We start from the raw sequence: 461,373 nt of genomic DNA, 5'->3' as shown, positions 1-461,373 counted from the left end.
GCCAGGTAAGTTGCTGAGAAACTTGAGTAACGATTTTTTCAAAAGGCTCCTGCTTAATAGTGATTGTGAGAGCTTGCTCAAGGCCTGCCATACCATACTCGACCAATTGATTGTGTCGAAGAGCACTAAACCATTGGATAGTCGTGTGGCAAAAGCGCTGGAATTTATCAGTCGAAATGCAAATAGATCTTTCAAGGTTGGGGAAGTGGCCTCGGATGTCTGTCTTTCTGAAAGTAGGCTTAGGCACCTATTCAAGAAGGAGGTTGGGCAGCCCATTCAGCATTTTATACAATGGATGCGTGTAGTTGATTCACTAAACATGGTACTCAATGGTAAGCAAGTATCTCAAAGTGCAATTGATGCAGGTTTTTGGGATGGAGCGCATATGACCAAGTCATACAAAGATGTCTTAGGAATTGCCCCGAGCAAAGTGGAGACATTTGGAAAAGAATTTAAAATAGTTGCCTGTACCGAAGGGAATGTTCATACCCTTAGGACTGAAATAAGAGATGATTGGCAAGGCAATACAGTCAAAAAAGTAATAGAGATATAATATGAAATATATAAAAACCAGCTTACTCCTGCTGCTGATAATGGCCCTAGCATCTTGCGGACCAAAAGCCATATCTGATTTTGACACAGAGGCCTTGACCAACGAGATACAGCAACGTTTTGATGCGTTTGTAGGAAATATGAACAGCCTAGATGGGCAAGCACTTTCAGACTTCTATTCAGATGATGAACGTTTCTATTGGGTTGAAGATGGCAAGGTTCAGTATGCTAATAAAGAGGCCCTTGCTGCATCGCTGAACGGTCTGGTGGGTATGCTTTCGTCAAGTAAGATGGATGTGCTAGAAACGCGTGTAGAGGTCACGGGCAAATCCACTGCTCTATTCTATGCGGAATACGAACAAGCTTTGACCATGTCTTCAGGCGGTGGTTTTGAGATCAATGGTGCCATGACCATCCTTATGCAAAAGGAAGAAGGCGTGTGGCGTTTTTTAGTGGGTCATAGTTCAACCAAAAAAGAGAGAGGGTAACATGGATAATAAACTAAGCCACTTTGCAATTTTCACGGAAGATATAGACAGAGCACAGGTATTCTATAACAGGGTTTTCAATTGGGGCTTCAACCAGTATGGTTCAAATGATTTTGCTCAGATTAATTCGAATCCAGAGAGTGATGGCCAACTAATAGGTGCTTTGCAGGACAGGAAGTATCAACTAACAAACCAAAAGGTCATCGGTTTTGAATGCAGCATTTCGGTAGATAATGTTGATGAAACTGCGGAACTGGTGGTCGATGCTGGGGGGGAAATACTAATGCCCAAAACAGAGATACCGCATGTGGGTTGGATTATAAAGTTTAATGATACCGAAGGAAACATTGTCTGTGCCATGGAGTATCAGGGCCACATTAAAAAGGCAATGAAGACGACTTAACAGAGTGTTACCTGAGAACTCTAGAGCATTTGCTTTTATTTAATCATAAGAATTGCCCTAATTGGATAGTGAATCATCACGTTACATCACTGTCCTATAAATGAAATCAGAGCCTACTAGCCGCAGAGACTTCCTCTATAAATCAGCCATACTCGCATCAGGAGTTATGCTGCCATTATCAAGCTGTCAACTGGACACTACCAAAAAGTATAAGATGGGGCTCCAGCTCTTTACCATTAGAGATGCTATGGCTGAAAGCCCATTAGAGAGTTTAAAGCAGGCAAAACAGATGGGCTATGAAGACCTAGAGACCTATGGTTACGAACCTGAAACAGACGAGTTTTATGGTTTTAAGTCAAAGGAGTTTAAAAATGCGCTGGACGACATAGGTCTTAGTACCTCAAGTGGGCATTACGACTTCTCCAACTACTTCGATAAGTCTAATGATGAAATGATGCGCTATGTGGATAGCTGCATTAAAGGAGCCGATGCTACTGGTCAAGACTATATTACTTGGCCTTGGCTGCATCCTGATTTCAGAACCATTGAGAATTTCAAAAAACTGTCAGAATTGCTCAATGTGATCGGAGAGCGTGTTACCAAAGCAGGCCTGGGTTTTGCCTATCACAACCATGACTTCGAGTTTATCGATCATGATGGAGAGCAGGGCTATGACATTATCTTTAACCAGACAGAATCAGACTTAGTAAAGCTTCAACTGGATTTGTACTGGGCAGTTCATTCCTCAGAGTTGAGTCCTATTGAATTGGTGAATAAGCAACCCGATCGCTTTGTAATGTGGCACATCAAAGATATGGACAAGGTTACTAGAGATTATTCTGAGTTGGGGAATGGATCAATAGATTACGGTCAAATGCTTTCACAAATAGACAAGTCAGGTCTTCAGTACTATTTTCTGGAACAAGGTGGAAACTTTGCAGAGAACTCAATGAAGAGTATTGCCGATAGTGCAGCCTATTTCAAGGAGCACCTTCAGAAATACCTTTAATCCTTTTCTTGCTGAACGGTTAATGTGCATTGTTGAAATTCCCTAAATTCAACTTTCAACCATCGACCCAATAATCGTATGAAATCAATCAAAGGTCTTATTTGTATCCTACTATTTGTAGGTGTCTCTATTACCCTCAGCGGACAAGAAGATTCAAAGACTGAGCCAATTCCTGAACCCAAAAGATTTCTGACCCATCACAATGGAGAGTTTGGAGGGAAGAAAATGAGGTATGACGTTTTAGGAAGCGAAATGCACCTGAAAAATGCTAAGGGAGAACCAACCGGTTCAATGTGGTCAGTTGCTTATACCAAATCAGATCCTGATAAGAAGTTTGACCCCACCACACGTCCAGTGACATTTGTTTTCAATGGCGGCCCTGGTTCAGCATCCATGTGGCTGCATATGGGCTTTTTTGGTCCAAAAGTTATCCGAGTAGACAGCGAAGCTAAAGAAGATGATGGTGGAGCTCCATACAACTTGGAAGTCAATAAGGAGGCTCTTTTAGACATTACAGACTTGGTATTTGTTGATCCCATCGGCACGGGTTACAGTAAACTTATTGGCAAAGGAGAGGGCAAGGAATATTGGGGGCTCAATCAAGATGCTCAGTCTATAGCCAACTTTATGAGACAGTGGGTGACTGAGAACAACCGATGGATGTCACCAAAATATATCGCTGGAGAAAGCTATGGAACGACAAGGGCTGCTGCTGTAGCACAGGCCTTGGAAGGTAATGGTCAGAATATGGCCCTTAATGGTTTAATACTCATTTCTCAGGCCTTGGATTATCAGGGTTCTACTTCGATCAATGACAACATCAGGTCTTACATCACCTATTTGCCAAGTATGGCAACTACTGCCTGGTATCATAAAAAAGCCGGCCAGGGAAAAACCATCGAAGCTTTTGCCCAAGAAGCGCGTGACTTTGCTTATGGCGATTATGTGTCTGCACTGTACAAAGGGGACTTTATGTCTCAGGCCGAAAAGGATGTGATAACCGAAAGACTAGCCTATTTCACTGGTTTGGGAGAAGCATTTATTAAGCGAGCCAACAACAGAGTTTTGATGGCCAGGTTTAAGAAAGAACTACTGAGAGACCAAGGCTTGGCGATTGGAACGCTAGATGGTCGATACTTCGGTGATGATCCGGATGATACAGCTGACTCACCCGAGTTAGGTGATCCATCAGGATATAAAGTTTCTGCTGCTTATACAGCCGCTCTTAATCACTATTTTAGAAATGACCTGAGGATTAAAATGGATACTCCTTACTTGACTAGCGGAAGAGTAAGCCCCTGGGACTGGGGAAGCAGAGGAGAGCCTATGTATGTGAAAACATCTCGGAGACTGGCGAGTGCTATGCGTAGAAATGACAAAATGAAAGTGCTGGTTGCCTCAGGTTACTACGACCTTATCACGCCATATTTTGATGCTGAGATAACATTTTCCAGAAACTCCATACCAATGGATAGAGTTCAGTTCACCTATTATGAAGGAGGGCATATGATGTACAATCATTGGCCAGCCTTTGAACAATTGGCTAAGGATATCCGTGCATTTATAGAGTCCAACTAAAGTTTAGAGCCATGGGTAGAAAAAAAAGAGATTCGAGTCTTTACTATTTCATTTTAGAGATATTCTCAATCTTCCTTGGGGTGACCATTGCCTTCCTGGCTAGTCACTGGAATGATGTGAGGAAGGATAGAATCACCGAGCAAAAGATTTTGGCTGAATTGAAAGTCGAGTTGGCGACAGACCTTTCCGATGTTCAGAATAACATTAATGGGCATCAAATGGGCCTTAAGGCGGTCAATCTTTTTCAGAGATACTGTGGTGGTGAGCAAGTCAGTTTAGATTCTCTGGGTTTCTTTTACGAGCGCCTTCATAGAGACTACCTGTCCATTACGAATACCACGGCTTATGAGACCTTAAAGTCGAAGGGCTTAGAGATCATAACCAATGAAGACTTACGGAATGATATCGTGAGACTTTATGACTTCGAATACGAGATTCTTGAAAAGCTGGAAGAACAGTATAGGCCAGCTCAGTTTCACCAAAACTACTTTTCAATACTCAATAAGCACTTTAAAAACCATATGAAGGTTGAAGCAAGCCGAATCATATTTACCAAGCAGTATGGTCAAAGACCAGATACCGAGATCATGATGATCTTCAGAGAAATTGATAGCTGGCGAAACTTCCTGATTGCTTCTTACATGCAGTCCAAGGAGAGTATAGCGAGCCTTACCGAGCAGATAAACACGGAATTAGATCAAAAATAGGCCTACTATCTGTCGATAACAGCTGACCTTCCTTTGCCACGATTATCAATTCCTGTGTCAAAGCCACTAGTTTCTCCTTGACCATCGCGGAGAATTTTAATTCCTGTAGCATTGCCAATGGTTCTTGTCATCACGTTATGACCTTTTGCCTTTAGTGCATTGACAATCTCTTCAGGCAATCCTGGATCAACAATAATCCTATCAGGCTCTGCAAAGACAAGCTTCGGAGCATCAATGGCCTCCTGCATGCCCATGTTAAAGTCAATTAGGTTGAAGATAATCTGTGGAACGTTCTGAGTAATGGTATGTCCTCCTGGTGTGCCTAATGCCGCAAACGGTGCTCCACCCTTCATAATGATAATAGGGCAGTCTCCTGAAAGCTTATGTCTCCCTGGAAATGCATCCATGGGGTTTCCTTTTGGTTCATAGGTGGCGTAAGCCATAGAGTTATTGAGCCAAACCCCGGTGCCTTCTACCATCACTCGACTTCCGAATAGGTTGCCCAAAGTTTGGGTAGCACTCACAATATTTCCCCATTTATCAATGATGGTAAAGTGGGTGGTATTCTTACTCTCAGGAGCAAAAGGAAGAACAAATTCCGAAGCTTTATCCCTATCAATTGCAGCAGTCATCGCGTTGAGAACTGGTTTGGATAAAATACTATCAATGGGAGCCTCTCTGACTTCTGGATCAAAAGAGTAGGCAAGTCGAGACTTATATGACTCCTTAGTCATCTCCGCAAAGAGGTGGAGGTATTTAGTAGAGTTATGTGCTAAACCTTGCTCTTCAACTTCCTGCATCATGCCAAGGTTTACAAAGGCAGGGAAGGAGTTAGCAGGGAGAGATGCTGTATAGACATCGTAACCCCTGTATTTGAACTTGTAAGGCTCCCACCATTCAGCCTGATTTTGCTTTAGGTCTTCTAGCGATAGAAAGCTACCGACTCGCTGCATCTCTTTGTCAATGGCTGTAGCAATGTCACCATGATAGAAGGGTTTAGCACCCTCCTTAGCAATGCGTTTAAAAGTGTTTGCTAAATCTACTTGTACTAATTGCTCGCCTTCCTGGAGCGCTCTTCCATCCTTACCATAAAATCCTTGAGAGTATGTGGAAAAGTCGTCAAAGGCCCTTTGTATTTGACTGGCCGTTGCACCACCGATAGTAAAGCCATTCTCTGCTCTGTCAATGGCTGAGGTAAAGAGCTCATTCCATTCCACAGATCCATAGCTTTTGTGCATGGCGGTCCAGGCATTTAAGTTCCCTGGAGTAGAAATGGATTTTGGTCCCGTCCTATTCACCATAAAGTCGGGAGTGGGGGCCCTCATCAAGTCCGTATTGGTATTGACTGGAAACCTGCCACTGGCATTCAGAAACCGGACCGCATCTGTCTCCACATCATAGACCAAGATTGTTCCATAGCCTCCCATGCCAGACATCATCGGTTCGACAACATTCAGTGTTGATGCGACTGCAATTGCTGCATCAAAGGCATTGCCGCCATTTTCCAGAATCTCCAATCCCGCCTGTGTAGCCAGAGGATGAGCAGAAGCAACACTACCAATAAGTGTGCTTTCCTGCTCTTCAGGCTTACATGATAAAATTGCTAATGACAGTAAGGAAAAAAGGAAGACTCTTTTGAGCATAGCGATAGCTTTAGACTTGAGAATGAATAAAGATATCGAAAATAGCCTTACTTCTCTCGTTTTGCTTCTTCCACCACTTGACCATTTTCGCGAATGATCACTTTAATAATCTCTGACTTATCATTGCTGACAAACTCGAAAGTAAGACTGCTTTGTTCATGAAAGAAGAGGTTCTCTTTTTCGGGTTTCAGAATTAACTCCATCGGACCAGCTGTCATTTGCAACTGACCATCGTGCTTAGTGAAAAGTACCTTGCCTGTCTGAGGAGCAGTATAGTTGCCAGTGTATTTTGCCAGCACCTTGTCATCTAGTGTAATTGCAGTGTGCTTGTTTTCATAAGGCACAGGTTGATGGTCATAGCTTAAGACCCGAGACATTTTCCAGATACCATCTTGTAAATTCCAGACATGGGTGAATTTGGCCAGTCCGTCAGGTCTATCGCCAATAAAAAAGTAGTGTTCTCCGCTTATTATAGCCCCAATGCCTTTTAAAGGAAATACTTCTACTGAACCTTCTTTGACTTGCCTGTTGAGTTGTGACCCATTAGCGCAGAGTCCTTCAGTTAGTGCTTTTTTGAAATCTGCGAGGCCTTTTGTGAGGCCATTCTTATCGTGGTAGAATTCTAGGTCATCCGTTAGGAAGGAGACCATTTTATCGACATTACATTGGTTATAGGCTTGCCAGAATTGGCTGTCCTTTTCTAGAATAGCTTCTTTAAGTTGCTCTGGTTGCTCATAAATACTTTGTGCTTTTACTCCGGTTGATGCCAACAGTAGGAGTACAATAAGTGATAAGGTTGTGTGCTTAAGTGTGTTTGAGTTTTTGAACATTTTTCAGGGATTAAAAAAAGGCGACCGCCCTCTTGCTAGCATAAGAGAGCGGTCGCTGAATAAAGGTTGCAGAAGTTTTACTTATTCTGCTCTTAAGCTTTTGGTGGGGTTCATTCGGGCAGATTTTAAAGTTTGAGTAGCTACCGTGATCCAGGCAACTATTAGTGTAGATAGTCCTGCTAGGGCAAAGAACCACCATTGTAGTTCTATGCTATAGGCAAAGTTTTCCAACCAATTTGATCCTATGTAATAGCTCACTGGAAGGCCAATTAAGATGGAAATCAATACCATTTTCGAAAAGTCACTAGTGAGTAGATAAACTATGTTCCAGACACTTGAACCAAGGACTTTGCGTATCCCAATTTCTTTGATTCTTCGTTCTGTCATAAAGGCTGTTAGGCCAAAGAGACCAAGGCATGAGATGATGATGGCTAATACCGCAAAGTACTTAGAGAGAGAGTTTACGCGGTCTTCAGCTGCATAGAGTGCCTGATAATCTTGGTCTATGAAAACAGGTTTAAAGGGAAAGCCTGGATTGAATGATTCATAGAGATCGGCAATTCTGCTTAATGAAGTTCCCTCATTTCCTTTTTCAAGTCTTGCCATCAGGAAATTGGTGTCTTCGGGTTCAAACCTAAAAAGTGTAGGCTCGACTTGACTGTGGAGGGAAGTGAAATTGAAATCTTTGACTATTCCTATAATCCGCTTAGTGCCTGTGTAGTGAGTGATTGTTTTCCCTATAGGGTCTTCAATGCCCATTGCTTTAATCGCGGCTTCGTTAAAAATGATGGCAGTCGAGTCTGTGGCAAAGTCCGAAGAGAAGTCGCGACCAGCTACCATTTCCATTCCCATCAGGTCTAACATGCCTTCGCCAGATTTCATTTCCCAAAACTGAACTCTTGACTCTTCCTCTTTTCCTTCCCAGTCTACGCCACCAGTAGCATTGCCACCGCCAATCATAAAGCCAGAAAATGCAGCGTTACTAACGCCTGGGATGTTTTTTAGCGCTTCAAGGAATGAACCTCCGTTTGTTAAAAGAGTACCTTCTCTCTCGAAGTATACTAAGTTGTCTCGATCGTAGCCTAAATTTGAGTTTTTGACATACTCCATTTGTTTACCAAGAATCATTACCGAAACAATGAGTACTGTTGAAAGGGCAAATTGTAGCACTACAAGTGACTTCCGGCCAATGGCACCACCAGAATTTAGGAATTTGCCTTTCAATACTTTTATAACATCAAATCTCGATAAGTATAATGCTGGATAAGCTCCTGCTAAAAGACCTATGGCACAAATGATTATGACAGAAGCAATTGCCAAATCTTGATTGAACAGAAACACAAGTTGTTTGCCTGTGATGGAATTGAACTGTGGGAGAAACAGATAAACCATTATCAGGCCTACAGTTAAGGAGATGGTGCTTAAGACGACAGATTCAGTTAAGAATTGATTGATTAATGAACCTCTGGTAGCTCCTAGTGATTTTTTTATGCCTGTCTCTTTTACCTTATGTGATGCCTTTGCTGTGGAAAGGTTTATGAAATTGATACTTGCGATTAACAGAATAAAAGTGCCGACTATTGCAAACAATTCAACATACTCTATTCTTCCTCCGATACTCACTCCATTTTCGAAATTGCCGTGGAGGTATTGATCGGAATAGGGGACGAGCATTAGATCAACTCGATCTCCACCTTGCTTTTCATCAATAATTTCATCGGCTTTTTTAGCAACCAAATCGAATGATGCTCCTTCATTTAGGGAAACAACAACGCGGCCATAGAAATTGCCCCAATTCTTAAAGTCAATAAGATCATTGTGGTAGAAATCCCAGGTAAGAACCATTTCAAACTGATCTGAAGAGTTCTTTGGCAAGTCTTTTAGTATTCCGGTTATGGTAAATTCTCGAGTCTTATTTCCAAACTCTGGCTTTATGGTTTCGCCAATTACATCAGTTTTTCCAAATAGGTTTAGTGCTAGGCCTTCAGTGATTACCACTCCAGACTTATCTGAAAGGACAGTGGAGACATTGCCAATCGTAAGTGGGTAATTAAAAACTTTAAGGAAGTCTTGACTGGCGAATTTCCCTTGAACCTTTAGTGCTGTCTCACCAGCAGAGACGGTATATTCATGCGTGTCTGTAGTGGCTACTGTGGTATTTACTTCTGGTATCTGATCCTGAATTTCTTCTAGAAGTAGACCAGGAACTCCTTTCCAGGATTGAAGGCCATTAGGAGTTTTGAAGTTTGTATATACCTGATAAAACCTGTCGTCATCCGGGTGAAACTTGTCGGTACTGACCTCATCAGAAACCCAAAGGTATATGAGTAACAGACTTGCTATGCCGGTGGATAGACCGATTAGGTTGATGAGAAAGGTACTCGGATACCTCCTGATATTTCTGAAGGTGAGAATAAAGTTGTGCTTGAACATTGTCGTGAAATTGATTTTTTGACTGATTGAAAATGACCTAATAATTCCTGGTCTGAAGAGCAGGATGACATCGCGGATGAACAACTTGTTAGCCTTTGGATAACCTAGTTCTTCCACCCGCTGATCAAAGCGCTCTAACAAATCTCCTTCGATGGTTTCTGCTAAATCCTGGCTACAGAACCACCTGAAGAAGGCCATCACTAAACGTGACGGGTACTTGTGATTCTTCTTGGGGTTATTCATTGCGTAAGCCCTGCGCAGGACTACTGAAAGCTGCTTTAAGAGATTGGAAGCTTATAGTTAGTAAGGCAATGAGTAAGGCTGATACTCCGGCAAAAACAAAGAGCTCAATACTCATGCTGATTTTATACTCAAAGTCGTTTAGCCATTCGTTCATCATGTACCAAGCAATAGGTGTCGCAAGGATGAGGGCAAGGAATATTGGCTTCATGAAATTGAAGCTGAGCATACTTACCACTTGTGTAACCTTTGCGCCCAATACCAATCTCACACTGATTTCCTTGCTTCGCTGTTCTACCATAAAAACAGATAGTCCAAAGAGTCCTAAGCAGGCTATAATAATCGCCAGCACGGCAAAGGATGTAAGGATGTTTCTGATCCGTTCCACACCCACATACATCTTTGCAAAGCTCTGGTCCATGAACTCATAGATAAAAGGTTGGTTAGGAGCGATTTCTTCCCAGACCTTTTGTATTGCGCCAAGTGTAGCAGCCATATTTTGGCTATTAACAAGAATAGAAGTAGTGGAAGGTGCATCTCCAAGCCTCATGGCTAGTGGTCTTACGGGAGCCGTGAGCAGATCGTAATTGAAGTCTTCTACCACACCAATCACTGTCCAAATGAACCTGTTACTGGTCCTATTGGTGAGTTTTGCCCCTATAGGATTATCTTGAATGCCTAATTCATTGGCCATTTTTTGATTAATGATAATGGCAGCTGAGTCTGTACGCATTTCACGGTCAAAGTTCCTTCCCTGAACTAAGCTAATGCCAAGGGTTTTGATGTAGTCGTAGTCGATTTCCCAGTTCTGGCCAGGCTTCCCTGCATCAATCTTGGTACGACCGTCCTTCCACCAGGTATTTCCATTTCTGGCTGTTCCCGAAATAGGCAAGTAATCACTGATGCTGATGCTCAATATTTCTGGAGTTTTTAACAGCTCATTCTTGAAGTTGTCCGGCTGATTTCTAACTACCTCAGTGTTTCTTAATTGAATCACTTGCTCCTTATTGAAGCCGGTTTTTGTATTTAAGATATACTCCATCTGCTGGTAAACCACGAAGGTGCCGATGATCAATACGATAGAGGCGGTAAATTGAAATACTACCAGAGCGTTTCTAAGCTTAGAACTTTTGCTACCCATGCTCAACTTACCCTTTAGAACGGCCGCAGGCTTGAATGACGATAAGTAGAAAGCAGGGTATAGACCCGCAACCACGCCTATCATGACAGCCGATACTACCAAGGTCGGTATAAACCATAACTCAGCCCATGGAAGAGTGAGATCTTTGCCCGCCAATTCATTGAAATAAGGCATCACAAGACTGGCTATACCAATGGCAATTGCAAATGATAGTAGACTGTATAAAATTGATTCAGTTAGAAACTGTGTAATCAAATGAGACCTGTATGAGCCAATGGTCTTTCTTAAACCCACCTCTTTTGCTCTATTTGCAGATTTGGCGGTAGAAAGATTGATGAAGTTAATGCAGGCTAAGCCAAGGATAAATGCCGCTATAATGCCGAATATCCAAATGTACTTGATATCCCCTTTTTGATATGGATCACTAATGTCCTGACTCTTTAGATGGATATCGGTAACTGGCTGAAGGCTGAAGCTCATGTTTTTCATCTCTTCTTCAGCATTCGGGTTACCATTACGCTTTTCTACCGGGAGAATATACTTTGTGCCTATTTCAGATAGTCTTGGGTTAAGTTCGTCCAAATCTGTTCCTGGATTTACTCGAACAAAAACCTGATAGTTTTGAGATTCCCATGAGGCCTGCTCACCATTCCAAAATTCTCTGGCGGTTAGCGTCCATAGGAAATCGAACTGAAAGAACCCTGTGGATGGTAGATCTTCTAAAACACCACCAATTTTATAAGGTCGATCGGTGTTGTCGTTGATATAAACTGTTCGACCCACCGGGTTTTCTCCTGGAAAGAGTTTATCGGCCTTTTTGCGTGTCATTACCAAAGTATTGGGTTGCGCAAGGGCTTCCTTAATGTTGCCGTATACCGTTTCGAACTGGAAGAGGTCTAAAATCTGCTGATCTGCATAGATGAAATCACCTTCATAGTGATTCTGCATATCACCTTCAATCCTGATATTGTTTTTACCAGCACCAAAGTTGTTACCCTCGTTGGTTCTTCCTGCCAGGGTGACTTCAGGAAAATCATCCTGAATGGCTTGTGCAAATGGAGGAGCGAACCATGTCCACTTAATTATATTACCATCTTGATTAAAGTTATTTACTACACGATATAGGTTTTCGTGGCCGGGAATGTGCTTGTCATAGTTAAGTTCATTTTTGATGAAGAGGGTAATAAGCAGACAAACTGCAATACCAATGGCGAACCCACCGATTTTAATAGTTGAGTACATCTTGTGTCTCAATAATTGCCTTTTGGCAATGACCATGTTGTTTTTAAGCATACCGAATTTGTTTAGTTTTTGAGCCCCTGTTATGGGTCTGATGATGCCAGGCCTAAAGAGCTGGACTACATCTTTAATGAATAATTGCTTTGCTTTCTTTTGACCTTTTTTCAAAGCTCTTATCTCGAATCGTTCTACTAGATCACCCTCTATCGCTTCCAGCAACTGTGGATTGCAATAGAACCGAAAAAACTGGAGTAGCAATTTTGGGGGTGAAGGAGTAGACTGAGTCATTTTCTTCTTTGGCTAATTTTAAAGCCCTACGAATTCAAGTGCCACATCTGGAACAGCATTCCACAGTTGCATTCTCTGTTCTTTTGAAGTGCGAAGCATGTCTTTACCTACATTGGTTACTGTGAAAAAACGCTTTCGCTTTCCGCCTCTCACAGAGGTCGCTTCTCCGAGCTCTGATTTTAAAAAGCCCTTGTCCTCGAGTCTCTTAAGAACCACCTGAAGTGAACCAATACTTACAGAGCGTTTAAGTCTAGTCTCCATCTCTTCAATAATGGCGACTCCATACGCCTCACCATGCAGGATGGCCACGGTGAGCATGACGATTTCCTCGAATTCTCCTAAGTGATTTTTACCCATGATTTTATATTTACCTTAAAAGTAGTAATAATATAGACTCCACTGGATGAAATTGGTTGCATATTTACCTTAATTGTAGTAAATATATTTTTAAGTATCTGATTATCAACAAGTTTAATTTCTAAAAAGTATTGAAGTCACGCTGGATGATCAAATTGACCCAGTTGTCGAGACTGACAGCTAGCATGGTATATTGGTAGTTATTATTGGAGCTAAGGGCAGGAGGAGGGGTTATATCTCGGATGTTTAGAACCACATTAGAAAGATCGTAAAACTGCCAGGTTTTAGCGAAGGTATAGGTGCCCGAGAGGAGGTTTCCATCAGGTCCGGTGATGACATGAAAGTAGATGGCATTTTCAGGAATGAGTCCGTCTTTCCAAGTAAACCTGGGTGACAATGGTTCTGTCTGATCCAAGCTAAGAAGAGAGTTGTTCGCCTCTGTTGGTTTTTCTGAAAACTTGATTCGAATAGGATTGGAATAGTGAATCGCACCATTATTCTCATAAGTGACGATACCCCATTTTTCAGTTTGTATGGCTTCTCTTTCAAAGTATCTGAGGAAGCCACCAAATACTGGGACATCATTTAAATCAACTTGGCTATATGCCGAAAAGTCATCATTAGCCACGGCTATATTCTCCGTTTCAAAGTATCGAAAGTTGGTAGCATGACCTTCAGGTAAAAAGAAGATAGACACTGGATGGCTCGGAGAGGCTAGCACATTGGATGAACCTCCTGCTGCACAGGCAATCAACTCGTTGATCATCGTGGAACTGGTCTCAAGGTAAGCCTGTAGGTTACCTGTTTCGGGTCTATTATCATTAGAACAGCCCAGTGTAAATAGTACTAGGGCTATTGAAAAAACTGAATTCAGAAAGAACCTTTTCTGCTGTGTCATTAGATGACTAACCTTGATCACGAGGTTAGAGTTCTATCGAATAAAAATTGTTCTCAAGTTTTGTCGGGAGCGCTACAGCCGGAAGTACGGGTTCAATAACGATAGTCGCTGATTATCAAAGTGATGCAAACGATGGCTCCACTAATTTTGGAGGTTATACAGGCGCTTTCAATTGGAAAAGCTACCTTTGCGGCTTCATTTTTCAGGAGTAAAACCTACAAGCGTGACTTATACCTTTATCAATCGAAAGCAGGGAAGCATCAAAGACGAAATCCTTTCAGGACTTACGGTGGCCATTGCTTTGGTGCCAGAGGCCATCGCCTTTGCCATTATTGCTGGAGTAGATGCTAAAATCGGTCTATTTTCTGCCTTTATGATGGGGTTGATTACCTCGCTATTGGGTGGTAGACCGGGTATGATCACCGGTGCTACTGGAGCCGTTGCTGTGGTAATTGCTCCATTGGTGATGCATAGTGGTGTTGAATACCTGTTTCCGACTATCATTTTAGCGGGCTTGCTTCAGATGGCTGTTGGTGCTCTAAAGCTAGGTAAGTTCATTCGTATGGTGCCGCACTCAGTTATGTTGGGCTTTGTGAATGGCTTAGCCATTGTGATTTTTATGGCGCAATTCAGCCAATTCACAAGTAAAACAGGTGGAGCACTAGACAATGCAGGTTTGATCGCCTTCGGTGCGCTTATCGCAATTACCATGTTGGTAATGTTTGTGTTACCGAAGTTTACGAAAGCAATTCCTTCGGCACTCGTTGCCATTGTAGTGGCATCGGTAGTCGCCATATTCTTCTTTCCAAATACCATTACTATAGGAGATAAAGCTGATATGAGCGCTATGTCTGACGGCTTGTTCTCACCGTTCTTTATGATGTTTGATGCTATTCCATTTACTATGGAAAGCTTCTTAATCATACTTCCATTTGCTCTTAAAGTAGCGGGTGTGGGCCTGATTGAGAGTTTGTTGACACTGACTTTAGTCGATGAGATGACCGATACGCGAGGTAGTGGTAACAGAGAATCAATGGCACAAGGTATTGCCAATGTGGTTACAGGATTCTTTAGTGGAATGGGCGGCTGCGCAATGATTGGTCAAACAATGATCAATATTAATTCTGGAGCCAGAGCGAGACTTTCAGCCTTTTTAGCAGCAATCTTCTTGTTATCCTTTATGCTTGTTTTAGGTGAAATCATTGCCGTTGTGCCGATCGCTGTGTTGGTAGGCGTCATGTTTATGGTGGCCATTGCTACTTTTGAATGGTCAAGTTTGAGGGTTTGGAATAAGGTACCTAAACTAGATGTTTCAGTTATCGTGATCGTCTCGGTGATTACAGTTATTGAAGATCTTGCCGTTGCAGTATTAGTAGGGGTTATCATTTCTGCCTTGGCATTTGCCTGGGAGAATGCCTTAAGAATTCGTGCGAGGAAATACATTGATGAACATGGGGTGAAGCATTACGAGATCTTCGGACCATTGTTTTTTGCGTCTGTCACCACCTTCCTTTCAAAGTTTGATGCCAAGAATGACCCCGACTCTGTGATTATTGACTTCCAAGAATCTAAAGTAATGGATCAGTCTGCTATCGAGGCGATTAATAAGATAGCGGAGAAGTATACATCTGAAGGTAAGACCATACACCTGAGGCATCTTAGTAAAGACTGTATCAGAATGGTGAAACGTGCCAGCGAAATCTGTGAGGTGAATGTGGTTGAAGATCCAGATTACTTTGTAGCGATCAATGACTACGAACGGAAGATGAAAACAGATAGAGGCACTATTTAAGCCTTAGCTTCTTACCATTCCTTTCTTCCTTTCGGCATATGGCTGTCATGCCTGTGCTACTTTCAACCATCAGATAAACCACTGATGGATGCTTTCGCTGTAGGCTGAACTTCCCTATTCATATTCAGGTATGAAAAGAATATCAGCAGTTGCAATCAAGGCTTTTTGGACAATGGTAGTCCTAGTGGCCTTTATATTAAATGGTGCCGCTCAGGAAACCAAAACACTTTTATGGGAGATATCCGGTAATGGTCTTCAAAAGACTTCTTACCTCTTTGGAACAATTCACCTAATGTGTAAGGAGGATTTTGTGATTAGTGATGGAGTAAAAGACGCGTTTGCTAAAGCAGAGCAAATTGCCTTAGAAGTGGATTTAGATAACCCTTCAGAAATGCAAGCTTTTCAGGCCGGTATGGTGGATATGGCTGGGTTTGATTATAAGGGGACCTTATCCGAAAAAGACTATAATCGATTAGATGAAGTTATGAAGGCTAACTATGGACAAGGAATGGCTACAATGAGAATTATGAAGCCCTTTGGGATTATGTCGGCACTCTATGGAGAGATGATGGCCTGTGGAACACCAGAATCTTATGAATTGAGTTTTATCACAATGGCCAAAGGTCAAAACAAAGAAGTACTAGGCCTGGAATCTGCTGCTTCGCAGGTCGCTTTATTTGATAACATTCCGGTAGAAGAACAAATAGGTTGGTTGTCTGATATGCTGGGTGACTCAGGAGATAGTAAGACAGAATGGAATCAAATGGTTGCTAGCTATAAGGCGCAAGATTTAAAAGCATTGTACGCAAGTATGGGAGAGTCTCCTGAGTATGCTAAATATGAAAAGGAATTATTGGATGATAGGAACAATGCCTGGATTCCGAAGATTGCAGAGTTGGCCAAAGATAAGTCTACATTTATCGCTGTTGGTGCAATGCATCTTGCAGGTGGAAGCGGAGTAATCAAACTTCTTAGAGAAGCAGGCTATACTGTAAAGCCTATGACGAACTAGTTGTCAATTTATATTCATGAAGAGGCCACTTCACAATCAGTGAAGTGGCCTTTTTATTTTAATGTCGAACTCTAAAAACGTTTGTAGAGCCCACCCGGCATCAGTTTTACTAATCCGGCAAAGAGTCTCCATCGCTTGGTTACATAGCCTTTACTTCGTTTACGCCTGATCAATCCATAGATCTGCTTGGCTGCCTTTTCCGGATGAGCGAGCCAGAATATGCCTTCACCCTTGGCCATTGCTGTATCCACAAAACCCGGTCTGATATCGGTAATAACAAGGTTTAATTTCTCTGATGTCGCTTTCTGTCTGAGCCCTTCTAGGTAATTGATTTGGTAAGCCTTAGACGCATTATAGGCAGGTGCAAGTCTTCCGCCTCTTAATCCAGCCAGAGAAGTGATGCCCACCATGTGTCCAGACTGTTGTTGCTTGAAGTAGGCATAGCCCCAATTCGCTATCTCGGTAAATGCATCTACATTTAAATCGATGGTGGGCTTTTCAAGACCATAGTCGAGGTCAGGATTCAACTCACCTGTACCAGAGGAGATGATCAGTAAGTCTAAGCCGCCTAATGTAGTAACAAGGCTATTAAGGTTTTCAACCAACCCGGGTAGGGTATTATCGAAAGCACTGACCACAAAGGCATCAGGCTGCTGTGCTTTGATCGCTTGAAGTTCGGCACTGCGTCTGCCAGTGATACCCACACAATAGTCGGCTTTAGCAAGCTGTATAGCCAATGCGCGGCCTATTCCTGAACTTGCTCCAATGACGATAGCCTTTTTCACTTCCCTAAATACGCAGAAGATAGGATGTGGTTATTAAGCTCATAATTCTGTAAGCGCATTTCTTGCCTTAGGTCAAGAAGTTTGGTTTTTGACCATTCTAAATTGCGTTCGCAACATTCGAAAACTCAACATTATGAAAAGAAATTTAGTTATCTCTGTGCTTTTGATCGCACCGTTGTTGACTCGAGGACAGGAAAGAGCCAATACCACTAAAATGCAAGAACACTTTAATACCATTGAATCATTAATCCCTAAAAGGGATAGTCTAAATGTAGATGTGTCATCTTCAAATGTAGCCTGGCATATAGATCATATGCTTAAGGTGGTGAACAAAATCTATGACTCATTGGCGATGTCCGACCCTGCGGAATATAGATATCAACTAAGCTTAGCCAGACCTTTTGTTTTTCTTTGGGGGGATTTCCCTAGAGGTATTGCTAAATCTCCAAAGGTGGTTTTACCACCAGATGATATCAAGACTGAGGATCTCTACGCTCAACTAGAGGAGGCAAGGACGAAGGTTCAGAAGATGGAAGACCTCCCTAAAAAGAGCTTTTTTTATCACTTCGCCTTTAAGAACCTCAATAGAAGAAGAACAAAGAGATTTTTGGAAGTACATACCAAACACCACCTTAAAATTGTAAGGGATATTCTAAAGGATTAAGTTAGATGAGTGCATTTATTGAGTCCATATATACGCATGTTGGGTTAGGTGCTGCCGAAAAACAGGAGCTAATCGATTTGCACTACAGACGTGATATTAAGAAGGGCACGGACCTGTTGAAACTTGGGGAGAATAGCGATAGCTACTGGATAGTAGAGAAGGGATTGCTGCGCTCTTTCGTGATTAGTCCAACGGGTGATGACATAACTACTAATTTCTATGAACCCCGAGAGATTGCCATGGAGTTCAATGGTTTTTTTCTGCGCAAGCGATCCTTGGAAGCGATCCAGTCATTAACAGATTGCGTGGCTTGGGAAGTGTCGTTCAAAGGCTTTAGCGAATTTATGAAGGGAAATGGTCCGTTTGGTACTTGGGGACGAGAATGGATGGTGAGCTATTTAGTGAAGAGGCAGCAGTTTCATTTATCTGTTCATACCAATGCTGCTCGCGATCGGTATGAACAATTATTGAAGGAAAGACCAGAAGTTATTCGACTGTCGCCTTTGAAGCATATTGCCTCATACTTAGGGATTACTGACAGTACCCTTAGTAGGTTGAGAAGACATCTTTGATCGTCTAACCGTTATTCTGAGGCTTAGGGATTTGGCTTATAATTCTATCTACAAGTCTAGAGAATGGTAAACTCTGCAAGTAGACAGTTCCAGTTCCCCTTAGTGTGGCTAAGAACAATCCTTCGCCACCAAAGAACATAGATTTTAGGTTGCCAGCTCTTTGAATATCATAGTCTACTCCTGAAGAGAAACCCACAATACATCCTGTATCTACCATGATGGTTTCATTATCTAGTTTCTTTTCAATGACTGTTCCACCGGCATGAAGAAATGCCATGCCATCACCTTCAAGTTTTTGTAGAATGAAACCTTCGCCACCGAAGAGACCAGCACCAAATTTCTTTGCAAACGCAATGCTCAGTCGTGTACCTAAAGCGGCACATAGGAAGGCGTCTTTTTGACAGATAATCTCACCACCCACTGCACTTAAGTCGATCGGTACAATCTTACCTGGGTAAGGGGACGAGAAGGTGACGGCACCTTTACCTGATCCATGATTGGTGAAATGAGTCATAAAAATAGACTCGCCAGTAAGTGCCCTTTTTCCCGCGCTGAGTAGTTTGCCAAAAATGCCTTGATTAGGCTCGGAACCATCGCCCATTTTGGTTTCAAACTGAATTTCTGGATGCATCCAATTCATGGCACCAGCTTCGGCAATTACGGTTTCTTGTGGATCAAGTTCTATTTCTACCATTTGCATGTCATCGCCATGCAGTGTGTAATCTATTTCGTGGGAATTCATCTGTCTCTGATTTTTGATTTGAATATCAAGATTATCAGGCTGAAATGAAAGCACGTACTTGCCCTTGAAGGTCGGTTTATTGAATCTTTGCTCAGCGGGTTACTGCGTTAGCATGTTTTTACAAAAACGGACAAAGAGAGCTTGTTGGCAGGTACCAATGGTATGAGAAAACTAGATTATCCGAACCTTAAACATCTGATCCACGATGAGCAATACCCAACTTGACACGAGAATTGTACCGATCGTCCAGAACTGAAATTTTCGACTCAGCTTATTTTGCCATGATATCTTATAAACCAAGAAGAATAGAAATATGCTGATGATAATGGATATGGTAAAGGTGCCAATGCCCAAATACTGGCCAACACGTGCTTCGTCATTGGCCATGATCAGGTTCATTAGTCCAGCAAAAAGCCTCATGTAAAAAGCCGAGAAGAGTAGGAGGTAGGCATGTTTATTCCATCCACGCAATTTCAAGAATATAAAAGCGATGATGCCCTGTAAAACCGTTGCTATTGGAGCGGAAATGGATATGATAGCTCTGTGTGCCTCAGTTGGATCTTGTCCCTTGAGAAATGCCGTGCCATTGAGGTACATAGCTTGCCGATGGCCCAAGAGTTCACCGGTAATCCAATGAATGAATTCATGAAATATCCATGTGAAAGCCACTGTGAGTATTCCGACAATGATATAATTGATGGTGATTTTTTGGTCATTCATCTTTAAGAATCGCGAGTTTCAGTTAAGACAGGCGCCATGAATGTAAAGAATCTTCTACTATTTGAGAAGGGCTTTTAGCCTCAATTACTCGGCACCTCAGTTGAAGTAACAGCAGCGATTTTCCAATTGTCACCATACTTCTTATAAATAGCCGTCCAAGCAAAATGAGTTTCGCCACTTTGTGTCTCGCCATTTTCATCCTGAAATGTAATGGACACAATTTTGTCAACAATGGTATAGGCCATACTGCCATCATCTGAGAATTTAATGATGGGCTCACTCAAGTCATCCCATTTGACAAATTCAACGGAAGAGAAATAGCCATTGTAACGCGTTATGGTTTCTTCTTTACTGGGGTGAGCAATCACGCCCTTATTAACGGAGACAAAGTCGTCCGAAAATTGGTTAGCGAAGGCAATAGAATCTTTATTGAAGTGGTAGTCCCTCTGAAGATTGTGCAATGCCAAAATCTTATCTCTTTCTTCGGATAGTGAAAACTCATTGGTTTTGCCGCAGGCGAATAGTGTAATAAGAATTAGACCTAAAAAGTGCGTTTTTCTGAAAAAGGAGGTTTTGATCATTTTGCTTGTTTTGACTAGGTTTTAACAACGTGGTCTTATGAGAGCCCTTACTTTATGGCGCCCAGCACATGGCCAAGTACTTCATAGGCCCTGGAATGCCCATACCTTGGCCCATAGGCGGTGGAGGTCAAAGCGATAACCATGTCTTCATTGGGCAGTACAATTAATTGGTTTCCCCCTCGGCCAGAAGCCCATGAGTAATCAAATGTGCGACCATTAATGGTTCTAGATTTCTTGTACCAAAGCATACCATACGAATCCGTTAAGCGCCAATAATCGGTGAGGTCAAAAGCTCTTCTATCGATTAGCCTTTGGATGTACTCGGCATCCACTATTTGTTTATCTGCCCACTTTCCTTCATTGGCAACAAGTACGCCCAATTTGGCAAAGTCCAAGGTGGATAAGTATAGAGTTCCGGCAGCTACCGTCTGGTTTGCTTCATTAGTAAACCAGAAAAATTGCTTAATGCCCAGGGGTTTAAATACCTTTTCTGTAGCGAAGCCCCTTAAGCTCATTCCAGACGTTTCTTCTATGATTGCTCCTACAAGCGCGGCATTTATATCGGCATAAACCCATTTTTCGCCTGGTTTATCGGCTAATGGGATGGTCAGTATATACTGTGTCCATTCTTCGCCTCCCGACCAATTTACGGCATGACCTGGGGTTTCGGATCTATCGGTATCGGCATCTAAGCCAGAAGCCATATCAAGTACATGGCTAAGCTTAATCTTTTTATAGTCTTCGTGAATGTTGGGGTACTTTTCTTGAGGAAAGAATGAATAAATGTCTTGATCTAGGCTTTGTACCAAGCCTTCTTTCATGGCCACACCTAATAAAAGTGAAGTAATGCTTTTGCCGGCAGATCGGATGTCTAGGATTTGCTTTCTCCAATAAGTATTGAAGTGCCATTCTGTGACCAGTTTGTGATCTTTGATTATTACTAGTCCAGTAAAGTCACCATGTTCGAAATTGTCAATTTTATCATAGAGGACATTCATGGAGTCCCTATTGAACCCAGCTTCTTCAAGGTTGGTGTAAGGCAAGTTTGGAACAGGGGGCATTTGTGCATATGCAGGTGCAAGTATGCAGAGGCATAGGAGGACGGCTAGAATTCGCATGGGTTGGTTTAAGCTTATAGAAAAGACAACGTAGTCTGTCTCTGGTTGCGTATAGGCGAGTAATATGCCTTCAATGAGCTTTTCGGTAATGACTACCTGCGTTTTGACTCAATGGATTTAGAAATCCTCAAGAAATTGGCTCTGTGTTTATCAAAATTATCGAGTCTTGCCGTACCTCTAAGCTTGAATATTTGACCATTCTGGATAAAAAAGAACAGGTAGCTTCTGTACTTAATATTTTCAAACTCAGAGTCAAATATTGCCCACTTGGCCTTGGATTCTCCCACTGTTTCATCCCCCTGGTCAATCACTTTAAAACTGGGCTCGTTTAGAGGATAAAAGTGCTTCAAAGTAGATTTAAACTGTTCCTCCAAGTCTGTTCTATTTGTTTCTAGGTAAGTAATTGAAAAGTTTTCATCGCCATGCCTACTTCGTGGGATTAGGTATAGGTAATATTCGTCATCGAAAGTCTTCCAACCTTTGGGTAATTCGTAGCTGAACTCGATGTCAGGGTCTTCAACAACTTGACGTTTCTGTCCGAATGCAGCAGTCTGAACAATCATGACCAGAAGAAAAGTGACAACTATTTTCATACAGCCTTAATATAATACTTCCAGTTGGGCTACTAACGGACGATGGTCAGAAACGAGGGGTTCTTCTAATAGCACAATGCTTTTCACCTTAATCTCTTGGCTTCCAGTACTTCGATAAATCACCTGGTCTATTTCACTCTTGTTGCCTCCCTGAAAGCTTAAGTTATCTTCTCCTTTTTGCGCAAACTCGAAGCCTTGTGAATAAAAGTATTGCATGGTTGGGGAGCTCGGAGTACAGTTAAAGTCACCAGTGATAATTACAGCTTTATCCATGGTGTTAAGGAATTCGACCAATGTTTTTGCCTGACTTAGACGACTAGCTGAACCTTCGGTACTATTGATCCAATCAAAATGAACATTGACAAATGCAATGCTACAACCCTTAGCAATCTCGACCTCGTGAACTATGGCCGAACGAGGTTCATGAATGCCATCAGGCAGTCGTAATACTTCTGTTGAAATTAACGGCTTGGCAGAAAGGGTTGCCATACCATATTCACCACCTTGGTAGTCCATGAACTTGCCAAAGGTTCCGTTCATGTCAGTTTCTTGCGCCAACACCTCGGTTTGTCCAATGCTGTCAGTTCGCGAGCAATAATGGTCAATCTCTTGCAGCCCACATAGGTCGGGTGCCTGTGCTTTGATGATTGCAGCAGCACGCGATAAGTCCAAAACTCCATCCATTCCCTCGCCATGCTTTATGTTATAGGACATGATTTTAAGGCTAGCGGTTTTTTGTCTATCGCAGGCGATAAGGCTTAATAGACCGACTGCCAATAGAAGTGAGAATACGATGCGTCTGTGCTGAATCATGGTAGAAAGTTAAGCTTTTTTCAAGGTCACAAGACCAGCAAGGGCGAGGGCTATCGTCATTGCGAGGAAGAAAGACTGTAATAACAGACTTTCTGACGTGGCAATCTGCTAGGTGTAGCAGTTCGGCTGTTCATAGCATGGGAGGTTTTAAATGGGGGTTCTTTCACCCTCATACTTCGGGTTCAGAATGACGGTTTAGCGTCATGATAAATTGATTTTTCTCATTTTATTAGCCAGTTGACCAACAAGGGCGGAAGATTATTTCTCGTACTCTATTTTGTGAATGCGCCATGTGATACTGGCCGCAGGAGTCTTAACCAGTACTTCATCACCTTCCTGTTTTTTCAGTAATGCTTGAGCGATAGGAGAGTCTATGGAAATATAATCCTTCATGCCGATAAGCTCCTCATAGCCCACAATCCGAAGTCGTTTTTTTAAGCCCCTATCGTTTTCGATTTCTACCCAGGCACCGAACATTACTTTTCCTTCCTGATGCGGGTGGTAGTCGATCACCTTAAAGTTGTCAACGCATTTTCTCAAGTAGTGTATGCGTCCGTCAATCTCCCTAAGCCGTTTCTTATTGTAATGGTAGTCGGCATTTTCCGACCTGTCTCCCAAACTAGCGGCCCATGAAACTTTCTTTGTCGTCTCAGGACGTACTACCCGCCAAAGGTGGTCGATTTCGTCCTTAATTTTTTGCATCCCTTCCGGGGTAATCATGGGAGTTCTCATAGTGTTGACTAGTTGCCAGTCTGTAGAAAAATAACGGGTACAAATATAAATGACTCAACTGGCATGTTCGCCCTATCTATGGATGAATAGTAGTTGCAAAGTAGGAAGTGGATATCCTTAAATGCTCAATGCTAGGAACAGTATGTTTTTATTTTTTCGCCCACCTCTTTAACTGTTTCTATGTGTCTGAGTCTAACATCTTCTTTGTTCAATGTCCCTCCTAAAATTATCATTTCCTTCTTTGTAAATCGTTTTCCGAGTCTATCGTCTATCATTACATTCCTCATGCTTTCTGCAATTCCAATTTCATCTAAAAACTCATTAGGATGGCCTGCAGTACAAATGACAACTCCATATGGTATTGTTTTCATTGGTTGAATTGTTCCTGCCTGTTCGTCATAACCATAAGCATATCCAACGGAATAGACTCTATCAAACCAACCCTTTAACTTTGCTGGGCAGTCACTCCACCAAACTGGATAGATGAAGATTATACAATCAGCTGCTTCAATCTTTTGATGTTCTTCCTTTACATCATGAGGTATTGATAAATCCAAATTGACTAAACCTTCTCGTTCATATTCTTCCTCGCTCATATCAGTTTGAAAATTCATCGCATATAAATCTGAAACTTCGAATTCTAGTTCCTCCTTTACAAGGGTCGATTTTACTTGTTCAAGTATTTCGTAGGTATAGGATTTCTGACTTGGGTGACAATAAATAATTTGAATTTTCATTCTCAGTATCTTCTTTTATTTAATAACGTGCCTAACACGGTTGTTTACGGAAGTTGACTAAAACTTCTGTGAGCACCAATTTACTCTATAAGACTGAATCTTTTGATAGACGGGCTTGCACATTTATAGGCGACCTCTATCTTTGCAGCCGATGTTAATGAAATCATATATCGCCCTTCGCGCAGCTCATGCACATCGCTTCCATCATCTCGTTTAGAGATGTATAACCCCTATGTGGCCTACGCGGTCACTTAATTCCGCCCTTTTTTAAATCATTTTCTATTAATTACAGTTCTTACATCCAGATGGATAATACATTACGCATTGCAGTACAAAAAAAAGGTCGCCTGAGCGATGACTCTTTGAAGCTTATCAAGGAGTGTGGTATAAAGTTTAATAACGGTACAGGCAAGTTAAAGGCCGCTTCTACCAACTTTCCAATGGAATTTCTCTTCCTCAGAGATGACGATATTCCAGGCTATGTTCAAGACGGTATTGCCGATATAGGCATTGTTGGTGGCAACGAGGCCGAAGAGAAAAATAAGGATGTCGACACGGTGAAAAACCTTGGCTTCTCGAAATGTAGATTGTCTTTGGCGATCGATAAAAACGAACCTTATAATGGCGTGCAGGATTTCGAAGGAAAAAGCTTAGCTACTTCCTACCCGAAAATTTTGGGTGATTACCTAAAATCACAAAACGTCAATGCCGAAATCAACGAGATCAGTGGTTCGGTAGAGATCGCTCCAAGCATAGGTTTGGCTTATGGAATCTGCGACATAGTGAGTTCAGGTTCTACACTGATGAGCAATGGTCTTAAGGAAGTAGAGGTCATCTATAAGTCGGAAGCAGTGATGCTGGCCAATAAGAATTTGAGCCAAGCCAAGAGAGACATTTTAGAGAAGTTCATCTTCAGAATCGAGGCGGTGCAAGCTGCTAAGAATAACAAATACATCTTGATGAATGTGCCTAATTCGGCCATTGATCAAATTACCAAGATACTTCCGGGTATGAAGAGTCCTACCGTTATGCCTTTGGCAGATGAGGGGTGGAGTTCGGTACACACTGTAATCAGGGAAGATGATTTCTGGGAGATTATCGAAGAATTGAGAGGCGCTGGTGCCGAAGGAATTCTAGTGGTACCAATTGAGAAAATGATTCTATGAAAACGGTAATCAATCCAGCAAGATCCACTTGGGCCGATCTTTTGGAAAGGCCAACCATGAACTTCGAAGCCATCGAGGGGAGGGTAAAGCCGGTGATGGAGGCTGTCCAGTCTCGGGGTGATGCCGCTTTACGCGAGTTCACTCAGCAGTTTGATGGCGTGATCCTGACTGACCTTCAAGTGTCTGATCAGGAAGTTATTGAAGCTACTGAGCAAGTAGATCTTAGTTTGAAACAAGCCATTGCAGTGGCCAAAAAGAATATTGAGACTTTTCACGAAGCTCAGAAAGACGATTTTGTGAAAGTGGAAACCATGCCTGGTGTCAACTGTTATCGCAAGTCAGTAGGCATCGACAAGGTGGGTTTGTACATCCCAGGTGGAACGGCTCCTTTGTTTTCCACCGTGTTAATGTTGGCTGTACCGGCTAAGATTGCGGGTTGCCGTGAGTTAGTGCTTTGCACACCTCCGAACAAAGAAGGGAAGGTGCATCCAGCCATTCTTTATACTGCTCAGTTGGTAGGTATTGACAAGATATTTAAAGTAGGTGGTGCGCAAGCGGTGGCTGCCATGACTTTTGGTACAGAAACCATTCCTCAAGTATATAAAATCTTTGGTCCGGGAAACCAATATGTGACAGCTGCAAAGCAATTGGCTATGAAGTATGGCGTGTCTATCGACATGCCGGCTGGGCCGTCCGAAGTGGCGGTCTATGCAGATGAATCTGCTGTACCTGTCTTCGTAGCAGCTGATTTGCTCTCGCAGGCGGAACATGGAGTGGATTCTCAAGTAGTGTTGGTCGCTTCTTCGGAGGCTATTGTAGGCGAAGTAAAGGCTGAACTTGATAAACAACTCAAGGACTTGCCAAGAGCTGAGTTTGCACAAAAAGCACTATCAAATAGTGTGGCCATCGTTCTTGCAAAGCGAACCGATGCCATTGACTTATTAAATGAATATGGTGCTGAGCACTTGATTCTCTCCGTGAATCAGGCCTGGGATATTGCCAATAGGATAGTAAATGCGGGTTCTGTTTTCCTAGGAAATTATACACCTGAGTCAGCCGGAGATTATGCTTCGGGTACCAATCACACGCTGCCCACCAATGGCTATGCTAAAATGTACAGCGGTGTTTCTTTGGACAGCTTTGTTAAGAAAATCACCTATCAGGAAATTACTCCCGAGGGATTAAAAGTCTTGGGGCCTGTGGTAGAGACCATGGCTGCTGCCGAGGAGCTGGAAGCACATAAAAATGCTGTAACCTTAAGACTAAAGGAGGTGGGCGATGTTTGACCCTAATCAACTTTTAAGACCACACCTGAGAAGCTTAGTGCCCTATTCATCGGCACGAGATGACTACAAAGGAAGTGAAGGTGTCTTTTTAGACGCTAATGAAAACCCTTATGGATCGATCACTGCCGAAAAGTGGAATCGCTATCCCGATCCCTATCAAAAACACTTGAAAGCTCGAATTGCCGAGATTAAGGGTGTTAATCCTGAGCAGATTTTTCTAGGGAATGGATCAGATGAACCGATCGACTTATTGTTTCGCGCCTTCTGTGAACCGGGTGTCGATAATGTGATCATTAATCCTCCGACCTATGGCATGTACAAGGTGAGCGCGGACATCAATAATGTGGAAATCCGAGAGGTTTTGATGACCGAAGGCTTCGACTTAGATGTTAATGGTATATTGAATGCTACAGATAATCGAACGAAGATTGTCTTTATATGCTCTCCCAATAATCCCTCTGGAAACGATGTGGATTTAGGTAAGATTGAGCAGGTGATCAAAGGCTTTGACGGATTGGTTGTGGTGGATGAAGCCTATATAGATTTTACCAATAGAGCTTCCTTTGCCGATCGTTTGGTTGAATTTCCAAACCTGATCGTATTGCAAACTTTCAGTAAGGCTTGGGGATTGGCCGCTTTGCGTTTAGGAATGGCTTTTTGCTCAGAAGAAATCCTGAGCATTCTGAATAAGATTAAGGCGCCTTATAATTTGAGCGGCCTCACTCAAGACACAGTGCTGAAGGCATTGGCAAATGCTGCCTCTAAGGACGAAATGGTGAGTGATATCCTAAGAAATAGGGCTGAACTGAAAACCGAATTGGAGGCCTTGGATATTATTGAAGAAGTGTATCCGACCGATGCGAACTTCTTTCTAGTAAGAATTAACAATGCAAAGTCGGTCTACAAGAAGCTGATTGAGCAGCAGGTGATTTTAAGAGATAGGTCGAGTGTGGTGCTCTGTGATGATGGCATCAGAATTACTGTAGGGACTAAGTCAGAGAATAGGGTGTTGATTGATGCTTTGAGGAAGCTGAAGTGACCACCCCCTAACCCCCGCCAGCGGGGGACAACTTAGGTGTAGAATAAATACGTCATTCTGAACTTGCCTGCCTGCGGCAAAGGCAGGTTTCAGAATCTCGATGACTAGACCCTGAAACACTCCGAAGGTTCGGAGCAGGGTGGCGAAAATTAATGAAGACAATGAAAAAAGTACTTTTTATAGATAGAGATGGCACCATAATCGTGGAGCCACCAGTAGATTTTCAAATCGACTCTCTTGAGAAACTCGAGTTCCTGCCTGGAGCAATCTCGAACCTTAGGAAAATCGCTGAACAGCTTGATTTTGAGTTAGTGATGGTCACAAATCAAGATGGTTTGGGAACAGACTCCTTTCCAGAAGATACCTTCTGGCCAGCACATAACAAGATGCTCAAAACACTGGAAGGCGAAGGTGTGGTCTTTGATGAGGTCTGTATAGATAGAACATTTGAAGCTGATAATGCGCCTACTCGAAAGCCACAGACAGGGCTTTTGACAAAGTATATGGAAGGTGACTATGATCTGGCTAATTCTTATGTCTTAGGAGATCGGAAAACCGATATTCAATTGGCAGAAAACCTAGGCGCTCAAGCCATTTTCATTTCAGATGCGGCTGACGTTCGTGCTGCGCTCTCAACAACGAATTGGGATCAGATTTTCTCTTTTCTGCAACTACCAGACCGTACTGCTGAAATTCATAGGGTAACCAAGGAGACGGATATTCTGATCCAGCTGAACCTCGATGGCTGTGGGCAATGTAATAATGATACTGGACTTGGCTTTTTTGATCATATGCTAGACCAATTGGGTAAGCACTCAAATGCAGATCTCACTGTAAAGGTGAAGGGCGACTTACATATTGATGAACACCACACCATAGAGGATACTGCTCTGGCTTTAGGCGAAGCTTATCTAGACGCTATAGGGGATAAGAAAGGAATTAATAGATATGGATTTCTATTGCCAATGGATGAAGCACTGGCACAGGTTGCTATCGACTTCAGTGGTAGGCCTTGGCTGGTTTGGGAAGCTGATTTCAAACGAGAAAAGGTAGGAGATATGCCTACGGAAATGTTTATGCACTTCTTTAAATCTTTTTCCGATACTTCAAAGTGCAACCTGAATGTAAAGGTAGAAGGAGACAACGAGCACCATAAAATTGAAGCCATTTTCAAAGCCTTTGCTAAGGCAATAAAAATGGCTGTCAAGCGCAATCCTGATGAACTCGATATTCTGCCGAGTACTAAAGGGTTGCTGTAATCGCGGTCAAACGAAATTATTTTCCCTCTTTATCCACGCGGATAGCCTCTAGTTGTTGGCCATCCTCACGGATCATTAAGAGTTTGGTGATTTTGTTGTCGTCATTTTTCACAAAAGCGATGTCAACGCCAAAAGCCTTTAAAAAGAAGCGACTGTTAGTGATTGGTACTAGCTCATAGACTGTTTTGTCGGGACCGATTGCTTTAAGTTCATCTTCCTGCATTTCAATCTTCAGAAAAGAGTCCTTCTGCATTTCGTAGCTTCCTACATAGAGCTCCATGGTGTCTTTCGGTACGGTAATACCTTGCTCTTGTGAATTTTGAGCCATAACGCCAATTTGAGTTACAGTTGTCAATAAGATGGCAATGAATACTACTCTTAATTTTTGTGTCGATATTTTTTTCGTCTTCTTCATAATCTTTGGTTTGTTTAAAGAGAAGACAGTCAAGGAGATAGCTAGGTAAACATGTGATTTGAGAGATTATACCTACAGGCAGAATATATCTTCCAAATGGAAAAATGTCTAGATCAAATTGATAGTCAAATGACCAATGAAGCACGGGTGTGATGAGTTATGCCGTATTTTTTTCCGCTTTTAGCCTCCTATGTTTTACATTCGAGCTTCAAATTCAACCATGAGGATCGTTTTATCACTTTTAATCGTGCTTTTAACACATCAGGTGTCAGGTCAAAACCTCGACTGGTGGGATGCCTTGCATGACTATCCTAATGCTGCCGGAACGGATAGAGATCGCTATGTCAGCATTTCTCCGGGCTACATGGGGCCAAATGCGTTGCGAATTCCTGTCTTGCGAAATGGGAAAATAGATAACGAGTTATGGTCTGAAAATACATTTGAATATAGCTATGGAAGAGGCGACCAGACGATTAACAATTGGTCTGAATTTAATATTCCATTGGCTAAAGATAAGGCCGTGTTATACGTTCAGAGCATTGCTTGGGAATACTGGGAAGTGACTGATGAGATTCGCGATGAGCGAAGAATGCGCAGTCGTAGTGGTATAGGTTGGAATACTGGTGATACGGCCTTCGGAATTATCCTGCGAATTGCCAATGAAGATAAGTCGCGTATGCCGAACATTACTTTCAGAGCCCATTCCAAAACTACAACTGGTGGCAATGTCAGCAATGCTCGTTTTACCGATGCCAGCATGTTCTTCTGGGAGGCTACTGTCAGTAAGACAATCATTAAGACGGAGGAAAGTAGTCTTTTGATAAAGGGTATGCTAGGTTTCTATACTTGGCAGACCAATAAGAACGGGCTTCCCAATGGCTCGGATTTCTTTCAGAACGATGCGGGCACTTATGGCGTAGGCATAGAATGGACTAAGGGCAAATGGCTTGTTGGGAGTGATGTTTCAGGCTACCATGGCTATATTCAGAATAGAGATACACCTTCCTTTTGGAGAAATCAAATCCAATACCGACTGAGCAAGCACATTGCTTTGTACTCAAATTTCAATGTAGGTCTAAATAGCTGGGGTTGGCAGACTGTAACGATTGGCTATCGTCACTTCTTCAAGACGATAGAATAGGGCTCACAATCCTAAAGTCGGCATCTTCTTGACCTTATGATAGGTGAGAACCGTGGCAATGCATTGCTTTACTTCTTCGGTCGGCAAGTCTCCATTTAATGGAAGTACCACAGCTCGGTTGCCTTCATATTTAAAAGTCTCTCCAAAAACGAATCTGAAAGTCGGAACCAATTGGCTTGTACATTGGAAGTACATGGCGTATTGATCTGGGCTTTTTGGTTTCCAATCAATCCTCAGTGTACTTCCATTTTTTGTAATGTAAGAAGGCTCTCCCCATTTGAGAGTTTCCTCTAGGTGACTAACTCCCTCAGTTTCTTCAGCCACTTCAATGATCAGCTCTCGGAGCTTATCCATTTTTGCTTTTATCTCAGGAGGGTAGTTATCGAACCTGGCTTTTACAGCTGGGTTGACTTCGAGGACAAGCTTACTTTCAGGCATGTGTGATATTGGGGTTTCTCTGGATTGAAATTGAATAAAAAAAAGGAGAGTAAAAACTCTCCTTTTGTATTAGTTGCCGCCTTTGCCGGCACTGGTCAATTGTTTGGTCATGGCCGCCCCGATGAGTGCCTCCAGTGGAGTTCCTCCATCGTCACCACCTGAGATAATCATGGTGGTAGGGAATTTGATTTTAGCAACCTGCTGGGCTACGCCAATCGCAATTTGCTTTTGCAATTCCGCCTGCTGCTGTGGGGTCAAACCTGCCGAAACTAGTTTGGCGTTTTGGTAAGACTCTGCATCGGCTTTCACCTTTTGAGCTGTGGCTTTTAAACGCTCAGTTTCAAGTGCAATAGCTGCTAACTTCTTGTTAGTCTCCTCTTGCTTTAGCTTTGTCTCAATTGAGATCAAGGCCTTTACTTGCTCTTTCTCCTGCGTTACTCGCTCAGCTGCTTTGTCACGCTCGCCCTCTGCTATAATCCTTGCTTGTGCATCTTTAGCAGTTTTAATCTTCTGCTGCTCAAGCTGTCTCTTTGCAGACTCGTCCCTTTGCGCTTCCAGCCTTTGCTTAAAGACTTGCTCAAGGACTACATCATCCACGATTACCTGTGCTACGATGATGTTGTTTTCGTTGATGTCATGAGGTATTCTAATGAATAACCCATTCTCGTCTTTACGCTTGTTTACCTCATATCGCGTTTGCACTTCTTTGATTTCGCGGTCACCTTGCTCTATGGCAGTGATCACTGTATCGCGATACTCCGTCTTTTCGACACTGAATGCACCGTCTTTCAACTGCTCTTCAATTGAGACCCTAAAGTCCGATGCTGAACCTGAGATATAGTCTTGTGCTGCGAACATATATCCAGTATTAGAGACTACCTCGCGCACTGTTGGGATCAAGGTGTTTTGTGCGAGATTTTGTAGGCTACGGAACTCGATAGCCAACTCGATGAAAGACTCCTTGTCCGCAGGTAGTTGAAAACGAGTTGATAGCTTCGTAGTGGCGGTAACTTGGTCAATGAATCGTATGGGAATGGGCTCCATCTGCCCTTCGATCTCATCGGTGTCGTCACCTGGGTTTACAACTTTTACGTCAATAAACTTTTGCCAAGGCGTTATTTTGGCAAAGCCTCTAAACTTAATACCCTCTGTCATAATCGCACTCTTTTTACCACTTGGGTAAACTAGGAAGTACTGATAACCTGGTTCTGCCCAAAAGAACAGATTTGGTAAAGTGATTAAAGTAAGTCCAGAGATTAAAATGGTCGTGGATACCCGTCTGGTAAACATTAATAACCATGCTGGTGCCTTCGATGCGGTTTTTTTGAGCTGCCCGTCTTTGTCCTCGGTAAATTTATCCTCTTCCGAGAGCATAGGCCTCATAATAAGGGTAATGAGTCCTAGGATTAATAAAATGATTCCAAAAAATATCATAGATGTAGATTTAGAGATGAAACATAGTTTTCCTGATCGACCCGTATGGCCAATGCATAAGTGATTGAAATGATTGTGTAGGGGATAGCCAGTCTTGACTATTTAGTCCTGATCGAATTGTCTTTGCTCGAGGCAAAAGATACAGTTCAGAAGGTTTTGACTACTTGTTTGACTGACGCTTCAGAATGAACCGAATGGTTCAGCATCAGAAGCGTATTAAAATTGACTATCGTTAGAAAATCTAATTTTCCTCGAAGGAGGTTCGGCAAGAATCTCCCAATAATCTCTGCTCAAGATTGAGCTTGAGATGTGTTGCTGAGAAATGTGAAATTGCTTGTTCATCGCCTTGTTTTGATTAGATGTTTCTGTTTTGAAACACAATTATATATACGAATAATGTTTGGAATATGTTTCATATTCAGAATAATATTTTATATATATTCAAATACAGAATTATCTTCTGATTTGGCACAGTCTCAGAATCAGCGATTTAGCATTTTGGTTCTTAGTTAAACTTCATTTTCCAGTATTATTTCCTCTGACTTTAAGTCATTCTGATATTGGGTAGGTATGCAAAACATATAGGCCAATTTCATTTATATATAAGAAAATTATATATTTAAATTTCTTATATAAAAAATATGTATTCAAAAGAATTGATTAGGGGGACGCTGAAGACTATTGTATTGAAGCTTCTTTCAGAACACGGCCGGATGTATGGTTATGAGATAACTCAAAAGGTGAAAGAGATTTCTTCCAACGAAATCAATCTCACTTTTGGAGCACTTTATCCTACTCTGCATAAGTTGGAAAAAGAAGGAGTTGTCACCACCTCTTCTGAAGAAGTTGATAATAGAACAAGGAAGTATTACTCATTGACTTCACAGGGAGCGGAAACTGCACGTTTGAAGATTGAAGAATACTACCAGTTCTCTCGTTTAATGAATCTTATAATGATCAGTTAATGCTTAGTAAAGGTCAGGTCAATCATATTACAAGGATCGTCAAGAAGCGGGGCATCAAGAATTTCTCCATGGAGGAGGAACTGATCGATTACGTTTCTTGCGAAGTAGAAGAAAGGGTAGCTTCAGGCGAACCATTCGATAATGCACTTTCTGAAGTGATAGAAAGCATCCCGATGGGATCAAATTCCACAAATCGTGAACTAGAAAAACTTAGTAAAACAAGCAGTATGGACATGATACAGAGCTACCTTAAGGTAGCACTTAGGAATTTTTCGAGGTATAAGATTAATTCGGCTATCAACATCTTTGGCTTAACGATCTCTCTCACGGCTTGTATAATTATTGGCCTATATTTAAAATATGAGCACTCTTTTGATAAGCACTATCCTGAAGTAGATAGGCTTTATCGAATCAATACGATTTCAAACTTAGGTCAGACACCTGCCCATATAACATCTGCCTCCTGGAATTTAATACCTGCTATTCAAGAGGATATTCCGGAAGTTGAGGCATCTTCTAATGTTACACTTACAATCATTAATCAACCCCTTAAATGGAAGGAAAAGGCATTCTTTGACTACCAGTTGTCAGGGGTTACAGCTGACTTTCCTATTATGATAGGGCTCAAATCGATAATGGGGGATGTTCAGAATGCATTTTCAAATCTAAATACTGTAATTCTTTCGGAGAGCAGAGCGCTAATGATCTTTGGAGAGGCAGATCCAATTGGTGAATCTATTGAGATCAGCATGAGTGGCAAGGAATTAAAACTTGAAGTTGTAGGTGTTTATGAAGACTTGCCAACTAATACGCACTTTGGCTACGGGGACTGGACCAAGTTTAGTCTATTGGTTTCTAGGGAAACTTCCCTAGGAATTACCAATAACACCCCTTCTTGGTCTTCAATTAATGGATCAAGCTATGTCAGGCTAAACAAGGGCACGTCAGCCAAAGAAGTGGCCCAAAAGATCAATGAACTAGTAGTGAGACGCAATGGTGGGGAGATTTGGTATGAGCATTATCTTCAACCTATCTCGGATATTCATTTGAACAAAAACGAGTATGGCATTGAATCGAAGGGTAACCTTGGTCAACTCCGATTATTCGTACTTATAGGAATTATAATTGTTGTGATTGCTTGTATCAATTATGTAAATCTGACGACCGCACAGGCCTCTGTTCGGCTAAAAGAAGTAGGTATCAGAAAAGTAATAGGTGCTCGAAGGCGGCAGTTTATTGTTCAGTTTTTAGTAGAAGCCACAATGACCAGTCTTTTGAGTATGGTCCTTGCATTGGTCTTTGTTCTCCTTCTTATCCCTTTTCTTAATGCTAATTTCTCCCTGGGCCTTAGTCTAGGTCTTACTGGTGATTTTCTAAACATGCTAGGCTTCCTGGTGCTGGTTTTAGTGGTGAGTTTGCTTTGCGGTGCTTATCCAGGGTGGTACTTGTCCAAAATAAAAACCAATATTTTGCTTAAGACTGGCAGTTCAGCTAGGTCAGGAGGAGGTTTTTTCAGGAAGGTACTTGTCGCTTTACAATATGCAACTTCAATCACACTTATAGTGGCAACCCTAATCATCACGGATCAGATGAGGTTTATGAGTCAGAAGGATTTAGGTTTTAACAAGGAACAAGTGGTGTATATCCCCTTAGATAATCGAATTTCAGCTAAGTATGGAAACCTGCTTTATACAGAGTTTATAAAAGAAAGCGGTGTGGTTGCAGCTTCTTTGACTGGCAACTCTTTAGGAGACGGAGGAATGGGTGGCAACGGGGTTCTGGTGGGTGATGAAACTACCGCACAAATGCTTCAAGTGTTGGCTGTGGATGATGACTTTAAAGAGACTCTGGGGCTAGAAATGAAAGAGGGGCGGTGGTTTTCAAACAATTATAAAACAGATAGAGAAGAAGGGTTCGTGGTAAATGAAGCATTCGTAAAGCATTATGGATTAGAGAGTCCCATTGGATTACCGCTTTCGAGAAATGGGCAGAAGGGTAAAATACTAGGTGTTGTCAGGGATTACCATTTCAAGTCAATGCATAATGAGATTGAACCATTGGTGATGCATGAAAATGATCGAAATCAGTGGGGTTATTGGAGTATAGCAGTGCGATTGGCACCTGACAATACCAGTCAAACACTCAATCAATTGGAAGATACTTGGTCGGCTGTTGTTCCTGAGTTTCCATTTGAATATGAATTTCTTGACCAAAAGATAGACCAGTACTATAAATCAGATCAATACTTTGCAGCCGTTTTTAGAGTCTTCTCCTCAATGGCTATAGTGGTTTCATGTTTAGGCTTAATAGGTCTTGTAACCTTTACAGCGCAAAGAAGGACTAAAGAAATAGGGGTGAGGAAAGTGTTAGGAGCCTCCGTTGGTGGTATTCTTAGACTCTTATCACAAGATTATCTTAAGCTTATTTTAGTAGCTGCTTTTGTGTCGATACCTGTGGCATATCTCGCCATGGAAAGTTGGCTCGAGAACTTTCAGTATAGAGTTGGTGTTCGACCTTATGTTTTTGTTTTGGGGTTACTGATCACCTTGTTGCTTTCATGGCTTTCTGTTGGGTATTTGTCTCTTAAAGCAGCCAAATCCAATCCCGCTGAGGCTCTGAGAATGGAGTGATACTTTCGAAACTCTATGAAGCAGTATCATTCTTTATTAGCAGAATGATACTGCTTCATTTGTCCTTAGAATTACTGTCTAAATATTAGTGATTAGTCGAGGCTAATATTATTTTTGCGCATGGCAGAACAGATCCTCATTCTCGACTTCGGTTCCCAATACACCCAGCTGATTGCCAGAAGAGTTCGAGAGCTTAACGTTTATTGTGAAATTCACCCTTTTAACCACATTCCTGAGATTACGGATGACATAAAAGGAGTTATTCTTTCGGGCAGTCCTTGCTCTGTTAGAGAAGAAGATGCACCCGATTTGGACTTAGATCAATTCAGAGGTAAGATGCCTGTTTTAGGCGTTTGCTATGGTGCCCAATTGATGGCTCAAAAGTATGGAGGTAATGTAATGCCTTCAGAAATTCGAGAATACGGTCGCGCTAGACTGAGTAGAGTCGATGGACACTATCCTCTTCTCAAAGAAATCAGCTTGGATTCTCAAGTGTGGATGTCTCATGCCGATACTATTTCAGAACTACCAGAAGGGTTTGATATCATTGCTAGTACATCCAGTGTTGAAAAGGCCGCCTTCAAGATTCAAGGAGAAGAGACTTACGGTATCCAGTTTCACCCAGAGGTGACTCACTCAGAGGAAGGAAAAGAACTAGTAAGAAATTTTGTGGTTCATATCTGTGGCTGTTCACAGGATTGGACACCAGACCTATTTGCTGAATCCACCATTGCAACGCTTAAAGAAAAGTTAGGTAATGACAAAGTGATTCTGGGGCTTTCGGGAGGAGTTGATTCTTCTGTTGCGGCAGTCTTGATACACAGGGCTATCGGTGAAAACCTTCATTGTATTTTTGTTGACAATGGCCTTTTAAGAAAGAACGAGTTTGATTCTGTGCTTGAGTCGTACAAGGGTATGGGCTTGAATGTAAAAGGCGTAGACGCCAAGGAACAATTCTATTCTGCCTTGACTGGAATTACTGACCCGGAAGGAAAGAGAAAAGCGATCGGTCGTGTATTTATCGAAGTATTTGATCAAGAAGCTCAGAAAGTAGAAGATGCCAAGTGGTTGGGTCAGGGAACAATCTATCCAGATATTATTGAGTCAGTTTCTGTGAAGGGTCCTTCGGCAACAATAAAATCTCATCACAACGTTGGAGGATTGCCAGAGAAGATGAATTTGAAGGTGGTTGAACCTTTGAATACACTTTTTAAAGATGAGGTTAGAAATGTTGGAAGGAGTCTAGAAATAGATCAGAACATTTTGGGAAGACACCCATTCCCGGGACCTGGATTAGGGATTAGAATTCTGGGAGACATCACTGCCGAGAAAGTAGCTATCTTGCAAGAGGTAGATTACATTTTCATTCAAGGTTTGAAGGACAATGGTCTTTATGACGATGTTTGGCAAGCAGGATCTATGCTTCTACCGATCCAATCGGTCGGAGTGATGGGTGACGAAAGAACCTATGAGAGAGTGGTGGCGCTACGTGCCGTTACGAGCGTAGATGGAATGACAGCAGATTGGTGTCATCTACCTTATGATTTTTTACAAGATGTCTCAAACGAGATCATCAATAAGGTAAAAGGAGTAAATAGAGTGGTTTATGATATCAGTTCTAAGCCACCAGCAACCATCGAATGGGAGTAATAAAGAGATTATTTATAGTAGTAGTCATTTTGTCGTTTTGGGTAAGCCTTGGCTTCTCACAAGACGTAAAGACACTTTTTGATGAGGGTAAAAAACTCTTTGATCAAGAGCAGTATGCCTTGGCCTTAGGGAAGTTTGCTCCATTGACCTCAATGAGTCAAGACAATGATTTGGTGAAGTATTCTTCTTATTACTATGCCATTGCAGCACACAAATCGGGTGATAATACGAGTGCCAAGAATATGTTCAAACAGGTGCTTCAGAAATACCCTAATTGGGAAGTCAAAGAAGATGTAAACTACTGGCTGGGTTTCCTCGCCTCGGAAGAGGGAGATGTCGAAGGAGCATTTCGATACCTTGGCTTGGTAAATCGATCTGGACTTGAGGCAAGCAAAAAGGCTTTGAAGGCAGGTTTACTATCTAACATGACCGATTTGAAAGCACTTCAGAAGCTGCTTGATGAATACCCTGAAGATAACCTCATCGCCTCTCAGCTTGCCAATGAGGTGTTGGCGCTTCCCGTGGAGGAGCAAGATATTTTGTTGCTGTCAAATCTTCAGTCTGAATATGCACTAAACCTTGACCTGGGGATTGAGGGTATTGAACACTCTCCAAAAAAGTCTACCTATAATGTGGGTCTCTTTTTACCCTTTAGGTATAGTACAGATTCAGCCATGTTGGTACGTGCAATGTCCAACTGGACTACCAGAATGTACGAGGGTGTTGCCTTAGGAGTACAAAAACTAAAGGAGGAAGAGATAGACATTAACCTCATAACGATCGATACCCAAAGCTTAGAGGAACGCCTTCAGAATCAAGTAGAAGATGGGGCTTTTTCTGATTTAGATTTGATTATTGGCCCTGTTACGCAAAGTGCCGTTGAGCTGATCGCGAAGTTTTCCAAAGAGCAAAAGATCAATATCATTAATCCTTTGTCTTCTAATGGTGATATTCTCGAAGACAACCCTTTCGCCTTTCTCTATTACCCTAGCAATGAGTCTATAGCCATACAAGCTGCAGAATATGCAAAGCAGAATTTCACCAGAAACAAGAATGCCGCAGTCTTTTATAGTGGGTTTAGCGATGTGTCACGTGCCGATCTTTATCGTCAAATCATCGAAAAAGATTCATTTGACGTGACAATCTTCCGAGAGGTGAGACCTAATGAATCCGTAAATATTCAACAGTGGTTGACCGAGGAGGAAGAGGTAGACAAGGACTCTGCTGTGGTTGCTAATATGATTGCAGAGATGGATTCACTGCGCGAAGCAGGCGAGGAAGATTGGGAAATTTATAGTGAAAGAGACTTCGTTTATGACACCTTAAAAATACTTCCTGATAGTATTGGTCATGTTTTTATTGCGTCAGATATTTCATCGCTGGCTTCAAGTGCCTTAAGTGGAATCGAAGGTAGGCCTGACACCGTAGAATACCTCTCTTCTACAAGGTTCTTAACCGCTGAAAGTTCTATTTCGTTTGATCAGTTGGAACGATTGAATGCCACATTCTTAGGGACTAACTTGATTGATTACACTAAAGATGAGGTCGGTGAGTTTAGAGCCAGATATGTAGAAGCTTATTTAAAGAGCCCAATCAAGAAGGATCGTTTGGGCGATGCCTATATCGGGTATGATATCATGGTCACTTTCGGGAGGCTCTTGGGAGATTATGGAAAGTACTTTCAGGTAGGAGTGAAACGTTGGGATGATTTCAGAGGGGAACTTACAGATAAGTTCAATTATAGACTTTCCAATGATAATCGCTATATACCAGTCTTGAAGGTCGAAGATGCTACCATCGTACCTCGAAAAAATTAGTAATTATGAATTCACCAGTAAATAGCCAGCGTCTTTTCGAAGAGGCTCAGCACTTTATTCCAGGAGGAGTGAACTCCCCAGTCAGAGCATTTAAAGCCGTGGGCGGAAATCCTCTCTTCATTAAATCAGCAAAAGGAGCTTTTATTACCGATCAGGATGATAATGAATACATTGAGTTGATCAATTCCTGGGGGCCGATGATTCTTGGGCATGGGAACGAGAAGATTGCAGAAGCTGTAAAAAGTGCGGTGGAAAACTCTCTTTCGTTTGGGGCTCCTACGGCCATCGAGGTGGAGATGGCAAAGCTAATCTCTTCCATGATGCCGAGTATAGAAAAGGTGAGAATGGTGAACTCGGGTACCGAGGCAACTATGTCTGCCATTCGATTGGCCAGAGGCTACACCGGCCGAGATAAGATGATCAAGTTCGAGGGTTGTTATCATGGACATGGAGATTCCTTTCTAATTGCAGCAGGTAGTGGAGCCATTACATTAGGAGAACCGGATAGCCCTGGTGTAACTCGAGGAGTGGCTAATGATACGTTGACTGTTCCTTATAATGATCTTGGCAAGGTGGAAGAGGTTATCAATGCAAACGAGGATCAAGTAGCTGCGATTATAGTCGAACCAGTTGCTGGTAATATGGGATGCGTCTTACCTGCAAAAGACTTTCTTGAGGGGTTGCGTAGGCTTTGTGATGCCAATGGTATCGTGTTAATATTTGACGAGGTTATGACGGGCTTTCGATTGTCGAAAGCAGGAGCACAAGGGGTCTATAATGTAAAACCTGATCTAACTACATTGGGTAAAATCATCGGTGGTGGCATGCCTGTTGGTGCTTATGGTGGTAAACGGGAGATCATGGATTATGTATCTCCTCAGGGACCTGTCTATCAAGCCGGAACACTATCAGGTAATCCTGTTGCAATGGCTGCAGGATTGGCTATGCTGACTCAGATCAATGAAGACAAATCCCTATATACCGATTTAGCCAACAGAACCAAGGCGATTGAAGAAGGTTTTCAGAGTAACTTGGACGAGCTAGGTTTAGGCTATACCATGAATAGAATAGGTTCTATGGTCAGTCTATTTTTCACAAACGAAAGGGTGGTAGATTTTGAAAAGGCCAAGTCATCCAGTATGGAGAAGTTTGGATTATATTTTAGAGAGATGCTGAATCAGGGTATATACCTAGCCCCTTCACAATATGAGACATTGTTTATCTCCAAATCGATAACAGAAGATTTGGTAGGTCGTATTGTGGAAGCTAACAGAACCGCCCTCAAGGCAATTCATTAGTTCTTATCCGTTGTAATACCAGAAGCTGATAAAGATTTCCAGATAGAAGAATAGCTGTAGGAATACAGAATAGATTAGGCCTACTAGATTAAACTTGATAAGGGTCTTGAACCAGCCTTGTTTATACACTTTCAAGAAAGAAGTATAAACGTAGGTACTTACACCAATGAAGAAAATTCCTCCGATGATACCTCGCCAAGCAGTGATGTTCGCGTCAGGGAAATTCCCTTCAGTCACTATCTTGAAGATGATTAGTAGCCCTATACCATAGGCCATATATGCAAAAGAATGGACATGCAGTGCATGAACAATATGTTTAATGTACAGGTGCTTACGCCTAACGTAGAAGAACTTCAAGACACCAGCAAATAATGGAATTAGGATGAACATCATCAATGGGAGATTCCCTAGAACAAAGCCCTTAAATCCCTGATCATTTTCAAAGATTTTTCTCACCTGACTATTGATGTGCGCCTGTTGACCTTCGTCAAAGAAACCATCGTTAGAGAAATTACCACCAAGTGAATCCATAAAGGCCTGATCGGTAAGTCTACGATCTCTGGCAAGTCTATGAAAGCGCTCAACATCACTTTCTACACCACCAGGTAGCGGAGTGGACTTAACACTGACTTCCATCTCCTTCAATGAATCAAGACCCACCTTAGATTGAATCGAGTCGTACAATTGATCAAAAGTCTGTATGTCGGTGAATTGATCTATGATTGAGTCAGAAAGGATTTCGAGTTTTTTTGCATCGCTCAAGGCACCCCACCTGTCATCATACTTTAGCTGATTGAATTTTACTTCCCCTCCGTAGTTTATCTGCTCATCCTGAATGGTTCTTAAATCAATACCCGATAGCAGGTAACTGATGGTAAAGAAATAGAAGAGACTCATTACAAAGTAGAGTCTTACTGGGTGAATGAAGTGTTTAACCTTCCCCTCTTGGAAGCGGTTAGTGAGGTTTCCGGGTCTGATTAGAAAAGGCACAGCACTATGAGCCATCTTAGAATCAATGCCAAGGTAGTTATCAATGAATTCTTTCATTAATGTGGCGAAGGTCACATTGTTATCTGAATTCGATTGACCGCAAGTAGGGCAGAAGTTATAGTTCTCGTCCAGCGATGAACTACAATTCTTACAGGTTGTGCTTTTGCGCTTCTTTTCTATCATCTAAAAAATGCGAACGGGCATTCAATCAAAGATAGCAGTTGAATCGTAAGCGCAAAAGCCGAGAAATGAAAAAAAGCCAACCGGTGAAAGGTTAGCTTTTGATATTGAGTGTTTAGGTGTAAGGGGATCTTTAGACCATGTCGAGCAAAAGTTCTGATTGCCCAACTTGTCTGTATTTTTTAGCATTAAGGATTGAATTGAGCTCTACTCTGATTTCGTTAAGTAGTGCTTTATCACCCGATATATAACATACGTTCGGTATAATATTTTCCTTAATGAGAATTTTGTTATTGCTAGCATCTATTATCGAACCAGTCCAATCTTGTTCGGCAATGCCATATTTCTGGCATACCAACTGTCCAATATCTCGCTTGGCGACCGGGTTGTTACCCTTAATTTCCATTTTGCCAAAGAAGAAACGATCCTTGTGGAAGTGCATTTGAAGTACGCACCTTTCTTCTTTTATAGTCAATCGATAATAAATTGTTTTCTGGTGCTTCAGAGCAAGTTTGCGATTGTCTATATAGTTAGGTTTACCAAGTCGTTTAATAGTTTCTTTGAATGATTGACCGAATGAAAGTCCATAGAATTGGATTCCTTTTTCAGTATTCAAAGATTCAAGATGATTGAGATTGAGGATTGAATCGAAAGATGCATGAGATACCAAGGCATTTCTACCTTCGTAAAAATCCGCACGACTCTGTTTATAGAGCTTTCTCTTTTTGGAACCAAAGAGCAGCGGGAAGTCTGGAAAACTCAGCGTCCACATCGTAATTAATCAAGTGTTTAGGTCAAACATTGTCCCGGAGGACGATACTAATATAGGGAAACAACCTGAGAAAAATCAAATTTGTTAATTCAATCTTCAGTGAAAATCGGCCTAAAAACGCAATAATCAGCTTTTATGAAAATATGATGTATGTAAAATGCAAAAAACGGTATTTATAAAAATTGAAAAAAATCATAGGGACACGCAAGAACATGTACATACCGAGACTAAACCTGCTGGGTTGGCCAGATAAATTGAATAAAGTGTTACCTCAAAAGATTATCGAATGGAACTACTAAAAGCTGAAGTTGACTGAATAGATTGTTTGATACCAAATCAGCTAGATGCTGCCTCCCGAAGAAGTTTCCACAATCTTGATCGTGAATTGCTCGATGACTTCATTCTGACTACTTCTTGACATAGTCGTTCTCATAAAGTTTCTGGACACATCATAGGACCTCCCATTTTGCCCGGTTTGATTACTGGTAATCACTTTTGCATCAGTGGGTTATGTCTTGGTTTTAACCTTAGTCCATGGTTTTACCTGCCAAAAAATGTTACCAGTTGTGAGTTGATTCCCTTCAGAGTCGTGAGACTTTACTTCGCAATTTACTACTACTGACTCTTCTGTTTTCAATGGATTAATAATGTGCTCATTAAGCCATTGATCGGTAAGTTCGTAAGTGACAATCACATCCATTTTACCCTGATAGTGATAGTTCATCTCCATCTTTTGCATGATAATGCGATACTCCTTGACATTTAGCTTGTTCAAAAGAACAAGGCCAGTAGAATACTCTGAAGCGGTGGCTAATGCACAGGCATGAATGCCGTTTATATGATTGAAATTAATCCTTTTATAAGGGATTTTGACCTTTACGAAGTCGTCACCAATTTCAATAATTCTGAAGCCGTGCGGTTTGTTGAAAGGGATCATTCGGGCCAACCCGAAATTCAATAAGGCTAAATGTTTCTTAGAGGTTTTGGCGCGCTCTATTAACTGTGTTGTATCAAACATCTCAATCAGAATTTCAATTAATTTAGGGATTCTAAGTGAATAAAAAGCTATGCTGAGTTTTTGGGAGAAAGATGAGTTCTTAAACTATGATCATATAGTCATTGGTGCTGGTATAGTAGGTCTCTCAACGGCCATAAGTATTAAGGAGAGTACTCCGAAAGCCAGGGTGTTGGTTCTGGAAAGAGGTACTTTTCCGACAGGAGCATCAACCAAGAATGCAGGGTTTGCTTGTTTTGGTAGTTTGACTGAGATACTCTCTGATTTAAAGCTTATGCCCGAATCAGAAGTGTTCAATTTGGTGAAATTAAGGTGGGAAGGTTTACAGCTGCTCAGAGCCAGAGTAGGAGATAAAGCCCTTGATTATCAGAATTTGGGTGGGTATGAGCTCATGCGATCACCAGATATGACAGCATTTGAAGAAATGCAAAAAGTCAATGAACTGTTACTGCCACTTTTTAAGGAACCCGTTTATCACGATCGCACATCAGTGCTTGATAAGCTCGGTTTTGATTCATCTAAGATCGAAGGGTTAGTTTTTAACCCTTTCGAAGCGCAATTGCATAGTGGCAAAATGATGAAGTCATTGGCAGCGCTGGCAACTGGTTTAGGAGTGGAAATATTCACGGGAACCTCAGTGTCACAGTTTGATGAAGGGCCCGATGGTATTGAAGTCCAGACTGATTCAGGCATATCTTTCAAAGCCCGCAAACTTGCTATTTGTACCAACGCCTTTTCAAAACGTCTGCTACCTGAGGTTGACTTGGCGCCAGGTCGGGGAGTAGTTCTCGTTACAAAACCAATTGCAAACCTGAAGTTCAAAGGGACCTTTCACTATGATGAGGGCTACTACTACTTCAGAAATTATCAAGATCGAATTCTTTTCGGAGGTGGTAGAAACCTTGATGTTAAAGGAGAAGAAACAACCGAGTTTGCTGTTCGAGACCTGCTCATAAATAAACTCAAACTCGACTTAAAAGAGATGATCCTTCCAAACCAGAAATTTGAGATAGACCATGTGTGGTCTGGGATTATGGCATTTGGACCGAATAAACAACCTATACTAGAGAATTACTCGGAAAATGTACATGTAGGCATTCGTCTCGGAGGAATGGGCGTGGCCATTGGCAGCAAGATGGGTTTTGAATTGGCCCAGAGAATGCTTCGATAGTCAAAATATTACTATCTTCAAAGCTCACGTATCAACTCGCATGGATTACAAGTATCAAAAGCCAACGCTGCTTCAAGCCCTTATCCCAATCATCTTTCTAATTGTTGCACTCTTCTATAATGTACTTGTATTTGGAGATGGAGCCTTAGATGGATCGAATCAAATAATTCTCATCCTTTCTGGTGGTGTTGCGGCAATCGTTGCACTGAAGTTGGGTATGAAATGGGGTGATATTGAAAAGGGTATTGTAAAGACAATAAGCTCTGCAATGGCTTCTATCATTATTCTATTGTTGATAGGCTCTCTCGCAGGAACCTGGCTATTGTCTGGCGTTGTTCCGGCCATGATTTATTATGGTCTTCAAATTCTTAACCCAACAATATTCTTGTTTGCCGCATGTATTGTCTGTGCTATAGTTTCCATTGCAACGGGTAGTTCTTGGACTACTGCCGCGACAGTTGGGATTGCCCTTATGGGCATAGGTAAGGCGCTGGGAATCCATGATGGAATGATTGCGGGAGCCGTCTTGTCAGGGGCATACTTTGGAGATAAAATGTCACCGCTTTCCGATACAACGAATTTAGCACCTGCTATGGCTGGGACCGACCTCTTTACCCATATCAGGTATATGACGATTACCACCATTCCTTCGATCTCCATTGCCCTGATACTCTTTTTGATACTAGGGTTTATGCAAGGAGGCTCTGGAGAAGTGACCGAGACAGCTTCAATTTTGACTGCAATAGATAGTAAGTTCAATATTAATGGTTGGCTTTTCTTAGTACCAGCTACGGTTGTGTTTTTGATCGTCAAAAAGGTGCCGGCTATTCCTGCAATATTAATAGGAGCACTCCTTGGTGCTGTATTCGCATTAGTATTTCAGCCCGAAGTAGTAAAAGGTGTTGCTGACTGGACAGGTAGTTCCGCTAAGCTGATGTTTGTTGGTGTGATGAAATCTCTTTTCGGTGATGTGGCCATAGTAACGGGAAATGGAATTGTAGACGAACTTCTCCAGTCCGGTGGTATGGCGGGTATGCTTAAGACAGTATGGTTGATTGTTTCAGCCATGATATTTGGTGGAGTGATGGAATCGAGCGGATTGCTCAAAAGAATTGCTGAAGCCGTGATCACAAAAGTAAAGTCTACTGGATCTTTAGTAGCCGCTACGGCAGGTACAACTATCTTCTTTAATGGTACTGCGTCAGATCAATATTTGGCCATTGTAGTACCAGGTAGAATGTATGCTGACATTTATAAAAAGAAAGGACTCGCTCCTGAAAACTTGAGTAGGACGCTGGAAGACTCCGGTACGGTAACATCCGTGCTGGTGCCTTGGAATACTTGTGGAGCTTATCATTCCAATGTACTCGGGGTGGCAACTGGGGCATATATCCCTTATGCTTTCTTTAATCTTATCAGTCCCGTCATGACTATTGCCTTTGCTTATCTCAACATTAAGATCAAAAAGCTGAAAGAAGGTAAGTCAGAAATGGAAGTGGCAGCATGATGTTTCCCCTGTCAATTACAAAGGATGAAGTAATGGATCGTCCCCTCAAAAGTTATGAAGGGAAGGTGGTCATTGCTGCGGATGTAAAGAGTACTGAAAAAGCCATATCAGAAATCAATCAATTCGATGTGGTAGGTTTTGATACTGAAGCAAAACCAACTTTCCAAAAAGGGCAAATCAGAAATATTAGCCTTATTCAGGTCGCGACTGATGAGAAAGTATACTTACTCCGAACGCATCATATCGGTGTGATAGATAGCCTTCACCATTTTCTGCAAAACGAAAAGATTAAAAAGGTCGGGATAGGCCTATTGGATGATTTCAATCTACTGAATAGACTTAGAGCCTTTGAACCAAATGGCTTTGTCGATTTGAATGATACTTTTCAAGAATTAGGAGCAGAAAACATTGGCGCCAGAAACCTAGCGGCCATGGTGCTGGATATTCGTATATCTAAATCCGCACAAACATCTAATTGGGAAGCTGAACAGCTGGCCCAAAAACAAATCAAGTATGCCGCTACGGATGCCTGGATCTGTCTCGAGATTCAGAAGAAGCTCTCCTTTTGGGGCTATGTTTGATTTTTTCAATTGGTCTACTCCTTGTCTACGCCTAATACTTCGATAGGCAAACTTCTAAAACTACATTTGTTTAGTCCATTCGACATGCTAGTAATATGTCTGTTGGACCATCGGCTAACGTTGTGTTGAATGTATGTGTAGGGGAAGCCTTAGCTGAAGACAATAGCGAGTTTAGTTTAGTACTATGTGTTTTGGTGAGTAGAGCTGACCCATACGGGGACGGCTCTTTCCATTTATGGACTTGCCTAAACCCATGTAAGACAAGAACTTAATTCTTATATATTCGGATAACTGCCTTTATAATTTTTTAATACATTGTCATTGTGAGACGTTTTGGCTGGCTGCTTATTCTACTCCTAATTTCCTCTTTTTCGGCTTATAGCCAAGAAGAGGTGACGTCAGATTTGCGCGAGCAATATGACTCCCTATTTACATATGAGCGTGAGGGTGATCTGACTGATGGCATTGCATTCGCAAAGCAATTAATCGCCCGAGCCAGAGAAGAGAATGACAGTTACATTGAAGGCCGTGCTTCTTATACACTTTCTCGTCTGTATTTTTTCAGGAGTGATCTCGATAGTAGTCTAAGAAATACACTCAAGCTACTACCTCTTGGGCTAGAGGTTCAGGAGTATCAAACTTCAATTAATGCCTCAAATCAGGTGGCGCTTATCTATTTTGAGATGAGTGCCTATGATTCTAGTCTTGTCTATTACGCCAGATCAGCAGAGCTGGCCAAACAGTATGTACCGAAAAGATATCCCGTAACACTCGTGAATCTGGGTTTTATTCATGGTCAATTAGATAACCGTGAATCTGAATTGGAATATTATCTGGAAGCCTTACGGGTAGTCAATGAAACGCCTGAATACGATTCTCTTGGTGGTATTCGGGCAATGGCTTATGGTGGTGTAGGAGACTATTATGTTTTCATAAAAGAATATGACAAAGCAATCGAGAGTTTTGAAGCAAAGCTGGCATTAGGAGAGCAAAAAGGTCTTCTCAGAGCTAAATATGAGGCTTATGCTGGACTAGGGAGTGTTTATGCCCAGACGGATAACTTCGACTTTGAGAAAAGTAGATCGTACTATCTAGAGATAGTTAAAGACACTACCGAGTCTTATTTACACTATCGAGGTAATGCGCTTATTAGTTTGGGTAAACTCTATAAGAACAATAATTTGTTAGAAGAGGCACTCGATTACTTCAAGGAATCTTATGAGTACTATTTGACTACAAAGAGTAAAGATTGGCTCTCGCGGATTGAACATCAAATAGGTGATACTTATTTAGAATTAAGGCAATTGAACCAAGCGGAAAGCTGGCTTAATAAATCGCTCAAAAATGCTATCGAAAGCCGACTTGCTGTTCGTGAAAAGAATGCACTCGCAAGTCTCTACAAAATTGATTCTATCCGCGGAAACTTTAGATCTGCCCTGGTCAAATATCAACGCTTTAAAACCATAGAAGACTCTCTTTTAACCGAAGATTCAAAAGATAGAATCAACGAGTTACAAGTAAAGTATGAGTCAGAACAAAAGGAAAACGAGAACCTTCTGTTAAAGAATGATCTGGAAACATCTGAAGCCAGAATAGAGAAACAGCGGCTTATTCAATTAATCATTGCAGTTTTCACTATTACGGTGATTGTTCTGGGTGTTTTTCTTTACAGAAGTTACCAGCGTAAGAGGCTTTCAAATAAAGCGCTAAGAGAGAAAAATGCACTTATCTCTAGTCAACATGACGAGCTTGCTTTTAAAACAGACAAACTCCTATTGGTCAACTCTCAACTCAAAGCGCTGGCAGAATTTAGGTCTGACCTCACTAATATGATTGCTCACGATATGAAGAACCCCTTGAATGCAATCATAGGTCTGTCCAATGGGGAAAGTCAGGATAAGAGAGTTCGAAATATCACACGGTCAGGTTATCAACTGTTGAACCTTGTTACCAACATGTTGGAGATCGACAAGTATGATACTACCGAGTACAAACCGGAATCAACTATTGTATCTCTTGATAAAGTGATTCTGGAGGCCAAGCGGCAAGTCGAGATACTGATGGAGGCAAAGGAAATTAGTTTTGAGAGCCTAATTCCGAAAAAGACTTGCGTTCGAATTGATGTAAAAGGGATTCAAAGAGTATTTGTGAACTTACTCTCCAATGCCATCAAGTACTCTCCTAATCAAGGTCATGTTGTTATTGAGAAGGTGGCAATTGAAGAAGGAATGATTCAGTTAAAAGTCACTGATCAAGGAGCAGGCATACCAGAAGATCGACTCCCCCATGTATTCGATAAGTTTTGGCAGTCCAATGCAAAGGATTCTGGTTTTGCTGCTTCAACAGGTCTGGGACTGACTTTTTGTAAAATGACTGTTGAGGCACATGGTGGAAAGATTTGGGTCGAATCAGCAATAGGAAAAGGCACAGCTATCTTCTTTACGATACCCATATCTACAACCGAACCCTGCGAAGAGTCATTGAACATTGACGAAGGGTATGATTCATCGAAAGACATCTTGATTGATGAGGAGCTACCAATATTGACTTCGAAAGCGGAATTCTTAAGGGAATTGAAAGTTCATCAAGTCAGTGCAATTTCCAGAATACTCAAAGCTCTGGAAAAAGAAGGTATCCAATCTAAGTGGTTGAAAAGTCTTCAATCTGCAGTCTATAATGCTGACCAAGATCGATACGATGAACTGCTTGACATATTAAACCGGCAAAGCAATGAGTCTATTTGATAAGCCAGCAAAAATCCTGATTGCCGATGACGATCCATTGAACCTGGAAGTCATGCTCGATTTTCTAGATGCGGATCAGCTAGATGTTCTTTACGCCCCACACGGCCAAAAGGCTGTTGAAATTGCTATTAATGAAACACCAGATCTAATTATTTTGGACTGGGAAATGCCGATTATGAATGGCATCGAGACCATTAAAGTTCTCGCTCAAAACAAACAGACCAAGCACATTCCCATCATAATTGCCACCGGAGTTATGAGGGAGTCTATTGACCTCAAGACTGCTTTGGACGCGGGGGCTATCGATTTCTTGAAAAAGCCTTTTGACAAAATTGAGTTCAAAGCGAGAGTGGACAGTGCTTTGCGATTGTCGTTTTCTAGAAAAGAAGTTCGAAAACAGCACAGCGAAATACTTGAACTGACAGGGAGAGAAAAGGAACTACTCAAAGAGAATCTCGATTTAAAATCGAGAGAACTGAGCTCAGCTACCTTGATTGACTATCAAAAAAACCAACTATTGATTGAGTTGGTAGATAAAGTAAAGCATATTGATAAACTCACTCAGTATGCGTATTCAAAGGATATTCGTCAAATCACCAGACAGATAGATGGCTACATCAATTTAGGTAAAAGTTGGGCAGGCTTTCAGTTACACTTCAATCAAGTTCATCCAAATTTCTTTGATAAGCTTAATGAAAATTGGAGTCTCACGAATAATGAAAGCCGTATTTGTGCTTACATAAAGATTGGTCTCGAGAATAAGGAGATTGCGGCCCTAACTAATGTTGAAAGTGCTTCCGTGAGGCGAGCACTCAGCCGATTGAAGAGGAAACTGGGATTGAAACAAGAAGACAATCTGCGAGAATTCATCAATAACATTGGTTAGGCACTTGTCGGTTGATAATTATTCCGAATCTGACGTTTGAGTCTTTATTCCTCTTAATTTTATGACAAACCACAGAATGTCATGAAGAGATTTTTTTCACTGATTGTTGTCCTTGCCTGCCTTAACAGTTTCTCGGCTCAGGCCTATCAAATCGAGCAATTTACTGATCCATATTATGAGTTAGTCAATGCTGAGTTTGACAAGGAAAAAGCCTACAAGACCATTGAGTTTGTTGAATCTCATTTCAGAGTTGTGGGCAATGAAGGCTTTAATCAGGGAATACAGTGGGTGGAAATGAATCTCCAGAAGGCCGGATTCGTTCCTGAAAGGCTGGCTAAAGAAGATCAAAGACTTATCTACAGGCTGGAGGAAAAGCCTCTGAGAAACAATACTTGGCAGCCTTACAATGCAAGTTTGAAACTCGGGGATGAAGAGTTGCTCAATTTTTCAACCAACAGAAATATGATAGCGATCAATTCCTACCCAACCGATGGAGAACAGGAATATGAAGTGGTGTATGTTGGAGCTGGCAGAAACCTGAACTTAGACCAAGACCTGAAAGGCAAGGTGGTTTTTGCCGAAAGAAGCGTGGGTTCTTTATTTGCCATAGTTGTGGATAAATATGGAGCTGCGGGTGTAATTGGCTACAGTTTACCGAGTTATACAAAGCCAGAGGTTAATGTCAATTCAATTCAGTTTAGTGCAATCCCAAGGGATAGCGTCAACAAGTCATTTGGGCTTTTACTCTCTTACCAAGCCAAAGAAAAATTGAAAGCAGCCATCGCTGCTGGTAACAATAAAATTAAGATCAATCTAGATACTAAAGTCTATAAGTCTACTGAGCTTACCGTGGTAGCTGAGCTTAGGGGTAGTGAACTTCCAGACGAACGTTTTGTATTCAGTGCTCACGTTCAAGAACCTGGAGCCAATGACAACGCGAGTGGTGTTGGAGTGCTACTTGAAGCGGCCGAAACGAGTGCCCGATTGCTAGAAGCTGGAAAAATTGATCCTAAAAGAACGATCACTTATCTGTTTGGCGATGAGATTACGTCTACGCGAAGATTTATTCAAGAAGACCCAGAAAGAGCTAAGGGTATCAAATGGGGTATGAGTCTGGATATGGTGGGTGAAGACACGGAAAAAACTGGTGGTACCTTCCTCATTGAAAAAATGCCCGACCCAGGAGCTATCTGGATTAGAGGGGTAGAGAAGCATACAGAATGGGGTGGCAGGCCTTTACAAAAGAAGGATTTAAAACCGCACTACTTCAATGATCTAACCATCGGTGTGTTTGAGAGTATTGGTGAGAAGAAAGATTGGAAAGTCAACTTCAACCCATTTGAAGGAGGGAGTGATCACGTTCCTTTTCTATCTGCCAATATTCCAGGCTTGTTGCTTTGGCATTTCACAGATCAATTCTATCATACCGACCAAGATCGATTAGATAAAGTGTCAAAGGAGACCCTACATAATGTGGGGACTGGAGCCTTAATGATTGCTCTAATGCTCACAGAGAATAAACCAATGCTGGCTAATAGAGTTCTGCTAGCTGCATCAACCGCAGCAACCTATAGGTTGCAGGATGAGCTAAGACTGAGTAAGGAGGCCCTGAGCAATGGTGGCGATCGTGAGAAAGAGGTTGATATCCTAAGCACCTGGTCTGATTATTACCGACAGGTTTTTGATACTGTAAATGATCTCGATCCTAAAGGAGGGATGTTCAAAGACAATCTAGAAAATACTAAAGATGCCCTTATGGGCTTTACAAACTTGATTTTAAGGCAATTGAAGTAGCTTGATGTCTAGATTACCATTTTCCCGCATAACTCAAGTCCTCTTGTGCTAGATGATTCAGATAGGCTCTTTTGGTTCGAATAATCTGCCTTAGATGTATGTAGTCATGTGCGACCCAGTTTTCTAAAAACTGCCAAGCACTCATTTCTCCTAATTCGGGATGGGCCAAACAGCTTTTCCAGTCGGGACTGTCCAAAGACCGGAGCCATGCGATTGACTGCTGTCTTTCATTCAGCCAAGTTTGAGTCCTTTCTTGATAATCTTGCTCAATGTAATTTCTGGATGTTACCCAGCCTACCGGATCGATCGGTACAAAGTCATATTGATCTGGGTAAAGTGAGGTTTTGACCCTAGTTCTGAAGTCCAGAACCTCTTCGTCTACCAAGTGGCATACAATTTCTAATAAGCACCATTTATCTTTATCAGGCTTCCAAAGTGCTTGTTTAGCTTCATGTACTTCGAATAGTCGTTCGAAAACAAGAGCATTTGCCGAAAGCTCATGGATTAAAAAGTTAGTATTAGCTGTCATATTATTCTAGTGAGATGCATCCTTTCTAATCTAATGATGTCTATATGAAAAAACTTACTAATCATGCAAAAACTCAAACCAACACTCTTTATTGTTCTCTTTCTTTTGGCAGTGACAACGGCCTATGCTCAAGAGACGATTGAAAAGACATACACAGGAATCAAAAGCATTCGCTTAACGACTGCTTCTGGTAACGGAACCATTAAGAAGAGCAACACTGCTGAGGTGAAAGTTCATCTAAGATATACCTATGATGAAGATGTTTATGAGCCTTCTTTCGAGCAGAAAGGAGACAGACTTTACATCGATGAGGACTTTAAAAGAAGTCGTTGGACTAAGGGCTATTCTGAATGGACGCTAGAAGTACCTGACGGTATCGAACTAGATTTTAAAACAGGTTCTGGGAATATTGAAGTCTCTGGTGTAAACATCGAAGTGCGTAGCAGCACTGGTTCTGGTAATATAGATATCGAAGAAGTGAACGGAGAAATTAGAGCAAACACAGGCTCTGGTAACATCACTTTTGATCAGGTAGAAGGGCAGTTAGATGCGAATACCGGATCAGGATCAATCCGATTAGATAGAACAAAAGGAGATGCTGATTTGAATACTGGTAGCGGTAATATCCGAAGCAGAGGTATTGAAGGCGAATTATCAATGAATACTGGTAGTGGTAATATTGATGTGACTGATGCCGTGATCACGGGGTCATCAACTTTTAATACTGGCTCTGGAACGGCTGAGGTTAGCTTGGCGGGTCCTTTAGATCACGATTTATCAGTGAACACAGGTTCTGGTAACGCAATTCTCGACTTTAATGGTCAAGACATTGCCGGGGAATTTGTAATGGGCGCCAGTGACAAGGATGATATTAGAGCACCATTCAGATTCGACAAGGAATATGAAGATGACAGAAACAGAAGCTACAGTCGAAGAGGAAGAAGAAATGGATGGGTCAAAGAAGCCAAGGTTGGCAACAAAGACATACTCATCAAAATTAGCAGTGGGTCAGGTCGCGCAGTGGTGAAAGGCTAAGTTCTTTCACTTTTTTCAGATTGAGTGTAACGATCTGAGAACTTTTCAGTCAATAGGTCAACGGTCAGTAACTCAAACGTCAAATGCTCAAAAATTTCATACTGGTAACCCTGCGCAATTTGCGCAGGAATACCCTTTACTCCGCCATTAATATTTCAGGTCTATCAATAGGCATCGCTTGTAGTGTACTCATTTTATTATGGGTCCAAGACGAAACTTCCTTCGATAGATTCATTCCCAAAGTCAATAAGATTCATCAAGTCTGGGTGAATGCTCATTTTGACAATAGCATTCAGTCTTGGAATTCAGTACCTCTTCCTACCTATATGGAAATGAAGGGTGCTCACGCTAAGATTGTCAACTCAGTAGTCACGGGTTGGGGAGGCCAGCGCTTAATTGCCAGAGAGGATAACCGAATAATGAAGAATGGTTATTTCGCCAGCAAGGAATTCCTTGAGATGTTCGAATTTCCTATGGTCAAGGGAGATAGAAGCACAGTGATGGACGATCCATCGTCCATTGTGATTTCTGAAGAGCTTGCACGAGTACTTTTTAAGGATGAAGATCCTATCGGTAAATTTCTCAAAGTAGATGACTCCAGCACTTTACAGGTTACCGGTATTTTCGAAGATGTTCCGGAAAATTCAACTTTTCAATTTGATTATTTAATCCCTTGGAAGCACAGAGAGGCTACTCAGCAATGGGTTAGGGACAACACTACCAACTGGGGTAATTACTCGTTTCAGGTTTTTCTGGAACTCAATGGTGATGCGGATGAACTTGAGGTAGAAGAGAGTGTAAAAGGTATGCTAATGGAGAAAGGTCAAGACGATATTGAACGGGCATTTTTCCTTCATCCAATGACAAGGTGGAGATTGCATAGTAATTTCGAAAATGGTGTCGAGGCCGGTGGGCAACACGAATACGTGACTCTGTTCACGGCTATTGCCATGTTTATTTTGGTGATCGCCTGTATAAACTTTATGAATTTGGCCACGGCCAGATCAGAAAAGAGAGCGCGTGAAGTGGGCATTAGAAAAAGCCTTGGGTCCAAAAGAAGTCAGCTGATTTTCCAGTTCTATGGCGAATCGATCGTCATTTCCATTATTTCTTACCTGATCGCTATTTTGGTGGTGCTGGCACTTTTACCTGCTTACAATAATTTGGTGGATAAGAGTCTGGTCGTTGATTTTCAATCGAGTCAGTTCTGGATTTTTTCCTTTGTGATCATTCTAATTACAGGCATCGTTTCAGGTAGTTATCCTTCACTATACTTATCATCATTCAACCCAATTAAGACATTGAAGGGTAAAGTGAGCGTAGGCAAAAACGCCAATTTACCGCGTAAGATTTTAGTCATTTTTCAAGTTGGTGTAGCTGTTGTGCTTATCGTAGGTACGATTGTTATCGTTAAGCAAATAGACCTTGCGAAAAGCCGAGACCTTGGCTATGAGCAGGAAGGGCTGATCACCGTACCGGGCACAGCCGAAACGCTTGAGAACTATGATGTGATCAAGCAAGAACTTATCAGAAAAGGAGCTATCCTAAATATGACGCGCTCTAATAGTAGTGTGACGAGTGTAAATTCAAACAATTTCTTAAGCTGGCCTGGAAAGCCAGAGTCGCAGCGTGTGATGTTTGTTACGATTGTGGCTAACTATGATTATGCAGAAACTGTAGGAGCTAAAATGCTAATGGGTCGTGATTTCTCTAAGGAGTTTGCTACTGATACAGCTGCGATCATTGTTAACCAAGCTGCTTTAGACATTATGCAGTTAGAGAATCCCATCGGCACACAATTGGACCTTTGGGGGCAGGATAGAACCTTGGTAGGAGTGGTTGATAATATCCTGATGGGGTCTCCATATGAGCAGGTAAGGCCAATGTTTATTATTCTTGATGACTGGGGCTATGGTTCGATGACACTGAGAATGCCAGCTACCAATAATGTGCAGGCCAACTTAAGTCAAATTCAAGAGGTGTTCGAACAATACAATCCTGCCTACCCATTTGAATACAGGTTTGCAGATGTTGACTTCGAACGAAAATATACTACCATCAACCTTACCAGAAATCTTGCTAGCATTTTTGCGGTGCTCACCATATTCATCACCGGACTCGGGCTATTTGGTCTAGCATCCTATATGGCTGAGCAAAGAATTAAGGAGATCGGAATTCGTAAAGTTTTAGGTGCTTCAGTCACCAACTTGATAAGATTGATATCGATTGATTTTGCTAAGCTGGTAATGATCGGATTCGTCATATTCTCTCCACTGGCATACTTTGGTCTAGATCAATATTTGGGCCGATACACGATAAGAACGTCAATCGACTGGTGGATCTTTGCTCTAACCGGAGTTGTGGCACTTGCGTTTGCCTTGGCTGTAGTAATCAATCAAGCAAGAAGGGCGGCATTAGCCAACCCCGCGAGATCATTAAGAAGCGAATAGCTACTTCTTTGAAGACTTTCTAAAACCGACATTATCAAGGGCAATTAGCCCTTGATCGGTTTTGTCAAAGACAAACTCGATGGCAGTTATACCGGCAGAATCCGCTGGAAACTCTGCTAAAGGAAGAGTAACGCTTTCCATTGCGATTTCCCACGCACCACCAAAGGAGCCATTCATTTTATCAAGCTTCATATACTTGACTTTAAGCTTCGGAGCTAGTTTTTTGTATTGAGCAAGACTGGTTTTTACCGTATCTGAAGTGCTGGTAACAAGGTTAATGTTAAAGTCGACTAAAACTGTGTCTTTGACTTTCAATTCACTGTCGCTAGCTCTGCCAATCGTAAAAATCAATTCGTCATTAGATGATAGGCCAAAGGGTTGATCTAGATCAAATTTGTACTTGGCTACCTTCTCTGTGGAGTCTTTTTCCCAACCAATGACCACAGCATTGGTACCCTGCGTTTCGCCACCTCTCATTTTTAATGCTTCTTCCCTCCAAACTTTTAGGTTTTCAGTTTGGATCATTCCCGATTCGCCTGTGTTCAAGTCGATGTCTCTTTCGAAATCAAACAGCACTTGATCATGTGCATCTTGATAATTATTCAAAAACACCGTTTTTGGTAACCAGTTCTTAGCACTGTAAGCATTCTTAAAAACTTCATCATAGGCCTTTTCCTTATTGAATGTTCTTTCAGCAAATGCGCTGATAAAGACTTTGGCCGCTTGGCGCTGTTCTTCCCCGGTGATAAGTGCTCCAGTATTTAAAAACCATCCGAAGGGCTCGCCAAAATCTCGTCTTCCCCAAATGGAGTTGAACTGCCCATGATTCGCTTTGTGGATTAAAACACCCGCTTTAAAAAAGTCGGTGGAATCATTATTCTTAATCCGCTGATATTGCCTCAGTCCGAAGAAACTGGCCTCGTCTGCGTCATAACTACCTTGAAGAGATAGGTAATTAATATTCTCCAATTTCATTCGCCTGAAATAGCGCTGATCGGTTGGAGCAATCGTCACTATACCTTTGATCCCAAAGTTGAAGTTGAACTTGACCTGAGCATTGTCAGGGAAGTAGGGAAGGCGATTGTAGGCTGCCGCAATGCTTACTGCTTCGCCACCACGTGAGTGGCCCATTAGCATAACTTGATTTAGGTCCGCTCTTTCAAACAGGTCCGATGATTGATCTTCAGACCAGGACTGCCATTGCTCTAAGTGTTTGAGGAGTAGCCATGCGCGAATAGGCATTTCCCTTCCTCGAAAATCGCCCGACCATGTGCCATTGATGTAGTTTTCATCAACCGATACAGTGATAAACCCTCGGCTTGCCAAAAGCTCACCTAAGTATGCATAGCCGGGATCGGAATGATGCTCCATGCCATGGTTTCCATGCACGATAAGGATTAAAGGCAGTTTGCCTTCTTTTCTAGGCATCCAGACACGTCCATTGATAGGAGCCTTGTCTATGCCGAAACCCCAGTAACGTTCACGCCATTTCTTGCGCTTACCCTTCCACTCAGGAAGAAGAAGACTTCCATCTACGGGTTCCGTCTTGTATTTAACCTCTTCGGCAAACTCAGGCCTTCGAGTATCAGTACCACTTCCGTAGGTAAAGGCGTCCACTTCATATGCTCCAGTGCTAGCAGGGTTATCAATCCCTAAGCTTGCAAGATCAACTTGAGCAGTGCCTTCGAAACTCAAAGGGTAGGGATCTTCTCCACTTGAAACGATCTCTGATACCGGAATATAAAGGCATGCAAGGCCCACCATGGTCAGTAGTCCATAAATCATTTTACTCCCCATGCCTTTGATTAGGTTATTTAATGAACCTCCAATCAGTGCCATGCCCAATATTCCCAATCCGAGCGTGATGTTTACTTGTCCTTGCGGCCAGCTGAGCCTCATGTAGCGGGCTAGTAGATAGACCCCAATAACAGCTAGAATCAGCGAGATATAATTGGTGGGTAGTGATTTGGAAATAGCGCTTGCCAGTGTGCCTAGCCAACGGAATAGGTAGAAAGCGATGATGCCGGTTAGAAGGTAAACGACCACTTGTAGATAGGGAGATAGCCCAGTTCTAAAATAGAAACCGGCAAAAGCCATGATAAACAAAGACAATAAGAGCAAGCCCCAAAAAGCACCCTTCAAAAACCCTTCCTTGGAGGTTTTAGGTTGTTTGGGTAGGCTATTGAGCTTTTTAAGTTTGTTGAATTGGTTGATCATCTTCCTGAGGTTGAAGGGGGGAAGATATAGATTTTTGGAATTCGCTCTACAGTATTCTTACAAGTGGCAATTATCGATTCCCAATCTGAGCAAAGTATTTATAGCACTGAGAACCATTGAAATCGAATTGAGGGCCTCGCTTCATGCCGTTCTTTTCCGCCACCTTTTGGGAACCAACATTGTCAATGCTAATGATTGAAATCACGCGCTCGTCTAAACCCTGCTCTTCGAAGTAGGCTCTGAATCTCATGGCCATTTCGGAAGCATAACCCGTTCCCCAACGACTAGGGATTACCGAGTAGCCAATCTCAAAATAGTCTTCACCCATTATGTTTTCCCTCAAAATCAACCCCACATTACCGATTAATTGATCAGTTGACTTTTCAATAGTCGCCAACATACCAATGCCTGTTTCTTCATAGCGTTTCATTTGTCTTTCAGTCCAAATGATGGCTTCCTCTTCTGGACTTTTAGGGTCGTCAATGCCCACAAAATGGAGATGTGGGTTGTCGATGAAAAAGGCTTCCCAAGGTTTGGTGTCATCCTTTGTTATGGGACGATAGTAGAGCCTTTCTGATTCAATAGGTAGTTGGTATTCGTGAATGAGCATATTGGATGAGTTAAAAGTCGAGTGAGCCGTTAAAGTATAGGAATAGAAAAAGAACTACAATAAGGAGAACCCCGAAAATTAAGATCAGCTTTTGGTCTTTTTTGAGTCCTCCTTTATGGTTTTTGTCAGATTCGCCTGGTAACTCGACACCTTGTGCTTTCAAAATTTCAGTAGCAGCCAGAGCATCATGCTCATCGACTTGTAGTTTTACTCCTCCAATGGCATTTGAGAGAAAATTTTCTGTTTGCACACTGTATTCGTCTTTCAAAAAGACTGGAATGCCCTCAGATTCAAGCCTTGCCTTGATGATGTAGGCATCTTGAGGTAAATGAAATATGGCCACAGTGATGAAAGTCATTTTTTATGTTTTAGTTCAATAGAATGACTCAAATTATTCAATAACGTGACCTTTTCATCCAGTTTGTCCATCTGGCTTATAATTACTTCCAGATGCATAACGCATAGTGAATCGTAGTCTTGTCCTTTGACTTTTAAGTCGAGGTCTTTCACCAGTTTCATTACCTCATTCATTTCGTCATAAGGAAAGCGAAGCGTCACCTGCTCAGTAATATCCTTTTTAACGATTTGATTAGCATCGAGTGCTTCGGCCGCTGCCGTTTTATAGGCATGGATTAGTCCACTTACACCTAGTTTGGTGCCCCCGAAATAGCGAATCACGACTACTAAAGCGTTGGCGAGTTCACGAGATTTGATTTGACCGAGAATGGGGTCACCAGCAGAGTGATTAGGCTCTCCATCATCATTGGCCCGAGTTTCGGCTCCGGCATGTCCCAAAACGTAGGCGTAGCAATGATGACGAGCATCATAGTATTCTTTCCTTAAACCTTCGAGCCTTTCTTTTACCTCATCCACGCTTTCAACTGGAAAGGCGACCGCAATAAATTTGCTGCCTTTTTCCTTGTAAAGGCCTTCAGATTGAGTCGATATGGTTAAGAAGCTATCCTTCATATTTAGATGGCCTTCAGTATTTCCTGATGGCTCAGCAGAAGAATGACAATTATGGCTAGGCCAACCCCAAGCCAGTTGGCCTTGCTGAGTTTCTCTCTGAATAGAACGACTGCCGCGAGGGTTGAAACGATGATAATGCCAATGTTTAAAGAAGGGTACAGGATGGCACCATTATTATCGAAGGCGCTGAGTGCTTTCAGCTGAAAGTAAATCGAAAAATAGTTCGGTACGCCAAGATAAATACCCCCTAGAATATCCTTCCGCCTAAATTTTACACCCTGAATTAATGCTACAGTTAAACCGATGATAAAGGCGAAGCCAAAGATGAAAATTGGGAATACAGACTCAGTAGAGGCTGTGACAAAGTGATGATTAGCATAGTTTAGGGAGGTATCGATAATTCCCCCTAAAAAGAATACGGCTAAGGGTAAGGCAATATAACTCAGTGTTAGCGCTTGTTTCTTGGAGTGGATACTTGATTTCTTTCGACTTACCAGTAGAATCGCAACGAATGCGAGAGCAATACCTACGTAGTTCCAAATGTCAAGGTCATTTGTGCCAAGTTTAAGGATAAAAAGGCTGAAAACGACAGGTATGGCCAAGCTCATTTTACTTGCGACCGAAGCCACAGAAACTCCCCTGAGTTGGGTGGTTCGGGCCATTAGATAGAAAGTGCTGACAAATACTATCCCTAATCCGATCGCCATGTAAAACCAATTAGATGAGGTATCAAGCTCGTTGGTAACGTGGTTAAATCCGGTATAAAGGGTTCCGGTGATTACGCATACACCATAATTGGTAATAATGGCAGGGAAGGTCTTAATGGAGAACTTGCTAAATGACCTGAATGCCATGAAAATGGCTACGTTGGCAAGTATGGTGAGGAGCAGGTAAAACACAGTGCGTGAAATTAATCAAAAGAATGACGCACTTCATTGTTGATACAAAATATTACAACTTGTATAATACATAATGTATATTACAACTTGTAAATTACAGCCTGTATACTTAATTTTGGTATTGCATGACAAATCCGTTTCTGATCAAAGGCTATCTAAGTGCTGCCTACTTCTGTGATAGGGAGGAGGAGACGGAAAAGATCATTACCGCCATTCGCAATCGGCAAGACCTAACTATTCATGCTTACCGCAGATTGGGTAAGTCAGCATTGCTAAAGCATGTGGAGGGTCAGGTAGGAAAGGAATTCTACTTTATTTATGCTGATATCTGGGGAACAAGCTCAGTCTCTGATTTCCTTAGAGAACTGTCTAATGGCATTGTCAAAAGCAACATTTTTTCAAAAAGAGGGATTGGCCAGCGTCTACAAGAGTTTATCAAATCTATCGGTACATCCTTTACCATCGGTTTGGATGGTAGGCCTTCTATCGATGTGATCTATAACGATCAGCATAGCATCTTTAAAAGTTTGGAAGAGGTAATCGCTTTCTTAGATAATCAAGATAGACCTGTTGTTTTGGCTATCGATGAGTTTCAAGAAATCAAGAAGTACGATTCGGCCAAAATGCCAATCGAGGCAACCTTAAGAAAGCTAACGCAAAACAGTCAGAACGTTCGTTTCATCTATAGTGGAAGTGAGTATCACCTGATTAATGAGATATTCAATACGCATAGTAGGCCGTTTTACCAAAGCACGCGTATGATGCAACTAGGGTCTATCCCGAAGCAGGAGTATCAGAAGTTCATCGTAAACCATTTTAAAAAAGGTAAGAAGCCAATCAACGAAACTTTGGTTGAGAACATCTTAGACTATGCATATCTGCATACATATTATGTGCAGGCAATTTTTAACTATTTGTTTGGCTTGTCCAAAGTGCCATCGACCTGGCAAGAGTTTGAACAGGTGTATTACCCATTTATAGAAGAAAAAGGAGTGTTCTATGCCGAGTTGCCCCAGCGTATAACACCTCAACAATTTGTGGTGACTAAAGCCTTTGCCAAGGCGGGTAAGGTGACCTCACCAACGGGTTCTGAATTTTTGAGGTTGGCGAATTTCACTAATTCTAGTAGTATGAGAAGGGCAGTAAAAGCACTCGAAGAGAAGCAGATCATCATAAAGGATGGAGATTTCTACCGACTGTATGATGTGTTTTTGGGGCATTATTTAAAATTCAATTTTTAGCAAATGGCAAAAAGACCAGAGCTTTATTCATTCACTCAAATCGCAGATCGTAGGGGTAACCTCTCGTTTCTCGAAGAATTGAAAGATGTGCCATTCGAGGTGAAAAGAGTCTATTGGCTTAGTGAAGTGCCAGAGCAACAGGTACGAGGTGGTCATGCACATAAGACAGGCGAACAGGTGATAATCTGTATTCAAGGCACCATAGAAGTAGTACTCGAGTCGCAGGCCGGGGAGCGCTTGTCTTATACTTTGGATCAGCCAAATGCTGGGCTCTACATTCCACCACTGTGGTGGGGTAAGATGTTGTTTAAAGGAAAGGCAATGCTACTAGGCTTGGCCTCAGACGAATTTTCAGAGGACGATTATATCAGGAACCGAACAGATTTTTAGATGTCGAACTATAGGCTATATGATGTATTGAGTTCAAAGACTAAGGTCTCTTATATCTCCTATGCTTATAACGATCCGGCATTTCTGAACACGAATAATGATTTTGATAAGGTACATTTCTATTGGATAGATGATCAAGCGGACGAAGCCCATGCCCATGTCGCCTTCTCCATTGTTGACGATATCGCTTATAGCCCGCATAAACTTCCTTTCGGTGGCTTAGAAGTATCTGAAGCCCTTTCTGAAGAAGACATTACGGCTTTTCTCCTGAATGTCGAGCAGGCTTTGGTAACAATGAAAATTAATCGTGTCAGAATTCACCAGGCACCAGATACTTACTTTAGTCAGTCTAAGATTGCCTCTGCTTTAATCGATTGCGAATACCAAAGTATTCAAGAACGAGTCTTCCATACTATTGCTGTTGATGAATCGGACCTCCTGGACCGGATGCATAAAATGGAGCAACGCAAGAATAAAAAGTGTGTTGATGGAGGAGCTACATTTAAAGAGGTCAAAAGAGATAAAAAGAAGGTCTTCCAATGGATCAACAGGTTCAGAGAGTTAGACTACAAACCACCTTCCATGTCATGGGCTGATCTCGAAAATACCAATTCACTCAACCCTAAAATGTACCGTGTCTTTGGCGTCTATATGGATGATTTCATGTTGGCCGCCACAGTAGTAGTAGTGGTGAATGATGAAGCTGTTTATCATTTTATGCCCGCGAGTGATGTCGAATTTCGACACTATAGAAAATATAGTCCCATGGTATTTCTAGTAAATAACCTATACAAATGGTGTCAGGATAACTCTATTAGAGTGCTTGATTTGGGGACTTCTTATGTGGATATGAAGATGAAGGAATCATTGGCCAATTTCAAAGAGCATTTAGGAGGGAAGACATCAGAAGCTGTGAGCTGGGAGAAAAAACTTAACCATAAAACCGTGAGCAATTGAAAAAGGAGTTTTTTAGAAGTTCTTCCTGGTCATTTACCGCAGTAGCCTTCAGAGCACTTGGTGGACTGACTATCAATAAGCTCTTTGCCATTTTCTTAGGCACACCGGGGATCACCTTACTATCTCACTTCCAAAACTTGACAGCCCTGTTTACTCAGCTTCCTAGCGAAGGAGTGAACAGAAGCATCATGAAATACTGGTCAGACCCAGAGACTGATGAGACGCAAAGACTTCGGCTTTTTAAAACGGGAATATGGGTAACGGCAGTCATATTTGCGACCACATTAGCTGTATTGTACTTCCGTTATCGAAGCTACTTTTTTGACCGATTTATCAATGAGTATACACCCCAACAGTTCTTGTTGATCTTTATTCCCGCGGTTATTCTGATGCTGCTATCGGGTTATCTCAACTCCGTCATACTTGCCTTAAGAAGGGTGAAGGCCTATGCACTAATTAATGTGTCAGGCCTTATCATGCTGGTAGCTATAGTCTATTTCGGTGTCACTTATGGCACGTTAGATCAGGCCTTACTCAGCTTCGTTATTGGATATGGTCTTATGTTTTTCAGTGCGCTGGTATATCTGATATATCGCAGAAAATCCATCCATTTGGGTGTTGGCTGGCCAGATGTTAAGTCAATCAAGAAGATCTGGAAATTCATTGCCATGGCCATTAGTGCTATCGCTTTGGGGCGCCTATTGGATTTTGGAGTTCGTAACTATGTAATTGAACTCTATGGGCTTGACAGGACTGGCCTTTGGCAGTCCGTAGTAAAAATGTCTACCAGTTATATGTTGGTCTTCACCGGAACGGTCGGAGTAGTCTACTATCCTAAAATGGCATCGCTCATACATAAGCCGCTTGAGCTAAAACAATACGTCTTGAAGGTGATGGGTTTTGTAGCTTTTGTATCCTTGATTTGCCTAAGCGTTTACTATTTCAATAAGGAATTCATCCTTAAACTCTTCTTTGCTAACGGTTTTGAGAAAGCAGCATACCTAGTGCGCTATCAAGTCATTGGAGACTTTTTTGCCATCATTTCATACTTGCTAGCTTATTTGCTCAGCGCGCGAGTTCAGACCATGAAATATATTGGTGCTCAAATAGTCTCAGCAGCTATATACCTAGGTCTTATTACTTTGTTAATCGATCGCTTTGATCTGGAGGCGCTCACCATTGCTTATATGTGGCGTCATATCGGTTTCTTCTTAATTCTTGTGTTGTTCAATAGACGAATGCTTTTCAGATGGAACCCTTAGTTAGTATTATCTGCATATCGTACAATCATGGGCCCTATATCCAAGAGGCTTTGAAGTCTGTGTTAGCACAGCGCTATGAGAGTATCGAGATAATCGTCCTGGATGACGGAAGTTCAGACAATAGCCAAGAAGAGATAAAGTCGACTTTAGGGGATAATGCTATTCGGTTTATCGCTCATGAAAGCAACATTGGTTATACAAAGACTTTCAATGAGGGACTGGCTTACGCGAAAGGAGACTTTATTGTAGATTTTGCTTTGGATGACGTTATGCTTCCAGACTTTGTGAAATCTGGGGTCGATCGTTTTATCCAAGAGCCGAACAAAACCGGAGTTGTTTACTCAAATGCTGATTACATTGATGAGTCTTCCCAATCGATAGGGAATCATAAGGAACCTCTTTTGGCCAAGGGTCTGGTAACTGAATTTGCTCAGGGCGACATTTTTGAAAATGTTTTGAGGCGCTATTTCATTTGTACACCGACAATGATCATAAAGAAAGAAGTCTTTGATCGCCTTGGTGGCTATGATGAATCTCTTGCTTATGAGGACTTTGATTTTTGGGTAAGATCTTCTCGCTATTGGCACTACGCCTACATTGATGAGGTGCATATGCAAAAGCGAAAACTTCAGACAAGCATGTCTGCCAACCGCTATCGACACTCCCAAAATGAACAATTGGCCTCTGCCTTAAAAGTCTGTCAAAAGGCATTTCACCTCTGCAAAACTAAAGCAGAACGAAAGGCTTTGATCGAAAGGCTGAATTATGAATACAGACAGTGCTTGAGAAATGAAGCCATCGAATTGGCCGAAAGCTATCAAAGTCTACTCAAGGAAGTAGGAGGAGCAATAGACATTGTCTCCAAAGCTGTCAGATTTCTTAGGGGGGATTTCAAACGCTGATACATGGCAGAAGTGTAATGAAGTTTTGATGCAACCGTCTTTAAAAGTAAGTGTCTTTTAAGCATCAAAAACTCAACCTTCCATGCTAGCCAACAACATTAGAACCATTTTCAGGTCCCTCATCAAGAGTAAGTCTTATGCAATTCTTAACCTTTTAGGGCTAACCTCAGGCCTAATAGTTTTCATACTTATCACCCTGTATACTCAGCAGGAGTTCAGTTATGATAAGTATCATTCAAAAGCGGAAAGGATTTATCGAGTCTATAAAGAGGACAATGGTAATTTTTACAAAGGGTCAAACAAGTATGCCGTAGTGCCTACCCCTTTGGCTCCAGCTATGAAAGATGACTATCCCCAGGTAGAGGAGTTTTTTAGAATAGATTCTTACGGAAATACTGTAATTCGGGCAGAAGGTGAGGTTTACTTAGAGCCATCCATCCATGCTGTGGATCCTACAGTTTTCAAAATGTTGGATTTTGAGATAACCCAAGGGGATAAAGAGAGTATTCTGATTGGTTTAAAGGATGCGGCAATTTCTGAAACGATTGCCATGAAATACTTTGGTAGAACAGATGTAGTGGGAGAGACGATTAGGTTTAGGGATGAATATCCACTTCAAATCTCAGGGGTTTTCAAGGATATGCCGAAAAACTCTCACTTCGTTATAGATATTGCCATCAATTTAGAGGGAATTCTCACGGCAGTTAATCGAAGAATGGACAACTGGAACAACAGTAATTTCCATGCATTTGTATTATTGGCTGAAGGTAGCAATGCAGCTGCCTTAGAAGCAAGGTTGCCAGAAATGAGAGCCAAGTATGCCGATGATCCTATCGATGAGGATGGTCAAGAATCAATCTACTACCTGCAGGCATTGACAGATGTTCACTTTACCAAAGGTGTCAATTTTGATATTGCGCCAAATGCCGATGCTCAGGCCCTTTATATCTACATGGGAATCGCATTCATGATATTGATTATTGCGGGTATCAACTATGTGAATTTGGCTACGGCTAGGGCGATCAATATGACGAAGGAAATTGGTATTAGAAAAGTCATTGGTGCCCTGAGGTCTGACTTGATGATCCGTTTTATGATTGAGTCTACGATTTTGGTTTTTGTTTCAATACTGCTTTCAATACTACTACTTTTGGTGATTCTGCCTGCCTTTTCAGTCTTCATTGACAAGGAAATAAGTATGGACTTTATGGCGCCTCAGTTCTGGTTACTTATCGCTATGATCGGTGTTGGCATGACGTTATTATCTGGTATTTACCCTGCTATGATGCTGTCTAGATTCAAACCTATCTCAGCTTTGAAGGGAAAGGGCCGTGTAGCCAAGAGCAATACTGTATTTAGAAACGTTTTAGTGGTCTTTCAATTCGCTATCTCCTGCGCACTAATTCTTGGCGCTTCAGTCTTGACTAAACAACTGAACTTTATACAAAACTTAGACACGGGCTATACGCGCGATCAGGTTTTGGTAATGGGCATTCGTCAAAGAGGAGAGGGTATCAGAAATAAGGTAGAAGTTTTCAAGGAAGAGTTGAAGAAGATACCTGGAGTGAAGAATGTGACCTCTTCAAATTCATTACCTAACAATATTAGTTCCAATGGCACGGTAAACTGGGTAGGGAAAAAGAAAGGAGAGGATGTAGTGCTTTATACTAATGTGGCGGATGATGAATTTGTAGATCTCTATGGTCTGGAAATTGTAGAAGGAAGGAATTTTGATCTGAGCATTCCTACAGACGAAAAAGCCGTGCTTATCAACGAATCTGCAGTAAAAGCATTGGGTTGGGAAGAGCCTATTGGTAAGCAGATGATGCGGTGGTTTGGAGATACCGGCACTGTGGTGGGTGTACTCAAAGACTTTCATGCACATTCAGTACACCTTGAGATAGAGCCAGTCCAAATTTTTCACAGGGCAGGGCAGTTTAATGTGTCCATTAAAATTGAGGGAACGGATATGAACGAGACTATTGTCGCTATTGAGGAGGCTTATGCAGGGCTCAATTCTGTTTACCCATTTGAATACAACTTCTTTGATGACATCTTTGATCGAGCCTATCTAAGCGAGATTAAGACTGCTGAACTGGCCAATTGGTTCACTGGCTTGGCTATTCTAATTGCCTGCCTTGGCTTGTATGGTTTAGCTGCACACCGAGTTCAGCATAGGATAAAGGAGGTAGGGGTAAGAAAAGTACTAGGGGCTTCTGTTGGAAGAATTCTGCTACTATTGTCTCGAGATTTTGGCCTGCTCTTGCTGATCGCCTTTTGCATTGCGGCCCCCGTTGCTTACTATGTGATGGAAGGTTGGCTTGATGGCTTTGCCTACCATACTAATATCAATCTTCTGACCTTTATAGTGGCATTACTGATGATGGCTCTTGTTGCTGGATTGACGGTCGGTTACCGTACCTATCGCGCGGCAATAAGAAATCCTGTAGAGGCATTGAGAGAGGAGTAGATAAATTGCCATGTAACGATATGCCATTCGTGTTATTTGTAAATCAAGTTGGGGTATGGCGAATCCGATTTTAATCATTCACCCCCGAATCTTGAATTTCGCCACATAATTAGATTTTGAGATTGATCTTGGCTTAGTGATCCAATAGCTTGTAGAAAAAAACTATGAGCTCTAAAGTCAAAAACATTGTTGCCTGGATCCTAAGCATGCTAACAGGTTTGTATATGCTTGGGTCTGGCTATCCTAAGGTTTCTCCCTCTGAAGGTATGGTTAGACGCTTTGAAAACTGGGGATACAGTGCTGAGTTTTCTACCATTATTGGCGTTCTGGAAATACTTTCAGGTATTCTCATTTTCATACCTAAAACTGCTTTTTATGGAGGCGTGCTTCTTTCTATTCTAATGTTGGGCGCAATTTATACACACCTAACCACAGGGATTGGAGGTCCAATGTTTGCTATTATCATTCTTTTGCTTGCCCTGGCCATTGCCTACCTCAGGTTTGACGATAAACTATCTATTAAGAAATAAACTAAAGCTTAGGGTGGGGGTCACTTTTGATAGAAATCATCGACCAATCCTTTGGCATAGTCCCAAGCTATTTCTGATCCTTCTTTGATCTTTTTCTTTTTCTCAATGACAGTTTCATAAGGGACATCGAACTCTTTCCATGTACCCCCGTTATTAGAGTCATTCTGCATCATGGGGGCTAGTCTGTCCACGGCTTTTGCAAACTTTGCCTCGGCCGTTTCTGCTGCTTCGAATTCTTCCCAAATGGTGATTAGTTCTTCTGCTTGACCCTCGGGTAGTAACCCGAAAATCCGTTTAGCAGCCTTTAACTCCTCCTCGGTATTATCATGACTCTTCGTGGTGTCGAAAAGAAACGTGTCGCCAGCATCTATTTCTACTATGTCATGAATAAGGAGCATTTTGATGACCTTCAATAGGTCAACTTTCTCATTACTCTGCTCAGACATTACTAAAGCCATCATAGCCAAATGCCAGCTATGCTCAGCATCATTTTCATGTCGGTTACTATTGAAAAGCGAAGTCTTGCGCTGGATATATTTGAGCTTATCAATTTCTTTGATAAAGGCAATTTGCTTTTGGAAGTTAATATCTATCATGGGTAAAAGCGTCTTTCATTCTCTTGAAGCGAAGTTATAGATTGTTTCTAATTTGATTAGTACTTATGCGTTATCTTCTTTCTCTGAGCATAGCGAAGAGCCTAAATCCATGCTCGTCCTTTGGTTCATTTAATCTTGGTAATGTGAAATGCTTACATAATCATTTTAGGCCCTTCACTGGCGTTCAGGAAGAAAAGAGGGATGGCGGTTGGTTTGTACAGTTTACCTTTTCTTTCTCCCAGTGTAGCGAAGAGTCTTCTTTAGGTGAGGTCTCCCCGGTGGAAAGCATCTCGTGGTGGCCATTCCATGATTTCGGAGTTTAGAAAACTCCATTCGGGGTTGAATTCTGTAATTAATTTTTCCTTCTTTAATCTTATCCAACCCTTGATTTCTTTTTCTCTTTCAATGGTATTGAGTACATATTTTGAATGTTCAAAGTATAAGAGATTAAAGCAATGGTATTTGCCTGCGAAAGTTTTTGAGTCTCCTCTATTTAACCAATGCTCAGTAATTCTCTGCATTAGATTATCTGTGCGACCCGTGTATAGAACAGTCTTAGTTTTATTAGTGGTGATATAGACATAATATTCTCTGGAATCCATGCGTGTTTTGATTCAAGATACTGAATAATATGTTTGAGGTCCTTCACAAACGTTCAGGAATGGAAGAGCGTTATAGGTGCGGAATCAAAAAAGCCAATTCTTAAGAACTGGCCAATTGAATTCTAATTGATATTTCTAATTCTCTATACTTCTGCAATATTGACGTCAACTCCACCAGTGGCGAAATTGGGAATATCATTCACTGTGGCCACTCCTTCGGGTGAACCCATCCCTGCTTGGAGCTGCTCCATTGACTCGAAATAGACTTCGGCCATTCGATACTGTGAAGCTTTACCGCCATCTGGTGTGCCAATGAATTTAGACAACTCCACTTTGCTAACATGAGGAATTTGTGCAGCGAGACCTAAATGTGTTCCCATATAATAATTCTCAAATGCTTCTGGGTCAGTGGGATGCCCATATACTACTACTACTTTTACCATGGTTTTGGAATTGATTAGGTCATCAATTTAAAGAGAGTCAATCAAATACTGCCGACCATTCATATATGATTTTCAAGTTTTTTGAGGTGTGCTGTTTAAAAATTCAAAATATTTCCTCTCTTTTTAGAAACTAATTTTTATTATTGAAGTTAATTACCAAAAAGAGAAGAAATGAAAAAGCTGACATTAGGTGCATTTGAAGAGATAGTGCTGCTCACTGTGGGTGTACTTCAGGACAATGCCTACGGAGTGACTATCAAAGCGGAGCTAGAGGCTAATATGAAGAAAACTATTAGTCTGGGCGCTTTATATGCTGCGTTGCAACGTCTCGAAGAAAAGAAGTGGGTCGATTCGAGAGTTGGTGGTATCACAGAGGAAAGAGGAGGTAGACGAAAACAGTACTTTGACATAACCAAAGAAGGGGTCATGGCACTGAATGAAGTTAGAGCAATGAGAAACGAACTCTTTGATCGATTACCAGCAAATAAAATCCAGTGGCTTGATCTATGAGTCAGCAAAACGTCCATAGTAGGCCTCCAAGGTTTGGAGAATGGTTGCTTAGAAGCTTTTGCTCCTATGATTACCTCAATACTGCCTTGTGGGACATGGAAGAAATATATCAAAACAACATAGAAAGAAAAGGTAAAGCCAAAGCACGATGGTTGTATACCAAAGAAGCACTTGGCGTGGTCTATCACCTTTATTTCAAAGGAAAAAGTCAATACTCAATTAACTCAATAGCAATGCTTAAAAACAACATCATCGTTTCCCTTCGTAACCTCAGAAAGCACAAAGGAAACAGCTTTGTCAATATCCTTGGCTTGAGCTCCGCTTTGGTCATTTTCTTACTTACACTGGCTTATACTACATATGAGTTTAGCTATGACACTCATCACGATCAGTCAGAGGATATTTATCGTGTATATAAAAGTGTCAACACCATAAACGATCCTGAATACAGAGATTCGGGTACCCCAGCACCTCTGGCAGATGCATTAACATCTGAATTCCCACAAATTCTCGGTGCGTCCAGAGTAATGAGATACAGAAAAATCTTAATGGAAACGGACACCGAAAAATTCATTGAACCTTTAGTGCACCCTGCAGACCCTTCGATTTTTAAGGTTTTTACTTTTAATCCGGTAAGTGGGAATATAGTCGATTTCATTGCAGAGCCATTAACCGTGGCATTATCTAAGACCACTGCCTTAAAATACTTTAACTCAGTGGATGTCATTGGTAAAACAGTGACGTTCAATAGCCAATTGCCAATGAAAATCACTGGTGTTTTTGAGGATATGCCAGACAACTCCCATTTTAAAATGAATGTGCTGGTTCATCTGGAAAGCGTAATGGAGGCATTCAATCAAAACATGACCCTATGGGGGAATAATCCTTTCTATACATACCTCAGAACAAAGCCTAGAACCGATGTTGCAGACCTTGAAGGGCGATTGCCTGAAATTAGAGCAAAGTACGCTAACGACCCAATGGATGCTGATGGTCAAGAGTATACTTACTTTTTACAGCCTTTTGCTAAGGTTCATTTTGACCAAAAGATTATTGGTAGCCTAGGTACTCCTGTAGATGGTAAGCGGCTAAATATGTTCTTAATCATTGCCACAATTATTCTGGGAATGGCTTGTATCAACTATGTCAACCTAGCAACAGCTCGTTCAATTGTGAAAATGAAAGAGGTGGGGATTAGAAAGGTGATTGGAGCCAAACGAGGCAATATCATCTTACAGTTGCTAATGGAATCTGGCCTGCTTGTTTTTATATCCTTAACCTTGGCCATTGTGGTGACCGGACTTGTTCTTCCTACCCTAGCCAATTTTGTGGACAGGCCATTGACCTTAGATTTTCAGGAATTGAATTTATGGATCTTCGTGATTGGTCTCGGTGTCATTATTACACTTATCTCCGGCATCTATCCAGCTTTGATTACAACTAATTTCAAACCGATTAATGCATTGAATGGAAGAGGGATAGTTGGAAAAAAGGGAGGAGGGTTCCTGAGAAATATCTTAGTGGTCTTTCAGTTTTCAGCCTCATTTGTTCTGATCATTGGAGCCCTAATATTAGGAAGGCAACTTAGTTATATTGATAACAAGGACACGGGCTATTCCAGAGATAAAATAGTGGTATTAAGTACTAGCGATGATGCCGTGGATGATAGGCTCAATGAGTACATGGAAGAGATTAGTAAAGTGTCAGGTGTATCTGCGGTTGCTACCTCATGGTCATTGCCAACTAATGTGACTTCTAATACTCAAGCCAACTGGACCGGTATTTCGGATGCTGAAAGACTCCCAATGTATATGGTTGGAGTGACTCATGAATTCTTTGATCTCTATGATATTGAAGTCATCGAAGGGAGGTCTTTTGACAAAGAGATCAGAACAGACAGGAAATCAATTCTACTGAATGAGACAGCTGTTAGGAAATTAGGATGGGAAAACCCAATCGGTCGTGAAATGATCACACAATCGGGTATCAAATCTACCGTAATCGGAGTAGTAAAAGACTTTCATATTAAGTCACTCAGAGAAGAGATCGAGCCTCTTCAGATCATCTTAAGTGGGAATTACGCCACACTCTCGGTTAAAATCGAAGCAGACCTCTATGAAACATTGGTCAAAATTGAAGAAGTATATGATAGTTTTTCGCCAGTCTATCCATTTGAATATCGTCTCTTTGAAGATATATATGATAATGCCTATGCCCAAGATCAGAAAACCTCAGAGTTATCACTCTGGCTTACACTGATCACCATTGTGATTGCGTGTCTTGGTCTCTATGGCCTGGCTACGCATAAAGTCGAGCGAAAGACGCAAGAAATGGGAATTCGTAAAATTTTAGGTGCAAGCACAAGCAGTATTTTGAGCTTGCTGGCAAAAGATTTTACCAAGTTGTTATTCTTAGCATTCTTAGTTGCAGGCCCAGTGGCTTACTATATCTTGAATCAATGGTTGGACGGGTTTGCCTATCACATTGAGATTGATGTAGTGACTTTTGTAGTAAGCTTGTTGCTAATGGTATTGATTGCAGCGGTAACCATTGGTTACCGAACTTATAGTGCCGCAGTCAGCAATCCGGTTGATGCTTTGAGAGATGAGTAGAAGGGCTTAGACTAGCCCCATCTTCTCCATACGATAGTACTCACGGAAGCTAATCATGCGCTGCTGGGTTTCATCCCAGAGTTTATTAGACATAAGCGTTAGGCTTTCTCTGAATCCTATAATGGTTGGAAATTGATTGAGCCAAGGGTTTTCTTTAATGCACTGCTGAAGGTTGTAATTAGGAATCGCAGGGTTCAGATGATGTACATGATGAATACCAATGTTCCCAGTTAGCCAATTGAACAGTTTAGGAACTTTGTAATAGGTGCTTCCCTTTAGCGCAGACGTAACATAGTCCCAATTCTTTTTCCACTGCTTATAACCGTGCTCGTGCTGGTGTTGCACATAGAAAAACCAGATGGCGATAATAGCAAAGAGAGTCAGTGTGGTGATATGAACCAAAAGGAATTTCTCCCACCCGAGACTAAAACCAAGGGTAGCGAATAATGCCAGAAGAACTAGGTTACTCATAATCACGCTGCCTTTCAGCTTTTGGAAGGCAGGCATTTTTATTTTAGCCAATCTGTTGTGAATGAAGATATAGTATACCGGCCCCACTAAGAACATCACAATAGGCGATCTATAGATTCGATAGCCAAGTTTTTTGCCTTTGCTGAAAGCTTTGTACTCAGCAACGGTATAGGTGGTCACATCACCAATATCTCTTAATTCAAGTTGCCCGTTTAATTTGTGGTGAATACTGTGTGATTTTGCCCAATAGCTGAAAGGTATAGCAGAAATATAACTACACAGGTGGCCAATAATCTTTTGAGCCTTTCTATTCTTGACAAATGACTGATGTCCACAGTCATGCTGGATAATGAAGATTCTTACTAAGAAGAAAGCATTTAGAGCACCTAGCCCAAGGGTTATCCAATAGCTGATATCCAGACTCAGGTACATCAAAATCCATATCCCAATAAAGGGTACAAATGAATTGATGATTTGAATTGTAGCCTTAGTCTTATGCTCTTGTGTATACTTTTTAAGGCTCTGTATCTTCTCCTTACTTAAGATTATTTTTTCTGCTGTGACTTGCTTCATAGATCTCCTCAAAATCTTTTGTAAAGCTATTTGTTTAAAACGATTTATCGAACTTAGAACGATCGATTTTGATAAAAGGTGTCAGCGGGCACAATTGACACAGCGTTGACTTTCTGGCCTTATCAAAATTCGACCAATGGGAATGGGCTGATTGCAACTCACACATAGGCCAAAGCCTGGACTATCGATTCTAGAAATGACGCTTTGAAGGGCCGATAGTTTGTTTTCTGCCTGTCGAAGTGCGGCTTCCATCACACCTTTGTTGTTAATAGCATCCATTCTAGAAAGTCTGCCGATTGCATCATCAGGCGAAATCGGTTGAGACATCTCTTTGTACTCACCAATAATCTTTTTAGTGCGACTTATTTCAGCTTCAAGCTGGCTCTTGAGCTCGGAAGTATTCATAGCCTTAAGGTAACCATAATTTTCCCCTCCTTAGCGGTCAACTACTCCACATGCACGGTGAATTTACCTTTTTATAATCCCCACTTCCTCCAATCTATCCCTTCGAATGAAGAATGAGAAGTGCTCGAATTCAAAAGCGACAGCCTCATCGCTTACATGGTCTGTGCCCTCGGTAACTTCAGGCGCTTTTTTGCCTTTCATTATCTGTGCGAAAGCGTCCTTAAGTTGTTTTAAACGAGAAGGATCTGCAATAGGAGTGTTATGAGCTGTAAATACCTTTTTTAAGCCTTTACTCTTTCTATATAGTCTATTGACACTTTCTTGATAAGAAACTAAATCTGTTTCAGGATCGAATAACCAAATGGGACCTTCGTAAAAAGTGTCACCAGTCCACATTAAACCATTCTCTTTGTCAATAAGCACGATTGCATCAGGTGTATGGCCTGGAGATGCAATCACCTCTAGCTGTCTATTGCCTAGATCTATGATATGCTCGTGCGTGATCAGTTCAGAAATTTTGAAGGGTTTGATGGTATAATTGGCTGTATCTAGCCCCTTGGCTTTTTCAAGACAAATTGCTTCCTGTGTAACCTCATGGCTTACAATAGAATGATCCATCCCGTTTTCAGATCTACCAATTGTGTATTGGGTGTTCATGGCAAGAATTTGGTCGAATTCATGATTACCACCAATGTGATCATAGTGTGTGTGGGAGTTCAATACTGTAATGGGTAATGGGGTCAATTCTTCGACTACAGTCTTTATTGAATTCATCCCCATACCTGTGTCAAATAGGAGTGCCTTATCCTCGCCTAAAATCAAATACGAGATAACTTCTTGAAAATTGAAGGGTTCGGCTATCGCAAAAACATCGTTTTCAACTTGATAGACTTTAAACCATGTGCTTGAAGTGCGAATTTTTTTAAGCTTAGAAAATTGACTCCTCAATTCTTGATTACACCAATCATCTTCTTGACTAAGTACTTCATTACCAAACGCTAAGCTTAGTATTGCTATCGATGTCAATAAGTATGAAAGCCTATTCATAGTGTGGTCAACTAGGTTATGGAATGGTTATTAATAAGAGGTTGTCCCTTGTTAGTGTCTTTTAAATCTTTGAAAAGTCCTTATATTAATAGGAACCAAAATCAACATGAAAGTACTATTAATCTATCCAATTTTTCCGACTAGCTTTTGGTCATTCGAGAAAGCAGTTCAGGGCATAGGTAAGAAAGCATTTATGCCACCCCTTGGCCTCATAACAGTTGCCGCTCTTTTACCTCAAGAATGGCAATATCGACTTAAAGACAAAAACATAGAACCAGTAACCGAATCAGACTGGGAATGGGCTGATATGGTCATGTTCTCAGGAATGATTGCCCAAAAAGAAGATTTCATGGGTCTGATTCAAGAGGCAAAATCTAGAAATAAACCTGTAGCTGTCGGTGGGCCTTATGCCACATCCCTTCCTAATGACATGTTAGAAGCAGGAGCCGATTTCCTAGTGTTGGATGAGGGAGAGTACACAATTGATTTGTTCGTCAAAGCCTTGGAGAAAGGCGAGACGAGTGGAATATTCAGATCTAAGGACAAACCAGATGTGACTTTGAGTCCTTTACCTCGCTATGATCTATTGGATATGGATGCCTATTTCCTAATGGCCATTCAGTATTCGCGAGGATGTCCATTCCAATGTGAGTTCTGCGATATTATAGTACTCTATGGGCGCAAGCCAAGGACTAAGACTTTCAGCCAGATAGAACAAGAACTGAATCTATTGAGAGAACTAGGCTGGTCGGGAGGAATCTTCTTTGTTGATGACAACTTTATCGGGAATAAGAGGACTGTCAAACCATTCTTGGAGAAGTTGATAGATTGGCAAACTGCCAATGGCTATCCATTTAGCTTTACAACTGAGGCATCCATTGATATGGCTCAGGATGATGAGCTTCTGGAGTTAATGGTGATGAGCAAGTTTTCGACTGTCTTCATTGGCATCGAGACACCAGATACGGACAGTTTGAAGCTCACTATGAAGCATCAGAACAATAGACGACCAATGAATGAGTCCTTGGAAAAAATCGCCAAGGCCGGACTCAGAATCATGGCCGGTTTCATAATTGGTTTTGATGATGAGAAGAAAGGTGCGGGGGGCAGAGTCTATGATTTTGCTATGGAGAATGCAATTCCGGGGGTCACCTTCAGCATGCTTCAGGCACTACCAAATACCGCCTTATGGGACAGACTTAAAAAGGAGGGAAGGCTTTTAGATGATGCTAACCTGAACCAAACTACGCTACTGAACTTTGTGCCTTCGAGGCCAATTGAAGATATAGCAGAAGAATATGTAGAGGCGTTTTGGAACCTCTATGATCCTAAAAACTACCTCAAAAGAGTGTATGATCATTTTATGATGGTAGGGCAGGCAAAAGTTCATAGTGACCCGGAAATACGTCATAAGCTTAGAAATCAGCATAAAACTGACTTTGACTATCGAGGAATCCTCTTCGGTTTGAAGATGGTTTGGAAGCTTGGCTTCTACTATGAATCAAGATCAGTTTTCTGGAAGTATCTCTACGGAATGTACAAGCATAATAGAGGCGGAATTGGCAACTTCTTTTCGTTTTCCGCTTTCCTTTTACATTTCTTGCCTTACCGAAAGTTGGTGAAGAAAGAAATTGAGGAGCAGTTGGCCATGAGGTTAGAGGGTAAAGTTCAGGTCCTTGACCCTAATATTGAACTGTCCGAAGATAGGCAAGGAGATGTGGAATGGTATAAAGCGAGCTAAATAAGACTTACTTGTTAAAAAAGGTGTCGGCTATTCCGACACCTTTTTTTTTGTTTGGAAGGATAGCTTCAATATGCGATGAATGCTTCTAAAACCATTCTTCTGAATCGATTTCAAGGAACCGACATTGTTGACTTCACAGGAGCATATAGGTTTTCTACCTTGGTCATATGCCAATTCTTTGGCTTTGCCTAATAGATAAGCCCCGTAGCCTTTAAGCCTATGGTTTTTAGAAACCACCATCCCAATGTCTGCCACTGTAAGATCTGTTTCACTGTTTCTGACTTCGCTGGTGCCAAGGATTGTCTCTTCTTCAGTCATGAAATAAAGTTCTCCTCGCGAAATAAGAGTCCCTAAATATTGATTTAGCCACTCTTTGGGTGCTCCGGTACTATCATTATAAAAATCCACCAATCGATCTTGATCGTTCTCCCATGCAAGCTGAACAGGAGGTTTTTCGCTGTTGCTCAGCTTTGATTCAAGCGCATCGTAGAATAACAATGTGTTTTGTTCAACTGATTGCTGAAACGGCATGGCCAATGCCAGAAATACTGGATTGTTAGTACCAACAAGTGCGGAAGTAACCTTGAACTCATTAATTAACTGATCGAAAACTTCCTTACCGTGCTCCAGCCACCTTTCTATGATAAAACATTGTAAGACTTGATTTTCACTGTTGAGACAAGCATAACCAATAGTCTGGTTACTTGTGCGGATTTCTATTTTTGTCGCTAACGCTAAAAATGATTCCCACATGTCATCTTGAGGAGCAACAAGTGTGTTTCTCCAGATTTCTCTCAAAGAATCAATGCTGTCACTGTGGGTTGTTTTATTGAAGTAAAATTGATGTTTCATTGTATAAACAATTGCCTTGGCCTTGTGATTTTGTGGCCAATGTGTTTAAAAAAAGTTTTGGTAACTGCTGAGTATTGATCTACTCAGTTAATTGAAATACAAAGGAGCCATGAGACTAGTAAGAACTGGTCTTAGGATATGATTAGCATGACTCAGAATTATACATTCATGTGCGCAAGGTAATTAAAAAGTCGAATGATTTAACCAATCATACGGCTACCATTGTCAGAATGGGCTATCTATTCTAATTTCGATTTTATGGAAGAGCAACTTCCAGAAGTTCTAAATCAGCAGAGTAATCAGTGAACTGGTAATTCAAATTTGGAGGGATCACGAATGCATCTCCTTTTTCCAAGTTATGTACAGGGTGTCCCTCGACCTGTAATGAAAAGCTTCCCTCTGTCACGAAAGAAAAGAGGATGTCCTGCTGGTGGCTAAGTGTTTGAGAAAAGCCATGTTTACTATGAGTGCCATACACCTTTACCGAGGCAACGCCCATTGTCGCTCGGTGAATACCAGTATCACGATATTGGAGATTTTTGATGCTATCAGATGACCAACTTGCTTCTTTGACCTGATGATGACAGAATGTTTGATTACCAAATTCTCTCTCTGGTCGAATGTCCGAAGTTGGTAATTCCATTTCATGATCAATTGTGGTCATGTGTTCTGCAGGTACACCAATCTCGATAACTTCAAGGTTATCCGATGCCTCGAGTACACGATGTCTTATTTCAGGAGGTTGTGTCACACAATCACCGGCACTAAGAATAAAGGGAGGCCCTTGATCTTCATAAACCAGCTTTACCCACCCTCGATAGCAGTAAATTAATTGAAAGCCAATGGTGTGATAATGTACCATGTCAGGTACTGGGCCACCGTTGGGTATGCGTATGTGAGAAGCCATGATTCCGCCTCCTAGTCGATCTGGAACTAGATCTCGGTATTGCATACCAGCTCTTCCGATCACCCAAGGTGCTTCGTCTCTTAACTTACGAACCTCAAATTTATGCTTGGTCAAGGGTGCAGGAACTTGATAGGTCTTAATTCCTACGGTAATTACTGTACCGCCTGGCGATAGTAGTTGGTTTTCAATGCCTAGAATGTCCTTTGGATTATCCGATAAGATATGGATACTTGGAGGCGAGACTTTTGCAGACCTGTCTATTCTAAGCTGAATGCCATAACCAGACATAACTGCAACTTCAGGGTCATCATCAGGGAATATGTTGTCTAACCTAAAACCTATTCTTTCGAAATAGGACATTTCTGCATTTAGGTCGGTACCTGGCAATATGATCTGGGCCTGATTATGATACATTCAAGCCTTAAAATACATAAGAAGATTGTAGGACCTTACTAATTAGGTCATTCATTTCTTAATAACTCTTCAACAACATTGTAGGCCGTTAAACCTGCTCCGTGTACTGTGGCGGTCTCTTCTGTATGGTATGCCTCACCAGCAAAGAATAACTTATTATTTACAGATTGAGCAAGGGTTGAAATGGCTTCCTCATTTTGATAGTGGGAGTAAGAACCTCCAATGAATGGCTCTTTGGACCAATTTTGTGTAACGTGTTTTACGTAATGCCTTGAGACATTTTCTCCGAACATGTTATCGAGTTCTGCGAGTATGAATGTTATGAGTTCTTCATCCGTGGCAATGTTTGCGTAGACACTTGATGGTTTACCAACTGCAAACAGGCCTAGGATATTTTTGCTAGAGCCTTTTCTAAAAGCAGCATCATAGAATATCTTTTCTCCATCAGTGTCACTTAGAATTGCCGACAGACCACCGTCATAGAGCAGATCAGGATAAAAGCGTTCAGAGAATTCCATAAACACCTTAATACCATCAGGCATATCGACATCGTCAAGTGCCGTTATTTTTGAATCGGGAAGGGGAGGTGTAAAACTGATGCTACCTTGTTTCAGTATGGTTAATGGTACGGTTAGGATTACTCTATCTCCAGTATAAGTAGTGTTTGAAGTATCAGTGACCGTAATTATGTCAGATGAGTAATCTATTGACTGAACAGGGCTGTTCAATCTTATCTTATCGGAAATTCCCGGTACTATGTATCGATCAAAAAAACTGAACCAAGTTGTGTTTTTAAACTTGAGCTCGCCATAGAAATGGGTGAAAATGTTTCGCTTTTTAAGCTTACCATTATTCCAAACGTGCAATGTTTCAGGGGAGTAGTTTATGATTTCGATTTTATCACTAATGGTATTGTCGTTTAGCAAATCAGATAAAATTGACGCCTTGGTATGAATCCACTCACCTCCTAAGTCTATAGGGAAATCTGCAAATCCTTGAATCTCCTTTATTCTGCCACCATATACGGATGATGCCTCGATGATTTCAAAGTCGATGCCCTGCTGATTTAGTACATGTCCTGCTGTCAATCCTGCTGCCCCGGCACCAATGATCAGTACCTTTCCAGAAAAATTGGACTCGAAGATTGGACTAAACTCGTCTTCACAGCCAGTGAAAAGGCTTGGTAGCAGTAGTGCTCCTAAGCCCATGGCAGATGTCTTTTTAATAAATTCTGTTCTATTCATTGCCAGGGTTTTTAGAGATAAGTGAGATTTTCATGCCTACTTCCAGAAACATGGCCAAACTACTTTCCACCTGAGTGGATAGTGTTGGTCCAACCGCGTATTTTGAAAACCAAGCCACTTTCTTATGGGTGTTCCAACCGAATTCGTAACTGAGGGTTGGTAAGAAGTAGCCCTTATAGATCCTTTCTTTGTCGCTAGACTTACCTGAACCTAGACTTGTACTAAAGGAATTGAGTTTCGCTTGATAACGATACCCAATGCCAAGAGCAAATGTGTGATATACATGCTTTGAACTACTTGTTTTTCTTTTACCTACTTCAACGTTCAGTACTAAGTTGTTGTCATCACCAATGTTAGTGAAAAAGCCTATTTGGGTACTTAAGAGCCATTTATTGACATTATAATCACTTGCTGGGAAAATAAAGTCAGTCCCTACCTTAAACCCTGGTTGTAATGCAAATTGACTGTAGTAGCCAAAAGATATTGCTGTTGGCTTTCCTATATTCTGACCAATGGCCTTAAAGGACAATGGAACGAGAAGTAATAGCAGAATTAGTTTTTTCATTGTGAGACTAGCTGGTCATGGTATAGTTTATGGAAGATCCTTCTCAATTTTGTGCTAAATCAATTCAATATACTCTGATTTCCCTCCAGAGCGATCTCCATTTAACCAGTTCCAGTCAAAATTAATCTGTATTCGCTCACCTTTCATGCTTAGCGTTCCTGTCGATTCTCCTGCCATCAGTTCACCCGTCTCGGTAATACAGTGATACAACAATTTAATGGTGTCTGGTTTAATTTGCCTGCCTACCAACTGCCCTGTTTTAATCAATCCGCCTTGATAATTTCCCGTGATGATGTCACCATCTTGATGATACTCAAATACAGTTTCATGAGAAGAAAGACCACTGTTGTTTTCTGCAGTGACAAAACGCTTCTGATTTAAATTGTATGCCTTCATGGTCTCAAGTTCACATTTTGAAATCAACCAAACAAGCAGATTGTCTCTGGTGGTTTTCAGCCACTTTCTAATTTAGTTGAGAATAAATGAGTGTTGAATGGTACCTTCATTACTGAGGTTAGGCACAATTAGATGCTCTACTCACCACAAACACAGAAAACTAAGCTATGGAAACTCAGATAACCTCATCGGAGATAATCGATGTATTACGAAAGCAGATCGCAAATGACAATGTACTGGCAGTTGCTCTGAAAGAATCCTTGGTGCTTGCCAATACCGGAGCCAAGAATGGTCAGTTGAACTCGGATTTATATCAAGCTCTCAATGAATTGTATGATGGAAATGGTTGGCCTACAAATGCTGACGATTACTACAGTTACCTAACTTCTTTCGCTGAGGTAATCCCAAGCGAAAACCAAGTGCCTACTTATACGGCTTGGAATAACAACGATCAACAAAATGGCTACAGTCAAGAGATTTACGATCGTCTATGTCATTTCTACTGGTTGATCGATCAGAATATTGAAGTCAATGGCCAGGAGATCGTCCTGCAGAATTATGTGAGCGAGGCTAACGGATTTAAGTTTGAAGTGTGGTTAGATGACTATGCTAAAGCTTGGGGAGACTTCTTGAATACACCCGCTTCTTTGACACCAGAGACACTCCAATCTTTCGAAGACGATCCAATGTATAACCTCCAAGATTCTTCAGACTACATTGATGGATGGACGACTTTTAACGATTTCTTCTATCGACAGTTGAATGCCAGCAATACGGATCTGACGCCAATGAGGCCGATCGCTTCTCCTAATGACAACAAGGTAGTCTCTGCACCAGCAGACTGTACATTCAAGGCCATCTATAATATTGATGCTAGTGGAAATGTGATAGAGCAAGGTCAGCAAACCGAAGGAGTTACCTTAAAGCATACTCATACAATAGGCCAGATTAGCGACCTCCTTAATGGGAGTGAATATGCAAGCGCTTTCAATGGGGGTACTTTCGTGCACTACTTCCTGAGCCCATTTGATTATCACCGCTTTCATGTACCAGTAGCCGGCATGGTAATCGATTCGCAGGCAGTGGCAGGAAATGTATTTCTAGATGTGGTACTCGATAACGGTCAGTTCGATGCCCCTGATGGCTCAGAAGATGGTTATGAGTTTACTCAAGCCAGAGGGGTGATCATTGTTGATACGAAAGATAGTCCGGCAGGAGATATTGGTAAGGTCGCTATTGTGCCTGTTGGTATGGCTCAGGTTTCTTCGGTACACATGGAATTGAATGAAGGTCAAAACGTTGCCAAAGGTGACGAATTCGGATACTTCGCTTTTGGAGGCTCAGATATTATTCTTGTCTTCGAGAAACCACAGAATCAATTACTCTTCATAAAGGAATGGGCAAACGCCCAAGGTATTGCGGCACCTTTCCATTTTAAATATGGTGAAGCAGCAGTTATAGTCGGCTGAGGCTTTTTAGGTGAAGGGGTAGGCGCTGTTAGAATCCTAACAGCGCTCTTTTTGTTTAAGCCTCATTTACTTAGCCGATCGAGTTCCTTTTTAGCTCTTTTTGAAACAGACCTACGACTGTCTTTGGAGAGCCTCTGCAAATGAGGCAATATCCATACTTTCAGACTCTCATCCTTTTTTGACCAATTACCAAGGGTGTCAATTGTGGTGTTCAACACAATCCAATCATTATGAAACTCAAGGTTATGCTTCATGATTTGCTTAGCCCTTTCTATCTGGCTCAAAGACATACCTGATTCTAATAGATTGAAAAGGCTGGCAAGCGTCCACTGGGTAGAGGCTTGATCAATTTTAGCTATCTCTTCAAGAAAGCGATCCATGTAAGGAATAAGGATCCCTTTTTGGGCCTTGCAAATTCGCTTCATCGCATTGGAAGTACGTAAGCGAACCACCTCATCATTGCTGAAGTAGCAATTGAAGAGTTCTTCGAACAAAGATGGGCTAGCCAAAACTTCTTCAACCACTTCTACAGTATTGCCCAGAGAATTGGGGTGTCCCCCCGTCAATCGTTCCTCGAAATACACCATTGAGGTTATTTTGCCCTCATTTGGTTACCGCGCTTTTCATGAGTCACTTCAGCAAGACCTAGGGCTTCCATTAAAGGTGGAAGGTACATGCCAAACCTTCCTCGAAAATTCTTTTTTAATCCATACCAACCACCAACGGGGTTTTCGGGTGAACGACCCCAGTGCTCTACTGTGCCTTCCTTGGTTTCTTGTTTTTCATCTTTGCTCCCCAATTCCATCCAGTCGCCATGTTCTTTCAACATGTTATGAAGATCACGAATGCATTGGATATCATAGTGGAGTATGGTGGTCTTGACAGTACAAACTAATATTTCCTTGCCATCTTTTTCATCTACATGCATAGTGTATTCAGAGCTCTGCGGAGGTGTCTTTAGCACTAGAGGATTGTCCTTTGTTCCTATTGCTTCTCTATAATTCATAGTAGCTTTGGTTGTGTTTTTAAGTCTTAGACCTGTTAACTGTCTCTTCGGTTGCAAAAGAGAAAGCATAATTATCATTTATTTGATAACTAACATTCTCGGGTTTATTGGGTACAACCATTCAATTCCTCTTGTAGTAATGACTGCATCATCTTCTATGGGTACTCTGAGCTTCTTTCCTCCCCATTCAGGGATTTTTGTATAGGCGAAGAATTCAATAGAAATTAAGTTAGAAGGCTTCAGTTCATAGTTGATCCTGATGGGATTCCAATAGGCAATGGAAGGGCCAATACCATGACCCCAATTACCAACAGAGTGGCAGCCGATAATCACATCCGTCATATCCAGGTCGGTAGATTGATTAAAACCTTTCATTCGATTGAAACCCGCTGCAGTAAGTTTTTTATAAACTTCTTCCTCAGCTTTTTTGGCTGTTACCCCTGGCTTTATCGTTCGTTGAACTATATCACGAACCTTCATGCTCTGGTCAAACGCATTTTGAATGCCAGCCGGAACTTTGGTTTCACCTTCTTTCAACACATAAGCAATCCTTTTCATATCAGTGAACATGTTCATAAGCCCTACGCCCCAGTCTATCATTATGACATCGCCTCTTTGTATGATTCTGTCAGAAGAGGTTGCTTCTACACCATTCGGACCAGTAATATATACTGATGGCATGCCGAAAGAAGAGCCTAGGTTATGCTTAAATTGTTGCTCTTTCATCCACCATGCCACGTCTTCAAGAGTTGTAATACTAGGTGTGATCACCTCATTAGAAAGGGCCCTTTCCGCGATGGTATATGAGAACTCTCCAGCCTCGCCATAAATGGCAATCTCACTGGCAACACGTCTTGACCGGAAATCAGAAACGAGTTTTTCTGCGGAAACAAACCTGTCTTCATATTTTTTGCCCAAAATTTCGGCCAACTCAAGATAACCTGAATGTGTAAGGCCATCCGCACCGCCAATATTTCTTGAAATGTTCAGTCCGATACGTTTAGGGTCTCGTTCAGTGACGAATTCTTTAAGTTCATCCACCGAACCAAAGTAGTCATATGCACCTCCTTGTTTCAATAAATAACCGTCATTCCCAAGAGAGACACGTTCTATCCGATCGCCACCACGATCGGTAAAGATGTAATAGCTTCCGAAGGAGCCTACATAGCCTTCACCCATATCTGAATAAAGTGGGTCCAAATTGCCTTCACGATTCATGATAATCCACATATCGATATCATTCTCTCGCATGACTTCGGGAAGAACTAAGTCGAACTTGTCATTGCGAACTTGATTCATCTTCCGCCACCTGCGCATGGCTTCTTGACTAAATGCTGTAGTACAAATGAGTAATAGGAGGGTTGTGATAAAGGCTCTCATGGTCAAAGTGTTTTGACCTAAAATACTAATTAATAACTTCTCCGAGGAGGTAGCCATGTAGGAAAAATCTTCCTGAATCTCGATGGGAGCTCATCTGCCTGATGGATATGCTCTTCAGTTATGGGATGAATAAAATTGAGTGAGTAAGCGTGAAGGTATAGACCTTTCCCTTTTAATATTAAACCATCAACTCCATATGTCGGATCTCCTAAAATGGGGTTGCCAATACTTGCGAGGTGTATTCGCAATTGATGCCTTCGGCCAGTTTCGGGAATTAGTTCTACCAAGTTTAACCTTCCAAACCGATCTGAGTGAACATGATCGACCCTTGAATATCTAGATATGGCATTTTTACCATCTACGGGCGAGGTAATAACTCCGCTTTCCTCCATTTCTCCAATAGTTATGGCATAGTAGGTCTTGCCTATGGACTTACTCTCAAACAATGCATTTAAGGCGCGAATGCTACTGGAAGTTTTTCCTGCTAAGAGAAGACCCGTAGTCGCATAATCTAGTCTATGTACAGGTTGTGGGACTATAGCGTCTGACTCATTACTTTGGTTAAGGTTTTGGCTAAGAGCATTGGCAATGGTCTTGAAACTGTTTCCACTCACCTGAATACCTGCTGGTTTATGGATTATGGCGAGGTGATCGTCTTCAAATAATATCTTAAGTGAGAAAACCAGTGTCTTTTTGGGTTTAGCCTCTTCTGGAACAGTGATGGCAATGACTTCTCCACCTTTTATCCAAGTTGCTGTTGAAGCGGGAAGCCCATTTACTTTTATGTGCTGCTTCTTTATTGCTTTTTTTAGTGCCGATTTGGTGGGAGCGCTTTGGAATATACCCACACCATACTCTTGAAGCCGGAGGGGTGTGGTAAGTGAGGGAACGGTATGGCTCTCTGAGATTTTAATGACTTGTTTGATAACTGGTTCTGCATATGAAAGAACAATTTTTAACTTGCTTTACATAGACCTCTTTGTCTAATCTGTCAAAATGGTCTTCAGATTATCAACCTTAAATTAATATTATGCTCAGCCTCAGAAAAAGCGCAGCGCTCCTGCTGTCTATCCTCTGCTTGTTTTCATTGTCCAATTTATCCGCTCAGTCTGTAGACGCTGCAGCTTTGCAGCGTGCAGCCAATGGCCTCAAACTGCGTAACATTGGTCCGGCCGTTATGGGAGGGCGTATTGCCGATATTGCTGTAAACCCTCATAATAAGAGTAATTGGTATGTAGCCGTAGGTTCTGGAGGTGTTTGGAAAACCGATAATAGCGGAATTACCTGGAAACCAGTCTTTGACAATCAAGCATCCTATTCAATAGGCACGGTATCTATAGATCCAAATACCCCAAGTACAGTTTGGGTAGGCACAGGCGAAAATGTTAGTGGTCGTCATGTCGGCTGGGGAGATGGCGTGTACAAGAGCACCAATGCTGGAGCTACTTGGCAAAGAATGGGCTTGGCAAAGTCTGAGCACATCGGAAAAATCTTGATTGACCCTAGGAACAGCGATGTTGTTCTGGTCGCAGCAGAAGGACCGCTTTGGTCAGCTGGTGGAGAGCGAGGATTATATAGGTCTACCGATGGTGGTAAGACTTGGACGGCCACTCTACAAATCGATGAAAACACGGGCGTAACGGATATTGAATTTGACCCTTCAAATCCTGATGTGATCTATGCTGCTGCTTATCAACGAAGAAGAAAGACTTGGTCGCTTTTGGCTGGTGGGCCAAAATCTGGAATCTATAAGTCTACAGATAATGGTTCCACATGGAAGAAGATCACTACGGGCCTTCCTAGAGCAGACATGGGTAAAATCGGACTCGCTGTTACGCCTGCAAATCCAGATCTTGTTTATGCGACCATTGAGTCAGATAACCGAAACAAAGGCTTCTATAAGTCTACCAATAAAGGAGAAAGTTGGGCTAAGCAAAATAGCTATACTTCAGGTGGTACAGGACCTCATTATTATCAAGAAATAGAGGCTTCACCACAAAACCCAGATTTGATTTATCAAATGGATGTATTCATCCGTGTGACACGAAATGCCGGTAAAGACTTTAATGTACTTGGTACTGGAAGAGAGAAGCACAGTGATAATCACGCTTTGTGGATCGATCCGGATAACGGGAATCACCTGATTGCCGGAACGGATGCGGGGCTTTACGAGACTTTCGATGAAGGAACTACTTGGCGACACTTTCCTAACATGCCTGTTGCTCAGTTTTACAAGATTGCACTCGACAATGCCGAACCTTTCTATAATATAGTCGCTGGGGCTCAAGACTTAGGAACACTGATTGGGCCATCGAGAACCACTAATACGGAAGGTGTTCGAAATCAGGATTGGTACATCCCTCTAGGGGCAGATGGCTACGATGCAGCCTTCGATCCAGAAGATCCAAATATCGTCTATATGGAGATTCAGGGTGGTGAGTTAAATCGATTGGATAGAAGAACAGAGGAAGTTATAAAAATCAAACCCTCTCCGGCTCCTGGGGATGCTCCCGAACGATTCAATTGGGACGCACCAATTATTGTAAGTCCTCATGACAGTAAGACCATTTATTTCGGTTCACAGAGAGTTTGGAAAAGCGAAGATCGTGGCGACTCATGGACTGTGATTAGCCAAGACCTGACGACAAATACGAATCGCTATACGCTGGAAATGATGGATAAGGTACCAAGCGTGGATGCCTTGTATGACAATGGCGCCATGTCAAAGTATGCGACATTGACGGGTATTTCAGAATCTCCAGTAGCCAAAGGCTTGCTTTACACAGGTTCTGACGATGGTTTGATTCATGTGAGTGAAGATGACGGACAGAGTTGGAAGAAAGCGGGTAGCCTTCCCAAAGTGCCAGAAAGATCATTTATCAATGACATCGAAGCCTCGCAACATGATGCGAACACAGTATTTGCCATTGCCGATGCTCACAAATTAGGCGACTATAATACATACCTCTTTATGAGCGCGAACAAGGGAAGGTCTTGGCAATCAATTGCCGGTGATTTACCTCAGGGAACCATTGTTTGGTCTATCAAACAAGATCATGTAGATAAGAATCTATTATTCTTGGGAGCTGAATATGGTATTTACTTCTCTCCAAACATGGGTAAAAATTGGATTAAGATGGCTGGTGTTCCAACCATTCCCTTTAGAGATGTAGAGCTTCATCCAAGAGATAACGATTTGGTGGGAGGGACCTTCGGTCGTGGTATCTATGTATTGGATGATTATTCCCCATTACGTGGTATAAGTCAGGCTATGCAAGCCAAATCGAATACTGTCTTTCCGATAAGAGATGCTTGGTGGTATATACCTAATGCACCAATGCAGGCAGCAGGAATGCCAACTGCAGGTAGCACAAGCTATAAGTCCAAGAACCCTGATTTCGGGGCAATCATTACATATTATCTCCATGATATGCCAAAGACCTCTCGTAGTGAGCGTTTAACTGCAGAGAAGGCAATGAGTGATAAGGGGGAGAGCATTCCATTTCCGGGTTGGGATAAACTAGCAGAGGAATCAAAAGAAGACAGCCCTAGTTCTATGTTATTGGTACGGGATGCAAGCGGAGCATCAGTCCGATGGATTCAAGGGGCTTCTGGTAAGGGGCTTCATCGCACCACTTGGGATTTGAGACTGCCAGCCTCAAACCCTATTAATTTGAGTCAGCCTGGTTTTAGACCGCCATGGGCAGGTACACCACAAGGGCCACTAGTGGCACCAGGAAAGTATTCCGTAGAGCTGTTTGTATTAAATAACGGTTCGCTTGAGTCGCAAGGAGCTCCACAAGAGTTTATGGTAAAAGCTGCGCCTAACGCTAGCTCGGGAGCAGACTACCAGGCAGTGGCAGCCTTCCAAAGACGAGGCAATGTCCTATCCAGACAAATGTCGAATACAAATTCTAGACTGGGTGAAGCTGCTCAGAAATTAAGGTTCATAAGAGCTGCCTTGCCTAAGACACCAAGGGTCACACCAGCAATGTTCGAAACATTGAAAGCCTTGAATAGTAGTTTGGCTGATTTGAGGAAGAGCCTTAATGGTGATCCAATTCCTTCGTCCAAAAACGAATCGACTTCACCATCCATTAGATCGCGTATGGGAACTGCCATTGGCGGGCATGGTGCCACAACGCAGTTGCCAACGGAGACACAGAAGAGGGATCTGGGTATAGCCGAAGAAGGCTTTACCCAATTCTTGAAAGAGGCCGAGAATTTCTTTGCCGCTCTAACGGCTTACGAGGCCGAACTCGAAAAGGCAGGAGCTCCATTTACTCCCGGCAGAAAGAAATAGGAAGTAATTAAGTTCGAAAAGGAAGGGAAGCCGTATTCAGGCTTCCCTTCCTTTTTTTGGTAGATAATAGCTCGTTTTGTTTGTATACAGGCAATGCAAACGTAGGCAAAGGAATTTGAATCATCTTTTTATATATTCAGGACCAAACGGAAAAAATGAAACGCGAATCTTACCTCAAATCATATTTGGCAATCATTCTTTTGCTCTTGGCTTTTTTGAGCTGTTCTTCTGAGAAATCAGCGAATGAGTCTGAAGTCACAAAAGCTACCCTTGTAAAGAAAGGGTCTGGCTTTGAACTACAACTTAATGGCGAACCCTTCTTTATACAAGGTGCTGGTCTTGAGTTTGGGAGTATCCCAAAACTAGCGGCTCATGGAGCGAATTCATTCAGGACTTGGAGGACAGATAACGGACAGCGTTCAGGAAGAGAAGTACTAGATGATGCGCATAAGCATGGACTTAAGGTGACAATGGGGATTGACGTTGGCAGAGAGCGTCACGGTTTTGATTATGATGATGAGGAGGCTGTAAAGGCACAGTTGGAAAGAATCAGAAAAGAAGTGATGGAGTTAAAGGATCATCCTGCGCTTATCATTTGGGGAATCGGTAATGAGCTAAATCACGAAGCGGAGAACCCAAAAGTTTGGGATGCTGTCAATGAAATCTCTGAGATGATCCATGAGATCGATCCTAATCACCTGACAACAACCTCACTAGCTGGGATGAATAAGGAGTTTGTCCACTTGATTATGGAAAGAGCACCGGACTTGGATATACTGAGCGTTCAGATGTATGCCGAAGTAGAGATTCTTCCAAGATTGCTAAAAGAATCAGGATGGGAAGGCCCTTTAATGGTAACAGAGTGGGGAGCGACCGGCTACTGGGAAGTTGGCAACACGGAGTGGGGAGCTCCAGTTGAAAATAACAGTTCAGTGAAAGCAGACTTTTATATGAGTCGTTATAGAAAAGCTATTGAATCTCAAAGACCTCAAGTCATAGGTTCTTACGTATTCCTTTGGGGACAGAAGCAGGAAAGAACACCTACCTGGTTCGGTATGTTCATGCCTGATGGTAAGGAGACCGAGTCAATTGACATGATGCATAATATTTGGAATGGAACTTGGCCAGAGAATAGAAGCCCTAGGATCAACTCATTCACATTGGAGTCCAAAGGGCCTTATGATAATATCAAGCTGTCTGCTGGCCAGAAGTATAATGCATCTATCGATATGACCGACCCTGACAACGATCAATTGGTCTATCGTTGGGAAATAATGAAAGAAAGCACAACCAATGCCACCGGAGGAGATGCCGAGGAAGTACCCGAAGTTATAGAAGGGCTAGTTGGGAGTGATCAATTATCGGCAACTTTGGAATTTACTGCTCCGTCAGAGGAAGGGGCCTATCGGCTATTTATCTATGTCGATGATAACCAAGGTCATACTGCTCATGCTAACATTCCATTCTATGTGAATAAGTAGCGGTATTAAAATATGTGAAGAGGGTATCGGTAACATAAAAAGGCATTCCGAATTACAAATCACTTACCTCAGACATGACTTTGATCTTCTTTAAGTAGTCACTTGGAAAGTCTAGTGACTCAGCCAATGAATGGAGAGACTTGGCATATGATGCATTCGTTCCCGTCAGAGATTCAGCAGGTAGGTTGTAACATACACCTTCCATTGTGTCTCCAGAGTTTAATGTGATCACCACGTCTTCGGGAATGTAGTCGGCCACGCTGGCTTCGGCATAGAGACTTTGAATCGCGTTCTTATCAACGCTCATTACCAAACCATATGATCGTTTGTGCTTACTTGGGATTAAGGAGGCTCGATTCCCAATCTTCAAAGTATAGTTGTCTAAGTAGCCTTTTCTTATGTTGCTGGCTTCGATACCATTTTTAGATAAAATGTTAAGGTCCATAAATAGGCCGTAGAAAAAGACTTCCATATTGAATACCAATTAAAACCGAAAAACTCCCCTCTAATCTACTGAAACAAATGCTTAGGTGGAAGTGCTGATTCCTAATAACTCGCCAAGAGTTATGGAAGCCTGTGCAACCCTTTCAAAATGGATTTGTTATTTACTTAACAAATATGAAATTAATAATTACTTTTATATTTGTTAAGTAAATAGAGTCTTATGTCCGAACAATCACTTGGTGAATTTGAAGAGCTGGTTTTGCTCGTTGTTGCAGCAAACAATTCAGAAGCCTATGGAGTGCTCATTCTGGAGCAATTGAGCGCTAAGCTGGATAAGAAACTCAACATCAGCGCAATTCACGTTGTCCTTAAGAGAATGGAAAACAAGGGCTACGTGGAATCTAGTTTTGGAGGTATTACTAATGAAAGAGGGGGGAGAAGAAAGAAGTATTATAGTATCACCTCTCTAGGTAAGCGAGTTCTTGACAGACAGTATGAGCTAAGAACCAGTATCTACCAACAGATCCCTAAAATTTCATTTGGTCAATGAAACCACAGCCACCTAAAAGAGCGCTCCGCTTTCTCCGCTGGTTTTGCCGAGAAGATTACCTCGAAGAGTTCGAAGGCGATCTGATCGAATTATTTGAACAACTCCATGCGGAATCGCCAAAAAGTGCTCGGAGAAAATTCTTCTGGGGCGTATTGCGCTGTTTTCGTCCCGGATTTATTAAAGCATTTTATCAAGTCAAATACTCAATTACAACCGCCATGTTTAAACATAATCTCTTAATTACACTTAGAAACTTTAAGCGCTATAAAAGCTCTTTCCTCATCAATCTGACTGGGCTTTCTGTTGGACTGTTATCGGCACTACTGATCTACTTTTGGGTATATAGTGAAGTAACTGTAGATGCTTTTCATGAGAAAGACGAACAACTGTATCAGGTGATGAGATACTCAGATTATGGTCAAGGTATCCGTGTTCATGACAACAACTCAGACTTGCTCGTACCTGCTCTGAAAGCCGAGATTGCCGAAATAGAATATGCAGCACTCTACGTAGAAGTTTGGTCAGAAGTCTATTTGTCTCTGGGTGAAAAGAAAATCAAAGCAGATGGAATGCTGGCTGGGGAAGATTTTTTCAAAATTTTCTCTTATAACCTCGTTCAAGGAGATAGAGATCGGGCACTTGTAGATCAGAATAGCATCGTCTTATCGAAAAAAATGGCTGAATCCTTGTCTGCTGATCAAGAAGTTGAATTGGGTAAGGTCGTTTCTATTTTGGGAGAAACTGAATATGGCGCTCGATATGCTGGCGACTATGTGGTGACAGGTATAGTTGATCTCTCTACTCAAAATGTCTCTGAAAGATTCGACTTTTTATTGACAGAGAAGCTCTTTCTAAACAAGCGGAGTGAAGGCAATGGTAAATGGAATAGCAATAGTTCCAGAACTTATGTCACCCTTCATAAAGACACAGATGTGGAGCAGTTTAGCGAGAAACTGGCAGCCTTTTTTCGGAATAAAAGATATCCCGATAACTCAACAAAGAGCCCTGAATGGGGGGAGCATATGTTTCTGGAAAAATACTCAAAACGTTACCTCTATAACCGCTATGAAAATGGCGTGCAATCAGGTGGGCGAATCGACTATATCATCCTTTTTTCTGCCATAGGGCTGATGGTATTATTAGTGGCATGTATCAATTTCATGAACCTGTCCACAGCCCAGGCTTTTAGAAGATTGAAGGAGGTAGGTGTTAAAAAGGTGGTAGGTGCATCCAGACCGATGTTGGCACTACAGCATATCACCGAATCAGTGATTTTGGCAGGGATGGCCTCTTTGATGGCAGTCTTTGGTGCCATTGCCCTTTATCCAAAACTGAGTATCATCTCAGGAAGAGATATTCTTGTCAATTGGACGCCCGAATTGGTGCTTGGTATTTTATCTATTGTCTTGATAACCGGATTGATTGCCGGAAGCTACCCAGCCTTTTTCATTTCCCGACTTCGGCCTATTCAAATTTTAAAGGGTAAGCTAAAAACATCCGTAAGTGAGGTGGTGGTTAGGAAGGGTCTGGTGGTTTTTCAGTTTTGCGTATCCCTTATACTGATTGTCACGGTGATGGTAGTCACCAAGCAGATTGAATACACCCAATCTAAAAACCTTGGCTATGAAAGAGACAATGTGTTGACCTTCCCTATGGAAGGGAAACTACTTGAGAATCAAGAGGCCTTTTTAGTGGAGGCAAAGAAAATCGTAGGCATTCAAAACGCTACTATGCTGGAAGGTAGTGCTGCCAATTTTCGCAATTCTGGTGGAGGACGTCCAAGAAAAGGCATGCCTTCGATTTCGTTTACTTTCGCCAGAGTCGGCTATGATTATGTAGAAACTCTGGGTATAGAAATGTTAGAAGGGCGTTCCTTCTCTAGAGATTTTGCTAATGAAGAGTCAAAGATCATACTGAACGAAACTTCTGTGAAGGCCATGGGCTTAGAAAACCCAATTGGTAAGACCTATGATATCAGAGGAAAGAGGGAGGTGATCGGCATTATGAAGGATTTTCACTTCCAATCTTTCCACCAGGAGATTAAACCATCATTTTTAATCTTGGTACCTGAAGATGCCAATACTATAGCTGTGAAAGTTCAGGCTGGTTTAGAGCGCGAAACCCTCATTGAATTGGAGGAATTGTACCATACTTTCAATCCTAATCTGCCTTTTGAGTACAAATTTTTGGATCAAGACTATGAAGAACTCTATGGTGCGGAACAGAGTACCGCTAAGTTATATAAGTACTTCGCACTAGTGGCCATATTTATTTCTTGCCTTGGACTCTTAGGACTTGCCGCCTTTACTGTTCAGACAAGATTAAAGGAAATAGGAATTCGAAAGGTATTGGGTTCCAATGTTTGGAGGATCATCTCGCTGCTCAGCCGAGACCTAACCCAAACTGTGGTGATCGCACTTGTAATTTCAATGCCCATTGGGTATTACCTGACACAGCAATGGCTCGATGGTTTTGCCTATCGAATCGATTTGACCAGTGGCATCTTCATTACGTCTGGAGCGGTTGTGGTTCTATTGGCATGGTCAATTGTTGCTTTACAGGCCATGCGTGCTGCAAAAGCGAATCCTGTAGAATGTTTAAAGGATGAATAGGGAGGGACGCTCAGGTTCTTTAGTAACCAAGGTCAGAGAATCGATTGAATACCACTTTTTAGTTGGTAAAGTTCCATGACTTGTTTGTCTGTCAAGGGTTTATTGAAAATTGACAGTTCATCCATTAGACCCCTGAAGTTCAGCCCAAGAAAGATGTTTGATTTATCAAGGTCCCAGATAAACGGATCATCTATTCCGTTTACTGAACCTGCTTTTTCTCCATTGATGTAAAGGCTTGCCAAGCTGTTTGGAGTGCCCAAGTCATCATAAGAGATAAGGATATGCGTCCATGAACTTCTTGAAAATTGAGACGCTTTAACGCTTGCAATACGCTTGTCAAATACATCCTTTACAGATGCTGTGAGGGTGTCCTGGGTCCAGGCTACTTTGTCTCCAATTACACCTAGTCTAAAGTCACGAGGCGCGGTATCGGTGAAGTCTACCCAAATGGATGCATCATTGAAATTTGTGTCAGTGATTTGAATTGGGTCTGTATATCCATCAAGTTCTTTAGAAGGCTCTACACTTAACCAAAATGAGATGCTACCTGACCAGTTTTTCGGGTCGTAGGCAATGTTGTCTTTGCTTTTATAGAACACAACTTTCGAATCGGTTTTAGCAAACTCAAATGCATTTCCAAATAAACCTTTACCCTCTATAATTTTGTAATCAGGGTTATTCATACCGACTTGAGTATCTTCTAAAACTCTACTTGAGTTAGCATAAGATGCTGTGGCAGTATACATGTTAGCATCTCCCAATGCGAAATCTGCACTGGTTCCATTGTCAAAAGAAGCATAGAATGTCAAGGCATCCCTAATTTCTGATGATGGTTTGGACTGACAGGAGAGTAGTGAGAATAATACACCAACTGCGATACCAATACGAGAGTCTATCATGATTTATGCCCAGTTTAGCTAAGAATGTTTGATCTTCAATGTTCAAATAAAGAAGTTTCAAGTAAAGTTGTACAGACCTTTGGATGAGAGATTTTGAAAGTATGTATGAATTTTTCTCAACTCCCTGAAATTTTGTCGTCCTTGGATGGGCTGCCTCTTTAGTCCGGATTATTCACCCTTTAGCTTCGGGAAGATTATTCAAGACTTATTGTCTTTCTATAGAAAACATATGATACGATCAGCAAGAGCAATGGAATGGCTGGACCAAATGCTCCGCCATCACCAGCATTCAAATGGGCAATTATTGCCATTACCAAATCAAGAGCAAAACCTAAGTAGGCTAATTTTTTTATCATTGGGTTTTTAACCAGCCATATTGCTGCTATTCCCAATATTTTAACAATGGCCAAAGGGTAGATTACTCCTGTCGGGACACCTAGGCTTGTAAACATTTCGCTTACCATCTCATATTGGACGAAATATGTGATGGCGCCAGCAAGAATCATTAAACTGAATATTGCGGTGACCAATCTCTGGATTATTAAATCTCTCTTTTTCATTTCAGATATCATTTGTTTCTGTTGGCGAAAGTAGTTTGAATGCTTTCTTTTGCAAAGCGACTATATAAAATATAGCACTATCCAAAAGTATAGCAATGACAGGCAATGAGGAGAATACAAAAGTGCCTATGAAGGAGCACTATGGTAACTACATGATTCCAATTAGGGATGCGATTGAGGTTTTCAGTGGTAAATGGAAGATACCAATTATTACCGCACTGACCTTTTACGAGACTTGTCGGTTTAAGGAATTGGAGAATATAATAGAAGGTATAACACCAAAAATGCTATCGAAAGAACTAAAGTTTCTGGAAGAGAATTTAATGATTAGCAGAAAGGTAGGAGATGCACGTCCAGTGAGTGTAACATATAGTATTACCGAGTATGGCAGGACGTCTAAATCTGTAATGACTGAACTATACCGTTGGGGAGTAGAGCATCGAAAAAAGGTGCTTAATGTAGAAGGGAAAATGTGGGACAAGTGTTAACGTATCAATGATAAACAAGGCATTTGAATACAATGTAAAGTAATGCCTTTTACTTCAGGTTACCGGTAATTCCACCTCCAGCAGTCCAAATGGTATTTACTATATGCAGAACTAACCTATCGTTTTCAACATGGCCACTGCAAGTTTACTTTGCTGACTTGCCGATAAAATCGTTCTTGTATTAACTCATGATAAGGTTTGCCGTCTATATTTCTAGAATGATGGTGTGCAAGTCAGAGAAAAACTGTTTTCTACTAGAGCTTTTTTGGATCTCATAAATCTCAAATGCCAAGTTTTCAGCTGGATTTTTTACAATCTGTTAATTCATAGAGGAAAAAATCTCGGCAGCCGACTGGTGGTTAACAAGGTGTTTTAATCTTACCGCATGATCTTTTCCATCTTCCTACCCTTTGCCAATTCATCTACGAGCTTATCCATATACCTAGCCTGACGTGTAAGTGAATTGTCAATCTCTTCAATTCTATAGCCACAGATTACCCCTTTAATCAGGTGAGCGTTGGGGTGTATGTTTGCTTCTTGAAAGAATTCTTCAACTGTGACCCTGTCATCAATGAGCTGCTGTAGTTTATTCGAGTCAAAACCTGTTAGCCACTCTAGCACTTGACGCAGTTCTTCTTCAGTTCTGCCGTTTTTTTCAATTCGATTAACGTAATGAGGGTAAAATGAAGAGAAAATCATTGTTCTTACGCGCTCATTATGTTCAGGGGTTGTTTTCATGACTTAACTCGGTTATTGATAGTAATCAAGTTAATAAAAAATAAAAACTCACTACAAGGCCTCCATTCGAAGGCTTTAGTGAGTGGCAAGATTCTACTTCATTGGAGGACAATTCTACCTAGCTTTTACCTTTTGAGAAATTGCTACTTATACTTTTTATGTGCCCAGGGCCTATTCTGCAGCATCCTCCAATGATATCCGCACCAAGTTTCACCCATTCCTTTGACATCTCAACAAAATGCCCTGGCTCTGATAGGCCTCTCCAGGTTTTACTCTCGGCATTATATGCTTCTCCGGAATTAGGGTAGACGATTATTCTTTTGTCACCCGAACTTGCCTTTATACGCTGTATTAATCCAGAAATATAAAGGGGGCTTGTGCAGTTAAGACCGACCGCAAAAACCGTTGGGTGGTCTCTGAAGATTGAGACGCAGTCCTCTATTTTTGATCCGTCATTTACATGCTGCCCATCTTTGCAGGAGAAAGAAACCCAAGCAGGTTTGTCTACTTGGTATAGGATGTCTGAAAGTATCCGAGCCTCTTGAATACTCGGAATAGTTTCGCAGGCTAGAATGTCTGCATTTGAGCTATTCAATATGCCTATTCTCTCCTCGTGAAAATCTCTTAATACTTTGTCAGAAACACCATAGTTGCCGTGGTATTCAGAGCCATCTGCCAAATAGGCACCATAAGGCCCAATACTGGCCGCAATGAGTGGTTTGACATTAACTATCCCTGAGTCCATAACATCATCTACAGCTGCTTCAGCTAACAAAACTGATTTCAAAATAAGCTTTACGGCCATGTCCCTACTATAACCCATGTCCATAAGTCCTGGAATACTTGCCTGGTAGCTGGAGGTAATGATGCATTGTGCCCCAGCCTTTAGGTATTCAAGGTGAGCTTCAATGATAGTTTCAGGACTGTTGGCTAGTAATTGAGCAGTCCATAGCCGATGATTTAAATCACAACCGAAGGACTCGAGTACATTAGATAAACCTCCATCTAGAATGAGTGGGTAAGGAGCTTCAAAGAATTTATCGAATCTCATGCAATGGACTGCTAGTTTTCTGAGGCTAAAGTTATTTTCCAACTTATGCCAAATTTATCAATGCATTGACCATAGTAAGCACCCCAGAATGTCAAACCTACTGGTACTATTGTTTGTCCATTTTGCGAAAGCTCACTAAATAATCTGTCAACCTCTTCTTTACTGTCAGCATGAATGATAAGCGTAAAGGTTTTATGCTTTGCGACTTGCTCATATACCAATGAGTTATCTGAGCCATTTAACATGGTCTCTTTACTCAGAGGTAGGGTGACATGCATGATTTTCTCGTCAGACTCTTGGAAAATATTCCTATCTGATTTCGGTACGTCTTTGTATTTACTAATATGGCTGATGCCTTTACGAAAAACTGATTCGTAAAAAGTAAATGCTTCTTCACAATTCCCGTCAAAGTAGATGTATGGGTTCACTGTTATCATAAAGTGTTATTTAACTTTTCTGCTCCTTATACTACCCGAGAATAATCAAATTACTCCTATACCCAACTGCTTGCTAAACTTATCCAAATCCAATTTTGCAGCATCCAAATGAGATGATTTTTGCATTGGCATAATCTCATTACCATTGGCATCATACAGTATCAGTCTATAATCATTATTAGCTATATCAAGCGTCCGATTACTCAAACTGTAAGCCCGCCAAACGGTATTTGATTTTTGAATGCCAATTTTCATGTCTGCCTGAATAGAAATCCATTGTCCGCTCGGAATAATCCCGAAAAAATTGTTCGTAAACTTTAGTCTTTTTTTATCAAAATCTATCACCGTGCTTGTTGAAGAAAATCCGATGAAAGCGCCTATCAAAACCAAAATCATCCCAGTCAAGGCAAAGTAGGTCATAATCAATCCAGCAATAAACGTAAAGATTCCTGCCGAAGTCCCGACTGGCCCAAACATTTTATCCAATTTGTTTTTTGTTGTCATTTTATCAGTCGGTTTGTTTTGTTGCTATCTGTGGCTCTTCAAGTGTAGCCAACGTTGTATAACACTCATTAAAGCTAAACTTTCAGCTCTAGATTATCTAGTGGGGATTGTATTTTTCCCATCTCTTAGAACGGCAATGAACTTACTGTGCTTAAATGTCTGACCTGATTCTAGTTAGGCTTAATTAAACCACACTGCGTAACGTTTTCGTCTAAGTGCTAAAGCCAGTTGCTCTTCCGTCTTTAATGCTTCAGTTCGGGTCATAGGATTAAGGTGGTTGTAGAGGCTAGGGCGTAGGTATAAACCATATTTTTCTACAATGTTGGAAGAAATTTTGTACCCTTTTTTACTTCTATGTCCAGTTTTATGCTGTTTAAACCTTTCCTGGGGAGTCTTACTGGTCATGCCTACATAGAGGCATTCCAAAACACCATTGAATTGAGGATTGGCTTCTCTGAATCGAGTATTCTCACTGAATACTTTTTTTGATAATTCGATTACATAAACACGGTAGACAGCGGGCATAATTACATTAAGTTATTCGCTTAATCTCTTCAAAGCAATAAGGGCAATTGAGTAGGCAATGTTAGAACGTGGGTAAAATATATAAGTATTTCTCCCATCCCTTGTGCGTGCCATAATTTACGAAAAAAGGAAGCCCAATACTGAGCTTCCTTTCTGTTGTCTACTATCTAAAACCTTGTGTCTAACAACTAAGCCTTTTCAGCTACCCATTCTTTAGCTGCCATAAAGGCTTTGATCCACGGACTAAGTACATCCGCTTTTTGGTCAGCAGGATAGTTCCCCCAGTTCCAAGGGAATACGGAACGTTCAAAGTGTGGCATAATGGCCAAATGTCTACCGTCTTTACTGGCTAACCCAGCTACATGGTAGTCAGAACCATTTGGAGAAGCTGGGTAAGCTTCATGCGAGTATTTAGCAATTACGTGATATTCGTTTTCGGCTTCTGGAAGTCTAAAACGCCCTTCACCGTGCGCTACCCAAATACCAAGTCGTGAGCCAGCGAGTCCGCTGAGCATCACTGAGTTATTTTCTGGGATAGTCACATTGACAAAACCCGACTCAAACTTATGGGCAATGTTATGATCTAGCTTTGGATGCACTTCATGTTCAGGGTAGAGCAATCCAAGTTCTCCCATCAATTGACATCCGTTACAAATACCAAGAGAGATAGTGTCCTCACGGGCATAGAAGTTGTCTAGTGCTTGCTTAGCCTTTTCGTTGTAAAGGAAGGCACCTGCCCAGCCTTTGGCAGAACCTAAAACATCTGAGTTAGAGAATCCACCAACAAAGGCGATAAAGTTGACATCGCTAAGGTCTTCCGCACCGGAGATTAAGTCTGTCATGTGGACATCCTTTACATCAAAGCCTGCCAGGTGCATTGCGTAGGCCATTTCTCTATCTCCATTCACTCCTTTTTCACGGATGATGGCAGCTTTGATACCTGTCTTGCCTTTGCGATCAGGATCGAGTCCTAATGCTGCGTACTGTCCTTCAAAACCTTCAGGAAAGGTGAATGAAAGTGGTTGCTTCTTATAGTTATCGAATCGTTGCTTAGCCAAGTCTTCACCAGACTGCTTCTGATCCAATAGATAAGAAGTCTTATACCAAGTATCTCTCAGGCTCGCAATGTCCATCAAGTAACTCTGTGTATTCGTCTGGATAGATAAGATAGGCTCCCCAATTGGGCTACCCACTTCCAAATAAGAAGCTTCGATGGTATCGAATAACGTCTTTATGTCTTCCAAGTCTTCATTAGCTACCTGAATCAATAGCGCAGGTTGCTCTGAGAAGAAAGTCGAAATATCGTCAATGCCTTTAATGGCTTTCAAGTTGGCTGCTATACCAAGGTCTACTTGAGCGAAAGTCATTTCGAGCATGGCAGTGATTAAACCACCGGCAGAAACGTCATGTCCAGCCATGATTTTGCCTTCTTTGATCATAGCTTGTACCATATTGAAGGTATTGGCAAAGCGATCAGCATCATCAATAGTCGGAGCAGAGGTACCCACCTTACCCACGATTTGAGCAAAGGAGCTACCACCCAGTTTAAACTCACCATCAGATAAGTTTACGTAGAGGAGGGTAGACTCAAAGTCTGGTTGTAAAACGGGCTCAACAATCTTTTTCAAGTCGGTGACTTCCGCACCAGCAGATATAATTACCGTACCAGGCGCATAAACTACCCCGTCCTTGTACTTCTGTGTCATCGACATGGAATCTTTACCTGTTGGTATGTTGATTCCTAAGTCACAGGCAAAGTCTGAAACGGCTTCGACTGCCTTGTAGAGTCTTGCGTTCTCTCCTTCGTTTTTAGCGGGCCACATCCAATTCGCGCTGAGTGAAACGCCACTAAGCCCATTTTCTATTGGTGCCCATACAATGTTCGTCAATGCTTCTGCAATGGAAAGTTGAGAACCTGCTACCGGATCGACAAGAGCTGAAACTGGTGCGTGTCCAATAGAAGTAGCAATACCTTTCTCACCTCTGTAGTCTAGTGCCATGGCACCCAGATTATTGAGCGGCAATTGGAGTGGGCCTGCCGTCTGTTGCTTAGCCACACGGCCCGTAACACAGCGATCCACTTTGTTGGTTAACCAGTCTTTGCAGGCGACAGCTTCCAGCTGAAGAACTCCATTTAGGTATTCTTGAAGTTTTTTAATGTCGTAACTAACCTCACTAAAGTTCTGGTCGATCGTTTTGTCTTCCAAAATGGTTTTCGGAGACGATCCAAACATGTGCCCTAGATTCCAGTCGATCGGGTTTTCTTTAGAAACCTTGTTCTCGAACTTGAAGTGCATATCGCCAGTAGTTTCACCGATTACATAGAAAGGAGCTCTTTCGCGCTGCGCCACCTTCTCCATATAGGCAATGTCTTCTTCCTTGATCACAAGCCCCATACGTTCCTGAGACTCATTACCAATAATTTCTTTGTCTGAAAGGGTAGGATCTCCAACCGGAAGTTTTTTGACATCGATCGTTCCACCGGTTTCTTCTACTAGCTCTGAAAGACAGTTCAAATGCCCTCCAGCACCATGATCGTGAATGGATACGATTGGGTTTTTACCCGATTCTGACATGGCACGAACCGCATTGTAGACACGCTTCTGCATCTCAGGATTCGAACGCTGAATGGCATTGAGTTCGATGCCACTTGAGAACTCACCTGTATCTACCGATGATACTGCACTACCACCCATACCGATGCGGTAGTTGTCACCACCCATCACTACAATCTTGTCACCCTGATCAGGAGTGGCCTTTAAAGCATCTTCTTTTTTACCATAGCCAATGCCACCGGCAAGCATAATCACTTTATCAAAGCCATGTCTCTTGCCACCTTCTTCGTGCTCAAAAGTCAGTACCGATCCGGAAATCAATGGTTGACCGAATTTATTCCCGAAATCACTCGCTCCATTGGACGCTTTGATCAAGATATCCATCGGGGTTTGGTAGAGCCACTTGCGTTCTGGCATATTGGCTTCCCAATCACGACCATTTTCTAGGCGAGAGTAGGAGGTCATGTACACAGCCGTTCCTGCCAAAGGCATAGAACCTTTTCCGCCTGCCATTCTATCTCTTATTTCTCCACCAGCTCCAGTTGCTGCTCCATTGAAGGGTTCTACAGTAGTAGGGAAGTTGTGTGTTTCTGCTTTAAGCGAGATCACTGATTCAAAGTCGGAGGTTTCAAACCAATCCGCTTTGTCTTGCGTGGCAGGAGCGAATTGCTCTACCACAGGTCCTTGTGTAAAAGCTACATTGTCTTTGTAAGCTGAAACCAATCCTTCTGGTTTTTCCTCAGAAGTCTTGCGGATCATTTTGAAAAGGGAGCTAGGCATTTCTTGCCCGTCAATGATAAACACACCATTGAAGATTTTGTGACGGCAGTGCTCTGAATTGACTTGCGAAAAGCCGAATACTTCGCCATCGGTAAGTTTTCTACCCAATTTGTCACTGACCTCGTTCAAATAGTCAATTTCTTCTTGGCTAAGGGCAAGTCCTTCTTCTTGGTTGTAAGTCGCAATGTCTTCAATATGGCGAACGGCTTCAGGTTCAATATCAATAGTGAAAAGCTCTTGGTCTAGTCCTTTGTAAAGGACCTGAAGCATAGGGTCGAAAGCCGTGTTTTCACTTTCCACCTTTTCAAACTCTTCGATGCGTTCGATACCGGAAACGCCCATGTTTTGGGTGATTTCCACGGCATTGGTACTCCAAGGAGTAATCATCTCTTTTCGTGGACCAACAAAAAAGCCCTCCAGAGTTTCGCCTTGTATCAGTGAGGCATTTCCGAAGAGCCATTCAAGTTTTGGAAGGTCTTGTGACGCGAGTTGCGAAGAGAGGCCAACAGCATAAATTTTGCCAGCCCCGGCATCGAAAAATTGGATCATTAGAACGATTGGTTTTGGGTGTTAATACCGCTGGCAAAATTAAGAAAATCTTTGAGTTTGACACCATGAATATTCCTCGTGAAGAAGAGGTTTTCTTATCATTAACCAAGTGTTTTTACTGGGTATCTGATATAAACACGCATTTGCCTACTTTGGCCATTTGAACGCTTGCCCACCTCCCTTATGATTCTCCAATTTTGATCTATCGAGTTTTGAAAGTCTCAGCAGGTTGCTGACTGTGGTTAACTTCCATGTCTGAAACCATACTTTACCATTGTCACCGGTTGCTTTAAAACTCTGATTTAAAACATGCGGAATATGAAAAAATCAAATAAAATTAAGAGCTGCTTAGTATTGATGCTATTAATGTTAGGCACATCTGCTTACACACAAACCACGAAGCAGGAAGCAGAGAAATGCCCTTATCAAATAGCCCAGCCAGTATCTTTTGGTCATAACCCCGCGGTTAAGGCCAAGGAGGCAATTGAGAAAATAACTAAGACGGTTAATGATAAACAAAAGATACTTGATGCGGTCTTCGGTGTCAGAAACTTGACGGAGATTTTTGAAATCTGCGAATTTTGCGCAGCCCCAAGTGGTTTAGGCTGTATGTATTGGGAGTGGACAAGGGTTGAATGGAGATTTCCTGTTTTATATTGCTATGCAGACGAGTTTAGGCTTCATGGCTTCAATGTTTCCGAAGCAGTTGTAAAATTCCCCGATCACTATGCCCCCCTGCACAAGACTCTTTTTGAGGAGCTTCCTAAAGTGACAGAGGCGCTGAATGGATTGAGTAATCCATCCGATACAACCAATACTCATATATCGAAAATCATCGAAGACATTGGTGGGCTGCATAGCTCGCTGGATGCGGCCAGTAAGTCATTGGGTAAATACAATCAAGATGTGACCACGCACCTGGATGCTTTCAATACAGTCTATGGAGAGTTTAGTAAAAAACAGACAGAAAGTAGCAGCAGAATACATGAGACCGGCTTCCGCTGTGGCCGTGAGACCATGCTCAACATGTGGAAAGAGAAGTCGGATGCCTTGGGCACCGAACTGGCCGAGGTGATGACCAAGCTGACCGATTATGGAGTGACCAAAACAAAGATTGATAATGAGGTTTCTGAGATACTAGGGCCTCTCACCGACTTGCTCGACAACTTTGTTTCGGCATGCTGTAAATTATGGGAGGCTAAAAACGCAACGGGCGTTAATAAGTCAATTAAAATAACCGAGGCTCAGACGTTTTGGAAAGATTCAGTGACAGAATATATCACAAGTGAATTTGGGGCTGGCTAGGTCAATTATGGAGGTCCGCCAGTCTTTGTTCTACTCAGAAGGTTGCAGTCGTCAGTTTGTCAACTTGAATACTATGCGCTGGGGGCTCTTTTTACTTTCTTAAATGATCTTGGTGAATCATTATTGATTCGAAAAATCAACTCTTTTTTATGGCAAATTCGGTGCTTGACATTGACTGGGCCATCAATTCTAAACTTAGTCAGAATCGCTCCAATTGCCTGCTGGACTTGTATAGTACCTCTAACTTCACGGACGTTAGTAGGGGTTTTTACGGGGATGTTGTTGTAAACCCCTGTTTGTCAACATTGGCCATTTGCACGCTTACCCACCCTTATGTGATTCCCCAATTTTGGTCTATCAGTTTTTGAAAGCCTCAGCAGGTTGCTGATCGAAACTTCTCAAACAAAACCAAAATAAAAAAAACATGTCAACAGTTACGATTGAAACCAAATCAAAGTCCACAACCTCTATTGCACCCTCCAATAAACTGGAAAACGCAGACGGAAAAGCCTTTATCCTTTTTGGGAAAGATTGGCTCAAGTTACAGTCTTTCATTACTACCTGTCTTAAGATGCCTATTACCAAAACTGACTTTACAAATAGATATGGCAACTTTTCAGATGAGCAAATGATTGAAGATTGTGTTTCTGCCATGCAGCAGGTACAGGCCATGGGTGCGTTAATGGGAGACCCTACAACCTTGCGCCACAACATTCAAACTAACCCAAATTATTTGTCAGGTAAGACCCCGCCTAAAGGTCTCTTTGCACATTGTGCCTGGATGGCTGGTAGGCTCAGTACTCATGCCAGTACTTACAACAGTAACCTGAGTGTACTGAAGGATTTTATGACCAACAAGCCCAAAGAAAACAAAAAAGTGTTGGCAGATATTATGTCACCAACTAGTGGTCTGCAGGCTACAGCCAAGAGGGGGTTGAAAGAAATCCAGCATTTACAAAAGAAGCTCACCTCTTTTGAGACATCATTCAACAGTGCAAAATCTGCCATTACGACCTATGTTGATGAAGATTCATCTGTGATAGCGGCTGCCAAAGCTGCTGAAAAGGTGGATACTACAAAAATTGCTTCCCTTCAGAAGTCAGCCACGGCAGCCCATAAAGCTTTTGAGGGCCTTACGATAGCCGAAGCTGCACTTACCGCAGTTGCCTTTTTATCATTGGGTATTCTCATACCTGTAGCAATAGCGGCTGATGGTGTATTGGGCAAGCTGGCCAATGCAGAAAAGGAGAAATACAATGACCTTATGTCGGAAATTGGAACTGATAAAGTAGAATTATCTCAAAAAACGAGGTTGGTAACTGACCTGACTTCTTTCAACAAGACGTTGTCTGGTATTGGAACGCTCTTATCCGGCTTCAAGACAAGCCTTGAGAAGATAGAAGGGGTGTGGACAAACCAAAATATTGCGATTACCAATATTATGAATCTTCCTTACAGTAAAATAGGTAGTTACAAGGAACTGAAAGAAGCGATTCACCTGACAACAGCGCTAACAGATTGGACCACTATGGCCAGCAATACCGGGGAATTTGTGACAGATGCAATGATTTCTTACAGCACCTCAACGCAATACCCATCTCAGTATTCTTAAAGCTTATCAATATTAACAAGACTGGTACTGAACCCGGTCTTGTTACTTTACATCTTAACCATGCATCGGCAAAAGAACTGGTGCATGCCGTTTTTATAAAAGCCCTGATAATCAGCCAGACATTCAGGCTAACTGGCCTTGCTGCATCTATCAATTCTTCTGTTTCACTTTTAAATCGTAGGGGCAGTAGATCATTGTTCTTATAACCGGTTGAATGATCTTTTTGATTTAATCCCATTGGGCGTCTGAATGGAGCGCTGGTAGGGGTTTTTACGGGGTTCATGTTGTAAATCCCTGTTTGTTTACTTTACCCATTTGCACCCTTACCTACTCTTATATGATTCTCCAATTTTGAACTATCATGTTTTGAATGTCTCAGCGGGTTGCTGATGAATATTTATCAAAACAATAACCAAAATAAGAAAACATGTCAACTTCTACCATTGAAACCAAAAAGGGGATGGGCACATCTATTGCACCATCCAACAAACTCGAAAACGCAGACGGCAAAGCCTTTATTCTTTTCGGAATAGACTGGCTCAAGTTACAGTCTTTCATCACTACTTGTTTGCAGATGCCCATTACAAAAGATGATTTTACTGCTAGGTATGGTAGTTTTTCTGATGAGTCACTGATTGATGATTGTATTGCGGCCATGAAGCAAATACAGGCATTGGGAACAGAGATGGGCAGCCCAACCACACTGCGTCATAATATTGAGAAAAACCCTAATTATTTGTCGGGAGATACTCCTCCTAAAAGTGTCTTTGCTCACTGTGCCTGGATGGCCGGCAGGCTTAGTATGCATGCTACTACCTACAACGGTAACTTGGGTGCACTGAAGAATTTTATTACCAATTCACCCAAGGAAAACAAAAAAGTGTTGGCAGATATTATGTCACCAACTGGTGGTCTGCAGGCTACAGCCAAGAGGGCACTTAGCGAAATTGTAGCTTTACAGAATGCTCTGAGTACTTTCGAGGCCAATTTCGTTGCGGCACAAAAAGGCATCAAGAAGTATGTAGACAGTGAGTCAAAAGTAATTGCAGCGGCTAAAGCAGCGGAAAATGTAGACACTACAACCATCGCTTCACTACAAGGGAAAGCAACGGCTGCACACAAGGCCTGGGAAAACTACACCATTGGTGCTACCACTTCTTCTATTGGCATTGCTGTAATTTCATTGGGCCTTCTAGCACCACTGGGAGCAGTAGCAGGAGGCGTACTCGGGCACCTGGCAGTCGAAGAACTAGATGCCTATAATGGTTTTATGAAGAAAATTGGTAATGAACAAAAGGCATTGTCTCAAAAGACCAGATTGGTTCTCGATTTGACCTCGTTTGATAGCATGTTGTCTGAAGTCAGCAGCCAATTGTCAAAATTTAAAACTGATCTGTATACCATCCAGGGAGTTTGGCTTTCGCAAAACACCCAAATTACGGCCATTACAAAGCTGCCATTTAGCAAGATTGGGTCATATAGTGAAATTGTGCAGGCCATTCACCTGACAGTGGCACTGAAGGAGTGGAATGCCATAGCGACCAATACTTCTGAATTTATAACAGATTCGCTCGTTTCTTATAACGACTCAGTTCAGTACCCAGCTCAGTATCCAACTAGTAGCTGACGGATATTTAAAGCCGGCCTTCGGGTCGGTTTTCTTTTCAATCGAAAAATAAATCAGAGACCCAATTACAGTCCTACCAGAATAAGCCAGCTATGAAAAAGTTGAACCGAAGTATTCCGAAGTTTTTGACTTTACTCCTTCTTACATGTCTTTTGGCCTGTACGCAAACCAAGGACTCAGCTAATACACAATGCCAGTTCTCAACCACGCAGCGAACCGTAGTGGAGGACGACCCCTCCATCAAAGCCAAAAATGCCCTTGATGCATTGGGCAATATGATGAATCACGGTGGGGACATCTACAGAACCATCGGTGAAATTGATGATCATGGTATTTTGGTGGTCAATTGTGAGCAGTGTATTATTCCAATATTTGGCGGTTGTTTGGATTACGAACCAATCACACTAGAGTGGCCCTTTCCTGTTATAAACCGTCAGTATTTGTCACAATACAAGTTCAGAGGGCAGAACATGACCCAACAGGTGTTGAGTTTTCCAGATACCTGGAACCCGGTTGGTGGGTTGTTATTTCAACAATTTCCCCGAGTAGCGATAGGGCTTGATAGTTTGGGGATTCCTGACAAAGCCCTTCCGGCCAATATCGATTCTTTGTTGACCGTGATAATGAATGAAACAACTGCATTAAAGCCATCGGTAGATGCTGCGATCGAGTCTTTGGGTAATTACAATACAGCCTCTAACCAAAGTCTGGATAACATGGCTGCCTTACAGGGTGAGTTGAGGCAATTTGCTGAGCGGGGAAGCATGGAGCTCAACAACTTCATCGTGAGTGTGCCATGCGGTAGAGAGGCATTTCAAAATGGATTTAATGAACGAGTAAATTCGCTAAACCCCATGATGAATGACGTCATGCAGCGACTGGCAAATTATGGAGTTGCTAAAAGTGCTTTTAACAATGAGATATCTGAGATCATAGGGCCATTTACCATTATTCAAGATCGTCTTAATTCTGCCCAGCGCAAAATATGTGATGCTCAAAATGCAACAGGCTTTGATAAGAAAGTCAAAGTTGTAGAGGCCCAGACATATTGGAAGAGCGAAATTGATGGCTTTATCCAGTCAGAATTTCTCTGAGCGGAGCCCTTTTCTTAAACGACATGACTTCACGGTTTGATCAAGAAAATTGATTCGTTGTGAAGTCTTTTTTCATGCATGGTCAGGCAATGGCTGTAGCGCAGCCTGGTCTATGTGATTTCAAGTCAAAGGATTCTATGCAGTTCTATCACCGAGGGCATGTCCAAACCGGGTCAGAGCCTCGGGTTTCAGGGTAAAAAATGGAAGTTGATCCGGTGAGAATAGGTGTTTTTACGGGGTGCTTAGTGGTATCCACGTGTTTTTCCAATTCAACGTTTTATACGCTTACCTGCCGCAGATCCATTCTTCAACTTTGGTATATCAATGTTTCGACTATCACAGCTGATTGCTGACGAACGAAATCATCAAAACAATAAACGAAAAATTAACATTATGTCTACATCCACTATTCAGGCTACTACAGGTAGCAGTACTTCAGCAAGTCCGTCAAATAACCTGGCGAGCAAAAACGGTCAAGCCTTCATATTGTTCGATCATGATTGGCTTAAGTTGCAGTCGTTCATTACGAGCTGCCTTCAGATGCCAATTACTACAGGAGACTTTGCTTCAAAATATGGCACTTTCTCTGATCAGACCCTGATCGATAATTGTGTTACGGCCATGCAGTCAATACAAGCTATGGGAACTCAAATGGGAGACCCTAGTGAACTTCGAAAAAAAGTAGAGCAGGATCCTAATTATTTGTCTGGCCCGACTCCCCCAACAGAACTTTTTGGTCATTGTGCCTGGATGGCTGCCCAGCTAAGTATCGCTGCTTCGAATTTTCATGATACCTGGTCTGATCTGAAGCCTATGTATATGGGCAACACTCCAGCCCAAAACAAGACACTCCTAGATAGTCTGCTCACTGGTTCTGGTGGATTGAAGTCTACTGCTAAAACCTCGCTGGCACAAATTCAAGCGCTTCAAGGCAAACTCAGTAGCTTTCAAAGCACATTTTCAGTTGCCAAAAAGGCAATTACTAAATACTGTGATCAAGAGTCACAGGTGATAGCCGCTGCGAAGAGTGCCGAAAATGTTGATACAAGCGCTATTGCCACATTGACACAGCAGGCGACTGAAGCTCACAAGAAGTGGGAGGATTACACGATTGCTGCTTCTACTGCCTCCATAGGTATAGCTGTTATCTCAATGGGGATTCTCTGGCCAGTTGCGGCAGCAGTTGGTGGTGGTTTAGGAGCAGCGGCTGCTGCAGAGATGAAAACCTATAACAATTTGATGGGTCAAATTGGTAGCGATAATACAGATCTGTCTGAAAAGACGAGACTTGTAACTGATCTGACCGCATTTAACCTGTCTTTGGTCAATGTGGATTCTTATTTGTCCAAGTTTGCTGACAAACTCGCGACCATTGAAGGTGTGTGGCTTGATCAAAACACACAATTGACGGCTATTGCTGACCTCTCTGCCGACAAGATAGGGACCTATTCTGGGGTAGTGCAAGCTACTGATTTGCACAACGCCATGGAGGAATGGAAGTCTATTGCAAACAACACCAATCTCTTCGTTACGGATAGCCTAGTTGACTATAGTGATGCGATTGTTTATCCGACACCAGTCCCTAGCCAGGGATAAGTCGAAAAGATAAGGGCCGGCCTCAAGGCCGGCTCATCCTACCATCCACAAAAAAACTGATATGAAAGCCTTAGCAACTTCTTTAGAGTCTAAATATAATTCTACCATTTTGACCACCGATCCTAGTACTGGTGATGTTTCCGGGATTGTTTTTTCAGGTGATCAAGTCAAGTTATCAACGTTGGTAAACCAGTTTCCGCCTTCGGGTGGACTCACCCTGTCAATCTACGCCAATAAACTTATTGCAGATATTCCTGAACTTAATGCAGAGACTACAGTGATTGTAGCTCGTGAAATTGATTTAACTGAAATAGGTGATGCCTCATGGCCAATTGCAGTACCCTCGACTGGCAACTTGACCTCTTTGGAATGTCTCATCCAGGGTTCCGTTAACAGTGGTGATCCACAGGCATTTAATTTGATCACTTCGGAGACCAAGGGTAGCAACCCAGCTCCCCTTTATACGGTGCCCACAAATGGGGGTACACTTAAAATCGGACTTTTTCAAGTAGAGCCGAACAATACTGCCACAGGGACAACACTAGATGCAATAGCAAACTTTGAAGATCTTCTGTGGACTCCTTATGCATTGAATAGCCTGTATGCATGTTTTGCAAAGGCTTCTTCTCTAATGAATGCAGGTGATGTGGATAGTTTGCAAGAGGCAAATAAAATTTTGGCGTGGGTATGTACAGCGATTTCGGCTTGTGGTACTATTCCAAGTACCCATGAAGAGTTGTTTGCACAGGCTTCTTCATTGGTGATTTCGTTGAATGCTCCAGGTGATTATCAATATGTTGCGCCACTTTCTGCAAGTTACTATGGTAGTGAAGTAAACAGCTTAATCACAGCGGTACAGGACTATGATTCCAATTTAGAATCCCTGGAAAATGCCGTACATATCGAAGAAGTGCTGGAAGAAGTAAGTACTGCTATAGAAAGCACCGCTGCAACCGAATTAGCACCACTTCAAACAGAGTATGGTCAGTCTAAGAACGCCATAGAAAGCCTTTATAATGAATACATTTCGGTAATTGGGAATTTCGACAATGCTATGACAATTGCTAAAAACAAGAATCAACTCTTGCAAGCGGCCATTGATCAGGCTAAAGTCTCCAGGTTCATCAACGATGGGATCAGGACTGCGGTGGATGCTGTAAAATCGGCTGCCAATATTGCCGAGACCGTAGAAGGAAAGGGTGACGGTGCCGCTGAGGCACTTTCCAGTGCTCTAGAAGCCATCAAACAAGGCTATGAAACTATTAAAGGTATCACCGAAGATTACGGGCAAAATGATTTAGTAGAGGACGCCAAAGCCTTAGTGGAAAATAACAAGCAGCTGTTCAGTTACGTGATGAACAGTCAACAGCTTTGGTATGATATTAATAATCCCGAGAACGCTCATCACTCAGTGAACTTCAATCCGGAACCGGTTACCCTAGATCCAGGGTTGGCTTGGGATAATTTTATGACTAAGGTTACAAATGTATTGTCTAACCTTTCCGATGAACTAGGTGATAATCATTTAAAATCCGCTCAACCTGCCGGGAATGACTACCTAGCCAGTTTGCAAGTGGTTGCTAATTATGGGAAGGCCTTGAATACTAAAATCGTTGCTTACGGCAATCAACTGTGCAAGGCCGTAGTCTTAAGAGCTAAGGTCCACGCGATCAAAAATACCACAAGCATTTGGAATAAACTTTCGGCAAAATCGGAAAGCAAAAAAGAGAAATTATTGGCTCTGGAAGGCTTGGTAAGAAACAGAAGAGACTCTACGATGCGATCAATATTTGTTGAATTTGCTTACTACAAGGATGTTTTCTTTTACAATAACTTGGTTGAGTCCAGTGTAACGATAAGCCTAGATAGTACACCGGCTGAACTGACCACCGCTTTTTCAACTATCAATAATTGGGTTGGTGGCCTATCAAATGGATCTACAAATTTACCAAGTAAGAATACGCATGTATCTCTTGAGATTCCGATAGTAAAAGATGGGAGTTCAACGAGTGGTCAGGGATTAGTGGCAACGCAATCCAGCGATAGCAAGGGTATACAACTGACCTTTTCTATTCCAACGGGCTTAGCACATATTACGCAACAACTTCCACACCCCAATTCAGCCATTTGGGTGAAATCTGCTAAATATTTTGTTAAAGGTGTGTTGGCTGATGATGCAGGGGTGATTCCCATCACAATTTCTACTTCGGGGAAATACTCCAATGGATTTGGAACCGATACTTACAAGTTTGTTTCTAACTCGCTAAACGGTGGGTTTGCCTATAAGCCAGGTGATAATGGTGAAAAGCCAAAAGTCACCTCCCCCTTCAATGTCGGAGACAACTACCTGTTACCGACTCCATTTACGCTTTGGACAATCAACATTCCTAGCGAGTGCGATGCAAGTGGTGCCACGTTCATTCAACTTGAATTAGAAGTCAATCTATTGTCACAATCCTGAAAACCCCTAACCGGTTGACTGTACACTATCGTACCCGGTTGGGATTAAATCCATACAAAATGAAAACACTTATTAAAACCATTTCAATTGCCTTGCTAATACCCTTGAGCGGGTTTGTAGTTGACAATCAATCCCCCGCCATTTCAATGATGACTCCTGGGTTGGTGGCTCAACTCTCTTTGCCCAAGGCCAAGCAGGCTATTCAAGCTTTGAAAAACATGCCGAGTAACGGCCCTAAGCTTCAACAGCTTATAGACAATTACAATTATGGCCCTTTTCAAACTATTACCAAGTGCAGTGTTTGTACGGATCACTTTATTGGGATATGTGTTGAAGATGAAGATTACACGTATACCTGGAATTTCCCGAGCTATTCGAACTTTATGCAACAGTTCAAACAACTGAGTCAGCAACTACTCAGTGATATCTCAAACTTTAAACCGTACTATCAGCCTCTGCAGTCAGCTTTGGTAGATGCTATGCCAAATGTTTCACAAACCCTTCAGACATTGAAGGGCTCTACGACCGCCAATGTTCAGACCAACCTGTCTTCCTCCATTATCAAGATAAAGTCTTTAAAAAAGAGTCTGGATTCGGCCATTAGCTTTTTGGGGAATTACAATCAGGCCATTGTCAATGATTTTGCAAACCTCCATAACAACTATCTGAGCTTGACGAGTGTGACCTCAAGCGATAGGGTGGCGATTGATAATTACGCTCAGGGAATGGCTTGTGGGGGCAGTACTTTGATTACTCAATGGCAGACCTTAGTGAATGAAATTCAGAGTAGCATGACTGGCTTTGTTCTCCAATGCCAAGACTTCGGTATTTCCACTCAAACGGTTAACACTGATATGGGGGAAATCATTGGGCCTTTGGTTTCCATGCTCAATCAGCTAAATGGTGTTTCAGAAAAGTTGGCTGCAGGTCAAAAGACGAAGAATGCTGCCATACAGGAGATTAATCAAATGGTCGCCATGAATTTTTGGACACAACTGAGTCAATTCGCTCAACAAGAGTTTGGGCAATAGAATATCCCATGTGCTATGCTATGAATCGGTAAATCAGACTGTTCAGGCATAGTTTTAAACGCTGAGAAATCAAGAATATCAGAAACCCTAATCAGTATAGGTCTGATGGGGTTTCTATATTAACTTATTCATATTCAGGATTTTAAAAAATAGATATACTTGAATTAATCACTGCTTTTGATCGTCAGTCTTTTTATTCATATTCTTACATTAAATCAATAACCATATAAACAATTCCAATGAAAGTACTAAATGAAACTCTAGCGAGTAAGTCAAAATCTTCATGGCCGAAATTGAGGCAAGAGGAGGTTAATAATTGCTTTGAAATCTATGACGAGCAGAATGAAGAGTACAATCGAATTACTGGAGCATATTTTGGCCAGGTAGAGTCCTCTTTTCTAGATGCAATAGAGAATTGGAATAGCAGTTCAAGTCTTTCTTTCTGCATGGGGATCGATAAGAATACAGATCTCTTCAGTCCTTTTTTCGAACTAATGGATGATAGTGGAGTAGTACATCTTGGAATGGAAGAACAATTAACTAAGACTTTTATCTCTCCCAATACAAGTAAGTACCAACCGCATCTCGGGGTTTCTGTTGATTATAAAAATGAAGTTTGTACCAACTGGGCCTTAATTCCATACTATTTGGTGAGTAGGATTTTCTTTCAAACAATTAGCATGGATGGATCGGGTCATGGAATAAGCATCTCTGGCGAAGAACAATTGCTTAAACGACCAAAGCGGGTTAAGAAATTTATCATTCAAACAGAAGATATCGATGCAATGAAGTCTGTTCTGCAGCCTCAAAGTACTATAAAGGTGCACTTTGGTGTGAATTACGGTCATTCGGCTAACCAGCAAATAGCTTTTACCCCAGTGATTGAGATATCGAATAACACAGGGCTGGCATTGGATGATGAGGGTGATACCTTTTTGGATTTTGTAGGTGCTTGTCCTCCAGCATGCCCTGACTGATTTCGATTGAACGCTTAATTATTATGAGTCCAGAAGCATTGAATCTTGTGAGGATTTCTCAGCTCTCAATACTGATACCATTGGTGTTAGTATTGATGAGCTATAAACGATTTCAACCTAAGAAGATTTTGTTGGGCTTAGTGATAGTCTTTACTTTTGGAGCCGAGGTCATTGCTTTTTTGATTGTTGAGTTCGTTCAGGAGCCTAATAATTTACCGGTCTACCATGTCCTTGTTATTCTGTTGTTTTTCTTGTTTAATAGACTTTACAAGCATATTCTCAAAGACACTATAAAAGGGGAGGTATTTGATGTCTTGATGGTCTTATTCACTGTGTTTGCAATTCTTAACAGCCTTTGGTTACAACCGCTTAATACATTCAACTCAAATACAATTGTTACGGCAAGTATAATTTATGTCTTTTTGTCTCTGATACACTTTAGACAATTCCTTCAATTGTCAATACTAAAACCATTGTCTGGAGATTGGACATTTTGGTTGAGCGCGGGCTTGCTTCTTTATCACTCTGGTTCATTGATGCTCTTCTTTTTTGTAAACTATGTAGAGTCAGTGCCAAAGGAAGTTGTTACTGCCTCTTGGTTACTTAATGCTTTGTTTAATGTATTTCTAAACGGTTTTTATACCATCGCATTATGGAAGAAGTCAATAGCATAACAGTCTTTGACTGGGTTTTGATTGGAATGAGTATGATGTTTATTCTTGCCTTAGCCGTGATTGTGTTTTTCTTAACCTACCAGAAACGTCTACTAAAACAGCAAAAAGAACATCAGCAAAAAGAGGCGGATTATCAGCAGCAACTGTTACGAGCTAACTTGCAAAGTCAGGAAAAGGAGCGAAACCGAATTGGCAAGGACCTGCACGATGAAGTGGGGGCCTTGCTTTCTACTTCCAAGTTGTATTTCCGACACTTGGAACAAGAGGTTGATCCGAAGAAGTTTTTTGAACTGAAGGAGAAGGCGTTGACCATTTTAGACCAAACTATGACCAGCGTGAGAAGAGTGTCACACGACTTAAAACCGGTAGTACTGGAACGGTTAGGTTTAGTAGAAGCCATCTCGAATATCGCTGATCAGTTGAATGAAAGCCAAGCCATTCAGGTCGAGTTCTCCAGTAAATGGCAAGGGACTTTGGACAAGGAATTTGAATTGAATTGGTTCCGTATTGTTCAGGAGTTAATGAATAATGCGCTCAGGCATTCTGAGGCCACCCAAGTACGTCTAGCGTTAAATGGGGATGAAGCTCGGATTACCATGAGCTATCAGGATAATGGCGTTGGATTGTCAAATCCGACTTTAATGATGGACAAGGGGCTCGGAATGCAAAACATTACCAGCCGGTTGGGCTTAATGCGGGGAGAACTTTCCGTAGAAGAAAACAAAGAACAAGGACTATCTCTTAAGCTGTATTCGGCCACAAGAGAAATTGAAAAAGGAGATTAAAATGATACAAGTAGCAATTTGTGATGATCATCAACTATTTCGAGAAGGCATTCGGTTTCTACTGGATCAGATGACTGACGTAGACCTCCTATACGAGGCAGCTAATGGTGAGGAGCTGATGAAAAAACTAGAAGAGGAACAGCCAAATGTACTGTTGCTCGACCTGGAAATGCCCGATTTAGATGGAGTAGAAACACTGAAAAGAATCAGGCCATTGTATCCTGATCTCGGAGTGATTATCCTCACCACCTATAGCGATACCAAAATGGTGGCTTATCTGATGGAACTTGGAGCTAATAGTTACCTTTTGAAGGATTGTGATGCAGAAACCCTACAAAGAGGTATTCAATCAGTCTATCATGAAGGATACTATTTTACTCGTGAGGTTTCTAAGGCCATGTTGGGGGGATTAAAAGGTAACGCCCGAAAAAAGCCAGAATTAAAGAACAATGTTAAGATTTCCGAACGAGAGCTGGAGGTGTTGGAACTCATTTGTCAGGAATATACCACCAGAGAGATTGCAGAAAAGCTGTTTATAAGTCATAGAACTGCTGAAGGTCATCGAAAAAATCTTATCGAAAAACTCGGTGTCAAAAATACGGCCGGCCTTATCGTTAAGGCGATCAAAGAGGGAGTTATTGAAATTTGATTTACTTAAAAGCATTGAATTCAACCAAGTGAAGCCCAGGGTTGGCACTGTTGTAGAGCATGTTGATGCGTAAATATCTGGCTTTGGTCTTAGCTATTTGATGTTCATAACCTTTTAGAAAAGGCTTGCTCGTTTTTAGGGTTTGAATAAACCCGGGCATTTTAATTATGTGTATAAACTATCAAGAGTATTGTTGAGCCACTGTCCTCATCAGAATCAGAGTAAGGTCTTATTTGAGCAATACCCACCTTAGCATTTTCTGAACTCATGAATTTTCTAAACTCAAACACATCAGACATTCCTCTCCAGAGAAAGTTATAGGAGAAATCGCCTATTGGTTCTCCAAACAACTGAAGACTCTCAATATCTGGTCTAGTCGGAGTTCTATAGTCTTCATCATTATAAAAGAAGATCTCATGGCGATAGTCGAAATCTTCTGTATTGGAAATTTGGCCAGGTCCAAGTTGCTCTGGCAATGAGTAAGCTGAAACCAATTCTCTTCCATCAACAATGTGTGTCAATGTTTGAAAAAGTGAATCACCTCTTTGAGATGTTTGAACATAAAATGGAATGCTATCCTGAACTGCTTCTGTATTCAATTCAAAGAGCGCGCTTTGTTTTTTAGTTAAATATCCGTTTTCCAATTCAAAACGTCCTATAAAAACACTGGTAGAGTTCGGTTCATATGGATCAACGTAAGTAGTACAACTAGCTATAGATAGTATAAAGAAGGCCACTATGGGCAAAAACTTTCTCATGATCCGAAATTAGGGTTAAGAAGATTTTTTTCCTAGATACATCAAGTTTAATCTTCTTTTTTCAATGTCGACAGGCAATTTCCAATTGCTGTGATGTCTCCGGTTAAAATCGACTTAAAGAGGTATATCCTAAAAAGCTTTTGAGCATAAATGAATCACGGGAGAGCTATAGTCGGGCTTTCACCTGTAGTTAGCAATTCTATCTTTAATCAGAAAACTACAAGTATCTATAAGAGGTTGTATGCGGTCTATTGCCAGAAATACGTCATGGCTCAAATGTTCAGCAAACTCCATGCGTTGAAGAACGTTTTTCTCTTGCCAACCATCTTGGTCATAAGATTCAACCTGTTCTGAGAATACATCCTCTTCTCGCCTTAACCTCATTAGAGACATAGCTAAATCCAAGTCCAAATCATTCATTTTGCCAGTTGACACTGCTAATTCGAAGACGTATTGTTGAAACTCGGGGTATTCCTTTCCAAACCAAAAGTTTAAGAATTTAGTCGAACCCTTTTTTCTGTATTCACGAGGTATATTGATCCTTACACTATCTCTTAGCTTGCCATAGAAGTCAGCCATAAGATCTACTCTTGCTTGAGTATACTCTACTTCGGCCTCTAATTTTTGCAGTAATTGAAATGTCTGTTTTTTATTTTTTTGATGTTCGCTCCAGTCATTGGCTTTCAGTGCCAACAAGACACCGGCTACAAGCATTATGAACTGGAAAAAGCCAGAACGAATTGATTGTTTGAAGTTCTTCTGCATAAGAGATGAAATTTAAGACATAGCTTAAAGTTAGCACGTATTGCTCTTTCGGTCGAAGTGATATCGTTTAATTCTTTTTCTGCGGGTTAATTACTTTCCAATTATTCCATATCACTACGATACTTTGTCTCATTATAAAGGTATTGAGGGAGGTTAATTGATATTTAATACATTGTAAGTTGATCAGAAATAAAACGGGTCATTCACTCTTCAATGTTTTTGCTGGGTTCGTTAAAGCTGCTTTTTTGGTCTTATGACCAATGGTGATAAGAATGATCATCATCAGGCCGATTACTGGAAGCGCAAAGAACAGTATATTGACATTTACTCTGACCAAGAAAGAATCCAGCCAATTGTTGATCAGAAAGTATGCTACAGGAACTGCGACTAGGGTGGAAATTGATACCAGCCAAATGTATTCCGTTGTCAAGACACGAATGATTTCTAGAACATTTGCTCCAAGTACCTTTCGAATACTGACCTCTTTCATTTTTTGATTAATCAAGAAAGAAGACAAGCCAAAAATCCCTAGACAAGAGATGAAAATCGCTACTATGGCAAAGAATTGAAGGGCTTGGTTGAATCGCTGATCGGCCTCATAAAGGGTATTGAAGTTTTGGTCAATAAAAGAAGCTTGAAAGGGGGAGCCTGGAAAAAAGGCTTCATAGCTACTCTCAAGAAATTGCATGGTCTCCGCAATGTTTTTGGTTTCAACCCTGAGGTTAATAAAGTTGCCACCTCCGTTGATCAACTCTATCGCTAGTGGCTCGATTGCAAAGTTGACTCCCATTTGATTGAAGTTCTCAACGACACCAACGATAAGCGGAGTGACATCATTGGCAAAATCTAGTCTTTTTCCGATGGCATCTTCAGGGCTTTCGAAATTAAAGCGTTCAACCGCCTCACGGTTCAAAAGAATGACATTTTGATCTCCAATCAAAGACTCATCAAAGTCGCGACCACTAATGATCTCAAGATCATGAAATGATACATAATCGTGGTCAGCAAAACTGCGATAGAGCATTACCGTTTCACCTGAAGGCCGGTCAAGTCGGTTAGTGGTCTGGAAGAAGTTGTTACGAATGCCAGGTAATATAGAAGATAGGGTAGTAGCTTTTACACCTGAATTCCTTTCTACTTCTCCCTGAAAAGCCTGAGTTTTTTGGGCATAGGTCGAATCCCTTAAATAACCAGGAGGCCCTTGTATTGCAAGAGTCTGCGATATATTCATGCCCATATCAGCATCCATCATAAACTGGATTTGAGATCGAATGGCCATAACACCGGAAAGCATGACCAAGACAATTGCAAACTGAAGAAGTATTAAAGATTTCCTTAGTGAGCTGCCTTGTGACGAACTTGCAAAATTTCCTCTCAGTACTTTTATAGGCTCAAATCTAGTAAGTACTAATGCTGGGTAGAGACCAGTCACTATAGAACCTAGTAAGAAGGTGGCTAAATAGGTGGACCAGAAAGGGATAAAGCTTCCAAAATAATCAAACGCTTCTGAACCAATGAGTTGATGAAACTTGGGTATTACTAATAATACAATGCCAATGGCTAATAGTAATGCCAGTAGGTTAATCAAAATCGCTTCGAGCAAGAATTGCTGGATAAGCTGCTTTTTGTATGCCCCTAAAGACTTTCGAATGCCAATCTCCTTGGCGCGCTTTACGGCTTTGGCCGAAGCGAGGTTAACAAAGTTAGTCCAGGCTATCAAAACGATTAACACCCCAATGATTTTGAACAGTGTTATGATCTTTTGGTCTCCAGCAGGTTTCAGCTGACTATCATAATCTTTGATAAAATGTATATCTCTAATGGAGTGTGCTTGTATTGAATGTTCTCTGCCTTGATTTTTATTGAAAGGTGCTCGGTATGTCTTTATCCATTCTACTAATTTGGATGACAAATCTGACTTGATGGTACCGGGTAGCACTTTGATATAAGTGTGATAGCCAGTTAGTCGCCACTTTAGTTCGTTTTCATCCATTTGAGGAAAGAAAACTGCCATTTGTTCATTGACCTGTTTAGCACAAAGCAGCGCTTGAGGATTTGGTAAATGTGTGTTTTCAGGTAAGTCCTCATAGATCCCTTTGACTTGTAGCTGCAGTTCCCATGGAAAATCGGTGGCATTGAAAGTGATGACTTTGTTCAATACATTTTCACTGCCGAAAATGCGTATGGCCTCTGTTTGTGAAAGGAAGATACTGCCAGGCTGATCTAAGTCAGCTGCCGACCCTTGTAGCAATTTGAAATCGAAAATATCGAAGAACGAACCGGTAGCGAAAAAAATATTTTCAGTGTTATAACCTTGTGTTTCATGAGAGAGAACCCCTGGGAGAGGGTAGAGATGGGTAGCGCTCATTACCTCAGGCATGTCATCCACAATACTCGATTGAATGGCCATATAATGACTTGATGCTTTGGAGTCAATTTCCCCAGATGTCATGTCGGTGGATATTCTTGAAAGTCGATAGATATCACCCTTACTTTGATCGTGCATCAAGTCATAGCTTGATTCAAAATTTACATACTGGAAGATCAAGATGCTGGCAACAATGCCAGTAGCAAGACCAAAAATGCTGATAAAAGAATGTTCCTTATCCCTCCAAATGTTTCGAATTGAGATTTTTAAATAGTTTTTGATCATGTCAATTGGACTAAGTGTTGGTAGTAATTTGAATCTTCGAACTACGGAGGGTCTCAACATTTTGAAAACCTCCTTTCTGTAGATTGACCTAGCTTTTTTTAAGCCTAGCAATTGATAGTTTTCTGCGAAGGTTTCTTCTAAATCTCCTGCGAGTTCATTGTAGAGTTCTTCTTTACAGAGAACAGAAAAGAGCCAATTGCAAAACTTCGGTATATGGTCTTCAGGTAACACTAATTTTTACCCAATTAAGGTCAAGAATGGATTTGTGAAATTCTTTACGCACAGCTTCAGCTTCTTTGAGGGCAGCTTTGCCTAGGTTGGTAACGGAATATAGCTTCTTACTTTTTCCACCACGTACCTTGGTTGCTTCTCCCAATTTAGAAGCTAAAAAGCCCTTGTCCTCTAATCGAGATAAGGTGCTGTGCAAGCCTCCACGACTTATACTTCTGCGAGATTTCTCGGCAATTTCTTTCTGGATTTTCACCCCATATGCCTCGTTTTCCAAGGCAAGGATGGACAAGAGTACAATTTCTTGAAACTCTCCAAGGTAGGATCCTTTCATCGATATTTATTTTGCATTCATTTACGAACTAAATATAATGTATTCATTTACGAACATTATAAGGAAAAGTTAATTTTCTTAGAAAATTGGGTGTTATGGACTGGGAAGAGCTCTGATCTGGCTCTTCTACTTCAGTACGAGTGGTGGTCAGGTTATAGTCCCGAGTATTCCATAGAATTTGCTAACCTAAGCTCGATTATTGCTTAATAAGTGATGTGCTAATCTTCCTTTTTGACAGTCGGATAAGAAATTCCCAACTGCTTTAAGTAGCTACCATACTTGGTTTCATCATAATAGAACTTCTCTAATTGAGGTCTAAACTGATCCATGATTCCTTTATTGAGGTAGATAGGGGGCATGTCACTTGCAGAAATCATCGGCTTGTACTTGGTCTCCTTACTTTGGACGTTGTTGAAATAGTCTTTGGCCTGATCCACAAGATCTGGCTTCAAGAAAAAGTCAAGAATCGTCATTGCTTCCGCCTGAGCTCCTTTTGTAGCCCCTTTGTGTGCAATTGGTGTGGCCATGGCAATGGCATTGCTCCAGTGGTGGCCTTGAAGTCCAGGGATGTTTGAAGGAAATCGCATAGTCACCGTAGGAATTTTCCAGCTGACATCTCCAATGTCGTCAGAACCACCACTTCTTGGTGTGGTTATTGGCAAGCCAAGAGAAGAAAGTTTAGTGTTAAGTCCTCTTGGATTCGATGAACCAACCTCTGTTTGCACAGCTTTCGCTAACTCCTGATCAGCTTCAGACCATTCTGGAAGGCCCACTTGTTTGATGTTTTCGTACATGGTTTCCGCAATAACTTTATTGAAGTGGCGCGGCCATGCCGTACCCAAAATTCTAGAAGTCATTTCTGTATCTGTCATCAAGGCAGCACCTTTGGCAATATTGTTAGCGTCAGCATACATATCCATGATGCCTTCATAGGTTACATCTCTGAAGTAATACCAGATGGATGCCTTAGACGGTACTACATTGGGCTGATCACCACCATCAGTAATAATTGAGTGCGACCTTTTTAGAGGGTGTAAATGCTCACGTTTATAATTCCATCCTACGTTCATTAACTCAACCGCATCTAGAGCACTTCTACCTCTCCAGGGCGCTCCAGCACCATGTGCCGCTTCTCCATCAAAAGTATACTCGACAGAAATAAGGCCGGTGCCTGATGCTTGTCCATAGGAAACAGAAAGGTTACTGCTCACGTGGGTGAAAATGCACATGTCAATGTCATCGAACATGCCGTCTCTGGCATACCACGCCTTGGCCGCTACCAACTCTTCTGCAATACCTGGCCATAGAATTAGAGTACCACCAATGTTCTCTCTTTCCATGATCTCCTTTACCGCCAAAGCAGCAGTGATATTCAATGGAATACCCGAGTTATGTCCTTCACCATGACCTGGAGCACCCTCAACCATTGGTTTGTGGTAGGCTACACCTGGGTATTGGGAAGCTTTTGGAATACAGTCCACATCGCTACCGAGAGCAATAGTAGGCCCTTCTCCATTGCTCCACTTGGCAAACCATGCGGTTGGGATGCCAGAGACCGACTCTGTTATCTCAAAGCCGTTTTCAGTAAGAATATTGGTGAGATATTTAGAGGATTCAAACTCCTGAAACCCAAGTTCTGCAAAACTGAAAACCTTGTCGATCATCACCTGAGTCTGCTTGGCATTTGCGGCTACAATCTCTGATGCTTCGCTTTTTAATCTTTCAATCTGCTTTTTAGAATATTTTTTTTGTGCTAATGCTGAACTGCTGATAAGTGCAAGGCAGCAGAGGGTAAGGAGGGTTTGCTTGAATCGATCCATCATTTTCTTTAAGGTTGATTCAACCAAAATAAGAAAATTATGCATGAACTGGGCTTGGGAATACACCAGTGGAAAATTAAGCCACCGAAGTTTTATAGATTGGCTTCGGTGGCTCTTCGTTTAGTCAATATCCAAATCCATGTGCTTCGGGTATTCAACACTATAACTGAATTGAATGACCCTTTTTTCGCCCGGATTTAGTTGAATGTTCCAGGCCAATAAACCTGTCTCTTTGTCTACTTTGGCCTCAGCCAAATCTTCCGGAATTACCCTAAAATTCCTGTTGGGAACTACCGGGATCTGGTCATAAACATTGATGTTAATGTTTGTTGCCTTTGTATTAACTATTGTGATCTCAAACTTGCGTTCGTCTCGTTTTTTATTGCTAAAGAATTTCTGTTTTTCGAATTCCTTTAGCCTCTTACGACTGACCACAATGCCTTCATCTTTGCCAAGGGAGATGTCTAGGGTATCCTTGCCTATGTTGGTGTCAATGATGGATTTACCAACAAAACTTTCTTCAAAATAGAGGTTAGATTCACCATCAAGAAGCTTCAGTTTCTCCCATTCAGGAATCTCTGCAACCAGATAGGCGTTCTCTTTGGCCTTAGGGCTAGTCGAGTAGATGTAGTTTGCTTCTACGTCCAGTGTTTGGATATCAACTACCTCCGGCTGGCCTGTACTTGGTATGTCATAAGGATGCTCAATCTCATAGACAAATGTGGTCTGATAGTTTATGTGGTTTATTGGCAACGGTTTGTTCTCACGTTTTGGTGCTCGAAGTTGACTTGCTCCTCGAATTTGAATTGTTTCGTTTTCAGAATCACGTGCGCTCCGTACTCTGACTCCGGCAACCTTACCTCGAAGAGCTGTGCCTGCATTCCCTGAATAAACGTAGTCATCATTCATGTTGATTCTTGCGACACTAAAAGTCAATTTCTTTTCTGGTGTGGCAGCTGCTACACCGGTTACTACTACCTCACCCAATGATGTGGCATCAGGCACAAGAGCTACATCTATGACTGACTGATTCTTGATAGGTATCTCCTGAGTAACATATCCTAGAAATCTAAATACTAAGGAATTATGACCGTTTGGAACTTGCATACTGTAATAGCCATCAGAGTCAGTAGGAGTGCCAGTTGTCGACCCTTTTACAAAAACACTAACCTGAGGTAGGGGAAGCCCATCGTCACTACCAACAACTCTTCCCGAAATTTGCCCTTGGGCTGAGTATCGATACCTTACTTGATTGCTCCTTCCTAAATAGAAGGGGCTAAGCTCGGGAGCCGTACCACTGACTTCCAGATTACCTGAACTAAGGGTCAACTTGATATCTTTCCAATCGATACCAGTATTTTGGAACACTCGAGCTTTATAAGTCAATGACAGCGGGTTATTGACAGTGGTGGCTCTTATGTCATAAGCCGGAAACCAACCTGCTTCTGATACAGCATAACTGATTTTTACTTCACGCTTCATGGCTTTATCAGCGTTGATGACCAAGAAAATATTAGAAGTAGGCTCATCTTCTTCCACATTGTAAGAACTAACCTGTTTGTCTATTTCATTGACCTGCTTCTGAAGGTTTCGAACCTCAAGTTTCAAATCGAAGCTCTTGTTTGTGTTGACTTCAAACTTGTTTGAAAAGTATTCCAATGCCTTTTGATATTCTTCTCCATTGGTACCTTCGTTGCCGATCACTTTCATATTCTTTGAGAGTAATTCTGCTTCTTTTTGAAGAATGAATATTTTCATATCTAGCACTTCAATCTTATCCATTAGAGATTGTTTTTGCTCAAGAAGCTTCTCTACTTTCTCAGGAGTGTTGGTTTCGATAAAGTCCTTTTCATGCCTGACCGAAAGGATGGTAATATCTTCCCCGCTGACTTGAATTGTTTTTGGGTCAAGGTTGGCTGAGAGCTTTGATAGTTTGAACTCGTTTTTGCCCTTTTTGAGATCAAGTGTTGCAGATCGCTTTAGTTCTGCTCCTTGGGTGTAAACTTTGGCTGAGATTAATTTGGATTCAAGATCTGACTGTCCATGAACGATATAGGCGGCCATGAACATCACGATTAGTAATGCTGAAGTTCTCATAAGTCGATAGTTTAAGGGTTAATATTTTGCATCATCGTACATATGATGCAAGACCAAACCATATTCCATAATAGGGTTTAGAAATTGAATCAGGCGGCCGCCTTACCAATCAAACAATATAAAAACCATTTAACCCTTATTATAACCAAAATAAATTTCACTTCACTGCTGAATCTAAGTTGATAATTTGCTAGCTACTCGTGTCTCAGAGCTTTTATAGGGTTTTGTAGCGCGGCACTTGCTGATTGAGCACTTACAGTTAGGAAGGTGATGAGAAACACTAGAGTTCCCATCAAAGGAAATACAAGAATGTTTATAGATGTACGGTAGGCAAATGTCTCCAACCAGGCATTCAAAGTATAGAAACATAAGGCCCCACCAATAAGCGTGGCTAGCCCAACGAGTAAGATAAATTCCTTGTTAAGCAAAAACATGATCTGGCCAGTAGAAGCCCCTAGCACTTTCCGAATGCCTACTTCCTTGATTCTTAATTGAGCCATGTAAGCCGCCAGGCCTACTAAACCCATAACCGCCAAAAGAATTGCCAAGGTGCTTAAGATCAAGCTTAGCTTGCCGGCTCGTTCCTCTTGTGCATAAGCGGCCTGCATGTCTTCTTCCATAAATTCATATTCAATGGGTACATTCGGGAGTACCCCATACCAAGCTTTTTCTATGGCTTCCAATGAGGCTCGGATGTCCTGCCCATTGATTTTGATTAGGATGTTTTCAGAAGGAGTTGCGGATCCATTTCTAACGAAAATGAACTGGGGGACGACTTCATTATGCAATGAAAGCGTGTGATAATCTTTGAAAACTCCTGCTACCAATCGATCTCTTTGATTGTTGCGCCCTGGGTTAAAAGTGATTTTTTTACCAATTGGATTATCCCATCCGATCGTTTCAACAAACTTTTCATTTACCAGAAGGGATACTCTGGGGAGTTCTGCAGTGCCCTTTTCAAAAATATCTCCTGAAACCCCATCAACCTCCATTACTTCAAAATAATCTAGGTCAGTGCCAAATGATAAGGCATCATTTTTTATTTCATGTCCTTCCGCCTGATAGGGCTGTCCATAATTCTCCGTACCTGGCGGCATGCCGTTGGTGAACCCCAGAATATTTGGGTTTGATAATGCCTGATTTTTAATTGCGCTATACTGATCGCCCGATCTGATGTTGTAGGCGTTTGATACTTTGATAATGCCCTCTTTGGCAATTCCTAAGTCTTTATTCTGGATAAATCGAAGTTGCTGATTAATGAAATATGCACCAGCACCAAGGAACAGTAGCAGTGTAAACTGAAGGGTGAGCAATATTTTTCTAAGTGACATGCGATGACTACCAACGAAGTTTTTGTTTCTAAAAAGCTTCAGAGGTGAGAAATGTGTCATGGTTAGCACCGGGTAAACACCAGATATAAGACCAACGCCCAGTGTAATGGCTAACAAGGTTGATATGTATGGGATGGAAGTTAGAAATTCATTGGTCAACTCGACTTCTACAAAATTTCTAAATGTAGGAAGCAGTAACTCGACCATTAGTATGACCAGAGGTAAGGTGAGAAAGGCTAACAAAACCGATTCTGACATGAACTGAAGGTTGAGATTTCTCTTAGAGCTACCCAGCACTTTTCTGATGGCAACTTCTTTGGTTCTCCCGGCATAAATTGCAGTAGACAGGTTGATGTAATTGGTACAGGAAATGATCAATATGAATAGAGCCACGCCTGAGAATAAAAGTAGATATCCTCTGTCTCCAGGTGGTTTTAATTCAAAAGTGAGTGGTTTGGCCAAGTGAATTTCTCGAATGGGTTGGAGTGCTATTTGTTTGATAGGGAACTGATTGTCTGGGATGTCTAACGAGACAATTTTATCCTCAAGAGCCTCGATGTCTGCTCCCTCTTGTAGTTGCATAATGGTGAAAACCCCATAAAAATCAACCTCCGCAGCTACCAGAAAATTGAATGTCAAGTGGCTGTTGTCGGGGATGTCTTCTAGTACTCCACTGACCTTAAGAGTGAGTGAGTCCCATTTGATAATCTTGCCCAAATGCGGTGAATCTCCTAGCAAGGCATTGGCCGAACTCTCAGTCATCACTACAGAGTTAGGTTCTTCTAACATCTGGTCGGGATCGCCCTCTAGTGATTTGAAACTCAAAATATCAAACAGGTCTGAGCCAGGATTTGTCACGAGGGTGCGGGTAGGAAATCGCTGATCACCATAAATTGCAAATTGTTGGGGTGTTCGTCTGAATTTTGCGATTTTTTTGACCTCTGGAAAGGGTTGGTCCATAAGCCTTTCAGCATAAATATTCTGTATTGAAGGAAACCAAGCCCTGTTATTTATTTCACCTGTGACTCGATAGGTGTTTTTGGGATCTTGATGAAAGTCATCATAACTGAGCTCATATTTAACATACAATATGGCTAATGCACAACAAGTTAGACCCATAGCAAGACCGACATAGTTGATGGAATAGTAGGCAGATTGTTTGCGAATATTTCTGAAGGTAGTTTTCAAGTAGCTAAAAATCATTGCTGTCACTTTTGGTTTTCGATACTGATTTCGTCTTTGGAGCATACTCAGACTGATAAACTGAAGTCCGTTAAAAATGAATAGCCAATTGGCTATTAACTTGCTGTTTCTACCTCTGTTGATGTCATACTGCTCAATGAGATCGCCAGTGATACCTTCCTGTAATTCTTCAGGACATATACTATGAAGTAATTTAAGAACCCATTTATGAGGTGTTTTCATTGTGGATCAATTGAGTTTAAGTTCAGGTACTTGATTCCATAGACTGATGCGTCCTCTTTGGGTGGCTTTGAGCATTTCCATACCTGCGCTGGTAAGTCTGAAAATTCGTTTTCTTCTACCACCTCTTTGGGTAGTAGACCCACCCATATGCGATTCTACTAACTTCTTGTCTTCTAGTCGATAAAGTGTCATATGGACCGCGCTAAGCCTGACGGATCGATCCAGTTTTGATTTTATTTCTTCAACAATGTTGATGCCGTATGACTCATCCTTTAGGTAAGCACATGTGAGCATAACTAATTCTTCAAATTCACCGAGGTAATTACCTTTCATAAAGTGGTTGTTGAAAAGCCAATTTTAATTTCTATATACTTTGTTAAACATACGGATTAGTTACTATTTTGTTGTACAAATAAAATTTCAAATTTGACAGACTTGATTTTTCCTTAGAGTTTGGACTTGAGTTTATCGAGGCTTTCACCAAATGTTAGTAGGAAATGCATGCAGTCATCATTGAAGTGAGTAAATGGCTTATCAGACTGTTGTTCTCTATTAGTAATGATTTGTTGATGAAACTGATAGTTGTCATAAGTTCGAAAACCCAATGCGATGACAAAAGGAATAGCGATCATTCCCAAAAAGACCCATTTATGTTTCTTACTCATTTTTTAAAGCCATTGAAGGGTTGAACAAAGCCGACTTGAAGGACTGGAAACATGTAATTAGAAAAACGATAGAATAGACAATTATGGCCGCCAAAACGAAGGTGCCTGGAGCCACTTCAATAGAATAGGCGTAATCGCGCAGCCAAGTATCAATAAGCCAGTAGCTAAGCCCACTACCTATAATTGCGGCCAACAGTATTATTAGAAAAAGTTGTCGATTGAGAAGAGTTACTATTTGGAGGAGCGAGGCTCCAAGAACTTTTCTAATGGCTATTTCTTTAGACTTCAAACCAATTACATAAAACATAAAGCCAACCAATCCCAGTAACGAAAGAAGCACTGCGAGAATCGAGAAAATAATGCTGATCTGTCCGGTGCGTTTTTCTTGGATATAAAGTCGTTTAACCGCATCATCCATAAAGTCGAATTGCATGGGTATTTCGGGGTTTAAAACAGTCCATTCGGTTTCCATTATCTCTACGACTGATTTGAGGTCATAGTTATTTGCTTTGACAAGGATATTGGTGTTTACGAATTGTGGTTGAGGCGTTAACGAAATGATTTGAGGAGTGATTCTTTCCTTGAGACTGAAAAAGTGGAAGTCTTTAAAAACAGAAGAGACCTTTCGGTTAAGTTCGTTTTCGCTTCCGGGCCTAAGTATGATTTTCTTGCCAATAGGGTCATCCTGCCATCCGAACTTGTTAATAAAATTCTGATTGACAAGTGAGATTACCTGGCCAGCTTCAGAGGCAAGTAGTACATCTTTAAAGTCACCTTGTAAGATTTCCATCCCCATTACATCGAAGTAGTCAATGTCGACTCCATAGGAGAGAAGGTTTTCAAAAACCTCATCTTGTCCTTCTGGTTTGTAGGCCATGGGTGACATCCCATCACCCATCATCGGGCCAAATGAAACACCACCGATTTGCGGATATGTAAGGAGTTTAGTCTTATAGATCTGGTAGACGTCCATACCTCCGATGTCAAAGGCATTTGTGATTTTGATTATTCTATCTGCCTTAAAACCCATGTCTTTGGAATCCAAATAGCGGATTTGACGATTCATTAACCAGGCGGAAATACCCAGTGTAAAGAGCAAGATGAATTGTGAGAATACGAGCACGTTACGCAGTTTGATTCCACCGCTGGTGTGTGCCGAATTTTTACTCTTTAATAAATCTGTGGTCTTGATTTTGGCTAATGTAATGGTTGGATTAATGACTGTGATGCCGCTTAGAACGCCTAGAAACGCTAAGCCTAAAAACCAATAGAGTGGATCAACCAGCAAGTTGTTCTCAATGGTCAACCCCATAAAGTCGTTGAAGATGGGCAAAGTAAACTTTATACCAATAAGTGTTAGTGGAATGGTCAGCAACGAAATACTTAAAGATTCTAGAAATAAGTTTTTCGTTAGTTGTGCGCGCCCTTCGCCAAGAACTTTCCTCATACCGAATTCCAAACGTTTCCCAGAATAGACAGCAAGAGAGAGGTTAATGTAATTGGTAATCGCTATTAAGAGAATGAGTAGTCCAATGACTATGAACAGTGTAAGCTGAAGCTTGTCTCCTTTGCCGCCCGCACCAAATCCCGCTTGCGAATCATAATAGATATTTTGAATTGGCATTAGCTTCACCTCCGATAGCTTATGAAACTCGTCAGTTGCTACACCTTCCATATCCAATATTTTAGTCTCTAATTGTCCAGGCTCTGCTTTGTCAGTAAGTTTTAAGTAGGTATTGGTATGGAAGTGAGTATTGCTAAAAGAAGCTGGGTTAGTGTAAAGAATGTCGAATTCCAAGTGAGTGTTACTTGGCAGGTCTTCTATAACCGCAGCTATCGTCAAATAGAGAGAATCATATTTTAGAGCTTTTCCGACTGCTAAGTTTTGACCAAAATACTTCCGCGCAGTGGATTTAGTAATGATCGCAGCGTATGGTGCGGTCAATGGATCTTTCCTAGATTGCTCCAGCAGTTCGAAGTCGAATAACTCAAGAAAGTCGGATCCAGGAGCTACAAGTTTGATGTTTTTTTCTACGAACCTGCGTCCTTCAAAAGAAATGTATGATTCACCCTGATTGTTAACCTGAACAATGTTTTTGATTTCAGGATAGTTACCAGACTTTAGGGCTCTACCGTGTTCGAACCCTAAATTGGAAGACCAATTGGGCGAGTTGGTTCTACCTTCAAAACGATAGATATTCTTAGCATCTGAGTAATGACCATCATAGCTCAGTTCATGATCAGCATATAAGATAATCAAGCTTGCTGCAATGAGACCCAGCGATAGACCAATCACGTTAAGGCTATTAAGAAGCTTGTTCTTTAGAAAATTTCTGATCAGTAGGTTGATAAATATTTTGACCATTGGGCTGTGTTTGTTCAAACATACGGTGGGTCAGGCCAAGGGTCGATTAATGGGGAGTTAAGCTTGTTTATCGAAAAATTAAAATGGTTAATAAGTAGTTAATTTTCTGAGATTTTAATCTCACTCTGATTACTTCCATCCTTATTCATAGTGTAAAGCCGGAAACCATTGCCATCACGATCAGAGGAGAAGAGTACTCTTTCTCCCATAGGAAACCATGAAGCAAAACGGTTGTTCCCTTTTCCTTGGGTAAGGTTTGTGACGTCACTGCCATTCCATTTCATCGAAAAGATATCCCAGTTACCCGTTCTATTTGAACTGAAAAGGATACGATCGCCTTTGGGGGACCAACTGGGAGAGTCTTCTCGAGCAGCATGATGGAACTCTTGGACTATCTTTTTCTTGTCTATATCTAGTAGCCCCAAGTCCCAGTTGTTGCCTTCATTTTTAACAATAATAATGGCCAGGTTTCCCTGAGGGTTCAAAGAGATACCATTATGATGCTCAACTTTTTCAACAATCAATTCGTCTTCATTACTCCTGATGTTTACCCTTCTCAGTTGATCTGCTTTTCCCCTATTTGATGTATAATATATGACATCATCTCTCCACACAGAGGCGAAGTTCAATGATGAATCTGCAACTAATTCGATGGTCCCTGACTCATTTAGGTCATGTTTGAATACGTGAAAAAACCTACCATTATTAATCTCTGAATAATTAATTGCCTGAGAATTTGGAGACCAATTGGGACCAGAGTAACCTCCTTTTCGGGTTATTTGCTTCAGGTTAGTTCCGTCCAAGTTGACCGTAAAAATATGTGATGGTCTGACGCGGTTCGACTCAAATGCAATGGACTTGCCATCAGGAGATACTACTGCGAATCGATCGTTATAATTTTGGGCAGTGACTCTGAAACTAATTAGTAGCAGAAAGAAGATCAGTAGCTGTGACTTCATTTTCAAGTAGTTTCCTTTGTTTTGTCACTTCCAGTTTACGCAAAGGGTTCTATTAAGGATAATTTAAAATGGTTAAGCAAAAGTTAAATTCTAACATTAAACTGCAAAAGCACGTATTTTCGATCTAACAACAGTATGAATTTATCAAAGCGATCGATCGGGTTAGTCATGGGGTTAGCTACCATAGCATTGGTAGGCCTTTCTGTTATTCAGGTTAGGAATCTCAATTCATCCATAGAGACCAATAGACAAATCTTCTTGCAAAAAGTAGATCTGTGCTCAGTCGGCATTGGAGAACAGTTTTCAAAGAATAAGACCTACGGAGAACTTTTGCATCAATCTGCACTGAGGGTCAAAGAAAAGGGGGCGTTCAATGACCCCATCATTGACGGCAAAATGAGAGCATTAATTGATGATGTTTTTAAGGATTATTCCCTTGACCTTCCTTATGAGTATGCAATCTATGAGCATTCAGAAACGAGAAGGAAAGAAGGTATTTACAACTTTGTTTTAGGCGATCAGGGTACAAGTTTGGATTTTGAATTGACAGATTGTACCAATCCCGATGAGAGAGGTCACTCTTGGACGGTGCTTACCTGTTCTAATGGTACGGATATGGATGGCGACTATCATTTAGCCGTGTTTTTCCCAAGTCAAAACGCCTATGTTTTTGCGCAGTCAAGCGGTGCTTTGATCCTTTCGATTGTCTTCATATTGCTCTTATTGTTCTGTTTTGCCTATACACTGATTGTCATCCAAAGGCAGAAAAAGCTATCTGTCATCAAGAATGATTTCATCAATAACCTTACCCATGAGTTCAAAACGCCAATTGCCTCAATTGCATTGGCCACTAGCATGCTCAAACGTGATTCGGTAGATGAAAATGAAGTCAAGAAGGCCAATTATTTGGATCTCATTGAACATGAAGGCAAAAGGCTCGAAGGGCAAGTAGATAAGGTCTTGCAAATTGCCATGATAGACTCAGGGAACTTCTCTCTGAATAAGAAACTGCTCAATGTTCACGAAGCGATAAAGAGAGTAGTGGAAAGCATGAGCCTTGTGGTAAGCAAGCGTCAAGGTCAAATTGAACTAGACCTTAAAGCCAGTCAAGCGGAGGTGATGGCAGATGAAACACATTTGGTCAATGTTATATACAACTTGGTTGACAATGCATTGAAGTACACCGTTGATGTACCGATAATTTCAATCACAACCAGAGACAGTGAAGATGGCATTGAGATCTCAATTAAAGACAACGGTATTGGTATAGGCGAGGAGATTCAAAAGTATATTTTTGATAAATTCTATCGTGCTGAAAAAGGCAATGTTCACAACGTCAAGGGGTTTGGTTTAGGGCTTAGCTACGTAAAGAATATTATAGAAGCACATAGCGGAAAGATTGGGTTGAGCAGTGAAATCAATAGAGGTAGCGAATTTAGAATGTATTTTCCTTTCACATAGTTATGAATAGAATTCTGTTAGTGGAAGATGATGATAGCTTCGGCTATATTTTGAAAGAGTATCTCGAAATCAATGACTTTAATGTCGATTGGGTTCAAAATGGAGAGCTTGGTCTAGATGCCTTTCTGAGAGGAGTATATGATTTGTGTATACTTGATATCATGATGCCACTCAAAGATGGGTTTACCCTTGCCAAAGAAATTCAAGAACATGATAGTTCTGTTCCATTCATTTTTTTAACAGCAAAGAGTTTGAAAATTGATAAGCTAAAAGGGTTTAGACTTGGCTGTGACGATTTTGTTGTGAAACCCATTGATGAAGAAATCTTTATTGCAAGAGTTAAGGCTTTGATGAAGCGAACTGGAATTGAAACCTTGAGTAACAGTGAAGGATCAAGTTATGAAATTGGTCTTTACATATTCGACTCTACTAATCAAGCCTTGTCTTACGGTGAAGTAACCCAGCGCCTTACCACAAAGGAAGCTAAACTGCTTCAGCTTTTGTGTGATAAGAAGAATCAAGTACTTGATCGTAATCTGGCCCTCAAAGCCGTATGGGGAGAAAGCGATTTTTTCAATCGGAAGAGCATGGATGTCTTTATTCATAAGCTCCGAAAATATCTAGAACAGGACCCTACGGTTAAGATTACCAATGTCCATGGAAAAGGCTTTGTGTTGGAAGCTTAAGTGCATCTTTTTGTTGTGATTTGAGCTGAATTAAGTATTTTTAAGAGTAAGTCAATTTAAACACATAAAAACTATGGCAATAAAAGAGAGCTTAGAAGAGAACAAACAAATTATTCTCGATAGCCTACCCACTGAAGAGTTAAAACAAGAGTTTCTAGCCGGTCTAGATAAAGTTGAGGAGCCAGCTGCTCCTTCTGTCGAAGAGCAAGTAGCAGAGGCTCAGGCTCCAGATCACGTGAGTGAAGAATTATATGAAGCGGTCAAAAAAGAAATCACCTCTTTTACACCGCCACCACCAATGTCAGCAGATGAGGAAAAAGCTGCCATTGAGGAAGGCCTCAAGCAGGTTCCTACAGAATCAAATGAAGACTAATCTTAGCCTAATCAAATCAATAAAAAGTCGCTTTATTCTTTATAAAGCGACTTTTTTATTTAGATAAGTTTCACAAAAGAGTAAAAACATTTCAAGGTCAGTGAAGTTGGTGATATATCCAATAGACACTCTTACTGCTCCTCTCTTTTGATCTATAAACTCTATCAGGTCAAAGTAGTCCTTCTGACCGTCTTTATTAAAATAGGCCTTGAGTTTATCAGCTTTGAGTTGATGATTGGTTTCGTCTATGCCTGGGTTACAAAAGCATCCTGTTCGGATCGATATGTTACGTTCAAAGGCTTCTTGCTCAATAGACAGAAAATCATGAATTGCCCCGTCTGAGTCAAAGAAATTCATGGCGATGGTTCCACCACGGTCTTTCATATTTCTGGGTCCATATATTTGGATCAGGGGTTTTCCATTAGCATGCTTTAGCCTCGCTAGTTTTTCTATCAAATACCCGGTCAAGGAGTTGACCCTATTTTTAATGCTTGAAATACCTATCGCTTCAATATATTCCAGACCGAATTTGATGGCCGGAATGTCTAAATAATTCACCGTTCCCTCTTCAAAGCGTGCAGCTTGTTTTTCTAAGTAGTGACCATCACCCTGAACACTCACAATGGTAATGGTGCCTCCAGCAAAAGAGGGTTTTTGCAATTTGTCATAAGCCGTCTTTTTAATAAGAAGCGCACCTAAACCTGTCGGATAGCCGAAGATTTTATAGAATGACAGGGAGACGAATTCGGGTTGGTGCAATTGTAGATTCAACCGATCACTCGGTACAAAGGCAGCGGCATCCAAAAGAACGTCCCAACCTTGCTCTTGTGCTTTCTCAATCCAACTGAGATCGTGCTTAACACCCGATACATTCGACTGGGCAGGAAAAGCAAATAACTTGTTCAATCCCCTTCGAGAAAGTTCTAAGTTGAGCTTTTCCTCATCTATTCTCAGTTCTTCAGTCAAGGGGCTGTATGTAAAAGGACAATTCTTTTTCCTGGCAAACTCTCGAAGACCATTTACAGAGTTGTGATTGTCGAAAGTCATTAAGAACCTTCCTTCTTGGTCAAAAGGATAACATTCTCCAATGATTTTTAGAGCAGCTGAGGCATTGGATGTGAAAACACAGATATAGTCTTCTTGGGCATTAAAGTAGTCTAGCACTTTTCTTCGAGTAGCTTGAATGTGTTTCTCGGCAAGAGCAGAACTGGGGTTAATAGAGTGTGGATTGCCTAAGATGGTGTTGCAGAGAAAGTCATGATGTGTTTTGACCTGACTTTCTCCAAAAAGTTGCCCACCTGTAAAGTCCAAATAAGTATGTTTCTGTTCATCTAGACGCTTGAAGTCTCTTGACCTTAATTCATCAATATGAAGAGTCTGTTCGAATGCTGGATATTTACTGATAAAGGACTTATAGGGGTTCTTTGGGAGTATCTGTTCGCCAATGCGGGAGATACTTTTGAGCAGTTCTAACATAGCCTATTGTTTAGTGGTGTGTGTATCTCTGCATGGTAGTTTCTCAAGCGATTGCTCATTCCAAGCGTTCAGTCCACCCATTAGGTTTTTGATTTTGGTAAAGCCATTCTCGGCTAGTATCGCGCTGGCTCTTGGGCTTCTGGCGCTAATAGAGCAGTACACAAGTATAGTTTTCTCACGATATGGCCCCAGCTTGTCCAGTCGATCGGCTATCTGATTTACAGGAATGTTAATAGCATTTTTAAACCTTCCAATCTGACTGGTCTTTTGAGTAAATTCACCTTCAGAGCGCACGTCTAAGAGTATTACATTTGGATTGTTTTCAAGTAACTCACACACTTGAGCGCTGTTAAGATTATTATAAGCCAAACCTTCATCGGGATTGTGTATGTTGATCAACTTCATGCCACAGCTTGAGCAGTTTCCTGGACCAGCAACAAGAACATCGTCTTGACTACAACCACAGGGTGTGCACTTATAGTGGGGCTTTTTATCCTGGGCCGTTACAGACTCGGTAGTAAAAAGAATAAGTGCCATTAGTACACCAATGACCACAAGTGCGTTTTTGCGTTTTTGAGCTTTCATTTTCGTTGTTTTAAGTTTTTGTCAAAACTATTTATTCGGAAAAGGCTAAAGGGCGAATGCTATGTTAAGCTTGGTCAATGACATGTTAAAAGTGTTAATGAAAGGTTAAGGGATTCAGAATGTATTCGCTTATCCTTAATTTCGAATAAATACACCTATCGTGCAGCTCTCAAGATTGACCATATATATAGTAATAGGAGCCGTGGCCCTTTCCGTCATTGGATTGATCAATGTACAGCTCAAGCTGATTAGAGCAGATGTTGAGGTCTATCAACAACAATTCAAACTGCTGGTGCCTGAGTATATCAGCGATATGCAAAGTGCTATTCGAAAAGATAAAACCTTAAGAGATCTGGTGAATTCATATAAGGGGCCAGAAAAATACTTCGTTATTGAGTCATTTGAAGATGCTCCTGACGATCAAATCCTTATGAACTTAAAGAAGAATATCGATGCTGTCTTCGATCTTAATAAGTTGAATATTGATTACGAGCTTAAGGTAATCATGGGGCAAGATAGGCGCTGCTTTTTTTACTCTGATGAGCAAGAGAAGGAGAGTAACCCTAGGATTACTGAGATAGTAGATCATGACAATTTTATGTGTCTCTGTGGACCAAATGTGGGGATGGGGCATGGTCAACATGGAGCAGGTGAGTATACGGCATTAGATGTGAGTATAGATTATCCAAATGAGCTAGGTGGGTTTGTGGGTGAAAACGGACCCTTGCTTAGAACTTCGTTGTTGCTTTTGTTGATTCTTATTGCGGCTTTTTCCTATACCGTCATCACCATTAACAAGCAGAAGAAGTTATCCGATCTAAAGAACGATTTCATCAATAATCTCACCCATGAGTTTAAAACGCCCATTTTCTCTATTTCATTGGCTTCGGGTTTATTGCGGAAATCGGAAGAAGTAAAACAGTCTGCGCGTCTATTGAAATACACAGAACTTATTGACAATGAAGGCAAACGGTTAAAAAGCCAAGTGGATAAAATTCTTCAAATGGCGCTTATCGACTCTGGTAATTTCAAGTTGGATAAGAAACAATTAAATCTTCATGATTTGATCGAAAGGGTATCAAAGAACTTTGAGTTAATAATCAATGAACAGAAAGGTCAATTGACACTTGATTTGAGTGCGGAAAGTGCCTCTATTTTCGCTGATGAAACACACCTGAATAACATCATATACAATCTCTTGGACAATGCCGTGAAGTATACTGAAAAGCGTCCAGAAATTGTTGTCAGTACCGCCAACACAGATGAGGGTATTATACTGATTATCAAAGACAATGGTATAGGAATGAGCGAGCAGGTGCAGAAGTTCATTTTTGATAAATTCTATAGAGCGGGTTCTGGTGATTTACACAATGTAAAGGGTTTTGGCTTAGGATTGAGTTATGTGAAAAGTGTGATTGAGGCGCATAAAGGTGGTATTAACCTTAACAGCAAAAAGAATGAGGGCAGTGAGTTCAACATATATTTACCATTAAGATAATGAGTGATAAAGTCAGTATTCTTTTGGTTGAAGACGATGATAACCTTGGTTATATTCTCAAGGAGTATCTTCAGGTGCATGAGTTCAAAGTGACCTGGGTAAAAGATGGTTTGCAAGGTCTCGATGCTTTTGAAAGTAGTAGGTTCGATCTTTGCCTTCTTGATGTGATGATGCCCAAAATGGATGGGTTTACGCTGGCAGAAAAGATTAAACGAGGATCGCCAGAGGTTCCGTTGATATTTCTAACGGCTAAAGCCTTGAAAATAGATAAACTGAAAGGCTTCAAGGCAGGTGCCGATGACTATATAGTTAAGCCTGTGGATGAGGAGGAATTGATCGCTAGGATTAATGCTATTGTGAAAAGGAGTGGTTTGCACAGGCAAGAAAGTCAATCCATCACCTATCAAATTGGTCAATACAGCTTTGACTACCCCAATCAAACATTGATTTTTGACGGGGAAAAACAAACTATCACCTCCAAAGAGGCTGAAATTCTAAGGCAACTTTGCTTGAGAAAGGGTCAGATCCTAGATAGACAAACCACTCTGAAAGAGCTTTGGGGAGAGAGTGACTATTTCAATCGGAGGAGTATGGACGTGTTTATTTCTAAACTGCGCAAATACCTGAGCCGAGATCCGCAGGTGAAAATTACCAATGTACACGGCAAAGGGTTTGTCCTAGAGGATTGACTAATTGTCCACGGTATCGTTGCAAACAGTCGGGTCATATTTGGAAATTGAGGCGATGTAGCTATTGTCCCGATGATTTACATCTACCCAATATGTCTCACCATCTTCAATAGTGATGGTCTGATTTAGCGCAAGACTTATGTTGAAGGCATTCTGATCATCTTCCCCTTCACCTAAAGTTATTTCTAAGGTTGATACATCAGTACGAGAAAAATTATGCCAGCATCGAAGCTCGCCAGCTGAGATCTGTACACTTTCAAAGTCGGAAGCCGATTTAACTACGTTATAGCCCAAAACGTTTAAGGTGGTGCTATTAAAAATGGTGAAATTCACTTGATTTGGCACAATCTGACCACAACTGGGAGGTGCAATGCATGTAGGTTGCGCGTCCTCCTCATTCGAACAGGCCTGAATCAGTATTATAGCTAGTATCCAAAGGTTGAGAGATTTCTTCATAAGCTTAAACGATTAGTTTGAACTATTAGACCCAAGACCGAGCCAGATGGTTGTGATCATAGTTTATGGATAAAACTTTTATAGGGGACAACTAATCGTTTCAAAATAGTGTCAATACGTTAAACTTATGTTAATTCTGATCTTTTTGGTTAGACCGCAACATAATTTATCATATTGCATCATTGTTGCATAAATAAAAAAACTATGAAAAGGTTTATCGCACTTTGTGTTATTGTTTGTTCACTAGTTACCGCTGGGTGTTGTAAGAAATGTGACCTACCCTTCGAGGAATCTGAGTTAAACAATTTGAAATATCAAATGTCTTCGGGTCGGACCTTTAGCAATGGTGCTGGCAATGAGGTGACCATGAGTTTTCAAGGGACTGATGTGGAGGATAGCGGTAAGACTTGTGGAGGCTTTGGTTCTCCAGACCTTAACGCTTGTTCCACGAATGCTACACAGCGATTCGATGTGTCTGGCGGTATTTCCGATCTGACCGTTGAATTAAATAAGTTCAGGGATGATACTTCCACCTCGGACTTACAAATGGTGATCAGTATGGGTGATGCCAATATTTTCATCTTTTTTGATGGAGGTGCGATGAGCCCATCCACTTCAGATAGAACCTCAAGCATGACCATTAATGGGACCACTTACGATGATGTGTTGACCTATTTTTTCGATCCCAATAATGACTGTAAACAACCTAGCGGCCCCAACTGTGTAGATGATAATGACATTGTAGGTGTAGATTTCAGCTTAACGGCAGGTCTACTTCGTTTTCAAATTCATAAAGGCTTACAAACCCCCAACGAAGTTTATACAGTGGTCAATTAGAACCTTTCACCATTGATATAAACAGAATCAATCCAATTCACTCCGAAATTATAGGCGATCGAGTTGAGTGTTCTATTTGGTTTGGAAACAATGAAATTCGCCCTTTTACCTTTGGTAATGGTTCCAACTTCTTCTTGAAGTTCTAGAGCGAAAGCCGCATTGTAAGTTGTGGCATTGAAAGCCTCTTCAGGCAGCAACTTCATTTTCATAGTCGCCAAACTATTGATCAGACCCATGTTGAATGATGGGGCCGAACCCGGGTTAAAGTCTGAAGCCAATACCAACGGTAGACCATTTTCGATAATCTTTTTGGCTGGGGCAAAGGGAATATTGATAAAGAAAGAACATCCAGGCAGGGCGACAGGAATGGTATCGGAATCCTTTAGTAGCACCATTTCAGATTCAGGGAGCACTTCTAGGTGATCGACTGACACAGCACCAAATTCGATAGCCTTTTCTATCCCTCCGATGGCATTAAACTGATTCACATGAACCTTTGGCTTTAGCTCATATTTCTCTCCAGCTTCCAAAATATGACACATTTGATCGACAGTGAAATAACCTTCTTCACAGAAACAGTCTATATAGTCAGCCAGCTTTTGAGAATAAATCTCTGGTAGCATTTCTTGAAGAATAGTTTTCATGTACTTCTCCCGATCAGCATGAGGAAAAGCATGGGCTCCCAAAAAAGTAGATTTGATGGGAATGGGGAACTCTTGTTTGAGCTGGGCTATCACTTGAAGCATTTTTATCTCCGCTTCAAGCGTTAGTCCGTAGCCACTCTTGATTTCAATGGCTCCAGTTCCACTGGAAATAGCTTCAGAAAGCCTTTGCCTAGCACCATCGAGTAAGGCCTCGAATGATGCTTCTTGAAGTTTTCGAGCTGAGTTCACAATACCACCTCCAGCAGCAGCAATGGATTGATAGTCCATTCCCTTAATCTTCATTACAAATTCCTCATCACGATCGGCAGCAAAAACTAAGTGAGTATGCGAATCAATAAAAGTTGGTGTAACCATGCGGCCTTGTAAGTCGATGACCTCATATGTGCTGTCAGCTTGGAATTCATCCATAGTGCCATGATCTTCAATCAAACCGTCTTTTACCTTAAGCCAGGCATTTTTGAGAGAGGGAACATCTGCCATGAGCGCACCACGAAGAATCTTGGTGCCGAACGCTCTAACTTGAGCAAGTGTGCCGATATTGGTAAAAACCTTTTGCATAGTTGAAGTTACTATTTTTGATTATGAATCGTCATGCCGCCCCGAAGCTTCGAGGTGTTTCAGCATCTCTGGGCCCCTGAAATGACTTCAGGATGATGTAAATAGGTTGTTAATCAAGGTGTCTTCAACCAATTGTGGTTTCGTGACTTTCAGCTTAGGTTCTGACTGCATGGCGCGGTCAATGGCGCTCATCGCATGAGGGTTTCGAGCCCAATTACGTCTGGCAATTCCGTTGTTGACATCCCAAAAGAGCATGCTTTTGAGCTTTTGATCAGCTTCTTCAGAACCATCAAGGAACATACCAAAACCGCCATTTATGACTTCTCCCCAGCCAACGCCACCGCCATTGTGCAGGGACACCCAGGTAGCACCTCGGAAGGCATCGCCAACAAAGTTTTGGACTGCCATGTCAGCTGTGAATTGAGACCCATCATAGATGTTAGAAGTCTCTCTGTAAGGAGAGTCTGTTCCAGAAACGTCATGATGGTCACGCCCTAGCACGACTGGACCTATCTCTCCATTTTTAATCGCCTCATTAAAGGCAGCTGCGATTCTCATTCTACCTTGGGCATCTGCATAAAGAATTCGCGCTTGAGAGCCCACCACCAACTGATTCTTTTTAGCCTCCTTAACCCAGTGTAGGTTGTCTTGAAGCTGAGGTTTAATTTCTTCTGGAGCTTCTTCGAGCATTTGCTCAATAACTGTCGCGGCAATGGCATCCGTGGCGTCTAAATCTTCTGGTTTACCTGAAGCACAAACCCATCTGAATGGCCCGAAGCCATAGTCAAAACACAGAGGCCCCATAATGTCTTGAACGTAAGAAGGATATTTGAACTCTTGTGAATCTGACTTGAAGACATCCGCTCCAGCTCTACCGGCCTCTAGCAAAAAGGCATTACCGTAATCGAAGAAATAGGTGCCCTTTGCGGTTTGTTTGTTGATGGCTTGAGCATGCCTTCTGAGCGTTTTGTATACCTCTTCTTTGAAGTTTTCTGGTTGCTCTGCCATCATTTCATTGGCTGCTTCATAACTCATGCCGACAGGGTAGTAGCCACCGGCAAATGGGTTATGCAGAGAGGTTTGATCAGAACCGAAATCAATCGTAAGTCCAGCATTTTCAAAGCCTTCCCAAACGTCAACAATGTTGCCGAGGTAAGCAAAAGAAGTGTTTTCGCCAGCTTTTCTCGCTTGCTCAACCTGAGTGATGAGTTCGTCAATATTTTCAATCACAACATCTACCCATCCTTGCTCTTGCCTTTTGTAGGCTGCTTTTGGGTTTACTTCGGCTGTTACCGAAACCAGGCCGGCAATTTTAGCTGCTTTCGGTTGAGCACCACTCATACCACCTAAGCCTGAGGTGACAAAGAGCAAGCCTTTGAAATTGCCATCAGGTCTCTTCATTCTGGCAGCATTCAACACAGTTATTGTGGTGCCATGGACAATTCCTTGTGGGCCAATGTACATATAGGAACCAGCCGTCATTTGACCGTACTGAGTAACGCCTAATGCATTGAATTTCTCCCAGTCATCCGGCTTCGAATAATTTGGGATCATCATGCCGTTTGTGACCACAACTCTAGGGGCATTTTTACTGGATGGGAATAGTCCCATTGGATGACCAGAGTACATAACTAGGGTTTGTTCATCGGTCATCTCAGAAAGATACTTCATTACGAGTCTGTACTGTGCCCAGTTTTGAAAGACCGCTCCATTTCCACCGTAGGTGATTAGTTCGTAGGGGTGCTGGGCGACTTTTGGATCTAGGTTGTTCTGAATCATGAGCATTAGTGCTTTTGCCTGCTCTGAATTCCCAGGGTATTCTTCAATACTTCTGGCAGAAACGAAATCTTTCGGCATAAAACGATACATATAGACTCTGCCATAGGCATTGAGCTCCTCTAAAAACTCAGCAGCGAGTTGGCCATGCCATTCGCTAGGAAAGTACCTTAATGCATTTCGGATAGCGAGCTTTTTGTCTGAATCAGAAAGTATGTCTTTGCGTTTGGGAGCTCGATTGATTTCTGGATCGAAGACTAGGGCTTTTGGAAGGCTTGAAGGAATTCCTTCTTGGAGTTGTTGGTGGAACTTGTTCATACTAGTAAACTTCAAAAGATGAATGATGGTCGCTGCTGACTTTGCAAATTTCAAGGAAGGCCCTGCTCTCTATGATTTTATGAGCCTTTTCGATGTCTTTCGAGAAGATACGATCGACTTCTGCATGATCAATCTTGCTTCGTGTGTGGGCGTGACAGGCTTCCAGAACTTCTCCCGACTTAAGAGGACGTCTAAAATCGAAAGCTTGTGCAGCACATAGTAATTCGATCGCGAGTATATGCTCTAAATTGCCGATGATTTCCAAGGCTTTTCTCCCGCTGATAGATCCCATACTCACATGATCTTCTTGACCTAAAGAAGTTGGTACACTATCGGCACTTGCCGGAAAGCAGAGGCTCTTATTCTCACTTACCAGCGCAGCAGAGGTGTATTGCGGTAGCATAAAACCTGAGTTGATTCCGGTGTCATTCATCAATAGCTGAGGTAAGCCTTCTACTTTTCCTTCCAATGACAGGTATATTCTACGGTCCGAAATATTGCCTAATTCAGCCGCAGCCAATGCTGCATAGTCTAAAGGAAGGGCCAGAGGTTGGCCATGGAAGTTTCCACCGCTGATGGTTTCTTCTGCACTTAAAATGATGGGATTGTCCGTTACAGCATTGAGTTCTACCTCTAAAAGTTCTTTGAGATGCAGCCAAGTGTTTCTTGATGTACCATGAACCTGAGGAATACAACGTAGCGAATAGGGGTCTTGTACGCGATCGCAATTGGCGTGTGCCGATAGAATCTCAGAGTCTTGCAGTAGCGTCTTTACTCTATTCGCAACGTGTTGGTTCCCTTTAAATGGTCTAAGTGCATGCAGTTCTGGAGAAAAGGGTTTGATGGAACCTTGCAATGCTTCGATCATCATAGCACCAATGATGTCGGCATGGCTTAAACAGTTATAAAGCCTGTCGAGTACCTCAACTCCATGAGCAGCAATAAATTGGGTGCCATTGATTAATGCCAGACCTTCCTTGGGTCCTAAAGCCACTGATGTTAGACCAGTTTTGTCAAACAGTGATTTGGTGCTGATTTTTTCACCTTGATAGAAAACTTCTCCTAAGCCAATCAATGGTAGGAAGAGGTGAGCTAATGGAGCTAAATCACCTGATGCACCGACCGATCCCTTTTCTGGCACAACAGGAATTGCATCATTGTCAATATGCCAAGCGATTCGTTCTAAAGTGCTTAACTGTATACCTGAAAACCCTTTGGCCAACGAGTGCACCTTCAGAATCATCATCAATTTGCTCAGTTCTGGGGCAATTGGATTTCCCACACCAACACTGTGGCTTTTGAGGATATTGTATTGAAGCGTTTCGGTGTCTTTAGCTGATATTTTAGTAGTGCAAAGTGGTCCAAAGCCCGTATTGACTCCATATACCGTAGTCTCCTTTTCGGTGATTTCTTTGACATATTGAGCGCTCTGATTGACCCTATCGATGGTGTCTTTTGTGAGTGTTCCGTTGATTTGACCTCGGGCGATTTTTAATGCAACACTTGTGGTTAAGCGATCCGATCCGTAGTTGAATTCCTTCATAGGTTTTAAGGGTTACTCGATTTATCAACTTTAAATCTACTTCTAATTAGTAATTCCTATAAATGATTTATTATTATTGATTAATAACTATTAGGAATCAATGGAATTACGTCATCTTAGGTATTTACTCGCATTGGGCAAGGAGTTGCATTTTGCTAAAGCTGCGGAAAAGCTTTTCATTACTCAACCGGCTTTGTCAAAGCAGATTCAACAGCTAGAAGAGGACTTAGGGACTAAGTTGTTCCATCGTACAAAGCGGAGTGTTTCGCTAACACAAGCTGGTAAATACTTAATGGATGAAGCCGACTACATCATCAATCACTTGGACCGAGTAGTTGAGGCGACTAAGCGTAAAGGAGAAGGGGAGCAGGGCGAGATTAGGGTAGGATTTGTAGGCTCGGCAATGCAGAATATTATTCCTGAATTGCTTGAAGAGATGAGTAAGTCACACCCAAATATCCACGCATCTTTAGATGAGTTGAACAACAAAGACCAGCTAGATGCTATCGCTCATGATCGACTGGACATTGGTTTCGTGAGACTCGAAAGTGTGCATAAGGGCTTTGAGCAACAAGTGGTATTGGAGGATTCGTTTTCACTAGTCGTGTCAGATCAACATGCCATTCAGCCAGAATCGTTTGAAAGCCTTTATCAATTTAAAGAGGAGCAGTTTATCCTTTTTTCCAACGATTACAGCCAAGAGTATTATGACAACATCATGAGTATTTTCTCAGATCATGATTTTGAACCTAAGGTTTCTCATCGCTCAGTACAAGCCAATAGCATCTTTCGTCTGGTAGAGCGGCAGCTGGGGGTGGCTATTGTGCCATCTGCACTTGAAGGCGGAGTGGATTTGGGAGTGCGTTTTATTCCTCTCGATCACTTGCCGCAGCGCACTAAGCTGATGGCTGTTTGGGATGCTAAGAACAGGAATGAGGCTTTGGGTAAGTTTTTGGAATTGCTCTGAATCTCCCTCCGCCTATCGGCACCTCCCTCAAGGGAGGACAAGTCTACCGTTTTTTGATGTTACCTGCTTACTGACAGGCTTCGCTTTCCCCCGCTGGCGGGGGTTAGGGGGTGGACCAACAAGTTTTCTTTCGCTATCTTCATTTTGCACATATGCCTTCCAATAACCACTATAACAAGCACCTCAAGGAAAATGCCAATGCCCTCCGAAAGAGAATGACGAAGGCTGAAGCTTGTTTATGGAAATATGTGCTTAGGGCTAGAATGCTTGAAGGTCATCAATTCAGAAGGCAGAGGCCAATAGATCGTTACATTGCTGATTTTGTCTGTCTTAATCTCAAGGTTATTATTGAAGTTGATGGACTAACCCACGAACATGGTGAAGTGGCCAATGAAGATGCTATAAGGCAAACTAGATTAGAAGCACTGGGATTCACTGTTATTCGATTTACTGATGATGAAGTGTTAACTCAAATCAATAGGGTAAGAGAATCGATACTTAGTACAATTGAAGAAATACTTGAAAATCTGGACTAACTATGTCTCCCTCTGCCTATCGGCACCTCTCTCAAGGGAGGAGAGGTTTAGCATTCCTTATGTCCTTTAAAGCATTTCGATAATTATCGAGTAAAGCTTTCTGCGATAAATTTGAGACCAATGGGTAGAGAAGTTCTCCAAAAATCCCAAGTGTGAGCTCCATCTCTAACACGATACTGATGACGGATGCCTCTTTTGCGCATTTCAATATGTAGACTGGCATTACCGATGGCCAAGAAGTCATCATCGCCACAGTCAAAGTAGATTCTAACTGTATTAAGCTTATTTACATCTGCGGTTTTGGCAATATCCAAAATGCTATTCTTTCGGTAGTGCTCGGAAAGCCTGGCCTCTCCTTTAAGGCCAGTACCTAAAGCACGTCCCCAATAGCCATCAAACCCTTGTTGACCACCGGCAAGCATTTCTTCGTCTGTGCCTACGGCTGAGCTGTAAGCAGCAGCAGCGCCAAACAACTCGGGGTAGAGCATAGCAAATCTTAAAGTACCAGCACCTCCCATGGATAAGCCACTGATGCCACGGAACTGTTTTTCTGCCCTGATTCTATATTTACCTTCCACATGTGGCATAAGCTCTTCGATAAACATGTCACCATATCTATACGAATTATCATGATTGTTCATGTAGAGGCGATCGTCACCATCAGGCATGATAATAACCATTGGAGGAATGTCGCCCTGAGCAATACCTTCGTCAACAATGTGTTGCATATCGCCAAACTGAATCCAATCGGTCTCGTTTCCGGTGAAGCCGTTGAGTAGGTAGACGACAGGGTACATGCGCAATGATGTGTTGTAACCATCGGGTAGATAAACGGAGTAGCGGATGTCTTTTTGTAAAATTTTACTCTGAAAGGACATGCTTTCCTTGACAACACTCTGAGCCGAAAGGGCAGAAATCGTAAAGGAAAATAGAAGGGTCAATAGGCTTTTCATGGTTGATCTTTAATTCAAAACAAACGCATCGTGTTGCCTGGTATATCTACTTTTTGATAACTCTTCTTTTAACAACTCGATGGCTTCGAGATTCATACCAATTCCTCGGTTCTGAACCCAGAAGTAATTGTCCTTAATATAAGATTCTATTCCCTGATTATTAAGATCTGCCATCAATTTGGTTATGCGTTGATCGATGTTCTCGTTCAGTTGTTCAAATTGATCATGTATTAATGTATAGGTTCTTCTCAGATCTTGGTTGCTCATAAATCCTTCATATTGTTCTGGGTAGCTTGTTTCTGCTCTGTTTAAATAGGCGAGCATATAATATTTGAATTCAAAGTATGCCATCCGAATGCTGCTCATGTTTTGCATATAATCCAGGTAAGCACTAGGGTTGTCACTTCCCATTTCCCGGTAAACTGGGAAGAGCTTATAAGATATCAATGTACCTCTGAAGTAGGCATTAAATTCATCCAGTAGTCCATAGATTCCTTGCTTTTGACTTCCCAGATTACTCTTTGGAGTGATGTATGGGTTGTACCGAAAAGTTCTTAAGGCTTTAGGGATATCCCTTTTTAGTTCATTGCTATTGTAAACATCAGTATGCTTGACTAAAGCTATGTCACTGCCGTCAATCATAAATGCAGAATAAGAATCTCCAAAATCATAATCATGAGATGATTCATTGCTGAGCATTTGATATGGGTAATAACTCGTGAAATTATGTAATGACTCATGAACCACTGTGTTGAGTGATCCTCGAATATCTTCGGCCGTTTTTCCACTTAACCAAGCTTCAGGTTTGGTGGGTTCTCCTGTGGTGATTGTCATCCCGTTGAGCTTGTATTTGGTAGGTAATTTGGCCAGTGATTGAAGCATTGCGTAAGAGTCGCTGTCATGTTCCTCGATCAAGGAGTACATGAGCCTTATTTGTTGACCCTTTGAAAGGCTTTGACTGTAAGCCACGGTTATGGGTAAGAGTAGTAGAACAATAAACTTGAGCTTCCTCATATTGGGATAATTGTTTTCTATTCTACGCTGAGATCTGAGTTTCAGTATACCTCATTGTCAATTCATTAGTTCTAGCTTTAGCATGCCCAAAAGGATAAATGTTATAATTTAGAAATCCATCAGAATTTAATCTTCTATGTCAAAATATATCATCACTGTAGATGCTGGCACAACCAGTGAACGCGCAATTATCTTTAACAAACAGGGTGACATTGTCAATGTCTCTCAGCGAGAGTTCGAACAATTCTATCCAAAACCTGGATGGGTGGAACACAACCCATTAGAAATTTGGGAGACACAGAAGTTCACTATTTCAGATGTTCTTGAAAAGCAGGGAGCCTCTGCAGCTGATATTGCCGCCATAGGCATTACCAACCAGCGAGAAACAACATTGGTTTGGGATAAAAAAACCGGTAAGTCTATTCACAAAGCGATCGTATGGCAGGACAGAAGAACGGCTGACTATTGCGAAGAATTAAAAGACCAAGCAACCATGGATATGATCCAGGAGAAAACTGGACTGTTGATAGACGCTTACTTTTCAGCTTCAAAAATCAGGTGGATATTGGATCATGTAGAAGGAGCTCAGGAAAGAGCCGAAGCTGGTGAACTGGCCTTTGGAACGGTTGATAGCTGGTTATTATGGAAACTGACGGGTGGAAAGGTGCATGCGACTGACGTTAGCAATGCGAGTCGAACGATGATCTTCAATATCCATACACTACAATGGGATGATGAGTTGCTTGAGATTTTCAACATACCGAAGGCTATGCTGCCTGAAGTAAAAAGCAGTAGCGAGGTCTATGGGCATACTGATCCTGAACTTTTTGGTGGCAAAATACCCATTGCCGGCATAGCAGGTGATCAGCAATCGGCTCTATTTGGGCAGATGTGTACAGAGCCAGGCATGGTCAAAAATACCTACGGAACGGGTTGTTTCATGGTGATGAATACGGGTGAAAAAGTCATTAAATCTAAACATAAGTTACTCTCGACTATTGCATGGCAAATTGGAGATGAAGTCAACTATGCCCTTGAAGGAAGTATTTTCATTGGTGGCGCCATTGTCCAGTTTTTGAGAGATAACCTACACTTTGTGGATAACGCTCCTGAAATAGAAGCCTTGGCAAAGACTGTTGAAGATAACGGAGGGGTCTACTTCGTTCCGGGCTTTGTGGGTTTAGGTGCTCCGCATTGGGATCAATATAGTACTGGTTTGATGATTGGTTTGACCCGAGGAACAGAGAAAGGGCATATTGCGAGAGCTGCGCTTGAAGCTTTGGCTCTTCAGAGTATGGAAGTGATTGATACAATGGCTTTAGATTCTGGGATTGAGCAAAAAGAACTTCGCGTAGATGGAGGAGCATCAGCTAACAATCTCTTAATGCAAATACAATCTGATATCACTGGATTAAAGATCGTAAGACCCCAAATTGTAGAGACTACTGCTCAAGGTGCAGCCTTCTTAGCTGGACTGGCTGTAGGCTATTGGGAGAGTAAAGAAGAAATTCAATCGCTTTGGGCCATTGATAAAACCTTCGAACCATCCGGTGATGATGTGTCGGAAGTAAAAAGAAATTGGTCACGAGCGGTGGATCGTGCTAAAGCCTGGGTTGAATAAAATCCTAATTAAATAGCGATCATGAAGAGAGAAAAGATGCTGAAAAGGCTCAAGAAGCAAAAAGAGCCATGGGATGTTGTTGTTATTGGTGGAGGTGCAACGGGCCTCGGAGTGGCAGTCGATGCTGCATCACGGGGTTATAAGACCTTATTGCTCGAACAGCATGATTTTGCGAAGGGAACGTCCAGCCGAAGTACCAAGCTGGTGCACGGAGGGGTACGGTATCTTCAGCAAGGCGACATCTCTTTAGTACTAGAGGCATTAAAGGAAAGAGGTTTAATGATCCAGAATGCACCGCACTTGGTGAAAAACCAGGCTTTCATTATTCCGAATTACGAATGGTGGGATGGTCCTTTCTATCAAGTGGGGTTGAAGGTGTATGATTTAATGTCGGGGAAACTTGGTATAGGTTCTTCGAAACGACTTTCTAAGGATGAGACTGTCGAACACATTCCAACTATTGATCAGAATGGTTTGAAGGGTGGTGTAGTGTATTATGATGGCCAGTTTGACGATGCACGAATGGCTTTGAGTTTGGCGAAAACGGCTCATCAGTATAATGGGGTTTTGCTTAATTACTTTGAAGTTACAGGGCTTGAAAAGAACGAAGAAGGAATCATTAGCGGATTGAAGGCTAAAGATTGCGAGTCAGGTAAGCATTATAGCATCCAGGCCAGGTCAGTGATCAACGCGACTGGGGTTTTTGCAGACAAAGTCAAGAAAATGGACGAGCCTGATGTGAAATCCATGATTCAGCCCAGTCAAGGTATTCATCTCGTAGTTAGTAAGGAGTTTTTGCCTGATAAGTATGCTATTATGGTGCCTCAGACCAAAGATGGTAGAGTAATGTTTGCTGTGCCGTGGCATGATAAAGTAGTGCTGGGGACAACTGATACTATGAAGGAGAAACCTGAGCTTGAACCAGAGGCGCAAGATCAAGAGATTGACTTCATATTAGAAACTGCCGGTCAGTACCTGACGAAACAACCAACCAGAGCAGATATTCTGAGTGTTTTTTCAGGCTTAAGGCCTTTGGCCAAACCGGAAGGAGATGGTAAATCAACCAAGGAGATATCACGGCATCATAAAGTAATGATTTCTCAGTCTGGATTGATCACGATTATCGGTGGCAAATGGACTACCTATCGGAAGATGGCAGAAGACACTGTTGATAACGCCATGTTGATAGGGGCACTGCCAGAGCGAAAGTGTATCACGATGAATTTGCCAGTTTCGGGGTATGATAAAAACCTCGATTTAACCACCGATCCACTTGCGGTTTATGGCACAGAAAAATACCAATTACTAGAGTTGGAGGAGGAAAATCCGGCTTTGGCCGAAGTGATCAGTGAGACGTTGCCACTGAGAAAGTCTCAAGTGGTTTGGGCTGTCAAACACGAAATGGCAAGGAGTGTGGAAGACATGTTAGCAAGAAGGGTTAGGGGGTTATTCCTTGATGCGAGAGAATCGCTGAGAGTTTCCGAGAAAGTGGCTGAAATTATGGCGGAGGAACTTGGTGAAGGGTCTGATTGGGTTGATAACCAACTAGAAGAATTTAATGAAGTAGCCGGTAAGTATGTAATCAAAGACTAGTTACCCTTTTTCTGATCTATTTTCTTTTGTATAGCTCTTTTTTGATCTCCCATACTAAGCCGATCGTAATAGGTTTCCAGGGTTCTAAGAATATTTAAATCTGTGGTATCCTTCTTGGATGCGACCTCCATTCTTGGCAATGCTTTTCTAATAAAGTCTAAGGCCTTCTCTTCATAAGCTTCTGAGTTGGCTTTGTACTCGTCATTGGTCATGTTATTAATGGCTAGGTAGTAGCTATTGGCCTGATCATTATACAGCATAGAGAGGTTGAAATTGGCTACCAGGTTATCAGGGGCAATAGATAATACCTTGAGATACGCTTGCTCAGAGTTTCCTATGGCACTTTGCAAGGCAGCACTATCCATTTCAGGGTTTGCCTTGATCTCCTTGATTTCTTCATCGTAGAGTACAGCCTTTCTCAAGGCCAGCTGGTCATTTTCGGTATCCGTTTTTAGTATTTCTGTAATGAGATCTATGGCTTTTTCATTGTCTTTGGAAAGCAGATAAATATCAAGCTTGTATCGATCGAATACTGCTGAATTGGGGAAGTCTTTTTTAGCTTCGTCTATAGTGATTAATGCAGCAGGGAAGTCCTTCTGCAGGTCTCTTTGTATGCTTATCATACTTTGATAGATACTCTCTTTTGGCCTCATGTCCTGAAGCATTCGAAAGTTGGTCAAAGCCTTATCATACAGTTTACCCTGAACTGCTGCATTGGCCGCATAAGTAATGATGGTTGAATCCTTGGGTGCTATGATGATGGCGTTCTCAAAAGCCTCGAGGGCTGATTTATAGTCCTGTTGCTGGTACCATTGAGCGCCATTTTGGATGAGTTCCTGAAAGATTTGCTCAATACTTTGATCAGCAGATAAGTTAATTCTAACATTATTCGAAGGGTACTTCTGAGTCATTTGATAACCTAATATGGCATCAGATAGGTAGGTAGACTTTACAGTTCCCGCTGGCTCGCTTTTGAAAAGCGCCTTGTTGATCTCAGCATAAGTGTACCACGCACCGCCATCTTCTTTGAACTCATCTGTTTTTACAGCTTCCTTAATCACACGAAGTGCCTCGGGTAAATTGCCCTCAGCTTGTAAAGTTCGCGCCTCAATGAGTCCCGTGCTCTGAGCAGAGACCGAGAAGGATATAATGAGGAATATAAAAACCCAAATCTTCGGCATGAGGTGATTTTGTGTGAAGTTGCTAAAGTATGATCATTAATTCAAGCGATTATTGATAGAGCAGTGACAGCTCGTTGCAAGTGCCTCCGTTGAGAGGTTTTTTTTAGAAAATTTTAAAAACCAATAATTCATAAGTCGTTTATCTGACATTATAATTTTCAGTCAATCAAGTAAGTCTTGACTTGACTTTCATGTTGTCATACACTTTTTATACCAAATTATCTATTGTGTGTACAACCGTTTTCATGATGGAAATCATGAAGATTTTTGATTTTTTCGGAACAAAAGTCTTGAAATCCACGTCATTACATCATTCGGAAACTTTGAATACGGTAATAGTTTCCTTAGTTTTGTCGGCAGATGGAAATGAAAGAGAAGATAGCAGAAAGGGCGAGTGAACTGATGCAGCAGTTTGGGATACGGACTGTAACCATGGATGATATATCTCGTGATTTGGGGATTTCTAAGAAGACAATTTACCAGTATTTCAAGGATAAGAAGGAGCTTGTCAATACCATAACAAGCATCCATCTAAACCTTGAGAAAGAAAGATTTGAAGGTACTGCCACCGCCAGTGAAAACAGTGTACATGAACTGATTATGGTTTCTCAGTGTCTGAGGGAGTCTATGAAAGACATGAAAATGAGCTTAATGAATGAACTACAGAAGTTCTACCCTGAAGCTTGGCAGATGTATGAGGACTTTAAGAAAGGTGTAATGTTAGAATCTATTACCGCAGTAATAGAAAGAGGGCAGAAAGAAGGACTTTTTAGGGCAGAGGTGGATCCTTATCTAATCGCTGTCATGCGAATCGAACAGGTTCAGACTTTTATAATGAGAAATTTATTTCCTAGGGAGAAATATTCTCTCTACGATGTACAAATGCAATTATTCGATCACTTTATACATGGTCTCTTTACGATAGAAGGCCATCAACTTTTTAATGATTATACCACGTCAAAAATTAAAACCAATGAGACGCTCAATTAGGAGATTAAACTATTTAGCGGTGCTTATGCTATTGACCATAGGAGTCAATGCACAAAGCGGGATTTCTCTTCAGGAGGCAATAAGCTATGCCTTATTGAACAATGAAGACATCAAAAATGCTAAGGTCGCAACAAAGGATGCCGATGCACAAGTCTTTGAGACCCGTGCTGATGGATTGCCTCAAGTCGATGCAGTATTCGGTTATACCAATAACACTAAGTTGCAACAGAGCATTGTAAGGGCTGATATATTCGACCCTACGGCAGGTCCCGATGATATCACAACTGTAGCCTTTGGAATTCAGCATCAGAGTAATTTCAATATCACCGCTTCCCAAATGATATGGGATGGCTCTTTCTTTATCGGACTGAAAGCTGCCAAGACGCTCCGCGAGAAGGTGCTTGTTGATGAAAAGAAGACTGAGTTAGATGTAATTGAACAAGTCACAAAGGCATACTACTTGGTTTTGGTTAATCAGGTAAGAACAGGTTTGATTGACACTAATATCAGTACAATCGAATCTACGCTCAAAGACACTAGAGCCCTATACGAAAATGGCTTTGCAGAGAAAATTGATGTTACCAGACTTCAAGTTCAATTGAATAATCTTAGAACAGAGCGTCAAGGAGTTGACCAGGTCATTGAGTCTAGCAAAAACTTACTGAAACTTACTATGGGTATGCCTGTGACAAAGGAGATCGACTTGAGTGGTGACCTTGCGAATTTTGATTTCGATTATTCTAAATCTGAGATTGATGCCTATGATGTTCAGGAGCGTATCGAAGCACGTCAGCTCGATTACTTAAAGGAATTGGCGGAATTGGATATCAAGAATGTATACTCTCAGTATATCCCAAAAGTGACTTTTAATGCAGGTTGGGGTAGAAACACGGGTAATGACTCCTTTAGTAACCTATTCAATAGTAACCGTCAGTGGTTTACGAGTTCTAGTATAGGTATAAATGTGAGTATCCCAGTATTCGATGGGTTGAGAAAGAAATATACTGTTGCTCGCAAGAAGTACCAGTTAGAGACCCTTGATAATCAGTACTCTCTTTTGACGAATAATTTGAAACAACAACTTTTAAATTCTCAGGATGCCTTGGATGTAAACCTTCAGCGTCTTGAAGTACAAAGAGAAAATATGGCATTGGCCAAGGAAGTTACAGACATCACTCGTGAGAAATACACGGAAGGTGTAGGTTCGAATTTGGAATTGATTAATTCTGAAAAGGATTATAAGGAAGCCGAAATCAACTACCTAAGTGCCCTTTATGAAGCGATTATTGCTAAAGTAGATTTAGACAGATCCTTGGGCAAATTAAACTAACAACACAATGACTTACAGAACTTCAAAATTATATAGAGACATGAAACCTCAGAACATCATCACATTTTTACTCATTGCTTTGATTGCAGTTAGTTGCGGTCAGAGCCCAGAGGGAGTTGAAGGAAAGAAAGCTCGTTTAGCGGAGGCTAAAGCTGAAATAAAGGCATTAGAAACCGAGATGGAGACTTTAACGGCAGAAATTAGCGCTGAAGATCCCGATTTCAATAAGCCAACAGAGACTGCTACTCTAATTACAACTGTTCCGGCTGCGAAAACCAATTTCGAGCATAAGATTCAGATTAGAGGTAATGTTGATTCAAGAACCAATGTCAACGTAAGTGCAGAGATGTCTGGAATTTTGACAGCCGTTAACGTCACCGAAGGTCAGTATATCAAAGAAGGCGATGTGATGGCAATCATAGATTCGGATAATCTTCAAAAGTCGATTGCTGAATTGGAAACTCAACTAGATTTTGCTACTACGATTTTCGAAAAGCGTGATAGGCTTTGGAAGAAGAATATCGGTACTGAAATTGACTTCTTACAAGCTAAAAACAACAAAGAAGCTTTAGAGAATCAGTTGGCAACCTTGAACACTCAGTTGGACAAAGCCGAAATCAAGGCACCGTTTAGTGGTACAGTTGAGCAAGTTCCAGTAAAAAGAGGACAACTGGTACAGCCGGGTGCTCCCATAGCTTTATTGGTGAGTAGTGCAGACATGTATATCTCTGCTGAAGTTTCAGAGTCTTTTGTTGGTAAGTTCAAGAGAGGTGACAATGTTACTGTAGAAATTCCTTCCCTAGATAAGAGCTTCGAATCTAGTATTATCTCTGTCGGTAGAGTGATCAACCCAGCGAGTAGAACTTTCACTATTGAAGTGAGACTTCCACGAGTAGATGACTATTTGAAAACTAATCTAGTGACACGGATATCACTTACAGATTATGAGTCTGAAGATGCTATTGTTATCCCTTCTCGAATCATTCAGGAAGACCTAAAAGGAAACTTCGTTTACTTGGTAAATGGCAAGAAGGCCAGTAAAGTCCACGTTAAACTTGGTTACTCATATGACAATCACACAGAGGTGGTCCAAGGGCTAGCTGGTGGCGAGACTGTTGTAGATAAGGGCAACCGTACAGTTGCAGATGGCACAACCGTAAGTATTCAAAACTAATCAAACTCAGAGCGATAGATTATGGCTAACGAGAACGACAAAAATGTAGTAGACAAGGAATTTGGCTTAACCTCCTTTGCCCTTCGTAATAGAATTACGGTATATGTGCTGACGCTGATCATTGTTGCGGCTGGTATATACTCGTACATCACACTACCGAAAGAAAACTTCCCAGAAGTTGAACAGCCTACAGTATATGTAAGTACAGCGCACCCGGGGAACTCTCCAGAAGATATTGAGAGCTTAATCACAAGAGAACTAGAAAAAGAGATCAATACAATCGAAGGAGTGGATAATATCCAGTCGACTTCAGTACAAGATTTCTCTGCAATTGTGATTGAATTTCAAGTGGGGATCGATGTCGATGACGCGGTTATCGATGTGAAAGATGCTGTTGATAGGGCAAAATCAGAACTACCAACAGATTTGAAGACAGATCCGAATGTGATCAAATTTAGTTTTTCTGAGAACTTCCCAATTCTAAATATTAACCTGACTGATCCAACCAAGACCTTGGACGAGTTGAATGATATTGCTGAATACCTGGAAGACGAGATCGAAAAATTTCCACAAGTTTCAAAAGCCAATATTGTTGGTGTTGATGAAAAGGAAGTTGAGGTCAGAATAGATCCATTCAAGCTAGAAGCTAGAAAGGTGACTTTCAATGATATTGAGAATGCAATATCATCTGAAAACATGACCCTGTCTGGAGGTAATGTGATTGCAGATGGATTGAGAAGAAACGTCCGTGTAATCGGTGAGTTTGATGACCCTTCTCAAATGGAGGACATCATCATAAGCAATGAAAATGGCAATATCGTTTACCTGAAAGATGTTGCGACTGTTGAATTCGGTTACAAAGACAAGCAAAACTATGCTAGACTAGACCTAAATCCGGTAGTCAAAGTTGATGTAATGAAGAGAAGTGGCGAAAACTTGTTGATAGCCACAGACAATATCATGGCATTGATTGCTGATAGTAGACTAGATGGTCAGATTCCAGAAACGACCAAGGTGACCATCACAAATGATCAGTCAAAAGACACTAGGGAGCAGGTAAGTAGCTTGGGTAACAACATCATTTTTGGGGTAATCCTAGTGGTGACAGTGCTCTTGTTCTTCTTGGGTACAAGAAACTCACTATTTGTGGGGATGGCGATTCCATTGTCCATGTTCATGGCTTTGATGATTCTTGGTCTTGCGGGTATTACCATCAATACTATGACACTATTCGGGCTAATCATGGCCTTGGGTATGCTTGTAGATAATGGTATTGTGGTAGTAGAGAACGTCTATCGTTTGATGGAAGAGGGATTGAGTCCTTTGGCCGCTACTCGTAGAGGTGTAGGTGAGGTGGCCTTACCTATTATTACATCCACTGCAACGACCTTAGCAGCGTTTTTACCTCTGGCTTTCTGGCCAGGGATTATTGGAGAGTTTATGCTCTATTTACCATTAACACTAATCATCACGCTTGGTTCTTCACTCTTCGTAGCATTGGTAATAAATCCAGTGTTTATCTCAAGCTTTATGCGCGTGGATGGCGACAGAGTATATGACCATAAAAAGATTTTGATTAGATCAGGCTTGGCCATCATCGCAGGTGCGGTTTTCGCTTTCGGACTTGGAGCAATCGGTTTTGGTAACTTCTTGATGATGATAGGAGTGCTGACATTACTCAATGTTTACATTTTAGGGCCTTTGTCAAAACGTTTCCAAGCAGGCTTTTTGCCTAGATTAGAAGGTATTTATGTACGAGTACTTAAGAGCGCTGTTAAGCACCCTATTAAGTATTTGGGTGGGGCATTTATGACACTGATTATCTCTTTGATGATTTTTGGGGCGTTTCTACCAAAAGTGGAATTCTTTCCAATAAATGAACCTAAATATGTAAACGTATTTGTGGAGTATCCAGTAGGAACAGATATCGAAAAGACGAATGCCTTTTCAAAAGATATCGAGGCACAAGTGCTCAAAATCATAGAGCCATACTCGGCCATAGTTGAGTCTGTATCTACTAATGTAAGCCAAGGTGCTGCGGACCCGAATGACCCAACCGCTGTTGGTCAATCTGAAGAGCCGCACAAGGCTAGAATTACTGTCAATTTTATTGAAAGTAAACTACGTGGCGATTTAAACACATCGGACGTTATGAACGACATTCGTGCGCAAGTTAAGTTGCAACCAGGTGTTACACTAACAGTCGATAAAGATGCTGCTGGACCTCCAACGGGTAAGCCGGTGAATTTGGAGATTATCGGAGAGGATTTGCCCACACTGATCAATCTTGGAGAAGATATCAAGCAGAAGATTTCAGAGTCGGGTATTCAAGGTATTGAGAAGCTGAAGAGTTCACTTGAACTCGGTAAGCCAGAATTGGTGATCGATATTGATCGGGATAATGCCAGAAGATTCGGACTGTCAACTTTCTCTATCGCTAATGAAATTAGAACAGCGCTATTCGGAAAAGAGGTTTCTAAATATAAAGAAGGCGAAGACGATTATGAGATAAACATCCGATTGGATGAAGATTATAGATACAATGTCGATGCTTTAATGAACAAGAATATCACATTTAGAGATCAAAATTCAGGTAAGCTGGTACAAGTTCCAATTTCTTCAGTAGCAAGCATTCGTTATAGCTCCACATATGGATCGATCAAGAGAAAGGATTTGGATAGGGTTGTTACGCTTAGTTCGAACGTTCTTGCTGATGCTAATGCGACAGTAATCAATGATCAGCTAAAAGAATTGATGGCTGATTATGAAATGCCAGCTGGCTATAGCTTTGCTTTTACAGGTGAGGCGGAACAGCAAGCAGAAGAGATGGCCTTTTTGGGTAAGGCGCTCTTGATCGCTGTATTCTTGATTTTCTTGATTATCGTATCGCAGTTCAACAATATCACAGCTCCGTTCATCATCTTGGTTTCAGTACTATTGAGTACCATTGGTGTGTTCTTAGGTCTGGTTGCATTCAATATGGACTTTATCGTAATTATGACAATGGTGGGTATTATCGCACTTGCTGGTATAGTTGTGAATAATGCCATTGTATTGATTGACTTTATCGTGCTGACGCGTAAGAGAAGAAGAGAAGAATTGGGAATGGGTGAAGATGAGATTCTTCCTATGAATGAAGTCGTGGACTCTATTATCACTGCGGGTAGGACTAGGTTGAGACCAGTACTATTGACAGCAATCACCACTATTCTTGGATTGGTGCCACTGGCTGTAGGTTTGAATATAGACTTTATCGGAGCCTTTGTTCAATATAGCGCTGACTTCTATGTTGGAGGTGATAATGTGATTTTCTGGGGCCCAATGTCTTGGACAATCATTTTTGGATTGACGTTCGCAACTTTCTTTACGCTAATTATGGTACCAACAATGTACTTATTGGCTGATAAGCTATTGTTTAGAATTGCCAAGTGGAGAGGTAAGGCAAACATAATTGATATGTCTGATTCATCAGGAGAAACTCAAAAGGTTTTGGCCTGATGTTTGATAATAACATTAACGTGGTGATTATGGCCTTCTTCAGTGAGGGTCATTCATAGTTAAGGTTGATTTGGTGGCTCCCGAGGTGGTACTCGGGAGTCTTTTTTTTGAACCCATTAAACAGGTCTCTGGTTAAAAGAAGTAGATGAGCATTTCGCCACTTTTCTTTGTGATCATCGTTGCCTTTCTAGGCTGGCTGGATTACTATGCTTATCAGGCTACAAAAACCCTTTTAATCGGAAAGAAGAATGGCACCAAAACGGTAGTAAGATACCTCTACTTATTGCAGGCCATTTTTATGCTTTCATTGGTGGTATACCTACGGTTTGTGCAAGCAGGGACTGTTCCATTTTCTTTTTTGATTTCCATTGTCTTTATGTCCTATACAGCAAAGTTGGCCGCTGTAGTATTAGTGTTTATTGACGATATCAGACGAGTGCTAGGGTTATTCTTTGCGGGGAGAAAAAGACGTTATGAAAAGAGAGTTGCGGCAGGACAGAAGATGCCACGCTCAAAATTTTTAGCAAGAAGTGCCGTGGTTATGGCCACGCTTCCAATTGTTACAATGAGCTTTGGTATTGTCAGAGGGGCATATGATTATAGAATCAGAAGGCGAAGAGTATACCTGCCAAACCTTCCAAAGCAATTCGAAGGAATTAAGGTCGCCCAACTATCCGATATTCACAGCGGTAGCTTTTATGATAAGACTGCTGTGAAAGGAGGGATCGAAATGTTGATGGCCGAAAAACCAGATATGATCTTCTTTACTGGTGACCTTGTGAATAATCAGACCAAAGAGGTTGCGGACTACTTCGATCTTTTCTCGAAAGTTAAGGCAGACCTTGGTGTGTATTCTACACTTGGCAATCATGACTATGGTGACTATATGGCCTGGTCGTCAATTTCTGAAAAGAGGAGAAACCTGGAGGATATGATAAAAGTCCACGAACGTATGGGCTGGGACTTGCTAATGAATGAAAATCGCTCGGTCCGAATCGGTACAGATCAAATATCAGTTCTAGGTGTAGAAAACTGGGGGGCGGGTCGTTTTGCGAAGTATGGACGACTTGATCAGACTGCCTTGAGTGCCGAAGGGGATGTTAAACTTTTGCTTTCACACGATCCAAGCCATTGGGATGCTCAAGTAAGAGGGCAGCAGCCAGATATTGACATTACATTTTCAGGCCATACTCATGGTATGCAGTTGGGAGTGGAGATTGGAGACTTCCGTTGGAGTCCTTCAAAGTATATCTATAAGCAGTGGGCCGACTTGTATCAAGAGGAGAATCAGTACCTCTATGTGAACAGAGGCTTTGGGTTCTTAGGCTTCCCTGGCCGAATTGGTATTCTACCTGAAATTACCATTATGGAGTTGACTTCTCGTCCTTTGGCGTAGGCCAACTCTTTATCTTCTGTCCTCCGTCTTCCGTCTTCCACCTTCTTTTCCTAAATTCAGGGCCAAATCAATAAATATGAAAAAGCTGGTCATTATTCTTTTGTGCCTTCTGAGCACAAACTTAAAATCTCAAACAACACCAAACTGGATTCGATACCAAAGTATTTCTCCTGATGGTCAACACATTGTTTTCACCTACAAAGGCGATTTATATAGAGTTGCCTCTACCGGAGGTGATGCTACACAATTGACCTTTCACCAAGCCCATGATTTCATGCCGGTTTGGAGTAAGGATAGTAAGCATATTGCCTTTGCGTCAGATCGCTATGGTAATTTCGATGTATACGTTATGGATGCCATGGGTGGACAAGCCACACGATTGACCTTTCATTCTAATAATGAGAGTCCATACTCCTTTTCACACGACAATAAGCATGTAATTTTTGGAGCATTAAGACAAGACAGGGCGGAACACCGCCAATACCCTCATGGTTCGCAGTCAGAGTTATATGAAGTTCCTGTTGCAGGTGGTAGAGTAGATCAGGTTTTCACTATTCCAGCAGATTACGTTCAGGTCAGCAAAGATGGTCGCTACATGGTCTATCATGATAAAAAAGGTGGCGAGAACGAGTTTAGGAAACATCACAAATCGTCTATTACCAGAGATATCTGGATGTATGATGTGCGAAGAGATGAACATAAAATGCTTACCAATCGTGAGGTCGAAGACCGTCAGCCTGTCTTCAGTGCTGATGAAAAGAGTCTCTACTATTTAAACGAATCTAGTGGGACATTCAATGTGTATAATATGTCAATTGAAGACCCATCACAAAGTCAGCAGTTGACAAATTTCAACTTGCATCCTGTGCGTTTCTTGAGCTTCGGTAATGGAACCCTTTGCTTTGGATATGATGGTGAGCTTTACACGATGCAGGAGGGTGGTCAGCCACAAAAGGTTGCTGTCAACATAAGAACACAAGACAAAGCTAATTCGGATAGATTCATATCTATTAATGGCGGTGTTCGAGAAATGGCCATTGCCCCCAACGGGAAAGAGATTGCCTTTATCGCTAGGGGAGAAGTGTTTGTGACTTCTGTGGACGGATCGTTAACCAAAAGAATTACTAATACTCCTGAACAAGAACGTTTTGTGACTTGGGGGCCTGACGGCAAATCTGTGGTTTACGCAAGTGAACGAGAAGGCAAGTGGAATATCTATAAGTCGACCAAAGAGAGAGCTGCTGAGGAGCCTTTCTTCTTTGCTTCTACCTTGGTGAAAGAAGAGGTTGTTCTAGCCAATAATGAGGATAATTATATGCCTCAGTATTCTCCTGATGGAAAGAAAATGGCTTTTATCGCAGGCCGAAGGACGCTTAGAATATTAGATGTGGCATCAGGAAATTCAGTCGACCTTTTGACTCCTAATGATCTTTTCCATATGCGTGATGGTGACAAATACTTCACTTGGAGCCCAGACAGTAAATGGTTACTCGTTGACTGGAGCATGAGCTTGAATAACAGTGAAGCGCTGTTGATGGCTGCTGATGGTAGCAATCGCATTAACCTTACCGAGAGTGGTTACTATGATTCCAGACCAAAGTGGGTTAACGGAGGAAAGCAAATGATTTGGTTTAGTAACCGTAACGGCCTGAAGAGCTATGCTACCAGTGGTCGATCGCAAAGTGATGTTTACTCGATGTTCTTTACCCAAGATAGCTGGGACAAGTATAAGCTCAATAAGGAAGAGTACGCTTTGATGAAAGAAATAGAGAAAGAGCAGAAAAAAGGCGAAAAGAGTGAGGACAGTAAAGAGAAGAAGGCTGATGATAAGAAAGAAGAATCTAAAAAGGATCTGACTTTCGATTTTGAAGATATGAAAGACCGCAAGGCTCGGTTGACTATTCATTCATCAAGTCTTGGCGATGCCACTCTTTCTAAAGACGGAGAAAAACTGTATTACCTAGCAAGCTTCGAGGGTGGTCAGAACCTTTGGACAACAAACCTAAGAACGAGAGAAACCAAAATGGCCATCAAATTAAATGGTGGGTTTGGATCTTTCCAATGGGATAAGGACATGAAGAATCTGTATCTCTTGAGTGGAGGTAGGATTTCTAAGATTAACCCCGATGCGGGCAAGAGGGAATCAATCAGTATTCGAGGGGAGATGGAATATGATGCTGTTGCCGAGCGCAGTTATATGTTTGATCATGTTTGGATACGCACCAAGAATATATTTTACGAACCAACTTTCCATGGAATTGATTGGGATTTGATGCGCACAGAATATGCCAAATACTTGCCTTCGATAGGTAATAGTTATGAGTTCTCGGAAATGTTATCGGAGATGCTTGGTGAGCTAAACGTATCTCATGCAGGGGCTAGATATGGAACAAGCATTCCTAATGCAGATGCCACAGCATCATTAGGGATTTTCATGGACTACGATCACAAGGGCAATGGAATTAGAATTGCTGAAGTACTTAAAGGAGGTCCTTTGGACAAAGCGAAGTTCAACATTGTGCCGGGCATGATCATTGAGAAAATTGATGGGGAATTAGTGACTCCGGATCGTGATGTAGCCACTTATCTAAACAGAAAGTCAGGCAAATTCACATTGTTAGAAATAACAGGTCCTAAGAAATCGGATAGACAACAGATTACAGTGAAGCCTATCTCGCTGGGTGCAGAGCGAGGGTTACTATATAACAGGTTTGTCAAGATCAACGAGAAAGAGGTAGAGGAGAAGTCGAATGGTCAGCTGGGCTATGTACACATCCCAGGCATGGGAGATGGACAATTCCGAAGCATCTATGAAGACATAATGGGAAAATATTTCAATAGAAAGGGCATCATAGTGGATACCCGTTTTAATGGTGGTGGCGACTTGGTAGCTGACTTAGCGATGTTCTTTACAGGAGAGCCATTCATTACCTATGCTACGGCTGCAAAAGATGTAGGGGGTGAGCCTACTTCAAGATGGACAAAGCCGACACTTGCGTTGTTCAACGAAAGCATGTATTCAGATGGTCACTGCTTTGCTCAGGGTTATACCGATCTGAAAATCGGAAAGACCATTGGTATGCCAGTTCCAGGTACCTGTAGTTTTGCCGGTTGGGAAGGGCTTCCTGATGGCGGTCGTTGGGGTGTGGTGCCAGTGAGTGCCAAAGACAAGAATGGCCGTTGGATGGAGAATCTACAAACTGAACCAACCATCAAGCTTAAGAATATGCCGGGCGTGATTGATAAAAATAGAGATCAGCAATTAGAGCGAGCAATTCAGGAGATGTTAAGTGATGTAGGCAACTAAATCACATGGATTTACATGTTTGATCATTATCAATGATTGGATCGTTTGTAAATTTTCTACCAGTTTTCTAGAGCAGAGTTTAATTTTCTGCTTGGGAAGACTTAACATTAAGAACACAAGCATACACGATACAACTCGACCGATTCGCACTCAACCGCTAATCGGTTTTGTTGTATATAGCATCGTGTTTTATTCTAGATGGTAATTAACTTCAAAATCAGGATTTTCACCTTCTACGTATTTAAAGTTAATTGACTTGGGTTTAGTCTCAAACCTATCGATAATCAAAGGACAGGTTAGCCCTGACATGTATGGATGAATTATCACGTCTTCAAAGACTCTAATGGTAGTAAAAGAATTAAGGTATTCATAGGGGTGTGCAGGTATATCTATTCTCCTTTCATAATTCAAAGGAGGAACGTTTTTAAAATCGAGGTCATAGATTGTACCCAAGGACACCCTGTCTGGAACTTCCAGTTCATTTTTGTCGGGTCCTACCAAACACGCATCTATATAAATGTTTTGAGGAATGAAGGTGCCTTCAGGATTTAGAAACCTCACCAAGTTTCTAGTAAGTGGCACCTGACATTCCTTTTTCAAACCTGCCTGCATTGTTTCGGAAATAATTATGTCATAAGTGTCTTTTATCTCAACCTCTGGTAATGTGGCATCAGCAAGAATGGTGTGTTTTAGGTACTTACTGATTCCCCAATCCGAATACAGTCTATTCATGGCATCCATCGAAATAGGATTATACTCCAGCATAGTGAATTGCACTTGGTCTGTGGTGTATATTGTTGTAAAAGGTGTCAATAGAGTAGCGTAAGGACCACACCCAGCATAAAGAATTTCCACGGGGCGGTTTAAGTCTTTACTAAGCTCGCTCTCAATGGCATTATGAATACCTCTCAAGAACAGGACTGTTCGCATCATGTCTTTAAGACAATGGGCTGCAGCAATTGGCGATACAATCTGGCCACTTTCTGCTTTGATGAAATGAGCATCTGTGAGGTCAGTGGCTTCGATTTGGGTAGGCTTGACATATTGGTCGTACATCCAATCGATGCCCTCCTTAATCTTTGAATAATCGTCTTTAGAAAAGAGTAAGTACTCAGTGGCTGTTTTAAAATCCATATGTTTTATTGTGGTGACTTCTATGTTTATCTGCTATTGCAACCATCGTTCTTGTTTGCAAAGCCTTTATGTCTTTACATATTTATTATACCTATTTTGAGACCCAGCAATGATCTCAAGGTAGAGGTGCGTCTCTTTAGTGAGCGGTTTTTCCAAATGCAGGACTTTCGAACCAAATTTCAGTATCTGTATAACAGACCATGAAGTCCAAAGATTGACCAGTTTCCCCTTGAATTGATTGTTCAAAGAATGCAACTGCCTGACCCCAATGATTATCAACTCGATCTGGGTTATTACTCAATTCAATGTGATCGTCAAGAAAGAGTGTATACCAAAAAGCAATTCCATGGATTGGTTTTGAAGAATCGACTTGGACCGTTAGCGGTAATTTTCTGCACTGACCTTCCGGTAGTGCATGCCATGTCTTTTTGAAGTCTACATCTAGGATTTTAAACTCAGAAGAGCAAAACTCATGATTCACTTCGCTGAGGTTCTGAGTGATGTATTCTCCTGGTACTCTAAATTGATCAAATGCAGAAACATCAAATCCAGAAATGGTCGTAATAGGGTTAAAAGCAGCTAGTGTTTCAGAATGTAGCAGCCGTCCTTTTATTTCTGCAGCCTTAGGGATAACGATACAGTCATCAGAAGCAAGTTTTTCCAGAGCGTGCCGAAATGAAGGCATTGCACCTTCACCTAACAGACCTGAATCAAAGATTTCGGCAATAATCACATTAGGAGTCTCTTGGAGATCACTTTTGATTAGTTGGGTGGACTTTCTGTCAAACACCTCGATTCGATTAGAAAAACCATTCTTTTCTATGTTGAGCTTTGCGACATCCGCTATGTATTTAGACATTTCACAAGCGTATATTTTTTTCGCACCATCTCGGGCAGCCATCATTGAAAGTAGGCCAGAACCTGTGCCAATGTCTAATACTACGGAGTCTTTATTTACGCTCTTTTTGATGGCTTTTTCAAACGCATCATTTCGCTCTTGGTCCGCTAACATTTTTAGATGCCAAGGAGGTACAAAACGAGTCATTACTTTTGCCAAGTTCTGATGCGCGGCCAGACTATCTGGATTTTGTTCTAGGACGCTGCGAAAGGTTTCAATAGCCTCATCAAACTGACCAAGTTCCTGATAAATTGTGCCTAAAAGATTTAAGGTGATGTTATCCTGAGGAATTAGTTGATTGGCTTTTTCAAGAAGTGGAAGCGCCTCTGCGTATCGTAGTTGTGCAAGTAAGAATCTCCCGTATTCGAAATTAGTACGAAATTGGGCTGGATCGAGAGAAATAGCCATATGAAAGTTCTTACCTGCTTCCTCTAAATTTCCCTCTACTTCAAATATACTGCCTAGATTGATGAAGGGTTCGGGCAAGGTCGGTTGCTTTTCAACGAGTTCAAGAAGTACAGCTTTTGCCTGAGACAATTTTTCTTGCATGAATAGTGCCTGAGCTAAAAGTAGAAAGGCATTTGGGCTCGCGGCACTAGATTTAATTGCTGAAGTCAATAGTACTTCGGCATCACCTAAAGCGCCTAAATGAATATGGAGCTGAGACAGTTGTAATATTGCTACTTCATTATCAGGAACTTCCTTATGAGCTTTTTCTATTGCATTTCTAGCGCCTTGGAAGTCTTGAACCTGACTTAGAAGTTGCCCGAGCTGCATAAGCCTTTCAAAACTGTTTTTTTCAATTTCAATTAACTTTTTCAGATGGGCTATCGCACTTTGGATATTTCCAGAGGCTAAGTAAAATTGAAAAATATCAGTTAGTACTTCTTTCGATTCGGGAGCGTCACTTAAGGCCTCCTTGAAATATATTTCGGCATTTATGAAATCACCTGATAATTGAAATTGTCTTGCTTTCTGAAGCAATGGAAGGCCCGAGGCAGTATCCATAAATACATGTGTTGGTTTATTAACATCAATAATATTCAAAGTTGTTGGAACCAACAAGTATTATGTAAGTTCAACGAGACTTATGATCAGAAGTCATCAAAAGGACAAACTCTTTGACCTGTCAAAGCCTGTTGATTTATAAAAAGGATTGGGAATTATAAAGTGAGAGTGTTCAAATAAATTGCTGGCTTTTCGTGTTATTAGCAATAACATATAATTCAATCACTCATTCAAAACAATATTATGAATTTAAGAAAACTCTTACTCAGCATGACCTTAGTATTAATGTCAGCATTATTTACCCAAGTAAAAGGTCAAGAGCTTGGTATACGCTTCGGGAACGGAACAGTTGGAGATGTGGCGCTAGATGCTGTTTTTTCACTGGGTGAATTTAGTAGGGTGCATGCAAACTTATCATTTGGAGATGATCAAGTGGGAGTTGATGCGCTAGTGGACTTTATATACAAACCCTTTGGCCCTGAGAATTTCAATTGGTATGCAGGTGCAGGCCCCTTTGTCGGATTAGGAGATGATTTTCAGTTGGGAGCCGTTGGCGAGATAGGATTAGAGTATCACTTTGACGAAGTGCCATTAGCGCTGGGTTTAGATTGGCGACCAGCATTTCGTTTAGTGGATGATACTGACTTTACTGTCGAAGGATTTGGTTTTAATCTGCGCTTTGTATTTTAAAAAAGAGTAGACCAAGAAACCATGATTGGTTTGAGGCCTACTATTGTTTAATCAAACGTTTATTGCGAATCAATACTATGATAGACACCAAGATCATTGCGATTGATAGGTAAAGAAATCCTCCTTTGATAGAAGTGAAGTTGACTAATGGCTGAAAGAAAAGGGGGGATGCAAACTGACCTAGAAAAATGAATGTGGTTAGTAGTCCGAGTACTTTACCTCTATTTTCAGGCGAAGCCATGGTAACCAGGCACAAGTTCGAATTAGGCATAAGCAGTCCGGCACCCAGCCCGGAAATCACCAAGCCTGGAAAGGTCATTGCGTAGCTGTTTGCCGTAGAAATTAGTAAATACCCTATGCCCATAAACAGAAAAGTAAGGCCATAAATCTGATAGTGAGTAAGCCTACGCTTGAGTTTAGGGTATTGAAAGGACATGATGCCACCAATAAGCATCACACTTGATATTGCCAGTCCAGTTTCAAAACTCCCAACCTCAGAAATTTCTTGCATCAAGAAGGGTATCTGTACTGGCATTAAGTAGAAGGTTACCATACCTAAGAATGAAACGATGAAAATCGTCCAGGCCAGTTTAGGTATGGCTTTGTCAATATCACTCTTTTCGTTGATTTCTTGTTTCTTAGGCTCTTTCAGGAAGATAAGAACAAGGGGGAAAGCGATAAATGCTAGTAGGTATACAGCAAAAGGATAGCGCCAACTGATGTCTGCCAAAGCTCCTCCAAAGGTGATAAATAAAGTGCCAGACAGTGCCATTATGCCAGCTTGAGTACCCAGGAATTGTTGCCTTTCATCTCCTTCAAAATAATCGCCAATCAAAGCTACTGCTGTAGTCATAATGCCTCCTACAGCAATGCCAAGAAATGCCCTGCTTATGATAATTTCAACTAAGGTATTGAGGTAAAGTCCGGCACTTCCTGCTGCGGCATATAGCAAAAGCATAAATGCTAATAGTTTAATTCTACCAAATTTGTCAATAAACCATCCTGAAATAGGGGATGTAAGCGCGATCAAAAGACCGGGTATGGTCAGAACAAGTTTTACAAGTGTTTCTGCCGAAGGATTGTCTGGAAATGCCTTCGTCATTTCTGGAAGAGAGGGAGCAATTGTTGCTCCTGCCATAACAGTCATCATACTACAGAGTAAGATGACTGCTTTGACAATGGGTTTATTTTTCAAATTGGCGTGGCCTAAGCCCGAAGTTTATTGAGTAATTGATTTAGAACCTTAAGCTCTTTCCCGTTCAAGTTATCGGTAATCTCATTAATAACTGACATCTCATTATCAAGCTTTTCCAAAAGATCCAATCCAGCATCGTCTATAAAGACTTGGATTTTTCGTCCATCGTGTGGGCAGGGCTTTTTCCAAATCAACTTCTTGGCGCATAACTTATCCACCAGTCTGGATGCATCGGCATTACCAATAATCATCAATTCTTTGATTTCTAATGTGCTAATAGGAGCAGAGTTCTGATCCTTTAAAATTCTCAACACGTTCAATTGCGGCAACGAGATGTCATACGGCTTTAGCTGTTCTGTTATCCTTTGGCCTAACCAATAACCAGTATAAATGATATTGACACGGGTTTGGTGCTTCTCGTTCTGGAATGTTCCTTTTATTAACTGTTCGTCTAGTGTCATTTCGATTAGCTTAACAATCTAATACAATGTTGTAACACAGAATGAGTATTACAAGTTTCATAACAAAAAAGGCCAGTCCGACTAGTCGAACTGGCACTTAAACTCAACACTCAAATCAACTAACTTATTCTTTTACAATGATTTGGTAATGCGGTGTAGGATTCAACGGGCAAAAGTAATTGTAAGTACCAGCTTTTAGTTCAACTACTTTGGAAGAAGCTTTTTCACCGTCTTTGATAGCTTTCGGTAAGTAGCCAGCCTTAATGTGGTCACCTTCTTTACCGTTTGTTACAGGTGCTATTACGAAACCTACTTCGTGATCTACTCCTGAGTTGGTCACTTCGAAGATGTATTTTCCAGGCTTCAATGTGAGTGCTTCTGTAGTAAATTTACCAGGTGTCTGGTCTAACTTGATAACTTTTGCTTCATCCTTTTGGGCAAAACCTGTTGCTACAAATCCTACTAGCAACGCGATAATCATTAATGATCTTTTCATCTTTCTTTGTATTTATAAATAGTGTTTGTTTCGATTGATTATGCCAATACTGTATCTAGTGACTTGGCTGCTGGGAAGTCAATTGCAATCCCGGTAATGTTGTTTACATAGTTGGTAACTGTGTTGTCTGCAACTAACAATACCAAGTCGATCAAGGCTGCATTGTCAAATCCTTGAGCGAAGAAGTCCTCTACATTGTTAGCAGATGGTCTTCCGTGGTTTTTGGTTATGTCCTTAGCCAATGTCACAAGTGAATTAAGTCTAAGGTCACTGCTGTTACCTGCTCTTAGGTCAAGCGTTTCTTCTTCAGTCAGACCACTCATTTTACCGATGGTGGTGTGTGCTGCTTGGCAATATGAACAACCATTTGTTTCTGCTACTGCTAAGGCCACGGCTTCTCTTTCTTTAGCATTGAATGAGCCTTGTGCTTGTGCACCTTGAAAGGCCAAATACGATCCTAGAGCGTTGGCAGAATTTCCAATAGTAGCATAGATATTAGGAATCATACCTATTTTCTTATTCACATTGTCTAAAATTTCTTGAGCTGCTGGGCTCACTTCTTCTCGGGTAGGAACTTCAAATGTTCTCATGATTATATATGTTTTAAATTTTTCAGTTTCAAAATTCAGATACAAAACCAGTGTTGCAACATTAAAGTTCAAACATTGAAATGAATATTTAAAAATTCTGACCAACTTGACTCCAACATTCAGTTGGTCAGATACTTATGTTCGAATATTTTTTTGATTAAATGAAAATAGAAGGGAATAAGCGCTAGATATATGCCCAAGCCCAATAGATAAGCCAAAGCTGAATTGGTAGTCTAAACCAGAGTATAGCTCTATACCAAAGCCTCTTTCCCTTATATTTCACTACCATGTCAATATTAGCCGGGAATACACCAATCAGCACTGCAATAATGCCCCAAGCTCCGATGGTTTGGGTTTCTGGAAATAGCAGTAGTAGTCCGAATAATACCTCTAGTAGACCACTAAGGTAGACTAACTCTAAATGGTAGGGGATGTAGCTGGGCATAATTTTCACATATGCCTTTGGCTTCCAAAAGTGTGCTAGGCCGGCTATGATATACATGCCGGCCATAATGTAAAGTGATTGGTCTTCCAAGGGGGACTTAGATTTTCTGTAGGTCGAATGGCAAAATTCTCATCCTTTTCCCACTTAGATCAAACACTGCATTGGCCAAGGCAGGTGCTATTGGAGGTAAGCCTGGTTCACCTACCCCGCCAGGAGCTTCATTATTCTCCATTAAGTGAACTTGAATGTCTCTAGGTGCCTCATTCATTCTGAGCATCCTATAGGTATCAAAGTTTGCTTCCTGGGCAGCACCATTCTTAAAGGTAATGGCATCCTTCAGAGCTGCGGTCAATCCATAAATGATGTTTCCTTCAGTTTGAGCGATGACTTGATCCGGATTCACGTAAATGCCACAGTCGACAACGGAAACAACTTTTGGCATGGACACTTTGCCGTTTTCTCGCTTTAAAAACACCGCATGAGCTACAATGGATCCAAAACTTTCGACAATGGCTACACCCTTACCTTCGTTCTCTCCGAGCTTCTCGTTCCAATTAGACTGTTCTTCCAATTTTTCCAAGACCTTGATAAACCTTGGCTCAGACTTGAGCTTAGTCTTTCTAAACTGAAGAGGGTCAACTTTCAACTCAAAGGCCATTTCATCTATGAAGCTTTCATGGGGGAAGGCATTTGTAGAACCAAAAACTGATCGCCACCAGTGTATAGGTATTTGATTTTTATATTCAGAATACCTTACTGATATATCATCAAAATCGTAATGAGTGTTAATGGCTTCCATTACTTCGAAAGGGACACGTCCATTAGAAGGTCTACTCTGAGTGGTAATGGCAGGGCTTACAACTTTATGTTGTAGTCCAATTCTATTATCTGAATTGAATGACATGGTCATTCGATGAAAACTCGTTTGCCTAAATGGTCCTTGTGTAGTATCATCCTCTCGAGACCAAATCAGTTTTACTGGCTTTCTCAATGCTTTTGATATCTGAAAACACTCTTCTAATGAGTCATTCATCGATCTTCTACCAAAACCACCTCCTAGGAAGGGTAGATGTACTTTGATTTTTTCTTCGGCTTGGTTGTCTGGGATACCAAGTTGCCTAGCAAATTGTCTTTGTACTTGCGGACTTTGGCTTGGTGCCCATACTTCAACAGTATTATCTTCTCTCACATGTACTGTCGCATTCATAGGTTCCATGCATGAGTGCGCAACATGTGGTAGTCTATAGTGAGATGTCTTTACTTTTATGTCGCTACTCGCACCTCTTTGTCCTTTACTAGCCTCAAAATCTCCTTTCTCGAAGTGTTCAAGCCCTTTTTCCTGAGCAAGCTGGGCCATATCAGTATTGATACTCTCTGTAGAAATCTGAGAAAACTCAGCATTGTCCCATTCGGCACTTAATTTCTTTCTCCCTTCCGTTGCGGCATAATAGGTTTCAGCAACCACCGCAATACCGGTGTTCTTTTTGCCATACACAGTACGTGTGACTTCCATTACTTCAATAACGCCTTTGACAGACTTGGCCGCATCGGCATCATAGCTGGTTACTGTTCCTTGAAGGGTAGGGCACCTTTCTATAGTCGCATATAGCAAGCCTTCTGTTTGTGCGTCAATGCCATAATCCGCACTGCCATTGACTTTGCCAACTAAATCGGGTCTATGAGTTGCTTTACCAATGATATTAAAGTCAGCCTTGTTCTTTAAAGTTGGCTTTTTGGGAAGTTCAAGTTTAGCAGCACTGGCAACCAAATCGCCATAAGGCAATGCATCTTTCGATCCTTTTTTATAGACAACACCTTCTTTTACTTCACAATTAGAAGCGTCAACTCCCCATTGTTTGGCTGCGGCCTGAACTAGAACCTCTCTGGTGGCTGCACCTAGCTGCCTCATGGGCATAAACATACTGCGCACGCTTCTACTACCACCGATCGATTGGCGGCCGTACTTTCTGGAAGCACTGGCTTTCACAATGGTAACTTGTTCCATCGTAACACCAAGTTCTTCGGCAATGATGGCCGGAATACCTTGAAAGATTCCTTGTCCCAACTCGGGTACGTGTGCCATAATCGTGACTTCACCACTTTCACTAATCGTGACATATGGATTGATCTGGATACCGTTGATTAAATCTTCCGGCATGATCATTTTCAAAGTGCTTTTATCCGAACCGAAAGCGAGGCTATCAAAACCAACGGCAAGCATAGCTCCTGCCATTCCGGAGACCTGAAGAAATCTTCTTCTATTGAGTTTATTTGCTTTCATTACTAATCTCTTTTGAGGCCAAGTGAATTGCTTTTCTTATGCGATGGTAGGTACCACATCTACAAACGTTGCCAGACATGGCTTGATCAATGTCCTCATCGCTAGGAGATGGATTCTTTTCAAGTAAGGCTGAAGCCGACATGATCTGTCCTGATTGGCAGTAGCCACACTGAGGCGCTTGAACATCTAACCACGCCTTTTGAACGGGGTGCGAATTATCTTCTGAAAGTCCCTCGATTGTAGTAATACTTTGGCCTACAATGGCGCTAACAGGCAATGAACATGATCTCACCGGGTTCCCATTTAAATGAACTGTGCACGCTCCACACTGAGCAATTCCACATCCGTATTTTGTTCCTGTTAAGCCGACCTCGTCTCTAATAGCCCAGAGTAGGGGCGTTTGAGGTTCGGCTTCAATAGTGTATTCCTTACTATTGATGTTGAGTTTATAAGAAGCCATATGTAGAGTATTTGATACTTACAAGTTACATGATATGTGCTCTATTTCATCAATATGGGGTCAGAAGAAGTTTTTTAAATAGTTAGGGAACCAAACTAAATAAATCATAGTTTGATAATTAGTAAGTAATCCTAACTAAAAATGAAAATGAAAAATCAAACCTTAATTGCATTCTTGATTGCAATCTTTTGCCCACAATTGATTTGGGGACAAACTCAACTACAACATCAGGACAATTTTAAAACAACTCCAGATTTCAAGATAAAGGAGGTAAATGCACAGTATAATGCCGAAATCGCAAGCATTGTCCTTGAGATACAGGTCAACGGTGTAGCAGGAAAGACGGTGTCTGAAGTACACGGAAGTTTGGATGGTGCACCGGTATTAGGATATGTTTTTCCCACAACCTTGAATGCCAGGGATGTTGGCTTTAATGAGACAGCCGGTATTGTAGCACTAGCACTAACTTCACATCCAGATTTTGACGATACTCCTTTATGGGATGAGAACTCTGATGCCGTCTTTGACAATGATGGAATTATTTGGCATCCACATTGGGTGATTCTAACAGAAGATAAACGCGTAGCAGGAGGCTTGGCTGTAAAACAATTTGACGCCAATGACAAATCTGTGAAACTACCTCCAACCAACCCTGGAATGCCGATGTACATGGATTCTCCAGGCTACCCAGTTATTACTAAAGGGAATACTATTAGAGTTGTAGTACCACTTTATAGGATCAATAATAGGACAGATTTTAAGTTTGACGGAGTCACTGCCTATATGCAGGTGAACACCTCAGACGCACAGAGACCTATGCTTGGTGTTTATGAAGTGTACTCAGTGGCTTCAGGCAATCTTAGTTTGCCTTATAGTGTCTCAAAATAAAGTGAGGTGAAAAGTATAGCACTTTTATTCATATACATACTGGTGGCCTTGTTTCTTCAAGGTTGCCAGTCTTTAGCAGGTGCTCCTAAAATCGAGGTGATTGCACAGGAAAGGTCAATGGTTTCGAATGGAGAATTGGAATTATTGAGCTCATTGGATTCATTGAACCTTAAAGAGTTACACTTGAATTTCCGCGTCTCGAATTTTGAACTGGGAGAAAAAACGTTATCTAAACGTTCAGAGTTGTTGGCCAATTCAGGTGCTGGTCAGCACATTCATGTTTTGTTGGATGATGAACCCTACATGGCCAAGTATGAGACTGGATTTGAACTACAGTTGCCTGAAGGAAGTCATACCTTTCTAGCTTTTTTGTCTAGGTCCTATCACGAAAGTGTAAAAACGGATCACTCATATGTGATCAAGGAACTGACAATAGGCACTGAAGCACAAAATTCAAAGCAAATAGATACTAAAGGGGTTTATTACAGTCGTCCAAAAGGGAGTTACAATTTAGATAGTGACAAGAGCCCAATACTTCTAGATTTTTTCTTAGTAGGTACTGAGTTAAAAGATGGGGTTAAGATTCGAGCTCTAATTGATGGAGAGGAATTCATCTTAGAGAAATGGACGCCATACTTTATATATGGTATTACAGAGGGAGTCCATTCAATCTCACTCGAGTTGATTGACCAAGATGGACATTGGGTTATGGGAAAGAAAAATTACTCCGGGGAAAGACATTTTAACGTAAAATTTAATTGAAATGAAAGCAGCAGTTTTTGATACTTACGTGACTAGGAAAAATGGTCGCGTTATGCATTTTGATATAATAACCCAAGAAGGTGAGTCTATCGAACATGTGATCGAGTATGGGAAAGAATACTTGCAAACCAAAAATGAAGAAGGGCAAGTTTTAAGCTCGAAAGAGTGTCGTTTTTGTCACATTGAGATGGCCACAAATGAAATGGAAACATCTATTTTAAATAAGGGGTACTTTATTTTGGAGATGGAAGGTTGCCGAGATGCATAGAACGGAGATAATTGAGAATCATTCCGATAAACTCAACCTTATAAATGAGTTAATTGATCAAAGGAAGTATGTCAAAATTCAGTATTTCAACGAAATTCATGAATTTCATACAGAATCAAGTTTGATTAAAACACTGAATAACAGAGTTATAGAGTTGGTAAGTGGGCAGTTTATCAATATAGATTCAATTGTTAGCTTGGAGGGCCAAGTAATGTCAGAGTATAGTCACATAATTGATTTTACTTGTGACTGCTAGAGGTATTATAGCTTGAACAAGGTTTAGATTGACCAAACTTTTCTGATCTTAGTAGGTGATCCTTAGAAAGGAATTTGGCTAAAAATGCCCGAGACTATTTTATAAGATGAGTATGGATATTATTGATGATAACAAAGCTTCAGAGTCTGAAACTGAGTTTAAAATTAGCTTGGTTTTATCCAAGCTGTCAGATTTTTACCGCCAATTACTCTGGTCCCAAGCTCAACCACACGGTTTGAGCCCAATACAGGTTCAATTAATTCTCTTTATAAAAAATCATTCTTCTGCTTTGAGCAAGGTGAGCCAACTCGCAAAGGAATTTCAGATGACAAAGGCTACAATTAGTGATTCAGTTAGAGTTTTAGTGGACAAAAATCTATTGAGAAAGGTATCGGAAATTAATGACAAGAGAAGTTTTTCATTACACCTGACAACTAGGGGAGTACAACTGGCAAATACTATTGAAAGTTATCAAGGTGATTTTCACAAGGCATTATCTAAACTGGGAACTGAAAAAAAGACAAATCTATTCAAGGGGCTTTTCGAACTTTTAGATAGACTAAATGAAGAAGGGCTTATTCCTGTTCAACGGATGTGTTTTAATTGTAGTTTCTATCATGGTGATAAGGAAAATAGCCATATGTGTTCTTTTTTGAAAAAGAATCTTCAGACTACTGATATTAGGGTAGATTGCGGAGATTTCAAATCAAAATAAAAAGGGCCTCGATATTTCGAGGCCCTTTTTATATGAGTTCTATAAACTTATCTTTTCTTCTCAATGGCAGTAGCCTCCCATTTGTTATTATCCTTGTTGGTATCTGCCATTCTTCCAGATGGATCGATTACAACAGAAGCTATCTCAGAAATAGGTCTATCCACCGTTAATTCATAAGATGGATGTGTCCAAGGCCAGTCTTCGTGTACAATACGCTTATCCGAAGTTTCTGCAGGCTTTTCGCCACGCATCATTCTCAATGCCATATAGTGCACCTCTTTGGTTCCGTCAGTGTAGGTAACCACCACATCAACAGGCATTGGCATCTTCTTGACTCTTTCTAGACTTACTTTCGTTTTTTGACCCTCACCAACGACATCTTTCACAGCATAGTCGATTTGTTTGGTGGTATAAACAAAGTATTCATTGTACCAATCCAGCTCTAAACCAGATACATCTTCCATCACTCGAAGCACATCATTTGGGTTAGGGTGCTTGAATTTCCACCGATTAAAATATTCTAATAAACCTTTATCTCTTGCTTCTTCACCAATGACATAGCCCATTTGACTCATCCATACAGCTCCCTTACCATAGGCCTGAGCACCGTAGATGCCATTAAGCTCATAATGGTCAGAGTGTGTACTCATTGCCTCTTCACGTCCGCTTGTAGCCGCTCTTAAGTAGCCACCTTGACCGGATCTAGAACCAATATTCTCCAATGTGGTTTCAGGCGCAGCTTCGCCTTTATTAGTACGTGAAATATGCTGAGAGATTCTAGAGGATGCATAGGAAGTGAACCCCTCGTCCATCCAAGGGTGTAATGCTTCATTACTTCCCAATACCCCATGATACCAATCATGCATGGACTCGTGAATGGTTACCCCTAACAGACTACCTCTGTTACCAGTGATCAATGTAGACATAGGGTATTCCATACCACCATCACCTCCTTGAATCACTGAGAATTGTTTGTAAGGGTATTGACCGAAATATTTGTTTGCGTACTCAAATGACATTTCTGTCAAAGGTCTTAGTTTCTCCCAGTTAGCACTGTTCTGACCTTCTTGGTGTAGAAAATGCAATACAGTACCATTCTTCATAGTGAGTTTATTATGAAGGTAGTCTGGGTCAGCTGCCCACATAAAGTCATGCACGTCTGGCGCAATGAAGTGCCATGTGAGCTTGCCATCAACAACTTTTTGGTTCACCCTGTCGCCAGAGTTCTCATAGCCATGTCCAATTTCAAGTGGATTTTGAAGGTAACCTGTACCGCCCACTACATAGTCTTTGTCTATTGAAAGCTTTACTTCAAAGTCTCCCCATACACCGTAAAATTCACGGCCTATGTACTCGTCTGCATGCCACCCTTGGTAGTCATACTCAGCCATTTTAGGAAACCATTGAGCCATCGAATAACGCACGCCTTCCGCATTATCTCTTCCGGTTCTTCTGATCTGTACAGGAACTTGTGCTTCAAAAGTCATATCAAAGGTGACTGTCTGCCCTGATTTAATAGGATCATCAAGCTTTACCTCTAGAATAGTGCCGACCACTTCATGGTCAACGTCCTTTCCATTCATTTTCAGAGAGAATATCTTCTGATAGCCAATCTGATCATCAGATAGTTTTGATATTCTGTCACCCACTCTGCGATCGGGGTCCTGAATGGTACGAGATCTAACATCCATCATACTTCCTGGTTGGAAGGCATTAAAATAGAGGTGGTAGAAAACCATTTTTAGGTCATCAGGAGAGTTATTGGTGTATTCTAACTTTTGAACTCCTTGATAGCGATTGGTCTCAACGTCCATGTCAATTTCCATGTAATAGTTCACACGCTGCTGCCATCGCTCATTGTCACTTCGGTTTGCCTTTCCCTGAGCCAGTAACATTGCTGTAGTACCAACAAGGAAAAATGCTTGAAACACTGTTCGTCTTATATTCATAATGATCATTTTTTAATCTAGGCAGGAAAATATCAAAGTTTGAAGTCCCCAACAAATGATAATTTTTGAATGGAGGGATTACCTGATCTTATACCTGATTTGAAATTTAACTTCAGTTCTTTTATTTCCTCCAATAGTTTCAAGTCCCGTGCCAATTTCATTCCGATCGTAAAAAGTCGTTCTAGCGAACCGAGTCCATATATCGAACTTGCGATTTAGACGATAGCTGAATAAGAGATAGCTTCTAACACCTTGGCCACTGTACCCAGGGATGGAAAAGGCGTATAAAACATCTCTTTCATACGCATATTGGCGATTTTGAAGACCTTCTGTGTCGAATATTGCAATTCGGCTGCTAAATGTGAGTGCCTCGATCTTAAAGTTGACATCTTGCATTATAGCATAGCCTTCAGTGTGCTCGCCTTCAATAGAAAAACTGCTATACTGAACTCTTGTTTGAAGGGTTATGGCACTGGATGCTTGGTATTGAGTATTAATTATATACTGTAGCTTTTTTCCATTACCAACCACTTTACCTTCATTCGCCAGGGTTGTGTTTTCTTCTTTGCTTTTACCTCGTAGCTGAAGGTACACTTTGGTGTTTGAATTGGCCCCATAGTTGAAACGTAAAAGGAAATCACTCCCTTGAGATGGCTTGTCGACTCTGAACTTGAGCCAATGGAATCGAAAGGAGTCATAATAAGCTGATAAGTCGAATTTGCGATTTAGTTTGTATTTGATGCCCCAATAGACACCACTTTCATTGATGTTTCGACTGTTTTCTGAAAAGGAAGACCCTCGAATTGAATGGAAATTCTTATCGTAATTCCTGACAATCAGACCGAAATCTATCCTTTTTGTTAAGTACGTACTGAAGCCTAGAATACTACCAGTTCCCATACTTTTTGAAATGGCCAATTCGCCAAAAAAATTAAATCTTTCCCAATAAGTGTTACCGTATACTCCGATGTTGAAATTTTGATTACCAGAGAACTCAAACATGTTGTAAGCCTGATCGCTTCTTTGTATCGGAACGCTAAAACTATTGAGGGCTGCGATAAAGCCAATTTTCCTCTTTTCACTTGGCTTGTAATTCAACGCTAGTCCGTATGTCTTTTCATTCACACGATGTCGATTTTCTATTTCCGCTTGAGTCCTGTGAAACCCTGTGAGTTGGAAAGAAGAAAAATAGCTTGCTGTTTCCTCATTAGTCAACCTAATGTTTGCATCCTGATTAAGGCTTGAGACAAAAACAGTGGAAGATAACTTGGAGGTTATAGCATAAGTAGTGGCTAAACCTCGCAAAAAACCACCCTCAACTACTGAGGTATAGGGTGAAATGCCAATGTTTGCCCTTTCTAGTGTGTTAACTGTTTCGGAACCCTTGCCTACAGAGAAACCCGAACCAAAGATTAAGCCTTGTCCAAATTGGAGCTGGTAATCACCTATTATGCCTTTTTTTAATCTCCCTTTGTTCTGGATCATTAGGTGAACGGACCAAAAGTCCATTCCGTAATTGCCAGATTTGGGTTTCCAGATAAATCTCTCACCTGCATCTTTCTCAGCGGTAAGCCCAATGCTAAAATCCCCAGGTTTAGAAACCCGATATCGGAGGTAAGCTTTGTTAGGAGAGCCGAAATAGTGTGTCTGGGTCTCATCATCAATGGTATAGCCTTCCTTTTTTTCTAACACCCTCTCATAGCGGAGTATCAGGTAGTTGTTTCTTTCCGACAATATCCTTTTTAGGAGTGGCGAGGCATTTAAACTTCTTGTAGAGAGGGTAATAAATGGGAGAATGTTATTGATCGTTTGTTTATCGAAGCCATCAACGTATTGGAGTTCATAGAGTGTGTTGAGCCTTTCAACCTCTTGGCGATACTGAAGTAGGTTTTGAACTTGGGATATTGACAGCAGGCCAAGATTGATGAGTTCTTCTTTTTCAGCTCGGTTAATGTCGATGGGGTTTTCATAGGCAAGAATTAATCGCTCATAGAGTTCTTGATAGTTTGACCCTACTTCCTGATCGTTCAACCACTTCTCGACAAATGATTGTAAGTCAATAGGCTTCCTCCCTTGAGCATGTGCTCGGTCTGTGATTATGAGCAATAGGAGAGAAATGATTAAAAGCACCGACCGTCTCATCGTTTGAATAGGTACTTGAGTCCAAAACTATGCAAGACTCCTGTTTCTCGTCCCGACCTGACGCCATAGTCAATTGTAAATCGATTTGAAATTAGACTAGCTCCGAATGAATGCCTTTTTACCGATGTGGATATTCCAGTCCTCACAATGAGCCGCTCCACTAACTTATAAGCCAAACCAAATCTGAGATCGGGATCTAAAACCACATCCTTCTCTATTTCAGAATAGATGTTTAATTGGTCGCTTGGATGATAGTCAATCGATAGTCTTATGATCACAGGTACTTTCTCCTGTATATCTGTAGAAATACTCGATTGTGTGAAATTATAAATGTAGGTTCCTAAGGTGAACTCTGGACTTAAGTTGGCAAGCACACCAATCTCTGAAATGAATACCGATTGCTTCCCAAAGCCATCAATTTGAAGTTGGAGAATGTTGGTTTTAATTCCCGCCTTAGTATTTCCGACTTTATGGGCAAAACCCATATAAGCCATTTGAGTATTGAAGATTTCATCACCAAACTTAGAGATGCCAAAACCAAGAACACTTGACTTAAGGGGAGAACTGACCCCAGCCATGACCGAATTGAATGGTAGGAAGCTAAGAGTAGTTTGGTATCCGATTATGCCAGAAACTTGACCAACATTGCTGAGGCCTGCAGGATTATTGAAAATAGACCATTCTTTGTGGTCTATGGATGATATGCCACCTAAACCTATTGATACAGCCCCATTTGGGGGTGTTCCGGCCAGCTGACTCCATGATGTAAGATTTAAAGTGACACAGCAAATCAAAATGATTGATAGTCTGCGCACATATCAATATAATAAAATCAACTATGAATAGTGATTAATGATATTAAAAATAAAGTTATAGTGCTGATTTGAAATTGAAGAAGAGTCCCTTAGTTCCCTCTCTATTGATGCTATACTCTAACCTAAAGACGAAATCATAATAGGTGACAATGTCAAGGCCTAAGCCTATACTGCCAATCCACTCATTATTGAAGAAGTTATTTTGTGTGGAATTAATGGGGTTACCCGCATAACCGGCATCCATAAAGATTTTGAGATAGAAGGCGTAGGGTAGGGTTCTGAATTGATTAATAAGGCTCCTTCGGTTAAGCTCTTGGACTCCCTCTAAAACTTTAAACCTCAATGAGCTTCGATTGGAGATATATTGATTGCTTTCAATAACAAACCTCTCATAGCCCCTAATAAAGTCTGGTCGATAACCAAAGCCAGCTCTAACGAAGTATGGGATGTTTTGTGCGGAATTATTATAGGCATCAATGCGATTGGCAAAGTAAAATTTGCCCTTCAAGTCAAAGAATTTTGAATACGTAAGTCTTGTAGTCAGCATGTCAAAATCATTGAAGCTACCTAGACCGAATTGACTCAACTGAACCGTCAATAGACTTCCGGTTAATGGGTAAGCTATATAGTCTCTCTTGTCAAGACTAAAAGTGTATGATAGCCTTATGTATTCTTGAACACTCTCATTTCTTAAGTGATACTCAGGGTTAACGTCTCTAATAGTATCTCCTACGGAGGATCTCACATAGCCCAGGTTTAGGCTATGTCTAGTATAAAAAGAGGGGCGTAGGGTAATTGTCCCATTTGTACTAAAGGCCCTTCTAATAACATTGTCGCTTTCTACAAACTGAGCCCTGTGAGAAATCGAATTAACACCCACAGTTTTGTTAGTAGTATAACTCGAAGAAAATCCGAGACCTATTGTTTGTTCCGAATTGATATATGGAATTTGATAACTTAAGGAGAACTGTTTAGCAAAGCCAAACTGCGCTCGGACTCTAAAACGATCATTTCGCCCAGTCAGGTTGGTATGAATGAGTTGGGCTCCATAGTTGACGCGTGAAAAGTCTCTGTTTTGGTTGACCCACCATTCTGTAAAATTTCGATCGGCTAGTTTAAAAATCGGTAGGGGAAAGATGTACCAGCGTTCCTGAAGCCTGATGAGTACATCTACCTCTTTCTCAGACATGAAGAGGGGTACTATCTCTACAAAAACAAAAAGCCTTGTGTTGGTCAGTTTTTGTTGGTCTAAGGTAACTTTTTCAGCAAAGTCAGATAGCTTTAATTCCTCTCCTTCTTCAAAGTCAAGTTCTCTTAAGACAATTTCTAATTTTGTCTTTGTATTTCCTGTGACATATATCTTGCCTACCCGAACAGTAGAATCAGGATTGATGTCTGCAACGTTACCCGTTTGAGAAAATGCAGGGTTGGCTAAAATGCAAACCCACAACAAACAACACCAACCAATACCTTTAATCACCTATCCCACCGATTTTCTTGACTTTATAAAGACCCTTATAAGGATGAATACCCCTAATGCAAGCAGAGGAATACTCAATATTTGTCCCATATTATAAGTCATTTCATCTTCGAAGGCTACTTGGTTTTCCTTATACGTTTCATGGAACCATCGCAATGAGAAAATGTAAACAAGGAAAATCCCAAAAAGTAGACCCTCAGGGGTTTTTTCTTTGTATTTCATCCATATACCAAGTAAAATGAAGAAAAGAACCAAAGATGTTGCTGACTCATAGAGCTGAGTGGGGTGTCGAGAAATCCCCCAAGTATGTACAGTCACAACAACTTTGCGATTAATTACCTTCAATTCGTAATCGAGAGGCTCATTGCCCTGAGCATAATGCTCTCTTACACTTCCATAACCTGTGAGTATTCTCTTAACATTGTCTTCAACAATTCTCCGAGCATCTTGCTCAGGTAATTGCGAGTTTTCAAAGGTGAGTGTTAAGTCCACAGGTACAATTCCGGGTGCTGGCCTCTCTGTTGAGATGCCTTTTGAGGCTTCTGCCTTTTCGATACCGAGCCCTGCGTCTTCAATCATTTCTTCGGCTACACGGCCAAAGACAACCCCATAGTCTGACTCAGTAGGCTTGCCTACAATCTCAGAGTTGACAAAGTTACCCATACGGATGAAAACCGCAGCCAAGGCAACAGTAATGACAATTCGGTCTATTATCCATAACCAACTTTGGCCTTCTCTCTTTTTCTTTCTGAATTTGAATCTGAAAGGTGACCAGCTGGCATCTACGAAATAGTTGCTGTATAAGTAAAGTGCTAGTGGTATGCCAAATGCTGCGCCATGACTTGCCAAGCCCCCTTCCCATGTTCTGAAAAACATTAATGGGTCAGCCAGAAACCTTTGGGGCTCATAGAACACCAAATGGCCTAACCGGGCACTAATAATGGTCGCAAGCACCATGTGGACAGTAAGCGTATCGACATTTAATAGGTCTTTACCTTCCTTCTTGAAGATGTTGACCATAATCTGATAACCAATAATAAAACCCATGGCAAACAACACACTGTACCATACAGGTGGTTGAATATCCTTAATGATTTCCCTCATTGGGTCCCAAACTATGTGTAGAAGCATTTTGTACTATTTAATGGAATCAACAAATATATGGGAATTACGAAAAGTAAATGGATTCCGTATGGTAAAGGTGTGTTAATTCTAAGGAACTCAATCGTGGTTCCATTGTGCCAGAACTATTGGCTTACCAATATTCAAAGATTTTGGAGATTTTGCCGCCCTTAAATTCGAATAGCGTCATTTGAGGCTCGCCCTTTTTTGAGCTTCCATCTTCTTGCTTATTCACAAAATGTTTTGTCACAGTTACCGCATTTAAGCCAGTAATCATATTTGCAATGATAATATCAGTTACCGATCCATCATAACCACCATTTTTCTGATTTCGCAAGTAGCCATTGTAAAGGTCATCTCGTGAATATGTTCCACCATACTTTGGGTGCACATAAACAAAGTCAGGAGTGAAAAGGTCAAAAATGTTTTCTACATCCTTTGGGGAAGAGTCGGATTGGAACACGATTACATTCAGTCTGTAGTAGTCATTTACTATATGGATCAAAGAATCTTTAGGAGTTACCTTTTCTTCTTGACCGAAAGAAATGAATGAACAAGTCATTGAAAAAATCAAAACTGCCAATGACCTTTGTAGATGCCTCATTTGAATGTGATTAGGAGCGGTAATTAAATGGATTCTCTTCTCAAATGAAAGTCGTATTTTCTGCTTAACTCTATTTTAACTCTTCTTTGAAACGAAAGAATTGGAAAGCGACATCTAATTCTGAGACTAACTTAAAGATGATACTCCTACAGGCCAGATAAGTAAGACACTGAACTAAAAGTTCAATGTCATATATGGGTTGTGTGGTTAGAATATAACCTCCAGTCGAATGGGTCAATGAACTTTTAGTTTAGCCATACGTCTTTAAGAATTTCTCGAAATCAGCCACTTTGGGAGGTTTTTTACCTTTGGGAGGCAAAAGTTCAAAGCCTTCGGCTCTCAAAAGCTCCTCTTGATATTTAACTCCACCATGGAATTTTATGTTAATCGAACCATCGGGCTTTAGAACCCGCCAATAAGGCGTTATGGATTCTTTTTTCTCAAGGCGTTCTTCTTCTGCAACTTCACCAAGGATTTTAAGGAATATACCTACCGAGATTGGGTCGGTTACCTGCACCTTCCTCTCTTTGGCCAAGAGGTCTCTGATGATATCATTTGTAAGAAGTTCTCCTTTATTGGTAGTATTGACAATGTTCTCAATATCGCGTGGGTGTGGCACCAAAAGTTTGCCTTTACCATACTTGTGCTCCCATTCGGGTGTGATAACATGAATTTTTTCTTCTCGTGCCATCAACTTCTCTCGAGTACTTTTCTTCTTGGACATTGGATTAGGCTAAGTTTCGTGTGATTGGTTTCTTGGTTCCTGATAGAGCTACTGAACTGACGAGGCTAATGATCAGGCCAATGAAAAATACCGATAAGAACATGATTAGCCCCTGAAACAGTGGTGACATTACAAAGTCTGGTGCCTGGTTCATACGTTGTAAAGCCTCCTCGTTCATTCCACTAGTACGCCAATTGGCGAATTCTTCTCCTGCAAAAACGAAGAATAGAACACTATATAGGAATGTAATAGTTGCGTTTACCAAAGTAATTGATGTGCCTATTTTTAGAGCCTTTTTAAATGGAACTATACCGCTGTTGAGTTTATGCTTGAAATACCTAATGCCCAGAGGTACGCACATTAACGAAAGGATAATGGAGGCATAGCCTGTTATTTGTGATGCTTCAACACTAAAGCTTTGTGCAACGGTGAACCAGTTAAGGAGGCCAAGTGTAATTGATACGCAGGCACCTACTATACCATATCGTAATACTAATTTTTTCATGATGTTCTGTTGTAGTTGGAACACAATTCTATGAAATTATCTTTCCGAAGGCGTCACTCAAAAGTATGATATTGTAGAAGTACTACTAAAGTATTACACGGATGAGGCGCTAGATTATCTTGAGGTCTCTTCCGATTTTGACGGCCTCCGTTCTTCTTTTTGCCTCAAGCTTGGCGAAAATTCGAGATATGTGAGTTTTGACTGTATTCTCAGATATAAAAAGTGATTCGGCTATTTGAGTATTGGAATATCCATCTGCCATGAATGTCAGAACCTTTAGTTCCTGCTCTGTCAAATTGGATTTCTTTGTTCTTTGGACCTGGTCAGTTTGGGGGCTGAGCGTATATGGCGAATGTGCCATATACCGATTGATCAAGAAACCTATCAAAATGAAAAGACAACCGACAACAATTATCATGATGTCACTTCGCGACTCTGAATTAGTCCATGACCATTTGCTAAGCTCAAATAGAAGAAATATTGAGATAGAAATTCCACCGAAAACCAGCACGACTTTTCTCATGTCACTTTCTGAAGATGCAGCCTAAGATACCCAAGATTTAAATAAGAACAATCCTGAAGCATTGTGAGTTTTACTGTGATTCTAGTTCCAACAATTCCTCATGAAAGCCCGATGAAAGAATCGGAAAACGACACCAGGTTCTAGGGTCCACGTTGAATTCGTCAAGATGAAAGGCTGGTGCTAGACGTTCTCTCTTCCATTGATTCCTGCTCCAGAGTCGAAAGAATTTGATGATATGTGCCTTTAATAGAATCGAGCTTTCTAAGTCCTTTGGTTTCAATTCTTCAAAAACCTGTAATGGTGACTTATGATCTCTAATGGCTAGTTTTTCAATCTCTACCATGATATGGTAGGGCATCAAGTCGTCTTCGTCTGTTTGATTTTGGTCAGATGGTCTAAGTTCAGCTGTCGGTGGTAATGCATTAATAGGTGCGAGACCTTCATATCCCAATTCGGCTTCTGCATATTTTAACCATTCGCGGATGAAATGCTTGTCCACACTCGAAATAGGGGCAAGACTTCCGCTAGTATCTCCATCCATCGTGGCATAACCTACATCACCCTCACTTCTGTTTGATGTTGTTAAGAGTAAAGTATTGGTAATGTTCGTTAACATCCAGATGATAGGACTTCTTGCCCTGGCTTGAATGTTTTGCAGTGCCAAGTCATCATCTTCCCAAGTCAACTCACGACCCAATGCGCTTTCAATGGTAGATGTATAGGCCTGAACGGGGTTGTCTATGTTCCAATCATAAAAGTTAGCGCCAATCGACTCAGACAGTGTCTTTGCAGCATTGAGAGTTGTCTCAGAAGAATTGACCGTGCCTTGATAAGCTGTGTTGAAAAGCTTATTTACAATTTCTTTTTGGCTGAGTTCATTCATATCCGATTTGTCAATGGCTTTTAGAAAGCCAGCTTTTCCTAGCTCCTCAATCCCTCTTTTTACCATCTCAGCGACCATTACGGCACAGGTGGCTGAGTCTGCCCCGCCACTTAATGAAAGTGTGTAGCCGTTGCTTCTGCTTTTTCTTAAATAGTCGAACAAAGCCAAAGCCGTAGCCTTTGGGAATTCCTCTTCCTTTGCTGTAACAGGAGAAACAAAATCTTTGTGAGGTTTATCTTTTTCCTCTGGGGATATATCCACCCAGGAGAGTTGATGTGACTGGAAGGAGAGTAGTTGATTTCTAAGGTACATGTGACCTTGTTGCGCAACAATGATCTCGCCATCATAGATCATTCTTCCCGCTTCGTTGCCTAGTAGGTTAGCATAAACGTACGTACACTCGAAGTCTATCGATGATTTTGTAACGAGATCGATCCTGTCAAGTGTTTTTTGCATGGCAAAATGACTTGCGCTTGGATTAAGAATCAGGTTAACACCTTTATCAATCAAACGACAAGCAGGTCGATCACTACCTCTCCAGGCGTCCTCACAAATCTCAAAGCCAATCTTCCAATCTTCAAAATCGAAAGTCAAATCTCCAATAGGGTACTTTTTTCCAAACAGCTCAATACTTTCAACCAATCCAATTGGCCATGGGTTGAACCATCTTGGCTCATAATGTACGCCATCTAAGGCCATGTACTGTTTGGCATAAATCCCGAGAATCTGCTTGTCATGTGCTACTAATGAGCAGTTGTAGAGCTTTTTTTTATGGCGTATTGGTAAATTGAGGGTGACCAAAAGGCCCTCTGTCTCTTCGACTAATTCTGGAATAAATGTCAAGGCCTTTTCAGAAAGCCAGTCGCTCAAGAAAATATCCTCACAACCATAGCCAGTGATTGAGAGCTCAGGAAGACAGAGAATTTCTACTTTCGAGGCTTTGGCGTCAAGAAGCACATGTCTTAGCCGGGCAATATTGCCATTCCAATCAAGTGGTGTTTGATTGACAGTACCTCCAGCAATTCTGTATTTGCGCATTATTCTAACTCTAGAATGATACAAGCTTCACGGGCAGCATCTTGTTCAGCTTTCTTCTTACTTAAACCATGGCCCTTGGCAATTGGTTCTTGATCAATAGAAACCTGAATAATGAATTCTTTATAATGACCTTTATCAATAGTCTCTATATGGTCAAAACTAGGGGTTTTAGTATTCTTCTGCGACCACTCGATAAGTTTACTCTTATAATTCTTAGTCGTATTGATGATTTCTTCTAAGTCGAAGTGGGGTTGGAGTAATTTTTTCTTTATAAAATTACTCGCAAAGTGGAAGCCTCTGTCAATGTATATAGCTCCTACAAGGGCCTCTAGAGCATTTCCATAAAGTGATTTATGTGAATTGGGAGTTTTGCGCTTTTTGTCGAACCTGACAATTTGAGGAACACCTATCGTTCGAGCTACATTATTTAGAGAATCTCGACTGACTATACGGGATCTTAACTCGGTTAAAAAACCTTCATCTTTGAAGGGGAACTTTTTGAATAGATATTCGGCTACTACCACTCCCAAGACAGCATCACCAAGATATTCAAGTCGTTCGTTTGACTCTTTAAAACCTTGTTTTACAGACTTTGCTACAGAGGTATGCTGTACAGCAATTTGGTATGGCTTTAAGTTAAGCGGCTTGCTACCTACTATCATTTTGATAGAGGCGGCAAGCCGCTTTTCTTCTTTTGAATGCCTTTTAAAAATTGATCTTAAACGGTTACCTAACCGAGGCATTAATCAATTTTTCTAAAAACTACCGATGTATTGTGTCCACCAAAACCGAAAGTATTGCTTAATGCAGCTCTAATTTCACGTTTTTGTGCTTTGTTAAATGTGAAGTTCAACCTTGGGTCAAACCTTTCATCATCTGTAAAGTGATTGATGGTTGGAGGTACGATTTGATCTTCAATGGCTTTAATACTTGCTATTGCCTCAATTGCACCGGCTGCACCTAACAGATGGCCGGTCATTGATTTGGTAGAGCTAATGTTCAGTTTGTAAGCATGCTCACCAAAAACTCTTTCAATAGCAATTACTTCACTCATATCACCCAGTGGGGTTGAAGTGCCGTGAACGTTAATGTAATCTATATCTTCTGGCTGCATTTCTGCATCCTCCAGCACATTTAGCATTACATTATAAGCACCTAAACCTTCCGGATGCGGAGCAGTAATATGATATGCATCAGCTGACATTCCACCACCAACAAGTTCAGCGTAGATTTTGGCACCTCTTGCTTTCGCGTGCTCATATTCTTCAAGAATAATCGCTCCAGAACCTTCACCCAAAACAAAACCGTCTCTGTCTTTGTCAAAGGGTCTTGATGCTGTTTGGGGTGAGTCGTTTCTTTCAGACAATGCTCTCATGGCATTGAATCCACCCATGCCTGCTTCAACAACTGATGCTTCCGAACCACCAGTGATCATCACTTTTGCCTTGCCCAGTTTAATGTAGGTCATGGCATCTATCATGGCATTTGTAGCAGAGGCACAAGCCGAAACTGTTACAAAGTTAGGTCCATGAAAGCCGTATTTCATTGAAATCATTCCAGCAGATATGTCTGAAATCATTTTCGGAATGAAAAACGGATTAAATCTTGGGTTTTTGTCGCCCTGAACGAATCCTTCGACTTCTTCCTGAAAAGTTTTTAGTCCACCAATTCCAGAACCCCAAATAACTCCTGCTTTCAACCTATCAATTTTTTCAAGGTCTAGACCAGAGTCTTGAATGGCTTCTTTGGAAGTGATCATTGCATACTGGGTAAAAGCATCCATTTTCCTCATCTCTTTGCGATCAAAGTGATCAAGAGGATCATAGTTTTTTACCTCGCAGGCAAACTTGGTCTTAAATTTTTCGGGATCAAATCTCGTGATCGGGCCGGCTCCACTTACACCTTTAATCAGGTTATTCCAGTAATCATTCAGATTGTTGCCTAATGGTGTAAGTGCGCCAAGTCCAGTGACTACAACTCGCTTTAGTTGCATATATGAGTCGTAATAGTAAGGGAAATATTATTATGCGTTTGCTTCCAGGTAAGAGATTGCATCACCAACGGTAGCAATATTCTCAGCTTGGTCATCAGGAATTGAGATATTGAATTCTTTTTCGAATTCCATGATCAATTCCACCGTGTCAAGAGAATCAGCGCCTAAATCATTCGTGAAGCTAGCCTCAGGTGTAACTTCAGAATCTTCAACACCTAACTTATCTATTATGATACTCTTAACTTTTGATGCTATTTCTGACATTTTGGATAAAATTTTAGTTAAAACTCGATGCAAAGAAATGCAATTTGCGGTTAATGTCAAACAAATTTTTTAATCTTGTCTGAGGCCTCCAATAGGGTCAATTTTGATAATTATGGCTAAAAAAAAGCTACAAGTCACATATGATTACGACTTTACTTTGCTGGCACTCAATGCCAATGTAAAGCCGTATCGATTGGCATGGAGTATTAATAAGGAGTTAAAGCTTGACCTATCGAAATGTGAGAATATTGAAATTGACTTTAAATCGGGAAGAGAGCTTAATGTAGTCAACTATATAGATTTGGGAGAGTACCGAACTATAAGACTATTGCGCAATAGGGCCGAAGAAAGTGAAGAACAATTCGATGCTTTTCTCATCCCAGAATTAAAGAACTTCGACTACTTCATAATTTTGGAAAACGAATCCAGTACTTTCGATGAGAATGCTTTTATAAGCAAAATCAAAGAAATACCTTTCGTGCAATTTGCCACAAAAGTGGAAATTGAAGCATTAAAATCCAGAGATAATCTGATATTCTAGTATGGGTCACCAAACAGTAAATAAGCGTGCCAAAATTGTGGCTACGGTAGGACCAGCAAGTAGGTCTAAAGAAATGTTAACAGAGCTGGCTAAGGCGGGCGTAAATGTATTTAGATTGAATTTCTCCCATGGAGAGCATGAAGGGCATGCTGAAGTAATTGAAAGAATCAGGGAGGTTAATAAAGAGCTTGGTACACATATATCGATCCTACAAGATTTACAAGGACCCAAGATCAGGGTTGAAAGTGTTGAGAACGGGGAGGTTTTTATAAACCCAGGTGATCAGATTGTTATCACAAACGAGTCTTGCGAAGGAACTGCGGAAAGAGTGAGTACTTCTTATCAAGATTTGCCTAACGATGTCAAGATAGGCGACATGATCTTAATTGATGATGGAAATCTTGAGTTGACGGTAAAGGGCGTTGATGGAGGAGATGTTATCTGTGAAGTAAAATATGGTGGTTCTTTGAAATCGAGGAAAGGTATTAATCTACCTTTCACCAAAGTTTCAGCACCAGCTTTAACGGAAAAGGATATAGAAGACTTAGCATTTGGAATAGCGCAAGGAGTTGATTGGATCGCACTGTCCTTTGTGAGGCATGCTGAAGATATTATTGACTTGAAAAAGCGTATAGCTAAGTCAGGTAAGGACATACGAGTGATTTCGAAAATAGAGAAGCCAGAAGCGCTTCAAAATATTGACGATATCATTGCTGAATCTGATGCCTTGATGGTAGCTCGTGGAGATCTGGGTGTAGAGATAGTTATGGAGGAAGTGCCGATGGCACAAAAGATGATGGTTGATAAGTGCAATAAGGCAGCCAAGCCAGTCATTATCGCTACTCAGATGATGGAGAGTATGATTAATAATCCTCGCCCAACTCGTGCTGAAACCAACGATGTAGCAAATGCCGTAATGGATGGGGCCGATGCTATGATGCTCTCAGCAGAAACTGCTGCCGGCAAATACCCACTTCAGACAGTCGAAACAATGGCAAGAACCATTGCTTCTGTTGAGGAATCGGCTAATGTGTATGATAAAGTTGGTATCCCTGTGCGTGATAGCGATACGTTTATGAATGATAATATTCTCTATGGAGCGTGCAAGTTGAGTGATAGGGTGGATGCTAAAGCTATTATTGGGAATACTGTCTCAGGATACACAGCATTTAAACTTTCTTCCAGTAGACCGAAGGCTAAGATTTTCATTTTTACTCCAAATGAAAACCTCTTGACAAAGCTGAGTTTAATATGGGGTGTTGAGGGTTTTCACTATAACGAAGTAGTCTCAACGGATGAGACTTTCAAGGACCAGGAAAATACTCTCAAAGATCACGGACACCTCGAAAGTGGCGACACTTTTATAACTACGGCCAGTATGCCTATTCACGATAAGGGCCGAACAAATATGCTTAAGCTTAACGTAGCAGACTAAGATTTAAAATCTACATTGGGCAATCCGAATTTTGAACCTGGGCTTGATTAAATAAAAATCAATTTACAGTTCAATTTGGAGTCCATCATAAGCGAGCTTCACGTTGTCAGGTAATTCAGAGTTAACTTTGTCATGAAGCCCCATTCTGTGACTGATATGAGTTAGAAATACAGTTTCCACATTGAGCTCTTCAATGAGTGCAAGCGCTTCTGAAAGTGTAAGGTGACTCAAGTGATCTTCTTTTTGAAGTGCATCTAGGATCAGAACTTTTGAGCCCTTAATTTTTTCTTTCTCTTCATCACTTATGGTTTTTGCATCCGTGACATAAGAAAAGTCTTTTATTCTGAAACCAAATACAGGCAGCAGATGATGCATTACCTCAATGGGAGTAAATTCAATATTATCGACTGTGAAGGGTTGGTTTTCAATCGGATTGAGCTTTACCTGAGGGACGCCCGGATATTTCTTTTCCTCAAATACATAGGCAAACTCTCTCTTAAGTTGATCTAAAACACGTTGATGACCATATAGAGGTATATCTCGTTTCTGAAGAAAGTTAAAGGAACGAATGTCGTCCATCCCTGCAGTATGGTCTTTATGTTCGTGAGTAAATATTAAAGCGTCAAGGGATTCTATTCTCTCTCGTAAGATTTGTTGACGAAAGTCCGGGCCTGAGTCGATAATGAAACTCTTACCTTCTGTTTCGATGTGGATGGAAACTCGTAGTCGTTTGTCTCGAAAGTCTAAAGAGCGGCAAACTTCACATTTACAACCAATCACAGGAACACCTTGGGACGTGCCGGAGCCAAGAACGGTTACCCTCACAGTTCTAATGTTGTTTGAGAAAGTTCGACTAATAGGTTAGCATTCTTATCACTTAGAGCGCTTTTATCTATTTCAATGGATTTAAGGATGTCGATGAGGCAATTTATCTTGCCCTCCGTGGTATAGTACTTGTTGACAATCGCAATTTTGGTGTCATTCAGAAGGCAATAGCCAGATTTGAAATTTCCCTTTTCATAACGCAATACATAGTCAGACTCTGCAAAAATATCTTCAAGCTTATTGAGAAACTGCTTTGTATAGCGAATTGTCATTAATAATTACCGGTATACTTCTTTACAAGGTCGATGAGCTGATCGTAATCTAACGGCTTCTGCATATATTCATTCATGCCCGCTTCAAAAAAATCGGATACAGGTAAATTCTTTGCATTTCCAGAAATACCAATGATTGGGATGTTAGCTTTTTTTGTTTTGCCAGACCTTATCTCTTTGGTTGCAGAAAGGCCGTCTAAAAGCGGAAGATTAATGTCCATAATAATAAGGTCAAAATCTTCGGATTCGAATTTTTCAAGTACTGATTTGCCATCTTTAGCAGACGTGATTTTACAGTTCTCAAAAAGTAGAATTTTCTTCAGTAAATTCTGAATTACCGAACTATCCTCAGCCACAAGAACTTTTTTATAGTCCACTTCAGTCATAATACTCATAGGTTAAGATTCAGTTGCGTTGCGTATTCGCTAAAAATTTCGCTGGTATAGTCTACGATTTCACCGATTCTTTCGTTGAGAGAGAGATCAATTTTATTTTTTAAATCGCTTTCGAGTAGAGTAACTAATTCCGAAAGCTTGGTAAAACCTAATGACCCAGCATTACCTTTTATGGTGTGCAAGATACTCAAAATTTCAGTATGATCGTTTACGTTTTGTAAAAAGAGAAGCTTTTGGTTGAAAGTGTTAGTTTCCTCGATGAACTCATTGTACAATTCTATTAATTCATCTTGACTTGCGTATCGCTTAAGTTCTTCAACTGTATCGAGGTTGAAGTCAGGAGTTACTGCACCACTCCGTGATTTCTTCTCAATCTTTGCAGATTCCTTGAGCCAATACTGAACCGTATTTTTTAATACCTCCGGCTTTACTGGTTTGGTCATGTAATCATTGAAACCAAACCGTATGAACCTATCTCGGTCTTCGGGGTCAGAGTAGGCTGTAATGGCTAGGATAGGGGTGTTCGAGCCAATCTTTTCTCGCATTCTGTTATGACATTCGAAACCGTCCATGTCAGGCATTTGAATATCAATGAGAGCCAAATCGATATTTTTTGTACTTGCCAATTTCAAACCTTCAAAGCCATTTTCTGCTAAGTGGACAGTTCTACTTTGTCCTCTTAGTACAGTATTGACATACTTTCGGTTTATCTCATTGTCATCAACAACTAAAATTATCCCGTGGGTATTCTTCATCAGCGCGCGTTAGGTCAATTATAATATATTTACGGCTAACATTCTAAAGAGCAGCATGCTAAAAAAGCATTTGATTTGTGTTGTAGGACCTACTGCTGTTGGAAAAACAGCTATTGGGATTAAGCTTGCGCAGGCATTGCAAACTGAAATAGTGTCTGCAGATTCTCGTCAGTTCTATCGGGAACTCCAAATTGGAACGGCTAAACCAGACTCGAGTGAACTAAATCAGGTGCCTCATCACTGCATTAATTCACTTTCCATCCATGATAACTATGATGTTGGACGATATGAAAAAGAGGCACTTGCCAAACTCGATGAGCTTTTTCAGCATCATGGTCAAGTGGTTCTGGTGGGTGGATCAGGCCTATTTGTGGATGCGGTATGTCTAGGGTTAGATGATCTGCCGCGAGTGAAAAACGGGGTGAGGGAAGGTTTGAATTCTGAGTTAGAAACCAAAGGACTTGATGTACTGGTCGATGAGTTAAAGCAATCTGATCCTGAATACTATGAAATTGTTGATAGAAAAAACCCGCAAAGAGTAATCAGGGCATTAGAAGTAATCAGGTCTACGGATAAGCCTTTTTCTTCTTTCCGTAAAAGGACTCCCAAACAAAGACCATTTGAGGTTATAAGTGTTGGGCTGGAATTGGATAGGGGGATTCTATACCGAAGAATAGACGAAAGAATGGATGTAATGATTGCTAATGGCCTTTTTAAAGAGGCGGAAGGCTTTCTACCATTCAAGGAATTAAATGCCCTTCAGACGGTTGGCTATACCGAGATTTTCGGGTACCTGGAAGGTAGCTATGATAAAGAGGAAGCGATCCGCCTTCTAAAACGTAATTCAAGGCGCTATGCTAAGCGCCAACTTACTTGGTTTAAAAGAAATGAATGCACAGAATGGTTCAACCCCAGTAATTTCGAAAACATTCACACCTATGTAAAAAATGAATTAGAACTGTCTAAATCCAAAGATTGATGCCACCATGCTGGCGGGTGCTTTTTTTATGAAAGCGTTGTATTCATTAGAAACGGATTGCAGTTTTTTAATCAACTCTTCCTGTGTCTTGTTTGTTTCAAGAAGCTCGACACTCAACTTTTCATCACCAAGCCCAGAGGCCGCAGAACCAATGGCGGACATCAGTTCTTCCTCTTTTCTGTAGCTCTGAAAGCGATCGGTGGAGGTCTTCTTGAGCATATTGGCTACCTCCGCCAAGTTAGATCCTTCATTCTCCCTGTCGTAGGTAAGCACTATGTTTTTACGAACACCACTATTTCTGGCCATCTCATCGATGACCTTGGTAAGCCTGGCCTTTCTTGGCTTTATTAGATTGTAGGTATAAACTGTGTAAAGCAATACTAGACCTAGTAGTGCAACGAAAATTGGAACATATCCCATAGAAACTAAATTTGAGTTTGACCGAAATTGAAGCTGAAGTAAATTTTTTTTACCAATAATTGCAAATGGCGTTTTGCCAAACTGCAATAATGACCAATCTTTAGGGTAGACTTTGGAAGAAAAAAGAAGACCCATTCTCATTGTAACTTATTATTGGCCACCTAGTGGAGGGGCAGGGGTCCAGCGTTGGTTGAAGTTTACTAAGTACTTGACCGAATTTGGCTGGGACCCGATAATCTTCACTCCGGAAAACCCTGATTTTGATCAAAGAGATAGCTCTCTTGAAAAAGACATTAACCCTGCTATTGAAGTTCTGAAGTTCCCCATTTGGGAGCCTTATAGTTTATTCAAGAGGTTGACCGGGAAGAAAGAACTGAAACAAGGTCAGATTCTTGAATCGAAAAATACAGGATGGGCTAAAAAGATATCCGTTTGGTTAAGAGGGAATTTTTTTATTCCGGACCCTAGAATCTTCTGGGTAAAACCTGCTAGCAATTATTTGTTATCGATTCTGGAGACAAATGAGATTAAACATTTCATTACTACTGGCCCTCCTCACAGTGTACATTTGATTGGTAAAAGACTGAAACTTAGAAACCCAGCCCTCACTTGGATCGCGGATTTTAGAGACCCTTGGTCCCAGTGGGATATTCTAAAACAAATGCATATCTCTTCATTCGTTTGGAAGAAGCATTTGAAGTTGGAGCAAGAAGTTTTAAAGGTGTCAGATGCAATATTGGCTACTGGGCCAACGGCCGCTAACGAGTTTAAGGCATTGGGAGCAAGGAGAGCTCACTTTGTCACTAATGGCTTCGATTTGGAGGATGTCGGAGAGAAGAAAGTTGAGCAACCTACGACTGAATTTGTTGTGAGTCATGTGGGTATGCTGAGCAAGAACAGAAACCCTGAGAATTTATGGTCTGTGCTGGATGAATTATGCGAGGACCAGACATTTTATGAGGCCCTAAACTTGAAATTGACTGGCATTCTGAGTACTGAGGTTCAGGATGCCATATCAGCATATCCCCGACTTAAGGAAAGACTGAGTACTCAGGATTCAATACCTCATGATAAAGTTTATCAAGAGTATCTCTCGAGTAACTTGCTGCTTCTGGTTCAGACTAATGACGATGGTGCAGCTTCTCAACTCCCCGGGAAGTTGTTTGAGTATTTAAGTGCAAAAAGACCAGTTTTGGCCATTGGAAGGCAGGACAATGATATTTCAAAGATTATCCAATCTTGCTCAGCAGGTGAGTCTTTTCAATATGATTCAAGAGATGAGCTTAAGGCATTTATCCAGGGTGAATTTGAGGATTGGAAGTCTGGGGACTCTAAATGGCAGTTCAGTAATATTGAGCGTTATGAGAGAAGAAATTTGGCCAAAGACCTGTCAGAATGGCTTCTATCTCTTTGAAATGACCCTTGACAGTGTGGTACTTAATAGTTGGTTCAATTCAGAAGAAACCTTGAGTCCAAAAGTCAACCCCATTAGAACAATCACAATAGCCAACGACCTGACCATTATGTCTAAATAGATATTGGATATTGAAGGCAGGAAGTAGTTCACAAGAAGGGTAAAGGCGGCAATAATCACGAAAACTATTGAAGACCGAGTGAAAGGTTGTATACCGAATTTTGCAAAGACAAAAATATATTTGATGACATTGAAAAGAAGCATAGAAAGGAAGGAGGCAATTGCTGCACCTTCAATGCCATATTCAGGAATTAGCCAAAGGTTAAAAGAAATGGTGAGCATGGCCAAAATTGATACAGTCACTACGTTAAAGCGATAATACTTCGACATAACTATAATTTCTCCATTCGTACCAAACGCCATATCGCTCAACTTGCCAAGTGCAATAAACAGTACCACGTTAAAGCCACCCAGATAGCTTTCTTTATTGGGAATGAACTGGTAAATGTTTTCAAGATTGGCCCAAACCCCGATAAATAATAGAGTACCAATAATCATTTGATTAATGGAGGTCTGTTGATATAGTTTTTTCACAGCCTTCATGTCACCTTTATTAAATGATTGTGAAAGAAGTGCAGAGCTGATTTGCGTGATGGCACGCTTCGGCATTTCTATCACCACACCAATAAAAAAGGCGATGGTGTAAATACCGGTAGCTTCCAGACCAATTGTTCCACTGATCATAATGCTATCTATCTGCAAGATGATCTGAGTTCCTCCAGCACCGATCAAGGAAAAGAAGCCAAAGTTTAAAACCCGTTTCCATACCCCACTTTTTAAAAACTGGAAATCTCCCTTTAAGTGAAGTTGACCTTTGATTTTTAGACTTATTCCCAAGCCAAACCAAACCAAACCATAGATGGCGATGAGAGAATAGATTAGCGTTTCGAACTCGATTAACTCGAAGCCATATGACAAGAGAGCAGTAGTTGTTAAAACCCTCAGTCCGATGTCTCTTAGAAAAGTAGGGACAACAATTTGTAATAAACTTCTAGAATAGGACTCTAAAAGTTGAAACTGGATGATGAGAAATGAAACGAGTAATGTGACTTGAAAATAATCTACAAAGAGCGCTGACTCTTTGGAAAAATAACTGACAATTGATTCTCGAAAGACTAAGGTCAAAGAACAGAGCAAAATGAAGCCTAATAGACCGCCTATAAGTATTGATGTCAGAAAGCCTTTATTGTTTTTTTGTTCTGGGAAGAACTTTACCAGGCTCTGCCCTAGACCAACTTGGCCAAATGTGGCTAGTAAAAAGGCTGAACTCTGAATAAGCCTGAACAAGCCTACTTGTTCTGTTGTCAAAAAGTAAGGGTAAAGCCATAATACATTGATGTATCCAACGGCAACGCCAATATAGGCGATGATTGAAGATCTAATGCTCTGCTTTATGACTATTCCCACCTAAATTCTCTTGGCCTCCACAATATAGTACCTCGGGGTAAAGCTTCTAAGAATGGGTCGAAAACCTGGAATTAAAGCCGGATTGGTCCATTTTTCTGACCGGATTACTTCCCAGCCAGATTTCTTCAACAACCAGTCAAACTGCCAGTCTTCAAATTCATGATAGTGCTGATCCCATTCATTGTTTTTGTTTCTATAAGCCTTGCTAAACCACAACCTCATTGGTATGGATGCAAATAACTTTTCTCCCGGGAGTCGTTGAATTACTCCCATAGGGTTAATTAAGTGCTCAAATATTTCGAATGCCGTTACGGCCTCAATGTCTTTATGCTCCTCCACTATCTCAGGGTGAATGTCTAAGTCGATCTCTGACGTGTTTGTTAGGCTGTAGCCATTCTCAGTCATATATGTACTCAAAGCATTTGGAGTACCTATATCAAGGATTCGAGAACCTTTTGGTAATGAGGCTTCAACGAAAGCCAAAGTTTTTTTAAACCTCCTAGCCTTGGAGAGTTGAGCTTCTTTTTGACGTAGAGCCTTTAGCATATAATTAGTTGAGTTGGGTTAAAAAAGTTGATTTATTCTCTTCTTCAGAAAGAACACGGGCATTCTCATGGGCGTTCAGCTTGTATTTGGTAATATCTTCTGCGGTCAACTTCGCTATTTCTTTAGCTAGGCTATTTGGCTCAAAGCTATCGCTCACCACTCCGAGTTTATATTCATTTACAACCTTTGTCATTTCAACTGATGGCCCGATTGCAATTGCTAACCTGGCCTGTACGAAATCATAAAGCTTGTTGGGAAGTGCGTAAGTATAATTAAAGTTTACGGGTTCAAGTAAGAATAAGCCAATGTCGTACTTGTTGATAGTTGGCACTATGTCTTCATTTGATAAAGGAGGTAGTATGGTAACATTCTTAATGTCTTGAATACTCAGTTTAAGATCATCAAAATATTCTTGTGTTGCCGAGGAAGCATATTCAGGAGCCATTAAAATAAAGTCAAGTGTATAATCTGCACCCAAGACTTTCATCATTTCGACCATTTTTTCAATCTTTCTCGATTTATTGATGATACCATGATGTACTAAGCGAATTGGTTTTGATATGGGTTGAGGCTTCAAATCATGATAGCGTGTAGCATTAGTCGTGATCAATGGTCGGGTGCCATAATTGTTTTCATATTCATCGGCCAAACCGCTACTTACAGTAGTCATGCCGACAACCGCTGGAATATATCGCTTGCATAAATGGTGGTACCAAGGAGCAAAAAGAAGCTTCCACCAAGCTTTGTCTTCGAAATGTCTTGGGGCGTATTCGTGTGCATCAAAAATCACTTTTCCATTAGTACTTAATTGAAAGGCCAAGGGTAGTGTTTCAACATCATTTGCAACTATAAAATCAAAGCCTTTTAAATGTCGAAGATCATTGAAATACCCATGTTGTATTTTATTTGCTAGGCCAAATAGCTTAAAGAATAATGCCAGAGCCAGTCCAAGTTTCCTGACAATCGTCAATTGTGTCATCGAGATTTCTTCGAACTTGACATGTGGTAAATCTTTACGACCTGAAAAACAAACTACTGTTACCGAATAGTTTTCTGTCAGCCATCGAATCTGACGAGTGACTCGAGCATCATAGTTTAAATCTGCAAAGACCAGTACTAATACTTTTTGCATATGGTAATTGTCCTAACGGGCTGATTTTTCTCTTAAAGACAAATAGACAGACCCAAGAAAAACGAGTAAAGTCAACACTGAGAACACTTGCATTACAGCAGAACCCACGGTATAAATCTTGGGGACAAACTTGAACTCAATTACATGGTTACCCGCGGGAATGGACAACGCTCTGAGGATGTAATTGGCCCTAAGCATATCGACAGGTTGGCCATCAATAGTTACCTCAAATCCTTTCGGATAATGAATTTCTGAGAATACTGCGAAGCCATTACCTGAGTTACTAGACTCATATTTCCAGTATCCAGGATGGTATTCTGTTAAGGATATATTACCGGCTGTACTCAGACCAATATTATCTGGTATCTCTGTGCTGTTGACTACTGCTGATGTTTTAGGGTCATTCAGGGTTAAGGTCTGATTAAACTCCTCATCAGTATTATTTGTATAATCCAATTCAGACACGAACCAGGCATTACCAAGTGCATTATTGTTAATGACCACTCCTTGAGGGCTGGCAGGATTAGTAATCAAGAATTTCGTATTCAACATATTGATGATTGGGAATGTGCTGAAATCAGAGCTTCCTGCTTGAATACTTTGACCAAGGCCAAATTGCTCATTTAACAATTTGTTATCAATTAGCTCCTGATATCTACGAATACGTGCTCCATGGTAGCCATTAATCAAATGATGATGATAAGCAAGTTTGCCATTATAAAAACCTGAGGTTAGGTCCAATACTCTGTCTCCCAGAATCTCATTTTGATTGATATACTGATCGGCAGGAGTGGCCGTAAAGTTCTGACGTGAGGTTGCTCTGTTGAAATTATTGTCCGATAGGAACCTTGAACTCACAAGAGTTACATCGAGTGAGGCAATGATCACTAAGCCAAAAATGGCCAGGGTATTAGATATCTTTTCTTTGGCATATAGATATAACAAGGCAGCGAAAACTGCTATGAAACCGAAAGCCCTGAGCGCATCGCTTCTAAAAAGTGCCTTACGATCTGACCGGACGGCATCTAGAATTACTTCTTGTATCTGGCTATCAACAGCACCTCTATAACTCAGTGCACCAGCACCAAGTCCAAGAAGTAGGGCCAACCCACCAGTTAAACCAAAAGCGATAAGGAGTTTTTTCTGAATTTCCTTACTGAATTTTTGAGTAAGTAACTTTTCAAGGGCTAGCATTCCTAAAAGGGAGATGCTGAATATTGGCAGTACGATGGTAAATGAAACTGACCTGAATTTGTTGTATCCAGGGAAATAGTCGAATAGAAAGTTGTTAATACCAGGCATATTTCGGCCATAGCTCAGTATGATACCCAGTAAGGCAATGCTTGCCAGCCAGATCACATACTTCCTTTCTACTAGCAGAAGCCCGAGTACGAAGAGAAAGACCATTACAGCGCCAGCATAATAGGTAGTGGCTGACTCTTGGCCCCAATAAGTAGGAATTCCATTGAGGAAGTTCTGGAGTTGTGCTCCATTGACACCATTTTCTCTTAGGAATTGGGATAACTCACCATCCTGTGGAAATGGGCCACTTCCACCCAAGGCATTCGGAATAAACAGAGTTGCCGGGTCCCAGATACCATTGGAGTATTGGAAGGCATATGTCTTGCCAAGCCCATCCGCATTCATTTCGGCATTTGCTTGTTGAGATAATTCCGAACTCCCACGATTGGAGTATTTCCCATACTCATATGTGGCGTAGAACTCTCCAAAAAAGGTTCCAATGGCCAGAACTAGGGCCACCAAAAGGAGTCCGAGTCTTTTTAAATATTCTTGGATCTCTTTTTCGCGAATAGCATAGATCAGTTGAATGAGTCCATAGATGCCTATTACAAAGGCCAGATAGTAAGTGATTTGAAGGTGATTAACTCTCAGTTGCATGGCCAGTGCCAAGGCAGTAAGGCTGGCTCCTAAGATTTTATTTCTGGTAAAACAGAGGTGAACGCCTCCCATTACTAATGGCATAAAAGAGACTGCCGAAATTCTGGCATTGTGCCCCGCGGTAATTCCAATTAGGTTGTATGAGGAGAGGCCAAAGGCAATTGCGCCTATAAGGGCTAAGTACGGTCTGACCTTAAAGCAAAGCAGCATGATGTAGAATGACAGCATTGATGCGAATACAATCCGCACAGGATGCTGCAATCCAAGAGTGAAAATAGCGTGAGTTGCCTTGATTAGTTGATTTCCCCATTTGACGCTTATCAAGTAAGCAGGCATGCCTCCGAAAATTGAGTTTGTCCAAAGTCCCTCTTTGCCAGTCTGATCTCGGTACTCCATTAATTCTTGCGCACTTCCTTGCCATTGGACAATATCACTCTGGACAAGAGTCTTCTCCTCAAAGAATACAGGCTTAAAAAAGACGACCGTTAGTACTAAGAAAACGACAACTGCGACTAAGTGGGGGAGAACATCTTTTTGGAAATTGATCTTTATCATTGCTGCACCATTGTAAACCAAGGCCCAATATCTCTATAAGCGGTGTAATACGAAAGGTTTTGTATGCTAAATGAAGCCTTTGGAGTCTTTTATTGCTAGGAAATTTGGCTAATTTTGAGGCCCAAATTGTTGGCAGATATGTTCGAAAGTTTAAGTGGAAAGTTAGATAGAGCCTTTAAGACATTAAAAGGTCAGGGAAAGATCACCGAAATCAACGTTGCAACTACCGTTAAGGAGATTAGACGTGCACTAATTGATGCCGATGTTAACTATAAGGTAGCAAAGGAAGTAACTGATAAGATTAAAGAAGAGGCACTAGGTAGAGATGTGCTCATTTCTGTTTCTCCTGGACAATTGTTGACCAAGATAGTAAGCGAAGAGCTGACTGAAATGATGGGAGGCCAGAAGGCCGATATGTCAATTCAGGGCGATCCGGCTGTCATTCTAATTTCAGGACTCCAAGGTTCTGGTAAGACGACTTTCTCTGGTAAGTTGGCAAAAATGCTTAAATCTCAGGGCCGTCAGGTATTGCTGACAGCTTGTGATATTTACCGTCCTGCGGCAATTGATCAGCTCAAGGTTTTGGGTGAGCAGATTGAGGTAGATGTATATGCCGAGCCTGAGAACAAAAATGCTGTGGAAATTGCTAACAATGCAATCAAGCATGCGAAGGCCAATGGTAAGAAAATAGTCATTGTCGATACTGCCGGACGTTTGGCGGTAGACGAGCAAATGATGCAAGAAATTGAGGAGTTAAAGTCCGCTTTGAGTCCTTCTGAAACCCTGTTTGTAGTTGACTCTATGACGGGACAAGATGCCGTTAACACAGCCAAGACTTTCAATGAAAGGCTGAACTTTGATGGTGTTGTTCTTACCAAGTTAGATGGTGACTCACGTGGTGGTGCGGCTCTTTCTATTAGAAATGTAGTCGAGAAACCAATCAAATTTATCTCGACAGGCGAGAAGATGGAAGCCATTGATGTTTTCCATCCCGACCGTATGGCCAACCGAATTCTCGGTATGGGAGATGTTATCTCTTTGGTTGAGAAGGCGCAGCAGTCTTTTGATGAAGAGGAGGCAAAAGCACTTAACAAGAAGATTCGTCAGAACAAGTTCGATTTTGATGATTTTCTTTCTCAGCTCGAGCAGATCAAAAAAATGGGTAACCTGAAGGATCTGATGGGTATGATTCCTGGTATGGGCAAAGCCTTAAAGGGAATTGATCTAGATGATGATTCTTTTAAACCGATTGAGGCTATCATTAAGTCTATGACCAAAGAGGAGAGAGCAAACCCTGAGATGTTAAATGGTAGCCGTAGAAAACGTATAGCCACTGGGTCAGGAACATCAATTCAGCAGGTCAATAACCTTATGAAGCAGTTTGCCGACATGCGCAAAATGATGAAAGCCATGAACAAGATGGGTGGAAAACGTGCTATGTCCGGCTTGGCCAATATGATGGGCAAGAGGTAGTTATCTGTCGCTGGCAGGTTCTACTTTTAGACCTTTCGAGTCTTTATACGATTCCCATTTTATCCAAGCTAGCTGATTATCAAAGTCTTTGGTTTGAAATGTAATTTTGAAGTGCTTGGACTTATCGTCAAAGCCTCCGAAATTCTCAGATGATTGCGTGTATAAGCTGTCTGGTTTTCGGCTAACATCGTATTTGATATCAAGGTTCTTGCGATCCCATTTGAGACTAAAGGCATCTAGTTTGTCATTGACTTGATATTTACCTTCCTTTTGAACAAGTACTTTCTCTGTTTCTAGTAGTTTCTTGTTATGGTAGTCATTGATTTGAATTTTAGCCCTTCCATATCTTCTCAAGAATTCGTCTGTTTTGTCTTCTCTCAAATAGACCTGAATTTTCACTAAAAGGCTATCGATATAGTAGAGATTGATGTCATCAATTTCATGAGACTCCGCTAAGTAATCAATTCGGTCTAATCGAAAAATATTGAAGTCTTCGGTATAGAACTCTCCGTAGTGTTTAAAGACAAAGTCATCAAGGTCTTCAATTTTTTGATTTAATGCCAAGGATGAGAATTCGAACTTATAAGAGGGAATATCAGTGTCGAAGTCGGCCTTTTTTACACGTTCTTCAACTACCGGTTCAGGAATCTCTTCTTTATCCTCTTCGACCTGAGCAGGTTTGGAACAAGCAAAAGTCAGAAGAATTAAAAATACTACTGAAGCGAGTTGTGCAAGTCTATTCATTTGAACTAAATTCTTCGTTAATCTAGAACATTGATCAGTTCTATGCAAATAATATTAACTAAGACTTTAATTGATTTAGTATTTCCGAATAGTCGGCAGAGGAGGGATTAGATAGCTCCCAGTCAAGATGTGTATTGCTTGGGTTATGAAATACCTCGTGACTTTCCCAGACGTGATCAATAAACCATTTGGGTTCATTACCCCAGCGCCTTTCAAGTTTTCTTCTCCTGATATACTCGCCACGGTCTAGGTCTAGCAAAATTTTGAAGTTAGAGGCATCTAGAAGTCTGGGATCAGTGAGACCAAATATGCCTTCAATAATTATGAAAGCGTATTCGTTTTTAAGCCTATTATAGTCATTATGGAGTCTGGTCCAATCGACCGACTCTGGACTTTCCCAGTCTGTTCTATCCCTTATCATGGGTATAAGGCTTTCATCCAGCACATATTTGTCTTGGTGCAGGACGATTGCTTCTGGAAGGTCATGCGCTAACTGTTTGGCTAGCGTTGTTTTGCCAGACCTACTGATACCCGCGATTAGGATTAGCTTAGCCATGTTTAAACATAAAAAAAGTCAGACTGTAGATCTGACTTTGAATAGAATTAATTCTTTTTAACGATACATGACAGAGTCTACTGCCTCCAAAGTTCTTTTGACATTTGGTAAAATTGCATCAATAAGTGTTGGTGCGTATGGCAATGGCAAGTCGAAGCTATTTACTCTTTTTACCGGAGCGTCAAGGTAGTCAAAGGCATCTTTTTGCACATTGAAGGCAATGTCTGTTGAAATTGAAGCCAAAGGCCATGCCTCTTCGACAATCACTAATCTATTTGTCTTCTTAACAGACTCAATTATGGTTTTATAATCGATAGGTCTAACTGATCTGAGGTCAATGACCTCTGCGCTGACGCCATTCTTCGCAAGTTCCTCAGCCGCTTCGTCAACGATCTTCATCATCTTGCCGAACGAGAGTAAGGTAACATCGCTGCCTTCTCTTACAATGTGTGCTTGACCGATTGGTAATAAGTATTCTCCTTCAGGAACTTCACCCTTGTCAGAGTACATCAATTCAGATTCCATAAAGATCACAGGATCATTATCTCGAATAGATGACTTTAAGAGTCCTTTGGCATCATATGGGTTAGAAGGAACCACAACTTTTAGACCTGGTGTATTTGCAAACCAGTTTTCAAAATTCTGAGAGTGTTGAGAGCTCAACATTCCTGCATTTCCTGTTGGTCCTCTAAATACAATTGGTACCTGAAATTGGCCTCCAGACATTGACATCATCTTGGCTGCCGAGTTAATCACTTGATCAATAGCTACCAATGAGAAGTTGAATGTCATAAACTCAATAAGTGGTCTGAGTCCGTTCATAGCAGCACCGACACCGATACCTGCAAAGCCAAGCTCTGCAATTGGAGTATCAATAACGCGTTCAGCACCAAACTCATCGAGCATGCCCTGACTGACCTTATAAGCACCATTGTATTCCGCAACTTCCTCGCCCATCAAAAAGACTTTTTCGTCTCTTCTCATCTCTTCTGACATGGCTTCTCTAAGGGCTTCTCTGAACTGTATAACTCTCATTGAATTCTTTTAATTAACGGCCGTAAAAATAAACATTCAGTACTCAATTACCAATACTGTTTTGTGCAATATGCAGGGCATAAAAAAAGCCTCCTCCCAATAGGGAAGAGGCTTTTTTATTTGCCTTTATCCAGCTTAGTTCATCAAGTTACGGAAAGCATCCGTACCTGAGAATTTTCTGAATTCTAAGTCTGTTAATGCTTTTTGCTTCAACGAAGAATCAGCAGTAGTAGCATTTCTTAAGTGCTCTATTACTTTGTTTTCGTTGTCTAGACGTGCAGCAGAGATCGCAGCAGCATAGTGTGCCCAAACATAACCTCTGTCATTGCCGATCACACTTTCAAGCGTGGTCTGTGCGTTTCTGAAATCTTTTCTAAGTAACTGTACCAAACCTTTATTGAATTGGTCAACAGAACTGTTAGATGCTCTATTCAGAGAAGCAATAGCTAGGTCATATCTTCCTACCATAATTTCAACAGCACCTTTGGCTCCGTTTACACCTTGTCTTACATCATTTCCAGGGCTCATAGTAGCAGCTTTGGTCAAAGCAGCATGTGCTCCCCAAAGATTGCCTTGCATGGCCATAGCCATTCCAATGTTAGATTGTGCCTCAACATTAGCATTCTTCTGGTTTGAGATGTTAAAGTGATTCAAAGCAGTAGTAATTGAATTTCTCTGTGTTCTACCAGTTTGACCCATTGCCATTTGAAGGTGAACAGCACCAAGGTTGTTGTGGATAGCCCAAGTGTCATTTTTTCCAGCAGCGGCTTCATAAATACTCTTCTTTTCTTCTAAAGAAGGGTTGTTTGCAGCAGCATAAGCTAGCTCTTCAACTGAAAGTTGACTGGCAGAATTCAATGCCATTGTAGCAATCTCAGCTTTAGTCTTCTTAGGCATTACTGTCAATACTTCAGTTGTAGCAGTCCTTAATGCAGGGTATACATCTTTGAAAACCTGCTTATAAGTACTAAGCTTCTGAAGCTCCTTTTCTTTTTGTTCGAATGACCCAGAACCATTGATGATGCTATTCCATTCTGATTTTTGGCTAGATGAAATACCGTCATAGCTAGCTAACATTGCTTTTAGACCATTCCAGTCTTGAACAACCGGCTTGATAATAAATCTAATGTTACTCGCTAAACCTTGGTAATCATACTTGTCCATTTGCTCTCTGTACCATTTTTCAATAGCGTCTGCTCTTTCTTGAGCTAGCTCACTGTTGATAGTCTCTTTACCTTCAGGTGAGTGAGAACCAGTAATGGTAACTGTTCTAGTTACATTCTTTTCAGCAATGAATGCTGCAAAACGAGCACCTCTATCACTGTCTTGCTCTGAAGTTTTGAAAACAGACTTTCCTTGGTCGAAGAAGAATTCAACGTTGGTTGGGATTAATTCTTCCTGGTCGTTGTAACCGTGATCAGCATAAGCCGCAAAGTAAGAAGGTTGCACCAACTTAGAGGTAGTAATTAAGCCCTCTGCAATGCCCAATCTTTCAGTTTCAAGGTAGCTACCAGATTTAGGATTAATTGCTTTGCCCTGAATCTCGATATTTCCTCTCTCCATACCTTGTCTAAAAGGGAATACATATTCCTGTGTGATTTTAGGCTGTTCAGTATTAGAGTTAGGGTAGTCTACAGCTCTGAATTCGATTTTTCTAAGAGCTCTCTCCTGAGTACCATATTTGTAGAATGCACTTAGCTCATAAACCTTTTTAGGTTTCAACATTTTTACTGGAAGATTCGCAGATAACTCGAACCTTACGGTGTCTGCATGTACTTCTAGTGGGCTAGGCGCTACAACAAGTTCCTGATTTTTAGCTGCTTTTTTCATCTGACTCAAGGCACATCCTGAGATTGACATGACCCCTATGAGCAGCAAAGGGAAAATAATTTTAGCAGTTTGGGTTTTCATAAGAATTTTGATTGTTTTCGTCTGTTTAAGGGTATTCCAACAGGGTGCAAGTTTAGTAATTTTTTAGTAGATTCCGATTTTACGATTAATAAATTGTTCCTAATTTCGTATTTTAGATTACCGATAATGGAAAGAATTCAACAGTTTTTCGAAAATCAGGCCTTTGGTGTTTGCACTAAACTGGGAGAGAAGTTGAACCTTTCAACCTCCAGTATCCGCTTATTCTTTATATACGCGTCATTTCTGACGTTTGGATCTCCGCTGATTATATATCTTGGTCTTGCTTATGTGATTAATTTTCGTAAGCATTTGCGAAGAAGAAAAAATCCGGTTTGGTATAATTAGTATTTCATTTTCAGATCTGAGAATTTCTTTTTACCCCTTATGAAGTAGGCCCAAATCACCCATCCTTTATATCGAGGTGAGTTAACATTGGTGTTGGTAGTATTTCTCTTTTTTAGAATTGATCCAATATGAAAGATTACATGCGCGTGGGCGTGAAGAATGGCCAGTCCGTGTTGTGGTCCACTTTCTATGGAAAACTTAAGGAGGGCCACCCAGTCTAAGAGTATTCTCAGTGGTAATTTCCAAATTAGGATGTTCGAACGCTCATTCTTGATAAGAAGACTTAACCCATTCCTAAAATTGAGATAAGTCTTTTTCGGTTTTGATTTATCCAGAGTTCCACCACCAACATGGTAGACCTTGCTTTGGGGGACAACCATAACACGGCCACCTGAGCTCCATATTCTCCAGCAAAGATCAATCTCCTCCATATGAGCAAAGAAGTCTTCATCGAGGCCCCCTAGATTGACATAAGTTTCTCGATGAATAAATAAACAGCTTCCCGATGCCCAGAAGATGTCTCGGTTGTCTTCGTACTGTTCCTCATCCTTTTCTAAGGTTTGAAAAATTCGCCCTCGGCAAAAAGGATAACCTAGTTTATCGATGTAACCACCTGATGCTCCGGCATATTCAAACTTTTCTTTAGCCTTTTGGTCAAGAATCTTTGGCTGAGCGGCTTTTATGTTCCTGTCTACCTGAAGTTGCCTGAGTACAGGTTCAATCCAATTCTTTGTTACCTCAACATCCGTATTCAGTAGAACAACATATTCGGATTCAATGAGTTGAAGTGCCTTATTGTAACCACCACAGAAACCTAGGTTCTTTTCGAAGGCTATGATTTTTACCTGAGGGAAACTCGTTTTTATGAATTCAATGGACCCATCGGTGGATCCATTATCCACCACAACCACCTCATGAGGAATGGAATACTTTACAACGGAGGGTAGAAAAGATTCTAGATGATGTCTTCCATTGAAGTTCAGAAGAACAACCGATAGTGTACTCATTAGAACATGTTTCCGAAGTCCATACCCGGAATATTCGGAAGGATCCCTTCTGTGCTATTCTTTATTTCTTCCTTGGCTTTTACTTCTACTTTCTCCAAGGCATTATTAATGGCTGCTACTGAGAGGTCCTGCACCATGTCTTTATCATCCTTTGTCAACAGGCTCTCGTCAATCTCTATAGAGATCACCTGCTTTTTACCATTGACGGTTGCTTTTACCATGCCTGCACCTGCTTCTCCAGTCTCCTGAATAAACTCCAAACGCTCCTGGGCCTCCTTCATCTTGGATTGCATCTCCTTCACCTTGCCCATCATTTTCATCATGTCAAACATGCGCTAATAATTTTTTGTCAAATCTATCGAATTAATACAAAAGTTCCCGACCTGTTGACTCTAGAGTTATCTGTATTCTGGAAAGTAATTCTATAGGAATAACTGCCGCTTGGTGCTTCAGTACCCTCGAACATCCCATTCCAACCAGGTGTAGGGCTATTAGTTTGAAATACCAAAGAACCCCAACGGTTATAGATCAGCATTTGGAAATCGTTGTAGATACCATCCGTTACGGAGAAGAAATCATTGATGTTGTCCCCATTTGGGGTAAATGCAGTCGGGATACCCAATTTAGCTTCAATGATTACACATACTTCAGCGCTTAAGGCAGAAATATTACCGCATTCATCGACATACCTAATTTGATAACAAGCCTCGGCTGTACCTTGAGGAATTGTTGTATCTACAAAAGTGGACAGCGCGGTTGTCGCGATTTGGCTAAATGTTGGATTAACATCTCTACGAAGTATTTGATACTCACCCAATAGGAAATTTGTACTAGGTAAGGTCAGCCGAATACTCCCTCCAACTAGTTCTCCCTGTGCTGCGTCTGTTGCGGGTAAGACTAATGTCGAATTAGCAAAAGGTGTAAGCGTTTGACTTGTGCTCACAATTCCGTTAGTCACTGTTTGGAAAAAGAAGGGCAGAAGCTGGGCGCAATTGGTGTGACTGATTGTGTGGGGTGTTGTGCTACTAGGCTCATTGAAAGTAGATCCCAATGTGCCATTAATGAAAAAGTCTATTTGGGTAAAACCGGCTGGCGAAGTCGACCAGGTATAATCAATGTCTATTGTGGTTTCAATATTATTTAGACTGAAGTTAGAGGCAATGCTCGACCCAATAAGTGAGATTGCTTGGATGCTCGCACAAATATCTGTAGCTCGAATTCTAAAGTCATACGTCTGTTGGTTGTTGTCAAGTGATAAGTCTTCCACAGTAATTGAAGTTGGGTTGAGTAGGGGGTCTAGATCAGAAAAAGCTTCAAAGCCATTGCCTTTATCAATCTCCAAAAAGTAGAGCAGACCGTCCATGAGTGGATCGTATTCGAAAGTGATATTAGTTTGATCGACAACCACGATGGAATTTAAAACCGGTGGAACGATAGTCTCAAGGGTTGAAACACGAATGGTCACTGAATTACAATCGGAATTATTCCCGCCAGCTGAAAAAATACCGGTAATGGTGATGTCATAGACCCCATTCACTGCATAGGTATGAGGCGTTGAACCGTTGTTTGCATTGACATCTTTTACAAAGTTTTCAATTGGCGTGCCATCTCCATAGTCAATGTCAAAGGATTCGAAGGGGTCGAAAGCATAATCAAAAAACAATCTCACCTCGTTGTTAGAGCAAATTCGCGCTGCTACTGAAGGTGAAAATTTGTCAAGAACGGTTATGGTAAGGAAGTCAAAACGGTCTTGGTTAGACCCTGTGCTAGATTGGTCTACCACTCTTATAATATATGTCCCTGGAGTGGTGTAGGTGAAAGTACGAGTTTCTCCATTAGAGAATGTTCCTGAGTTACCCGCTGGAGTGTTGGGGAAGTTCAGGCTAAAAGGATCATTGGGATCTCCTTCAAAGTTGAATTGAAGGTCACTGGTATTGACACCAGTATGAGTCATGGTAATGGTGAGGCTGCGACATCCGAAATTGAAATCGGCATCGAACCAGCCTTTTTGGCTAGTTTGTTGACCATAAAGTCCAGTACTTACCATAAGGAATAACCCTATGCTGAAAGCCAGCTTAATCAGCTGTGAGAATTGATATTGAACTTTTAACGGCATGCTTGATACTGCACTCATAACGGTGCACTGAGACGAAACTTATTCAAAAAAAACAATTCTGCCTATTCAGCCAGCAGAGGTTATCCTTCTTATTGAGATAATTTCTCAAGGAGTTGATCAAGGCTTACCTCGCTTTGTTCACCAGAAGCCATATTCTTTAAGGTATAGATGCCTGTTTCAATTTCTCGAGACCCAATCATCAATACGTAAGGTATTTGCTTTTTATCGGCATAGGTCATCTGCTTTTTCAACTTTGCAGACTGAGGGAAGATTTCACTTGCAATGTCGGAACCTCTTAGTTTGCCGAGGATCATTAGGGCATGAGCTTGCGCACCTTCGTCAAAATTGGTCAGTAGTACTTTTGTAATTTGTTCGTTCTTGCGAGGGAATAAGTCAAGTTCGTTCAGTGTGTCATAAATCCTATCTATACCAAATGAGATGCCTACACCAGATACACCGTCCAGACCAAAAACTCCTGTGAGGTTATCATAGCGTCCACCTGCTGATATGGTACCCATACTAATCGAAGTAGGTTTTACTTCATAAATCATCCCGGTGTAATAGGAGAGGCCTCTAGCTAAGGTTAAATCGACTTTTACTTTATCATCAGTTTTGCCGAGAGCCTGAAGATAGTTGAGCGTGTCTTTAGTTTCGGAAACTCCTTTGAGACCTACTTGAGTATTCTTTAGTTGCTCCGAAAGTGTGCGGAGTATTTCATCGTTATTACCCTCAATTGCCAAGATAGACTTCAGTGTGGTTAATCCGGAGATACTTATGCCAATGTTACTTAGCTCTTCAATGACCTTATCTAGACCGATTTTGTCCAGTTTATCAAGAATTGTACAAAACTTAGAGAATTGATCAGAGGCACCACAAGCTTCGGCAATTCCTTCTAAGATCTTTCTGCTGCTCAGCGATACTTGATAGTCTTCAAAGCGTAAACCATCAAAGACCTCTTCTACAATGGCTAAGAGTTCAGCCTCACAAATCAACGATTCAGTGCCAACTACATCAGCATCGCATTGATAAAACTCGCGGTATCTTCCTTTTTGAGGTCTGTCCGCACGCCAAACAGGTTGGATCTGGAAGCGCTTAAAAGGAAAAGCCACATCATTACGATTCATGGCTACATATCTGGCAAAAGGAACGGTCAGGTCATACTTGAGACCCTTTTCTGAAATCTTACTAGTTAAAGTCTTGGAACCACTTCGGTAGTCCTCTTCACTGGCCTTGCTTAAAAAATCACCGGAGTTAAGGATTTTGAAAAGAAGCTGATCTCCCTCGTCTCCATACTTGCCGGTGAGCGTACTTAGGTTTTCAATGGCAGGGGTTTCCAATGGCATAAATCCATATTTCTTGAAAACGCTTTTGATCGTGTTGAGCAAATATTCTCTACGATACATTTGAAGCGGACCGAAATCTCTAGTGCCTTTTGGAAGGGAGGGTTTTTGTGCCATTAACTCTGATTTTGAGCAAAACTACTAAAATGGAATGTGAAAGAATAAGCTCACTTAAGGAGTTGGTGAATTATTCTGAAGAATTAATGAAAAGATAGTTCGAAAAAAGTAAACAAACTCTTATCTTTGCCGCTCAATTTAGGAAAAGCCTATATCATGGGAATCACAAGATTAAAGAGAAAAGCCAGAAGAAATAAGCAAACTGCGGCTAAAAGAAATACTAACATCAAGCAATTGACTGCTCAGCCAGTGATCAAAAATGTGGATAAAGATGAGCTAATCGCATCTTTCCCAAAAGCTGAAGCACCAAAGAAAGCAAAAGCTAAAAAAGAAGCTCCAAAGGCTGATGTAGTAGAAGAGACGGTAGAGGTAGCAGTAGAAGAGGTGAAAGCTGAGGCTCCTAAGGAAGAAAAGCCAAAAGCTAAGAAAGCCGCTCCAAAGAAAAAGGCAGTGAAGAAAGACACTCCTGCTGAAGAAGAGAAGGCAGCTGAGTAAAGCTTACTAAGAATATTAATTGAAGCTCCGATTTATCGGAGCTTTTTTAGTTTCTACCTCTCTTACCTAATTCTATTGCTTCCATATTTTGGATCTTTCCATCTGCTAACTCAAATCGAAGCAATGTTCTCACTCGATGAAAGCCATGGTGACCCGCGGCTCCAGGATTCATATAGATCATGCCTCCTAAATTCTTGTCAGGCATCACCTTTAATATATGACTATGGCCACAAATGAAAAGGTCTGGCTTTTCTGCTCTAAGGTCTCCTAGAACATCTTTGGCATACCTTGGAGGCGTTCCGCCAATGTGGATCATGTAGATTTTAACACCTTCTATTTCAATAACCTGCTTCTCAGGCGCTCTTAGTCTAATTTGCTGATCATCGATATTCCCGAAAACCGATACAGTAGGTTTAAATGCTTCTAATCGATCGAGGACATTGGGATTGCCTATATCTCCTGCATGCCAGATTTCATCGCAGTTTTCAAAGTGCTTGAAAACACTTTCATCTAAATAACTGTGTGTATCTGAAATAAGACCAATTCTTTTCATTTGTGTTCGATTCTCAATTTGGGAATTGAGTGCAAATTATGGAAATATAATTGAAGGCTCTCATCCCTAAATAGGCTTTCTAACGCGTTAAAAGAAGATTTTTAAAAAGAGAGGGTTTGGCAAGCTTATCGCAATGCGATAGGAAAAACTAATAATTAAAACTATGCGCAAGTACCTAATGATTATGATGCTCGGATTTTTTGCTCTGACATCTTACGCACAAACTCAAGACGATCCATGGTGGGTAAACATTGAGTTGACCAACAATAAATTCAGCTATCGATTCTGGGAGAGTCTTTTTGACTTTGGTCAGCTTGATAATTCAGGCTTCAGAGTAGGGGTAGACAGATACCTATCTAAGAGCTGGGATGCTGAATTTGGCTTTTCTTATGGAAAGCTTAGACACGAAAATATTTTTGAAGGCAACGTAACCGATGTTGATCTTAAAGCAGTATACAAATTGACCAATGGCCGTATCTTCAAAGAGGATTCAAAAGTTGCTCCTTTTTTGTTTTTAGGCGTTGGACTTAATTCGTTCAGTAATATTCAAGGTTTTTTCGATGAATTTGAAGAAGGTACTTATGCAACCATACCAATGGGTGCTGGTATTGAGTTTAAAGTAACTGAAGGAGCTAGCATTACTACTAAAGCTTCTTATAAAAACAGTATTCAACAAGCTCCAAGCTACATGCAGTATTCTGTAGGAGTTTCTTTTTCTCTTGGTAGAAAGAAAGACTCTGACGGAGACGGCATATACGATAAAGAAGATGCTTGCCCTAACCAAGCAGGTCCTGCTGAGAACAGAGGTTGTCCTTGGCCTGATACTGATGGTGACGGTGTATTGGATAAAGATGATGCATGTCCTAGCGAAGCTGGAACTCTTGGAGGATGCCCTGATACTGACGGTGACGGCATTAAAGATTCTGAAGATACGTGTCCTACTGTTGCAGGTATTGCCAAATTTGGCGGATGCCCAGATTCAGATGGTGATGGCGTTCAGGATTCTGAAGACCAATGCCCTAACGTTGCAGGCACACTTAACGGATGCCCTGACCAGGATGGTGATGGTATTAAGGATAGTGATGATGCATGTCCAACAGTTGCTGGTACATTAAATGGTTGCCCTGATTCTGACGGAGACGGCATCAAAGATAGCGATGATACATGTCCTCAAGTAGCGGGTATTGCTGCTAACAATGGATGTCCTGAAGTAAAAGAAGAGGTAAAAGAAGCCTTAGATCTTGCAGTTAAGAATATCCAATTCAACAGTGGTAGCGATGTATTGAAGACTTCTTCATACGCTTCACTAAATCAAGTTGCGGAGTTGATGAAGGAAAATACAACTTTCGGTTTGAAACTTAGCGGATATACTGATAGCACTGGTAATGCAGATAAGAACTTGGAGCTTTCTAAAAGAAGAGCCAATGCTGCGAGAGCTTACCTAATTGCTCAAGGTGTTGACGAAGGTAGGTTATCTGCTGATGGCTTCGGTATTGCCAATCCAGTAGCTGATAATAACACAAGAGAAGGTAGAGCTGCAAACAGAAGAGTAGAGTTAGAAATAGTGTTTGAATAAGAGAATAATCAAGTTTAGAATGAAAGGGTGCTCAACGAGAGCGCCTTTTTTACGTTATATAATAGGGAATGAGACGATTTAAGGGTTATTTCCCCACATATGAGGAAAATTTAGAACATTTCTTTTTTAATATGAAAGTATGTTCATATATTTGTCGTATAACCTAAGCGTAATGGAGAGGCAACTTGACCATGAGAGAGTTGAGAAGATTGCATTCGTTCTCAAAACAGTAGCACATCCAATGCGTGTGGCCATCATTGATGCCTTAAGTGTTAATGAGAAGATGTCTGTTAATGACATTACCGCATATCTAGGTCTCGAACAATCCCTCACTTCCCATCACTTGTCCAATATGAAAATGAAAGGAGTGCTTGGCAGCAAGCGTGAAGGAAAGAATATTTTCTACTTTTTGAAAATGAAAGAAGCACCCGAGTTGATTAAGATCCTTGAGGATGTTAATGTAATGGTCTTTTAGACTGCCCCACTAAATATATCCCATCAATTTATAGGTAGCAATACCCACCATTTCCTTTATCAACTGTTCCCAACGTCCAATAGCCTCTGATTTTGGAATAAACAGATCATCGAAGTTTGCTGTGGATCGTGTAGTAAGAAAACCAGCTGGGAAGATATCAAAGTCCACGCCCTGCTTTTCTAGACAGAGCTTCGAACGCGTCATATGGAAAGCTGATGTTATCAATAAGTATTTCTGATCAGGGAACTTCTCTTTTAAGATTTTAGCCACGTTTACCGCATTCTCATAGGTATTTGCGGCATCAGACTCCTTTGTAATCACAGAGTCTGGAACTCCCGCCATTGTTAGGAAGGATTCTAGTCGATCGGCTGCTGCCGTATTTTTAACTTGTTGAAAGCCTAAGCCACCACTAACAATGATGTTCTTTACTTTGCCCTCATTATAGAGCTGTAATGTATGCGTAATTCTATCGGCACCATTTCCAAAATAAACGCGATCTCTTGGTGCCTTGCTGCCCTTAGTTACACCAGAGAAGACTATTGCAACGTCATAATTTCCAACCTCTTCCATAGGAATGGGTGCGTACTCCCACCAGAGCATTACTCTATTGCTTATATATTGATTAGAGAAGAAAACCAAAAGAAACACGCCTGCCCAAAAAAAACTCTTCTTCCATTTGCTAGACTTAAGCCAGGCCGACAGTAGAAATAATCCAATCATCCAGGTGATCGGACGAACAAAAAATGCCAGTATTTTAGAGAGAAAGAAAAACATGATCGATTGCCACGAAATTACCTCCAAGATTTATATATTCCTTATCTATTGATAATCAAAATGTTATATCCTTTTTCTTTTCTTGAAGGATTTTTTTTTCGGCATTGTGTAATGCCATTGTCACACCCTCGTCTATCTGATTGAATGGAGTTGCTAGAGTTTAAATCAAAGGTTCTACCCTTAAAGGATCGATTGTTTAGAATTGCCCTTGGCATGCTAAAATCGGTTGAAGAAGCAGAAGATACGCTTCAGGATGTAATGGTAAAACTTTGGAATAAAAGAGAGCAGCTAAGCATTTACTCAAGTATTGAAGCCTTTGCAGTAACGATTACAAAGAATCAATGCCTTGACAAACTCAAGTCTAAGAAACATAAGAACCAGATGGACATTCAAGAAATGGAGCTAGACTCGGGTTTTATAAGTCCATATAGGAGCCTTGAGTTATCAGAGAGTATGCAAGTGATGATGAATGCCTTCCAAGGATTGCCAGAACAGCAAAGAATGCTGGTTGTGTTGAGGGATGTGGAGGGGTTTACATATGAAGAAATAGCCGAGCAAACAGGCCTTCAGGTAAATAACATTCGAGTGGGCCTTTCCAGGGCCAGAAAAGCAGCAAGAGCTGCTTATTTAAAAGTGAGCAATTATGAAGGAGTATAAAGACATAGAACACCTTATTGAAAAATTTTACAACGGGGAGACTTCTCTGGAAGATGAAAAGCAACTCCATGTTTTTTTCCAAGGAGAAAGCATCCCCGACCATCTAAAGTCATATAAAGACCAGTTTTTGATGTCAGGAGCTGTTTCGGACATGACGAGTAAGCTTTCAAGCGATGACCTTTTTGCTAAGCTAGATCAGCAAGAGGCAGAAGAAACCAAGGTTGTCGAAATGAAAACTTACAGCTTCTCATGGGTCTACAAAGTCGCAGCAGCAGTGACCTTGGTATTAGTAGGCTTTTGGGTAGGTAATCAGCTTAATTCTAACCGTGAGATGTCACAAATGCAGGCAGAGCTGAAGGAAATGAAGAACCTTATGTTCGCCCAAATGGAAGGTAGTTCAGCAAGTGGCAGACTACAAGCAGTCAATAATTCCATGGACCTAGCTGAAGCCGATGACGAAACCGTGGATGTACTAATTGCTTTGCTCAAGAATGATGAAAGCATGCATGTGCGGACCAAAACAGTAGAGGCCCTTACGAAGCTTGGCGGTACTGAAAAGGTGACAAAAGCATTCTCCGATGCACTTTTGAACGAGACCGAACCTGCTGTACAAATCGCCTTGATTGAGGGGCTTGTAAGCATGAAAGAAGATGGGGCAACGGAAGTTTTAGAAAGAATTACGAAAGATGAAAAGGTGCTCAAGGAAGTACAAGAGGAGGCTCACTTGGGCATCTTCAAATTGAAAGAATTATAAACCAATTAGAATCGATTTTAATACTGAATAGCCCAATGGGCAAAAACTCAAATATCAACAACAAGAAGAAAAAAAGGAATATGAAAAAGTTAAATATAAAAATCGCATTAACAGCACTAGCCTTATTCGCTACAATAGGATTGAGTGCACAGGAGGCTTACTCTGTAAGTATTTCGAATGCTTCAAGTACGACCATTGTCATTAAAGAAGTAAACAGGGTAAGTGTTGAAGCATATGACGGCACAGAAGTACTGATTGAAAACAGTAAAGGCAATGCTAAGCCAGAACGCGCTGAAGGATTGAAAGCCTTAAGTTCAAGAGGGGAAGACAATACAGGTATTGGTCTTAATGTTGAGAAAAGCGGAAATGAGGTGACTATTTTCCAAGCCGCTAGAAGACCACAAGGTAAGTACACCATTAAAGTGCCAAAGTCAGTGAAAGTTCAAATTGAACACACGGGAAACTGGGAAGGTGGAAAGATAGAAGTGTATGGTGTGACTGGTGAGCTAGAGATTTCAGGTAGATACAATAGTGTTTATTTAGAAGATGTAAGTGGTCCGGCTTTAGTCAATACTGTCTATGGCAAAGTGGAGGCAATCTTCACTGAACTTAGTCAATCTGGCCCTACTTCTCTAGTGTCAGTGTATTCAACAGTAGACGTAACGCTGCCTGCAAACACAAAGGCGGATGTGAGTATCAAGACACCTTACGGAGAGGCATACTCAGATATGGAAATGGAGTTTCCTAAGTCAGAAGGTATGAGAAAGGTGAGCTCTACAGTGCAAGGGACACTTAATGGCGGTGGTGTTGAGCTAGCCATCAAGGCTTCTTACAGCAACGCTTACTTAAGAAAGAAATAAGGTTAAATAAAGAATTGGTACCGGCAAGCGGTGCCAATTTTTTCAGGTCAAAAAACTCAAACATCATGAAATCAACAATCCTCACACTGATGGGACTTTGTATAATGGTCTTGACCAGTTTTGGTCAGGAAGAAGTCGTTACAGAATCCTTTCCAGTTAAGAAATCAGACAAAATCACATTAGATTTTAAGTATCCGGAACTTGTCCAGATCAAAACCTGGGACAAGGATGAAGTCCAAATTAAGTCAACCGTCTATATCAACGGTGGCCGCGACAATGATAGCTTCGAACTATCAACTGATAGAGATAGAGGTGCAATACGGATAAAATCTAAAATCAAGAATATCGGCAAATTCAAAAACGCCAGCTACTATATAGGTAGAAGCAATGATGATGACAACGACAATGATAATGACGTAATCATCTCTAAAAATGGCACTAATGTAACTGTTGGAAAAGGAGGCAAAAGCTACTACGATGGTGTTCGGATTTCTGTTATGCTAGAAGTTACAGTTCCAAAAGGCGCTGACTTGAATGTAGATGCACAATACGGTATGGTTGAAGTAATTGATATACCAATGAGCATTAACGTTGAGGCAAAGTACGGTGGTGCCGATATCAGTTTGTCGGAATCAGCCATTGAATCCCTTTGGGCAGCTACTTCCTGGGGACAGATTTATGCGAACCTGTCTCGAAAGATGGACATAGGAGGCAATGATATGCCAGGCAAAGAAATGACAGCTCGCATACAGAACGGTCGTGGAAGCAAGTCTATCAAAGTGGATTCTGAATATGGCAATGTGTTCTTACGCAAAAACTGACCCATGAAAAAGCTAAGCCTTATCATCATGTTTGTGCTCTTCGCACAAGCAGTATTTGCACAACAAGAAGTTTTCGAAAAGTCGATCAAATATAAAGATCAACGCATTGATCTTAGAGCCGATTTCGCTAGCCAGGTGGCGGTTTCCAATTGGGACAAAAACGAAGTGATGATCAAAATCACTTATGAAATCAATGGAGGGGAACTGAACGAGGCTGTTGACATTGATCTTCGGGAACAAGATCATCGGATCAAACTCAAGTTAGAAATTGACGAAAAAATGATGCGTAATTCCAATGTTAGAGATTGTGACAAGGAAGATGCCATGACATGGGGGAGCAGAAATGGTCCACGCGTTTGTGCTGAAGTTTTTGTCGAAGTTTTTATGCCTAAGGGTACAGACTTGGTTATGGAAACCGTGATCGCTGACGTTTTAGTTAGTGGAGAGTTTAAGGATTTGGATATAAAAACGGTAACTGGTGATATCGATTTGACATGGCCAGAGAAGCACGGTGCGGACATTCAGTTGAAGACAGTTAATGGGTCCATTTATACCAACTTTGACTTTAAGCGGACTAAAGATAAAGGCTTGCCAATTATTAGTTCTCACGATTTGGAAACCATCTACAAGGACGGTGGACGTTACATGAAGCTGGAGACCGTAACCAGCGATATTTACCTGAGAAAGGGCTAAACTCATCTGTTGGCATTGAACTATTTCTCTTTTCAATTCATCATTAACGTAAGTGCTTACATAAATTAAGGATGCTATGAAAATGATTTTTCTTTCTTTTTTTCTGTTGACCTTATTTAGTTATTCCTTCAGCCAGGTTGAAACACCTCCTGGGCAATTAATCGATGTGAATGGATATAGTCTCCATCTCATATTAGAAGGTGATGGTGGACTACCCGTAATTATGTTTCATGGGGCTGGAGACATTGCTTTGATCTGGAATTTGGTATTACCTAAGGTCGCAGAATTCACCACGGCTATTGCAGTTGATCAGGCAGGGGAAGGTTGGAGCGAACATGGGCATGCTATTCATATGAAACAACAGGCTTTTGATACTTATAAAGCTTTGGAAAATGCAGGGATTGAAGGCCCCTATATTCTAGTGGGGCATTCGTTGGGGGGGATACTTGCAAGAGTTTTTGCCGAAGCGTATCCAGAACAAGTAGCTGGTGTTGTCTTGGTCGATGCTACTCATCCGGATGTAGTATTAAAGGTCTATAAAGATGGAAGTTCAAGCTGGAGAAGAATGCGTGAGACTGCCACTTCATCCACTATTCCTGAGGCGAACAAGGAATTGCTGCTGGATAAACCAGTGCTAAAATCATTTCAACCTAGTAAGGAGTTTGGAGATATGTTGGCGAAGTTTTCCGAAGGGGACCAAGAAAGGTTTCAATGGTTTTATAATCAAAGGCCTTACACCTATGTACCCGGCCGAAAGAGTTTTGAGTCAGAAGTCTTGCAGGAAGTATATGAGAATCCGTTAAAGTATTCATTTGGAGATAAGCCTCTGATAGTCATCACGGGAGGAGACAAGTCCTTTCCTGAAGGTGATGAGCATTGGAGTACCGAATCCTTGAGAGCGCATTCAATTAAATTACAAAAGGACTTACTCAAACTTTCAACTGATGCCGAACAAATAATTGCTAAGAAGAGTGGTCATCAAGTGCATTTAGATGAACCTGATTTGGTAGTCGATGCTATCAGGAAAGTTTATAAAAAGTTAAAAAGTAAAGATTAGCGTTAATCACTGTTAATATTCGGTAGATCATGCAACATTTTTTGAACTGAACGCATCTATACTACAAAGGCAACCATTACTTCGGTAACCATTTTTAAAAGCCGGAGTCTAATAGAGAAAGAATAGCAGAATGTTTACCCAACCCACTTTGTACTTAGGAACCATGAACGGTCAGCATAAAATCACCCTCAGTGGTGTGGTGTTCTATGTAGAAGAAGAATGCCGCAAACTTTTAACCGATCACCTCAATATTATTAACCGATCGAGCTCCGCCATTAAGTCTACAGAAATGGTCGATGAGAGAATGGCTGAAATGCTATTGGACGAACTAAAAGAAGAAGGAAAAGAAGTGATAACGCATAGAGCCGTTGAGCACTTTATTGAACGAACAAGATATTTAAGATAACCTGATTAGTTTTTGGTTTGAGGTAAATTAAAGCAGGTGTTTTCTATCCCGATCCTGGCGCATCCCGTCAGGATCTTTTTTTGTACTCTATTTGACAAAGTGCTAATAGTATTTCAGAAGTTCTAACCGATAATTGCGACATTAATAGGTATGAAGTCTAGAATCGTACTGATTGCTCTTTTTTATTGCATGGCTTTATCTCCAGTTTTTGCGCAGATTATTCCTGGTGGAGGCATTATCTATGGAGACGATATTGAAGAAGTAGGTATTAACCTGAGAGCTTATAAATTCTTTAATGAGAGAATCTGCTTCGGGCCAGAATTCACATATTTCAATAAACATCAAACGGTAATAGGAGGAGAACAGGCCGAAATCGGACTTTGGGAAATCAACTTCAATGCACATTATATTTTTGAGGTAGGCGAGGGCTTGGGCCTCTACCCACTGACAGGATTGAACTTTAGTCGAGAAGTAGAAAAAGTTGAGGGTCATAGCAATCTATCCGAATCAGTGCTGGGTTTTAACCTTGGTTTCGGAGCTCATTATGAAAAGAATAAGCTGCTATTCTATGCAGAGTACGATCGCCTGATTAGCGATTTAGGACAAAACAGTTTTACCGTTGGTGTGCTATTTATTTTAGGTAAAGAAGATTAGTGTTTTCTTCGTGCCGAAGCCTTTGAATATGACAAAGAGAAGACAATTCATAAAAAGAAGCGTGTTGGCAAGTCTGTCAACCGTTATTGGAACAAACATCGTTTTTGGTGAAAAAATGGAGAAAGATTACGAACCACTTTTCCTCCAAGACAATGATCCCCAAAGTCTGTTTGGCAAACATGCAGAAATGACGACCCTCAATGATCGTCCGTGGAACATCGAAGCAAAAGCCCACTTGCTTGACGATGCGGTAACCCCTGAGGATCGGATGTTTATTCGTAATAATGGCGTTATCCCAAGAAACATTGACCCAGAGAATTGGACCTTGACTATTGAGGGTGAATCTGCTCAAAACCAAAAAAGTTATACGCTCAACGATCTTAAAACAAAATTCAAGGCCTATACTTATCAGTTGACATTAGAGTGTGGAGGCAATGGACGGAGTGAATTTAATCCACCTGCCAAAGGTAACCAGTGGACCATTGGGGCGGTTTCTTGTGCTAACTGGACTGGCGTGAGGCTCAAAGACTTGCTCGCGGACGTTGGCGTCAATGGTGATGCAGTCTATATCGGCTACTATGGCAAAGACACCCATCTGAGTGGCGATCCCAATAAAGTAGTGATCTCAAGGGGTGTGCCCATGGACAAGGCCATGCAAGACGAAACTCTGGTAGCCTTTGCAATGAATGGCAAAGACATTCCATTGGCCCATGGCTATCCACTGCGATTGGTTGCGGGAGGATTCCCAGCATCAGCATCTGGTAAGTGGATCAATAGACTTGTCATCCGAAATATTGTTCATGATGGCCCGAAAATGACAGGTACAGCCTATAGGGTGCCTGCAGAACCTGTAGCTCCCGGAACAGAAGTACCTGAAGAGATGATGAAAATTATCGAATCGATGCCAGTTAAATCTTTGATTACTTATCCTAAGTCAGGAGCTATTGTTAAAGAAGGTCAAAGCTTGGAGGTGAGAGGTCATGCTTGGGCAGGAGAGCAAAGTGTAAACGAGATGGACATCTCCATCGACTTTGGTGCCACTTGGCAGCGAGTCAGACTAGGTCGACCTAAGAATAGATTGGCCTGGCAACGATGGTCGGCAGATGTGAAGCTTCCTCAGAAAGGATATTATGAAGTATGGGCAAGAGCGACTGATTCAAATGGCAAAAGCCAGCCAATGGTGGTACCCGGTTGGAATCCAAAGGGTTATTTAAATAATGCTTGCCATCGTATTGCGGTTAAAGTAGTGACGGTCTAATGAAGTACTTTAAAACGATAACGCTGAGCTTTCTGCTCTTTACTATAGCATGGGCCTGCAATTCTCCGAAGGAGGAGAAAGAGACACTCATAGAACCCACGTCAGAAGAACTTACATTAGATAAGAATGGGTTGGTTAATGCTGATGGAAAGAACCTAGTCTTTAGCCAATGCTCAGGATGCCATTCTCTTAAGCTTGTAACACAGAATAGAGCTACACGCGATGGTTGGAAGAGTATGATTGTCTGGATGCAGCAGACTCAAAATCTTTGGGACTTGGGCGATAATGAAGGTAAAATCCTCGACTATCTTTCCACTTACTATGCTCCTGCCGAGCAAGGCCGTAGAACTAATTTGGAAGTCGGAGAGTGGTATGAGTTGGATTAGTCTTTGTACTAAATCAAAACGGCTAGAATCTAGTTGTATTCCCGTTTAAGGAAAGTAGTTAACTGCTGTTGAAGGTTTTCCTTCCAAGGACCAAATGGCATAGCGAAACCTGTGCAGTACCTTACAATTGCAGAGAAGAAAGTCCTTACTCTCGAAGGCTTTTGTACTCTTATTTCATTTTCATGAATAGTAATTTGAGCAATGGTAAGCCACCATGCGCTTACAATGACTGTTCGTCCTGTGCCTAGCCCAGCGAGTTTATAGGAATATCTATCCGAAAGTCCCTCCCTTAATGCCCCAAGTAATTCCTTAGGTGTAGGAGTTAAGTTAGTCGTGGTTACTATCATAATACTCTTTTGACTATATCAAGATAAGCATTTTCATGTAATGTTAACTCAAGCTCTCGGCAAATACCTTAAACTGATTCATCCATTTCTGACTTTGTTTTTTAAACATTCCGGGAAAAAGCTTCGCCATCATTTTGGGCATAAAGCCATTGAACTTGGTGTACTCTACTTCTGAAATATATCTAGTCTGCTCTGGGGAGATTTCTTGAAATCTGGTGGTTTGAGTATTGGTCATATGAATGTGTGCATAGAGCGCTTTTTTCTCCTCTGGCAGGTTATTGGATATAATAGTTTCGGTGAGTTCCATCTTTCTATTTCCTTGCCCTAGAAGAATGAGAGACTTGGCACCCACTGTATGTGGCTCTCCTTCAAAGTGATTGATGGACTGAAACCCGTCTTGCCACTTATCAAAATACTTTTCATCTTCCCAGAGTTCGACAACTCTTTTGATGGGTAAATCAATATCTATGGAACAGGTATATTTCATAGATCTAAATTAACATTTACTCCCCAAAACCCTTCTTAATCTCTTCGGCCAATTGATATACCGCCATGGCATAGAGTGGACTATGGTTATAGCGAGTAATTACGTAGAAGTTGTAAAGCCCAAACCAATGTTCGGTATCGCCATCTTTATCAAAAATCAGCATCGTGGCAGGTAGGTCAGCTTGCAGCTCTTCGGCAGGGTTAAAGCCAATTTTAGTATAGTCCGAGACTTTGTTTTTCGGTCTTAGGGCTTGCTTTCTGAGTCCTGTGATCTTACGTGTCATCTCTGCTCTGGATGTGATAGGTTGCCCCTTTTTCCAACGATGGACTTTTAAGTAGTTGGCTACACTGGCAATCGCATCCTCTGGGCTGTCCATCAGATCACGAGTACCATTCTCTTCAAAGCTTTTGGCATAAGCTATATAACTGCTAGGCATAAACTGGGTATAACCCATTGCCCCAGCATAGGAGCCTAATACTTCAGTGGCTTCAAGGTCTTCTAGTTTGGACAGAGTTAAGAATTTCTCAAGTTCAGACTTGAAGAATTTTCCTCTTCTTGAATAGCCAAAGCCTAATGTATAAAGTGCATCTAATACCTTGTAAGAGCCCTTGATTCTGCCGAAGTATGTTTCTACTCCAATAATACCTAGGATAATCTCGGTGGGTACTCCCGTATCGGCACTTACCTTTTCGAGGGTAGTTTTGTGCTCCTTATAGAATTCAATACCTGCATCAATGCGACCTTGTTTGAGGAATATCTTGCGGTAGCGTTCCCATGTCATGGTGCCTTCGGCTGGCCTGGAAATCTTGTCAATGATGTCTTGCTGGAATTCTGCCTGCCTAAGAATGGAGAGGACTTCGTCCTTGGTGAAGTTCTTTTCTTTGGCCGCAAAGCTCGCTGCAAATTGCTCAACTGCAGAAGGTTCTATCTGGGCGAAAGAAGCTAGGCTGATCAAGGTGATTAGAATTCCAAAAAGAGATTTGCGCATAGGATGAATATATGTTGTCAAATATATAATACGTAGCATAGGGTCAAAAGGCTTATTATAGATATGGAGGTTATTTTAGTTATGAGCTATGAGTTGCGAGCCTTGAGCTTTACATCACAAGTTTCCACGAGGTCCTAAATGTTGGGTTCTTTGGATTATCTGAAGCTTACTTTTCTTGAGTCTTTGACCTCCATCCTCAATCCATTGTCTTCTAACTTCCGTCTTCTAACTCCCTGTTCAAGTCATCCCGAAGTATGAGGGATCTTAACCACTAAAATGAGCTTTGTTCTTTCAGGATGGTCAAGATTCATCACTGTTTCTACCTGCTAAGCAGGCAGGCTCAGAATGACGTTCTAATAAAAACATATGTTTCCATCTTCAGTCTACTGTCTTCTAACTTCCGTCTTCTAACTCTATTCCACGTCATCCCGAAGTATGAGGGATCTTAACCACTAAAATGAGCTTTGTTCTTTCAGCATGATCAAGATTCATCGCTATTTCTACCTGCTAGGCAGGCAGGCTCAGAATGACGTTCTAATAAAAATATATGTTTCCATCTTCAGTCTACTGTCTTCTAACTTCCGTCTTCTAACTCCCTGTTCAAGTCATCCCGAAGTATGAAGGATCTTAACCACTAAAATGAGCTTTGTTCTTTCAGAATGGTCAAGATTCATCACTGTTTCTATATGCTAAGCAGGTAGGTTCAGAATGACGTTCTGATAAAAATGTCCGTCATAAATTTCTATCTTTCCTGCATGTTTGATGCCAAAGACATAGAACGCTTTCGAGAGGAGACCGATGGGGTTAAAGAAGTGATTCATTTGAACAATGCAGGAAGTGCCTTGCCGCCCAATGTAGTTCGTGATGCCGTAGTGTATTATACCGCAGAGGAAGCCACTTTCGGAGGCTATGAAACCCACTCACGGTACTTTGAAGAAATCGAATCTACCTATGACGTGATTGCCCAACTGATCAATGCTTCAAGAGAAGAAATTGCTTTGGTAGAAAATGCCACTGTGGCATGGAATGGAGCTTTTCAAGCCATTGATTGGCAAGATGGTGACGAAATTATTACCAATCAGTCTGACTATGCTAGTAACTATATTTCTTATCTGCATCATCCACGCGACCTGAATATTAAGGTAATCCCTAATCTCCCAAATGGCGACCCTGATCTAGTAGCGTTAGACAAGTTGTTTACCGACAAAACCAAGCTTGTTTCTATTACACATATGCCTACCAATGGAGGTTTGGTGACTCCGGTTGAGGCTATAGGTAAAATTGCAAGAAAGCACAATGTACTCTACTTATTAGATGCTTGTCAGTCCGCTGGTCAGTACCCTTTGGATGTGGAGGTCATTGGTTGCGATATGCTTTCCGTTACGGGTCGAAAGTATATGAGGGCACCAAGAGGAACCGGCTTCCTGTATGTAAGAAAATCTGTCTTGCCGAAACTTAGGCCATTCTATGTTGATTTACATTCAGCAAATTGGACTGGTAAGGATACTTATGAAATCCGATCCGATGCACGCAAGTTTGAAAACTGGGAAGGAAATCGAGCGGCAACTTTAGGTCTCAAGGTAGCCTGTGATTATATCAATGAGATTGGTATCGAGAATATCTGGGAGCGAGTGCAACAGCTAGGAGGCTATTTGAGAAACGCACTTTCGACAGTCGATGGTGTCCAAGTACATGATATCGGTTCGATAAAGAGTGGTATTGTATCCTTCACCGTTGAAGGTCATACAGCCAATGAGGTGAAAGAGTATTTACTGGAGAGGAAGATAAATGTCTCTTGGAATGGTGTGCCAAACACTTACTTGGATATGACTGCCAGAGGTCTCAATGAGATTATTCGTGCTTCGGTACACTACTATAATACAGAGAAGGAGATTGATGTTTTTATCAAGGCATTGGTGCAACTGAAATAGGCTATCTGTCCCATTTAGCCCATTTATCCGCGAATACCCAGAAATCAGTAAGTCCGAACTTTTCTGGACTCGCGCCCCCAAACATTACAATCTTCTTAGCATCAACCTTAAAGATGGCTGGTTTACCAGCTCTAAACGGGCCTTGATTATCCAACTGAGTCCACTGGCTGTTCTTGAACTGCCAAGTGTCATTTAAGTAGTCGCTGTTATAGCCACCGAAAATCAATGATGCCTCACGGTGTGGGTCATAGACTGCAGCGTGATGATCTCTAGGAGCAGGGCCATCAATATCTAAAACGTGCCATTGACTATCCTTCATAATGAGAGTTTCTGAGGGTAATTGTTTTTTGCCATCCTTTCTTGAAAATCCGCCAAAAACCAGAAGTCCTTTAAGGTTTGGGTCGAAAACCATGGTATGCTGCATGCGACCCTTCACATCACTTTTTACCTCAGTCCAATTTTGTCCATCGAAGGTCCAGGTGTCGGAGAGACTGTTACGATCGTTGCCGGACCCTCCAAAGAGATAAATCTGTTTTTCAATGGGATTGTAAGTAATCCTATGAGATTGTCTAGCAGTGGGAACGTTTTGGGTTTTGATTTCTTTCCAGTTTTCACCGTCAAAAGTCCATGTATCATTCAGAAGCCCATCTTTACCTCTACCACCAAACATATAGAGTAGTTCTTTATGGGTGTCATAGGTCATGGAATGACCGCTTCTAGGACTTGGTGATACGAGGCCATTTACCTGAGTCCAAATCCCATTCCATATCCAAGTATCATTGAGTCTTTCTTGATTAGCATAACCACCAAAAAGAACGGCTGAACCAAGATGATCCATATAGGTCATAACCGGTTGGTTTCTGCCCAAAGGTTCGTTCTGGGCCATTGATTCCAAATTCAACAGTAGGAGACTTATAAATGAGAGGAGAAGCCGCACCACTTGTTAAACGTTTTCTAAGTATTTGGTTACAAGCTCAGTAATTGTGATAGTAGCTCCTTTACAATTTTAGCGGCTACCATACCGGTAACACCATTGATATCTCTATCAGGATTGTACTCTACCACGTCACAGCCGACTATGTTGGCATCTAGTTTCTGAATCATGCTGATGGCTTCTCTCGTGCTGAGCCCTCCCGGTTCGTGATGCGAAACGCCCGGTGCAAAAGCCGGATCAAGTACGTCCATGTCGAACGTAATATAAACTGGCCCATCGAACTTCATGTTAATATCTGCAGCCCAATCTTTCATCTCAATGACATTTACACCAAAGCGATCGGCCTGCTCTTTTTGGTGTTGGCTCATTGTACGAATCCCAATCTGGGTTAGGTTTTTAGCCAGCCCATATTCCATAATTCGCGCAAAAGGACAAGCGTGTGAATGTCTATTGCCATCCAGTTCATCATACAAATCGCCATGTGCATCAAATTGGACGATGTGGAGGTCTGGGTGCTTTTCAGCCATGGCCTGCATGATAGGGTAGGTCATTGAATGATCGCCTCCTAACGAAAAAGGAATGGCCCTTTGTGCCAAAATTTGATCTATCGGTTTTCTTATACTCTGATAATCCGATGGTATTGCGTTACCACACCATTTTACTCGTACATGCTCATTGAGGTCTGTCAGGTTCTCAGTAAAGAAGTTGGCAGAATCAGATTCAATAGAATCAATGATCAATTCAGGTGCCTTGGCCGGGCCTTGCATAAAAGATGAGTTCTCATCAAAGGGAATACCGACCAATGCAATATCATTGTCATTGAGTTGATCGAGTGTACTCCTGATAAGTCCCATTACTTTTTCCAGTTATCTCTGAGTGTTACTGTTCTGTTGAAAACCAAATTGTCACCTGTTGAGTCCTTATCCACAATAAAGTAGCCTTGTCTTTCGAACTGGAAGAAGTCTCCAGGCTTGGCACTGGCCAATGACGGTTCTAATAGTAAATCGTGGTTGACTTCCAGTGAATTTGGATTCAAGTGATTGGTGAATTCATCATCAATGCCACTCAGGTTTTCCGTAGTAAAAAGTCGATCGTACATTCTTACTTCAGCCTTCACTGCATGATCGACCGAAACCCATCCAAGTGTACCTTTTACTTTTTTGCCGCTGGTGTCGTGTCCACTGCGGGTCTCAGGATCGTATTCGCAATACAATTCTGTGATGTTACCTTCGGCATCCTTCTCAAAACCAGTACATTTTATAATGTATCCGTATTTTAGTCTTACTTCACGATCGGGACCTAGTCGGTACCATTTCTTGGGAGAAGGAGGGTTCTCCAAAAAGTCTCCCTGTTCTATGTAGATTTCTCTAGTTAGAGGCATTTCACGTGTACCAGCTGATTCGTCACCAGGGTTATTCACCGCAGGCATCATTTCAGTCTTATCTTCAGGCCAGTTGGTAATGGTAACTTTTAGCGGGTCGAGAATACCAAAAACACGATTGGCCTTTTTGTTTAAGTCCTCACGAATGCTGTGCTCTAGTAGAGCAATGTCAGTAATGCCATCACGTCTTGCCACACCAATTTTGTGGGCAAAATTCTTAATCGACTCTGGGGTGTAGCCTCTTCGTCTTAATCCTGAAATGGTAGGCATTCGTGGGTCGTCCCAGCCAGTTACATGACCTTCTTCTACCAATTGCAATAGCTTGCGCTTACTTACTATAGTATAACCAAGGTTCAGTCTGGCAAACTCTGTCTGTTCAGAAGGGTAAATCTCTAACTCATTGATCAGCCAGTCATACAATGCTTTATGGTCTCTAAATTCAAGCGTGCAAAGGCTATAAGTGACGTTCTCGATAGAGTCTGACTGCCCATGCGCAAAGTCATAATTAGGATAGATGCACCATTTATCGCCAGTACGGTGATGGTGTACCTTCTTAATTCTATAGATGATAGGGTCCCTCATATGCATGTTAGGAGAATCCATATCTATTTTAACACGAAGCACACGGCTACCTTCTTCGCAAGATCCATTGCGCATTTCTTCAAAGAGGGCAAGGTTTTCTTCTACGCTTCTGTCCCTATAATGGCTTTTAATTCCTGGGATAGAAGGGTTGGTTTTGCCAGCGCTAATTTCTTCGGCACTTTGATCATCGATATACGCCTTGCCTTTTTTGATAAGCTTGATGGCAAATTCGTAAAGTTGATCGAAGTAGTCAGACGTGAAAAGAGGTTTGTCACCATAGTCGTAACCGAGCCATTTGATATCATCGATAATGGCGTTGACGTATTCCATGCTCTCCTTGGCCGGATTGGTGTCGTCAAAACGAAGGTTACACTTACCATTATACTTTTCGGCAAGACCGAAATTCAATACGATGGACTTCGCATGTCCAATATGCAAGTAACCATTCGGTTCTGGAGGAAAACGCGTCTGGACAGTAGAATTCTTACCTGATTTTAGGTCTTCTTCTATCATTTGCTCTATAAAGTTGAGCGACTCTCTGTTTTCGTTTTCCGACATTTCTTCTTAATTCTAAACTGGGTGCAATTTTACTAAAAGACCATCATATGAGCGAGCAATAAGCCAAATCATTTATTCATGGGTTTTCATGAAGGCTTTGAGTCCTTTGAATGGTTTAGATCATTCTTTACCTTTCGATCAACCCTTTTACAATGAAAAGACTCGTTACGCTGACTGTTGTCCTTCTTTTATCAAGTGTCTTCGTGAAGGCGCAGTCTCTCATGACCTTTGATCTCGCCCCCGGTGACTATACTGTTGGTTTCAAGACAGATGTTATTTATGATGAGACTAGATCGTATGAATACTTGGGTAATGGACGAGATGAGGTTGAATTGAAATCGGGTCCAAGGCCTATTTATCTTAGTATCTGGTATCCTGCCGAAGCAAGTTCTGCCCAAAAGATGAATTATGGTCAGTACCTCGATCTCTTTGTAAGAGACAGAGAGCGTACAAAAGAGTATATCTCTGGCTTTGTCAATAATGGTCGCGAGCAGGAAGAGCGAAATGCAATAACACAGTCTGTAGCCAATGCCGAGGCCTTGTCAGGAGATTTCCCTGTAATCATTTATGCCCCTAGCTTCAATGCACCATCTTTTGAAAACTCTGTGCTTTGTGAGTACCTGGCAAGTCACGGATATATTGTTGTAGCCTCGCCAAGTCAAGGAGATAAGAACCGCTTGATGACTGCTGACTATGCAGGTGCGAATGCTCAAGCAAAGGATATAGAAATACTACTAAAATATGCTGAAAGCCACCCTGAAGCACGGGCTGATAAGATGGCTGTTATGGGGTTCAGTTGGGGAGGCCTGGCAAATGTGATCGCTCAGATGAGAAACGATAAGGTAGATGCACTCTTATGCTTAGATGGTAGTGTAACCTACTATTATAAAGATTTTCGAAATTGGCCGGAAGTTGACCTTGATAAGATTAATGTGCCCATCATGTACATGGTTCAGAAAATCTTTAAACCTACAAGAATGGTAGAAGGTGAAACGGTTCGTATCAAAGATGTTTACGATTCCTTGGAAAACGACCAAGCCTACTTTCTGAAATTTAACGAGTTGCACCATCAGAACTTTGGAGCTCATTTTGTAAAACTGAGAGAAAGAAACCCTGAAGTCGAAAGTAGCCAGCCACTGATTAATGAAAGTTATGAGGCTATGACTCAATATGCGCTTAATTTTTTCAATGCCTATCTCAAAGGGAATCCAAAAGCCTTGCAATTCTTGTCGAATGAAGTTTCAAGAAATAAGATCAGGCCCGAATTAATAGAAGCAGAGAGTAAAAACCCGAAAGGGAACTAGCTTAGTTCTTTACAATCCGGTTTCTAAGGGAATACCTTTTGCCAAGCTCGGCCATCTTTTCATAGAACGCCTTTCTGTAATGCTTGGGCATCTCATTGCTCTGGCTAAAATAGCCCTGATACTTTGTAAGAAGTTGGGGGTAGTGTTTCTCAATTGCTTTTAAAACCAGTGTTTTGCTATTGGAAGCTTCGTTACCAAAGAGTGTCAAGTCAGCTGGCATGCAGTAATGCGCTCCACTTTCTTTATATGATTTAAACATCAACTCAAGGCTCTCTGTAGTATCCGAAATCCAAGGAAGGAGGGGCATCATGCTTACACCAGTTAAAAAGCCAGATGCACTGAATTTTTGAAGGGTATCGAGACGTTTTGTGGGGGGTGTTGCACCTGGTTCAAAGATTTTACCTACATGATCATCAAGTGTGGAGAAGGAGAAGGTTACCATTGCCCCGCGGTCTAAGCCGGTGAGATCTTTCGGTAGAATGGCTGCTTTGTCGATTTGCTCAATCAGGTCCATGTCACGAAGGATAAGATCTGAACGAGTAATCATATGCACAGGGAACCGATACTTTAGAATTATCTCGAGGAGCTGACGGGTTAGCTTGGTCTCCTTTTCTAGTTGAAGGTAAGGGTCTGTAGCAGAGGCTAGCACAATGACACCATGATCACCTTTGGAGGCTCTTAGTTTCAAGGCCTTTTCAAGCAGTTCAGGCGCATTGATTTTAACGCCAAGTTTCCTTTCCATGTGAATGCCATACTTACTACCTCTGATGTAACAGAATAGGCAGTTGAAGGAACAACCACGATAAGGGTTGACGGTGTAATCATCCAAGAACCAAGGGTCTCGTCTTTTAGTCTTGTTCAATATACTCTTAGCTGTGATTTCATTCATAGCTAATCGGATTTTGCTTGGCCATAGAAAGACCAATATTGATTTTGTTCTGAAACCACCTAGAGAGTTTTGTCTTTCTGATCTTCTGTTCGTGTTTGTAGATCAAATCTGGATGAAATCTGGCTATGGTCTTGGCAGGCCAACCAACACCCTTTTTGATATATAGTTTTGTTTTGTGTCCATGCTCGAGCATTAAGAAGAGGAGCTGTTCCACTTGCTCTTTGGGTATCTTTTTCTTGGTGGCATAATGGGTGGCTATGCCTATTGATCGCTGAATCCACATGTTTTCATGATCACCCATTTTGACGAAGTGCATGTAGCTGATATCAAAGTTGCGAAGTGCACCTTCTCCGAATACCCTTTCGCTGATGATATCGCAAGCATACCAAACATCAGCCCGGATGATATGATCGACAGCTTTATTGAACATGCCGGATACATTCGTATCTAATTGTAGCTGCAGGAGTTTCCCAATAACAGGGTAACAGGATTCATGTTTGACGACAGCTAGTCTTTCAAGTAAATCATCTATTTCAGAGGCATTGAGAATTTTAGAAAGCTGAATCGCAACATATTCCAAGATTGGAAACTTAACCCGATGTGCTAAAATATCTCGATTGAGTAGATCCCAGAAGTTTTCGGAAACCTGATTTTGCTGCTTTGATTTTAACTGTTCTTGAACAAGAAGGTCCAAAGTAGGTCTAATACTTTGCTGGGAAGTGATTGTTTTCAACAGAGATCTTATGATTATAAGAAATCAATGTACGCAGTTTGAGTGAATTAAGACAGATTGTGCATAAACCTGTGGATAACCCAGTGGATAAGTATGTGAATAGAGAGGTGGGAAACTTGTTGAAAACTAGGGATTTACAAAGTTTGCATGTAAAGTTATGTAAGGTACCTTAGGTATACCAAGTGAGGGATAAAGAACAGAAGCCTAGCTTCAGTCTCTCTTCGGGGGAAGCCCGAAAAAGTGTAGTGAAAGGGTTGACATGCAAATGTTAATCTGAGACAGTCAAAAGTGATGCTGTTAATATTTCTCCTGATCGCAAGTGAAGGTGTTAATATCGGAAATTTACTTCAGGGATAATTTCCAGGCGTTTGTGATCACTACTTGAAAGGGAGTAATCATAAGACGTTCTAAAAATCTTTCTATGAAAGGTGATTAGACAGCGCTTTAGCAGTTGACTTTAACGAAAACTGAGCAATCAGTATTGGTTAAAGTCAGGGAAGTACTTCGGTATTCTCCTAATCACGGTCAACGATCATCGGCAACGGTGATTGACACCCGGCTTGCAAAAGCAAGGTGGAATATGTGGAGACTACTTTCGGGTAGCCTTGATAAAGAACGTTGACACACATCTGCAAAGATGTAGAAGACTGCAAAAGCTTCGCATAACCGATTGGTGCTGAGCACCGAACTATAGGTGAAGCCGGAAAAAGACAGCGTTTGGACTTGATTGCTTGGGCCTTCAAGTTTGAACAAAGTTCTGAACAGTAACTTGGCGTCTTTAAATAGTTCACGCTATTTAAAGATGAGCAGGGGGCGAGTAATCGTCCCCTGACTTTGTTATTTGGGGGTATTTGAAAAAATACGGAAAAAGACCACTGGGGAGTGGTCTTTTTTTTTGTCTTTTCTAAACCTTTTTGAGGCCTGATCGTTGTCTTACTAAATTTAATGATAGTAATACTATTGTTTAGGATAGTTTAAGACTGAAAAAAGATAGCTATGGCATTATTGAGGCTGGAATTGAATTCGAATCTCTTTCTTAGAGATCCGCAGGAGACGGATTTAGGTAGAAAAATCATAGACCAATCCATCCGGATGATTGATGAATTGGGTTTGGAGGCATTTACCTTTAAAAAACTATCAAAGGCTATTGACTCAACAGAAGCCTCTATCTACAGGTATTTTGAAAATAAACATAGACTTCTGGTCTACCTTATCGCATGGTATTGGAATTGGCTGGAATATCGTATAGAGTTTGAGACGCATAACGTAGCATCTCCAACCGACCGTCTAGCCATTGCTCTTAGACTTGTAACTGAACATAAAAGCAATGATGCTACTTTTCCATCGGTCGATGAGTCAGCTCTTCAACGCATTGTTACCAATGAATCTGATAAGACCTACCTCACCAAGCAGGTAGATAGTGATAATAAAGAAGGCCTCTTCCGTGGTTTTAAGACATTGTGCAAACGTATTGCCGATATGGTGGAAGAAATAAATCCATCGTATGCGTATTCTCATGCTTTAGTGAGCACAGTGCTGCAAGCAGCACACCAACAAGTATTCTTTGCAGAACATCTGCCATCGCTGACAGAACACAAAGTTGTGAAAGGTGATGTTCACCAGCAGAACTACGAATTCTTACTAGAACTTATCCAAAAAGCCTCTAAGGCCTAAAGCTAAATCTTATGACGAATCAGCACATTGCGAATTCCATAAAGGAAATTTCGGTTTTGTTGCGCAATAACCTTGAAGAAGCACTGTTTCAAGATCTTCAGGTTAATGCAAAGTCCTATGCCATTGATGAGGTCTTTGAATTCAAGCGAGATCTAATTGAGACGGCTAATAAATCACGTATTGTCTTACTAGATCAATCTTTGGCTGGAGTGGAGTTGACTTCTTTTATCAAGGATGTAAATATTCCTTTGATCGCATTTAGACAGTCAGCGGAAGGATTCATACCGGTGATTCTGAGTAAGGCCAAAAAAGGTACGAAGGTATTGGAGATTACTTCCGATGCAACTTTAATAGGTGACTTTGAGGAAGTAAAGTCTCAACTGTTGCTAGATGCTCAAGGAGACATCATGCTCTTGGGAGCATTTAGCTACCGTAGTTTGGTATCAGAGCATGAGGAGGGAGAAATTCCTAAACCTCTATCGCCAGTAAAAAGGCTTATAAGACTTCTAAGCGAAGAAAAGAGAGATATCTTCTATGTCTTTGTTTATGCTGCCTTTGTGGGCATTGTTTCTCTAACCTTGCCTTTAGGTATTCAGGCTACCGTAGAACTGGTTTCAGGAGGAGTGGTCTTTAGTTCTATTTATCTTCTAATTGGGCTCGTTCTTCTCGGGATTCTGGCTTCTGGGGGGCTGCAGATAATGCAGATTACATTGGTGGAATACTTGCAACGAAGGATTTTTACAAAGGCAGCTTTAGAGTTTACTTTTAGGATTCCCAGAATGAAGATTGAATCACTAAGCAATCTACATGCCCCTGAGTTGATCAATAGGTTTTTCGATGTATTAACGATTCAAAAGGGACTGCCGAAATTGTTAGGGGACTTGACCTCAGGGATCATACAGATAATTTTCGGGCTGGTCTTGCTATCCTTTTATCACCCATTCTTCGTGTTTTTTGGCCTAGTACTAATACTTACCTTGGTGCTCATTTTCAGACTTACTGGACCGAAAGGCTTACAGTCATCTATCAATGAGTCTGTGTATAAATACAAAGTGGTTTATTGGTTGGAGGAAATTGCAAGAACCCTGAACTCATTCAAGATTTCGGGTAATACGAACCTTCCTGTTAAGAAAACCGAGTATAACGTTAATAACTACCTGATTAACAGAAAGGTCCACTTTAAGGTACTGGTCAATCAGTATGTCTATATCGTTTTGTTTAAGGCGGTGATTACTGGTGGTTTATTGATTATTGGCACCTCTTTAGTCATCAACCGAGAGATTACCCTAGGCCAGTTTGTAGCGGCTGAGGTGATCATCATCCTAATCCTCAACTCAGTAGAAAAAATCATTACCTACATGGACGTGGTGTACGATATGCTCACTGCAGTTGATAAGATAAGTCAGGTAACAGATTTACCACTAGAAAAGGTTGGAGGTATAGACCTGAGCAATGATGAATTAGACAAAGGTTTCTCTATAAGACTTAAAAATCTGAGTTATACCTATCCAGGGTCCAAGACACCTGCTATTCATAGTATTAACACAGGTTTTGCCTGTGGTGAGAAGGTCTGTATCTCAGGTGGGAATGAATCAGGAAAAACCACATTAACAAACACCATTTCTGGGATGAACCAGAATTATGAAGGAGCCCTTACCATTAACGAGTACAGTTTACGAGACTTGGACCTGACTAACCTCAGGGATAAACTAGCTAAGAATGTTTCGGCCGAAGATATTTTTGAAGGAACAATTCTTGACAATATAGTGGTAGGTAAACCTCAGGTTTCTACTAAGGATGCTGTCGAAGCAATTGCTAAGGTCGGCCTTTCTGATAAGATTAATATGCTGCCTAACGGATATGGTACACAGGTGATCAGTGGAGGGAAGGGCTTTTCAAGCAGTTTTGTTCATAAAGTGATTTTGGCAAGGTGTCTTGTCAAAAGACCTAGGCTACTAATTCTAAATGATTTCTTCTCTTCCTTCCAAAGGTCAGAAAAGGAGCATCTAATCGATGTAGTTACAAGTAATGCAGAATGCACGCTGGTAGCAGTTTCTAATGATCCTTTGGTGATGGCTGCTTGTGATCGCGTGATTGTTATGGAAGAAGGTACCATCAAAGCAGAGGGTACTTATGCCGAACTTTTATCGGAAGGATATTTAAATAAAATCATTAAAGTCTAAGCCATGTTGAATCTATCAGATAATAAGAATCAAGAGATCCAGCATCAGCAGAGTGTTCTGTTTAAGACTTTAGGGTCGCCAAAGGCTGGCAAGAAGCTAGCAAGAATATTATTAACAGTGACTTTTCTATTCTTCATTTTGCTGTTCTTTCCGTGGCAGCAAAACATTAGAGGTAATGGAAGCCTTACTGCATTCGACCCAAGTCAACGACCACAGTCTGTTGAAACTGCCATTGCCGGTAGAATTGATAGCTGGAATGTTCGCGAAGGTGATTTTGTGAATAAGGGAGATACCATCCTTACACTCACAGAGGTGAAGGATAAGTTTTTTGATCCAGAACTCTTGGAAAGGACTAGGGAGCAGATTGAAGCCAAAGAGTCTAGTATTGATTCGAAAAAGGATAAAGTAGCCTCTCTAGAAACTCAAGTTGGTGCACTGAGAGAGCTGTTAGTTGCCAAACGAGAGCAGGCTGAGAATAAGCTTATTCAGGCCAAATTCAAGCTGCAAAGCGATAGTATAGACTATGAGGCCGAGAAGATAAGATATGCCAACCAGCAGGACATCTACGAGAGAAACCTGAGAAGAAAAGAGGCTGGAAACATTGCTTTAACCAAGATTCAAGAGTTGGAATCCAAACTACAGGAGACTAAAATGAAGCTGGCTAGTGCTGAGAATACTTTTGGTGCCAGTAAACAGGAAGTAATTAATGCGAGAGTAGGTATAAGTGCTATTGAATCGGAGTTGCTCGATAAGATTAGTAAAGCCGAATCGGATAGGAATAACACGCTGGCCGAAATTGCAGATGGCGAGGGTAGTTTGGCCAAACTTCAGAACGAATATGCCAATTTGACGATTAGAAATGAGCAATACCAGATCATTGCTCCTCAAGATGGATACATCGTAAGGGCCATGAAAGCCGGTATAGGCGAGACAATCAAGGAGGGTGAGTCTGTCGCTCAAATTATGCCAGAGAATCCTGAGTTGGCCGTTGAGATGTATGTGAAAGCCATGGATGTTCCGTTGATCGGTTTAGATCGGAAAGTTCGTATTCAGTTCGATGGCTGGCCAGCACTCCAATTCTCGGGATGGCCAAATGTATCTGTCGGTACTTTCGGAGGTGTGGTTAGGGTAATAGACCGGGTGAATAGCACAGGAGGAGAGTATAGGATTTTAGTAACCCCTGATCCGGAGGATGAGCCATGGCCTGAGCAGTTAAGAATAGGCTCGGGGACTAAAGGTTGGGTAATGCTTGATAACGTTGCCGTTTGGTACGAAATCTGGCGTCAGCTGAATGGATTTCCTCCAAGCCTCTATGAGGCACCTAAAGATGTCAAACAAGAAGCATCAGCAAAAACGAAGTAGCGAGATGAAGAGACTATCTATATTCCTTTCGTTGTCGCTTTTTATGCTGGTGACTATCAGAAGCCATGGGCAAGACTTAAAGGTCAAGTCTTTGGAAGAGATGCTAGCGGAAAATGCTGTTGACACGACAAGGATTCTTCGTTTAGAGTCCTTTGTCAATATGGTGCTGTTAAACCACCCAGTGGTGAAGCAAGCTGACCTGCTTCCCGAAAATGCAAAGCAGGAAATTCGTTTGGCTAGGGGTGCTTTTGATCCCAAACTTGAGGCTAGCTGGGATGTCAAAAATTTTGACGACAAAGAGTACTATGATTTCTTCAATACGACTTTGAAGGTGCCTACTTGGTTTCCTTTGGACCCTAAGATCAGTGTGGATAGAAATAGAGGAGAGTTTGTCAGTCGCGAAAACTTAATACCAGGCTCTGATGATTTTCGTCAAGTGACTGCTGGGTTAAGCTTGCCAATTGGGCGAGGCTTACTGATCGATCAGCGAAGGGCGACTGTGCAGCAAGCCGAACTCTTTGCTCAAATCACTGATGCTGAACGACTTAAAATGATTAATAAGGTCTTGCTTTCGGCTTCAAAAGATTACTGGGAGTGGTACTTTTCTTTTTACAACTTCCTTTTGATTGAAGAGAGCTTGAGCATCTCAGAAGAAATTTATCGCAGGGTAAAAGTTGATTTCGATTTTGGAGAGTTGGCAGCTATCGACACTGTTCAAGCGGCCATTACGCTACAAAACAGAAAGGTTGATCGCAGGCAGGCACTCATTGACTTTCGAAGAGCAGGCCTTATGCTCTCCAACTACTTATGGGGAGAGAATCAACAGCCAATGGTGCTTCAGGATGATATAATACCCGAGTTAGATTTTGCAATGAATATGCTCGGTTCCTCCATGCCTTTGGACAGTCTTGTTAACATGGCCATGACAAGACACCCTGAATTGTTGAAGACCAACCTGAAACTAGATCAACTTGATGTAGACAGGCGTTTAGCAATGGAAAACTTAAAACCGCGAGTGGATTTGAACTATAACCTGATTAATTCGCCTATCAATGCCCAAGGTAATTTTGTGGACGTGCAACTGCGTAATAATTATAAGTTTGGTGTCGAATTTGAGTTTCCGCTATTCCTGAGGAAAGAACGCTCAAAACTTAGACAAACCAAGATCAAGATTGAGCAAACGGGATATGAGCTAAATCAGCTTGAGCGCGAAATAGTGAATGATATTCAAGCCTCATATTTTGAACTTGATAATACGCAAGGAATGCTTGGTCTTATGCAGCAGGCCGCTAATAATTATAAAACATTATTGGAGGCAGAACTTTTCAACTTAACCATTGGTGAGAGTGATCTCTTCAAGATCAATTTCCAGCAAGACAAACTCTTGGAAGCTCAAATTAAGCTTATGAAGATGAGAGCAGACATGGAAAAAGCGCGAGTTACCTTATACTGGTCTGCCGGGTTGCCTTATCTGAATTTTAATCAAGACAGTGCCAATTAGGTAATTCTCAGGGAACAGTTTAGTCCTTTGACAGGTTAATTATTAACTTTAAGCTCCTGTAAAACAATATTGAAATGGAAAGACAACAAGTAACCGCAAAACGATCTCTTACACAAGCCACTGAAGACTTATTGAACCGTCAAATTATGATGGAGGGTAGTTCAAGTGCCTCTTATTTGTCAATGGCTTCTTGGTGTGAAATGACGGGTTATGAGGGCTCTGCAAAGTTCTTGTATCTGCATTCAGACGAAGAGAGAATGCACATGTTGAAAATTTTCCATTATGTAAATGAAGCTGGTGGGCACTCAATCCAACCAGAGATTACAAATATCAAGCATCATTACAATTCTTTAAGAGAGGTGTTTGAAACCATTCTTGATCATGAAATTGCTGTGACCAATTCAATCAATGAGATTGTAAACCACTGTTATGAGATCAAAGATTTTACTACAATGAACTTCCTTAACTGGTTTGTTGAGGAACAGCGCGAGGAGGAAACACTTGCAAGAAGAGCGGTAGAGCTGTTTGACCTTATCGGTGAAGATGGTGTAGGTCTTTGGACGATTGATAAGGAAATCATGAACCTTGTGGGTGAAGGTGACCAAGATCCAAACGCATAGACAATGAACCCTTAAGGGTATTATCAAGATGGATTTGACGGTTTATTTATCAGGTGAGATTCACTCCGATTGGAGAGAAGCTATCATCAAAGGTGTAGAAGAGGCGGGCTTGCCGATCGATTTTCTTACTCCTGTAGTAACTCATGAGGCTTCTGACAATGCAGGAGATGTTCTGGGAGAAGAGGAAAATCCGTTCTGGAAAGACCATAAAAGTGCAAAGGTCAATGGTATTCGAATCAAGACTAGTATTGAACAATCCGATTTGGTGATTATCAAGTTCGGAGAAAAGTATAGGCAATGGAATACCGCTTTTGATGCGGGTTATGCTGCTGCTTTAAATACACCCTATATAGTGATTCACCCTGATGAGTTTACACATGCATTGAAAGAAGTAGATGCTAGGGCCGCAGCAGTGGCTAAAGACGAAAGTCAGGTAATCACCATTTTGAAATATCTCTGTACTCAGAAGTAATTAGTCTTAGCCCTTTTGTTAGAGTCACTCCGAACCATACTTTCAAACCTCAACTTTAGTCAGGAATTGATTGAAGAGATTGTTCGATCAGGTAGACCAAAGAATTTAGGAGCTGAAGAGCACCTGATAAGCCCAGGTATGGTTGCTGACCATATGCCTATGGTAATTACCGGTACGCTCCGGATTATGCGTGAAGATGAGGAGGGCAATGAAGTCTTTCTTTATTATCTAGAAGGTGGCGATGCGTGTGCCATGTCTATCAGCTGTTGTCTAAGTAATCAACCAACTCCTTTTAAAGCTGTTGCAGAATCTGAGGCCACACTTTGGATGGTTCCAATGTCGCAGATAGACGGATGGATGGCCAAATACCCTTCCTTCAGAAGCTTTGTGATTGATTCTTACCAAGACCGCTTTGATGAGTTAATGCATACGATCGATAGTATCGCTTTCATGAATATGGATGAGCGCCTGATGAAATACCTTCTTGACAAAAAACAAAGCCAGGGCTCTTTTGTCATCGAGAAAACACATGAGCAGATAGCCCAAGAATTGAACACATCTCGAGTAGTGGTCTCTCGGCTACTCAAAAAACTCGAAAAGGAAGATAAGGTCGAGCTTTATAGAAATAGGATAGAAGTGTTATAGAGACTACTGATTGAATATCAGTTGTAATTCCTCATTCTCCCTGAAAGCAGTATTAATGGAATCGTAATCATCCTTATTAATCTGATAGAATTTTTCTGCTTGTAAAGCCTCAGACCAGCCGCTCTTCAAAGACACAAGCGCTTGGGGACTTGTATTATGAAGCTCAAGTAATATTTCGGTGATTGAATCTGCAGTTTCACGGGCTAGGTCATTATTTAATAGCACAGGCCCCAATGGTATTTCATTTGAAATCCATAAAGCCGTAAGCGATTCGAACATGGCTGGATTCTTTGTCTTTTGCGAATAGTATTCGTTGCTGCCAATAGCACAAATGTCAGCTTGACCTCCCAAGAGACTTTTCCAGGTATCCGTATGATTACCACCATAGCTTACATTCTTAAACTGGGTATTAGGCGATTGTATTCCGATAGAGTTGAGTAAGAGACGCGGAATCAAATTTCCCGAGGTTGACCCCTCATGAACAAACATCATTCTCAGCTCCTGTGCTTTGCTCGTTAAGTCTTTTAGACTCACAATATCAGTCCTGTTAGTAAGTATAACAGTCTTGTAATTATCTCTGGCTTCTACTTTTGTACGGAGTGCCGCAACTACCTCCATGTTGCGGTTATCTAAAGACAATTTCAGATACCCTAGGGTATTGATTAGGCCAATGTCCACACTGTCGGAATTAATACCTTGAAGCATAGATGCTACATCAGGGTAGCTTTTTAAATGTATAGGACGATCCAATTTCGATTGCAATAGCTCGGCAAGTGGTTTGAGGTTTTCAAGCCTATTATTGGTGTGGTAAGTATAAGTGGCAAGCGTTAAAGGTTCCTTTTCAGGTGTGCAGCTAACTAAGCATACAAATATCAGGATTAGGATAAAGAGAAGTTTGTAATTAAAGCTCATGATAGTACAGTGTTTTTCCCTATGGTGTATCTAAAAGGCAATCGCCCCGTTAAGTGGGGCGATTTAGCAAAGTTCTTCCTGATGTCATTTGAAAATTACATGAACGACATGTAATACAATAAAAGTTTGCTTTTCTATTTTTCGGAGACATCCTTAAAGAGTAGCATATCTTTTATTCTTGCCGATGCCCCATCATAAAAACCGGCTTCATTCTGGTTGTCTCTCGGGTTTTGGAAAGTACCAAATAGGTAATCATAAATAGGAAAGTCAGAGTAATTGTATTTGTGCTCTCCACGCTGGTGATGAACCGCATGCTGTTCAGGTCTTTGAATAAACCAACCCAGCCAGTGTGGTGTGTGAATGTTAGCATGCTGGAATTGACTTAGAAAGTTCAATGAGAAAATAACGATACTAATCGCTATAGGGGAAAGTCCCATAAAAAACGCAAAGCACACACTAGCCAATAGTGTGAAGCCGATCATATCCATAAGACTGAAGTAATAGGTACTTGGAATGTCAAGCCTCTCAGAGCTATGATGCATCTGATGAAAGATTCTCCAGAGCGTGTCAGACTTGTGCATGGCACTGTGATAGAAGTAAAGGAGGAATTGATAGAATAACAAGCCAATAACTACCTGAAGAACTGTATCGAGACCTGAAAGGTTAATTAGCTGATAGCTTGCTAAATATTCATCAGTAAGGAGAGGTAGATAGGATCCTAAATAAAAGAAAACAAAAAAACTAACTATGCCTCTGATGGTTGCATACTTGATCTTGGGTAAATCCTTTTTTCTTGGGAACATACTTTCCCAGGCATAGAGGAAAAGGAACATGCCAATAACGACCAATGACACGGGATCAATTAATATTTCGAGTGGGTTCATAAAAAAATATTTGTTTTTAAACAGACTAGTTGGTGCAAATATAGAATATTTTATTTTAAACAAACTAGTTGGTATAAAATAATTATATTGGGCCATGCCGAAAGATGGAAGTAAGACTAGATACAAGATTTTGGATGAGACCATGACACTGGTTTTGGAAAATGGTTTTGCAGGGACAACCATAGATCATATACTGGAGCGCACAGATATTACCAAAGGAGCTTTTTTTTATCACTTTAAAAGCAAAGCAGATTTAGCATTGAGCTTGATGGAATACTTTGCGCGCCTAGATATCGCTGAGCTTAATACTTCCATCGAAGAGACGGCTGAGTTTAGCGTTGATCCAAAGAAGAGGCTGATTAAATTTGTTCAACGATTTATTGACCTTATGACTGGCTTGGAGACACCATATCCTGGTTGCCTTTATGCTTCCTACGTTTATGAGCCTGAGCAATTTGGAGAGGAAATAAAGAATATAGTGAAAGAATCAACATTGAGCTGGAGAGAAGCAATCGGTGAGTTGATCGAGCAAGCTGCAGCTCAATCCAAAGTAAGAATACCCTTAGACAAGGATTCTTTGGCTGATCATTTCACTGTGATTTTGGAGGGGGCATTTATTGTCTCAAAGTCGCTTAACGATCCCAAAGTGACCGCCAACCAACTTATACATTATAGAAACTATCTCGACTTGATTTTTGAAATTAGCTAGGGGAGTTAGCCATCAATTGATCGTTAACCTTAGTCCTATAGGACCTACTAATCGGTAGTTCAATGTCATTGATGAGAACGGTCTCCTTTGTGAATGACCTGAGGTGATGACAATTGACAATAAATGATCGATGAATTCTCAGAAATTGATCAGGGTGCAACTTTTCATGTATACTCGTGAGCGTTTCACGGGTGATGATCAGTCCTTTCTTGGTATGGATCTTTAAATAGTCACTCAGGCTTTCGATATAGAGTATTTCACCCAATATAATCTTGATCATTTTTCGGTCCGAACGAACGAAGAGATGATTATCTGAATTTACTTTTTGGCTTGCTTCGCCCTTGCCAGCCCTTATCGCTTTATACTTTTCAATGGCCTCTTTGAAACGCTCGGGACGTATGGGTTTTAATAAGTAGTCGATGGCCCGAAGGTCAAAACCATCTACCGCATAATCACGAAATGCGGTTGTAAATATGATGCTGGTGTTCTTATTCAAGGTTTTTGCCAGTGCTAACCCAGAGATTTCAGGCATTTCAATATCCAAGAATATTAAATCTATCTTCTGACTAGCCATTATATTGATCGCTTCAATGGCATTCCTACATTGGGCGATCAGATTAAGTTCAGGGTGGTCTTGTAAATATATGTCAAGGACCTCACGAGCTTTCGGTTCATCATCTACTATAAGGCATTTGATATTACTCATGAACAGTTGGTTTAAGACCACTAATTTCAAGATTTACTTTGAACATATCAGCTTCTTGAACAATGTTTAGGACATGCCTTTTCGGGTAGAGCATTTCCAACCTTTTTTGAACGTTCTTTAGGCCCAAACCAGGTTGATAGGCTTTGTTTAAACAAGTATTCTGAATACTGAAACGTAGTAGGTCTTGGTCTACTGAGAGGTGAGCCTCTACTAACTGTTCCACCGATACAACTTTGCCGTGCTTAAAAGCATTCTCTACAAAAGGCATGAGCAGCATAGGTGCAATCTCATAGTCTTCACGATCAATTTCCGTTTCAAAATGCACCTTGAGTGTATCTTCGAAACGTGTTTTTTCTAGGTCGATATATGACGTCAAGTGATCAGTTTCCTTGTTTAAGGCTACGATAGGTTGATTGACCTGATAAAGCGTATAATCTAGTAGGTCTGATAGTTTAAGGATTGTCTCAGGTGTCTCTTTTGCTTGTCTCAATGCTAAGCTATAGATAGTATTAAGGCTGTTGAACAGAAAATGTGGGTGGAGCTGACTCTTGAGTGCATCTAATTCTTGCTTTTTGATGACCAGATCATTTTCTGCGAGTTTCTTCTCTAAGTTCAACTGTTCCACCAAGGCTAGCTGTCTATGCTTCCATAGACTTACGAAGCTCACGAGTACAACAATAGAAAATATGGCAGTAAGCAGGAAGGGGTAGTTTCTGCTAGTAGAAGGCATTTGGTCAACAGTCAATCCAGGCACGAAACCAACGACAATGAGAAGAAAGGTCAAGGTCAAAACTGCACAACCCAAAATGGTTGCCAGAGACCATGTTACGAATGGAATAAGCTCATTTGTTAAAACATATTTTGGAATCAATTTGTAGACAAAGACCAGGCAGGTGATGAGCGTGATTGGCACTAGGCCTGCCATAAAAACTATATTATACATAGTACCGACTGAGCCATAACTTAATAAGAATTGAAGGCAGGCGGTGATTGTTGCTATTAGTATGACATACCGTGTTTGGCGATATTTTGGTGCGAGTAGCAATTCCATATGACACAAATAAGGGGTTTAATATTTACCACTGAAGGATTTGCGATGGATGACCATTTAAGCATGGTATTATGCAGGCATTGAGAGCGATTTTGCTTTTGTCTCCATGTTATAAGCCGTTGAGGTCGCTAAACCGGTAAAGTCAATAAAGGAAAGGGTAGCCTATCTCTTATCAAGGTTTGGTGAAAGATTATAGTTTAGACTTGCCTCATAAACCAGAAAGAAAATAAGAATGATGAAAAGAATATGTCTAACAATAATGGTGGTATTGTGCTATCAGGTTGCAATGGCTCAATCGAAAGGAGATTCATTGCGGAGTGCGGGTGCTCTCGAGGCGGCTTATATGGCCTATGGTGTTGAGTTTTATCAGAATCCTGCTAATGCAGATGTTGCCTATAAACTTGCCTCTACCTTGTCGCTTGCGAACCTTGCGGATACCTCTTTCTTTTTCCTGAATGTCGCACTTCAAGGGAAAAGTGATCTAATGCCTCTTGCTGATAGTGACTTCTACAACCTGTCAACCGACCCTAGGTGGAAACAAGTTGAACAGCAACAATTGATGAAATACCAGCAGGCTAATGGAAAACTAAAGAAGCCAGAATATGCGCTACAATTGATCAGAATAATAATGAAAGACCAGGCGCTGGATTACCATTTGGATTTGGGTAGAAATGAGTTTATGAAGAACCGCTACGCTCCACATTGGTTTTTTCTGCTGAACAAAACGAAAGGACGACTAAATGCTGAAAACTTTGTAGAAATGAATCGGCTATTGGATGAACATGGCTGGCCTAAGTATTCAGATGTTGGTGATTTAGCGGCAGATGCTCCACTATTGGTGATCAATCATCATGAGAGCGAAGAGATAAGGATGAAGTACTTAGATCAAATTAAAGACGCTTGTCTAGCGGGAGAGGGCAGTTGCATGGAATATGCTAAGATACACGACCGGATATTGGTGAATACTGATCAGCTCCAAACTTATGGAATGCAGTTCAAGTATAATCGAAATGGTGTGTTAGAACCCTTCCCGATTGAGAACCCAGAGACTGTCGATCGAAGACGGAAGGAAATCGGTTTAGAACCCCTTGCCGTTTATCTTAAGAGAAAGATTAATTATGACTGGAAAGTAGCCCAGAAGTAGTAAAAAAGAGAAGGGCCATCCTGATAACAGGATGGCTCTTTTGCTATGAATTAGGGTTCCAAACACCCGTTTTGGCCGTTTCTGTTGCATAGTCAGCGAAGCTTTTCGCTGGTCTACCCAGTAACTCATCTACCGTTTTGGTAGTGCTTGAGTTTCTGCCATCCAGAACGTTAGTGAACAAATAATTGATTAACCAGATATAAGATTCTGGCACCTTGTGTTCTCTGAGCATTTCAACGTAAGAGTCAATGTCGATTGCATGTAGCTTGATATCTCTTCCAGTTGCCTGATTTATCATTGAAATTACATCTCCGAAGGTGATCAGTTCTGGGCCTGTTACCTCAAGCACTCTTCCATTGTATTTATCTTCCGTTAAGGCCTTAACCGCAATTTCGGCTATGTCGTCTGTATCGATAAATGGGATTTTAACTTCTGTTCTAGGCAGTGCTACCTGACCGGCATAAATTGGATCCAAAAAGAAGCTTTCGCTAAAATTCTGATTGAACCAATCTGCTCTAACTACAGACCATTGAAGTCCCGAGTTGATTACAATCTGCTCACAATGTTGGGCTTCTTTCTCTCCACGGCCTGAGAGAATTACTAGCTTTTGAACATTACTCTTCTTGGCCATTTCACACAGGGCCGTAATGGCTTCAGGTGCTCCTGGTACTGCAAGGTCGGGTTGAAAAGTGATGTATACTTTGTCCATACCGGTTAATGCCTCTTGCCAAGTGGTGATATCTTCCCAATCGAAGCTTGGTTTCGCACTACGCGATCCTATTCGCACATTGTGTCCTAGAGCAGTTAAGTGTTGGGCAACTTTTCGGCCTGTTTTACCTGTGCCACCAATTACTAAAATGTTGTCTTGAGTCATTTTCTTATGCTTTAATGATTAATAAAATTTGTATTGATAAAGTGAGTCTTTGTGGCCCATAGCAATAGGCTAAAAGAGATCACGGAGAATGCTGTTCTGATTAAATGGTATTGATTCCATTGAAACTCATATGAGCGTCTGGTTGCTTGAAGCTGATCAATCGATAGCTTCGATAGCTCAATAATGTCCAACCTGTTGTTCATAGGAACATTGCCTAAGGCAGTTACCCCAACAGTTCCAATGATATATACTAGCGATGCGATGAGCACCCAAGCAAAACTCTGAGAGTCATCTATTCGATGAAGCCCAATTCCTGAGATGACCATTAGAATCAATGGTCCGAGAAAGATGATAAAGAACCAGGGATTGAGTATCTCTCGATTAATGGATTGCATAGACTCCAGGTAATTGAGGTCTGAAATTTTGCGCGTACCAGGGATAACTGATACTTGCCAAGCATAGAATAAACCAGCTGAGAGTCCAGTAATTAAAGTCGTAATTAGTAAGATATTGCCTTTCATAACTAAGGGTTTTATGTCTTTCGTTGACACAAAATTGTCTCAGTTATTTGTGGTTGGCTTGTCCGAAAAGAATTCTGATTTGTTCGAAAAGAACTATCGCTTTATTTCGCTTGGTCGAAAGCCAAATTTCTTTGTGAAGGCATTGGAGAAGGAGCTAAGACTCTCATATCCTACCTGCCATGCGGCCTCTTGTATACTTAGCTCACTATCCTTGAGCATATCATGGGCTTGACTCAGTCGCTCATTCTGAAGATGCTTAAATACTGGCATGCCGAAGACTTCTTTGAAGTTCTTTTTCAGTTTGTTGCTATTGAGCCCAATAAGTTTCGAGAGTTCATTCAAAGAGGGCGGAGCCGAAATATTACTATCTAAGATTTCCTTGGCCTCGTAGATTTTTTCGACATCCTCATTTTTCAAAGTGTCTGTGATGGGTTTATCAAGTTCTGCAAAGAAGTGTGCCAGCAGCTCGGTCACCTGACTCCGTAGGAACATCATTCGTGTATTGCCCGTAAATGTGGTACTGAAAATTTTCTCTACGGCAGTTTGCATATGAGGAGTCATATAAAAAGCGGGACCGCCAACAATGTCTTTTTTGGGAACTACAAGTTCGCTCAGTTGCTCCTCATAAACTTTCTGTTCATGCTCAGGGAGTTTCTTGAAGTTGTCTAGAGTAGATACAATGCAAATAGACTGCATCGGTTGTTCTGGAGAAATTGTGTGCTCGAAAGTAGATCCTTTACCAGCGTAAAAGGAGAGGGCTGCACCCTTCGTGTTGTGATAAGTCTCCTTCAGATTGTCCTTTACAATATTCAACTCTACTTCCCCTTTGCCATAGAAAGCAATACCAATTACGCCACTCTCAAAACCACATTTTTCCACAAAGGTCTTTTCTGCACTTGAGTGTTCAATAAGCACAATGAAGTTGTTGATATCGATAATGTCTCGGGTCATGGCCTAATTATCACTTTTATAGAAATCTAAAATATCCTCAAGTTTAGAAGAGGAATCGGCCAAACCTCCTTGACGGTTTCGCATGAGCCAAAGTTCCTTGTGAGTGTCAATCAGGACTTCTAGGGCCTGACCTAACTCATTCCTTTTTTCAAGAGGAATACTCTTGGTTTGATAATCTTCAGTCTGAAGTCTAGCGATACCCAGATCAATACCATACATAGCTAAGGCTGCGGCTTGGCGAAGCTCAGCAGAAATGTATTTAGCATCAGCTGATGTTGGTTCTGCTCCTTTCAACAAATCAAGTGCACTGAGAATTGTGGTTCTTGAACTCTCAAGGTTTTCTATGGTCAGGTTTTTGGTTTGATAATTCCCTTGCATGGTCCATAGATAGCGTCTTAGTAATAGGTGAAATGCGTTCGCATTTCCCTTTGGAATCTTGGTGTCTAAATAGGCATTTCCTAGTTGCAGAACAGCCTTTGCAGTTAGGCCAGTTTTATCCATAAAAACGTATTGGTTGAGCTGAAATTCTAAATGCTTGAGGGATGAGTCTTCATAATTCCATGCATAGCTAGCGCCTATCATCATGCTTGGGTAAATAGTGGATACAGGCTGCCAGTGACCGTAGTCACCCCAATTGGTATTCAAATATCCTTTTGCACCATTCTCTTTGCCTGTGAGGGCAGCGTTCTTAAGGTTGCCAAAGGCATTCTTGTTTCTGCCAATGAGAGACCTCCATGATGATGTTCCTGGGCATACATAAAAATCAAGGCCCGCTTCCTTAAACTTTGGCAATTGCTCATCAAATGGATGATCATCTTGATAGCCCCAAACCAGGGCCGTCATATCCTTTGGTAATTGACCGATCAGTTCAGGGTGATTGAGAATGATGTCTCCCCAAAACTGAGTTTTAAAGCCTAATCTGTTGGCTTCAAAATTGAGTTTTTTAAGGTAGTTAAGGTATACCTGCCCCTTGCCGATTTTGTCACATTCAGCTTTTGATTTTCCTTCACAGAGTTCTACCGTCTCATCGCCACCGATATTAAAGAATTGACTCGAAAAGTTGGGTAATGCTTCGGCATAAAGGGACTTCATAAGCTCTAATGACTTAGGGTTGGTGGGATCGAAACTTGTCCTTTTTCGTTTACCCCAGACCGTTTGACAGTCTTCTGGGCACTCTGCTAAATCCAGATACTCGTCATGTTTAAGCCAGTTTTCCATATGCCCAAAAGAGTTCTGATTAGGAACCAGGTCGATGTATCTGGCCCTGCAATAGGCATCCAATGCTTGTATTTCATCAGCGGTCAAAGGACTTGAGTTCTCCCAGACCACTTTATGATCTTTATAGGCATAGGTATGTTCGGTATAAAGTTGCAGCTCATTAATTTTCCAATCGGACAATTGATCAACTAATAGATAAAGGCTTTCCATTGTGGGTACCTTATCTCGACTTACATCAAGCATATAGCCTCTTCGCTCAAAGTCAGGCCAATCGCGTATCGTTAAGCAGGGAAGTGGCTGACTTTCGGTAATTGCATATTCAAGTAATTGAAGTATGGTCTGTTTGGCATAATAGAGTGCCGCAAAACTGTGGCCTTTTACTGAAATCTGATTGCCTTCAATTTTTAAATCATAACCCTGATCAGGTAGATTGATCGAATCTAAAGTAAAGCTGAAGTTGACCTTCGATGGAATGGGTTGAGCAATAGAGATGTCGCCAAGCAGGTCTGTTTTTTTTAATGAAAGCACGAAGTTTTTCAGCTGACCAGCCTGTTGATAAACATCGGATAGACAACCTTCTTGAATACTAATTTCTTGTGGAGGGTTGATCAGGTACTTATCTAAATCATTGGCCAAAGTACTGACCGATAAGACTATACCAATACAAAGTAAAGTGAGCTTACTCATGCGCTTTCAAAGTTCACTCAAAAGTTAGCAAATATGCGTCCTAAAATGAATTTGAACCTATATTAAACGCTACTAGGATTATGATTATATCTAATCTGGTAAGACCTCACATTGCAAGCCGCAAGTGGAAACCATTTCGATAATTTCCTTTTCAGAAGAACGGTCATCAGCTTCTACTCTGAGTACATTATCAATGTCTTCCATATCTATGGACCATTCAAAAATCTTTGGTGAATAGGCAAAGATGGAGTTGACCTTTTTGGCTTTAAACCTGTTTCCAATATTGGTTTTGAAAATAAGCAGCTTCATAGTGTCGTTGTTTTGGTCTTTGATTTTCTACGTATTGTGTTGTGTTTAGAAGGGAGTCTTGGCTGAAACGGTGAATTACCATTTTGAATCCTCTAATTCCTATGTTGAAATGCTAGCCGGGACAATTGAATGGATGAATATGGCTCAACTTGTGGCATAGATGTCTAGCACCTTTTGCAGACAATCTATAGCCATGTTCGAATAGTTTAAAGGCTAGTATAAATAGATAATGCATGATTTTGTTGTTTTGAGATTGACGTGTTGTTCGACTAATTGTGGACAATTATTTTCCCCTTTGTTCTTCCTTTCTCTTGAAGCAAGATTGCTTCTTTTAGTTGTTCCATAGGAAATGATTTATCGATTACTGACCTAATCGCACCTATTGATAGAAGCTCCATAAGGCTTTCAAGGTCTCCCGTGTCCATTTTGGCTTCTATTCCTTTGAAAGTTTTAGAGCCTGTTAGTTTTGCCATTCCGCCTTGGACCATGTAGTTGATCATATGTGAAAATCCGCCCCAACCAATTAGCAGTGAGATGCCTTCTGTCTTGAGCATGGCCTTGGCTGCTTTAAATGAACAGTTACCTACATTATCCAAGATGAGATCGTATTTCTCTTTTGGATTGCGATAGTCCTCCAAATCATAGGCAATCACCTGATCTGCTCCGAGACCACGGACCATTTCCTTGTTATGAGAGGAGCATACGCCAGTGACATGAGCTCCGTAGTGCTTAGCAATCTGTACTGCATAGGTGCCTACACCACCAGAACTTCCGTTAATGAGAACCCGCTGACCTGATTGGAGCTTTCCGTAATCCATAAGTGCTTGAAAGGCTGTTAAGCCTGCAATAGGGACGGCAGCGGCATCGCCAAACGAGACATTTTTTGGCTTTCTAACTAAGAGTTCTTGAGGCACAGCAACGTATTCTCCGTATGCACCCATTCCACACCTCATAATGTCACTGACGACTTCGTCACCTGGCTCCCAATTCAACACAGATGTTCCAACAGTCTCAATAATGCCTGAGACATCGGCTCCGATATGTTTGAATTTGGGTTTGAAAACTCCCATGGCCGTACGAACCAAAAATGGATCAGCTCGCATGATCCGCCAGTCAGCAGGATTGATGGATGCCGCCTTGATTTTGATTAGAACCTCATTGGCCTTTGGTTCGGGTATGGGCATCTCAATGAGCTCTAGGACCTCTGGACCTCCATAGGAGTTTCTGATGTAGGATTTCATGTTGTTTTGAATTGTATTGACTATAAATCTTTGTTACGAAGCGTCCTTGTCATCGTAGGAGAATACTTCATGTAAGGGTACTTCGAATACCTGAGCGATACGAAAGGCCAGTTCAAGGGAAGGGGAGTACTTCCCCTTCTCTATGGCAACAATGGTCTGCCTTGTCACATCGACCTGCTCGGCTAATTGCTGCTGAGTCATTTCTCCCCGCATAAAGCGGAGCGTCCTTATTTTGTTTGAAATTTTGTGCTTTGCCATTAAAATCCCCTTCTATAAAACCTCAATTGTAAACTGTTTTCGAATATTTCGGAGACTACTCCTCCGATTATTATGCAGGCAAAGAGTGCAGTTACTGAGTAATCCAAAGCCTGAGTTGCCATCGCACTTACTAAGCCAATTCCAAAAATGGCTTGACCAATGTTCTTCGATTTTAGCTCGATTATACGGTCTCTTTCGTCCATTTTATCCATTTTCTCCTTTGTTAGAATAGCATTAGAAATACCGAAAAGGATGTGAATGACTATCCTGGCGACTATGGCAATGGGTATATACGTGATCATGGTTGTGCCCCAAAACTTAAGGAGTTCATCGGTATTCAGTCCAATCTCTGGAGAATCGCTGAAAACAAACCAGAAGTAAATTCCTGGGACAATGATGGCACTGATGAGGTTGACTAGACTTCGTTTTTCTTGATATGACATTTTGAAATAATTAGTATAAAAAATTTGACCTGATGTAAAGTATTACGGACCAAATGTATAAAATGTTTGACATAGAGTAAAATAAAATATACTATTGATTTTTAATGCACTGATTATCAGTGAATTGAAGATTTAGAAATTTTAATGATTAACTGATACTTTTTCGAAATAGGATAGAAGCTATGAATCCTATTATGCCAAAAATGGCAAGTAAACCGAAGAGGTATTGGTGTCCTAATGCACCGGGATTGTTGTCGAGAATAACACCCATCAGAGGTCCCATGAAGGCATCTGGACTATAGCCAATAACCGATACAAAGCCAATGGCACTTCCGGCAATTGATAATGGCATTTTTGACTCTTGAAATAAGGCATAATACAAACCTCTGAGTCCATAGATGCCTAAACTGGTACTGGCAATTGTGATGGCAATCATAATTTCCATTCCCGGCTGTAGGAATCCGGTGCTTATGGCAATGCTTCCTGCAACTAGAATCAAAAAACTCAATCCTGTCATTTTTGAATGCCCATATTTATCACCAAGAACTCCTGCCGCCACAGCAGCGATTGGCCTAACCCAAAATGATATAGTGGCTATATGCGCTGAGTTTACATCATTGTAACCGAAGACGACACTGGCGTATAGGCCAAAATCATCTGTGCACTTATAGCCCACGTAGCTACAAAGTAGGATGAGGGATTGTAACCAAATAGACCTTCTTTTTATAACTTCCTTGACACCTTCAATGGATAGTTTTTGAGTTTTGTCTGCTGTTTTAAGCTGGTCATTTGGAAATACATACCAGACAAGCACCGCACTTGCCGCAACAACCCCACAGAAAACGAAAATGATTTTGCTCAGGGCACTAGACAATTCATCGATAGTGGCACTTTCTACAACTGAAGGAAGAAAAGCATCTAAAAGTAATACAGAGGAAGATGCTATGACAGCTGCTACGAACCCTCGACCACCATCAACAAGTCCATAAGAACGACCTTGGGTGTTTTCCCCTCCAAACTTGCGAATAGCCTTGACGTAACCTGCCCAAAAAAGGAGGATAGTACTAAGCCCCCAGAAGCAATAGAGTAGGGTAAGGGTAGCAAGTGAGGGAATGAAGGCCATTACCAAACCAGCTAACGATGTCATAAGAAGAGATACAATTAGAAGCTTCTTTGGCGAGTATTTGTCAGCTATTGGCCCTCCTAAGAAGTAGGATGTCATTGCTACTATACCGTAGAGAGAAAAGGCGGTACCCAATTCCAGATTGTTAATATCAAATACCTTCAGAAAGGTTGGGCGAAAGACTCTGGTAACCACAAAAGGGAGCAGAAAAACAGCTTCCCCTATGAGCATAAGAGTAAAAAGTAAGAGCGCCTTTTTTGCTTTCATCAACCTGAAAGGTGGCCAATATTTATGCAAATAACAATTTGAATGATGTACAAAGAAGCCCGAAATACGGTGCACGTTTTGGGCTTCTCATGTCAATAAGATTCAAGACAATATCATTTATTAGCGTTCACAACGCGCAGTATTTTTCCATTTTCTTCATCGCTGAGTAAGTACAATTCACCTCCTGGTGATACAACAGCTTTTCGCAACCTTAGTCTGTCATTGATAAATAACTCTTCGGTACTCACTATTTCATCGTTTTCAATTACTACACGCCATAAATTCCCTCGACTTAAACCAGGTACAATAATGTTGCCTCTCCACTGAGGGAATTCTGATCCATTATAGAAAGTCAACCCCGTGGGGGCGATGGTATGTTGCCAGTAGTGTTTAGGATCCGTGTATACGGCTCCGGGTATTTCATAAGGTTGATAACCTTTTGTTCTATAGCCTCCAGAGGTTCTGTTTGGCCAACCGTAATTGGCTTTTGGAATCATTACATTTAACTCATCGCCCTGCATAGTGCCGTGCTCGCTGAACCAAATCTTTCCAGTATTTGGATCTAAAGTCAAACCCTGAGCAGCTCTTATGCCTGTGGCATAAAGTCCTGGAATAGCGCCTTTTCCGAATTTAGGGTTGTCGTCAGGTATCGAACCATCCGAGTTGATTCTTATGATTTTTCCACGCTTATCGGTGATGTCCTGTGCTACTGGAATTTTCGGATTCAGATGCTCATAGTAGTTACGTTCGCCAATGCTGATGTAGAGCTTACCATCTGTACCGAAAACCATTCCACCTCCGTAGTGAAATAAACCATGGGAGTAAGGTGCAGCTATGAAGAGTGTTTCCAACTGCTCGATACTATTTCCATTTAGTTTGCCGCGGACCACTTTTGTTGTGCTCGCTTTCTCCTCATTTTCGGCTGCGTAGGAGATGTATATGTATGAGTTGTTAGCAAAATCGGGGTCTAATAGTACTTGAAACCAACCGGCATTGAAACTATACATTTGTCCGTGTGCCCCTCCGGGAAAAACGCCATTACCATGTTTAACAGTGTCTATCAATACCTTTCTGCCCACATCATTCGGAAGACCTTTGATAGGCTGTCTTGTTTTAGTCTTAAGGTTAACACGAAGTAAGTCACCGTCCTTTTCGGCAACTAGTGCCTCTTCTTCTGAAAGAAAAGCCATACTCCAGGGTCTGTTTAATCCCTCCATCACTAGCTCTTTACTTGGCTTAGGAGTAGTCTCTTTTATTGATTTAGGAATAGGCCATGCGGTCGCTGCCTTGGAGATTATCTTCCAAGAGCCTTCAATTTTCTTGAGTAGAACGAGATCAATAAACTGCTTATCGAAGGAAGGAATCAGTGTTTCGATTTTGGCTGAAGCAATGTCTTTCACAACATCAATTGCGAGTATTTTTCCATAGCGTCTGTTTCTCGTTCCAGGAGGTCTTCGGGTATAAAGCGAAGCATATCTCTCGGCAGAGTATATCATGACTGTATCTGCGTCATTGTGTAGAAACATTGGTGTGCCAGGGTAGAAGGCGCTAAGTATCTTATCTGGGTAGTTGTAGCTAGTGCCCTCAATAAAGTCTTCAAGCACTGACCTAACAAGCTCCTGATCACTTTGACCTCGGAGACTAAACGAGGATAGGAATAGGAGCGTTGCAAAAAATGAGATTCGTTTCATGAGTGAGTTTTTAATGTCACTTCAATTACGTGCAAAGGCCTCGTTTTGGGTGTCTATTCTAGTTTGAAGAAGTCTTGGATGATCAATCTGGAGTATTTAGACCTATTTTTTGGCTGAAATGGACTTCTTGTATGCCGAAGGAGTAAGTTCAGTAACTTTCTTAAATGCCTCGAAGAATGCAGACTTTGAATTGAAGCCAGCTTCAAAGCCAATGCCTTCAAGTGATAATTCATTCCGAACCTCTATCAACTGTTTTGCCTCATTCACGCGATGCTCTTTCACATATTGAGAGAATCCATGATGGTACTCCTCGTTCAAAACCCTAGACAAGTTATGACGAGATATTCCCACCTCAGCTGCTAAGTCGTCTAGCTTGAGTTTAGGGTTTATGAAAGGCTTCTGTGTGGTCATAAGTCGCTCGACTTTCTGGAACAATTCAGAGGCATTCTCCAACGGTGCTTGAGTACTCTTCGGTGTCAAAGCCTTTTTTGACACTAACTTTCGACCTGCCAAATAGTAAAAACTTATAGAGAAGATAATTGAACCCCAGATGTAGGTGTAGCCATCAATAAAAAGTGCAATCTGATAAGTGATGGTGATGAATAATACGGACAGGGCAATGCCCAAAACGTATCGTCCTTCTTCATTGAGTTTCAACGGTGACTTAAACAATTGAGCAAAAACCGATCGGGTGTGATAAAGTCCCATCAATACAAAGGCAGCCCAGACCAAGTAAATGCCTTTGACCATATAGGTGTTCCAAAAATCGGGCTCAGTTCTATAAGGCATTAATATACCGACTGCAATGACGGCAATTGCCAATATGATGAGTAGGAGGCTGTCCTTTTTCTTATGTATTTGATTTCCATCCTGCAACGACCGCGCATAGAGGTAGAAAAAAGGGCCAATAAAGACACAAGCTGATAATCCAATCTGGAGGATGAGCTTGTCTACGTCCCGATCGAAATGGACCAGAACCGATTTTCCAATTCGAATGCAAAGTGAGAGGATTAAGCCACCAAAGTAGATGTCGAGTAACCGCTTGGGTTTCTTAGTAAAGAGGTATATGCTCAGTAGTATTCCGTTGATAACACCAAGACTCGCGAATAGAAAAAGGCCAGACATCTAAGCTAAAATAATACTATGCTGATTTATTTCTATGACTTCTCCGATTGTACACCTTCCCAGTTGATTGGGCTTACATCATCATGGTTAAGAACCCTAGGTGCCTCCCGATCTATCCGCATGACCAATTTACACTCTGGATCAGGGCAAATAACTCTTGCATCGGTTTCCATCCAATCAGCGGGGTTGTTTTTTCGCTGCTTGGCGGGAAGCAAGGGAAGTGTAGACTGAAGAGCATATAGGCAGAAGTTTTTGCCTTCAGGCATGGATAGTTTTCCCCCTTTCAATTGGAATGAGTCACCAATTGTCATTTCGCAGGTGCAGTTACCATCAATTTTTTCAACAATGATGTTCAAGTCGTAAAGCTCGAATTGATCATCTCTAAGTTCAGAATTATCACTCATTGGGTTTTGCCTTTTCTTTTCGTCCGTATCCGAATATAACCACTAAGATCACCATCACCAATAGTCCCCATGATACGAAGTTGAACAAACCAATTTCAAGGGGTGTGACAGATGGGACTCCGAACTCTTCTCCCGAGTGCGACATGTTGGTCATCAGAATAACGGGTATGAAATAAGGTAGCAAAAATGGAAAAGTACAAGCCACCAAACTCAATAGGTTCGCCCTGCGAGTATTTGAAAGCCCCATTTTCTCTCCGGTTTTATTAGCAAACTCAGATACCATTAGGATAGCCACTGCACTGTGTGTTGTGAGTAGAACAGCAGCGCTGATCGCCCCTGTAATCCAGTATTCGGACTGTCTTTTAGTTTTGCTTCTAATTGAAGCGTAGTCAACAAGCCTGTTTATTAAACCACTCGCTTTTAAAGTGGCTACCAAGCCCATTAATAAGATTGTAAAGAAACTGATGCCTACGGCACGATTAATTCCATCAATGATGAAACTCTTGGCAGTGAAGTTTTCAAGATCTAAGGAAATGAGTTTGTCTATTGGAAGAAGTCCTAATGCCAGCCCCAGCGCTATACCGAACATAAGACCTGTCAGCAAACCTATAAATAAGTGTTTGCCCTTTAGAAATAGGAAGATGATTAAGGCAGGAACCAAAAGCATGGGCAAACCACTTGGATCACCTTCAACCACCCACGAACCTTTGTCGAATTGATTGGTGGCTACTCCAGCACTTAAACCGTAAGCTAAAAGAGCAAGAAGGGCTACGGGTAAGATGTATTTCACTCTGCTTTTCACAGTCGCACCCATCTCCGCCTTTTGACTTAGAGCGCTAACGATGGTGGTATCAGAAACAGGAGCAATAAAGTCGCCCACAGTAGCTCCACCAATAATGGCACCGGCAAGCGTGGGTAAATGAACTCCGAGTTGACCGCCTGTCGGGTAGAGCAATGGGGCACAGATTAATATGGTCGCAAAGCTGGAACCTGTAGAAAGCGATACAATGCAACAAATAACGAAGGTGGCAATGGCGAAACTACCACCGTACAAATTCAATTCAGCTGAAATCCAGATCAGTGCATCTACAAATCCCGTAATCTGCATTAGAATACCAATGGTTGAGGCGAGTATCCATGCTGTGATCATGATCATCACGATTTTGTTGGACATGCCTTCAATAACTGTCTCGGAATAAGCTTTACGATCTTTAGCCAACCCGAGTCCAACGGCCAGAGCAAGAATTAAGACGGGCCAAAAACCTCTTTCATCTGGTGCACCGGACAAGGCGATGGTAATTACACCCCCTACAAAAACTAAAAATGGAATAATTGCACCAAGTCCACCTCCATAGAAGTTTATGGAGCGCTTGTTTTCATCTGAATTAAGATCAAGTTCCATGGTCAGTCTTCATTGAGGTTATAGCGCATTATACGTCCGTGTTTCCCTTCTTTATCCCTTTCAAGGTCATAAACAGGGCCCTTAGGACCCTCGCTTTTATCAACAATCTCTTTGATTTTGTTCAGGTCTTCAGCATCCAGTTGGAAACTCGTGAGCGACTGAAGTCTAGCCAAATGGTTCCTATTGCGAGCTCCAATGATAACCGCTCCAACCATTGGCTTTTGTAGAATGTATTGAGAGGCCACTTCCGCAATACCTACTTCATGTTTGTTTCCAATACGCTCAAGTGTATCTAGTGCCTCTTGGAAAAGCTCGTAGCCTCCAAACTCATCAATAATCAATCGATACTTGACCAAAGATCTGTTTTCTAGGGGCTCTTGAGGCTCCGGAGTGTCTAAGTACCTATTGCTGAAGAAACCTCCTGCCACAGTGCCGTAACATAAGAAAGGAATATTGTAGGTTTCCGAGAGCTTTTCCAGATTGCTTTCAGGTCTATGGTCAAGAATTGAATACTGAACCTGATTTGTAAGTACTTCTACACCCGCATCCAAAATCTCCTTTAGATGTGCGGCATCGAAGTTTGTGACACCTATATATCGGATTTTACCTTGTTTCTGGAGCTCGGCCAGATGCAAGGCAGTTTCTACATAATGCTCAAATTGATAATCCCACCAGGAGAACTGTACAAGGTCTAAACGCTCAACACCAAGGCGGCTCAATGAACGATCAATGATTTTGGCAGTGTCTTCAAATCGTAGATTGGCTAATGCACTATAGTCAGGAACGTACTTGGTATGAATTTGAACATCAGATAAGTCACCTGACTTGAACTCCTGCTTATACTTCTTTAGGAATTTGCCTATAAGCTCTTCTACTCCGGTATAGATATCAGCACAATCAAAAGTAGTCACCCCAGCCTCTACAAAAGCTCGCATGTCGCTAATGGCCTTTTGCTCATCGATCGTGCCATGTCCACCGGCCAGGTGCCAACCTCCTTTGATCACACGTGAGATAGAGTAGTCTGGACTCAGCTCTATTCTTTCCATCTAGCTTACTTTTTTGTGCTTGCTTCAAAAATACCATAGAATTCGTCTATCGGAATTGGTCCGGACTTCATGATGGTATCCATAAAAAATTTCAGATTGAATTTTGATCCAAGGCGTTCTTGTTCGTGTTGCAGCAGCTCGGAAAACTGTGCTCCACCAAGAAAGTAAGAAGTCAACTGCATTGGAGATCTCATTATTCTGCCCCAAAGACTTTTTGCAAACTGGGGCGCGAGAAGAGATTTCTCTGTCGAAAACTGCATGACTTGTTCCTGAGTCCATCCCTGAGTATGTACCTGCACAGATGTATAAGCGCGATTGGCATTTTCAAGTCGCTTTCTCAAGTGAGCCAGCATGGTGAGGTGGTTCCCTTTCTGCCAACCAGCATCTAGAAGTACCCTTTCTGTAAACGTTGCCCAACCTTCGGTGTAAATACCAAAAGGAAAAAGTAAGCGAACAGGGTGTGATGTTTCTCTGCTGATCTTCATCTGCATATAGTGACCAGGAAGTAATTCGTGAATTACAATCATCCGGTTAAAAGGCTTGTTAAAAGAGGCCCAAAAGTCTATTTGCTCTTGTTTTGGTAGCGTTTCTGGTATGGAGGGTAGAAATAATGTCGTTACAGGGTTCGGGTCGAAGGGAGGAGCGCTTGAAACCCAGCCTATTCTTGCCGCAGCACCTGCACTTTCTGGCGCTGTCTTTATTTCTAGAGTATTATTCTTTGGGAGGGTTGCAATATCATTTGCCTCAATAAACTGAATGGCATCTGCAGCAAGCTTTTGCCAAAACTCTAGGTAGTCTTTGGCGTTGAGCGGAGCATCTTTTTCCATGTCAGCCAATGCGGCTTTGGTCAATGCTTCGAGCGAAGAAGGGTGTGGACGATCAGGGTATGCTTTACTAAGGTATTCACGTGAAACGCTCGCCATGAGCGCACGGACTGTATCAATTTCAGCTAAGGCGATTTCTGACAATCCTTCTGGGGATAAGTTGCTATCTGTGTATAGGGAGAGTTTGCGAGCATATTCTGCCGGCCCAAGAATTGAGCTGGAGCTTACTGCATAGGGCATCAGTTTTTTCTTGGCTCGTGTCATTAAGCCTTTAATGGCCCAGATTGCCTCTTTTATAAGTTGATCGTAATCACAATTAGATTGTAGTCCTTGAGTTAAGGCTTTAAAATCTGTGGACAGGTAGTCCACTAAGTTGCCGAGTCTGGCATTGGCACTTCTCGCTTCACCACTCTTTACCCGCTTTAATTTTGTTCGTCCATAATCGCTGATCTGTCTAATGCTGACTAGTCTTTGACAATACAGACTTGCCCTTTCTTGCTCCGTGAGAAAGTCGGCATTTGATACACCCCGAAGAGCGGATGTGATGAGACTGCTATAAAAAGCGAGCGAGTTTAAATGAGGCTGTTCTTTGGTCCACTTGTGGAGTTCTTCCTTGATTTGGACCTTTAAGAGACGACCATTTATGGATTCACCGGATACCTTATTGAGCATCTTTTGATTAAAAGAAACCCATTCCTTAATGTTTCTTGGTGAGGGATTTTCGTAAGAATGAATGGCATCATGCATTCCATTAGATAAGGCCCGTGAAGGATAAAAATCCTTCCATGCATCTATATACTTTTCGCTTAAACTTTGTGATTGAAGTGATTGCCCGAGGCAACATATGAAAATGATGGTCAGAATGTGTTTCATTTTTCTTTTCACGAGGGTTTGATCATTGGTCTTCTATCGCTTGCTTAAGCCTGGCCTGCATTCCTAAGGCAATCATATGGTTGGAGTCCGCTGCAACCACGCGATCGACCAAATCGCTCGCCTTTTGAAGACTATCAAAGGCGATATAAATATTAGCCTTCAGCATAAGAGGACTTAGATAGGAGGGATCGGTCAGTTTTTCATCTAAAATCATTGACAGTGCCATGGCTCTTTCCGTATGACCAAGTTCCAGTTCCAAATCTCCTGCATAACTAATAAAAAAGCCGAGTTGCTTTTGTTCAGAAGTAGCAAGCAGGGCCAATGAATCCAGTGCCACTCGAGGTCCATGAATGGCATGGAGAAACTCTATATACTCCGCTTTAAAGTAGTTGTCTGTAGGATACTTCCTCACAAACTTTCCGAAGTTCCTCTCGGCCAATTCTACGCGCTTTCTGTTGGCCTCTGGAGAGTTTGGAATGCCCAAGCCTCTGTTATTAGCAGACTGCATGCTGAGCAGATTGACATCAAGCAGCAATCGTTCATCTTCATTTGCTTTATCCTTGTTAGCATCTAGTTCAGCAAAAAGTGTTTGACGCTCTTCTAAATTTCGAGTAATACGTCCAATCATACTTTTTCCCAGCAACCAGTCAGGATCGAGTGCTGAAGCCTTTCTAAAAGCAATTTCAGATTCGGTCCAACGACCATTGTCCAGAATCTCTTCCCAACCTTTGAGAAAGTAGTGTCTGGCAGAATCGATTTCGGTACCATAGTCAGGCATTACTACTGCCTTTGACTTGCCACAGGAAAATGTCAGTCCTACAATGGTCAGGAATAGGAGAAATTGGGTGGATAGGCTATGGCCTGAAATATGGCGGTTGAGAAGTTTAATCAAACTATGGTGGTTTTAGTCGGAGTAAATTGGTCAAAAGATGAATGATAAACAATTCGGAATCTTTAGGCAGTACAATTGGAGCTCTAAATTTTATAAAATTTAATGCTTATTTTCATCCGAGGATTCAACCAAAACTCCCTACTGATTTCATGTCAGGATTTGACAAGCTCAATAATTTCTGGGAAGAACTAAAGAAACGTAATGTAGTTCGCGCCTTCATCTTCTATGTCGTTTCAGCCTGGTTGATCATTCAGTTTGTTGCCACCGTTTTCCCATACCTTGATTTACCAAAATGGGCGACTACGGCTGTAATTGTCACATTACTAGCAGGTGCTCCCGTAGTTTTAATAGTTTCCTGGATTTATGAGTTGACTACGGATGGTCTTAAGAAGACAGATTCGGTGGACAAGGAAAAGTCGATCTCAGTTAATACAGGTAAGCAACTGAACAGACTGACTATTTCGATTTTAAGTTTGGCAGTAGTCTTCCTACTGGTCGATAAGTTCTATCTAAGTGTAGAAGACTCGTCAGAAACAGAAAGAACAGAAGCCATAGCGGTTTTTCCTTTTTCCATTCAAGGCGGTTTGGACATCCAATATTTAAAGGATGGTATGGTCGATCTAATCAGCGGCAAGCTGGATGCTATGCCGGGATTAAATGCTACAGATCCGAATATTATTCTTGGTGTTGCTAATTCCAAAGGCCTCGACAATAGAAACCCTGTTGCTGCTGCTAAGGCGGCAGCGGACCTGGGAGCGAATAGAGTAATCTTAGGGAGTATTACACAAGTAGGTGAGTTACTCGAAGTTAAGATTTCTAAATATGATCAGGCCGGCCAGCCAGTGGGTAATGCGATTATTGAAGATGGAACTGAAACCGAGCTAATGGGCAGGGTTGATAATATTATCAGAAGATTAGTAGCTGATGAATTAAGAGAACAAGGGAGTGAGTTCAACAGCGAGGCAATTTTGACTACAAATAACTTGGAGAGCATTGTTCCCTTTCTCCAAGGAATACAACTTAGCCGACAAGGAAAACACCAGGAGGCTTTGATACAATTTAGAGAAAGTCTTGAAGCAGATTCGACATTTGCATTGGGTTATTATCGCTATATCGTCAATGCAGGTTGGATTCGTGATGTTAATGCAGGCTCTCGAAGTACAAAGGAATACATACCCTACTTCGACCGTTTAGAGGCTTTGAGTAAGAATCTGAAAGGAAAAAATGGAGAAGTGGTAAGGGCAAGACTGGCCTATCTCAATTCTGATATTTCCTCCGAACGTCAGTTTCGTGAATTGTTAGACAAATATGGAGAATCCATTGAAATCCTTAATGGTCTGGCAGAGTCAATTTATCATCACAGGGAGATTGTAGCTGGTGACCGAAGAGATGCCAAACCCTATTTTGAGCGATTGATCGAACTTGATCCAACTAAGGATGAATATTTCGAGCATCTGATCAACATTGCAGAAAGCGAAGAAGACCTTGAAGCATTTGAAGATTATGTTAGTTACTTGGACCCTGAGTCAGATCAGCGATACGGATTGGAATTTAGTCGAGTTATGATGCAGGATTCCATAACGGATCAGAATATCGCGGAATTGCATGAAGTTATGAGACCTGATTTTGCTTTCAATCCAAAGCGAAAAATCGAAGTTCTGGATGGGTTTAAAATTGCCAAGAGAGTCCGGAAAATTGATGATAAATTTATTGGTCTGGATACATGGCTAAACCTTCTTGAACCTTCAGTCACGGGACAGCATAAAGATTTTATTGAGAAGCAACTTGCAGACTTTGAACAACATGGCTCTTTGTCACCGGCTTTCGCTGGAAACTTTATTCAACTCAGTTTTGAAGCAATTCCGCTCTGGAATCAGTATGCTCAATCGCTTATTCCAAAAATAGAGTTGACTAAAACGAAGGCTTCTGAAGCCATGTACGGAATTCCTCAATTGGAGCTGGACTATTTGCTCGGCTTGGCGTATCTCTATAACGATAATCTCGAAGAGGCTGAAAACCAGCTAGGCGTATTAAAGAGTCATTTTAGCGATGAAACAGTTACTCCATTTGGTAAAGCCAGAGACCAGGCAAGATTGCTCTATTTTAATTTGTCTGGATTTATAGATTACACAGAGGGGGATATAGAAGAGGCCAAGATTAAATTCGATTCGGCCGTCACCAAGGTAAAACGCGTGACACTGGATTATGCAACTTTTCTGGCCAAACCACGAAATTTTCATTTAGCAGAAATAAAAATCAAAGAGGAAGCCTTTGAAGATGCTTTGGACATCTACCTAAACACCTTGGAGTCGGAGGCGTTCACCATTTTGTTCTCAGGGTTTACGTGGGGGTATAACGTTTACCGTATCGCACAGATGTATGATAAGTTGGATCGAAAAGACGAAGCTATTGCTTATTATAAAAGATTCTTGGAGGCCTATGTTGATCCTGATGAAATGTATATGCCATGGGTAGATGATGCCTATGGTAGATTATCAGTATTGGTAGAAAGACCCGAGGAAGAATTAAGAGGTCAAATCAACTAAAAGATGATTTTCTTACTCCGAAAACTTAGAAACAAGATGGTAGAAGGCGGTAAGGTTAAACGCTATCTTCTGTATGCTGTAGGCGAAATACTCCTAGTTGTAATCGGTATTGTGCTGGCTGTACAAGTCAATAATTGGAATCAAGCAAGGAATCTTAAGAAGTCGGCTAATTCACATCTACTGCTTTTTAAGCAGGACTTAAAACTGGATTTGGCAGAACTAAAGCGTTTAGACAGCTTATTAGAAATCCAATACCATGCTGCAGACTCCGTGTTGATGCAGTTTAAGACATTGATTCCAGTTGATGGCAGTTTTGCGGGCAATCTGACTTATTTAGTTTTGGAGTACAATTTTAAAGCAGAGACCAAGGGCTTTGTATTGTTAAGCAACTCAGGAGAGATTGCGGCCTTGGAAGATTCACTTCAAAACCAAATAGCGGAGTACTATGCTCTAGTGGAGAGTGTTAAAGAACGAGAGGCTATTTCGAATACATTTATTAAGGATAAGTATGAGGTAGCAGTGATGATCAAGCATCCTTACCTCTGGGGTAAGCATAATAGACAGGCCGATGTTGATCTATTTTATGAGGATGACCCAAGGCCCCCGACAACATTAGACTATCCGTATATTCTTGCCGACAAAAGCCTAGAGGTATTAGCCTTTGGACGTAGGTTTCAGATTATTGAACAGGCGAAAAAGTATGCTGAAGCCATCATGGCTTTGAATAAACTCATCTCCATGCTTGATTGAGGGTAGGACTTTTTCGCCTTTCAGTTCCAACAATTCCCAATTAATCAGGTTACAAATAAAAATATTTTGCTCTACACTTGTAGAGATAAATTATATACTCTATGTTTGTAGAGTAACATCTAAGAATGTAGACTTATGCAGTTATCAAAAGCCGAAGAACAATTAATGCAACACCTTTGGGAGTTAGAAAAGGCATTTATGAAAGAGCTGCTGGATGTATATCCAGAGCCTAAGCCAGCAACGACTACACTTCTGACCTTGTTGAAAAGGATGATGGATAAAGGCTTTGTGGCCTATACCTTATTCGGAAACTCTCGGCAGTATAGGCCTTTGGTATCTAAGGATGACTACTTCTCAAATCACTTGAACGGTTTGATAAAGAATTTCTTTGGTGATAGTTCTGCGCAATTTGCATCGTTTTTTACGCAAAAGGCGAATTTGACTAAGGAGGAGTTAGAAGCACTGAAGGGAATAATCGATAAGGAGATTAAAAGAAAGTAGTTATGCTTATCTATATCCTAAAGTTTAGTTGTTGTCTTGCTATTTTCTTGGCCTTCTATAAGCTTGCTCTTGAAAAAACGAGCGTACATAAGTTTAAACGAATCTACCTTCTAACGGCAATTTGTTTGGCCTTGATCATTCCCGAGCTAACCTTCACAACATATACAGAAACAACAAAAATACAGTTACCGATACCCTCGATGATCATCACGGAACAGGTGGAATCGTTCACAGAAAGAGAGGTTATAGAGTCGCCTGTTAATTTTTGGCCTTTTGCTCTTTATGGGGTTTACTTTATCGGTTTAGCTCTTTTTGCCACTAAGTTTTTCATCAATTTTTTCAAGATTATTCTCAGGATAAAAAGAAATCCCAAGCTGAAAGAAGTCTCATTGATCAAAGTGTTATTGAGAGAAGAGGTAATCCCTCACACGTTTTTGAAGTATGTGTTTTATAACAGGAAGAAATTTATCAACGAAGAAATACCCAAAGAAGTCATTTGGCATGAAGAGATTCATGCCAAGCAATTGCACTCCGTTGATGTGCTCTTAATCGAATTATTACAGGTAGTTTTTTGGTTCAATCCACTGATTCGATTGACTAAAAATTACATGAAACTTAATCACGAATACCTTGCTGATCGGGGCGTTCTCGAGAAAGGGGTTAAACCCGGCCTATATCAGCAAATAGTACTGGCTTTTGCCATTAATAAACTACCATCAGATCTGGTGAATGCTTTTCAATTTTCATTTATCAAAAAAAGATTCACAATTATGAAAACAAGAACAACAAAACGGGCAATGGTACTGAGGTGCTTATTATTGCTGCCTTTGGTCTCTCTAACGCTCTTCAGTTTTAGTAGTAGAAATACAGAAGTACTTCCATCAATTGTCGAAAGAAGTGAACCCATCCTTGAGGAGGTCATTCTTATGGTCCAAGATGAGGGCTTAACAACTTTGGAAGAGTACAATAAGCTGGCGAGGCAATATAAAAATTACCCTCCTTATGACTTTGTAACTAAGGCCAAGGACATGTACCGTATGTGGACCTTGCACGAGCAACTGACTGCTTCAGAAAAAACTAAGGCAGAGCCATATTTCAGGTCTACTTCTACACTGACCATTTTTATTACCAATGATGGTAAATATTTAATGGATGGCGAAGAGGAGGTTAGTATTGAATCCTTGGAGTCAATTTTCAAACAGCTGACTGCAGAAGAAATGTCAGAAGCCTATGCCTTTAGTGATGAAACAGATGTAGGGAGGTATGTAAGAGATAATAGAGCTCGCAATATGAGTCTAGAGTCTCTAAACCATATCTATATTAATCTGTATTCTGAGGAGTTTGTTCATGGTAAAGTGATCAACAAAAAACCTACGGTTGAGGCAGGTGAGGCCATGAAAAAGTTAGGGGTCAAGTTCGTTGCACCTGCTCTGGTTAATCCTAAACTGAAAACATACGTTGATGATTTGCACCAAATGTTTAGAAAGTACGGCATCAAAGTAGATTATGATTGATCTATGTAATTCATGTTGTCAATGAAAAATGATCGGTTAACTTTATTAGCCGATCATTTTTCGTTAAAAGCTAACATCCATGTCGCTGAAACCGCAGATTTGTGAACACCTTCAAACCCTAGAAGTCAACCCTCCTGATCAGTACGAGTGTGATGAATGCGTGAAGACAGGCGACTCTTGGTTGCACTTAAGAAAATGCCAGACCTGTGGAACTACCTTGTGCTGCGATTCATCGCCTAATCAACATGCTCGAAAGCATGCTGAAGTACATGCTGGCCACTCCGTGATACTTTCTGCTGAGCCCGGTGAGAAATGGGCCTATTGCTTTGAGCATGATAGCTTCAACCCCAAAGCTTACTAATGACGATGGAAAGTAGACTCAAAGAGGATGACTTAGGAGGGGAGTTTCAGCTTTGGAAAGACGAAAAAATGGTTGCTCATATGATGTTCGCAAAACCACTTGCCGATCGGATCATCATTCAACATACACAGGTAGATCAATCTCAGAAAGGAAAAGGACTAGGGAAGTTACTCTTCGATCAAATGATTGATTATGCTAAATCCAATGACCTTTCTGTAATTCCTCGTTGCAACTTTACCCAAAAGATGTTTGAGAGGTTTCCGGAATATAATTACCTGCTGTAGCCGGTCTCTTGCACCTTTGGTTTGCTACTCTGGTAGAACCACCAAACATTCTCTATATTTAGAACAGACACCTCATCCTCAAGGTGAGGCCTTCAACCAAAACAAACACACATGAATCCACAGTTTCGTCCAACGGAGCAACACACGTTGCACTTCGATTTTTCCTATGTAAAACAAGATGTAAATTTTACTTTCCACCACTCTTTTAAGGATTTTCCCGTAAAGAAGCATACTCCTGAATCTATTGTTAAGGCCAAAGAAACACATCCAAGTCTTAGGTATATTAATGATGATCGACTTACACACTTTATTGACGTTGATTTACCTGCCGATGTGATTTGTCTAACGCATGTTACTTACCCAAGGCAAACGAGTAATGGGGTTACCAATCAAATTACCCAGATGGGAATTCATACCCCTCAAAAAGGCAAAAGGAAATTTTACGACAGGCAAAAAAGCAGAGGGGCAAAAACTTGGGAGGTGCACCCAAAAATAAAGCTCTATGATAGAGTTTCTGAATTGGCCAATAATGCGGCTTTAGAAAATGAAGAGGACACTCAGTATCCATACGATGTAAGCGATTGGCAGGGGGCAGTAGACACTTCGATTGCCCTACTTTTTCAACACAATGCGCTGATCAATTTGAGTACGGAAAATGATCAGCTAACCCCTAACCTTATTACGGACTATATTACTCAGGCCATTAATAATACAAGTCTTGATTTTCCTTTTGCCATATACGATGCTGGTGAGGACTGGTGTACTATGACACCTGCTGTGGACCCGAATGGTAATCAGCTATTGAATGAGAGCGGTGAGGTTGTTTACACCATGGAACTTTCTCCTGATGTAAAAAGCGCCATGGAGGCCCCTTTGAAATTGGCGGTTAAATACTGTGCGGATGAAGAAGAGTTAGAAGGGCAAACCTGGAATAGCGTTGAGGGGGCAACCAGTGATAGTTACAATGCCGATGCGAATGTCACCAACTCTGAATCGCCAGGTGCGATGCAACCTGTTTCAAAGGAGGTCACTTTAACAAACGAAAGTGCAAACAACAATCCTTACAATTGGGTGATCAGTAATCACTCTAAAGGTCATGGGCTTTCAGTTGATAGTAAAGTAGAGTGGAAGAATGCATCTGGTTCAAAGACCTGGAAAGGATCGGGTTTATGGTCTGATTTGGATACACAAATCCCATTGAACGATAACATTGTTGCCGCATTGTTGAGAGAAGAAGTCTATATCAAGGTATGTACGGCCGACCATGAAAGTGGACTAATCGGTGGTTATTTGAAAATTGTAGGCGAGATTGATGAGGATCTGCCCGTGAACTTTGAAGTTGAACTAAGTAGTTCCTGGACCGAGGAAGATCCGATTGAAACCGAGGCCACCCTTTCGGGTAGTTTTATCCTTAATGAGGTGCGTACGAGTATGTCATATAGTATAAATGCCTCCAATCTCGACAACAACTCCGCCACAGCCATGCTGTGTATGGATAATAGTAACATAGAATTTCCACTTAGGTTTTCGAATGACGGAGGATTTGGTGGTTCTATTAAAGTAAAGGTGACAAACGAATGGCTCAGACATTTATCTGCTTATGTCACGTTCTTAGATGAAGATGATAAGCCCATAACTTTTGATAAGAAAAATGATCAGACTCTGGCAAGTGTCGCAGAAGTGGATTCTCCTGAGGCGCAATGGCCCGAGCAAATGGCTGAATACCTTGGTGATGTATTCGAACCAGCTCCCGACAAAAAGTATCTACAACTAATTCAGCCAGTAACAGAGGTCTTTGGTATTCCCTTGGGTGGAGACCCTACAACATTGACCATCCCTGTTCCTGATGAGGCGCATACTGTAAAACTCCTTTTTGGAGGCCTAGGGACTGGTAAAATTGATAATGATGTCTGTTGGGTGGGTATTTTGGCTACATGCCTAGTCGAGTTGGCTTTACCCGTTATTCTACTTGCTGCTGGCAACTCTAATAGCGATACTGAGGATACCAATAGTATTATGAATGATCCCGAAATGGTTTTTGCCATGTGCGCTGCTGGGGGATTTTTAGTAACAACTGCGACAGCTACTTACATCGCTACTTCCCAGGATTCTGAAGTGGCTACTAAGGATGTGATTTCAGTACTGAGTCCTCTTCTGTTGAATCAGGCATGTACACTAGGAAAATGGATGGCCAAGAGAATGGCTGAAGGTGCTGCTGAGCGTTGTATACCATTTATTGATGCTGCCAAAGCAGCCTTTGATGCAGCGGTAACTGCTGCTCAATTAGCTCAAACTTCTATTGAAGTAGCTTCATCGCCTTTTGTTTTTGAGATGGAGGCAGTGAGGGCTATTGATCTTCAGATGACATTGGTTGCTGATAAGGATTATAAAAAATTCCCGGATCAGGCTACCAAATACTTAGTATCGGTGGTCTATGATAAAAGTGTGATAAACCCAAAGGAGACTTTTGAGCTCCCCGCAGGAAAACCTCTTAGTGACGACATCATTGTGAACTTTGAAAATGTGCCAGCGGGAGGTAAACTACGAGTTTATGTCTTCTTCTTGTCTGATAATAATTGGCAGGCAGGCCAGGGTTGTACCGACTGGTTGGAAGCTAAAGGAACTGATGGCAGCACACTTGTAATACCTGAATTGGAAATAGAAACTAACCTAGTACCTCTCTCGGCAAGTTCTGTTTATGAGCATAAATCAAAAATAGCTTTTAGTGAGGGCGAGGGTCATTTTTGGCAAGCTGCGGAAGGTCAGCCACCTACGGCCACACTTCATACTGACTCTCCTTATGCACCTACCAAGGTTACAAAATGGAATTCTATCACGATGTCACAATCGCCAGCCATGATGGCTTATGACTGGATGGCCTCTAATCTACCAGGTGCGGATAATAGCAGTAACGCTTACACCGTTCAGAACCTCTCTACATTGCAACATCCAGAGCAGCAATTCTCAATGTTGGAGAAACCGACTAATAAAGAAGGTGGAGTACTTTATGATATGGCAGGACCAGATGATGGATCAGGCTTAAACTTCTTTATCGACCCAACAGCCGGAGAATTTAATCCAGAAACCAATCCTGGCGGTGGCTATCACTTGCGAAAGGTCTCCCTCAAGTATGTGAAATATGAGTCATCTGAAGAGGTAGTTCCGCCCGAATTTTCAACGGATACAAATGAGAGTTGGGGTAGATTTCCGGTGGAGATTGACAAGTTTGTCAAACACCCACAAGGTTACGTGTTTGGGATAAGCTACTCACTTCATAAACTTTTCTATCTCGAGTTGCCAGATAAGGCAATGGCTGATAAGGATGCGCCTATGGCAAATTCTACTGCCGGAGAAGGATTTAGAGAAGGCTTGGTCAATGGACCAAGGGGTATTGAGTTGGGGCTTGACGGGGTCATTCTAATTTTGGAGGCTGTAAATAATAGGGTTCAGGCCTTTGACACACAAGGAAAACCAATTCCTTATTTTACTGATCCCAACGATGAAAGTGCTAAAGTATCCACCATGAACCTAGCGAACGCTGATGGGGCTACTTACCTAGATATGGCTGTTGAAGGAGTTGGGTATATCTATGTGTTACGACATGATGCTGATGGATCGGACCCTAACAGTTATGCAGTAGATGTATATAAACCAGATGGTAGCTTTTTAGTGACCACCACAGGTGTATCGGCCGCAAAAATCACAGTGAGTCTCTTACGAGCAATATATGCCTTGAATTATGAGGTGATCATGGGAGATAAAGGCCGTATTGAACCTTCTGTAAGTCTTTGGGTGGCACCAGCACCTGATCCAGAATAAGCCTGATTCGAAGAGTACGATTTTTACTGTTTACATTCTTAAACTTTAACCATGCTTAAAGAATTACCCAAGGGTTTCTCATTCGATCAGAAATTAGTATTCACTCCTGTGACTTTTCAAGGTGGTAAAGCAGTACCAACCGCATTTGTAAAAGTGGATGACATGAATGCTTGTGTAGTGTCTTCATCACCCTTGAATGGTACTTTGATCTCATATTTTAACTATGATACTCAGTTATATATAATATGTGATACTCAAGGTGTACCACTCACTATTAAGTCTCCTGTGTATGTGTCTGGACTTATGGATAAGGTAAACAAATACGCACTCTGCGTTGGAGACAATGAAGATTACTGTTTTATTGAATGGATCAGTGTTAATCCAATGCAAATGGTAATTTCTCTTGGTTGGAGGTCATCGGCCAATGGGAAAACGAAATACCTTCATAAAACTCAGATCAAGGATCAGGTTGGAGGTACCGCGAACATATTAGAGTCAAAGAGCGATAAGGACTCAGCCCTCCAAATGACAATCACAAGGACCACCTACTACAATAACTATGATAAAGAACTGATAGGCGTACCTGATTTTTCTTACACGGTATTGCCTGATGACCTAGATTTTAGTGATCAGAACTTTGAAGGGGCAAATTTTCATAAAGCGATTTTTGCTAAAGCAAGTTTTAAAAATGCAATTCTCCGAAATGCGGATTTTAAAGGTGCAAAATTCAATACTTGCGATTTTCGAAACTGTGATATGACCAACGTTCAGATAAATAGTAATTATCTGGGAGACTCAAAGTTTAACAAGAACACGGTACTCAAAGGGGTGGGTTTGACAAACCTTGGTTTTGAAGATCAAGATCTTTCTGAATTAAATTTTTCCGAATGTGACTTGACCGAAGTTTTTTTTACTGGCTGTAGTCTTGTTCGAATAAATATGAGCGGAGCTGAGATAAACGATTCGAGTCCGATAAGCTGTGATCTTTCTTATTGTAATTTCCAGGGTTCCACCCTGAACAACGTATTATTCATGGATAGAAATATCTTAAAAGGAATGAGTTGTAAGAACGCCTCATTGCTGAATTGTGATTTTAGCAAAACTTCTTTGGTGGGTAGTGACTTCAGAAACTGCACCATAAAAAATTGTGATTTTAGCCAGTCAGATTTGTCAGAGGTCGATTTTAAGGAAGCCATACTTAAAAATTGCAATTTCAGTGAAGCTTTTTTTAAGGGCGCAGATTTTACAGGTGCAGAGTTGATCAACTGTAATTTCAGTAATTGTAACGAACCCAAGAAAGTGGAGGGTCAGTCATATTTGCCGTTTGAAAAAGCTGATTTCACAAAGGCATACTCTAACAAATGTAATTTTGGGCATAGTGATTTGAGAAAACTCATTCCCGGTAAGGGAGAGGAGAAGATCAAGTTTTATAATGTGGACCTGAATGACCTCAACTCTAATACGCCCAAGACGCTTTTAGTAAACACTCAGTTCGATTATGAATTGATTGCAGGAGACTGGACCTTACTTGATATGTCTGGAGCAAAGATTCAGGGAGATCCACCACAGGACTTAACAGGACTAAAAGCTGCTTATAGTATTTTCCCCGTGAACTTTGATTTGGGGGGAAGAAAATTGGATCAATCAGACTTCAGACATTCTGAGTTGGTGGGGGCTAATTTTAAAAATACGAAGTCTACAGGTCAGGTAGGCCCCAACTTTTTCAGCACCAATTTAAGCCAGAGTAATTTTCATCAATGCAAGATTGAAAGAGCAATTTGCGATTCCGCCATTTTTGAAATCGCCATACTCTCTTATTCGAACTTCAGTTATACCAGTTTTATTGGTGCAATACTCGGTGGTGAGGGGGGGCAGCGTGCTGCTAATTTTGCAAATTCTAACTTACAAGGCGTTTGCTTTGACGATGCCAATCTTGTGGGGGTAGATTTTTCTACTTGCTATCTACCCGAGTCTACCTTCGAACGGTCGGCCATTTATTTGGCAAACTTCTCGGGTTCTTATTTGGTCGATGTGAATTTTTCGAATATTCAAGATCAACTTTGTGAAGGTGTGGATTTTTCAAACTCATGTCTCCTTAATACCGACTTTAGAGGAACCAAACTCTTGATTTATCAAGGGAAACCAACCGACCTAAGCAAAGCCTGTCTTCAGGGGGCAAATTTTAATGATGCGGATCTTAGTGGAGCCAACTTGGCCGATGCTGGGGTGGCCTTTGAGGCAGGTGTATTTCCCATTATTATGAAGAGTTCAGACCAAAATGGACCACCCGATCAGACGATTGAAATAAGTTATGATGTTCAGACTCCAATGAGTGCCTTCGAAACTGATGGCCAAACGATATGCCCTAATAACTCTTTCGGAGCTTGCAAAACACCGGATCAGTATGAAAGCGAAAATGCTCCTACTAGTTTTACCTGGTATAGAGATTGACTCAAGATAGGGTTTTACCTAACCTAATAGACTTTAGGTACTTACAGGTTTCAATATTGTTCAAAAGATGTTGGAGAGGTACCGTCAACATCTGGGCCTGTTCTAAAACCCTGAGGTTGCCAATTGAATATTTTCTTGGCAACCTCATGGCTTAGTTAAAGATCATCTGCAAACTGAATGTTGATCTTTAAAAACGCTGTGTCTCTTAACGAGACCAGCTTTGCATAATCTTCACCATCGAACATCTCTATTAAGGCTTTTCTTGATGGAAAGTCCATGATCAAGAGGTGAGTGAAAGGCTCATTACCAAGATATGTTGTTTCAATTTTGCTTCTCTTCACAATCTTGCCACCAAGGCCAATCAGCAAAGGCATAACACCTTCGACATAAGCTTTAAGTGATTCCTGCTGGGTCATGTTTGGGGTGGAGGTAACTACAAGCGTTGTTTTATCTGATTTCGATTCCATTATCATTGTTTTATCATGTTGAACTTGAGTAAGTATTAAGGCAAAGCACATGCTTGCCAGAGTGAGGCGCATCTTCATACTAGCCATTCTGAACTTGGTATTTTCCTGGAGTGAACTGGAAGGCCTTCATGAGTCTTGTCCACATATTGATTTGGGTGATGGCCAAGGTTAAATAGCATATTTCTTCCTTCGAGAAATGGACGAGCAATGCATCAAATATCTGATCCTTCAAAGGCCCTCTTGTAAGACGGGTTAAGCAATCGGCATAGGCTAGAACACTGCGCTCCAAAGGCGTGTAGTAGGGTGTGTCCTCCCAAACGCAGACTGATGAAAGCCTAAGGTCGGTTTCGTTGAGGTGTTTCAGTTCTTTGTGGTGCATGTCTACACAGTACGCACAGCCGTTTTTCTGAGCAACTCTGAGTCTTATAAGTTCGAGTAATTGAGTGCTTAGACCAGAATTCTTGATTAGAAGCTCAATATCCATGAGCCTATTGAACATTTCTTTGGGTACTTCTTGATACGATATTCGTTCCATAATTGTGGGTTTTGATTATGGATCAAATGTATGTTCGGGGCTAAGTAAAAGTTCTTAAGATATCTTAAGAAATCAGCCCTTGCGGAGTTGACTGAGATATTCTGGCGTAATGTCTAAATAGGAGGCGATCATATACAAGGGGACACGCTGGGCAAAATCGGGTATCCATTCAACAAAATGTTCATAGCGTATTTTACTATTCATTTTCATATAGAAGCCATACCTCCTTTGAATGGCAATGACCATGTTCTCAGCCACAATCCTAAAAAACTTTTCGAGCGCAGGTATTTCTACTAGTAGTACATCTAAGTCATCCTTTTTGATCCTAAGTACAGTTGTCTCCTCCACGGCTTGAAGGTTTATATTCGAAGGTCTTTGGAGTGCGAAGCTCTCGGTGTTTGTCACCCACCAATTCTCAATAGCAAACTGAGTGATCTTCTCAGTTCCCTTATCATCTATATAGTAAGACCGAATCAGCCCGTCTATGATGAAGTACTTGTGTTGGCAGACTTCTCCTTCTCTCAAAAGCAGGTCTTTCTTTTGGTAAGTCTTTATTTCAAAACAGCTGTATACTTCCTCAAACTGTGCTTCGGTCAGCGAAATATGTCGATTAAAATAGTTTTGAAGTTGTGTTTTCATAGGCGGTCGACAAGTTAGGAAGGGTAAGTCAAAAACCACTAGAAATCGTCAGTCGATATACTCTACCAATTCGCTGTGGTAGACCTTTAGTAACTTTGGTTACTTTTGATGAAATGGAGCACGCTACTTTTGTGTGACCATTTAAGAAATTACAATTGAAGCAATTTTTTCCAATATTAAGCTGGCTACCCAATTATAAAAAGAGCTACCTCAGCGGAGACCTTTTTGCTGGGCTTACGGTAGGGATTATGCTTATACCGCAGGGTATGGCCTATGCCTTGATTGCGGGTTTGCCGCCAGTCTATGGTCTGTATGCTTCTGTAGTACCACAAATTATTTACGCCATCTTTGGTACTTCTCGACAGCTCTCTGTTGCTCCCGTGGCCATGGACTCACTTTTGGTTGCTACCGGGGTATCTGTTTTGGCAGTAGAGGGTACTGATGCCTATGTGACTTTTGCCATCTTATTGGCCTTCTTTATGGGGGTGGCTCAGTTTACACTTGGACTTATTCGCATGGGGTTTATTACCAACCTCTTATCTAAGCCAGTAATTAGCGGTTTTACTTCTGCTGCCGCTTTGATTATAGGTTTAAACCAACTTAAATATCTTCTTGGAATTGATGTGGCCAGAGGGCACGAAATACATAAGATACTGGCAAGTGCTTTCGAGAAGATAGGTGATGTCCATTGGGCTACCCTTTTAATCGGTCTTGCAGGAATTGTCTTTATCAAATTGTCAAAACGAATAAGCGCTAAAATCCCTGGTGCATTGATTGCTGTTGTTATAGGTATACTCCTAGTCTTTGGTTTGGGCTTAGATGAAAAAGGAGTGAGTGTTGTCCAAGACATTCCTCAGGGGCTACCAGCCTTTGTATTACCAGACCTCAGCTGGGACTTAGTCAGGCAGTTACTTCCATTATCATTGACTGTTGCAGTTGTGGCCTATATGGAAGCTTTTTCGGTGGCGAAGGCCATTGAATCGAAAAGAAGAAATTATAAAGTAATGCCCAATCAGGAGCTGATCGCACTTGGAGCAGCCAATATTGTGGGTTCCCTATTTCAAAGTTATCCCGTTACTGGGGGCTTTTCACGTTCCGCTGTTAATGAACAGTCAGGGGCACAGACACCGCTGGCTTCGATAATTAGCGCTGTCTTAGTGGCTTTAACGCTGTTGTTTCTAACCCCTCTATTCTATCACTTGCCACATGCTATATTGGCTGCTATCATTATGGTAGCAGTATCAGGTTTGATCGATACTAAATATGTGCTCACACTTTGGAAGACAAACAAGGTTGAACTCGGCCTTCTACTAGCCACGGCCTTAGTTACTTTGACTTTTGGTATGGTACCGGGTATTGTCTCTGGTATTATCCTATCGGTTCTTATCCTGCTTTTCAAGGCGGCCAATCCACATATGGCGCTTTTGGGCAGGGTGAATGGCTTTTCCGAATATCGAAACCTCAAACGCTTTGACAATCTACAGACTTGGGAAGAATTGATGATTGTAAGAGTAGATGTGCCTTTCGTATTCGTCAATATTCAAACCATCAAAGAGAGAATAACCAATGCTGCTTTGGCGAAGGAAGGAAAACTGAAATTTGTAATCCTAGATGCAGCTTCTGTTGTTCATATTGATGCAACAGGAATTATAGGTGTAAGGGATCTTATTGATTCCTTGAAGGAAAAAGATATAACACTTTTATTTGCAGAGGTAATCGGTCCGGTTAGAGATGCCTTGCATAAAAATGGACTGGTGAGCAAAGAGTCAGGCGATGCCTTCTTTCTAACTACAGACGATGCTGTGAAGTACTGTTTGTCAGAAGAAGTGGAGGATTCAAGAGCTAAACTTGCCATGCAAACCAATGCTTAGTGTAACAAGAGTTACAGACTTGAAGCATGGGAGGAACGTTATTTGAGCAATGATTGTCTTAAAGACAGCGAGAAGAGAAAAAACAAAACAATGAATATAGAACAGATTTATACTGGTTGTTTAGCACAAGGTGCTTACTACATCGAAAGCAAGGGTGAAGTGGCGATCATAGATCCGCTACGTGAGACACATCCCTACTTGGCAAAAGCTGAGAATGATAAGGCAACTATCAAATATATATTTGAAACACACTTCCATGCAGATTTTGTTTCTGGCCACTTAGAACTTGCTAAGAAAACTGGTGCTACAATCGTTTATGGGCCTGGCGCCAAGACATCCTATGATATTCATGAGGCGCATGATGAAGAGATCTTCGAATTGGGAGACGTAAAAATCAAAGTACTTCATACACCAGGCCATACGCCTGAAAGCTCAACTTTCTTGCTAATAGATGAGCAAGGCAACGAGCATGCTATATTCAGTGGAGATACACTATTTATCGGTGATGTGGGGCGACCAGATTTAGCGGTTAAATCTGACCTTAGTCAGGAAGACTTGGCAGGGATGCTCTTCGAAAGCCTGAGAGAAAAAATCATGACGCTTCCGGATAATGTAATTGTTTATCCGGCTCATGGTGCTGGTTCGGCATGCGGAAAGAACATGAGCAAGGAAACTACCGATCTTTTGGGTAACCAAAAGAAGGTCAATTATGCGCTTAGAGCGGATATGACCAAAGAAGAGTTTATTAAAGAAGTTACTGAAGGTATTTTACCTCCGCCCCAATACTTCGCTAAGAATGCCATGCTGAATAAGACAGGGGTAGACAGTTTAGATAATGTAATGGCCAAAGGGAACGTAGCACTCGATGTTGAGACTTTTGAGGCCATGGCTAATCATGAAGGAGCACTCGTTCTTGATACACGCCATCAGACTAATTTCATTAACGGATTTATTCCTAACTCAATTTTCATTGGTGTTGACGGAAGTTTCGCCCCTTGGGTAGGTGCTTTGATTGCTGACTTGCAGCAGCCAATCGTTTTAGTGGTCGATGAGGGTAGAGAGGAAGAGGTGATCACCAGATTGTCGAGAGTGGGTTATGACAATACCCTAGGATACCTTAAGGGTGGAATCGAGGCTTGGAAAGCAGCTGGTAAGGAAGTCGATTCTCTAGTTTCAGTGAGTGCGGGAGTACTTAAGGAGAAACTCGAAACAGAAAGTATCAATGTACTTGACGTTAGAAAACCTGGAGAGTACCAGGCAGAGCATATTGAGAAAGCTAAGAATACGCCACTGGATTTCATTAACAATGAGATGCACCGAATAGACAAGGAGACCGAATACTATGTTCACTGTGCAGGTGGATATCGATCTGTAATCTTTGCTTCTATCTTAAAGTCTAGAGGCTTTGACAAAGTAATTGATGTTGCAGGAGGCTTTGGAGCGATTGTCAAGGAAGGTATTCCAGTGACAGATTTTGTTTGCCCAAGTACATTAGACTAAAAACTAAAATCAAGACATGTTAGAATTTATAAGTCAGCCCTGGCCATGGTATGTGGCAGGGCCAGTGATCGCTTTTGTCATGTTTGGACTGATTTATTTCGGAAACAGCTTCGGAATGTCAGCCAATTTCAGGAACATCTGCTCCATAATGGGAGCTGGAAAATCCTGTGAATTCTTCGACTTCGATTGGAGAAAGCAAATGTGGAATATCGTTTTTGTTGTCGGTACAGTGCTTGGTGGTTTTATCGCCAGCCAGTATCTGATGGATTCGAATATTGTTGCCATTAGTGATTCAACAATTACGGAGTTGTCTGCACTGGGCGTTGAGAATCCGGGAGTCGGTATGATGCCTGAGTCCATCTTCAACTTTGAGTCGCTACTTTCTACAAAAGGCTTGATTATGATTGTGCTTGGAGGCTTTTTGGTGGGCTTTGGTACGCGTTATGCAGGCGGATGTACCTCTGGCCATGCCATTAGTGGTTTAAGTGACTTACAGCCAGCCTCCTTGTTGGCCGTGATTGGTTTCTTCGCGGGAGGCCTTCTTATGACCTGGTTAATTCTTCCTTCAATTTTAAGCCTTTAAGACAGTTATGAAGTATTTCAAATATTTAATCCTCGGAACGGTCTTCGGTATAGTACTTACAAAAGCTGAGTTGATCTCGTGGTTTCGAATCTTCGAGATGTTCAAATTTCAGGCATTCCATATGTATGGCGTAATTGGTTCTGCAGTAGTTCTTGGTGTTATCATCACGCAGTATATCAAAAGGACCAAAATGAAGTCCATGTCGGGAGACCCAATAGAAATCGCCCCAAAGAAATTTTCGTATGCTAGGTACTTAATTGGAGGTACTATCTTCGGTTTAGGCTGGGCTTTGACCGGTGCTTGCCCAGGGCCACTATTCGTTCAAGTAGGGAATGGATACTTGGTAATGTTGGTGGCTATCGGGTCAGGCTTGCTGGGTACTTATGTCTACGGTTTGCTTAGGAATAAATTACCTCATTAATTGCGGGAAATTTCGACACTTGAAACGTAGCCTAATATTATTTCTTGCTTTGCTCGTCTGTTCCGGGTCTTTTGCTCAGGACCTTGGCGAACTAACAGGAGCTTTTAAAACACGCTATATGCGTACTGCAAATCGGAAAGATCTTGCGGACTTTTCAGCCACAGTAGCCTATGGTTATTTAAAGTATACTTACGAGGTAAAGAATTGGCTTTCCTTTGGAGGACAAGTGAATGGTTTGGCTCATGCAGGCATTGACAATATCACTAAGAGAGACCCTCTTACGGGTTCTGGACCTATATATGAAGCTAACCTGTGGAATCCGAACTATTTGAATGGGAATACTGAGTTTGCCCTTCCTCAACTATATGCTCAATTGACTTTCAATAGGCATAAAATCACTTTAGGGCGGTTTTTAATGGAAAGCCCAATTGTTAATTCCGAACCATGGCCATTTCCTAATGCAATGCAGGGTATTTGGTATGACTACAGCGCGAATAAAGACTTAAGAATTCAACTAGGAGGCATCCAAAATATATCACCACGGTTTACCGCGCAGTTTGATGGCATTGGTGAGACAATAGGCTTGATAGCAGCAGGAGTAGACAAGGATGGAAATCCAAGTGGTTACCCTGGTAATGTGAACTCTAATTTCCTTTTAGTCGGAAATGCCAATTATAGTTTTTCTGAAAGTGTGACTATTGATCTGTGGAACTATTATACAGACAATGTTTCTAATACAATCTATTTAGAACCATCTCTGAAACTTGAGAATGATTTAAGTATTAAGACAATGCTCATTTATCAGTTTAAAGTAGGTGAGGGGGGTAATGAAAATCCATTGTTGGCCTACCTAGAAGATGGTCATCAGGCTATGCAATTTGGGTTTCGAGTCGAGAAAAAGCATAACAACAGTACTTTTCAGCTTAATTTTTCGAGAATCACTAACAAAGGAAGGATGTTACTTCCAAGAGAGTTGGGTAAAGAACCTTTCTATACTTTCCAAAGAAGAACAAGGGTGGAAGGAATGCAGAATGTGACTTCCATTATGGTCAAATGGCAGCGGAACTGGGAGAACGAAAGTAGAAAAATGAGGCTATTCACTAGCATGGGAAGTAATAAGTTGGCTAAGCCTGATAATGCACAAGAAAACAAGCTCAGACTTCCATCACATCTTCATTGGGACGCTTCTCTGAAATACGAACCTAAAAAGGCATCCTTCAACGGATTCTCTGCTGAAATGCTGCTCGCTTATCGATTCTTGAATGAGGAGATAGGTAATGATGAAAGAGCAAGGATTAACAGGGCTGATTTTGCACACGTTGATTTGATTCTTGCGTATACCTTTTAGTTAATTCTTAAATTGACTTATGGACTTTGGGAAACTAATACAAACAGCTACTCAAGCTGTATATGCCGTTTTTGTGTTGGTTTTAGTCTCCTTCGTTTTTCTTCTTGTCTTATGGACAAATCCTCAGTGGGTCTACTCGCCCAAAGTTTCCCCAGAAAACTGGCAACCCCGAAATGCGCAAACTGATTTAGGTACCAGTCCGAGGGAAAACCTAGTGCGCTTGGGTTATGATATTATCACTGAAACCAGTAAGCATATTGGCCCTTTAGCTCTGGAAATTAAGAATCGCTTGGCAGGCAACAACCTGAGTTGTCAGAGCTGCCATTTGGATGCTGGTAGAAAGTCAGGATCAGCATCCTTTGTTGGAGTTGCTAATCGATTTCCTCAGTTCAGAGGTCGTGAAAATAAAATTGGTTCTTTGATAGAGCGCATCAATGGCTGCATGGAACGCAGTATGGATGGGGAAGTGCTGCCCGATAGAAGCCTAGAAATGCAAGCGATCATCGCATATATGGAATGGTTAAGTGAAGATGTACCAGAGGAGAGAGAAGCAGAATTCAAAGGTTTTGCCAAAGTAGAATTGCCTAATGAAGCGGCCGATCCTGTGAGGGGGAAGGCCATTTATACCAAGCACTGTCAAACCTGTCATATGGAAGATGGACAGGGACAAAGACCATCGGCAACTGAAAAATATGTATATCCACCATTGTGGGGAACAGATACCTATAATCATGGAGCAGGAATGCATAGGGTGATTACGGCTGCTCAGTTTATCAAGGGGAATATGCCGTTTCTTCAAGCCACTCTTGAAAAACCAGTACTTACAGATGAGGAGGCATATCATGTGGCAGCCTATATCAATAGCTTCGAACGGCCACAAAAAACGAAGCCAGAAGCGGACTTTCCAGATAAGAAGTTAAAGCCAGTGTCTACACCTTATGGCCCTTGGGAAGATCAATTTAGTGCTCTGCAGCACAAGTATGGACCTTTTCAGCCTATAATGGAGTTCTATCAGAAAGAGTACGGGATTAAGAAGACCAAGTAGCCAAATAAAATGGCTTTTCGTTTCATTAGAAGCTAGAAGCTAGAAGCTAGAAGCTAGAAGCTAGAAGCTAGAAGCTCACATTACTTCTTCACAAACTTGGTGAGAATGTAGATGGTCTGTCCATTCACTTTCCCTTGGATATGCTCAGGGTCATCGTGTACAAGTCCAATATTCCTAACTGCCGTTCCACGCTTGGCGGTAAAGCCAGCACCTTTTACATTGAGGTCTTTTATCAAAACGACTGAATCTCCAGCTTGCAGCTCGACTCCATTGCTATCGATGTGCTTTGGTGCATCTTCGTCAGTTGCTCCGGCTTTGGCATAAGCAAGAGTATCGTCATCCAAGTAGAGCATTTCAAGCAAATCTACGGGCCAGCCTTCACCTTTCAACCTGTTCAGCATTCTCCAAGCAATAACTTGAACAGCAGGCGTGGGGCTCCACATACTATCGTTTAAGCATCGCCAATGGTTAGGGTCTGCGTGGTCAGGGTTTTCAATCTGAGTTTGGCAAGTTACACAAGCCAGTATGGTTTGGTCTATTGAACCATTAGACGGAGTAACAGCAAAAGAAGATAGATTATCTTCTGCTCCGCATAGCTCACATATACTGCTTCTTTTTAGTAATTCTTGCTCTAAACTCATCTCTTAAGTATTGTGTGGCGAAAATATGAATTTAAGTTGTGAAGAGTCGCTTAGCGGGTAGTGGAAGAAAAATTAAAGGCGATATCTATTCGACATCGCCTTATACTAGTCCACTTCCTGCCTACCGCCTTTGGCTTCATTTGCACCACACATTCTGACCACTTTGGGCTGGAATGTGCCGATTACGTCTACAAGGTCCTTCTGTCTGTCCATCACCTGATGGATGTCTTTGTAAACCTGTGGTGCTTCATCTAGTCCAGAGCCTATCAATGTGATACCGGCCTCTTTAATATGCTTCTTCACATCTTTTTTAGAAAGGCTCTGTTTAGCTTTTGTTCTAGACATTAACCTACCTGCCCCATGCGCAGCTGAGTTAATAGATTCTTGAACCCCTCTGCCTCTGACAATAAAGCCTGGAGAGGTCATAGATCCAGGAATAATACCCATTACACCTTCGCCTGCAGGAGTTGCTCCCTTTCTATGGACAATGATTTCCTTGCCATCACTATCATGCTCTTTCCAAGCAAAGTTGTGATGGTTTTCCACCATTGCTAGTGGCCTTTCCCCGAGAGCTTTAGCCAACCTTTCATGAATTTGGTGATGGCATGCCGAGGCATACTCACCTGCCAAATTCATGGCAAGCCAATATTCTTGACCTGCCTCTGAATTTAGATCCAGCCAGGCCAAGTGTTTGGCTTCGCTCGGTAACTTGGTCATGTCCATGGCCAACTTGGTGTAATGTCTCGCGATATTAGCACCTAGTCCCCTCGATCCTGAGTGGGAGAGTACCGATAAGTATTTGCCTTTAGGTAAGCCCATTTCATTGTCATCAGTTAAGATTTCTCCAATACCGAATTCAACAAAGTGATTACCGCCACCAGAAGATCCAATCTGGCTCCATGCTCTGTCCTTTAGTGACTTGATGATATTGATTTCGTCAAAAAGGCCGTTTTCAAGTACTTCATGGTCCATTGGACGTTTGAATGAGCTTTGCCCGAAACGCGTGTTGTCCATTAACATCTTCTCTAATGCTCCTGTACTCTGGTGCACATAAGCAGGAGGGATGTCATATAGAGTCATACACATTCTGCAACCAATGTCCACTCCAACACCGTATGGAATAACTGCGTTTTCAGTAGCAAGTACACCTCCAATAGGAAGTCCGTATCCCTGATGTGCATCTGGCATTAAGGCGCCAGACTTTGTAACAGGTAACTTCATTGCAATCTCCATTTGGTTGATTGCACCAGGTTCAATTCCTTCACCGCCATAAATGGCATAGGGAATTCTCTTCTGACGCATTTCTAATGGCTTGTTTGAAATTTCGCTGATCATCAATGCAGTGGCAACTGGCCCGAGCGTTTCATGCTTAGCATATAGAGCAGGGGTTGTTAACACCTTTTTGAGCATCGACTTTTTGTGAAGTATGGACTTGCCTTTATAGGCGGTTTCCATCACACGCATGGCTTCGCCAATGGCTCTCCCTTCTGGGAACCCTAGCTTTTTCAGGTCTTTGCCTGTTAATTTTCTTGATGCCATGATCTTATCGTTTAGAGGCGTTTTGCTTACTGCCTTTCGCCTTAGTTTTATACTTATTTCTTTTGATATGCTTCTTAAGTCTACTTGACTCCTGCTCATTCATTGAGTGAATAAGTGCCTTTTTGAAGTGCTTAATAGCCTTTTCATATCTCTTTTCTGCTTCTGCTGCCCTTCCCAGGTTTTCATAGACAAGCGTCTTGCTTACCTCATCGATTTTTTTGGCTTTTTTCATCCAATACTTGAGGCCAATGTACTTTTCTTTTTTTGTGTAAAGCCACGCTAGGTCGGCATAAGCACTTTCATATTTTGGGTCAAACTTTATTGCCAGTTGATAATGCCTTTCCGCTAATGCTGGGTTTTCAATATCATAGTGATATAGTCTTCCCATTATGTAGTGGAGTTTCGGATAACCCGGTTCCTCCATTAGACCATTTTCCAAAAGATTTTTTGCCTCGATTAAATTATCATCATCAATTGCATCCTCTGCCTGCTGAATTAGACCCTCGATATATTCTTCGTAGATGTCCATTTTTCTAAAATTCAGAGGGCAGTTTGCCCTCAGGTGATCGATTCTATTTTCATATTTGCTTCGTTGACATCAGAACCCTCAGGCAACGTCACCCTGAACATACCAAGAAAGGTATGTTTCAGGAGCTACTTGTTATGAGACCCTGAAATGAATTCAGGGTGACGCATTCTTGAGTTAGGTGTTCGTCAAAACTTATTTAAATCCAGTGAATACTTCTTTCAACTGGTCTACAACCTTATGTCCACCTGAGAGAGAGATGTTGCTCACCTTATCAGCGATTTTTTCAACATATTCCATCTCTTTCAACTTGAACAACATTTCGTTGTCTTCCATCAATTTGGCGGTGTTAAGCAAGTTTCTAGTAGAGGCAGTTTCTTCTCTTCTTGTCACTACATTGGCTTGTGCCTGTTTCTGTGCTACTAATACTTGGTTCATGATGTTTTTTACTTCACCGGGCAAAATGATGTCCTTGACACCATAGTCCCTGATCTCAATTCCCAAATCTTTGGCTTTCACTTTAAGCACTTCCTTTACATAGTCCGTAAGCGAGTCTTTCTCTTCTAGCAACTCATCCAATGTGAACTTGCCGACAAACTCTCTAAGTGCGATTTGCATCAACACATAGAGTTGTTTCTCGTAATCTTTGTTTTCGACCAAGGCTTTGACAATGTCCAATACCTTGTATTGTCCATAAAAATTGATTCTCAAAGCAGCTTTGTCTTTGGTCAAGATTTCCTGACCCGTTACTTCCATTTGCACTTGTCTCATGTCGGCTTTCAACACATTCAAGGCTATTTCATTTTTCCAGAAGTAGTAGTCTCCTGCATCCAATTGTTTGTAGAAGGCTCCATTAACCATCAAGATGGCCTTCTCATAGCTTTCTACTTTGCACACTCTGATGTAGGGGATAAGTGCTCTGTCTTTTTTGACACTCAATTCAATGTCCTCGGTAATCTCAATTTTTGTGAGGTCCACCTTCACAAAGGTGTAGTCAATCAAACCTTTCCAGTACACGTAAGTCCCCGGAGTTAATACTTCTCTGAAGTTTCCTCTCTTGTACTTAAGTGCAATTTCATTGTCACCGACTTGTACTATGTTTAGCATTGAAACGAGCTTTTGATCATGCAAAAACAAGTCAATTGTTTTGGGTGCCATGAACGGCTTGACCATATCATATTCGACTACATTGTCGAAAAGAGATACCCAATGCGTACCTGCGGTAAGCACATTTCGGTAGTCTCCATTCCTGAAAACAAGCCCTACTTTGCCTTGGTTAATTCGTACCCTTTTCATCTTTCTAAAATTTGTGAACGCCTCTCCTAAATCCTCTCCAGTGGAGAGGACTTGCAAGTCTTTATTGCTCCTTTCTCCTCATGGAGAAGGGTTGGGGGTGAGGCCCTCGGTTAATTATTCATTATCACTATTGGCCAAATAATTTCAATTCAATAGGAAGGGGCTTGACAAACCATCTTTCCAAAACGGGACTTTCATTGAGTCTGAATTCATGATTGAGTTCCTGCATAAGCGTGGTTAGAATGAACCGACCTTGGGCCAATTCTCTTTTCAGTTTTATACTAGAAGTCAATCATTGCATCAAGCGGTATCCTGATTGCCCTGGTTTCTTCAAAACGTTCCTCATTCCCGGCAATAGGGCCTGAGGGGTCTGTCAAACACCACATCCTGGTATCGCTGTTTTTATAGAAGTCAGCACTTCTGATGGATTAACAGTCCATTCCTCATCTTAAGAGGTGCTTTACTCTAGCCACCTGAGTTATCCCGACAACTTGCCGAGAGTGGGATTCGAACCCACGCCTTAAGCGTAATTTATGGTGGGAGATTAGTCCACTCACAAGAAGCATATCCATGCCTATTGGCAAGAATACTATGGGGTTTTTGACACCCTCATCAGGCCTTATACCTGAACTTAATTCCCGCGGAAATAGCTGGATTCGAACCAACAACCTTCTCCTTAACAGGGAGTAGCTCTACCGTTGAGCTATACTTCCGTTTAGGCTATCCTTTCGCTGGGCTTGAGATCAACAAGCTTTGTGTCAGAATAACCTGCTATTCACTTTAGAGCTTTTACAAACATCACAACCCGAACGAAAGGTTGTTTAGGGCCTTTAACCCTTCTCTAAATCAGGAGACACCCGTTCTGCCTCTCCTTTAGCATCTTAGTTTCCTTCGGGGTAATTAGCTTTACCCCTCCGCTCTTTGAGCACCTCCCCAAGGGGAGGATATGCTCACTTCAGTTGACCTACCAGGACTTGAACCTGGAACCTCCAGCTTATAAGACTGGCACTCTAACCCGTTGAGCTATAGGTCAATTCAAATGATACCAGGCCAAGGCTCGAACCCTGCTTGCCGCAGGCAGGTTGAATCTCCAGAACCAAAACTGGCGTCTTCCCTCCCGAAGCTTCGGGAAGACCACCCGGCATTTTTGAGTCAGGGGAGGGGATCAAACCCTCCTAACTGGTTTTGCAGACCAGTGCCTAGTCACTCGGCCACCCTGACAGGAATAAAAAAAGCCCGACCTTCAGAAGGCCGGGCTTTTCAAAACCGATAAATCAGTTTTGTCAAGTCATCATTTCATCGACCTTTTGAATAGTATGTATTCCCCCACAAGCAAAGTCGTAAAGACTCTGATTGAGTTGATTTAAATTCTCCGTTTGTATTTGCTTCATCTGTTGCAGCATTTCATCAAATTTTAAGCACAAAAAAACCCGAACCATATGGCTCGGGTTGTCAATTTCTTTATCTGAAAATTAACTCTCCCCGAACCGGGATACACTTGAATTTTGGCAGTCCGGTTGGCTAGCCGGTGCTGTAAATTCGATATGTAAATAGTTGTATATCATTTCGTTTTTCTGTGCCACAAATGTATTAAAAAGGTTTTCGTAATTCCAAGGATTAAGTTTTAGGGAAAGCAAAATTGAAAATTTTATCACAATATAATATCCTGTTTGTCAGCGATTTAGGGTGTTTAAAAAATTATCAAAAAATATTTGAATCACGTAAATATAGGTCTCGTACTGATAATAAATTGCTTACCCGTTTATCCAAATACTAATCTTCTATTGATTCATAAATGAGCTTGTACATGTCTTCCCAGAAGGCATTATCATTGAAGCCAGCTATCTGAGTCATGCCCACAAATACCATTTGCTCTTGCGGATCTATAAAGAACTTGGTATTGAAGTAGCCACCCCACTCATAGGTGCCTGGGCTCTTTGGACTTCTTTTGGTTGGTGAATCAAGGTAAACCGTAAAACCTAAACCAAAACCACTCCCTACTCTTTGGGCTCTGGCTGGTTTGTAATCTGTAATTACATCAGGCATTTGATCTCTACTCATCTCAGCTAAGGCTTCAGCTCCCAGAATTTTACCACCTCCAGAGACTAGTGTCTGAATGAATGTTGCGTAATCCATCATAGTTGAGGATAGCCCAGCGCCTCCTGCAAATACATTTCGTGGGCCTTTTTTGGGGTAGTCAGTGCCTTGGGTCCTACCCATTTCTTCAACCGTCATCCATCGGTCTCCAAGATTGGCATAAACACCAACCAATCGATCAAACTTGCCTTCGGGCAGGTAGAAGTAGGTGTCTTTCATCCCCAATGGATCGAAAACATTGACTTTGAAGTATTTATCTAAGGTTGTCCCTGATACAACTTCAATAATTCTACCGAGCACATCCATGTTTAGGCCATAGGAGAATTTTTCTCCTGGTTGGTGTGCCAATGGCACTTTAGCCAATCGATTAATCCACTCTTCGGTTGTCCAGGTCTCATGCGAAAAACCCACGTTCATATCGAACTTCTGATAGACCGCCATCAATTTGCCTGGGTTAAAACTACCGTATACAATACCTGAGGTGTGCGTCAGTAGATTTCTTACGGTAACATCTTTCTCCACTGGTATAGTGGTGTAACTGGAGTCTGCTTTGTCGAATTTGTCTAGTACTACTTGATTCTTGAATGCAGGAATGTATTTATGAACTGGGTCGTCTAGGCCAATTTTGCCTTGTTCATAAAGCTGCATAATGGACACTGCTGTGACTGCTTTGGTCATTGATGCGAGTCTCCAAATATCTCCTTTGCCATAGGCCTGTTCGTTTTTAGAGTCGCAATAGCCAAAACTCTTGTTATAAACGACTTTTCCTTCTTTGGCTACCATGAAAGATCCACCTGGTAATTTGTTGTCATCCATATATGCTTTCACATGTTGATCGATTTTGTCTAAGGCATCGGAAGACATGCCTACAGAGGCAGGCTGACCTTTGGTGAGTGTCGCTCCATTTTGAGCAAATACTGCTACACTGAAAAAGAGTAAAAAGGCGAGGGTTAATCTAGCTTTCATGGTTTGAGTTTTAGATGCTAAAGAGCTTATGAGATGTTGAGAAGTATTTTTCCTTTTCGGCCAGGACTTTCCATATGTTCAATGGCCTTGTGAATTTCGTCTAGTGAGTAATGTGCTTCTACATCAGCTCTAAGAGATTGCTCGGTGAGCATTCCTAGTATTTTTGGTACTATGCTTCTTCTTTCGTCACCAGACAATCCTGTGAACCATGTGGTTAACCAGAATCCTTTTACTGTGAGGTTTTTGAAGATAAGAAGACCGCTGTTGAGAGGTATGGGCTGTAGACTTAAGAGGCCATAGACCAGTAGTTTACCACCCGGTTGAAGCGCATTGAGAACTTTATCTCCTAATTCGCCACCTACAGCATCGAATGCAGCACCAACCATAGCTCCGCCTGTGGCTGCCTTTACAGCTTTATAGATATTCTCAGTTTTTTCGTTGATGATAGCCGCTGCACCCAAGTCTAAAAGTGCCTGCTTTTGGTCATCACTTCTAACGGTTCCAATTACATTGATTCCTCGGCTTGCGGCAATTTGAATCACAAATTTGCTAAAGGCCGAAGCTGCTGCTGTCAGCATCAACCAATCACCCTCTTCAAGGTCTGCCTCAATCAGCATTCCATACGCGGTTAAAGGATTGACGAAGGCTTGGCAAGCCACGTCATCAGACATGGTAGGAGGTTTCGGAATGATGCTATTGGCGGCTACACATACATATTCTGCCCAACATCCCAGGGCTGTGAAAATAACCCCACTGCCAACAGGCATATCTACACCTTCACCGCAAGCATCGATCGCTCCGGTACCTTCAAAGCCACCGATTTGTGGAATTTGAGGCCTAATGCCATACATGCCCTGAATGAACATGATATCGGCAGGAATGATATTGGCTTTGGTTACTTTGATTCGGATTTCTCCCGGAGCGGGTTCTGGAATGGCAATGTCAACGAGTTGAAGAACGTCCGTTGGCTTCCCTAGGGATTCAAATTGTACAGCTTTCATATTTATTATTTTTTTCTATCACTCTCCTCCTTGAGGAGGAGTGCCTGAAAGGCGAGGTGGTGTTTGAGACGAGAAATACGTGATACTCGTCAAGCATAACAAGTTAATTATTTATCTTTCATTGACGCAGATAAAAATCATTAATCCATGCAGATCGCAGAGAATTTTAGGTTGGATGGCAAGGTGGCCATTGTAACGGGAGCCAGTAAGGGAATTGGTAAGTATATCGCTCAGGCCCTTGCCCAACAGGGAGCTGAAGTAGTTGTTTCCAGTCGGAAGTTGGATGCCGTGACTGCAGTAGCAGATGAGTTTGTCGCTGCGGGCCTAAAAGCAAAAGGAATTCCTTGCCATATGGGTGATGATGAACAGGTGAAGTCACTGGCTGAGCAGACTATCGCCACCTATGGTGGTATAGATATTATTGTGAACAATGCCGCTGCAAATCCCGTGTTCGGTCCAGTACAAAATGCCGGAGACGATGTGTTTGATAAGATCATGGACGTAAACGTCAAAGGGCCTTTGAATCTGGCGAAGTATGCTTATGATTCTATGAAATCAAGAGGCGGGGGTTCTGTGGTGAACATTAGTAGCATTGAGGGCATAACACCTGGACAAGGCTTGGGACTTTACTCAGTGAGTAAGGCTGCCATTATTCAGTTAACAAAGGTCCTCGCGAGAGAGTGGGGTCCAGATAATATTCGAGCCAATGCGATTTGCCCTGGTTTAATCGAGACGAAGTTTAGCGAAGCGCTGACTTCGAATGAAAAGATTTTGAAAATGGTAATGATGAAGCAGGCATTGCCAATGCTAGCTCAACCAGAAGACATTGCTGGGTTGGCGCTCTTCTTAGCATGTGATGCCTCTAAGTTTGTAACTGGAGCTTCTATTACCGCTGATGGGGGGTATACAATTTAGTGATCGGTTATTTGAAATCAGTGATCAGGATGTAAGATTTATTTATAGTGCCAATTATTGAATTAAAGACTTTAGTAAATGCCAATGTCAATCTAGTATTTGATTTGTCACGTAGTATAGACCTTCATAAAATTTCAACCAAGGATACTAATGAGGAGGCGATTGCGGGTAAAATGAGTGGCTTGATTGAATTAAATGAAAGTGTGACTTGGAGGGCAAAACACTTTGGAGTCTATCAGAAACTCTCTTCGAGGATTACTGAATTTGATAGACCAAATTACTTTGTCGATGAGATGATTGAAGGAGCTTTTTCTAGTTTTCGACATCAACATGTTTTTAAATCGCTTGATGATAATATGACTGAAGTTATAGATGTGTTTGATTATAAAAGCCCGTTTTGGTTTCTCGGGACAATTGCAGATAACTTCTTTTTAAAGAGATACATGACCAACTTGTTGAGAGACAGGAATGATGTCATAAAAGACTTCGCTGAGAATAATAAATGGCAAAGCGTTCTACCTGATAACTATTTTCCGTTGACCAATGACTGATCTATTCGCAACAGATAAACTCAAAGCACTTTACCCGAAGGTGAAGACCTTTATAGAAGAGGATGTATACCCATTGGAGTTACAAATGATTCATGGTGCTTGGAACGAAACCAAACATCAGTTGGATGAGCTCAGGCATAAGGCTAAATCCTTAGGACTATGGACGCCATATCTTTCTGAAGAAGAGGGAGGACTTGGACTGAGCATGACGGAGTTTGGTCAAATCTCTGAGCTTTTGGGAGGAACACCACTCGGCCACTATGTGCTCAATTGCCAAGCCCCTGATATCGGTAATATCGAACTGATGCATCAGTTTGCTTCTGATGAATTAAAGGCTCAATACCTTCAGCCTCTAATCAACGGAGATATTAGAAGTTGCTTTGCCATGACCGAGCCTGAGTTTGCTGGATCCAACCCCGTAAACCTAGGCACTACCGCAGTGTTGGATGGGGATGAGTATGTAATCAATGGACATAAATGGTTTACTACAGCTGCTGATGGTGCTGCCTTTACCATTGTAATGGCCGTCACTAATCCTGATGCAAGCCCTTATGAGCGCGCGAGTATGATTGTGGTGCCATTAGATAACCCTGGATTCGAGAATGTTCGAAATATCTCCATCATGGGTGATGAAGGAGGAGGGTATCTAAGTCACTCAGAAGTTAGATTCAATGACTGCCGTGTGCCGAAGGCTAATCTTGTCGGTGAAGAAGGAACGGGCTTTATGCTAGCACAGCAGCGCTTAGGTCCTGGAAGAATTCACCACTGTATGCGGTGGATTGGGATATGCGAACGAGCTTTTGACATGATGTGCCAAAGAGCTGTCAGTAGAGAGCTTAGAGAAGGCAAAAAACTGGGACATCAGCAGACAATACAGAATTGGATAGCTGAAAGTCGTGCTGAAATCAATGCTTCAAGGTATATGGTACTCCATGCTGCACAGAAAATGGATGGCGAAGGTAGCAAAGCTGCCAGAATGGAAATATCGACTATCAAGTTCTATGTGGCTGATGTCTTGATGAAAGTTTTGGATAGAGCAGTTCAAGTACACGGTGCTCTTGGAATTACAGACGATACTTTACTTTCATTTTGGTATAGGCATGAACGTGGGGCTAGAATTTACGATGGACCAGATGAGGTTCACAAATCGAGTTTAGCGAGAAGTATATTGAAAGGATATGGTCTTTAAAGCTTACGTCACTCCGAGGCTTTTTGCCGAAGGAGTCTCCCGAATAGAAGGGGAGATTACTTGGTCCGATACCGTGCTCGTTTCTTGCAATGACGATATGCGAATATGATTGACCAACCCAAAGACATACGAAAAGGAGAGGAGTTAGACCTTGATAAACTCAAGGCCTTTCTGTCGGAGAACCTGCCAGAATTTTCTGGAGAGATAGCTGTGTCACAGTTTCCTAGCGGGTTTTCTAATCTCACCTATCTGCTGAAATCGGGCAATAAAGAATATGTATTAAGAAGACCTCCGTTCGGTGCCAATATCAAAGGTGGACACGATATGAGCAGAGAGTTCAAGGTGTTGTCCTTGTTGAAGCCGGTTTACCCAAAGGTGCCGACTCCTGTATTGTTCTGTAATGATGAGTCCGTACTGGGTGCTGAATTCTATATGATGGAACGTGTAAAGGGTGTTATTCTTAGAGGAAGACCCCCGAAGGACATTAACCTCAGTCCCGACTTGATGAAATCTATTTCAGAAGCTTGTATTGACAACCTAGCGGCATTGCATACAATGGACATTGAGACTTCTGACCTCAACAGCTTCGGTAAACCCGAGGGTTATACGCAGCGGCAGGTCGAAGGATGGATTAGACGCTATTATAAAGCCGAGACTGACGAACTGGGATCAATGAATGCTGTCGCTAACTGGTTGGAGGAGCATTTGCCATTGCAGGAGCAGATCAGTTTTATACACAACGATTACAAGTATGATAACCTCGTACTCAACCCAGATAACTTAAGTGAGATTATTGCCGTGTTGGACTGGGAAATGTCCACCGTTGGTAATCCATTAATGGATTTGGGGACTTCGCTTGCGTATTGGGCTCAGGCTGACGATTCAGAAGCACTCAAACCATTCAGTCTTACTTGGTTGCCAGGTAATTTGGATAGGGCCCAGTTCGCAGAACGCTACGGTGAAAGAACAGGCTTTGATCTTAAAAACTTAGTATACTATTACGCCTTTGGGGCCTTTAAGATCGGGGTAATTATTCAGCAGATCTACGCCCGATACAAGAAAGGATTAACACAAGACCCTCGTTTTGCAAACCTTATTTATGCTGTAAAAGCCTGTGGTGCTAATGCAGCCAAGGCGATCGAGAGAGATAAGATTTAACTCTAAAAGTCTCCTCCTTATAAGGAGGAGTGGCCGAAGGACGAGGCGGTTGAGATGTAGTTATAAAATGGGAAGAACCCCACCGCTCTACGAGCACCTCCCCTTAAAAAAGGGGAGGAATTTGAGAGTGACTTTGGAGTAGATGTTTTGATTGGGTGGCCAGAGGCTGAGGTGGTATGAAAATAAGACGTCATCCTGAACTTGTTTCAGGATCTATTTGAGGAGTTTCCGAATTGTGTTCGGAATGAGTAAGGCAATGAGAAGAGTAAAATTGACAACCCCACCGCTCTTGCGCCTTCGCTAAAGCTTCAGCGTAAGCGTTCGAGCACCCTGTCTGACGACAGGCAGGCTCCCCTTGAAAAGTGGAGGACTAAAATTCTGTTAACTAATAGTCTCCTCCTTGCAAGGAGGAGTGGCCGAAGGCCGAGGTGGTTGAGTTGTAGTTATAAAATAGTAAGAACCCCACCGCTCTACGAGCACCTCCCCTTCATAAGGGGAGGAATTTAAGTATTGTTTTTTGAGTGATATATTAGGGCAGTGGATGAAGACTGATGTGGTTAAATTGAAAGCTATGGAATTGAAAATAGAAGGCGTCAACAAAATACTCATTTTAGGAGCAGGGACTCTAGGTTTAAGAGTAGGGCTTCAGTCTGCTATAAGTGGTTTTGAAACCACAATTTATGATATTAATGAATCGGCTTTTGATGCTGCCATCAAAACGCAAGAGGGTATTTTGAAGATGCTTGTTAGGCATGAGAAACTGTCGGAGCAGGAGGCCGAGGAGGCAAAGCAGCGTCTAACGTTTACCACTAATGCTGAAGAGGCAGCCGATGACGCAGATTTTCTAAATGAGTCAGTCACCGAAAATCTCGAACTAAAGAAGAAGGTCTGGGAGCAGTTTGGAGAACTTTGTCCGGAAAAGACGCTTTTCACCTCTAATACATCTTACCTGTTGCCATCTGACCTGGCCGAAGCGACAGGTAGACCTGAGCGATTCTGCAATTTCCATTTTCATGATGTCTTCTATGCCAACGTAGTAGATATTATGCCTCACCAGACTACTGCTGCTTGGATTCCGGACTTCCTACATCAGATGGGAGAGAAACTTTGGCAAACACCAGTTTATGTCAAGAAGGAAAACCCAGGCTACATCTTCAATTACATGTTAATGGCTTTAATAGGAGCTGCGGGCTCCCTTAAAACAATGGATGTGGGTAGTATTGAAGATATTGATCGCAGCTGGATGGGCAATTTCAAAATGGATATGGGACCATTTGGCGTTCTCGATACCGTTGGGCTTGATACCGCATGGCATATCACTAGCAGTCAACCAGATAAAAAGAGCCAGGCCTTTGCCGCTTTACTCAAGACGTATGTCGACAGTGGCAGATTAGGAGTGAAAACTGGAGAGGGTTTTTATAAGTATCCAAACCCATCTTATAAGGAGGATGGCTTTGTGAAAGGAGCTTAGTGTACTTTCTATTTGTTAGATCCGAACACAGAGTGCTATTGTATTCTCTGTCAATCAGGTAGTTGTAATTTTTATTTAAGGATGATTTCCATTAATTTGCTTCCTCACCTGGACGTTAAACATGAGAAGACTACTACTCAGTGTAATGCTATGCTATTCCTGCTTGAGCATTTCAGCCCAATCGGCTAGTCCGTTTTTCTATCAACTTTTCGCAGATTATGGTTTGTCTAGTGACAAGACTACCGTTTCCCTTCAAGACTATAAGGGTTTCTTATGGTTTGGAACAGAGGAAGGCCTTAATCGAATGACGGACTATTCTGAGTTCGATATTTATCGGTATGACAGAAAGGACACTTCCACACTCAGTAATGATCATGTTACCGTACTTATGGAAGACAGTCGCGACCGCCTTTGGGTGGGTACGAGAGATGGACTGAATCTTTATAACCGAGAATTAAAGACTTTCACTAGAGTGCCATTGAGTGATCTAGGCTTTGGCACTTCCGTGAACTCTATTTACGACATTATCGAAGATTCGGATGGCGACTTATGGCTGATCAGCAATGATGAGCTTATAAACCTGGATGGTAATACGCTCAAAAGAACTTCGACAATCACCGCTAGTGGAGTTCAAGGAAATAGCCTTAAGCTCAATGACCTTGAGTTTTATCAGACAAACCTGTGGGTAGGAACTTCAGAAGGACTTTATGAACTAAGAGGTAAGAAGCTTCTAGGCGCAGGTATTGGTACTACCTCCGAGATTACAAGCTTGTTGTCAGTTGAAGATCATTTATGGTTGGGAACCAAAGGAGATGGGCTTTTAAGATATAATGCCATATCTGACCAATTGGATTTGTTTACAAGGAACAGCAAGCAGTTTCCGTTAAACAATGATTTTGTCAATGACATTTCATTGGTTGATGGGAACCAGGTTTGGGTTTCAACAACGGACGGTATCAACGTTTTGAGTCTTGAAACAAACACAACGGAGTCCTATCGCTATGACTTCGATAATGGGTTTTCGCTTTCCGATAAAGTCATTAGAGAGGTTTACCAAGATGAAGTTGGGTCTGTTTGGATCACCACTCCAAATTCAGGTGTTAACTTTTTTCACAAGGCGGACAATCTTTTTGGCTACTTCGGCCAAACGCACGAGGAGGGGACTGACAAGGATCTGATGGACTATAGTACTTTTTCAATCCAATCATCAGACGATGGAAAAGTGTGGATTGGTTCTCGGAAAGGTGTTTCTAGTTACAGCCCGGCAAATAATAAGTTTAAACACTATCCATTTGGACCTGAGATTAGTCAGAGGGTGAGCAAAGTTTTGTCCATTGCTCAATGCAGTGCGAATTTTTTATGGTTGGGCACTGATGATGGACTGGTCAAGTGGACTGGGGATGGTGCAGCATTTAACTACATTATGCCATCACAATTAAAGGGTCTGGAGATCCTCTCCGTCATGGCCGATGAGGAAGACAATCTTTGGTTGGGTACCGCAAATCAAGGAGTCAAAATGTACTCCAGTATCAATCAGGTATTAAGCGAAGTGCCGTTCTTTGGTGAGGAACTGAGTTTTTCTGGGCAACCTAAGATAAATGATATCAAGAAATTTGGTAATCAAATATTAGTGTCTACTGAAAAAGGACTTTACAAATTTGAGGAAGGTGCTCTTATAAACGTAAAGCTGACAGGCTTGGGGGATGGACTTGCCTCGGACATACCAATTAATACCGTCTTTCAGGATAATCAAAATCGTATCTGGCTAGGTACACAGCAAGATGGGGTGTTGGCATTAGATGAAGATGGAGCAGTTCTTTATCACTTTGACAAAGCCGGTGGTCTGGCCTCAGATGATATTCGCTCTATTGTTCAAGATAATAACAGCGATCTATGGCTCTCAACTAACGATGGTGTCAGTAAACTTTTTAGATCCGGAGTAGAAGCGGATAGCTTTGCAATTAGAAACTATGATCTAACGGATGGACTTCAAGGGAATCAGTTTTCATTAAATGCTAGCACAATCTCTCAGAGTGGTGAGATTTTAATGGGAGGATTAAGTGGGATAACAACTTTTCGTCCAGAGGATATTATAGACTACCAGGTCGTTCAGCGCCCTGCTTTTATTAGTGCCTCGGTTAACGGAGAGCCTCTTAAGGTCAATGAAAGTCAGGGTTTATCGAAAGACATTTCTATGCTGGACGAACTAGTCCTGAACTGTGAACAAAATGACTTCACAATCAACTTTTCTGCTTTGGACTACCTGAGACCTGATGATGTAGTATATCGATACAAGCTGAAAGGTTATGATCAAGACTGGGTTGAAGTAAAACCTGAGGGTAAGGCATCCTATAAAAACATACCTACAGATAGATCATTTGATTTTATTTTCCAGTCCAAAGGTAGATTGTCTTCAGAGTGGTCTGAGGAATCGAAAATGGTCATAATGGTGGAGCCTCACTACTATCAGACTTTCTGGTTTAGGTCACTCATTGTGATTGTAGGTTTAGGGTTTATCCTGCTGTTATTGTGGTTCCGAGAGAAACGAACAGTAACAAAAAGGCAAGAACTAGAAGCCTTGGTGAATGCGCGTTCTTCTGAGTTGAGAAAAGAGATCGGTCAGAGGCAGGAAGTCGAAGAAGCGCTGATTCAGGCTCTTGTAGTTGCCGAAGATGCCAATACCATTAAGAATAACTTTTTGGCTAACATGAGCCATGAAATCAGGACACCTCTAAATGGAATCATAGGGCTGACTGAGTATTCCTTGGATAATAGTTTAGACGAGGAGCAAAAAGACATTTTAAGGACGATTTCCAGCTCTGCTACATCTCTAAAACTCATAGTCGATGATATTCTCGATATCACCAAAATTGAATCTGGAAATATAGCATTGGCCTCTGAGCCTTACAGTGTAAAGGAATTACTGAGTGATATTGTATCGGCCTTTTCGATTCCTGCAAAGAAAAAAGATATCTCGGTAAAGTACTGGGTGCTTCCTGATGTACCGCCTTATGTATTGGGCGATCCTCGTTACGTGCGGCAGGTGCTTACGAATTTGTTGTCGAATGCCATTAAGTTCACAAATAAAGGAGGGGTGTCGATTTTCGCGGAAGCACTCTCTGAGCATGAAGGTGAAATGGAAATATGGTTCACTGTTACGGATACCGGAATCGGTATTTCGGAAGAGGCACAAGAGAAGATTTTTGATCGCTTTGTACAAAACGATACCAGCTATACCCGAGAGTATGGAGGTACTGGCCTAGGCTTGAGCATCAGCAAAGAACTGGTGATTAAGATGGGAGGCGACCTTTGGGTGGAAAGTAAAGAGGGCAAAGGTTCAATCTTCAAATTCTATGTTAAGTCAAAGGAGTACCAAAGTGAAGAACAGCCACTTAAAACGAGTAAGAAAGAAAAGCCTTCCAGTAAGATCAAAAAGAGCGCAGGTCGAATCTTAGTGGTTGAGGATAACCTGACCAATCAGAAAGTCGCATTGAAAATGTTGTGCAATAAAGGCATGACCGTCACATGTGTGGAGAATGGAGAAGAGGCAATCCAGAAATTCAAAAATCATGATTTTGACTTGATCTTAATGGACCTTCAAATGCCAGTAATGGACGGCTACGAAGCTACCCGTCAAATTAGAGCATTAGAAGGTGCTAAGGCCAGCGTGCCGATCATTGCACTGACAGCTGCGGCAATGGCAGGTGAAAGAGAGAAGTGTATGAAAGCTGGTATGGATGAGTACTTAACCAAGCCTGTCAGCTATAAGAAACTTATAGACACTGTAAACTCCTTTCTGGAGGGTAATGAGCGGGTCAAGGCCTAGATAGGTTTTCAGTTAGCTTTGAGTTCCCTCAATGGCAGAATCAATTTTTTGCAGAATTCTTGATAAGTCCTGAAGGTCTTTATCAGTAAGTTTTTGGCTCATAAAGGATCTAATCTCTTGAACAACAGGTAGGGCTTGTGAAACACGATCTTTCCCCAGTGGCGTAAGCGCTAGTGTAATAACTCTTCTGTCTTCCGTACTCGGAGTTCTCTGTACCAGACCCTTTTTTACCACGACATCGATCATACGAGTGATCGTGGGCTTGTCCTTCAGCATGATATCGGAGAGCGCTGACGAGCTGAGCCCATTGTCCTGTTCAGATAGGATTTTCAGAATCCCCCAGTGATCGACTGTAATGTCCAGTCCAGCTGCCTTTAACTTTTCGTTGCTATACCTACGCATATTCCGTGTGGTATAATTGAGCTTAAAACCGAAAGAGTTGCTGATCTGATCCATGGCGCTAAGATAATTGTTGTACTAACTAATCCATTGCTTTGAATTAAGTAAAATTCTTATTTAGTTAGTATACTAATGATTGTTGTACTAATTAAATTAAAATATGATGAAAAAAATAATGATGATGCTTGCATGTTCACTGATCACAATGACTTCAATGGCTAAAACAGGGGATAAGGGTGATATTGAAAAGGTGATTACTACATTAATGAAAGGAGTGGATCACCAGAAAGGCGATGAGATTTTGAAGACATTTCGAGAGAATGCGACTGTGCAGGCAACCAACCAGGGTAAAATCATTTCTGTTGATTATAAGCAGTTTGCCGCAATGCATGCATCAAAAAAATTTGGCGGTCGAGATCGCTCTGTTGAAATCGTCTCTGTTGATATAACAGATGGTATAATGGCAACGGCTAAGGTGGTTGCTCAAGACGATAAAGTACACTATGTATACTACCTCAATCTATCGAATACTGATGGCAAGTGGCTAATACAGAGTTTTTTACAGCACTCAAAATTGAAGTGATTTTTATTTTTTTGTTTTGAGTAAAAAGGGCAGAAGTAATTCTGTCCTTTTTTTATGCGCAACGGCCCATGTGCCTTAATGACTGAGAATATTTCTAATTTCATTGAACCTTCCAGGTTTTTTCAAGACTTCTAATTGAAGTTCAATGGGACGCAGTTCAGAGCAAATATTCGATGAGTTATTAGTGATCCGCTGTCAGGAGAAAGATCAGGAGGCCGTTGGTCTTTTATGGAAACGCTGGCAACCGAAGCTATTAATGTGGGCTTTCGGCTTTCTAAAAGATCAGGATCAGGCCTATGAAATTGCTCAAGAAAGTTGGATGTCCATCTTTAAGAGTATCCATAAGCTTCAAGACCCTGCCATGTTTAGGATTTGGGCATACCGAATAGTCCAGAGAAGATCTGCTGACACAATAAAGAGACTTCAACGTGATCGGCAAGCAGTAGAAGAGTCTCGCTATGAAGTTGAGGTAGGAGAGAGCGGTGATGATGTACGAGAAGAGAATATTCAAAGAATGCTTTCGTCTATTCAATCCCTCCCGGTTTTACATCAAGAGATGCTAAGGCTATTTTATCTGGAGAAGTACTCTGTGAAAATGATAGCACGACAGTTGGGACTCCCCGAGGGCACCATTAAGTCTAGGCTGTTTTACGCCAGAAAGGAATTAAAAGAGAAACTAAAAGAAACGAATCATGAATAAATCAGACAAAGAAGTAGACGAATTGATCCACCAGGCACTTTCAAAAGAGGAAGCTGCTTATTTCGACAAGATGGGAGAGCAAAATATCCCTCAACAAGTATTCAGTCTTTTTCAAGGCAAAAACAAGTGGATGAACGTGTTGATGGTTTTTATGAACCTAGCCGTTTTCGCTGTCGCGGTTTATACTTTCCTTAATATGCTGAATGCTGAAGTGCTGGATGAAAAGCTAGACTGGATGTTTTATACCCTGATTGCTTTTATGGCCATGTCGTTGTTAAAGCTATGGGGTTGGAATCAGATGGATAAGAATACTTTGATGCGGGAAATCAAGCGACTTGAATATCAAGTGTCCCTACTCAAAGCCAAAGACTAATAAAATAAGCCCCGACATTGTTGGGGCTTTTTAGCTTTGTTAAGGATGTTTTGATAATAGGTCAGATATCTTTTTTTGCATTTATAATACCATAGATAGCATGAAGTCTACTTCTTTCTATTGCCCAACCAACATTTCCATAATCGAAATGCCAGTACTCTTTGAGGTCGCAGACAAAACCCTCTCTTTCAAAGAGTCTCATAAGCAAATTCCTGTTTTCCCTAGCCTCGGCAGATATGTCAGGATGATGGGGGTAGCAGAGCTCGGTTAGGTCAATGTCATGTCCTTTATTGGTGCCGAAGTCGAGGACAGTCTCCGTTTTTCTATCGTAAATCAAGGCATCTAGAGCACCTCCTGTCGCATGGGTGGATTTTTGTTCTGGAGCAATGAAGTGTGCGACTAACTCTCTCAGTTGCACGAGCGACTTCTCTGGGTGCTCTTCTTTAAGGAATGTTAGCTTATTATTCCATAGTTTTCTTTGGTGTTCGAAGGATCGCCATGCCGATCGTATGATCAAAGTCTTGTTTTGTTTGTCAAGGGCTTTGCTTATTCTGCCAATTTTCTCCACCAAAGCCTTACGAACTAAGTACCGGTAATCTTTCATTATTGAGGGTTCGAAGATGAGGTTGAACCCCGAATCTTTTAGGCTCACTAATCGTTCATTGTTTTCTTTAATAGGAAAGACTGGTTCTAGTTGCTTGTGCAGTAAGTCCTGTCTGTCTACATAGGCGCAATATTCCTGAGCATTCATAGTGTCACTAGATCATTAATTTGGATACATAGGATGATGTCATGAGTGAAAGCAGCGCATTGTAGTTGATTTGAAACCTTACCTCTTGACCTACCTTGAGATTGGATTCATGGACATCGATTACAATGTGGTCACTGCTTGCAGCAATGATGGAGATATCTGAAATAGGGGTAAGGCCGGTAATATTTACGTCCTGCTGTCCAATTCCCAGAATTGCTCTTTTCATTGCACCTCTGTCTTTGAATGAAGGGGTATCGCCCGAGGCATTTTGACCTTTACTGCCAAAGGGACGACTGGGCTTTTGTTGTACTTCTATGATTTCAGCTACTAGCTCAAAAGCATCTGTAAACAGTCCTGGTATTGGCTTTCTATGTATGGTTTCACAGCCGAGAAAGATTGATTCACCTAACCGAAGGTTATTGACTAAACCAACTGTGGTGTTATGCTTAAACCACTGATAGTTGGCTGAGTTACCACCGGAGATGATTTTCAACTTTATCCCAAACTTCTTTTCAGTCGATCTAGCAATGGACGAGAGTTGACTCATCTTGATTTCATCAGGTATGACTCCTCCTAAACAAGCCAGGTTGGTGCCCAGGCCGATGAGTTTCACTCCTTTTAATGCTAATAATTGAGTAATGGTTTTATTAAGGTCATCCGGCATAAGACCTTCTCTCAAGTCGCCCAGTTCTACCATCAAAATCACCTGATGAACTACACCCAACTTCAAGGCAAATTTTGAAAGTGATTTGAGGACAGTAATTTCCGAGTTTAGGCTGCAATCTGCTGTTTTTACGACTTGCTCAGTCTGACTGAGCATAGGACCTCTTAGTAGTAGGAATTGAGCTTTAATACCATTCTTTCGCATGTTTATGATGTTCTCCAAGCGAGAGTCCGCGAGGGTTTTGATACCACTTTGGAGAAGTGTCGCTGCAATCTCAGAATGACCGCAGATTGCTTTGGTTACACCACTTATCTTGATACCATTCGATCCATAAAGGTTGACCAGTGCTCGGGCATTATGTGCTATTTTTTTAAGATTGATTTCTATTCTCGGAGATCTCATTTGAGACTCAGAGGCAGAGGGTATAAATGTGACAATTGAGCTACCAATTTATCACAACCTTGAGTGAGTACGTCTGTAACCGGAATTCCATGCGCCTCTTCGTACTTACGAATATGAATGTCAAGTTCCTTGTCATCCATTCCTTCATGATTGAGTGTTATCGCCACTACTTTAGATTTGGAGAAAACTTCTAGGAGCTCTATTTCACTCGCTATAGTAGGCATTCGGTAATCAGGAAAGTCGCAACGCGTTTTTCTATTGGGGGGATGCTGCAAAATGATGGCATCGGGCATAGCCCCACGAATAATAGCAGAGGAGGAGGTGAAGGCAGGATGCCCCAAGGCTCCTTGTCCCTCTACAACAATGATGTCTGGTTTTTCTTCTTCATAAGCGCTTACAACGGCATGTTCTACTGCACCACTGGCGAAGCCTGAACTGAGCACATCTATGGCAAAGCCATATTTAGCACCTTGTAGCAAGCCCGTCTGACCTGTTGCTATAAAAACAACCCTGACACCTTCAGCTCTTAGAGCTTTTACCAATTCTACGGCTGTTGTCCTTTTTCCGACAGCGCAGTCAGTACCAAGCACTGCCACCACTGGTGTTTTTACAGTTTTGATTTTGCCTGTAAAGGCATGCAAATGCTCTCTTTTCAGAGGTTTTCTTACATCATAGATTTTCACTCCAAATTCTGCAGCTTGCTTGGAGAATTGAGGGTCATCAGAGAAGAATTCAGGCAGTCCGTTTACTATGTCCATTCCCATTTTCATCCCAGAAAGAATGACTTCTCGGTCTTCATTACCTATCACTGGTGTGAGAGGCGCCATGCCGTAAATCAAGTATTCTGGGACCTGACGAAGATTTGCAATGGCCTCATAAATACTCTTAAAAATGGGTACGCCATTTTTGATACCATCCAAATACTCTCCAGCATCCATTGCGGTTTTGGTGCTATCGATAACTCCAACAATTTTGAATTTTTCCGAATGTCTGACTAGGCCATTGGCCACTTTGCCATCCAATTTCCCAAACTCGTTTTCACAATAAATGAGTGCTTCTGATTCCATGGTTGCTTGATGCTCAGAGGTGTCTCTGAGACTTCTTTGTAATTAGTATTGATTATGCTTTTTCGAGTGGTTGGATTAGTTCACGTTCATAGTAAACCAATTCATCCTCTTCTTTATCGTCAACTATTTTGCAATAGTAAACCCTGTGGACGTAGCGCCTGATGACCAAAGGAATCGAAGGACATTCTTTGGCATATACGATTTCTCCCTCTTTATACTTATTGTCCTTTTTTGGTTTAAACTGGTCTATTCCCATAGTCTTCTGGTCTTCTTATTTCCACAAATACATCCTCCTTTTTGGGATCAATCGGAATCAATTGAAGCAGCAAACGTGCTTGTTTCTTATCCTTTTGAGAGCCCGTCAGTTCACGAAATACGGTTCTTGCATGAGTAAAAACCTTCGATGTGATCTGACTCCATGCGTTGAAGACTTCTCGAAACGGACCTAGAATGCTGTGATTCAGGATGTCAAACTGATTGGGTTTGCTGATTTTTAAATCAGACGAGACTGGCTTTCTTCTTTTCATGATTCTGAGTTTTTGATTACCCCAAAGCTGGTCATAGTCACCAGAAAAAGGGTTATACATCAATGGAAAAGCCTTACATAAATCTCATGTAACTATCAGATTCCATGTGATAGTAAGTCACTTGCTTAAGACTTGAAGGGATAAACCCAAAGAATTGACTTTGACCATAAATTTCTTCAACCAGGGTCGCAGTCAAGTTCAATGGGTTTTGGAATTAACTAGAAGTTCAATAGTTAGATTCTCTTGATTTCTCCTGGCGTTTTTCTGCTTTTGCGGCACGCTTTTCTTTTAGGGTCTTTGTTGCTGGAGTCTTTCCAGATTTAGATTTCCCTTCTTTCTCTTTTGACATTTCTTCGAGTTATTCAAGCCGTCCATTCGACCATAGAACAAGGTGGGTGTTATGTTTGAGCATTACTTACACTCCTGAAGCAAAGGCTTACATATATCACAGGTTCTCCAAGTTGGATTTTCGCTTTTCTTTTAGTTTTCTGTAGAAGGAAGGAGTAAGGCCTGTTATCTTCTTAAACTGATTGGACATATGAGCAGCGCTGCTATAGTGAAGTTTGTAGGAGATTTCAGAGAGGCTGAGTTCGTCATAGAGAATTAGCTCTTTTACTTTCTCTATTTTATTAAGGATGATGAATTGTTGAATAGTAATACCCTTTACCTCTGAGAAAGTGTTTGCTAAATAGGTATAGTCGTAGTCCAACTTCTCACTTAAGTAGTCAGAATAATTCACCTGAGGTATTTCATCGGAATAATGGATCATTTCAATAATCGCATTCTTGATCCTGTCAACGAGAATACTTTTCTTATCATCAAGCAGTTCTAGCCCTGATCGGAGTAAATTGGTTTTCAATGACTCACGTTGTTGGTTAGAAAATGTGCTAAGGATTTCTACGGTTCCTAATTCCACAACTGCATGTTTTAAGCCTAGTTTTTCCAGTTCTTGTTCCACAAGTATCTTGCAGCGCAGGCTTACCATGTATTTGATATAAACTTTCATAGAGGCTTTCCATAGTATACGAGTTCTGTCTAGGAAGAACTGGATGTTTGAGGAATGATTTTGTGCTGACTATGGAGAGGCATGACCCGAAATCAAAAAAGCCCCACTTGACAGTTGAGCTTTTACTTTTTGTGGCCCCACCCCTCCAAAGGCGGACAAGCTGGGCTTGAACCAGGGACTTTCTGATTATGAGATTGTCAAACGATGATTTGATGGTGTGATTGTCTCGTAAATATTCTAAATGAAGGTGAAATAGTTGAATTATTTGGGTCTCTTGACGATTTAGATAAGACCATGTCTGTCAATTAGCTGGAGTAATTCTGACTTCAAACTCCGACTAACCGGAACTTTGTGACCTGAGTACAAAACCACTTGATTCCCATCAATGCTTTCAATTTTAGCCATACTAACAATAAAAGATTTTTGACACCTGAAAAACTGATTGGTAGGTAATAGCTCAGCTAAAGAACTAATACTCATAAGAGATACCACCGGCTTCTTGTCTTTTAAGTGAAACCTGACATACTTCTGCATGCTTTCCACATATAGAATTTCATTGTAGAGAATCTTTACCCCTTTATAATCAGATTTTACAAAGAGGTAAGTCTCTTGTTCACCATCCTTTGAGGCAAAAAGCACAGGTTCCTTTTCCTTCAACAGGGTCAGGGCCCTAGACACTGCCTTGAAAAAACGATCAAACCTTATGGGCTTAAGCAAGTAATCGATCACATTGAGTTCGTAGCCTGCTAATGCATATTCAGAGTAGGCTGTAGTGAAGATAGTATAAGGAGGATTTTCGAGAGCCTTCAAAAAATCAATACCCGTCAAATCTGGCATTTCAATGTCTAGAAACATGATGTCTATCTCTTTCTGACTTAAAACCGCCATGGCTTCCATTGCAGTATGGCATTTTGCTACCACTTCTATATTTGGAATTTTCTTCAAATGTACCTCTATCAGGTCCTGAGCAAGGGTCTCGTCATCAACAATTATACAGTGGTAAAGTCTCATGCGTTCAGGTCTATGTACAAATCAGTTTTAAATCTGTCGTTGGTAGAATCAATTTGAAATCGATGCTGCCCTGGATAGTAATGGCTTAGTTGCTGTTGTACATTGCTCAATCCGATTCCGTTTTTTTTGTTGGAAGAGTTAAAGGAGTTTTCGGTCCAAAAATGTAATTGATTGTTTTCAACTTCGAGATTGATATTAAGCACTCCATGTTTGTTGTAAGTAATATCTCCATGTTTAAAGCAATTTTCTACAATGTTGATTAAAAGCAAAGGAGGGATTTGTTGCGAGCTTTTTATCCCTTTGGTAGTCAGTAAAATATTCTTTCCTCCTTTGGGTTTTTTAAGTTGTTGGAGCTCAGTATAATTCCTCAATAATTCCATTTCCCTTTCCAATGATACGTAAGCTTGTTCCCCCTCATATATGATATAGCGTAATAGGTCCGAGAGTTTCTCAATCATTAAAGATGTATTCTCATGCTTTGTAATACTCAATGAATAAATATTATTAAGGGTATTGAACAAAAAGTGTGGACTTACCTGAGATTTCAGAAGCTGTAATTCAGTCGTTAACTTTTGATTGCTTAGTTCGAGGTTTCTCTTTTTCTCTAGCTCATATTGGTTCACCTTCCAAAAGAGAAAGGACACCAGAATGAACATGGTGAAATTTAGGGCGAATGAGATGACAACGCGAAGTTCTGATTCACTAAACAAATAGAAACCCAATTCAGAGAAGTAATAAGGAATAAACAGAATAATGAAAAACACAATAACGCTTATCAAGTAGGGCGTCATTCCTCTTCCTTGAAGTATTCTGGGAATGAGTATCAACAGGTTGACGTAACTAACGATCACATTGATGGCACACTCCGAAAGGCTGAGCAACAATGCCATTTCAAACTCATAATCAAATATGAGAGAGTCGAAAGTCAATCCAAAAACAAAGACCCAAAGTAAAAAATGAAAGATTTTGCTCTTTTCCATATCCAAGCAGAAGAGCTCAAAAGTAAACCTATCAGTCTCTGCAATTAAATTTTATCCACGAAAGGGCAGATTTGAGGTACAAGATGCCATTTTCTTTCTAAATCCACTTCTTATGTATTTCAAGGTTAGAATAGCTGCTTAGGTGGAATATTTTTTAGTCAGTGGACAGGTCACCCTACATTTCACTCAGAATCAAAAAAAGAATATTATGAAAAACGGAATGATTTTAAAAGGTCTGGCTTTGACGTTGTTAATTATTGCCAGTTGTGCTGAAGATGTAGTGCCTACCATCTTGGTCCCAGAAAATGTAGTGGTTTATACCATGCCCAGCGAAGAAGAAGCACATGAGGGGACCTGGTTGCAATGGCCACATAAGTATACCTTTGGTCAAGAACAGCAAGACAGATATGACCCAATATGGGTGGATATGACTAAAGCCCTACATACAGGTGAAATCGTTCATATAATTGCTTATGACCAAACGGAGAAAAGTAGAATCACCCAGTTATTAACCAATGCCGGAGTGGACATGCAACAGGTAGATTTTTTAGTTCGAAAAACCGAAGATGTTTGGGTAAGAGACAACGGTCCCATTTTTGTCCGTGATGAAAATGACAATTTAAGAATCACTAATTGGGAGTTTAATGGCTGGGGAGGTAAATATGCCTATGAGCATGATAATCAAATACCATCTCATGTTAGCACCGCAATTAGCGTTTCAAAAATTGATGTGAATATGGTACTGGAAGGAGGTGCCATTGAAGTGGATGGTCACGGTACACTAATGGCCACCAGGAGTTCTATTTTGAACAGCAACAGAAATCCAGGTCTAACTCAGGAACAGGCAGAAACCTTTTTCAAACATTACCTAGGGGTTACCAACTTTGTATGGTTGGATGGTATAGCAGGCCTGGACATTACGGATATGCATATTGATGGAGTCGCCAGATTTGTAGGAAATCATACCATTGCTACATATTCAAAAGAGGTTGTGGAAAACTTTGGAGAGGATATTATTATCAAGGATTATGAAGTATTGAAAACCGCCAAAAATGCTGTTGGTCAATCTTATACAATAGTCGAATTGCCTTTGGCTTGGCAGTCAGAAGGTAGCTATTTGAATTATTATGTGGGGAATGAAGTAGTGGTGGTGCCAAACTTTAATGAATCTACCGACTCAGAGGCTAATGCGATTATTCAAGGGCTTTATCCAAACAAAACGGTTGTTGGTGTTAATGTACTTGAATTATGGAAAGATGGAGGTGCTATACACTGTGTTACCCAACAACAGCCTAAATGAAATAAAGACGCGTCTCGCACAAATAGTCTTAAAACAAAAATGACTCAACCTAAGGGCTGAGTCATTTTGTTTTGTGGGCCCACCTGGGCTCGAACCAGGGACTTTCTGATTATGAGTCAGATACTCTAACCAACTGAGTTATAGGCCCTATCCAAAAGCTGTCGAAGGCCTTTGAAAATTGGATTGCAATGTTACATATTTGCTGCTAATTAAACAACCTCCAATGGCCTTAGATATTACTGAAATTGACGCAATAGTTTTTGACCTTGGAGGAGTGATCCTAGACCTTCATATAGAAAGGACTTATCAGGCTTTTGCCGGACTTGGTGATTTGTCTTTGGAAGAGGTTAAACAGCTATCCAATCTAGATTTTTTCAAACAATACGAAACGGGCGATATCGATGATCCTACCTTTAGGGCACACCTTAGAGAAGAACTCGAGTTCAAAGGAGCTGAAGATATCTTGGATGAGGCATGGAATGCTATGATTGGGCCAATAGCAAAGAACAAGTTTGAGCTTCTTGACCAATTAAGCTCAACACACAAACTTTACCTGATGAGTAATACCAATGAGATTCATATGAAGAGAATCTTACGCATTGCGAACCATATATCGTCTGAAAAGCATTTCTATAAGTATTTTGACAAGGTTTTTCTCTCATGTGAAGTCGGTGAACGCAAGCCGAATGTTGGCTTTTACGAGCACCTAATGCATGAAACAGACTTAGCACCTGATAGGACACTTTTTATCGATGACTTGGAAGAAAACATAACTACTGCGAAAAACTTAGGTTGGAAAGGTCATCACTTAAAACCTGATGAATCTATTGTAGAACTTTTGAATCAGTCCAATGAATATTAATGGCAAGGCATACCATACCATTTGGGTAAAGGAGGGTGAGCCCGATACTGTTCAGGTTATTGACCAGCGTGTCTTACCGCATCAGCTAGTCATTCATGATATTAACAGTCCTGAAGAGGCAGCGGTGGCCATTTCAGATATGATTGTGCGAGGTGCACCATTGATCGGTGTAACGGCAGCATATGGACTTTACCTGGCTTGTTTGCGAAATGCTGATAGTGATGAGCTGAAAGAAATAGCCAGTATGCTCAAAGAAAGTCGACCTACAGCAGTAAACTTAGCCTGGGCCGTTGATTTGGTGATGGATAAGCTGCTCAATACACCGATTGATCAAAGGCCTTCTGTGGCACTAACGGCAGCTGATAGGATTAAGGCTGAAGACATTGAGATTTGTCGAATGATTGGTGTTCATGGACTCGAATTGATCAAGAAACTCTACGAGGAGAAAAAGGAGACTATAAACATTCTTACCCATTGTAATGCGGGTTGGCTGGCAACGGTCGACTGGGGTACGGCTACTTCGCCTATATATCAGGCCGCTCAAGCCGGAATTCCAATTCATGTGTGGGTAGATGAAACGCGACCACGCAATCAAGGTGCTAACCTTACAGCTTACGAGCTATTGCAGCAGGGAATTCCGCATACCTTGATTGTCGATAATACAGGTGGCCACTTGATGCAACACGGAATGGTAGACATTGTTATTGTTGGCACAGATAGAACTACTGCTCAAGGAGATGTGGCCAACAAAATCGGTACCTATTTAAAGGCTTTAGCGGCTAAGGATAACAATGTCCCTTTTTATGTAGCCTTGCCTTCTTCAACCATTGACTGGACTTTGAATGATGGTATTAAGGAAATACCGATTGAACAGCGAAGTGAAGAGGAGGTCACCTCAATTTCAGGGTGGTCAGAAGGAAAAATGCAGAAAGTGCGCTTGAGCCCCCTTGGAACTCCTGCTGCTAATTATGGATTTGACGTAACACCAGCACGATTGATCAGCGGATTAATTACGGATCGGGGAGTTTGTGCTGCTTCCAAAGAAGGTTTGTTGGGCTTGTACCCTGAAAGAGCATAGGACTATGGATGATGGGTATATCAAATTTAAGATTGATTGGCAGGAGGGGAGTGCACCCGATTATCCAGAAATGGATGATTTGATCATGTGGCGAGATCGCATGTATGATATGGGTTTGATCGGTTATGATGAAAACTACAAGGTCGGTTTCGGAAACATCAGCATACTTCCCTCAATTAACAAAAACTTCATTATTTCTGGAACACAGACGGGCCATATTGAAAGGTTAAAAGCTGAACACTTTACGGAAGTAACTGACTATAGCATTACCAAAAACCAGCTGTCCTGCCTTGGTCCAGTCAAAGCATCTTCAGAGTCTTTAACCCATGCTGCCATCTACGAGGCTGATCAAAATATTCGTGCGGTCATTCATATCCATCACGATCAGCAATGGGAGGCCTGGTTGGACCAAATCCCAACAACAAACAAAGATGTACCATACGGAACGCCAGAGATGGCTTTCGAAATCGCTAGACTATTCAAAGAGAATAATTCTTTCAATCTTCTGGCAATGGCCGGCCATCAGGGTGGCCTGATTGCTTTTGGCGAAAACTTGAAAGAGGCTGCTCAGCCATTTTTGGAAGTCTTAGGGTAAACTCGAACACAGTGCTTTAAAGGGAGTTTTTTTATCGGCCTGTTTTTCTATTCTGTATTACCTTCTAACTTGTAAGAAGCTTATGAAACTGAGAAAGGCCATATTGACAGTACTATTGATCACCTTCATCTCCGGGTTTTGTTTAGGACAAGATGCAGAATCACATTTTAAGGGTTTGAAAAGTAACATGGTACATTTCATACCTGGTCTACAAGGAGCTACCATAGGCTATGAACGTAAGTTATGGCATCCAAAGAAGCAGGCCCCCTTTTTTAAAACCATCACCGCCAGATTTGAAGGCGGTGTCTTTCGGTCCGCTTTGGCTTATGCATGGAACGATGAGGAGGATTTTAATTCATTCTACGCCCTGTCAATTTCTGGCCTTACAGGAAAAGGGAAGAACCATCTAGAGTTCGGATTTGGAGTGGTAAGAACGGAGGGTATCGAAAATATTTATTGCTGTTTAGGAGACTACAGTTGGGATATTTATCCAAACTTGGGTTATAGGTTTCAAAAGCCCGATGGAAAATTTGTCTTTCGGGTTGGCGCAAGTCACCCTCGATACACATACGTTTCTGTAGGGTACGCTTTCTAAGTAGTCTCACTACTTCGGCTTATAGCCTTCAATAAACTTTTGTCTTGTTAAAAGCCTTGATCAGGCGTCTTCTCTATAGGCCATAATCCCTCCAGCAAGGTTAATTACATTACTGAATCCCTGAGACATCAGGTACTTTTGGGCTCTTGCCGACCTTGCACCACTTCTGCAATGAACAATTACTTCTTCATCTTTTAAATGGGTGATTTCAGACAATCTCTTTGGCAAATCTCCCAGTGGTAATAGTTGGGCACCAATATTATCTTCATCGAATTCCCATTCCTCGCGAACATCAATAATATTCAAATTGCCACCGTTCGCTTGTCGTTGTTTTAATTCTTGAACTGTAATTTCCTGCATTTCAGTTATTTAGAATAATTCGTTTGGTAAATACATCTCCACCGATGGAGAATTTCAGCAAATATATTCCTTTTTTATTTTTACTCAGATCGATATAAATGCCACCGGTGGTTTCGGTGAGCTCATAAGCACCTTCGGTGCCCCAATTGTCATAAACTTTTAGTGTCTCGATATTTGAATGAGCAATAAAGACCCGACCATTACTTGGGTTGGGGTAGACGCTTGGTGCAACCTCACTTGGCTGGCTTGCGGGAACAAAGTTGTCAGCCACTTCCTTGTCGAACCTTGGTCTCATCATTAGGCTACCCCTTACGAATTCATTGGGTCTCCAGTCGCCACTGACGTTAAAGAATAGTTTGTCCCCAGTGTCATTGTTCTTGTCAAGGCCTACGGCCAAAAACTCATTTGTCGCCTGTTGAAAACCAATGTAGAATGTGTCTTGCACAAAGACGGGTGTATCTAGTGCGTAAGCCCTTAAATCTCCAATACTCGATGGCCTGATGACGCTATAGGAGTCTTGAAATAATACAGATTCAGGGTTGTCGTCCAGATCGCTCCAAACTAATAATTCAATGGGTTCGCCTGCCTGCTGAGTGAATGGAAAATTAATATCGATATGTGTTAAAAGAGCACGCTGTTCTGCAAAGAAGGCATAGGCAATCTGACCACCTCTTTGATTAATACCTGCTGCAAAGTCAGGGTCTCCATCATCATAAGCTAGATAATCATCAATAACCGTGGTGACTCTCACGGTGTCATTAAGCCTGTAGTCGACAGATTGATTGAAAGTGGTATCAACTCCAGGGTCAATGGCTTCAATCAGGAAGTTATCTCCAGACCGTATGAAATAGGTGGTCTCGAGCAGGAGTGAATCGGCATTAACATTTAAGAGGTTACTATTTAATGCCGGAGAAGTAAAGGTTCTCCTTTCAAAGCCATCAGGTATAGGGTTGGCGATCGTTTCGTTATTTAGGATTTCGATCTCAGTGTCTCCAGAAGTTTCTCTTACGATTGTGTTGAACTGTATGGGTTGAAAGAACTCGTTGAGGTTATAGAACTCGGCATCTGTTTCAACCAAGTAGCGACCCGGATTGGCAAAGAATTGCTCGGTTGGCATAGCCGAGTAGGGAGCAATTAAGAAAGATGGTTTGCGCGTTAAGGCCCTATCAGGATGGGCGATGTCATTTGCGTGTCGAGAGTCGTTCAGAAAAATGTAATCTAACAGCCATGTGTCAAAAGCTCCAGCCAATCTTGAATAAGACTGAAATCTGAACTGAAAGCTATCAAAGAAATAGTTTCGAGGTACCTGGATGAGCTGCTGAGTAAAATCATCGGACTCATTTTCTCTTCCCCCCACTTGTGACCAGACATTCTGCCATTGACCCAGAGCATCTTTGAATTGCAAGACCAAAGAATCTTCAAGGTCTGGTATTTCTCCATTACCATTGAGTTGCCAAAAGAAGCTTAGGTATACCGAGTCGACCTGATCAGCACCAAGAGTTGATAAGTCAATCAGTTGTGAGACGAGACTATCTGTTGCTCCATTGATTAGGCTGTTGGCATCATAAGGCGCCCCATTTACATCTACGCCATCAAATACAGCTACATTTATGGTGGGAGCGTTTCTACCTAAACCATTGCTAATTCTAACGTTATCTGAATTTGACCACTTGCTTACCGATGGGATAAGATTGCTGGTCGAGAAGTCTTCCCAGAAGGGGATGTTAACTGTAGCTAAAGTCTGACTTGTCTGGCTTCTTGCATACCTAACGCCTCCGGATCTATTGAAGGTATTTGGTAGTGGTCTCTCCACAATTTGGCCAGTCACGGAAAGTGAGACCACAAATAGAGATAATATGATTGCCTTTATCCTCAAGTCAATTGCCGCTATTCTCTTTTTCTTCTTCCTCTTTTGGAGGCTCGTCACCATTGATCCAAAGTTCAATGATTCGATTCTTTCTCACGACAGTACCCAATGGAGGTAATTGCTTGTATATGGTGTTTTCCGGCACAGTATCGTTTTTAATGTAGTTAACGATATCTAAACGTAATTCTGCTGCTTCAATCTGAAATTTTGCTTCGTCTAGTGTCTTGCCAATGAAATCCGGAATAGGGAAGGTTTCAATACCAATACCATTTCCAATAACAAGATCAACCACTGAACCTTTGTACAGCATGGTACCTGGTACAATTTCTTCACCTTCTACTTCTTGTTTGATCACCGCATTTTCCCGAAGGTCTGGGACATAGGTGATTTCTCCTCTCTTAAGGCCATTGCTACTCAATATGTCTTCCGCGTTTAGCAGATCTGTATTGATCAAATTGGGCATTCTTACTTGAGGAGGGACGTTGGCATTTAGGGTCAAGTAGATTTTGCGGTCTTCCTTCACTTTGGCCCCGCCTTTTGGATTTTGACTGAGGATTACTTCTGCCTCAAAGTTTTCTGAGTATCCCGAGTCTATCACTACCTCATATCGAAGGTCCCTGTTGGTTAGAAACTCATCTATGCTCTCGAATGGGGTACCGACCAAATCGGGTACCGTAATGGTTTCGTTGTGGTTAGTACTGGCTGGAAGGTATATGTAAAAAAAGAATAGTAGTAGAACCACCGAAATACCTACCATGATACCAATGTTCTTTAAGAAACGGATAATGGTAAAAGGCTTATTGCTCATCTTCAGTAAAAGTAACGTCCGCAAGCGTTGTTCATTTTATGCGGTACGAGAAGTTATTGGCAAAGATAGTTATTAAGTAAAACTGACAAATTTTAAGGGGAATCAACCGGGCATCCAAAAGTCAGGATACCTCATGGTAGATGGCCTGTTTTTAAACTTCGGCAACGTTCACAGCCTCAACGCCCTGAATTTCAGGAACGTCACGTTTTATAGCCTCTTCCACACCAGCTTTCATCGTCATCGGTGACATAGGACAAGTTCCGCATGCGCCCTCTAATTCTAGTCTGACGATCATGTCATCGGTAATCTCCAATACTTTCACATTACCGCCATCGGCAATGAGAAATGGCCTGATTTTCTCTAAGGCTGCTTCGACTCTGTCCAACATATTATTAAACTTTTAATTCAACCTTTTTCGTTTCAGCTTTTTCAGCGTTTCTTATCGCTATTTGCTGTGCTACTGTTTCAGCTATACCTATAAAGGCATCTGCTGTAGTTCCTTCTTGCATTATAGCAGGGTAGCCAATGTCGCCACCTTCTCTAATACCTTGCACCAATGGTATCTCACCTAAGAAAGGTACCTCATGCTTTTCAGCAAGCTTCTTACCACCGTCTCTACCAAAGATATAGTATTTATTATCAGGTAGTTCTTCAGGTGTAAAGTAAGCCATATTTTCTATCACCCCAAGTACAGGAACGTTGATCTGAGGCTGTAAGAACATATTCAGTCCTTTTTGCGCATCTGCAAGGGCTACTTTTTGAGGAGTGGTAACAAGCACGGCTCCTGTAACAGGCACGGTTTGTACCATAGTCAAATGAATGTCACTTGTTCCTGGAGGAAGGTCGATCAACAAATAGTCAAGGTCTCCCCATTCCGTATCGGCAATAAATTGCTTCAAAGCACTACTCGCCATCGGGCCTCTCCAAACCACGGCATTTTCGGCTGGGGTAAGAAAGCCAATTGAAATTAGCTTGACACCGTATTGCTCAATAGGGATGATGAGGTTCTTTTCGCCTACTTTTTTAATGCCCGGCTGCTCATGCTCACAATTGAACATAGTGGGCATAGATGGGCCAAAGATATCTGCATCTATAACACCTACCTTGGCACCTTGTCGAGCAAGGGCGACTGCCAAGTTAGCGGTAACGGTAGATTTTCCAACTCCGCCTTTTCCTGAGGCTACAGCGATAATATTTCTCACGCCAGGGAGCAAAGGTGTGTTGTCACGTGTGGTGGTGACATCAGAGGTCATTTCAATCTCCACTTCCACATCAGGGCTAATATGCTCGCTGATAGCATCAAGACAGTTATTTTTAATAACCTCTTTCAATGGGCAGGCCGGAGTCGTCAATACCACGGTAAAAGACAATTTGTTGCTATCCACCGCTATATCACGAATCATATTCAACGTAACAAGATCCTTTTTAATGTCAGGATCATCTACATGTCTTAAGGCATTTATAACACTCTCTTTAGTCAACTCCATTGCTTTCGATTTCAGATGCAAATAAAATGCATTCGATTTACTTTTCATTAACAGTTGAGTGAGATATTAGTTCAAGAAAAGTGTTTCCAATCGCTATATTTGAAATCCGAAATGGCAATCAATGACGCTACCATCCAAGACATCAAGAATCGCATCGATATAGTCGATGTTATTGGAGATTTTGTCACACTCAAAAAAGTAGGTGGAAACTACCGTGCGCTGAGCCCATTCACCAACGAGAAGACACCTTCCTTTTACGTTTCTCCTTCCAAAGAAATCTACAAGTGTTTCTCTTCTGGAAAAGGTGGGGATGCAATTTCCTTTGTAATGGAAGTAGAAGGAATCAGCTATATAGAAGCCTTGAAATACCTTGCCAACAAGTATGGCATAGAAATTCAGGAAGAGGAGCTGACTGATGAGCAGATTGAAGCTCAGAATGAGCGAGAGAGTCTGTTTATAGTACTCAACTTTGCTAGCGAGTATTTTCAAGATTTACTACATAAAAGTGATGAGGGAAAATCAATTGGCCTGAGTTACTTCAAGGAAAGAGGTTTCACGGAAGCGATCATCAATAAGTTCGACCTGGGTTACTCGCTTGACGTTTGGGACGGACTGCTAAAAGCAGCAAAGGAAAGAGGGCATACGGAAGCCATGCTTGAAAAGGCAGGTCTCATTCTGACCTCTGAAAAAGAGCAAAAGAAATACGATCGCTTTAGGGGAAGGGTGATTTTCCCAATTCATAACGTAGCTGGAAAAGTCATTGCTTTTGGAGCCAGAACCTTACGAAGCGATAAGAAACAACCGAAATACCTCAACTCTCCGGAGACAGAAGTATACCATAAGAGTAATATCGTCTATGGTATTCATCAGGCTAGACAAGCGATTCGAAATGCTGATTTATGTTTCTTAGTAGAAGGCTATACTGACGTTATATCCCTACATCAATCGGGTGTCGAAAATGTGGTTTCATCTAGCGGTACCTCACTAACAAAAGAACAGATTGGTCTAATTAGTCGATATACTAAGAATATCACCGTCCTCTATGATGGTGATAGTGCTGGTATAAAAGCATCGTTTCGAGGGATCGACATGATTCTGGAGAATGATCTGGATGTAAAGGCAGTGGTGTTCCCTGAAGGTGAAGACCCTGATAGCTATTCAAGAAGTATGAGCTCTGAGGCCTTTCAGCAATATCTGGAAGACAATGCTCAGGATTTCATCACTTTCAAAACCAATGTGCTTACCGATGGTGGAAAGCAAATTGATCCTGTCAAGAAGGTTCAGGTTATTCGTGACGTTATCGAGAGCATTTCTCTGATACCTGATGGCATCAAAAGGTCTGTCTATATCCGTAGTTGTGCCGATCAGCTGGAAATTGAGGAGCAAGTCTTAATAAGCGAGTTGAATAAAATTCTTATTCAAAAGCAGCGTAAGGATCGACAAAGCCGTGATAGGGCTGAAGCTCAGGCAGTAGATTTGTTACCAGAACCAGAGGTTGCTACTCAGAAGCAAGAGTTAAAACTTACTTCATATCATGTAGAGAGAGAGTGCCTTCGATTGCTTGTCAATTACGGCAATGACCCTTATGATGATGAGATGACGGTTGCTGAGTTCGTGCTCCACGAGACGGAATCTGTGAACTTTGAGGATAAAATGATCGAAAAGACCTTCAATCATGCGGCCCATCTGGTAAGCAAAGGAAAGAGAATTGAGCCTGATCAGTTTATTGGTCCACAAGACCCATCTATGAGTCAACTAGTGATTGACCTTTTAGAGATGAAGTACTTTGTCAGTGAAGGGTGGCAGGAAAAACATCGAATTTCCATTATTCATGAGTCTGAGGATTTAGCAGAAGCGTCCTACAAAATTGTGCTCCGTCTGAAGTGGAAAAAGTTGAATTCTCTTATTCAACAGAATGATGATGCTTTAAAAAAGGCTCAAGACTCAGAGAACATTGCCGAACAAGATGAATTGCTCAAAATGAAGATGCATTTGAAAGCTATGTTTGATGAGGTTAGTACGGAGTTGGGCGTGGTAATTTCCAGGTAGTTTTGTGGAGGTCATATACTTATTACCTTTGCATCGCTTAAATCAGAGGAATGGCTGAAGAAATCAGATTAAATACCATTGAAGAGGCTATTGAAGCTATCAAGAACGGTGAAGTAATCATAGTTGTTGACGATGAGAACCGCGAGAATGAAGGAGACTTTATCTGCGCTGCGGAAAAAGTGACTCCTGAAATCATCAACTTTATGGCAACTCACGGTAGAGGTCTTATATGTGCATCACTCTATGAAGACCGTTGCAACGATTTAGGTCTTGACCTAATGGTTAGAAACAATTCCGCAGCCTATGAGACGCCATTCACAGTTTCCGTTGACTTAATTGGTCATGGTTGTACAACAGGCATTTCGGCATCTGATAGATCAAAAACTATTCAAGCCCTTATAAATCCTGATACAAGGCCAGAGGAACTGGGTAAGCCAGGGCATATCTTCCCGCTTCGGGCAAAAAAAGGAGGCGTATTGAGAAGGACGGGTCACACGGAGGCCGCGGTTGATTTTGCTCGTTTGGCAGGACTCAAGCCTGGCGGTGTGCTGGTCGAAATTATGAATGAGGATGGCACAATGGCCAGACTCCCTGATCTAAAACTTGTTGCAGACCGATTCAATTTGAAGTTGGTCTCGATTGAAGATTTGATTTCTTATCGTCTTGAAAACGAGAGCTTAATTGAAAAAGAGATCGGGATTGACCTGCCGACAGAATATGGTGACTTCCACCTGCAGGCCTATAAGCAGATCAATACTGGCGAAGTTCATTTGGCAGTGGTCAAAGGAGAATGGGAGCCTGACGAATCGGTTTTGGTTCGTGTGCACTCATCCAGCACTTTGGGTGATATCTTCGGTTTTAAGTTTGATGCCGGTAATCCTATCAAGTATGCCATGCGAATGATTGAAGAGGAAGGAAAAGGAGTTGTGCTTTACATGAATCAGAATGCTCGTGGACAAAGACTACTGCATGAGATTCAAGCCCTTAAGAAAGAAGGAATTACGGATAAGCCTCTTAATCGAAAATTTGGTATTAAAATGGATGAGAAGGACTATGGAGTTGGCGCTCAGATTCTTCGCGACTTAGGTGTATCAAAGTTGAAATTGATATCGAACAATCCTCAAAAGAGAATTGGTATCATTGGTTATGGCCTTGAGATTACCGAGTATGTGGCTCTAAAGGGTCAAAACGCTTCTCAAAGCGTGATTTAAGACCCGATTATGGTCTAACATCTGATAGATTTTATTAAAACCTTTTATTTTTTTTCGAAAAGCAGCCTTTTTCTGTAACAAAAAGTATAGATATCGTTGTTACTATTACGATGAGGCTATTCTTAACCACGATACTTGTATTCAGTGCTTTAAGCGTTCAAGCTCAGCGCTTTGGGTTTCAGTTTCCCAGTGAAATGTGGCACAGTGGAGAAGTGGTTTTATCAGATGGAAATACAGTCAGAGGAATCATAAAATATGATATCTCTGGAGACGTAATTCAAGTTGATCAGGATAAAAAGATTCAAACTTTCGCAGCAAGTCAAATCCAGCAGTTCAAGATTTTTCAAGAAGACATCGCAAGATTTAGACTGTTTTTCTCCATTCCATTCTTAAACAAGAATGGTTATAGGAGACCATCATTTTTCGAGTTGATTTTTGAGGGAGAGACTAGTCTCTTAGCGAGAGAGATGATTCTGGTGACAACACGGCCACCACGTGATCCTTACTTTTCAGGTGGTCGAAGGTACAATCCTTATGGGCTTACCAGTAATGTTAGAGTGCTTGATCATGAGCTTTATTTGATGAACAACAAAGGCAAAATCACACAACTCACAAAAAAGAGAAAGGATGTTATTTATTCATTCGATGATAAATATTCTGATCTTAAAAAGATCATCAAAAGCAATCGGCTGAAAATGAATAGCATTGATGACATAGCCACCTTGGTAGCGGAGTATAATAAGTTGGGTGATCAATAGGTGCTTCAGGCCAGTCCTGAACTTAGGATAAATTACTGTGTGCTAAATCTTATGGAATGAATAGGGTATCGATAACTGTTTGTCTTCTTCTGTTCGCTTTGTGTGCCAATGCTCAGATCTCAGATTTAAACGGTTGGATAGATGAAACTTGGCGACCCTTGAATAGCCCAAGTACAAGTCGTTCTGATGGTTCAAGCCACCGAAAGCCTAACAGGCGTCAGAGAATTCAAGCCTTTCCTCCTGTCTGGAATCACGGGTCAGTTTTACTTTCAGACGGTAGTTTGTTAGAGGGAGTGATAAACTATAATGTGGCTAGAGACATAGTTCGAATTAACTCAAGCGATACTGTCCGAATACTCGCAGCCAACCAAATTCAGCATTTCGAAGTTTACAAGAATTTACCCCGGGTAAGACGCAACAGTGTTGACACAAGGGCCATAAAGGCCAAATACTATAGCCTCCCGTATGTCATAAGGAACGGCTACTCAAGACCCAAACTATTTGAAATGGTGGTTGATGGTAATACGAGCTTGCTCAGGAGATGGGTTTATGGTACTAGGTACTCCGATCGTAAATTGTATCTCAAAAATCCGGAGGGAAAGATTACTCGAATTAAAAAAAGAAGAGGTCAGGTCATCCAGTCTTTTGATGGTAAGTATGACGAACTGAAACAGATAGCCAAACGAGAGCGACTTGATATGTATGATGTGCGCGATGTAATGAGATTAGTCCAAGCTTACAATCAGCTCATGGATCAATAAGATTTTCTGATTTTTTTCATAAAAAGACAAGGTTCATTGCGCTTAGAAAGTCTAATGTTTCGAAATTAGGACTTCAATAATAGCACTATGTCCAAACCACTAATTCTTGTTTCTAATGACGATGGTATAACCTCGAATGGTATTCGCTTTCTAGTTGAGGTGATGAGCACCATTGGTGAAGTAGTGGTAGTCGCACCTAACAGCCCTCAGTCCGGTATGGGGCATGCCATTACCATCGGTGAGCCACTAAGACTTCTCAAGACATCTCTTTTTGATGACCTGGGAGTGAAGTCGTACGAATGCTCTGGTACTCCAGCGGACTGCGTGAAACTCGCAAAACACCATGTTTTGAAAGATAGAAATCCTGATCTGGTTGTGAGTGGGATAAACCACGGAAGTAACCTTGCCGTAAGTGTGCTGTATTCGGGTACTATGTCTGCTGCTATTGAAGGCGCTATAGAGGGCTTCCCAGCCATAGGGTATTCTCTCTCAGATTTTTCCCATAACGCAGACTTCTCGCACACAGAAGAATTTGTAAAGCATATAGCAGAGCAAGTGCTAAAAAATGGACTGACCAGAGGCGTTGCTCTCAATGTTAACTTTCCTCCCAAGCAAAATGAGAAGATAAAAGGGATAAAGATTTGTCGTCAGGCGAAGGCCCACTGGGAAGAAGAATTCGATCATCGCAAAGACCCTTATGGTAGACCATATTTCTGGCTCGCTGGAAATTTTGTTAACAATGATAAGGGAGAGGATACTGATGTTTGGGCAGTTGATCACAATTATGTGGGTGTGGTACCATGTCAGTACGATTTAACCGCTCACCACGCCATTGCCCAGATCAATGATGACTGGGATCTTTGACTAAAATTTGCTAGCTAGTTTGAAAGCGAGAAAGGAATTGTATCGCCATATATGGTATTGTTTGCTGTGATCGCATAAGCCCGTACTCTCAGAGCTGCGTTTGTTGGTATGTTAAGAATTTCCTCAGAGAATTGATTTCCATCTAGATTTTTTGCTACAACCTTATTCCCGAATATGTTTGGAATACCACTAGACCAAACAAAGCCATATTCAACTATTTCTTCATTTAAACTGTTTTGTGTGATTGCTCCAAAAATTCTTATTGAAGTGGGTGACAAAACTTCCATAGAGATGGTCTGAATCCGTGGAAATTCCCTGTCGAATAAAGTGTCTTGCTCACAGTTTGTAAGTAGGGTCAAACAGAAAATACAAATGCCAATTCTCATTTTAAGCTGATTATGATTCCAATTGATGATTGTTTAAGAGAACTAATGAAGCCATCAGGCGCGACAACAAAGTTCGTGATTGGAGAAAACAATTCTCCAATCAGCCCTATCTCGAAGTTTTGGACTTGAAAAGTTACTCCAGTTCGTACCCAAGCTGTAAAAAACCGCTTTATTATGTCCAAATAATCACGATTCTCTGTTGTTATGAACGATTGTGTGATATTGTCATAAAGTATATTGCTTGAAAAGTTAGTGACGAAACTAAATGCTATTCCCGGTTGAACAAAGAAGGAAACTTTGTCCCTTATTATATAGTATCTCAGAGAGAGTGGAATTTGAATAAAATCGATATCATGAATAGTTTCATATTGGTCTGCTATAGAACCAGGGGGACTGTTAGTCACAAAATTGGTATATCGACTAGCTGTGTACCTTAGTTCAGTCTCAAAGTGTGATTTCTCTGAGAGCCTCGGGAATAAGAAACTTGCACTTAAACCAAAAAACAAATCACTAGACTCGTAATTGTTATTCAATATACCCGCTAGATAGTTTTCATTGAAAACTTTAAGGGTTGATTTTCTTATACCGGCCGACACACCATAGTTAATTGCTAACTTAGGAATGCCACTCTTCACTTCTTTAAAGTACGAGCCTTTACATTTATTGTATTTTATAATTAGATGAGTGAGTTCTGATTCGTTAAGGCTGGCACTTTGTACTTCTTCGAGTACAACCCCACAGTCCGATAAAAATTCAAAAAGAGCCCCTTTCCATTGTTTGTTTTTTCTCTTGAAACCTCCTTCTCCTGCATACTCGATGGTACCTTCAGAAAGTTTTAAGGTGTTTTTGGACTGATTTCGAACAAAAAAATCACCACGGTGGCGATAGAGCTCAACTTCACCAAGAACAAGAGTTTCAATAAAGAGGGAATCGATTAATTCTGAAGAATAACTCTTGCCTTTATAAAAGCCATAACCTTTCAATTGTTGGGGAAGGTATCGTATTGAACTCTCCTCCTTCTTTACCTGAACGTTTAGAAAGCGACTTTTATTTGGAGTGTTTTTGAGCAGAACATTGGTTGTGTCGCCATTTAACTCAATGACATAACCTTCTCTCCAAGAAGATTGTGCCGATAGAAATAGGTTCATTACTGAAAGTATTCCTATGAAAACAACTAACCTTAACTTCATGGTCTAAAAATAACTAGAGGGCTTACAATCATATAATTTTTCCAATAATAACTTAATATTTTTAGATAGAAGGTTTGGGTGTTCGATTTGTGGTATTAGAACAGTTTACTTTTCGTCCTTTTTAGGGACTGGATCATAACCATGTCCGCCCCACGGGTGGCACTTGCTGAATCTTTTGATACCTAACCAAATGCCTTTGATCGGTCCCCATTCTTGAATGGCCTCGACAGTATATGCCGAACAGGTAGGATTAAATCTACAGTTAGCCCCTAACAAGGGTGAGATCGCGTATTGGTAAACGCGAATTGGGAAAATGAATATGGTCTTGATGACCTTCTTCATCACTTGAAGTCTTTATAGAGCATACTTGCCTGGATTCCCTCGTTGTTCTGATACTTACCGTTCTTATACGTGTCAAAATCACCTTCAATCGTATGATAGAAGATTTGGCAGATATCCACACCTGCATAAATTCTGATTGGTTGAACGCAGAAGATTTCAAGTGTCCAAAATCCATTAAAACCCACATCACCGAAACCAGCGGTAACGTGAATAAAAAGCCCTAATCTTCCGATAGAAGAGCGGCCTTCTAGCATAGGTACAAACTTGGAAGTTTCAGTTTTCTCAACAGTTCTACCCAAATACAGCTTTCCGGTTTCCAAAAGAAGTCCATCCTCAGGAATAGTTAGGGGCTCAACTGGATTTGGATGCTTCATATCCAATACCGGATTGGAATAAACCATCAGCTCATTATGTAGCTTAAGATTATAGCTATTGGGATTAAGCTGAGATTCACTAAAGGGTTCAATGTTGATCCCTTTGCCAATTTCTCTCTTGATTTCCTTACCTGATAGAATCATGTTGATTAGTCTATGGAGTAGGACATACCGCCTCCCTTTTCATCCTTTATTTGTACGCCTTTTTCTTTTAGATCATCTCTGATCTTATCGGAAAGCGCATAATTCTTAGAAAATTTTGCCTGCTTTCTCAGTTCAATGAGTACCTCCATTACACCATCAAGTACATCACCATCCTGGCCGCCAACCAATTCGTTTCTAAGTCCTAATACGTCTGCAATAATGCCCTTGAAGTGGCCTATGGTTTCTTCAAAGATCGATTGATCTATAATAGCAAGCTCTTTTGGGTTTTGGTAGAAAGTGTTAATTCTACTACAAATCTCAAATAGGGAGGCAATCGCTTTGGCTGTATTGAAATCGTCACTCAAGTCGTTTAGTGCTTTCTCGATTAAGCCCTTAAACTCCGCTGACTTTTTCTCATCAACATTGCCTGTGCCAGCTGGCGGAAGTTTTTCTAATAGATTGACGCTCGCCATCAACCTTTTATAACCTTTTTCTGCTGCTTGAAGCGCTTCGTTGGAGAAATCTAGTGTACTGGCATAGTGACTCATAAGCATAAAGAATCTCACTGTCATCGCACTATAACCACGCTCTAGAAGCTTGTGATTTCCAGTGAGTAATTCTTCTGGGGTAAACCCATTACCTTCGCTTTTGGCCATTTTTCGGCCATTCACTGTGAGCATGTTTCCATGAACCCAGTACTTAGCCCCTCCGTGACCACTGCATCCTTTATTCTGGGCAATTTCCGCCTCGTGATGTGGGAACTTTAGGTCCATACCACCACCATGAATGTCGAAATCCTGACCTAGGTATTTGGTGCTCATCGCGGAGCATTCTAAGTGCCACCCGGGGAAGCCTTCGCCCCAAGGGGAGGGCCATTTCATTAGGTGTCCACCCTCAGCTTTCTTCCAAAGTGCAAAATCCAATTGGTTTTTCTTCTGATCTTGACCAGCTAGCTCTCTTGTGTTGGACATCATCTCCTCGACATTTCTTCCAGAGAGTTCCCCATAGGGCTGATCATCATTGTATTTTTTGACATCGAAATAAACTGAACCATCTACTTCGTAAGCGTAGCCATTATCGATGATCTGCTTGATAAATTCAATTTGCTCAATGATATGACCTGTAGCGGTCGGCTCTATTGATGGCGGAAGGGTATTGAAAAGCTGCATTACATCATGAAACCCATTGGTGTACTTCTGCACAACTTCCATGGGTTCTAGCTGATCCAGTCTTGCTTTTTTAGCAATCTTGTCTTCGCCCTCGTCTGCATCACCAACCAAATGGCCGACATCAGTGATGTTTCTGACATAACGTACTTTGTAGCCGAGGTATGTGAGGTACCTGAAGATGATATCGAACGATGAAAAGGTTCGCACATTGCCCAAGTGTACATCACTATAAACAGTAGGTCCACATACGTACATTCCCACCTTTCCCTCAGAAAGAGGCTCAAACTTTTCTTTTTGCTTGGTTAGAGTGTTTTGAACGCTTACAGGATACTGTTCGTAGAGTTTCATTTAAGCTTATTATTGATGTATGCTAAAAATTCGTTTCTAGTATTTTCTTCTTTGAACTTACCGCTGTATTCAACAGTCACTGTTGAAGAAGATTGATCTGAGACTCCTCGAGAACTTACACACATATGCTCAGCATCAATAAAGACCGCTACATGTTCAGTATTCAGGGCACTCTTCAATTCATTTAGAATCTGCAATGCTAATCGTTCTTGCACTTGAGGTCTTCTTGAGAAGTAGTCAACAATCCTATTAATCTTTGAAAGCCCAATGACTTTTCCATTAGGGATATAAGCTACATGTGCTTTACCCACAATTGGAAGGAAGTGATGCTCGCAGTTAGAGTATACAGTGATGTCTTTTTCGACAAGCATTTCTTTGTATTGGTACTTATTCTCAAAGGTTGACATAGAAGGCTTGTGCTTCTCATTCAGACCTTTAAATAACTCGTTTACATATAGCTTGGCAACACGCTTTGGTGTGCCTTGAAGAGAGTCATCAGTCAGGTCAAGACCAAGGGTATGCATGATCTTTTCGAAGTAACCTTGTATAAGCTCTATTTTTTCAACATCAGAAAGGTCAAAAGCGTCCTCTCTTAATGGAGTGGCAATAGATGACATAATATGCGCATCACCCATCTCCTCAATTTCTCGCAATAATTCCTCTGATGTTTTATTAGGTTTATCGTCCATTCGAATGGTATTCTTATTGTATCTGTCATTGTACTCTTGATTGACAGAAAAGTTTGGCAAAAGTACTATTTAATCAGCTATGATTAAACTCAATTTTACCTTCGATTTGATCAAAATGTTGTCAAAATGAGAATTCAATTGGTAAGTAAGTGATTGAGTCAACCTGTTCATCACCAATCTTACCAGCGGAAAATTGGAAACCACAAGATTTTGCAATGTCAATTGCTACTTTGTATAAGCCATGAGGGTCTTCCTCTAAAGACCCTAGAACTTTTAAGCTCCCATCTTTTAAAACCACCATTTCAACATAAGACGTATGCTTGGTAGTTCCGTCAGAAGGTATGGGGGCTGCACCTTTTTTGTTTGAATAGCAGTCAAAACTTTCTTGACTCACTTGCATCATTGATACCTGAGTATCCAGTGCCTGATAAGACGCATATATCGGTTTATTCTGAGGTAAATCGAATTCTGATGAAGAGACTTCTCTAGGTATAATTTCTGTAATCTCAATAACTTCGGTGTACTCTGGGTAATCATTAATTGTTTTAAATGCGATCCGACCGTCCAACAATTTGGAGGTTTCATACCAGTTTCCAACTTTATGTTCTTTAAAGGACACAAAATCAAACTTTAAACCCTCTGCGTAAAAGGCTTAGCTTGTGTAGTTTGGGTGTTTCTCTTTGACAAGAAAACACTCTTTACCGAGGTGAGTAATTGTGCTATCTCGGTCAACCTGAAAGCCTAGGAGTGGTACATCATAACGCCTGGAATCTCTGTAGCTGATGTAGCCGTCTTTTATTTGTTCATCATACATCCTCTTGGAGTCTCCATGGTATGTATAGGAATAGGTAGGGGCACCCGCTTTGAAATATGAGGTTTTGTAATAGCCACTTGTAATTTTATACCTGTATTCATCGTTCGTGGCTATTCTGTCTATATCTTCAATATTGAATGAATCATTTTTAGCAGTGAGAGTAGTCTTGTACTTTATTTCACCAGTAAAAAATTGTGCATGAGTATTGTGCCAAAAAAGTGAAACAGTGACTATTACAACGAGTCTCTTAAAAAATTTCATAAGTAGTTCTTAGGTAATGATTCGAATTTTGATAAGCGCATATTGACTTCTAGCTCTCAATTAGTTATTGGGAAGTTTAAGCTAAGAATTTCTGTCCGTTTTTTTAAGAAGAACTCTTCCTCATTACTGGTAAAAATTGGAATAACAGGAATCATCTACATGATTATTCTTTCCATCAGTAATACAATACAGAGACTTTTTCCTATACTTAAAATATGAATGCGTACAACCTCATTATAGCATTGTCTTGTGTGATCATTTTTTCACACATTTTCAACTTTGTTTCTAAGCGAACTAAAGTACCGAGCGTAATTCTGCTGATCCTTTTAGGTATTGGTATCAAGTTGGTGATGGATTACAACGACTACAATCAGGATGCTCTGATATTCAGTACTTTAGAAGTGCTGGGTATTGTTGGTCTTATTATGATTGTACTAGAGGCTGCTATTGATTTAGAGCTCTCAAAAGAAAAATGGCCTATCATATGGAAGTCGTTTACTGTTGCCTTGTTGTCACTGCTAGTCTGCGCATTTGCTATTTCCTTTATCATCAATCAGGTTTTTCATGAAGACCCAATCATCTCACTAGTTTATGCTGTACCGCTCTCTATCATGAGTAGTGCCATAGTTATTCCTAGCGTGAATGGCCTATTTGAGGATAAGAAGGAGTTTATGATCTATGAGAGTACTTTTTCTGATATTCTCGGTATTATGTTTTTCTATTTTCTAATAGAAAATGTGGGGGCAGAAAACACTGGTACTGTTGTTTATAGTATCATCGGAAATATTGTTATCACAATAGTTGTCTCGATTGCCATTAGCTATGCACTTGTTATGCTTTTTCAGCGCATAGTGGGGGATGTGAAGTTATTTATGCTGATAGCTGTGCTCATATTGCTCTATGCTATTGGAAAGCAATTGCATCTATCTTCATTAGTCATAATTCTAGTTTTCGGTTTACTGCTGAACAATACGCACTTATTCTTCTTTGGAAAGCTAAAGGCTTGGCTTGATGCCAAAATGATTAATGGGATACTGAAAGATCTACATTTAGTGACCAGAGAGTCGGCCTTTGTTGTACGGACTTTCTTCTTTGTTGTCTTTGGAACAACGATCGATTTTAGGGCATTGCTAGACCTTGAAATTGTCGGTGTAAGTTTAATTATTGTTGCTGTCTTTTATGCTTCGAGATTCCTTTTACTCAAGGTGTTCTTCTTGAAGAAGAGCATATTACCCGAGGTATTTATTACGCCTAGAGGCTTAATTACAGTGCTCTTATTCTTTTCCATTCCCGTAGAGTTGGCTTCTGAAACTTTCAACTCCGATATCATTTTGATTACCATCTTGGCGACTAGTATTATAATGACTTGGGGGCTTATTCGCTACAGTAACGTGGAGCCACCCAAGGAAGCGGAAGAAGTCATTGCCGAAGCACTAAATCAAACAGGTGATAGTGGAGAGGTCTCTTACTTTGTTTCAAGAATGAGCGAAGATGCCAAAGCTGAAAGTGAGTCTAAGGCTCCAGATGAGGTCTTGGGTGATAGTGATACAGATGGGGATGAGCCAGAGGGTCAATAAGGGTCCACATTCACAATCACTTCGACTGAAGCGAACTCTTTCTTTTTCAGAAGTTCCATTTGGGCAGCTTTAATGATGTCTTTGACTGCTTCGATTTTATACTTGCGCTCAATTTTGAGGTAGATTTCCATCAAGTATTTGTCTCTAATTTTATTGATCAAAGGTTCTTGTGGTCCCAGAACTCTTTTTTGACCAAGGTCTTCTTTTAAGATATTGGTAAGAAAACGTGCCGTTTCATTAGTAAGCTTCTTGTCCTTACTCCTTATCAATAGGTATATCATCCTAGTATAAGGAGGGTAGTCATACTTCTCACGTTCAAACATCTCTCCTTGATAAAAAGTGAGAAACTGATGGTTTTGAATAAGTCTAAGAATGCCCTGATCAGGGTCTCTTGTCTGAATAATCACTTTCCCCTGCACATCTCTTCGTCCAGCTCGACCACTCACTTGGGTGACTAGTTGAAAGGTGCGCTCGAGTGAGCGAAAATCCGGAAAGTGTATCATGCGGTCAATGTCAAAGACTCCCACCAAACTAACCCTGTCAAAATCTAACCCTTTACTGACCATTTGAGTACCCACCAAGATGTCTATGTTTCCCTTTTCAAAGTCATGAATGATGTTTTGATAGGCATACTTGGCTCTGGTTGTCTCAAGGTCCATGCGCTGAATCCTAGCCTCGGGCAGAATTAGCTTCAGTTCCTCTTCGATCTTTTCTGTCCCTATCCCTACCGTGTGAATGCGAGTTCCACCACAGGCAGGGCAAACCAGTGGTACAGGCTGTTTGTGCCCACAATAATGACAATTGAGCTGGTTCTTATATTGGTGATAGGTAAGACTAACGGCACAGTGTGGACATTCTGGAATGTAACCACAGTCTTCACAAGTAAGGTAGTTTGAAAAACCACGTCTATTTTGAAAAATAATCGCTTGTTCGCCCTTCTCAATTACTTCTTTTAGCGCCCCAATAAGTTCTGAGGTGAAATCTCCAATCGCGGTTTTCTTCTTTTTTTCACTTCGGATATCAGCAATCTGAATGTCAGGTAAATGTGCATCATGAAATCGACTATTGAGTTCTACTAGCCCATACTTTCCTTGAAGAGCGTTGGTGTAAGACTCTAACGAAGGTGTCGCAGATCCTAAAAGTGTTTTTCCTTTATGAAGATGGGCCAGATAAACAGCTACATCTCTGGCGTGATATCTTGGTGCTGGATCAAATTGCTTGTAAGAATTCTCGTGGCTCTCGTCTACTATAATTAGGCCTAACTGCTTGAAAGGCAAAAAGACCGCACTTCTAACACCGATTATGAAATCGAACCGACCTTCTAGTAGTCCATGCCATACTTCAACGCGTTCGTTGTCAGAAAACTTTGAATGATAAACACCCATTCTATCTCCAAAAACTGCCTGCAGTCTATTGACAATTTGAGCTGTTAATGCGATTTCAGGAAGTAAATAGAGTACTTGGTTTCCACTATCAAGGGCATCTTGAATCAGGCTGATATAAACCTCTGTTTTGCCACTTCCCGTTATCCCGTGAAGTAGTGCAGTCGACTTAGTCTGGAAATGCCCAAGTATTTCATCTCTAGCAGCCTCTTGTTTGTCTGTAAGGTTGACTTCTTTTAAAGCCTGCTCTGTAGATTCTCCAAACCTGGAGATAATGACCTCAAAGCTTTCAAAGATTTGATTCTTAATCAACGTGTTCAGAGATGAGAGCGAGAGCTCTCCCTCATTGAATATAGATTTATCAATGCCCTGCTCGTTCTTTTCTGGTTCTTGATAAACAGGAACTTCTTGCAAGTACCTAAGCAGGATATCGGTTTGCTTAGGTCGTTTTTCAAGGGTCTTGAATAACTCTTCTATGTGTGCTTCAGAAGTGAGAAACTCAGGGTTCAACCGGACCCGTTTGATCTTTTTAGGCTTGTATCTCTCCTTTACTTCTTCATAAATGATGATCAGTTCCTTTTGGACTAAGGATTTGATGTACTTATAGGCACTTTTGAGCCCTAGAGAATCTGCAGCTTCGCGATAGGTAAGTGAGTCATTATTATCTAAGGCATGCAGTAGGATGAGTTCTCTATCATCTAGGGGGAAGTCAGTGTCATTCCAGTCTCTATCGGGATGTAGTTGAATCCTGGATTCGCTACTTAGTTTAAGCCCCGAAGGCAGGCCTGCATTCAAAACCTCACCCAATGTGCACATGTAGTAACCGGCCATCCATTTCATTAATGCCGTCTGCTCAGGGGTTACCACAGGTTCGGCATCCAGCACATCCAAAATTGGCTTGGCTACATAAACTTCAGGAGCGTTTTGATGAATGTTATCAATAATACCAGTGACTACTTTTTGACGCCCAAACTGGACAATCACTCTGATGCCTGGTTGTAATAGTTCTAAAAACTCTTTCGGAATGCGATAGGTAAATAACTGAGGGATAGGGAGTGGTAGTGCAATATCTGCAAAGTAGACTTCACCGCTATCTGGTGCATCGATATTAAGTTGTAATTCCCCCAATAAGTCAGAAACTAAAGAATTTGAAAGTAAGTGTAATTCAACTGAAAGTGAACAGTAAGGTGAAATAATTCCATACGGTGAACTTTCTAATTTTTTTGTAGCTGTTCAAAGAGCTGGTCTGCATTATTTACTGGTAATTGGCAAGCCTTGTTATAACACAAGTAGAAAGTTGTTTTGTCACCAACTAGTTCACGACCTTCTAAGAGCGGCAGACTTGACTTGACATGAGGATTCTTACCAACAATCACCCGGTTAGGGATGAAACGTTGAAAAAGCTGATACAGGTCCTGACTTAGGTCTTTGCTTACAATGGCTATCTCAGCTGTTGGATAAGTCTTCTGACTATAAAAAGTAGCCCAATGTGCAAGGTCTTGTGGTGCCATGGTGACTATGCGGTCAATTCTCCGTAGCATGGCATGGGCTTTTTCAACATAGTCTTCAATGTCCAATAGCATTCCAAGGTGATAAAGGTTTGTTGCCATAAGCGCATTTGAAGAAGGGATTACATTGTCAAAAATCTCCTTCTTTCTAGCAATTAATGCTTCAGCAGTATTGGCCGTAAAGAAGAATAGCTCCTCTTCGGCATGATAGAATTCTTCGAGCGTAGTTTGCGTCAATTGATCAGCATGCCTCAACCAGTCTTCGTCAAAGGTGACTTCATATAGGGCCATGAACCCTTGGGTTACTGCGGCATAATCTTCAAGATATCCGTCTATCGAGGCTTGACCATTCTTGAAGCTTCGCTTTAACCGACCTTCGGTATACATGTTTTCAAGAAGGAAATGTGCGTTTTTTAGTGCTAGCTTCAAGAATTTATCTTCGCCAAAAACTGCGAAAGCATCACAAAGTCCTTTGAGCATAAGCCCATTCCATCCCGTCAATATTTTGTCGTCAAGGTCTGGCCTTATACGCTGGCCTCTTGCTTGAAGGAGTTTATGGTTAGTTGACCGAACAATGTCTTCCAACTCATCTAAATCTATACTGTGTTTTTTGGCAAAGGCTTCATTCGTATCACTTCTAAAAGGGATATTCTTTTGGGGTTCCCAATTCCCAGAAGTGATATTATAAAAGTCAATCATAAGGTCGGCATCGGAGCCGAGTAAGGATTCGAATTCCGAGTCCGTCCACAAGTAGAATTTCCCTTCTTCTCCCTCACTATCGGCATCCAAGGCAGAATAGAAGCCACCTTCCGGACTCGTCATTTCTCGTTCTAGCCAATCGATGGTCTGGTAGACAGTATGCTTATACAACGGATGTTTGAAAACCTGATACCCCTCGCAATAGAGTGTAACCAATTGACCATTGTCATAGAGCATTTTTTCAAAGTGCGGAACAAACCAGTCCATGTCTGTAGAATATCTGGTGAACCCACCACCAACCTGATCATACAAACCACCCCAAGTCATATGGTTCAATGTTCTTTCAACATGGTCCAAGGATTCTTGATTTTGGTTAATCACTCCCTCACGTAATAGAAAGCGATAGGTGACGGGCATTGGAAATTTTGGGGATCGATTATTACCACCTTTGTCGAGGTCAAAGTTTTCAGCAAACTTCTTCGCCATTTCAGAGAGCTTTTCCTTAGTGAATTGTTGATCGGTAGAGGTAAGGCCATATTTCTCTACCTCGCTTCTCCCCAGCGTCTGCATAAAGCCTGTGGCAGATTTCTCCAGTTCTGCTCTTTGTTCTTTAAAGACTTTTCCGATCTGATTACAGAGTTGTGCCCAACCCTTTGGCGGAAAGTAGGTGCCACCATAAAATGGGCGTTGATCTGGTAGAAGGAATGCATTCAATGGCCATCCACCCTGAAGTCCCATGGCATGGACAGCGTCCATATATACCTGATCGACATCAGGTCTTTCCTCTCTATCTACTTTAATGCAGACAAAGTGCTCGTTCATTATGGCGGCAATGTCCTCATCTTCGAAGCTCTCATGTTCCATTACATGGCACCAGTGACAGGCAGAATAGCCAATACTCACAATGATTGGCTTGTCTTCTTTTTTCGCTTTTTCGAGTGCCTCTTCTCCCCAGGGGTACCAATCCACCGGATTATGAGCATGTTGTAAAAGATATGGAGACGAGGCTTCAGCAAGTCTGTTAGTGAATGGTTTGTCAGCCATGTGTTTCTAGTCGTGATTTGATACTTTTTATCTCAGCTTCAACATTAAGTCGACTCTTTAAGTTTTCGAGTCTCGACAAAGTCTGACGTAGAAAGTCCTGATGTTTTTTCTCCTCTGGGTTGAAAGGCCGATGGGCCAGTGCCTTTTTGACCCTTGCCCATTCATTTAATGTCTTTTTGGTATCCGCTGAACAAAACGTATTTATGAAGATGTCCCAGATGTAATCAATGGCCTGTTCATTTGGGTGAATCAAGTCTTTCTCGTAAAACCGATAGTCCCTTAAATCATCTGTAAGGATTTCGTAAGATGGAAAGTAATGAACGTCCTCTGCCATATCAGAGAGGTAATGGCAGGCAAGTCTCAGTACTGCTTTACTGGTGGCATTTAGGCTCAAAGTTTCTCTGGTATGCCTAACAGGACTGACTGTCAATACAATTTGAATATCTGGGTTGATTTCTTGAATGGATTCCTTGATACTCATGAAACTCGTCATGATCTCTTCAACGGTGAGCAGATACTTCCTGAATTTCTTTTGAGGCTGCTTATGACAGTTAGCTACCAGCATTTGAGTGTCTTTGGTCTGATAAACCCATGCCGTACCAAATGTGAGAAAGAGCACCTTTGCATCAACCAGTCTTTGATTTGTAAGACTCATTTGATGTTGGATGGTTTCGAGTAATCCTTCTCTGGTTTCACTTCTAAAGGAAGAGTGGAGTTTATAATTATAGTAAAGGCCATCTCGGTGTAGCATAGCATCTTCCAGAACTGTTGAGGGTTCCAGGGCCATATCTATCAGTTCAAAGAGGGAGAGGGGATCGAAAATTGTCCCGAACGGATTTGTTAATGTCTCAAATTTATTGGACTTAAGGCGCTTGCCTATTTCATCTGAGAAGCACGATCCGAGCGTGATCAACCGGTCTTGATGACTGATTGAAAAGGGTGTTTTGAGTCTTTCAATTTCGGTTCGAAACATGATCAAAGATACTTTATCTTTTTTGCTAAATGCGACTCATGTTTTGATGACATGGCTACAATGACTGATCTATGGAATCGGTTGCCTATGTCTGGGTAAAAAACAAACGTTTGTTATTTGGAAATGGCTGTATTATAGTGAGTTAGTGATTGGTTGGCAGTGCAAACGTTTCACCACTTTTTTTCTCACATGTTTGTGCTGATTTCAGATTGGGCCAACCTTTGTCTAGGAAATTATTTTTGACATGAGCATTAAGAAACAATACTTAAAAACTAAGCCAGAGGCTAACGTAACTTTTCAATTAAGTGCAAAAGTAGCACCAGAAGCGAATAAAGTAGCCGTGGTTGGTGAGTTCAACGATTGGGACGAGTCAGCAATCGAAATGAAGAAATTGAAATCAGGTGCTTTCAAAGCAACCGTCAAACTGGAGACAGGTAAAGAGTATCAATTTAGATACTTAATTGATGGTGAGACTTGGGAGAATGATTGGGAAGCCGATAAGTATGTGTCGAATAACTTGACATACGAAGAGAATTCTGTAGTTACAGTTTAAGCTTCTTGTAAAAATCCATAGGTGGTTCTCGTTGAGAACTCTAAAGCGGTCGTTGCCTTGACGACCGCTTTTTCATTTTGTGGCATTAAAAAAGCCGGTCTTGCGACCGGCTTACAACCAATATTTAACCCTAATAGACTTACGCCAAGTTACTCAGCGATTCTGTAATATTCTTTGTTTCCGAGGCTGCTTAGGTACTCTGCTTGATTCACAAGCTTTCTAAGTTCATCGTTATTTTCAGGGTTGCCAGAGGCAAGAAGATTATTGTCGTTGTCATAGACACTGATTTCCTGGGCAGCATCTTCTTCCATTTCCATTACAATCTCTTCTTCTAAAGAGAGTTCTTCTTCCGCCAAGAACTGTTCAATTTCTGAGATTAACTCCATCTCTAATATTGACATTTTACTTTCTGCAAGCTCATTTGACTTGAGGTTGCTGGCTTGAAGTAGTGTGACAGCTGCAAGCATTATGGCAATGATTGCACTGAAGTTGCGAACATTTGAGCGACTGTTGTTTTTTGTTTTGTTGACTATTGGGCTTTTCATAATTGTTGTTTTTACTGACCTGCCCAATAGTTTGCAATGGCTGTGCCAATAATTATAATTATCTGATAATCAGACATATAAATTATGATGATCGTTTTCGTACAATTTTATGTGTACTGAAAACGTACACAGTGTGACTGCTTTTAGCACACTTTAAGAAAGATTATGTATAGACGAACTTGAGCCATGAGCTAAATACGGAAATTCTCACGTGATGAGAATTTCCAGACTAGTCATTAGGCATCAATTGCTTGGCTTTTGATAAAGCTGAGATCAACACCTATTTCTATAGCGATATTCTCCAAGGTTTCCAGAATTATCTGGTTTCCATCTACAGGCACTTTGCTTCCAGAAAGAAAATCCCTGCTCAATTCGAAGACATCGTTTTGGAGATTTACCAGTAGTGGGTTCAAACTGACTCTTTTGGCAAGTTTGAGTGCATTGAGAATTTCATCCAAGAGTTTAATGTCGTTGTCTTGCTCAAATTGGTCGAACATTTCGTCCAACTTGGTATTGAGTCGTGCACCGATCAATTCATTGTTCAATTTGACATCCCACTTGAGCGTTTCATCTACCAACTCTTCCATCCGTTCAATATTGAAATGACCATTTGTGAAAAGGTCTTTAAATTCAATATTGATAACATCATCAATGTTCTGCTTGAGTGTGGGTGGAATTTGCAACTTTTGACCCTTCATGACATTGAGGATACCATAGTTTCGATCATAGATCTTTCTATAGGAATCATAAGCCAGTTCTTCACTTTGTTTAAGGTATTGGTTCACCAACTTCATTTGCTCATCCTTAAACATTCCAAAAAACGAGAAAGTGTGCGCTATGAATTTTTCTTTAATGATGTCTACTACCTCGGCCACATTACTGCGCTCAAAGGCTTGCGTAAGGGCTGATGAAATCGGTTCGAACTCCTTTTTAGACAATCTTTTAGAGGTTCCACCAATGAGGTGGTGTTGTCCTAGATAGATGACTACAAAGCTGAACTCTTTTTTAGACGTGGTCACTTTCGAATTAACCACTGTTGTGCCATAAGCAAGCTTTTGTAGTCCAGCACTCTTTCTTTCAAAGAAGATACTCTTGCAGTCATAATTCAGAACGGTCAAACTTTGTGGATTGTCAGCAAAGAGTGAAGCCACCGCGTAATGCATACCAACCTGGGTCAAGGACAACTGATAGGGAAGTATATGTTTCAGGTAAATGTCTTTTCCCGTTCCTTCGCTTGGTACATTACTTTCAGCTTTGGCTAGGTCTTCGATAAACTTGTTTTCAAGTTCTTGATCTGACTCGCTTTCGGCCAATTGAATGGCGCGGCAGGCATATTGCAATATTTGAAGTGTCTCAATACCCGAAATGTCATTGAAGAACCATCCACAACTCGTATACATTAACATGGCGTTGCGTTGCATTTCGAGCATACGCATTACATGTGTTCTTTCATCATCTGTGAGTTGCTGCTTGATATGTTTCTTAAGGAACTGTGACATGTTTCCTTTTGACCTATCCATAATCACTCGGATATAATCATTGCGCATGGCCCAAGGATCCTCAGTGAAACCTGAAACGCCTTTTGTATAGATGTCAATCATATGATTGCGGGCATTGTCAAGTGCGGTCCTCAATGGCTCACGCCACTTCTGATTCCAATGACCTTCACCACCGGTATGACAACCGCAGTTGCTTCGCCAACGTTCTACGCCATGTACACAACTCCATGAACTGTCTTCATGAATTTGAACCTCGTATTCTGGTTCAAACATTTCCAGGTACTGGCCATAGTTAGTCAGTTTGGTTAAGTCGTTTTCTTCAATGTACCTCAAACAGTAGGCTAGGGCCATGTCGCCATTCTTGTGATGGTGACCATAGCTTTCTCCGTCTGTCGCTATATGCACAAACTCTCTTTCGTTGGTGTCGCGATAGCCTTCCATTAGATCTTCGGCAAAACGTCTACCATCTTGTAGGATGCCCTTGAAAGCTACATTTTGAGATCGCTGTCCATCGTAAAAGAAAAGAGCAATCCGTTTTCCATTTGGTAATTTATAACTGTAGTGCTTGTTGGGGTCGATACCCTCTATCCAGTCTTTTGATCCAACCTTTCGGTAGCGAGCGGCCTGGCGTGGAGCCAGCAAGGAATACTTAATGCCTTGTTCACTCATTAGTTCGAGTGTTTCAGTATCTACAGCGGCTTCACCCAACCACATGCCTTCGGGCATGCGTTCAAAACGTTTTTTGAAGTCTTCAATACCCCAAACGATCTGAGTTTCTTTGTCTCTTCGGTTGGCCAAAGGCATAATCATGTGATTATAGACCTGTGCTACTGCCGACCCATGACCACCAAAGTTTTCCATACTCTCTTTGTCAGAGTCAAGGATCGCTTGATAGGTGGTTTGAGCATGCTGCTCCATCCATGAAAGCAGGGTAGGGCCAAAGTTGAAACTGATCTTGGAGTAGTTGTTGACAATATCTATGATCTTGCCCTGATCGTTAAGCACTCTGGAGAAAGCATTGGGATAATAACTCTCTCTGGTGATTCTCTCGTTCCAATCGTGATATGGAAATGCGCTGGGCTGTATTTCTATCTTCTCTAACCACGCATTTTCCCTCGGGGGCTGATAAAAGTGCCCGTGAATACATAAATACCTATTCATCAATCGCTTCCTCTACTTTTTCTTTGTGGTTTTCTTGGCAGTCTTTGGCTTTGCCTTTATTTGCTTGAACATTACTACGGCCAATGGCGGAAGTTTCAAGTCTAGAGAATTTGGCCTGCCATGTTGTGGCTCTTTCTCTGACTTAATAATGCCTTCGTTCTTGATTCCGCTTCCCCAGAAATTAGTGTCATCAGAATTGAATATCTCTTCCCAATCTCCGCCATTGATTCCTATGCGATAGCTGTCTCGAACTACAGGGGTGAAATTGCAGACCACAACAATGTCGTCTTCAGGGTTCTTACCTTTTCTGATATAGCTGAGTGCTGAGTTTTGATGGTCATTTAATTCAATCCATTCAAAGCCTTCCGCACTGAAGCCATGTTCGTAAAGAGCTGCTTCGCCTTTGTATAGATGGTTTAAGGTTTTGGTGAACTCCTTCATGCCCTTGTTTGGATCGTTTTCCAAAAGATCCCAAGGAATGGAATAGTCATGCTGCCATTCAGTAGTCTGCCCAATTTCACCTCCCATAAACACCAGTTTTGTTCCGGGATGAGTATACATATAGGCGTATAACAGTCTAAGGTTTGCAAACCTTTGCCATTCATCGCCTGGCATTCTGTCAATCAATGGCCCTTTACCATGCACCACTTCGTCATGCGAAAGGGGCAACATAAAGTTTTCAGTGAAGGCATAGTTTAAACTGAAGGTAATGTCGTTTTGGTGATACTGGCGGTAGTAAGCATCCTTCTTGAAGTACTCAAGCGTGTCATTCATCCAGCCCATCATCCACTTCATACCAAAGCCTAGGCCACCGAGATAAGTTGGTCTCGAAACGGATGGCCAAGCGGTAGACTCTTCAGCAATGGTCTGAACACCTTCTAATTGGCTATAAACAGTTTCGTTCAATTCTTTGAGAAAGGAAATTGCTTCCAAATTCTCTCTTCCTCCGTGCTCGTTAGGGATCCACTCACCTTCTTTTCTAGAGTAGTCTAAATAAAGCATGGACGCCACGGCATCAACCCGCAACCCATCCGTATGGAAGGTGTCTAGCCAGAACATCGCACTGCTAATTAGGAAGGCTCTGACCTCATTTCGACCATAATTGAAAATGTATGAACTCCAGTCGGGGTGATAGCCCTGGCGCGGGTCGGCATGTTCATACAGGTGGGTGCCATCAAAATTGAATAACCCATGAGCATCACTCGGGAAGTGGGAGGGTACCCAATCCAAAATGACTCCAATCTCAGCCTTATGGAAAGCATCGATCATGGCCATAAAGTCTTCCGGTGTGCCATACCTTGATGACGGAGCAAAGTAGCCAGTGCACTGGTATCCCCAAGATCCAAAGAAGGGGTGTTCCATTACAGGTAGAAACTCAATATGAGTATAACCCATGTCCTTGGTATAGTTCACCAAGTCTTTGGCTAATTCTTTATATGATAGGGACTCACCATTTTCTTTCCTTTTCCACGAACCCAAGTGAACTTCGTAGACGGAAAAGGGCTGATCCAATGCATTCTTTTCTTTTCTGGCCTTGAGCCATTTACTATCCTTCCATTTGTAATCAATTTCCCAAACAATAGAAGCTGTCTTAGGCGGTACTTCCCAGTGGATGGCAAATGGATCACCTTTTTCGAGAATTTGGCCAAAGTTGTTTGAGTGGACTTTGTATTTATAGACTGTGCCTTTTTCTATGCCAGGAATAAATCCTTCCCAAATACCAGAACCATCCCATCTAGGATATAACTCGTGACCTTCACCATTCCAATGGTTGAAATCGCCAATCACTTGTACCTTGTCAGCATTCGGAGCCCATACTGAGAACTGGGTTCCTTTTTTACCTTCTACTTCTATCAGCTTTGAGCCTAATTTTTCATAGAGTTTGAAGTGCTTACCTGATTTGAACAGCTCACCATCAAAGTCTGTCAGTAGAGAGTGTGCAGTGATATGTTGATGTTGTTCCATATTTAGTCTTCTAATATTTGTCTGATTCCGGTCAGGGGTATTATGACCCAATCAGGTCGGGCTTTTAATTCATAGCCAATTTCGTAAACCGCTTTTTCTAGCAAATGATACTTCAAGAGGTATTTGATTTCTGATTGATAACCGATGTCCAAATTATCACTCATTGCCGTAGTGACATATTGGTTGAGAAATACGGCTGAAATGGCCTGGTAATATTTTTCACCTGCCTCGAAAAGTTCTTCTCGAGATAGTTTGAAACTGTTCTTAGAACCGAAAATGGTAGCATACACGGCATAGTGAAAACTTCTAAGCATACCTGCCACATCTTTTAGAGGTGTTTGCTTTACTTTTCTATCGCGAATGGTGCTTTCTGGCTCACCTTCATAGTCTATGATGTAAAAATCATCTGCTTCGGTCATGAGAATTTGCCCGAGGTGCAAGTCTCCGTGAATTCTAATTCTACTACTATTAAGCTCCACCTCGTCAAAGGCTAAAAAGCGAGCCGTTATTTCCTCTCTTTCGGACACAAAGTCTTCGGCATACTGCCTAGCTAGACCTTCGAGTTTATCAAAGTTTTCTTCGACTAAGATAAACCTGGCATTGAGCTGGTAGATGATCCTGTTCTTCAGCCAAACTGTGTAATCTCCATTGAATTGAATTGGGTTGAATTTCGTGTCGACTTTATTTTTAAATAGTGCTACGTGCATTTCCGCCACGCGCAGCGCCATTTGCTCGACTTTCGATAAAACATCATCGCCAATAAGAAGCCTAAAGTCTGACTTTAAATCATCTGGACTACACAGACTGAAACTAGGTATGGATTGAATATCTGCGATATCAATGTCTGTAGCTTCGATTCGTTCGAAATAACCCCTCATCATATCAAGTGTATGATTCCAGGCTTCACCAATGTTTCCCACCTTCTCCTGCATAATGCCAATGGAGAGTGTGGCGTATTCATTCTTTATCCAGCTAATGCTTCCACCGTACTTTGGACTGTTTTTAAAGTCACTGTCATCTGATAAGAACTTGGTAAGCTCTAGGTCTGGGTTGTCATCCTGGAAGAGACGTCTGTAGACCTTGAAAAAGAATTGTCCATTGTACTCTATAGACGTATTACTTTGGTCGAAGCCCATTACCTGAGAACTTGAGTAGGGAGGGCTTGACCTTAAAACTTTGCCTCGCTCGAAGATAAGTTTGGTATTACCATTCGTTATCGATTTCTGAGATATGATTTGATCATATAGTGCCTTTCTAAAGCTTTCGTAGTATAGGGCGTCAATGATCCATCCCTTTTCATTCCCGATTTCAGTGGCCTGAATTCTGCCTTTCTCCTCTATTTCGATAGACTGGTCTACAAAGGCCAGTGTTATAAAGTAATATTCCGTGAAACCTGCTTCAAAGTTGATTTCAAGTGTCACGAAATAGGCTGTCTCTCCATTTTCCATGGGAAAGGGCATGTACTGCTCTATCCTAAAAGTCTTAGCCTTTTGAGTTTTTGCAGCATACCACCGAGTAGTCATCATGTAAGCAGGCAGAACCTCATTGCTTAGTTGAGTTCTGTATGCTTCTTCTTCGAAAAGCTGTTGCCAATTCATTTTAGAACTTACTGCTTTGCCTGACATAGCTACAAATTAGTAGTGAATTGAAAATATATGGTAAGGAACTTGATAAGGGTCGAGCTCAACGAAATTCCACTCTTGATTCCATATATAGCTGCTTCCAGTAACCAAATCAGTCATCCGCATTGGTGTGTCACCAGAGATCCCCATTTTATGTCTAGGGACTTGAACCCAGCCTCCTTGCTTGTTATAAGGATCAAGGTTTACTACGCAGAGTATATTGTTTTGCCCATCTTCGCTTTGTTTGAAATAGGCGAGTATTTGATCGTTTTCTATCGTACAGAAGTCGATATTATTGGTGAACTGAAAGGCTGATTGCTCATTTCGGATCTGATTGATTCTTGTGATGAGCTGCGTCAGTTTGTTGGTCTTAGTCCAATCCCACTGCCTTACCTCATATTTCTCAGAGTTTAGGTATTCTTCTTTACCGATATAAGCCGCATTGTCTATTTGCTCATAAACGGGGCCGTACATCCCATAATTCGAAGACAACGTGGATGCCATCATATGCCTGATAATATAGAGGTTTTCATTGCCTCCCTGTAACATCCATGGGTTGATGTCTGGTGTGTTAGGCCAAAAGTTAGGCCTAAAGTAATCCTTCATCGGACCTTTAGACAGCTCAGTCATATATTCAATAAGCTCAGCTTTGTTATTCCTCCAAGTGTAATAAGTATAACCCTGGCTGAAACCGATTTTTGCTAAGCGCTGCATGGTTTTCGGCTTGGTAAAGGCTTCAGCTAAGAAGAGTACATCTTGATCTACCTTTTTAACCTCTGCAATGAGATATTCCCAGAAACCGAAAGGTTTAGTATGCGGGTTATCCACTCTGAAGATTTTGACACCCAGTTTGTTCCAATAAAGTACTATACTGATAAACTCATCCCACATCGGCTCCCAGTCTGCAGACTCGAAGTAGATAGGATAGATGTCTTGATATTTTTTAGGAGGGTTTTCGGCATACTGTACCGTGCCATCGGGTCTCCATTTAAACCAGGTCGGATGTTCTTTAACGTATGGGTGGTCGGGAGAACATTGAAGTGCAAAATCAAGCGCTATTTCGATGCCACTTTCTGCCGCTGCTTTGATTACTTTTTTGAAGTCAGCCAACGAGCCGAGTTCTGGAAGAATGTCCTTATGACCTCCTTCTTTATTTCCTATAGCCCATGGCACTCCTACATCGTCAGGTAGAGCAGTTGTTGTATTGTTCTTTCCTTTTCTATGGGCAGTACCTATCGGGTGAATCGGAGGGAAGTAGATGACGTCAAACCCCAATTGCTTAACATACGGGATTACATCCAGGCAGTCCTTGAAAGTCCCATGTTTGCCTTCTTTTTTGGCGGTTGATCTTGGAAAGAACTCATACCAAGTACTGAAAAGAGCTTTTTTTCGATCTACATAAAGTGGAAGTTCCTTGTCGTAAGTAGTCGCAAATTCTTTGGTAGGATTTTCAAAAAAGATAGTGTGTAGCCTTTTAGACTGTGCTTCGGCAATCGCATAGTTATAAGACTCTGGCTTTTTGAAAGCTTCTATCAGCTCTTCTAAATAGGCTTTCTCTTCCTTCGCAGACTTGAGGGCAGTTTCCAGATATTGGATTCCGTCTAATAGTTCAACATCCACATGTTGCTGATCGGCAATTTTGCGCTCAATATTGTGCTGCCATGTTAGTGGGTAATCAACCCAAGCCTCAACAGTGTAGGCATAGTTTCCTTGTTTTTCTGCTACGAACTCTCCAGCAAAAACATCATTGTCAGTCAAATGCATTGGCGTATATTTCCATGTCCGCGCATTGCCAAACTTATATTTGATGTGTGCATTTAGCACATCATGTCCATCGGCTAGTAGGTCTGCAGTTACTTGAAAGGCCTGTCCGACAGCTCTTTTGGATGCATGTTGACCACAATTGATTTCAGGGGAAACGTTTTCAATAACTACTCTTTTTTGTCCTGATTTCATGATAAGGTGATGACTAGAGGTTCCTAGGTTGGTTTTCGGTTCAATTCACATAAACTATCCCGGAATATGTAATAGGCTTTCTATTGCGAACCTAACTCATTTCAAATCAGTCTCTTTGTTTCGCTTGCCTTTTCACCATAGCGCTGCTATGGTTTCAAAGTCGAGCTTCCTGATTTTTTATGGGTTAGGCCCTCATAACGATTCCTATTGCATAATCCTGGATTAAGCTTCTGATTCACTGGGAAATAAGGCAAAATTGATGGGCTATTCAAACCTACCCATATGAATTCTTGTGCAAACGGTTGCCTATGACAAGAGGGGAGTTTTTAGGGAGCAGGGAAGTGATGAAGTGAAAGGTGAGGAGGTGAATGAGTAAAATGTGAGGAGGTAATGTAAATCTAGTCAGTCGTCATTCCCGCGAATGCGGGACTCTCCATCTTAGGGATGGAGAGTCCTACTTCTATGGACATGATGGATATTGTTTATTTTTTTAAGCTCTTGACTTGTTCCTTGAGCGCCTCAATTTCTTTTTGTTGCCTTTCTAATTGTTTCTGCTGTTCAATAGTATAGAGTACTAGCTCTTCTACTTTCTCCAATAGTTTTAGCTGCATACCGCCCACATCCTGACCATTCTTTTCGACTTCTTTGGCCGAAGGAATATTAGGTAGGTGCCTATTGGTATTGATATAGTTTTCAAGCTCTGTAAGAGTTCTTAGTTTATAGTCATTCGCAAACACATAATCTGGTACAGAGCCAGGGGTGGCCGTGACTTTTACTTTTTTGGATTCGAGGTTGCCATTGATAACTGTCTTTCCATGTCGATCAATCGTGAGCCTATCACCTAATGAACCTCCATTTGCAGTCTGTATTTTGAAAACACCATTATTGTTTGCTTCTGAAGTTTCAGTAATGATTTTAGCCGCTGAACCGACATTGTTCTGGAAAAAGATAGAGCCAATGACGTCTGTCGAGTTGTTATTGGTGTGTCTTAGGTATAAGGAAGAACCATGTGTATTTGAACCGTCACTATATAGTTTTGTGCTTCCATATTCATCGATCTCCATCAATTTGGTTGCAGCAGGAACAGATGTATTGTTGGATAGGATTTGAAAAGATGAGCCGGTTCCATTGTTGTCTGAATCTATTATTATCGAGGCACGACCTGCGTAGGATAATTTCATTCCTTCACTTCCTGATGCGTCAGCCCTGATGAAATTGTAGGCTGAGCCACCAAATTTTAGACCCCGGTTATAGTCAAAAAGTACATTGCTATCTGTTATTGTCAGGTCGGAGCTGAAACTTCCGTCACCAAAAAAGTCAACGGAGTTGTCTGAGTTTAATTTCATCGCTAAACTATTGGTTCCTGAGTCTGCTGTGCGAAACTCTAAGGAACCATTGACTGAGTTTAAACCTGAAGTATTGACATTTCCTTCTGATACTAATTGAATTGTACCGAAAGAGACTTGTCCTGAAAGATTGTATTCGTTGTTAGAGGCAAAATCCAATTTGCCAATAATACTATTGGTGGTTATACTCTGGTTGCTATTGATGATTCCCAAGAGTGGCACGGTACCTGTCAGGTTTGTTGTTCCTACAAAATTGACTGTACCATCAAATCTGGCTGTCCCTAAAACATCAAGTGTTGCAGATGGAATTGTAACACCAATCCCCACATTGCCTGAAGTGTATTTTATTCCGGTGGACACATTACTCCATTGGCCATTAAGAGGGGTGGAGAAGAGAATTAAGAGTATAGTGATCTTGATTTTAATAAGGTCGTAGGTTTTATTTTTCATCTTTCTTAGAGTTTTCTAATTTTTCGATTCGATCCAATAATTTGTCTATTGTTTTCTGCTGTTCAATGGTATAGAGTACCAATTCTTCTACCTTTTCCAAGAGCTTCAACTGCATATCACCCACATCCTGACCGTTCTTTTCTACTTCTTTGGCAGAAGGGATGTTAGGTAGGTGCTTGTTCGTATTGACGTATTTCTCAAGCTCAGAAAGGGTTCTTAGTTTATAATTATTAGCAAAGACGTAATCGGGAACTGTTCCAGGTTGAGCTGTTACTTTTACTTTTTTAGCCTCTAGATTTCCGTCTATGGCTGTGTTGCCTCCCAATTCATTAATACCAGCAGTTTTGATTCCTCCTAAGTTGAATTCGGCTTGAAGTCCATTATGGCTGTAAGCTCTTATTATGCCATTGTCTGAATTTCCAGTATCTCCTAGATCAATGTAATGACCATTTCCTGTTGTTCCATACTTTATGGCTATCCGACTGTTAGCATTTTCTCCAATTACCAGTTGTCCATTAATTTCAGTGTTTACATTAATTTCCGTATTCCCATTATTTTTCCATTGCTGCTGCCAAACTCCCGTGTTTGCATTCCATACACCCATATAGCCACCACTTTCAATCCAGGCGAATTGAGCTCGCGTGCTATTATTATTTCTAAATATGAATCCCGATTCGTTTGTTGTGGCGTTCACAATGTTATTTCCACCATTGGTGGTTAGACTACCGGCTAAAGTTGTAGCACCAAGTTTCGAAATACTAAAAACAGCGTTGGCTTGATATTCGGCTTGTCCACCGCTTTGATCAAAACCTATTTGAAATAAATCATGTGGTGTGGAATAGGGTATTCCTGCAAACCACTCTCCTCCATAGGTTATATCACTGAAGAAGGTGCCTTTACCACGGCCTTCATAACCTGTCATTTTTATAGATGTGGTCATGGCTGGAGCACCGGCTGTGTTAGTTGCCGTTAGATTTAAGTTTATCGATTGTTTGCTGCTGTTGCCAATAGTTAGGTCACCAGTCATCGTATCACCAGCTTTGTTTACATAGCTCTGCGCCTGTATAAGTGAGGAAGCTAGTAGAAGTAGGAGGAGTGTGGTTAAATTCTTCATAAAAATCTTATTTTTCATTCAATAGTTATAGATGAAAAAGTTAAGTAATTATTCTTATAAAATGTATTTCTATTATGTAAAGCTACCGTAATGTGGAGTTAGGAGTTAGGAGTTAGGAGTTAGGAGTTAGGAGTTAGGAATGCTTGGGTACAAAAAAAGCCTGTCCATTTGCATGAACAGGCTTTCCACTTATTGTTTTTATCTTATTCAGCGATAACCGCGAATTTTAAGTCTTTCTTCACCTCTTTGTGAAGGTCGATTTCTAATTCGTACTCGCCAAGCATTTTGACTTCTCCTTTGAAAGAGATTTTCTTTCTGTCAACATCAATTCCTTTTGCTTTCAAGGCATCAGAAATTTGCAAAGTAGTCACAGCACCAAAGATTTTGCCACTGTCTCCAGCTTTTGCTTTGATCTCAAGAGCAGTATCGCCAATTGCATCAGCAATTGCCTGAGCGTCTCCCTTGATTTTATCTGCTTTGTGAGCTGCTTGCTTGATGTTCTCAGCAACCATCTTTCTGTTTGACTCGCTTGCTAATACAGCAAAGCCTTGTGGGATAAGGTAATTTCTACCATAACCTGGTTTTACGCTTACAGTGTCGTTCTTGTAGCCTAAACCTTTAATATCAGTCTTTAATATAACGTCCATTTTTCTTTACAGTCTAGGGTTTACTTCAATCCGTCAGCTACGTAAGGCATCAAAGCAATATGTCTTGCTCTTTTCACAGCCTGAGTCACTTTCTTTTGGTATTTCAAGCTTGTACCAGTAAGTCTTCTTGGAAGAATCTTACCTTGCTCGTTTACGAAGGCCATCAAGAAATCTGGGTTCTTGTAGTCAACGTATTTGATTCCGTTTTTCTTAAAGCGGCAATACTTCTTGCGTTGCTGCTCTCTGTTGATTGGTTCGTTTACTAATGTCATGATGCTGCCTCCTCTTTCTTTTTCTTATTAAAAGCGCCACTTTTTCTTCTTGCGTTGTACTCAACTGCGTGCTTGTCTAAAGACACGGTTAAGAATCGCATGATTTTTTCATCCCTTTTGAATTCTACTTCAAGGGTTGCTACTGTTGCTGGGTCGGCTTTGAACTCAATCAAGTTGTAGAAACCTGTAGACTTGTGCTGGATGGCGTAAGCCAACTTTCTAAGTCCCCACCTTTCTAGGTTCACGATCTCTGCTCCATTGTCTTTTAGGAGTTGTTCGTAATTGCCGACAGCATCCTTCATCTGCTCATCAGACAAAACGGGATTTAAAATGAATACTGTCTCGTAATTGTTTAACATTTTTAATGTATTTGTTTTTCGGCCTGCAAAGATATGAATTACTCTTAAAAAATCCACCTCTTGTAAAAGATTGTCACAGAATTAATCGACACCTCTTCCTTTTCGTATTTTCGAGCAGATATAATACGTAATCGGTTGAAAAAACGCGCAAACAGACCTCTTATCGCTATTCTATCCATATTGATCATTCCTGTGATTGTATATGGAGTTTTTGAATTGAATTCATTGACGGTTGATGAACGTGAATTAGAGAAAATATATGAGCGTCAACTCGAATCAGTACTCTTCTCAATCAATCAAAGTGTTCAAGATAAAGTATCTCTTATTACCACAGTCTTAGACAATGACATCGAAAATGTTGGAACGGACGAATGGATAAGCGAATTGGGTACCTACAATTTTTTTAATGCATTATATCTAAAAGGCACTCAAAAGCCCTACGAACAACTTTTTACTTTTGACGAATCCTTCGATGATTCGTTCGCGCAAAGAGCGGATAGTATCTATGCGGCAAACTCACCAATTGTAAATAGGCTTACACGATACAAAGACGCGGGTGGGTTTTTGAAAATTGAAAATGGCGAACAGGCCTTTTTCCATAATGGTGTCGAATTGGACTACTTCTATTTTGTCCTCGACTCAGGAGAGGAAACCAAGTTTGGCATCTACTTTTTTGATGCTGTTTGGATGATAGAACAGTATCTCGTTCCAAAATTCCAGGAAATCGCCCGAGATGACTTTGTATTGTCATGCACTAGAATTTCAGATAACTACTTGGTCTATTCCACTTCAGAGAACACACCAGGCAATTATGAGAGAGAGCCTATAGATTTACTACCCAAGTACGAAATAGGTATAGACAGAGTAGGAGGTACTGTTGAGCAAGCTGTTAACAAAAGAAAAAGCCAAAGCCTTTTGGCGCTTGGGTTGTTGATGCTAGTCATGATCATGGGGATTTATCTAGTTTTTAGAAATATTCAGCAAGAGATGAGATTGGCTCAAAAGAAGGCTGACTTTGTGTCCAATGTCTCGCACGAGATCAGAACTCCCTTAGCGCTTATCAATATGTTTGCAGAGACCCTACTGATGGATAGGGTTAGAACAGAAGAAAAAAAGAAGGAGTACTACGGTATTATTACTAAGGAAGTCAGTCGCTTGACTAATATGATTAACCGCATACTAAGCTTCTCTAAAATCGAAGCTAGTAAACGTACTTATGATAAGCGACAGTTGAACCTCAATACTGCTGTAAGTGATGTTTTCAACACCTATTCTTATCACTTAGAGAATAATGGCTTTCAGCATGAACTAAAAAGCTCTAAGGAAGATCTATCTATTAATGCCGATCCAGAGGCCGTCACTGAAGTTTTAGTCAACCTGATTGATAATGCCATGAAGTACAGCCTAGACGAGAAAAAAGTAGTTATAGAGACTGGTCGTAAAGGAGAGAAGGCTTTTGTATCGGTTACAGATCATGGAATGGGAATTCCTAAGAACCAGCTAGACAAACTCTTCGAGAAGTTTTATCGGGTACCTAATGGTGATGTTCATGATACCAAAGGTTCGGGTCTTGGTTTAACTATTGTGAAGCACATTATGGATGCTCATGATGGCAAAGTTGAGGTGTACAGCACTCCGGGTAAAGGCAGTACTTTTAAATTGATTTTTCCACTTTATACACAATTAGATGCCTAATATTCTGATCGTAGAAGATGAGCCAGCCATGCGCCTTGGCTTAAAGGATAACTTAGAATTTGAATCCTATACTGTAGAGGTAGCCATTGATGGTCAAGAAGGCCTTGAAAAGGTTAAGAATGGAGATTTTGACCTGATCATATTAGACGTTATGATGCCCAAGATGTCTGGTTTTGATGTCTGTAAGGCTATAAGGAAAATGGGCGTTATGACACCTATAATCTTTCTTACCGCCAAGAGCGAAGAAATTGATAAAGTATTAGGGCTAGAACTTGGGGCCGATGATTATTTAACCAAGCCTTTTAGTTTGAGAGAGTTGATCGCCAGGGTGAAGGCAATTCTTAGAAGAATCAAGACTCCAGAGAATCAACCTGTCAGTGGTCCAGTGGTAATCGGTAATCTGACAATTGATTTTTCACAGTTTACAGCCCAGAATGCCGAAGGCGATGTTAGAATGTCTCATAAAGAGTATGAGATTCTGCAATACCTGATGGAGCACAAAAATGAAGTAGTCAGTCGTTACGACCTATTAAATAAAGTATGGGGTTATGAAAGTCAACCCACGACAAGGACTGTTGATAATTTTATGCTGCGTTTACGGCAGAGAATAGAAGAGAATCCAAATGAACCCAAGCATATTTTAACCGTACATGGGGTAGGATATAAGTTTATAAATACTTGATAATTAATGGCTTGAAGAGCGGTAAATTGGTTTATGACATTTTGTGACATCTCTTTACCCCAACGTGACATACACGCACTTAAAGCCACGTATGTTTGAAGTATAACAACGATGCCCAGGGGCAAAAACGAATTACAACTAAACTAGTAACTAACTAATCGCTCTAAGGACGGGGCGGTTAGTTTTTTGAAACGCGAACAAATGTTTAAGAAATTATTTACGGTCGTATTGCTAATGGTCACAGCAATTACACAGGCACAAGACCTTGATAGACTTCTTAACCTTAGAGGTCATTGGAAGTTTTCAATTGGGGATCATAAGGAATGGTCAGAGGTCAGTTATGATGATTCTGATTGGGAAGAGATTTATGTGCCAAGAAGATGGGAGAGAGAAGGTTTTAACGGCTATGATGGCTATGCTTGGTACCGCACAACCTTCAGTGGCGATGAGCTTGAAAAAGATGGAGCTCACTATTTACGACTCGGTTATATTGACGATGTTGACGAGGTCTTCTTCAATGGTGTTAAAATAGGTTTCTCAGGAGGATTCCCACCTGACTATTACACTGCATGGAATGCTAAACGTGAGTATAGAATTCCCAATGAGTTACTCAATTATAATGGCGAAAATCTTATTGCAGTTCGCATTTATGACAAAGGTGGCGAAGGAGGAATCTATAGTGGCGAGGTAGGCTTGCTTGTGGCAGATGCTGCGTACAATGAAGTGTATTCCTTAGAAGGTCTCTGGAAAATATCGAGACGCGATCGTGATGAATTTGCTGAGGTTGGTTTTGATGATTCACGCTGGGAAGATATCGTAGTGCCTTCAAACTGGAAGACGATCGGCATGCGTAACTATAAAGGCTTTGCGTGGTACCGGAAAGAGTTCTCAATCCCAGAGGGAGGCAAGGAGACAGAGTTTACCTTGATTGGTGGATACATTGATGACTTTGACGAAATCTTTGTGAACGGTGTAAAAATTGGTGAGACCAAAGACGGTAGAAGAATTGGAGCGTCTAGAAGTTTTAGAGAATTGAGAATATATGATATCCCAGCGGGTCTACTGAAGCCAGGTAAGAATACAGTTGCCGTGCGCGTAGAAGATATAGGGGATAATGGAGGTATTTACGAAGGGCCTGTCTCAATCGTGCCTAGTAAAATTGTAACAAAATTTACTCGAAAATTCAGTTTTTGGCGCTAAGCTTTTTGACTGATTTGCTGAATGAGTCGATCATTCAATTCGTGCTCACCCTCGAAGGTTAATACTTCGGGGGTGACTTTTATTTGGGCTGCGATGGATTCCTGTTCTTTTATTCTTGCCTCAGTTAAATACTGATCACCAAGTCCGTAAACCAAATAGCATTCCTTGTCTGACAGTTTCCTTCGACTCTCTAAGGGTGGCAGATCCGGAGGAAAGATTCCTGCCCACAAGACCAATCGATCAAAGGCAACATCTGTCTGGGTGGAGAAGCGCGAGATAGTAGCGGCACCCTGCGAAAAGCCAAACAAGGTTACTTTAACATCTGATTTTAGTTGGGACTTAGCCTGATTAAGAACAGCGGTCAAAAAAGTGAGATAGTTCTGAATATCAGAAGTCCTATCTTCCTTTGTCATCCAGGTGGCACCAACCCTGCCGGTAAAGCCTTGCAGATAATAGCGAAACAGACCTTCAGGAGCAACTATCAAATGTTTGCCATCATCCAGCGCTTGGAATTTCTTAATGAAATACTTTGCCAATTGACCATGTCCATGACAAACAAACCACAATTGCTCGATATGATTACCCGGTTCCCCCAGTACTTCATATCTCCCGTTAAACTCAAATGAAACTCTCTGCTCCATTAGTCTCCCAACTGGTCAGATGAAAACTTAAAGGGTAATAGGTTTTCAATAGAATTTGACTTCATGATATCACCACTTCCACCGGTCAAGTAAACCTCGATAGGTGATGCCTGATCATTCTCATATTCACTCATTACCTGTCGACAGCTACCACATGGTGCTGGAATGTTATTTTCATTAGCATCCATTCTGACTGCTGCTATGGCGACTTTAAGAACGCTGGCTTCGGGCTTATTAGCTTTGGCTGCAAAGAAAGCAACACGTTCCGCACAAAGCCCGGCAGGATAAGCAGCATTTTCTTGGTTATTTCCCAAGACTATAGAACCATCCGAAAGCATAAGGGCGGCACCGACTTGGAAATCAGAATAGGGAGCTCGGGCATTCTGGGCTGCCGACCTTGCTCGATTTATTAGGTCTAATGTTGTTGTGTCTAACTCGGATTCTTTGTAGATGAGAAGAGAAACTTCTCGTTTAAGTTCTTTTGCCATGTAGTAATATGAAGCGGATTGGAAGATACGAATCTTTTGAACTAAGGTTGTCTAGAAGCATTTCAATTAATCATTTGAACTTAGAATCCTTTTTGCCTATTTCGAGGTTAAACGAACTCATCTATGAATCACATTTTGGTTTTGGGAGCAGGTCGCTCCGCTACTTCACTTATCTCGTACTTGCTCAAGGAAGCAACAGTTAAAGGTTGGAAGGTTACAGTTGCTGATTACGCGCTTCAACTAGCTCAGGAAAAGGTGAATGGACATGCCAATGGTGAGGCGGTAGCCTTTAATATTAACAAAGAGGAAGAAAGAGATGTCTTGATAAATGCATGTGATGTAGTAATCTCAATGCTACCAGCATCTTTTCACCCTGTTGTTGCTGAGACCTGCCTGAAATTCGGGAAGCACTTGTTGACTGCATCATACGTTTCGGATGACATGACAGGATTGAACGAACAAGCGCTATCTAAAGGACTTCTTTTCTTAAACGAATGTGGTTTAGATCCAGGGATTGACCATATGTCGGCCAAAAAGGTCATTGATCATATTCGCGAAGATAAAGGGTTGGAACTAAGAGCTTTCGAGTCTTTCACGGGAGGACTGTTAGCACCTGATGCTGCAGACGATAACCCATGGCAGTATGCATTTACCTGGAATCCAAGAAATGTAGTGTTGGCTGGTCAGGGTACTGTTAAGTTTATTCAAGAAGGACGATACAAGTACATTCCTTATCCCAAACTCTTTAGGCGTATTGAAATGATTCATATCCCCGGTCATGGATATTTCGAAGGCTATGCCAATAGAGACTCTCTAAAATATTTAGACGTTTATGGCCTTCATGGAATTAGCACGCTGTATCGCGGCACTTTACGTAGACCTGGCTTCTGTAGAGCCTGGGATATTTTTGTGCAATTAGGTGCAACTGATGACACCTATCAAATGGAGGGAGTGCCCGAAATGACCCATCGTCAATTTATCAACTCCTTTCTTTCTTATAACCCCAATGATTCCGTAGAGCTCAAACTGGCGCATTACTTGAAATTAGATGTTGACGGTACTGAGATGCACAAACTCAGGTGGCTAGGAATGTTTGATGAAGAATCAGTAGGCTTGCTCAAGGGCACACCGGCTCAAGTACTAGAGCATATTCTGAAAAAGAAATGGACCATTGGTCCAGATAAAAAGGATCAAATTGTGATGTGGCATCTTTTTGATTATGAAGATAAAGGGCAGACCAAGAGAATTCGTTCAGCAATGGTGGCTACAGGTGAGAATGCGACTGATACTGCCATGTCTAAGACAGTAGGTCTCCCACTTGGAATCGCCACTAAATTATTGATGGAAGGGAAAATTGAAGCAAGGGGAGTCCAGATTCCGATTACGCCTGAGTTTTACAATCCCATCTTAAATGAGTTAGAAACCCTAGGTTTTGAGTTTGTTGAGGAAGAAGTGATCCTAGATTAAGATCCTTTCTTGTCTTTCTTTTTCTTGTCCTTACGCTTAAAGAGATTGCCAATCTTTTTGAAGATACCTTCTTTCTTCTTTGGCTCAGCAGTCTTATTACCACCTTTGAACTCTGACACTTGAGGTTTGTCGTTATTGACAAAAACTCGATTTAGCAAGCCTTCTTTCTTTTCCGGAATGCAGGACATTCGATTCAAAGTATTGATGGAAACAGGAGGGAAACGGACTTTGGTATAGCGATCAAAATGACTGTCGGCATTCATTTTTTGGAAAAGCTTTCCGAATATGGGTAATGCTGAGTTTGCCCCTTGCCCCATAGCGGTTGTTTTGAATCCAACTCGGTGATCATCAGCACCCACCCAAGTTACAGTTACCAGTCTAGGTGTTAGGCCCACGAACCAACCATCCTTGTTATCTTGTGTAGTACCTGTCTTACCTGCAATATCGTTTTGAAGTCCGTATGACCATCGAAGGCGTTGTCCTGTTCCTTCTTCAATCACGCCCTTCATCATCTCAATCATGACTTCTCTGGTTTCTTCAGAGAAGACAGGAGAGTCGACAGTTTCAGTCTTGAAGGAAGCTAGTACCTCGCCATCACTATTCTCAATCCTTGAAATAAAATAGGGAGATACGGGTTTTCCGCTATTCAGAAAGCTGGTATATGCTTTGGTCAATTCCATTACCGACAGTTCAGCAGTGCCAAGGGCTATGGAGGGCACTTCCGGAATTTCAGACTCAATGCCCATGTTATGTGCCAGATCAATCACGTTCATCATACCGCCATCTTCCATTACCTTGACCGCCACAGTATTGACAGAACCACTCAAAGCAGCTTTCATTGCATAGCGTTTGTCATAGTCCGAAGCGCCATCATTGGTTGGCGTCCAATTGTTGTAATTGGCATAAGTCACTTGACGGGCAGAGTAGAATTTGCAAGGGTCAATTCCGTTTTCTACCGCAGTTGCATAAACGATAGGCTTAAAAGTCGAACCGACTTGCCGCTTACTCTGCCTTACATGATCGTATTGAAAATGCTCAAAATCGATTCCCCCCACCCAGGCCTTCACCTGACCTGAATATGGGTTTACCGAGAGTACACCTGCATTGAGGAACTTCTTATAATGTCTTATGCTATCTAAGGTGCTTACCTGCACGACCTTCTTCCCATTCCAGTCCCAGAGCTCTACATTATGTTTTGCGCTCATTGAATCAAGAATTTGTGATTCTGATAGACCTTTTGCATTTAGTCTGATGTAGGTTGGGGAATTTTTAATTTCACTTCTGATGATGTCTTGATTCTTTAACCATGGTGCATTTTTTCCATAACTCTTCTCAAAATCAGACTGCAAGGTGGACAGGTGTTCCTTTGTGGCTTCCTCTGCCAACTTTTGCATCTCATAGTCGAGTGTCGTATAGATTTTGAGACCGCTAGTAAAGAGGTTATAGTCGTTGCCTGTAGAGTCGTTATACGATTGGAGCCAATCCTGTACCTTCTTTCTCAAAGAAGCTCTGAAGTAGGGAGCAATACCTTTGTTATGACTAAAGGGGCGGTAAGAAAGCTCCAGTGCTTTCTTGGAAACAATGCTGTACTCTTCGGTGGTGAGATAACCGTACTTCTGCATCTGGTTCAATACCACATTCCTTCTGAGTAGCGACCTTTCAAGAAAAAGTCGAGGGTTATAGCGATAAGACGCTTTTAGCATCCCCACGATAACCGCAGACTCCTCGAGTGATAAATCTACAGCCGCCTTGCCGAAGAATTTCTCAGCAGCACTTTCAATGCCGAAGGTATTGTCTCCAAAAGGGACTGTGTTCAAGTAAAGGGTAAGGATATCTTCCTTTGAATAAATCTTTTCTAATCTGGTAGCTAGAATGGCTTCTTTGACTTTACTCACAGGCATCGAAAAGACCCCATGATCTTTTCTGGGATAGAGATTCTTAATCAACTGTTGGGAAAGTGTACTTCCACCTCCCGCAGATTCATCTTGAAGAAGAATGGTCTTAAAGATTACCCTAAGTAGACTTCTTCGATCGACACCATTATGTTTGAAAAAGCGTGAATCTTCAGTCGCTATTAATGCATCAATCAGTTGAGAAGGAATCTGCTCGTAGTTGATCGGTTGTCGATCGAAGATGAAATATTTACCGAGTAGCTCACCGCCCTCAGCATAAATTTCTGTGGCTTCGCTTTGCCTAATGTCCGCAAGTTGATCTCTGGAAGGAAGGGGCTCCCATAACTGCCAATAAACACTCAAAAAGAAACCCAATGCCCCAATGGTAATGGTAGCGAAGATGGCAAGCAGCCATTTCAATCGCTTGGTACGTTTCGTTTTTTTCTTGGTCATAAGGTCTAGTAGGTAACGCGGTGTTTAGGTACATCTTATGCGTTGATGACATAAAGTTAGTTATTCATGTTTCCTGTTCAAAGGCTGTGTTTTTCGACTTAAAATCAAGATTATTGCCAAGTGGAGCAGAAGCATCATTTTCTTAAGCGACAAGAGGTACTCGATTTTTTGATGGAAATGGATAAGACTGATTTTTCTTGCCAATACGACCATGAAAAGCATTCTTATTTCTTTGATAATGGTTCAGATGAATTCCAACTGAGACTACCTATTACAATTAAAATCTCCCCCGAGGGAATCGTCTCTGAATCGGAAGTAAAATACTTGATGCTCTTAGTTCAAACGGGGAGTGCTTCTATTGGTGTTTTTCAGGGAGAAAAATGTCTAGAGCACAAGGTGTTTACCGCCTATATGGTTCGGAAAAAACAAGGGGTAAGCCAAATTAAACACCTGAAGACTAAAGGCAAATCACGTGCAGGGTCTAGGGTCAGGTTGGCCAAGACACTTTTGTTCTTTGAAGATATCAATGAGCGCCTGACCAGGCACTTTAAGGAAAATGAGTTTGACCGTATTGCCTTCAGTTGTTCAAAGATTCTGATGCCCTACTTGTTTGGTTCAAAAGTAACAACCCCTTTCGAAAGGAAAGATGAGCGGATTTACAAAATCCCCAAACACCTACACCAACCTAATTTTGAGGTAATGCTTGGCATGCAAAGGTTCCTGAATAAAGGGGAGTTGATTTATGATGCTAAGTCTTTTCCTGAGGTTGAATCGAGTTTAAATCACTTGTGATGGTCAGCGGCATAAGCAGCGGCACCAATAATTCCTGAGTTGTTCTCTTTTTCACCTACCACAAATGGAGTTTGAATAGTGATTTGGTCTCGGTACTTGTGTATGTGTTTACTCACGCCACCTCCTAGGATAATAAAGTCAGGGTTAATAACCCGTTCAATATGTTTTAGGAATCTATTGAGACGCTTACCCCACTTTTCAAAACTCAATTCTTCTCTTTTTCTGGCAGAATCAGCAGCATAGAATTCTATTGGATCGCCATTCTTATAGTAAAGGTGCCCTAGTTCAAAGTTGGGTACCAAAACACCGTCATAAAAAAGGCCACTACCCAAGCCGGTGCCAATGGTTACCATAAGCACAACACCTGAATGATGGCGCCCAGCTCCAAATTTCATTTCGGCTAAGCCAGCAGCGTCAGCATCATTGATGACGTTAAAAATTTGATTGCAGCGCCCTCTAAAGAGATCATCAATTTGCAGGCCTTTCCAGCTCTCATCAAGGTTGCTGTGATACTTAGCTTTGCCGTTAACTACTACGGTAGGAAAGGCTACGCCAATATTGTCATTCCAGTTAAAGTGCTCCTGAATATTACTGATAACATCAGCGATGTCATCTGGTCTACGTCCCTCTGGTGTAGGTATTCTGAATCGGTCTGAAATTAAATATCCTGACTTGGTATCGACAATTGCTCCTTTAATACCGCTTCCGCCAACGTCTATGCCCAGTATCTCCATGTGATTTTTGAAAGGGCGCAAGATATCGGAATTATTTAGCGAGTGCAAACCTCAAGCGCTATCGTATGAATTGACTTTACAAGTGGAGGTAATAGTCTTTCAAAAGGTGAATGAATGCTTTAGAGTAAGAATTGTTTGAAGCTTTGATGATAAGCTCTGTTTCGGTCAAGGAACTAACGGAGTGCTTGATGAATTTTGAGATTACACGAAAGGTTGGCCCATCTTTCTTATTATAAACCATTGTTTTCTGGGCTAAAGAAAATCCTTCTATGATGGCCAAGGATTCAAATTGGATCATTTCATATTCTGGATACATTACCCAAAACGAGCCATTCTGATCCAATAGCTCAAAAGAACGCCTAGCCAGCAATGGCATAGGCAAAGTATCGTCATGAACAGCGAGATTTTTAGTTTCGGACTTCCCTTTATAACCGCTTTTGAAGAAAGGTGGGTTACAGACTATTTGATCGTATTCACTTTCTGGTTGAAAGCTTTGTAAACCTTCTTGGATAACCTGTATTTGATCACGCCAGGGTGAGTTTTGGATGTTTTTCGCTGCTTGCCGAGCCACTTCGTTATCAACTTCGATCGCATCAATTGCAGAATCGGTTATTTGCGCCAACATTAGTGCAAGGAGACCAGTACCAGTACCAATGTCTAAAATTCGACCATTTACTACGGGTTCTATTGATGCTCCAAACAGACACCCATCGGTAGTCACTTTCATGCCATCGACAGGTTGATCGATTCGGAATTGTTTGAATTGGAAGTAACTATTGGGCAAAATGAATATTAAGAATAAAGTCCTGATTCGAAGCCCTCGTCTATGAGGTGGTTATTGCTTTCTGCAGCTTCAACAGCTAATTGATCGCAACGTTCATTCTCCTCAATACCTGCATGACCTTTGACCCATTGGAAGGTGACGTAGTGCTTCTTATAGATATCAGCAAAACGAAGCCAAAGGTCTTTATTCTTCTTGCCTTTGAAATCCTTCTTCATCCAATTCCAGAGCCATCCCTTTTCTACAGAATCAATCACATATTTTGAATCTGAATATACCTTCACTTTGGCCTTCTCGACTTTGATGGTTTCCAGACCAACGATAATGGCTAGTAGCTCCATCCGATTGTTTGTGGTTTTACGATAGCCTTGGGACATCTCTTTGCGATGCTCTTTATATTTCATTACCGTACCGTAGCCGCCAGGGCCTGGGTTACCACGCGAAGAACCGTCAGTATAGATTACAATCATATATTGACAATATTATCCTTAAATAATTTGATGGCAATGGAGAGGAGGATAATTCCAAAAACCTTTTGTAAAACACCTAACCCAGCCGGTCCGATTTTTCGCTCTAACCAGTTAGTGGATTTAAGTACCAGATATACGAAACCTAGGTTGACAACAATGCCAATCAGAATATTCCATTCACTATACTCAGCTCTGATCGAGATAATCGTAGTTAAAGTTCCGGCACCTGCAATCAAAGGAAATGCAATCGGAACAATTGAAGAAGTTCCCGCTGCTGAGGCATCGTTCTTAAAGAAGTTTCTGCCAAGTATCATTTCTAAACCTATGATGAACATGACCAATGAGCCTGCAATAGCAAATGAGCCAACATCAATACCGAAAAGCCCAAGCAAGTTGTCTCCGACAAAGAGGAAAAGAATCATCAGTACACCTGCCGCCAAAGTAGCTTTCCCCGACTGAATATGTCCGTTTTTCTTCCTTAAATCAATGATTACAGGAGTTGAGCCAAGAATATCGATTACCGAAAAAAGTATAAGTGTTACCGAGATGATTTCCTTAAAACTAAGCATCACAAAAATGTTTCTGCAAAGCTAGAAATTGGTAGTCAGAAATTCTTTTTAAGGCTTGATAATTTTTCCAGAATGGTGTTTGAAGGAATTGTCCTTGTTTTCCTAAACTCATAACCTAGCCATTTGCCCGAATACGCCACGAAGTAATCTTCGAGCCTTTTTCCAGAGCCAGCTAAGTCTATAGCGACTTGCTCGGTTGGACCCTTTCTAATAAAGTCAAGGAACTCGAATTCTGCAGGTTTGTACTGAATAAGTGGGTTAGATTCAAATTGACTAAGGCTTTTTAACTCATCGGCACTCATTTCAAAATCATTGAACTTTTGACTCATGATTTGCAACTCCAAGTGATGGGATAGTCCTTTGTGCTGGTATTTGATATTAGCCAAAGATAAATACGGAGTGTTGTCATAGTAACTGAAGTCAATCTTGGCGCTGGCTTTAAGTTGTTTGCTAAAAGCGTTGCTAAAGTAGTTGTTGGTTTCTGCAGCAATCGAAATAACTGCTAACGAATTGGCATCTATATCTATAAGTCCACGATCACCTTTCCACTTGTAACTTACCTGATAAATGAGCTTTGAGTTTTTAATGAATTCATTCTCAAACTTGAATTTATACTTGGTAACGAATTCTTCTGAAAGAAGCCCCCAGACTTCAATTCTCCTAAAGAGATTTAGAATAGACCAACCTGATGGCCTCACGTTGCCTCTGTTGTATTCGTCATTTAAATTAGCATCATATGCAGCCCATTTGGGATTTTCTATATGCGCTCGTGTATTTTCATAGAAGAAACGATAGTTACCAATAGGAGAAAAATCCTCTGCCAATTCTGTCATTATTGAATATCCGAGACTTTGAAAATACATGATATGCTTGCCATTAAACAATGCATATTCTTTGTAATGAGCTTTGGCAATATGACTCTTCTGGTTACGCTGTTGGTTGTATTTCTCGACCACATCCAACATAAATTTGCGGATATCAAATCGACCTTTTTCACCAACGACTTCTACTTCATCTAATGCAAGGAAGTCAGGTATTAACTTGAATGTCTGTTTATTTAAAGAATTGTCTATTCTCAACTTCTTTGGACTATATCCGATGCTCCTGATGACGATACTATCAAGCGAATTAGCATTGTTCAAAGTGAGTTGAAAAAAACCCTCAAGATTGGTTGCTGTCCCCACAGAACCCTTAAGAAACAAGACGTGAGCATACGGAATCCCTTCGTTAGTTTCTGAGTCAACCACTTGTCCTTTTATGGTAGTTTGGGTCAAACCGGACGACTGTATTGAAACAAAGAGCACCAGTGTAAAAAGAAGGTGCATTGATTTTATCATAGAGTCATTAATTACCTTTCAAGTATCCCAGCGCCATATCATAACCCTTCATCCCAAAGCCAGTAATTAAGCCTGCACATTCCTTAGTAATCAAACTCAAATGTCTGAACTCTTCGCGGGCATGGATATTAGAAATATGTACTTCAACCACGGGTGTTTTTATGGCTGCAATAGCGTCAGAAATAGCCACAGAAGTGTGCGTATAACCACCGCCATTGAAGACAATGCCATCATAGGAGAAACCAACCTCATGAAATTTATTGATTAACTCACCTTCAACATTGCTCTGATAGTATTCCAAAGTCATTTCAGTGAAGGTGCTTTTTAACTTTTCCATATAGTCTTCGAAACGCTCATTGCCATAAATGTCTTTTTCCCTTGTTCCGAGTAGGTTAAGGTTGGGGCCGTTGATGATGATTACCTTCATGATGGACAAATCTAAGCCATTCTGCATTTCTTTCAGAATCTATACTAAGTTTTGCTTATACTTGGTCATGTCTTGGGATGTATACATTCAGGAGTATGAAAACTACTTAAAGCTTGAAAGGTCGCTTAGTGAAAATTCAGTCGATGCTTATGTGCGGGATATTGTAAAACTGAAGCAGTTTCTGGTTTTAAGAGAGAAAGACCTGAATCCCTTGCAAGTAACGATTGTAGAGCTTCAAGATATGGTAGAGTGGATCAATGAAGTAGGGATGAGCGCTTTTTCGCAAGCTCGAATAATATCAGGGCTCAAGTCATTTTATAAATTTCTCATTTATGAAGGGGAAATGGATACTGATCCTACCACACTTTTAGAGGCTCCGAAGCTCGGTAGAAAACTACCGGATACGCTGAGCGTAGAAGAAATAGATCAGATTCTCGAGGCCATCGATCACTCCACACCCGAGGGGACAAGAAACCGTGCAATGCTTGAGACACTTTATAGTTCAGGACTCCGAGTGTCTGAATTGATCGGCTTGAAAACCTCTAATATTCATTTTGATGTTGGTTTTCTTAGAGTTTTTGGAAAGGGTAATAAGGAAAGGTTGGTGCCCATTGGACGAACAGCATTGAAGCATATCTATATTTATCGTGAGGAGGTCAGGGTTCATTTGGATGTGAAGCCCGGTCATGAGGCCTTTTTGTTTCTAAATAGAAGAGGTAGGCAGTTGACACGGCAAATGGTCTTTACCTTTCTGAAAGACCTAGTGGCAAAAGCTGGGATTCAAAAGACGATCAGTCCACATACCTTTCGCCATTCCTTTGCAACTCACTTGATAGAGGGGGGGGCTGACCTCAGAGCAGTGCAAGAAATGCTCGGCCATGAGTCTATTACCACTACTGAAATCTACACGCATCTGGATAGAGATTATCTCCGACAAGTCATTCAAGAGTTTCATCCTCGGAGCTAATCATGGACTTGATAGAGGCGCTTTCACGGGTATAAGAAATAAGCCTGAGTATTTCCTTTAGAAACCATTATAGCTTTCCATATTAAGCCCTATTTTTGTGGAAAGATTCCCCCAATTGTACAAAACCCTAATACGCCCCTTTCTCTTCACCAAAAACGCAGAATCCGCTCATTATTTTGCCTTCAGGTGGCTCAAGCGATTATTTAAAATCCCAGGTGTTCAGGCAATAAGTCAGAGCCTTTATGATTCTAAATACACTTCGCTGGAAACTGAATGTTTCGGTCTCAAATTTAAAAACCCAGTAGGTCTTGCAGCTGGTTTTGATAAAGATGCCAAGCTCTATAATGAGCTGTCTGCTTTAGGTTTTGGTTTTATTGAAATTGGTACAATTACTCCTAAGCCTCAAGCAGGAAACCCCCAACCTAGATTATTTAGGCTGCCAGACGATCAAAGCCTTATTAATCGAATGGGTTTTAATAATGGTGGTTTGGATGAGGCTATTGAAAGATTAAAAAACCGAAAAACAAATGTCCTTATAGGTGGGAATATCGGGAAGAACAAGGTAACCCCTAATGAGGAAGCGGTTAATGATTATCTAATCTGCTTCAATGGGCTGCATCCCTATGTAGACTATTTTGTAGTTAATGTTAGTTCGCCCAACACGCCCAACCTACGGGCGTTGCAAGAAAAAGAACCCCTGAAACACATTTTAAACAGTCTTCAGGAAGCGGGTAAGGCATTTTCAGAAAAGAAACCAATCTTACTGAAAATAGCACCAGACTTGACCGAAGAACAACTTTTGGATATTGTTGAAATTGTCAATGAGACGGGTATTGATGGTGTTATTGCTACTAATACTACCATTTCGAGAGAAGGATTGAATACACCCAAGAATACGATAGAAGAAATTGGTGCAGGAGGATTGAGTGGAAAGGCTGTCAAGGCCAGATCGACAGAGGTGATTAGATTTCTTAATGAGAAGTCTGACGGAGCATTTCCGATTATTGGAGTGGGAGGGATTCAGACAGCAGATGATGCAATTGAGAAATTAAAAGCAGGTGCAAGTTTGGTTCAGGTTTATACCGGCTTTATTTATGAAGGTCCGGGTATGATTAAGAGAATTAATAAAGGTCTTGCAAAATGGAAAGAAAACAAGGCTTAGATCGTTTGATGAATGATCAGAATAGGTTCATAATATTCGATTAAATTCGTATTATCAGGTTTTAGATTTTTAGATGGCTAAAAACACGTATAAGTCCAACACTTTTAAGTCCAACACCAAGGACAAAGGCCCAAAAAAGAAACGTTCGCTGAAAGTCGATATCCCATTTCTAAGGGATAGGAGATTTCAATTGTCGATTGGCTTTTTTCTTCTGCTGGCTTCCGTGTTCATCTTTTTGGCTTGTGTCAGTTACCTATTTACGGGTAAAATGGATCAAAGTGTGGTGGAAGCTTTCTTTGATCAGAACGAAACAGTTAAGTCATTAGGGCAAGAGGCAGGTAACTGGATGAAGTTGCTTGGAGCGCTGGTTGCCCATAAACTCATTTTCTCCTGGTTTGGAATAGCAGCATTTTTGATCCCACCGTTGCTTTTCATCTTTGGCTACAAAGTGATTTGGGGAAAAGCACTTATCAAGTTGTCAAGAGCCATCACTTTTACACTCTTCTTCTTGATCTGGATAAGTCTACTGATGGGCTCAATGATCAAAGGAGATGAATCTATCTCTGAGTGGAGTTTTTATAGCGGAGGTCTTGGTTATCAGTTGTCAATCTTCTTTGACAACCTTTTGGGCTTTGGAACAATTCTGTTTCTGGCTTTTACCTTGCTGGTATTCGTGATCTTCTTTTTCAATATCACCGAAATACTTTCTTTTAAGAAGACCCCAATTGCCCCCGTCTCGAAGGAAGAATCGAACGAAGAGTCGAGTGAAGTGCTACCAGTTGATACTGATGCTAGTTCGGTGGAAGACCCAATCGAAGATCCTAGTGCCACTGATGTAGTGGATAGCGAAGCTGAACTAAAGGACTGGGTAGTCTCTTTGAAGGAAGAAAAGGAAGCCGCTAAGTCTTCTGAGCCTATAGTAGAAGAAAAGGAAGAACAAGTTACGGAAGCGGTACCTGAGGTTGCAGATGAACCAGCAGAGAGTGCTCTTGAGTTAGAAGTTACACCAGTCAACAAGCCTCAGCCAAAAGCGCCTGATGCTCAGCCTGCCTTTGAGGTAGAAATCAATGAGAAGGCTGAAAAATTGGTTGAGAAGGCGGGTCATTATGATCCAACTCTTGATCTGGCAAAGTTCCAGTTTCCGAAAGTGGACCTTTTGAGGGAATATTCCACAGGTAAGATATCTGTTACCAAAGAGGAGCTTCAAGCCAATAAAGACAAGATTGTCGAAACACTGACCAACTTCAAAATTGGGATTGCTAGTATTAAGGCAACGATAGGGCCTACGGTAACGCTTTATGAAATTGTACCAGAGGCAGGTGTCAAAATTTCTAAGATTAAAAACCTTGAAGACGACATTGCACTAAGCTTGGCTGCTTTAGGTATTAGAATTATTGCTCCAATTCCAGGTAAAGGAACGATTGGTATAGAAGTGCCAAATAAGAATAAGGAAATGGTTTCCATGAAGTCAGTGATTTCTACTGACAAGTTCATGAACTCTGACATGGCCTTACCGGTCGCCCTGGGTAAAACTATTTCAAACGAAGTATTTGTAGCTGATTTAGCTAAAATGCCTCACTTGCTAATGGCAGGTGCTACCGGTCAAGGTAAATCAGTCGGACTCAACGTTATCCTGGCTTCTTTACTTTATAAGAAACATCCGTCTCAACTGAAGTTTATTCTGGTTGACCCGAAGAAGGTGGAGCTAACGCTTTTCAATAAGATCGAAAGACATTACTTGGCTAAGCTTCCGGATAATGATGAGCCTATTATTACTGATACCAAGAAGGTTATTTATACACTCAATTCCTTGTGCATTGAGATGGATCAGCGGTATGACTTGTTGAAAGATGCCGCTTGCCGGAATATTAAGGAGTACAACCAGAAGTTTGTTGATAGAAAGTTAAATCCTGAGAAGGGACACAAATTCCTCCCTTACATCGTCTTGGTCATAGATGAGTTGGCAGACTTGATGATGACAGCTGGTAAAGAAGTGGAAACACCTATCGCACGCTTGGCTCAATTGGCTCGAGCGATCGGTATTCACTTAGTGGTAGCTACGCAAAGACCATCAGTGAATGTGATTACTGGTATTATCAAAGCGAACTTCCCAGCGAGACTATCGTTCAGAGTAACATCGAAGGTAGATTCAAGAACAATTTTGGATGCTGGTGGTGCTGATCAACTTATAGGGCAAGGAGATATGCTTTTGTCCATGGGTTCCGATATTACAAGATTGCAGTGTGCATTTGTAGATACGCCAGAAGTAGACGAAATTTGCGACTTTATTGGTTCGCAGAAAGGTTATGAGACTGCTTACATGTTACCAGAGTTTACTGGTGACGAGGGAGACTCTAGTACAGGAGATGTTGACCTTTCTGATAGGGATGCATTGTTTGAGGAGGCTGCAAAATTAATAGTAGCACATCAACAAGGCAGCACAAGTCTGATACAGCGTAAATTGAAGCTTGGGTATAACCGAGCTGGACGATTGATTGATCAACTGGAAGCTGCTGGCATAGTAGGACCATTTGAAGGGAGTAAGGCCAGGCAGGTCTTAATACCAGATGAATACAGTTTGGAACAGTTATTGAATACTATCGATGATAATTGATTCCACGGAATAGAAAGAAGATGAAGAAGTTAATATATGTGTTGATTTTAGCTGTTGTTGCTTTAGCAGCTAAAGGCCAAAGTGGAGATGCAAAGACTGTGCTCGATAGAATGAGCACTACTTATAAGGCAATGGCAGGGTTTGAGATTTCCTTTGTTCAGAAGAATTTCAGTGAAGCTGAAGTAATTGCCAGAACGGCAGGATCAGCCTCGGTAGCCAAGGAAAAATTTGTTTTAAGAATTGAAGGTCAGCAAATCTATTGTAATGGACCTGTATTATGGACTTACCTGGTTGAATCTCAAGAACTGACCATCAGTAATTTTGAACCGGAAGAAGGAGCAATTAACCCTGCGAATATCTATGATATTTATAAGGAAGGTTTCACTTACGAATACAAGCGTCAAGACAATATCAACGGAGAGTTAGTGGATGTCGTAGAGCTCATTTCTACAGATGAGGATGCAGATTTCACCAATATTGTGATGTACATCGGTCAGAAGGATGCTTACTTAAAAGCTTGGGATCTGATCGACTATGATGGAGCCAAAACTAATTTTGAAGTTTCAGCTTTCAAACCGGATCAAGCTTTTGATGCTAAGTATTTCGAATTTGATGAAGAAGCTAATCCAGTACAACATAAAGAAGATTTGCGTAACGAATGAATAGAGCTGCGCTCTTTGAGCAAATTAAAAAGAAGTCATCCTACCTCTGTGTAGGTTTAGATACTGACATTCAAAAGATTCCAAAGCACCTTTTAGACCTCGAAGATCCGATTTTCGAGTTCAATAAGCAGATCATTGACGCCACAGCTAAATATGCAGTGGCTTATAAGCCTAATATCGCCTTCTATGAGGCACATGGAATTGAAGGATGGAAGAGCCTTCAAAAGACGATAGACTACATTCCCAAAGATATTTTTACTATCGCTGATGCCAAAAGAGGAGACATAGGTAATACCTCCAAAATGTATGCCCGGGCCTTTTTTGAGCAAATGGACTGTGATTCAATTACGGTAGCTCCTTATATGGGAGAAGACTCGGTAAAGCCCTTCCTCGACTTCGATAATAAGTGGGTGATTTTATTGGCACTTACTTCAAATGCAGGTGGAAAGGATTTCCAAAACCTTGGATTGAATAAAGGTGGCGAGCTTTATGAAGAAGTACTCCGCAAAAGCCAAGAGTGGGGAGATACAGATCAGCTCATGTATGTTGTGGGTGCCACTAGAGCCGAAGCATTACAAAATATTAGGAATATAGTGCCTGACCACTTCTTGCTAGTTCCTGGTGTTGGCGCACAGGGAGGAAGTTTAGAAGAGGTTTCTAAATATGGAATGAATAACCATTGTGGTTTACTTGTCAATTCCTCAAGAGGTATTATCTACGCTGATAATTCAGCAGACTTTGCAGCTGTTGCAGGTCAAAAAGCCGAAGAACTACAAGCGCAAATGGCTGGGTTTCTGGATAAATACCTTTAAATTCTTGGTGTAAACCTGCACCACAATGATTCAAGAAGCATTTCTGCACTTTGTGTGGAAAAACCAGTACTTCAACAAGACTGACCTTTTCACGAGCAGTGGTGAACCCATTACGATTCAAAAAACTGGCTTCCATAATCATTTGGCGGGACCTGACTTCAAAGAAGCACACGTAGTCATAGGTGGTATTAAATGGGCAGGTGCAGTCGAAATACATTTGAAATCTTCTGACTGGTATCAGCACAAGCATGAGGGAAACCCAAACTATGACAATGTCATTCTTCATGTTGTCTATGAACATGATAAAGAAGTGCTTGACGACCATAAAAAACCATTGCCCACTCTTGTGCTTAAGGGTTTGATCAAACCTAAAATGTTGAATCGATATAATGCAATGATCCAAAACGGTGACCCAATTCCTTGTGCGGATCAACTCCAATCTACAAAGGTGATCACCCGACTTTCAATGTTAGAAAGAGCCTTAATTGGTCGAATCGAAGATAAAGCAAGATCGGTCACAGAGTTACTGGAAGCTAATAATTCAGATTGGGAAGAGACGGCCTATCAATGGCTGTCCAAGGGCTTGGGCTTCAAGACCAATTCAGTGTCTATGTTGGATTTGGCGCGCTTGGTGCCTTCAAAAGTACTGTTTAAGCATAATCAGCTGATGCATTATGAAGCACTTCTATTTGGAGCATCTGGTTTGCTGAGTGTTGATGTAATCGACCCATATTTGAAAACACTCAAATCTGAATACGATTACCTCTCAACCAAATATGGCCTCTCTCATGAGTTGCGTTACAATCAATGGCATTTTTCAGGTGTACGTCCAAGTAATTTCCCCACAGTAAGAATTGCCCAACTAGCGGCATTGATGTTTAATCATCAGAATATTTTCTCCCTTTTTACGGAGTTTGAAGATCCAAAAGGGTTAATCAAACAGCTGCAAGTAACCCAATCCAGTTATTGGCAAGAGCATTTGGTCATTGACAAAAAGAGTAAGACTAAAATTGGTGGGCTCACAAAGTCAGCCAAGGAGAATCTCTTGATCAACACAACAGTTCCATTGCTTGTGGCCTACGCCAAATACAAAGACAATTCAGAACCATTGGATAAAGCGCTCAATTTGCTCATGGCACTTTCGAAGGAAGAAAATAAGATTACACGACTTTGGAATGCCATCGGCTGGAATGTTTCTTCGGCATTTGATAGTCAAGGCTTGATTGAATTGCACAACACCTTTTGTAAGCATAAGAGATGCATTGAATGTACCATTGGTGCTGAATTGATTAAGGCTTAATCTTAGTCAGTTGGGCGTATTCTTACGAAATACTTTATCTTTGCCCTCCAATTCATTAATGCATGAAAAACCCTGTAATCATTTTCGGAGCTAGTGCTTTAGGGCAGGCAGCCAGAGAGATTTTTGAGAGTAACGACATCATTGTTTACGGCTACCTTGACGACAATGAAAAACTACATGGAACTGAGCTAGGAGAGTTATCTATTCTAGGCAGAACAGATGACGATGGTTTCTTGAAGTTGATCGGAAAGAAATGCGAAGGGTTCATTGCCGCAGACGATAGAAATCTGCGTAAGGGGATTATAAAGCTCATGAAAGAGCGAAGAAAGATGATGCCAGTAAATGCCGTCCACAGTAATACCGAGATCGCTCCATCAGCACATATTGGTCATGGAGAATTCATCAATAGTGGGGTAATTATTGGAGCGAATGCAAAACTTGGTGATCACTGTATGCTGCATAGTAATGTAGTTGTAGACTATAGTGCCAGTTTAGGTGATCTAGTTCAAGTAGGTGCTGGAAGTACCGTTGGTGCTGAGGCCCAAATTGAAGAAAATGTATTTATAGGTTCTGGTGTAACAATTGTACCAGGCGTTAAAATAGGCAAGAATGCCAGAATTGGTGCAGGGTCTGTGGTTATCGGTGATGTCGAAAAGGGCAAAACGGTATTCGGAAATCCTGCAAAAGAAGTTTAGAATAAATTCACCCTACAAGCAATAGGGCAGAAGTTATGGAAAAGAAGTATTCAATATTACTCTATTACTGCTATGCCGAAATCAAGGATTTTGAAGCATACAGAGAACAACATCACCTTTTTTGTGTCGATAACAACCTAAGAGGAAGAATCATCATCTCTCCAGAAGGACTTAATGGCACCGTTTCAGGCCTGCGAGAAGATTGTGAAAAGTACATGAGCTATGTGCAGTCAGACGCGCGTTTTGCAGATACGGAATTTAAGGTTGAAGCGCATGATAGAATGGCTTTTGCCAAGCTACATGTTCGCGTTAAGCCAGAAATTGTTCATTCTAGTTTAAGACATCTCAACCCAAGGGAAGAGACCGGGCAGTACGTAGAGCCAGGCCAGTTCAAAGAAATTCTTGAAAACCAGCCAGAAGATACCGTCATTCTTGACGTTCGTAGCAACTATGAGCATAACGTAGGGAAGTTCAAAAATGCCCTGACGCTAGATATAGATAACTTCAGAGACTTTCCAGAAAAGGTTAAGGAGCTTGATCACTTAAGGAACAAGAAAGTTATCACCTATTGCACAGGAGGGATCAAATGTGAAAAGGCGAGTGCCTACCTATTGGAACAAGGTTTTGAGAATGTGTATCAGCTTCACGGAGGTATTATCAAGTACGGAATTGAAGCTGAAGGAAAAGACTTCGAAGGAAAGTGTTACGTGTTTGACAATCGTATAACGGCAGACGTTAACCATGTTAATCCAAGTATTCTTTCTAGGTGTCATATTACAGGAGAGCCTACCGATCGTATGGTGAATTGTGCAAACTCTGAGTGTAATGCACACATTCCTATGAGCGAGGAGGCTGGTTGGTTAATGGATGGCTGCTGTTCTGACGAGTGCAGAAACAATCCTTCTAGAAGACCTTATGATGGTACAGGGTACTATCAAAAGAATACGAACCATTATAACCCTCTCAAGGGGGTTAAGCGCGAACCAGCAAAAATTAACTCATGAGCATAAGAATCCCTGAGTCGGAATTAATACTTACTCCTCAGGGACGTGTATATCACCTGAACCTATCTCCTGAAATGGTCGCGGATACCATTATAGTGGTTGGTGACCCTGAAAGAGTACCGAAGGTGAGTTGCTATTTTGACAAAGTAGAACACCAAGTAAACAGTAGAGAGTTAGTCACTCATACAGGGACTTTAGGAGGGAAGAGACTTTCCGTTATCAGCTCAGGAATGGGTACTGACAATGTAGAATTACTCATGACCGAGTTAGATGCCTTGGTAAACGTAAACTTGGAAACTCGTGAGATTAAGGAAGACTTGAAGAGCCTTCAGATAATTAGAATTGGAACTTCGGGATGCCTGCAGCCAGAAATTCCAATTGACGCATTTCTGGTATCTACGGCAGCATTAGGCTTGGATACACTGATGAACTTCTATAATTGGACTAGTGACAAGGTTACAGAAGACTTCACTCGAAAAATACAAAATGAGCTTTCCTTAAGTTTTCAACCATATTTTGCCAAAGCTTCTGAAAAACTTTTGTCCCTTTTCAGTGATAACTACTATCAAGGTGTTACCATCACAGCTCCTGGTTTCTATGCACCTCAAGGACGCCAAGTTAGACTTAAGCCTAGAGTGGATGGACTGGTAGATAGACTCGCAGCTATGAATACACCCTTTGGCCAGTTCACCAATCTTGAAATGGAAACAGCAGGCTACTACGCAATGGCACAACTTTTAGGTCATGAAATGATTAGCCTCAATGCTTTAATTGCTAATCGGGCACGTCAAGAGTTCTCTAAGAACCATGAGTCTGCGGTAGACGATTTGATCAAAAGAGTATTAGCTACACTTAGCGCTTAATTAGTCATCTCTAAAATTCGATCAATGCGTGTTTTCGCATTTTCATAATATCGATTGAGCAGGGAAGTTTCATTCATGGTGAAGCCCACGAAGTTTCTGAATAGTGGCGTTTTAAAATAATCTACATGGATGATTTCATTATTGATGAAATCATAGCTAGACATAAACTGAGGATAGAAGTTATCATCTAATGCTCCCGCAAGGTTGATGTGTTCACGCTCGATAAGGTCATAAGATCTATATAGTTCTATAAGTGCTTTTTTGAAGTCCTTGTTCTTGAAGACCTTGAAATCACCACTCTGCTGTAATGATAAATAGGTACTTTCATTCGGTTCGAAAAAGTTGTAGTTACCAATGAGGTCGCCATATGTAGGCATGGAATCATAAGTCAGGTTACTTTCCTGTCTTTGAAAAAAAGATATCGCTTTACTGAGTAATCGAAGCTTTCTCTTGTTACTCTCAATGGAGGTGCTTAAGTAGTCAGCGTCTTTCTGCAGATCTGATCGAAGGTCTACAATGTATTGTGCCTCCAGGGCTCTTTCTTTTTTGGCTTCCCCAAGGTTGGATAACCAGAAGGCAATTGTGATACCCAGAATCACAATAATAAATTCTATGAAGTAGTCTTTAAAAGTAGATTTTCTATTGTTTCTCATGACCAATTATTTGGTCTAAAGATTCAAAGAAAACAGAAAGGCTGCATTACTTCTTTTTAGGCTTCAAATTGCCTTGAATAAGGAGGTTAAATTCTGTACAGGTCAATACACCATTGTTGGAATAGGGGCACTGTTTATAGATTTTTTCCCCTAAGGCATCTTTAGTGATAATCACATCATCTCCACGACATACCGGACAAATGATAGGAGTGGCATCATCACACTTGATAGTGTTACGATAAAAGAACTTACTATTCACATCTGCTGAAGTAGCAACTCCGCGGTTTTCTCTAAAACCTTCTTCGGCTTTTTCTAGCAAAACTAAAGTCTCTTTTGAGAATTGACCTTGACTTCCTTTCAGCTCTAAATACTTATTGAGCCAGTCTATGCTTTGAGAAAACTTCTTTAAGAAGAGAGAGTTTTTTCCGAATTGAAAACAGAAATCAGCTGGCAGGACTTCAATTCTGTCTAGTGCCCTCATAAAATAGATATCAGCTTCACCATACTTTTCCTGATCCATAAAGACTACAGCAGAATCGATAAATAGTCGAGGGTCTTCAGGTCGGATTTGAGCCTGTATACTCAAAACTCCAAAAAAAGACAAAAGGCAAATGAGAAGTGCTTTGTTCATACGGAATATTGTGTGGCTAAATTAACAAAGTTTGGACACTAAAAAGCCCCGGTGTCACCGAGGCGATACAACTTAACAGTATTTAACGAGTGTGTAACTAAGTATCTCTACTTACTTGCTGCTTGCCTTTTTCTTAGGCAGGGCGATTTTTTTACCCGCTATACTGTAAATACCGAGACCTGTGGCAATTACTGCTGCTGCTGTGATTAAAAGTGTTTTCTTTTTCATTTTGAATTATCCTTACCTCTCTTATACGACAATCAATGTGCCAAGTTTGTTACACCCTAAGAAAAATATTCTTTTTTCTAAGAAGATTGTAAGTTATATACACTTCAAACCTGCAAAACCCCTAGGCTCAGAGAATAAACTCCACCCATCACTTATCCATTTTGGGGTGAAGGTTTCTTTTATACTTTTAGGCGAAGATTAACCTAGAATACTTATGAAGAAAGTCTTTAAGACATTGGGTTTGTTTGGTCTAATGATGGCCTTTCAAACGGTGAGCGCTCAGGAAGCCCCTCCGCAAATTGATACAAGAATTTACGAAATCATTAATGCTACTTCAGCGGACCGTATTGAAGCAGATATTCGGAGACTAGCAGGTTTCGGAACAAGAAATACCTTTTCAGATACCGTTTCTGAAACCAGAGGTATAGGGGCTGCCCGTAGATGGATAAAATCGGAATTCGAAAAAATCTCTCAGGAGTGTGGAGGGTGTCTAGAAGTATTCTACCAAAAGGACTTTGTTGAGAAAACAGAGGGGAGCCGAGTACCACATAGTGCATGGATTGTTAATGTTGTTGCCGTGCTAAGAGGTACTGACTATCCAGATTCTTATGTAATGATGTCAGGTGATATCGATTCAAGGGCATCTAATACCATGAATTACGAGATTGATGCACCAGGCGCCAATGACAATGCCTCTGGAATGGCGGGCACGATTGAAGCTGCCAGAGTGATGTCAAAGTATAAGTTTAAGCATAGCGTAGCCTTTGTTGGGCTTTCTGGTGAAGAACAAGGCCTTTTCGGAGGGCGAGGGCTAGCCAAGTATGCTCAAGAGAATAACTGGAAAATGATCGGCATACTGAACAACGATATGATTGGAAATATTGAAGGCGTTGATGGAGTAATTGACAATAGAACTTTCAGGATCTTTTCTGAACCTACACCTGCTAACGAAACAGACAGGCAAAGGGGGGCAAGGAGGTTTGCAGGTGGTGAAGTCGATGGTATTTCTCGTCAACTAGCCAGATTTATTCATGGGCAGGTAAAAACCTATATGCCTGAAATGAACCCAATGATGATTTATCGTCTGGATCGCTTTGGAAGAGGAGGTCATCACCGTCCATTCAATGATTTGGGTTTTGCAGGTGTGAGAATTATGGAAGCCCATGAGAATTATAACAGGCAGCACCAGAACATTCGTGAAGAGAATGGTATCAAGTACGGTGATGTAATTGAGGGAGTAAATTTCCCTTATGCCAAGAAATTGACTGCGGTGAACGCTATTTCATTGGCAGGCCTTGCCTGGGCGCCACCTGCACCTACGGAGGTGAGAATCGGAGGTGCGGTTAGACCTTCAACTACTCTGCAATGGGCAGCATCTGACGACCCCGATATAGCAGGCTACAAACTCTATTGGAGGCTAACAACTTCTCCAACTTGGGATAATTTTAAGTTTGTCTCGGGCGTGAACGAATTCACTTTAGAGGGAATTGTTATTGACAACTATTACTTTGGAGTGTCGGCTGTTGGCAAAGATGGTAATGAGTCGCCAGTGGTTTTTCCAGCTCTGCAGATTAGAAGGAGGAGGTAAATAGCTTCTTTGTTTGAGATATTGAAAGGCAGCCATTGGTTGCCTTTTTTATTTTAGAAGATTTGCTCGGTCAATTCTTTGAATAAAATCATCTTTTTTGCTCTTACTCAGACTGATCATCATATTGTCACTTAGACGAAGAGTATTACCTTCTATAGCATTGATAAAAGAGATATTCACAATATGAGAGCGATGGACCCTAAAGAAAGTCTGTGGAGGCAAAACTTCCTCCATTTTGTTCATTGACTGTAAGGTCATTATCTTTTTACCAGTGGTAGTAACAATTTGCACATAGGCACCTTTACTAGTAATGTACTGGATCTCTGCATAATTTACCTTCAACACCTTGTTATCAGCTTTGATGAAGAGAAAATCATCTATCATTTCAGCTTCAACAGCAACGGATTGAATGACCGAGAGGGCCGTCTGAATATTGGCCTTTGCTAAAAGACGGTTGACTGACCTATAAAAGCGATCGAATTCGATAGGTTTCAAAAGATAGTCTGTCACGCCATATTCATAACTTTGAATGGCGTACTCAGAGTAAGCAGTGGTGAGTATTACCTCAGGACCCGGTCCGAGGCTTTTCAGGAAATCAATCCCAGTAATTTCAGGCATTTCTATATCCAGAAAAAGTAGGTCTATCTGGCCTATTCTGACATAAGGCATGGCTTCCAGTGCTGTAGAGCAGGTGGCTATCAGTTCCAACTCAGGTATTTTGGAGATGTAATCAGCTAATAAACTCCTAGCAATCGCTTCATCATCTATTACCACACATTTCAGTATCATACCAGTTGCAGTTTAAGGCCAATTTCAAAAAAATCATCAATCATTCCAGCTTGCAGGCTATGTTTTTCGCCATATTCAGCGCTCAACATCTTTTGTGTATTGAAGAGACCTATGCCTGAATCTTTCTTCTTTTTGACATCCTTTTTAATAGTGTTACGAGTGGTGAAGTGCAGTTCGTTGTTTGAAATCTCCAGTGTCACGGTCACCCAACCTTCTTCGTTGGTCTCGATATCACTGTGTTTGAAGCAGTTCTCAACAAAGTTTATTAGGAGCATTGGCATAATAGTATGTTTGTCTGCGATTCCATCACAATAGAAATCTATTCTATCCACAAGGCTTTTCGATTTCATCGATTGAAGTCTGAGGTAATTTTCTATGAGTTCTCGTTCTTTTCTAAGACTTACACGTGGTGCACTGCAGTCGTATAGTAGGTAACGGAGTATTTGTGAAAGCTGTGAAATCATTTCCGGTGCACGCTTGTCTTTCATATGCACGAGTCCATATATGTTGTTAAGGGTATTGAACAGAAAGTGTGGATTGATCTGGCTCTTTAGTAAACCCAACTCTGCTTTCACTTTATCAGCTTCTGCTTTTACTGTATTCAATTTTTGTCCATAGTAGTAGTGTGTATAAGCAGAAGTAGACGCTAAGAACAATCCAACGAGAGTGAATATTAGCCAAAGGAGGACATTCAGTATTAATGGAGGCTTACCGGAGATATTCAGAAGGTCAATTATTGAAACTATCAGCATGCCAGCTAATACTAATACAATTAATCGAATGACGTATTTCTTCTTTTCTACATCCGTATTGCGGATAAGCCCTTTTACAATGTGTTTTTTGTAGAGAGTTATCACAACAATAGAGGTTAAATATATTTGGATACTAAAGTTAAATGCAACGAGTGGGCTATCTCCTACATAGAGTGATACTGCAATCACCATGTACATCATGTGCATGATGACAGTCGGTACGGTATTTATCAAGCGTTGCGCTCTATCTTCCTTTTCGGTCACGGTCAATTATCTGAGTTTTTCTAAGAACGCGTTTGTTTTTTTTATGAAATGGTTTGTATTGTGAACGAATGAATTAAATCATCGAGTGGATGACTTCATGCATCTTAGAAATAGTTTGGTACAGAATATAGGGTCTTTTGTTCAAAAATATTTTATAGTCGAACTTAACATGCGATTTTGTAAAAGTTGATAGCCAATCTGAAAAAGATCAAGAGCCTTAAATGGTCTAGCGAATTTCATGGATCCCAAAAAGGAAAAACTGTATCCTAAATTGTTGGATAATAGCTTTGACTTTTTTAACAAAAAAATAACTATGAAAATGGTTAACTTAAAAGAAGTAGCTCTAACCACCTAACCTTAAACTCTTATGAAAATCAAAGCCATTATCATTGTGCTAATGGCATCCATGGTATACAGTTTTGCCCAAGAGCCGGGTAAAAAGGATATTCATATTGGGATGCTTTTAGACGTTCGTACCTCAGAAATTGAGCCACTAACTGATCGTTTGAAGAACGAAATTAGGGCCATCGTAGGGGAAGATGCCAATATTGTTTTTTCTGAAGATCAAGTTCTGGTCAATGATTTTGATTTGGACAAGGCTGAAGAGCATTATCAGATGATGGTCAAAGGGAAGAGCGATATAATTTTAGCCTTTGGCGCAATCAATAATGTGATTGTATCAAGAAAAACGGAGCACCTTAAGCCCACAATCCTTTTTGGGTCAGCACCTGGAGATTTTGCAGAACTTGATAAAACCAAAACATCATCAGGTATTCATAATCTAGTGTACCTGGTTACTTCACAATCTTTTGAGGTTGATCTTGAGGTTTTTTCTGAGCTTTATCCTTATGAAAATGTGGGGATAGCAGTAGAAGCAGCGATGGAGCGCACTTTGCCAGTCAAGGAGCTACTTGACCGAATATTTCAATCGAAGCAAGCTAAATACCGACTGATTCCTTTCGAGAACATAAACGATATTACCTCTGACCTAGAGGGGCTCGATGCTTTGTACATGGGAGGAGGTTTCCTACTGACTGATTCTGAGGTGTCTGGTTTAGTGACCGTCCTCAACCAAAAGAGAATTCCATCTTTTACTTCTACAGATGTGAATGATGTGACTCTAGGATTGATGGCCACCAATCAGAGAGCAGAAACGTTGGATCAGTTCTTCAGAAGAATTGCACTGAGTGTAGAGGCTATTATTAATGGTGAAGATGCAGCCAACCTGCCCCTGTATATAGAGAGTAATAGTGAGTTAACTATTAATTACAATACGGCAGAGAGACTTGGTGTACCGCTCAAGTACAGTCTAATAGCTACCACAAATCTGGTTGGTGATTTTGAAAATGTTACTGCAGAAAAGAGGTACAATCTATTGGAGGTTATGAAGGAAGTTTTGACTGCTAATCTGACTTTGAGGTCAGGAGCAAAAGACATAGAGCTGACAGGGCAGGATGTCAAAACCGCTAAGAGTAATTACTTACCTGAAGTAACGGGTTCTGTTACTTCAACCTACTTGGATCCAAAAATAGCCGAGATTTCAAATGGACAAAATCCCGAATACTCTACCGATGGGAGTGTTACAATTAGCCAGACAATTTTTGCTCCGGGTGCTACTGCTAATATCAAAATTCAAGAAGATCTTCTGAATGCCCAGCGAGAAACATATAATGCAAGTCAGTTAGATGTCATTTTCGATGGAGCGAATGCCTATTTCAATGCATTGTTACTCAAGGCTAACTTACAGATCAGCTCGAGGAATCTCGACCTAACGAAAAGAAACCTTCAGCTCGCCCAGCAAAATTATGAATCGGGGCAGTCCGGTAAATCAGATCTCTTGCAATTCCGTAGTCAAATGGCACAAAACACACAAACGCTGGTGGAAGCAGTGAATCAATTGGAACAAGGGTTTTTCTCATTGAATCAGTTGTTGAACCAACCGATTAATCGAAAAATTGACGTACAGGATGCTGACTTAGGAAAAGGAGTGTTCGAAGAATACGATTACGATCAGTTAAGAGTATTTCTTGACGATCCGAGCTTGAGAGCTCCCTTCGTGGAATTCTTAGTTGGCCAGGCAAGAAACAATGCGCCTGAGTTGAAGTCATTGGCATACAATATAAGTGCTAACGAAAGAAACCTACAATTGGCAAAGAGAGGACGTTTTTTGCCGACTATTGCACTGCAGGGCCAATATAATAGCAATTTCACTCAGGGAGGGGTGGGTACAGAAGTACCAATGGGCTTTGCTGCCACTCCAAAGTCTAACTACAATGTGGGTTTAAACTTATCCCTGCCAATCTTTCAGAGAAATCAACAAAACATCAATAGACAAACTGCTTCTATTCAGAAAGAACAATTAGATATCAACCGCCAGAATATTGAACTCAACCTAGAGAACAATGTGAATGTGGCTGTACTTCAATTAACTAATCAGATAGCCAACATCGAGTTATCAAAGGTATCAGAAGAAGCAGCTAGAGAGGGCCTTGAACTTACTCAAGAGTCGTATGCTACAGGAGCTGTCAATTGGGTGCAATTGACAGAGGCTCAGGATAACTACTTGAATGCTCAGTTGGCAAATGCCAATGCTATTTACAATTATCTGCTCAGTTCACTTCAATTAGAGCGTATCATGGGTTACTATTTTCTGCTTCACACTTCCGAAGAGAATGAAAACTTCAGACAAGAGTTCTTCACCTATTTGACCACTAGAAATTAATTCATTATGCAAAATATTGTAAAATCAACCGCCCTATTTTTCCTTTTAACACTCTTGTATTCATCATGCGGAACGGAAGAAGAAAAAAATGTAGAAGTACTGCGACCAGTAGTTTATCAGGAGGCTGGTCTCCAAGGGAAATCTGTTGAACGATCCTTTAGCGGAACGGCAGAAACGGAAAAGGTGGTTAACCTGAGTTTTCGAAATAATGGAATTATTACTCAATTCGATATGAATTTGGGTCAACGTGTGCAGAAAGGACAATTGCTTGCCAGACTAGATAATGTACAGGCAAGGCTAAGTTATGAGCAATCTCTATCGTCACTGAGTAGTTCAGAGTCACAAATGAAAACGGCCAAACTGAATTATGATAGGATTAGATCTCTATATGAGAAGGGCAGTGCCTCTCTGAGTGATTTTGAAAATGCTAAAAACTCATATCAGAATGCGCAGAGTAGCTTTGAGTCTTCTCAGAGAAGTGTGGAAATCCAGAAAGAACAGATCAACTATGGTTTTATATATGCTCCGGAAAATGGCATAATTGCAAGTGTTTCATCTGAGATTGACGAGAATGTTTCATCAGGCCAAGTGGTGGCAGTACTCAATGCAGGTGGCGAGATGACCATTAGATTGGGAATACCCGAAAGCGTGATTAACAGTGTCAGAGAATGTAGCAATGTGAGGGTTTCTTTTTCTGCCTTAAATGGGCAAGTTTTTGAAGGACAGGTAACAGAAATATCCCCTGCCGTTGATAGAAATACCGCGACTTATCCTGTCAAGGTGGCCCTGCTAGCACCAACTGAGGAAATCAGAGCGGGTATGGCCGCCAATGTGACCTTTGGTTTTGGTAATGGTGATCCCGATGTACTAATTATCCCAGCTAAATCTGTAGGAGAAGATAGTAAAGGGCGCTTTGTCTTTCTAGTGAATGAACAGGGTAAGAATGTAGGTACAATAAAGAAACAGCACATAACATTAGGCGAGTTCTCTTCAAAAGGCTTTGAAGTAATTAGTGGCCTCTCTGTCGGGGATAAGATAGCCACGGCTGGACTCCAGACTCTGCTCGATGGTCAACGAGTGAGCCTACAAAAGTAATTCCTGTTAGATAAAAATTTAGAAGATGAATCTTACTCAATTTGCGATAGAAAAAAACAGGATTACCTGGATGGTCCTAGGTACGATTATCATTATGGGATTGACCTTGTATAGCTCACTACCCAGAGATAGCATGCCTCCTTATATTATAAGAGTTGCGACAATTGTCTCTCAATTTCCCGGAGCGAGTCCTGAGCGAGTCGAGCAACTGGTGACTGATAAGATTGAGAAGATTGCTCAAGAACTACCAGAGCTCAAAGAAATTAACAGTACATCTAGAACGGGGCTTTCAGTTGTTTCGGTTACACTGAAAGATGAAGTTGGTCTCGAAGACTTACAGGCAGTATGGGATCGACTTAGAAGAAAACTCAATGGCGTTCAAGGTCTGCCACAAGGTGTTGATCCAAACCTGAATGATGATGGTATAGGAGACGTATATGGCATCGCAGTCGGATTGGTAAGCGATGGTTTCTCTTATGCTGAAATGAAGGAATATGGCGATGATCTTAAGGATGATCTAATTAAGTTACCCGATGCAGCAAAGGTGGCAATGGGCGGGGAGCAAGAAGAGCGTGTTTTTGTGGAATTTGATAACGCAGTTCTTCTGGAATATGGCCTTACTTCTGACAGACTCAAGGGCATTATAGGTTCTGTGAATATACTCAGTTCAGGAGGGCAAATTAACCTGGGTGAGGAACGTATTATATTAGAGCCTACTGGAAATTTCAACTCAATTGACGACCTAAGAAAGACCCTTATTTCTGTTGGAGATGGTAGTCAGATGGTGTATCTGGAGGATATTGCCAAAGTTTCTAAAGGATATATTGATCCGTCAAACCAATTAATCAGAGTAAATGGGAAAAGTGCCCTTTCCCTTCATATAAACCTGAAAGATGGTGCCAATGTGATTAAGCTAGGAGAAGATGTAGATGTTGTGCTAGAGGAGTGGAGAGCCAAACTACCAATAGGACTCGATCTAGTGCGTTTGTCATCTCTGGATGCATATATCGATGTGAAAATCAGCGATTTCATCGTGAACCTTATACAGTCGATTAGTATTGTTTTTGCTGTAATGTTGATCTTTTTGGGCATTCGTACCGGGAGTATTATTGCTAGCTTGATTCCGATCGTGACCATCATGACACTGATGCTTATGGGTTTGATGGGTGTCGGACTTAACCAAGTGACACTAGCAGCGCTTATTATGGCCCTGGGTATGATGGTCGATAATGCGATTGTTGTAGCGGAAACCATTATGGTAAAAATGGAAAATGGTGCTAAGGCAAAACAAGCGGCTATTGAGGCTTGTAGTGAGTTGTTTATGCCCCTGCTTATTTCTACTCTAACCACATCTGCGGCTTTCTTGTCTTTCTATCTGGCCGAGTCTGTTATGGGAGATATTGTCGGCCCCATCTTTGTCGTCATTACTTTGGCTTTGCTTTCATCTTGGTTGATAGCGCTTACAGTTATTACTATGTTTTGTTATCTCTTTTTGAAAGTCAAAAAGAAGGGGGAGGCGAAAATAAGTTTGATAGACAGGGCCATCAATTGGATTAAGAACTATTATGAGATGCTGATTATGTTCGCATTGAACCGTAAGGGCTTAGTTATGACGGCCATTATACTCTTGTTCTTTGCTTCGCTTTTTGGCTTCACAAAAATACCTTTTGTATTCTTTGCTGATAGTGATAGAAATATGATCACTATAGATATAAACCTGCCACTTGGTACACGTATTGAACGTACGGCCGAAATAGTTGAAGGGATAGAGCGTTTCATGACCGATTCACTTTTGGTGAAAGATGAACGTACTGCTGGTATAGATAGCTGGTCTTCATATATAGGAGAGGGCCCAGAATCCTATGACATGGGATATTCCCCTGACGAAGCAAATCCGAGCTATGCACACATTGTGGTAAATACTTCGAGCGCTGAGTTAAACAATGCTATGATCAGTAGGTTGGATGCCCATAGCTTTCTTGCTTTTCCTGATGCTGATATCAAAGTTGGCCCCTTGGGGGCTGGAGGTGGAGGAGTACCCATTGAAATTAAAGTGTCGGGAGATGATCCAGACATACTGGCGACTATATCTGAATCTGTTAAGCAGCGTCTCAATGCCATAACAGGAACCAAGAATGTAAAGGACGATTGGGGGCCCAAGAGCAAGAAGTTTGTGATCAATATTGATCAGTCAAGAGCTCAGTCTGCTGGCATAACAAGTCAGGACATTGCGACCTCGCTTCAAACTGTCTTGGATGGTTTTAGGACCGGAGAGTATCGCGAAGATGATAAATCGATACCCATTATGCTACGTAGTGATGCTAGTCAGCAGCAAACCTTAGAATCCCTAGAAACGATGAACGTGTTTGGGCAAAACAATGGGCGAAGTGTTCCTTTAATTCAAGTTGCCAATATTGAGCCACAGTGGCAGTACTCGAAGATCAAACGCTTTAATATTAATCGCACGGTGAACGTGTCTAGCGAACTGAAAGAAGGAGGCAATGCCGCAGCCATTACGGCTGAGGTCACACCATGGCTGGACACAGAAAAAGCAAACTGGCCTTCAGGCTATGACTATACGTTTGGTGGAGATGCAAAGAATACCGCTGATAACCTTGGGGCTGTGATGAAATACCTCCCGCTTTCTGGTTTTATTATCGTGCTCCTTCTCATTATTCAGTTTAATTCGTTTCGAAAAATGGTCATGGTCATTTGTACCATCCCTCTAGCGTTGATCGGTGTGGTTGTAGGGCTGTTAGTTTTTGGTGAGAATTTTGGGTTTATGCCATTTCTAGGAGTGATTTCACTTGCCGGTATTATTATCAATAATGCCATCGTGTTGGTAGACAGGATGGAAATTGAGCAAAATGACTTTGGCAGAAGCCCTCAAGATGCAGTAATCGTGGCTTGCTTACAAAGGTTTAGACCCATCTTGTTAGCTACTTTTACTACTGTACTCGGATTATTGCCATTATATCTTAGTGGAGGAGAAATGTGGGAGGGCATGGCTGTTTCCATTATGATAGGGCTCCTGTTTGGTACGGTCATTACCTTGGTATTTATTCCATCCTTTTACAGCATCTTGTTCAAAGTCAATTATAAGGGCTATTCATTCAACAAAGAGATGTTAAATGAATAAGGCAGGGACTTATGAGCGACTTTACAAAAATAGATTTGAGTTATTTTTCGGAAGCTTAATAACTATTCTTTTTGGGTCTCTAGTTGTGCCGATCGACTTTTATGAAAGAGTGCTGTCCCCTGTACTCTTTTTATTGAATTTGATAACGAGTACCCTATTGATTTCTCATAGAAAAGGGCTGGTGAAGTTTTTTGTCTTTCTATTCACCATTTCGTTGATCTCTTTCGGACTGAATTTCTTTAATAAACCAGTACAATTTGGTTTTGTAGAGTATATCAGACTGATTGTTTATTTTCTTTTTTACATAGTAGTGACTATTGAAATAATAAAGCAAGTTTGGAAAGCCAAAGAAGTAAGTAAAAACGTAATTATGGGCCTTATGAGTGGCTATATCTCCATAGGTCTACTCGGGTTTTTTCTGTTTTTGAGCATAGAGATATTGAACCCTGGTGCCTTTAATGGATTGTTGATGGAGGGATCGGCTGACGCAGGTGCTAAAGTAGATTCGTTGATATATTACAGTTATATAACCCTGTTGACAATCGGCTACGGAGAGATTTATCCAGTGACGGCTGTCGCTCAAAAGGCAGCGATTTTGGTGGGGCTTATGGGGCAGTTCTACCTTGTGATCATAACTGCTGTGGTTGTAGAGAAATACATAAGATTTTCACAAAAGAAGAGATAAACCAATGACTAAAGATAAGTGGTTGCTGATCAGGGATTATGTGTTCGCTTGGACCTTGGCTCTTATTGTCTATAATCTAGTGAGAAGTGTAGGTACCATTGAAATAGATGGGATACAACTTTCTACACAACAGGGCCTACTGGTATCACCTTTTTTTGGGATGCTTTTTGGGGTTGTCTTTGGCTTTGCTCAAATGACTTTTGAACGACTCTATGATAAGAGAACAGCACTTCCAAAGTTATTTTTATTGAGATTGCTCCTTTCCTTAGTCGTTCTTTTGTTGGCAACAATAGCGGCTTTTATCACCTTTATTTTCCTTTTAGAAATGGGAGATTTAAAGTTTTCTGAGTTTATCTTCAATCCACCAATTTTTGTTTTTTATGGATATATATTGCTGATAGACATACTTATCTCTTTGTTGCGACAAGTAAGTTTGATGCTTGGACCAGGGACCTTGAAAAAATTATTTCTGGGGCAGTTTTATCAGCCAAGGGAAGAGGAGAGGGTTTTTATGTTTCTGGACCTTAAATCGTCTACTGAGATGGCTGAAAAATTGGGGCATTTCAAGTATAGCCGAATGATTCAGGATTGCTTTGATGACCTTGCCGTAGTGACCAAAACAGAGGCAGAGATTTATCAATATGTAGGTGATGAAGCTGTGCTCACATGGCACAAGGGCCCAGGATTGAAAGACAAAAATTGTATTCATGCCTTCTATCGATTTAAGGCCCAAATAAATACTCGAGAAGACCACTATTTGAAAGCTTATGGGCATAAACCTTTTTTTAAAGCAGGCCTGAATATTGGAAAAGTGACTGTGGCGGAAGTAGGAAAGGTCAAGAAGGAAATAGCCTATCATGGCGATACAATCAATACAGCCGCAAGAATCCAAGGAAAATGCAATGATTTCAATAGCGAGTTGTTAATCTCGAAGGAACTTAAAGATGCCTTGGGTGAAGACTTTGATTTTGAGACAAACCACATGGGGCATATCCCTCTGAAAGGGAAAGCGAACGAGGTGTCCATTTTTAGTGTAGAAGAAAAACCTTAAGGCTCCCGTTTTTGTTTCATCGCACCTTGGACAGTTATGTCGGTAGCCTTTTTTGATTGACGTTTTGCCAGTCTTTGCTTCTGTTGTAATTCGCGGAACGTTCTTAATTCATCCTTGGACATGCCTTTGATTCTTTTGCAGGCTGGTGAATCTGCTATTTTGGAGAGCTTATTTGTTGATGGATGAACATAGAATTCTTTGAAAGTATAGTAGTTAAAATCTGCCACTTCCTCGGGATCTAACTTTAAATACTTCTGCTCTCTCTTATCCCAAAGTCCGTCTTCCTCCTCTTCCACCAGGTCGGCAACGAACCATTGAACACAGTCTTTATATTCAGCTAGGTTCGTGGGGATTCTATCCATAATTTCTTCATAAACCCCATCCCAGTCGTCACCAATTCTTCCTCTCAAAAATCGAATCAGTAGCCCGTAATTCACTTTGTTATTAAAGAAGTGCCTGCGCCTGCCCATGCCCTCATATTTGGGAAGGTCTTCTGAGGAATGTTGCTTTTTGGAATTCCGTGTATCAGCATAATCACCTGACTCTACATACTTCCTTTTGCTACCGGAGGTCTTGAGCCGGCTGATTAACCATTTCTTATTGTGATCTCGGCTTTTATTACTCATTACTTTCTAAGCTATGTAAAAAACCAATAATCTCTTACCGGTTCTTTGTTCCATTGATCCAACTGATTCCTGATTTCTATTTTTCCATCCGGAGAAGCCACCACTACCATAATCTGTGGGTTAACAAGCTTTTGGATAACCTCAAAATGCTCGGTCTGAATATCATAAATATTGATTCCAACCTTCCTAGCATTGTCGGAGACCCAATGAAAGGTATCACCTCGCTGCTTAAGTAATTTGGCCATGTCTTTGCCATTTCTACCAGTTCCCCAAAGTACCAATGGCCTTGATTTATCACGGTCTAACGCATAGAAATACTTCAACTTCATACTGAAGTATCGATTGTCTTTGTATTCATCCCATGTCCTGGAAATGCGGTTGGAACGATCTCTCCAATGGTGAAGGACTTTATCTATACCGATGACTCGTAGTTTGTGTTTATAGAATCGGAAGCATAAATCGTAGTCTTCAGGGTATACTTCAGGGTTGAAGCCATCGACCAAGTCAAAATCATCTTTGTGAATAATCCAGCAGTGGGAGGGTATCACACATTCCTGGTAGATTTCCTGGTAGTGGGTGCTGTTTCTGGCCACTTCATTGAGCCATTCTTCATAGCGAAGAAAGCCACCACCTACTTCGCCATCGTCAACAAAGTGTTTTGTACCTCCAGCAATGATGTTCCCTTTGCCATGGGCTTGCCATGCCGACACCAAACATTCGAGTTTGTCAATCGGCATTTTGTCATCAGAGTCCATACGGTTGATCAAATCACCCTTGGCAAATTGATATCCATATTTGAGTGTAGGAATCAGCTTTGGTCTATCGCTATGAAAAACGCGGATTCTTTCATCCTTAGAGGCGTAGCTTTCAAGGATTTCAGGAGTCTCGTCAGAAGAGTGATCATTAATAGCAATCAACTCCCAGTTTGGATAGGTCTGAGCTATGATGGAGTCAAGACAGTCTTCTAAATATATAGCAGTGTCTTTTGCCGCCATAATGATGGATACGAGAGGAGTGGTATTTATCATCTCGGGCAAATTAGCATAAAAAAAGCAGCACAGGGCTGCTCTTCTAATGGTGAACTTATTTCTAATTATTGCCCAACCTCATCCCGTCAGAAAAGCCAAATATTGGAAACTTGGCAAAGTCTTGTTCAAATACACTACCCCTAAGCTTTTTTGAGTCAAGACTTCCTTGAACACTACCAAAGAATTTATCTTGGATAAACTCACCGGCAATTATGAAATCTGGGTTGAATAGTATCTTCACGTTAACACCAGTTTTAATGTCATATCTATCCAGAATTCTTTCTATTCTGAAAGTCTGCTGTTCGCTTAACGGATTACCGTTAACAAGAATTCTTGGTTGATCAAGAAACATGCGTATACCCGCTTTCTTAGAGCTGATAATATTATCCTGTGTCAGTTGTCGGTAAAGGTCCTTTTTCAAAGTCCTCATGCCTTTGCCATTTAGATCTATGCCTTTTCCTTCATTTTCTTTAGTATAGATCGACACGGCTTCTTTTCCTGAGTCAAATAGCTTTCTATGATCGCTTTTCGCCTTAGAAGTATTATCTCTTTCAGTCTTTCGGTCATTTCCGAAAATACGCTCTATCTGAGATATGTTGACTTCTGAATCTTTTAACCTTCCTTCTGTTTTTAAAATGATGTCAGAATCCATTTCTTCGATTTTTGGTTTGCTAGGGGTGATGAGACCATTGAGGCCTCCTAGTTTATCACCACTTCTATCGAAGAGACTATTAATGGATATTTGGCCCGAGTCTAGGAAATAGATTTCCATGTCTCTTCCAAGTGCACTACCATTAAACCCTTTGGAAGTAAAATCCCCAACCTGAATGAACTTGTTAGATGTAACAACCCGTCTGTCTGGGCCCGGACCAATATCAAAAGATTGAAGAAGTTGAGCATACTTGGCGTAGACCTCACCCCTTAAGGTGGTACCATTAATGATAATGGCATTCTCTTTAAATTCTACGGTGTTGAACATAGCATCAGATTCGTAGAGCTTGTCGTCTTTCATATACCTAGTGACTTTCTTCTTCAAACTTCTTAATTCGGCACCAGTCAGTTCGATTTTGTTCATGGCTGCCTCAGGCTGAGGTGTGTCGAATCGTCTTTTAGGAAGTGTTGCATTAAGGCGATTAACATTTGTTGTTTGCTGAATTGTCGCAACCACTTGCTCTTGACTACCTTCCTCTTCGGTAGGTTCAATAATCGAAATTTGAGCTGTTTCCTCCGTGGTAACAATCTCTCCCTTTACGGTATCAGTTTGAATATTGCTGAGCATAATTAGTGTTGGAGACTCTAAGCTATCCAGCACTAGGGACGGAGGGTTTGCTGTACTAGGATCGATAGGTTCAAAGACCTTGTCCTCTGACGGTGATGAAAAATAGATCACTGCACTTGTGACCAATGCAATTGCTGTTGTTGTCATGATAATTGAGTTTAAATTGAAATTTTGAAACCAGTTATTGGATGGTGGAGGAAGTGTCGGTATGGTTTTGATAAAACCCAATACTTCTTGCTTGGCCAGCTCGGTAGGAGCCTGCTTGGCAATTTCAATCAGGTATGAAGTGTCTTTAGCTCTCATAATGTGATTGTTTGAAGTGTTTCCATTAAACTAGACATTGAAGCGGACGAATCGTCTTTCATCAATGCGGCTAGTTTTTTTCTTCCTCGACTTATTTTAGTCTTAATTGCACCTTCGTTACTGCCTTGAATTTCAGCGATTTCTTTCATGCTAAACCCATTGATCTCAAAGAGCACGAGTGCGTCTTTTTGTTTCGATGGAAGTTTGTCAAGCATTCTATAGAGAAGCTGAATATCTAATACAGTCTCGGGTTGTACACCTTGATCTGCCAAGCGTTCGGCATGTAAATCCGTCAACTCAGCTTGAGGCTTTTGTTTCCTCCAATTGCTGATTGACCTGTTACGCGCTGCTCGGATCAGATAATGTAATAGCTGTTCCTTATTATCAATTTTCTCAAACTTGTGATAGGCCGTAACCAGTACATCTTGTATAAGGTCTTGAACATCCATTTTGCCATAAGCAAGGGAAGAACAGTACCTTAAAAAACGGTCATGACAAGCGTCATAAGCTTTCATGAAATCGTCTTGTTTAGTATTGGCCATAATCGAAAATAAGGATTCTTTGGTGGATAGTCGTCTGACCTGACAATAGGTTACATTTGGTATGAAACTTTTTCTATTTGTGCTTTTAGATACTCAATTCAAGTGATTTCATTCTATGATTCGACTCTCTCCTAAGCGAAGAGTATTCCTGCTTTCTCGGTTGACTTATGTCATTGTCTTTACAGTAGGTAGAGATTGTGAAGCTGAGTGCTGTCAAAAGTATGGTGCAGGATTAGATTCTGCTCTTGACCATATAAACCTCATGATAGAACGTTCCGTCAATGCAAGAGGAGTTGTGCTCCTCTCCGTACTTTATAAAACCGAGTTGTTCGTATAGTCTTAGAGCAGCATGATTATCCGTTCGAGTAGATAGGTTGACTTGTGTGAGAGTGGCTATTTCGAAGGCCTTTGTTACCAGAGCTTGAACTAATTGTTTGCCAATTCCTTTGCCTCTATAATCAGGGTGAGTGTATATACCCCAAAGAAAACCCTTGTGCTTAAGTTTTAAAGAGGGTTCTCTACGAAAGCCACCGATTCCCATAAGAACAGAATTGTCAAAATAGCCCATGATAAAATCATCGGAGTTATCGAGTATTTCTTTGTAGCGGCTTTCTCTTATTGGTTGTTCTTCTATTTCGCTTGCCCAGAAAGAGGTGGGATCAGTAGTGAGTCCCAGAGACCTTAACTCAGCGTATTGAGAATAATCGTCAGATGTGAGTGTCTTGATCATGGTTGAAGCTCAAGTTCTTAAATAATTGTAAAAGAACCAGTTATCATGAGTTTTTAACAACTATTTGTTTTACAAACATAGATGTTATAGATTTGATCTATATTTGTAAATATAATTGTTTCGATATGAAAGGAACTAACATTGGAGAACTTGAAGAACTGGTTTTATTAGTAATAGGTGTCCTGTACGAAGGAGCGTATGGTGTTTCAGTCTTAAAAGAAATTAAAGAGCAAACTGGCCGAGAAGTTAATATCAGTGCCATACATGCGGTAATGAATCGCCTTGAGGATAAAGGCTTCTTACGGTCAGAAATGGGAGGTTCATCCAACACCAGAGGGGGTAGGCGTAAAAGGAACTATTACTTGACTTCAAGTGGAAGGGCCACATTAGATCAGGTTAGGTCAGTGAGAGAAAAACTATATAACCAGCTATCTCCTTCAGCTTCATACAACCTGTCAGTATGAATTCAAAAGAACCACAACCACCAAAGTGGGCAGACCGCTTTTTAAGCTGGTACTGTAATCCAAAACTTTTGGAACAGATCCAAGGAGATGTTCATGAACTATTCTACTGGAGATTAGAAGAAAAAGGCCCAAGAAAAGCAAAAAGGTCATTTGCATGGGATGTAATTCGCCTCTTTAGGTGGTCAAATATTAAAAGGAAATCGAATAAAACTCAAAAACTAAACAACATCGCAATGTTCAAAAATTACTTCAAAATTGGCTTAAGGAATCTGTGGAAGCAGAGGATGCCTTCCTTGATTAATGGACTTGGTTTGGCTCTGGCGATTGCTTGCTGTCTTGTCGCTTACCAATTTTCTATTAAAGATTTTATAGTTGACAAATTTCATGAAAACAAGGATCAGATATATTTGGTAACGCCCGTCCATTTGATTGAGGGCACTCCAAGGTATTATGCTCGTACTGTTTCGGATATTAACAAGTTGATACCTGAGAATGTAGCGGGCGTAGAATCAATTGTTAGGTATTATCCCGGTTTTGGAGGTGTTTCCGCTAATGACAAAGAGTTTTGGCAGACGATATCGTTTGTAGATCCAGAGTTCTTTGATGAGTTCACTTTCCCAATCAAACTTGGAGAGAAAAAACCATTGAAAGAAAGGGGCGAAGTAGTACTCAGTGAGTCAATTGCGGAGAAGCTATTTGACCGAGAATACCCGATAGGAAAAACAGTAAACATTAGTATAAGAGGGATCAAGCAAGACTTTATTATTTCTGCCGTAATGCAGGATCGTGGTCATGAAACCAATATGAGTGTTGACATAATGATTAACTATTCGAGTATGCCTTTCCTTCAAGAAATGATTGGTGCAAGTACCTACACTTTTCTCAGTATACCGAATAAGGAGTCTGTTCAAACGGTGGCTAGTGGATTGGATAAATTGCTGACTCTTCTTCCAGAAGATAAAGCCGCTCAATACCGTTCAATAGAAATGGTGCCATTCATCAGAATGATGGACTTTGGAGAGCAATTAGTTGGCACTTTCGCTTGGGGCATAAATTATGAGGGAATTCTTATTATAGGTGCAATTGCGCTGTTCATGCTTACCCTTGCCACCTTCAATTACATCAATATTTCTACCGTAATGGCCATGAGTAGGGTAAAGGAAATTGGGGTGAGAAAGGTAGTTGGAAGCAGTCGATTACATATCGTGTTACAGTTCTTGACTGAAAACTTTATTCTTTGTCTATTGTCTGTTTTAATGGGTCTTGCTTTGGCAAAGGGCCTCTTCTTACCATGGTTTAACATTGTGGCAGATGAATATTTTTTCTTTGATTTCAGTAACCCAAGAATCTTAATTTTTATAGTGTCTCTATTGACTTTTGTCACCTTGGCATCAGGGGTTTATCCAGCGTATATCGCGGCAAGAATGCAACCAACAGTAATCTTTAGAAACGCTGGGAGCAAAAAGAGCAAAAGGCGTCTGACGGGAGTCTTGCTTACAATTCAATTGGCACTTGCCTTGATTACTTTAGTAAACGCACTAATGTTCATCTATACTGAACAGCATAACAAACGCAGTGATTGGGGTTTTGAAAGATCGAATAGACTAGCACTTGCCAATGTGAGCAATAATAACTTTGATATTCTTAGGAATGGTATTGAAGGAATTTCAGGCGTTGAAACGATCTCTAGCAGTTATGGAGGGATTACTGGCTTGGGCCGCTTCACATATGTGGATGTGAACAATCGGTCAGTTCTTATGAGAATCGCCTATGCTCAGGCTGATTATGCTGAGACGATGGGGCTAAAACTATTGAAGGGGCGTTTTCTTGATGACGAAATTGTTGAAGACCAATCTAGAGGGATTATTGTCAACGAAACTTTCCTGAGGAGAACCGGGCTAGATAGTATCAACTCAAAGATTGCTATAGATAGCACTGAACTTGTGGTTGTGGGCGTTGTGAAAGACTATTTCTATAATGGATTCATGAGCCCCATCGCACCAACGATAATCAAGATCGGTAATGGTGAGGATTATAACCACTTGACAATTAAAGTGGCTGATGGAAAAGTGGCTGAGATTGAAGCGGCTGTAAACAAGGTGCTGATCGATACCGAAACCACAGAGGCAGTTCTAATGCCAATGGAAAATATTCTTGACGATTATTTCATTGATAGTACAAGAACACAGAACCTTATGATCTTTTGTGCGTCAGTAGCAATTTTTCTGGCAGCAATGGGCATTTTTGGGCTAGTATCCTTGAATATAAAACATAACATCAAGCGCTTCGGAATTAAAAAGGTGCTGGGTGCTGAACGCAAGCATTTATATAAAGATATTTGCAAACCCTTTGCCCTAATAAGCATTATAGCCTTTATCATTGGTGGCTGTGCCTCAGTTATACTGATTTCTCCCATACTTGAAATGGCACATTCTTACTATCCTGAATTTAACCTAGCTTTAATTCTGAGTGGCATATTGCTCTTACTGCTTGTAATGGTATCAACTGTAAATACTCAAGTTAGAAAATTAGTTAGGCTTAATCCGGTGGACACCTTAAGGAATGAGTAAAAGTTTCCCAAGCCCACCCAAATGGGCAGATCGCTTTTTAAGCTGGTACTGTAACCCAAAGCTGCTGGAACAAGTCCAAGGAGATGTTCATGAACTCTTCTACTGGAGATTAGAAGAAAAAGGCCCAAGGAAAGCAAAAAGGTCATTTGCCTGGGATGTAATTCGACTGTTTAGGTGGTCAAATATTAAAAGAAAATCGAATAAAACTCAAAAATTAAACAACATCGCAATGTTCAAAAACTATTTTAAAATCGGTCTGCGAAATCTCTGGAAGCAGAGAATGCCTTCAGCTATTAATGTTATTGGTCTGTCGTTAGCCATAGGCTGTTGTCTGGTATCATTCAAATACATAGAATTCCAGTTAGTACGAGATTCATTTCATGAAAAAGGGGATCAAATCTATTTAGGAACACATAAAGCTTTTGAGGACAATGGTGTTTATGAATACGGCTATTTCTCTTGGGCAATAGGAGACCTTATACGTGAAGATTACGCAGGTGTAAAGAATGTAGTACAGTATAACACCAGAAGTGTGCAGGTTGAATTGGGGGACCAAGCGTTTTCAGAAAATGGAGCCTTTACCAACAAAGAGTTCTTTGACGTTTTTTCCTTTGATATCATTTATGGTGATAAGGAAGCTTTGGCGAATAAGGATCGGGTAGCATTAGCAGAAATGACTGCTAAACGGTTTTTTGGAGATATCGATCCAATTGGTAAAATAGTGAACATTACCATTGGTGGTGAGAGCAATGATTTTGAAGTGGGAGTTGTTTACAAAGAAGCACCCAATAACTCAAGCATTTGGCCTGAGGTTATTATTCATCCGGATTGGTTCATTGGAGATGCCGACCGCAAAACGCTTATAGCAAACTTCTTCTTAGAGCTGGAACAAGGGGTGGACTTCACCGATGTTATCCGTCAACTTCAATCGTTGGTTACAGTGCAGAACGGCTTCAATTTGGATAGAAAGTATGAAGAGGTTGGCCTAGAGCCTCTTACAACAATGGCCAAAAACTCTGATAGAATTCGTTTTGGCCTTGGCTCAAGACCTCCAATGGCTCCAATGATTTTGCTAGCTTGCATCGCTTCATTTATGCTCATTTTGGCCACTTTCAATTACATCAATATTGCCACTGCAATGGCTACTAGGCGAATCAAGGAGATTGGTATTCGAAAGGTAATCGGTAGTAATAGAGGTCAGTTAGTAGTGCAATTTTTAACGGAGAACCTGATCCTTTGTGCCTTGGCTATGGTGCTTGGGTGCTTATTAGCCGCTGGATTCTTCATTCCCAAGTTTAATGTCATATCAGGAAGCACGCTTAAACTCGATATTCTTAATCACACCAATCTACAGCTGTTCCTAGTAGGGCTCCTGTTCTTTCTGACCTTTGCATCAGGTGCCTATCCGGCTTTCTTTGTTTCAAGGTTTAAACCCGTTAGAATTTTTAGAGGATCTGAAAGTGTAGGAGGAAAACGCAGATTCACCATGGGCTTATTGACTTTTCAGTTTGTCTTAGCCATGATTACGATTGTTGCCGGGGTCGCATCTGTTCAGAATAATAATCTTTACGAAAACAAAGCCTGGGGGTATAATCAAAACGACAAATTGGTTGTGAACTTGTCGAAAGAGAAGTTTCAAGCCTTTAGATCTGAGGCAATGAAAAACCCGAATGTTTTAGATGTTGCAGCCAGTTTTAACAGTCTGAATAAGCACTGGGATTTCAGAAAAATGAAAATAGGTGAGCTTGAATATGAAGGACAATATTTAAGAAGTGATGCCTACTATCCGGAGTTTATGGAAATACCATTGGCAGAAGGTCGCTACTTTGATAAGGCAATACCCAGTGATTTGACTTCCTCTATCCTTGTGAACCAAGCATTTATCAGAGCTTTTCAATTGGAAGATTTTGTTGGGGCAACGGTGACTATTGATAGTACTAATTTTCAAATTGTGGGTGTTTTAAAGGATTACTTCTACAGTTCCTTCCAAGATGGTATTGAACCGGCTGTATTTAAAGCTCAGCCTGACTCTCTTTTGACAACATTAACCTTTCAGGCCAGAGAGGATAAAATGATAGAGTTACGAGATCAACTCGAATCGACTTGGGCTCAAATCGAAAGTGAGGCTCCATTTTCTGCTCATTTTCAGTCAGAAGTAAGAGCGCGCGAATTTGAGGACATGCGAGGCTTAAGAAATGTATTGGTCTTTACAGCTTCCTTGGCGGTTTTGCTCTCGGCAATGGGTTTGTTTGGCTTAGTTTCACTTAATATCTCAGCACGGTTTAAAGATTTTGGTATTAAGAAAGTATTGGGTGCTTCAGCGATGAACCTGTTAGGAGATGTTTATAAGCAATTCTCCTTCATCGTAATATTTGCCGTAGTGGCAGGAAGTCTGTTGGCTGTAAAGGTAGTGGACCTGTTGCTCGTAAGTGTTTATGGAGAACATACGCCTGTGAATATTGTGCCTTTAGGCTTAGCAGGTCTCTTATTACTAATGGTAGCAGCGATTACTATTAATATCCAAATGCGAAGGGTTAGACTGATGAATCCTGCTGAGACACTACGAACGGAATAGGAATAGAGGTGTGGCAAAAGCCACACCTCCTACACTAGGATTTAGTGAATGAGATACTTCCTAGTGAGTAGTCAGATAAAATAAACCCTGTAATCTCACCTTTTTTATCACGCTGGAATGTAATGAATCCATCGTGTGCAGATGTGAAATTATCGTCCATCGCTGAGACATAATCCACAAGTCTTCTTTCTCCAACATATGTCGAAAGTGTGTTGTCAGAGATATCAATTGTATAACTAACCCCAAGCTCTTCTGAGTAGAAACTACCTTCGAATTGGCTGAGTTCTTTGGTGTTGTAATCGGCAGGCTTGTATGATTTATATACAGCAGGTTCACGCCCATTAATAGTGATGCTCATTTGATGCCCATTGCCTGATGTTTCGAACACTATATTGACATCAGATGTATTTGTGTCTATCGTGAATTCATTTTCAGATACGGGAACTATGGTGCTTGTTACATTGGAATTGACTTCTAACCTTAATGTGTCATTGACTAAGTGAATCTTTCTTAAATATCCATTGTCCAAACTAAAATAGTCACCTACAAATGCTGAGAGCTTCCTTTTATCCAGGCTGACTAATCTTTTCGGAGGCCTGGTGTTGTTAGAGGCTTGAATAGTGACTTTCGGTAGTATAGCCTCGGCTAAGTCATATGCTTTGCCAGGAGCACTTATGTTCATATTACTATTTAGTGCAACAATAGACAGTGCTTCATTAGGGAAGTTTATATACATGGCATTGTAGCCAAAGCTATAACCATTGTGAGCAATCAATTCGTGCCCGAGTAATGAACCTCCTTCAAGTCCAAATCTATAGGTCATTAACATACCATTGTTTAGAGTAGAGGTTCTTGAGATTCTTTTGAAAAGCGATTCACCGCTGAGCATTTTCTGGTCTAAAAATCTATTCCACTTCACAAGGTCATTAATGCTTGTCATGACCCTGCTGCTCCCGTTGGCCAAGAAATGATCCGATAATATCCTCTGATAATTAGGAGATTGACCCTCATAAGCGGATGCCCTGTTTTCTATCACATCATTCGGACTGCTATAAATGAGTGAGTTACTCATTCCAGCTGGCAGAAAAAGATGTTCTTTCATGTATTCAGGATACGTTTGGCCCGTTATTCTTTCAATCACCATGGCCAATAGGGTATAGTTGGATTGCGAAAATCTATAAGTAGAACCAGGAACTACACATAGGGCTTGTTGCTTACTCAAAGACGCAAGCGCCTGAGTATTGTCATAGGAAGTGTCCAAAGGGTTCCCAGCCGCCATTAGTAAAACAATGTAATCTCTAATGCCACTGGTATGTGTGAGTAGATGTCTGATAGTGATTTTACCTTCTTTGTATATCGGTATCTCTGGTAGGAACTTTTGTAACTCGTCATCTAACCTGAGTTTGCCGGCATCCTCAAGTAGCATTATACCAGCTGATGTGAAATGCATGGATAGCGTACCAATTTCAAAGACAGTTGATGTTGTTGTAGGAGTCTTCAGATCCATATTAGAAAATCCAAAGCCATTTTGATAAATGAGATTGTTGTTATGCATTACACCTACCGCACAACCGGGTTGCCCATTGCATTCTGAGAATATGCTGTCTGCTTTCGACTTGACAGAAACATAGTCATATTTTGACTGAGCAGCTAAATTGGCCGTTTGAAAAAAAGAGGCGAGTATTGCCAAGCCTAAAAGGCTATTTTTTAGAAGTGTTTTTTTCATTTTTAATTGAGTTTTTTGAACCATAATTTTTTGATTTCAGGGGTGTTCAGATAGAAGCCGGTGATTTGGCCTTCTAAATTTCTTTCAAATTGAATTTGACTGAAGAACCATGCGTCTTCACTGGCGAATTGATCCGCTGTTAGTGGATCGAGAATAATATCTTCTGTACGTAGGTTGGTGGCAGTCAAGTAGCCATCACGAACAATGAACTTGTAAATTGAACCAACAATTTCCGTGTAGTATTCGCCTACAAACTCGGCCAACGATTCCTCATTGTGATCCACGCGCTCATACCGCGTGTAATCATTGGTAGGCGTGTTGTCGGTATAAATTGTCATAGCTGCCTTTCCCTCTTCTTTATAAAATCGGATGGATCGATTCGATCTGCTATTGACCAATTTGAATTTTCCGTTCTCCAGGACTATTGGGCTAGACCAACCTCTAGGTACTTGATAGTAAAGCGTATCATTTCTAAGCTCTATCTGCTTAGCGTGCATATCGACTGGGTCCCAGTAGTGCCCGACAATTTCTTCGGGGCCGATGAGGCTTTCGAGCTCAGAAGCTTGATCCTTTTCCTCTGAGCGATCAGGCAAAAGGAGGGAGGCAACCTCTAGAGCACGATCATGTGTATTGTAGTAGTAATCATTGCTCAACAAGATGATGGTGAGATTTTCATCCGAGAATTCTCCTACAAAACCTCTATAGCCAAAGTAATAGGCATCCTGATAGCTCACTTCATGACCCTTGTGCTTGGCTTTGTTGATAGATACAAGTGATTCTGATTCTCCTTTTTTCTGGACGAATTGAACCCATTTTTGCAGATCGTTTAGGGTAGCATATAATCCAACAGGTCCTGAATCGGTTCCGTACTTGGCAAAACTTGTTTGGTGGCCTTCGCCATAATCAAAGTAATAGAAGGCCTTGTTGCTTACCGGTGCTGCGTAGTTTTCTGAAACAAACGCATCGTTCATGTTCAATGGCTCAAAGAATTCTCGTTTGAGTACCTCATTTACAGAGTTGTCAGTGGAACGCCTGATAATTTCGGCTAGAAGAAGGTAGTTCGTATTTGAAAAGTTGTAGGCCTCACCAGGTGGGTTATTCAGGTTACTTACCTTGCTGAGCATCTGGAGGGCTTGCTCTTTTTTAAACACATCGTCATAATCCCAGCCACCAAGAGATTTCAATGACCAGTAGTCATACAAACCGCTTGTGTGCTGAATCAGGTGGTTGACCGTTATATCCTTTGCAATTGTTGGTAACTCAGGAATGTATTTGTTGGCCAAGTCATTGAGAGAAATGATGCCTTTATCTGCAAGGTTTTTCGTTGCCAAAGCAATGAAGTCTTGCGTCAGGAAATTGAGGTGGAACCTCGTCTCTTTGCTTATAGGGATTTCCTCATTTAAGTTGGCCAGACCAAAATACTTGGTATAGATAGGAAGGTTTTTTCTCAGGATCACAAGCGCCCCGCCCGGTAGAGTAGTCTTTTGATCAACTTCCAGAATGTTGGATATCTGGTTTTGGATCTCAGGACTTAAGACTTGTGCTCGCCCAATCGTCTCTAGACTGATAAGGCAAGTAATCAGTAACATTGTTTTTCTCATTCAACTATTGTTGATGGAAATGTCGTTACACAATTATTAGAAGAGGTGTTGAGTGATAAAGCAGTATTACAGATTTATAAACCCGCAGAAATTCGTGTTTTTTGATCGATTAAAGTGGGAATTTCATCGACTAACGGTGTTTAGCAGCTTTTAACTTTAATCTTACAGTTAGTAAGGTGGGCTCTGATATCAAAGCATCGAAATGCTGATTGACTCTTGAAATGGTGAAGCCTTGGAGCTTAGCCAGCCAGACTTCTCCATAGGTAGAAAACAGTATAGGCTTCCCAGCCTTTGACAGATTTAAAGAATTGCTTAATGGCAGCTTCGTCCTTACGGTCCTCTATGATTTTATGATTGAAGAGTGCTTGTGTTAAGCCGGTATCGCCAAATGGGATGGCTTCGGGTTGGTGAAGTGTTTTCATTAAGGCATAATTTGCAGACCAAACCCCAATCCCTTTAATCTCAATCAGCTTTTTTTGCCTTGACTCAAAGTCGGGTATTGCAGCGATTGATCTCTTGTCAAGTCCATTTTCTAGAAAGGCGGAAGCCACGTTTTTCAAGTATTGAATCTTCCCACGCGAAAATTGATTAGCTCTCAATACATCCTCATCTAACTTTATCAAAGACTCAGGGGTAGGGAAGTGGTATAAGGTTTGACTATTCCATTGAATTGACTTCCCATAGATCTCGACTAGCTTTCTCTTGAGTTTGAAGGCAAAGGTCAGGTTGATCTGCTGACCAATAATACTCCAGCACATGGCTTCAAAGAGATCTGGAATGCCAATAAGTCTTAAACCCTCATAAGCGTTTTTTAAATCATTCAGCGATTCTATCGATGTGAGTAAGTCATAAAAAGGCTCTATGTCTCGGTCCAAATCAAACCATTCTCTGACGTAATCCTTAACAAACTTGACCTGGTCGTCCGGAAGATCATTTGACATTTCGATCACTAGCCCATTTTCTTCGTCCGTGACTGTAAAGGGAAGTAACTCATCTCCGTAAGTGATGGCTCTATGAACTTTTCGCTCTTCCAATTGAAACAGGCATTCATCATAACCTCTGTCTAGAAAGAAGAGGCATTGATCAAAATCAAAAAGGGCAGGGGTTTGGACTTGGACCTTGGTTGTCATATTACTGATCTACTCGAAATTCTTCGTCCAAAATGGAATACATATAGTTGTCGCGCCACTCGCCACGAATTGGGAGTATTTTTCTGCGGAGACCTTCTCTTTGCATACCTAACTTTTCAAGAACACGGATAGAGCCAATATTGTCCGTTGCTACCCCGGCTTCGATCCGATGAAGTTTTAGTTCCTCGAACCCAAATTTGATAAGCCGTTTTGCAATTTCAGTAGCATAACCTTGTTTCCAGAATTCAGGAGAGATGTGATAGTGAATTTCTGCCATCTTGAAACGATTATTAGAGCAAGACATGCCCGTTTGGCCAACAAAGGCATTTGTTTCCTTCATCCTCACAGTCCAACCATAAATAGATCTTGGGGTGTTTGACAGGTCTTCAATGGCGCCACGAATGATATTCCTAGTTACTTCCTTGTCACTGGGAATACCAATTGTATTAAATCTGGCTACATCAGGAATGCTATGAAAAGCAAAGATTTCATCCAGGTCATTCCAGCTTAGTTCTTGCAATACGAGTCGGTCTGTTTCAAGTCGCATGCATAAATATAATGCTAGACACGACTCGTACTACAAAGATTATTGAGAATACATCTAATAAATGAGCTACCTTTTACCTTGGTGCTACTCATGTCATGTAGCATCGAACTACCCTTATCGCTTAATAGATCGCTGCTCGTTGTGGTTCGAAAGCTTCGTTTTCGATATACTGATCATAAGTACAAAGTTTATCTAGGTAGCCCTTTGGTCCAATTTCCAAGATTCTGTTGGCCACGGTCTGCGTAAACTCATGGTCATGAGAACTGAATAATACGGTTCCAGGAAAGTCTTTTAATGCATTGTTGAAGGCCTGAATTGACTCAAGGTCCAAGTGATTGGTTGGTTCATCAATGATCAAAAGGTTGCCTTGCGCCAACATCATTCTTGAAAGCATACAACGTACCTTCTCACCTCCCGAAAGGACATTAGATTTTTTGAAAACTTCCTCTCCAGAGAAGAGCATTTTTCCCAAAAACCCACGCATATAAACTTCGTCTTTCTCTCCTTCTGTGAACTGTCTTAACCAGTCAATGAGATTAAGGTTGCTCGTAAAGAACTCTGAATTCTCGTTCGGTAAATAGGATTTGGTAATAGTCTGCCCATATTTGAACTCACCAGAATCCGCCTTTCCTTCACCCATTAAGATTTGGAAAAGTGAAGTTGTGGCGAGACTGTCCTTACTAAGCACGGCAATCTTATCACCACGATTGACGAACAGGTCAAGCTTATCGAAAAGGGTTTTATCAGCAGTGGACTTGCTTAGGCCCTTGATTTCTAGAATCTGATCTCCTGCTTGTCTTTCTTGCTGGAAAATGATAGCAGGATATCTTCTGGTCGAAGGCTGAATGTCTTCTACATTGATTTTATCCAGTAATTTCCTTCTACTGGTAGCCTGCTTAGATTTAGAGGCATTGGCAGAGAATCGCGCAATAAACTCTTGTAATTCCTTCTTCTTTTCTTCCGCTTTTTTATTGGCTGAAGATCGCTGACTAAGCGCCAGTTGACTTGATTGATACCAGAAACTGTAGTTACCGGTGAATAGCTTTACCTGCCCAAAATCTACGTCAACAATACTCGTACAGATGGTGTCCAAGAAGTGTCTATCGTGAGAAACAACAATCACGGTATTTTTGAACTCTAATAGAAAGTCTTCCAACCAAGCAATGGTTTGAAGATCCAAGTCGTTGGTAGGCTCATCCAGAATTAGGATGTCAGGATTACCGAAGAGGGCCTGAGCAAGCAAGACACGTACTTTTTGAGAACCGTTAAGGTCTTTCATCAGACTATAATGTAGGTCTTCTTTGATGCCAAGACCGCTTAGAAGGGCAGCAGCATCCGACTCAGCATTCCAACCATCCATCTCTGCAAACTGAGCTTCAAGTTCTGAGGCTTTTAGCCCATCCTCTTCAGAAAAGTCGGGCTTCATATAAATGGCATCCTTTTCCTTCATGATACTCCATAGAACCGTGTGGCCCATCATTACGGTATCAAGTACGGAGGTCTCATCAAACTCAAAATGGTTCTGCTTCAAGACGGCCATTCGCTTTCCGGGCTCAATAATTACCTTACCTGAGTTAGGGTCTTGGTCGCCAGAAAGAATTTTGAGAAATGTGGATTTACCCGCACCATTAGCACCAATTACTCCATAGCAATTGTTGCCGGTGAATTTAATATTAACCTCATCAAAGAGAACTCTCTTACCAAATGCGAGGGATATGTTTTGTGCTGCAATCATAGCCTAATTATTCAGGCCGCAAAGGTAAGGCTATTGTATGTAAAAGGGAACTGTGCTGTAAACTTTAAGTTAAAGAGTCACATTTCTATTAAAGTGTTCCGCTTCGCATCATGACTCTGTTTCACATTGGAACAAGTGTATGTATGCAGTTAGGCGTAAGTATTAGATAGCCAGTCTGTTATGTTTTTGGTACGTCTTTGGCAAATAAGAAGGAAAACGAAAAGCAATGAAAACTCTAGTATCTACAATTCTTTTATCACTTTGTTTAATGTTGAACCAAGATTTGACTTCTGATCATTTAAAGGTTTACGATGGCGAATGGAATGGCACATTGACCTACCTCAATTATGGAGATGATAAAACCATGGTTGAACTTTCGGTAAGAATGGTAGCCACATTTACAGGCGAGAAATTGAAATTCGAGTATTTCTATAATGAAGGTGACGGTCGAGTGGAAAAGAGAAAAGGTATGTTCCAGATCAAAAAGAACAAAATCCTTTATAACGGAAATTGGACATTAGACGAAAGCGAAATCACAGACCTCAGTCATTGGAAGCTAAAAATGTCTAGCGAAGGAAAGGACAATAACAAAAAGGCATCGTTCAAGCAGACCGTTGACGTATCTCCCGAAAGAATTGTCTATATAAAAATGGTTAAATATGAGGGTGAGTCGGAATATTTCATGCGCAACAGGCATGTGTTTGAAAGGTAGGAGGTAGGGAAGTAGTTATTTTGATGGCTGCTTCCACCTGCTTTTTTGCCAGTCTGATTGCTCAGTTTCTGATAAGAAAGTCCATGCAATGATACGACTGGCTTTGTTGCCCTGGCTCATCGCCATTACTTTAATTTCGGCAGCACCTGCGATTTGGAGATATTCCTGAACAGCCTTGAGATTCGATTGCTTTGAAATCAGTGAAGAGAACCAGAAGCAAGACTTGCCAAACTTTTTACTTTCTCTTACCAAGTCACCTACAAAGCGCCTTTCGCCTCCTTCGCACCAAAGTTCACCACCTTGTCCACCGAAATTAAGCTTGGCCTCTTTGATTTCTTTCTTATTGAGATTGCTCAGTTTACGTAATGTACCTTCCAGAGCTGCTTCTTGCGAAGCGTGAAATGGAGGATTGCAAATCACCAGGTCGACTTTTTCTTCATGGTCGATTATGCCATAAAGGATATCCTTTGGATTCGACTGGAAGCGGATATCGACTTTACCTTTAAGGCTTGGGTTGTCGTCTACTATCTTTTGTGCCGAATCAATAGAGGCCTGATCAATATCGGACCCTATGAATGACCAACCATAGCTGGCATTGCCGATAATTGGGTAAACACAGTTAGCGCCCACTCCGATGTCGAGGCATTTAATACTTGCGCCTTCTGGTACTTTTCCAAAGTTACTGGCACTGAGTACATCCGCGATATAATGAACGTAATCCGCTCTTCCCGGTATAGGAGGGCAAAGGTAGCCGTCAGGAATGCTCCAGTAGTCTAAGTTGTAATGTTGTTTTAGCAGTGCCTCGTTCAGTAACCTGACAGCATCCGGGTTGGCAAAGTCTACTGTGTCTTCGTTTCTCACATTTTTTATAATGTGTTCAGCGAGTGGGGGATTCACTTTTACCAATTGCTTCAGGTCATAGCGTCCATGATGTTTGTTTCTTGGGTGAAGCTTAGACCCTTTTTTAGGCTTAATCTCTTTGATCTTCGACTTATGAGGAGCGACCTCTTTGGCTTTATTTCTTAAAGCCTGTGCAAAGCTGCTGGGCTTGCTATGTTCTGACGAATCCTTCATGTCAATCGTTTACTTGATGCACTTTAGATAGTATTCCTCAACTTTAGTACGTGCCCAAGGTGTTTTCCTTAGAAATTTCAAGCTGGACTTAATGCTAGGGTCACTTTTGAAGCAGTTGATTGAAACGACTTCTGCCATTTTCGGCCAACCTTGTGTCGCGACCAAATACTCAAGGATATCAACAAGTTTGACACCATGCAATGGGTTATTGACTTCTCCCTCCTTAGGTTCTGATCTTTTATATTCTATCGGCATAAGAAGTGCCAAAGCTAGGCATAAAAATGTGGTTGATATAACTCTTGAACTGCTTATGAGTTTAGTATAGCGAAGTCAAAGAGCTAGTTACCCTTGGCCGCAATAAAAAAAGCCTCTTACCGAATGGTAAGAGGCTTTTTTGTACACTTTTCTTTATGATAGGAACTCTACTTCTCCTGAGCTAAGCTTGTAATAGGCAGAAACAACCTCAACCCCTGCATTCTTTACTGCATCTGAGAGGATTGGCTTGGTTTCTTTTAACTCTTCACCCACTATCTGGGCATTTACCTTGATGGAATTGGTAAGCAAGTCACCTTCCATTTGTTTTGCCATATTTACAGCAGGTTTGATTTTTTTGACAATTGATCCAATGTGTCCCCCTGGGTCGGCATCACCTAAACTTGCACCAACAGCACCACAGCTTTCATGGCCCATGACAACAATTAGTTTCGTTCCTAAGTGAGCCACTGCATATTCTATGCTACCGATGGCATGATCATCTATTACATTTCCTGCTACTCTGATAATGAATAAGTCTCCAATACCTCTATCAAACAATAATTCTGGTGCTACTCTTGAGTCCGCACAGCTTAAAACAATAGCAAATGGAGCTTGACCACCTGTTTGGCTATCTCTTCTTGCTGTATCTGTGTTAGGGTGAGCATATTGACCAGTCTGATATCTTTGATTACCTTCTGTTAATAAGACCAACGCTTCTTGTGCTGTCATGGGGTTCAATTTTATAGTTTACTTACTAAGAAATACAGACGAAAATTGTTTCGCAAATTTTTGAGTTTTTTTTTGGTGGTCATTTATCAAATTGAATCATATAAATAATATGTTTATAGAGGTTAGCTTCAAAATCTAGGACCTAAAATCTACTATCTAACATCTAAAAACTATCTTTGCGACCTATGAGTCAGAGAGATTTCAAAAGGCATACAGTTACTGCTGCCTTACCCTATGCTAACGGTCCAATTCATATTGGTCATTTAGCGGGAGTTTATGTACCAGCCGATATTTATGTTAGGTATTTACGATCTAAAGGGGAGGATGTAGCTTTCATCTGTGCTTCAGACGAGCATGGAATGGCCATAACAATGAGAGCCAGAAAAGAGGGGACGACTCCGCAAGCGATCGTTGATAAGTATCATGGTATGATCCAAGACTCAATGGATCAACTAGGAATTTCATTTGATGTTTATTCTCGCACTTCAAATGAAGTGCATCACGAGACAGCTCAAATGTTCTTCAAAGAATTATACCAAAAAGGCCTTTTCGAAGAACGCGTGAGTGAGCAGTACTATGATGATGAAGCCAAACAGTTTCTGGCCGATCGCTATATCACTGGTACCTGTCCTCGCTGTAGCCATCCTTCAGCTTATGGAGATCAGTGCGAAAACTGCGGCTCTTCATTGAATCCGACAGACTTGATTAATCCGGTATCTACTTTGACAGGAAACCCTCCAGTTAAAAGAGAAACAAAGCATTGGTATTTGCCATTACAGAATTATGAGAAGTGGTTGAACGAATGGATCGTTGAAGGCCATAAGAAAGATTGGAAACCTAACGTTTGGGGCCAATGCAAATCCTGGATCGATGGTGGCTTACAGCCAAGAGCGATGACTCGAGATTTAGATTGGGGGATTAAGGTGCCAGTAGAAGGTGCAGATGGTAAGGTACTTTATGTTTGGTTCGATGCTCCCATAGGCTACGTTTCGGCAACAAGAGAATGGGCTGAAAGTCAGGGAAAAGATTGGGAGCCTTACTGGAAGTCGGACGACACCAAATTGGTACACTTTATCGGTAAAGACAATATCGTCTTCCATTGTATCATATTCCCGGCCATTCTGAAATCAATGGGTGATTATGTGTTGCCAGATAATGTGCCCGCCAATGAATTTTTGAATCTGGAAGGGGATAAAATCTCGACTTCAAGAAATTGGGCCGTATGGCTTCATGAATACTTGACTGACCTTCCAGAGAAACAAGATGTTTTGCGTTATGCCCTTTGTTCTAACGCACCTGAGAGTAAGGACAATGATTTTACTTGGAAGGATTTCCAGGCTAGAAATAACAATGAGCTGGTTGCTATACTAGGGAACTTTGTCAACCGAGCGGTGGTATTGACCCACAAATACTTTGAGGGAAAAATTCCAGCGAGAGGTGAAGTATTTGATATTGATAAGGAAGTACTTGATCAATTGGGGCAAGTTCCTAAAAAGGTTGGTGAGTCAATTGAAAAGTACCGATTTAGAGAGGGACTGGCGGAAATGATGGAACTCGCCAGGATGGGTAATAAGTATTTGGCAGACACTGAACCATGGAAACTCATCAAGACTGACCCTGAGCGTGTAGGAACAATACTCAATATTGCACTACAGTTGGTGGCAAATTTGTCAATTGTGGCAGAGCCATTTATTCCTTTTACTACTGATAAACTGAGAGGCCTATTGAACCTCGAAAAGCTAGACTGGTCAAATGCCGGTAACGATGAATTATTGGCAGAGGGATCGGTATTAGAGAAAGCTACATTGCTTTTTGAGAAAATAGAAGACAAAACAATTGAGGCACAGGTCCAAAAATTAGAGGACACTAAGAAACAAAACGAAATGGAAAACAAGGAAATCACATTAGCACCTCTAAAAGAGGATATAGTCTTTGACGATTTCATGAAACTAGACTTGAGAGTAGGGACTATTATCGAAGCTAAAAAAGTTGAGAAGTCTAATAAGTTGCTTCAGTTTCTCGTGGATACGGGCATAGATAAAAGAACCATTCTCAGTGGTATCGCGAAGCACTATGATCCTGATGAGATGATTGGAAAACAAGTGACCATCATCGCCAACTTGGCTCCTCGAAAAATGATGGGTGTGGAATCTCAGGGTATGATTCTTATGGCAGAAGATGCTCAGGGTAACCTAAGGTTATTACAACCCAACGAAGCCGTAAACCCAGGTTCTGTAATCAGTTGATATGAACATCAATGGTCAACGCTTATTGTCTAATGTAGCCCGTTTTGCTGAAATTGGTAAGGTAGGTGAAATAGGCGTTGAACGTATCGCACTATCTGAGGAGGATAAAGAGGCTCGAGACTTGCTCAAAACCTTGATGCTCGACCTTGGGCTAGAAGTCCATATTGATCAGTTGGGTAATATGATCGGTATTCGAAAAGGAAGGAAGGATCTTCCGGCCGTTGCCTTCGGTTCACATTTAGATACTGTTTATGCCGGAGGGCGTTATGATGGCGCTTTAGGTGTGATTGCTGGATTGGAGTTAATCCAAACATTGAATGATCAAGGTGTTGAAACCGATCATCCGTTGGCAATAATCAACTTCACAAACGAAGAGGGTGTCAGATTTGCGCCAGATATGATGGGAAGCCATGTATATAGTGGACAGGCTAAGCTTGATGATATCCTTGTTTCAAAAGCTTATGATAATCCCAACGAGACGGTTGGTTCGCAACTAAAGGCTATCGGGTATGATGGGGCCTTAAAACCTGGGTCTATTGCTCTTGAGAGCTTTTTTGAGTTGCACATCGAGCAAGGTCCTGTTTTAGAAAATGAAGCAATCGATATAGGTGTGGTGGAAATGGTTCAGGGAATTCACTGGACACGTTATACCATCGAGGGTGAGGCAAATCATGCGGGAACTACACCTAATCAATACCGAAAGGATACTGGCTATGCCAGTGCTGAAATCATCAAGTTTATTGGAGATTACTCCAGAAAAGAAGAGAATCCAGTCCTTACCACTGTTGGTTCGATTCGGTATGAGCCAAATACAATCAACATCATACCGAGAGAAGTCAGTTTCACGGTAGATCTTAGAAGTACCGATAAGGAGGCATTGAACAAGGGACAGATTGAAATTGACACCTTTATCAATAAAGCAGTCAATGAGTCGGACTTGGCTGTAAAAAGCGAGGTAATGGTTCGGTTTGAACCAGTTCATTTTCCGAAAGAGATGCCCGACTTAGTAGAGAACACTGCTGCGGGCTTGGAATTAAGATCCAAGCGTATGCCTAGTGGTGCAGGGCATGATGCGCAAATGATGAATCATTGCTGTCCTTCCACCATGATTTTTGTACCCAGCGTAAACGGTATTAGTCACAATGTGGAGGAATATTCCAAAGATCAGGATGTAATCAACGGTGCCAATGTGCTGCTAAATGCTGTCTTGAATCGAGCAAAGCAAGTTTCCTAAGACTCCTGCCAAACACTTATCAAGTTTTTCGGTTCAATTGTCATTAGCTATTTTTTTAGTCATGCCAATTTTTAAAACTAAGATTAAGACAGAAGTCTTTGCGGCAGTTACGGCCATCATTGTGAGTGCATGTGCACTGGGAGTTTCCTTTTACGAAGTACGAATAAGGATATTTTCAAAAGGTAATCGAGGGTTTTGAGCCATTCTTTCTTCTACGGAAGACTCTGCATGATCTAAGATCTCCATTTTCACTTCAATATGTTTGAAGCCTCTAGAATGGATAAAATTTCGAATTTCAGAGATTTGCTCCTTAGACAATGACATTAGCCTTTACTTGTTTAAGTGTTTTGTGCATAATGCGAAGGCCTGAGACAACAAATAGGTGGTAAAGAGTAAAGAGAATAATAGCGATTGTCATGTTATTTAATAGCCATGCTTCCATCCACCCAAAAACACTCATAAGGACAAAGGAAGGGGAATATATCGCGTTTATCCTGCTGAGGTAGTAACTCTGGTAAAGCACTCTGAATCTACGGGCATATGTAGGAATGATAATAAAGTAAATCATCAAGATCACGGGGCCATATATTGAAAGGAACCAGATGTTCTCACTGAGATTAACTGAAAGGGAAAAGATGAAATAAGTCGCAGTGATCATTAATATTAGAAATGCCAGTTTCTTTCCTGTCAGGAAGGTCATCATCTCCTTACCAACCTCTTTGAGGGTGGCTAAGTGCTCATACTTCAGTTTTTGTCTTTGAAACTTGTTGATGTCCATTTCTCTAAACATTTCTGCACAAGCATCTACAAAACTGATGTCAGTCGTGTTCAGTCGTTCTTCTACAGCAGTGGCCACATGGTCGAGAATTTCTTCTCTGACATCGTCATACCAGATATTCTGATCGTTGATGTACTCTTTTATTTGTTCTATTTGATAATGGGCTAATCTCATATGGCCAGTTTGGTAATAAACTTTTCCTTTAATAATTGAATAACCACTAAAGCGTAGAGCACGAATAGAACAGAAAGAGTAATCTGTAACCATGAGTAGCTGGAGAAAGCTTCCAAACCACCTTTTTGGGAGCCCCATATGAATTTTGCTACTACATTGAGTAAGACATTCATCAGGTTGGTGCCTATGGCGGCAATCAATAACAACCGTTTATTGAGGTCGCTAGAAGAGTAGGGTTTGTTTTGTCTTTTGCAGTCGAAGTAAAACTTGATTTGACCGCCAAGCGCTATACTCGCAGGTATTAATGCACTTGTCGTCATGATGATGAGTAACACGTCCTTGGGCCTGAATAATGCATTCAGTTGGAATATGACGAGTGCTATGACCATAGTGATTAAAACAGTAGGCCAACTGATTAGGTAGGATAGAAACAGATCTTTCGCTCTTTTGAAAATGGCCTTTTGCCTTAATTTTTGCTGCGATTTCATCACCCTTTGAATGCCCTTGGCGCCTCCAAAGCCAGGTTGGACAACATCTCTAAGGTGTACATCAATATTTTGATTTAGGTCTTTTCGTGACTGAAAGGAGGAGAGGATATGGTCATACATCTCCTCAAAGAATTCCATAGACCTGATGTCTAAGGATTTCAGGTATTTAACGACTGTTATTTGGTCCTTTTTTGTCATCCCAGTCCGAGTTTAGGGTCGAGTAACTTTTGCAGACTCACGATAAATTCCTCGAGCTCAGCGACTTTAGAAACTGCAGCGGCATTGCCTTCCTTGGTCAGTTTATAATACTTGCGTACGCGACCATCCACTTTTTGAGTTTCTGTGGTCAGCAGGTTTTCCGCTTCCAGTTTATGAAGCGTAGGGTAAAGGGCTCCTTCGGTGATTTTGAATTCACCAGCAGTAATCTCTTTCACCCTTTGGGTGATTTCATAGCCATACATTTTCTCATGCTCTTCCAAAAGCTTGAGTACAATTGTGGCTAGACTTCCTTTTAATAACTTGCTCGAGGACATACGGCAAGTATACATAATTTTCTTATGCATAAGAAAGTTATGTATGTAAATTTTTAGGATATCGAATATTAGAACTTCTCCGTTTTGTCTGAAGCAAAAACATCTTTGCCCTTTTTAGCATGTATTCGAATGTTAATGACAGTTTCTGGGCTCAATTTATTTGTCATTTGATAGACCTGATCGACCAGCGCCATAATGTCTTTATAACTGCCTTCCAAAACCGTTTCGAAGGGAGTCACTTCATGTTTAATTCCTGACTTTTGAATCAGTCCTATGCAAGCATCAATGATTGGGTAGCCTGAATCCGCATCGAGAATAGGTACTACTTGAATACCAAGGTTGATTTGATTCATAGCAATTAGTCGTTGAATTGAGTCATTGTTCTAGAAACACCAATAGTACAAAACCCTAAGGTCATGTCAATTGCCTTGTCCATGGCAAACGGCAATTCTTCAAATTCCTGCTTTGTAAAATTGCTAAGCACATAATCTACTTGGCGACCTTTAGAAAAGTCGTCACCCACACCGAACTTCAGTCTGGGATAGTTTTGTCCTCCGGTGAGTTCTTCAATGTTCTTGAGACCATTGTGCCCGGCACTAGACCCCTTAGCTCTCATTCTAAGTTTGGCAAAGGGTAGGGCTATATCATCGACAATTACAAGTACATTTTCTTTCGGAACTTTTAATTCTTGCATCCAGTATTTCATGGCCTTTCCACTTAGGTTCATATAAGTAGTAGGCTTGATAAGATGAATTGCGCGTCCTTTGAATTTGAAGTCAGCATGATAGGCAAGGCGATCCATTTCGAATTTGGCCCCCTTTTGATCTGCTAACCTATCGAGGGTCAGAAAACCAATGTTATGGCGAGTCAATTCATACTCTGGACCAATGTTTCCTAAACCGACTATTAAATACTTCATGGGCTGAAAATAAAAAAATCCTGTTCAGTGAAGAACAGGATTTCCAATATTCTGTTTTTTACTAGTTTATTCAGCTGCTGCTTCTGCAGGTGCTTCTCCACCTTCAGCTGCTGCTGCTGCCGCTTCTGCCTCTTCGGCCTCCAGTTCTTCTTCACTCTTACCTCTAAGGGCACGTGGAATAGCAACTGTTACAACCGTTACGATTGGGCTAGTAAGGATTTCAAAATTGTTTGTTTCAATAGATCCAACTTTGATTGACTTACCCATTTTCAATTCTGAGATGTCAATCGTAATTGATTCCGGCATGTCTTTAGGCAATGCCAATACTTTCAGTTTTGGGTTTTTAAGTACCAATGAACCACCATTTGCTACACCTGGGGCACTACCCTCAGTGAGAACAGGAACATCCATTTTTACTTTTTTACCAACTGTAAGCTCCATTAAGTCAACATGCAGCAACACATCACTTACTGGGTGCCATTGTGATTCTTGCACGATAGCCCGGTATATCTTTCCTTCAATGTTGATGTTTACGAAACATGCATCCGGAGTGTATAACACAGGACGGAACTGAATCGCTGGCGCATAAAACTGCACCAAATCATCTCCACCATATAAAACACCAGGAACATGTCCTTCTGCGCGAAGCTTATTTGCTTCAGCTCTACCGAGATTTGCTCTTTTAAACCCTATAATCTCTACTTCTCTCATGATATATATATTAAATAAATAATTGACTGATTGAACCGTCTGAAGTCACATTGTCAATAGCCTTAGCGAAAAGCTCAGCTACTGTCAAGACTCTGATCTTATCTGACTCTCCAGATAATGGAATAGAATCGGATACAACCAATTCGTCCAAGACGGAATTATTAATGTTTTCGTATGCTTTGCCTGAAAGCACTGGGTGTGTACACACAGCTCTTACAGATTTAGCTCCCTGTTCCATAATGATCTTCGCTGCCTTGCACAGTGTTCCTCCGGTATCAACTAAATCATCTACAAGTACAACGTTCTTGCCTTCAACGCTACCGATAATTCGCATTTCGGCAACCTCATTAGCTTTTTTTCTATGCTTGTCAATGACAACCATTTCAGCATTGAAGTGCTGTGCGAACGATCGAGTTCTTTTAACACCTCCGACATCTGGCGATGCGAAGAGGAGGTTGTCAAGGTTGAGGCTTCTCAAGTAAGGCACAAAAATGGCAGAGCCATTCAAGTGATCTACTGGAATATCGAAGAAGCCTTGAATCTGACCTGCATGCAGGTCTAAAGTCATGATTCTATCTGCACCGGCAGCAGTCAAGATGTTTGCAACCATTTTAGCACCAATGGCTATCCGTGGCTTGTCTTTTCTGTCTTGACGCGCATAGCCAAAGTATGGCAATACTGCAATTGCTTTGTAAGCACTTGCTCGCTTAGCAGCGTCAATCATCAGGCAAAGTTCAATCAGGTTGTCACTTGGTGCCATGGTAGACTGAATCAAAAATACATTTGCCCCTCTCACTGACTCGTTAAAATACGGAGCCATTTCACCATCACTGAATTTTTGTAACTCTATGGCACCCAGTCCTTGACCATAGAATTCACCTATTTTCTTTCCAAGATCGAATGATCCGTTTCCGGCAAATAATTTGTTCACGTGGGCTTTGTTTTTCACAGTGCTTAAAATCGAGCTGCAAAGGTAGGGATTAATATTATAAATACCAGTAATCCTTTCCCATGATTAGGTTTAGGGAATGCAAGTATTTCTCCAAAGATAGTCTTTGATTTTGAGGAGGGAAAACAGCTATTAACAGTTTAGGTTTGTTGAGTTTTTCGATGGATTGATAATGTACTACTTGGTGACCTAAGATGCCTTTTGAGTTGCTTTTTTTGTTCAGCCCCATCCAGTGGAATGGTACTTGAAGCTGGTCGAGAATCTGAGCTGATATCCTGCCCTTAGTGTCCGTACCCCATAGCACCAAATCAGAACTTCCTGATTGATGCTTTACCAAGTGCTCGATTTTCAACTTAAAGAAGTGTTCTTGATTGTAATAATCAGAATTTCGGGAAGTTCTTTTGGCATGCTCTCGCCAATGTAGGGTGATGGCATCCACAGCCCGAACATTGAAGCCCGACTGATACCATTCGAGCACTAGGTTATAGTCTTCTGGGTAGGTCATTGCTCCTAAAGGCTGAATGTCTTCAAGCTCCTTCCTACGCATCATCCAGTTGGGTGAAGCGATCACACATTCTCGATAAACCCAATTCCAATGGTCTTGTTGATCAACCCTCTTGTTTAGCCAGCCTTCATATTTGAGGTAACCTTCAGAAATAGGTTGGTCACCAAAGTATTTGACTTTACCTGTGACAATTGTCTTCGGAGGCGAAGATGCTATTGCCTTGATCATCAACTCTAGTCTTCCTTCAGGCATCAGGTCATCTCCATCGAAACGTGTCAAGAATTCACCACTACATTCTTCAATAGCAATTTGCAGGGCGGGAGTGATGCCTTTTCCAGTATTGGTTAAGTATCGAATGCGTTCGTCCTTTTTGCTAAACTCCTCTAGAATAGACAGGGTTTGATCTGTAGAGTGATCATTGACAATTATGAGCTCCCAATCTATGAACGATTGATCTACAATAGAGGAGAGGCAGTCTGTTAAATACCGGTCAAGATTTTTGACAGGCATAATAACGCTTAAAAGAGGAGTTTTACTCGTCATTTACCACTTTAAAGTAGTCTTATATATCCTGCTTTGTCCGTTCTCGTATTTATTGATTTCTGTTAGAAATGAATCGACACTATCGAAGCCTCCCTTTTTTAACAGAACACTGCTGCGTCTGCTTGTGAAGTACAAAGTGCGTGTTTTCACATTTAAAAATGGACAGTAGTCTAGTTTGTCGGAGTTTATTTCTGAACCAAGGTTTTTAGCCCTGGTCCATTCACCATTTTCGTTTTTCTGACTTATGTATAAGTCTCCTAGTCCGATTCCATCGGGTCGACCGAAGCCACTAAAGATTATGATAGATTCATCTGGTGATACATAGGCATTGAATTCATAGCCTTTTGAGTTTACGGCATCACCTAGTGCAATGGGTGTGTCGTAGTCTTTGCCATTCCATTCGGCCAAGTAGATGTCATCATGAGTTTCTGAGCCTGTTTTGCTACAGGTGAAATATAGATTGCCACTATCTGTAATAGCCGGATAAAACTCGCTATCAGTAGTATTCACTTTAGGACCTGCATTAATTGGTTTTGACCATGAGCTTGTTTTAGAAGTTCTGGTTACATACCAAATATCCATGTCGGCTGTTGGTGCTCCTACAGTTTTAGGGCGGTTAGAAGCATAGAACAATTTTAAGCCATCGGCAGATAGAAATGGTTCTAGGTCAGTGTATTGACCAGAGAAGGAGGCTATTTCTTTTGTCCAGGTATTGTTATGTTTGTCAATTCTTACAATAAAAGATAGTTCGCCAGATGGACTTAGAGCAGTAAAATAAGCCTCATCTTCATTTTGAGAAATTGTAAAATCTCTGAGGTTTGGAAATCCACTTAACACGTCTTGATATGCTGGTTCAACCAATGGTGGTTTTTGTGCTAGGGTGGTGGCGCAGAATAATGAGATGCAGCATAAGCATATAAACTTTTGAGACATAGTTTTTAGTGATTTGTGCATCTCTAAAGTAAGTATCTCCCTGTACAAATGAAATCACATGATCGTGTGTGTGATTTGAAATGAGAGTCATCTACTCTTCAAAATGCCGATATAGTAATTAGGATCAACGGATAGACTTTCCCCAATCATTGCACTTCGTTGCCATCGACCGGTGGGTGAAATGCGCATCTTGTTGCCGTTCACTGTGATGTCTAGAGGCATATCGAATGTGTCGATGGTGTTGACCCATCGGTGATGGAGGTTACCATCTTTGAAAAAGTACTCAAAAACAGGAAGCCTTGGATCGCGCAAGTATTGGTTAAAGAAGGGTGCAAGTTTCAGGTCTAAGGTCTTCGATATATAGGCCTCAAAATCGGCTGACCACACTGTTTTATGATAGAATTCCTTGCCAAGCGACCTGAGTAACTGTCGCCATTGCTCATCATCATTGATAATGGTTCTGAGTGTATTCAGCATATTGCCACCCTTATAGTAGACATCAATCGGGTAGTCTCCATAGTTGACCTCGTAGGGGCCGATCATGGGTTTCTTATTGCCGATTTCAGTTCGAGTTCCTCTCACATATTCTTGGCCAGCTTCTTTGCCAAAATGGTAATCGAGAAAAAGGCTTTCAGAATAATTGGTAAAACTCTCGTGTATCCACATATCCGCATGATCCTTATGCGTAATGTTATTGGCAAACCACTCATGCCCAGATTCATGGACGATGATAAAGTCGAATTTCATTCCCCAGCCTGTGGTGCTTAGGTCTCTTCCTAAATAACCGTTTTGAAAGCCATTACCATAAGTAATAGAGCTCTGATGCTCCATGCCCAGATAGGGTGCTTGTACTAGCTGATAGCCATCCTCATAAAAGGGGTAAGGGCCAAACCAATGCTCAAAGGCAGCTAACATTCGAGGCACTTCCTTATACGTTTTTCTGGCCTTTTTTCTATCGACCTTCAAGGCCCAATAGGTGACATCTAAATCCCCTTTCTCTCCCTTATAGGTGTCTTTCCAGCTAACATAATCACCTATGTTCAAGTTGACGCCATAATTATTGATTGGGTTTTTCACTGCCCAGTGGTAGGTTTTAGTCTTCTTTTCTTTGTGATGGTCTGTTCGGACTAGACGTCCATTAGAAACGTTGGTTAAGTGTTCCGGTACTTCCACACTGATATCCATGCTGTCGACTTCATCATACATATGGTCTTTATTGGGCCACCAAACTGAGGCACCAAGCCCTTGACAAGAAGTGGCAATAAAGTCAGCGCCATTGGAGTCTTTCTTCCAACTGAAACCGCCATCCCATGGCGCGCGAACTGCTTCCTTGGGCTTACCTTGATAGTGAACTATAATTTCATAGATTTCACCAGGCATTTGCTTCTCCCATAGCCTCACAAAATGTGCATTACCATCCGATCGAAAGTCCAGTTCTCGGCCATTCTGAGTGACTTTGGTAATTCTAAGCGGAGCCTGCAAGTCTACTTGGAGCTCGTCACTGCTTACTATCACTTTGTATTGGATGGTATTAGTTCCTCTAATAGCTTTTTGCTCAGGAAGCACTTCAATGTCTAAATGATAATAAGTGAGATTCCACCAAGCTCTTTCAGGAGTAATGCTTCCTCGTAATGAATCTTGACGAGAAAAGTCTTGTGCCAAGGTGGTGAAGGAGGAGAGCAGTAGCGCAAAAATCAGGGTTCGTCTCATTCGATAATTTTTTATCAAGTTAGGTAATTCGGAGTCTTTAATCTTGATATTTGGGCGCGCGCTTTTCCATAGTGGCAGCAAACGCTTCTTTCAAGTCATCCGACAATAACATAGCTGCATTCCAGGTCGACATATAATTTAGTGAGTCATCTACCGAGTGCTCTCTGGAGTAGTGAAGCACGTCTTTGGTGCCTCTAATGGACAATGGGGATTTACTTGCAATGGTAGCAGCTATTTCCATTACACCTTCCATTAGTGTGTCTCTTGAACTGTAACAATGATTTACTAAACCAATGTCCTTAGCCTCATTGCCAAATACTTTCCGTCCGGTATAGGCCATTTCGGCTGCCATTCCGGGGGATATAATTTTAGGCAGACGCTGCAACGTCCCTATATCTGCCACCATGCCTAAATCAATTTCTTTGATGGTGAAATAGGCATCTTCGGTACAGTAACGCATATCACAAGCAGTAGCGATGTCCACACCACCTCCAATGCAGCCATTATGAATGGCGGCAAGCACGGGTTTAGCACATTTCTCAATCGCTGTGATTGTTTGCTGAAGGGTTAAGACCATTGCTCGGACTTTTTCGCTTCGTTTTCCCGAGCAGGCAACACCCTGGAGCTTGCCCACTGACATTAACAACTCAAGGTCAATTCCCGCACAAAAGTGAGTACCCTCTCCAGCTAATATCACTGCTCTGACCTCATCGGTTTGCGATAGCTTCTCGAAAATGCTTTGCATTTCAATCCATGCCTCCATGTGGAGTGCATTAGCTTTTTCCGGTCTGTTGAAAGAAACTTGGGCGACCTTGTCTTTGACTTCTACTTTGAAATATATGCTGTCCATGACTTGCTATTTAGGATGCACTTCAACCATGATTTTCGGTTGAGGCTATGGCCTTAATTTAGCCTTTTTATGTCTAATTGACCTATATGCATCGTTGATCAGGAAGGTAATATTGCCTATTTCAAGTCAGCGTATAGCCCACAGACAGCCGCAGAGTTGACTGCCACAATTGAAGACTTATTGAAGAAATAGATATTGAATTGGAGCAAAAAAAAGAGCTCTACACTTTCGTGCAGAACTCTTTTTGCTATCAGAGATACCTGATTATGGCATTTCTAAGTGTGAAATCTCACAGAATACCGGCTTGGCAGTTGAAGGTCCTCCATAAGGCCAGAGATTCATATGAAGTTGCATGCCTGAACTCTTTGATGGTACATAACTATACACCGATGTTGGCGTGGTATGAGATATGGTATCAGCCCCAGTGAATGGAAAGTCTTTAGACTTAAATGCTCCATAGGCCAAATAGAATTCTACCGGAGCGTCACCGGCTGTCCACTTAGTTAAAACCGTGACTTCACCTGACGCAGGTATTTTAGAGACATCAATCGCTATGCGTTTCAAAATATCCCAATCTGGCTCATCTTTAGTTTTAGCATCCCAAGGCTGAAGGGTAAATTGACCATTGTTCTTAGTTGGACCTCCTGGTTGGTTGGCGATCCATCCTGAGCCGTCATTGGCTTGGCCCTGGTACCCCAATTCAAGGAAGTCGATTTCTGAATGAGCATTGCTACCCCCGCCAGTACCTTTGTCATAAAGGAAAATACCAAAAGTAGTGGTCATGTTGAGTTGAGGCGGACTAGGGTTGCTTATCGCAAATTGATCCCAAGCCAAATTTCCTTTGCCATCAGTCACTTTAAATGTGCAGCAATAGGTGCCATAGTTCACTGTATTCTGAAACACGGCTTCGGAGCCGGCCCAGATTTCTTCTTCTTGACCATTATTGTTCCAGTACTGCCCTGAATTCTGTTGAAGACTCAGTTCTAAATTGCCATTCCCAAGAACCTGTACATTACTGGCCATCCACATACTCCCTCCATTTACTTTAAGGCCTGGATTACTGTAAGCTGGTGGTGGTGCGTGAGAGTCGGTCTGGATAGTGAAATTACCCCATTGTATTGTTGTCATCGTGTGGTTATTTATGTTAAAAATTAAACACTATCAATTACTACAGATTATATCTAGTAAGCAACAGCTTAACCGAAATTGATGAGGGGTATTTTGGACTTTCGCTCCGCTTCAGTTTTCACCCTTAACTTTTGTAAACCAAAACGTCTCACCGCGGAAGGCTTTGACCAAAAAGAAGTATAGACAGCCTATGTCAGTTTTGCCCACAGGGGAGAACTGAATCACTTCAGCCTTTCCTAGTTTCCAACCTGTTTAGCAATGGTTGTGTCAATTCTATAAACCAAAAGGTCTATGAAAACTCAAAAACTCATCCTGATTTCATTTTTTACATTTTTTACTTTCCAGCTTTCGGCACAGATTTCCGTAGGGTTTAAAGCCGGCTATACTCGTGCTTGGGAGAAATATGATGTCGATGTGCCAGAAGATGCCCGCATTCACGTTACGGGGTTCAATATTTCAGGAATGGTGTACCTCAAGATCAATGACCATTTAAGTCTTGGTATTGAACCCGGTTATGTTGAACGAGGTGCGGCCTGTGTACCGGGTTGGAATGCAATTGACCCCGGCTTTAGAGGAGATACAGAACTGTTTTTAAAGTATGCCGAACTACCAATTATGGCACAAGGTCAGTTGCCTTTGCTCAAGGGAAGGTTAGAAGTCTTTGGTAAAGTAGGTTACGGTATGGCATATCTCACCACCGCATTTGAAAAGATCACTGATCTGGATGGAATTGTTGCCCCAACGCGTTCCAAGTTGGATTTGAGTAGTGATGATCGACTAAATCGATTGGATCATGGAATTCACGGTACTATAGGACTAAGCAAGACTTTAGGTAAGGGGAGGGTTTTTATAGAAACGGCCTTTTACAGCAGCGTCAGGAATGCAGATAGGAATAATTTCTCTAGGAACCGAAACCTGAATTTTAATCTGGGCTATTTGCTCAGTTTGTAGCCTTAATATCTATATAAAACAAAGAATCCCACCTGAGGGGTGGGATTCTTTGTTTTAAGTTGTGCCAATAGTCTGAATATTGAACTCTTTAACAAAGTGAAGTTAATATGATTATTAGTTTCGAATCAATATGAAGAGGGTGATCCCAAAAGCAAACTTGTCAAGAGCTTAATGATTCAGTACTCTGTCAGTAAAGAGAGGGCTTGAACTTAAAATAAAAAAAGTTCTTAGGCTTCATATCTGAGCTACCTCGAAAGTCCTGCATTAATAGCACCTAAGATTAGTACTGTACTTATTGCAAAGATCACTGGCCCCATAGTATAAGCAAATACATGCTCTTTTCTTTATCAGAGCCCATTAGCTTTTTTAAGAATAACCCTACTCAAAAGTAGTAGGCTTATGAGGCTTGTTATTAGAACCATCACAACCCCATAAACTGATTCCGTCTGATTTCTTTAGGACGTGGTCAATAGTAATATCATAAATATTAAATAAGCTATTCTGATTTTAAAGAGTGATCTCCTTGTCAGAGAGAAGTCCTTGTCGGTGTAGTTGTTAATCCGGCCCAAAGATCCAATTGAGATAAAGAAAATGATCAGTGCGTCTATAGTATCAGGTTAACTTCAAGAGTGAGGAATGCAAAGAAATCGATAATCGGTATGGTTATGTAACACCGGTAGAATTCAAGACCATCTTTGATAAAACCTTTCCAATGAAACACCACATCGGCCAGAGAGGCTACCGAATTGGTTGTCATGAATAAAATGAGAATGATTAATGCTTTCTTGGCGATGGAGGCACTTTTCCACTCTTGCTTGAGTTCTTTTATGTCTCCTATTTATCCCATATCATACTTTTAACATGACATTTATGGCTCCTAGAATCAAGATAAAAGCACATGCGAATCCAATTGGACCCCATAACATTGATACAAGACGGTTCCTTAATGGGTCAGTCTGCTCTAGATTTTTCCTAATACTTCTGGTAAGCAAGAGCATTGAAGTAATGGCCAAGATCAATACATACTTTACTGGAATACTGGGTTGTGTCAGTCTTTCTTCAAATACCGAAGACGCATATTCTATAAAACCGATAGCTATTAATGCAAAGATTGTGATGAACCATGTCGATATTATTCCTAGAGGGATAGCTTCTTTTTTTCGAATTAGATGAAAATACACTCTAATAAGAGTATTCAATGTTAAAAGAATGATGATTAAGACATCGACAGTTTGGTCGTGTATTACTATCCCGAATCTGTCAATAAAATCACTTATTGGTAAGCTTACATTGGATCTGTAAAACTCGATACCATCTTTAATAAACCCTTTCCAATTGATCAGAATATCAGAGAGAGAAGCAACTGAATTAGTCGTAAGAAAAAATGAGAGAATAATAAAAGCCTTCTTAGTTGTGGAGGAACTCTTCCATTCCCTCTTAAGTTCATTCAAGTCACCCAATAAGCTCATATCACTTTTTCAGTTCCGCTTTAATAGATGAAAGAACTATCACCAAGTTGAGTTGCTTCCAAGGTAATGTCAGATACCTTGTTTTTTCTTCTTTTGTGTGACTGTGCTTTTTAATAGTGACGGATTTTATAAGCCCATTGTATTGGAAAGAAATGAAACTATTTAGTATCATTAAGATACGGTTTTACGAATTAAACCAAGAACCAACTAGGACTAAAGTGTTATAAAAAAACTATCTAAGGGTGGGGCTTTGAATTTTTGTTGTGCCAATAGTCTTAATATCGAACCGCTCGCTGATCACATGGAGGAATTGATTCAATTTTCAAGTCTATTTGAATATCTAAAGTTAGCATCATGAAACTTCTACAGCACTTTCCTCAGTTGATGTAGGTTGAAAACATAAATCATCATTCATGGCTTCGATAGGAAGCTTTTTGAACTCTTTAAGATGGCCGTGGATATTGAAGGTCTTTTCAGAAAAGTCTTCATTGTTCAAGTAGCATACAGATATGCCCTGACAATTATCATGTTCGAAAATGTCCCTCAAAGTAGAACCATCAGATGTACCGCATGAATGCCCAATGACTCTAACAAGAAAAGCTCCCTCTTTCAGAATTTTATTTAATTCTCCATCTTGGCCGTTGCGGAGGTAGATCTGGAACTTTAGATTGTGTGCGGCTTGGTAGATTTCACTGGTTAAGATTTTTTTGAGTTCAGGTCCGTCAACAGAACCAAATCCAAATACAATACTACTCGCTTGATCATTTAATGATCCATGTATATATGAGATTTCGGTATTCAGGTTATCCGGCTGATCCTCTAAGTATGGCTGGATGGTTGAGGTGTAATTGTAATTTAAGATTAGTCTTCTAAAGGATTTTTCTGGTGCTACATTTTTGAATCTTAATTTGGGAAACAGAAATCCTTGAATCCTTTGTCTGAGAGCTGGGTCGAGAGTCGAAATGTAACTTGAGTCTGACTGAATTTTGTCAAGATATTTGCAAAGTTCATCTTTCAAAAAATCAAGGTCCTCATTTAGTTTTTTAACATCATCTCTTTGGTCTTCGATATTGTTATTATCAAGTGCTTCATTGAGTAGTTTGAAATATTCTTTTTCAATATCAATCCAATTGAGATTAGCTTCTTTACTTAGAAGTTCATTTATGAGATCTGAATCAATATGGAATAAGATTACTTTTCTTGAACTCCGTGGCCTATCACCAAAGTAAATACCAGGGCCTTTAGAAGTAATATTTAAGTCAATCCAGTGATCATTGGCCACCTTCTTGATAGAGTCTATTCTCTTCAGAACGTTCTCTATTCCTTCTTGAATGTATGCCCGACAATTTATTTGAATAGGCCCAAAATACACAGTTTGACCGGCATTGTCGTAGGCATGCCTTATACAGTCTTTTAAAAAAGACAACATAAAATCTGAATACCTTGTTGGGAAACCATGGGCTAAGTCAAAGCCGTTACCTACTATTATAATTTGATTCATGGTTTAAAGCCTCTCTGGGTTTTAGAATTTGAAGACTGTCTAATATTTTTGATAGGTCAGAACAAAGTGCGTAAATGAGTCATGAGCCCTCAACAAAATTGATTTCCAAACTCTAATCTTGTTCATCAACAAACTCTATTTTAGTGCCATGTTTAAAGGTCCCTTTTCTTATATCTGAACCTCGGTTGAAATATTTCTTGGAGGTGAATTTCCTCAAACCAGAAAGGCTGTGCTCAGCTTGTATCTGAAATACGAAATATGACGAGCTGTCTGAGATCTGTAGAATAGGCTCTTCTGTGCTAAATAATACTGCATGCTCAGAGTACTGGCTTTTACTTTTTGCTGGGAAAAATTCATGAGTATTTTGAATTAACATAATATCTTCGGTGCGGATATTGAGATTCGGCCCAACCTGATAAGGTCTAAATAAAACCAATGAAGCTTTAGCATTATGAAAATTGAATCTGGTATCATTAACTACCTTGATTGTAAACCTGGTTTTACCATTGATTTTTCTCACCGCTATGACATTGCTGACCTTAAACCTTGGCCTCAGCCTAATGAACAAAAAAGTAACAATTCCGGATGAGATGATACCTGTAATGACGGGGATAACAAACAACTGATTGATAATCGACCATTTTTCCATTGCGATATATTCTTTCTGTGAATCTATTCATTTTCATAGATTCATCATAACTTAAAGAGTTTATAATTGCACTTATAAGAATCATGAATAAGTGTCAATTTGCTTTCAGATCATGGACCGCGCCCTTGTTGGTGTTTTCACCAACAAAATGGTTCGAAACAGTTCCTTCGTTATCACTCAGGATTGAAAGGGGAGGGCATAAAAAAAGTTTCACATTTCTGTGAAGCTTTTGTTGGTCTACTCCCGAGGTCTCGGGATAAATAGGGCTTCCCGAAACAAGTTCGGGACAGGCTTCTCGCCCATAATCAGTTTAAACCAAAAGAATCCCACCTAAGGGCGGGATTCTTTGTTTTAAGTTGGTCTACTAGGGCTCGAACCTAGACTCTTCTGGACCAAAACCAGACGTGTTGCCAGTTACACCATAGACCATCCTGTAATTGGAAGCACAAAAGTAGTACTTGCCTTTTTATTTGAAAACCTTTTCTAGAAAATTTTTAGAGTTCTTTTCTTAGTCCTCAACTTTCCAAAAGGCTATGCCACCTGCTTGTTTTCCAAGGTAGGCTGTATCTACAACCTTAAGCGTCTTAAGGTCAATTACATCCACCATTCCTGGGTCGTCATTCTTACCTTCCACGGATACAAAAGCATATCTACTGTCAGACGAAATGGCTACACCGTGTGTTACCTTTTGGCTGTTGTCAAGGCTGGCTAATTCTTTTCCTGTCTCTAAATCCCAGATGCCCGTCTTGGCAGCGGTCTTATAAGACACCACCATGTACTTACCATCAGGGCTAAGGTCGATATTGTAAGGGCCTTTATCAGTGATGAACTTACGCGTTGCTTTCCAGGTCTTAGTATCAATTTCTAGCACTTCAGCAGCACCGTTGCCCGCTACATAGACCAGGTCCTTGCTCGGGTGAGGGCTAACCCAGGTAGGCTTGAAAGCCGAGTGCTTCATGCCACCCATGTCCATTTTGCTATGGTCCATCTTACTGTGATCCATTTTTGAATGGTCCATTTCCTTAGGCTTCTCTTCCTTCTTGTCCATGGCAGAGTGGTCCATTTTGGAATGATCCATGGTAGAGTGGTCTACCAGGCCTTTGGATGCTTCGTCCAAATCCAACGTTCTGGCTACTTTTAAATTAAAGGCATCGATCTCAAATAGTTCTCCCGACATCATAGCCACCGAATAGTGCTTCATGCCATCTGAAGAGATTCTACTACCATGAGGCATAGCACCAGTGGTAATTTGGTCTAACTCTGTCATACTTTCAACATCCACAACAGAAACGGTACTCGGTACCATATCACCATGCAGGTTAAAGTTGACGCAATAGAGGAGGCCAGTAACGGGAGAGATTTGCATAGAAGCAGGGAAGAGGCCTAGCTCAACAGAACCCACTACTTCATCTGTGCCTGTTTTGTATTTGTAAAGCCTTCCGTAAGGGTTGCCATGTGCTAAACTCAAGTACCAGTATTCACCACTCGGGTCGACAGTAATACCATGAGGTCCTTCTATCTCCTGTGGCCAGACACCTACTTGAATGTTTTTGATTGTCTCGGCTTTTTTACCATCGAACTTAATAACAGAAACTTCATCCTCTGACTCTGCAGTCACATAGACGTAGTAGTTCTGGCTGAGGGCAGTAACTGAAAACAGTGCTGCAAATATTACTGATAGTACTATTCTTTTCATTGTCTTAAAGGTTATGAAGTGAATAGGTGAGTAAGTGATGAAGCAGGTTCTACTTCATCACCCAATCACTTCCTCACCTTACTTAGTTTTTATTTTAACGTTTTCTGCTTTAGGCGGTTCTACTTTTGACGCCCAAAGGCCACTATGCATATCTGAATAAAAGAGATGCCCTTTATGGAGTTGAGCTCCCCAAGTTTGCGGCATATTAGGTATAAAACCATTTGGATCGCCAGGCATAAAGAATGTAATCTCTCTACCTTGAGCCAAAAGATCTCCCATTAACTCCCCACTTATATCTACCACTCGAACGCCACCGTTGTAGAAAGTAGCATAAAGTGTTTCAGTTTCTTCATCTACCCAGTAATTATGAGACCCGGCAAACGGTATTTCAAATCGAGCTACTTCTTGAGGGTTGTCTAAATCAGTAAAATCGATCATGTGTAAATATCCACCTGCCAGATAGGAGCCATTTTCTGCATAGGGAAATACTTCATCGCCACCAATTACATAGAATTTACCTGTCGATTTACTTTTAAAAGGAAAGGCAGCATGATTGTCTCCACTAGGGTAGGTATAACTGGCGAATTGGACAGGGTTTTCTGGAGAACCACCTGCAATACCATTTCCTACATCCACCAATTGAATTCCATCAGACCAGTTGGAAGAATAGGCAATCCCATCTTGAACCCATACATCATGGATGGAATGTCCTGGGGTATCCAGTTCAAACTTGCTAACAGCCACGGGGTTTTTTGGATCTTTTATATCAATGATATAATACTTCTGGCCAGCACTCAGGGCATATACATAGCCCTTGTCAATGAAGACATTATGAACACCACCCGTTAGGTTTTTGTCATAAGTTGCGTGAATCTTGACATCTCTCGGATTTGATGTATCAAGGATCACCAAACCGTTCTTTCGGTTGGAAGCGCCCTCTCTGCTTATCACCGTTACGTTACCATCTTCAGAAACCTTCACGTCATTGACAGTTCTAGCATCAACTTGAATACTGTCTATCCTTGATATATTAGATGGGTCGGTAACATCCCAGAAGTAGGCTGTACCATCCGCACTCCAAGTTCCGGTTACGGCATAGTCACGACCATCTTCACCCTCCCAAACCCAAAGGTCTGAGGTGAACTTTTCACTCACCATTCCTTGGCCTACAGTCTTGATTTTCCGTTGAATATTTCTGGGTGAAATCCTAAGCGTCTTTTGGGCAGAAGCTACACCTGCAGAAGCTATAACGGTATAAATTCCGGCTTTATCAGCTACGAAACTTCCATCTTGCCTAATCAATCCTGAAGCAGTAGTAGACACGTCATCTGCAATGCCATTAAATGAATAACGAATTGGAATTTGCACTACCGCATTACCATTGTCATCCAAAGCTGTGGCTTTAAAATGAAAAACATCTCCCGTACGGCCCTCTCCGTTGTCTACTTCAAGCTCAATATTTGAAACAGGATTTTTAAGGATATTTATTCTAACAGTATTCTCAATCTCATCAAGTCGTGCTGTGATTGTCACCTCACCTTCTCTGGTGCTATGAACATATCCAAAGGGGTCAATCGTTGCGATCTTCTCATTGCTTGAGCTCAACTGAGGTCGCACATCTTTCCTTGTCAGCCCTGCTTTGTCAATTACTGTGTAGTTAAATTGAACTGGGCTCCCCTTATAAATTCTTTCTGGGATGTTGCCGATCTTAATCTCTGAGATTGCTGGAGCATTTACCGTGATGTCAAAAGAATGACGAGCTCCCGCAGTAATTGCCAAGATAGTCACTTTGCCAGGTAGGAAGGCATGCGCCACACCAACAGAATCGATAAAAACCTTTTTTTTGTCTCTAGAGAAGAGACGGACCCTGTCTTCTGTCTTCTCTCCATTATTGGTGACATATGCCTCCAGAGGTAGCTTTTCACCTACTTCGAGCGTAATGTCCTCGGCAGATATAACTATTTTCTTTTGAGCTTGTAATCCTGTCGACAACAGAACAAATAGAACTGTCACAAGTAATCTTTTCATATGCTCATTGATTAAGAAATGGATAAGGTGAATAAGTGATGAAGTAGGTCTTACTTCATCACCCAATCACTTCCTCACCTTATTTACTTTGAATCTTTGTTTCTTTTGGTTTTTCTGGCTCCAACTTAGCTGACCAAAGGCCACTATTAAAGTCAGAATAGAAAACATGTCCTTTGTACAACTGTGCTCCCCACGTAAATGGTGAGTTGGCAGTGTATCCATTCGGATCGTTAGGTACAATCCAAGCTATCTCTCGCCCTTGTTTTCTTAGGTCTCCCATCAATTCACCACTGAGGTCCACAATACGAACTCCTTCATTGTAGAATGCTACATAAAGGATATCGTCTTCGATCCAGTAGTTGTGAGAACCTGCATTAGGTACCTCGAAACGAGCAATTTCTTCTGGATTGTCAAGGTCTGTGAAATCAACGATGTGCAAGTAACCTGCAGCTCTGTTAACACCACCTCTTTGTGTATTTAATCCATAAGGGAAGATTTCGTCTCCACCGATCACGTAGAACTTGCCTGTTGACTTACTTCTGTAAGGGAAAGAGGCATGGTTCGCATTGTTCGGGTAAGCATAGCTCGCAAATTGAGTTGGGTTCTTAACCGAACCACCAGCAATACCATTTCCAACATCTACCAATTGAATACCATCAGACCAGTTGGAAGAATAGGCAATACCATCTTCAACCCAAACATCGTGAATAGAGTGACCCGGTGTATCTAATTCGAACTTAGATACAGCATATGGGTTTCTAGGATCATCGATATTGATGATGTAGTATTTCTGTCCACCACTAAGCGCATAAATGTGATTGTCTGCGATAAAGACATTGTGGACACCACCTGTCATATTCTCATCAAATCGAGAGATGATTTCTGCTTCTCTTGGGTTCTCAACATCAATGATGACTAAACCATTCTTTCTGTTTGAAGCACCTTCACGACTAATCACGCAGAGTTTACCGTCTTCAGAAATCTTCACATCATTTACAGTTCTTGCATCTACCTGAACAGAGTCAATTTTTGTGATGTTTGCAGGATCAGTTACATCCCAGAAGTAGGCAGTACCGTCCGCACCCCAAGTTCCTGTTACGGCATAATCTCTACCATCTACACCTTCCCATACCCAGAAATCTGAAGTATGCTTGTCTGTTACAGAACCTTGTCCTACGACTTCGATTTTTCTCTGTACTTCTCTGGCGCTAATCTTTAAAGTCTTTGATGCTGAGGCTACTCCACATGAAACGGTAACAGTGTACATACCAGCTTCGTCTGCTACAAATCGTCCGTCTTGTTTGATCAAGCCCGAAGCATTGATACTTACATTATCCGATACTCCGAAGAAAGAATAAGACAGTGGTGCGTCATCTATCACATTGCCCTTCGCATCAAGCGCTTTTGCTGTGAAGTGAAATACATCGCCAGTTCTGGCTTGATCTCCATCGGCAGACAACTCAATTCTTGTGATTGGATTTTTAACCACATTTATGTTCACTGTATTGACAACATCTTCTGATTTTACTTCAATGGTAGTCCTGCCGGGTTTATAGGTAGTAATCATACCGAATGAATTAACTGTTGCCACAGACTCATTCTTTGAAGCAAAAGAAATCGAAGGGTTCTTTCGGGTTAATCCAGCCTTATCAATTACAGAATAGCTTAAAGTGATTGGCGTACCTGCATAGATTCTGTTGGGTACATCATCAAGCTTTATTTCAGCAATAGGAGGGTAGTTGACAGTGACCTCAAAAGTCTTGCGAGGGGCTCCTGGAGAAATAGCAATGACACTATACGATCCTGGGAGAATGGCTGTCAAAGTATTGGTTGAATCAACAGATAGACTTCTGCGTGCCCTAGAAAACATTCTTACTGCAGTTGTCAGCTTTTTGCCATCTTTCATGACATAGGCGTTGAGCTTTTTCTTCGCTCCAACTTCTAGTACAATATTGTCAGGCTCAATTACGATTTCTTGGCCAAAAATTGCTGCCGGCAAGATCATTAACAAGGCCAGCACATAAATGCGAATTAACTTCATGATATTCAGTTTAAGGAATTTTATGGAATGTACTCAATCCTGTATAGTGATACAAGACTCACATATATGGGTGGTCGCTTAGTGAGTCATTTACCCATACGTCATCGGCTACTTAATCAATTCTCTTTCTAAAGCTTCTAGGGACTTGCCTTTGGTCTCTGGCATTACTTTCCAGGTAAACAGCAATTGTAAGAACATCATAAAGGCAAAGAAGGCAAAGACTGGCCATGGATTATCTCCAAAAATACCCTTGTCTTTATCTATAAATACCGGAGTCAGCAGAGTGATCAATGCCGCAAAAACCCAGTGAACACCTGAACCGAATGATTGGCCAAATGCTCTGACTTGATTAGGAAAAATTTCAGAGATAAATACCCAAATAACGGCTCCCTGACCAATGGCATGAGAAGCGATGAAAATCAGTATAAAGGACAATAGCAAGAGTGGATCAGCACCAGTTTTGAAGGCCCATGCCGTTCCTGCTAGACCAATGATATACCCGATAGATCCAATGTACATAAGCTGCTTTCTGCCCAATCGATCGATTAGAAACATGCCCAACATGGTAAAGACCAAATTGATGCCTCCAATGGAAATAGAACTCAAAAGGGCGTCTTTAATTCCGGCAGTGTCGAGCAACTCTGGGGCATAGTATAGAATGAAATTAATACCGGAGAGCTGGTTAAAGAAGGCGAGGAGGAAAGCCAGCATAATGGGCTTTGAATATTTCTTTGAAAAAAGACCTTGATGTTTGCCGATCGGCTCAATGTCCAACTCAATTTCTTTTAGCTTTTCTAAAGCGTTCTGAGGATTTATGATTTGTAAAACTTTTAAGGCCTCTTCATTGGCTTTCTTCTTGAGTACTAACCAGCGTGGACTTTCGGAGACGCCTAATACCATAATAGAGTAGAATACGGCCGGTACTCCTTCGATACCAAGCATAAATCTCCAGTCATTGGCACCTCCAACGCCATCAAGTAAGAAGTTGGAAATGAAGGCAATCAGTATGCCGAAGACAATCATGAATTGATACAGAGCCACCAATTTCCCTCTGTCTTTTGAGCCTGAGATTTCAGAGATGTAAGTGGGGGCAGCTACTGATGATGCACCGACACCTAGGCCTCCAAGGAACCTGAAGAAAGAAAAAGAGTAGGGTTCAGGAGCTAAAGCAGAGCCTATGGCTGAGACAAGATATAGTATGCCAATCCAGAAAAGGGTTTTCTTTCTGCCGAACTTATCACAGGGTATTCCTCCAAGCAATGCGCCAAAGACTGTTCCCCAAAGGGCCATTGACATGATGAAGGTACCATGAAAGAATGGTGTGGTGTTCCAGAGTTCTTTGATGGGTTGGTTGGCACCAGAGATAACTACGGTATCAAAACCGAAGAGAAAACCTGCCAAGGCTACTGTGATAGCCCAAAAGCGTAGCTTGTTAGATTGCATAAGGTTGAAAATGACTATTCGGAAGATAGTGTTTCTTGCCGAAATTATTTCCTACTGTTTGTCATTTGCATCAAAGGTAGTTCTCGGCCTTTCGGTGTTCCTGGGATCATCTTTATGGTTTCGAAGCCAAATTTCTGATAAAAGCCCATGGCATTGGGGTCGGAGAGTACTTGGAAGGTTTGATCTTTGAATAGGGGCTGAGCGAGGGCAAAGCTAAGCAGGTGTTTGCCATAGCCATGACCAATCTGCTCGGGCAAAATCCAGCAGTGCTCTATTTCAAAATAACCAGCCTCTTCAATGATCATACAGAACCCAATGGTCTGACCATTGATGCGAATAACGAATACATGATTAGCATTCAGAAATTCTGTGGTAAATGATAGGTCTTTATCCCAAAGTGCCAGCCATTCCTGCGGATAGCCCCAATGCGCCTTTGCCGCTTTGGCTATTTGACCAAATAAAAAGGCATCTTCATCAGATGCCTTAATAAGTTGTTTTATATCCAATTAGTAATTGATTTTCTTTAAGTATTTCTGGCTAGTCTTCAAGCTCTCTATAGAGTTGACGGCAAAATTTCTGTCTTGCTCTACGTAGAAGTATTTCATTCCAGATTCTTCTTTGTGTCTAAATATTTGCTTCCAGTCAATGATTCCGTTGCCAACCTCAGTCATAGGCTTGCCTTCATCTAGTGAGAGATCTTTCACATGCCAGAAAGGTATACGCCCTCTATTCTCACGCATAATATTAAGTGGGTTTTTGCCAGCATAACGCGTCCAATAGATATCTAACTCAATTTGTACCAGACCAGGGTCTGTGGCTAAAATGAGGTCAAAAGGAGTGGTCCCATCTAACTCTTCAAACTCAAATTCATGATTGTGGTATGCAAAGCCTAAACCGGAGCTATTACACATTTCACCACACCTCTGAAGTAAATCAGTCAAGGCTTTATACTGATCAATACCTTGCCTTTCAGAACTGTCAAGCCACGGGCAGACCAAGTATTCTGCACCCAACTCCTTTGCATCGTCAACAGCACGTTGGAATTCATGATTCATGGTGCCAGACACTTTTTTACCTGCTCCGGTAGGTACATGAATACTCTTGACATCAATTTTTGATTTATCAAGTATGGCCTTGGCTTCTTTAATTGGCTTGCCTAAGATTTTTCCTTCTTGAAAATCAAAAAGCTCACAGTAGCTATAACCTGCTTTTCTCAATGCCTTGAGTGTACCCGGCATGTCTTTATAGATAACATCCCTAACGGTATAGGCCTGAAAGCCAAATTTTTTGATGACCCCATCTTCAAAGGGATGGGAAAGTAATGGTGAAGCTGCCATAACACCTGCTGAGGCCAAGCTAGCCTTTTGTATAAAGTCTCTGCGTTTCATTAAATACTAATTGTAATTCGTTTTAAACTAATAAAAAACTACGTTTCAAACTATTTATCAGTGGTCATTGGGCCTATTAACTCAATAAACGTACCATCAGGGTCTTGTATTAGAATGAAATACCTGCCGTCAGGAATTTGAGTTGGAGTTTTGCCAAGTCGTTTTACCCTTGCCTTTTTAAGTCTTGGAATAAAGGGATCTAATGACTTAACGTACATTGTGACATATTGCATGCCTGTATCATCTTGAATATGCTTTTGCTCTGGATGCTGAGACTTGTTCTTAAAAGTCATAAGCTTCCACTCGGTAGCGTTGGGGTCATCTACAGTCTTCAGGACTTTGACATCAAAGGGCTTGCCACTTGTTAGGCCTGTCTTTCTGGCCACTTCGCGTTCTACTGTGAAACCTCCAGTTTCCTTTAGGCCTAGGACCTCTTTATAGAATTTGAGTGATTTTTTCATGTTGCTGACCACTATACCTACAGATATAGTACCTGAAGAGTATTCTACGGGGTGGGTAGATTTATCCTGAGCAATGCAAATGCTGCTCATTAGAGATAGGAATAGAGAAAGGGCTAGGGTTTTTTTCATGGCAGTTTTTGAATCAGGCTACAAAATAAGAAAAGCCGGTTAAACCGGCTTTCATTTACATTTTTTCGTACATCTCTCGGAGTTTTTTCCGAGTGATGGTATCACGCCAATTGCTTCCTAAGGCATTTTCCCATAATGGCTCCAAGAAGAGAGCTACATCAATCATCTTTTCAAACTGATCGTTACTTAAGCCTGCGCAAATTCCTTTTGGAATATCAATCTGATGTTTGTCTACCATAGCTTTGAACTTGGAGACACCTTCTGGGTAGAACTCTTCCAGTTGGTCAAATACAATACAGTTACCAATACCGTGCTTGGTGCCTAGCAAGAAACTCAATCCATAAGAAACCGCATGAGCGACTCCCACTTGAGAATAGGCAATAGACATACCACCATGGTAGGAGGCCATCATCAACTTAGCATCAGAGTCTTCATCCCAAACGTCTTTCTCAAGAAATACATCCTCACAAAGCTCTAGCGCCATTTCTCCATAAGATTGCGAGAAGGTGTTGAGATAAGTTCCTGTCAGTGATTCAACACAGTGAATGTAGCAATCCATTCCTGTATAGAAACGCTGATTCTTAGGAGCATTCTTAATCAGGTCTGGGTCAAGGATGATTTGATCGAAAGGCGTATAATCAGAGTTCATTCCCAACTTACGCTCAGGACCTGTTAGTACAGTCGTTCTTGAAACCTCGGCTCCCGTACCAGAAAGTGTAGGAACTCCTACATGATAGGCACCGGGTACTTTTACCAGATCCCATCCTTGATAGTCAGCAGAAGACCCTGGGTTAGTCATCATCAGGGCTACAGCTTTGGCTAAATCCAACATACTACCGCCACCAATACCAATAACCCCTGATACTTCACCAAACTCTTCAATCAAGCCTTTGGCAATAGCATCTACTTGCTTTGTTTTAGGCTCATCATCGGCACTGGCAAAGACTATCTTGTCTTTTCCTTCTAATGGTATACGTGAAATGAGACTTTCCCTTCCAGTGAAGAAATCATCCACCAAAAATATAAATGGGTAGTCACCTTTTCTTTGAGAGGAAAGGATTTCTGCGGTCTGACCAAACGATCCACGGCCGTAAACGACCATTTTAACCATTGGGAAGTTCTTGAATGCTGTCATTAGTCTTCAATAAATGCTTTTGCGTTTTCTAAATCTTCAGGCGTATCGATCTCGATGCCCATGTATTCAGTTTCTACCATCTTGATTTTTTTACCAATTTCAAGGTAACGGAGACACTCGATTTTCTCAGTGTCTTCCAAAATGGTCATTGGTGTATTGTAAAAGTCGAGCAGTGCTTGTTTCCTGAAAGCGTAAACCCCAATATGCTCATAGTACTTTGGGTTGGCAGCTTTGTTTCGAGGATATGGAAGGGGCGAGCGTGAGAAGAACAGCGCGTAATTCTGTTGGTCAACCACCACCTTTACGTAATTAGGGTCTTCAATTAAGTTGACTTTGGTCAAAACCTGCATAAGAGATGCTAGGTCGATTTGGTCAGCATCAGGTCCTTCAAAAACAGATAGTAACTCTGTAAGCGGTTCTTTCTTTGTAAAGGGCTCATCACCTTGGACATTGACGATGATGTCAGCCTCTATTTGCTCTGCAGCTTCGGCTATTCTGTCGCTGCCACATTCATGCTCCTTTTGACTCTTGATCGCTTTGCCTCCATTATCAACTATTTCGTTGTAAATAACGTCAGAGTCAGTGACCACATAGGTTTCGGCAAAAAGACCCGTCTTGATTACCGCCTCATATGTTCTAAGAATAACAGACTTGTTACCGAGCTTAGCCATGAGCTTGCCCGGAAACCGAGTGGCATCATACCTGGCAGGAATTAGGGCGACTACTTTCATGAAAGCACGGATTTAATCGTAACAGCCATTTTTTCAGCACGTTCTTGTGCCTGCTCTTCAGTCCAACTCAAATTGATCAGTGAAGAAATGGTTCTTCCCATTACTTCATCAGATTGTTTGAAACTGTCAAAGTCCATGGCTTCGATGGCTGAAACTAAGCCTGGGTTAAGAGGAAATAGGGAAGTAGCATTTTTCAAATGGTCCCACTTTTTGATGTAGTGCCAATTGTTATCGTACCAGTAGAAATTTCCTCCAAGTCCGTTTGCCAATAGCTCTTTGTGTGCCTTTCGGGTTAATTCTTCTGTTGGTAAGAAGAAGGACAAGAATGAAGCGTTATCACCTTCTGGATCGGGAATCCTTCTGAAAGTAACACCTTCCACCTGACTAAGTGCTCCTTTAATGATGGCGTTGTTTTTTCTCTGGGTTTCAAGAATCCAATCGAGCTTTTTGATTTGACCTAGGCCTACAGCCGCGTGTAATTCTGAAATTCTAAAGTTGTACCCGAGGAATGGATGAGTTTCTGCACCACGATCACTACCTACATGGTCATGGCCATGATCAGTATAATGATCGGCATTTCGATAGTATTCTTCATTGTTCGTCAAAAAGGCACCACCTTCACCGCAAGTAATCGTTTTTACAAAGTCGAAAGAGAAGGTGCCTCCATCTCCAATAGTCCCCAGTTTTTGTCCATTAAAACTGCCGCCAATGGCTTGACAGGCATCTTCGAGAAGTAGGAGGTTATGTCTTTTACAAATGTCTTGCAAGGCATCCAATTGTGCCATTGAACCACACATATGAACAGGCATTACCATCTTAGTGTTGGGGGTAATCGCTGCTTCGACAGCTTTAGGGTCTAGGCATAGTGTTTCATCAATATCAACCAAAACAGGAGTTGCTCCAGCAGTGATGATCGCCTCAAAGCTGGCAACAAAAGTAAAGGTTGGCATGATCACTTCATCGCCTGCACCCACACCCATAACGGCCATGGCAGTTGATAGAGCCGTTGTACCGCTTGAAGTGAGCTGGGCGTACTTTGCACCGAAGATATTTTGTACTGCATCTTCTAGTTCTTTTGCTTTCCAATGACCATTGCGCATGTGATCAAAGCCATATCGCATCAGAATGCCTGAATCAAGGACATCGTTTACTTCTTTTCTTTCTTCTTTACCGAATATTTCAAAACCTGGCATAAGGGAGGGATTTTGCTGGCAAAAATAGATAGAAAAGATGATGTCTCATAAGGTAGCAAGTGAATTGAATTCCCGATTTGGGAATGAAAATCCAGTTCTGGAACAATTTGACGATAAATATTAAAAGTCATAAATCGTAACTATCTGATAATCAATAAGATGTTATTAATGACGGTTTTGGCAAGAGGCTTGTAATTAGAAGAGTACAGGTTAAGTAATAAACAAGTGTGAAGTTGGTAGGTGAAGTTGATGGTTATTTTATCTATTTGGTTGAGGTGAATCCCGAAAAATACGTTTTCGGGATTCTTTTTTTGTACCTATTTGAAAATGACATAAAAAAGGAGCCCCGAATCATCGGAGCTCCTTTTAATATTTGTTTAAGCTTGTCTTAGTTCGTTGTCAAGACGCCTCTTAGTGCCAATACATTGATTTTAGGGATTGAAGATCCTTTACTTGCATTAAGTGCATCAATGATCAGGTTGGCAATAATTGCATAACCACGTGGGTTTGGATGGATACCGTCAGTCGAGAATATACCATTTGGACTGAAGTCCGGTGCTAGATTAACACCATCAACTCTTATTCCTAACTCACCATCGGCTGCTGCCGCTGCTGCCGCACCCATAGCTGCTAAAGCCGGATTGGCACCGTTAGTAGGATCTACTAAGAATCGAGCAGTTGCTGCATCAGTTCCTGATATATCAGCAAATGTCGGTTGTACATCCACAAGGGTAAGTACATCCGAACCAGCGCCTTGATTAATACCAGCAACCACACCTGCAATAGTAGCATTATAAGTGGCTCTAGTGCCCACAACAGTTGTCACCTCAGACTCTGATAATATCAAGTTGTCAGGCGCAGGGTAGCTCACACCTATAACGGCTGTAGGCTGTGGTACTCCATTAACCACCAAGGGTTGTCCTAGAGATGTAGCAGCTGTCAAGACTGGAAGATCAGATGAAGTAGCAGGTCTTGATTGTCTGTAAGGTTCGAGTGCAGCTCGTTGAGCCGCTGTTATGGCATTAGCACCTACCAAAATGTCGAATAGAGGACCAATATCAGTCAGAGCATCATCGAACATTAGAATTGGATTAGCTCCTAGTTGATAGCTTACTTTTCTAGCGTTCGCTTGTTCCACAGTTAAGAGCATATTCCCTGCAAGACCATCTAGTGCCGCATTGAGCCCAGCAAAAGCATTATTCAATGCTGTTACAGTATTTGGATCCGTCATTGGAATTGCGTTGTAAGGAACCGCTCTAAAGAAAGGAGCCAAGATGATCTGAGGAATGGTCATTACCACGCCTTGAGCACCTGACTGTGTCAACCCGCCTAAAGCTTGTGTAAGTGAAGCTTGAAAAGCTGTGGCATCAGTGATAAGGGCCTCGTTAGCTCCGCCACCGGCAGCGTAACCAAGGATATCATTGTTGCCTAACCAAAAGCTAAAGAAGGTTGGGTTGGCTTGTAGGGCATCCCCCAGTACTGTACTTACGCCTGGCTGACTCGCGAAACGCGCGTAAAGTCCGTTTCTTCCTGCTAGGCCAGCGTCTGCAACATCGACAAGTCTCATGCCCGGTACACCAAAGTTGTTCAAGGCTGATTTATCTCCGGCAAAGGCTGTTACATTCTCACCGACAGTTGGTACTGGTCTCAGTAGACTTAGGCTTAGTTCAAAACGGCCGAAGAATCCTCCAGCAGGGTTGACACCTGATCTACCATTTGCAGAATTAATATCTGGTTGATTGAAGGCTCCACCACCAACGCCAGAAATTGAGAACTGCTGAGACAGTAGGTTAGGGAAGGAGTTATCCTGTCCGCTTGTGTATAGCGCATTATCCATAAAACCTGCAGTAAGCGAGTTTCCTACAGAAACGTACTTACTGAAGTCTAAAGTCCCAGGAGTACCCGTTGTTGGGCCTGGTAGCGGATTTTCATCTTCGAGTTGTTCTAGCAGCTTCTGGTCTTCATCGCAAGACTGAATGACGAAGGTTAATGCTAAGATTGCGAATAAGTATATCTTAATATTTTTCATTTTCGTTCTGAGTTTTACTTGAAGAATTCGTCAAAAGTGATTTGGATGTAGTAAATACCACCAACACCCGGGTTACCAAATGATGTAGTATAGCGGTCGTTAAGGAGGTTACTAGCACCTAACTTAAATACTGACTTCCATTCTGGCATTCTGTAACTCACCTGAGCATCCAAAGCACCATATTCAGGAATGATACCTACTCCGAAAGAAGATTCCCATAGGAAAGCTTGCTGCCATCTGTAGTTGATGTTAAAACCAATTCTATCAGTAACTTTTCTGTTACCAAACTTCAAGTTGTAACGATACTTAGGCGTGTTATAACTGGCTCTAAAGCCTTGTGCTAATAGATCGTCCTGAGAAATCAATTCATTGTAAGCAACATTACCACCAATGAAGTAGCCTCCATCCAGGGTGTAGTCCACTTGAACTGCCCATCCTTGAGATTTAACTTCTCCCTCGGCATTGATGTCGAAACCGTAACGCTGCGTAGCTACAGTACCATTAACAATGGCATCTCTTTGTGCTGGCGTACCAGAGTCAGGGTTTGCACCGGTAAGGCCATTAGGTACAGCTTGTGTAAAGTCAATTTCAGCTATGAAATCTTTGTAGACGCTGTAGTAGTAGTACGCATCTATCAAAAGTCTTCCGTCCATAAACAAACCTTTATAGCCAACTTCAAAAGTGTTTACTTTCTCAGTTTTAAATTCTTGGTTGACTCGGGTTTCATCCACTAGGAGAGAAGCATCACCTGCTGCACGTGCTGCATTAACACTGTTTGTCTCATAAATCTGATTAGTCTGGAAGTTGTATCGATCTACCAATAGATCATTACTACCGATCAACCTTCTTGTGACTACATCTAGATCGATGAACTGATCTTGTGTGGTTGGAATACGGAAACCTCTTTGGAATGAACCTCTGATGTTGTGGTTTCCAGAGATAGTACCTACCGCAGAGATTCTTGGTGAAAACTGTCCTTTAAAGAATTCGTTTTTGTCGTATCGTACTGAACCTTGTACTTTCAAGTTGTCATCAAGGAAACGCTTACTGATCTGAGTATAAGCACCCCATTCGTTGAAGCTTATTTCATCACCATTTTCGTCTAGTGCAAATAATGTTCCTTCTGAATTCAGACTGTACCTTCTCCAGTTAGCACCGACAACAACTTCGGCCCAGTCAATTTTGTCAGATAAATCCCAGCTACCTTCTGTATGGAATAGTTTTGACTTGTCAAGGAATTTTGCACCGCCTTCAGCAATTGATATTCCTCTTAACTGATTAGCCAAACCGTCAAAAGCAGCAGAACCAGGCTGTGGCTGTACTGCATCTGCTGCTAGCCTAGCTGCTGCGTGTGATGCATCAATTCCAGCACCTTGAAGTCTTGCACCTGCAAATGTGAGTAGGTACGGCTCTAAATATGTCGCCTGATTGATAAGAGAAGCTAAAGTATTAGAAGCATAACTGTCTCCTGAGTTCTCTTGAGTAGTATATGCTCTCACATAGAAGTCAGAGCCCTTTAATTCCACTTTTGCAGTTGAAATTGTAAAATCGTCTAGAACAAATCTGTCGTTTGCCGTATAAACTGTACTACCAGAACCAAAATTGTACTGTCCGAATAACTCTAGATTATCATTAAGTCTGTAGTGCAGAGCACCACCCAATTTGATACTTTCCGTTGTGTTGTCTACAAAAGATGCTTCATTGAAACCATTCGGTGTGAATAAGCCATCAAGTCCGTCAGGGATTAGCGTTCTAATAGCAGGAAGTGTTGTATTACCACCGGCAATCGCGATATCTGCAATTTGACCAACTGTAATGTCAAAATCTCCATAGGTATTTACTCCGTTATAGAAACGATTGTTACCTCTTGATGTCCCACCTCTTTCAACAACACCTCCGGTTGCAAGACCTTGATCTCTGGTATCTGTACCTACAAAGTCATTAGCTCGTAGGTAAGAACCTGTGATTTTAAAAGCTAGCTTGTTATTAAATGACTTGGCCCATCTGAAGCCATAATCTTGGTAAAGCTCGGCACTTTCTTCAAGCATGCCTGTAGCATTGGTCTCAACACTGTTGACACCTGTTTTTGCGTATGCACTGAAACCTTGGTATTCAAAAGGATTCTTAGAATTAAGAAGAAGAATACCATTGATTGCGTTTGGTCCATATAGAGCAGAAGCTGCCCCAGGGATCAATTCGGCAGACTCTAAGTCGAGGTCGTTGATACCCACAATGTTACCCACGGCAAAGTTTAAGCCTGGCGCTTGGTTGTCGATACCGTCAATAAGCTGAACGAACCTTGTATTACCATTAGCACCGAAACCTCGTGTATTGATTGACTTAAAAGTCAAACTTTGTGTACTGAAGTCAACTCCTTTTAATGACGCCAAACCTTCATAAAAAGATGCTGCTGGTGTATTTTGAATGTCGAGAATATCAAGCTTTTCGATTGATACTGGAGAGGTGAGTATACTCTCTTCGATCCTCGATGCTGATACAACTACCTCTTCACCGAAGAGTACGGACTCTTCCATTCTGATTTCAAGGTTAGTGACATCGTTTTGATTAATCTCAATTTCTTGTGCTTTATAACCGACATAGGAGAATATTAGCGTCAGGGGAGCACTGCTGTTAACTGCTAAAGAAAAGGTACCATCAGCAAGTGTTATGGTACCTACTACTTTGTCTTTGACCCGAATGTTAACCCCGGGTAGACGTTCTCCTGTGGCATCGTCCACAACAGAACCTTTTACGTTGACCTGTGCTTGTGCTGACAATGTAATCGTTTGCATCATCAGAAGCACCAGTATTGTACATGTGAAAATTCTTTTCAAATTCATCATCATTAAGAGTTTTGAAACAAATAAAGTTTGGCTTGACTAGTTATTTAAGATTGTAAAACATAGGCGTATTTCCAAAAATAAGATGTTTTATGAAGGAATAGCACTTCAAACGAAAAAATGTTCGTCATGCATAACATTTTTTCATCTGTCTTTATGGATAATACGTCCGATTTGTATGGTGATCTTGGATTATTGTTGTTGATTATTGCGATTCTCCTCTTCTAGGTGCTTCACTAATTTCTCGCAAAGTCGGTTCATCGCAGTTGACATGAACTCATCACCAGTTGAGTTGAGCACACTTTGAGCGAGCCCGCCAAGACAATCCACGTAGAAGCGCTTCATTTCGTCTAGAGGCATTTCCTTGTTCCAGAGGTCTATTCGCAGGGTACTCTTATTATTATGGTCCCAGATGGAAAGGCTGAAGGATTTAGTCTCTTCTTCTTGATCACCATCTTTGTCGGTGGCGTTCCAAAAGATTTTTTCGGGGATATTTTCTTGGTCGAGTTCGACCCTAAGTTTAATTTCTGATTCTTTCATGCTCTGATTTTAGCGCAGCAAATATAGTACTTATCTCTACTTAAGAATAGGATGTTATCACAGACAAAATGTTGACAATTTGTCTCACGTTTAATAATAACTAAAGAGGGGATAGAGTGTTTGCCTTATTTGTCTTGCTTAATTCTTAAGGGAACAATGGTTTCTCCCCAGTGAAAGTTCAGTGTACCTTCTTTTCCTTCTATATATGAGAAGTAGTAGGCGAGCGTTTCCATATGCTGGCCACTTTCCGATTGTACGGTGACTCTCAATGCATCACTTCCTTCTGGATATTCTGTATGCCAAGCATCCCAATCATTGCTAAATATGAATACCCACTCGGTTTTACCTGGTATCGACCATAGGCTGTACTTTCCGGCTGACAACTTCTGTCCTTCGACCGTAATATCATTACTGATCTCGAAAACAGTCGCATTGTTAGCACCGGGCTGCCATACTTTGTCGTATTTAACCAGTTTGCCAAATAACTCTCTACCTCTTGCTACAGGCCGATAGTAGTCAATACTAATTTCTGTCTTAGCTATAGTCTGTGTGAGCCCAGCTTTTTGGCTCTTCTTGATTTTTTGCGCCTGAGCTGCGGGAAGTGCGAATAGGACAAGGGCTATTGCGATTAGAAATCGTACTTTCATAGGTTAAGTTTCTACTAACAACGGAAAACCCACTCCATAGGATTAGTCAATTTTCATTTCCGGTATTTCACCGTCAATGATTAGGGTGCCTTCTGTGGCGGCTTTTATTTCCTCAACAGATACACCAGGCGCTCTTTCTAATAACTTAAAGCCACCGTCAGGCAGAACATCAAGTACTGCGAGGTCAGTTACAACTTTCTTCACACAATTGATTCCCGTAATAGGTAGGCTACATTCTTTGAGTAATTTGGATGCACCACTGCGACTGGTATGTTGCATGGCAACAATAATATTGTCGGCAGAGGCTACTAGGTCCATGGCACCTCCCATGCCTTTGACCATTTTGCCAGGTATTTTCCAGTTGGCGATGTCTCCATTTTCTGAAACCTCCATGGCACCGAGAATGGTAAGGTCAACATGGCCACCTCTAATCATTTCGAAGCTTTCAGCAGAACTGAATAGGGAAGAGCCCTTCAGTGTGGTCACTGTCTGCTTACCTGCATTGATCAAGTCAGCGTCTACAGCTTCTTCTTCAGGAAATGGTCCAATACCCAATAATCCGTTTTCAGATTGGAGTACTACATTGATTTCTTCAGGAATAAAGTTGGCCACCAATGTTGGGATGCCTATGCCTAGGTTGATGTATGTGCCATCCTGAACTTCCTGAGCTATACGCTTTGCTATACCTATCTTGTCTAAAGCCATAATACTAATTTGATGATTTGGAGATGTGTTGATTTGATAATTTACTTGTTGCAATGATCTTGGAGAGTACTTTTGATATTGAAGTAAGTCTTTCCTGTAGTCCTTTAGGTTCAGGGTAATGACTCGATGCAGCACAAAGCTTTACCCAATATTCGCTTTCATCAGCTTCTGTAGCAGCTATTTTGAATTTATGAATAAAATCCCTTTTGCTCTCCGCGTTTTGGGCTTCCCAAGTGTTTGCACCAATGCTAGTTCCGCTCTTCAAGAGTTGATTTGCTACGACTCTCTTATTTTCCTTATCAAGAATTTCAGTGAATTCGATGATTTTAATTGAGAATTCAAAAGTAAGATCGACAATTAGGTTTGGTTTATCGCTTCTCATAATCTCATCTTCAAATCAACTAACCACCAAATCATCTCATTATCAAATTAACCCATTTTCAAATAATCAAATCGATTTATCATCAAATCACTTAATCCTCGTGGTTCTTTGTTCTATTCTTTTCTCATAATCATTGCCTTGGAAAATGCGCTGTACATAAATGCCCGGTGTGTGGACTTGGTTAGGATCTATTTCACCAATCTCCACCAATTCTTCCACCTCAGCAATTGTGATTTTTCCGGCCATGGCCATCACCGGGTTGAAATTTCGTGCCGTACCCTTAAACACAAGGTTTCCCGACTTGTCTCCCTTCCAAGCTTTCACTAAAGCGAAATCTGCTTTGAGCCAACTCTCAAGAAGATGCATCTTACCATTGAATTCCCTTACTTCTTTGCCCTCGGCCACTTCAGTACCATAGCCGGCAGGTGTAAAGAAGGCTGGAATGCCTGCGCCCCCAGCTCTTACTCTTTCGGCAAGTGTTCCTTGAGGGATTAGATCTACTTCAAGTTCTCCTGACAGAAGCTGTCTTTCGAACTCAGCATTTTCACCGACATAAGAAGATATCATCTTTTTAACCTGGCGCGTCTTAAGCATTAAGCCAATCCCAAAGTCGTCCACACCTGCGTTATTGGAAATACATGTAAGTCCCTTAGTTCCTTTTTTCACTAAGGCAGCAATACAATTTTCGGGTATTCCACAAAGGCCAAAACCTCCCAGCATTAGGGTAGCATTGTCCGTAATGTCATGAATGGCTTCATCAGCATTACTTACTTCTTTGTTAATCATGTGATTCTATTTATAGTTTGCTTAAGCAGTTTCTGACGGTCTTTTCATCTTCCTCCAACTGATGCTTTAAGTCGTCAAGCGAGTCAAATTTCATCTCATCTCTAATGTGACCTACAAATTCGATGCTGATTTCGCTATTATAAATATCTTGATTAAAGTCGAAAATATTCACTTCAATCGTTTTGTTCTCTCCACCAATCGTTGGTTTCTGGCCAATGTTCAGCATGCCATCAAACTTTTGGTATTTGTTACAAACTTTGACAGCATAAACGCCATCGGCAGGAATGAGTTTATAACTCTCTTTCACTTCAATATTGGCTGTGGGGTATCCGATCGATCTGCCGAGTTGTTTGCCATGGACTACTCTACCTGCCACACTATAATGTCGGCCAAGGTATTTGTTGGCTGTTTCGATATCGCCTGATTGCAAAGCCGTCCTGATTTTAGTAGAGCTAATACCAATCTCTTCAATATCCTGACGGGGGATTTCTTCGACTTCAAAATTGTATTTAGGAGCAAACGACTTTAGCTCATCTAAACCACCACTTCGATCTTTACCAAATCGATGGTCATAGCCAATAATCATCTTGCTCGTCTTAATTCTTTCATGAAGTACGACTCTGATGTATTCTTCTGGAGTCATTGAAGCAAAATCTCTGGTAAAAGGGATTTTTACCAAATGATCAATACCGTAGAGCTCTAATAGATTTGCTTTCTCTGGAAAGGTAGAAAGCAGAAGGAGGTTATTGTCCCATGGTTTTAAAACAAGGCGGGGGTGCGGCCAATAGGTAATCAGTACGGTTTGGCCATTCGTTTGATCCGCAACATCTCTAATTCTGCTAAGTATTTTTTGATGACCAATATGTACACCATCGAAAGTTCCTGTTGTGACAACAGCATTTTCTATTTCATTAATCGTTTCTGTACCGAGATGGATTTTCATCGATTATTCAAGCTCTTTTAATTGGGTGACTAACTCTTCTAAGTCGTAGGCCTTATCAACACTAAACTCACCAATTCTGGTTCTCCGAAGACTACTTAAATATGCCCCAACGCCCAATTGTTCTCCGAAGTCATTGGCAAGGCTTCTAATATAGGTGCCTTTGCTACAAACCACGCGGAAACTTATTGTTGGCAAATCTACCTTTGTCAATTCAAATTCAGAAATGATTACGCTTCGGGTTTTCCTAGCTATGGTTTCTCCCTTGCGGGCTAATTCGTAAAGTCTTTTACCATCTACTTTGATGGCAGAATGCATTGGTGGGACTTGTTCTATAGTACCGATAAACTTATGCCTTGTTTCTTCCAGATCTTGATCAGTAATGTGGCTTATATCAACGGGAGTACTGACTTCGCTTTCCAGGTCATAAGTAGGTGTAGTTTGACCGATAGTGAAAGTACCGGTGTACTCTTTTTCTTCTGCCATAAATGACTCTATGGACTTGGTTTTTTTACCTGTACAAAGGATGAGCAAACCTGTGGCCAATGGGTCTAGCGTTCCTGCATGCCCCACTTTTTTTATTCGAATTAGGTTTCTGATTTTTTTGACAACATCGAACGAAGTCCATTCCAATGGCTTGTCAATTAATATGACTTGGCCTGCAAGAAAGTTTTCTTGCTTGGTGAGCTTGGAATCGAGTTGAAGCATTTAAACTAATGTATAAATTATTGCGGCTATGCCTACCACATAACAATAGTAAGAAAAGTACTTCAGTTGGCTTTTTCTCACTAGACCAATCATCCATTGACAAGCAAGTAAGCCTGCAATAAAGGCGGCAATAAAGCCCACAACTAGGAGAGAAGTTTCTGTTTGACTCTCCATTAGGTCTCCACTCGCAAGGTCTTTGGCCATTTTACCGAGGATTAATGGTACGACCATTAAAAATGAGAAGCGAGCGGCTTTTTGCCGGTCTATGCCTAAAAGAACCGAAGTGGAAATTGTAGCGCCAGACCGTGAGATGCCTGGTAGTATGGCTATTGCCTGCGAAATGCCAATGACAAGTGCATTTGGAAGCGATACATTCTTCGAAGTGTTTTTTGCTCTATCTGCCAAGAAAAGCAATGTTCCTGTGACTAGCAGCATTACTCCAACCAGTAGAATTTGACCCCCGAAGAGTTGTTCTATTTCGTCTTCAAGAAGGACACCAACCAAAGCAGCTGGAATCATTGAGATAACAATCTTCAGGGAGTATTGAAACTGCTCGTTGTTCTTGAACTGGAAAAGACCACCAAGCAACTCAGCAATATCTTTCCTAAAGATTACGATGGTACTTAGGGCGGTGGCAGCGTGCAAGACTACCGTCATCAAGAGGCTCTCTTCTGGTACGCTGCTATCTCCTAAAATAGTTTTGGTGAGTTCTAAATGGCCACTGCTACTGACAGGCAAAAACTCAGTGAGCCCTTGAACAATGCCAAGGACAATCGCTTCGATAAGACTCATAAATTACTTCGACTTTTTAAAAATGGCGAAGAACTCAATGATGAAGCCAGCCATAATTATGATCGGACCCAGGGTGAGACCGAGAAATCCCTGGCCATGTTGGGTACTGTCTAGAGACATTACAATGAAGCCTAGTAAAAGCACACCCAAACCAATGAGCATCCATTTATAGTTTTCCTTGCCGAAAGCGAAGTTGTTTTTCTTCTCTGCCATAATATTAATAGAGTTCGTCCAAAGACATTTTCAAATATTTATTCATTGCCCTTAAAGTGCTAAAGTAGGCAATTATTGCACCTAATGCGATTAACAGTCCATAAAGTGCAATGACTAATTCTTGTTGTTGTAGCTGTTCAAGCCCTTTGACTTGACCATTCGCAAATTGCTTTAACCCATATAATAGGCCTGAAGCAATAAGTCCTGCCAGTGCTCCATGCAACAGTGACCGCTTAAGAAAAGGCATGCGAATAAAACTGCTTTTTGCTCCTACCAACTGCATACTTCTGATCAGAAAACGCTGGGAGAAGAGAGCCAACTTAATGGCATTATTAATGAGCAATAAGACCACTATTACTAAGACGGTGGCAATGCCTATAAGCAATAAGCTGAGCTTGGCAAGATTGTCGTTAATAGAATCTGCCAGATTTTTTACATAAGTCACCTCAAACACACCGCTGATCCTTTGAATTTGACTTTTAATAGTCTCCAAATCATCATTCGATTGATGTGACTCATTGATTTTGATGGTCAATGCGTCTCTTAGCGGATTGTCACCAAGAAACTCGGTAAAATCTTCTCCTGTATCTTCAACAAACTGTTGTGCAGCCTCTTCTTTTGAAATAAAAGTCATTTCTGCCTTTCCATTGGTCAGCAGGATGTAATCACTTGATGCAATTTCTCGCTCAATCCTACTACGTTGACTGTTGGAAATATCCTTGTTGAGATATACCTGAAGCTCAATATTCTGTTTGATGATACTGGTGAGCTTATTGGCTTGAAGAATAAGTGTACCAAAGAGTCCGATGACGAATAGGGCAAGGGCTGCGCTGAAGATAACACTCACATAGTGATATGAGCCCAGTTTCTTTTTGCGTTTGTATTTTTTAGGGTCCTTCGCCAATCGTCTGATTTTCGATCAAAAATAGTATTAATTCACTAGTTAAACTTCGGCCGTAGGTTAATATTATTTAAGGTCAGTTGATTTTAATCACCTTGTTTTCAGCAATACCAAACACACTGTCCGTTTTTCCAATGTTAATTCTTGCCGTACCTGTGAAATTGCCAAAGGCCGGAAGTATACCATTTTGATCTCCAAAGTAGTAGCATGGTATTCTGACAGACTGACGAGCCTTGCCTCTCAGTCGCACAGCAGGGTGAATATGACCAGCAATATTATAGAGTGAATGATCTTCCGGGATATGGGTGAAATTGAAGGGGCCTATATCCAAGCTCTCGATCACTTCTAAATTGTCCATACGGTAATTTGAAAATTCTAAGACATCATGATTGCCCAGAACCAGTTTGAATTGTAATGGTGCTTTTGACTTGAGCCACCTTTTGAAAATCTCCCAACCTTGATTGTGTTCGCTGTGAAATAAGTCCCCTAAGAGAATAACTTCCTCGGGCTTATGTCTTTGGATGAGCTTTTCTAGGGTCAGAATATCTTTAGAATGAACCAGGTCGCTGACTGGTATTCCAGACTTTCGGAAGTGTCCGGCCTTACCCAAGTGGAGGTCTGCGATGATTAAGAGCTTTTTTTCTTCCCAAAAAAGTGCTTTCTCTGGAAGTAGGTATAGTGTTTGCTCTTTTAATTTGTGTTTAATCATTCTAACAATTCGCAGGGCTTTGAGTTAACAAAATATTGCAAAGCACAGATCAAATATAAGAGAGCATTCGCATGAAATTTCATCTACTAATTTTTCTTTTTAGCACATTGGCCTCACCTAATTTCTCTAGAAATAACGGTGACGAGGTACTTGGCATTTGGCAAACTGATGATGGCAAAGCCAAAATTGAAATCTATAAGGAATCCGACAAGTACTTCGGCAAAATTGTCTGGCTAAAGGAACCAAAGAACGAAAAGGGAGAAATTAAACGCGACAAGGAAAACCCAGATGAGACATTGCGCAGCAGGACGATAATGGGAATAAATCTCGTCAAGGACTTTACTTTCGATGGAGATGATCGATGGGAGGGTGGTAAGATCTATGACCCGGAAAACGGTAAGACTTACTCATGCGATATGAAAATAAGAAAAGGCAAGCTTCAGGTTAGGGGCTATATTGGCTTGACCATGCTTGGAAGAACAGTTGTGTGGACTCGTTCTCAATTGTAGTTTCAGCCCTTTTTGTGCATAATAAAGAGTACGATGGATATCACAACTGACGCCAAAGCTGTAAAGATGACCAACAGCAAGGCCAGGAGCATTGAATCAGGATCGAGTTGAAGATCTCTGTTGAATATCACATAGTAGAAACTTATAAAGAACAGTATGACCGAGATGGTCAGTGCCAGCTTGAGAAATGTTGAAAGTGTCTTTTTCATTTCCCTCTTTAGTCTTCCTTAATGATTTTTCTTAGTTCATCAGACCATAAAATCCGATAGTGCCCCAAGCCTTTGAGCTCAATCATTTCTGCCTTGGGCAAGTGATTATGTACTTGCTTGCTGCTCTGGATTGGCAATATCTTATCGTCAACGGAGTGAATAATTTTAATCTGGTCGACATTGGAGATCTTTGCGCAATACTTTTCCATACTCAAGTCATCGACTAACTCCTTGGTGTCTTCTTCAATTTGTCTAATCAATCTAGAAATGGTTCGGTCTGTTACATCTACCATTTGTCTTATGCCCTCAAGTCTTTCTCGAAAGCTAAACGGAGATGTTACGATGGTCCATTGTGAAATGTCGAGGTGCTGATTTTCAGTAAGTGCCACTGCGGAAGCTATACTTCCAAAAGAGTGGCTCAAGACGTACTCAGGCTGATGCTCCCTAAATAGCTCGCTTACTAGCTCTATGTACTCAAACATATTGGTAGGGCCCTTGCTACTGTATCCATGAGACGGAGCATCAAAGGAGATCACCTGATAGCCTTTTTTCAATAGAGTCGGTACTATACCTCCGAAGTTGCCTGCCTGGCCTTCCCAGCCATGTACGAGTAGGGCAACTGGCCTGTCCAAGACACCCCAGTAATAAGTTTGAATATCGAATTTATTAAAGCGGATGGTTTTCTTGATAGACTGATCTAATACTTCATTCTCAAAGTCTCGAAGTTTTTTTATCCTTGGATTGGACATGACCTTATATACCTTCTTGGCCGCAATGGTTGGCGCAAATGTATCTAGAAAGGAGAGGTAAGCTTTGAGTAGTTTCATCACAGCAGCGATCTGTCCCCGAAAGCTAATGATCAAAAATCAAAAAGGTGTATTGTTAAGTTAAAAAAGCAAGCTTGTATTTCCTGAACCTTAAGCTACTTGCAAAAAGCCTCCAGATGCTGGCGAAAGAGGTTTGTAAGAGCACCCGCCTCAGGTGTTTCAGAGTTGATTATAGTTTGGATAACCTCTTTGTCATTGCCCCCATTCATTAATACAATGGCATGGAGTAGCATAGAACCAGTGAGGTAGAAATGATCTTTTTGCTGTGCCGTATAGCGCCTCAGCAATGCTTCTCTACCCACCAGGCCAGCTTCAAATAGTTTGGTCCAACTGGCATAGTCTGCAATACCTTCTTCGGCCTCCATATAAGTTTCTGTTAAGGTGCAATTCCCTGGAAGATCGTTATGCTGTTTCACGGTTACTGTATCTAGTGCTTGATAACGCTGATCTCTAAGGCTTAAGAAGTTACTTCCGAGTTCGCAGACTTGTGTCTTATTGTTATCCAATAGTGCTTCAATCAGATTGGCTAGCGCAGTTATTTCCTTGTTGATTAAGCCCTGGGTCGTCTCACTCGTGTCATAGCACTTATGTACCTCTTGACGATTGGGCTGTTTATCCCATACGGGCCAATTCCCCTTGTCCGTATACCATTTTTTTAGCTGAACTTCGATGTGAAATGATTCATGAATGGCCAATTGAACTTTGGTCATACTGGGGATTTTAAATGGGAATTGTGGGAAGTCGGTAGGAATATAAACTGCCGTTTCAATCTTCATATCAGTCATCCACTGGTTAAATTCTGGTGAATTTTTGGTGGTGAGGAAAGCCTCTGGCACGGGAGAGGTGATAGGTTCTTGATAATTCAGGTAATAGCTATAAAGTTGAGTGAGCATTTTTGGTTTGTCCACAAGGCAGCGGTATGATAGTGCCTTTCCCTTCTTCCAGAGCCCAAGGCAATGTTTGCCCTCTTCATTCTTTCCAGCATCGAGAACAATGGCGCCATCACCCATTTGGAAGTCTAGCCAAACGGATTGATTGCTAGTGCCGGCTTTTTCTAAGTCTCGCACGAATTCTTGAGCAGGTTCGGCATTCCAAAGTTCTTCACAGCCACAATCAGATTGGGATGTTTTTTGTGTAGAAGTTGTGCACGAGTACGCAAAGACAATAAAGAATATCATTGCGCTCTTTTTTATCCAGTGTTTCATTTGCCAATCATTCATCTGATTCTTCAATTCCAATAATATCTCCAGGTTCACAATCCAAAGCTTCACATATGGACAGCAGCGTTGCAAAACGAAGTCCCTTAGCTTTTCCAGTCTTTAGTAATGAGAGGTTGGTGACCGAAATACCTACTTTTTCAGCGAGCGTATTTAACTTCATCTTTCGCTTTGCGAGCATTACATCTATGTTGATAACGATTCTCATATAATCGACTCTTTGTCTTCTACCAGGGATTCTCCTTCTTTGAAAACTTCAGCTAGTACTAAACAGCCTATAGCAAAGGAGAGGGGAGCTAGGGGTAGAGTAAAATGCCATTGAGCAATACCGTGGAGGTAGAAGAAGTTGAAGGTACTTATGACGGTGGCAATGAAGCCATAAGTAGCCATTTTTTTGAAGTTTTGGATGTTGCCACCGTAAAATGCTTCTCTCGAAGCGACAGATCGTAAAATTCTCAAGATTCGGTTAACCACGAGAAATAATATCAAGAAGAAGGCACTGCCTCTTGCCAGCAACCATAGTTTACTGAATGTATTTATATCTGATAAGAGAACATCACCTTCGACACTGCATGCCGAGCATATTTTGACATTGCCAAATCCCACTCCGGACTTGACACTATCTGTTATGATCACATTGTCCAGAGCTTGAGGTTGAATAAGGCTGTATGTCATCGCCCCCAAAAAGATGACAAAAATGATGATGTTAAGACCATATATGAGATAACAGAGGTTCTTAGCGTATGAAATGGTTTTGTTCATTCTTTATAATTTCTCTTAAAGGTAAAATATTTTATGTAAAACATAAAAAATATTAACTAAAACAAGTGTTCATGATGTGAGAAGAACGAAAAAAGGCGCATTTGATAGAATGCGCCTTACGAAAATATACAGTGCTTGATAAAATCTTAATTCATTTGTTTAGCCAGGTGCTCTTCCAATTCATTGAACACTGACCCCCAACCATTCATAAAGCCCATTTTTTCTTGTTGTTGACAGTATTCTACAGTAGGGTGTACCACATTGAAAGTGAATTTTGTCAAATCACCCTGTGCTTCGAAGAGGGCCTGAATTTCTACACCTTCCGTCATTGGTCTGAAGTTAGCAGTAGAGCAAATCTTAGTATGTTCCACAATTTCTGTATAGGTGCCTTCAGCAATGAAGTCGCTGCCATTGGGCATTGTCATAATGTACTTCCAATCACCTCCTTCGGTGAAACTGTGCGTTTCAATTTTGACTTCCATGCCCTTTGGTCCCCACCATTGAGCAATGTGCTCGGGTTGACTCCAAGCATCCCAGACGATCTGAATTGGTGCTTTTAAGATTCTCTCGATTGTTAGGGTACGATCGTTTAGGTCATTGGAATTACTCATTGTCTTTCTTTTTAGATTGAATTTTTGTTACGTATGCTTCGAAGGAATCAATTTTGTCCTCCCATAATTTTCTGTGTTGATCGACCCACATAAAAGCTGGAATCAATTCGCTTGGTCTTATATGAAAATAGCGTTCTCTACCTTTTTGCTCGGCTTGAACCAATCCACATTCTATCAGTATTTTCAGGTGCTTAGAAATGGCAGGTCGACTCACTTCAAACTTTTCAGCCACACCATTGGCTGTTAACTTATCTTTTGATAACAGGTCAATGATGTCTCTTCTGACAGGATCTGCAATGGCTTGAAATACGTCTCTTCTCATTTAAAAAGTAACCGTTCGGTTACAAACATAGATGTAACCATTCGGTTACACAAGTTATTTTGACAGAAAATCGAAATATGAATGGGTAGGAGAGTTGAGCGAACAACTTTTTTGTTCTGAATGGGAGTGGTAGGCCGCTTATCAAGTAAATGGCTGATCTAGAGCACAGACGTTTTGGGAGGATAGAAAAATGACTAATTTGATTATCCTTCTACAGTCTCCATGCTGTAAACGTTTCAAAACATTTGATATGAAAAAAACCTTCACGCTATTTCTCGCATTGGTCAGTACCATGGTATTTGCCCAGAATGATGTATACTTTGCATCAACTCCAAGTTTAAACCCTGATGGTTCTGAAATCATTTTTTCCTATGATGGGGACCTATGGAAAGTCTCTGCCAATGGAGGAACAGCCACGAGACTTACTGCCATGGCGGGTAAAGAGTCTTACCCAAGAGTAAGCCCGGATGGTAAATGGATTGCTTTTTCATCTGCACAATATGGCAATACAGACCTTTATGTAATGCCTTATGGCGGTGGAGAAATTGAACGATTAACATTTCACTCATCTGCCGATCAGATGGAAGCATGGTCATGGGATAGCCAGACGATTTACTTTAGGTCAGGAAGATATAACAGTCGAGCTGCCTACAGCATCGATAAAAAGGGAGGTACTCCTGAAAGAATTTTTGATCATTACTTTAACTGGCCACATAATCTCGCCATTCACCCTGATGGTGATATCTACTTTAATGAGAGCTGGGAAAGTAGTAATCAGGTTGCCCGTAAACGCTACAAAGGGGCATTTAATCCAGATATTAAGTCATATAACCTGAAGAGTGGTGACTTCAAAAAGCATACTAGCTACGATGGAAAAGATATGTGGGCTACCATCGATAGAAATGGTAATATCTACTTTGTTTCTGACCAGTCTAATGGAGAATATAACTTGTACGGACTGGAGAATGAGCAGTCAGTGCGACTCACAAATTTTAAGACATCCATAAAGACTCCTCAGGTTAATGCCAATGGTGGTAAAGTAGTTTTTGAAAAGGACTACCAGCTTTTCTTATACGATGTTGGTTCCAAAAGGAGTAGGAAGGTATCAATTGATGTGTTTCAAAACAGTACGCTTGCTCAAGAAAGAGACTTCAAGACTAAGGGCAATGTTTCGGCATTCGATATCTCTGGAGATGAGAAGAAGATGGCCTTCGTCTCTCGAGGAGAGCTTTTCGTTTCGGATATCAGTGGAAAGTTTATTAAGCAGTTAAAAACCAATGCGAAAGAGAGAGTAGTTGAGGTCAAGTGGTTGAAAGACAATACGACCCTCTTATTTACTCAAACAGTTAATGGCTATACAAATCTATATACTATTGATGCTTCCGATGGTTCGAGCGAGAAGCAACTGACTAAAGACGATCAGTCTAACAGGAATTTGGAGATGAATGCTGATAAGACGCATGCCGTCTATCTGAGCGGGACTAAAGAAGTACGATTGCTCGATTTGTCGAACATGGCAAGTGAAACCATTGCCACACAGGAATTATGGGGGCTCTATAACCCTTTGCCAAGGTTCTCACCTGATGGGCAATACATCGCCTTTACAGCCAAGAACGATTTCGAAGAGGATGTTTATATCTACCATATCGCATCAAAGGAGTTAGTCAATTATACAAAGACAGGTATTACAGAGACGAGTCCATTCTGGGGACCTGAGGGTAAGTATTTGTATTTTGTTTCTAATCGAACAGAACCAAGCTATCCCTTCGGATTACAAGATGGAAGAGTCTATCGTGTTTCCTTAGCAAGACACGATCGTGCCTACAAATCTGATAAGCTAGCGGCCGTTTTTGATGAAGACAAAAAGGAGAAGGATA

426 protein-coding genes and 5 tRNA genes (2 of these 431 only partly in view) are annotated in these 461,373 nt (G+C 41.3%); 170 read left to right on the top strand and 261 right to left on the bottom strand.

Annotation, left to right across the window (positions count from 1 at the left end; translation table 11 throughout):
* The 6 genes from J4E76_RS06910 to J4E76_RS06885 form a co-directional block, all read left to right on the top strand.
* Window positions 1-553: the 3' portion of an AraC family transcriptional regulator gene (locus tag J4E76_RS06910; RefSeq protein WP_208502420.1), read on the top strand. The gene continues 317 nt to the left of window position 1, outside the view; the window shows 553 of its 870 coding nt (coding positions 318-870); its start codon lies beyond the left edge, outside the window; the stop codon is at window positions 551-553.
* Between the two features lies 1 nt (window position 554).
* Window positions 555-1,040, top strand: coding sequence for a DUF4440 domain-containing protein (locus tag J4E76_RS06905; protein WP_208502418.1), 486 nt, complete (start codon window positions 555-557; stop codon window positions 1,038-1,040).
* Window position 1,041: 1 nt separating this feature from the next.
* Window positions 1,042-1,443, top strand: a complete 402-nt coding sequence (locus J4E76_RS06900) for a VOC family protein (RefSeq protein WP_208502416.1) — start codon at window positions 1,042-1,044, stop codon at window positions 1,441-1,443.
* Window positions 1,444-1,543: 100 nt separating this feature from the next.
* The gene (locus J4E76_RS06895; protein ID WP_236017290.1) at window positions 1,544-2,452 is read left to right on the top strand and encodes a sugar phosphate isomerase/epimerase; all 909 of its coding nucleotides are present in this window, start codon (window positions 1,544-1,546) and stop codon (window positions 2,450-2,452) included.
* A 78-nt stretch (window positions 2,453-2,530) separates the two neighbouring features.
* Window positions 2,531-4,030 (top strand): S10 family peptidase, encoded by a 1,500-nt coding sequence (locus tag J4E76_RS06890; protein WP_208502414.1) that lies wholly within the window; start codon window positions 2,531-2,533, stop codon window positions 4,028-4,030.
* 11 nt (window positions 4,031-4,041) lie between these two features.
* A complete protein-coding gene (locus J4E76_RS06885) occupies window positions 4,042-4,737 on the top strand; it encodes a hypothetical protein (protein ID WP_208502412.1) in 696 nt (231 codons plus the stop codon).
* A gap of 5 nt (window positions 4,738-4,742) precedes the next feature.
* Here J4E76_RS06885 and ggt read toward each other — a convergent pair whose 3' ends face one another.
* The 6 genes from ggt to J4E76_RS06855 form a co-directional block, all read right to left on the bottom strand.
* Window positions 4,743-6,380: a gamma-glutamyltransferase gene (ggt, locus tag J4E76_RS06880; RefSeq protein ID WP_208502410.1), complete on the bottom strand. Its 1,638-nt coding sequence runs from the start codon at window positions 6,378-6,380 to the stop codon at window positions 4,743-4,745.
* Between the two features lie 47 nt (window positions 6,381-6,427).
* Window positions 6,428-7,210, bottom strand: a complete 783-nt coding sequence (locus J4E76_RS06875; protein WP_208502407.1) for a DUF4440 domain-containing protein — start codon at window positions 7,208-7,210, stop codon at window positions 6,428-6,430.
* An 81-nt stretch (window positions 7,211-7,291) separates the two neighbouring features.
* Window positions 7,292-9,886 carry an ABC transporter permease gene (locus J4E76_RS06870; RefSeq protein ID WP_208502406.1) on the bottom strand — a complete coding sequence of 865 codons (2,595 nt, stop codon included), beginning with the start codon at window positions 9,884-9,886 and terminating at the stop codon, window positions 7,292-7,294.
* Window positions 9,879-12,551 carry an ABC transporter permease gene (locus J4E76_RS06865; RefSeq protein ID WP_208502404.1) on the bottom strand — a complete coding sequence of 891 codons (2,673 nt, stop codon included), beginning with the start codon at window positions 12,549-12,551 and terminating at the stop codon, window positions 9,879-9,881. The genes J4E76_RS06870 and J4E76_RS06865 overlap by 8 nt, the downstream gene beginning before the upstream one ends.
* An 18-nt stretch (window positions 12,552-12,569) precedes the next feature.
* Entirely contained in the window at window positions 12,570-12,908 is a 339-nt protein-coding gene (locus J4E76_RS06860; RefSeq protein ID WP_208502402.1) for a PadR family transcriptional regulator, read from the bottom strand.
* 121 nt (window positions 12,909-13,029) lie between these two features.
* Window positions 13,030-13,806 carry a hypothetical protein gene (locus J4E76_RS06855; RefSeq protein WP_208502401.1) on the bottom strand — a complete coding sequence of 259 codons (777 nt, stop codon included), beginning with the start codon at window positions 13,804-13,806 and terminating at the stop codon, window positions 13,030-13,032.
* A 223-nt stretch (window positions 13,807-14,029) separates the two neighbouring features.
* On the opposite strand from J4E76_RS06855, the gene J4E76_RS06850 reads away from it, so the two are divergent.
* Complete coding sequence (locus J4E76_RS06850) at window positions 14,030-15,598, top strand: SulP family inorganic anion transporter (RefSeq protein WP_208502399.1); 1,569 nt, start codon at window positions 14,030-14,032, stop codon at window positions 15,596-15,598.
* Window positions 15,599-15,728: 130 nt separating this feature from the next.
* Complete coding sequence (locus tag J4E76_RS06845; RefSeq protein ID WP_208502397.1) at window positions 15,729-16,610, top strand: TraB/GumN family protein; 882 nt, start codon at window positions 15,729-15,731, stop codon at window positions 16,608-16,610.
* Window positions 16,611-16,681: 71 nt separating this feature from the next.
* On the opposite strand, the gene J4E76_RS06840 is transcribed toward J4E76_RS06845, so the two are convergent.
* The gene (locus J4E76_RS06840; RefSeq protein ID WP_208502395.1) at window positions 16,682-17,395 is read right to left on the bottom strand and encodes an SDR family NAD(P)-dependent oxidoreductase; all 714 of its coding nucleotides are present in this window, start codon (window positions 17,393-17,395) and stop codon (window positions 16,682-16,684) included.
* Between the two features lie 133 nt (window positions 17,396-17,528).
* On the opposite strand from J4E76_RS06840, the gene J4E76_RS06835 reads away from it, so the two are divergent.
* Both J4E76_RS06835 and J4E76_RS06830 read left to right on the top strand, forming a co-directional pair.
* Window positions 17,529-18,059 carry a hypothetical protein gene (locus J4E76_RS06835; RefSeq protein ID WP_208502394.1) on the top strand — a complete coding sequence of 177 codons (531 nt, stop codon included), beginning with the start codon at window positions 17,529-17,531 and terminating at the stop codon, window positions 18,057-18,059.
* Between the two features lie 5 nt (window positions 18,060-18,064).
* Window positions 18,065-18,631, top strand: coding sequence for a Crp/Fnr family transcriptional regulator (locus J4E76_RS06830; protein ID WP_208502392.1), 567 nt, complete (start codon window positions 18,065-18,067; stop codon window positions 18,629-18,631).
* Window positions 18,632-18,635: 4 nt separating this feature from the next.
* Here the strand turns inward: J4E76_RS06830 and J4E76_RS06825 are convergent, their stop codons facing one another.
* The 8 genes from J4E76_RS06825 to J4E76_RS06790 form a co-directional block, all read right to left on the bottom strand.
* On the bottom strand, window positions 18,636-19,373 hold the full coding sequence (locus tag J4E76_RS06825; RefSeq protein WP_208502390.1) for a TIGR00266 family protein: 738 nt from the start codon (window positions 19,371-19,373) through the stop codon (window positions 18,636-18,638).
* Window positions 19,374-19,544: 171 nt separating this feature from the next.
* The gene (locus J4E76_RS06820) at window positions 19,545-20,093 is read right to left on the bottom strand and encodes a hypothetical protein (RefSeq protein ID WP_208502388.1); all 549 of its coding nucleotides are present in this window, start codon (window positions 20,091-20,093) and stop codon (window positions 19,545-19,547) included.
* Between the two features lie 80 nt (window positions 20,094-20,173).
* Window positions 20,174-20,674, bottom strand: coding sequence for a nuclear transport factor 2 family protein (locus J4E76_RS06815; RefSeq protein ID WP_208502386.1), 501 nt, complete (start codon window positions 20,672-20,674; stop codon window positions 20,174-20,176).
* A gap of 47 nt (window positions 20,675-20,721) precedes the next feature.
* Window positions 20,722-21,792, bottom strand: coding sequence for a serine hydrolase (locus tag J4E76_RS06810; RefSeq protein ID WP_208502384.1), 1,071 nt, complete (start codon window positions 21,790-21,792; stop codon window positions 20,722-20,724).
* A 92-nt stretch (window positions 21,793-21,884) separates the two neighbouring features.
* Window positions 21,885-22,385, bottom strand: a complete 501-nt coding sequence (locus J4E76_RS06805) for a hypothetical protein (RefSeq protein WP_208502383.1) — start codon at window positions 22,383-22,385, stop codon at window positions 21,885-21,887.
* A gap of 6 nt (window positions 22,386-22,391) precedes the next feature.
* Complete coding sequence (locus J4E76_RS06800) at window positions 22,392-23,198, bottom strand: endonuclease/exonuclease/phosphatase family protein (RefSeq protein ID WP_208502382.1); 807 nt, start codon at window positions 23,196-23,198, stop codon at window positions 22,392-22,394.
* Between the two features lie 258 nt (window positions 23,199-23,456).
* On the bottom strand, window positions 23,457-23,918 hold the full coding sequence (greB, locus tag J4E76_RS06795) for a transcription elongation factor GreB (RefSeq protein ID WP_255552026.1): 462 nt from the start codon (window positions 23,916-23,918) through the stop codon (window positions 23,457-23,459).
* Between the two features lie 143 nt (window positions 23,919-24,061).
* A complete protein-coding gene (locus J4E76_RS06790) occupies window positions 24,062-24,667 on the bottom strand; it encodes an NAD(P)H-dependent oxidoreductase (protein WP_208502380.1) in 606 nt (201 codons plus the stop codon).
* A 305-nt stretch (window positions 24,668-24,972) separates the two neighbouring features.
* Between J4E76_RS06790 and hisG the strand changes: the two genes are divergently transcribed.
* The 4 genes from hisG to hisB all read left to right on the top strand — a co-directional run bounded on the left by hisG (window position 24,973) and on the right by hisB (window position 29,417).
* Window positions 24,973-25,833 carry an ATP phosphoribosyltransferase gene (gene hisG, locus J4E76_RS06785; protein WP_208502379.1) on the top strand — a complete coding sequence of 287 codons (861 nt, stop codon included), beginning with the start codon at window positions 24,973-24,975 and terminating at the stop codon, window positions 25,831-25,833.
* A complete protein-coding gene (gene hisD / locus J4E76_RS06780) occupies window positions 25,830-27,119 on the top strand; it encodes a histidinol dehydrogenase (protein ID WP_208502378.1) in 1,290 nt (429 codons plus the stop codon). The genes hisG and hisD overlap by 4 nt, the downstream gene beginning before the upstream one ends.
* Complete coding sequence (hisC, locus tag J4E76_RS06775) at window positions 27,112-28,158, top strand: histidinol-phosphate transaminase (protein ID WP_208502377.1); 1,047 nt, start codon at window positions 27,112-27,114, stop codon at window positions 28,156-28,158. The genes hisD and hisC overlap by 8 nt, the downstream gene beginning before the upstream one ends.
* Window positions 28,159-28,319: 161 nt before the next feature.
* A complete protein-coding gene (hisB, locus tag J4E76_RS06770) occupies window positions 28,320-29,417 on the top strand; it encodes a bifunctional histidinol-phosphatase/imidazoleglycerol-phosphate dehydratase HisB (protein WP_208502375.1) in 1,098 nt (365 codons plus the stop codon).
* Window positions 29,418-29,433: 16 nt separating this feature from the next.
* Here the strand turns inward: hisB and J4E76_RS06765 are convergent, their stop codons facing one another.
* Entirely contained in the window at window positions 29,434-29,832 is a 399-nt protein-coding gene (locus J4E76_RS06765; protein WP_208502372.1) for a hypothetical protein, read from the bottom strand.
* Between the two features lie 220 nt (window positions 29,833-30,052).
* Here J4E76_RS06765 and J4E76_RS06760 point away from each other — a divergent pair, with 220 nt between their 5' ends.
* On the top strand, window positions 30,053-30,973 hold the full coding sequence (locus J4E76_RS06760; RefSeq protein ID WP_208502370.1) for a hypothetical protein: 921 nt from the start codon (window positions 30,053-30,055) through the stop codon (window positions 30,971-30,973).
* Between the two features lie 3 nt (window positions 30,974-30,976).
* On the opposite strand, the gene J4E76_RS06755 is transcribed toward J4E76_RS06760, so the two are convergent.
* Both J4E76_RS06755 and J4E76_RS06750 read right to left on the bottom strand, forming a co-directional pair.
* Window positions 30,977-31,411 (bottom strand): DUF1801 domain-containing protein, encoded by a 435-nt coding sequence (locus J4E76_RS06755; protein WP_208502368.1) that lies wholly within the window; start codon window positions 31,409-31,411, stop codon window positions 30,977-30,979.
* 69 nt (window positions 31,412-31,480) lie between these two features.
* Entirely contained in the window at window positions 31,481-32,845 is a 1,365-nt protein-coding gene (locus tag J4E76_RS06750; RefSeq protein ID WP_208502366.1) for a hypothetical protein, read from the bottom strand.
* Between the two features lie 641 nt (window positions 32,846-33,486).
* Between J4E76_RS06750 and J4E76_RS06745 the strand changes: the two genes are divergently transcribed.
* The 5 genes from J4E76_RS06745 to hemL all read left to right on the top strand — a co-directional run bounded on the left by J4E76_RS06745 (window position 33,487) and on the right by hemL (window position 41,205).
* Entirely contained in the window at window positions 33,487-33,810 is a 324-nt protein-coding gene (locus J4E76_RS06745; RefSeq protein WP_208502364.1) for a PadR family transcriptional regulator, read from the top strand.
* Window positions 33,810-36,440, top strand: coding sequence for an ABC transporter permease (locus J4E76_RS06740; RefSeq protein ID WP_208502362.1), 2,631 nt, complete (start codon window positions 33,810-33,812; stop codon window positions 36,438-36,440). Before J4E76_RS06745 ends, J4E76_RS06740 begins: the two co-directional genes overlap by 1 nt.
* A gap of 120 nt (window positions 36,441-36,560) precedes the next feature.
* Entirely contained in the window at window positions 36,561-38,090 is a 1,530-nt protein-coding gene (gene guaA, locus J4E76_RS06735; protein ID WP_208502361.1) for a glutamine-hydrolyzing GMP synthase, read from the top strand.
* Window positions 38,081-39,907 carry a tetratricopeptide repeat protein gene (locus tag J4E76_RS06730; protein WP_208502359.1) on the top strand — a complete coding sequence of 609 codons (1,827 nt, stop codon included), beginning with the start codon at window positions 38,081-38,083 and terminating at the stop codon, window positions 39,905-39,907. The genes guaA and J4E76_RS06730 overlap by 10 nt, the downstream gene beginning before the upstream one ends.
* A gap of 5 nt (window positions 39,908-39,912) precedes the next feature.
* Entirely contained in the window at window positions 39,913-41,205 is a 1,293-nt protein-coding gene (gene hemL / locus J4E76_RS06725; RefSeq protein ID WP_208502357.1) for a glutamate-1-semialdehyde 2,1-aminomutase, read from the top strand.
* A 3-nt stretch (window positions 41,206-41,208) separates the two neighbouring features.
* On the opposite strand, the gene J4E76_RS06720 is transcribed toward hemL, so the two are convergent.
* From J4E76_RS06720 to J4E76_RS06705, 3 genes are all read right to left on the bottom strand, one after another.
* A complete protein-coding gene (locus J4E76_RS06720; protein WP_208502355.1) occupies window positions 41,209-42,378 on the bottom strand; it encodes a DUF3667 domain-containing protein in 1,170 nt (389 codons plus the stop codon).
* Window positions 42,379-42,508: 130 nt separating this feature from the next.
* Window positions 42,509-43,147, bottom strand: a complete 639-nt coding sequence (locus J4E76_RS06715) for a hypothetical protein (protein ID WP_208502353.1) — start codon at window positions 43,145-43,147, stop codon at window positions 42,509-42,511.
* Window positions 43,148-43,655: 508 nt separating this feature from the next.
* On the bottom strand, window positions 43,656-44,165 hold the full coding sequence (locus tag J4E76_RS06705; protein ID WP_208502349.1) for a DUF4442 domain-containing protein: 510 nt from the start codon (window positions 44,163-44,165) through the stop codon (window positions 43,656-43,658).
* Window positions 44,166-44,214: 49 nt separating this feature from the next.
* On the opposite strand from J4E76_RS06705, the gene J4E76_RS06700 reads away from it, so the two are divergent.
* From J4E76_RS06700 to J4E76_RS06675, 6 genes are all read left to right on the top strand, one after another.
* Entirely contained in the window at window positions 44,215-45,333 is a 1,119-nt protein-coding gene (locus J4E76_RS06700; RefSeq protein ID WP_208502348.1) for an FAD-binding oxidoreductase, read from the top strand.
* Window positions 45,334-45,373: 40 nt separating this feature from the next.
* Window positions 45,374-46,840 carry a Na+/H+ antiporter NhaC gene (gene nhaC / locus J4E76_RS06695; RefSeq protein WP_208502346.1) on the top strand — a complete coding sequence of 489 codons (1,467 nt, stop codon included), beginning with the start codon at window positions 45,374-45,376 and terminating at the stop codon, window positions 46,838-46,840.
* Between the two features lie 32 nt (window positions 46,841-46,872).
* A complete protein-coding gene (locus J4E76_RS06690; RefSeq protein WP_236017288.1) occupies window positions 46,873-47,421 on the top strand; it encodes a 3'-5' exonuclease in 549 nt (182 codons plus the stop codon).
* A gap of 323 nt (window positions 47,422-47,744) precedes the next feature.
* Window positions 47,745-50,165 (top strand): tetratricopeptide repeat-containing sensor histidine kinase, encoded by a 2,421-nt coding sequence (locus tag J4E76_RS06685; protein WP_208502344.1) that lies wholly within the window; start codon window positions 47,745-47,747, stop codon window positions 50,163-50,165.
* Entirely contained in the window at window positions 50,152-51,051 is a 900-nt protein-coding gene (locus J4E76_RS06680) for a response regulator (protein ID WP_208502342.1), read from the top strand. Before J4E76_RS06685 ends, J4E76_RS06680 begins: the two co-directional genes overlap by 14 nt.
* 81 nt (window positions 51,052-51,132) lie before the next feature.
* Complete coding sequence (locus J4E76_RS06675) at window positions 51,133-52,845, top strand: M28 family peptidase (RefSeq protein WP_208502340.1); 1,713 nt, start codon at window positions 51,133-51,135, stop codon at window positions 52,843-52,845.
* Between the two features lie 13 nt (window positions 52,846-52,858).
* Here the strand turns inward: J4E76_RS06675 and J4E76_RS06670 are convergent, their stop codons facing one another.
* A complete protein-coding gene (locus J4E76_RS06670; protein WP_208502337.1) occupies window positions 52,859-53,374 on the bottom strand; it encodes a DinB family protein in 516 nt (171 codons plus the stop codon).
* Between the two features lie 63 nt (window positions 53,375-53,437).
* Here J4E76_RS06670 and J4E76_RS06665 point away from each other — a divergent pair, with 63 nt between their 5' ends.
* Both J4E76_RS06665 and J4E76_RS06660 read left to right on the top strand, forming a co-directional pair.
* Entirely contained in the window at window positions 53,438-54,409 is a 972-nt protein-coding gene (locus tag J4E76_RS06665) for a DUF4097 family beta strand repeat-containing protein (protein ID WP_208502335.1), read from the top strand.
* Window positions 54,410-54,492: 83 nt separating this feature from the next.
* Complete coding sequence (locus J4E76_RS06660) at window positions 54,493-56,859, top strand: ABC transporter permease (protein ID WP_208502333.1); 2,367 nt, start codon at window positions 54,493-54,495, stop codon at window positions 56,857-56,859.
* Here the strand turns inward: J4E76_RS06660 and J4E76_RS06655 are convergent, their stop codons facing one another.
* From J4E76_RS06655 to J4E76_RS06635, 5 genes are all read right to left on the bottom strand, one after another.
* Entirely contained in the window at window positions 56,860-59,076 is a 2,217-nt protein-coding gene (locus J4E76_RS06655; RefSeq protein WP_208502331.1) for a hypothetical protein, read from the bottom strand.
* Window positions 59,077-59,146: 70 nt separating this feature from the next.
* Window positions 59,147-59,686, bottom strand: a complete 540-nt coding sequence (locus J4E76_RS06650; protein WP_208502330.1) for a GNAT family N-acetyltransferase — start codon at window positions 59,684-59,686, stop codon at window positions 59,147-59,149.
* Between the two features lie 10 nt (window positions 59,687-59,696).
* Complete coding sequence (locus tag J4E76_RS06645) at window positions 59,697-60,044, bottom strand: putative signal transducing protein (protein ID WP_208502328.1); 348 nt, start codon at window positions 60,042-60,044, stop codon at window positions 59,697-59,699.
* The gene (locus tag J4E76_RS06640) at window positions 60,041-60,655 is read right to left on the bottom strand and encodes a YigZ family protein (protein ID WP_208502327.1); all 615 of its coding nucleotides are present in this window, start codon (window positions 60,653-60,655) and stop codon (window positions 60,041-60,043) included. The genes J4E76_RS06645 and J4E76_RS06640 overlap by 4 nt, the downstream gene beginning before the upstream one ends.
* Window positions 60,656-60,657: 2 nt before the next feature.
* A complete protein-coding gene (locus tag J4E76_RS06635; RefSeq protein ID WP_208502325.1) occupies window positions 60,658-61,554 on the bottom strand; it encodes a hypothetical protein in 897 nt (298 codons plus the stop codon).
* Between the two features lie 125 nt (window positions 61,555-61,679).
* Between J4E76_RS06635 and J4E76_RS06630 the strand changes: the two genes are divergently transcribed.
* The 7 genes from J4E76_RS06630 to J4E76_RS06600 all read left to right on the top strand — a co-directional run bounded on the left by J4E76_RS06630 (window position 61,680) and on the right by J4E76_RS06600 (window position 69,306).
* A complete protein-coding gene (locus J4E76_RS06630; RefSeq protein ID WP_208502323.1) occupies window positions 61,680-62,795 on the top strand; it encodes an ATP-binding protein in 1,116 nt (371 codons plus the stop codon).
* A gap of 3 nt (window positions 62,796-62,798) precedes the next feature.
* Window positions 62,799-63,185, top strand: coding sequence for an FdtA/QdtA family cupin domain-containing protein (locus J4E76_RS06625; protein WP_208502322.1), 387 nt, complete (start codon window positions 62,799-62,801; stop codon window positions 63,183-63,185).
* Window positions 63,186-64,142, top strand: a complete 957-nt coding sequence (locus J4E76_RS06620) for a GNAT family N-acetyltransferase (protein ID WP_208502320.1) — start codon at window positions 63,186-63,188, stop codon at window positions 64,140-64,142.
* Entirely contained in the window at window positions 64,139-65,404 is a 1,266-nt protein-coding gene (locus J4E76_RS06615) for a hypothetical protein (protein WP_208502318.1), read from the top strand. Before J4E76_RS06620 ends, J4E76_RS06615 begins: the two co-directional genes overlap by 4 nt.
* Window positions 65,392-66,306 (top strand): glycosyltransferase, encoded by a 915-nt coding sequence (locus tag J4E76_RS06610; protein WP_208502316.1) that lies wholly within the window; start codon window positions 65,392-65,394, stop codon window positions 66,304-66,306. Before J4E76_RS06615 ends, J4E76_RS06610 begins: the two co-directional genes overlap by 13 nt.
* An 82-nt stretch (window positions 66,307-66,388) precedes the next feature.
* On the top strand, window positions 66,389-68,776 hold the full coding sequence (locus J4E76_RS06605) for an ABC transporter permease (protein ID WP_208502314.1): 2,388 nt from the start codon (window positions 66,389-66,391) through the stop codon (window positions 68,774-68,776).
* A gap of 164 nt (window positions 68,777-68,940) precedes the next feature.
* Window positions 68,941-69,306, top strand: coding sequence for a DoxX family protein (locus J4E76_RS06600; protein WP_208502312.1), 366 nt, complete (start codon window positions 68,941-68,943; stop codon window positions 69,304-69,306).
* Window positions 69,307-69,326: 20 nt separating this feature from the next.
* Here J4E76_RS06600 and J4E76_RS06595 read toward each other — a convergent pair whose 3' ends face one another.
* The 3 genes from J4E76_RS06595 to J4E76_RS06585 form a co-directional block, all read right to left on the bottom strand.
* Window positions 69,327-69,902 carry an HD family hydrolase gene (locus J4E76_RS06595; RefSeq protein WP_208502311.1) on the bottom strand — a complete coding sequence of 192 codons (576 nt, stop codon included), beginning with the start codon at window positions 69,900-69,902 and terminating at the stop codon, window positions 69,327-69,329.
* Between the two features lie 260 nt (window positions 69,903-70,162).
* Window positions 70,163-70,504 (bottom strand): GIY-YIG nuclease family protein, encoded by a 342-nt coding sequence (locus J4E76_RS06590; protein WP_208502309.1) that lies wholly within the window; start codon window positions 70,502-70,504, stop codon window positions 70,163-70,165.
* Between the two features lie 143 nt (window positions 70,505-70,647).
* On the bottom strand, window positions 70,648-70,947 hold the full coding sequence (locus tag J4E76_RS06585; RefSeq protein ID WP_208502306.1) for an EthD family reductase: 300 nt from the start codon (window positions 70,945-70,947) through the stop codon (window positions 70,648-70,650).
* Window positions 70,948-71,118: 171 nt separating this feature from the next.
* Between J4E76_RS06585 and J4E76_RS06580 the strand changes: the two genes are divergently transcribed.
* Both J4E76_RS06580 and J4E76_RS06575 read left to right on the top strand, forming a co-directional pair.
* Window positions 71,119-71,457, top strand: coding sequence for a PadR family transcriptional regulator (locus J4E76_RS06580; protein WP_208502304.1), 339 nt, complete (start codon window positions 71,119-71,121; stop codon window positions 71,455-71,457).
* Window positions 71,454-74,069, top strand: coding sequence for an ABC transporter permease (locus J4E76_RS06575; protein ID WP_208502302.1), 2,616 nt, complete (start codon window positions 71,454-71,456; stop codon window positions 74,067-74,069). The genes J4E76_RS06580 and J4E76_RS06575 overlap by 4 nt, the downstream gene beginning before the upstream one ends.
* A 6-nt stretch (window positions 74,070-74,075) precedes the next feature.
* Here the strand turns inward: J4E76_RS06575 and J4E76_RS06570 are convergent, their stop codons facing one another.
* The 3 genes from J4E76_RS06570 to J4E76_RS06560 all read right to left on the bottom strand — a co-directional run bounded on the left by J4E76_RS06570 (window position 74,076) and on the right by J4E76_RS06560 (window position 76,565).
* On the bottom strand, window positions 74,076-75,113 hold the full coding sequence (locus J4E76_RS06570; protein ID WP_208502300.1) for a fatty acid desaturase: 1,038 nt from the start codon (window positions 75,111-75,113) through the stop codon (window positions 74,076-74,078).
* Window positions 75,114-75,194: 81 nt separating this feature from the next.
* Window positions 75,195-75,518: a TraR/DksA C4-type zinc finger protein gene (locus J4E76_RS06565; protein WP_208502298.1), complete on the bottom strand. Its 324-nt coding sequence runs from the start codon at window positions 75,516-75,518 to the stop codon at window positions 75,195-75,197.
* 63 nt (window positions 75,519-75,581) lie between these two features.
* On the bottom strand, window positions 75,582-76,565 hold the full coding sequence (locus J4E76_RS06560; RefSeq protein ID WP_208502296.1) for an MBL fold metallo-hydrolase: 984 nt from the start codon (window positions 76,563-76,565) through the stop codon (window positions 75,582-75,584).
* Window positions 76,566-76,671: 106 nt separating this feature from the next.
* Here J4E76_RS06560 and J4E76_RS06555 point away from each other — a divergent pair, with 106 nt between their 5' ends.
* Window positions 76,672-78,306 carry a B12-binding domain-containing radical SAM protein gene (locus J4E76_RS06555; protein ID WP_208502294.1) on the top strand — a complete coding sequence of 545 codons (1,635 nt, stop codon included), beginning with the start codon at window positions 76,672-76,674 and terminating at the stop codon, window positions 78,304-78,306.
* A 30-nt stretch (window positions 78,307-78,336) separates the two neighbouring features.
* Here the strand turns inward: J4E76_RS06555 and J4E76_RS06550 are convergent, their stop codons facing one another.
* From J4E76_RS06550 to J4E76_RS06530, 5 genes are all read right to left on the bottom strand, one after another.
* Window positions 78,337-79,161 carry a GNAT family N-acetyltransferase gene (locus J4E76_RS06550; protein WP_208502292.1) on the bottom strand — a complete coding sequence of 275 codons (825 nt, stop codon included), beginning with the start codon at window positions 79,159-79,161 and terminating at the stop codon, window positions 78,337-78,339.
* A gap of 256 nt (window positions 79,162-79,417) precedes the next feature.
* A complete protein-coding gene (locus J4E76_RS06545) occupies window positions 79,418-80,482 on the bottom strand; it encodes a cupin domain-containing protein (RefSeq protein WP_208502290.1) in 1,065 nt (354 codons plus the stop codon).
* 47 nt (window positions 80,483-80,529) lie between these two features.
* On the bottom strand, window positions 80,530-81,726 hold the full coding sequence (locus tag J4E76_RS06540; RefSeq protein ID WP_208502288.1) for an NAD(P)/FAD-dependent oxidoreductase: 1,197 nt from the start codon (window positions 81,724-81,726) through the stop codon (window positions 80,530-80,532).
* A complete protein-coding gene (locus tag J4E76_RS06535) occupies window positions 81,719-82,291 on the bottom strand; it encodes a hypothetical protein (protein ID WP_208502286.1) in 573 nt (190 codons plus the stop codon). Before J4E76_RS06535 ends, J4E76_RS06540 begins: the two co-directional genes overlap by 8 nt.
* A 54-nt stretch (window positions 82,292-82,345) precedes the next feature.
* The gene (locus J4E76_RS06530) at window positions 82,346-82,687 is read right to left on the bottom strand and encodes a hypothetical protein (RefSeq protein ID WP_208502284.1); all 342 of its coding nucleotides are present in this window, start codon (window positions 82,685-82,687) and stop codon (window positions 82,346-82,348) included.
* Between the two features lie 167 nt (window positions 82,688-82,854).
* On the opposite strand from J4E76_RS06530, the gene J4E76_RS06525 reads away from it, so the two are divergent.
* The gene (locus J4E76_RS06525) at window positions 82,855-84,156 is read left to right on the top strand and encodes a phosphatidylserine decarboxylase (protein ID WP_208502283.1); all 1,302 of its coding nucleotides are present in this window, start codon (window positions 82,855-82,857) and stop codon (window positions 84,154-84,156) included.
* 62 nt (window positions 84,157-84,218) lie between these two features.
* On the opposite strand, the gene J4E76_RS06520 is transcribed toward J4E76_RS06525, so the two are convergent.
* The 4 genes from J4E76_RS06520 to J4E76_RS06505 form a co-directional block, all read right to left on the bottom strand.
* Window positions 84,219-84,743, bottom strand: coding sequence for a hypothetical protein (locus J4E76_RS06520; protein WP_208502281.1), 525 nt, complete (start codon window positions 84,741-84,743; stop codon window positions 84,219-84,221).
* Window positions 84,744-84,748: 5 nt separating this feature from the next.
* Window positions 84,749-85,162 (bottom strand): DUF6855 family protein, encoded by a 414-nt coding sequence (locus J4E76_RS06515; RefSeq protein WP_208502279.1) that lies wholly within the window; start codon window positions 85,160-85,162, stop codon window positions 84,749-84,751.
* A gap of 78 nt (window positions 85,163-85,240) precedes the next feature.
* Entirely contained in the window at window positions 85,241-86,542 is a 1,302-nt protein-coding gene (locus J4E76_RS06510; RefSeq protein WP_208502278.1) for a Xaa-Pro peptidase family protein, read from the bottom strand.
* A 29-nt stretch (window positions 86,543-86,571) separates the two neighbouring features.
* The gene (locus J4E76_RS06505; protein ID WP_370592793.1) at window positions 86,572-87,390 is read right to left on the bottom strand and encodes a pseudouridine synthase; all 819 of its coding nucleotides are present in this window, start codon (window positions 87,388-87,390) and stop codon (window positions 86,572-86,574) included.
* Window positions 87,391-87,572: 182 nt separating this feature from the next.
* Between J4E76_RS06505 and J4E76_RS06500 the strand changes: the two genes are divergently transcribed.
* Complete coding sequence (locus J4E76_RS06500; RefSeq protein ID WP_208502276.1) at window positions 87,573-90,845, top strand: sialidase family protein; 3,273 nt, start codon at window positions 87,573-87,575, stop codon at window positions 90,843-90,845.
* Window positions 90,846-91,000: 155 nt separating this feature from the next.
* Entirely contained in the window at window positions 91,001-92,326 is a 1,326-nt protein-coding gene (locus J4E76_RS06495) for a glycoside hydrolase family 2 TIM barrel-domain containing protein (protein ID WP_208502274.1), read from the top strand.
* Window positions 92,327-92,378: 52 nt separating this feature from the next.
* Here J4E76_RS06495 and J4E76_RS06490 read toward each other — a convergent pair whose 3' ends face one another.
* Window positions 92,379-92,798, bottom strand: a complete 420-nt coding sequence (locus tag J4E76_RS06490) for a gamma-glutamylcyclotransferase family protein (RefSeq protein ID WP_208502272.1) — start codon at window positions 92,796-92,798, stop codon at window positions 92,379-92,381.
* Between the two features lie 192 nt (window positions 92,799-92,990).
* Between J4E76_RS06490 and J4E76_RS06485 the strand changes: the two genes are divergently transcribed.
* A complete protein-coding gene (locus J4E76_RS06485) occupies window positions 92,991-93,320 on the top strand; it encodes a PadR family transcriptional regulator (protein WP_208502271.1) in 330 nt (109 codons plus the stop codon).
* Window positions 93,317-95,932 carry an ABC transporter permease gene (locus tag J4E76_RS06480; RefSeq protein ID WP_208502268.1) on the top strand — a complete coding sequence of 872 codons (2,616 nt, stop codon included), beginning with the start codon at window positions 93,317-93,319 and terminating at the stop codon, window positions 95,930-95,932. Before J4E76_RS06485 ends, J4E76_RS06480 begins: the two co-directional genes overlap by 4 nt.
* Window positions 95,933-95,964: 32 nt before the next feature.
* Here J4E76_RS06480 and J4E76_RS06475 read toward each other — a convergent pair whose 3' ends face one another.
* Both J4E76_RS06475 and J4E76_RS06470 read right to left on the bottom strand, forming a co-directional pair.
* Entirely contained in the window at window positions 95,965-96,831 is an 867-nt protein-coding gene (locus J4E76_RS06475; RefSeq protein ID WP_208502266.1) for a LamG-like jellyroll fold domain-containing protein, read from the bottom strand.
* A 194-nt stretch (window positions 96,832-97,025) separates the two neighbouring features.
* Window positions 97,026-97,391 (bottom strand): DoxX family protein, encoded by a 366-nt coding sequence (locus tag J4E76_RS06470; protein WP_208502264.1) that lies wholly within the window; start codon window positions 97,389-97,391, stop codon window positions 97,026-97,028.
* Between the two features lie 95 nt (window positions 97,392-97,486).
* Between J4E76_RS06470 and J4E76_RS06465 the strand changes: the two genes are divergently transcribed.
* Window positions 97,487-97,879: a helix-turn-helix domain-containing protein gene (locus J4E76_RS06465; protein ID WP_236017287.1), complete on the top strand. Its 393-nt coding sequence runs from the start codon at window positions 97,487-97,489 to the stop codon at window positions 97,877-97,879.
* 378 nt (window positions 97,880-98,257) lie between these two features.
* Here the strand turns inward: J4E76_RS06465 and J4E76_RS06460 are convergent, their stop codons facing one another.
* From J4E76_RS06460 to purL, 6 genes are all read right to left on the bottom strand, one after another.
* Window positions 98,258-98,617 carry a DUF2200 domain-containing protein gene (locus tag J4E76_RS06460; protein ID WP_208502262.1) on the bottom strand — a complete coding sequence of 120 codons (360 nt, stop codon included), beginning with the start codon at window positions 98,615-98,617 and terminating at the stop codon, window positions 98,258-98,260.
* A gap of 118 nt (window positions 98,618-98,735) precedes the next feature.
* Window positions 98,736-99,668 (bottom strand): homocysteine S-methyltransferase, encoded by a 933-nt coding sequence (gene mmuM, locus J4E76_RS06455; protein WP_208502260.1) that lies wholly within the window; start codon window positions 99,666-99,668, stop codon window positions 98,736-98,738.
* Window positions 99,669-99,679: 11 nt separating this feature from the next.
* A complete protein-coding gene (locus J4E76_RS06450; RefSeq protein WP_208502258.1) occupies window positions 99,680-100,105 on the bottom strand; it encodes a VOC family protein in 426 nt (141 codons plus the stop codon).
* 45 nt (window positions 100,106-100,150) lie between these two features.
* A complete protein-coding gene (locus tag J4E76_RS06445; RefSeq protein WP_208502257.1) occupies window positions 100,151-100,609 on the bottom strand; it encodes a hypothetical protein in 459 nt (152 codons plus the stop codon).
* A gap of 180 nt (window positions 100,610-100,789) precedes the next feature.
* Window positions 100,790-101,134: a hypothetical protein gene (locus J4E76_RS06440; RefSeq protein ID WP_208502255.1), complete on the bottom strand. Its 345-nt coding sequence runs from the start codon at window positions 101,132-101,134 to the stop codon at window positions 100,790-100,792.
* Window positions 101,135-101,322: 188 nt separating this feature from the next.
* Entirely contained in the window at window positions 101,323-105,018 is a 3,696-nt protein-coding gene (purL, locus tag J4E76_RS06435) for a phosphoribosylformylglycinamidine synthase (RefSeq protein ID WP_208502253.1), read from the bottom strand.
* A 318-nt stretch (window positions 105,019-105,336) separates the two neighbouring features.
* On the opposite strand from purL, the gene J4E76_RS06430 reads away from it, so the two are divergent.
* From J4E76_RS06430 to J4E76_RS06380, 11 genes are all read left to right on the top strand, one after another.
* Complete coding sequence (locus J4E76_RS06430) at window positions 105,337-106,323, top strand: hypothetical protein (protein WP_208502251.1); 987 nt, start codon at window positions 105,337-105,339, stop codon at window positions 106,321-106,323.
* A gap of 424 nt (window positions 106,324-106,747) precedes the next feature.
* Entirely contained in the window at window positions 106,748-107,935 is a 1,188-nt protein-coding gene (locus tag J4E76_RS06425) for a hypothetical protein (protein WP_208502249.1), read from the top strand.
* A gap of 427 nt (window positions 107,936-108,362) precedes the next feature.
* A complete protein-coding gene (locus tag J4E76_RS06420) occupies window positions 108,363-109,562 on the top strand; it encodes a hypothetical protein (protein ID WP_208502247.1) in 1,200 nt (399 codons plus the stop codon).
* Window positions 109,563-109,654: 92 nt separating this feature from the next.
* Window positions 109,655-110,656: a hypothetical protein gene (locus J4E76_RS06415; protein ID WP_208502245.1), complete on the top strand. Its 1,002-nt coding sequence runs from the start codon at window positions 109,655-109,657 to the stop codon at window positions 110,654-110,656.
* A 324-nt stretch (window positions 110,657-110,980) separates the two neighbouring features.
* Window positions 110,981-112,252 carry a hypothetical protein gene (locus J4E76_RS06410; protein ID WP_208502244.1) on the top strand — a complete coding sequence of 424 codons (1,272 nt, stop codon included), beginning with the start codon at window positions 110,981-110,983 and terminating at the stop codon, window positions 112,250-112,252.
* Window positions 112,253-112,313: 61 nt separating this feature from the next.
* The gene (locus J4E76_RS06405; protein ID WP_208502241.1) at window positions 112,314-114,713 is read left to right on the top strand and encodes a hypothetical protein; all 2,400 of its coding nucleotides are present in this window, start codon (window positions 112,314-112,316) and stop codon (window positions 114,711-114,713) included.
* 59 nt (window positions 114,714-114,772) lie between these two features.
* Window positions 114,773-115,744: a hypothetical protein gene (locus tag J4E76_RS06400; protein ID WP_208502240.1), complete on the top strand. Its 972-nt coding sequence runs from the start codon at window positions 114,773-114,775 to the stop codon at window positions 115,742-115,744.
* A gap of 239 nt (window positions 115,745-115,983) precedes the next feature.
* Window positions 115,984-116,721, top strand: coding sequence for a hypothetical protein (locus tag J4E76_RS06395; RefSeq protein ID WP_208502238.1), 738 nt, complete (start codon window positions 115,984-115,986; stop codon window positions 116,719-116,721).
* A gap of 23 nt (window positions 116,722-116,744) precedes the next feature.
* Window positions 116,745-117,395 (top strand): hypothetical protein, encoded by a 651-nt coding sequence (locus J4E76_RS06390; protein WP_208502237.1) that lies wholly within the window; start codon window positions 116,745-116,747, stop codon window positions 117,393-117,395.
* Window positions 117,374-118,180, top strand: a complete 807-nt coding sequence (locus tag J4E76_RS06385; RefSeq protein WP_208502236.1) for a sensor histidine kinase — start codon at window positions 117,374-117,376, stop codon at window positions 118,178-118,180. Before J4E76_RS06390 ends, J4E76_RS06385 begins: the two co-directional genes overlap by 22 nt.
* A gap of 1 nt (window position 118,181) precedes the next feature.
* Window positions 118,182-118,829, top strand: a complete 648-nt coding sequence (locus J4E76_RS06380) for a response regulator transcription factor (protein WP_208502235.1) — start codon at window positions 118,182-118,184, stop codon at window positions 118,827-118,829.
* 161 nt (window positions 118,830-118,990) lie between these two features.
* Here the strand turns inward: J4E76_RS06380 and J4E76_RS06375 are convergent, their stop codons facing one another.
* The 11 genes from J4E76_RS06375 to J4E76_RS06325 all read right to left on the bottom strand — a co-directional run bounded on the left by J4E76_RS06375 (window position 118,991) and on the right by J4E76_RS06325 (window position 134,229).
* Window positions 118,991-119,587 carry a hypothetical protein gene (locus tag J4E76_RS06375; RefSeq protein ID WP_208502234.1) on the bottom strand — a complete coding sequence of 199 codons (597 nt, stop codon included), beginning with the start codon at window positions 119,585-119,587 and terminating at the stop codon, window positions 118,991-118,993.
* Between the two features lie 180 nt (window positions 119,588-119,767).
* A complete protein-coding gene (locus J4E76_RS06370; RefSeq protein WP_208502233.1) occupies window positions 119,768-120,352 on the bottom strand; it encodes a hypothetical protein in 585 nt (194 codons plus the stop codon).
* A gap of 199 nt (window positions 120,353-120,551) precedes the next feature.
* Window positions 120,552-123,236 carry an FtsX-like permease family protein gene (locus J4E76_RS21130; RefSeq protein ID WP_208502232.1) on the bottom strand — a complete coding sequence of 895 codons (2,685 nt, stop codon included), beginning with the start codon at window positions 123,234-123,236 and terminating at the stop codon, window positions 120,552-120,554.
* On the bottom strand, window positions 123,226-123,567 hold the full coding sequence (locus J4E76_RS06360; RefSeq protein WP_208502231.1) for a PadR family transcriptional regulator: 342 nt from the start codon (window positions 123,565-123,567) through the stop codon (window positions 123,226-123,228). Before J4E76_RS06360 ends, J4E76_RS21130 begins: the two co-directional genes overlap by 11 nt.
* Before the next feature lie 218 nt (window positions 123,568-123,785).
* The gene (locus J4E76_RS06355) at window positions 123,786-125,432 is read right to left on the bottom strand and encodes an amidohydrolase (protein WP_236017286.1); all 1,647 of its coding nucleotides are present in this window, start codon (window positions 125,430-125,432) and stop codon (window positions 123,786-123,788) included.
* 75 nt (window positions 125,433-125,507) lie between these two features.
* Window positions 125,508-127,484, bottom strand: a complete 1,977-nt coding sequence (locus J4E76_RS06350; RefSeq protein ID WP_208502229.1) for a DUF4139 domain-containing protein — start codon at window positions 127,482-127,484, stop codon at window positions 125,508-125,510.
* A gap of 194 nt (window positions 127,485-127,678) precedes the next feature.
* On the bottom strand, window positions 127,679-130,240 hold the full coding sequence (locus J4E76_RS06345; protein WP_208502227.1) for an ABC transporter permease: 2,562 nt from the start codon (window positions 130,238-130,240) through the stop codon (window positions 127,679-127,681).
* A gap of 6 nt (window positions 130,241-130,246) precedes the next feature.
* Window positions 130,247-130,573, bottom strand: a complete 327-nt coding sequence (locus tag J4E76_RS06340; protein WP_208502226.1) for a PadR family transcriptional regulator — start codon at window positions 130,571-130,573, stop codon at window positions 130,247-130,249.
* A 113-nt stretch (window positions 130,574-130,686) separates the two neighbouring features.
* A complete protein-coding gene (locus J4E76_RS06335) occupies window positions 130,687-130,905 on the bottom strand; it encodes a hypothetical protein (RefSeq protein ID WP_208502225.1) in 219 nt (72 codons plus the stop codon).
* Entirely contained in the window at window positions 130,898-133,270 is a 2,373-nt protein-coding gene (locus J4E76_RS06330) for an ABC transporter permease (RefSeq protein ID WP_208502224.1), read from the bottom strand. Before J4E76_RS06330 ends, J4E76_RS06335 begins: the two co-directional genes overlap by 8 nt.
* Before the next feature lie 98 nt (window positions 133,271-133,368).
* On the bottom strand, window positions 133,369-134,229 hold the full coding sequence (locus J4E76_RS06325) for a TolB family protein (RefSeq protein WP_208502223.1): 861 nt from the start codon (window positions 134,227-134,229) through the stop codon (window positions 133,369-133,371).
* A 135-nt stretch (window positions 134,230-134,364) separates the two neighbouring features.
* Between J4E76_RS06325 and J4E76_RS06320 the strand changes: the two genes are divergently transcribed.
* The 3 genes from J4E76_RS06320 (at window position 134,365) to J4E76_RS06310 (ending at window position 136,749) form a co-directional block, all read left to right on the top strand.
* Window positions 134,365-135,690, top strand: a complete 1,326-nt coding sequence (locus J4E76_RS06320) for a sensor histidine kinase KdpD (RefSeq protein WP_208502222.1) — start codon at window positions 134,365-134,367, stop codon at window positions 135,688-135,690.
* Window positions 135,691-135,692: 2 nt separating this feature from the next.
* Complete coding sequence (locus J4E76_RS06315; RefSeq protein WP_208502212.1) at window positions 135,693-136,376, top strand: response regulator transcription factor; 684 nt, start codon at window positions 135,693-135,695, stop codon at window positions 136,374-136,376.
* A 73-nt stretch (window positions 136,377-136,449) separates the two neighbouring features.
* The gene (locus tag J4E76_RS06310; RefSeq protein WP_208502210.1) at window positions 136,450-136,749 is read left to right on the top strand and encodes a hypothetical protein; all 300 of its coding nucleotides are present in this window, start codon (window positions 136,450-136,452) and stop codon (window positions 136,747-136,749) included.
* A gap of 39 nt (window positions 136,750-136,788) precedes the next feature.
* Here the strand turns inward: J4E76_RS06310 and J4E76_RS06305 are convergent, their stop codons facing one another.
* Together J4E76_RS06305 and J4E76_RS06300 are read right to left on the bottom strand one after the other, a co-directional pair.
* Window positions 136,789-138,225, bottom strand: a complete 1,437-nt coding sequence (locus tag J4E76_RS06305) for an aminotransferase class V-fold PLP-dependent enzyme (protein ID WP_208502208.1) — start codon at window positions 138,223-138,225, stop codon at window positions 136,789-136,791.
* Between the two features lie 3 nt (window positions 138,226-138,228).
* Window positions 138,229-138,810 carry a rhodanese-like domain-containing protein gene (locus J4E76_RS06300; RefSeq protein ID WP_208502206.1) on the bottom strand — a complete coding sequence of 194 codons (582 nt, stop codon included), beginning with the start codon at window positions 138,808-138,810 and terminating at the stop codon, window positions 138,229-138,231.
* 160 nt (window positions 138,811-138,970) lie between these two features.
* Here J4E76_RS06300 and J4E76_RS06295 point away from each other — a divergent pair, with 160 nt between their 5' ends.
* The gene (locus J4E76_RS06295) at window positions 138,971-140,308 is read left to right on the top strand and encodes a HAMP domain-containing sensor histidine kinase (RefSeq protein WP_208502204.1); all 1,338 of its coding nucleotides are present in this window, start codon (window positions 138,971-138,973) and stop codon (window positions 140,306-140,308) included.
* Window positions 140,308-140,997: a response regulator transcription factor gene (locus J4E76_RS06290; protein WP_208502203.1), complete on the top strand. Its 690-nt coding sequence runs from the start codon at window positions 140,308-140,310 to the stop codon at window positions 140,995-140,997. Before J4E76_RS06295 ends, J4E76_RS06290 begins: the two co-directional genes overlap by 1 nt.
* Here J4E76_RS06290 and J4E76_RS06285 read toward each other — a convergent pair whose 3' ends face one another.
* Window positions 140,998-141,453: a hypothetical protein gene (locus J4E76_RS06285; protein ID WP_208502201.1), complete on the bottom strand. Its 456-nt coding sequence runs from the start codon at window positions 141,451-141,453 to the stop codon at window positions 140,998-141,000.
* A gap of 204 nt (window positions 141,454-141,657) precedes the next feature.
* Between J4E76_RS06285 and J4E76_RS06280 the strand changes: the two genes are divergently transcribed.
* Window positions 141,658-142,290 carry a hypothetical protein gene (locus J4E76_RS06280; RefSeq protein WP_208502199.1) on the top strand — a complete coding sequence of 211 codons (633 nt, stop codon included), beginning with the start codon at window positions 141,658-141,660 and terminating at the stop codon, window positions 142,288-142,290.
* Here J4E76_RS06280 and hutI read toward each other — a convergent pair.
* From hutI to hutH, 3 genes are all read right to left on the bottom strand, one after another.
* The gene (hutI, locus tag J4E76_RS06275) at window positions 142,287-143,513 is read right to left on the bottom strand and encodes an imidazolonepropionase (RefSeq protein ID WP_208502197.1); all 1,227 of its coding nucleotides are present in this window, start codon (window positions 143,511-143,513) and stop codon (window positions 142,287-142,289) included. The genes J4E76_RS06280 and hutI overlap by 4 nt on opposite strands.
* Before the next feature lie 87 nt (window positions 143,514-143,600).
* Window positions 143,601-145,607 (bottom strand): urocanate hydratase, encoded by a 2,007-nt coding sequence (locus J4E76_RS06270; RefSeq protein ID WP_208502195.1) that lies wholly within the window; start codon window positions 145,605-145,607, stop codon window positions 143,601-143,603.
* A gap of 1 nt (window position 145,608) precedes the next feature.
* Complete coding sequence (gene hutH, locus J4E76_RS06265; protein ID WP_208502193.1) at window positions 145,609-147,150, bottom strand: histidine ammonia-lyase; 1,542 nt, start codon at window positions 147,148-147,150, stop codon at window positions 145,609-145,611.
* Window positions 147,151-147,250: 100 nt separating this feature from the next.
* On the opposite strand from hutH, the gene J4E76_RS06260 reads away from it, so the two are divergent.
* Both J4E76_RS06260 and J4E76_RS06255 read left to right on the top strand, forming a co-directional pair.
* On the top strand, window positions 147,251-148,117 hold the full coding sequence (locus J4E76_RS06260; protein ID WP_208502191.1) for a LysR family transcriptional regulator: 867 nt from the start codon (window positions 147,251-147,253) through the stop codon (window positions 148,115-148,117).
* Between the two features lie 152 nt (window positions 148,118-148,269).
* A complete protein-coding gene (locus J4E76_RS06255) occupies window positions 148,270-148,653 on the top strand; it encodes an endonuclease domain-containing protein (RefSeq protein WP_208502189.1) in 384 nt (127 codons plus the stop codon).
* An 83-nt stretch (window positions 148,654-148,736) separates the two neighbouring features.
* On the opposite strand, the gene J4E76_RS06250 is transcribed toward J4E76_RS06255, so the two are convergent.
* Window positions 148,737-149,606 carry an esterase family protein gene (locus tag J4E76_RS06250; RefSeq protein WP_208502187.1) on the bottom strand — a complete coding sequence of 290 codons (870 nt, stop codon included), beginning with the start codon at window positions 149,604-149,606 and terminating at the stop codon, window positions 148,737-148,739.
* 9 nt (window positions 149,607-149,615) lie between these two features.
* Window positions 149,616-150,620, bottom strand: a complete 1,005-nt coding sequence (locus J4E76_RS06245; RefSeq protein ID WP_208502185.1) for a hypothetical protein — start codon at window positions 150,618-150,620, stop codon at window positions 149,616-149,618.
* Between the two features lie 136 nt (window positions 150,621-150,756).
* Between J4E76_RS06245 and glpK the strand changes: the two genes are divergently transcribed.
* Both glpK and J4E76_RS06235 read left to right on the top strand, forming a co-directional pair.
* On the top strand, window positions 150,757-152,241 hold the full coding sequence (gene glpK / locus J4E76_RS06240; RefSeq protein WP_208502182.1) for a glycerol kinase GlpK: 1,485 nt from the start codon (window positions 150,757-150,759) through the stop codon (window positions 152,239-152,241).
* Window positions 152,242-152,262: 21 nt separating this feature from the next.
* A complete protein-coding gene (locus J4E76_RS06235) occupies window positions 152,263-153,834 on the top strand; it encodes a glycerol-3-phosphate dehydrogenase/oxidase (RefSeq protein ID WP_208502180.1) in 1,572 nt (523 codons plus the stop codon).
* Here the strand turns inward: J4E76_RS06235 and J4E76_RS06230 are convergent.
* Window positions 153,831-155,015 (bottom strand): lipopolysaccharide assembly protein LapB, encoded by a 1,185-nt coding sequence (locus J4E76_RS06230; protein ID WP_208502178.1) that lies wholly within the window; start codon window positions 155,013-155,015, stop codon window positions 153,831-153,833. The two genes, J4E76_RS06235 and J4E76_RS06230, sit on opposite strands and share 4 nt — an antisense overlap.
* A 366-nt stretch (window positions 155,016-155,381) precedes the next feature.
* On the opposite strand from J4E76_RS06230, the gene J4E76_RS06225 reads away from it, so the two are divergent.
* The 6 genes from J4E76_RS06225 (at window position 155,382) to J4E76_RS06200 (ending at window position 166,710) form a co-directional block, all read left to right on the top strand.
* Window positions 155,382-156,005, top strand: a complete 624-nt coding sequence (locus J4E76_RS06225; protein WP_208502176.1) for a TetR/AcrR family transcriptional regulator — start codon at window positions 155,382-155,384, stop codon at window positions 156,003-156,005.
* Complete coding sequence (locus J4E76_RS06220; protein WP_208502175.1) at window positions 155,989-157,335, top strand: TolC family protein; 1,347 nt, start codon at window positions 155,989-155,991, stop codon at window positions 157,333-157,335. Before J4E76_RS06225 ends, J4E76_RS06220 begins: the two co-directional genes overlap by 17 nt.
* Before the next feature lie 40 nt (window positions 157,336-157,375).
* Window positions 157,376-158,509 (top strand): efflux RND transporter periplasmic adaptor subunit, encoded by a 1,134-nt coding sequence (locus J4E76_RS06215; RefSeq protein WP_208502173.1) that lies wholly within the window; start codon window positions 157,376-157,378, stop codon window positions 158,507-158,509.
* A 21-nt stretch (window positions 158,510-158,530) separates the two neighbouring features.
* Window positions 158,531-162,007, top strand: a complete 3,477-nt coding sequence (locus tag J4E76_RS06210) for an efflux RND transporter permease subunit (protein WP_208502171.1) — start codon at window positions 158,531-158,533, stop codon at window positions 162,005-162,007.
* A 145-nt stretch (window positions 162,008-162,152) separates the two neighbouring features.
* Complete coding sequence (locus tag J4E76_RS06205; RefSeq protein WP_236017285.1) at window positions 162,153-163,403, top strand: metallophosphoesterase; 1,251 nt, start codon at window positions 162,153-162,155, stop codon at window positions 163,401-163,403.
* Window positions 163,404-163,479: 76 nt separating this feature from the next.
* The gene (locus J4E76_RS06200; RefSeq protein WP_208502169.1) at window positions 163,480-166,710 is read left to right on the top strand and encodes a S41 family peptidase; all 3,231 of its coding nucleotides are present in this window, start codon (window positions 163,480-163,482) and stop codon (window positions 166,708-166,710) included.
* Between the two features lie 189 nt (window positions 166,711-166,899).
* Here J4E76_RS06200 and J4E76_RS06195 read toward each other — a convergent pair whose 3' ends face one another.
* Both J4E76_RS06195 and J4E76_RS06190 read right to left on the bottom strand, forming a co-directional pair.
* Window positions 166,900-167,844, bottom strand: coding sequence for a hypothetical protein (locus tag J4E76_RS06195; RefSeq protein ID WP_208502167.1), 945 nt, complete (start codon window positions 167,842-167,844; stop codon window positions 166,900-166,902).
* Window positions 167,845-167,980: 136 nt separating this feature from the next.
* Window positions 167,981-169,750, bottom strand: coding sequence for a tetratricopeptide repeat protein (locus tag J4E76_RS06190; RefSeq protein WP_208502165.1), 1,770 nt, complete (start codon window positions 169,748-169,750; stop codon window positions 167,981-167,983).
* A gap of 243 nt (window positions 169,751-169,993) precedes the next feature.
* Between J4E76_RS06190 and J4E76_RS06185 the strand changes: the two genes are divergently transcribed.
* Entirely contained in the window at window positions 169,994-170,440 is a 447-nt protein-coding gene (locus J4E76_RS06185) for an outer membrane insertion C- signal (protein WP_236017284.1), read from the top strand.
* A gap of 40 nt (window positions 170,441-170,480) precedes the next feature.
* Here the strand turns inward: J4E76_RS06185 and J4E76_RS06180 are convergent, their stop codons facing one another.
* From J4E76_RS06180 to J4E76_RS06150, 7 genes are all read right to left on the bottom strand, one after another.
* Window positions 170,481-171,635, bottom strand: coding sequence for an MFS transporter (locus J4E76_RS06180; protein ID WP_208502163.1), 1,155 nt, complete (start codon window positions 171,633-171,635; stop codon window positions 170,481-170,483).
* A gap of 11 nt (window positions 171,636-171,646) precedes the next feature.
* Complete coding sequence (locus J4E76_RS06175) at window positions 171,647-172,096, bottom strand: MarR family winged helix-turn-helix transcriptional regulator (RefSeq protein WP_208502161.1); 450 nt, start codon at window positions 172,094-172,096, stop codon at window positions 171,647-171,649.
* A 124-nt stretch (window positions 172,097-172,220) separates the two neighbouring features.
* Window positions 172,221-172,592: a cupredoxin domain-containing protein gene (locus tag J4E76_RS06170; protein WP_208502159.1), complete on the bottom strand. Its 372-nt coding sequence runs from the start codon at window positions 172,590-172,592 to the stop codon at window positions 172,221-172,223.
* 38 nt (window positions 172,593-172,630) lie between these two features.
* Window positions 172,631-173,182: a carboxymuconolactone decarboxylase family protein gene (locus J4E76_RS06165; RefSeq protein ID WP_208502157.1), complete on the bottom strand. Its 552-nt coding sequence runs from the start codon at window positions 173,180-173,182 to the stop codon at window positions 172,631-172,633.
* A 184-nt stretch (window positions 173,183-173,366) separates the two neighbouring features.
* Window positions 173,367-173,717: a DoxX family protein gene (locus J4E76_RS06160; RefSeq protein ID WP_208502155.1), complete on the bottom strand. Its 351-nt coding sequence runs from the start codon at window positions 173,715-173,717 to the stop codon at window positions 173,367-173,369.
* Between the two features lie 7 nt (window positions 173,718-173,724).
* Complete coding sequence (locus J4E76_RS06155) at window positions 173,725-175,908, bottom strand: molybdopterin cofactor-binding domain-containing protein (RefSeq protein WP_208502154.1); 2,184 nt, start codon at window positions 175,906-175,908, stop codon at window positions 173,725-173,727.
* Window positions 175,895-176,368 (bottom strand): (2Fe-2S)-binding protein, encoded by a 474-nt coding sequence (locus tag J4E76_RS06150; protein ID WP_208502152.1) that lies wholly within the window; start codon window positions 176,366-176,368, stop codon window positions 175,895-175,897. Before J4E76_RS06150 ends, J4E76_RS06155 begins: the two co-directional genes overlap by 14 nt.
* Before the next feature lie 147 nt (window positions 176,369-176,515).
* Between J4E76_RS06150 and J4E76_RS06145 the strand changes: the two genes are divergently transcribed.
* The 4 genes from J4E76_RS06145 (at window position 176,516) to J4E76_RS06130 (ending at window position 179,257) form a co-directional block, all read left to right on the top strand.
* Window positions 176,516-177,256: a hypothetical protein gene (locus J4E76_RS06145; RefSeq protein WP_236017283.1), complete on the top strand. Its 741-nt coding sequence runs from the start codon at window positions 176,516-176,518 to the stop codon at window positions 177,254-177,256.
* Window positions 177,257-177,262: 6 nt separating this feature from the next.
* Window positions 177,263-178,018 carry a phosphopeptide-binding protein gene (locus tag J4E76_RS06140; protein WP_208502150.1) on the top strand — a complete coding sequence of 252 codons (756 nt, stop codon included), beginning with the start codon at window positions 177,263-177,265 and terminating at the stop codon, window positions 178,016-178,018.
* 1 nt (window position 178,019) lies between these two features.
* The gene (locus J4E76_RS06135; protein ID WP_208502148.1) at window positions 178,020-178,286 is read left to right on the top strand and encodes a DUF2024 family protein; all 267 of its coding nucleotides are present in this window, start codon (window positions 178,020-178,022) and stop codon (window positions 178,284-178,286) included.
* 368 nt (window positions 178,287-178,654) lie between these two features.
* Window positions 178,655-179,257 (top strand): MarR family winged helix-turn-helix transcriptional regulator, encoded by a 603-nt coding sequence (locus tag J4E76_RS06130; protein ID WP_208502147.1) that lies wholly within the window; start codon window positions 178,655-178,657, stop codon window positions 179,255-179,257.
* A 47-nt stretch (window positions 179,258-179,304) separates the two neighbouring features.
* Here the strand turns inward: J4E76_RS06130 and J4E76_RS06125 are convergent, their stop codons facing one another.
* From J4E76_RS06125 to J4E76_RS06085, 9 genes are all read right to left on the bottom strand, one after another.
* A complete protein-coding gene (locus J4E76_RS06125) occupies window positions 179,305-181,206 on the bottom strand; it encodes a M1 family metallopeptidase (protein WP_236017282.1) in 1,902 nt (633 codons plus the stop codon).
* A gap of 78 nt (window positions 181,207-181,284) precedes the next feature.
* Window positions 181,285-183,348: a helix-hairpin-helix domain-containing protein gene (locus J4E76_RS06120; RefSeq protein ID WP_208502145.1), complete on the bottom strand. Its 2,064-nt coding sequence runs from the start codon at window positions 183,346-183,348 to the stop codon at window positions 181,285-181,287.
* Window positions 183,345-184,163 (bottom strand): hypothetical protein, encoded by an 819-nt coding sequence (locus tag J4E76_RS06115; RefSeq protein ID WP_208502143.1) that lies wholly within the window; start codon window positions 184,161-184,163, stop codon window positions 183,345-183,347. The genes J4E76_RS06120 and J4E76_RS06115 overlap by 4 nt, the downstream gene beginning before the upstream one ends.
* 55 nt (window positions 184,164-184,218) lie before the next feature.
* Window positions 184,219-185,643 (bottom strand): BamA/TamA family outer membrane protein, encoded by a 1,425-nt coding sequence (locus tag J4E76_RS06110; protein ID WP_208502140.1) that lies wholly within the window; start codon window positions 185,641-185,643, stop codon window positions 184,219-184,221.
* Complete coding sequence (locus tag J4E76_RS06105) at window positions 185,644-186,774, bottom strand: prolipoprotein diacylglyceryl transferase (protein ID WP_208502138.1); 1,131 nt, start codon at window positions 186,772-186,774, stop codon at window positions 185,644-185,646.
* A gap of 124 nt (window positions 186,775-186,898) precedes the next feature.
* Window positions 186,899-187,369 carry a nuclear transport factor 2 family protein gene (locus tag J4E76_RS06100; protein WP_208502136.1) on the bottom strand — a complete coding sequence of 157 codons (471 nt, stop codon included), beginning with the start codon at window positions 187,367-187,369 and terminating at the stop codon, window positions 186,899-186,901.
* A gap of 250 nt (window positions 187,370-187,619) precedes the next feature.
* Window positions 187,620-188,093: an MGMT family protein gene (locus J4E76_RS06095; RefSeq protein WP_208502134.1), complete on the bottom strand. Its 474-nt coding sequence runs from the start codon at window positions 188,091-188,093 to the stop codon at window positions 187,620-187,622.
* Window positions 188,094-188,097: 4 nt separating this feature from the next.
* Window positions 188,098-188,598 carry a DUF4199 domain-containing protein gene (locus tag J4E76_RS06090; protein WP_208502132.1) on the bottom strand — a complete coding sequence of 167 codons (501 nt, stop codon included), beginning with the start codon at window positions 188,596-188,598 and terminating at the stop codon, window positions 188,098-188,100.
* A 109-nt stretch (window positions 188,599-188,707) separates the two neighbouring features.
* Window positions 188,708-188,959, bottom strand: a complete 252-nt coding sequence (locus J4E76_RS06085; RefSeq protein ID WP_208502130.1) for a response regulator transcription factor — start codon at window positions 188,957-188,959, stop codon at window positions 188,708-188,710.
* 28 nt (window positions 188,960-188,987) lie between these two features.
* On the opposite strand from J4E76_RS06085, the gene J4E76_RS06080 reads away from it, so the two are divergent.
* Window positions 188,988-189,146: a hypothetical protein gene (locus J4E76_RS06080; protein ID WP_208502128.1), complete on the top strand. Its 159-nt coding sequence runs from the start codon at window positions 188,988-188,990 to the stop codon at window positions 189,144-189,146.
* Between the two features lie 45 nt (window positions 189,147-189,191).
* On the opposite strand, the gene nadE is transcribed toward J4E76_RS06080, so the two are convergent.
* Genes nadE through J4E76_RS06060 form a run of 4 tightly spaced genes read right to left on the bottom strand, consistent with a single transcriptional unit; the run spans window position 189,192 to window position 193,299 of the window.
* A complete protein-coding gene (gene nadE / locus J4E76_RS06075) occupies window positions 189,192-191,042 on the bottom strand; it encodes an NAD(+) synthase (RefSeq protein WP_208502126.1) in 1,851 nt (616 codons plus the stop codon).
* On the bottom strand, window positions 191,042-191,785 hold the full coding sequence (rnc, locus tag J4E76_RS06070; protein WP_236017281.1) for a ribonuclease III: 744 nt from the start codon (window positions 191,783-191,785) through the stop codon (window positions 191,042-191,044). Before rnc ends, nadE begins: the two co-directional genes overlap by 1 nt.
* Window positions 191,785-193,035, bottom strand: a complete 1,251-nt coding sequence (gene fabF / locus J4E76_RS06065) for a beta-ketoacyl-ACP synthase II (RefSeq protein WP_208502124.1) — start codon at window positions 193,033-193,035, stop codon at window positions 191,785-191,787. The genes rnc and fabF overlap by 1 nt, the downstream gene beginning before the upstream one ends.
* A 30-nt stretch (window positions 193,036-193,065) precedes the next feature.
* On the bottom strand, window positions 193,066-193,299 hold the full coding sequence (locus J4E76_RS06060) for an acyl carrier protein (protein WP_069840789.1): 234 nt from the start codon (window positions 193,297-193,299) through the stop codon (window positions 193,066-193,068).
* Between the two features lie 112 nt (window positions 193,300-193,411).
* Here J4E76_RS06060 and J4E76_RS06055 point away from each other — a divergent pair, with 112 nt between their 5' ends.
* A complete protein-coding gene (locus J4E76_RS06055; RefSeq protein ID WP_208502122.1) occupies window positions 193,412-193,840 on the top strand; it encodes an IPExxxVDY family protein in 429 nt (142 codons plus the stop codon).
* A 1-nt stretch (window position 193,841) separates the two neighbouring features.
* Window positions 193,842-195,275: a pyruvate kinase gene (gene pyk / locus J4E76_RS06050; RefSeq protein ID WP_208502121.1), complete on the top strand. Its 1,434-nt coding sequence runs from the start codon at window positions 193,842-193,844 to the stop codon at window positions 195,273-195,275.
* Between the two features lie 63 nt (window positions 195,276-195,338).
* On the opposite strand, the gene J4E76_RS06045 is transcribed toward pyk, so the two are convergent.
* The 4 genes from J4E76_RS06045 to J4E76_RS06030 are packed head-to-tail and all read right to left on the bottom strand — an operon-like array spanning window position 195,339 to window position 197,522.
* Window positions 195,339-196,100, bottom strand: coding sequence for an MBL fold metallo-hydrolase (locus J4E76_RS06045; protein WP_208502119.1), 762 nt, complete (start codon window positions 196,098-196,100; stop codon window positions 195,339-195,341).
* On the bottom strand, window positions 196,097-196,372 hold the full coding sequence (locus J4E76_RS06040; protein ID WP_208502117.1) for a hypothetical protein: 276 nt from the start codon (window positions 196,370-196,372) through the stop codon (window positions 196,097-196,099). Before J4E76_RS06040 ends, J4E76_RS06045 begins: the two co-directional genes overlap by 4 nt.
* Window positions 196,372-196,758 (bottom strand): response regulator, encoded by a 387-nt coding sequence (locus J4E76_RS06035; RefSeq protein WP_208502740.1) that lies wholly within the window; start codon window positions 196,756-196,758, stop codon window positions 196,372-196,374. The genes J4E76_RS06040 and J4E76_RS06035 overlap by 1 nt, the downstream gene beginning before the upstream one ends.
* A gap of 5 nt (window positions 196,759-196,763) precedes the next feature.
* Complete coding sequence (locus J4E76_RS06030; RefSeq protein ID WP_208502115.1) at window positions 196,764-197,522, bottom strand: response regulator; 759 nt, start codon at window positions 197,520-197,522, stop codon at window positions 196,764-196,766.
* Window positions 197,523-197,577: 55 nt separating this feature from the next.
* Here J4E76_RS06030 and miaA point away from each other — a divergent pair, with 55 nt between their 5' ends.
* Complete coding sequence (gene miaA, locus J4E76_RS06025; RefSeq protein WP_208502113.1) at window positions 197,578-198,501, top strand: tRNA (adenosine(37)-N6)-dimethylallyltransferase MiaA; 924 nt, start codon at window positions 197,578-197,580, stop codon at window positions 198,499-198,501.
* Here miaA and J4E76_RS06020 read toward each other — a convergent pair.
* Window positions 198,475-198,921, bottom strand: coding sequence for a hypothetical protein (locus tag J4E76_RS06020; protein ID WP_208502111.1), 447 nt, complete (start codon window positions 198,919-198,921; stop codon window positions 198,475-198,477). The two genes, miaA and J4E76_RS06020, sit on opposite strands and share 27 nt — an antisense overlap.
* A gap of 112 nt (window positions 198,922-199,033) precedes the next feature.
* On the opposite strand from J4E76_RS06020, the gene J4E76_RS06015 reads away from it, so the two are divergent.
* Entirely contained in the window at window positions 199,034-200,335 is a 1,302-nt protein-coding gene (locus tag J4E76_RS06015; RefSeq protein WP_208502110.1) for a glycosyl transferase, read from the top strand.
* Here the strand turns inward: J4E76_RS06015 and J4E76_RS21125 are convergent.
* The 4 genes from J4E76_RS21125 to J4E76_RS05995 are packed head-to-tail and all read right to left on the bottom strand — an operon-like array spanning window position 200,324 to window position 205,934.
* Window positions 200,324-201,802 carry a lipopolysaccharide biosynthesis protein gene (locus tag J4E76_RS21125; RefSeq protein ID WP_208502108.1) on the bottom strand — a complete coding sequence of 493 codons (1,479 nt, stop codon included), beginning with the start codon at window positions 201,800-201,802 and terminating at the stop codon, window positions 200,324-200,326. The genes J4E76_RS06015 and J4E76_RS21125 overlap by 12 nt on opposite strands.
* Entirely contained in the window at window positions 201,803-202,348 is a 546-nt protein-coding gene (locus J4E76_RS06005; RefSeq protein WP_208502106.1) for a methyltransferase, read from the bottom strand.
* A 4-nt stretch (window positions 202,349-202,352) separates the two neighbouring features.
* Complete coding sequence (locus J4E76_RS06000) at window positions 202,353-203,480, bottom strand: hypothetical protein (RefSeq protein WP_208502105.1); 1,128 nt, start codon at window positions 203,478-203,480, stop codon at window positions 202,353-202,355.
* A gap of 12 nt (window positions 203,481-203,492) precedes the next feature.
* Window positions 203,493-205,934: a YfhO family protein gene (locus tag J4E76_RS05995; protein ID WP_208502103.1), complete on the bottom strand. Its 2,442-nt coding sequence runs from the start codon at window positions 205,932-205,934 to the stop codon at window positions 203,493-203,495.
* Between the two features lie 138 nt (window positions 205,935-206,072).
* Here J4E76_RS05995 and ffh point away from each other — a divergent pair, with 138 nt between their 5' ends.
* Window positions 206,073-207,407, top strand: a complete 1,335-nt coding sequence (gene ffh / locus J4E76_RS05990; protein ID WP_208502101.1) for a signal recognition particle protein — start codon at window positions 206,073-206,075, stop codon at window positions 207,405-207,407.
* On the opposite strand, the gene J4E76_RS05985 is transcribed toward ffh, so the two are convergent.
* The 8 genes from J4E76_RS05985 to hisS form a co-directional block, all read right to left on the bottom strand.
* On the bottom strand, window positions 207,408-208,151 hold the full coding sequence (locus J4E76_RS05985; RefSeq protein WP_208502099.1) for a hypothetical protein: 744 nt from the start codon (window positions 208,149-208,151) through the stop codon (window positions 207,408-207,410).
* 58 nt (window positions 208,152-208,209) lie between these two features.
* A complete protein-coding gene (locus J4E76_RS05980) occupies window positions 208,210-208,707 on the bottom strand; it encodes a uridine kinase (protein WP_208502097.1) in 498 nt (165 codons plus the stop codon).
* Between the two features lie 57 nt (window positions 208,708-208,764).
* On the bottom strand, window positions 208,765-209,742 hold the full coding sequence (locus J4E76_RS05975; protein WP_208502095.1) for a pyruvate dehydrogenase complex E1 component subunit beta: 978 nt from the start codon (window positions 209,740-209,742) through the stop codon (window positions 208,765-208,767).
* A 135-nt stretch (window positions 209,743-209,877) separates the two neighbouring features.
* Window positions 209,878-211,653: a tetratricopeptide repeat protein gene (locus J4E76_RS05970; RefSeq protein WP_208502093.1), complete on the bottom strand. Its 1,776-nt coding sequence runs from the start codon at window positions 211,651-211,653 to the stop codon at window positions 209,878-209,880.
* A 341-nt stretch (window positions 211,654-211,994) separates the two neighbouring features.
* Entirely contained in the window at window positions 211,995-213,005 is a 1,011-nt protein-coding gene (locus J4E76_RS05965) for a glycosyltransferase family 2 protein (RefSeq protein WP_208502091.1), read from the bottom strand.
* The gene (locus J4E76_RS05960; protein ID WP_208502089.1) at window positions 213,005-213,337 is read right to left on the bottom strand and encodes a YbaB/EbfC family nucleoid-associated protein; all 333 of its coding nucleotides are present in this window, start codon (window positions 213,335-213,337) and stop codon (window positions 213,005-213,007) included. Before J4E76_RS05960 ends, J4E76_RS05965 begins: the two co-directional genes overlap by 1 nt.
* 23 nt (window positions 213,338-213,360) lie before the next feature.
* On the bottom strand, window positions 213,361-215,139 hold the full coding sequence (locus J4E76_RS05955; RefSeq protein ID WP_208502087.1) for a gliding motility-associated C-terminal domain-containing protein: 1,779 nt from the start codon (window positions 215,137-215,139) through the stop codon (window positions 213,361-213,363).
* A 71-nt stretch (window positions 215,140-215,210) separates the two neighbouring features.
* Window positions 215,211-216,578: a histidine--tRNA ligase gene (gene hisS / locus J4E76_RS05950; RefSeq protein WP_208502085.1), complete on the bottom strand. Its 1,368-nt coding sequence runs from the start codon at window positions 216,576-216,578 to the stop codon at window positions 215,211-215,213.
* Window positions 216,579-216,704: 126 nt separating this feature from the next.
* Here hisS and J4E76_RS05945 point away from each other — a divergent pair, with 126 nt between their 5' ends.
* A complete protein-coding gene (locus J4E76_RS05945) occupies window positions 216,705-217,073 on the top strand; it encodes a hypothetical protein (protein ID WP_208502765.1) in 369 nt (122 codons plus the stop codon).
* 46 nt (window positions 217,074-217,119) lie between these two features.
* Here J4E76_RS05945 and J4E76_RS05940 read toward each other — a convergent pair whose 3' ends face one another.
* Window positions 217,120-217,626, bottom strand: a complete 507-nt coding sequence (locus J4E76_RS05940) for a metallophosphoesterase (RefSeq protein ID WP_208502083.1) — start codon at window positions 217,624-217,626, stop codon at window positions 217,120-217,122.
* A 163-nt stretch (window positions 217,627-217,789) separates the two neighbouring features.
* Here J4E76_RS05940 and J4E76_RS05935 point away from each other — a divergent pair, with 163 nt between their 5' ends.
* Window positions 217,790-219,202, top strand: a complete 1,413-nt coding sequence (locus J4E76_RS05935; RefSeq protein ID WP_208502081.1) for an OmpA family protein — start codon at window positions 217,790-217,792, stop codon at window positions 219,200-219,202.
* Window positions 219,203-219,374: 172 nt separating this feature from the next.
* Window positions 219,375-219,677, top strand: a complete 303-nt coding sequence (locus J4E76_RS05930; RefSeq protein WP_208502079.1) for a helix-turn-helix transcriptional regulator — start codon at window positions 219,375-219,377, stop codon at window positions 219,675-219,677.
* A gap of 9 nt (window positions 219,678-219,686) precedes the next feature.
* Here J4E76_RS05930 and J4E76_RS05925 read toward each other — a convergent pair whose 3' ends face one another.
* A complete protein-coding gene (locus tag J4E76_RS05925) occupies window positions 219,687-220,397 on the bottom strand; it encodes a YdcF family protein (RefSeq protein WP_208502077.1) in 711 nt (236 codons plus the stop codon).
* Window positions 220,398-220,595: 198 nt separating this feature from the next.
* On the opposite strand from J4E76_RS05925, the gene J4E76_RS05920 reads away from it, so the two are divergent.
* The 10 genes from J4E76_RS05920 to J4E76_RS05875 all read left to right on the top strand — a co-directional run bounded on the left by J4E76_RS05920 (window position 220,596) and on the right by J4E76_RS05875 (window position 227,997).
* On the top strand, window positions 220,596-221,108 hold the full coding sequence (locus J4E76_RS05920; protein ID WP_208502075.1) for an RNA polymerase sigma factor: 513 nt from the start codon (window positions 220,596-220,598) through the stop codon (window positions 221,106-221,108).
* Window positions 221,095-221,862, top strand: a complete 768-nt coding sequence (locus tag J4E76_RS05915; RefSeq protein WP_208502073.1) for a HEAT repeat domain-containing protein — start codon at window positions 221,095-221,097, stop codon at window positions 221,860-221,862. The genes J4E76_RS05920 and J4E76_RS05915 overlap by 14 nt, the downstream gene beginning before the upstream one ends.
* Window positions 221,863-221,942: 80 nt before the next feature.
* Window positions 221,943-222,722: a hypothetical protein gene (locus J4E76_RS05910; RefSeq protein ID WP_208502071.1), complete on the top strand. Its 780-nt coding sequence runs from the start codon at window positions 221,943-221,945 to the stop codon at window positions 222,720-222,722.
* A gap of 65 nt (window positions 222,723-222,787) precedes the next feature.
* The gene (locus J4E76_RS05905) at window positions 222,788-223,543 is read left to right on the top strand and encodes a hypothetical protein (RefSeq protein WP_208502069.1); all 756 of its coding nucleotides are present in this window, start codon (window positions 222,788-222,790) and stop codon (window positions 223,541-223,543) included.
* Window positions 223,544-223,546: 3 nt separating this feature from the next.
* Window positions 223,547-224,236, top strand: a complete 690-nt coding sequence (locus J4E76_RS05900) for a hypothetical protein (protein ID WP_208502067.1) — start codon at window positions 223,547-223,549, stop codon at window positions 224,234-224,236.
* A 76-nt stretch (window positions 224,237-224,312) separates the two neighbouring features.
* Window positions 224,313-225,293, top strand: coding sequence for an alpha/beta fold hydrolase (locus tag J4E76_RS05895; RefSeq protein WP_208502065.1), 981 nt, complete (start codon window positions 224,313-224,315; stop codon window positions 225,291-225,293).
* Window positions 225,294-225,423: 130 nt separating this feature from the next.
* Window positions 225,424-225,699 carry a hypothetical protein gene (locus J4E76_RS05890; RefSeq protein WP_208502063.1) on the top strand — a complete coding sequence of 92 codons (276 nt, stop codon included), beginning with the start codon at window positions 225,424-225,426 and terminating at the stop codon, window positions 225,697-225,699.
* 150 nt (window positions 225,700-225,849) lie between these two features.
* A complete protein-coding gene (locus J4E76_RS05885) occupies window positions 225,850-226,353 on the top strand; it encodes an outer membrane beta-barrel protein (RefSeq protein WP_208502061.1) in 504 nt (167 codons plus the stop codon).
* A gap of 28 nt (window positions 226,354-226,381) precedes the next feature.
* Window positions 226,382-227,611 (top strand): sulfite oxidase, encoded by a 1,230-nt coding sequence (locus tag J4E76_RS05880; protein ID WP_208502059.1) that lies wholly within the window; start codon window positions 226,382-226,384, stop codon window positions 227,609-227,611.
* Window positions 227,611-227,997 (top strand): hypothetical protein, encoded by a 387-nt coding sequence (locus J4E76_RS05875; RefSeq protein ID WP_208502058.1) that lies wholly within the window; start codon window positions 227,611-227,613, stop codon window positions 227,995-227,997. The genes J4E76_RS05880 and J4E76_RS05875 overlap by 1 nt, the downstream gene beginning before the upstream one ends.
* A gap of 29 nt (window positions 227,998-228,026) precedes the next feature.
* On the opposite strand, the gene J4E76_RS05870 is transcribed toward J4E76_RS05875, so the two are convergent.
* Genes J4E76_RS05870 through mltB form a run of 3 tightly spaced genes read right to left on the bottom strand, consistent with a single transcriptional unit; the run spans window position 228,027 to window position 229,819 of the window.
* Window positions 228,027-228,344: a hypothetical protein gene (locus tag J4E76_RS05870; RefSeq protein WP_208502055.1), complete on the bottom strand. Its 318-nt coding sequence runs from the start codon at window positions 228,342-228,344 to the stop codon at window positions 228,027-228,029.
* A 43-nt stretch (window positions 228,345-228,387) separates the two neighbouring features.
* Window positions 228,388-228,831, bottom strand: a complete 444-nt coding sequence (locus J4E76_RS05865; RefSeq protein ID WP_208502053.1) for an SRPBCC family protein — start codon at window positions 228,829-228,831, stop codon at window positions 228,388-228,390.
* A 16-nt stretch (window positions 228,832-228,847) separates the two neighbouring features.
* Window positions 228,848-229,819: a lytic murein transglycosylase B gene (gene mltB / locus J4E76_RS05860; RefSeq protein WP_208502051.1), complete on the bottom strand. Its 972-nt coding sequence runs from the start codon at window positions 229,817-229,819 to the stop codon at window positions 228,848-228,850.
* A 725-nt stretch (window positions 229,820-230,544) separates the two neighbouring features.
* Here mltB and J4E76_RS05855 point away from each other — a divergent pair.
* Window positions 230,545-231,750 carry an aminotransferase class V-fold PLP-dependent enzyme gene (locus J4E76_RS05855; protein ID WP_236017278.1) on the top strand — a complete coding sequence of 402 codons (1,206 nt, stop codon included), beginning with the start codon at window positions 230,545-230,547 and terminating at the stop codon, window positions 231,748-231,750.
* 1 nt (window position 231,751) lies between these two features.
* Here J4E76_RS05855 and J4E76_RS05850 read toward each other — a convergent pair whose 3' ends face one another.
* The 3 genes from J4E76_RS05850 to J4E76_RS05840 form a co-directional block, all read right to left on the bottom strand.
* A complete protein-coding gene (locus tag J4E76_RS05850) occupies window positions 231,752-232,636 on the bottom strand; it encodes a kelch repeat-containing protein (protein ID WP_208502049.1) in 885 nt (294 codons plus the stop codon).
* Window positions 232,637-232,716: 80 nt separating this feature from the next.
* The gene (speB, locus tag J4E76_RS05845) at window positions 232,717-233,538 is read right to left on the bottom strand and encodes an agmatinase (protein WP_208502047.1); all 822 of its coding nucleotides are present in this window, start codon (window positions 233,536-233,538) and stop codon (window positions 232,717-232,719) included.
* Window positions 233,538-235,205: a glutamine--tRNA ligase/YqeY domain fusion protein gene (locus J4E76_RS05840; RefSeq protein WP_208502046.1), complete on the bottom strand. Its 1,668-nt coding sequence runs from the start codon at window positions 235,203-235,205 to the stop codon at window positions 233,538-233,540. The genes speB and J4E76_RS05840 overlap by 1 nt, the downstream gene beginning before the upstream one ends.
* Before the next feature lie 152 nt (window positions 235,206-235,357).
* Between J4E76_RS05840 and J4E76_RS05835 the strand changes: the two genes are divergently transcribed.
* Window positions 235,358-236,509: a dienelactone hydrolase family protein gene (locus J4E76_RS05835; protein WP_208502044.1), complete on the top strand. Its 1,152-nt coding sequence runs from the start codon at window positions 235,358-235,360 to the stop codon at window positions 236,507-236,509.
* A 1-nt stretch (window position 236,510) separates the two neighbouring features.
* Here the strand turns inward: J4E76_RS05835 and J4E76_RS05830 are convergent, their stop codons facing one another.
* Entirely contained in the window at window positions 236,511-237,398 is an 888-nt protein-coding gene (locus J4E76_RS05830) for a radical SAM protein (protein WP_208502042.1), read from the bottom strand.
* Window positions 237,391-238,131, bottom strand: a complete 741-nt coding sequence (locus tag J4E76_RS05825; RefSeq protein ID WP_208502040.1) for a DNA alkylation repair protein — start codon at window positions 238,129-238,131, stop codon at window positions 237,391-237,393. Before J4E76_RS05825 ends, J4E76_RS05830 begins: the two co-directional genes overlap by 8 nt.
* Before the next feature lie 996 nt (window positions 238,132-239,127).
* Here J4E76_RS05825 and J4E76_RS05820 point away from each other — a divergent pair.
* The 7 genes from J4E76_RS05820 to J4E76_RS05790 all read left to right on the top strand — a co-directional run bounded on the left by J4E76_RS05820 (window position 239,128) and on the right by J4E76_RS05790 (window position 246,588).
* Entirely contained in the window at window positions 239,128-239,805 is a 678-nt protein-coding gene (locus J4E76_RS05820) for a TetR/AcrR family transcriptional regulator (RefSeq protein ID WP_208502038.1), read from the top strand.
* An 11-nt stretch (window positions 239,806-239,816) separates the two neighbouring features.
* Window positions 239,817-241,988: a peptidase domain-containing ABC transporter gene (locus tag J4E76_RS05815; RefSeq protein ID WP_208502036.1), complete on the top strand. Its 2,172-nt coding sequence runs from the start codon at window positions 239,817-239,819 to the stop codon at window positions 241,986-241,988.
* 3 nt (window positions 241,989-241,991) lie between these two features.
* Window positions 241,992-243,350: an HlyD family secretion protein gene (locus J4E76_RS05810; RefSeq protein WP_208502034.1), complete on the top strand. Its 1,359-nt coding sequence runs from the start codon at window positions 241,992-241,994 to the stop codon at window positions 243,348-243,350.
* A complete protein-coding gene (locus J4E76_RS05805; protein WP_208502032.1) occupies window positions 243,316-244,851 on the top strand; it encodes a TolC family protein in 1,536 nt (511 codons plus the stop codon). The genes J4E76_RS05810 and J4E76_RS05805 overlap by 35 nt, the downstream gene beginning before the upstream one ends.
* 74 nt (window positions 244,852-244,925) lie before the next feature.
* Window positions 244,926-245,471, top strand: a complete 546-nt coding sequence (locus J4E76_RS05800) for a ferritin (RefSeq protein WP_208502029.1) — start codon at window positions 244,926-244,928, stop codon at window positions 245,469-245,471.
* A 28-nt stretch (window positions 245,472-245,499) separates the two neighbouring features.
* The gene (locus J4E76_RS05795; protein ID WP_236017277.1) at window positions 245,500-245,943 is read left to right on the top strand and encodes a YtoQ family protein; all 444 of its coding nucleotides are present in this window, start codon (window positions 245,500-245,502) and stop codon (window positions 245,941-245,943) included.
* 15 nt (window positions 245,944-245,958) lie between these two features.
* On the top strand, window positions 245,959-246,588 hold the full coding sequence (locus tag J4E76_RS05790) for a Crp/Fnr family transcriptional regulator (RefSeq protein ID WP_236017276.1): 630 nt from the start codon (window positions 245,959-245,961) through the stop codon (window positions 246,586-246,588).
* 3 nt (window positions 246,589-246,591) lie between these two features.
* Here the strand turns inward: J4E76_RS05790 and J4E76_RS05785 are convergent, their stop codons facing one another.
* Together J4E76_RS05785 and J4E76_RS05780 are read right to left on the bottom strand one after the other, a co-directional pair.
* Window positions 246,592-247,500: a phosphate/phosphite/phosphonate ABC transporter substrate-binding protein gene (locus tag J4E76_RS05785; protein WP_208502027.1), complete on the bottom strand. Its 909-nt coding sequence runs from the start codon at window positions 247,498-247,500 to the stop codon at window positions 246,592-246,594.
* A gap of 134 nt (window positions 247,501-247,634) precedes the next feature.
* Entirely contained in the window at window positions 247,635-248,384 is a 750-nt protein-coding gene (locus J4E76_RS05780; protein WP_236017275.1) for a sterol desaturase family protein, read from the bottom strand.
* 94 nt (window positions 248,385-248,478) lie between these two features.
* On the opposite strand from J4E76_RS05780, the gene J4E76_RS05775 reads away from it, so the two are divergent.
* A complete protein-coding gene (locus J4E76_RS05775) occupies window positions 248,479-249,093 on the top strand; it encodes a TetR/AcrR family transcriptional regulator (protein WP_208502025.1) in 615 nt (204 codons plus the stop codon).
* Here the strand turns inward: J4E76_RS05775 and J4E76_RS05770 are convergent.
* Together J4E76_RS05770 and J4E76_RS05765 are read right to left on the bottom strand one after the other, a co-directional pair.
* The gene (locus tag J4E76_RS05770) at window positions 249,086-249,799 is read right to left on the bottom strand and encodes a LytTR family DNA-binding domain-containing protein (protein ID WP_208502022.1); all 714 of its coding nucleotides are present in this window, start codon (window positions 249,797-249,799) and stop codon (window positions 249,086-249,088) included. The two genes, J4E76_RS05775 and J4E76_RS05770, sit on opposite strands and share 8 nt — an antisense overlap.
* The gene (locus tag J4E76_RS05765) at window positions 249,792-250,850 is read right to left on the bottom strand and encodes a sensor histidine kinase (protein WP_208502020.1); all 1,059 of its coding nucleotides are present in this window, start codon (window positions 250,848-250,850) and stop codon (window positions 249,792-249,794) included. The genes J4E76_RS05770 and J4E76_RS05765 overlap by 8 nt, the downstream gene beginning before the upstream one ends.
* Window positions 250,851-251,085: 235 nt before the next feature.
* Between J4E76_RS05765 and J4E76_RS05760 the strand changes: the two genes are divergently transcribed.
* Window positions 251,086-251,994, top strand: coding sequence for a DUF6624 domain-containing protein (locus tag J4E76_RS05760; protein ID WP_208502018.1), 909 nt, complete (start codon window positions 251,086-251,088; stop codon window positions 251,992-251,994).
* Between the two features lie 43 nt (window positions 251,995-252,037).
* On the opposite strand, the gene J4E76_RS05755 is transcribed toward J4E76_RS05760, so the two are convergent.
* From J4E76_RS05755 to J4E76_RS05680, 16 genes are all read right to left on the bottom strand, one after another.
* Window positions 252,038-252,868: an NmrA family NAD(P)-binding protein gene (locus J4E76_RS05755; protein WP_208502016.1), complete on the bottom strand. Its 831-nt coding sequence runs from the start codon at window positions 252,866-252,868 to the stop codon at window positions 252,038-252,040.
* 11 nt (window positions 252,869-252,879) lie between these two features.
* On the bottom strand, window positions 252,880-253,389 hold the full coding sequence (locus J4E76_RS05750; RefSeq protein ID WP_208502014.1) for a DUF1772 domain-containing protein: 510 nt from the start codon (window positions 253,387-253,389) through the stop codon (window positions 252,880-252,882).
* A gap of 93 nt (window positions 253,390-253,482) precedes the next feature.
* Window positions 253,483-254,340, bottom strand: coding sequence for an AraC family transcriptional regulator (locus J4E76_RS05745; RefSeq protein ID WP_208502012.1), 858 nt, complete (start codon window positions 254,338-254,340; stop codon window positions 253,483-253,485).
* A gap of 3 nt (window positions 254,341-254,343) precedes the next feature.
* Window positions 254,344-256,245, bottom strand: coding sequence for a family 20 glycosylhydrolase (locus tag J4E76_RS05740; protein ID WP_208502010.1), 1,902 nt, complete (start codon window positions 256,243-256,245; stop codon window positions 254,344-254,346).
* A gap of 90 nt (window positions 256,246-256,335) precedes the next feature.
* Complete coding sequence (locus tag J4E76_RS05735; protein WP_208502008.1) at window positions 256,336-256,554, bottom strand: hypothetical protein; 219 nt, start codon at window positions 256,552-256,554, stop codon at window positions 256,336-256,338.
* Window positions 256,555-256,823: 269 nt separating this feature from the next.
* Window positions 256,824-257,795: an NAD(P)-dependent alcohol dehydrogenase gene (locus J4E76_RS05730; RefSeq protein WP_208502005.1), complete on the bottom strand. Its 972-nt coding sequence runs from the start codon at window positions 257,793-257,795 to the stop codon at window positions 256,824-256,826.
* Window positions 257,796-257,828: 33 nt separating this feature from the next.
* A complete protein-coding gene (locus J4E76_RS05725; protein WP_208502003.1) occupies window positions 257,829-258,053 on the bottom strand; it encodes a helix-turn-helix transcriptional regulator in 225 nt (74 codons plus the stop codon).
* Window positions 258,053-258,496, bottom strand: a complete 444-nt coding sequence (locus tag J4E76_RS05720; RefSeq protein WP_208502001.1) for a hypothetical protein — start codon at window positions 258,494-258,496, stop codon at window positions 258,053-258,055. Before J4E76_RS05720 ends, J4E76_RS05725 begins: the two co-directional genes overlap by 1 nt.
* 148 nt (window positions 258,497-258,644) lie before the next feature.
* Window positions 258,645-259,886, bottom strand: a complete 1,242-nt coding sequence (locus J4E76_RS05715; RefSeq protein WP_208501999.1) for an MFS transporter — start codon at window positions 259,884-259,886, stop codon at window positions 258,645-258,647.
* A 113-nt stretch (window positions 259,887-259,999) separates the two neighbouring features.
* A complete protein-coding gene (locus tag J4E76_RS05710) occupies window positions 260,000-261,577 on the bottom strand; it encodes a PQQ-dependent sugar dehydrogenase (protein WP_208501997.1) in 1,578 nt (525 codons plus the stop codon).
* Between the two features lie 102 nt (window positions 261,578-261,679).
* Window positions 261,680-262,702 carry an AraC family transcriptional regulator gene (locus J4E76_RS05705; RefSeq protein ID WP_208501995.1) on the bottom strand — a complete coding sequence of 341 codons (1,023 nt, stop codon included), beginning with the start codon at window positions 262,700-262,702 and terminating at the stop codon, window positions 261,680-261,682.
* Between the two features lie 32 nt (window positions 262,703-262,734).
* Entirely contained in the window at window positions 262,735-263,106 is a 372-nt protein-coding gene (locus J4E76_RS05700; protein WP_208501993.1) for a TIGR04076 family protein, read from the bottom strand.
* Window positions 263,099-264,508 (bottom strand): Na+/H+ antiporter NhaC family protein, encoded by a 1,410-nt coding sequence (locus J4E76_RS05695; protein ID WP_208501991.1) that lies wholly within the window; start codon window positions 264,506-264,508, stop codon window positions 263,099-263,101. The genes J4E76_RS05700 and J4E76_RS05695 overlap by 8 nt, the downstream gene beginning before the upstream one ends.
* Window positions 264,509-264,510: 2 nt before the next feature.
* The gene (locus J4E76_RS05690) at window positions 264,511-265,554 is read right to left on the bottom strand and encodes an aldo/keto reductase (RefSeq protein WP_208501989.1); all 1,044 of its coding nucleotides are present in this window, start codon (window positions 265,552-265,554) and stop codon (window positions 264,511-264,513) included.
* 5 nt (window positions 265,555-265,559) lie between these two features.
* Window positions 265,560-267,251: a DUF885 family protein gene (locus J4E76_RS05685; protein ID WP_208501987.1), complete on the bottom strand. Its 1,692-nt coding sequence runs from the start codon at window positions 267,249-267,251 to the stop codon at window positions 265,560-265,562.
* 22 nt (window positions 267,252-267,273) lie between these two features.
* Window positions 267,274-268,143, bottom strand: coding sequence for a hypothetical protein (locus J4E76_RS05680; protein ID WP_208501985.1), 870 nt, complete (start codon window positions 268,141-268,143; stop codon window positions 267,274-267,276).
* Window positions 268,144-268,292: 149 nt separating this feature from the next.
* Here J4E76_RS05680 and J4E76_RS05675 point away from each other — a divergent pair, with 149 nt between their 5' ends.
* From J4E76_RS05675 to J4E76_RS05640, 8 genes are all read left to right on the top strand, one after another.
* Window positions 268,293-270,689 (top strand): tetratricopeptide repeat protein, encoded by a 2,397-nt coding sequence (locus J4E76_RS05675; RefSeq protein WP_208501983.1) that lies wholly within the window; start codon window positions 268,293-268,295, stop codon window positions 270,687-270,689.
* A 3-nt stretch (window positions 270,690-270,692) separates the two neighbouring features.
* Entirely contained in the window at window positions 270,693-271,439 is a 747-nt protein-coding gene (locus J4E76_RS05670) for a DUF6090 family protein (RefSeq protein ID WP_208501981.1), read from the top strand.
* Window positions 271,440-271,574: 135 nt separating this feature from the next.
* Entirely contained in the window at window positions 271,575-271,940 is a 366-nt protein-coding gene (locus J4E76_RS05665) for a BlaI/MecI/CopY family transcriptional regulator (protein ID WP_208501979.1), read from the top strand.
* Window positions 271,941-271,942: 2 nt separating this feature from the next.
* Window positions 271,943-273,454 (top strand): M56 family metallopeptidase, encoded by a 1,512-nt coding sequence (locus J4E76_RS05660; protein WP_208501976.1) that lies wholly within the window; start codon window positions 271,943-271,945, stop codon window positions 273,452-273,454.
* Between the two features lie 79 nt (window positions 273,455-273,533).
* The gene (locus J4E76_RS05655) at window positions 273,534-273,815 is read left to right on the top strand and encodes a UBP-type zinc finger domain-containing protein (protein ID WP_208501974.1); all 282 of its coding nucleotides are present in this window, start codon (window positions 273,534-273,536) and stop codon (window positions 273,813-273,815) included.
* Between the two features lie 5 nt (window positions 273,816-273,820).
* Window positions 273,821-274,099 (top strand): GNAT family N-acetyltransferase, encoded by a 279-nt coding sequence (locus J4E76_RS05650; RefSeq protein WP_208501972.1) that lies wholly within the window; start codon window positions 273,821-273,823, stop codon window positions 274,097-274,099.
* A 111-nt stretch (window positions 274,100-274,210) separates the two neighbouring features.
* A complete protein-coding gene (locus J4E76_RS05645) occupies window positions 274,211-277,918 on the top strand; it encodes a hypothetical protein (protein WP_208501970.1) in 3,708 nt (1,235 codons plus the stop codon).
* Between the two features lie 51 nt (window positions 277,919-277,969).
* Complete coding sequence (locus tag J4E76_RS05640) at window positions 277,970-280,369, top strand: pentapeptide repeat-containing protein (protein ID WP_208501968.1); 2,400 nt, start codon at window positions 277,970-277,972, stop codon at window positions 280,367-280,369.
* A 155-nt stretch (window positions 280,370-280,524) separates the two neighbouring features.
* On the opposite strand, the gene J4E76_RS05635 is transcribed toward J4E76_RS05640, so the two are convergent.
* The 3 genes from J4E76_RS05635 to J4E76_RS05625 all read right to left on the bottom strand — a co-directional run bounded on the left by J4E76_RS05635 (window position 280,525) and on the right by J4E76_RS05625 (window position 282,010).
* Window positions 280,525-280,836, bottom strand: a complete 312-nt coding sequence (locus J4E76_RS05635) for a DUF1330 domain-containing protein (RefSeq protein ID WP_208501966.1) — start codon at window positions 280,834-280,836, stop codon at window positions 280,525-280,527.
* Window positions 280,837-280,915: 79 nt separating this feature from the next.
* Complete coding sequence (locus J4E76_RS05630) at window positions 280,916-281,371, bottom strand: carboxymuconolactone decarboxylase family protein (protein WP_208501964.1); 456 nt, start codon at window positions 281,369-281,371, stop codon at window positions 280,916-280,918.
* 72 nt (window positions 281,372-281,443) lie between these two features.
* Complete coding sequence (locus J4E76_RS05625; protein ID WP_208501962.1) at window positions 281,444-282,010, bottom strand: Crp/Fnr family transcriptional regulator; 567 nt, start codon at window positions 282,008-282,010, stop codon at window positions 281,444-281,446.
* A 155-nt stretch (window positions 282,011-282,165) separates the two neighbouring features.
* Between J4E76_RS05625 and J4E76_RS05620 the strand changes: the two genes are divergently transcribed.
* The 6 genes from J4E76_RS05620 (at window position 282,166) to J4E76_RS05595 (ending at window position 288,778) form a co-directional block, all read left to right on the top strand.
* Window positions 282,166-283,881, top strand: a complete 1,716-nt coding sequence (locus J4E76_RS05620) for a SulP family inorganic anion transporter (RefSeq protein ID WP_208501960.1) — start codon at window positions 282,166-282,168, stop codon at window positions 283,879-283,881.
* 90 nt (window positions 283,882-283,971) lie between these two features.
* Window positions 283,972-285,381 carry a rhodanese-like domain-containing protein gene (locus tag J4E76_RS05615; protein WP_208501958.1) on the top strand — a complete coding sequence of 470 codons (1,410 nt, stop codon included), beginning with the start codon at window positions 283,972-283,974 and terminating at the stop codon, window positions 285,379-285,381.
* Window positions 285,382-285,397: 16 nt separating this feature from the next.
* A complete protein-coding gene (locus tag J4E76_RS05610; protein WP_208501956.1) occupies window positions 285,398-285,964 on the top strand; it encodes a YeeE/YedE family protein in 567 nt (188 codons plus the stop codon).
* A gap of 7 nt (window positions 285,965-285,971) precedes the next feature.
* A complete protein-coding gene (locus J4E76_RS05605) occupies window positions 285,972-286,385 on the top strand; it encodes a YeeE/YedE family protein (RefSeq protein ID WP_208501953.1) in 414 nt (137 codons plus the stop codon).
* Between the two features lie 19 nt (window positions 286,386-286,404).
* A complete protein-coding gene (locus tag J4E76_RS05600) occupies window positions 286,405-287,733 on the top strand; it encodes a hypothetical protein (protein ID WP_208501951.1) in 1,329 nt (442 codons plus the stop codon).
* A 19-nt stretch (window positions 287,734-287,752) separates the two neighbouring features.
* Window positions 287,753-288,778, top strand: a complete 1,026-nt coding sequence (locus J4E76_RS05595; protein WP_208501949.1) for a c-type cytochrome — start codon at window positions 287,753-287,755, stop codon at window positions 288,776-288,778.
* Window positions 288,779-288,858: 80 nt separating this feature from the next.
* Here the strand turns inward: J4E76_RS05595 and J4E76_RS05590 are convergent, their stop codons facing one another.
* The 9 genes from J4E76_RS05590 to J4E76_RS05550 form a co-directional block, all read right to left on the bottom strand.
* Entirely contained in the window at window positions 288,859-289,419 is a 561-nt protein-coding gene (locus J4E76_RS05590; protein ID WP_208501947.1) for an alkylphosphonate utilization protein, read from the bottom strand.
* A 105-nt stretch (window positions 289,420-289,524) separates the two neighbouring features.
* Window positions 289,525-290,958, bottom strand: coding sequence for an RtcB family protein (locus J4E76_RS05585; RefSeq protein WP_208501945.1), 1,434 nt, complete (start codon window positions 290,956-290,958; stop codon window positions 289,525-289,527).
* A 4-nt stretch (window positions 290,959-290,962) separates the two neighbouring features.
* Window positions 290,963-291,487 carry a tetratricopeptide repeat protein gene (locus tag J4E76_RS05580; protein WP_208501944.1) on the bottom strand — a complete coding sequence of 175 codons (525 nt, stop codon included), beginning with the start codon at window positions 291,485-291,487 and terminating at the stop codon, window positions 290,963-290,965.
* 192 nt (window positions 291,488-291,679) lie between these two features.
* Window positions 291,680-292,780 carry a slipin family protein gene (locus J4E76_RS05575; RefSeq protein ID WP_208501942.1) on the bottom strand — a complete coding sequence of 367 codons (1,101 nt, stop codon included), beginning with the start codon at window positions 292,778-292,780 and terminating at the stop codon, window positions 291,680-291,682.
* Between the two features lie 641 nt (window positions 292,781-293,421).
* Window positions 293,422-293,493: transfer RNA gene (locus J4E76_RS05570), tRNA-Asn, on the bottom strand.
* Between the two features lie 246 nt (window positions 293,494-293,739).
* Window positions 293,740-293,813 (bottom strand) — tRNA-Ile (locus tag J4E76_RS05565).
* A gap of 117 nt (window positions 293,814-293,930) precedes the next feature.
* Window positions 293,931-294,001: transfer RNA gene (locus J4E76_RS05560), tRNA-Cys, on the bottom strand.
* 552 nt (window positions 294,002-294,553) lie between these two features.
* Window positions 294,554-295,843, bottom strand: a complete 1,290-nt coding sequence (locus J4E76_RS05555) for a serine hydrolase (protein WP_208501940.1) — start codon at window positions 295,841-295,843, stop codon at window positions 294,554-294,556.
* A gap of 26 nt (window positions 295,844-295,869) precedes the next feature.
* Entirely contained in the window at window positions 295,870-296,844 is a 975-nt protein-coding gene (locus J4E76_RS05550; RefSeq protein ID WP_208501938.1) for a zinc-dependent alcohol dehydrogenase family protein, read from the bottom strand.
* A 147-nt stretch (window positions 296,845-296,991) separates the two neighbouring features.
* Here J4E76_RS05550 and J4E76_RS05545 point away from each other — a divergent pair, with 147 nt between their 5' ends.
* The 6 genes from J4E76_RS05545 to J4E76_RS05520 all read left to right on the top strand — a co-directional run bounded on the left by J4E76_RS05545 (window position 296,992) and on the right by J4E76_RS05520 (window position 305,954).
* Complete coding sequence (locus J4E76_RS05545) at window positions 296,992-297,759, top strand: glucose 1-dehydrogenase (protein ID WP_208501936.1); 768 nt, start codon at window positions 296,992-296,994, stop codon at window positions 297,757-297,759.
* A gap of 104 nt (window positions 297,760-297,863) precedes the next feature.
* Window positions 297,864-298,310: an SRPBCC family protein gene (locus J4E76_RS05540; RefSeq protein WP_236017274.1), complete on the top strand. Its 447-nt coding sequence runs from the start codon at window positions 297,864-297,866 to the stop codon at window positions 298,308-298,310.
* Window positions 298,303-299,499 carry an acyl-CoA dehydrogenase family protein gene (locus J4E76_RS05535; RefSeq protein WP_208501932.1) on the top strand — a complete coding sequence of 399 codons (1,197 nt, stop codon included), beginning with the start codon at window positions 298,303-298,305 and terminating at the stop codon, window positions 299,497-299,499. Before J4E76_RS05540 ends, J4E76_RS05535 begins: the two co-directional genes overlap by 8 nt.
* A gap of 105 nt (window positions 299,500-299,604) precedes the next feature.
* The gene (locus J4E76_RS05530) at window positions 299,605-300,657 is read left to right on the top strand and encodes a phosphotransferase family protein (protein WP_208501930.1); all 1,053 of its coding nucleotides are present in this window, start codon (window positions 299,605-299,607) and stop codon (window positions 300,655-300,657) included.
* Window positions 300,658-301,174: 517 nt separating this feature from the next.
* Window positions 301,175-302,128, top strand: coding sequence for a 3-hydroxyacyl-CoA dehydrogenase (locus tag J4E76_RS05525; protein WP_236017273.1), 954 nt, complete (start codon window positions 301,175-301,177; stop codon window positions 302,126-302,128).
* A gap of 121 nt (window positions 302,129-302,249) precedes the next feature.
* Window positions 302,250-305,954 (top strand): hybrid sensor histidine kinase/response regulator, encoded by a 3,705-nt coding sequence (locus J4E76_RS05520; RefSeq protein WP_208501928.1) that lies wholly within the window; start codon window positions 302,250-302,252, stop codon window positions 305,952-305,954.
* A gap of 12 nt (window positions 305,955-305,966) precedes the next feature.
* Here the strand turns inward: J4E76_RS05520 and J4E76_RS05515 are convergent, their stop codons facing one another.
* On the bottom strand, window positions 305,967-306,410 hold the full coding sequence (locus J4E76_RS05515) for a MarR family winged helix-turn-helix transcriptional regulator (protein ID WP_208501926.1): 444 nt from the start codon (window positions 306,408-306,410) through the stop codon (window positions 305,967-305,969).
* A gap of 106 nt (window positions 306,411-306,516) precedes the next feature.
* Here J4E76_RS05515 and J4E76_RS05510 point away from each other — a divergent pair, with 106 nt between their 5' ends.
* The 3 genes from J4E76_RS05510 to J4E76_RS05500 all read left to right on the top strand — a co-directional run bounded on the left by J4E76_RS05510 (window position 306,517) and on the right by J4E76_RS05500 (window position 308,009).
* Entirely contained in the window at window positions 306,517-306,936 is a 420-nt protein-coding gene (locus J4E76_RS05510; protein ID WP_208501924.1) for a nuclear transport factor 2 family protein, read from the top strand.
* A 145-nt stretch (window positions 306,937-307,081) separates the two neighbouring features.
* On the top strand, window positions 307,082-307,636 hold the full coding sequence (locus J4E76_RS05505) for an RNA polymerase sigma factor (protein ID WP_208501922.1): 555 nt from the start codon (window positions 307,082-307,084) through the stop codon (window positions 307,634-307,636).
* Entirely contained in the window at window positions 307,629-308,009 is a 381-nt protein-coding gene (locus tag J4E76_RS05500; protein ID WP_208501920.1) for a DUF6768 family protein, read from the top strand. Before J4E76_RS05505 ends, J4E76_RS05500 begins: the two co-directional genes overlap by 8 nt.
* A gap of 61 nt (window positions 308,010-308,070) precedes the next feature.
* On the opposite strand, the gene J4E76_RS05495 is transcribed toward J4E76_RS05500, so the two are convergent.
* From J4E76_RS05495 to J4E76_RS05460, 9 genes are all read right to left on the bottom strand, one after another.
* Window positions 308,071-308,760 (bottom strand): M15 family metallopeptidase, encoded by a 690-nt coding sequence (locus J4E76_RS05495; protein ID WP_208501918.1) that lies wholly within the window; start codon window positions 308,758-308,760, stop codon window positions 308,071-308,073.
* A gap of 7 nt (window positions 308,761-308,767) precedes the next feature.
* Window positions 308,768-309,826 carry an alanine/ornithine racemase family PLP-dependent enzyme gene (locus J4E76_RS05490; protein WP_208501916.1) on the bottom strand — a complete coding sequence of 353 codons (1,059 nt, stop codon included), beginning with the start codon at window positions 309,824-309,826 and terminating at the stop codon, window positions 308,768-308,770.
* Window positions 309,823-310,893 carry a DUF1611 domain-containing protein gene (locus J4E76_RS05485; protein WP_208501914.1) on the bottom strand — a complete coding sequence of 357 codons (1,071 nt, stop codon included), beginning with the start codon at window positions 310,891-310,893 and terminating at the stop codon, window positions 309,823-309,825. The genes J4E76_RS05490 and J4E76_RS05485 overlap by 4 nt, the downstream gene beginning before the upstream one ends.
* A gap of 52 nt (window positions 310,894-310,945) precedes the next feature.
* Window positions 310,946-311,149 (bottom strand): hypothetical protein, encoded by a 204-nt coding sequence (locus tag J4E76_RS05480; RefSeq protein WP_208501912.1) that lies wholly within the window; start codon window positions 311,147-311,149, stop codon window positions 310,946-310,948.
* A complete protein-coding gene (locus tag J4E76_RS05475) occupies window positions 311,130-311,420 on the bottom strand; it encodes a hypothetical protein (RefSeq protein ID WP_208501910.1) in 291 nt (96 codons plus the stop codon). Before J4E76_RS05475 ends, J4E76_RS05480 begins: the two co-directional genes overlap by 20 nt.
* A gap of 226 nt (window positions 311,421-311,646) precedes the next feature.
* A complete protein-coding gene (locus J4E76_RS20980; protein ID WP_255552014.1) occupies window positions 311,647-311,769 on the bottom strand; it encodes a hypothetical protein in 123 nt (40 codons plus the stop codon).
* Between the two features lie 96 nt (window positions 311,770-311,865).
* Window positions 311,866-312,426 carry an AraC family transcriptional regulator gene (locus tag J4E76_RS05470; protein WP_208501908.1) on the bottom strand — a complete coding sequence of 187 codons (561 nt, stop codon included), beginning with the start codon at window positions 312,424-312,426 and terminating at the stop codon, window positions 311,866-311,868.
* A 282-nt stretch (window positions 312,427-312,708) separates the two neighbouring features.
* Window positions 312,709-313,437: a LytTR family DNA-binding domain-containing protein gene (locus J4E76_RS05465; RefSeq protein ID WP_208501907.1), complete on the bottom strand. Its 729-nt coding sequence runs from the start codon at window positions 313,435-313,437 to the stop codon at window positions 312,709-312,711.
* Window positions 313,434-314,417: a sensor histidine kinase gene (locus J4E76_RS05460; RefSeq protein ID WP_208501905.1), complete on the bottom strand. Its 984-nt coding sequence runs from the start codon at window positions 314,415-314,417 to the stop codon at window positions 313,434-313,436. Before J4E76_RS05460 ends, J4E76_RS05465 begins: the two co-directional genes overlap by 4 nt.
* A gap of 208 nt (window positions 314,418-314,625) precedes the next feature.
* Between J4E76_RS05460 and J4E76_RS05455 the strand changes: the two genes are divergently transcribed.
* On the top strand, window positions 314,626-315,717 hold the full coding sequence (locus tag J4E76_RS05455; protein WP_208501903.1) for an agmatine/peptidylarginine deiminase: 1,092 nt from the start codon (window positions 314,626-314,628) through the stop codon (window positions 315,715-315,717).
* A 74-nt stretch (window positions 315,718-315,791) separates the two neighbouring features.
* On the opposite strand, the gene J4E76_RS05450 is transcribed toward J4E76_RS05455, so the two are convergent.
* Window positions 315,792-315,865: transfer RNA gene (locus J4E76_RS05450), tRNA-Ile, on the bottom strand.
* A gap of 75 nt (window positions 315,866-315,940) precedes the next feature.
* Between J4E76_RS05450 and J4E76_RS05445 the strand changes: the two genes are divergently transcribed.
* The 4 genes from J4E76_RS05445 to J4E76_RS05430 all read left to right on the top strand — a co-directional run bounded on the left by J4E76_RS05445 (window position 315,941) and on the right by J4E76_RS05430 (window position 318,847).
* Window positions 315,941-316,579, top strand: a complete 639-nt coding sequence (locus tag J4E76_RS05445) for an HAD family phosphatase (protein WP_208501901.1) — start codon at window positions 315,941-315,943, stop codon at window positions 316,577-316,579.
* Window positions 316,569-317,657 carry an S-methyl-5-thioribose-1-phosphate isomerase gene (gene mtnA / locus J4E76_RS05440; protein WP_208501899.1) on the top strand — a complete coding sequence of 363 codons (1,089 nt, stop codon included), beginning with the start codon at window positions 316,569-316,571 and terminating at the stop codon, window positions 317,655-317,657. The genes J4E76_RS05445 and mtnA overlap by 11 nt, the downstream gene beginning before the upstream one ends.
* Before the next feature lie 4 nt (window positions 317,658-317,661).
* Window positions 317,662-318,252 (top strand): class II aldolase/adducin family protein, encoded by a 591-nt coding sequence (locus J4E76_RS05435; protein ID WP_208501898.1) that lies wholly within the window; start codon window positions 317,662-317,664, stop codon window positions 318,250-318,252.
* A gap of 82 nt (window positions 318,253-318,334) precedes the next feature.
* Entirely contained in the window at window positions 318,335-318,847 is a 513-nt protein-coding gene (locus J4E76_RS05430; protein WP_208501896.1) for a hypothetical protein, read from the top strand.
* 60 nt (window positions 318,848-318,907) lie between these two features.
* Here J4E76_RS05430 and J4E76_RS05425 read toward each other — a convergent pair whose 3' ends face one another.
* From J4E76_RS05425 to J4E76_RS05405, 5 genes are all read right to left on the bottom strand, one after another.
* Complete coding sequence (locus J4E76_RS05425; RefSeq protein WP_208501894.1) at window positions 318,908-319,207, bottom strand: rhodanese-like domain-containing protein; 300 nt, start codon at window positions 319,205-319,207, stop codon at window positions 318,908-318,910.
* Window position 319,208: 1 nt separating this feature from the next.
* Window positions 319,209-321,137 carry a T9SS type A sorting domain-containing protein gene (locus J4E76_RS05420; RefSeq protein WP_208501892.1) on the bottom strand — a complete coding sequence of 643 codons (1,929 nt, stop codon included), beginning with the start codon at window positions 321,135-321,137 and terminating at the stop codon, window positions 319,209-319,211.
* On the bottom strand, window positions 321,085-321,882 hold the full coding sequence (locus tag J4E76_RS05415; RefSeq protein WP_208501890.1) for a PASTA domain-containing protein: 798 nt from the start codon (window positions 321,880-321,882) through the stop codon (window positions 321,085-321,087). The genes J4E76_RS05420 and J4E76_RS05415 overlap by 53 nt, the downstream gene beginning before the upstream one ends.
* A gap of 151 nt (window positions 321,883-322,033) precedes the next feature.
* Window positions 322,034-322,270: a NifU family protein gene (locus tag J4E76_RS05410; RefSeq protein ID WP_208501888.1), complete on the bottom strand. Its 237-nt coding sequence runs from the start codon at window positions 322,268-322,270 to the stop codon at window positions 322,034-322,036.
* A gap of 4 nt (window positions 322,271-322,274) precedes the next feature.
* Window positions 322,275-323,369, bottom strand: coding sequence for an Mrp/NBP35 family ATP-binding protein (locus tag J4E76_RS05405; protein ID WP_208502729.1), 1,095 nt, complete (start codon window positions 323,367-323,369; stop codon window positions 322,275-322,277).
* 111 nt (window positions 323,370-323,480) lie between these two features.
* Here J4E76_RS05405 and dnaG point away from each other — a divergent pair, with 111 nt between their 5' ends.
* The 5 genes from dnaG (at window position 323,481) to surE (ending at window position 329,012) form a co-directional block, all read left to right on the top strand.
* Window positions 323,481-325,418 carry a DNA primase gene (gene dnaG / locus J4E76_RS05400; RefSeq protein WP_208501886.1) on the top strand — a complete coding sequence of 646 codons (1,938 nt, stop codon included), beginning with the start codon at window positions 323,481-323,483 and terminating at the stop codon, window positions 325,416-325,418.
* Between the two features lie 50 nt (window positions 325,419-325,468).
* A complete protein-coding gene (gene ribB, locus J4E76_RS05395; protein WP_208501884.1) occupies window positions 325,469-326,629 on the top strand; it encodes a 3,4-dihydroxy-2-butanone-4-phosphate synthase in 1,161 nt (386 codons plus the stop codon).
* 110 nt (window positions 326,630-326,739) lie between these two features.
* On the top strand, window positions 326,740-327,387 hold the full coding sequence (locus tag J4E76_RS05390; protein WP_208501882.1) for a hypothetical protein: 648 nt from the start codon (window positions 326,740-326,742) through the stop codon (window positions 327,385-327,387).
* A 56-nt stretch (window positions 327,388-327,443) separates the two neighbouring features.
* Window positions 327,444-328,148 (top strand): hypothetical protein, encoded by a 705-nt coding sequence (locus tag J4E76_RS05385; protein ID WP_208501880.1) that lies wholly within the window; start codon window positions 327,444-327,446, stop codon window positions 328,146-328,148.
* Between the two features lie 87 nt (window positions 328,149-328,235).
* On the top strand, window positions 328,236-329,012 hold the full coding sequence (surE, locus tag J4E76_RS05380) for a 5'/3'-nucleotidase SurE (protein WP_208501878.1): 777 nt from the start codon (window positions 328,236-328,238) through the stop codon (window positions 329,010-329,012).
* Between the two features lie 14 nt (window positions 329,013-329,026).
* On the opposite strand, the gene J4E76_RS05375 is transcribed toward surE, so the two are convergent.
* From J4E76_RS05375 to J4E76_RS05340, 8 genes are all read right to left on the bottom strand, one after another.
* Window positions 329,027-329,398, bottom strand: a complete 372-nt coding sequence (locus J4E76_RS05375; RefSeq protein ID WP_208501876.1) for a hypothetical protein — start codon at window positions 329,396-329,398, stop codon at window positions 329,027-329,029.
* Window positions 329,395-330,588: an outer membrane beta-barrel protein gene (locus tag J4E76_RS05370; protein WP_208501874.1), complete on the bottom strand. Its 1,194-nt coding sequence runs from the start codon at window positions 330,586-330,588 to the stop codon at window positions 329,395-329,397. The genes J4E76_RS05375 and J4E76_RS05370 overlap by 4 nt, the downstream gene beginning before the upstream one ends.
* Before the next feature lie 105 nt (window positions 330,589-330,693).
* Window positions 330,694-330,930, bottom strand: coding sequence for a membrane protein insertion efficiency factor YidD (gene yidD / locus J4E76_RS05365; RefSeq protein ID WP_208501872.1), 237 nt, complete (start codon window positions 330,928-330,930; stop codon window positions 330,694-330,696).
* Window positions 330,930-331,448 (bottom strand): dCTP deaminase, encoded by a 519-nt coding sequence (gene dcd, locus J4E76_RS05360; protein ID WP_208501870.1) that lies wholly within the window; start codon window positions 331,446-331,448, stop codon window positions 330,930-330,932. Before dcd ends, yidD begins: the two co-directional genes overlap by 1 nt.
* A 5-nt stretch (window positions 331,449-331,453) precedes the next feature.
* Window positions 331,454-332,965 carry a cysteine--tRNA ligase gene (cysS, locus tag J4E76_RS05355; protein WP_208501868.1) on the bottom strand — a complete coding sequence of 504 codons (1,512 nt, stop codon included), beginning with the start codon at window positions 332,963-332,965 and terminating at the stop codon, window positions 331,454-331,456.
* Window positions 332,962-333,654 (bottom strand): GTP cyclohydrolase I FolE, encoded by a 693-nt coding sequence (gene folE, locus J4E76_RS05350; protein ID WP_208502727.1) that lies wholly within the window; start codon window positions 333,652-333,654, stop codon window positions 332,962-332,964. Before folE ends, cysS begins: the two co-directional genes overlap by 4 nt.
* Before the next feature lie 121 nt (window positions 333,655-333,775).
* Window positions 333,776-334,273: a hypothetical protein gene (locus J4E76_RS05345; RefSeq protein WP_208501866.1), complete on the bottom strand. Its 498-nt coding sequence runs from the start codon at window positions 334,271-334,273 to the stop codon at window positions 333,776-333,778.
* 33 nt (window positions 334,274-334,306) lie between these two features.
* Window positions 334,307-334,729: a hypothetical protein gene (locus tag J4E76_RS05340; protein WP_208501864.1), complete on the bottom strand. Its 423-nt coding sequence runs from the start codon at window positions 334,727-334,729 to the stop codon at window positions 334,307-334,309.
* A gap of 215 nt (window positions 334,730-334,944) precedes the next feature.
* On the opposite strand from J4E76_RS05340, the gene J4E76_RS05335 reads away from it, so the two are divergent.
* Window positions 334,945-336,306, top strand: a complete 1,362-nt coding sequence (locus tag J4E76_RS05335) for a cation:proton antiporter (protein ID WP_208501862.1) — start codon at window positions 334,945-334,947, stop codon at window positions 336,304-336,306.
* Here J4E76_RS05335 and priA read toward each other — a convergent pair.
* The 3 genes from priA to J4E76_RS05320 form a co-directional block, all read right to left on the bottom strand.
* The gene (priA, locus tag J4E76_RS05330) at window positions 336,300-338,816 is read right to left on the bottom strand and encodes a primosomal protein N' (protein ID WP_208501860.1); all 2,517 of its coding nucleotides are present in this window, start codon (window positions 338,814-338,816) and stop codon (window positions 336,300-336,302) included. The genes J4E76_RS05335 and priA overlap by 7 nt on opposite strands.
* Window positions 338,817-338,902: 86 nt before the next feature.
* Window positions 338,903-340,939 (bottom strand): thioredoxin domain-containing protein, encoded by a 2,037-nt coding sequence (locus J4E76_RS05325; RefSeq protein ID WP_208501858.1) that lies wholly within the window; start codon window positions 340,937-340,939, stop codon window positions 338,903-338,905.
* Window positions 340,932-341,912, bottom strand: coding sequence for a GSCFA domain-containing protein (locus J4E76_RS05320; protein WP_208501856.1), 981 nt, complete (start codon window positions 341,910-341,912; stop codon window positions 340,932-340,934). Before J4E76_RS05320 ends, J4E76_RS05325 begins: the two co-directional genes overlap by 8 nt.
* A 244-nt stretch (window positions 341,913-342,156) precedes the next feature.
* Here J4E76_RS05320 and J4E76_RS05315 point away from each other — a divergent pair, with 244 nt between their 5' ends.
* Window positions 342,157-342,465 (top strand): isoamylase early set domain-containing protein, encoded by a 309-nt coding sequence (locus J4E76_RS05315; RefSeq protein ID WP_208501854.1) that lies wholly within the window; start codon window positions 342,157-342,159, stop codon window positions 342,463-342,465.
* 149 nt (window positions 342,466-342,614) lie between these two features.
* On the opposite strand, the gene J4E76_RS05310 is transcribed toward J4E76_RS05315, so the two are convergent.
* The 10 genes from J4E76_RS05310 to rpsF form a co-directional block, all read right to left on the bottom strand.
* Window positions 342,615-343,010 (bottom strand): hypothetical protein, encoded by a 396-nt coding sequence (locus J4E76_RS05310; RefSeq protein ID WP_208501852.1) that lies wholly within the window; start codon window positions 343,008-343,010, stop codon window positions 342,615-342,617.
* Window positions 343,011-343,246: 236 nt separating this feature from the next.
* The gene (locus J4E76_RS05305) at window positions 343,247-345,670 is read right to left on the bottom strand and encodes a DUF3536 domain-containing protein (protein WP_208501850.1); all 2,424 of its coding nucleotides are present in this window, start codon (window positions 345,668-345,670) and stop codon (window positions 343,247-343,249) included.
* Window positions 345,671-345,682: 12 nt separating this feature from the next.
* Window positions 345,683-347,635, bottom strand: coding sequence for a 1,4-alpha-glucan branching protein GlgB (gene glgB, locus J4E76_RS05300; protein WP_208501848.1), 1,953 nt, complete (start codon window positions 347,633-347,635; stop codon window positions 345,683-345,685).
* Between the two features lie 2 nt (window positions 347,636-347,637).
* Window positions 347,638-349,260 carry a hypothetical protein gene (locus J4E76_RS05295; protein WP_208501846.1) on the bottom strand — a complete coding sequence of 541 codons (1,623 nt, stop codon included), beginning with the start codon at window positions 349,258-349,260 and terminating at the stop codon, window positions 347,638-347,640.
* A gap of 9 nt (window positions 349,261-349,269) precedes the next feature.
* On the bottom strand, window positions 349,270-351,213 hold the full coding sequence (locus tag J4E76_RS05290) for an alpha-1,4-glucan--maltose-1-phosphate maltosyltransferase (protein ID WP_208501844.1): 1,944 nt from the start codon (window positions 351,211-351,213) through the stop codon (window positions 349,270-349,272).
* 482 nt (window positions 351,214-351,695) lie between these two features.
* Complete coding sequence (locus tag J4E76_RS05285; protein ID WP_208501842.1) at window positions 351,696-353,009, bottom strand: hypothetical protein; 1,314 nt, start codon at window positions 353,007-353,009, stop codon at window positions 351,696-351,698.
* Entirely contained in the window at window positions 352,999-354,123 is a 1,125-nt protein-coding gene (locus J4E76_RS05280; protein ID WP_208501840.1) for a hypothetical protein, read from the bottom strand. The genes J4E76_RS05285 and J4E76_RS05280 overlap by 11 nt, the downstream gene beginning before the upstream one ends.
* Window positions 354,124-354,326: 203 nt before the next feature.
* Window positions 354,327-354,770 carry a 50S ribosomal protein L9 gene (gene rplI / locus J4E76_RS05275; protein ID WP_208501838.1) on the bottom strand — a complete coding sequence of 148 codons (444 nt, stop codon included), beginning with the start codon at window positions 354,768-354,770 and terminating at the stop codon, window positions 354,327-354,329.
* Between the two features lie 20 nt (window positions 354,771-354,790).
* Window positions 354,791-355,042 (bottom strand): 30S ribosomal protein S18, encoded by a 252-nt coding sequence (gene rpsR / locus J4E76_RS05270; RefSeq protein ID WP_069840917.1) that lies wholly within the window; start codon window positions 355,040-355,042, stop codon window positions 354,791-354,793.
* Complete coding sequence (gene rpsF, locus J4E76_RS05265) at window positions 355,039-355,401, bottom strand: 30S ribosomal protein S6 (RefSeq protein WP_208501836.1); 363 nt, start codon at window positions 355,399-355,401, stop codon at window positions 355,039-355,041. The genes rpsR and rpsF overlap by 4 nt, the downstream gene beginning before the upstream one ends.
* A gap of 135 nt (window positions 355,402-355,536) precedes the next feature.
* Between rpsF and J4E76_RS05260 the strand changes: the two genes are divergently transcribed.
* From J4E76_RS05260 to J4E76_RS05250, 3 genes are all read left to right on the top strand, one after another.
* The gene (locus J4E76_RS05260) at window positions 355,537-357,096 is read left to right on the top strand and encodes a cell wall metabolism sensor histidine kinase WalK (RefSeq protein ID WP_208501834.1); all 1,560 of its coding nucleotides are present in this window, start codon (window positions 355,537-355,539) and stop codon (window positions 357,094-357,096) included.
* The gene (locus tag J4E76_RS05255) at window positions 357,089-357,778 is read left to right on the top strand and encodes a response regulator transcription factor (RefSeq protein WP_208501832.1); all 690 of its coding nucleotides are present in this window, start codon (window positions 357,089-357,091) and stop codon (window positions 357,776-357,778) included. Before J4E76_RS05260 ends, J4E76_RS05255 begins: the two co-directional genes overlap by 8 nt.
* Window positions 357,779-357,979: 201 nt before the next feature.
* Window positions 357,980-358,978 carry a beta galactosidase jelly roll domain-containing protein gene (locus J4E76_RS05250; protein WP_208501831.1) on the top strand — a complete coding sequence of 333 codons (999 nt, stop codon included), beginning with the start codon at window positions 357,980-357,982 and terminating at the stop codon, window positions 358,976-358,978.
* Here J4E76_RS05250 and J4E76_RS05245 read toward each other — a convergent pair.
* Together J4E76_RS05245 and J4E76_RS05240 are read right to left on the bottom strand one after the other, a co-directional pair.
* A complete protein-coding gene (locus J4E76_RS05245) occupies window positions 358,975-359,619 on the bottom strand; it encodes an alpha/beta hydrolase (RefSeq protein ID WP_208501828.1) in 645 nt (214 codons plus the stop codon). The genes J4E76_RS05250 and J4E76_RS05245 overlap by 4 nt on opposite strands.
* Window positions 359,619-360,107, bottom strand: a complete 489-nt coding sequence (locus J4E76_RS05240) for a cytidine deaminase (RefSeq protein WP_208501826.1) — start codon at window positions 360,105-360,107, stop codon at window positions 359,619-359,621. Before J4E76_RS05240 ends, J4E76_RS05245 begins: the two co-directional genes overlap by 1 nt.
* 123 nt (window positions 360,108-360,230) lie before the next feature.
* Here J4E76_RS05240 and J4E76_RS05235 point away from each other — a divergent pair, with 123 nt between their 5' ends.
* The gene (locus tag J4E76_RS05235) at window positions 360,231-361,574 is read left to right on the top strand and encodes a saccharopine dehydrogenase family protein (RefSeq protein WP_208501823.1); all 1,344 of its coding nucleotides are present in this window, start codon (window positions 360,231-360,233) and stop codon (window positions 361,572-361,574) included.
* Here the strand turns inward: J4E76_RS05235 and J4E76_RS05230 are convergent.
* Window positions 361,571-363,919, bottom strand: a complete 2,349-nt coding sequence (locus J4E76_RS05230; protein WP_208501821.1) for a penicillin-binding protein 1A — start codon at window positions 363,917-363,919, stop codon at window positions 361,571-361,573. The genes J4E76_RS05235 and J4E76_RS05230 overlap by 4 nt on opposite strands.
* Before the next feature lie 120 nt (window positions 363,920-364,039).
* On the opposite strand from J4E76_RS05230, the gene J4E76_RS05225 reads away from it, so the two are divergent.
* Window positions 364,040-364,711 carry a hypothetical protein gene (locus J4E76_RS05225; RefSeq protein WP_370592792.1) on the top strand — a complete coding sequence of 224 codons (672 nt, stop codon included), beginning with the start codon at window positions 364,040-364,042 and terminating at the stop codon, window positions 364,709-364,711.
* Here the strand turns inward: J4E76_RS05225 and ppgK are convergent.
* Genes ppgK through aroQ form a run of 6 tightly spaced genes read right to left on the bottom strand, consistent with a single transcriptional unit; the run spans window position 364,702 to window position 369,029 of the window.
* Window positions 364,702-365,466: a polyphosphate--glucose phosphotransferase gene (gene ppgK / locus J4E76_RS05220; RefSeq protein WP_236017272.1), complete on the bottom strand. Its 765-nt coding sequence runs from the start codon at window positions 365,464-365,466 to the stop codon at window positions 364,702-364,704. The genes J4E76_RS05225 and ppgK overlap by 10 nt on opposite strands.
* Window positions 365,467-365,521: 55 nt before the next feature.
* The gene (locus tag J4E76_RS05215; protein ID WP_255552013.1) at window positions 365,522-366,229 is read right to left on the bottom strand and encodes a tRNA1(Val) (adenine(37)-N6)-methyltransferase; all 708 of its coding nucleotides are present in this window, start codon (window positions 366,227-366,229) and stop codon (window positions 365,522-365,524) included.
* Window positions 366,230-366,237: 8 nt separating this feature from the next.
* Window positions 366,238-366,696 carry a ribonuclease HI gene (gene rnhA, locus J4E76_RS05210; RefSeq protein WP_208501817.1) on the bottom strand — a complete coding sequence of 153 codons (459 nt, stop codon included), beginning with the start codon at window positions 366,694-366,696 and terminating at the stop codon, window positions 366,238-366,240.
* Entirely contained in the window at window positions 366,693-367,265 is a 573-nt protein-coding gene (locus J4E76_RS05205) for a MarC family protein (protein WP_208501815.1), read from the bottom strand. Before J4E76_RS05205 ends, rnhA begins: the two co-directional genes overlap by 4 nt.
* 35 nt (window positions 367,266-367,300) lie before the next feature.
* The gene (locus J4E76_RS05200) at window positions 367,301-368,602 is read right to left on the bottom strand and encodes a carboxypeptidase-like regulatory domain-containing protein (RefSeq protein WP_208501813.1); all 1,302 of its coding nucleotides are present in this window, start codon (window positions 368,600-368,602) and stop codon (window positions 367,301-367,303) included.
* A 7-nt stretch (window positions 368,603-368,609) separates the two neighbouring features.
* Complete coding sequence (aroQ, locus tag J4E76_RS05195) at window positions 368,610-369,029, bottom strand: type II 3-dehydroquinate dehydratase (protein ID WP_208501811.1); 420 nt, start codon at window positions 369,027-369,029, stop codon at window positions 368,610-368,612.
* Window positions 369,030-369,096: 67 nt separating this feature from the next.
* Here aroQ and xerD point away from each other — a divergent pair, with 67 nt between their 5' ends.
* From xerD to J4E76_RS05150, 9 genes are all read left to right on the top strand, one after another.
* Window positions 369,097-369,996 carry a site-specific tyrosine recombinase XerD gene (xerD, locus tag J4E76_RS05190; RefSeq protein ID WP_208502721.1) on the top strand — a complete coding sequence of 300 codons (900 nt, stop codon included), beginning with the start codon at window positions 369,097-369,099 and terminating at the stop codon, window positions 369,994-369,996.
* A 115-nt stretch (window positions 369,997-370,111) separates the two neighbouring features.
* Window positions 370,112-371,158, top strand: coding sequence for a quinone-dependent dihydroorotate dehydrogenase (locus J4E76_RS05185; RefSeq protein ID WP_208502720.1), 1,047 nt, complete (start codon window positions 370,112-370,114; stop codon window positions 371,156-371,158).
* A gap of 73 nt (window positions 371,159-371,231) precedes the next feature.
* Window positions 371,232-373,772, top strand: a complete 2,541-nt coding sequence (locus tag J4E76_RS05180; protein WP_208501809.1) for a DNA translocase FtsK — start codon at window positions 371,232-371,234, stop codon at window positions 373,770-373,772.
* Window positions 373,773-373,792: 20 nt separating this feature from the next.
* The gene (locus tag J4E76_RS05175) at window positions 373,793-374,434 is read left to right on the top strand and encodes an outer membrane lipoprotein carrier protein LolA (RefSeq protein ID WP_208501807.1); all 642 of its coding nucleotides are present in this window, start codon (window positions 373,793-373,795) and stop codon (window positions 374,432-374,434) included.
* Complete coding sequence (gene pyrF / locus J4E76_RS05170) at window positions 374,431-375,246, top strand: orotidine-5'-phosphate decarboxylase (protein ID WP_208501805.1); 816 nt, start codon at window positions 374,431-374,433, stop codon at window positions 375,244-375,246. The genes J4E76_RS05175 and pyrF overlap by 4 nt, the downstream gene beginning before the upstream one ends.
* Before the next feature lie 25 nt (window positions 375,247-375,271).
* Window positions 375,272-376,546, top strand: coding sequence for a DUF2851 family protein (locus J4E76_RS05165; RefSeq protein ID WP_208501803.1), 1,275 nt, complete (start codon window positions 375,272-375,274; stop codon window positions 376,544-376,546).
* A 62-nt stretch (window positions 376,547-376,608) separates the two neighbouring features.
* Complete coding sequence (locus J4E76_RS05160; protein WP_208501800.1) at window positions 376,609-377,241, top strand: NeuD/PglB/VioB family sugar acetyltransferase; 633 nt, start codon at window positions 376,609-376,611, stop codon at window positions 377,239-377,241.
* Window positions 377,242-377,276: 35 nt separating this feature from the next.
* Window positions 377,277-378,245 carry a rhodanese-related sulfurtransferase gene (locus tag J4E76_RS05155; RefSeq protein WP_208501798.1) on the top strand — a complete coding sequence of 323 codons (969 nt, stop codon included), beginning with the start codon at window positions 377,277-377,279 and terminating at the stop codon, window positions 378,243-378,245.
* Window positions 378,242-379,108, top strand: coding sequence for a nucleoside phosphorylase (locus J4E76_RS05150; RefSeq protein ID WP_208501796.1), 867 nt, complete (start codon window positions 378,242-378,244; stop codon window positions 379,106-379,108). Before J4E76_RS05155 ends, J4E76_RS05150 begins: the two co-directional genes overlap by 4 nt.
* Here J4E76_RS05150 and J4E76_RS05145 read toward each other — a convergent pair.
* Together J4E76_RS05145 and J4E76_RS05140 are read right to left on the bottom strand one after the other, a co-directional pair.
* Window positions 379,105-379,761 (bottom strand): hypothetical protein, encoded by a 657-nt coding sequence (locus J4E76_RS05145; RefSeq protein WP_208501794.1) that lies wholly within the window; start codon window positions 379,759-379,761, stop codon window positions 379,105-379,107. The genes J4E76_RS05150 and J4E76_RS05145 overlap by 4 nt on opposite strands.
* A 46-nt stretch (window positions 379,762-379,807) precedes the next feature.
* On the bottom strand, window positions 379,808-380,392 hold the full coding sequence (locus J4E76_RS05140; RefSeq protein WP_208501792.1) for a hypothetical protein: 585 nt from the start codon (window positions 380,390-380,392) through the stop codon (window positions 379,808-379,810).
* Between the two features lie 442 nt (window positions 380,393-380,834).
* On the opposite strand from J4E76_RS05140, the gene J4E76_RS05135 reads away from it, so the two are divergent.
* Entirely contained in the window at window positions 380,835-382,208 is a 1,374-nt protein-coding gene (locus tag J4E76_RS05135) for a M28 family peptidase (RefSeq protein WP_236017271.1), read from the top strand.
* Window positions 382,209-382,256: 48 nt separating this feature from the next.
* Here J4E76_RS05135 and J4E76_RS05130 read toward each other — a convergent pair whose 3' ends face one another.
* Window positions 382,257-382,997 carry a LytTR family DNA-binding domain-containing protein gene (locus J4E76_RS05130; protein ID WP_208501790.1) on the bottom strand — a complete coding sequence of 247 codons (741 nt, stop codon included), beginning with the start codon at window positions 382,995-382,997 and terminating at the stop codon, window positions 382,257-382,259.
* Window positions 382,994-384,013, bottom strand: coding sequence for a sensor histidine kinase (locus J4E76_RS05125; protein ID WP_370592796.1), 1,020 nt, complete (start codon window positions 384,011-384,013; stop codon window positions 382,994-382,996). The genes J4E76_RS05130 and J4E76_RS05125 overlap by 4 nt, the downstream gene beginning before the upstream one ends.
* 367 nt (window positions 384,014-384,380) lie before the next feature.
* Between J4E76_RS05125 and J4E76_RS05120 the strand changes: the two genes are divergently transcribed.
* From J4E76_RS05120 to J4E76_RS05100, 5 genes are read left to right on the top strand one after another with little or no spacing between them, the layout of a single operon-like run.
* Window positions 384,381-386,735, top strand: a complete 2,355-nt coding sequence (locus J4E76_RS05120) for a TolC family protein (RefSeq protein WP_208501786.1) — start codon at window positions 384,381-384,383, stop codon at window positions 386,733-386,735.
* Between the two features lie 6 nt (window positions 386,736-386,741).
* Window positions 386,742-387,830 carry an efflux RND transporter periplasmic adaptor subunit gene (locus J4E76_RS05115; protein ID WP_208501784.1) on the top strand — a complete coding sequence of 363 codons (1,089 nt, stop codon included), beginning with the start codon at window positions 386,742-386,744 and terminating at the stop codon, window positions 387,828-387,830.
* A 25-nt stretch (window positions 387,831-387,855) separates the two neighbouring features.
* A complete protein-coding gene (locus tag J4E76_RS05110) occupies window positions 387,856-390,969 on the top strand; it encodes an efflux RND transporter permease subunit (protein ID WP_208501782.1) in 3,114 nt (1,037 codons plus the stop codon).
* Complete coding sequence (locus J4E76_RS05105) at window positions 390,962-391,654, top strand: two pore domain potassium channel family protein (RefSeq protein WP_208501779.1); 693 nt, start codon at window positions 390,962-390,964, stop codon at window positions 391,652-391,654. The genes J4E76_RS05110 and J4E76_RS05105 overlap by 8 nt, the downstream gene beginning before the upstream one ends.
* A 4-nt stretch (window positions 391,655-391,658) precedes the next feature.
* Complete coding sequence (locus tag J4E76_RS05100) at window positions 391,659-392,705, top strand: adenylate/guanylate cyclase domain-containing protein (protein ID WP_208501777.1); 1,047 nt, start codon at window positions 391,659-391,661, stop codon at window positions 392,703-392,705.
* Here J4E76_RS05100 and J4E76_RS05095 read toward each other — a convergent pair.
* From J4E76_RS05095 to J4E76_RS05075, 5 genes are all read right to left on the bottom strand, one after another.
* Window positions 392,702-393,331: a hypothetical protein gene (locus tag J4E76_RS05095; RefSeq protein WP_208501775.1), complete on the bottom strand. Its 630-nt coding sequence runs from the start codon at window positions 393,329-393,331 to the stop codon at window positions 392,702-392,704. The genes J4E76_RS05100 and J4E76_RS05095 overlap by 4 nt on opposite strands.
* 11 nt (window positions 393,332-393,342) lie before the next feature.
* The gene (locus tag J4E76_RS05090; protein ID WP_208501773.1) at window positions 393,343-394,359 is read right to left on the bottom strand and encodes a glycosyltransferase; all 1,017 of its coding nucleotides are present in this window, start codon (window positions 394,357-394,359) and stop codon (window positions 393,343-393,345) included.
* A gap of 61 nt (window positions 394,360-394,420) precedes the next feature.
* Entirely contained in the window at window positions 394,421-395,941 is a 1,521-nt protein-coding gene (locus tag J4E76_RS05085) for a hypothetical protein (RefSeq protein WP_208501771.1), read from the bottom strand.
* Entirely contained in the window at window positions 395,938-396,483 is a 546-nt protein-coding gene (locus tag J4E76_RS05080; protein WP_208501769.1) for an RNA polymerase sigma factor, read from the bottom strand. The genes J4E76_RS05085 and J4E76_RS05080 overlap by 4 nt, the downstream gene beginning before the upstream one ends.
* 232 nt (window positions 396,484-396,715) lie before the next feature.
* Complete coding sequence (locus J4E76_RS05075) at window positions 396,716-397,213, bottom strand: GNAT family N-acetyltransferase (RefSeq protein WP_208501767.1); 498 nt, start codon at window positions 397,211-397,213, stop codon at window positions 396,716-396,718.
* 125 nt (window positions 397,214-397,338) lie between these two features.
* Between J4E76_RS05075 and J4E76_RS05070 the strand changes: the two genes are divergently transcribed.
* The 3 genes from J4E76_RS05070 to J4E76_RS05060 are packed head-to-tail and all read left to right on the top strand — an operon-like array spanning window position 397,339 to window position 402,822.
* Window positions 397,339-397,677, top strand: coding sequence for a PadR family transcriptional regulator (locus tag J4E76_RS05070; protein WP_208501765.1), 339 nt, complete (start codon window positions 397,339-397,341; stop codon window positions 397,675-397,677).
* Window positions 397,674-400,247 carry an ABC transporter permease gene (locus J4E76_RS05065; protein ID WP_208501764.1) on the top strand — a complete coding sequence of 858 codons (2,574 nt, stop codon included), beginning with the start codon at window positions 397,674-397,676 and terminating at the stop codon, window positions 400,245-400,247. Before J4E76_RS05070 ends, J4E76_RS05065 begins: the two co-directional genes overlap by 4 nt.
* Complete coding sequence (locus J4E76_RS05060; protein ID WP_208501763.1) at window positions 400,240-402,822, top strand: ABC transporter permease; 2,583 nt, start codon at window positions 400,240-400,242, stop codon at window positions 402,820-402,822. The genes J4E76_RS05065 and J4E76_RS05060 overlap by 8 nt, the downstream gene beginning before the upstream one ends.
* Window positions 402,823-402,856: 34 nt before the next feature.
* Here the strand turns inward: J4E76_RS05060 and J4E76_RS05055 are convergent, their stop codons facing one another.
* The 5 genes from J4E76_RS05055 to J4E76_RS05035 form a co-directional block, all read right to left on the bottom strand.
* Window positions 402,857-404,548 carry a serine hydrolase gene (locus J4E76_RS05055; protein WP_208501761.1) on the bottom strand — a complete coding sequence of 564 codons (1,692 nt, stop codon included), beginning with the start codon at window positions 404,546-404,548 and terminating at the stop codon, window positions 402,857-402,859.
* Window positions 404,549-404,550: 2 nt separating this feature from the next.
* On the bottom strand, window positions 404,551-406,149 hold the full coding sequence (locus tag J4E76_RS05050; RefSeq protein WP_208501759.1) for a serine hydrolase: 1,599 nt from the start codon (window positions 406,147-406,149) through the stop codon (window positions 404,551-404,553).
* A 239-nt stretch (window positions 406,150-406,388) separates the two neighbouring features.
* The gene (locus J4E76_RS05045; RefSeq protein WP_208501757.1) at window positions 406,389-407,279 is read right to left on the bottom strand and encodes a DNA-3-methyladenine glycosylase; all 891 of its coding nucleotides are present in this window, start codon (window positions 407,277-407,279) and stop codon (window positions 406,389-406,391) included.
* Between the two features lies 1 nt (window position 407,280).
* Entirely contained in the window at window positions 407,281-407,826 is a 546-nt protein-coding gene (locus J4E76_RS05040) for a GNAT family N-acetyltransferase (protein WP_208501754.1), read from the bottom strand.
* A 121-nt stretch (window positions 407,827-407,947) separates the two neighbouring features.
* Window positions 407,948-409,561 (bottom strand): ABC-F family ATP-binding cassette domain-containing protein, encoded by a 1,614-nt coding sequence (locus J4E76_RS05035; RefSeq protein ID WP_208501752.1) that lies wholly within the window; start codon window positions 409,559-409,561, stop codon window positions 407,948-407,950.
* 226 nt (window positions 409,562-409,787) lie between these two features.
* Between J4E76_RS05035 and J4E76_RS05030 the strand changes: the two genes are divergently transcribed.
* Window positions 409,788-410,273, top strand: coding sequence for a hypothetical protein (locus J4E76_RS05030; protein WP_208501749.1), 486 nt, complete (start codon window positions 409,788-409,790; stop codon window positions 410,271-410,273).
* A 15-nt stretch (window positions 410,274-410,288) separates the two neighbouring features.
* Here J4E76_RS05030 and rlmF read toward each other — a convergent pair whose 3' ends face one another.
* From rlmF to J4E76_RS05015, 3 genes are all read right to left on the bottom strand, one after another.
* Window positions 410,289-411,347: a 23S rRNA (adenine(1618)-N(6))-methyltransferase RlmF gene (gene rlmF / locus J4E76_RS05025; protein ID WP_208501747.1), complete on the bottom strand. Its 1,059-nt coding sequence runs from the start codon at window positions 411,345-411,347 to the stop codon at window positions 410,289-410,291.
* Between the two features lie 9 nt (window positions 411,348-411,356).
* Window positions 411,357-411,602, bottom strand: coding sequence for a VF530 family DNA-binding protein (locus J4E76_RS05020; protein WP_208501744.1), 246 nt, complete (start codon window positions 411,600-411,602; stop codon window positions 411,357-411,359).
* A 153-nt stretch (window positions 411,603-411,755) separates the two neighbouring features.
* Window positions 411,756-412,331: a carbonic anhydrase gene (locus J4E76_RS05015; protein ID WP_208501742.1), complete on the bottom strand. Its 576-nt coding sequence runs from the start codon at window positions 412,329-412,331 to the stop codon at window positions 411,756-411,758.
* Window positions 412,332-412,516: 185 nt separating this feature from the next.
* Between J4E76_RS05015 and metG the strand changes: the two genes are divergently transcribed.
* Together metG and J4E76_RS05005 are read left to right on the top strand one after the other, a co-directional pair.
* Entirely contained in the window at window positions 412,517-414,577 is a 2,061-nt protein-coding gene (gene metG, locus J4E76_RS05010; RefSeq protein ID WP_208501740.1) for a methionine--tRNA ligase, read from the top strand.
* 1 nt (window position 414,578) lies between these two features.
* Window positions 414,579-415,811 (top strand): M20 family metallo-hydrolase, encoded by a 1,233-nt coding sequence (locus tag J4E76_RS05005; RefSeq protein ID WP_208501738.1) that lies wholly within the window; start codon window positions 414,579-414,581, stop codon window positions 415,809-415,811.
* 310 nt (window positions 415,812-416,121) lie between these two features.
* On the opposite strand, the gene J4E76_RS05000 is transcribed toward J4E76_RS05005, so the two are convergent.
* From J4E76_RS05000 to J4E76_RS04945, 12 genes are all read right to left on the bottom strand, one after another.
* The gene (locus J4E76_RS05000) at window positions 416,122-416,763 is read right to left on the bottom strand and encodes a hypothetical protein (protein ID WP_208501736.1); all 642 of its coding nucleotides are present in this window, start codon (window positions 416,761-416,763) and stop codon (window positions 416,122-416,124) included.
* A complete protein-coding gene (locus J4E76_RS04995) occupies window positions 416,760-417,449 on the bottom strand; it encodes a hypothetical protein (RefSeq protein WP_208501735.1) in 690 nt (229 codons plus the stop codon). Before J4E76_RS04995 ends, J4E76_RS05000 begins: the two co-directional genes overlap by 4 nt.
* A complete protein-coding gene (locus J4E76_RS04990) occupies window positions 417,446-417,784 on the bottom strand; it encodes a PadR family transcriptional regulator (RefSeq protein WP_208502716.1) in 339 nt (112 codons plus the stop codon). The genes J4E76_RS04995 and J4E76_RS04990 overlap by 4 nt, the downstream gene beginning before the upstream one ends.
* A 68-nt stretch (window positions 417,785-417,852) precedes the next feature.
* The gene (locus tag J4E76_RS04985; protein ID WP_208501733.1) at window positions 417,853-418,137 is read right to left on the bottom strand and encodes a thiamine-binding protein; all 285 of its coding nucleotides are present in this window, start codon (window positions 418,135-418,137) and stop codon (window positions 417,853-417,855) included.
* Window positions 418,138-418,142: 5 nt separating this feature from the next.
* On the bottom strand, window positions 418,143-418,703 hold the full coding sequence (gene pth / locus J4E76_RS04980) for an aminoacyl-tRNA hydrolase (RefSeq protein ID WP_208501730.1): 561 nt from the start codon (window positions 418,701-418,703) through the stop codon (window positions 418,143-418,145).
* A 66-nt stretch (window positions 418,704-418,769) separates the two neighbouring features.
* Window positions 418,770-419,414: a 50S ribosomal protein L25 gene (locus J4E76_RS04975; RefSeq protein WP_208501728.1), complete on the bottom strand. Its 645-nt coding sequence runs from the start codon at window positions 419,412-419,414 to the stop codon at window positions 418,770-418,772.
* A 10-nt stretch (window positions 419,415-419,424) separates the two neighbouring features.
* Window positions 419,425-420,345, bottom strand: coding sequence for a ribose-phosphate pyrophosphokinase (locus tag J4E76_RS04970; protein WP_208501727.1), 921 nt, complete (start codon window positions 420,343-420,345; stop codon window positions 419,425-419,427).
* A 55-nt stretch (window positions 420,346-420,400) separates the two neighbouring features.
* Entirely contained in the window at window positions 420,401-421,378 is a 978-nt protein-coding gene (locus tag J4E76_RS04965) for a glycosyltransferase family 2 protein (RefSeq protein WP_208501725.1), read from the bottom strand.
* 33 nt (window positions 421,379-421,411) lie between these two features.
* Window positions 421,412-422,344 carry a PD40 domain-containing protein gene (locus J4E76_RS04960; RefSeq protein ID WP_208501723.1) on the bottom strand — a complete coding sequence of 311 codons (933 nt, stop codon included), beginning with the start codon at window positions 422,342-422,344 and terminating at the stop codon, window positions 421,412-421,414.
* Between the two features lie 87 nt (window positions 422,345-422,431).
* Window positions 422,432-424,054 (bottom strand): M1 family metallopeptidase, encoded by a 1,623-nt coding sequence (locus J4E76_RS04955; protein WP_208501721.1) that lies wholly within the window; start codon window positions 424,052-424,054, stop codon window positions 422,432-422,434.
* A gap of 37 nt (window positions 424,055-424,091) precedes the next feature.
* On the bottom strand, window positions 424,092-424,904 hold the full coding sequence (locus J4E76_RS04950; RefSeq protein WP_208501719.1) for a crotonase/enoyl-CoA hydratase family protein: 813 nt from the start codon (window positions 424,902-424,904) through the stop codon (window positions 424,092-424,094).
* A 264-nt stretch (window positions 424,905-425,168) separates the two neighbouring features.
* On the bottom strand, window positions 425,169-426,032 hold the full coding sequence (locus tag J4E76_RS04945) for a hypothetical protein (RefSeq protein WP_208501717.1): 864 nt from the start codon (window positions 426,030-426,032) through the stop codon (window positions 425,169-425,171).
* Between the two features lie 291 nt (window positions 426,033-426,323).
* Here J4E76_RS04945 and J4E76_RS04940 point away from each other — a divergent pair, with 291 nt between their 5' ends.
* Entirely contained in the window at window positions 426,324-426,983 is a 660-nt protein-coding gene (locus tag J4E76_RS04940; RefSeq protein WP_208501714.1) for a hypothetical protein, read from the top strand.
* Between the two features lie 848 nt (window positions 426,984-427,831).
* Here J4E76_RS04940 and J4E76_RS04935 read toward each other — a convergent pair.
* The 27 genes from J4E76_RS04935 to pdeM form a co-directional block, all read right to left on the bottom strand.
* Window positions 427,832-428,452, bottom strand: a complete 621-nt coding sequence (locus J4E76_RS04935; RefSeq protein ID WP_208501712.1) for a hypothetical protein — start codon at window positions 428,450-428,452, stop codon at window positions 427,832-427,834.
* A gap of 352 nt (window positions 428,453-428,804) precedes the next feature.
* On the bottom strand, window positions 428,805-429,953 hold the full coding sequence (locus tag J4E76_RS04930; RefSeq protein WP_208501710.1) for an AbiH family protein: 1,149 nt from the start codon (window positions 429,951-429,953) through the stop codon (window positions 428,805-428,807).
* 112 nt (window positions 429,954-430,065) lie between these two features.
* Window positions 430,066-430,602, bottom strand: a complete 537-nt coding sequence (locus tag J4E76_RS04925; protein WP_208501708.1) for a hypothetical protein — start codon at window positions 430,600-430,602, stop codon at window positions 430,066-430,068.
* 356 nt (window positions 430,603-430,958) lie between these two features.
* Window positions 430,959-431,031: transfer RNA gene (locus J4E76_RS04920), tRNA-Gln, on the bottom strand.
* A gap of 79 nt (window positions 431,032-431,110) precedes the next feature.
* Complete coding sequence (locus tag J4E76_RS04915) at window positions 431,111-432,298, bottom strand: YncE family protein (protein ID WP_208501706.1); 1,188 nt, start codon at window positions 432,296-432,298, stop codon at window positions 431,111-431,113.
* Between the two features lie 78 nt (window positions 432,299-432,376).
* Window positions 432,377-434,326 carry an LVIVD repeat-containing protein gene (locus J4E76_RS04910; protein ID WP_236017270.1) on the bottom strand — a complete coding sequence of 650 codons (1,950 nt, stop codon included), beginning with the start codon at window positions 434,324-434,326 and terminating at the stop codon, window positions 432,377-432,379.
* A 79-nt stretch (window positions 434,327-434,405) separates the two neighbouring features.
* A complete protein-coding gene (locus tag J4E76_RS04905; RefSeq protein WP_208501704.1) occupies window positions 434,406-436,367 on the bottom strand; it encodes a hypothetical protein in 1,962 nt (653 codons plus the stop codon).
* A 108-nt stretch (window positions 436,368-436,475) separates the two neighbouring features.
* Window positions 436,476-437,822 carry a sugar porter family MFS transporter gene (locus J4E76_RS04900; protein ID WP_370592795.1) on the bottom strand — a complete coding sequence of 449 codons (1,347 nt, stop codon included), beginning with the start codon at window positions 437,820-437,822 and terminating at the stop codon, window positions 436,476-436,478.
* A gap of 32 nt (window positions 437,823-437,854) precedes the next feature.
* Window positions 437,855-438,316 carry a GNAT family N-acetyltransferase gene (locus J4E76_RS04895; RefSeq protein ID WP_208501701.1) on the bottom strand — a complete coding sequence of 154 codons (462 nt, stop codon included), beginning with the start codon at window positions 438,314-438,316 and terminating at the stop codon, window positions 437,855-437,857.
* On the bottom strand, window positions 438,317-439,198 hold the full coding sequence (locus tag J4E76_RS04890) for a sugar phosphate isomerase/epimerase (protein ID WP_208501699.1): 882 nt from the start codon (window positions 439,196-439,198) through the stop codon (window positions 438,317-438,319).
* 50 nt (window positions 439,199-439,248) lie between these two features.
* Window positions 439,249-439,788: a VOC family protein gene (locus J4E76_RS04885; RefSeq protein WP_208501697.1), complete on the bottom strand. Its 540-nt coding sequence runs from the start codon at window positions 439,786-439,788 to the stop codon at window positions 439,249-439,251.
* 55 nt (window positions 439,789-439,843) lie between these two features.
* Entirely contained in the window at window positions 439,844-440,923 is a 1,080-nt protein-coding gene (locus J4E76_RS04880; RefSeq protein ID WP_236017269.1) for an iron-containing alcohol dehydrogenase family protein, read from the bottom strand.
* Complete coding sequence (locus J4E76_RS04875) at window positions 440,923-441,654, bottom strand: 3-deoxy-manno-octulosonate cytidylyltransferase (protein ID WP_208501695.1); 732 nt, start codon at window positions 441,652-441,654, stop codon at window positions 440,923-440,925. The genes J4E76_RS04880 and J4E76_RS04875 overlap by 1 nt, the downstream gene beginning before the upstream one ends.
* The gene (locus J4E76_RS04870) at window positions 441,651-442,847 is read right to left on the bottom strand and encodes a DegT/DnrJ/EryC1/StrS aminotransferase family protein (protein ID WP_208501693.1); all 1,197 of its coding nucleotides are present in this window, start codon (window positions 442,845-442,847) and stop codon (window positions 441,651-441,653) included. Before J4E76_RS04870 ends, J4E76_RS04875 begins: the two co-directional genes overlap by 4 nt.
* Before the next feature lie 388 nt (window positions 442,848-443,235).
* Entirely contained in the window at window positions 443,236-444,876 is a 1,641-nt protein-coding gene (locus tag J4E76_RS04865; RefSeq protein WP_208501691.1) for an SGNH/GDSL hydrolase family protein, read from the bottom strand.
* Window positions 444,877-444,890: 14 nt separating this feature from the next.
* Complete coding sequence (locus J4E76_RS04860) at window positions 444,891-447,716, bottom strand: TonB-dependent receptor domain-containing protein (RefSeq protein ID WP_208501689.1); 2,826 nt, start codon at window positions 447,714-447,716, stop codon at window positions 444,891-444,893.
* A gap of 192 nt (window positions 447,717-447,908) precedes the next feature.
* Complete coding sequence (gene gldC / locus J4E76_RS04855) at window positions 447,909-448,256, bottom strand: gliding motility protein GldC (protein ID WP_208501687.1); 348 nt, start codon at window positions 448,254-448,256, stop codon at window positions 447,909-447,911.
* A gap of 125 nt (window positions 448,257-448,381) precedes the next feature.
* Window positions 448,382-448,903, bottom strand: a complete 522-nt coding sequence (locus tag J4E76_RS04850; protein ID WP_208501685.1) for a DUF2911 domain-containing protein — start codon at window positions 448,901-448,903, stop codon at window positions 448,382-448,384.
* A 42-nt stretch (window positions 448,904-448,945) separates the two neighbouring features.
* The gene (locus J4E76_RS04845; protein WP_208501683.1) at window positions 448,946-449,608 is read right to left on the bottom strand and encodes a 3-oxoacid CoA-transferase subunit B; all 663 of its coding nucleotides are present in this window, start codon (window positions 449,606-449,608) and stop codon (window positions 448,946-448,948) included.
* A 4-nt stretch (window positions 449,609-449,612) separates the two neighbouring features.
* Window positions 449,613-449,990: a four helix bundle protein gene (locus J4E76_RS04840; RefSeq protein ID WP_208501681.1), complete on the bottom strand. Its 378-nt coding sequence runs from the start codon at window positions 449,988-449,990 to the stop codon at window positions 449,613-449,615.
* A gap of 87 nt (window positions 449,991-450,077) precedes the next feature.
* A complete protein-coding gene (locus tag J4E76_RS04835) occupies window positions 450,078-450,776 on the bottom strand; it encodes a CoA transferase subunit A (protein ID WP_208501679.1) in 699 nt (232 codons plus the stop codon).
* Between the two features lie 10 nt (window positions 450,777-450,786).
* The gene (locus J4E76_RS04830; protein ID WP_208501677.1) at window positions 450,787-451,719 is read right to left on the bottom strand and encodes a bifunctional riboflavin kinase/FAD synthetase; all 933 of its coding nucleotides are present in this window, start codon (window positions 451,717-451,719) and stop codon (window positions 450,787-450,789) included.
* A gap of 3 nt (window positions 451,720-451,722) precedes the next feature.
* Window positions 451,723-452,424, bottom strand: a complete 702-nt coding sequence (gene truB, locus J4E76_RS04825; RefSeq protein WP_208501675.1) for a tRNA pseudouridine(55) synthase TruB — start codon at window positions 452,422-452,424, stop codon at window positions 451,723-451,725.
* Entirely contained in the window at window positions 452,425-453,216 is a 792-nt protein-coding gene (locus J4E76_RS04820; RefSeq protein WP_208501673.1) for an undecaprenyl-diphosphate phosphatase, read from the bottom strand.
* A gap of 3 nt (window positions 453,217-453,219) precedes the next feature.
* Window positions 453,220-453,429 carry a DUF3098 domain-containing protein gene (locus tag J4E76_RS04815; RefSeq protein ID WP_208501671.1) on the bottom strand — a complete coding sequence of 70 codons (210 nt, stop codon included), beginning with the start codon at window positions 453,427-453,429 and terminating at the stop codon, window positions 453,220-453,222.
* Between the two features lie 4 nt (window positions 453,430-453,433).
* A complete protein-coding gene (locus tag J4E76_RS04810; RefSeq protein WP_208501669.1) occupies window positions 453,434-454,333 on the bottom strand; it encodes an ABC transporter permease in 900 nt (299 codons plus the stop codon).
* Between the two features lie 73 nt (window positions 454,334-454,406).
* Window positions 454,407-455,039 (bottom strand): ligase-associated DNA damage response endonuclease PdeM, encoded by a 633-nt coding sequence (pdeM, locus tag J4E76_RS04805; RefSeq protein ID WP_208501667.1) that lies wholly within the window; start codon window positions 455,037-455,039, stop codon window positions 454,407-454,409.
* Window positions 455,040-455,110: 71 nt separating this feature from the next.
* Between pdeM and J4E76_RS04800 the strand changes: the two genes are divergently transcribed.
* On the top strand, window positions 455,111-455,548 hold the full coding sequence (locus J4E76_RS04800) for a DUF2147 domain-containing protein (RefSeq protein ID WP_208501665.1): 438 nt from the start codon (window positions 455,111-455,113) through the stop codon (window positions 455,546-455,548).
* 2 nt (window positions 455,549-455,550) lie between these two features.
* On the opposite strand, the gene J4E76_RS04795 is transcribed toward J4E76_RS04800, so the two are convergent.
* The 7 genes from J4E76_RS04795 to J4E76_RS04765 all read right to left on the bottom strand — a co-directional run bounded on the left by J4E76_RS04795 (window position 455,551) and on the right by J4E76_RS04765 (window position 459,496).
* On the bottom strand, window positions 455,551-455,757 hold the full coding sequence (locus J4E76_RS04795; RefSeq protein WP_208501663.1) for a hypothetical protein: 207 nt from the start codon (window positions 455,755-455,757) through the stop codon (window positions 455,551-455,553).
* A gap of 8 nt (window positions 455,758-455,765) precedes the next feature.
* Window positions 455,766-456,584, bottom strand: coding sequence for an alpha/beta fold hydrolase (locus tag J4E76_RS04790; RefSeq protein ID WP_208501661.1), 819 nt, complete (start codon window positions 456,582-456,584; stop codon window positions 455,766-455,768).
* 95 nt (window positions 456,585-456,679) lie between these two features.
* Window positions 456,680-457,762: a hypothetical protein gene (locus J4E76_RS04785; RefSeq protein WP_208501659.1), complete on the bottom strand. Its 1,083-nt coding sequence runs from the start codon at window positions 457,760-457,762 to the stop codon at window positions 456,680-456,682.
* Window positions 457,763-457,796: 34 nt separating this feature from the next.
* Complete coding sequence (locus tag J4E76_RS04780) at window positions 457,797-458,009, bottom strand: helix-turn-helix transcriptional regulator (RefSeq protein WP_208501657.1); 213 nt, start codon at window positions 458,007-458,009, stop codon at window positions 457,797-457,799.
* Window positions 458,006-458,563, bottom strand: a complete 558-nt coding sequence (locus tag J4E76_RS04775; protein WP_208501655.1) for a DUF2975 domain-containing protein — start codon at window positions 458,561-458,563, stop codon at window positions 458,006-458,008. Before J4E76_RS04775 ends, J4E76_RS04780 begins: the two co-directional genes overlap by 4 nt.
* Window positions 458,564-458,709: 146 nt before the next feature.
* Window positions 458,710-459,174, bottom strand: a complete 465-nt coding sequence (locus tag J4E76_RS04770; RefSeq protein ID WP_208501653.1) for an SRPBCC domain-containing protein — start codon at window positions 459,172-459,174, stop codon at window positions 458,710-458,712.
* Window positions 459,167-459,496 (bottom strand): helix-turn-helix transcriptional regulator, encoded by a 330-nt coding sequence (locus J4E76_RS04765; RefSeq protein ID WP_208501644.1) that lies wholly within the window; start codon window positions 459,494-459,496, stop codon window positions 459,167-459,169. Before J4E76_RS04765 ends, J4E76_RS04770 begins: the two co-directional genes overlap by 8 nt.
* Before the next feature lie 250 nt (window positions 459,497-459,746).
* Between J4E76_RS04765 and J4E76_RS04760 the strand changes: the two genes are divergently transcribed.
* Window positions 459,747-461,373: the 5' portion of a S41 family peptidase gene (locus J4E76_RS04760; RefSeq protein WP_208501643.1), read on the top strand. Its footprint extends 1,478 nt past the window's final position; only the first 1,627 of its 3,105 coding nucleotides appear in the window; it begins with the start codon at window positions 459,747-459,749; its stop codon lies off the right edge, out of view.

The organism is Roseivirga sp. E12, assembly GCF_017592825.1.
In the GTDB taxonomy this organism is placed as follows: Bacteria; Bacteroidota; Bacteroidia; order Cytophagales; family Cyclobacteriaceae; genus Roseivirga.
This window is presented reverse-complemented; position numbering and strand designations above follow the sequence as displayed.

Excerpts from the sequence above, each read along its gene's own strand:
- J4E76_RS06905 (WP_208502418.1), top strand. The coding sequence starts at position 555 with ATGAAATATATAAAAACCAGCTTACTCCTGCTGCTGATAATGGCCCTA.
- J4E76_RS06900 (WP_208502416.1), top strand. The coding sequence starts at position 1,042 with ATGGATAATAAACTAAGCCACTTTGCAATTTTCACGGAAGATATAGAC.
- J4E76_RS06895 (WP_236017290.1), top strand. The coding sequence starts at position 1,544 with ATGAAATCAGAGCCTACTAGCCGCAGAGACTTCCTCTATAAATCAGCC.
- J4E76_RS06890 (WP_208502414.1), top strand. The coding sequence starts at position 2,531 with ATGAAATCAATCAAAGGTCTTATTTGTATCCTACTATTTGTAGGTGTC.
- J4E76_RS06885 (WP_208502412.1), top strand. The coding sequence starts at position 4,042 with ATGGGTAGAAAAAAAAGAGATTCGAGTCTTTACTATTTCATTTTAGAG.
- ggt (WP_208502410.1), bottom strand. The coding sequence starts at position 6,380 with ATGCTCAAAAGAGTCTTCCTTTTTTCCTTACTGTCATTAGCAATTTTA.
- J4E76_RS06875 (WP_208502407.1), bottom strand. The coding sequence starts at position 7,210 with ATGTTCAAAAACTCAAACACACTTAAGCACACAACCTTATCACTTATT.
- J4E76_RS06870 (WP_208502406.1), bottom strand. The coding sequence starts at position 9,886 with ATGAATAACCCCAAGAAGAATCACAAGTACCCGTCACGTTTAGTGATG.
- J4E76_RS06865 (WP_208502404.1), bottom strand. The coding sequence starts at position 12,551 with ATGACTCAGTCTACTCCTTCACCCCCAAAATTGCTACTCCAGTTTTTT.
- J4E76_RS06860 (WP_208502402.1), bottom strand. The coding sequence starts at position 12,908 with ATGGGTAAAAATCACTTAGGAGAATTCGAGGAAATCGTCATGCTCACC.
- J4E76_RS06855 (WP_208502401.1), bottom strand. The coding sequence starts at position 13,806 with ATGACACAGCAGAAAAGGTTCTTTCTGAATTCAGTTTTTTCAATAGCC.
- J4E76_RS06845 (WP_208502397.1), top strand. The coding sequence starts at position 15,729 with ATGAAAAGAATATCAGCAGTTGCAATCAAGGCTTTTTGGACAATGGTA.
- J4E76_RS06835 (WP_208502394.1), top strand. The coding sequence starts at position 17,529 with ATGAAAAGAAATTTAGTTATCTCTGTGCTTTTGATCGCACCGTTGTTG.
- J4E76_RS06830 (WP_208502392.1), top strand. The coding sequence starts at position 18,065 with ATGAGTGCATTTATTGAGTCCATATATACGCATGTTGGGTTAGGTGCT.
- J4E76_RS06825 (WP_208502390.1), bottom strand. The coding sequence starts at position 19,373 with ATGAATTCCCACGAAATAGATTACACACTGCATGGCGATGACATGCAA.
- J4E76_RS06820 (WP_208502388.1), bottom strand. The coding sequence starts at position 20,093 with ATGAATGACCAAAAAATCACCATCAATTATATCATTGTCGGAATACTC.
- J4E76_RS06815 (WP_208502386.1), bottom strand. The coding sequence starts at position 20,674 with ATGATCAAAACCTCCTTTTTCAGAAAAACGCACTTTTTAGGTCTAATT.
- J4E76_RS06810 (WP_208502384.1), bottom strand. The coding sequence starts at position 21,792 with ATGCGAATTCTAGCCGTCCTCCTATGCCTCTGCATACTTGCACCTGCA.
- J4E76_RS06805 (WP_208502383.1), bottom strand. The coding sequence starts at position 22,385 with ATGAAAATAGTTGTCACTTTTCTTCTGGTCATGATTGTTCAGACTGCT.
- J4E76_RS06800 (WP_208502382.1), bottom strand. The coding sequence starts at position 23,198 with ATGATTCAGCACAGACGCATCGTATTCTCACTTCTATTGGCAGTCGGT.
- greB (WP_255552026.1), bottom strand. The coding sequence starts at position 23,918 with ATGATTACCCCGGAAGGGATGCAAAAAATTAAGGACGAAATCGACCAC.
- J4E76_RS06790 (WP_208502380.1), bottom strand. The coding sequence starts at position 24,667 with ATGAAAATTCAAATTATTTATTGTCACCCAAGTCAGAAATCCTATACC.
- hisG (WP_208502379.1), top strand. The coding sequence starts at position 24,973 with ATGGATAATACATTACGCATTGCAGTACAAAAAAAAGGTCGCCTGAGC.
- hisD (WP_208502378.1), top strand. The coding sequence starts at position 25,830 with ATGAAAACGGTAATCAATCCAGCAAGATCCACTTGGGCCGATCTTTTG.
- hisC (WP_208502377.1), top strand. The coding sequence starts at position 27,112 with ATGTTTGACCCTAATCAACTTTTAAGACCACACCTGAGAAGCTTAGTG.
- hisB (WP_208502375.1), top strand. The coding sequence starts at position 28,320 with ATGAAAAAAGTACTTTTTATAGATAGAGATGGCACCATAATCGTGGAG.
- J4E76_RS06765 (WP_208502372.1), bottom strand. The coding sequence starts at position 29,832 with ATGAAGAAGACGAAAAAAATATCGACACAAAAATTAAGAGTAGTATTC.
- J4E76_RS06760 (WP_208502370.1), top strand. The coding sequence starts at position 30,053 with ATGAGGATCGTTTTATCACTTTTAATCGTGCTTTTAACACATCAGGTG.
- J4E76_RS06755 (WP_208502368.1), bottom strand. The coding sequence starts at position 31,411 with ATGCCTGAAAGTAAGCTTGTCCTCGAAGTCAACCCAGCTGTAAAAGCC.
- J4E76_RS06750 (WP_208502366.1), bottom strand. The coding sequence starts at position 32,845 with ATGATATTTTTTGGAATCATTTTATTAATCCTAGGACTCATTACCCTT.
- J4E76_RS06745 (WP_208502364.1), top strand. The coding sequence starts at position 33,487 with ATGTATTCAAAAGAATTGATTAGGGGGACGCTGAAGACTATTGTATTG.
- J4E76_RS06740 (WP_208502362.1), top strand. The coding sequence starts at position 33,810 with ATGCTTAGTAAAGGTCAGGTCAATCATATTACAAGGATCGTCAAGAAG.
- guaA (WP_208502361.1), top strand. The coding sequence starts at position 36,561 with ATGGCAGAACAGATCCTCATTCTCGACTTCGGTTCCCAATACACCCAG.
- J4E76_RS06730 (WP_208502359.1), top strand. The coding sequence starts at position 38,081 with ATGGGAGTAATAAAGAGATTATTTATAGTAGTAGTCATTTTGTCGTTT.
- hemL (WP_208502357.1), top strand. The coding sequence starts at position 39,913 with ATGAATTCACCAGTAAATAGCCAGCGTCTTTTCGAAGAGGCTCAGCAC.
- J4E76_RS06720 (WP_208502355.1), bottom strand. The coding sequence starts at position 42,378 with ATGATAGAAAAGAAGCGCAAAAGCACAACCTGTAAGAATTGTAGTTCA.
- J4E76_RS06715 (WP_208502353.1), bottom strand. The coding sequence starts at position 43,147 with ATGTGGACGCTGAGTTTTCCAGACTTCCCGCTGCTCTTTGGTTCCAAA.
- J4E76_RS06705 (WP_208502349.1), bottom strand. The coding sequence starts at position 44,165 with ATGTTTGATACAACACAGTTAATAGAGCGCGCCAAAACCTCTAAGAAA.
- J4E76_RS06700 (WP_208502348.1), top strand. The coding sequence starts at position 44,215 with ATGCTGAGTTTTTGGGAGAAAGATGAGTTCTTAAACTATGATCATATA.
- nhaC (WP_208502346.1), top strand. The coding sequence starts at position 45,374 with ATGGATTACAAGTATCAAAAGCCAACGCTGCTTCAAGCCCTTATCCCA.
- J4E76_RS06690 (WP_236017288.1), top strand. The coding sequence starts at position 46,873 with ATGGATCGTCCCCTCAAAAGTTATGAAGGGAAGGTGGTCATTGCTGCG.
- J4E76_RS06680 (WP_208502342.1), top strand. The coding sequence starts at position 50,152 with ATGAGTCTATTTGATAAGCCAGCAAAAATCCTGATTGCCGATGACGAT.
- J4E76_RS06675 (WP_208502340.1), top strand. The coding sequence starts at position 51,133 with ATGAAGAGATTTTTTTCACTGATTGTTGTCCTTGCCTGCCTTAACAGT.
- J4E76_RS06670 (WP_208502337.1), bottom strand. The coding sequence starts at position 53,374 with ATGACAGCTAATACTAACTTTTTAATCCATGAGCTTTCGGCAAATGCT.
- J4E76_RS06665 (WP_208502335.1), top strand. The coding sequence starts at position 53,438 with ATGCAAAAACTCAAACCAACACTCTTTATTGTTCTCTTTCTTTTGGCA.
- J4E76_RS06660 (WP_208502333.1), top strand. The coding sequence starts at position 54,493 with ATGCTCAAAAATTTCATACTGGTAACCCTGCGCAATTTGCGCAGGAAT.
- J4E76_RS06655 (WP_208502331.1), bottom strand. The coding sequence starts at position 59,076 with ATGATCAACCAATTCAACAAACTTAAAAAGCTCAATAGCCTACCCAAA.
- J4E76_RS06650 (WP_208502330.1), bottom strand. The coding sequence starts at position 59,686 with ATGCTCATTCACGAATACCAACTACCTATTGAATCAGAAAGGCTCTAC.
- J4E76_RS06645 (WP_208502328.1), bottom strand. The coding sequence starts at position 60,044 with ATGACTTTCATCACTGTGGCCATATTTCATTTACCTCAAGATGCCTAC.
- J4E76_RS06640 (WP_208502327.1), bottom strand. The coding sequence starts at position 60,655 with ATGAAGGATAGCTTCTTAACCATATCGACTCAATCTGAAGGCCTTTAC.
- J4E76_RS06630 (WP_208502323.1), top strand. The coding sequence starts at position 61,680 with ATGACAAATCCGTTTCTGATCAAAGGCTATCTAAGTGCTGCCTACTTC.
- J4E76_RS06625 (WP_208502322.1), top strand. The coding sequence starts at position 62,799 with ATGGCAAAAAGACCAGAGCTTTATTCATTCACTCAAATCGCAGATCGT.
- J4E76_RS06620 (WP_208502320.1), top strand. The coding sequence starts at position 63,186 with ATGTCGAACTATAGGCTATATGATGTATTGAGTTCAAAGACTAAGGTC.
- J4E76_RS06610 (WP_208502316.1), top strand. The coding sequence starts at position 65,392 with ATGGAACCCTTAGTTAGTATTATCTGCATATCGTACAATCATGGGCCC.
- J4E76_RS06605 (WP_208502314.1), top strand. The coding sequence starts at position 66,389 with ATGCTAGCCAACAACATTAGAACCATTTTCAGGTCCCTCATCAAGAGT.
- J4E76_RS06600 (WP_208502312.1), top strand. The coding sequence starts at position 68,941 with ATGAGCTCTAAAGTCAAAAACATTGTTGCCTGGATCCTAAGCATGCTA.
- J4E76_RS06595 (WP_208502311.1), bottom strand. The coding sequence starts at position 69,902 with ATGATAGATATTAACTTCCAAAAGCAAATTGCCTTTATCAAAGAAATT.
- J4E76_RS06590 (WP_208502309.1), bottom strand. The coding sequence starts at position 70,504 with ATGGATTCCAGAGAATATTATGTCTATATCACCACTAATAAAACTAAG.
- J4E76_RS06585 (WP_208502306.1), bottom strand. The coding sequence starts at position 70,947 with ATGGTAAAAGTAGTAGTAGTATATGGGCATCCCACTGACCCAGAAGCA.
- J4E76_RS06580 (WP_208502304.1), top strand. The coding sequence starts at position 71,119 with ATGAAAAAGCTGACATTAGGTGCATTTGAAGAGATAGTGCTGCTCACT.
- J4E76_RS06575 (WP_208502302.1), top strand. The coding sequence starts at position 71,454 with ATGAGTCAGCAAAACGTCCATAGTAGGCCTCCAAGGTTTGGAGAATGG.
- J4E76_RS06570 (WP_208502300.1), bottom strand. The coding sequence starts at position 75,113 with ATGAAGCAAGTCACAGCAGAAAAAATAATCTTAAGTAAGGAGAAGATA.
- J4E76_RS06565 (WP_208502298.1), bottom strand. The coding sequence starts at position 75,518 with ATGAATACTTCCGAGCTCAAGAGCCAGCTTGAAGCTGAAATAAGTCGC.
- J4E76_RS06560 (WP_208502296.1), bottom strand. The coding sequence starts at position 76,565 with ATGAATAGGCTTTCATACTTATTGACATCGATAGCAATACTAAGCTTA.
- J4E76_RS06555 (WP_208502294.1), top strand. The coding sequence starts at position 76,672 with ATGAAAGTACTATTAATCTATCCAATTTTTCCGACTAGCTTTTGGTCA.
- J4E76_RS06550 (WP_208502292.1), bottom strand. The coding sequence starts at position 79,161 with ATGAAACATCAATTTTACTTCAATAAAACAACCCACAGTGACAGCATT.
- J4E76_RS06545 (WP_208502290.1), bottom strand. The coding sequence starts at position 80,482 with ATGTATCATAATCAGGCCCAGATCATATTGCCAGGTACCGACCTAAAT.
- J4E76_RS06540 (WP_208502288.1), bottom strand. The coding sequence starts at position 81,726 with ATGAATAGAACAGAATTTATTAAAAAGACATCTGCCATGGGCTTAGGA.
- J4E76_RS06535 (WP_208502286.1), bottom strand. The coding sequence starts at position 82,291 with ATGAAAAAACTAATTCTGCTATTACTTCTCGTTCCATTGTCCTTTAAG.
- J4E76_RS06530 (WP_208502284.1), bottom strand. The coding sequence starts at position 82,687 with ATGAAGGCATACAATTTAAATCAGAAGCGTTTTGTCACTGCAGAAAAC.
- J4E76_RS06525 (WP_208502283.1), top strand. The coding sequence starts at position 82,855 with ATGGAAACTCAGATAACCTCATCGGAGATAATCGATGTATTACGAAAG.
- J4E76_RS06520 (WP_208502281.1), bottom strand. The coding sequence starts at position 84,743 with ATGGTGTATTTCGAGGAACGATTGACGGGGGGACACCCCAATTCTCTG.
- J4E76_RS06515 (WP_208502279.1), bottom strand. The coding sequence starts at position 85,162 with ATGAATTATAGAGAAGCAATAGGAACAAAGGACAATCCTCTAGTGCTA.
- J4E76_RS06510 (WP_208502278.1), bottom strand. The coding sequence starts at position 86,542 with ATGAGAGCCTTTATCACAACCCTCCTATTACTCATTTGTACTACAGCA.
- J4E76_RS06500 (WP_208502276.1), top strand. The coding sequence starts at position 87,573 with ATGCTCAGCCTCAGAAAAAGCGCAGCGCTCCTGCTGTCTATCCTCTGC.
- J4E76_RS06495 (WP_208502274.1), top strand. The coding sequence starts at position 91,001 with ATGAAACGCGAATCTTACCTCAAATCATATTTGGCAATCATTCTTTTG.
- J4E76_RS06490 (WP_208502272.1), bottom strand. The coding sequence starts at position 92,798 with ATGGAAGTCTTTTTCTACGGCCTATTTATGGACCTTAACATTTTATCT.
- J4E76_RS06485 (WP_208502271.1), top strand. The coding sequence starts at position 92,991 with ATGTCCGAACAATCACTTGGTGAATTTGAAGAGCTGGTTTTGCTCGTT.
- J4E76_RS06480 (WP_208502268.1), top strand. The coding sequence starts at position 93,317 with ATGAAACCACAGCCACCTAAAAGAGCGCTCCGCTTTCTCCGCTGGTTT.
- J4E76_RS06475 (WP_208502266.1), bottom strand. The coding sequence starts at position 96,831 with ATGATAGACTCTCGTATTGGTATCGCAGTTGGTGTATTATTCTCACTA.
- J4E76_RS06470 (WP_208502264.1), bottom strand. The coding sequence starts at position 97,391 with ATGAAAAAGAGAGATTTAATAATCCAGAGATTGGTCACCGCAATATTC.
- J4E76_RS06465 (WP_236017287.1), top strand. The coding sequence starts at position 97,487 with ATGACAGGCAATGAGGAGAATACAAAAGTGCCTATGAAGGAGCACTAT.
- J4E76_RS06460 (WP_208502262.1), bottom strand. The coding sequence starts at position 98,617 with ATGAAAACAACCCCTGAACATAATGAGCGCGTAAGAACAATGATTTTC.
- mmuM (WP_208502260.1), bottom strand. The coding sequence starts at position 99,668 with ATGAGATTCGATAAATTCTTTGAAGCTCCTTACCCACTCATTCTAGAT.
- J4E76_RS06450 (WP_208502258.1), bottom strand. The coding sequence starts at position 100,105 with ATGATAACAGTGAACCCATACATCTACTTTGACGGGAATTGTGAAGAA.
- J4E76_RS06445 (WP_208502257.1), bottom strand. The coding sequence starts at position 100,609 with ATGACAACAAAAAACAAATTGGATAAAATGTTTGGGCCAGTCGGGACT.
- J4E76_RS06440 (WP_208502255.1), bottom strand. The coding sequence starts at position 101,134 with ATGCCCGCTGTCTACCGTGTTTATGTAATCGAATTATCAAAAAAAGTA.
- purL (WP_208502253.1), bottom strand. The coding sequence starts at position 105,018 with ATGATCCAATTTTTCGATGCCGGGGCTGGCAAAATTTATGCTGTTGGC.
- J4E76_RS06430 (WP_208502251.1), top strand. The coding sequence starts at position 105,337 with ATGAAAAAATCAAATAAAATTAAGAGCTGCTTAGTATTGATGCTATTA.
- J4E76_RS06425 (WP_208502249.1), top strand. The coding sequence starts at position 106,748 with ATGTCAACAGTTACGATTGAAACCAAATCAAAGTCCACAACCTCTATT.
- J4E76_RS06420 (WP_208502247.1), top strand. The coding sequence starts at position 108,363 with ATGTCAACTTCTACCATTGAAACCAAAAAGGGGATGGGCACATCTATT.
- J4E76_RS06415 (WP_208502245.1), top strand. The coding sequence starts at position 109,655 with ATGAAAAAGTTGAACCGAAGTATTCCGAAGTTTTTGACTTTACTCCTT.
- J4E76_RS06410 (WP_208502244.1), top strand. The coding sequence starts at position 110,981 with ATGTTTCGACTATCACAGCTGATTGCTGACGAACGAAATCATCAAAAC.
- J4E76_RS06405 (WP_208502241.1), top strand. The coding sequence starts at position 112,314 with ATGAAAGCCTTAGCAACTTCTTTAGAGTCTAAATATAATTCTACCATT.
- J4E76_RS06400 (WP_208502240.1), top strand. The coding sequence starts at position 114,773 with ATGAAAACACTTATTAAAACCATTTCAATTGCCTTGCTAATACCCTTG.
- J4E76_RS06395 (WP_208502238.1), top strand. The coding sequence starts at position 115,984 with ATGAAAGTACTAAATGAAACTCTAGCGAGTAAGTCAAAATCTTCATGG.
- J4E76_RS06390 (WP_208502237.1), top strand. The coding sequence starts at position 116,745 with ATGAGTCCAGAAGCATTGAATCTTGTGAGGATTTCTCAGCTCTCAATA.
- J4E76_RS06385 (WP_208502236.1), top strand. The coding sequence starts at position 117,374 with ATGGAAGAAGTCAATAGCATAACAGTCTTTGACTGGGTTTTGATTGGA.
- J4E76_RS06380 (WP_208502235.1), top strand. The coding sequence starts at position 118,182 with ATGATACAAGTAGCAATTTGTGATGATCATCAACTATTTCGAGAAGGC.
- J4E76_RS06375 (WP_208502234.1), bottom strand. The coding sequence starts at position 119,587 with ATGAGAAAGTTTTTGCCCATAGTGGCCTTCTTTATACTATCTATAGCT.
- J4E76_RS06370 (WP_208502233.1), bottom strand. The coding sequence starts at position 120,352 with ATGCAGAAGAACTTCAAACAATCAATTCGTTCTGGCTTTTTCCAGTTC.
- J4E76_RS06360 (WP_208502231.1), bottom strand. The coding sequence starts at position 123,567 with ATGAAAGGATCCTACCTTGGAGAGTTTCAAGAAATTGTACTCTTGTCC.
- J4E76_RS06355 (WP_236017286.1), bottom strand. The coding sequence starts at position 125,432 with ATGCATAATTTTCTTATTTTGGTTGAATCAACCTTAAAGAAAATGATG.
- J4E76_RS06350 (WP_208502229.1), bottom strand. The coding sequence starts at position 127,484 with ATGAGAACTTCAGCATTACTAATCGTGATGTTCATGGCCGCCTATATC.
- J4E76_RS06345 (WP_208502227.1), bottom strand. The coding sequence starts at position 130,240 with ATGAAAACACCTCATAAATGGGTTCTTAAATTACTTCATAGTATATGT.
- J4E76_RS06340 (WP_208502226.1), bottom strand. The coding sequence starts at position 130,573 with ATGAAAGGTAATTACCTCGGTGAATTTGAAGAATTAGTTATGCTCACA.
- J4E76_RS06335 (WP_208502225.1), bottom strand. The coding sequence starts at position 130,905 with ATGAGTAAGAAACATAAATGGGTCTTTTTGGGAATGATCGCTATTCCT.
- J4E76_RS06330 (WP_208502224.1), bottom strand. The coding sequence starts at position 133,270 with ATGGTCAAAATATTTATCAACCTACTGATCAGAAATTTTCTAAAGAAC.
- J4E76_RS06325 (WP_208502223.1), bottom strand. The coding sequence starts at position 134,229 with ATGAAGTCACAGCTACTGATCTTCTTTCTGCTACTAATTAGTTTCAGA.
- J4E76_RS06320 (WP_208502222.1), top strand. The coding sequence starts at position 134,365 with ATGAATTTATCAAAGCGATCGATCGGGTTAGTCATGGGGTTAGCTACC.
- J4E76_RS06315 (WP_208502212.1), top strand. The coding sequence starts at position 135,693 with ATGAATAGAATTCTGTTAGTGGAAGATGATGATAGCTTCGGCTATATT.
- J4E76_RS06310 (WP_208502210.1), top strand. The coding sequence starts at position 136,450 with ATGGCAATAAAAGAGAGCTTAGAAGAGAACAAACAAATTATTCTCGAT.
- J4E76_RS06305 (WP_208502208.1), bottom strand. The coding sequence starts at position 138,225 with ATGTTAGAACTGCTCAAAAGTATCTCCCGCATTGGCGAACAGATACTC.
- J4E76_RS06300 (WP_208502206.1), bottom strand. The coding sequence starts at position 138,810 with ATGAAAGCTCAAAAACGCAAAAACGCACTTGTGGTCATTGGTGTACTA.
- J4E76_RS06290 (WP_208502203.1), top strand. The coding sequence starts at position 140,308 with ATGAGTGATAAAGTCAGTATTCTTTTGGTTGAAGACGATGATAACCTT.
- J4E76_RS06285 (WP_208502201.1), bottom strand. The coding sequence starts at position 141,453 with ATGAAGAAATCTCTCAACCTTTGGATACTAGCTATAATACTGATTCAG.
- J4E76_RS06280 (WP_208502199.1), top strand. The coding sequence starts at position 141,658 with ATGAAAAGGTTTATCGCACTTTGTGTTATTGTTTGTTCACTAGTTACC.
- hutI (WP_208502197.1), bottom strand. The coding sequence starts at position 143,513 with ATGCAAAAGGTTTTTACCAATATCGGCACACTTGCTCAAGTTAGAGCG.
- J4E76_RS06270 (WP_208502195.1), bottom strand. The coding sequence starts at position 145,607 with ATGAACAAGTTCCACCAACAACTCCAAGAAGGAATTCCTTCAAGCCTT.
- hutH (WP_208502193.1), bottom strand. The coding sequence starts at position 147,150 with ATGAAGGAATTCAACTACGGATCGGATCGCTTAACCACAAGTGTTGCA.
- J4E76_RS06260 (WP_208502191.1), top strand. The coding sequence starts at position 147,251 with ATGGAATTACGTCATCTTAGGTATTTACTCGCATTGGGCAAGGAGTTG.
- J4E76_RS06255 (WP_208502189.1), top strand. The coding sequence starts at position 148,270 with ATGCCTTCCAATAACCACTATAACAAGCACCTCAAGGAAAATGCCAAT.
- J4E76_RS06250 (WP_208502187.1), bottom strand. The coding sequence starts at position 149,606 with ATGAAAAGCCTATTGACCCTTCTATTTTCCTTTACGATTTCTGCCCTT.
- J4E76_RS06245 (WP_208502185.1), bottom strand. The coding sequence starts at position 150,620 with ATGAGGAAGCTCAAGTTTATTGTTCTACTACTCTTACCCATAACCGTG.
- glpK (WP_208502182.1), top strand. The coding sequence starts at position 150,757 with ATGTCAAAATATATCATCACTGTAGATGCTGGCACAACCAGTGAACGC.
- J4E76_RS06235 (WP_208502180.1), top strand. The coding sequence starts at position 152,263 with ATGAAGAGAGAAAAGATGCTGAAAAGGCTCAAGAAGCAAAAAGAGCCA.
- J4E76_RS06230 (WP_208502178.1), bottom strand. The coding sequence starts at position 155,015 with ATGCCGAAGATTTGGGTTTTTATATTCCTCATTATATCCTTCTCGGTC.
- J4E76_RS06225 (WP_208502176.1), top strand. The coding sequence starts at position 155,382 with ATGAAAGAGAAGATAGCAGAAAGGGCGAGTGAACTGATGCAGCAGTTT.
- J4E76_RS06220 (WP_208502175.1), top strand. The coding sequence starts at position 155,989 with ATGAGACGCTCAATTAGGAGATTAAACTATTTAGCGGTGCTTATGCTA.
- J4E76_RS06215 (WP_208502173.1), top strand. The coding sequence starts at position 157,376 with ATGAAACCTCAGAACATCATCACATTTTTACTCATTGCTTTGATTGCA.
- J4E76_RS06210 (WP_208502171.1), top strand. The coding sequence starts at position 158,531 with ATGGCTAACGAGAACGACAAAAATGTAGTAGACAAGGAATTTGGCTTA.
- J4E76_RS06205 (WP_236017285.1), top strand. The coding sequence starts at position 162,153 with ATGAGCATTTCGCCACTTTTCTTTGTGATCATCGTTGCCTTTCTAGGC.
- J4E76_RS06200 (WP_208502169.1), top strand. The coding sequence starts at position 163,480 with ATGAAAAAGCTGGTCATTATTCTTTTGTGCCTTCTGAGCACAAACTTA.
- J4E76_RS06195 (WP_208502167.1), bottom strand. The coding sequence starts at position 167,844 with ATGGATTTTAAAACAGCCACTGAGTACTTACTCTTTTCTAAAGACGAT.
- J4E76_RS06190 (WP_208502165.1), bottom strand. The coding sequence starts at position 169,750 with ATGGATACTGCCTCGGGCCTTCCATTGCTTCAGAAAGCAAGACAATTT.
- J4E76_RS06185 (WP_236017284.1), top strand. The coding sequence starts at position 169,994 with ATGAATTTAAGAAAACTCTTACTCAGCATGACCTTAGTATTAATGTCA.
- J4E76_RS06175 (WP_208502161.1), bottom strand. The coding sequence starts at position 172,096 with ATGACACTAGACGAACAGTTAATAAAAGGAACATTCCAGAACGAGAAG.
- J4E76_RS06170 (WP_208502159.1), bottom strand. The coding sequence starts at position 172,592 with ATGAAAAGATCATTAATGATTATCGCGTTGCTAGTAGGATTTGTAGCA.
- J4E76_RS06165 (WP_208502157.1), bottom strand. The coding sequence starts at position 173,182 with ATGAGAACATTTGAAGTTCCTACCCGAGAAGAAGTGAGCCCAGCAGCT.
- J4E76_RS06155 (WP_208502154.1), bottom strand. The coding sequence starts at position 175,908 with ATGAAAGCAAATAAACTCAATAGAAGAAGATTTCTTCAGGTCTCCGGA.
- J4E76_RS06150 (WP_208502152.1), bottom strand. The coding sequence starts at position 176,368 with ATGGCTTCTTATAAACTCAACATCAATAGTAAGGAATACACTATTGAA.
- J4E76_RS06145 (WP_236017283.1), top strand. The coding sequence starts at position 176,516 with ATGAAAAATCAAACCTTAATTGCATTCTTGATTGCAATCTTTTGCCCA.
- J4E76_RS06135 (WP_208502148.1), top strand. The coding sequence starts at position 178,020 with ATGAAAGCAGCAGTTTTTGATACTTACGTGACTAGGAAAAATGGTCGC.
- J4E76_RS06130 (WP_208502147.1), top strand. The coding sequence starts at position 178,655 with ATGGATATTATTGATGATAACAAAGCTTCAGAGTCTGAAACTGAGTTT.
- J4E76_RS06125 (WP_236017282.1), bottom strand. The coding sequence starts at position 181,206 with ATGAATATAAGACGAACAGTGTTTCAAGCATTTTTCCTTGTTGGTACT.
- J4E76_RS06120 (WP_208502145.1), bottom strand. The coding sequence starts at position 183,348 with ATGAGACGGTCGGTGCTTTTAATCATTTCTCTCCTATTGCTCATAATC.
- J4E76_RS06105 (WP_208502138.1), bottom strand. The coding sequence starts at position 186,774 with ATGCTTCTACACATAGTTTGGGACCCAATGAGGGAAATCATTAAGGAT.
- J4E76_RS06100 (WP_208502136.1), bottom strand. The coding sequence starts at position 187,369 with ATGAGGCATCTACAAAGGTCATTGGCAGTTTTGATTTTTTCAATGACT.
- J4E76_RS06095 (WP_208502134.1), bottom strand. The coding sequence starts at position 188,093 with ATGTCCAAGAAGAAAAGTACTCGAGAGAAGTTGATGGCACGAGAAGAA.
- J4E76_RS06090 (WP_208502132.1), bottom strand. The coding sequence starts at position 188,598 with ATGAAAAAATTAGTATTACGATATGGTATAGTAGGTGCCTGCGTATCA.
- J4E76_RS06085 (WP_208502130.1), bottom strand. The coding sequence starts at position 188,959 with ATGGCACATTCGCCATATACGCTCAGCCCCCAAACTGACCAGGTCCAA.
- J4E76_RS06080 (WP_208502128.1), top strand. The coding sequence starts at position 188,988 with ATGAAAAGACAACCGACAACAATTATCATGATGTCACTTCGCGACTCT.
- nadE (WP_208502126.1), bottom strand. The coding sequence starts at position 191,042 with ATGCGCAAATACAGAATTGCTGGAGGTACTGTCAATCAAACACCACTT.
- rnc (WP_236017281.1), bottom strand. The coding sequence starts at position 191,785 with ATGCCTCGGTTAGGTAACCGTTTAAGATCAATTTTTAAAAGGCATTCA.
- fabF (WP_208502124.1), bottom strand. The coding sequence starts at position 193,035 with ATGCAACTAAAGCGAGTTGTAGTCACTGGACTTGGCGCACTTACACCA.
- J4E76_RS06060 (WP_069840789.1), bottom strand. The coding sequence starts at position 193,299 with ATGTCAGAAATAGCATCAAAAGTTAAGAGTATCATAATAGATAAGTTA.
- J4E76_RS06055 (WP_208502122.1), top strand. The coding sequence starts at position 193,412 with ATGGCTAAAAAAAAGCTACAAGTCACATATGATTACGACTTTACTTTG.
- pyk (WP_208502121.1), top strand. The coding sequence starts at position 193,842 with ATGGGTCACCAAACAGTAAATAAGCGTGCCAAAATTGTGGCTACGGTA.
- J4E76_RS06040 (WP_208502117.1), bottom strand. The coding sequence starts at position 196,372 with ATGACAATTCGCTATACAAAGCAGTTTCTCAATAAGCTTGAAGATATT.
- J4E76_RS06035 (WP_208502740.1), bottom strand. The coding sequence starts at position 196,758 with ATGACTGAAGTGGACTATAAAAAAGTTCTTGTGGCTGAGGATAGTTCG.
- J4E76_RS06030 (WP_208502115.1), bottom strand. The coding sequence starts at position 197,522 with ATGAAGAATACCCACGGGATAATTTTAGTTGTTGATGACAATGAGATA.
- miaA (WP_208502113.1), top strand. The coding sequence starts at position 197,578 with ATGCTAAAAAAGCATTTGATTTGTGTTGTAGGACCTACTGCTGTTGGA.
- J4E76_RS06020 (WP_208502111.1), bottom strand. The coding sequence starts at position 198,921 with ATGGGATATGTTCCAATTTTCGTTGCACTACTAGGTCTAGTATTGCTT.
- J4E76_RS06005 (WP_208502106.1), bottom strand. The coding sequence starts at position 202,348 with ATGCTAAAGGCTCTACGTCAAAAAGAAGCTCAACTCTCCAAGGCTAGG.
- J4E76_RS06000 (WP_208502105.1), bottom strand. The coding sequence starts at position 203,480 with ATGCAAAAAGTATTAGTACTGGTCTTTGCAGATTTAAACTATGATGCT.
- J4E76_RS05995 (WP_208502103.1), bottom strand. The coding sequence starts at position 205,934 with ATGATAAAGATCAATTTCCAAAAAGATGTTCTCCCCCACTTAGTCGCA.
- ffh (WP_208502101.1), top strand. The coding sequence starts at position 206,073 with ATGTTCGAAAGTTTAAGTGGAAAGTTAGATAGAGCCTTTAAGACATTA.
- J4E76_RS05985 (WP_208502099.1), bottom strand. The coding sequence starts at position 208,151 with ATGAATAGACTTGCACAACTCGCTTCAGTAGTATTTTTAATTCTTCTG.
- J4E76_RS05980 (WP_208502097.1), bottom strand. The coding sequence starts at position 208,707 with ATGGCTAAGCTAATCCTAATCGCGGGTATCAGTAGGTCTGGCAAAACA.
- J4E76_RS05975 (WP_208502095.1), bottom strand. The coding sequence starts at position 209,742 with ATGAGAGTTATACAGTTCAGAGAAGCCCTTAGAGAAGCCATGTCAGAA.
- J4E76_RS05970 (WP_208502093.1), bottom strand. The coding sequence starts at position 211,653 with ATGAAAACCCAAACTGCTAAAATTATTTTCCCTTTGCTGCTCATAGGG.
- J4E76_RS05965 (WP_208502091.1), bottom strand. The coding sequence starts at position 213,005 with ATGAGTACACTATCGGTTGTTCTTCTGAACTTCAATGGAAGACATCAT.
- J4E76_RS05960 (WP_208502089.1), bottom strand. The coding sequence starts at position 213,337 with ATGTTTGACATGATGAAAATGATGGGCAAGGTGAAGGAGATGCAATCC.
- J4E76_RS05955 (WP_208502087.1), bottom strand. The coding sequence starts at position 215,139 with ATGAGTGCAGTATCAAGCATGCCGTTAAAAGTTCAATATCAATTCTCA.
- hisS (WP_208502085.1), bottom strand. The coding sequence starts at position 216,578 with ATGGCACAAAAACCCTCCCTTCCAAAAGGCACTAGAGATTTCGGTCCG.
- J4E76_RS05940 (WP_208502083.1), bottom strand. The coding sequence starts at position 217,626 with ATGAAAAGAATTGGTCTTATTTCAGATACACACAGTTATTTAGATGAA.
- J4E76_RS05935 (WP_208502081.1), top strand. The coding sequence starts at position 217,790 with ATGCGCAAGTACCTAATGATTATGATGCTCGGATTTTTTGCTCTGACA.
- J4E76_RS05930 (WP_208502079.1), top strand. The coding sequence starts at position 219,375 with ATGGAGAGGCAACTTGACCATGAGAGAGTTGAGAAGATTGCATTCGTT.
- J4E76_RS05925 (WP_208502077.1), bottom strand. The coding sequence starts at position 220,397 with ATGATTGGATTATTTCTACTGTCGGCCTGGCTTAAGTCTAGCAAATGG.
- J4E76_RS05920 (WP_208502075.1), top strand. The coding sequence starts at position 220,596 with ATGGAGTTGCTAGAGTTTAAATCAAAGGTTCTACCCTTAAAGGATCGA.
- J4E76_RS05915 (WP_208502073.1), top strand. The coding sequence starts at position 221,095 with ATGAAGGAGTATAAAGACATAGAACACCTTATTGAAAAATTTTACAAC.
- J4E76_RS05910 (WP_208502071.1), top strand. The coding sequence starts at position 221,943 with ATGAAAAAGTTAAATATAAAAATCGCATTAACAGCACTAGCCTTATTC.
- J4E76_RS05905 (WP_208502069.1), top strand. The coding sequence starts at position 222,788 with ATGAAATCAACAATCCTCACACTGATGGGACTTTGTATAATGGTCTTG.
- J4E76_RS05900 (WP_208502067.1), top strand. The coding sequence starts at position 223,547 with ATGAAAAAGCTAAGCCTTATCATCATGTTTGTGCTCTTCGCACAAGCA.
- J4E76_RS05895 (WP_208502065.1), top strand. The coding sequence starts at position 224,313 with ATGAAAATGATTTTTCTTTCTTTTTTTCTGTTGACCTTATTTAGTTAT.
- J4E76_RS05890 (WP_208502063.1), top strand. The coding sequence starts at position 225,424 with ATGTTTACCCAACCCACTTTGTACTTAGGAACCATGAACGGTCAGCAT.
- J4E76_RS05885 (WP_208502061.1), top strand. The coding sequence starts at position 225,850 with ATGAAGTCTAGAATCGTACTGATTGCTCTTTTTTATTGCATGGCTTTA.
- J4E76_RS05880 (WP_208502059.1), top strand. The coding sequence starts at position 226,382 with ATGACAAAGAGAAGACAATTCATAAAAAGAAGCGTGTTGGCAAGTCTG.
- J4E76_RS05875 (WP_208502058.1), top strand. The coding sequence starts at position 227,611 with ATGAAGTACTTTAAAACGATAACGCTGAGCTTTCTGCTCTTTACTATA.
- J4E76_RS05870 (WP_208502055.1), bottom strand. The coding sequence starts at position 228,344 with ATGATAGTAACCACGACTAACTTAACTCCTACACCTAAGGAATTACTT.
- J4E76_RS05865 (WP_208502053.1), bottom strand. The coding sequence starts at position 228,831 with ATGAAATATACCTGTTCCATAGATATTGATTTACCCATCAAAAGAGTT.
- mltB (WP_208502051.1), bottom strand. The coding sequence starts at position 229,819 with ATGCGCAAATCTCTTTTTGGAATTCTAATCACCTTGATCAGCCTAGCT.
- J4E76_RS05855 (WP_236017278.1), top strand. The coding sequence starts at position 230,545 with ATGTCCGTCATAAATTTCTATCTTTCCTGCATGTTTGATGCCAAAGAC.
- J4E76_RS05850 (WP_208502049.1), bottom strand. The coding sequence starts at position 232,636 with ATGGCCCAGAACGAACCTTTGGGCAGAAACCAACCGGTTATGACCTAT.
- speB (WP_208502047.1), bottom strand. The coding sequence starts at position 233,538 with ATGGGACTTATCAGGAGTACACTCGATCAACTCAATGACAATGATATT.
- J4E76_RS05840 (WP_208502046.1), bottom strand. The coding sequence starts at position 235,205 with ATGTCGGAAAACGAAAACAGAGAGTCGCTCAACTTTATAGAGCAAATG.
- J4E76_RS05835 (WP_208502044.1), top strand. The coding sequence starts at position 235,358 with ATGAAAAGACTCGTTACGCTGACTGTTGTCCTTCTTTTATCAAGTGTC.
- J4E76_RS05830 (WP_208502042.1), bottom strand. The coding sequence starts at position 237,398 with ATGAATGAAATCACAGCTAAGAGTATATTGAACAAGACTAAAAGACGA.
- J4E76_RS05820 (WP_208502038.1), top strand. The coding sequence starts at position 239,128 with ATGGCATTATTGAGGCTGGAATTGAATTCGAATCTCTTTCTTAGAGAT.
- J4E76_RS05815 (WP_208502036.1), top strand. The coding sequence starts at position 239,817 with ATGACGAATCAGCACATTGCGAATTCCATAAAGGAAATTTCGGTTTTG.
- J4E76_RS05810 (WP_208502034.1), top strand. The coding sequence starts at position 241,992 with ATGTTGAATCTATCAGATAATAAGAATCAAGAGATCCAGCATCAGCAG.
- J4E76_RS05805 (WP_208502032.1), top strand. The coding sequence starts at position 243,316 with ATGTCAAACAAGAAGCATCAGCAAAAACGAAGTAGCGAGATGAAGAGA.
- J4E76_RS05800 (WP_208502029.1), top strand. The coding sequence starts at position 244,926 with ATGGAAAGACAACAAGTAACCGCAAAACGATCTCTTACACAAGCCACT.
- J4E76_RS05795 (WP_236017277.1), top strand. The coding sequence starts at position 245,500 with ATGGATTTGACGGTTTATTTATCAGGTGAGATTCACTCCGATTGGAGA.
- J4E76_RS05785 (WP_208502027.1), bottom strand. The coding sequence starts at position 247,500 with ATGAGCTTTAATTACAAACTTCTCTTTATCCTAATCCTGATATTTGTA.
- J4E76_RS05780 (WP_236017275.1), bottom strand. The coding sequence starts at position 248,384 with ATGAACCCACTCGAAATATTAATTGATCCCGTGTCATTGGTCGTTATT.
- J4E76_RS05775 (WP_208502025.1), top strand. The coding sequence starts at position 248,479 with ATGCCGAAAGATGGAAGTAAGACTAGATACAAGATTTTGGATGAGACC.
- J4E76_RS05770 (WP_208502022.1), bottom strand. The coding sequence starts at position 249,799 with ATGAGTAATATCAAATGCCTTATAGTAGATGATGAACCGAAAGCTCGT.
- J4E76_RS05765 (WP_208502020.1), bottom strand. The coding sequence starts at position 250,850 with ATGGAATTGCTACTCGCACCAAAATATCGCCAAACACGGTATGTCATA.
- J4E76_RS05760 (WP_208502018.1), top strand. The coding sequence starts at position 251,086 with ATGAAAAGAATATGTCTAACAATAATGGTGGTATTGTGCTATCAGGTT.
- J4E76_RS05755 (WP_208502016.1), bottom strand. The coding sequence starts at position 252,868 with ATGACTCAAGACAACATTTTAGTAATTGGTGGCACAGGTAAAACAGGC.
- J4E76_RS05750 (WP_208502014.1), bottom strand. The coding sequence starts at position 253,389 with ATGAAAGGCAATATCTTACTAATTACGACTTTAATTACTGGACTCTCA.
- J4E76_RS05745 (WP_208502012.1), bottom strand. The coding sequence starts at position 254,340 with ATGACCCGAGACATTATCGATATCAACAACTTCATTGTGCTTATTGAA.
- J4E76_RS05740 (WP_208502010.1), bottom strand. The coding sequence starts at position 256,245 with ATGAGTAAGCTCACTTTACTTTGTATTGGTATAGTCTTATCGGTCAGT.
- J4E76_RS05735 (WP_208502008.1), bottom strand. The coding sequence starts at position 256,554 with ATGAAGCTGCTTATTTTCAAAACCAATATTGGAAACAGGTTTAAAGCC.
- J4E76_RS05730 (WP_208502005.1), bottom strand. The coding sequence starts at position 257,795 with ATGAAATCCTACATCAGAAACTCCTATGGAGGTCCAGAGGTCCTAGAG.
- J4E76_RS05725 (WP_208502003.1), bottom strand. The coding sequence starts at position 258,053 with ATGGCAAAGCACAAAATTTCAAACAAAATAAGGACGCTCCGCTTTATG.
- J4E76_RS05720 (WP_208502001.1), bottom strand. The coding sequence starts at position 258,496 with ATGTCATATCAAGAAAAACGAAGTCTAGTCAACCTCATCAGTGCCATC.
- J4E76_RS05715 (WP_208501999.1), bottom strand. The coding sequence starts at position 259,886 with ATGAAAGCAAAAAAGGCGCTCTTACTTTTTACTCTTATGCTCATAGGG.
- J4E76_RS05710 (WP_208501997.1), bottom strand. The coding sequence starts at position 261,577 with ATGAAACGAATCTCATTTTTTGCAACGCTCCTATTCCTATCCTCGTTT.
- J4E76_RS05705 (WP_208501995.1), bottom strand. The coding sequence starts at position 262,702 with ATGTCTGGCCTTTTTCTATTCGCGAGTCTTGGTGTTATCAACGGAATA.
- J4E76_RS05700 (WP_208501993.1), bottom strand. The coding sequence starts at position 263,106 with ATGAGTGATAATTCTGAACTTAGAGATGATCAATTCGAGCTTTACGAC.
- J4E76_RS05695 (WP_208501991.1), bottom strand. The coding sequence starts at position 264,508 with ATGGAACTTGATCTTAATTCAGATGAAAACAAGCGCTCCATAAACTTC.
- J4E76_RS05690 (WP_208501989.1), bottom strand. The coding sequence starts at position 265,554 with ATGGAAAGAATAGAGCTGAGTCCAGACTACTCTATCTCACGTGTGATC.
- J4E76_RS05685 (WP_208501987.1), bottom strand. The coding sequence starts at position 267,251 with ATGAAACACATTCTGACCATCATTTTCATATGTTGCCTCGGGCAATCA.
- J4E76_RS05675 (WP_208501983.1), top strand. The coding sequence starts at position 268,293 with ATGTCAGGATTTGACAAGCTCAATAATTTCTGGGAAGAACTAAAGAAA.
- J4E76_RS05670 (WP_208501981.1), top strand. The coding sequence starts at position 270,693 with ATGATTTTCTTACTCCGAAAACTTAGAAACAAGATGGTAGAAGGCGGT.
- J4E76_RS05665 (WP_208501979.1), top strand. The coding sequence starts at position 271,575 with ATGCAGTTATCAAAAGCCGAAGAACAATTAATGCAACACCTTTGGGAG.
- J4E76_RS05660 (WP_208501976.1), top strand. The coding sequence starts at position 271,943 with ATGCTTATCTATATCCTAAAGTTTAGTTGTTGTCTTGCTATTTTCTTG.
- J4E76_RS05655 (WP_208501974.1), top strand. The coding sequence starts at position 273,534 with ATGTCGCTGAAACCGCAGATTTGTGAACACCTTCAAACCCTAGAAGTC.
- J4E76_RS05650 (WP_208501972.1), top strand. The coding sequence starts at position 273,821 with ATGGAAAGTAGACTCAAAGAGGATGACTTAGGAGGGGAGTTTCAGCTT.
- J4E76_RS05645 (WP_208501970.1), top strand. The coding sequence starts at position 274,211 with ATGAATCCACAGTTTCGTCCAACGGAGCAACACACGTTGCACTTCGAT.
- J4E76_RS05640 (WP_208501968.1), top strand. The coding sequence starts at position 277,970 with ATGCTTAAAGAATTACCCAAGGGTTTCTCATTCGATCAGAAATTAGTA.
- J4E76_RS05635 (WP_208501966.1), bottom strand. The coding sequence starts at position 280,836 with ATGGAATCGAAATCAGATAAAACAACGCTTGTAGTTACCTCCACCCCA.
- J4E76_RS05630 (WP_208501964.1), bottom strand. The coding sequence starts at position 281,371 with ATGGAACGAATATCGTATCAAGAAGTACCCAAAGAAATGTTCAATAGG.
- J4E76_RS05625 (WP_208501962.1), bottom strand. The coding sequence starts at position 282,010 with ATGAAAACACAACTTCAAAACTATTTTAATCGACATATTTCGCTGACC.
- J4E76_RS05615 (WP_208501958.1), top strand. The coding sequence starts at position 283,972 with ATGAATATAGAACAGATTTATACTGGTTGTTTAGCACAAGGTGCTTAC.
- J4E76_RS05610 (WP_208501956.1), top strand. The coding sequence starts at position 285,398 with ATGTTAGAATTTATAAGTCAGCCCTGGCCATGGTATGTGGCAGGGCCA.
- J4E76_RS05605 (WP_208501953.1), top strand. The coding sequence starts at position 285,972 with ATGAAGTATTTCAAATATTTAATCCTCGGAACGGTCTTCGGTATAGTA.
- J4E76_RS05595 (WP_208501949.1), top strand. The coding sequence starts at position 287,753 with ATGGACTTTGGGAAACTAATACAAACAGCTACTCAAGCTGTATATGCC.
- J4E76_RS05590 (WP_208501947.1), bottom strand. The coding sequence starts at position 289,419 with ATGAGTTTAGAGCAAGAATTACTAAAAAGAAGCAGTATATGTGAGCTA.
- J4E76_RS05585 (WP_208501945.1), bottom strand. The coding sequence starts at position 290,958 with ATGGCATCAAGAAAATTAACAGGCAAAGACCTGAAAAAGCTAGGGTTC.
- J4E76_RS05580 (WP_208501944.1), bottom strand. The coding sequence starts at position 291,487 with ATGGACATCTACGAAGAATATATCGAGGGTCTAATTCAGCAGGCAGAG.
- J4E76_RS05575 (WP_208501942.1), bottom strand. The coding sequence starts at position 292,780 with ATGAAAAGGGTACGAATTAACCAAGGCAAAGTAGGGCTTGTTTTCAGG.
- J4E76_RS05555 (WP_208501940.1), bottom strand. The coding sequence starts at position 295,843 with ATGAAAGCTAGATTAACCCTCGCCTTTTTACTCTTTTTCAGTGTAGCA.
- J4E76_RS05550 (WP_208501938.1), bottom strand. The coding sequence starts at position 296,844 with ATGAAAGCTGTACAATTTGAATCCCTAGGGAAGCCAACGGACGTTCTT.
- J4E76_RS05545 (WP_208501936.1), top strand. The coding sequence starts at position 296,992 with ATGCAGATCGCAGAGAATTTTAGGTTGGATGGCAAGGTGGCCATTGTA.
- J4E76_RS05535 (WP_208501932.1), top strand. The coding sequence starts at position 298,303 with ATGACTGATCTATTCGCAACAGATAAACTCAAAGCACTTTACCCGAAG.
- J4E76_RS05530 (WP_208501930.1), top strand. The coding sequence starts at position 299,605 with ATGATTGACCAACCCAAAGACATACGAAAAGGAGAGGAGTTAGACCTT.
- J4E76_RS05520 (WP_208501928.1), top strand. The coding sequence starts at position 302,250 with ATGAGAAGACTACTACTCAGTGTAATGCTATGCTATTCCTGCTTGAGC.
- J4E76_RS05515 (WP_208501926.1), bottom strand. The coding sequence starts at position 306,410 with ATGGATCAGATCAGCAACTCTTTCGGTTTTAAGCTCAATTATACCACA.
- J4E76_RS05510 (WP_208501924.1), top strand. The coding sequence starts at position 306,517 with ATGAAAAAAATAATGATGATGCTTGCATGTTCACTGATCACAATGACT.
- J4E76_RS05505 (WP_208501922.1), top strand. The coding sequence starts at position 307,082 with ATGGGACGCAGTTCAGAGCAAATATTCGATGAGTTATTAGTGATCCGC.
- J4E76_RS05500 (WP_208501920.1), top strand. The coding sequence starts at position 307,629 with ATGAATAAATCAGACAAAGAAGTAGACGAATTGATCCACCAGGCACTT.
- J4E76_RS05495 (WP_208501918.1), bottom strand. The coding sequence starts at position 308,760 with ATGAATGCTCAGGAATATTGCGCCTATGTAGACAGACAGGACTTACTG.
- J4E76_RS05490 (WP_208501916.1), bottom strand. The coding sequence starts at position 309,826 with ATGAGATCTCCGAGAATAGAAATCAATCTTAAAAAAATAGCACATAAT.
- J4E76_RS05485 (WP_208501914.1), bottom strand. The coding sequence starts at position 310,893 with ATGGAATCAGAAGCACTCATTTATTGTGAAAACGAGTTTGGGAAATTG.
- J4E76_RS05480 (WP_208501912.1), bottom strand. The coding sequence starts at position 311,149 with ATGGGAATAGACCAGTTTAAACCAAAAAAGGACAATAAGTATAAAGAG.
- J4E76_RS05475 (WP_208501910.1), bottom strand. The coding sequence starts at position 311,420 with ATGAAAAGAAGAAAGCCAGTCTCGTCTGATTTAAAAATCAGCAAACCC.
- J4E76_RS20980 (WP_255552014.1), bottom strand. The coding sequence starts at position 311,769 with ATGTCAAAAGAGAAAGAAGGGAAATCTAAATCTGGAAAGACTCCAGCA.
- J4E76_RS05470 (WP_208501908.1), bottom strand. The coding sequence starts at position 312,426 with ATGAAAGTTTATATCAAATACATGGTAAGCCTGCGCTGCAAGATACTT.
- J4E76_RS05465 (WP_208501907.1), bottom strand. The coding sequence starts at position 313,437 with ATGAGACTTTACCACTGTATAATTGTTGATGACGAGACCCTTGCTCAG.
- J4E76_RS05460 (WP_208501905.1), bottom strand. The coding sequence starts at position 314,417 with ATGGAAAAGAGCAAAATCTTTCATTTTTTACTTTGGGTCTTTGTTTTT.
- J4E76_RS05455 (WP_208501903.1), top strand. The coding sequence starts at position 314,626 with ATGAAAAACGGAATGATTTTAAAAGGTCTGGCTTTGACGTTGTTAATT.
- J4E76_RS05445 (WP_208501901.1), top strand. The coding sequence starts at position 315,941 with ATGGCCTTAGATATTACTGAAATTGACGCAATAGTTTTTGACCTTGGA.
- mtnA (WP_208501899.1), top strand. The coding sequence starts at position 316,569 with ATGAATATTAATGGCAAGGCATACCATACCATTTGGGTAAAGGAGGGT.
- J4E76_RS05435 (WP_208501898.1), top strand. The coding sequence starts at position 317,662 with ATGGATGATGGGTATATCAAATTTAAGATTGATTGGCAGGAGGGGAGT.
- J4E76_RS05430 (WP_208501896.1), top strand. The coding sequence starts at position 318,335 with ATGAAACTGAGAAAGGCCATATTGACAGTACTATTGATCACCTTCATC.
- J4E76_RS05425 (WP_208501894.1), bottom strand. The coding sequence starts at position 319,207 with ATGCAGGAAATTACAGTTCAAGAATTAAAACAACGACAAGCGAACGGT.
- J4E76_RS05420 (WP_208501892.1), bottom strand. The coding sequence starts at position 321,137 with ATGGTGACGAGCCTCCAAAAGAGGAAGAAGAAAAAGAGAATAGCGGCA.
- J4E76_RS05415 (WP_208501890.1), bottom strand. The coding sequence starts at position 321,882 with ATGAGCAATAAGCCTTTTACCATTATCCGTTTCTTAAAGAACATTGGT.
- J4E76_RS05410 (WP_208501888.1), bottom strand. The coding sequence starts at position 322,270 with ATGTTGGACAGAGTCGAAGCAGCCTTAGAGAAAATCAGGCCATTTCTC.
- J4E76_RS05405 (WP_208502729.1), bottom strand. The coding sequence starts at position 323,369 with ATGGAGTTGACTAAAGAGAGTGTTATAAATGCCTTAAGACATGTAGAT.
- dnaG (WP_208501886.1), top strand. The coding sequence starts at position 323,481 with ATGGCAATCAATGACGCTACCATCCAAGACATCAAGAATCGCATCGAT.
- ribB (WP_208501884.1), top strand. The coding sequence starts at position 325,469 with ATGGCTGAAGAAATCAGATTAAATACCATTGAAGAGGCTATTGAAGCT.
- J4E76_RS05390 (WP_208501882.1), top strand. The coding sequence starts at position 326,740 with ATGAGGCTATTCTTAACCACGATACTTGTATTCAGTGCTTTAAGCGTT.
- J4E76_RS05385 (WP_208501880.1), top strand. The coding sequence starts at position 327,444 with ATGAATAGGGTATCGATAACTGTTTGTCTTCTTCTGTTCGCTTTGTGT.
- surE (WP_208501878.1), top strand. The coding sequence starts at position 328,236 with ATGTCCAAACCACTAATTCTTGTTTCTAATGACGATGGTATAACCTCG.
- J4E76_RS05375 (WP_208501876.1), bottom strand. The coding sequence starts at position 329,398 with ATGAGAATTGGCATTTGTATTTTCTGTTTGACCCTACTTACAAACTGT.
- J4E76_RS05370 (WP_208501874.1), bottom strand. The coding sequence starts at position 330,588 with ATGAAGTTAAGGTTAGTTGTTTTCATAGGAATACTTTCAGTAATGAAC.
- yidD (WP_208501872.1), bottom strand. The coding sequence starts at position 330,930 with ATGAAGAAGGTCATCAAGACCATATTCATTTTCCCAATTCGCGTTTAC.
- dcd (WP_208501870.1), bottom strand. The coding sequence starts at position 331,448 with ATGATTCTATCAGGTAAGGAAATCAAGAGAGAAATTGGCAAAGGGATC.
- cysS (WP_208501868.1), bottom strand. The coding sequence starts at position 332,965 with ATGAAACTCTACGAACAGTATCCTGTAAGCGTTCAAAACACTCTAACC.
- folE (WP_208502727.1), bottom strand. The coding sequence starts at position 333,654 with ATGGACGATAAACCTAATAAAACATCAGAGGAATTATTGCGAGAAATT.
- J4E76_RS05340 (WP_208501864.1), bottom strand. The coding sequence starts at position 334,729 with ATGAAATTTTTTAAGAGACTCGTTGTAATAGTCACTGTTTCACTTTTT.
- J4E76_RS05335 (WP_208501862.1), top strand. The coding sequence starts at position 334,945 with ATGAATGCGTACAACCTCATTATAGCATTGTCTTGTGTGATCATTTTT.
- J4E76_RS05325 (WP_208501858.1), bottom strand. The coding sequence starts at position 340,939 with ATGGCTGACAAACCATTCACTAACAGACTTGCTGAAGCCTCGTCTCCA.
- J4E76_RS05320 (WP_208501856.1), bottom strand. The coding sequence starts at position 341,912 with ATGTTTCGAACCGAAATTGAAAGACTCAAAACACCCTTTTCAATCAGT.
- J4E76_RS05315 (WP_208501854.1), top strand. The coding sequence starts at position 342,157 with ATGAGCATTAAGAAACAATACTTAAAAACTAAGCCAGAGGCTAACGTA.
- J4E76_RS05310 (WP_208501852.1), bottom strand. The coding sequence starts at position 343,010 with ATGAAAAGCCCAATAGTCAACAAAACAAAAAACAACAGTCGCTCAAAT.
- J4E76_RS05305 (WP_208501850.1), bottom strand. The coding sequence starts at position 345,670 with ATGAATAGGTATTTATGTATTCACGGGCACTTTTATCAGCCCCCGAGG.
- glgB (WP_208501848.1), bottom strand. The coding sequence starts at position 347,635 with ATGGAACAACATCAACATATCACTGCACACTCTCTACTGACAGACTTT.
- J4E76_RS05295 (WP_208501846.1), bottom strand. The coding sequence starts at position 349,260 with ATGTCAGGCAAAGCAGTAAGTTCTAAAATGAATTGGCAACAGCTTTTC.
- J4E76_RS05290 (WP_208501844.1), bottom strand. The coding sequence starts at position 351,213 with ATGAAATCAGGACAAAAAAGAGTAGTTATTGAAAACGTTTCCCCTGAA.
- J4E76_RS05285 (WP_208501842.1), bottom strand. The coding sequence starts at position 353,009 with ATGAAAAATAAAACCTACGACCTTATTAAAATCAAGATCACTATACTC.
- J4E76_RS05280 (WP_208501840.1), bottom strand. The coding sequence starts at position 354,123 with ATGAAGAATTTAACCACACTCCTCCTACTTCTACTAGCTTCCTCACTT.
- rplI (WP_208501838.1), bottom strand. The coding sequence starts at position 354,770 with ATGGACGTTATATTAAAGACTGATATTAAAGGTTTAGGCTACAAGAAC.
- rpsR (WP_069840917.1), bottom strand. The coding sequence starts at position 355,042 with ATGACATTAGTAAACGAACCAATCAACAGAGAGCAGCAACGCAAGAAG.
- rpsF (WP_208501836.1), bottom strand. The coding sequence starts at position 355,401 with ATGTTAAACAATTACGAGACAGTATTCATTTTAAATCCCGTTTTGTCT.
- J4E76_RS05255 (WP_208501832.1), top strand. The coding sequence starts at position 357,089 with ATGCCTAATATTCTGATCGTAGAAGATGAGCCAGCCATGCGCCTTGGC.
- J4E76_RS05250 (WP_208501831.1), top strand. The coding sequence starts at position 357,980 with ATGTTTAAGAAATTATTTACGGTCGTATTGCTAATGGTCACAGCAATT.
- J4E76_RS05245 (WP_208501828.1), bottom strand. The coding sequence starts at position 359,619 with ATGGAGCAGAGAGTTTCATTTGAGTTTAACGGGAGATATGAAGTACTG.
- J4E76_RS05240 (WP_208501826.1), bottom strand. The coding sequence starts at position 360,107 with ATGGCAAAAGAACTTAAACGAGAAGTTTCTCTTCTCATCTACAAAGAA.
- J4E76_RS05235 (WP_208501823.1), top strand. The coding sequence starts at position 360,231 with ATGAATCACATTTTGGTTTTGGGAGCAGGTCGCTCCGCTACTTCACTT.
- J4E76_RS05230 (WP_208501821.1), bottom strand. The coding sequence starts at position 363,919 with ATGACCAAGAAAAAAACGAAACGTACCAAGCGATTGAAATGGCTGCTT.
- rnhA (WP_208501817.1), bottom strand. The coding sequence starts at position 366,696 with ATGATTGTAATCTATACTGACGGTTCTTCGCGTGGTAACCCAGGCCCT.
- J4E76_RS05205 (WP_208501815.1), bottom strand. The coding sequence starts at position 367,265 with ATGCTTAGTTTTAAGGAAATCATCTCGGTAACACTTATACTTTTTTCG.
- J4E76_RS05200 (WP_208501813.1), bottom strand. The coding sequence starts at position 368,602 with ATGATAAAATCAATGCACCTTCTTTTTACACTGGTGCTCTTTGTTTCA.
- aroQ (WP_208501811.1), bottom strand. The coding sequence starts at position 369,029 with ATGAAGGTAATCATCATCAACGGCCCCAACCTTAACCTACTCGGAACA.
- xerD (WP_208502721.1), top strand. The coding sequence starts at position 369,097 with ATGTCTTGGGATGTATACATTCAGGAGTATGAAAACTACTTAAAGCTT.
- J4E76_RS05180 (WP_208501809.1), top strand. The coding sequence starts at position 371,232 with ATGGCTAAAAACACGTATAAGTCCAACACTTTTAAGTCCAACACCAAG.
- J4E76_RS05175 (WP_208501807.1), top strand. The coding sequence starts at position 373,793 with ATGAAGAAGTTAATATATGTGTTGATTTTAGCTGTTGTTGCTTTAGCA.
- pyrF (WP_208501805.1), top strand. The coding sequence starts at position 374,431 with ATGAATAGAGCTGCGCTCTTTGAGCAAATTAAAAAGAAGTCATCCTAC.
- J4E76_RS05165 (WP_208501803.1), top strand. The coding sequence starts at position 375,272 with ATGATTCAAGAAGCATTTCTGCACTTTGTGTGGAAAAACCAGTACTTC.
- J4E76_RS05160 (WP_208501800.1), top strand. The coding sequence starts at position 376,609 with ATGAAAAACCCTGTAATCATTTTCGGAGCTAGTGCTTTAGGGCAGGCA.
- J4E76_RS05155 (WP_208501798.1), top strand. The coding sequence starts at position 377,277 with ATGGAAAAGAAGTATTCAATATTACTCTATTACTGCTATGCCGAAATC.
- J4E76_RS05150 (WP_208501796.1), top strand. The coding sequence starts at position 378,242 with ATGAGCATAAGAATCCCTGAGTCGGAATTAATACTTACTCCTCAGGGA.
- J4E76_RS05145 (WP_208501794.1), bottom strand. The coding sequence starts at position 379,761 with ATGAGAAACAATAGAAAATCTACTTTTAAAGACTACTTCATAGAATTT.
- J4E76_RS05140 (WP_208501792.1), bottom strand. The coding sequence starts at position 380,392 with ATGAACAAAGCACTTCTCATTTGCCTTTTGTCTTTTTTTGGAGTTTTG.
- J4E76_RS05135 (WP_236017271.1), top strand. The coding sequence starts at position 380,835 with ATGAAGAAAGTCTTTAAGACATTGGGTTTGTTTGGTCTAATGATGGCC.
- J4E76_RS05130 (WP_208501790.1), bottom strand. The coding sequence starts at position 382,997 with ATGATACTGAAATGTGTGGTAATAGATGATGAAGCGATTGCTAGGAGT.
- J4E76_RS05120 (WP_208501786.1), top strand. The coding sequence starts at position 384,381 with ATGAAAATCAAAGCCATTATCATTGTGCTAATGGCATCCATGGTATAC.
- J4E76_RS05115 (WP_208501784.1), top strand. The coding sequence starts at position 386,742 with ATGCAAAATATTGTAAAATCAACCGCCCTATTTTTCCTTTTAACACTC.
- J4E76_RS05110 (WP_208501782.1), top strand. The coding sequence starts at position 387,856 with ATGAATCTTACTCAATTTGCGATAGAAAAAAACAGGATTACCTGGATG.
- J4E76_RS05105 (WP_208501779.1), top strand. The coding sequence starts at position 390,962 with ATGAATAAGGCAGGGACTTATGAGCGACTTTACAAAAATAGATTTGAG.
- J4E76_RS05100 (WP_208501777.1), top strand. The coding sequence starts at position 391,659 with ATGACTAAAGATAAGTGGTTGCTGATCAGGGATTATGTGTTCGCTTGG.
- J4E76_RS05095 (WP_208501775.1), bottom strand. The coding sequence starts at position 393,331 with ATGAGTAATAAAAGCCGAGATCACAATAAGAAATGGTTAATCAGCCGG.
- J4E76_RS05090 (WP_208501773.1), bottom strand. The coding sequence starts at position 394,359 with ATGATAAATACCACTCCTCTCGTATCCATCATTATGGCGGCAAAAGAC.
- J4E76_RS05085 (WP_208501771.1), bottom strand. The coding sequence starts at position 395,941 with ATGAGAGCTAAAGACACTTCATACCTGATTGAAATTGCCAAGCAGGCT.
- J4E76_RS05080 (WP_208501769.1), bottom strand. The coding sequence starts at position 396,483 with ATGGCCAATACTAAACAAGACGATTTCATGAAAGCTTATGACGCTTGT.
- J4E76_RS05075 (WP_208501767.1), bottom strand. The coding sequence starts at position 397,213 with ATGATCAAGACACTCACATCTGACGATTATTCTCAATACGCTGAGTTA.
- J4E76_RS05070 (WP_208501765.1), top strand. The coding sequence starts at position 397,339 with ATGAAAGGAACTAACATTGGAGAACTTGAAGAACTGGTTTTATTAGTA.
- J4E76_RS05065 (WP_208501764.1), top strand. The coding sequence starts at position 397,674 with ATGAATTCAAAAGAACCACAACCACCAAAGTGGGCAGACCGCTTTTTA.
- J4E76_RS05060 (WP_208501763.1), top strand. The coding sequence starts at position 400,240 with ATGAGTAAAAGTTTCCCAAGCCCACCCAAATGGGCAGATCGCTTTTTA.
- J4E76_RS05055 (WP_208501761.1), bottom strand. The coding sequence starts at position 404,548 with ATGAAAAAAACACTTCTAAAAAATAGCCTTTTAGGCTTGGCAATACTC.
- J4E76_RS05050 (WP_208501759.1), bottom strand. The coding sequence starts at position 406,149 with ATGAGAAAAACAATGTTACTGATTACTTGCCTTATCAGTCTAGAGACG.
- J4E76_RS05045 (WP_208501757.1), bottom strand. The coding sequence starts at position 407,279 with ATGACAACCAAGGTCCAAGTCCAAACCCCTGCCCTTTTTGATTTTGAT.
- J4E76_RS05040 (WP_208501754.1), bottom strand. The coding sequence starts at position 407,826 with ATGCGACTTGAAACAGACCGACTCGTATTGCAAGAACTAAGCTGGAAT.
- J4E76_RS05035 (WP_208501752.1), bottom strand. The coding sequence starts at position 409,561 with ATGATTGCAGCACAAAACATATCCCTCGCATTTGGTAAGAGAGTTCTC.
- J4E76_RS05030 (WP_208501749.1), top strand. The coding sequence starts at position 409,788 with ATGAAAACTCTAGTATCTACAATTCTTTTATCACTTTGTTTAATGTTG.
- rlmF (WP_208501747.1), bottom strand. The coding sequence starts at position 411,347 with ATGAAGGATTCGTCAGAACATAGCAAGCCCAGCAGCTTTGCACAGGCT.
- J4E76_RS05020 (WP_208501744.1), bottom strand. The coding sequence starts at position 411,602 with ATGCCGATAGAATATAAAAGATCAGAACCTAAGGAGGGAGAAGTCAAT.
- J4E76_RS05015 (WP_208501742.1), bottom strand. The coding sequence starts at position 412,331 with ATGACAGCACAAGAAGCGTTGGTCTTATTAACAGAAGGTAATCAAAGA.
- metG (WP_208501740.1), top strand. The coding sequence starts at position 412,517 with ATGAGTCAGAGAGATTTCAAAAGGCATACAGTTACTGCTGCCTTACCC.
- J4E76_RS05005 (WP_208501738.1), top strand. The coding sequence starts at position 414,579 with ATGAACATCAATGGTCAACGCTTATTGTCTAATGTAGCCCGTTTTGCT.
- J4E76_RS05000 (WP_208501736.1), bottom strand. The coding sequence starts at position 416,763 with ATGAGATTAGCCCATTATCAAATAGAACAAATAAAAGAGTACATCAAC.
- J4E76_RS04995 (WP_208501735.1), bottom strand. The coding sequence starts at position 417,449 with ATGACAAAAAAGGACCAAATAACAGTCGTTAAATACCTGAAATCCTTA.
- J4E76_RS04990 (WP_208502716.1), bottom strand. The coding sequence starts at position 417,784 with ATGTCCTCGAGCAAGTTATTAAAAGGAAGTCTAGCCACAATTGTACTC.
- J4E76_RS04985 (WP_208501733.1), bottom strand. The coding sequence starts at position 418,137 with ATGAATCAAATCAACCTTGGTATTCAAGTAGTACCTATTCTCGATGCG.
- pth (WP_208501730.1), bottom strand. The coding sequence starts at position 418,703 with ATGAAGTATTTAATAGTCGGTTTAGGAAACATTGGTCCAGAGTATGAA.
- J4E76_RS04975 (WP_208501728.1), bottom strand. The coding sequence starts at position 419,414 with ATGAGAGAAGTAGAGATTATAGGGTTTAAAAGAGCAAATCTCGGTAGA.
- J4E76_RS04965 (WP_208501725.1), bottom strand. The coding sequence starts at position 421,378 with ATGCCTGTCAAAAATCTTGACCGGTATTTAACAGACTGCCTCTCCTCT.
- J4E76_RS04960 (WP_208501723.1), bottom strand. The coding sequence starts at position 422,344 with ATGTCTCAAAAGTTTATATGCTTATGCTGCATCTCATTATTCTGCGCC.
- J4E76_RS04955 (WP_208501721.1), bottom strand. The coding sequence starts at position 424,054 with ATGAGACGAACCCTGATTTTTGCGCTACTGCTCTCCTCCTTCACCACC.
- J4E76_RS04950 (WP_208501719.1), bottom strand. The coding sequence starts at position 424,904 with ATGGACAGCATATATTTCAAAGTAGAAGTCAAAGACAAGGTCGCCCAA.
- J4E76_RS04945 (WP_208501717.1), bottom strand. The coding sequence starts at position 426,032 with ATGACAACAATACAATGGGGTAATTTCACTATCCAGACCGACTCTCAC.
- J4E76_RS04940 (WP_208501714.1), top strand. The coding sequence starts at position 426,324 with ATGAAAACTCAAAAACTCATCCTGATTTCATTTTTTACATTTTTTACT.
- J4E76_RS04935 (WP_208501712.1), bottom strand. The coding sequence starts at position 428,452 with ATGAGCTTATTGGGTGACTTGAATGAACTTAAGAGGGAATGGAAGAGT.
- J4E76_RS04930 (WP_208501710.1), bottom strand. The coding sequence starts at position 429,953 with ATGAATCAAATTATAATAGTAGGTAACGGCTTTGACTTAGCCCATGGT.
- J4E76_RS04925 (WP_208501708.1), bottom strand. The coding sequence starts at position 430,602 with ATGGAAAAATGGTCGATTATCAATCAGTTGTTTGTTATCCCCGTCATT.
- J4E76_RS04915 (WP_208501706.1), bottom strand. The coding sequence starts at position 432,298 with ATGAAAAGAATAGTACTATCAGTAATATTTGCAGCACTGTTTTCAGTT.
- J4E76_RS04910 (WP_236017270.1), bottom strand. The coding sequence starts at position 434,326 with ATGAAAAGATTACTTGTGACAGTTCTATTTGTTCTGTTGTCGACAGGA.
- J4E76_RS04905 (WP_208501704.1), bottom strand. The coding sequence starts at position 436,367 with ATGAAGTTAATTCGCATTTATGTGCTGGCCTTGTTAATGATCTTGCCG.
- J4E76_RS04890 (WP_208501699.1), bottom strand. The coding sequence starts at position 439,198 with ATGAAACGCAGAGACTTTATACAAAAGGCTAGCTTGGCCTCAGCAGGT.
- J4E76_RS04885 (WP_208501697.1), bottom strand. The coding sequence starts at position 439,788 with ATGAAAAAAACCCTAGCCCTTTCTCTATTCCTATCTCTAATGAGCAGC.
- J4E76_RS04880 (WP_236017269.1), bottom strand. The coding sequence starts at position 440,923 with ATGACAGCATTCAAGAACTTCCCAATGGTTAAAATGGTCGTTTACGGC.
- J4E76_RS04875 (WP_208501695.1), bottom strand. The coding sequence starts at position 441,654 with ATGAAAGTAGTCGCCCTAATTCCTGCCAGGTATGATGCCACTCGGTTT.
- J4E76_RS04870 (WP_208501693.1), bottom strand. The coding sequence starts at position 442,847 with ATGCCAGGTTTTGAAATATTCGGTAAAGAAGAAAGAAAAGAAGTAAAC.
- J4E76_RS04865 (WP_208501691.1), bottom strand. The coding sequence starts at position 444,876 with ATGAAAAATATTAAGATATACTTATTCGCAATCTTAGCATTAACCTTC.
- J4E76_RS04860 (WP_208501689.1), bottom strand. The coding sequence starts at position 447,716 with ATGAATTTGAAAAGAATTTTCACATGTACAATACTGGTGCTTCTGATG.
- gldC (WP_208501687.1), bottom strand. The coding sequence starts at position 448,256 with ATGAAAGAATCAGAAATTAAACTTAGGGTCGAACTCGACCAAGAAAAT.
- J4E76_RS04850 (WP_208501685.1), bottom strand. The coding sequence starts at position 448,903 with ATGAAAGTACGATTTCTAATCGCAATAGCCCTTGTCCTATTCGCACTT.
- J4E76_RS04845 (WP_208501683.1), bottom strand. The coding sequence starts at position 449,608 with ATGGCTTTAGACAAGATAGGTATAGCAAAGCGTATAGCTCAGGAAGTT.
- J4E76_RS04840 (WP_208501681.1), bottom strand. The coding sequence starts at position 449,990 with ATGAGAAGCGATAAACCAAACCTAATTGTCGATCTTACTTTTGAATTC.
- J4E76_RS04835 (WP_208501679.1), bottom strand. The coding sequence starts at position 450,776 with ATGATTAACAAAGAAGTAAGTAATGCTGATGAAGCCATTCATGACATT.
- J4E76_RS04830 (WP_208501677.1), bottom strand. The coding sequence starts at position 451,719 with ATGAAAATCCATCTCGGTACAGAAACGATTAATGAAATAGAAAATGCT.
- truB (WP_208501675.1), bottom strand. The coding sequence starts at position 452,424 with ATGCTTCAACTCGATTCCAAGCTCACCAAGCAAGAAAACTTTCTTGCA.
- J4E76_RS04820 (WP_208501673.1), bottom strand. The coding sequence starts at position 453,216 with ATGAGTCTTATCGAAGCGATTGTCCTTGGCATTGTTCAAGGGCTCACT.
- J4E76_RS04815 (WP_208501671.1), bottom strand. The coding sequence starts at position 453,429 with ATGGCAGAGAAGAAAAACAACTTCGCTTTCGGCAAGGAAAACTATAAA.
- pdeM (WP_208501667.1), bottom strand. The coding sequence starts at position 455,039 with ATGATTAAACACAAATTAAAAGAGCAAACACTATACCTACTTCCAGAG.
- J4E76_RS04800 (WP_208501665.1), top strand. The coding sequence starts at position 455,111 with ATGAAATTTCATCTACTAATTTTTCTTTTTAGCACATTGGCCTCACCT.
- J4E76_RS04795 (WP_208501663.1), bottom strand. The coding sequence starts at position 455,757 with ATGAAAAAGACACTTTCAACATTTCTCAAGCTGGCACTGACCATCTCG.
- J4E76_RS04790 (WP_208501661.1), bottom strand. The coding sequence starts at position 456,584 with ATGAAACTACTCAAAGCTTACCTCTCCTTTCTAGATACATTTGCGCCA.
- J4E76_RS04785 (WP_208501659.1), bottom strand. The coding sequence starts at position 457,762 with ATGATATTCTTTATTGTCTTTGCGTACTCGTGCACAACTTCTACACAA.
- J4E76_RS04780 (WP_208501657.1), bottom strand. The coding sequence starts at position 458,009 with ATGAGAATCGTTATCAACATAGATGTAATGCTCGCAAAGCGAAAGATG.
- J4E76_RS04775 (WP_208501655.1), bottom strand. The coding sequence starts at position 458,563 with ATGAACAAAACCATTTCATACGCTAAGAACCTCTGTTATCTCATATAT.
- J4E76_RS04770 (WP_208501653.1), bottom strand. The coding sequence starts at position 459,174 with ATGAGTAATTCCAATGACCTAAACGATCGTACCCTAACAATCGAGAGA.
- J4E76_RS04765 (WP_208501644.1), bottom strand. The coding sequence starts at position 459,496 with ATGAGAAGAGACGTATTTCAAGCCATTGCAGATCCTGTCAGAAGAGAC.